This is a genomic window from Balneola sp. EhC07 (assembly GCF_001650905.1).
In the GTDB taxonomy this organism is placed as follows: domain Bacteria; phylum Bacteroidota; class Rhodothermia; order Balneolales; family Balneolaceae; genus Balneola.
The window spans coordinates 1-339,564 of record NZ_LXYG01000016.1 but is presented as its reverse complement, the minus strand read 5'-3'; the positions used below and the strand labels follow the sequence as shown (position 1 = coordinate 339,564).

Annotated in this window: 302 protein-coding genes, 9 tRNA genes, 1 other RNA gene and 1 pseudogene; 162 read left to right on the top strand and 151 right to left on the bottom strand. The window is 38.5% G+C overall.

The features are described from left to right. Positions 1–78: 78 nt before the first annotated feature. The 8 genes from A8B79_RS09070 to queA (A8B79_RS09035) form a co-directional block, all read right to left on the bottom strand. Positions 79–150 (bottom strand) — tRNA-Thr (locus A8B79_RS09070). A 13-nt stretch (positions 151–163) separates the two neighbouring features. Further along, positions 164–236, bottom strand: a tRNA-Gly gene (locus tag A8B79_RS09065). A gap of 7 nt (positions 237–243) precedes the next feature. Continuing rightward, positions 244–326, bottom strand: a tRNA-Tyr gene (locus A8B79_RS09060). A gap of 28 nt (positions 327–354) precedes the next feature. Then, a tRNA-Thr gene (locus A8B79_RS09055) sits at positions 355–427 on the bottom strand. A 72-nt stretch (positions 428–499) separates the two neighbouring features. Next, a complete protein-coding gene (locus A8B79_RS09050; RefSeq protein ID WP_066221252.1) occupies positions 500–1,141 on the bottom strand; it encodes a DedA family protein in 642 nt (213 codons plus the stop codon). Further along, complete coding sequence (gene ispF / locus A8B79_RS09045) at positions 1,142–1,618, bottom strand: 2-C-methyl-D-erythritol 2,4-cyclodiphosphate synthase (RefSeq protein ID WP_066221319.1); 477 nt, start codon at positions 1,616–1,618, stop codon at positions 1,142–1,144. A gap of 1 nt (position 1,619) precedes the next feature. Continuing rightward, positions 1,620–2,315, bottom strand: a complete 696-nt coding sequence (ispD, locus tag A8B79_RS09040) for a 2-C-methyl-D-erythritol 4-phosphate cytidylyltransferase (protein ID WP_066221249.1) — start codon at positions 2,313–2,315, stop codon at positions 1,620–1,622. Then, positions 2,316–3,371: a tRNA preQ1(34) S-adenosylmethionine ribosyltransferase-isomerase QueA gene (gene queA, locus A8B79_RS09035; protein WP_066221316.1), complete on the bottom strand. Its 1,056-nt coding sequence runs from the start codon at positions 3,369–3,371 to the stop codon at positions 2,316–2,318. A 171-nt stretch (positions 3,372–3,542) separates the two neighbouring features. Between queA (A8B79_RS09035) and A8B79_RS09030 the strand changes: the two genes are divergently transcribed. The 9 genes from A8B79_RS09030 to A8B79_RS08990 all read left to right on the top strand — a co-directional run bounded on the left by A8B79_RS09030 (position 3,543) and on the right by A8B79_RS08990 (position 14,164). After that, the gene (locus A8B79_RS09030; RefSeq protein ID WP_235603642.1) at positions 3,543–4,049 is read left to right on the top strand and encodes a hypothetical protein; all 507 of its coding nucleotides are present in this window, start codon (positions 3,543–3,545) and stop codon (positions 4,047–4,049) included. Between the two features lie 7 nt (positions 4,050–4,056). Then, on the top strand, positions 4,057–4,521 hold the full coding sequence (locus A8B79_RS09025; protein ID WP_066221247.1) for a LytR C-terminal domain-containing protein: 465 nt from the start codon (positions 4,057–4,059) through the stop codon (positions 4,519–4,521). A gap of 15 nt (positions 4,522–4,536) precedes the next feature. Then, positions 4,537–4,938: a ribosome silencing factor gene (rsfS, locus tag A8B79_RS09020; RefSeq protein ID WP_066221241.1), complete on the top strand. Its 402-nt coding sequence runs from the start codon at positions 4,537–4,539 to the stop codon at positions 4,936–4,938. Between the two features lie 6 nt (positions 4,939–4,944). Continuing rightward, positions 4,945–5,922, top strand: coding sequence for a 2-hydroxyacid dehydrogenase (locus A8B79_RS09015; protein WP_066221239.1), 978 nt, complete (start codon positions 4,945–4,947; stop codon positions 5,920–5,922). Between the two features lie 2 nt (positions 5,923–5,924). Continuing rightward, positions 5,925–9,770, top strand: coding sequence for an ATP-binding protein (locus A8B79_RS09010; RefSeq protein WP_066221236.1), 3,846 nt, complete (start codon positions 5,925–5,927; stop codon positions 9,768–9,770). Between the two features lie 49 nt (positions 9,771–9,819). Beyond that, positions 9,820–11,160 carry an MATE family efflux transporter gene (locus A8B79_RS09005; protein WP_066221232.1) on the top strand — a complete coding sequence of 447 codons (1,341 nt, stop codon included), beginning with the start codon at positions 9,820–9,822 and terminating at the stop codon, positions 11,158–11,160. 79 nt (positions 11,161–11,239) lie between these two features. Further along, the gene (locus A8B79_RS09000; RefSeq protein WP_066221229.1) at positions 11,240–12,331 is read left to right on the top strand and encodes a type III polyketide synthase; all 1,092 of its coding nucleotides are present in this window, start codon (positions 11,240–11,242) and stop codon (positions 12,329–12,331) included. Further along, the gene (locus A8B79_RS08995) at positions 12,331–13,029 is read left to right on the top strand and encodes a methyltransferase domain-containing protein (protein WP_066221227.1); all 699 of its coding nucleotides are present in this window, start codon (positions 12,331–12,333) and stop codon (positions 13,027–13,029) included. The genes A8B79_RS09000 and A8B79_RS08995 overlap by 1 nt, the downstream gene beginning before the upstream one ends. Then, positions 13,016–14,164 (top strand): FAD-dependent monooxygenase, encoded by a 1,149-nt coding sequence (locus tag A8B79_RS08990; protein WP_066221225.1) that lies wholly within the window; start codon positions 13,016–13,018, stop codon positions 14,162–14,164. The genes A8B79_RS08995 and A8B79_RS08990 overlap by 14 nt, the downstream gene beginning before the upstream one ends. On the opposite strand, the gene A8B79_RS08985 is transcribed toward A8B79_RS08990, so the two are convergent. From A8B79_RS08985 to acnA, 3 genes are all read right to left on the bottom strand, one after another. Next, positions 14,156–15,313, bottom strand: a complete 1,158-nt coding sequence (locus A8B79_RS08985) for a GAF domain-containing protein (protein ID WP_066221222.1) — start codon at positions 15,311–15,313, stop codon at positions 14,156–14,158. The genes A8B79_RS08990 and A8B79_RS08985 overlap by 9 nt on opposite strands. 84 nt (positions 15,314–15,397) lie before the next feature. Continuing rightward, the gene (locus tag A8B79_RS08980; RefSeq protein ID WP_066221220.1) at positions 15,398–16,513 is read right to left on the bottom strand and encodes a GAF domain-containing protein; all 1,116 of its coding nucleotides are present in this window, start codon (positions 16,511–16,513) and stop codon (positions 15,398–15,400) included. 112 nt (positions 16,514–16,625) lie between these two features. After that, complete coding sequence (gene acnA / locus A8B79_RS08975; protein WP_066221217.1) at positions 16,626–19,331, bottom strand: aconitate hydratase AcnA; 2,706 nt, start codon at positions 19,329–19,331, stop codon at positions 16,626–16,628. Positions 19,332–19,507: 176 nt separating this feature from the next. Between acnA and A8B79_RS08970 the strand changes: the two genes are divergently transcribed. Further along, the gene (locus tag A8B79_RS08970) at positions 19,508–20,146 is read left to right on the top strand and encodes a hypothetical protein (protein ID WP_066221215.1); all 639 of its coding nucleotides are present in this window, start codon (positions 19,508–19,510) and stop codon (positions 20,144–20,146) included. Between the two features lie 154 nt (positions 20,147–20,300). Here the strand turns inward: A8B79_RS08970 and A8B79_RS08965 are convergent, their stop codons facing one another. Then, a complete protein-coding gene (locus A8B79_RS08965) occupies positions 20,301–20,504 on the bottom strand; it encodes a cold-shock protein (RefSeq protein WP_066221212.1) in 204 nt (67 codons plus the stop codon). A gap of 193 nt (positions 20,505–20,697) precedes the next feature. Here A8B79_RS08965 and secA point away from each other — a divergent pair, with 193 nt between their 5' ends. Further along, positions 20,698–24,072: a preprotein translocase subunit SecA gene (gene secA, locus A8B79_RS08960; RefSeq protein ID WP_066221305.1), complete on the top strand. Its 3,375-nt coding sequence runs from the start codon at positions 20,698–20,700 to the stop codon at positions 24,070–24,072. Between the two features lie 74 nt (positions 24,073–24,146). Beyond that, positions 24,147–24,905 carry a polyphosphate--glucose phosphotransferase gene (gene ppgK, locus A8B79_RS08955; RefSeq protein WP_066221209.1) on the top strand — a complete coding sequence of 253 codons (759 nt, stop codon included), beginning with the start codon at positions 24,147–24,149 and terminating at the stop codon, positions 24,903–24,905. A 152-nt stretch (positions 24,906–25,057) separates the two neighbouring features. Here the strand turns inward: ppgK and A8B79_RS08950 are convergent, their stop codons facing one another. The 3 genes from A8B79_RS08950 to A8B79_RS08940 all read right to left on the bottom strand — a co-directional run bounded on the left by A8B79_RS08950 (position 25,058) and on the right by A8B79_RS08940 (position 26,551). Beyond that, entirely contained in the window at positions 25,058–25,447 is a 390-nt protein-coding gene (locus A8B79_RS08950; RefSeq protein WP_066221206.1) for a hypothetical protein, read from the bottom strand. Between the two features lies 1 nt (position 25,448). After that, the gene (locus A8B79_RS08945; protein ID WP_066221203.1) at positions 25,449–25,832 is read right to left on the bottom strand and encodes a VOC family protein; all 384 of its coding nucleotides are present in this window, start codon (positions 25,830–25,832) and stop codon (positions 25,449–25,451) included. Positions 25,833–25,897: 65 nt separating this feature from the next. Continuing rightward, complete coding sequence (locus A8B79_RS08940) at positions 25,898–26,551, bottom strand: SOS response-associated peptidase (protein ID WP_066221199.1); 654 nt, start codon at positions 26,549–26,551, stop codon at positions 25,898–25,900. Positions 26,552–26,622: 71 nt separating this feature from the next. On the opposite strand from A8B79_RS08940, the gene A8B79_RS08935 reads away from it, so the two are divergent. Then, positions 26,623–27,546: a CPBP family intramembrane glutamic endopeptidase gene (locus A8B79_RS08935; protein WP_066221195.1), complete on the top strand. Its 924-nt coding sequence runs from the start codon at positions 26,623–26,625 to the stop codon at positions 27,544–27,546. A gap of 38 nt (positions 27,547–27,584) precedes the next feature. Here the strand turns inward: A8B79_RS08935 and hflC are convergent, their stop codons facing one another. The 3 genes from hflC to A8B79_RS08920 are packed head-to-tail and all read right to left on the bottom strand — an operon-like array spanning position 27,585 to position 32,090. Next, entirely contained in the window at positions 27,585–28,529 is a 945-nt protein-coding gene (gene hflC, locus A8B79_RS08930) for a protease modulator HflC (RefSeq protein ID WP_066221192.1), read from the bottom strand. Continuing rightward, positions 28,526–29,533, bottom strand: coding sequence for an FtsH protease activity modulator HflK (gene hflK, locus A8B79_RS08925; protein WP_066221186.1), 1,008 nt, complete (start codon positions 29,531–29,533; stop codon positions 28,526–28,528). The genes hflC and hflK overlap by 4 nt, the downstream gene beginning before the upstream one ends. Positions 29,534–29,555: 22 nt before the next feature. Further along, positions 29,556–32,090: a PP2C family protein-serine/threonine phosphatase gene (locus A8B79_RS08920; protein WP_235603640.1), complete on the bottom strand. Its 2,535-nt coding sequence runs from the start codon at positions 32,088–32,090 to the stop codon at positions 29,556–29,558. 150 nt (positions 32,091–32,240) lie between these two features. Between A8B79_RS08920 and A8B79_RS08915 the strand changes: the two genes are divergently transcribed. After that, a complete protein-coding gene (locus A8B79_RS08915; RefSeq protein ID WP_066221184.1) occupies positions 32,241–33,923 on the top strand; it encodes a mechanosensitive ion channel family protein in 1,683 nt (560 codons plus the stop codon). Here A8B79_RS08915 and A8B79_RS08910 read toward each other — a convergent pair whose 3' ends face one another. The 3 genes from A8B79_RS08910 to A8B79_RS08900 form a co-directional block, all read right to left on the bottom strand. Next, entirely contained in the window at positions 33,924–34,298 is a 375-nt protein-coding gene (locus A8B79_RS08910) for a response regulator (protein WP_066221181.1), read from the bottom strand. A 119-nt stretch (positions 34,299–34,417) separates the two neighbouring features. Continuing rightward, positions 34,418–34,864 carry a BrxA/BrxB family bacilliredoxin gene (locus A8B79_RS08905; protein ID WP_066221178.1) on the bottom strand — a complete coding sequence of 149 codons (447 nt, stop codon included), beginning with the start codon at positions 34,862–34,864 and terminating at the stop codon, positions 34,418–34,420. A 48-nt stretch (positions 34,865–34,912) separates the two neighbouring features. After that, positions 34,913–35,521 (bottom strand): superoxide dismutase, encoded by a 609-nt coding sequence (locus tag A8B79_RS08900; protein WP_066221176.1) that lies wholly within the window; start codon positions 35,519–35,521, stop codon positions 34,913–34,915. A 217-nt stretch (positions 35,522–35,738) separates the two neighbouring features. On the opposite strand from A8B79_RS08900, the gene A8B79_RS08895 reads away from it, so the two are divergent. Then, on the top strand, positions 35,739–37,196 hold the full coding sequence (locus A8B79_RS08895) for an FAD-dependent oxidoreductase (protein ID WP_066221174.1): 1,458 nt from the start codon (positions 35,739–35,741) through the stop codon (positions 37,194–37,196). 67 nt (positions 37,197–37,263) lie between these two features. Here the strand turns inward: A8B79_RS08895 and A8B79_RS08890 are convergent, their stop codons facing one another. Beyond that, complete coding sequence (locus A8B79_RS08890; protein WP_066221171.1) at positions 37,264–37,971, bottom strand: DUF429 domain-containing protein; 708 nt, start codon at positions 37,969–37,971, stop codon at positions 37,264–37,266. Next, the gene (gene aspS, locus A8B79_RS08885) at positions 37,971–39,743 is read right to left on the bottom strand and encodes an aspartate--tRNA ligase (protein WP_066221168.1); all 1,773 of its coding nucleotides are present in this window, start codon (positions 39,741–39,743) and stop codon (positions 37,971–37,973) included. Before aspS ends, A8B79_RS08890 begins: the two co-directional genes overlap by 1 nt. A 132-nt stretch (positions 39,744–39,875) precedes the next feature. On the opposite strand from aspS, the gene A8B79_RS08880 reads away from it, so the two are divergent. From A8B79_RS08880 to A8B79_RS08860, 5 genes are all read left to right on the top strand, one after another. After that, the gene (locus A8B79_RS08880) at positions 39,876–40,253 is read left to right on the top strand and encodes a hypothetical protein (protein ID WP_066221300.1); all 378 of its coding nucleotides are present in this window, start codon (positions 39,876–39,878) and stop codon (positions 40,251–40,253) included. 350 nt (positions 40,254–40,603) lie between these two features. Continuing rightward, positions 40,604–41,242, top strand: coding sequence for a LuxR C-terminal-related transcriptional regulator (locus A8B79_RS08875; protein ID WP_066221165.1), 639 nt, complete (start codon positions 40,604–40,606; stop codon positions 41,240–41,242). A gap of 323 nt (positions 41,243–41,565) precedes the next feature. Continuing rightward, positions 41,566–42,255 (top strand): response regulator transcription factor, encoded by a 690-nt coding sequence (locus A8B79_RS08870; RefSeq protein ID WP_066221164.1) that lies wholly within the window; start codon positions 41,566–41,568, stop codon positions 42,253–42,255. Further along, the gene (locus tag A8B79_RS08865; RefSeq protein ID WP_066221162.1) at positions 42,252–43,529 is read left to right on the top strand and encodes a sensor histidine kinase; all 1,278 of its coding nucleotides are present in this window, start codon (positions 42,252–42,254) and stop codon (positions 43,527–43,529) included. Before A8B79_RS08870 ends, A8B79_RS08865 begins: the two co-directional genes overlap by 4 nt. Positions 43,530–43,622: 93 nt before the next feature. Beyond that, positions 43,623–46,013 (top strand): outer membrane beta-barrel family protein, encoded by a 2,391-nt coding sequence (locus A8B79_RS08860; RefSeq protein ID WP_066221160.1) that lies wholly within the window; start codon positions 43,623–43,625, stop codon positions 46,011–46,013. A 58-nt stretch (positions 46,014–46,071) separates the two neighbouring features. On the opposite strand, the gene A8B79_RS16220 is transcribed toward A8B79_RS08860, so the two are convergent. The 3 genes from A8B79_RS16220 to A8B79_RS08845 form a co-directional block, all read right to left on the bottom strand. Further along, on the bottom strand, positions 46,072–46,728 hold the full coding sequence (locus A8B79_RS16220; RefSeq protein WP_201118541.1) for a TM2 domain-containing protein: 657 nt from the start codon (positions 46,726–46,728) through the stop codon (positions 46,072–46,074). 301 nt (positions 46,729–47,029) lie between these two features. Continuing rightward, a complete protein-coding gene (locus A8B79_RS08850) occupies positions 47,030–48,364 on the bottom strand; it encodes an ATP-binding protein (protein ID WP_066221158.1) in 1,335 nt (444 codons plus the stop codon). A 105-nt stretch (positions 48,365–48,469) separates the two neighbouring features. Beyond that, a tRNA-Met gene (locus A8B79_RS08845) sits at positions 48,470–48,543 on the bottom strand. Positions 48,544–48,803: 260 nt separating this feature from the next. On the opposite strand from A8B79_RS08845, the gene proS reads away from it, so the two are divergent. The 5 genes from proS (at position 48,804) to A8B79_RS08820 (ending at position 53,812) form a co-directional block, all read left to right on the top strand. After that, complete coding sequence (proS, locus tag A8B79_RS08840) at positions 48,804–50,273, top strand: proline--tRNA ligase (RefSeq protein WP_066221155.1); 1,470 nt, start codon at positions 48,804–48,806, stop codon at positions 50,271–50,273. Positions 50,274–50,403: 130 nt separating this feature from the next. After that, a complete protein-coding gene (locus A8B79_RS08835) occupies positions 50,404–51,906 on the top strand; it encodes an NAD(P)H-hydrate epimerase (RefSeq protein ID WP_066221152.1) in 1,503 nt (500 codons plus the stop codon). A 13-nt stretch (positions 51,907–51,919) separates the two neighbouring features. Then, positions 51,920–52,321 (top strand): VanZ family protein, encoded by a 402-nt coding sequence (locus A8B79_RS08830; protein WP_082894118.1) that lies wholly within the window; start codon positions 51,920–51,922, stop codon positions 52,319–52,321. A 70-nt stretch (positions 52,322–52,391) separates the two neighbouring features. Next, positions 52,392–53,033, top strand: coding sequence for an energy transducer TonB (locus A8B79_RS08825; protein ID WP_066221144.1), 642 nt, complete (start codon positions 52,392–52,394; stop codon positions 53,031–53,033). A gap of 125 nt (positions 53,034–53,158) precedes the next feature. Further along, complete coding sequence (locus A8B79_RS08820; RefSeq protein WP_066221133.1) at positions 53,159–53,812, top strand: energy transducer TonB; 654 nt, start codon at positions 53,159–53,161, stop codon at positions 53,810–53,812. Positions 53,813–53,852: 40 nt separating this feature from the next. On the opposite strand, the gene A8B79_RS08815 is transcribed toward A8B79_RS08820, so the two are convergent. After that, positions 53,853–54,293, bottom strand: a complete 441-nt coding sequence (locus A8B79_RS08815) for an NUDIX hydrolase (protein ID WP_066221131.1) — start codon at positions 54,291–54,293, stop codon at positions 53,853–53,855. After that, the gene (locus A8B79_RS08810; RefSeq protein WP_066221129.1) at positions 54,283–54,600 is read right to left on the bottom strand and encodes a DUF1844 domain-containing protein; all 318 of its coding nucleotides are present in this window, start codon (positions 54,598–54,600) and stop codon (positions 54,283–54,285) included. Before A8B79_RS08810 ends, A8B79_RS08815 begins: the two co-directional genes overlap by 11 nt. Before the next feature lie 112 nt (positions 54,601–54,712). Between A8B79_RS08810 and A8B79_RS08805 the strand changes: the two genes are divergently transcribed. After that, positions 54,713–55,918, top strand: coding sequence for a DUF1015 domain-containing protein (locus A8B79_RS08805; RefSeq protein WP_066221127.1), 1,206 nt, complete (start codon positions 54,713–54,715; stop codon positions 55,916–55,918). Between the two features lie 18 nt (positions 55,919–55,936). Then, positions 55,937–57,016, top strand: coding sequence for a 3-phosphoserine/phosphohydroxythreonine transaminase (gene serC, locus A8B79_RS08800; protein ID WP_066221124.1), 1,080 nt, complete (start codon positions 55,937–55,939; stop codon positions 57,014–57,016). Between the two features lie 69 nt (positions 57,017–57,085). Here serC and A8B79_RS08795 read toward each other — a convergent pair whose 3' ends face one another. The 3 genes from A8B79_RS08795 to A8B79_RS08785 form a co-directional block, all read right to left on the bottom strand. Then, a complete protein-coding gene (locus tag A8B79_RS08795; protein WP_066221121.1) occupies positions 57,086–57,679 on the bottom strand; it encodes a rhomboid family intramembrane serine protease in 594 nt (197 codons plus the stop codon). Positions 57,680–57,890: 211 nt separating this feature from the next. Further along, on the bottom strand, positions 57,891–60,221 hold the full coding sequence (locus A8B79_RS08790; RefSeq protein ID WP_066221118.1) for a tail fiber domain-containing protein: 2,331 nt from the start codon (positions 60,219–60,221) through the stop codon (positions 57,891–57,893). 10 nt (positions 60,222–60,231) lie between these two features. Continuing rightward, entirely contained in the window at positions 60,232–60,741 is a 510-nt protein-coding gene (locus A8B79_RS08785) for a T9SS type A sorting domain-containing protein (protein WP_066221116.1), read from the bottom strand. A 118-nt stretch (positions 60,742–60,859) separates the two neighbouring features. Here A8B79_RS08785 and A8B79_RS08780 point away from each other — a divergent pair, with 118 nt between their 5' ends. Beyond that, entirely contained in the window at positions 60,860–61,558 is a 699-nt protein-coding gene (locus A8B79_RS08780) for a septal ring lytic transglycosylase RlpA family protein (RefSeq protein ID WP_066221114.1), read from the top strand. A 62-nt stretch (positions 61,559–61,620) separates the two neighbouring features. Continuing rightward, complete coding sequence (locus A8B79_RS08775; RefSeq protein ID WP_066221112.1) at positions 61,621–63,102, top strand: phytoene desaturase; 1,482 nt, start codon at positions 61,621–61,623, stop codon at positions 63,100–63,102. A gap of 372 nt (positions 63,103–63,474) precedes the next feature. On the opposite strand, the gene A8B79_RS16385 is transcribed toward A8B79_RS08775, so the two are convergent. Further along, positions 63,475–63,741: a T9SS type A sorting domain-containing protein gene (locus A8B79_RS16385; protein WP_066221109.1), complete on the bottom strand. Its 267-nt coding sequence runs from the start codon at positions 63,739–63,741 to the stop codon at positions 63,475–63,477. Positions 63,742–63,860: 119 nt separating this feature from the next. Between A8B79_RS16385 and A8B79_RS08765 the strand changes: the two genes are divergently transcribed. The 7 genes from A8B79_RS08765 (at position 63,861) to A8B79_RS08740 (ending at position 71,334) form a co-directional block, all read left to right on the top strand. After that, positions 63,861–64,874, top strand: coding sequence for a hypothetical protein (locus tag A8B79_RS08765; RefSeq protein ID WP_066221105.1), 1,014 nt, complete (start codon positions 63,861–63,863; stop codon positions 64,872–64,874). Positions 64,875–65,519: 645 nt separating this feature from the next. Beyond that, positions 65,520–65,879, top strand: a complete 360-nt coding sequence (locus tag A8B79_RS08760; RefSeq protein ID WP_066221104.1) for a hypothetical protein — start codon at positions 65,520–65,522, stop codon at positions 65,877–65,879. A gap of 50 nt (positions 65,880–65,929) precedes the next feature. After that, entirely contained in the window at positions 65,930–67,045 is a 1,116-nt protein-coding gene (locus A8B79_RS08755; RefSeq protein ID WP_066221102.1) for an FAD-binding domain-containing protein, read from the top strand. After that, entirely contained in the window at positions 67,035–67,187 is a 153-nt protein-coding gene (locus tag A8B79_RS16380) for a DUF2256 domain-containing protein (protein WP_076782564.1), read from the top strand. Before A8B79_RS08755 ends, A8B79_RS16380 begins: the two co-directional genes overlap by 11 nt. A 114-nt stretch (positions 67,188–67,301) precedes the next feature. Further along, positions 67,302–68,780 (top strand): cryptochrome/photolyase family protein, encoded by a 1,479-nt coding sequence (locus tag A8B79_RS08750; RefSeq protein WP_066221100.1) that lies wholly within the window; start codon positions 67,302–67,304, stop codon positions 68,778–68,780. Between the two features lie 142 nt (positions 68,781–68,922). Further along, positions 68,923–70,554 (top strand): L-glutamate gamma-semialdehyde dehydrogenase, encoded by a 1,632-nt coding sequence (gene pruA, locus A8B79_RS08745; protein WP_066221098.1) that lies wholly within the window; start codon positions 68,923–68,925, stop codon positions 70,552–70,554. Between the two features lie 144 nt (positions 70,555–70,698). Beyond that, positions 70,699–71,334, top strand: a complete 636-nt coding sequence (locus tag A8B79_RS08740; protein WP_201118539.1) for a hypothetical protein — start codon at positions 70,699–70,701, stop codon at positions 71,332–71,334. 398 nt (positions 71,335–71,732) lie between these two features. Here A8B79_RS08740 and A8B79_RS08735 read toward each other — a convergent pair whose 3' ends face one another. Both A8B79_RS08735 and A8B79_RS08730 read right to left on the bottom strand, forming a co-directional pair. Continuing rightward, complete coding sequence (locus tag A8B79_RS08735; RefSeq protein ID WP_066221090.1) at positions 71,733–73,907, bottom strand: acylase; 2,175 nt, start codon at positions 73,905–73,907, stop codon at positions 71,733–71,735. Positions 73,908–74,062: 155 nt separating this feature from the next. Then, positions 74,063–74,959, bottom strand: a complete 897-nt coding sequence (locus A8B79_RS08730) for a dimethylarginine dimethylaminohydrolase family protein (RefSeq protein ID WP_066221087.1) — start codon at positions 74,957–74,959, stop codon at positions 74,063–74,065. Between the two features lie 138 nt (positions 74,960–75,097). Between A8B79_RS08730 and A8B79_RS08725 the strand changes: the two genes are divergently transcribed. The 6 genes from A8B79_RS08725 (at position 75,098) to A8B79_RS08700 (ending at position 80,728) form a co-directional block, all read left to right on the top strand. After that, the gene (locus A8B79_RS08725) at positions 75,098–76,291 is read left to right on the top strand and encodes a D-alanine--D-alanine ligase family protein (protein ID WP_066221084.1); all 1,194 of its coding nucleotides are present in this window, start codon (positions 75,098–75,100) and stop codon (positions 76,289–76,291) included. Positions 76,292–76,294: 3 nt separating this feature from the next. Further along, positions 76,295–77,719 (top strand): ABC transporter substrate-binding protein, encoded by a 1,425-nt coding sequence (locus A8B79_RS08720; protein ID WP_066221081.1) that lies wholly within the window; start codon positions 76,295–76,297, stop codon positions 77,717–77,719. After that, on the top strand, positions 77,706–78,605 hold the full coding sequence (locus tag A8B79_RS08715) for an NAD(+)/NADH kinase (protein WP_235603636.1): 900 nt from the start codon (positions 77,706–77,708) through the stop codon (positions 78,603–78,605). The genes A8B79_RS08720 and A8B79_RS08715 overlap by 14 nt, the downstream gene beginning before the upstream one ends. Beyond that, a complete protein-coding gene (locus A8B79_RS08710; RefSeq protein WP_066221077.1) occupies positions 78,602–78,961 on the top strand; it encodes a hypothetical protein in 360 nt (119 codons plus the stop codon). Before A8B79_RS08715 ends, A8B79_RS08710 begins: the two co-directional genes overlap by 4 nt. A gap of 113 nt (positions 78,962–79,074) precedes the next feature. Continuing rightward, a complete protein-coding gene (gene mdh / locus A8B79_RS08705) occupies positions 79,075–80,031 on the top strand; it encodes a malate dehydrogenase (RefSeq protein WP_066221074.1) in 957 nt (318 codons plus the stop codon). Positions 80,032–80,158: 127 nt separating this feature from the next. Then, positions 80,159–80,728, top strand: coding sequence for a hypothetical protein (locus tag A8B79_RS08700; RefSeq protein ID WP_153038402.1), 570 nt, complete (start codon positions 80,159–80,161; stop codon positions 80,726–80,728). Between the two features lie 144 nt (positions 80,729–80,872). Here the strand turns inward: A8B79_RS08700 and msrA are convergent, their stop codons facing one another. Continuing rightward, on the bottom strand, positions 80,873–81,496 hold the full coding sequence (gene msrA, locus A8B79_RS08695; protein ID WP_076782561.1) for a peptide-methionine (S)-S-oxide reductase MsrA: 624 nt from the start codon (positions 81,494–81,496) through the stop codon (positions 80,873–80,875). A gap of 160 nt (positions 81,497–81,656) precedes the next feature. Here msrA and A8B79_RS08690 point away from each other — a divergent pair, with 160 nt between their 5' ends. From A8B79_RS08690 to A8B79_RS08675, 4 genes are all read left to right on the top strand, one after another. Beyond that, positions 81,657–83,705, top strand: a complete 2,049-nt coding sequence (locus A8B79_RS08690; protein ID WP_201118535.1) for a glycoside hydrolase family 97 protein — start codon at positions 81,657–81,659, stop codon at positions 83,703–83,705. Between the two features lie 74 nt (positions 83,706–83,779). After that, complete coding sequence (locus A8B79_RS08685; RefSeq protein ID WP_066221065.1) at positions 83,780–84,115, top strand: YciI family protein; 336 nt, start codon at positions 83,780–83,782, stop codon at positions 84,113–84,115. Continuing rightward, positions 84,116–85,396 (top strand): RNA polymerase sigma factor, encoded by a 1,281-nt coding sequence (locus A8B79_RS08680; protein WP_066221062.1) that lies wholly within the window; start codon positions 84,116–84,118, stop codon positions 85,394–85,396. A 59-nt stretch (positions 85,397–85,455) separates the two neighbouring features. Further along, positions 85,456–86,706 (top strand): hypothetical protein, encoded by a 1,251-nt coding sequence (locus A8B79_RS08675; RefSeq protein WP_066221059.1) that lies wholly within the window; start codon positions 85,456–85,458, stop codon positions 86,704–86,706. Positions 86,707–86,752: 46 nt separating this feature from the next. Here the strand turns inward: A8B79_RS08675 and A8B79_RS08670 are convergent, their stop codons facing one another. From A8B79_RS08670 to A8B79_RS08625, 10 genes are all read right to left on the bottom strand, one after another. After that, positions 86,753–87,088 carry a hypothetical protein gene (locus A8B79_RS08670; RefSeq protein ID WP_066221057.1) on the bottom strand — a complete coding sequence of 112 codons (336 nt, stop codon included), beginning with the start codon at positions 87,086–87,088 and terminating at the stop codon, positions 86,753–86,755. 119 nt (positions 87,089–87,207) lie between these two features. Continuing rightward, a tRNA-Leu gene (locus A8B79_RS08665) sits at positions 87,208–87,291 on the bottom strand. Between the two features lie 326 nt (positions 87,292–87,617). Further along, positions 87,618–88,163 (bottom strand): tetratricopeptide repeat protein, encoded by a 546-nt coding sequence (locus tag A8B79_RS08660; RefSeq protein ID WP_066221054.1) that lies wholly within the window; start codon positions 88,161–88,163, stop codon positions 87,618–87,620. A gap of 4 nt (positions 88,164–88,167) precedes the next feature. Then, positions 88,168–88,317, bottom strand: coding sequence for a hypothetical protein (locus A8B79_RS08655; protein ID WP_161485158.1), 150 nt, complete (start codon positions 88,315–88,317; stop codon positions 88,168–88,170). Between the two features lie 62 nt (positions 88,318–88,379). Further along, positions 88,380–89,021: a deoxynucleoside kinase gene (locus A8B79_RS08650; protein ID WP_066221047.1), complete on the bottom strand. Its 642-nt coding sequence runs from the start codon at positions 89,019–89,021 to the stop codon at positions 88,380–88,382. Next, positions 89,022–89,510 (bottom strand): 2-amino-4-hydroxy-6-hydroxymethyldihydropteridine diphosphokinase, encoded by a 489-nt coding sequence (folK, locus tag A8B79_RS08645; protein ID WP_066221044.1) that lies wholly within the window; start codon positions 89,508–89,510, stop codon positions 89,022–89,024. Then, positions 89,498–89,854, bottom strand: a complete 357-nt coding sequence (gene folB / locus A8B79_RS08640; RefSeq protein WP_066221041.1) for a dihydroneopterin aldolase — start codon at positions 89,852–89,854, stop codon at positions 89,498–89,500. The genes folK and folB overlap by 13 nt, the downstream gene beginning before the upstream one ends. Positions 89,855–89,857: 3 nt before the next feature. After that, entirely contained in the window at positions 89,858–91,300 is a 1,443-nt protein-coding gene (gene dnaA, locus A8B79_RS08635) for a chromosomal replication initiator protein DnaA (protein ID WP_066221036.1), read from the bottom strand. Between the two features lie 368 nt (positions 91,301–91,668). Then, positions 91,669–92,532: a peptide chain release factor N(5)-glutamine methyltransferase gene (gene prmC / locus A8B79_RS08630; RefSeq protein WP_066221034.1), complete on the bottom strand. Its 864-nt coding sequence runs from the start codon at positions 92,530–92,532 to the stop codon at positions 91,669–91,671. Then, entirely contained in the window at positions 92,532–92,930 is a 399-nt protein-coding gene (locus A8B79_RS08625) for a hypothetical protein (RefSeq protein WP_066221032.1), read from the bottom strand. Before A8B79_RS08625 ends, prmC begins: the two co-directional genes overlap by 1 nt. A 126-nt stretch (positions 92,931–93,056) precedes the next feature. Here A8B79_RS08625 and A8B79_RS08620 point away from each other — a divergent pair, with 126 nt between their 5' ends. After that, positions 93,057–93,866: a hypothetical protein gene (locus A8B79_RS08620; RefSeq protein ID WP_066221027.1), complete on the top strand. Its 810-nt coding sequence runs from the start codon at positions 93,057–93,059 to the stop codon at positions 93,864–93,866. Here A8B79_RS08620 and A8B79_RS08615 read toward each other — a convergent pair. Beyond that, positions 93,863–94,558: an HAD family hydrolase gene (locus A8B79_RS08615; protein ID WP_066221025.1), complete on the bottom strand. Its 696-nt coding sequence runs from the start codon at positions 94,556–94,558 to the stop codon at positions 93,863–93,865. The two genes, A8B79_RS08620 and A8B79_RS08615, sit on opposite strands and share 4 nt — an antisense overlap. Before the next feature lie 118 nt (positions 94,559–94,676). Between A8B79_RS08615 and eno the strand changes: the two genes are divergently transcribed. From eno to A8B79_RS08590, 5 genes are read left to right on the top strand one after another with little or no spacing between them, the layout of a single operon-like run. After that, the gene (eno, locus tag A8B79_RS08610) at positions 94,677–95,963 is read left to right on the top strand and encodes a phosphopyruvate hydratase (RefSeq protein WP_066221022.1); all 1,287 of its coding nucleotides are present in this window, start codon (positions 94,677–94,679) and stop codon (positions 95,961–95,963) included. 45 nt (positions 95,964–96,008) lie between these two features. Then, on the top strand, positions 96,009–97,916 hold the full coding sequence (locus A8B79_RS08605) for an endonuclease (protein ID WP_066221019.1): 1,908 nt from the start codon (positions 96,009–96,011) through the stop codon (positions 97,914–97,916). Between the two features lie 52 nt (positions 97,917–97,968). Next, positions 97,969–99,099 (top strand): DNA replication/repair protein RecF, encoded by a 1,131-nt coding sequence (gene recF / locus A8B79_RS08600; RefSeq protein ID WP_066221016.1) that lies wholly within the window; start codon positions 97,969–97,971, stop codon positions 99,097–99,099. Further along, positions 99,096–99,389 carry a DUF721 domain-containing protein gene (locus tag A8B79_RS08595; RefSeq protein WP_066221011.1) on the top strand — a complete coding sequence of 98 codons (294 nt, stop codon included), beginning with the start codon at positions 99,096–99,098 and terminating at the stop codon, positions 99,387–99,389. Before recF ends, A8B79_RS08595 begins: the two co-directional genes overlap by 4 nt. A gap of 34 nt (positions 99,390–99,423) precedes the next feature. Next, complete coding sequence (locus A8B79_RS08590; protein WP_066221008.1) at positions 99,424–100,437, top strand: CdaR family protein; 1,014 nt, start codon at positions 99,424–99,426, stop codon at positions 100,435–100,437. A gap of 113 nt (positions 100,438–100,550) precedes the next feature. Here A8B79_RS08590 and A8B79_RS08585 read toward each other — a convergent pair whose 3' ends face one another. The 4 genes from A8B79_RS08585 to A8B79_RS08570 form a co-directional block, all read right to left on the bottom strand. Beyond that, a complete protein-coding gene (locus tag A8B79_RS08585; RefSeq protein ID WP_066221005.1) occupies positions 100,551–101,030 on the bottom strand; it encodes a hypothetical protein in 480 nt (159 codons plus the stop codon). 17 nt (positions 101,031–101,047) lie between these two features. Beyond that, entirely contained in the window at positions 101,048–102,289 is a 1,242-nt protein-coding gene (locus A8B79_RS08580; protein WP_076782558.1) for a 4-hydroxy-3-methylbut-2-enyl diphosphate reductase, read from the bottom strand. A gap of 119 nt (positions 102,290–102,408) precedes the next feature. Next, on the bottom strand, positions 102,409–102,978 hold the full coding sequence (locus A8B79_RS08575) for a DsbA family protein (protein WP_066221002.1): 570 nt from the start codon (positions 102,976–102,978) through the stop codon (positions 102,409–102,411). Positions 102,979–103,025: 47 nt separating this feature from the next. Continuing rightward, on the bottom strand, positions 103,026–104,165 hold the full coding sequence (locus tag A8B79_RS08570) for a cysteine desulfurase family protein (protein ID WP_066220999.1): 1,140 nt from the start codon (positions 104,163–104,165) through the stop codon (positions 103,026–103,028). Between the two features lie 75 nt (positions 104,166–104,240). Here A8B79_RS08570 and nadC point away from each other — a divergent pair, with 75 nt between their 5' ends. From nadC to A8B79_RS08530, 8 genes are all read left to right on the top strand, one after another. Continuing rightward, positions 104,241–105,074, top strand: a complete 834-nt coding sequence (gene nadC, locus A8B79_RS08565; protein WP_066220994.1) for a carboxylating nicotinate-nucleotide diphosphorylase — start codon at positions 104,241–104,243, stop codon at positions 105,072–105,074. Positions 105,075–105,147: 73 nt separating this feature from the next. Next, entirely contained in the window at positions 105,148–106,257 is a 1,110-nt protein-coding gene (gene nadA / locus A8B79_RS08560; RefSeq protein WP_066220991.1) for a quinolinate synthase NadA, read from the top strand. Beyond that, positions 106,254–106,505, top strand: a complete 252-nt coding sequence (locus A8B79_RS08555) for a hypothetical protein (RefSeq protein ID WP_066220988.1) — start codon at positions 106,254–106,256, stop codon at positions 106,503–106,505. The genes nadA and A8B79_RS08555 overlap by 4 nt, the downstream gene beginning before the upstream one ends. A 154-nt stretch (positions 106,506–106,659) precedes the next feature. After that, positions 106,660–107,016, top strand: coding sequence for a SnoaL-like domain-containing protein (locus A8B79_RS08550; RefSeq protein ID WP_066220985.1), 357 nt, complete (start codon positions 106,660–106,662; stop codon positions 107,014–107,016). A 113-nt stretch (positions 107,017–107,129) separates the two neighbouring features. After that, on the top strand, positions 107,130–107,738 hold the full coding sequence (locus tag A8B79_RS08545; protein ID WP_066220982.1) for an outer membrane beta-barrel protein: 609 nt from the start codon (positions 107,130–107,132) through the stop codon (positions 107,736–107,738). Between the two features lie 76 nt (positions 107,739–107,814). Beyond that, a complete protein-coding gene (locus tag A8B79_RS08540; RefSeq protein WP_066220981.1) occupies positions 107,815–108,759 on the top strand; it encodes an MBL fold metallo-hydrolase in 945 nt (314 codons plus the stop codon). Between the two features lie 74 nt (positions 108,760–108,833). Then, on the top strand, positions 108,834–111,020 hold the full coding sequence (locus tag A8B79_RS08535; protein ID WP_066220974.1) for a KAP family P-loop NTPase fold protein: 2,187 nt from the start codon (positions 108,834–108,836) through the stop codon (positions 111,018–111,020). Positions 111,021–111,100: 80 nt separating this feature from the next. Next, positions 111,101–112,312 (top strand): serine hydrolase domain-containing protein, encoded by a 1,212-nt coding sequence (locus tag A8B79_RS08530; protein WP_066220970.1) that lies wholly within the window; start codon positions 111,101–111,103, stop codon positions 112,310–112,312. Between the two features lie 89 nt (positions 112,313–112,401). Here the strand turns inward: A8B79_RS08530 and A8B79_RS08525 are convergent, their stop codons facing one another. Genes A8B79_RS08525 through A8B79_RS08510 form a run of 4 tightly spaced genes read right to left on the bottom strand, consistent with a single transcriptional unit; the run spans position 112,402 to position 115,189 of the window. Next, positions 112,402–112,794: a hypothetical protein gene (locus A8B79_RS08525; protein ID WP_066220967.1), complete on the bottom strand. Its 393-nt coding sequence runs from the start codon at positions 112,792–112,794 to the stop codon at positions 112,402–112,404. A gap of 54 nt (positions 112,795–112,848) precedes the next feature. After that, positions 112,849–114,165, bottom strand: a complete 1,317-nt coding sequence (locus A8B79_RS08520) for a DUF4900 domain-containing protein (protein ID WP_066220964.1) — start codon at positions 114,163–114,165, stop codon at positions 112,849–112,851. Positions 114,166–114,173: 8 nt separating this feature from the next. Next, positions 114,174–114,764 (bottom strand): hypothetical protein, encoded by a 591-nt coding sequence (locus A8B79_RS08515; RefSeq protein WP_066220957.1) that lies wholly within the window; start codon positions 114,762–114,764, stop codon positions 114,174–114,176. Continuing rightward, entirely contained in the window at positions 114,761–115,189 is a 429-nt protein-coding gene (locus A8B79_RS08510; RefSeq protein ID WP_066220955.1) for a hypothetical protein, read from the bottom strand. Before A8B79_RS08510 ends, A8B79_RS08515 begins: the two co-directional genes overlap by 4 nt. Positions 115,190–115,432: 243 nt before the next feature. Between A8B79_RS08510 and A8B79_RS08505 the strand changes: the two genes are divergently transcribed. Further along, entirely contained in the window at positions 115,433–116,080 is a 648-nt protein-coding gene (locus A8B79_RS08505) for an NAD(P)H-binding protein (RefSeq protein WP_066220953.1), read from the top strand. A 59-nt stretch (positions 116,081–116,139) separates the two neighbouring features. Here the strand turns inward: A8B79_RS08505 and A8B79_RS08500 are convergent, their stop codons facing one another. After that, on the bottom strand, positions 116,140–117,171 hold the full coding sequence (locus tag A8B79_RS08500; protein WP_066220951.1) for a helix-turn-helix transcriptional regulator: 1,032 nt from the start codon (positions 117,169–117,171) through the stop codon (positions 116,140–116,142). Positions 117,172–117,275: 104 nt separating this feature from the next. On the opposite strand from A8B79_RS08500, the gene A8B79_RS08495 reads away from it, so the two are divergent. From A8B79_RS08495 to A8B79_RS08480, 4 genes are all read left to right on the top strand, one after another. Then, on the top strand, positions 117,276–118,805 hold the full coding sequence (locus A8B79_RS08495; protein WP_066220948.1) for a TROVE domain-containing protein: 1,530 nt from the start codon (positions 117,276–117,278) through the stop codon (positions 118,803–118,805). Between the two features lie 769 nt (positions 118,806–119,574). Then, positions 119,575–120,954 carry an RtcB family protein gene (locus A8B79_RS08490; RefSeq protein WP_066220943.1) on the top strand — a complete coding sequence of 460 codons (1,380 nt, stop codon included), beginning with the start codon at positions 119,575–119,577 and terminating at the stop codon, positions 120,952–120,954. A 50-nt stretch (positions 120,955–121,004) separates the two neighbouring features. Next, positions 121,005–122,264 (top strand): hypothetical protein, encoded by a 1,260-nt coding sequence (locus A8B79_RS08485; protein ID WP_153038401.1) that lies wholly within the window; start codon positions 121,005–121,007, stop codon positions 122,262–122,264. Between the two features lie 67 nt (positions 122,265–122,331). Further along, positions 122,332–123,615, top strand: a complete 1,284-nt coding sequence (locus tag A8B79_RS08480) for an amidohydrolase (RefSeq protein ID WP_066220934.1) — start codon at positions 122,332–122,334, stop codon at positions 123,613–123,615. Positions 123,616–123,647: 32 nt separating this feature from the next. Here A8B79_RS08480 and A8B79_RS08475 read toward each other — a convergent pair whose 3' ends face one another. Beyond that, positions 123,648–124,124 (bottom strand): hypothetical protein, encoded by a 477-nt coding sequence (locus tag A8B79_RS08475; RefSeq protein ID WP_066220931.1) that lies wholly within the window; start codon positions 124,122–124,124, stop codon positions 123,648–123,650. 120 nt (positions 124,125–124,244) lie between these two features. Here A8B79_RS08475 and A8B79_RS08470 point away from each other — a divergent pair, with 120 nt between their 5' ends. Further along, positions 124,245–124,718 carry a hypothetical protein gene (locus A8B79_RS08470; RefSeq protein WP_066220927.1) on the top strand — a complete coding sequence of 158 codons (474 nt, stop codon included), beginning with the start codon at positions 124,245–124,247 and terminating at the stop codon, positions 124,716–124,718. A 28-nt stretch (positions 124,719–124,746) separates the two neighbouring features. Here A8B79_RS08470 and A8B79_RS08465 read toward each other — a convergent pair whose 3' ends face one another. Then, complete coding sequence (locus A8B79_RS08465; RefSeq protein ID WP_066220924.1) at positions 124,747–125,055, bottom strand: hypothetical protein; 309 nt, start codon at positions 125,053–125,055, stop codon at positions 124,747–124,749. Between the two features lie 151 nt (positions 125,056–125,206). Here A8B79_RS08465 and A8B79_RS08460 point away from each other — a divergent pair, with 151 nt between their 5' ends. The 4 genes from A8B79_RS08460 (at position 125,207) to A8B79_RS08445 (ending at position 128,741) form a co-directional block, all read left to right on the top strand. Beyond that, positions 125,207–126,280 (top strand): serine hydrolase domain-containing protein, encoded by a 1,074-nt coding sequence (locus A8B79_RS08460; protein WP_066220921.1) that lies wholly within the window; start codon positions 125,207–125,209, stop codon positions 126,278–126,280. After that, complete coding sequence (locus tag A8B79_RS08455; RefSeq protein ID WP_066220918.1) at positions 126,277–126,729, top strand: hypothetical protein; 453 nt, start codon at positions 126,277–126,279, stop codon at positions 126,727–126,729. The genes A8B79_RS08460 and A8B79_RS08455 overlap by 4 nt, the downstream gene beginning before the upstream one ends. Positions 126,730–127,057: 328 nt before the next feature. Further along, on the top strand, positions 127,058–127,828 hold the full coding sequence (locus A8B79_RS08450) for a hypothetical protein (protein ID WP_066220916.1): 771 nt from the start codon (positions 127,058–127,060) through the stop codon (positions 127,826–127,828). A 58-nt stretch (positions 127,829–127,886) separates the two neighbouring features. Next, entirely contained in the window at positions 127,887–128,741 is an 855-nt protein-coding gene (locus tag A8B79_RS08445; protein ID WP_066220913.1) for a class I SAM-dependent methyltransferase, read from the top strand. A 13-nt stretch (positions 128,742–128,754) separates the two neighbouring features. Here A8B79_RS08445 and A8B79_RS08440 read toward each other — a convergent pair whose 3' ends face one another. Genes A8B79_RS08440 through A8B79_RS08425 form a run of 4 tightly spaced genes read right to left on the bottom strand, consistent with a single transcriptional unit; the run spans position 128,755 to position 135,865 of the window. Continuing rightward, complete coding sequence (locus tag A8B79_RS08440) at positions 128,755–130,677, bottom strand: alpha-amylase family glycosyl hydrolase (RefSeq protein WP_066220910.1); 1,923 nt, start codon at positions 130,675–130,677, stop codon at positions 128,755–128,757. 1 nt (position 130,678) lies between these two features. Beyond that, the gene (locus tag A8B79_RS08435) at positions 130,679–131,557 is read right to left on the bottom strand and encodes a PfkB family carbohydrate kinase (RefSeq protein ID WP_066220906.1); all 879 of its coding nucleotides are present in this window, start codon (positions 131,555–131,557) and stop codon (positions 130,679–130,681) included. A 6-nt stretch (positions 131,558–131,563) separates the two neighbouring features. Beyond that, positions 131,564–133,162 (bottom strand): sodium:solute symporter, encoded by a 1,599-nt coding sequence (locus A8B79_RS08430; RefSeq protein WP_066220904.1) that lies wholly within the window; start codon positions 133,160–133,162, stop codon positions 131,564–131,566. A 57-nt stretch (positions 133,163–133,219) separates the two neighbouring features. Then, positions 133,220–135,865 carry a TonB-dependent receptor gene (locus A8B79_RS08425; RefSeq protein ID WP_153038400.1) on the bottom strand — a complete coding sequence of 882 codons (2,646 nt, stop codon included), beginning with the start codon at positions 135,863–135,865 and terminating at the stop codon, positions 133,220–133,222. Positions 135,866–136,056: 191 nt separating this feature from the next. Here A8B79_RS08425 and A8B79_RS08420 point away from each other — a divergent pair, with 191 nt between their 5' ends. Next, the gene (locus tag A8B79_RS08420) at positions 136,057–137,058 is read left to right on the top strand and encodes a LacI family DNA-binding transcriptional regulator (protein ID WP_066220901.1); all 1,002 of its coding nucleotides are present in this window, start codon (positions 136,057–136,059) and stop codon (positions 137,056–137,058) included. 96 nt (positions 137,059–137,154) lie between these two features. Further along, on the top strand, positions 137,155–137,901 hold the full coding sequence (locus A8B79_RS08415; RefSeq protein ID WP_066220896.1) for a DUF3667 domain-containing protein: 747 nt from the start codon (positions 137,155–137,157) through the stop codon (positions 137,899–137,901). Positions 137,902–138,073: 172 nt separating this feature from the next. Here A8B79_RS08415 and A8B79_RS08410 read toward each other — a convergent pair whose 3' ends face one another. Then, a complete protein-coding gene (locus tag A8B79_RS08410; RefSeq protein WP_066220893.1) occupies positions 138,074–139,003 on the bottom strand; it encodes a hypothetical protein in 930 nt (309 codons plus the stop codon). Further along, positions 138,960–139,580, bottom strand: a complete 621-nt coding sequence (locus A8B79_RS08405; protein WP_066220887.1) for an RNA polymerase sigma factor — start codon at positions 139,578–139,580, stop codon at positions 138,960–138,962. The genes A8B79_RS08410 and A8B79_RS08405 overlap by 44 nt, the downstream gene beginning before the upstream one ends. A 173-nt stretch (positions 139,581–139,753) precedes the next feature. On the opposite strand from A8B79_RS08405, the gene A8B79_RS08400 reads away from it, so the two are divergent. The 6 genes from A8B79_RS08400 (at position 139,754) to A8B79_RS08375 (ending at position 147,612) form a co-directional block, all read left to right on the top strand. Further along, positions 139,754–141,928: a TonB-dependent receptor gene (locus tag A8B79_RS08400; RefSeq protein WP_066220882.1), complete on the top strand. Its 2,175-nt coding sequence runs from the start codon at positions 139,754–139,756 to the stop codon at positions 141,926–141,928. A 92-nt stretch (positions 141,929–142,020) separates the two neighbouring features. Further along, on the top strand, positions 142,021–142,743 hold the full coding sequence (locus A8B79_RS08395) for a tetratricopeptide repeat protein (RefSeq protein ID WP_066220880.1): 723 nt from the start codon (positions 142,021–142,023) through the stop codon (positions 142,741–142,743). A gap of 89 nt (positions 142,744–142,832) precedes the next feature. Then, positions 142,833–143,321, top strand: coding sequence for a hypothetical protein (locus A8B79_RS08390; protein WP_066220877.1), 489 nt, complete (start codon positions 142,833–142,835; stop codon positions 143,319–143,321). A gap of 1 nt (position 143,322) precedes the next feature. Next, positions 143,323–145,176, top strand: coding sequence for a glycoside hydrolase family 13 protein (locus tag A8B79_RS08385; protein WP_066220874.1), 1,854 nt, complete (start codon positions 143,323–143,325; stop codon positions 145,174–145,176). A 61-nt stretch (positions 145,177–145,237) separates the two neighbouring features. Continuing rightward, positions 145,238–146,641 (top strand): hypothetical protein, encoded by a 1,404-nt coding sequence (locus tag A8B79_RS08380; RefSeq protein WP_066220871.1) that lies wholly within the window; start codon positions 145,238–145,240, stop codon positions 146,639–146,641. Between the two features lie 65 nt (positions 146,642–146,706). Next, entirely contained in the window at positions 146,707–147,612 is a 906-nt protein-coding gene (locus A8B79_RS08375) for a DUF6263 family protein (protein WP_153038399.1), read from the top strand. Positions 147,613–147,698: 86 nt separating this feature from the next. Here A8B79_RS08375 and A8B79_RS08370 read toward each other — a convergent pair whose 3' ends face one another. The 5 genes from A8B79_RS08370 to A8B79_RS08350 are packed head-to-tail and all read right to left on the bottom strand — an operon-like array spanning position 147,699 to position 154,404. Further along, a complete protein-coding gene (locus tag A8B79_RS08370; protein WP_066220867.1) occupies positions 147,699–148,526 on the bottom strand; it encodes a nucleotide excision repair endonuclease in 828 nt (275 codons plus the stop codon). Positions 148,527–148,556: 30 nt separating this feature from the next. Next, a complete protein-coding gene (locus A8B79_RS08365; protein WP_066220866.1) occupies positions 148,557–149,726 on the bottom strand; it encodes a DUF2911 domain-containing protein in 1,170 nt (389 codons plus the stop codon). A 23-nt stretch (positions 149,727–149,749) separates the two neighbouring features. Further along, positions 149,750–150,148 carry a response regulator gene (locus A8B79_RS08360; RefSeq protein ID WP_066220861.1) on the bottom strand — a complete coding sequence of 133 codons (399 nt, stop codon included), beginning with the start codon at positions 150,146–150,148 and terminating at the stop codon, positions 149,750–149,752. Continuing rightward, positions 150,145–152,742, bottom strand: coding sequence for a PAS domain-containing sensor histidine kinase (locus A8B79_RS08355; RefSeq protein WP_066220859.1), 2,598 nt, complete (start codon positions 152,740–152,742; stop codon positions 150,145–150,147). Before A8B79_RS08355 ends, A8B79_RS08360 begins: the two co-directional genes overlap by 4 nt. 6 nt (positions 152,743–152,748) lie before the next feature. Continuing rightward, positions 152,749–154,404: a M28 family peptidase gene (locus A8B79_RS08350; protein WP_066220856.1), complete on the bottom strand. Its 1,656-nt coding sequence runs from the start codon at positions 154,402–154,404 to the stop codon at positions 152,749–152,751. Between the two features lie 110 nt (positions 154,405–154,514). Here A8B79_RS08350 and A8B79_RS08345 point away from each other — a divergent pair, with 110 nt between their 5' ends. The 4 genes from A8B79_RS08345 to A8B79_RS08330 all read left to right on the top strand — a co-directional run bounded on the left by A8B79_RS08345 (position 154,515) and on the right by A8B79_RS08330 (position 159,493). After that, positions 154,515–155,342, top strand: a complete 828-nt coding sequence (locus tag A8B79_RS08345) for an SDR family oxidoreductase (protein WP_066220853.1) — start codon at positions 154,515–154,517, stop codon at positions 155,340–155,342. Beyond that, on the top strand, positions 155,335–156,708 hold the full coding sequence (locus A8B79_RS08340) for an aldehyde dehydrogenase (RefSeq protein WP_066220850.1): 1,374 nt from the start codon (positions 155,335–155,337) through the stop codon (positions 156,706–156,708). Before A8B79_RS08345 ends, A8B79_RS08340 begins: the two co-directional genes overlap by 8 nt. A gap of 114 nt (positions 156,709–156,822) precedes the next feature. Beyond that, the gene (locus tag A8B79_RS08335; protein ID WP_066220846.1) at positions 156,823–157,818 is read left to right on the top strand and encodes a YhdH/YhfP family quinone oxidoreductase; all 996 of its coding nucleotides are present in this window, start codon (positions 156,823–156,825) and stop codon (positions 157,816–157,818) included. Positions 157,819–158,101: 283 nt separating this feature from the next. After that, positions 158,102–159,493: a transglycosylase SLT domain-containing protein gene (locus A8B79_RS08330; protein WP_442855459.1), complete on the top strand. Its 1,392-nt coding sequence runs from the start codon at positions 158,102–158,104 to the stop codon at positions 159,491–159,493. A gap of 42 nt (positions 159,494–159,535) precedes the next feature. Here the strand turns inward: A8B79_RS08330 and A8B79_RS08325 are convergent, their stop codons facing one another. From A8B79_RS08325 to A8B79_RS08300, 6 genes are all read right to left on the bottom strand, one after another. Beyond that, positions 159,536–159,940, bottom strand: a complete 405-nt coding sequence (locus A8B79_RS08325; RefSeq protein ID WP_066220834.1) for a hypothetical protein — start codon at positions 159,938–159,940, stop codon at positions 159,536–159,538. A 5-nt stretch (positions 159,941–159,945) separates the two neighbouring features. Further along, entirely contained in the window at positions 159,946–161,667 is a 1,722-nt protein-coding gene (locus A8B79_RS08320; RefSeq protein ID WP_235603627.1) for a PP2C family protein-serine/threonine phosphatase, read from the bottom strand. A gap of 4 nt (positions 161,668–161,671) precedes the next feature. Continuing rightward, a complete protein-coding gene (locus A8B79_RS08315) occupies positions 161,672–162,094 on the bottom strand; it encodes an ATP-binding protein (protein ID WP_066220828.1) in 423 nt (140 codons plus the stop codon). Positions 162,095–162,100: 6 nt separating this feature from the next. Continuing rightward, positions 162,101–162,448 carry an STAS domain-containing protein gene (locus tag A8B79_RS08310; protein WP_066220825.1) on the bottom strand — a complete coding sequence of 116 codons (348 nt, stop codon included), beginning with the start codon at positions 162,446–162,448 and terminating at the stop codon, positions 162,101–162,103. A 170-nt stretch (positions 162,449–162,618) separates the two neighbouring features. Continuing rightward, the gene (locus A8B79_RS08305) at positions 162,619–162,972 is read right to left on the bottom strand and encodes a hypothetical protein (RefSeq protein WP_066220822.1); all 354 of its coding nucleotides are present in this window, start codon (positions 162,970–162,972) and stop codon (positions 162,619–162,621) included. Between the two features lie 185 nt (positions 162,973–163,157). Beyond that, positions 163,158–163,655 carry an SPOR domain-containing protein gene (locus A8B79_RS08300; protein WP_066220818.1) on the bottom strand — a complete coding sequence of 166 codons (498 nt, stop codon included), beginning with the start codon at positions 163,653–163,655 and terminating at the stop codon, positions 163,158–163,160. 162 nt (positions 163,656–163,817) lie between these two features. Here A8B79_RS08300 and A8B79_RS08295 point away from each other — a divergent pair, with 162 nt between their 5' ends. The 3 genes from A8B79_RS08295 (at position 163,818) to A8B79_RS08285 (ending at position 167,705) form a co-directional block, all read left to right on the top strand. Next, entirely contained in the window at positions 163,818–164,870 is a 1,053-nt protein-coding gene (locus A8B79_RS08295; protein WP_066220816.1) for an ABC transporter ATP-binding protein, read from the top strand. A 4-nt stretch (positions 164,871–164,874) separates the two neighbouring features. Continuing rightward, the gene (locus A8B79_RS08290) at positions 164,875–165,165 is read left to right on the top strand and encodes a hypothetical protein (RefSeq protein WP_066220814.1); all 291 of its coding nucleotides are present in this window, start codon (positions 164,875–164,877) and stop codon (positions 165,163–165,165) included. 86 nt (positions 165,166–165,251) lie between these two features. After that, entirely contained in the window at positions 165,252–167,705 is a 2,454-nt protein-coding gene (locus A8B79_RS08285; RefSeq protein WP_153038397.1) for a DUF5686 and carboxypeptidase-like regulatory domain-containing protein, read from the top strand. Between the two features lie 70 nt (positions 167,706–167,775). On the opposite strand, the gene A8B79_RS08280 is transcribed toward A8B79_RS08285, so the two are convergent. Further along, positions 167,776–168,729: an OmpA family protein gene (locus tag A8B79_RS08280; protein ID WP_082894116.1), complete on the bottom strand. Its 954-nt coding sequence runs from the start codon at positions 168,727–168,729 to the stop codon at positions 167,776–167,778. Between the two features lie 189 nt (positions 168,730–168,918). On the opposite strand from A8B79_RS08280, the gene A8B79_RS08275 reads away from it, so the two are divergent. From A8B79_RS08275 to ffs, 6 genes are all read left to right on the top strand, one after another. Beyond that, positions 168,919–168,992: transfer RNA gene (locus tag A8B79_RS08275), tRNA-Ala, on the top strand. A 138-nt stretch (positions 168,993–169,130) separates the two neighbouring features. Continuing rightward, positions 169,131–170,321: a hypothetical protein gene (locus tag A8B79_RS08270; RefSeq protein WP_066220811.1), complete on the top strand. Its 1,191-nt coding sequence runs from the start codon at positions 169,131–169,133 to the stop codon at positions 170,319–170,321. Position 170,322: 1 nt separating this feature from the next. After that, positions 170,323–171,063, top strand: coding sequence for a FecR family protein (locus tag A8B79_RS08265; protein WP_153038396.1), 741 nt, complete (start codon positions 170,323–170,325; stop codon positions 171,061–171,063). A 174-nt stretch (positions 171,064–171,237) separates the two neighbouring features. Then, the gene (locus A8B79_RS08260; protein ID WP_235603626.1) at positions 171,238–173,853 is read left to right on the top strand and encodes a hypothetical protein; all 2,616 of its coding nucleotides are present in this window, start codon (positions 171,238–171,240) and stop codon (positions 173,851–173,853) included. A gap of 3 nt (positions 173,854–173,856) precedes the next feature. Beyond that, the gene (locus A8B79_RS08255) at positions 173,857–176,052 is read left to right on the top strand and encodes a CHASE2 domain-containing protein (RefSeq protein ID WP_066220800.1); all 2,196 of its coding nucleotides are present in this window, start codon (positions 173,857–173,859) and stop codon (positions 176,050–176,052) included. Between the two features lie 121 nt (positions 176,053–176,173). Continuing rightward, positions 176,174–176,274: signal recognition particle sRNA small type (gene ffs / locus A8B79_RS08250), an RNA gene on the top strand. 2 nt (positions 176,275–176,276) lie between these two features. On the opposite strand, the gene A8B79_RS08245 is transcribed toward ffs, so the two are convergent. Together A8B79_RS08245 and A8B79_RS08240 are read right to left on the bottom strand one after the other, a co-directional pair. Continuing rightward, positions 176,277–177,236, bottom strand: a complete 960-nt coding sequence (locus tag A8B79_RS08245) for a YpdA family putative bacillithiol disulfide reductase (RefSeq protein WP_066220796.1) — start codon at positions 177,234–177,236, stop codon at positions 176,277–176,279. 53 nt (positions 177,237–177,289) lie between these two features. Next, positions 177,290–178,234: a YheT family hydrolase gene (locus A8B79_RS08240; RefSeq protein ID WP_066220793.1), complete on the bottom strand. Its 945-nt coding sequence runs from the start codon at positions 178,232–178,234 to the stop codon at positions 177,290–177,292. 126 nt (positions 178,235–178,360) lie between these two features. Between A8B79_RS08240 and A8B79_RS08235 the strand changes: the two genes are divergently transcribed. Next, positions 178,361–179,275 carry a type I restriction enzyme HsdR N-terminal domain-containing protein gene (locus A8B79_RS08235; RefSeq protein WP_066220789.1) on the top strand — a complete coding sequence of 305 codons (915 nt, stop codon included), beginning with the start codon at positions 178,361–178,363 and terminating at the stop codon, positions 179,273–179,275. A gap of 8 nt (positions 179,276–179,283) precedes the next feature. On the opposite strand, the gene A8B79_RS08230 is transcribed toward A8B79_RS08235, so the two are convergent. Beyond that, entirely contained in the window at positions 179,284–179,727 is a 444-nt protein-coding gene (locus A8B79_RS08230) for a TraR/DksA family transcriptional regulator (protein WP_066220786.1), read from the bottom strand. Positions 179,728–179,865: 138 nt separating this feature from the next. Here A8B79_RS08230 and A8B79_RS08225 point away from each other — a divergent pair, with 138 nt between their 5' ends. Both A8B79_RS08225 and A8B79_RS08220 read left to right on the top strand, forming a co-directional pair. Continuing rightward, positions 179,866–180,279 carry a DUF3052 family protein gene (locus A8B79_RS08225; RefSeq protein WP_066220783.1) on the top strand — a complete coding sequence of 138 codons (414 nt, stop codon included), beginning with the start codon at positions 179,866–179,868 and terminating at the stop codon, positions 180,277–180,279. Next, a complete protein-coding gene (locus A8B79_RS08220) occupies positions 180,279–181,325 on the top strand; it encodes an alcohol dehydrogenase family protein (RefSeq protein WP_066220780.1) in 1,047 nt (348 codons plus the stop codon). The genes A8B79_RS08225 and A8B79_RS08220 overlap by 1 nt, the downstream gene beginning before the upstream one ends. Positions 181,326–181,336: 11 nt before the next feature. On the opposite strand, the gene A8B79_RS08215 is transcribed toward A8B79_RS08220, so the two are convergent. Beyond that, positions 181,337–181,960 (bottom strand): hypothetical protein, encoded by a 624-nt coding sequence (locus tag A8B79_RS08215; RefSeq protein WP_066220777.1) that lies wholly within the window; start codon positions 181,958–181,960, stop codon positions 181,337–181,339. Between the two features lie 99 nt (positions 181,961–182,059). Here A8B79_RS08215 and A8B79_RS08210 point away from each other — a divergent pair, with 99 nt between their 5' ends. Continuing rightward, a complete protein-coding gene (locus A8B79_RS08210; RefSeq protein WP_066220775.1) occupies positions 182,060–183,670 on the top strand; it encodes a peptide chain release factor 3 in 1,611 nt (536 codons plus the stop codon). 63 nt (positions 183,671–183,733) lie between these two features. On the opposite strand, the gene A8B79_RS08205 is transcribed toward A8B79_RS08210, so the two are convergent. Continuing rightward, the gene (locus tag A8B79_RS08205) at positions 183,734–184,492 is read right to left on the bottom strand and encodes a hypothetical protein (protein ID WP_066220772.1); all 759 of its coding nucleotides are present in this window, start codon (positions 184,490–184,492) and stop codon (positions 183,734–183,736) included. Between the two features lie 144 nt (positions 184,493–184,636). Here A8B79_RS08205 and A8B79_RS08200 point away from each other — a divergent pair, with 144 nt between their 5' ends. After that, the gene (locus A8B79_RS08200; RefSeq protein ID WP_066220769.1) at positions 184,637–185,131 is read left to right on the top strand and encodes a GNAT family N-acetyltransferase; all 495 of its coding nucleotides are present in this window, start codon (positions 184,637–184,639) and stop codon (positions 185,129–185,131) included. Between the two features lie 3 nt (positions 185,132–185,134). On the opposite strand, the gene A8B79_RS08195 is transcribed toward A8B79_RS08200, so the two are convergent. From A8B79_RS08195 to A8B79_RS08185, 3 genes are all read right to left on the bottom strand, one after another. Further along, positions 185,135–188,224, bottom strand: a complete 3,090-nt coding sequence (locus A8B79_RS08195; protein WP_066220764.1) for a M56 family metallopeptidase — start codon at positions 188,222–188,224, stop codon at positions 185,135–185,137. Further along, the gene (locus A8B79_RS08190; RefSeq protein ID WP_066220762.1) at positions 188,221–188,595 is read right to left on the bottom strand and encodes a BlaI/MecI/CopY family transcriptional regulator; all 375 of its coding nucleotides are present in this window, start codon (positions 188,593–188,595) and stop codon (positions 188,221–188,223) included. Before A8B79_RS08190 ends, A8B79_RS08195 begins: the two co-directional genes overlap by 4 nt. A 93-nt stretch (positions 188,596–188,688) precedes the next feature. Next, complete coding sequence (locus A8B79_RS08185) at positions 188,689–189,468, bottom strand: lytic murein transglycosylase (RefSeq protein ID WP_066220760.1); 780 nt, start codon at positions 189,466–189,468, stop codon at positions 188,689–188,691. Between the two features lie 305 nt (positions 189,469–189,773). Here A8B79_RS08185 and lpdA point away from each other — a divergent pair, with 305 nt between their 5' ends. From lpdA to queA (A8B79_RS08120), 13 genes are all read left to right on the top strand, one after another. Then, on the top strand, positions 189,774–191,192 hold the full coding sequence (lpdA, locus tag A8B79_RS08180) for a dihydrolipoyl dehydrogenase (protein WP_066220757.1): 1,419 nt from the start codon (positions 189,774–189,776) through the stop codon (positions 191,190–191,192). 106 nt (positions 191,193–191,298) lie between these two features. Then, the gene (gene lipB / locus A8B79_RS08175; RefSeq protein WP_066220753.1) at positions 191,299–192,021 is read left to right on the top strand and encodes a lipoyl(octanoyl) transferase LipB; all 723 of its coding nucleotides are present in this window, start codon (positions 191,299–191,301) and stop codon (positions 192,019–192,021) included. A 128-nt stretch (positions 192,022–192,149) separates the two neighbouring features. Then, positions 192,150–193,025, top strand: coding sequence for a lipoyl synthase (gene lipA, locus A8B79_RS08170; protein WP_153038395.1), 876 nt, complete (start codon positions 192,150–192,152; stop codon positions 193,023–193,025). A gap of 47 nt (positions 193,026–193,072) precedes the next feature. Continuing rightward, positions 193,073–193,792 (top strand): glycerol-3-phosphate 1-O-acyltransferase PlsY, encoded by a 720-nt coding sequence (plsY, locus tag A8B79_RS08165; RefSeq protein ID WP_066220750.1) that lies wholly within the window; start codon positions 193,073–193,075, stop codon positions 193,790–193,792. Beyond that, entirely contained in the window at positions 193,789–194,799 is a 1,011-nt protein-coding gene (locus A8B79_RS08160; RefSeq protein WP_066220748.1) for an NAD(P)H-dependent glycerol-3-phosphate dehydrogenase, read from the top strand. The genes plsY and A8B79_RS08160 overlap by 4 nt, the downstream gene beginning before the upstream one ends. 33 nt (positions 194,800–194,832) lie before the next feature. Continuing rightward, a complete protein-coding gene (locus A8B79_RS08155) occupies positions 194,833–195,531 on the top strand; it encodes an AlbA family DNA-binding domain-containing protein (RefSeq protein WP_066220745.1) in 699 nt (232 codons plus the stop codon). Between the two features lie 28 nt (positions 195,532–195,559). Then, complete coding sequence (locus tag A8B79_RS08150) at positions 195,560–195,991, top strand: HesB/IscA family protein (protein ID WP_082894115.1); 432 nt, start codon at positions 195,560–195,562, stop codon at positions 195,989–195,991. An 84-nt stretch (positions 195,992–196,075) separates the two neighbouring features. Further along, positions 196,076–198,478, top strand: coding sequence for a DNA internalization-related competence protein ComEC/Rec2 (locus A8B79_RS08145; protein WP_066220741.1), 2,403 nt, complete (start codon positions 196,076–196,078; stop codon positions 198,476–198,478). A 145-nt stretch (positions 198,479–198,623) separates the two neighbouring features. Continuing rightward, on the top strand, positions 198,624–198,824 hold the full coding sequence (xseB, locus tag A8B79_RS08140) for an exodeoxyribonuclease VII small subunit (protein WP_066220739.1): 201 nt from the start codon (positions 198,624–198,626) through the stop codon (positions 198,822–198,824). Between the two features lie 6 nt (positions 198,825–198,830). Further along, on the top strand, positions 198,831–200,744 hold the full coding sequence (dxs, locus tag A8B79_RS08135) for a 1-deoxy-D-xylulose-5-phosphate synthase (RefSeq protein WP_066220737.1): 1,914 nt from the start codon (positions 198,831–198,833) through the stop codon (positions 200,742–200,744). 33 nt (positions 200,745–200,777) lie between these two features. Then, the gene (locus tag A8B79_RS08130; RefSeq protein WP_066220734.1) at positions 200,778–201,653 is read left to right on the top strand and encodes a hypothetical protein; all 876 of its coding nucleotides are present in this window, start codon (positions 200,778–200,780) and stop codon (positions 201,651–201,653) included. A gap of 58 nt (positions 201,654–201,711) precedes the next feature. Continuing rightward, positions 201,712–202,578, top strand: a complete 867-nt coding sequence (locus A8B79_RS08125) for a carboxypeptidase-like regulatory domain-containing protein (RefSeq protein WP_066220731.1) — start codon at positions 201,712–201,714, stop codon at positions 202,576–202,578. A gap of 3 nt (positions 202,579–202,581) precedes the next feature. Then, positions 202,582–203,583 carry a tRNA preQ1(34) S-adenosylmethionine ribosyltransferase-isomerase QueA gene (gene queA, locus A8B79_RS08120; RefSeq protein ID WP_066220728.1) on the top strand — a complete coding sequence of 334 codons (1,002 nt, stop codon included), beginning with the start codon at positions 202,582–202,584 and terminating at the stop codon, positions 203,581–203,583. Positions 203,584–204,089: 506 nt separating this feature from the next. Here queA (A8B79_RS08120) and A8B79_RS08110 read toward each other — a convergent pair. Beyond that, the gene (locus A8B79_RS08110; protein WP_066220723.1) at positions 204,090–204,968 is read right to left on the bottom strand and encodes a hypothetical protein; all 879 of its coding nucleotides are present in this window, start codon (positions 204,966–204,968) and stop codon (positions 204,090–204,092) included. 137 nt (positions 204,969–205,105) lie between these two features. Between A8B79_RS08110 and A8B79_RS08105 the strand changes: the two genes are divergently transcribed. Both A8B79_RS08105 and A8B79_RS08100 read left to right on the top strand, forming a co-directional pair. Then, positions 205,106–205,179 (top strand) — tRNA-Arg (locus tag A8B79_RS08105). Between the two features lie 133 nt (positions 205,180–205,312). Next, positions 205,313–206,221 (top strand): SDH family Clp fold serine proteinase, encoded by a 909-nt coding sequence (locus A8B79_RS08100; RefSeq protein WP_066220722.1) that lies wholly within the window; start codon positions 205,313–205,315, stop codon positions 206,219–206,221. A gap of 127 nt (positions 206,222–206,348) precedes the next feature. Here the strand turns inward: A8B79_RS08100 and A8B79_RS08095 are convergent, their stop codons facing one another. The 14 genes from A8B79_RS08095 to A8B79_RS08020 all read right to left on the bottom strand — a co-directional run bounded on the left by A8B79_RS08095 (position 206,349) and on the right by A8B79_RS08020 (position 217,690). Then, a complete protein-coding gene (locus tag A8B79_RS08095) occupies positions 206,349–207,056 on the bottom strand; it encodes a hypothetical protein (protein ID WP_153038394.1) in 708 nt (235 codons plus the stop codon). Positions 207,057–207,391: 335 nt separating this feature from the next. Continuing rightward, positions 207,392–208,315, bottom strand: a complete 924-nt coding sequence (locus A8B79_RS08085; protein ID WP_066220715.1) for an AAA family ATPase — start codon at positions 208,313–208,315, stop codon at positions 207,392–207,394. Next, positions 208,312–208,602 (bottom strand): helix-turn-helix domain-containing protein, encoded by a 291-nt coding sequence (locus A8B79_RS08080; protein ID WP_066220709.1) that lies wholly within the window; start codon positions 208,600–208,602, stop codon positions 208,312–208,314. Before A8B79_RS08080 ends, A8B79_RS08085 begins: the two co-directional genes overlap by 4 nt. Before the next feature lie 88 nt (positions 208,603–208,690). Next, positions 208,691–209,476: a hypothetical protein gene (locus tag A8B79_RS08075; protein ID WP_066220706.1), complete on the bottom strand. Its 786-nt coding sequence runs from the start codon at positions 209,474–209,476 to the stop codon at positions 208,691–208,693. 196 nt (positions 209,477–209,672) lie between these two features. Further along, the gene (locus A8B79_RS08070; RefSeq protein ID WP_066220701.1) at positions 209,673–210,902 is read right to left on the bottom strand and encodes a site-specific integrase; all 1,230 of its coding nucleotides are present in this window, start codon (positions 210,900–210,902) and stop codon (positions 209,673–209,675) included. A 489-nt stretch (positions 210,903–211,391) separates the two neighbouring features. Continuing rightward, positions 211,392–212,063: a LytR/AlgR family response regulator transcription factor gene (locus tag A8B79_RS08060; RefSeq protein ID WP_066220696.1), complete on the bottom strand. Its 672-nt coding sequence runs from the start codon at positions 212,061–212,063 to the stop codon at positions 211,392–211,394. Further along, positions 212,060–213,097: a sensor histidine kinase gene (locus A8B79_RS08055; protein WP_066220693.1), complete on the bottom strand. Its 1,038-nt coding sequence runs from the start codon at positions 213,095–213,097 to the stop codon at positions 212,060–212,062. Before A8B79_RS08055 ends, A8B79_RS08060 begins: the two co-directional genes overlap by 4 nt. Beyond that, entirely contained in the window at positions 213,087–213,755 is a 669-nt protein-coding gene (locus A8B79_RS08050) for a hypothetical protein (RefSeq protein WP_066220690.1), read from the bottom strand. The genes A8B79_RS08055 and A8B79_RS08050 overlap by 11 nt, the downstream gene beginning before the upstream one ends. Before the next feature lie 115 nt (positions 213,756–213,870). Further along, the gene (locus A8B79_RS08045) at positions 213,871–214,635 is read right to left on the bottom strand and encodes a hypothetical protein (protein ID WP_235603625.1); all 765 of its coding nucleotides are present in this window, start codon (positions 214,633–214,635) and stop codon (positions 213,871–213,873) included. Between the two features lie 107 nt (positions 214,636–214,742). Beyond that, a complete protein-coding gene (locus A8B79_RS08040) occupies positions 214,743–215,579 on the bottom strand; it encodes a purine-nucleoside phosphorylase (RefSeq protein WP_066220685.1) in 837 nt (278 codons plus the stop codon). Between the two features lie 17 nt (positions 215,580–215,596). Continuing rightward, a complete protein-coding gene (locus A8B79_RS08035; RefSeq protein ID WP_066220682.1) occupies positions 215,597–216,241 on the bottom strand; it encodes a DivIVA domain-containing protein in 645 nt (214 codons plus the stop codon). Positions 216,242–216,287: 46 nt separating this feature from the next. Next, complete coding sequence (locus A8B79_RS08030; protein WP_066220679.1) at positions 216,288–216,632, bottom strand: hypothetical protein; 345 nt, start codon at positions 216,630–216,632, stop codon at positions 216,288–216,290. A gap of 10 nt (positions 216,633–216,642) precedes the next feature. Next, complete coding sequence (locus A8B79_RS08025) at positions 216,643–216,945, bottom strand: hypothetical protein (protein ID WP_066220677.1); 303 nt, start codon at positions 216,943–216,945, stop codon at positions 216,643–216,645. A gap of 46 nt (positions 216,946–216,991) precedes the next feature. Further along, a complete protein-coding gene (locus A8B79_RS08020; protein WP_066220675.1) occupies positions 216,992–217,690 on the bottom strand; it encodes a YggS family pyridoxal phosphate-dependent enzyme in 699 nt (232 codons plus the stop codon). Between the two features lie 193 nt (positions 217,691–217,883). Between A8B79_RS08020 and A8B79_RS08015 the strand changes: the two genes are divergently transcribed. Together A8B79_RS08015 and A8B79_RS08010 are read left to right on the top strand one after the other, a co-directional pair. Further along, complete coding sequence (locus tag A8B79_RS08015; RefSeq protein ID WP_066220672.1) at positions 217,884–218,945, top strand: Nif3-like dinuclear metal center hexameric protein; 1,062 nt, start codon at positions 217,884–217,886, stop codon at positions 218,943–218,945. Continuing rightward, positions 218,905–219,690, top strand: a complete 786-nt coding sequence (locus A8B79_RS08010; RefSeq protein WP_066220668.1) for a zinc ribbon domain-containing protein — start codon at positions 218,905–218,907, stop codon at positions 219,688–219,690. Before A8B79_RS08015 ends, A8B79_RS08010 begins: the two co-directional genes overlap by 41 nt. A 74-nt stretch (positions 219,691–219,764) precedes the next feature. On the opposite strand, the gene pnuC is transcribed toward A8B79_RS08010, so the two are convergent. From pnuC to A8B79_RS07985, 5 genes are read right to left on the bottom strand one after another with little or no spacing between them, the layout of a single operon-like run. After that, positions 219,765–220,382 carry a nicotinamide riboside transporter PnuC gene (gene pnuC, locus A8B79_RS08005; protein ID WP_066220665.1) on the bottom strand — a complete coding sequence of 206 codons (618 nt, stop codon included), beginning with the start codon at positions 220,380–220,382 and terminating at the stop codon, positions 219,765–219,767. Further along, positions 220,383–220,670 carry a hypothetical protein gene (locus A8B79_RS08000; RefSeq protein ID WP_066220662.1) on the bottom strand — a complete coding sequence of 96 codons (288 nt, stop codon included), beginning with the start codon at positions 220,668–220,670 and terminating at the stop codon, positions 220,383–220,385. 18 nt (positions 220,671–220,688) lie between these two features. Beyond that, positions 220,689–221,108 (bottom strand): tRNA (adenosine(37)-N6)-threonylcarbamoyltransferase complex ATPase subunit type 1 TsaE, encoded by a 420-nt coding sequence (gene tsaE / locus A8B79_RS07995; RefSeq protein ID WP_066220660.1) that lies wholly within the window; start codon positions 221,106–221,108, stop codon positions 220,689–220,691. A 1-nt stretch (position 221,109) separates the two neighbouring features. Next, the gene (locus A8B79_RS07990; protein WP_066220658.1) at positions 221,110–222,651 is read right to left on the bottom strand and encodes a T9SS response regulator signal transducer PorX; all 1,542 of its coding nucleotides are present in this window, start codon (positions 222,649–222,651) and stop codon (positions 221,110–221,112) included. A 15-nt stretch (positions 222,652–222,666) separates the two neighbouring features. After that, positions 222,667–223,134: a ComEA family DNA-binding protein gene (locus A8B79_RS07985; protein WP_082894112.1), complete on the bottom strand. Its 468-nt coding sequence runs from the start codon at positions 223,132–223,134 to the stop codon at positions 222,667–222,669. A gap of 96 nt (positions 223,135–223,230) precedes the next feature. On the opposite strand from A8B79_RS07985, the gene A8B79_RS07980 reads away from it, so the two are divergent. Together A8B79_RS07980 and A8B79_RS07975 are read left to right on the top strand one after the other, a co-directional pair. Then, positions 223,231–224,019 (top strand): alpha/beta fold hydrolase, encoded by a 789-nt coding sequence (locus A8B79_RS07980; protein ID WP_066220655.1) that lies wholly within the window; start codon positions 223,231–223,233, stop codon positions 224,017–224,019. Between the two features lie 147 nt (positions 224,020–224,166). Further along, positions 224,167–224,529: a response regulator gene (locus A8B79_RS07975; RefSeq protein ID WP_066220652.1), complete on the top strand. Its 363-nt coding sequence runs from the start codon at positions 224,167–224,169 to the stop codon at positions 224,527–224,529. A gap of 17 nt (positions 224,530–224,546) precedes the next feature. Here A8B79_RS07975 and A8B79_RS07970 read toward each other — a convergent pair whose 3' ends face one another. The 4 genes from A8B79_RS07970 to A8B79_RS07955 form a co-directional block, all read right to left on the bottom strand. Further along, positions 224,547–225,464: a DMT family transporter gene (locus A8B79_RS07970; RefSeq protein ID WP_066220649.1), complete on the bottom strand. Its 918-nt coding sequence runs from the start codon at positions 225,462–225,464 to the stop codon at positions 224,547–224,549. Continuing rightward, complete coding sequence (locus A8B79_RS07965; protein WP_066220646.1) at positions 225,461–225,868, bottom strand: DUF4293 family protein; 408 nt, start codon at positions 225,866–225,868, stop codon at positions 225,461–225,463. Before A8B79_RS07965 ends, A8B79_RS07970 begins: the two co-directional genes overlap by 4 nt. Before the next feature lie 119 nt (positions 225,869–225,987). Further along, positions 225,988–227,214: an aminotransferase class I/II-fold pyridoxal phosphate-dependent enzyme gene (locus A8B79_RS07960; protein ID WP_066220643.1), complete on the bottom strand. Its 1,227-nt coding sequence runs from the start codon at positions 227,212–227,214 to the stop codon at positions 225,988–225,990. A 177-nt stretch (positions 227,215–227,391) separates the two neighbouring features. Then, positions 227,392–228,750, bottom strand: a complete 1,359-nt coding sequence (locus tag A8B79_RS07955; protein ID WP_066220641.1) for a choice-of-anchor B family protein — start codon at positions 228,748–228,750, stop codon at positions 227,392–227,394. Positions 228,751–228,856: 106 nt separating this feature from the next. On the opposite strand from A8B79_RS07955, the gene A8B79_RS07950 reads away from it, so the two are divergent. Genes A8B79_RS07950 through A8B79_RS07940 form a run of 3 tightly spaced genes read left to right on the top strand, consistent with a single transcriptional unit; the run spans position 228,857 to position 231,875 of the window. Continuing rightward, positions 228,857–229,381, top strand: coding sequence for a DUF2062 domain-containing protein (locus A8B79_RS07950; RefSeq protein ID WP_082894111.1), 525 nt, complete (start codon positions 228,857–228,859; stop codon positions 229,379–229,381). A 2-nt stretch (positions 229,382–229,383) separates the two neighbouring features. Next, complete coding sequence (locus tag A8B79_RS07945) at positions 229,384–231,219, top strand: TIGR03545 family protein (protein ID WP_066220638.1); 1,836 nt, start codon at positions 229,384–229,386, stop codon at positions 231,217–231,219. Positions 231,220–231,275: 56 nt separating this feature from the next. After that, positions 231,276–231,875 (top strand): peroxiredoxin family protein, encoded by a 600-nt coding sequence (locus tag A8B79_RS07940; protein WP_066220636.1) that lies wholly within the window; start codon positions 231,276–231,278, stop codon positions 231,873–231,875. Between the two features lie 7 nt (positions 231,876–231,882). Here A8B79_RS07940 and A8B79_RS07935 read toward each other — a convergent pair whose 3' ends face one another. The 12 genes from A8B79_RS07935 to A8B79_RS07880 all read right to left on the bottom strand — a co-directional run bounded on the left by A8B79_RS07935 (position 231,883) and on the right by A8B79_RS07880 (position 241,504). Next, positions 231,883–232,311: a transposase gene (locus A8B79_RS07935; protein WP_201118532.1), complete on the bottom strand. Its 429-nt coding sequence runs from the start codon at positions 232,309–232,311 to the stop codon at positions 231,883–231,885. Positions 232,312–232,497: 186 nt separating this feature from the next. Next, a complete protein-coding gene (locus A8B79_RS07930; RefSeq protein ID WP_153038393.1) occupies positions 232,498–232,860 on the bottom strand; it encodes a hypothetical protein in 363 nt (120 codons plus the stop codon). 11 nt (positions 232,861–232,871) lie between these two features. After that, positions 232,872–234,539 (bottom strand): response regulator, encoded by a 1,668-nt coding sequence (locus tag A8B79_RS16355; protein ID WP_066220627.1) that lies wholly within the window; start codon positions 234,537–234,539, stop codon positions 232,872–232,874. Positions 234,540–234,613: 74 nt separating this feature from the next. Beyond that, positions 234,614–236,014: a sensor histidine kinase gene (locus A8B79_RS07920; RefSeq protein WP_066220625.1), complete on the bottom strand. Its 1,401-nt coding sequence runs from the start codon at positions 236,012–236,014 to the stop codon at positions 234,614–234,616. Then, positions 236,011–236,262: a UBP-type zinc finger domain-containing protein gene (locus tag A8B79_RS07915; protein ID WP_066220622.1), complete on the bottom strand. Its 252-nt coding sequence runs from the start codon at positions 236,260–236,262 to the stop codon at positions 236,011–236,013. The genes A8B79_RS07920 and A8B79_RS07915 overlap by 4 nt, the downstream gene beginning before the upstream one ends. Position 236,263: 1 nt before the next feature. After that, positions 236,264–236,788, bottom strand: a complete 525-nt coding sequence (locus A8B79_RS07910) for a DsbA family protein (protein ID WP_161485156.1) — start codon at positions 236,786–236,788, stop codon at positions 236,264–236,266. Continuing rightward, a complete protein-coding gene (locus tag A8B79_RS07905; RefSeq protein WP_066220617.1) occupies positions 236,781–238,358 on the bottom strand; it encodes a cation:proton antiporter family protein in 1,578 nt (525 codons plus the stop codon). The genes A8B79_RS07910 and A8B79_RS07905 overlap by 8 nt, the downstream gene beginning before the upstream one ends. Before the next feature lie 54 nt (positions 238,359–238,412). After that, the gene (locus A8B79_RS07900) at positions 238,413–239,096 is read right to left on the bottom strand and encodes an alpha/beta hydrolase (protein ID WP_066220614.1); all 684 of its coding nucleotides are present in this window, start codon (positions 239,094–239,096) and stop codon (positions 238,413–238,415) included. Positions 239,097–239,107: 11 nt separating this feature from the next. Beyond that, positions 239,108–240,037: a ring-cleaving dioxygenase gene (locus tag A8B79_RS07895; protein WP_066220612.1), complete on the bottom strand. Its 930-nt coding sequence runs from the start codon at positions 240,035–240,037 to the stop codon at positions 239,108–239,110. 86 nt (positions 240,038–240,123) lie between these two features. Further along, positions 240,124–240,840 (bottom strand): RluA family pseudouridine synthase, encoded by a 717-nt coding sequence (locus A8B79_RS07890; RefSeq protein ID WP_066220609.1) that lies wholly within the window; start codon positions 240,838–240,840, stop codon positions 240,124–240,126. Positions 240,841–240,917: 77 nt separating this feature from the next. Further along, positions 240,918–241,253, bottom strand: a complete 336-nt coding sequence (locus A8B79_RS07885; RefSeq protein WP_201118529.1) for a type II toxin-antitoxin system PemK/MazF family toxin — start codon at positions 241,251–241,253, stop codon at positions 240,918–240,920. Next, a complete protein-coding gene (locus A8B79_RS07880; RefSeq protein ID WP_066220605.1) occupies positions 241,247–241,504 on the bottom strand; it encodes an AbrB/MazE/SpoVT family DNA-binding domain-containing protein in 258 nt (85 codons plus the stop codon). Before A8B79_RS07880 ends, A8B79_RS07885 begins: the two co-directional genes overlap by 7 nt. A gap of 86 nt (positions 241,505–241,590) precedes the next feature. On the opposite strand from A8B79_RS07880, the gene A8B79_RS07875 reads away from it, so the two are divergent. The 5 genes from A8B79_RS07875 to A8B79_RS07855 are packed head-to-tail and all read left to right on the top strand — an operon-like array spanning position 241,591 to position 244,877. Continuing rightward, positions 241,591–241,908 (top strand): ribonuclease E inhibitor RraB, encoded by a 318-nt coding sequence (locus A8B79_RS07875; protein WP_066220602.1) that lies wholly within the window; start codon positions 241,591–241,593, stop codon positions 241,906–241,908. Positions 241,909–241,947: 39 nt separating this feature from the next. Then, positions 241,948–243,180 (top strand): M48 family metallopeptidase, encoded by a 1,233-nt coding sequence (locus A8B79_RS07870; protein WP_066220599.1) that lies wholly within the window; start codon positions 241,948–241,950, stop codon positions 243,178–243,180. Between the two features lie 41 nt (positions 243,181–243,221). Next, complete coding sequence (locus A8B79_RS07865) at positions 243,222–243,404, top strand: hypothetical protein (protein ID WP_066220596.1); 183 nt, start codon at positions 243,222–243,224, stop codon at positions 243,402–243,404. Next, the gene (locus A8B79_RS07860; RefSeq protein ID WP_161485155.1) at positions 243,388–243,750 is read left to right on the top strand and encodes a type II toxin-antitoxin system VapC family toxin; all 363 of its coding nucleotides are present in this window, start codon (positions 243,388–243,390) and stop codon (positions 243,748–243,750) included. The genes A8B79_RS07865 and A8B79_RS07860 overlap by 17 nt, the downstream gene beginning before the upstream one ends. Beyond that, complete coding sequence (locus tag A8B79_RS07855) at positions 243,747–244,877, top strand: trans-sulfuration enzyme family protein (protein WP_066220587.1); 1,131 nt, start codon at positions 243,747–243,749, stop codon at positions 244,875–244,877. Before A8B79_RS07860 ends, A8B79_RS07855 begins: the two co-directional genes overlap by 4 nt. Here the strand turns inward: A8B79_RS07855 and A8B79_RS07850 are convergent. Then, positions 244,874–245,959, bottom strand: coding sequence for a hypothetical protein (locus tag A8B79_RS07850; protein ID WP_153038392.1), 1,086 nt, complete (start codon positions 245,957–245,959; stop codon positions 244,874–244,876). The two genes, A8B79_RS07855 and A8B79_RS07850, sit on opposite strands and share 4 nt — an antisense overlap. A gap of 179 nt (positions 245,960–246,138) precedes the next feature. Between A8B79_RS07850 and sucB the strand changes: the two genes are divergently transcribed. The 8 genes from sucB (at position 246,139) to A8B79_RS07810 (ending at position 256,817) form a co-directional block, all read left to right on the top strand. Beyond that, entirely contained in the window at positions 246,139–247,920 is a 1,782-nt protein-coding gene (gene sucB / locus A8B79_RS07845) for a 2-oxoglutarate dehydrogenase, E2 component, dihydrolipoamide succinyltransferase (protein ID WP_066220581.1), read from the top strand. Positions 247,921–248,040: 120 nt separating this feature from the next. Continuing rightward, a complete protein-coding gene (gene panC / locus A8B79_RS07840; RefSeq protein ID WP_066220579.1) occupies positions 248,041–248,892 on the top strand; it encodes a pantoate--beta-alanine ligase in 852 nt (283 codons plus the stop codon). Positions 248,893–248,902: 10 nt separating this feature from the next. After that, positions 248,903–249,322, top strand: a complete 420-nt coding sequence (panD, locus tag A8B79_RS07835; RefSeq protein WP_066220577.1) for an aspartate 1-decarboxylase — start codon at positions 248,903–248,905, stop codon at positions 249,320–249,322. A 53-nt stretch (positions 249,323–249,375) separates the two neighbouring features. After that, positions 249,376–251,613 (top strand): amino acid permease, encoded by a 2,238-nt coding sequence (locus tag A8B79_RS07830; protein ID WP_066220575.1) that lies wholly within the window; start codon positions 249,376–249,378, stop codon positions 251,611–251,613. A gap of 102 nt (positions 251,614–251,715) precedes the next feature. Continuing rightward, positions 251,716–252,978 carry an efflux RND transporter periplasmic adaptor subunit gene (locus A8B79_RS07825; RefSeq protein WP_066220571.1) on the top strand — a complete coding sequence of 421 codons (1,263 nt, stop codon included), beginning with the start codon at positions 251,716–251,718 and terminating at the stop codon, positions 252,976–252,978. Positions 252,979–252,990: 12 nt separating this feature from the next. Next, entirely contained in the window at positions 252,991–254,349 is a 1,359-nt protein-coding gene (locus A8B79_RS07820; RefSeq protein WP_066220567.1) for an ABC transporter permease, read from the top strand. Further along, on the top strand, positions 254,342–255,814 hold the full coding sequence (locus A8B79_RS07815) for a TolC family protein (RefSeq protein ID WP_066220564.1): 1,473 nt from the start codon (positions 254,342–254,344) through the stop codon (positions 255,812–255,814). The genes A8B79_RS07820 and A8B79_RS07815 overlap by 8 nt, the downstream gene beginning before the upstream one ends. Before the next feature lie 79 nt (positions 255,815–255,893). Further along, the gene (locus A8B79_RS07810; RefSeq protein WP_066220561.1) at positions 255,894–256,817 is read left to right on the top strand and encodes a tetratricopeptide repeat protein; all 924 of its coding nucleotides are present in this window, start codon (positions 255,894–255,896) and stop codon (positions 256,815–256,817) included. Positions 256,818–256,822: 5 nt separating this feature from the next. On the opposite strand, the gene A8B79_RS07805 is transcribed toward A8B79_RS07810, so the two are convergent. The 3 genes from A8B79_RS07805 to A8B79_RS07795 form a co-directional block, all read right to left on the bottom strand. Then, complete coding sequence (locus A8B79_RS07805; protein WP_066220557.1) at positions 256,823–258,031, bottom strand: hypothetical protein; 1,209 nt, start codon at positions 258,029–258,031, stop codon at positions 256,823–256,825. Continuing rightward, entirely contained in the window at positions 258,024–259,013 is a 990-nt protein-coding gene (locus A8B79_RS07800) for a hypothetical protein (protein ID WP_066220555.1), read from the bottom strand. The genes A8B79_RS07805 and A8B79_RS07800 overlap by 8 nt, the downstream gene beginning before the upstream one ends. Before the next feature lie 299 nt (positions 259,014–259,312). Next, positions 259,313–261,817, bottom strand: coding sequence for a M14 family metallopeptidase (locus A8B79_RS07795; RefSeq protein WP_066220554.1), 2,505 nt, complete (start codon positions 261,815–261,817; stop codon positions 259,313–259,315). Positions 261,818–261,964: 147 nt separating this feature from the next. Between A8B79_RS07795 and A8B79_RS07790 the strand changes: the two genes are divergently transcribed. Both A8B79_RS07790 and polX read left to right on the top strand, forming a co-directional pair. Next, complete coding sequence (locus tag A8B79_RS07790) at positions 261,965–262,738, top strand: S1 family peptidase (RefSeq protein ID WP_066220550.1); 774 nt, start codon at positions 261,965–261,967, stop codon at positions 262,736–262,738. An 83-nt stretch (positions 262,739–262,821) separates the two neighbouring features. Continuing rightward, positions 262,822–264,579 carry a DNA polymerase/3'-5' exonuclease PolX gene (gene polX, locus A8B79_RS07785; protein WP_066220547.1) on the top strand — a complete coding sequence of 586 codons (1,758 nt, stop codon included), beginning with the start codon at positions 262,822–262,824 and terminating at the stop codon, positions 264,577–264,579. A gap of 36 nt (positions 264,580–264,615) precedes the next feature. Here the strand turns inward: polX and A8B79_RS07780 are convergent, their stop codons facing one another. The 3 genes from A8B79_RS07780 to A8B79_RS07770 form a co-directional block, all read right to left on the bottom strand. Beyond that, positions 264,616–266,133 (bottom strand): M24 family metallopeptidase, encoded by a 1,518-nt coding sequence (locus A8B79_RS07780; protein ID WP_082894110.1) that lies wholly within the window; start codon positions 266,131–266,133, stop codon positions 264,616–264,618. An 86-nt stretch (positions 266,134–266,219) separates the two neighbouring features. Then, a complete protein-coding gene (locus A8B79_RS07775; RefSeq protein ID WP_066220545.1) occupies positions 266,220–267,302 on the bottom strand; it encodes an AI-2E family transporter in 1,083 nt (360 codons plus the stop codon). A gap of 112 nt (positions 267,303–267,414) precedes the next feature. Beyond that, the gene (locus A8B79_RS07770; protein WP_066220543.1) at positions 267,415–269,001 is read right to left on the bottom strand and encodes a histidine kinase dimerization/phosphoacceptor domain -containing protein; all 1,587 of its coding nucleotides are present in this window, start codon (positions 268,999–269,001) and stop codon (positions 267,415–267,417) included. Positions 269,002–269,302: 301 nt separating this feature from the next. Here A8B79_RS07770 and mce point away from each other — a divergent pair, with 301 nt between their 5' ends. The 5 genes from mce to A8B79_RS07745 all read left to right on the top strand — a co-directional run bounded on the left by mce (position 269,303) and on the right by A8B79_RS07745 (position 273,041). Further along, positions 269,303–269,701, top strand: a complete 399-nt coding sequence (gene mce / locus A8B79_RS07765) for a methylmalonyl-CoA epimerase (RefSeq protein WP_066220541.1) — start codon at positions 269,303–269,305, stop codon at positions 269,699–269,701. A 215-nt stretch (positions 269,702–269,916) separates the two neighbouring features. Next, positions 269,917–270,489 (top strand): hypothetical protein, encoded by a 573-nt coding sequence (locus tag A8B79_RS07760; protein WP_066220537.1) that lies wholly within the window; start codon positions 269,917–269,919, stop codon positions 270,487–270,489. Positions 270,490–270,736: 247 nt separating this feature from the next. Next, on the top strand, positions 270,737–271,807 hold the full coding sequence (locus A8B79_RS07755; RefSeq protein WP_066220534.1) for a DUF2235 domain-containing protein: 1,071 nt from the start codon (positions 270,737–270,739) through the stop codon (positions 271,805–271,807). A gap of 66 nt (positions 271,808–271,873) precedes the next feature. After that, entirely contained in the window at positions 271,874–272,311 is a 438-nt protein-coding gene (locus A8B79_RS07750) for a hypothetical protein (protein WP_066220531.1), read from the top strand. A 151-nt stretch (positions 272,312–272,462) separates the two neighbouring features. Beyond that, on the top strand, positions 272,463–273,041 hold the full coding sequence (locus A8B79_RS07745; protein ID WP_066220528.1) for a DUF3251 domain-containing protein: 579 nt from the start codon (positions 272,463–272,465) through the stop codon (positions 273,039–273,041). Positions 273,042–273,128: 87 nt separating this feature from the next. On the opposite strand, the gene A8B79_RS07740 is transcribed toward A8B79_RS07745, so the two are convergent. Both A8B79_RS07740 and A8B79_RS07735 read right to left on the bottom strand, forming a co-directional pair. Then, complete coding sequence (locus A8B79_RS07740; RefSeq protein WP_066220526.1) at positions 273,129–273,578, bottom strand: hypothetical protein; 450 nt, start codon at positions 273,576–273,578, stop codon at positions 273,129–273,131. A 258-nt stretch (positions 273,579–273,836) separates the two neighbouring features. Then, entirely contained in the window at positions 273,837–274,952 is a 1,116-nt protein-coding gene (locus A8B79_RS07735; RefSeq protein ID WP_066220525.1) for a tyrosine-type recombinase/integrase, read from the bottom strand. A gap of 104 nt (positions 274,953–275,056) precedes the next feature. Here A8B79_RS07735 and A8B79_RS07730 point away from each other — a divergent pair. The 8 genes from A8B79_RS07730 (at position 275,057) to A8B79_RS16030 (ending at position 283,805) form a co-directional block, all read left to right on the top strand. Then, positions 275,057–275,130, top strand: a tRNA-Pro gene (locus tag A8B79_RS07730). A 133-nt stretch (positions 275,131–275,263) separates the two neighbouring features. Beyond that, positions 275,264–276,226 carry a hypothetical protein gene (locus A8B79_RS07725; protein ID WP_066220522.1) on the top strand — a complete coding sequence of 321 codons (963 nt, stop codon included), beginning with the start codon at positions 275,264–275,266 and terminating at the stop codon, positions 276,224–276,226. A 4-nt stretch (positions 276,227–276,230) separates the two neighbouring features. Beyond that, positions 276,231–277,370 (top strand): DUF3179 domain-containing protein, encoded by a 1,140-nt coding sequence (locus A8B79_RS07720; protein ID WP_066220519.1) that lies wholly within the window; start codon positions 276,231–276,233, stop codon positions 277,368–277,370. Positions 277,371–277,464: 94 nt separating this feature from the next. Next, entirely contained in the window at positions 277,465–277,962 is a 498-nt protein-coding gene (locus tag A8B79_RS07715; protein WP_066220515.1) for a hypothetical protein, read from the top strand. 89 nt (positions 277,963–278,051) lie between these two features. Beyond that, a complete protein-coding gene (locus tag A8B79_RS07710) occupies positions 278,052–278,450 on the top strand; it encodes a hypothetical protein (RefSeq protein ID WP_153038391.1) in 399 nt (132 codons plus the stop codon). Positions 278,451–278,583: 133 nt separating this feature from the next. After that, positions 278,584–279,153: a ribosome recycling factor gene (frr, locus tag A8B79_RS07705; RefSeq protein WP_066220508.1), complete on the top strand. Its 570-nt coding sequence runs from the start codon at positions 278,584–278,586 to the stop codon at positions 279,151–279,153. Between the two features lie 103 nt (positions 279,154–279,256). Then, positions 279,257–282,781 carry a chromosome segregation protein SMC gene (gene smc, locus A8B79_RS07700; protein ID WP_066220506.1) on the top strand — a complete coding sequence of 1,175 codons (3,525 nt, stop codon included), beginning with the start codon at positions 279,257–279,259 and terminating at the stop codon, positions 282,779–282,781. Positions 282,782–283,547: 766 nt separating this feature from the next. Then, positions 283,548–283,805: a hypothetical protein gene (locus A8B79_RS16030; protein WP_153038390.1), complete on the top strand. Its 258-nt coding sequence runs from the start codon at positions 283,548–283,550 to the stop codon at positions 283,803–283,805. Between the two features lie 207 nt (positions 283,806–284,012). Here the strand turns inward: A8B79_RS16030 and A8B79_RS07690 are convergent, their stop codons facing one another. From A8B79_RS07690 to A8B79_RS07675, 4 genes are all read right to left on the bottom strand, one after another. Then, positions 284,013–284,210, bottom strand: coding sequence for a PID-CTERM protein-sorting domain-containing protein (locus A8B79_RS07690; RefSeq protein ID WP_066220501.1), 198 nt, complete (start codon positions 284,208–284,210; stop codon positions 284,013–284,015). Positions 284,211–284,302: 92 nt separating this feature from the next. Continuing rightward, a complete protein-coding gene (locus A8B79_RS07685; protein ID WP_066220498.1) occupies positions 284,303–286,510 on the bottom strand; it encodes a T9SS type A sorting domain-containing protein in 2,208 nt (735 codons plus the stop codon). 140 nt (positions 286,511–286,650) lie between these two features. Next, positions 286,651–290,676 carry a T9SS type A sorting domain-containing protein gene (locus A8B79_RS07680; RefSeq protein ID WP_066220497.1) on the bottom strand — a complete coding sequence of 1,342 codons (4,026 nt, stop codon included), beginning with the start codon at positions 290,674–290,676 and terminating at the stop codon, positions 286,651–286,653. A gap of 7 nt (positions 290,677–290,683) precedes the next feature. After that, entirely contained in the window at positions 290,684–295,657 is a 4,974-nt protein-coding gene (locus A8B79_RS07675; RefSeq protein ID WP_161485154.1) for an alpha-amylase family glycosyl hydrolase, read from the bottom strand. Positions 295,658–295,828: 171 nt separating this feature from the next. On the opposite strand from A8B79_RS07675, the gene A8B79_RS07670 reads away from it, so the two are divergent. Both A8B79_RS07670 and hemW read left to right on the top strand, forming a co-directional pair. After that, positions 295,829–296,377 carry a gamma carbonic anhydrase family protein gene (locus tag A8B79_RS07670; RefSeq protein WP_066220492.1) on the top strand — a complete coding sequence of 183 codons (549 nt, stop codon included), beginning with the start codon at positions 295,829–295,831 and terminating at the stop codon, positions 296,375–296,377. A gap of 66 nt (positions 296,378–296,443) precedes the next feature. Further along, a complete protein-coding gene (gene hemW / locus A8B79_RS07665; RefSeq protein WP_066220489.1) occupies positions 296,444–297,583 on the top strand; it encodes a radical SAM family heme chaperone HemW in 1,140 nt (379 codons plus the stop codon). On the opposite strand, the gene A8B79_RS07660 is transcribed toward hemW, so the two are convergent. Beyond that, complete coding sequence (locus A8B79_RS07660; RefSeq protein ID WP_066220486.1) at positions 297,580–298,719, bottom strand: HU family DNA-binding protein; 1,140 nt, start codon at positions 298,717–298,719, stop codon at positions 297,580–297,582. The two genes, hemW and A8B79_RS07660, sit on opposite strands and share 4 nt — an antisense overlap. Next, positions 298,716–299,000 carry an HU family DNA-binding protein gene (locus A8B79_RS07655; protein ID WP_066220483.1) on the bottom strand — a complete coding sequence of 95 codons (285 nt, stop codon included), beginning with the start codon at positions 298,998–299,000 and terminating at the stop codon, positions 298,716–298,718. Before A8B79_RS07655 ends, A8B79_RS07660 begins: the two co-directional genes overlap by 4 nt. A gap of 161 nt (positions 299,001–299,161) precedes the next feature. Between A8B79_RS07655 and A8B79_RS07650 the strand changes: the two genes are divergently transcribed. Then, a complete protein-coding gene (locus tag A8B79_RS07650) occupies positions 299,162–300,154 on the top strand; it encodes a hypothetical protein (RefSeq protein WP_066220480.1) in 993 nt (330 codons plus the stop codon). 52 nt (positions 300,155–300,206) lie between these two features. On the opposite strand, the gene A8B79_RS07645 is transcribed toward A8B79_RS07650, so the two are convergent. Continuing rightward, complete coding sequence (locus A8B79_RS07645) at positions 300,207–303,005, bottom strand: S8/S53 family peptidase (RefSeq protein ID WP_153038389.1); 2,799 nt, start codon at positions 303,003–303,005, stop codon at positions 300,207–300,209. A 184-nt stretch (positions 303,006–303,189) separates the two neighbouring features. On the opposite strand from A8B79_RS07645, the gene fahA reads away from it, so the two are divergent. Next, the gene (gene fahA, locus A8B79_RS07640) at positions 303,190–304,449 is read left to right on the top strand and encodes a fumarylacetoacetase (RefSeq protein WP_066220478.1); all 1,260 of its coding nucleotides are present in this window, start codon (positions 303,190–303,192) and stop codon (positions 304,447–304,449) included. 1,256 nt (positions 304,450–305,705) lie between these two features. Here the strand turns inward: fahA and A8B79_RS07630 are convergent. Beyond that, complete coding sequence (locus A8B79_RS07630; RefSeq protein WP_066220472.1) at positions 305,706–307,418, bottom strand: MXAN_6640 family putative metalloprotease; 1,713 nt, start codon at positions 307,416–307,418, stop codon at positions 305,706–305,708. A 101-nt stretch (positions 307,419–307,519) separates the two neighbouring features. Between A8B79_RS07630 and trhO the strand changes: the two genes are divergently transcribed. From trhO to A8B79_RS07610, 4 genes are all read left to right on the top strand, one after another. Continuing rightward, positions 307,520–308,485, top strand: a complete 966-nt coding sequence (trhO, locus tag A8B79_RS07625) for an oxygen-dependent tRNA uridine(34) hydroxylase TrhO (RefSeq protein WP_066220470.1) — start codon at positions 307,520–307,522, stop codon at positions 308,483–308,485. Beyond that, on the top strand, positions 308,454–309,356 hold the full coding sequence (locus A8B79_RS07620) for an RluA family pseudouridine synthase (protein ID WP_235603621.1): 903 nt from the start codon (positions 308,454–308,456) through the stop codon (positions 309,354–309,356). Before trhO ends, A8B79_RS07620 begins: the two co-directional genes overlap by 32 nt. An 88-nt stretch (positions 309,357–309,444) precedes the next feature. After that, complete coding sequence (locus A8B79_RS07615; protein ID WP_066220468.1) at positions 309,445–310,044, top strand: Panacea domain-containing protein; 600 nt, start codon at positions 309,445–309,447, stop codon at positions 310,042–310,044. Continuing rightward, positions 310,028–310,702: a Fic family protein gene (locus A8B79_RS07610; RefSeq protein WP_066220465.1), complete on the top strand. Its 675-nt coding sequence runs from the start codon at positions 310,028–310,030 to the stop codon at positions 310,700–310,702. Before A8B79_RS07615 ends, A8B79_RS07610 begins: the two co-directional genes overlap by 17 nt. Here the strand turns inward: A8B79_RS07610 and A8B79_RS07605 are convergent, their stop codons facing one another. The 6 genes from A8B79_RS07605 to A8B79_RS07570 all read right to left on the bottom strand — a co-directional run bounded on the left by A8B79_RS07605 (position 310,703) and on the right by A8B79_RS07570 (position 318,740). Then, positions 310,703–313,579 (bottom strand): type I restriction endonuclease subunit R, encoded by a 2,877-nt coding sequence (locus A8B79_RS07605; protein ID WP_066220462.1) that lies wholly within the window; start codon positions 313,577–313,579, stop codon positions 310,703–310,705. A 3-nt stretch (positions 313,580–313,582) separates the two neighbouring features. Next, a complete protein-coding gene (locus tag A8B79_RS07600) occupies positions 313,583–313,987 on the bottom strand; it encodes a GxxExxY protein (RefSeq protein WP_066220458.1) in 405 nt (134 codons plus the stop codon). A gap of 368 nt (positions 313,988–314,355) precedes the next feature. Further along, positions 314,356–315,609, bottom strand: a complete 1,254-nt coding sequence (locus A8B79_RS07590; RefSeq protein WP_066220451.1) for a restriction endonuclease subunit S — start codon at positions 315,607–315,609, stop codon at positions 314,356–314,358. 185 nt (positions 315,610–315,794) lie between these two features. After that, on the bottom strand, positions 315,795–316,196 hold the full coding sequence (locus A8B79_RS07580) for a GxxExxY protein (protein ID WP_066220445.1): 402 nt from the start codon (positions 316,194–316,196) through the stop codon (positions 315,795–315,797). A gap of 45 nt (positions 316,197–316,241) precedes the next feature. Continuing rightward, positions 316,242–317,843: a type I restriction-modification system subunit M gene (locus tag A8B79_RS07575; RefSeq protein WP_066220442.1), complete on the bottom strand. Its 1,602-nt coding sequence runs from the start codon at positions 317,841–317,843 to the stop codon at positions 316,242–316,244. A 450-nt stretch (positions 317,844–318,293) separates the two neighbouring features. Next, the gene (locus A8B79_RS07570; RefSeq protein ID WP_066220440.1) at positions 318,294–318,740 is read right to left on the bottom strand and encodes a hypothetical protein; all 447 of its coding nucleotides are present in this window, start codon (positions 318,738–318,740) and stop codon (positions 318,294–318,296) included. Positions 318,741–319,411: 671 nt separating this feature from the next. Between A8B79_RS07570 and A8B79_RS07565 the strand changes: the two genes are divergently transcribed. From A8B79_RS07565 to A8B79_RS07545, 5 genes are all read left to right on the top strand, one after another. Continuing rightward, the gene (locus A8B79_RS07565; protein WP_066220436.1) at positions 319,412–319,894 is read left to right on the top strand and encodes a hypothetical protein; all 483 of its coding nucleotides are present in this window, start codon (positions 319,412–319,414) and stop codon (positions 319,892–319,894) included. 1,399 nt (positions 319,895–321,293) lie between these two features. Next, complete coding sequence (locus tag A8B79_RS07560; protein WP_066220434.1) at positions 321,294–322,511, top strand: tyrosine-type recombinase/integrase; 1,218 nt, start codon at positions 321,294–321,296, stop codon at positions 322,509–322,511. Between the two features lie 212 nt (positions 322,512–322,723). Further along, positions 322,724–323,398, top strand: a complete 675-nt coding sequence (locus A8B79_RS07555) for a hypothetical protein (RefSeq protein ID WP_066220432.1) — start codon at positions 322,724–322,726, stop codon at positions 323,396–323,398. Continuing rightward, positions 323,395–323,967, top strand: a complete 573-nt coding sequence (locus A8B79_RS07550) for a hypothetical protein (RefSeq protein ID WP_066220429.1) — start codon at positions 323,395–323,397, stop codon at positions 323,965–323,967. Before A8B79_RS07555 ends, A8B79_RS07550 begins: the two co-directional genes overlap by 4 nt. After that, positions 323,957–325,576 (top strand): hypothetical protein, encoded by a 1,620-nt coding sequence (locus tag A8B79_RS07545; protein WP_066220426.1) that lies wholly within the window; start codon positions 323,957–323,959, stop codon positions 325,574–325,576. Before A8B79_RS07550 ends, A8B79_RS07545 begins: the two co-directional genes overlap by 11 nt. Before the next feature lie 21 nt (positions 325,577–325,597). Here the strand turns inward: A8B79_RS07545 and A8B79_RS07540 are convergent, their stop codons facing one another. Continuing rightward, positions 325,598–325,804 (bottom strand): hypothetical protein, encoded by a 207-nt coding sequence (locus A8B79_RS07540; protein WP_066220424.1) that lies wholly within the window; start codon positions 325,802–325,804, stop codon positions 325,598–325,600. Between the two features lie 112 nt (positions 325,805–325,916). Here A8B79_RS07540 and A8B79_RS07535 point away from each other — a divergent pair, with 112 nt between their 5' ends. Next, positions 325,917–326,456 (top strand): site-specific integrase, encoded by a 540-nt coding sequence (locus A8B79_RS07535; protein WP_066220421.1) that lies wholly within the window; start codon positions 325,917–325,919, stop codon positions 326,454–326,456. Here the strand turns inward: A8B79_RS07535 and A8B79_RS07530 are convergent, their stop codons facing one another. Genes A8B79_RS07530 through A8B79_RS07515 form a run of 4 tightly spaced genes read right to left on the bottom strand, consistent with a single transcriptional unit; the run spans position 326,457 to position 329,784 of the window. Beyond that, positions 326,457–327,581 (bottom strand): type II secretion system F family protein, encoded by a 1,125-nt coding sequence (locus A8B79_RS07530; RefSeq protein WP_066220418.1) that lies wholly within the window; start codon positions 327,579–327,581, stop codon positions 326,457–326,459. A 3-nt stretch (positions 327,582–327,584) separates the two neighbouring features. Next, the gene (locus tag A8B79_RS07525) at positions 327,585–328,085 is read right to left on the bottom strand and encodes a prepilin-type N-terminal cleavage/methylation domain-containing protein (RefSeq protein ID WP_066220415.1); all 501 of its coding nucleotides are present in this window, start codon (positions 328,083–328,085) and stop codon (positions 327,585–327,587) included. Continuing rightward, a complete protein-coding gene (locus tag A8B79_RS07520; RefSeq protein WP_066220412.1) occupies positions 328,070–328,420 on the bottom strand; it encodes a type IV pilus modification PilV family protein in 351 nt (116 codons plus the stop codon). The genes A8B79_RS07525 and A8B79_RS07520 overlap by 16 nt, the downstream gene beginning before the upstream one ends. After that, positions 328,417–329,784 (bottom strand): polymer-forming cytoskeletal protein, encoded by a 1,368-nt coding sequence (locus A8B79_RS07515; RefSeq protein ID WP_066220409.1) that lies wholly within the window; start codon positions 329,782–329,784, stop codon positions 328,417–328,419. Before A8B79_RS07515 ends, A8B79_RS07520 begins: the two co-directional genes overlap by 4 nt. Before the next feature lie 70 nt (positions 329,785–329,854). On the opposite strand from A8B79_RS07515, the gene A8B79_RS07510 reads away from it, so the two are divergent. Continuing rightward, the gene (locus tag A8B79_RS07510) at positions 329,855–330,655 is read left to right on the top strand and encodes a pyocin knob domain-containing protein (protein ID WP_066220406.1); all 801 of its coding nucleotides are present in this window, start codon (positions 329,855–329,857) and stop codon (positions 330,653–330,655) included. A 384-nt stretch (positions 330,656–331,039) separates the two neighbouring features. Continuing rightward, a complete protein-coding gene (locus tag A8B79_RS16155) occupies positions 331,040–331,210 on the top strand; it encodes a hypothetical protein (RefSeq protein WP_161485152.1) in 171 nt (56 codons plus the stop codon). Between the two features lie 43 nt (positions 331,211–331,253). Here A8B79_RS16155 and A8B79_RS07505 read toward each other — a convergent pair whose 3' ends face one another. The 4 genes and pseudogenes from A8B79_RS07505 to A8B79_RS16150 all read right to left on the bottom strand — a co-directional run. Next, the gene (locus A8B79_RS07505) at positions 331,254–331,643 is read right to left on the bottom strand and encodes a hypothetical protein (RefSeq protein WP_066220403.1); all 390 of its coding nucleotides are present in this window, start codon (positions 331,641–331,643) and stop codon (positions 331,254–331,256) included. Positions 331,644–331,645: 2 nt separating this feature from the next. Further along, positions 331,646–338,116, bottom strand: coding sequence for an RHS repeat-associated core domain-containing protein (locus A8B79_RS07500; protein WP_161485151.1), 6,471 nt, complete (start codon positions 338,114–338,116; stop codon positions 331,646–331,648). A 1-nt stretch (position 338,117) separates the two neighbouring features. Further along, a complete protein-coding gene (locus A8B79_RS07495) occupies positions 338,118–339,140 on the bottom strand; it encodes a hypothetical protein (protein ID WP_066220396.1) in 1,023 nt (340 codons plus the stop codon). A 1-nt stretch (position 339,141) separates the two neighbouring features. After that, a pseudogene (locus A8B79_RS16150) lies at positions 339,142–339,564 on the bottom strand (tail fiber protein); the annotation flags it as partial.

The following is a 339,564-nucleotide window of genomic DNA, read 5'->3' as shown; positions in this document are numbered from 1 at the left end:
TTGGTGCGTTGAAAGGTCTCTTTTGCCATGTCTTTGTCTTGTTTGTGTTAATTAAATTTGTAAAACGATTACCGACAGAGCCGATAGTCGGATTTGAACCGACGACCCCTTCCTTACCATGGAAGTGCTCTACCTCTGAGCTATATCGGCTTCTATTCCAATGAGCGAGCGACCGGGATCGAACCGGCAACATTCACCTTGGAAGGGTGACACTCTACCAATTGAGTTACGCTCGCTTTTGCGTGGGGAGAGCAGGATTCGAACCTACGAAGTCGTAAGACAACAGATTTACAGTCTGCCCCAGTTGGCCGCTTTGGTATCTCCCCAAATTCTTTTCAATAAATCAAATGAATGAGCCAGTGGCCGGAGTCGAACCGACGACCGACGGTTTACAAAACCGTTGCTCTACCAACTGAGCTACACTGGCATTTTCGAAAGACTGGAAAAATACTCATAGTTCATCTTATAGTCAACAAGTCCTTGTGAAAAAAATCATGAACTATTTTGAGTTTCCCACACCCTTTTTTTTGGACCTGAAAATTAAGAATTTTAGTGCTATTACCACAATAATCCCACCTAAAATTAACTTTCCATAGTTGGATAAATACCTTCCGATTATTTCCCAATTATCCTGAACATACCAACCGGCTCCAAGAAGCAGAGCGTTCCACAAAATTGAACTGAGAAAAGAGTTCATTACAGTATAGGAAACCTTTAAACCGCTCATGCCTGTGGTGAGGGAAATTACTGATCTGGTCCCTGCTAAAAATCTGTTTCCAAACACAACCCATTGCCCCCATTTATTCATCCATTTTTTTCCTTTTTGAAAATACTTATAGTCAATGAATTTCAATAAAAAATGACTCTTCGGATTCTCTTCAATTTGTGACCCCCACTTCTTTCCAAACCAGTACATATTCATAAAACCTACAACAGAAGCAACTACTGTAACAACAAATAAGAGCATAAATGAAACCGTCCCTTCAGCGGCTAAATAACCACCAAAAGCAACTATTACATCTCCCGGCATTGGAGGGATCAGGTTTTCAAGATATGCAATTCCAAAAAAGATCAAATAAATTCCAATTGGCGGAACCACATTAATCCAGTCTACTATATTTTGTACAATTTGATCTGCCATTTAATCCAACTTTGAGAGAAGAACTACAGCAGAACTTGAAATCCCTTCTTTTCTACCTTCAAACCCCAACCATTCCGAAGTAGTAGCTTTTACAGAAACATTTTCAATTACTGTATTCAAATCCGAAGAGATCAACTCTCTCATTTGAGGAATATATGGCTTTAGCTTAGGCTCCTGAGCTACTACGGTAGCATCCAGATTTCCTAATTTATACCCTTTGCTTTGAATCAGCTTGTAAGCATCACAGAGAAGAATTCTGCTGTCTACATTTTTATATTTCGGATCTGTATCCGGAAAGTGAGTTCCAATATCCCCTAATGCCAGAGCCCCCAATAACGCATCGGTTATTGCATGAAGCAAAACATCTGCATCTGAGTGTCCGTCCAGTCCTAATTCATGAGCTATCTCAACCCCACCCAGGATTAACTTTCGGTTTGGCACTAGTTTGTGCACATCGTACCCATAACCGATTCTTATGCTACTCATTCCAGCCCTCCGCTATTGTCTCTGCCATTTTTAAATCTACAGGATATGTAATTTTCAGGTTCTCTGAATCTCCCATCACCATTTTTACTTTACCATCAATTCGCTCAACCAAAGAGGCGTCATCTGTTCCTAAAAATTCTTCTTCTAATGCTGATCTATATGCATCAACAATCAGGTCTTTTGTAAACACCTGAGGGGTTTGTGCTTGCCATAATGAGCTTCTTTCAGGAGTATTTTTAACTTCAAGGTTTTCCTTTACTTCCTTGATAGTATCCTTAACCGGGATACCTAATACAGCACCTCCAAATTCATCTGCAGTTTTAAAACAGCTAACAATGAACTCTTCTTTCACGAAAGGACGAGCAGCATCATGCACAGCTACCAACTCTACACCGGAGTTTAAAACCTTTATTCCATTCCAGATCGAGTATTGCCTTTCAGCACCACCTTCAACTACTTCAAGACTAACGGATCTACTCTCCAGCTCCGAGCATATACGCTTACAAGTACTGATATAATTTTTTGGAGCAGGAATTATGATCTGCATCATTCCATCAATATTCAGAAAACACTCGATGGATCTCTGAAGTATAGTTTTACCTGAAACCTCAATAAATGCCTTGGGCACATCGGAACCCAAACGGGTTCCTGACCCGGCAGCCGGAATTATGACCGCCTTCGATTTCAATTAAAGGATCAACATTGCATCGCCAAATGAGAATAGGCGATAGTTTTCCTTTTTAGCTTCTTCATACGCCTTCATCATAAAATCGTAACCCCCGAATGCCGCTGCCAGCATAAGTAAAGTAGATTCCGGGCGATGAAAATTGGTAATCAAACCTTCCGTTATTTTAAAATTGTAGGGAGGGTAAATAAACTTATCAGTCCAACCTGTTCCCATTTTTGACATTCCGCTTGCCATCACACTTGTTTCAATTGCGCGAACTGCACTTGTCCCAATAGCAACTACTTTATTCTTTTTAGATGATAAAGCGACATTTATTTTGTCGGAAGTTTCTTTTGAAAGGAAATAATTTTCCGAATCCATTCTATGCTTTGTAAGATCTTCCACTTCTACATTTCGGAATGTTCCCCAACCGATATGAAGGGTGATCGGAAGCATTTCAACCCCTTTCTTTTCGATCTTTTTGATCAGATCTTCTGTAAAATGCATTCCGGCTGTTGGCGCAGCAACTGCTCCTCTTTCTGTTGCATACACTGTTTGGTATCTATCTTTATCTTCATCAACAGGCTCTCTTTCGATGTACGGAGGAAGAGGCATCTTACCAAGCGAATCTAATTTTTCATACAGCTCGTCGTAACCGCCATCAAAAAGGAATCGAATTGTTCGTCCTCTTGAGGTTGTATTGTCAACAACTTCTGCCATCAACTCATCGTCTTCTTCTCCGAAATAGAGTTTATTCCCGATTCTGATTTTTCTGGCAGGCTCAACTAAAACATCCCAAAGCATATTTTCCGGCTGAAGCTCTCTCAACAAGAATACTTCTATATCTGCTTCTGTTTTTTCTTTTTTACCATTTAAGCGAGCAGGAAATACCTTTGTGTTGTTATAGATTACAACATCGCCTTCGTTTAAATATTCATGTATATCAGAAAATTTTTTGTGCTCAATAGTTTCTTCTGCTCTGTTAAGAACCATAAGTCGAGCGTCATCTCTTTTCTTGAGTGGTTCTTCTGGTACGTTTAATCCTTCTAGTTCGTATCTAAAATCGGTGAGTTTCATCTCTCCTTGGGTTGAATGGAGTTTTAAATTGCTGTTTTCAAAAGTTGAGAAAGATAGCGTTTTATTCAATCTTTTTCAATTCAACTTCATTTGAACTCCTATTTATTATTATGCGTTGTTTGATTATACTTATAGGTGCGGTTCAACGTTAACGAACCAAATTATTACATCATGAAAAAACATCTTTATTACTTTTTACCTGCAATCATATTATTGCTAACCTTTGACGCCAAAGCTCAAATGCGCGGTGATGTTTCACAGCCTTTTGATTACAGAGGAGCGGTTGTTAATACCCAAAGTGCGACTGTACAAAGTAAATTGGCTGATTTTTTTGAAAACAAAGTTCAAATGAGCCATTCATATTCTATGAGTTTCGGTTCTGTTGGTGGTTCATATCAAAACCTGAATGCATACACTAATACTATGAATATTGCATTCAGTGACAGACTACAGGGGCGCGTTGACGTTTCCTTTTTTCACTCTCCGTTTGGTGGAAATAATTTATACGGTACAGGCCAAAACGAACCACGAGTAATGCTAAGTAATGCAGAATTAAATTATCAGATCAGTGATCGAGCGACTATAAGTTTCCAGTATCAAAGATCTCCTTATAGTCCTTATGGGCTTTCACCTTTCGGGTATAACAATTTTAACCGATTTAATTCTAGGTTCTATTAATTCCTGAATGGCTCATCATCAAGACGAGAAGAACTCAACATCTAAAGATCTTTATTTAAATTCCGCAATTGGGTTCCTGAGCGTTCTTCTACTCGGATTGTTGCTTGCGCTTTTTACTCGCATCATTTATCCAAGAGTTTTCAATCAACGAGCTGATCAACCTTCTGAATTAATTGGTTCTATTATTCAATTAGAGGTTTTGAATGGTTGTGGAGAATCAGGGATCGCAAATAATTTTACGAATCTGTTAAGAAATAATGGGTTTGATGTTGTTGAGGTGGGAAATTTTGAACGATTTGATGTTGAGAATACTTTTGTAATTTCCAGAAGCTCGTCATTTAACAATGCAAAGAGAGTTGCAGATGCTCTTGGTGTGAGTGAGGAAAATATAATCCGTGAAGAGTCCGATGATTTTTATCTTGACGTTACGGTTGTACTTGGAAAAGACTATCAAGATCTAAATACTAATTAAACTAAAATAGATACATTGCCAAAAAAAGAACAATTTTCGAACGCTTATTCTGAAGAAGATCTAAAAACAACTGAAGTTTTAGATGCTATTACAGAGGCTTTATTGAGTAAAAAGGCTAATGATATTACTGTTTTAGATGTTTCTGAATTAACTACACTTGCAGAGTTTTTTGTAATATGCCATGGTAATTCCGATGTACAAGTTAAGGCACTTGCCGACATTGTAGAGGAAGATGTATTGAATAAATGCTCAGAAAAGTCCTGGAGAAAAGAAGGTGGCAGCTCCAGAGCCTGGATTATTTTAGACTATGTTAACATTGTAGTTCATGTAATGAGTGAAGAAAAAAGGAATTACTATAACATCGAAAAAATGTGGAATGATGCAAAGATCACTCATATCAAAGATGAAGTAAATTAAATTGAAATGGCTCAGCAAATTCCTAAAGTTCTTGTAACAGAGCCAATCCCTGAAAAAAACTTAGCCTATCTTCGGGAACATTTTATTGTCAAAGTTGGTGCAAAAGGAGAGTTTCAAGATGAGAATAACCTCATTAATGCCATTACGAATTATGATGCACTCCTTTGTATGCTATCCAATCCTATTACAAAAAAAGTTTTAGAATCCGCTCAGAATTTGAAAATAGTAGCCAATTTTGCTGTTGGCTATAACAACATAGATGTAGAAACTGCCAAAACCCTTGGAATAAAAGTAGCCAACACTCCGGATATTCTTACTGAAGCATGTGGTGACTTTGCCATGGGGTTGCTTATGGCTGTAACAAGAAAGTTTAATGAGGCTGAACAATATCTAAGAGAAGGGAACTTTTCCGGATGGGAACCGCTGGGATTTTTGGGGATAGAGTTGAGAGGGAAAACCCTTGGAATCGTTGGGATGGGAAGAATTGGACAAGCTTTTGCACACCGGGCTCGCGCTTTTGGAATGAACATAGCCTATCACAATCGTTCCAGAGTTAGCCCTCAAATTGAAGACTCTCTCAATGCTACATTTGTTTCTACAATTGAGGAACTGGCAAAAAACTCTGATGTACTTAGTTTAAATTGTCCCTTAACAAATGAAACGCATCATTTAGTTAATGAAAATCTTTTGAAGCTAATGCCCTCACATTCTATTTTGATCAACATTTCGCGTGGGCCTGTAGTAGATGAAGCAGCTCTTGCTTATGCACTTCAAAATAAGATCATTGCCGGAGCCGGAATAGATGTATTTGAAAATGAACCCAAAGTTCATCGCGATTTACTTAAAGCTCCAAATTGTGTTCTGTTGCCACATATCGCAAGCGCAACTTTTGAAACCAGGGAAGCAATAGGCATGCTTGCATCTAAAGCTATAGTTTCAGTGCTTAAAGGTGAGCACGATAGCAATATTCCTAACCTCATTTAAAAGTGAAAGCTATAAAATCCAAAAAAATTACCGCGCTGTTTTCTCTTCTTTTGTTGAGTGTACTAAGTCTGGTAATCCTGGAAGTTAACTTTTATACCAACCCGCCTTCTGAATCCGAGATTGAAGAGATGGCTGCTCAAAATGTAGGATCTGCGGTTAAAGTTTTAGAAAGATTCATAACAGATTTTAAAAGTAAAAGCAGACTACTCGGGAAACAGGTTACTCCGTTACTATCTAAAGATTCCTCCTCTGAACAGATACACGACCTTATCAATAAAGAAACAAACTTTTGGGGAGTAGAATTACGAGATAGCACAAAAGCCTTGGTTTGGACAGGTTTTAGAATCCCGAATAATGAACCATTAGCTATCTCAGATACTCTTCTGATAGAGATTGTTAACGTTCAAAATGTTTTGGCTATTAAAGCTACACAATGGCTTTATGATGATTTTGGTAACTCATACTCTCTCACTTCTGCAAAAAAACTAAAACAAACTAATGTTCTGGATCTTGGAAGTGACACGGAATTAAGCATATCTGATGTTCTTGGTATAGATTTCAATTTCCCTGTTCACTTTAGTATTAATGAACCAATTCCTGATGAAGTAATTTTTAAGACCGAGCAATCCTTTAAAGAAGGTAACTTTACCACAACAGTTTATGCTGCTGAAGATGATATAGATACATTTTCTGAGTCAAGAAAAGCAGACCACTCAAAACTGCGATTGATATTTATTGTACTGATAATATTTATCACAGAGCTTTTCCTCTCTTCTTTGTCCTTCATATACAATCCCAAGAAGGTTTTTCTTATATCTACAGCTTCAATTTTTGTATTCTGGATTCTGAGCTGGCTTCTCTTGCCTTTTCTTGATCTGGATCTTGTTTTAGGGACACAAACCGTTCAAACAGAACTTTTTTATCTGGGACTCAACTCATTTCTTGCGTTCGCATTTGCCGTCTTTATTACGGACTTCTACTACTCCAACAAATCATTCAAATACAAGCTACCGTTTACGTATGGGGTAATTATAAATTCTGTAATCGGAATTCTGATTGCACTCGTACTAGTTGGTATATCTTTATCCCTTTTTAGAATTGCAGCCGAAACATCACTTAACCTGAACGATCTGAGTCTGATTCCTGAGCTCAGTATAGTTTTGTATTTCCTTTTTGCGGGTGTACTATGGATAGCATCTTCATGGTCAATAGTTTACTTATTCACGTTTTTGTTAAAATCGATTAGTGCAAAAGGATTTATATCTCTTGCTCTGCTTAGCATTAGTTTTTTTCTGACTCTGTTAGCTCTTTATTTTTACCACCTGAACTCAGAAAAAGTCTGGATACTGTTGCTGGTAAGCATCCTCTTTTCCCTCCTTATTGCAATCTCTTATTTTTCATGGAATGGGTTTCTAAACCTTAGAGACAAATCACGGTTGAGGCTCCTTCTTTTAATTTGCGCCGTGTCCTCCGCACTAGCCTATGCTCCTTTTTATTATGGCCAAATGGACTGGAGAGCAGATACTATGAAAAATGAGGCCATGAGCTTTGCAAAAGAAAGCGAACTTGAGATCGAGACCATTACGGTGGAAACACTCTATATTCTGGAAGAAGTATTATCAAAACTTGAACTCTCTTCTACAGATAATGAATCACTAATAACCTCTGAATTCAATTCCCAAATCGAACTGCTTTTTCGCCAAAACCCCGATTGGCAAACATTTTCGTTTTCAGTTCAATTAATAGATAGCAATGGTGATCCTATATCAGAATTCACTTCTAATTTAAATGCTCCGGGATGGACAAAAGCCTACGACATGTTCAGTCTGGAAGTGCCTTATGTACAGGAACGTATCAGAAGAGAACGAATAAGGCCTATTATTCGAAGAAATCCACTCGAGCAGCCCCCAGCAAAATACACTTCATTCAGACAGGGTTGGATTCCATTTTTCAAATCTCCAACCAGCGAAGAAAAACTGGGATGGATCATATGCTCGGTGTATCAGGAACAGCCACAATACAGAAAACCTTTACGAGCTGTAGTTGCCAGTAAAAAAGAAGAGGACACGTACTCCACTTTTCTTTTAAGTGAATATGAGAACAAAATACTAACCAGGAACTCTCTTTCCGGATTGCCTTTAGAAATTCCTAATTACACTATGCTCTCAGAAGAAATTGATTCCAGATTAAATCAGGATTCTTTGTTTGTAACTTCTGAGACCATTCACGGAGCTGAGGTTGTAGAATTATTCTGGAAGCTATCACCAAGTAAGGTAGTTAAAGTTTCTACCCTAGAGGTTACTTTATTCAACCATGTTTTTTCTATTCTGAGATTCTTCTTTTATCTGCTGATCTCCATTTTTATTATATCAATAATCCTTCAATGGCGAAGAGATTTTAAGATTTTTGAATCTAACAGAAAATTCAGAGATCGGTTTATTGACCGCTTTATAATAGCTTCTTTGCTTTGCCTGATTGCATTAATTGCAACATCCTCAGTAGCAATAACAAACCAAAGCCAGGAAATCACTATTGACGAACTGGAAAATAAGCTAGTGGGTATAAACTCAACGTTTGAGAATAGTGAAGAAAGTGATATTAACCAGACGCTTCTGTTATCCAGTACCCTCATCAATTCTGATGCTGTACTTTTTGAAGGCAACACTTTGGTTGGATCAACTGCCCCACAAATATTTTCTCAACACTTGTTACCTGCTCAGGTACCCTGGAATGTCTACAATGCTATGGTAACTAATGGCAGTGAAATAGAAATTGAACAATTTACTTTGGGTGAGCTGGAATTTTTAATTGGCTACACTCCTGTTAAAAAAAATGGAGTAATGACCAATATTGCAGCGATTCCTACTTTTTTAAAAACGCCTACGTTCAATGAACAACTACTTACCACTATAAGTTATCTGGTAGGTCTTTTTGTTTTGGTATTCGGAGTATTCATCTTTGCCGCTGCTTTGATTGCTAACAGAATGACTAATCCTCTTGAAGAATTAACAGAAGGAATAAAAACGATTTCTGATGGTAGTCTTGAAACTACATTGCCGGTCAAAAGTAACGATGAAATTGGGGCGCTCACTAATGCTTTTAACCTTATGGTTTACCGGTTACAGGAATTGAGAAAGAATCTGGTAGAGGCAGAGCGAGAAGCTGCCTGGAAAGAAATGGCGCAACAAGTAGCTCATGAGATCAAAAATCCGCTTACTCCAATGAAGTTAAATCTTCAACATTTACAGCGCCAGATTAAAGCAACTGATATTGATCCTGAGCAGTTAAAAGAAAAAGTCGCCAAGATAAATTCAAATATGATCGATCAGATCGAATCTTTAAGCCGAATTGCTTCTGATTTCTCAAAATTTGCACGTCCTTTAGAGCAAGAGTTCACCAAAATTGACTTAAATGAAATCCTTCAAAATGTAGCTGACCTGTACTCAAATGAAGGATCGATAAAGATCGACCTTAGTTTGAATAAAACCCCGCTTTGGGTGAATGGTGTAAAAGATGAATTGCAAAGGGTATTCATCAATCTAGTTAAGAATGGGATTGAGGCCATACCCAAACGTCGTAAAGGTATCATCACTTTAAAAAGCCGTCACACTAATTACAAAGCATATATTGAGATCACAGATAATGGAGAGGGAATATCGGCAGAAAATGAACACTCTATTTTTGTTCCAAACTTCAGTACAAAATCAAGCGGAACCGGCTTAGGTCTTGCCATCAGCAAAAAAGTAGTTGAAGAACATGGCGGTGAAATCAATTTCATATCAGAAGTAGGAAAGGGAACAACCTTTACATTAAGTTTTGAACTTTTTACAGGAAATGAAACAGAATAGTTTACCATTCACCTTGCTTCTTCGTACCATTACCGGCTAAGAAATAAACATGCCGGCTACATCCTCAAAAATAAAAAAAGAAAGTTCTGTTCTTCTGAAATTAGGTGGTCCTATCATTGCCACTCAGTTAATGCGGATGGGGTTAAACTTCACTGATACAGTAATGGCAGGTAATCTCTCTGCACTTGATCTTGCCGGAGTAGCTATTGGCAATGCCATGTATCTGCCTTTGTCCATTTTCTGCATGGCAACACTGATAGCGATCAATCCTATTGTTTCTGAACATTTAGGAGCCCGAAGATTTAAGGAAATCGGAACCAGTGCCCGACAAATGTTTTGGCTGGTTTTGTTACTCACTATTCCCACTTTTTTCCTTACTCGAAACCTGGATATCATCATGAACTTAGTTGGGGTTACAAGTGAGATCGTACCTATCGCTACTGACTACCTGAAAGCTATATCCTGGGGCCTGCTCCCTTTGTTTGCATATGCCGGAGTTCGCTATTTCAGCGAAGGTTTATCTGTAACCAAACCCGCTATGTATATCGCAGCTATAAGTCTGGTTCTGAATGTAGGAGCCAATTATATATTTATGTATGGCGGGCTGGGAATAACCGGTATGGGAGCTGTTGGTGCAGGTTATGCGACTTCATTAATTAACCTCTTTGCAGCTATTATTTTTATTGGTTTCATGATGAGGTTTAAACCATTTAAGAGATTTGATATTTTTGCCCGAACCAAAGGTCCCGATCCAAAAATATTCAGTGAATTTCTTCGTGTTGGAATTCCGAACGGGGCGAGTACCGCCATGGAAATTCTACTTTTTGCCAGTGTAAGCGTTTTGATGGGGACTCTTAGCGTTGAAGCTTCAGCCTCCCATCAAATTGCAATAAATGTAGCTGCCACTTTATTTATGATTCCATTCGGTCTCTCCATGGCCATTACTCAACGTGTTGGTTTTTCAATTGGACAAGGTTCTTTATCAAATGCACGACTTCGCGGATTTGTAGGTATTGCTATGTGTGGCTCTATAATGACTCTAACTGCAATTATGTTATTCTCGATTCCGGAAACAATAATCAGCATTTATACTGATGACCCATTGGTGAGTAAAATGTCAGTATCATTGTTATTTATGGCAGGATTGTTTCAAATTTCAGACGGACTTCAGGTTGGGGGCTTTGGAGCGTTAAGAGGTTTAAAAGATACCCGAAGACCAATGATCGTAAACTTTATTGCCTACTGGCTGATCGGTTTTCCTATTGGCTATTATCTGGGAATAATTTCAGATTTTGGTCCCGAAGGGCTCTGGGTTGGTTTGATTTCAGGATTATCTGTTGCTGCAGTTCTTCATAACTTTCGTTTTCACAGGTTGACCGTTGGTGATTAGTGATTCTCACTTCCTCACCTAAAACATGAACTATTCGTGATACAAATTCGTAGAGTTAGTTGTATAATATAACTTAACGATGCCTGTATATATTCACGACATATCAACTTCTGTCCCTGAAGGATCAAATTCTCAGGATTCAGTTCGGGAAATCATGAAATCTGCTCTAGCTAAAGACAGAAAAACTCAAGCCATTCTGCATAGAATTTATTCGCAATCAGGAATTGAAAAAAGGCATTCTGTGATCAATGAATTCCATCAAACTGAAAAACCGAACCCTTACCTGAACGGCTCCGTTACTTCCACTCCAACTACAGGGGAAAGAAATGAGGTCTATAAAACATCAGCATCTTCTTTATTTGTGGAAACCGGGAAAAAGCTACTGGACAAAAATCCCCATTTTGAGAAAGAAGATATTACTCATGTAATTACAGTTTCTTGTACCGGTTTTTACGCGCCGGGACCTGATTATGATCTTGTAAAACAGCTCGGGCTTTTGCCTTCAACAGAACGTTTCCATTTAGGTTTTATGGGATGTTTTGCGGCTTTCCCTGCATTGAAAATGGCTCACTCTTTTTGTCAGAACAATCCGGATGCAGTGGTCCTTATTGTAGCTACCGAACTCTGCTCTCTGCATTTTCAACAGAAAACGGATTTAGATAACCTGATATCAGCTTCTGTTTTTGCTGATGGATCTGCAGGTGCATTGGTAAGCCAAAAAAAACCTCCGAAACTTTCCTACGAAATTCAGGGATTTGCTTCTTCTCTGACTCCCAACGGAGAAAAAGATATGGCCTGGGATATTGGAGATCACGGCTTTGATATGATCTTGTCAACTTACGTTCCTGATATAATTGAAAGCAATCTAAAACAAGTAATACAGCCTCTTTTTGATAAATATGATCTTCAACTTTCTGATATTGATTATTGGGCTATCCACCCCGGAGGCAGAGCAATTGTAGATAAAATAGAGTCCGGTTTAAACCTCAAAGAACATCAGGTCGCAGCATCCCGGAAAACTCTGGCTCAATACGGAAATATGAGTAGCGTTACCGTTCTTTTTGTTTTAAATGAATTGATGAATTCCAATCCCAAAGAAAATTCCAAAATTTTACCAATGGCTTTTGGTCCTGGACTTACTATTGAAAGTGGATTATTAAAGGTAGTTTGATGCCCCTTTTTTTACGTCATAGAAAACCTGAGCTTCGGGAGTTAATGGATGACCCAAACTGTGATTCCGAGAAATTAAAAAATACATATCGCCAGTTTCGAACGATCAATAAACTCTTATCAAGATGGGATCTCATCTACAAAAAAGAAATTAAACCGCTACTAGAACAACAAAATGGAAAAGCCAGCTTATTGGATATAGGTTTCGGAGGTGGAGATATTTCCTTACATCTATCAAAATTAGCAACTGAAGATGGTTTTCATCTAAATATAACTTCTATTGATTCTGATCCCCGTTCTTTAGAGTATATCCAAACTTTAGAAATCCCTTCAAACATACATTTCAGACACGCTTTATCTACCGACCTGGTTAATGAGCAAGCTTCATATGACTTTGTGATTTCAAACCATCTGCTCCATCACTTAGATCAATCTTCTTTTGAAACTATTTGCTATGAAGCAAAACTTCTTGCCACAAAAAAGGTCATCTTTAATGATATTGAAAGAAGTGATTTAGGCTACATTTTTTTTACTGTGCTCTCTAAACTTTTCTTCAAAAACTCATTCATTTCTTATGATGGCAGGATTTCAATAAAACGCAGCTATACATTTGATGAGCTATCAAAAGTAGCCCCGGACAATTGGAAAGTTCACCGGATTATTCCCTTCAGATTGATTTTAATCTATGAAAAAGAATAAATCAGAAATAACTATTGTGGGTGGTGGGCCTGTAGGACTTTTTCTGGGAATTTGTCTTTCTAAACAAGGAATAGATTGCACCATTCTTGAAAAAAGAGCTGAGCCTGTACAGGATTCAAGATCTCTCGGGATCCATCCAGTCTCTCTGGAGTTATTTGAAAAAACAGGATTGGTAAATGAGTTTCTTGAAAAAGGAATTTCTATTAAAAAAGGGTTAGCTCATAATGGAAAAAAAGTACTAGGAATTATCAACTTCGATCAGCTTGGAGGGCCTTTTAATTTTATTCTGGCTTGCCCACAGTTTTATACGGAAAGAATTTTGCTTGCCAAATTCCAAGAACTTAATCCTGAGGGTTTAATTTCTGAAGCCACCGTTACACGTGTTCAACAATCTGATCAGGATGTTTCTTGTTGGTATCAAAAAGCAGGAAAGGAATATTGCATCACCTCAAAATATATTATAGGATGTGACGGCAAAAACAGTCTCGTTCGCAAGGATACCGGCATCCTTTATGAAGGTAAGCAATACCCCGACACTTACATTATGGGCGATTTTGATGACAACACCTCTTTTGAAGATCAAGCAGTAGTATTTTTACCTAAGCAAGGTTTGATAGAATCTTTTCCTCTTCCGGATAACATGCGTCGTTGGGTGGTAAAAACCGACTCATATATTGATTCTCCAACCCAAAACATACTGGCTGATTTTGTAAAACAACGCGTTGGTACTGATTTAAAAACTCTCAAAAACACCATGATAAGTAGTTTTGGTGTTCAGAATTTTTCAGCTGAGAATTATTTTAAAGATCGTGTTATTCTTTGTGGAGATGCCGCTCATGTAGTTAGTCCTATTGGAGGACAAGGAATGAATCTGGGGTGGATTGGAGCATGGTTATTGGCAAAGGCTTTATCCAAAATTAAGATGAATCCTGAAAAAGAAACTGAGTTTTTATCGGATTACCAGAAACAACAAAAGAAGATCGTAAAAAAAGCTTCCCGCAGAGCTGAATGGAATATGAGAATGGGAAGAAAGCAATCTTTCCCTTTTTTTAGAAAAATATTGGTTCAGCTAATTTTAAAAACCCCTTTGAAAAAAATTGCCTTGAAAGTGTTTACTATGAAAGGACTATATTGAAGGCGGATTCGTTGTTTCCCTTGAGAATATCAATGTAAATGTTGTCCCCCCATCTTCATTCATATGCTGTCTGGATTCTGCGTTAAGTTTATCACCCAGAGTTTGAATTACAATTGATGCGAGATTCCCTGCAACTGTTCCATCCAGATACTCAGAAATACCGTTTCCATTATCTGAAATACTGATTAAAACCTTATCTCCGCCATCTTTTTTTACAGCTATTGCGATCTTACCTTTATCATAACCGATAAAAGCATCTCTGTACATATTCAGAATAACTTCATTTATGATAAGGCCTGCTGTTAAAGCTGTGCTGGCTTTTAATTCTATTTTATCGATATCCAGATTGTAGCTTATGTCCTTGTCATAATCTCCGAATATTTCGACAATCGTTGATGTGAGATGGCCCAAATAGAATCCTACATCTATCAGCTCATTATCTTCTGAATTAAACAGAATTTTGTGAGCATGCGCTATAGTTTCAATTCTGGAACCGGTAGACTTCATCAAAAACTTAGCATTTTCATCACTAAGCAATGGAACCTGTAACTGAACCAGTGCATTTAATGCAGATAAACTATTCTCAAAACCCTGATGGACCTCTTTTAATCGATGCTCTTTGTCCTTGATTGTATTTTTGAGATCATCAACTTCTTTAGCCTTTTCGATAGACAATGCTGCATGTGCCGCCAGAGTTTCTAACACCGGAATATCTTTTTCAGCAAACTCCCGGCTCTCTTTTTTATTCAATGCCTGCATAATTCCAATTACGTTGTTCTTTGAATCGAACATTGGAACACAAATCATATTTCTTGTTTTGAAGCCCTTACTTATATCCCCAAAAAACTCTTTACTCTTTGCCATATCATTGACCAGGTATGGCTTCTCATTCTTTAAAACCCAACCAGCAACTCCTTTATCTCTTGGTATGATCTGACCCTTTACCTCATCTCTTACAGGACCTGTTGGAACACTTAAATGTAATCTTCCGGTTGAATTATCTAACAACATCAAAGAACTTGCTTCGGCATCAACAACATAACATACCGAATCCATGCACTTCAGAAGAAGTTGTTTTAGCTCCATTGTACGATTGATCCCCTCAATCGCATGAAGCAACAGTCTCATATTTTGATGGTTGTCAGACATAAACTTATAAACTGTAAAGATGCTTTTTTCAGCCCAAAAAACAAAAGGCGGAATAATAATTTACAAGATAGGGAGAATAGAAATTTATAATGGTATTTCTACTGTGAAACTAGTACCTGTTTCACTCGGTGTATGAGTGATCTTTGCATTCATTTGCTTAACAAAAGCATGAACAACAAATAAGTGATCTGATTGATTTTTTAAGACAGGCATCCCAACTCCATCATCTGACAGATTCAATTGAATTTTTTCATTCGCTAAATTCCTGACTCTGATATTAATTGTGCCTGCATTTCTATCAAAAAAAGCATGTTTAAATGCATTAATAAGTAACTCATTTAAAGTGAGTCCACACAAAATAGATAACTCAGCCGGTATTTCTATATCATCAATTTGAGCCTCAATCCGGATTGTTTTTTCATTTTGATTGTAAATACTCTTAATACTTCCAATTATATGGTTTAAAAATACCTTTAGACCAACTTCATTTGTATCACTATCTTCATATAATAACGAATGAAGATGAGCTATCGATTTAAGTCGGGAGCTTGCATTCCTCAGAATGTCAATGGAATCTCCATTTTCCAGCCTGTTGGATTCCAGTTCCATAAGTGCTGAAATAGCAAATAAGTTATTCTTTAACCTATGATGAGTCTCTGACAAAAGCAGTGTTTTTTTCTCAAGCTTTGCTTCCATTTCATCATATTCTCTGTTTCTTTGAATGGCTAAAGAAATGTGTTCAGCAAGTATTTTAAATACTTCTAAGTCTTCTTCGAGAAATGAAAGACCAAGTTCTTTATTTACTGCTTGCAAGACACCGTAAGCTTCTCCATCTCTATCTCTTAATGGGACACAGAGCAGACTTTTGGTTTCAAAGTCCGCACTAAGATCTTGCCAAAAAGCATCGTCTTTCGAAACATCATTACTTAAGAATGCTTTATTATTTTGGATTACCCAACCACTAACTCCTTTATCTTTCGGAATTTTAAAACCTGTAATCTCATCTTTAACAGGACCGGTGGGGATACTCACATTTAACTCTCCTGTACCTTTATCCAGCAACATTAACGTACTGGCTTCTGCACCCAATACTGTTTGTATTGCGTTCATACTCTTTACAAGAAGTTCTTTAAGTTCTACTGCCCTGCCAATACTCTGAATGGAATGAACAAGTAATTTAGTGTGCTCTATTTTTTGCACTTTTACCCGAGTTAAATTTTTCCAATATCAGGTTTTTTTCTGTAAAAAAGAAAAAAGCTCCGTCTGCATTCACAAACGGAGCTTTTAATTAAACTAAAAAAATAATTAACTCTTAGTTTTTACTTTTCTTTAAGTAATCTAAAAGTACGGTATGGAGGATTCCACCATTTCGATAATAGTCTACCTCTACCGGCGTGTCAATTCTACTGTTTGTAGTAAAATTAATCTCTTTACCATCCTCAGTTACCGCTGTTACTTTTACATCTTCACGAGCTTTTATATCATCACTTAAATGAATAGTAAATGTTTCAGAACCATCTAAACCAAGAGATTCCGGAGTTTCTCCTTCTTTAAATTGTAAAGGAAGAACTCCCATTTGTACCAGGTTTGATCTGTGTATTCTTTCATAAGATTCCGCAATAACCGCTTTCACTCCAAGCAGATTTGTACCTTTAGCAGCCCAGTCACGAGACGAACCCGTTCCGTATTGGTTTCCAGCTATGGCAATCAGTGGAGTGTTATTCTCTTTATACTTCAATGAAGCATCGTAGATAGTTGTGATCTCACCGGTTGGATGATACTCAGTAAACCCACCTTCTTTTCCCGGAGCCAATTGGTTTTTAAATCGAACATTAGCAAATGTACCACGCGTCATAACACGGTCATTTCCTCTTCTGGATCCGTAAGAGTTGAAGTCTTTCTTTTCGACTCCATGCGCTTTCAGGTATTCACCAGCAGGAGCGTCTTCTTTGATGTTCCCTGCCGGAGAAATATGATCTGTTGTAATGGAATCTCCAACTTTTACAAGAACACGAGCACCTTCAATAGATTTGATCGGCTCAGGCTCTTCCTTCATATCCATAAAGAAAGGCGGCTCCTGTATGTAGGTTGAATCTTCGCTCCATGCAAATTGATCTCCACCGGAAACAGGGATTTCTTCCCAGGTCGGAGATTCGAAAATATCGGAATACATTTTGTCGAAAAGATCCGGGCGAATTGCGTTGTCTAAATGCTCTGCAATTTCTTCTGTTGTTGGCCAGATCTCTTTCAGATAAACATCATTTCCATCTTTATCCTTACCGATTGGGTCATTATTCATATCAATATTAACCGTTCCGGCAAGAGCATAAGCAACTACTAGTGGAGGTGAAGCCAAGAAATTAGCTTTTACCCATGGATGAATTCGTCCCTCAAAGTTTCTGTTTCCGGAAAGAACACCGGCAGCGATAAGATCCCCGTCTTTGATCGCTTTTTCTACAGGCTCAGGCAATGGACCAGAGTTACCAATACAAGTTGTACATCCATATCCAACTAAGTTGAACCCAAGCTTATCCATGTATTCAGTTAAACCGGCTTCTTGTAAATACTCGGTTACAACTCTTGATCCCGGAGCGAGAGAAGTCTTCACATAAGCCGGCACTTTTAGTCCACGCTCAACAGCTTTTTTAGCTACAATTCCTGCACCTAACATTACACTTGGATTAGAAGTGTTTGTACAGCTTGTGATAGCAGCAATTACTACATCACCATGAGTCATTTCAATTTCTTGACCATTCTTATACAAGCCTTTGCTGGCGAGTCTTTCCTGAGCGAGATTGAAACCCATCGTAGGATTATCACTGGTCAAAGAAGTTTCGAAAGCTTTCTTCATGTTGCTGAGTGTAATTCTGTCGTGCGGAAGTTTTGGTCCTGCTAGAGAAGTTTCTACTGTGCTTAGATCTAATTCAAGTGTAGTCGAAAATTCAGGATCAGGAGTATCATCCGTTCTGAATAATCCCTGAGCTTTGGTATAATTTTCAACCAAACTTACTAACTCTTCTGAACGACCTGTTCTTCTCATGTAGCGGAGCGACTCGCTGTCAATTGGGAAGAAGCCCATCGTTGCACCATATTCCGGAGCCATATTTGCGATTGTAGCGCGATCAGGCAAACTCATGTTGCTGATACCGTCGCCATAAAATTCCACAAACTTACCAACCACTCCGTGCTTTCTCAGCATTTGTGTTACAGTAAGAGTAAGATCAGTAGCAGTTACACCTTCACGGAGTTTCCCGGTTAATTTCATTCCGGCTACTTCAGGAACCAACATAGAAATAGGCTGACCAAGCATGGCTGCTTCCGCTTCAATTCCACCAACACCCCAACCTAAAATACCGAGTCCGTTGATCATAGTTGTGTGAGAATCGGTTCCTACCAGCGTATCAGGATAAGCCGTTTTAGTTCCGTCAACTTCTTCACGGGTAAACACTCCACGACCTAAATACTCTAAATTCACCTGATGAACGATTCCACGTCCCGGAGGCACTACTCTAAAATTATCAAAAGCTTCTTTACCCCATTTAAGGAATTCGTAACGCTCGTTGTTACGCTCCATTTCTTTTTCAACGTTGAACATGAGCGCCGCATCTTGGCCAAACATATCAACCTGAACAGAGTGGTCAATAACCAGATCAACAGGAACCTGCGGATTGATATCGGTTGCTTTCCCACCCATTCGTTGCATTGCAGAACGAAGAGCAGCAAGGTCAACTACTGCCGGTACTCCGGTAAAATCTTGCAGAACTACACGTGATGGTTTAAATGGAATTTCTCCTTCAGGGCTTTCTGCGTTATAGGTAGCCAGTGTTTCGATGTCAGCATCTGTTATTGCGTAGCCATCGTTTTCTCTCAACACGGCTTCCAATAAGATCTTTATCGAAAATGGAAGTCGGCTGACTTTATCGTAACCCATTTCAGTAAGCTTAGGAAGACTATAAAAAGTAGCTTCCCCATTACCCGTTTCAAATGTTTGTTTAGTGCTTTTAAATTTGTCGCTCATTTCAGAATAATTTTAAAAATTCGAGTAGACTTAGAAGATACAAATCTTTTAACCCTTTGTCTTTCTGCGAATAACGTTTTTGAGGGTTTTATCATTTCAAGAAGCAATCGATAATATTTTGTAAGGAATCAAGCATTTATCGGTCTTACTTGAACAACTTAAACAATTCAAGAAACATGGCACAACCTCGGATAACACTTGAAAGTGGAAATATTTATCACATTTGGACACATGCCAATGGAAATGAAAACTTATTTCGGTGTGATGAAAATTTTCGGTACTTCTTGCGGCGTTACCAACATTATGTTCATCCCGTAGCAGAAACATTTGCTTATTGTCTGATGCCTAATCATCTACATCTGATGATACGGGTTAGAAAAGAAGATGAAATTTTGGAATTTGTTAGAAAGAAAAAGAATAAACCAAACCTCCAAGGTCTGGCAGACCTTGGAGGTTTGGAGAACAGTATTGTTAGCCAACAATTCTCCAATCTTTTTAATTCTTATACCAAATCCATCAACAAGAAATACGATCGTAAAGGCAGTCTCTTCATTCCCAATTTCAGGCGTAAGCTAATCGATTCAGATAAATATTTCGTTCGTTTAATCGCCTACATCCATAATAACCCCGTACATCATGGTTTTGTGAAAACTCCTAATAACTGGCCTTTTAGTAGTTGGCACTCCTATTTACTGGACAAAACGACGAATATCAGTAAACAAGAAGCTTTAAAATGGTTTGGTACTAAGAAAAATTTTTTTGCAACTCACAATCAACTTAATCAGGTAGAAGTGAAAATCTTGTTCGAAGATTGAAGAAAAGAAAAACTATTGTTCAATGATTTCTATTTATTAATCTTGCCCATAAAAAAAGCCTTGCTCTGAAAACAGAACAAGGCTTTAATTTTTATGTTGGAAGCAAGCTTCCGAAAATTCCTTTCTTTAAGTCAGGAACTACGTAATGATTGGCTTATAAACCAACAACATTATTTGCGCATGGTCCTTTTTGACCTTCGCCTACTTCATATTCTACCTTTTGACCATCCTTTAATTCTGCATAGCCATCAGTTTGAATTTCAGAGTGGTGTACGAATAAGTCTTTTCCACCTTCGTCAGGTGTTATAAAACCATATCCTTTATCTGAATTAAACCACTTTACTGTTCCTGTACTCATATTAATTTACTTATATAATTGTTTGTGTAAGTGTGCAATATATGGTTTTTATTACTAACAACCACTATTAACTATTTATATCCTACTTCCTATAAAAAATTGGTACAATAATTGCGTAATTTATCATGCTGTATGTAAATAGCGTACACATCATTTTATTTATTTAAAGTTTGCACAATTTATGTTAGACAAGATCGGAAAGGTTATTACCAAAATTTTTGGCTCCAAGAGTGAAAAAGACATTAAAAATATCCAACCCATTGTAGATGAAATCAATGCTCTGGGACCTGAAATGGAGAAATTGAGTGATGAACAACTGAAGGCAAAGACTCAGGAGTTCAAACAAAAGATCAAGGATGCCACCGCCGAAACTTCTAAGAAAATAGAAGAAGTAAAGGCTAAAATGGATGACATTGAAAACTTATCTCAAGGTGAGAGCAGAAGGTTAGCTGATGAACTGGATACCCTTGAACAAGAGTGGCTCGATATACTTGAAGATACTTTAGATGACATTTTGCCCGAAGCTTATGCCGTGCTTAAAGATACCTGCCGTCGATTTGTCGGTAAAAGCTGGAAAGTAGCCGGCGATGAAGTTGAATGGAATATGATTCCTTATGATGTACAGCTGGTTGGTGCAATTACACTTCATCAGGGAAAGATCGCAGAAATGAAAACCGGTGAAGGTAAAACACTTGTCGCTATTTTCCCCGCTTATCTTAACGCACTTGCGGAACGTGGTGTTCATGTAATTACGGTTAACAATTATCTTGCAAAGCGTGATGCCGAATGGAACGAACCTATCTTCAATTTCCACGGACTCGAAGTTGCCTGCGTTGACAATTACGAACCAAATTCTGAAGGTAGAAGAAAAGCATACCGCAAAGACATTACTTACGGAACTAATAACGAATTCGGCTTCGATTACCTCCGTGATAACATGGTAATCGAAAAGGAACAACTGGTTCAGCGCGAGCACCACTATACTATTATTGATGAGGTTGATTCCATCCTTATTGATGAAGCAAGAACACCACTTATTATTTCGGGTCCGGTTCCGAACGATAACAAGTCGGATAAATATGAGGAAATGAAACCAAGAATGGCGTCGCTGGTTGACGCCCAAAAGAAACTGGTTTCTGAGTTAGTGAAGGAAGCTCAAAAACATCTCGAAGCCGGGGATGAAGAAAAAGCCGGTTTGGCGTTATTCAGAGCACAACGTGGATTTCCGAAGAACTCACGTTTCAGAAAAATGCTTCAGGAGCCTAGTATCCAGAAGATGATTCAAAAAACAGAAGCATTCTACCTTCAGGATAATGCCAAGAACATGCCTGAGGTAGACGAGTACTTGTATTACGCTGTGGATATGAAATTAAACTCTATAGAGATGACTGAAAAAGGTCGTGAGTTCATTACCAAAAAAGGAGAAGATCCTGACTTTTTTATAATTCCTGATCTGGGTGCTGAAACTTCAGACATCGAAGAAGAAATTAAACAACTTGAAACAGAAAAGGTTGAAGAAGTAAAACAGAAAGAACTCAGCGACGAATACAAAGAGAAAAAAATTGAGGAAGCTAAAGAAGAAGTTCGCCAGGAAAGAGAGCAACGTTTCAATGAGCTTCACAGATTATTTGCCGAGCGTGGTGATAGAATTCATACTGTAAATCAGCTACTGAAGGCATACACTCTTTTCGAAAAAGAAGATGAGTATATCGTACAGGATGGAAAAGTTCAGATCATTGATGAACATACGGGTCGTGTACTTTCTGGTCGTCGTTATTCTGATGGCTTACACCAGGCAATTGAAGCAAAAGAACAAGTAAAGGTGGAAGCGTCTACACAAACGTACGCTACTATTACCCTTCAGAATTATTTCAGAATGTACCACAAACTTTCTGGCATGACAGGTACTGCTGAAACGGAAGAAGGTGAATTCAACGAAATTTATGATCTTGATGTAGTTGTAATTCCAACCAATCGACCTATTCAGCGAGATGATAAAGAGGATCTGATCTTTAAAACGAAGCGCGAGAAATTCAACGCCTCTATTGAAAAGGTTCGTGAATATCATGAAAAAGGACAACCTGTTTTGGTTGGTACTACCAGCGTTGATGTTTCTGAAACCATGAGTAGAATGCTCCAACGAGCGGGAATTCCTCATAACGTATTGAACGCGAAACAACATGCGAGTGAGAGTGAGATCGTAAAATCTGCCGGACAGCCCGGAGCTGTTACCGTGGCAACGAATATGGCGGGTCGTGGTACAGATATTAAGTTGGCTCCCGGAGTAAAAGAAAATGGCGGTTTAGCAATTCTTGGTACTGAACGACATGAATCTCGTCGAATTGATTTGCAGCTTCGTGGTCGTTCCGGTCGACAGGGTGATCCGGGTGAATCTCAGTTTTATGTTTCTCTGGAAGACAATCTGATGTCTATGTTTGGCTCAGACCGTGTTGCCAATGTGATGGACCGATTGAACTTTGAAGAAGGTGAGGTTATTACCCATCCTTGGATGACAAAATCTTTGGAACGCGCTCAATCAAAAGTGGAGCAGAATAACTTCAGCATAAGAAAGAAGCAGCTGGAATATGATGATGTATTAAACAATCAGCGTAATGTGATCTATGCTCGTCGTCGTCACGCTCTTTCCGGAGACCAGTTGATCTCTGATATCATGGATATGTTGGAAGATTTCGTTGAAAATCTTGTCGAGGATCATGTTGCTGCAGGAGATTATGCTGGTCTTCATCAGGAAATACTGATTAACCTTGCTGTAGATGTGGAGTTTGATGAGGAAGCCTGGAGAAAAATGAATCCGGATGAACTTGTTGACAAGATCATTGACAAAGCGTTGGAAGTTTATCGCCAGAAAGAAGAACGTATGGCTAGACCTCTTTACGAAGTGATGAAGCGAATTGCAGAAAGCGAAGCTGAAAACCGACCTGAAAGAGTTCAGGTAATTTTTACTGACGGCATTAAAAGAATGCGTGTGGTTGTAGATGTTGACGCTGCGTTAGAAAATGAAGGTAAAGAAGTAGCCCGGGCTCTGGAAAGAACAGCTGTTCTGGCAACTATCGATGACAAGTGGATGCAACACTTGCGTGAGTTGGATTCTGTAAAAGAAGGTATCGGACTTCGGGCGTACGGACAAAAAGATCCTTTATTAGAGTACAAGCGTGAAGCTTTTGATATGTTCAAGCAGTTGATCGGAATGATCAATACCGAAGTGATCTCTACTATTTGGAAATCAATACCGGAAGGGCAAGCAAATAATGACAGCCTTCAGCAAGCTCAGAAGCAAAAATCCAGATTTGATACCAGTCGAATGAAAGCAAGTCAGGCAGACTCTACTAATATGGGAATGCAAGGCGGGCAATCACAGAACGGGAATCAGCAAAAACCAATGGGACCAAACGTAAAACGTAAACCTGTTGTGGTTGAAGATGAACCCGGCCGAAATGACAAAGTAAGCATCCAAAATACCACCACTGGTGAAGTGAAAGAAGGTATTAAATGGAAGTACGCCAAAGACATGGTGGAGAATAAAGGCTGGGTAATGGTTGAGAAGTAATTTTTAACCACAATGAACACAGAGAATTTTTGTGTTTTCTAAGATAAAAAAGCTTAACAGGTATATTTAACAATTTGGAAGTACTTGGCATTGATATCGGCAGCTATGGAATAAAAGGAGCGATTGTAAATACCGTTCTTGGAGAAATTATATCCAAGAAAAAAACTACCGGTGAACTTGAAGACTCCCGTCCTCATAAGTTGATTTCAAAGATGCATCACATTGTTAAGCAGTTTGATTGGGATGGCCCAATCGGTTGTGCTTTCCCGGCAGCAATGAACAGAGGCATTGTACTGTCTGCGAACAGAATAAATGAAGCATGGGTTGACGCTGATGCCAATCATCTTTTTTCAGAAATTACCGGTTGCGATGTAAATGTTATTAATGATACTGACGCCACAGGTTTAGCTGAAATGACTTTTGGTGCAGGTAAAAATCAACGGGGAACTACTATTGTATTAACTGTTGGAACAGGCGTGGGATCTTCCATTTTTAATAATGGATTGCTACTTCCAAATACTGAACTCGGATTAATGCAGATCAAAGGAATCCCTATCGAAGATCAGGCTTCTAACAAAGCTCGAAAAAAAGAAGGTATCAAAAGAAAAACGTGGGCTAAAAGATTGCAGGCTTCTTTAGAACATTACGAACGTGTTTTCCATCCCGATCTTTTTATACTCGGTGGTCAAGTAAGTAAAAAACCGGAAAAGACATTCCCCTTTATTAAGATCAACACCAAGCTTAAACCTGCCACTTTCAAAAACGAAGCAAGCATTGTGGGGGCAGCTTATTTCGCTTCACTAAAACAAAAAGATAGCCTGATCACCCAATAATAAATCTGCTTCACGCTTCCGGCGGATCTTCTTCATTTTTTTGATTGTACCACCTGTACACCAACCGAACTCCCAGCCTTGCAAACAGGATGATGGCGATAACCATTACTATGTCAAAAGTTTCCAAAGTATATTATTTTTCTACATTAGTGTTAGTGACTTTTCTTAAACCATATACCCTTTTCTTTTTCAAAAAATAACGCACTAGCTATTAACACAATTGTAAATATTGGAAGAAAAGAGAGAATCATAATCTTCTCTATTGAAATCACAAAAGCAAAAAGTATAAAATTTGACAAAAAGAATGCCCTCACAGACCACTGTTTCCAATTTAGAATCGCGAAAACTAAATAAATATTTAGATATAAAAAGAAAGCAACTGGAAAATAAAACCAGTAACTAAATGGCGTTTCAAAGATTGAACTAACAAATTCTTCTAAGGAAATAATTGCAAATCCTAATACAATAGCTGATAAGTTTATCAGTAAAGTTACCAGTAGAGATATTGTAAAAAATAGCCCATGCTTTTTGGCTTTTGTCATGTCAACTATCAGAATGTAATGCCATTCTATTCCCTTCGGTGTCTTCAAAGACAGCCATATAGCCATAATCGGGAGAAATTTGTCGTTTTGGAATTGTAACGGTTCCGCCTGCGGCTTCAATCTTATCCTGAACAGCTTGCAAATCAGGATTACCATTCAGATAAAGCAAAGGCCCATCTGTTTTACTTGGTTTGTACCATGAATCATTGTACACCAATGCGCCACTTACGGAATCCTGATCGCCCGGAAAAACTTCCATTTTGAACTCATCTCCCATATCCATGCCTGAAAGTTCTATATCAAAAATAGTCTCGTAGAATTTTTTAGCTCTTTGAATGTCCTGAACAGGTATCTCAAACCAAACTGCCATATTCTTGCCTTCCATAACTCCTCCGCTTATTTAAAGTTTTAAGAATATTAATCGAATCAGTTATGGAATCAAAATTTCCTTTAGTCATCGTCTCTCAGCTTTGGGATAGCCTGTATAAGTTCCTTAGAATTATTTGATGGATCATTAACCAGTTCCGGTACTCTGTATACCGCTAGATCCGGTATTAATTGCGTGTCCTGAAACTGAGATTGCAGTACCTCCTTTTCATTTCCTTTTATCCATTGCTCAAAATTCTCGGGATCTAAAATACAAGGCATAGTAGGCTCTAGTGGCTGAAGCAGTACATTTGATGCTTTTGTAATTACAGCAAATTCCAATGACTTCTTTCCGCTCTTGTCTTCAGTTTCCTGATACAGTCCTGACAACCCCAGCACCTCTCTTCCCAACATTCTTATATAAAAAGGGTATTTATCATCAACAGATTGCTTCCATAAGTAAAAGCCGCTTGCCGGAATCAGACAGGGTTTTAAGTTACGGTCTTTTATCGAGTTCTCTTCCACTTCACTTTTGCTGAAGCTTGTTATTTTTTCTTTTTTCGAACTGATTCCCCAAACCGCTGATTTTATTTCCCGCTCAGAATCATGAAAAACTACAGGCATTGGAGATCCCGGAAAAACATTATAGGAAGGCTCAAATAGTGACTCTGATGAAGATGTAACACTAAAATTTTCTTCTATAATTTCTTTCTCGGTATGCAAAACATATCTTTTCATAATGATGTAGTTCTTTAAAGAGTTAGTATTTTAAGGAATGGATTGAACAAGTTAATAACAAGCCAACCCGCATGAATATTCTTTACAATAATTCTGAACAGAGGTTCCGGGCCGGAATTCGAATCGTGGTATTTTTGGTTATTTCTATTCTTTTCATAAGACCTTCTAGCCTTATTTCCATTAGCTGGGTAGCTTCGCTCTCCATCTCTTTAGGATGCCTCCTAGCTGCTTTTCTTGTTGTAAAGGGAATGGATAAAAGACCTGTTTCTTCGATTGGTCTCGAGGTCTCAAAAGTATGGTGGATAGAGTTTGGGCTCGGAGTTTTTATCGCTTTTCTGGCCCAGACCATCATTTTTTCGATCGAATACGGATTTTCCTGGCTGGAAATTACAGGTTACGGTTGGCAAAGAGCAGGTATTGAAATGTGGGGATGGTCAGCGTTTACATACTTCATGACAATGCTTTCAGTTGGGTTTTATGAAGAACTGCTGTTTCGAGGTTACCCCATAAAAAACTTAGCTGAAGGATTTACTTTCGGAAAAATTACTTCTAAACAAGCTTCATGGATTGCTGTTATTTTAACATCAGTACTTTTCGGTTTTGCCCATGCAGGAAATCCAAATGCATCTGCAATTTCTACCTTTAATATTATTCTGGCGGGCTTTATGCTCGCTGTTCCATTTCTATTGACCGGAAGGCTGGCGATGTCGATAGGAATTCACTTTTCATGGAACTGGGTAATGGGTGGAATTTACGGATTACCTGTAAGCGGACTTGATGGAAGACGGTCTGTGCTCCAAACAAACGAAATTGGTCCGGATATTTGGACGGGTGGTAAGTTTGGACCCGAGGCCGGATTGCTGGGAATTTTAGGGATGATTTTTATTCTGATCTGTATTCTTTTATATGCCCGAAAACAAAATCCATACGGGAAGTTAGAACTCCATGAGAGTTTTAGGAGTGATTTCAAACCCAATAAAAAAAGCGAAGCCTGATAAGGCTTCGCTTTTGATAAAATTAATCATCCGAACTATTAGTCGATAGAATTCAGATATCTGTAAAACTCACTATCCGTAGATATGATAAGTGAAGTTTCCTTGTCAATTGTTCTGCCGTAAGCTTCCATACTTTTAACAAATGCATATAATTCTCTTGCTTGTCTGGTTTTATTATAAGCATCGTTATAGATAGCTGCTGCTTCTGCATCGGCTCTACCACGAATGGTTTCTGCTTCACGGAAAGCTTCTGATTGAATTCTTTTCAACTCACGTTCTTTTTCACCATTGATCTTAGATGCTTCACCCTGACCTTCAGACCGGAATTTATCCGCAATTCTGTTTCTCTCAGAGATCATACGATCATAAACTGTACGACGTACTTCTTCAGCATAGTTGATTCGCTTGAACCGGAAATCCAGAACCGCAATACCTAAGTCTTTAGCTCTTTCGTTAGCCAGTTTCTGAATTTCCTCCTGAATTTCGTCGCGCCCAACATTAATGGCTTGCAGAGAATCACTAACAATATCTGCTATCTCATCCGGTTGAGCGGGTTCACGATTCGTGCTACGAATAAGTTCAACCAGATCGTTAGCAGCAACTGCATTTCTGGTTTCCCCATCCAAAATATCATCAAGTCGTGATTGAGCACCGTCTTCATCACCAAGAGTCTCGAAATACTTAAGAGGATCCGTTATCTGCCATCTGGCGTATGTATCCACAAAAATAAATACTTTATCTTTCGTTGGAACCTGATTCGGGTCACCATCCCATTCCAAATATCTTCTTTCAAAGAAATTAGCCTTGTGCAGAAATGGAATTTTAACATTTAAGCCAGGCTCTGTAATGGCTTCGCCTATTGGTTCACCAAATTGGGTTATAATTACTTGCTCTTTTTCTGATACGATAAATAGTGCTTGCGATGCTACTAAACCTATAACTCCAAGTACTATCAGTAAACCTATTCCTTTTACATTCTTCATGGTGTTCCTCCATCATTATTTGCTTTCACCTTAGCTCCATTCATCTGTAATTGCAGCAATGGTATTACACTGTTTCCCTTGTCATCCGTGATGATCTTTTGTCCCATCTTTGGAAGGATATCTTCCATCGTTTCAAGGAATATACGCGTCTTTGTTACTTCAGGAGCTTTGATATATTCTGAATACAGATCATTAAATCTGGAAACCTCACCTTCTGAAGTATTCACACGATCAAGTGCATAACCTTCAGCCTGTTGAATCGTTTGGTCAGCTTCACCTGCGGCACGAGGAATTACACGGTTGTAATCAGCGCGAGCTTGGTTGATCAAAGTTTCTCTTTGCTGTTGAGCCTGATTTACTCCGTTAAAAGAAGGCTTTACTGGATCCGGTGGATTCACATCTTGTAGTACCAATTGCTCGATCTTAATTCCCAATTCGTATTCATCGCAGATCTGTTGAATGATCAACTCTGCTTCTGATGCAACTTCGGCTCTACCAATAGTGATAACTTCATCTACCGTTCTGTCACCAACGATCTGGCGCATTGCGGTTTCTGAAATATCGCGTAGTGTTTCATCCGGGTTTCTGACCTTAAACAAATAATTGTAAGGATCATCAATTCTATATTGAACTACCCATTCTACATCAGCAAGATTTAAATCTCCTGTAAGCATTAAAGACTCTCCTCCATAACCTGCTTTTCTGTACGTTGAATTCACTCCTGCAGATGCTGTTCTGTAACCGAACTCATCTTTAAGCTGTCTTCGAACAGGTACATATTGCACTTGATCAATGAAAGGAACTTTAAAATTTAAACCCGGTTGTGCTTTGGAAACATATTTTCCAAATCTGGTTATAACTCCAACCTCTTCTGTTTCTACTGTATAAAAAGATGAGAATATCACCAATACCGCTACTAAACCGATAGCAATCGATTTAATATTCTTTGTAATTTTCTCAAACTCCGGCGGTACGTTGAATGAGAAATCTGTTTCTTGAGCCATAGTGTTAGGCCTTAATTATTAGTTATACTTTTAAGCAAATTACAGTTGTATCATCAGCTAGCTGATAATTACTGAATTTTTGCACTGTTCTTTTAATTTCTTGAGCTATCTCATTAGCAGAAAGGTTATCTGTGTCAATACGTTCCACAAGAGCCGGAACTTCATCAAAACCAAACCATTCACCTTTCTCGTTAGCCGCTTCCGGTAACCCATCAGAGTATAACAAGAAAAAGTCACCTTTCTTAAGTTTGAATTCAAGGTTTTGGTATTTCACATCCGGCTTAATACCTAATGGTAATTTTGGATCGGGTGTTTGAATAAAATCAGCTTTTCCGTTTCGCTTTAAAATGGGCTTACAATGTCCTGCATTCGCAACACTGAGCATTTTTGAAGCAAGATCATATCTTGCCATCGCACAGGTAATAAAAGTTCTTTTATCTGTACGACTATAAATAGGCTCACACACTTCTGACAAGATCTCGGCCGGAGAGTCTTCTTTCATTCTAGAGAGAAGCAATCCACTGGTGAAAATTGCAGGCATAGCCGCCCTCATAGCTTTCCCGGAAACATCCACAACAACCATTGTGAGCGCCTTTGCAGAACCATCTCCGTTTTCGCTTAAAACATAGTCGAAATAATCTCCACCTACTTCAAAAGAAGGAAGGAAAAATCCATGAACATCAAACCCTTCAGCTTGTGGTGGCTTTACGGGCATTAATTTGTACTGACTTTCCCGCGCAATTTCTATTTCTCTTTCTACTCTTAAGTGTTGTGATATCTTTTCTTCGTATTCAGGAACGTAATCTCCTATTTCGGAAAGTGGGGTTCCAAGTCGGTATGAAATTAAACCGTAAATAAGGGTTACTAATATTATTCCTGCCTGAGCCCAGGAAATGTAAGCAACTTCAATACTGGGAGAACTCCAGTACGGCGTGATCATATACACAACCGCAAAAACCCACCATGCTGTTAATACAGTAAGAATTCCATAAACCCGGTATCCAATTATTGTTACTACAGAAACAACCAGAAAGATTATATAATCTTGAAAAAATTCTCCATTTGTAGCGATCAATCTTCCTAAAACAGATATGAACAGGGCACTTGATAAAATACTTATAATTAAGGCAAACCATTTATTTCGGACCCAATGATGAACCAATCCATAAACAAAACCGATCTGTACAAAAACAACTAACCAGGTGGTAGTCCAGCTACTCATGTTCATTGTCAACAACTGAAGCTCATTACTTGGCTCTGTAAATCCAAACTGGCTATCCGCTTGAAGGAAGTACAAATCGAGTACAGAAACCATCAGACTGAAAAGTCCAATGATAATTCCACTAAGAGCAAAACCATGCATAAGACCGGATCCGGTTTCTCTCACAAAAAACTTTCTTTGCCAAAGAGCGTCGATAACATCAAGTTGAGCATGCTTTTGAGATCTTGCCAATGCTTCCCATGCTACATAAGCTAAGGCCATATACAAACCAACCGCTAACCCAAAAACCAAGCTGTTTATTGCTGCTCCAAGTAAAACGGTGTTCTCATAAAAGGGCATAAATGAACTCATCGCATACATTGCCTGCCACCCATAAACTCCTAAACCCACTGTGGCAAACATGAATAAAGCCCTGCGCCACTCAACTTTTCCTCTGAAGATATTTTTAATTCCTACCGTAAAAGCACATGCTACGATCAAGATCAAACAGCCGAAAAACACAAACGTAAAAGTACTGGCTTGTCGGGTTACGACAGCATCAAAATTCTCAGGCTCAAGTTCATTCTTTGCTATAAATGAATTGATCTGGTATCCGAATTCGGTACTAAAAGTATTTTCATCTTCGTATTCCTTAATTACTGATTCCAAATTTAGGGACAGTGTATTAGGAAGCTCGAAATTATCCCCTTTCCTGATCCAGTTAAATACCAATCCCGAACTAAACGAACTATTTGAGACCTGATTTGGTGTTTCCGGATTTAGCTCTTCCTGATCAATGGAGCTGGTATCTTCATCTGAACTTAGAAATTTATACATACTAAGATCGTAACCCAGAATATTACCAACCACCGTTTCAGCGATCTCAATAGGAGAACTACCCTTCAGAAACGTCGGATTAGGTGCAAATTCGTTAGAAGAAAGTCTCGTTATCTTTCCTGAATTGGAAAATCGCATTTTAAATCTTCCATAAGATTCGAAAAGTGCCCCGGGATTGATAATAGTTTCATTTACAGCACCTTTTTTACCAATTTCACTAACCCATGATTGAAGATTTCTTTCTCTTTGATTTAATTCATAGGCGGAAAATTCGCCATTAAGAGTGTCATTAATGGCATCAAAATATCGAACGTGCTGCTTTCTTGACGTAAAAATTTCCAGGCTATCAGTCGAAAAACCAAATGCCTGAGACAACTGAGCTACTTTTGATTCTACTTCATTTCTGCTTTCAGAAATTGGCTCTCCGGCATAGAAATCTGTATAAGGCCTCAGGAACACAAACCCGGTAAATCCCAAAATCCCCAGCAATATTAATATGTAAGAGTTTCTGTTGATCACTCTTAATCTGCCCTTTAGTCTATTTAAATTTTGCGTTCATGAAGCTACGGCTTTTTCTGTTTTTTGTTACCCGTTTTCTTTTATTATTCATCTTTTAATGCCTCCGAAACATTCTTTATTTTATTTGCAATCAATTAACTGGATTTATTTATGAGTTTAAAACGTTTTTTCACATCAGGGTTTATTTGTCTACTGTTTTTATTGTCGGGATCAGCACTGGCTTTTCAAAATGCACAGTCAGAACTGTTATCTACTCCTAAGAAGTCGTTGCATACTTTTTTGCACTGGCAACAAACAGGTCACTTGGATTTGAGCAAAGCGGCTTTAACAATGAAGATGCTTGAAGGAACTGATGAAGAACGTATTGAACTTGCTACCGAATTAAAAAAAGTTCTTGATGCCAGAGGCTTATTAGTTGAATATGAGAACGTTCCAAATACAAGAAATTATGTAGATAGCCTCTCCGGTTTGCAACAGTATATTTTATTTGATGAGCTTCCTGAGATCTACCTTACCAAGACAAATGATGAATGGGTATTTTCAAAAGCTACCATTGAGCAAATTCCTGAATTATATAGAGATACTTTTTCTTCCTTAGTGGAAGCTGTAGTTGGAGAATTACCCGCTTCTTTAAAACAAGATTGGTTTGGAATACAAATCTGGCAGTACATAGCTGTTTTTTGCTGGCTTTTACTCGGATTGATCTTCCGAAAGGTATTCGAATTTATTCTAGAAAATTACATCCATAAATTAGCCAAAAAGACAGCGTTTACCTGGGATGACGATCTGATTGACGGAATAGATAAGCCATCCGGTTTTATTTTTATGATGTTTTTCTGGCTGGCAACTTTTACCAACCTTCAACTATCTGTTACGGTTAATCACTACCTCTCGCTGATTCTTGAAATAGCTGTCTCTGTAGGATTTATATGGCTGTTCTATAACCTTTCAGATGTATTTTCTAAGTATTTAGGAGTCCTCACTTCAAAAACCGAAACCAAACTGGATGACCAACTCGTCCCCTTGATTCGTAAAACACTTCGCTTTTTTGTTCTTGTGATGGGGGTAATTCTAATCCTCCAAAACAACGGATATAATGTTGCTTCTTTAATTGCAGGTCTCGGTATTGGTGGACTTGCAGTAGCCCTTGCCGCACGTGATACTTTAGCTAATTTCTTCGGCTCCGTAACCATCTTTGTTGATAAGCCTTTCAGGATTGGTGATTGGATAAAAGTTGCAGGAGTAGAAGGAACTGTTGAAGAAGTGGGATTCAGATCTACCAGAATAAGAACTTTTTATAATTCACTGGTGAGCGTTCCAAACTCAAACATTTCCAATAATGAAGTTGATAATTTAGGACTCCGCGAATATCGTCGTTTATTGACTACTCTTAATCTAACCTATTCAACCTCTCCTGAACAGATGGAAGCTTTTGTGGAAGGCATTAAAGCGATTGTAAAATCAAATTCTCATTTTCGTCAGGATTTTTATGAAGTCCACTTCAATGCTTTTGGAGCACACTCTTTAGATGTGATGGTATATGTATTCTTTAAAGTGCCTGATTGGAGTACCGAATTACAACAAAAGCATAATTTCTTTCTCGAAGTTCTGAAACTTGCCAAAGAAGTTGGTGTTGAATTTGCGTTCCCGACTCAGACACTACATGTAGATTCCTTTCACAAAGATGAACCCAGACAAGTTGGTGAACCCAGAACTGAAGAAGAGTTGGCGGCTAGCGTTACTGAATATGGACCAAACGGCTCAAAAAGTAATCCCGATGGATTACGGATCTTCAAAGATGGTAAAGAAGTGGATTTTGGGAGTGGGAAGTAATCAGACCGGCTTTTTTGTTCCTGTCATTTTATAAACTGCTGTTGTAAAGTCATCTTCAGTAACAGGTTTTATCAAAAACATTGAATTTGAAACCTCCGAAGCTCTGCTCATATTTAATGCATCAGAGTTGCCGCTGGCAAAAACTACAGGGCTGTTCGTCTGTTTTCTGATCTCAACCATAGCATCAATACCATCTATTACACCATTCAGCATAATATCCATTATAATAATATCGACTTTTTCGCTAGCCAAAACCTCAATGGCCATCTCCCCCGTTGTTACTTCCTTAATGATCTTGTAATTCATTTTCTCGAGGTAATGCCTGTAAACAACTGCTATCAATAAATTATCTTCAACGATAATCGCTTTTTTCATTCAGTTCCCAAAATTTTAGTACAAACAGTGTTATCGACACTTATTAATTTTACTAAAATAAAAAACCCTGAGTACTTTAATACTCAGGGTTTAAATAAATGATGATCATTTAAAGGTTTTTACTTTTCATCCTTTTCTTTTCCAAAGGCTTCGAAAACCATTTTAAGATCATTAGCTACATCTTCACTTGTTCTGCCTTCTATTCTGTGACGGGGAATCATTGCTTTAATTTCCCCATCTACAAAATATGCAAATGCAGGTGATGATGGTGGATACTCGCTGAAGTAAGCTCGTGCATGAGCAGTTGCTTCTTTATCCTGTCCGGCAAATACAGTAACCATATGATCAGGTTTCGCTTCAGAATTTTCTAAAGCAATTCCCAAGCCCGGTCGGGCATTTCCGGCAGCACAGCCGCATACCGAATTTATCGCCATCAGCATTGTGCCTTTGTACTCTTTCATTGCACGGTCTACATCTTCCGGAGTTTTGAGTTCTTCCACACCAAATTGTGTGAGTTCTTCTCTCATCCAGGACGTATCAGGACCTATTCCAAATCCAAATTGCATAATTTCTCCTTTTAAATTGGAGTTAAGATACGAATCTCTGTAAAAAGATTACTTCGCGTCTTTATAGTTTTTATTTACCTGATCCCAATTGATAACATTCCAGAATGCTGAAATATAGTCAGGACGTCGGTTTTGATAATTTAAATAGTACGCATGCTCCCAAACGTCCAATCCAAGAACCGGAGTTAATCCATCCATTAAAGGACTATCTTGATTTGCTGTTGAATGAACTTTCAGATTTCCGCTACCATCTACTGATAACCATGCCCATCCTGAACCAAAGCGAGTGCCTGCAGCATTACTGAATTCTTCTTTGAATTTATCAAAGCTTCCAAAAGCTTCATTGATAGCCTCTGCTATATCTCCATCAGGATTTCCGCCACCGTTTGGTGAAAGAATGGTCCAAAATAATTTATGGTTTGCATAACCACCACCGTTATTGATGACTCCCTGCTTCACTGAATCAGGCACTTCATTAATTCTGGTTAGCACTTCCTCAATATCCAGATCTGCAAAAGCATGTCCTTCAAGAGCTGCGTTTACTTTATTTGTATATCCCTGATGATGCTTAGTGTGATGGATCTCCATCGTTTTTGCATCAAAATGAGGTTCTAATGCATCGTAAGCATATGGTAGTTCCGGTAATTCGTAAGCCATGGTTCCTCTTTGTTAATTTAAATTTCTATTCTCAAGCATCTACAAATTTGATGCCACTTTTTCTGCTTATTAAAATAAGCAATGACATTGTTAAATTCGTTCCTGTGACTATATAAAGTGTCTATCTTTTCGATTTGTTTACACTATTAGCTGATTCTATATCTGATTTAGGGTTAAAAATGGGCTATCTTTCAAGCTCACACTCACTATACTAACTATGAAAAAGTACGATTACGACGTAATTATCCTTGGTAGCGGCCCTGCAGGGTTTTCTTGTGCTATGCAAAGCTCAAAATTTGATAAGAAAGTTCTGGTTATTGAAGCCAATCAAGACCATTTAGGTGGAGCATGGATAAATTCCGGAACAGTTCCGAGTAAAGCTCTCCGTGAAACTTCACGGATTATTCAGCGCTATCAGAATCAATTCCCTGAAGAGGCTAAAGAAAAGCCCTATTCAAAATATCTAATGGGTGACTTACTCTCTTACAAAGATCAGATTCTGGAAAGCAAGAACAAAAAGGTTGAAAATGATCTTTTAAAAAATGAAGTAGATACCTACAGAGGCTACGGGACTTTAAAAGATAATCACACTATTGAAGTAAAAAATTGGGAGGGTGAAAAAAAGGAATTTACTGCTGAATATATTTTGCTTGCAACCGGAAGTCACAATAAAGAACCTGATGGTTTTAAGGTTGATCATGATCTGGTCTTAGATGATAATTCCGTTCTTTCATTAACTCATATTCCCCGAAGAATGGTGATCATTGGAAGTGGTATCAATGCTCTTGAATATGCAACTACATTTTCATCTCTTGGGACTAGAGTCACTATTCTCAGTTATACTTCGGAATTCCTTCCCTTCCTTGACGAGGATATACAAAAAGAGCTTGGGATTGTTTTAAAGGATCATTCCATTGAAGTAATCAAAAGAGTCAGAGACCTTTCTATCAGTGTTAATGATCTTCGGGGTTCAGTAGAAGTAATGCATACTCTTAAAGGAGATAAAGAAAAGGGACGAAAATATGTCCTGGAAACTGAACATGTGCTTTATTTGGGAAAGAAACTCCCTAATACAAATGGTGTTGGATTAGAAGATGTAGGAGTTGATCTCGACGAAGAAGGGTTTGTTAAAACAAATGGCACTTTCCGAACTTCGGTAGATAATATTTTTGCTGCAGGTGATGCTTCCGGCTTCCCGCGATTGGCCTCTGCATCATTTTCTCAGGGTAGAATTGCATCTTGTGAAATGTTTAGAGAAAACAACTCGCTGGAAATGCCCGACCAAATTCCATTTGCTATCTATTCTATTCCCGAAATTTCAAATATTGGTCTTACGCAACAAGAAGCAATTGATAAAGGGTTTAATGTAGCTGTTGGGCGCGCATATTATAAAAACATTACTCAAGGTGATGTAAGTAATCAACAAACAGGATTACTTAAGATTGTTTTTGATCAGGAGACTTTTAAAATTCTCGGTATTCATATTATCGGCGAACGAGCCAGCGATCTCATTCATTTGGGACAAGCAGTAATGAATTTAGGTGGCGATATCCGTTACTTTATCGATCATGTGCTGAATTACCCTACCTATAGTGAAGCTTACAGAATAGCAGCTTTCAATGGAATAAATTATGTTCACAAAGCAGGAGTGAAGTACAAGAAAATACTTAAATGAGTTTTAAGTGGTTAGTTTTTAGAGTTGAGTTACCACTCATAACTCAACACTAAAAACTCAAAATCAGTTAAATAAAGTGATAGGCCTTTGGTAATCCCATAGCATCTTTTTCTACTTCAGCAGGGATAGTTTTCAGAGGTTTTTCTTTTGACCATTTGGCAAACAGAGCCAACACCATCGCATCTACTATATCGTCTTCAGCAATTTCGCTTCGTCTGTATTCTTCTTTGATATCACGAAAGAAATCGTCGACAACTGGCTCTTCCTCTTCGATCAATTTAAGGCGATGCTTGATCCCTTTTTTTAAATTCTTTTTTTGAAAGATCTCACCCTCATTCAATATCTGAAATAAATGTTCAGGGTGACTTTCCAGCACTTTTTCTTCGAGACCTTTATGAGTTGTAAGCAGATCATCCACCATTTGAATCTTTGGTGTGATGTTCCAGGATTGAAGAGACAGCTTCTTCTCTGTGTATTCGTAGCTGATCATATTAGCTTCAACATAACTTGGAGCGGCCAACGCCGGACGAATTGGCGGAGAAAAAACGCTGGAAGAATAACTTCCGCCTACTTCTTTTCTCATTAAAGCATCGCATTCACGAGTATATTCTTCGTCTTCTAAACCAATGGGCATATCAAGAAACACGCGATCCGTCTCAAGAAACTTTTCTTCTAACTGCTCCTTGGTTTCAAGCACTTCCCATCTTTCGTTTCCTTTATCAAAAGAAATAAATAGCCATCCGATTTTGCACCCGTCAATGCCGCCTGTTTTCATCAGCTCAATTTCTTTTTTATCTGAATATGCAATTCATCTAATTGGTGTTTATCTACCACATCCGGGCTGTTGTCCATAATGCTTTGAGCTTTTTGATTTTTTGGGAAAGCTATAACATCCCGCAAGCTTTTTGCTCCTGTCAGCAACATCACAATTCTGTCCAAACCAAGAGCGATACCACCGTGTGGAGGAGCTCCGTATTTGAATGCTGAAAGTAGAAAACCGAATTTTTCTTCTGCTTCTTCTTCTCCGATTCCGAGAAGCTCGAACATTCTTTGCTGTACTTTTCTGTTATGAATTCTGATCGAACCACCACCAATTTCACTTCCGTTTAATACCAAGTCATAAGCTCTGGCTTTAACAGCAGCAGGATCCGTATCAATTAATTCCATGTCTTCTTCTTTTGGTGAAGTAAACGGATGGTGCATGGCATGATATCTTCTGGTTTCTTCATCCCAATCCAACAACGGAAAGTCAGTAACCCATAAAAGATTGAATTTCGAGTTATCGATCAACCCAAGATCTTTACCCATCATTAATCTAAGCTGACCAAGTTGGTTTAAGACATCAGGTTTTGGTCCTGCCAGAATCAATACCAGATCTCCTTTTTCTGCACCGGAAGCTTCTACCATTTCAGAAACGATCTCTTCAGTCAGGAATTTACCAACGCTACACATTGGTCCGTCTTCCTGCATTTTGATGTAGATAAGTCCGCCTGCTCCGGTTTCTTTTTTAACACGGTCTGTTAAACGGTCAATAGCACCGCGACCCATTTCTCCTTGTCCGGGAACCGTAATTCCTATTACTCCACCACCATTTGCAACCGTCCCTGAAAACACTTTGAATTCCGCATCTTTAACAATATCAGAGAAATCTTTGAACTCCATTCCAAAACGAGTGTCCGGTTTGTCAGAACCATATGTATTCATGGCATCATCATAAGTCATTCGAGGAAACGGAGTTTCAATATCAACATTGATCGTTTCCTTGAAGATCATTTTCATCAAACCTTCGTGATAGGTGTAAATGTCATCTTCATTTACGAAACTCATCTCCACATCTACCTGTGTAAATTCCGGCTGACGATCAGCTCTCAGGTCTTCATCACGGAAACATTTCACTATCTGAAAATACCTGTCGAACCCTGAAACCATCAATAGCTGCTTGTAGGTCTGAGGACTTTGTGGAAGCGCAAAGAATTTCCCTTCATTTACTCTACTCGGAACCAAATAATCGCGCGCGCCTTCGGGTGTACTTCGCATCAATACAGGTGTTTCAACTTCAACGAAGTCATTCTTATGATAATAAGACCGAATTGCATGGTATGCTTTTGAACGAAGCATCATTTTTTCCTGCATCTCAGCGCGACGAAGATCCAGATAACGATATTTCAAACGAACTTCTTCATTTGTAGCAATACCGTCTTTAATTTCAAACGGAGGAGTTTCTGCTTCTGAATAAAAGATCAGATCTGTAGCTTCGACTTCGATTTCACCGGTAACCAAATTCGCATTCACATTTTCATCGCCACGCGTAATCACTTTTCCTTTCACGCCTACAACATATTCAGCGCGTAGCTCTTCTGCTTTAGCATGTAATTTTTCATCGGTTTCAGTGAAAACAACCTGAGTAATTCCATAGCGATCGCGCAGATCAATAAAGATCACACCGCCAAGATCACGACGTGGACCAACCCAACCGTTTAATATTACTTCGTCTCCGATATTCTCGGCTGTTAATTCTCCGCAGGTATGTGTTCTTTTTAAAGTCATTTTTAGGTAAAGTGAATCGTAGAATGAAAACTTTGGTTATAAGATCGCCAAAAATAAGGAATACAATAACGAATAGCTTGTTTGATGTCGCTTGAAACCATTTTTTTGATAAATACTTTCTGCACTTTTTTTATGACCGGCTTGATATGGTACGTGCAGTTAGTTCATTATCCTTCTTTTCGCTTTTTAAATGAAGAGAATTTCGCAAAATTCCATAAGCATCACTCTGTGAGAACCGGAATTATTGTGATGCCCGTCATGAGTATTGAACTTTCAACTTCTGGCGTTCTTGCATGGATGGAAGGCTGGACAACTCTCAACGCTTTTGGCTTTTATCTGGTGATATTGATCTGGCTTTCTACATTTTTTCTTTCCGTGCCAAAGCATAATGCGTTAAAACACGGCAAAGTGGATTCACTGATCGATGGATTGGTAAAAACAAATTGGTTCAGGACGGTGCTTTGGAGTATTAAAAGCGGATTGAGCTTGTGGGTTCTAATGGGTCTTTAATATTCTGGCAAAAATGGTCGCAAATAAGTGGGGTCATCCTGAACTTGTTTCAGGATCTTTGTAAGGAACACATCTTGAATCTTTATTAATGACTTAAAACAAAGCCTATCTATATTTTTGACCAACTTCGGATAAGCTAGCAATACGTTTATAATGGGATTGGTATGATACATTAAAATAATTGATGCTCGGATATTTAAACTAAGCCATTCCGTAAGATCCTGAAACAAGTTCAGGATGACCCATTATATGTATTGATTCATAACATCAAGAAAAATAATTCTTGCCTAACCAACTATTTTAATTAAATTAGCTGTCCATTTGTAAACCAATGAGCCTGGGGAGGTCTCATGGGTACTATTACCACAATTGTTGCAGACGGCAACGAAATATTCAGGCATGGATTAATCTCCATTCTTCGTGAGGCAGACTTTGAGATCCTCAGCGAAATAGATAATGGTGCGCTCATTTTAACAGCGTACGAAAACGTGTTGCCGGAGCTGTGTGTAATTTCATTTGATATGCCTGAAATAAGTGGAATTCAATTAGCCAATAAGATCTCTGACAAATTCCCTAACGCTAAGATCTTAATTCTGACAGATAATGCATCAGAAAAAACGCTGAACGAATTTCTGGATTCCGGTGCAAACGGATTGCTGCTCAAGTCAGCCGATAAGATCGAACTTGTGGAAGCAGCCAAAAAGATCTCTGATGGAGAAACTCATCTCGGTAAGCAATTCTCGAAAATGATGACCCGGGAATACCTCAGATTATCCCGATTAAAAAAAGGAAAACGAACTTCCATTACACCCAGAGAACAGGAAGTACTTTCCTATATCGTAAAAGGCTTAACCAGCTCTGAGATCGGAGAGAAGTTATTTATTAGTCCCCGAACGGTAGATAAACACCGCACCAACCTCCTCAAGAAACTAGGTTTGAAAAATACAGCTAGCCTTGTCCGCTACGCTCTAAGTAACGATGTAGCATAGCTTTTTTACTTACTGCAACTGTTAATTGTAATTTGAGATTTTGCTTTTACGCAATGTCTACATAAAAACACGTATACAAATTACGTAAATCTCACTATTGAGCGTGTTGAGTGTTAGACTTATGTTTTAATTGCAAATGGGGTAATAGCCGTCTGTAGATGATATTAGCCGACCTACATTGATTTGGGGTCGGCTTTTTTTTGTATCAAATTTCAGATCTTCAACTCATTATGGAATAAAAAATACGGCAATTGGATAGGCTCCTCTTTATTCAATGTTCTCTTCAGTTTTCCTTCAAAGTTTAGAGTTATCTTATCATTGCTATGAAAATATTAGTTATCGAAGACAATCAGGATCTCTTGGAAAATATTCTCACTTACCTGAAACGGGGAGGAAATCGTTGTGAAACTGCTCCCGATTACGATACCGCATTCAACAAGATCATGTCTTTCACTTATGATATAGTTCTCATTGACCTGATGATTCCGGGGGGCAGTGGTCTTCAGATTTTGAGAGAGTTAAAGTCTGCCCGCCCCCAAACCGGAACAATTATAATTTCTGCAAAAAACTCTCTGGACGACAAAGTCACAGGTTTGGAAATCGGTGCCGATGATTATCTGACTAAGCCGTTTCAACTTGCTGAACTTCATGCTCGCATTAAAGCTGTTTACCGAAGAAATAATCTTAATGGAGATGATGTTGTTCAGATCAATGAAATTGCTATTCATACAAAAAAGATGGAAACGAAAGTAAACGAAACGGTAGTGGATCTTACTCCCAAAGAGTACGACCTATTGCTCTATTTTTCTTCCAATAAAAATCATGTGCTTTCCAAGCAAACCATCGCTGAACATTTATGGGGTGATTATGTGGGGCATCTCGATAATCTGGATTTTGTTTATCAGCATATTAAAAACCTGAGGAAAAAACTTATTCAGGCAGGGGCAAATGATTACATCGAGAGTATTTACAGCATTGGTTACAAATTCAATGCTAACAGGAGATCCTCGTGAAGTTATTCACTAAGTTTCTACTCATTTATCTTGCCGTAAGTGTTGTTGTACTTGGTATAGGCGGTATTATATCCTATCACATCATTAAAGATGAAATAGACCGTGAATTGAAGTTCGAGTTTCTTGATAGAATTGACAGAGTTACTTACTTGCTAGAGCAAGGAAAAACCTTTGCCAAATTCAGAGAGCTCGATCAGGATGAAAATCTGATTATTACTCCTTTAAGTACCTTTAAAGAAAATAATACACAAGTATCTGACACATTGATTTGGGACGACCGTCTTGAGAGAGAAGAAAAAAATGTGAAAGTTTCTGCTTTCAGAAACATCAACGATACAACTTACTTTATTTCTACCTATGGAAATATGATCGAATCTAACGATGTGAGAGAGGCTGTTATTTCTATTCTGCTTTGGATTCTGGGTTTACAGGTGCTTGGTGCTGTCGGAATAGGATTTGTTGTTTCAGGTCCTCTTTTTAAACCATTTCGAAATACCCTTAACAGAATTCAAAATTTTCAAATTAACGAAAAAAAATATCTGAAAGCTGAACCAACCAATGTAAAAGAGTTCAGAGATTTGAACATCTTTGTTGAAGAAATGACAAAAAAAGCTGTTTCTGATTTCAATAATTTGAAGGAATTTGCCGAAAATGCCTCTCACGAACTTCAGACTCCCGTTGCTATCGCTAAAGGCAAATTAGAACTTCTTACTGAAACCAACCTGAATGAGCAACAATACAGCTATGTAGAAAAACTGGAAACAACACTGAATAAACTTTCGCGATTAAATGATTCTTTGGCATTGTTAACAAAAATCGAAAACCATGAATTTTCCACAAACGAAACGGTAAATATAAGTACGATAATTAAAGATGGAATTGATGCTTTTCAGGAGTTATTAAGCCTCAATAACCTAAAATTAGCTACTGATATCAGTGATTCTGTAATACTAAAAATCCATCCTTCACTTGCTGAGATTTTGTGGTCAAACCTATTCCGAAATGCTGTAAACCATAACATTCAGAATGGTGAAATTAATATTAAACTAAACAGTGACTATCTTGAAATTTCAAATACAGGAAAAGAATTGAATACTGAACCTTCTGTCCTGTTTGAAAGATTTAAAAAAGGCGAACAAAATTCTGATTCTATTGGCCTGGGTCTTTCCATCGTAAAAAGGATAGTTGATCAAAACGCAATGCCCATCTCTTATACCACAGAAAAAAACTGGCACACTGTTCGAATTAGTTTAAAGAGTGTAAAAACAGACTAAACTTCAAAATTGATTCAGTTTTGCTACAGAATCAACGCAAGGTTGCAGGTTAACTTTGATTGTATAATCAACTAACTCAATAGACGAAAGTGAATGTTTGATCTGAGATTGCTAGTTTTAACCTTTTTATTCTTACTCTTATCGGTGAGCTTAACGGCTCAGAATTCTGCTACATCCGGCAATCTCACAGGTAACGTTTTTGACGATGAAGGCGAACCTTTGATCAATGCTACTGTTGCGGTTTATAAAAATGATTCGCTACTGACCGGTACCGTCACTGATACACAAGGAAGTTTCTCGCTTCAACTCGATCCCGGATCTTATTCCATTGAAATTACTTTTCTGGCTTTTGCTGATGTCAGAAGACAAATAACCATAAAGTCAGGTGAAAGACTCGATCTGGGTGCCATCACACTTCAACCAACGGAAGCGGAGTTAGATGAGGTAGAAGTCCGCGGAGAGCGCTCCTATATGGAAATGAATTTTGATAGCCGCTCTTTTAATGTTCAGGATGATATTACAAGCCTCGGCGGTTCCGCTCTTGATGTGCTGGATAATGTTCCTTCCATTTCAACCGATTTTGAAGGAAACGTGAGCTTGCGCGGAAATCAAGGTGTTCAAATTTTAATTAATGGTCGACCTTCTAATCTTGTTAGGAATGGAACCGATGCCTTAAGCAGTATCCCTTCCGGATTGATAGAAGAAGTAAAGATCATCACTAATCCTTCTGCCCGTTATGCCGCAAATGGAACCGGCGGTATTATTGATATAATTTTGGTGGATGGAGCAGAACTGGGATTTAACGGAACGGTTCGTGCAAATGCAGGCTATCCACAAGATTACAGCCTTGGAACTAATGTAAATTATCAAAAGAAACGAATAAATTGGTTTGCTGACGCCCAGGTAGAGTATGAAAGTGAACCCGAAACCGGCAATACTTTTCAAAGCTTCAGCAATGATACCACTTATGCTTACAGCGAATCCTCAGAAACAGACGAAACGGAAAAAGAAGTTAGTTTTAATCTCGGAGCAGATATCTTTCTGGATAACGATCAAATTGTTACCATTTCATCCAGAATTAATCTGGAAAATCAAACCGAGGACCGAAATGTAAATTATATCGATTATAATCCTGATAACGATCAGGTGTACCAATCAGCAAATGAAAACTGGGGTATTATTCAGGAAACAGAACGCGAAGTACTGGAAGATGAAACTGAAAATGATTTTGATGTCAGAGTTCAGTACGAAAAGAAATTCAATAAAAACCGGGATCACAGATTAGTGGCAGATCTTGATTTCGAATTCGGACAGGAAAACGGAAAAATAAACTTTGATCAGATCGTACAACAAGGGAGCGGAACTGCAGTTCAGCAACGAACCAATGCAGGTGAAGTATACCGGGAAGCTCGTTTTGATGTTGATTATGAGCAACCTCTGGGCGAATCAGGAAAACTTGAAGCGGGGCTGCGTTATGATTATGAATGGCAGGATAATGATTATCTGGTAGAGGAATTTCAAAACGGGACATGGGTACGTTCCGGTCAGGATATCGGACCTGCTGATAATTTTATTTATTCTGAAAATATTAATGCACTGTATGGAATCTACTCAGGCGAAATTAAACCATTTACTTATCAGATAGGTTTGCGAGTCGAAAATACGAGAATCAGTTCCCGATTAGATGAATCAGGCACTTCCAGCTCTCAGGATTACACAAACTTTTTCCCAAGCGCTTTTCTATCCTATACCATCAATGAGCTGAACTCGGTACAATTAAGCTATAGTCGCAGAATTTCCAGACCTTGGTCAGGACAGTTATTACCATTTGTGGAAATCGAAAATGACAGAAACCGGGAAGTTGGAAACCCGGACCTGAAACCGGAATTCAGCAACTCTTATGAAGCAGGTTATTTACGCTATTGGGAAACCGGCTCCGTACTTACCAGTTTTTATTACCGCCACAGAACAGACGTTATTGAAGATGTATCTACCATTGATAATGGGATAACTACAGAAACTCCGATCAACCTGGCTACAGAAGATGCCTGGGGAGTTGAGTTTTCAGCTGACCAAAAGCTTTTTACCGGACTTCAACTTTCGGGAAGTTTAAATATTTACCAATCCAACAGAGAAGGCAGTTTTCAAAATCAGGTTTATCAAAGTGAATCGGAAACTTTTACCAGTCGTGTGAGAGTTCGGTGGCAGTTCCTGGACGGCTGGAACTTTCAGTCATATATAACTTATCGTGGAGCCCAACAAACCACACAAGGTACACGAGCCGGTCGGTCTTTTGTAGGCACGGGACTGTCAAAAGATTTTTTGGATGACAAAGCAAACATTTCTTTGAATATCAGAGATCTGTTTAATTCAAGGAATAGCGATCGTGAAATTATTCAACCATTTTCATATACAAACAGTAAGTACAGCTGGTCAAGCAGAGCCTTTCGTTTAAACTTGCGCTACAACTTTGGAGGAAAGTAAAAATCCGGAGCCGATTGCTGGGTTAGGAAATCTGCATTTGAACGATCTAACGGATCTTTTATGGATAAAAATCATCTGTTCTGCCGGAAATCTGATGCTTTTTCTCGGATTGCCTTAACTCATGGAATTTCATTTCCACGATGTTGTTGTGTTCCTTTACTTGTTTGCCCAAAGTAAATAGATCATAAGCTGCGCCTAATCCAAACACACCACCTGAGGCAAACCAACCAAGTCCCGTACCATATTTCTCCAGATAAAAACGTTGAAAGCCAAGTGTTCCAAAAAAACCAATCAACCATAACAGATAAGCGATCTTTTTTGATTTGAACTGACTTGGGTCTTTAAACCTTTTGGGAATCAGTGACTTCTTTCCGGTTCCCGCTTTTTCCAGAAATTCGTCGATACTTACCAGTATTCTCTTCGTTAACCTCTTTACTCTCGGATTGGCATTCTGAGCCAGTTCCAATTCCCCTTCAAGAATTCCTTTTTCAAAATTAAACTCATCCAGTAGTTTATTGATATCAATTTTACCATTCAGATGAGCTTTGATCTTTCGGTTCAGGTTCTGGAGTGAATCGTGAATAGAAGTGATCAGATTAGACTGCTCTTTTTCCTCATCGGACAGATCCTGCACAACTTCTTCGTACTTCTCGTACGCTTTCAGAAATACATTTTGAGCAATATAAATGAGTTCGAGCTGATCCGACCTGTTCACGTGATGTTAGTTTGTTTTTTAAAGAACCGAATAAAATCCGGTTAACTGATACCCGTATTTCGAAAATATGTTACGCGGTTAAGAAAACCTAGCCGAATAAATATACCGGATGGGGTTTTATATAAAAAAGCTCAAAGATTTAATAAGTAATTTATAAGGCATAAAATGTCCCATAATTCGATTCCTATTTTGGAATCAAAAAATGGACTCCATTAGTGGTTGTGACATGTTTTGGTTTCATTTAAATCTTGTAATTGTTTTGAAACTTCCGAAAAATGTCCCATAAAACGTCCCATAAATTTTAACCTTTAAACTTTGAATAATAACGTGTACCTCTCCCCCTTCCAGTTTTTTCGAACACTTCCAGATCAACTAATTCAGTTAAATCGCGGGTAATGGTTTTTCGACTTACATTGGGAAAATGTACCTGAAGATCAGATGCCTGAATTTCTGTTTCAAAAGCCAGTTCAATCGCTCTAAGTTGTCGTTCATTTAAGTCAAGATTGCTAATGTCCACTGGTTCGTTGACAGCATCAAAGCGAACAACAAAACCAGATTCTTCCTCGCTAAACTCTGGCTCTGGATGCCCAGCTGCTTTTAGTGTTTCTTTCATTCGTAAAGTTCCAGTGCCAAATTGTTCTATATACCCCGCTCTAAACAACGCCTCAGCTATCAAAGGATTTCTACGGATAGAAGGATGAGCTCTCTTCAGTTGATTAAGACTAATTCCATCGGGAAGTTTGCCTGGATTAGAAAAAAGGATGTGATCATTATATATTTTAACTTCAATAATTGAATTTTTAATATGGTAGCTTCGGTGAACTAAAGCATTCAAAAGAGCTTCTCTAATTGCTTCCAGTGGATATTCCCATACTTCTTCACGCTTGAATGATTCACTGGTTATATTATATCTTTTATTTAAAAGAGTTTTAATGACCCGCTCTGATTCTTGAATCTGGTTAGTGAGATTCCCTTGAATAATGTGATCAGCTACAATTGTAGTTTCCCCCTTTAAACGAGCTATACGAATTTTGGCATACGGAAATTCAGCTCTTTCACTATTGCCAAATAATAATAGTGCTGCGTTAGTAATTTTGTCCTTAACAATTAGACCAGTCTGGTTTAAAAAATCTTGAGTGTCAAACTGGCTCGGTGTAACTTCAACTATTCTCTCTTTTGCACGCATAGCAAAAGGTAAAATGTGTGCGTGATTCAAATTAAATTGAGTTACATCTTCCCGTGTTTTAGAGTCCCATGGTATATCTTTTAATAACAAATATTTCAATCCTTCTCGGTCAATTTCTCTTGTTGTATTCCCAACTCGTTTATAAAATCTTCCTCTCAAATCCACAGGTGCTTTGCTTTGAACAACCCTGATTTCAAGAAATTCATCGTTCCCATTTTTATGAACGAGCATATTTGGTTGAATTCCTAATCCACTCTCAATCTGATTTACAATTCTTTGCTGGGCTTTATCTGTAATTTCACCACCAAGAAGTGTACTATCATCTTTTACGCCTACAAAAAGGGAACCTCCACTGGTATTAGCAAAAGCACAGAGTGTTTTCAAGGAATCATCTTTAAATGATTCTTTAAACTCTATAGTTTTACTTTCTTTTAACTTAGATAAGTCCATGTTCTTTGATCAGCTTTTCTGTTAGTTATCAATTATAGTAGAAGGGAAGATCAAAATCATCATTAAAAAAGCTCAACCTGTTTCCAAGCTGAGCTTTTTGTAATGTAGCGTGGGACGGAATTGAACCGTCGACCTCACGATTATGAGTCGTGCGCTCTAACCATCTGAGCTACCACGCCATTTGTCAATAAATTGAAAGCTTCAAAACTCAAATTCCAAATGTCAATTTGTGATTTAGAGCTTTCGTGGCTTTTCTTTTTTTCAAAGAACTCCAAATATAAGGACTTCCAACATCAACCGTAAACAATTTTTCGGGGAAATCTGCTATAACTCACTTCTAAGTTTGTTACCTTTGGTTTTTCTAAACCCTGTCAGGGTTTAGAGATATTATCCACGAATAAAAAATTGCAGAAACCCTGTCAGGGTTGCACAGAAAATTATGGCGCAGAAGATCACAAAAAGAGAAAAAGATTATTCACAATGGTACTTGGATGTTGTAAAGGAAGCCAAACTCGCTGAGCATTCTCCGGTGCGTGGATGTATGGTTATCCGTCCTACAGGAATGGCTCTGTGGGAAAACATGCAGCAAGGCCTCGACAAAATGTTCAAAGATACCGGACACGAAAATGCTTACTTCCCTCTTTTTATTCCGAAATCTTTTCTTTCTAAAGAAGCTCAACACGTAGAGGGCTTTGCGAAAGAGTGTGCCGTTATCACTCACAGCAGATTAAAAGCTGTAGATGGCGGAGTGGAAGTTGATCCTGAATCCAAATTAGAAGAAGAGCTTATTGTCCGACCAACTTCAGAGACCATAATCTGGGATACATACAGAGGCTGGATTCAATCTTATCGTGATCTTCCGATCTTAGTGAATCAATGGGCAAATGTTGTGCGTTGGGAAATGAGAACTCGGTTATTCCTGAGAACAATGGAGTTTTTGTGGCAAGAAGGCCATACTGCACATGCAACTGAACAAGAAGCAGTCGATGAGACGCTCCAAATGTTGGAAGTGTATCGGACTTTTGCCGAAGATTATATGGCCATGCCGGTTATCACAGGTGTGAAAACTGCAAGCGAACGGTTTGCAGGCGCCGTGGATACTTACTGTATTGAAGCATTAATGCAGGATGGCAAAGCATTGCAAGCAGGAACGTCTCACTTTTTAGGACAAAATTTTGCCAAAGCTTTTGATGTAAAATTTCAGGATAGTGATGGCGATCACAAACTGGTTTGGGCAACAAGCTGGGGCGTTTCAACCCGATTGATCGGTGGACTGATCATGACGCATTCGGATGATCAGGGTTTGGTTATTCCTCCAAGATTAGCTCCGACTCAGGTTGTGATCGTTCCGATTTACAGAAGTGATGAAGAACGAGAAACTGTTCTTGAATATGGTGATTCCATTTACAACGAGCTTAAAGATCTTGGAGTCAGGGTAAAACTGGACGACAGAGATAATTACAAGCCGGGCTTCAAATTTGCGGAGCATGAAGCTCAGGGAATTCCATTGAGAATTGCGGTAGGACCAAGAGATGTTCAAAAAGGAAATGTAGAGTTAGCGCGAAGAGATACTTTGAGCAAGTCGTTTGAATCCAGAGAAGGAATTGGCGTTATGGTTAAGGAATTACTGGAAACTATTCAGGTTGATCTGTTTGAAGCTGCTAAGAAACGAAGAGAAGAAGCTACTTCAGAAGTAGAAACTTACGGTGAGTTCAAAAAAGTTCTGGAAGAAAAAGGCGGATTTATTTACGCTCACTGGGATGGAACTGAAGAAACCGAAGAGCTTGTTAAGAATGAAACCAAAGCAACCATCCGTTGTATTCCTTTAAAAACTGATGGGAAGGAAGGTAATTGTATGGTTACAGGAAAGCCTTCGAAACAGAAAGTGTTGTTTGCTAGGTCTTATTGATCTCTTTACCCAACTCTTTTTAACTAAACCGGTTTAAGTTAGAAAGTCTTTCTCCCTCGGGGGAGAAAACAAAAGAGGGGGTAAAATTTTGAGTATAATCTTGTTACAAACATAGTTTCTATTTAAACAAATGAACATTCCTCCATATCCATATCATCTTTGTTCTGCGGAACAGTGCCGGAGAATGGACGAGCGCACCATCAATGAATTTGGGATTGATGGATTCACTTTAATGGAGATAGCAGGTACTAAAGCTGCTGAATTTATTCTATCTGAAATCGATTATAGATCTCATGGTTTGTTTATATGCGGGAAAGGAAACAACGCCGGAGATGCTTTAGTTGTAGCGCGAATTCTTTCTGAGAAGAATCATCCGGTTACGATCTGTTTTGTTGGAGGAACTGATTCTTTAAGTAAAGACACTTCTAAGAATTTCGAACTACTCAAAAAATTGAAAGGAAACATCACTTTTATTGAATGGGACTCTGATTTCGATTTTAGAGAATACGATTTTGTTGTGGACGGCATTTTTGGCACCGGATTAAGTTCCGAAGTCAAAGCTCCTTATCATGATGTGATAAATGGAGTAAATCAGTCTGACAAAACTGTCTTTTCATTGGATCTTCCCTCAGGATTGCACGCTGATACCGGCAGAAAAATGGGAAACGCTGTACTTGCCGATTTTACGATTACGTTCGGAGCACTAAAAACAGGTTTCTATCTGAATGAGGGGTTCGAACATTCCGGAGAAATCGTACTGTGCGAACTTCCTTTTCCGAATCATTTTAAAGAGAAGTCTGCTTATCTGATTCATGAAGATTGGTTTACAGAATCAAGCATCAATCAAACACAACGCGAACACAAATATGATGGAGGAGTTCTTTATATAATAGCGGGTTCAGAAGGCTTGACCGGAGCGGCAGTTTTAGCAGCACAAAGTGCATGGGGTACCGGGGTTGGAGCTGTGGTTCTGATCACACCAAAAGGATTGCTCAATATTTATGAAAAGAACCTGACTCAAATCATTAAAAAGCCTGTTGGCACTGATACAGATACTTGTTTCTCAACTTCTCATTTTGAGCAGGTTCAATCGATCTTAAATGAAAAGCCGGGATCGCTATTGATCGGCCCCGGCCTTGGCAGAGATCCTGAAACCATAAAGTTTGTTCAAAAGATACTTTCTTATTTTAACGGAAACGTTGTCATCGATGCCGACGCTCTCTTTGCTCTTTCTGAATCTGATGGTTGGAAAAAACCTGATAATGCCAACTGGATTTTAACTCCACACCCGGGCGAGCTAAAAAATTTACTGGCTTCAGAAATTCAAGATGGGTTTGACCGGTTAATTCAAGTTTCTAAAACTGCTAAAGAAAAAAATGTTACTATTTTGTCAAAAGGATTTCCCTGTATTTTGGGAACAACTTCGGGCGATGCTTATTTAACGGGATATGATACCCGAATCTTTTCACGGGCGGGTTTCGGAGATATACTAGCCGGTAAAGTCAGCGGGTTCCTGTTGTCTTTAAAAGTATCTGATTCAACATGCATCAAGGCTCTAATTGATGGCAAACAAAAAGCAGGTATTCATTTTAACAATTTAAACTCTGAACTAGAGCCAGTTCATTTAATATAGACAGGAATCACCCATCGATATTATTTTTAAATATAAACGGCTCTTTGGCATTCTTGTAGCTTTCACAACCATAACTATATTGGTTGCCACCCTCTATCCATCTAAAACATCACTCTCTCTGAACATCTGGGATTATGATAAAATTGGACACTTTATCATGTTTGCAGGTTGGACTTTTCTTATTGGACTTTTCAGAGTAAGTAGCACGAAAAGAAAACCCCGTCTTTGGAAAGTATTTTCTCTTGGGTGTTTTTATGGACTACTTATCGAGTTTCTACAATATGTAGTTCCAACCAACAGAAGCCCGGAAGCTTTAGATTTTGTTGCCGATGCATTAGGCGCTTTGTTTGCAATTTTTGTACTTCATTTCTTATTCAAATCTATGTTCCCATCTGAAAAGGCTCATACTGCATGATTATGTTATACTAACATCTTTCAAAAAGAGATTTATTACCAGAGCACACCACTAACAAATCTCTTGCACTATGAAAAAGAATCGTTACTTCGACTTAAAGAAAAATCACTTTATACTTTCTGAAATAGGAATTATTTGTTCGCTTTTATTTTTGATCGCTGCTACAAATGTTAATATTGGATCTGAAAATGATTCCGGTATTTTAGATCAAACTTCTGTAGACCCGGAAAAAATTATTGACCTGCCTCCGGTCACCCCTCCCGAAAAAGTTGCTCCCCAAAGACCAATGATATTTACTCCCAAACCAAATGATACCCCATTGGATATCGATATTCCGGATTTCCCTGACTTTGGCGATTTTACTGATAGATTACCTGTTCCTCCTAAAGCTGAGACTACCGATGATGATGATATTGTTGAATTTTTACCAATAATGCCTACCATTATTGGAGGACAAGAAGCTTTGTACTCTAAAATTAAGTATCCAAAAATCGCTCAAAATATTGGCATTGAAGGCCGGGTACATGTTCAGTTCATTATAGATAAACAAGGAAAAGTTATTGATCCCGAAATTATCAGAGGAGTTCACCCTGACCTTGACGCAGAAGTTTTGAGAGTTATTAAACTTGTTCGGTTCTCACCGGGAGTTCAAAACGGCACCTTGGTAAAAGTAAAGATGGTACAATCTGTCAACTTCAAACTAAAAAGATAGTATTTGAATACTCAAACAGAATAATTATCCAAAAAACACGTTTTTTTTACATAAAGATTAAAATATAACTTGCAGTCAAACTGAAATATCATTTTCTTTAAAGTTCATGAAAAAAGGCATTCATTATGATTAACAGAAGAAAAGATTCGAAGGCTGATTTAAAGCGATCTTACAATGTTTACCTCGAAGTAGGTTTAATTGTAGCATTACTTTTTATAATTGCAGCTGTACGAATTAACTTATACAGTCCTCCCCCAACTCCTCCTCCGATCGATGAGCAGGAAGAAGTTGTAATGGAAGAGGCAATTCAAACGAAACAAATTGAAACTCCACCACCACCTCCGCGTCCACCGGTCCCTGTAGAGGTTCCTAATGACGAGATCATTGAGGATGAGATTTTGGATATAGCCGAGTTCGATTTGGACGGACCAATGGATTTACCACCACCTCCTCCTCCGCCAGATGATGAAGAAGAGGAAATCTTTATAGTTGTGGAAAATATGCCGGAACTTAAAGGTGGACAAGCTGGTCTTCAAAAACGAGTGAAGTATCCTCAGGTTGCAATCAGAGCCGGTATAGAAGGCCGTGTTACTGTGCAGTTTGTAGTTGATGAAAACGGTAACGTTCAGAACCCACGTGTTATTCGTGGAATTGGCGGTGGCTGTGATGAAGAAGCACTAAGAGTTGTAAAAACTGCTCAGTTCTCACCTGGAATGCAACGAGGTAGACCTGTACAAGTTCAGATGAGTTTACCGATTTTATTCAAACTCAGTAACTGATACATTTTCAGATCAAATTAAAAGGCGTGATTGGCAACATTCACGCCTTTTTTATGTCCGGTAGTTTTACTTTGAAATCCTCCAGAACGGGCACAAGATTTTGAAATCCGACCTTCCCTATCGCTTTATCAAGCTCTACCCACTCTACCAATTCGATCCCTTCTGAAGTTTCAGGAGTAAAAGATTGCGGGTTCTCAAAACTCATGGCAAACCAATAGGTGGTCTTGTGGTATATTTTACCTTTTTGATCGTACGAATGCTTTGAAGAAACCAGTTCGTTAGAAATCAATGGCAACGAATCTGCGCCAACCTCTTCCATCACTTCTCTTCTTGCGCACATTTCAATGGTTTCACCTTTCTCTCTTTTACCTTTAGGAATATCCCAAAAACCGTTTCTGAAGATCATTAAAACTTCAGTTTGGTTTTTCTCTGTTCTTCTAAAGACAATCCCGCCGGCTGCTTCTATTTTTTTATTCTTCACTCTTTGACTCTTCTGAAGACGTGCTTTCGCCTTTCTTTTTTTCGTCGGCATAATTTAAACGAAGAGTGGTGAGTGTTTGATCCAGAAATCCTTTCAGTTCTTGAGGAAGATTACCTTTTGTGTATTTATCCAACATATTCAAAGTATCGATGGCATATTTAGCTGAAGAAAGATCTTTCTCCATTTCTCCGGTTGCCGGGTTTTGAAGCTTACCCAGTCCCATCATAGCAATTTGCTGATGCTGTTGAATTAACATCATACACAGTAACTGGTCTTGTTGTTCAGGATTTAAATTATCAGTATTCATCTATCGATTTATTTCGTTTAGTAGTTTTTATAAAAATAAGGTGTTTTCACATAAATAAAGATGATTTTTAATTACCTTTATTTATACACCAAATCCAAAATTAATATCACGTATGGCAGTAGTAAAATCCTTTAAGGCATGGCGACCAAAACCTGAATCTGCAAAAAACATAATTAGTGTTCCATACGATGTGATCAACACTGATGAAGCCAGAGAATTAGCCCGAAATAAGCCTGATAGCTTCTTACATGTTATTCGCCCTGAGATCGATCTTCCTGAGAGTATGGATATTCATGCCGAAGAGGTCTACCAAAAAGGAGCTGAAAACCTATCCAAACTATTAGATTCTGAACATTTTGTTCAGGAAGAAAAAGACGCTCTTTACGTTTATAAACTGAACTGGAGAGGACGTTCTCAATCAGGAATCTTTGGTTGTGTAAGTGTGGCTGAATATGACAATGAAATTATTTTGAAGCATGAGCTAACCAGACCGGATAAAGAGGATGACCGGACAAAACACATAATTACTCAGCAAGCACATGCTGAACCGGTTATGATAACTTTTGATGATACTGCCGGAATTTCTGAAATGATGGAGTCAGTAAGTAAAGGTAAGCCTCTGTACCAGATCACAATTGAAGATGTAGAACACCTGATTTGGAAAGTTGATAACAGCGCAGAATTCGATAGTGCATTTTCAAAAATTAAAAATCTTTACATAGCTGACGGACATCACCGTTGCGCAAGTGCTTCAAGAACAGCTGCACAAATGAAGAAGCAGAATCCGAATCATACAGGAGAGGAAGAGTATAACTACTTTCCGGCCGTAGTTTTTCCGATGCAACAAATGGAAATACTTTCCTATAACCGAATTGTTTATTCTACTCCGGATAATTTTCTTTCTGTATTGAAGGATAAATTTGAACTGACGCAAACAACAAATTCTGAACCGGAAAACAAAGGCGATATATGTGTTTATCTGGATGGAAGCTGGTACTCGCTATCACTTCCTGAGAGTAATAGATCTGATGTTGCATCTTCATTAGATGTAGCCAGACTGCAGGAACATTTACTTGAACCATTACTTGGTATTTCGGATCAACGCACGGATAAAAATCTATTTTTTGTTGGGGGAATCAGGGGCACCAACGAACTGGAGAAGCTTGTTAATTCCGGCAAAGCTGATATGGCAATCAGCATGTATCCGACCAACATTCGTGAGCTGGTTGATGTTTCTGATGCAGGATTACTGATGCCTCCTAAATCAACCTGGTTCGAACCTAAGTTACGATCCGGATTTTTAATTCATACTTTTTAACTCACACTCACTTATTACATGAAACGCGCTCATAATTTTAGTGCAGGTCCAGCTGCTTTACCACTGGAAGTTTTAGAACAAGCTCAATCTGAACTATTAAACTACAACGGAACCGGCTCTTCTATAATGGAAATGAGTCATCGTGGGCCGGACTACACCAAAGTAAATACAGATGCTACCGAAAGCCTTAAAAACATCCTTGGTCTTGGAGATGATTTTGAGGTTGTATTCCTTCAGGGTGGTGCAAGTTTACAATTTCTTCAACTTGCGATGAACTTTCTAAATGAAGGTGATACAGCTGATTACATCAATACAGGTGCGTGGTCCCAGAAAGCAATTAAAGAAGCAAAGAGATTCGGAAACGTAAATATTGCTTTCAGCAGTGAGGATTCTAACTTTAGCAGAGTACCAACTTCCGGAGATCTGAATTTAACTCCTGATGCCAATTTTGTTCATTATACTTCCAATAATACAATTTTTGGTACGCAGTTCCCTTCTGAACCTGAAACCAACGGTGTGCCTTTAATTTGTGATGCTTCTTCAGATTTTCTTTCCCGCCCTATCAACATTGATAAGTATGGATTAATCTATGCAGGTGCACAAAAGAATCTGGGGCCATCCGGTGTTGCTGTAGTTATTATCAGAAAAGATTTTTTGGCTAAGATCAGCAAATCTGATATTCCAACTATGCTTGATTACCGAACACACACTGCCAAGTTGTTTCATACTCCGCCAACATTTACTATTTATTTGGTAAGCTTAGTTCTTAAGTGGCTGGAGAATAAAGGTGGCCTTAAGCATTTTGAAAAAGTGAACACCGAAAAAGCTGAACTTCTTTACAGCACTATCGATTCGGATGATTTTTATCGCGGAACTGCTGAGCTTGAATCCCGATCAAAAATGAACGTAACCTTCCGTTTACCTTCTGAAGATCTGGAACAACAATTCTTATCAGAAGCAAAAACTCACGATCTTGTTGCTCTTAAAGGACACAGAAGTGTGGGTGGTATCAGAGCCAGTATTTACAATGCTTGTGAGTTGAGTAGTGTAAAAGCTTTGACTGATTTCATGAAAGATTTCAGAAGCAAGAATGGATAAATTTAGTAATTAGTACTTAGATGTTAGAACGTATAAACAGCCTAACATCTAAGTACACAATACTAGTTACTAATTTAGTCCCAACATCGATAATACGTGATCGAGTGCAAAGGGAACAAAAGCCAGCATGTAAATCACTCCCCATGCAGCGCCTGCAATATGAGCTTCATGATTAATAGTTCCTTCCTTTTTGCTCGCGTAAATGCTGTATCCGATAAAGGCTACTCCAAATAACAGCGCCGGAATTTCTATAGGAATTAACATCAGGTAAAGAGGCTCAAATGGGAATAAGAGAATAAAGCCAAACAGAACAGCTTCAACTGCTCCCGAAGCACCCAGTGTTGCATACTGTGGATTGTCTTTATGTTTTATTAAAGACGGAATTGAGGATGCGATCAAACCGGTAAAATAGAGTCCCAGAAACTGAACCTCTCCAATCTGCATTTCTAAAACAGGCCCAAAGAAAAAGAGCGTTATCATATTAAATAACAAATGAGATACGCTTCCATGAACGAAGCCGGATGTTATCAACTCGTACCAAGACTTGTTCCTGATGGTCCGGTAAGGCATCATCATCCCAACTTCAATTACTTTTGGATTCATAAATAACCCAACAAGAGAAACAATCGCATTGGCTGCAATCAGATAATAAGTAATATACATTCTGTAGATAAATTAGATTAACAAGAAGATACAGCCCTTATAATCCTGACCAAAATTAAAACAAAAACCCGCTTGATAGAAATCAAGCGGGCTTACCTACAACCTGAACAATTTAACTAAGCTACAACAACTATTTCGGATCTACAGCAGAGTAAACACCCTTTGGTTGGTCCCTCACCAAACCTTCAGGTGTTTATTACTGCTGTTAATTTTAATCTTCAGTTAAAGAGTAGGTTGTATTTCCATTACCGGAACTCAACAATTTTTCGATTCGTGATAATCTAATCTCAAGTTCTTGCTGTTTGTCAACTTTAGCCTGAAGTGTGGCATTATCATTTTTTAATTCCTGCAGTTCAAGATTCAAAGCTTTTACGGCTTCGATCAGCACCGCTGTCATTTGTGCATAATTCACGGATTTCATGCCGTTTTCATCAGTCCGTACAAACTCAGGATAGATTTTCTCTACTTCCTGTGCAATCACACCAATTTGTGGATCTTCGTTAGATACATCTGTCTTCCACGTGTATGAAACTCCACGCATTTCCATAGTTTTCTCAAGAGCATTATCTAAAGTTCTGATGTCTTTTTTCAATCGTTCATCAGAAGACTGATTCAATGTTCCTGAAATATTGATATTTCCGTTTCCGCCGTCTAATAAGATGGTTTCCTGACTTGTTTGTCCAACAATATTCGTCTTCTTCAGACTCACAGCTCCCCATTCATCCGTACCATCTGAAGCTACATGAATCTCTGCATTTGTGAGATACCATCCATCTCCACTAGGGGTACTTCCGAAAATGTTTAAGAATGCCAGATCATTATTCTCCCAAGACTGACCTCCGTATTGGAAATTCGGGCTTGTGTCTCCAAACATCGTTACCTGTGAAGATTCACCAGAAGGGTCATTGCCGGCTGGGTCATTCGAAATATGGATATTTAATAAAGCTCCCAATCCACTTTCTTGTCTGGCTAGTGAGCTCATTTCAAACCATGATCTGCCACCTTCTGCAGCATTCTGAATTCCAAACTGGAGTGGTACATAGAAATTTTCGTTCTTATAAATATCCATGTAGAAATAGCCGCCATTCATTCCTGTAGCCCGTTCTCCATTTGCATAGTCTGCATTTGCAACCTGTGCACCTCCTTTATTGAACCAATTATATACGAATCCCGTCCCTTCTGAGTCAACATCACCATATTGCAAGGCTCTTCTTGACAGAGTTACAAAATTTCCATCCTGATCAGTGTTACGAAGAAATCCCGGATAGAAAGCTGTACTCCTCTGATACTCTGCTTCAGGTTGAGCTGAAATGAATAATGAATCCAGAGTTTGCCCGTTTGCACTTCCGCTTCCAACAGAACCAAAAATATTTCCGTTAACGGTAAGGTCTCCATTAATTATTGAGTGACCGTTCAAGATAGCAGCTGTATCACCTTCAGCAATAATTGCAATGTTTGATGTTCCATTAAAAGCTTGTGCACGTAAACCAATATTATTATTAGCTCCTGTTGCAACAACTTCTGCTCCCGTATTCTCTGTGAGCGAATTAAATGCCTCTGCACGTAACCCAATATTTCTTCCTTCAGCACTGGTTCTTGAAGTACCAATCAATCCAAAATTTCTGAGGCTACCGTTTTCTCCGGCAGAAATTCCTTGGGCACCAGTGTTACCATTTAAGTTTCCATAAGCCTGGAAGTATCCACCTAAGTTAAAGGAACCAAAATCTCCGTTTTCTGGATCTGTATCAGACTCACCATTTCCATCTCCTGCAGCAAGTCCAAAAACGCCGTAGTTATATTTAGCTTTAGAAGCTGCTTGTCCATGAACTCCTCTTCTAACACCTCCGGTAGCATCAAAATTTACAGCGCCTCCAAATAGACCAAAATGGTCTCCGGTTCCTGAGCCATTTGCCATTCCGTAAGTCCCTCTTTGGTTATTCGAATTAGATGCATCACTTATTGCTTCTCCCCAAATAGCACCGTTAAATCCACTAGATCTACTAAATACCTGAAATGGTTTTGCTGTCTTATCACCCTCTATACTGATAATCAATGAGGAGTCTGCATTTTCGGTATTTAAATCTATATTCAATGGTATCTCTGTACCTGTGCTACTTCCCTCAACCGCTTTTTGAGCAACTAGTGCATAAGGAACAGAAAGTAATCTTGTAGTCCCCAGATCCTCATATTCAGTACCTCCGGCAGGATCTATAGCTAGTTTCACGAAATAATTATCGTTTCCGAAATCAATCGCTGAAAAATCGTTTCCTTCAGATGCAGTTCCTTCTCCAATTACGATCTGGATTAGTCCCAAAGGATTCGTTGTCACAGTATGCGCTTCTTCATAAACGGGATTCCCGTCTTCTGTTCCTTTAATGATAGAAACTTGTACCCCTAAAGCTTGTTCAGCTAAAATATCTCCTGTTGCTCCCCGAGCAACCGCCTGAAAATTGAAGCCTTGTGGAACCTGTGCGTAAGCACTGACTGCTGTCACAAGAACTACGATAAAACTAAATACTATCTTTTGTAGAATTGATTTCATGACTTTTTATTTATTTGATTAATAACATTCTTTGTGATTTGAGCACTCTTCCGCCAACACGAAGTGTGTAGAAATACACTCCACTCGAAAGGTTAGCGGCTTGAAACTGTACGGAATGATTACCCGCTGTTTTTCTTTGATTCACCAATGAAGCAACCTTCTTTCCCAGAATATTGAATACATCTATTGAGACATCTGAGGCTTTTGGTAAAGCATAATTTATAGTTGTAGAAGGGTTAAAAGGATTTGGATAATTCTGACTTAAGCCAAACTCTTTAGGTAAGTCTCCCTGTTCATCAATAGAAGTTGGGATAACAGGAAGATCCGGAATAGAAACCACGATCAGGCTCATTGACTCATTCCCAAACTCGCCAACAATTGTTTCTCCGGCTGAAAAGACCAGAGATACGTTATTATTGGATACAAATCCTGAAGCCGGCAAAATCCCACTTTGAGAAAATACACTTATTGGCATTAATACGATTAGGCAAACTATATAAAAACAAGACTTATAATTCATAATATTCAATTTGGTTGTCGCTAACGTACTCTAATGCATCTATTTTTTCACTACCCATTTGGGTGGTATTTAGGTATATGAATTGTTTATCTTCACAGTGAAAACTCATCATCTATCTATGCGATTATTAAAACATGTGCTTCTGTGTGTAGTAACACTCATGTTTCTTATGTCTTGTGGCGCAACACGGCGGACATCTAATACAGGAGATGCGAATAGCACTGTAACTACATCTACATCCTCATTACCCACTAAAAAAGGGCGGTTAATTGAAACAGGAGTCGCAAGTTGGTACGGCCCCAATTTTAATGGTCGTTTAACGGCTAATGGAGAAACCTTTGATATGAATGGAATCTCTGCTGCCCATCGCACACTTCCGTTCAATTCAGAAGTTATTGTAGTAAATGAGGACAATGGAAAATCAATCCGTGTAAGAATTAATGATCGGGGTCCTTTTGCTAAAGACAGGATCATTGACTTATCAAAAGGAGCTGCTCAGGCTGTTGATATGATAGGTCCCGGAACCGCCAATGTTAAACTTTATCTTGTTAAAGGCGACCTCAAGAACTCAAGAGTCACTGATCTTAAAGTTCCTACCTACACTGTTCAGCTAGGCTCTTATAATGACCTCGCACCGGCTCAAACACAATCCAACAAAATAAAAGGCAGCCGAGTTGAAACTCTGAATCTAAACTCGGGAACGGTATACAGAATCTACTACGGACTTTATAAAGACCGTAGTAAAGCTGAAAAAGATATGCGGAGCCTTAAAAGACAAGGATTTAACGGTTTTATAAAACAAATCGAAAACGATTAATTAACCCGGGATTGATTCCGTGTGTTTTTCGGTTTAGCGATTGAACCGAATAAAAATTCAGCATGAAAAAAAAGATCATTGTTATTGGAAGTGGTTTCGGAGGATTAGGAGCGGCTTCTCGTTTGCTATCTGCCGGACATGATGTTACCGTTTTAGAAAAGAGAGATAAACTTGGGGGACGTGCTTATGTTTATGAGAAAAACGGATTTAAATTTGATGGAGGTCCTACAGTAATTACTGCTCCATTTATGTTTGATGATATCTGGGAAGCTGCCGGTAAAAAAAGATCTGATTATGTAGAATTTGTTCCATGTGATCCTTTCTACAGAATATTCGACCATAATGGCGAAAAATTTGATTATAACAATGATCATGAATTTACGATCAAAGAAATTGAGAAAAGAAGTCCGGGTGATGTAGCCGGTTACGAAAAGTTCTTAAAAACTACTAAAGCCATTTTTCAAAAAGGATTTGTGGAGCTTGCAGATCAGCCTTTTTTGAAGTTTATGGATATGATGAAAGTTGCTCCTGATCTCATCAAGCTACAATCCTATAAAACCGTTTATAAATATGTTTCTAAGTTTATAAAAGATGATTTTTTACGTCAATGCTTTTCATTTCATCCATTATTAGTAGGAGGTAATCCTTTTGATACTACTTCCATTTATGCAATGATCCATTACTTGGAAAGAGAATGGGGCGTTCATTATGCAATGGGCGGCACCGGAGCGATCGTGAATGCATTTGAAAAATTGATTACCGAACAGGGAGGCAAATTCCATCTGCAAACAGAGGTAGATGAGATTCTGGTTAAGAACGGCAAAGCAAACGGAGTACGTTTAAAAGATGGTGAGATTCTTGAGGCAGACATTGTAGTTTCGAATGCTGATGTTGGATTCACTTATAAGAATATGATCGACTCCAAGCACAGAAAAAAATATACTGATAAAAAGGTCGATCGTACTAAGTACAGCATGTCTCTTTTTGTGATCTACTTTGGGACTAAAAAACGATATTTGGATTCTGGCTTAGCACATCACAACATCATTCTTGGTAAGCGCTACAAAGGTTTACTGGATGATATCTTCCATAAGAAACACGTAGCCGATGATTTCTCTTTGTATCTGCACATGCCAACAATAACAGATTCAAGTATTGCTCCTGAAGGACACGAAGGCTTTTATGTGCTCTCTCCTGTTCCTCATCTAGACAGTGGCACTGATTGGAATGAGTTTGCTCCTAAATATCGTGATGCTATTATGAATTTCTTGGAAGAGAATTACCTTCCCGATCTGCAAGAAAATTTAGTAGCTGAGCACTATATCGATCCGATCCATTTCAGAGATGTTTTAAACAGCCATAAAGGATCTGCATTTTCTGTGGAACCGATTTTGACTCAATCAGCATGGTTTCGTCCTCATAATAAATCAGAAGATGTGGATGATCTGTATTTCGTTGGAGCAGGAACTCACCCCGGTGCAGGACTTCCCGGCGTTCTTTCATCCAGTATTATCGCTCAGGATTTGATAAATAAGAGTAGCTAAGAATTCTTTAATTGTGAATTGTGTCTAAATTGATTCGACTTAAAAAGCTTCAAAAAAACGAATTTAAAGGATGGCATATCCATCATATGGATTGGAATCATAATAACAATGATGATTCCAATCTAATTTTAGTTCACCCTGAAGTTCACAAAATTATACTAACACAAGTGTACATGATGAATGGGAAGTAAGATTACTTAATAAAATTTTTTTACTCTCTAAAAAATATTCAATTGATGAAATAAGAGCTCTTTTAAAATCTGATCCTAAACTAGAAGAATTCAATTCGGATAACTTTCAAAGCTTACCGCATCCAAAGTATGATCAAGGTATTTTTGAACAATTAATTTTAGAACTCAAATAATTACTTAATCAACACCATTCTTTTACTAGTCGATAAATCTTGCGTTTGCAACTGATAAATGTATACCCACTTGCTAAATGACTCACATCAAAATTGACTGTATAAAAACCTGAAGTCTGTGTCTTGTTTACTAACTCAGAAACTTTTCTACCAATGATGTCATATACAAACAACTTGACGTCCTGAGTCTTCGAAATCTCATAAGAAATATTCGTAGATGGATTAGGATAGTCTTTTAAATAGTCAGCAACTTCATTAGCCTTTATCAAAAGCATAATACTTAATTATATCCTATTTGCCGTCCAAACAAAAAATACCATTTAAATGACTTTGACTTAAAAATAAGTTAAATTTACGCAATTACTTATAGTTATTTTAAACTAATTTATCAGGTATGAAGCGCTTCTTTATATTACTTTTTGCACTGACTATACCCACCTTATCTTTAGCTCAGTCGTACTCTTGTGATGACATATTGATACCTACTAAGGTTATTTCAGATAAAAGCTACCATTCAAAGCTAGTTATTTTAAATGAAATAGTAGAAGCTATTGATAATGATAAGACAATTGATGCTAGTGGTTTCTTTGAATCTATATCACCACAAGGATATTTCAGCGCCGATGCTTCTTATTATCAAAAAAAAGAATTTTCAAAAAGGGCTAGAAGTACTTTTAATCTTTCTGAAGCCAAAAGCTATAGAGATCAATACGCATTCATGGGGCTTACAGATGATCAATCTGAAAAGTGGCTAACTTGTGTTACTGGAGAACAGCAGTTTAGCGCGAAGTTTATAGTAACAGAAGAGGGCTCAAATGACTTCGATTTGGCTGTATTCTATAGAAATCAATTGACTAGTGATAAATTGATTATAAAAGTTAAGGAGCAAACCAATATTACTTTTATCAATGAAAGCATTGATGATAGTTTAAATAGGGGAATTCATCACTTTTCCTTTAAACGAAAAGTCAGCAATCGTCCAGCTAAACTAATCGTGAACTACACCTATGGAGAATATTCTGAAGATTATAAAATATATCTCCAACCTTTTAAAAACATCCCCAGGACCCCTGAAAATGAAATAACTCTAAGTTATATAATTAAGACTAATGTGAATTGCAATGAACCCTATGTTTTGGTTAGAAATAAATCTTTTGAAGTTCCAAAACAAAAAGATAAAGAGCTTCCATACCCCATTAGAACACTATCTCACGGTGGTCCCTTAGATTTCAAACTATATGTAAATGGTGAGGGTCATTTTAGAGGCTACGTTTTTTATCACCCAGATCAAGATACAGAGGATAATGGCTTTAGAAGCTCTATTTCCTCAACCGCTATTACTAAACACGGTAGTACATTTGTATTTGATATCTCAACTCAATCGAACAACATTAGAAAATGTAATTAACAGAAAATTATGATCCTATCGCAAGCCCGCTGGAGTTGTTTCTACGTCTCTGGCTAATCACAACAAACTATCGGAAAGAATAACCCTATTAGTATAGCCAATGTCTACATGTCCATTTTGTAAATGTATGCAACAACTTGTTTAAAAGACAAAAAATTACGACAATAATAACTGATATTAGAGAAAAATAGAATTCTGCCTTTTTTCTAATTTATCTTTCCGTTTTTTCTTTCTCTCTCAAACAGTTTGCTCAGTACTCATACCTTACTTTTAAAAAAACGAGGTTCTTTTTTTTGACATGCATAAATTTTTCCATTGCTTCATCATTAATAATAACAACTAATTGTTATTGCTATACACTTTTTTTGCAATGCGTAAGAGATAATCATTCGACTCTATTATTTGTACAAGTTTTGTATCATCTATTTCTCTTTAATTCTCTTTATTTCATATTAAGCCTGTATTAATGCCATTTTACGTAGCATTTTATAGAAAATAGAAAGTAGTAGAGAGCACATTTGTATTACTCTCGGAAATCCCATAGAAATTGTAGACGAAGTTTTAGCAGATTCATCTAAATTTGATGAATTATTTAACTGTTATTTCAGTGATGATGAAGTAGTCCGATTAAGGGTTTCAAATGCCATGAAAAGAGTTTGTAAGGAACAACCTGAATTGCTCATTCCATATCTGGATCGCTTTTTAAATGAAATCGCTGATATAGACCAAGCTTCAACTCAATGGACTTTAGCTCAGCTTTTCCTGTTGCTTGAAAGCGATTTGTCGGAATCACAAAAACGGAAAGCAAAAGAAATCATTAAGAATAATCTGGCTAATCACAACGACTGGATTGTTCTGAATACCTCAATGGAAACTCTTTTTCAATGGTCCAAAGAAGATGAGGATTTAAGAAAATGGCTTCTTCCTCATTTGGAAAAACTGAGTAAAGATAATAGAAAGTCAGTTTCGAAAAGAGCTTCCAAATTTCTTGATTTGATAAATTAAGCTTGTTTTATACACTGAAATTATTTCTCTCTTCCAGCTGTTAAATCAGTATGTTTACAACCAAGTACGAAGATATTTTAGAGCAAATTGATCAGGTTGATCCTGTCAGTTATGGCAATACACGAAATTTTATTGACGGCAATGTAAGTAAGTTATCGCCCTATATTTCACGAGGTGTTATTACCACCAAACAAGTAATGAAGCGAACTTTGGATCGTGGCTTCGATCCTGATGACATAAAAAAGTGGCTACAGGAATTAGCATGGCGAGATTACTGGCAGCTAATTTGGGTTGAGAAAGGTAATGAGATCAATTCCGATCTCAGAAGAATGCAGCCGGATGTTGACAACCATCAAATGCCAAAAGTGATTGTTGAAGCGAATACTGGGATCAGAGCTATTGATGATGCCATTCAAGAGTTCTACGAAACCGGATATCTCCACAATCATGTTCGAATGTATATCGCAGCAATTTGCTGTTCAATCGGAGGAAGTCACTGGAAAGTGCCTGCGCAATGGATGTACTATCATTTAAAAGATGGAGATTGGGCAAGCAACGCACTTAGCTGGCAGTGGGTGGCAGGATCAAACAGTAATAAAACCTACGTTGCTAATCAGAATAACATCAACAAATATTGCTATACCGATCAAAAAGACACTTTTTTGGATGTACCTTATGAAGCTTTCGATTCCATGAAGATTCCAGATATTCTAAGGGATCTGACCTCACCGAATCTAAAAACACCTCTTCCTGAATCAGATGAATTGAATATAAATTCTGATAAACCCACTTTGATCTATAATTTCTACAATATGGATCCCACTTGGAGAGAGGGCGAGGATGCAAATCGAATTCTATTGATCGAACCTTCCGTTTTTCAGAAATATCCGGTGTCGGAAGATTCAATTAAGTTCATGTTAGATCTGGGTGAGAATATCCCGAATCTTCAGACCTACGTTGGAGAATTTGATTACTTAAAGAACGAGTTTTCATTAAATGAAGAAGATATTTATTACAAAGAACATCCTTTGAATAATTACTCCGGAAATGAACACCCCAGAGACTGGATGTTTTCTGTAAAGGGATATTATCAGTCGTTTTTCAAGTTCTGGAATAAAGCTAAGAAAGAGCTCACGCGGCCAAAAGATCTGTTTGATGGCGCATAAAAAAGAACACCTCCCTGAAAAAATTTGTCCTGTTTGTGGACTTCCATTCACTTGGAGGAAGAAATGGGAGAAGGATTGGGATAATGTGAAGTACTGTAGTGAGCGGTGCAGGAGGAATAAAAAAATGAAAACTACTAAATAATGACCCTCCCCTCAATCCCCTCCAAGGAGGGGAAGCTATTTAAATTAGATCCATACTAATTTAAAAAGTCTTCCTCCACTTGGGGAGGAAACAAAGGAGAGGGTAAAATTTACTATGAAATCTGTAAACCTGATATTTCCGCATCAGCTTTTTGAAAAGAGCCCACTTTTGGACAATGGCTTTTCAATTTATTTGATAGAGGAAGAACTATTCTTCAAGCAGTATAAATTTCATAAACAGAAGATCGCTTTTCATCGGGCGACTATGAAGTTCTACGAATCTTGGTTAAAGGATCAGGATCGAGATGTTGAATATGTTGAAGCACAGGATGAAAAATGTGATGTCAGAAAACTGATTTCTTTTCTTGCGGAGGAAGGCATTGAAAAGATCTGCTTTTTAAATCCTACAGATAATTGGCTGGAGAAACGAATCACTGATTCTGTTAATAAAAATGATACCGAAATAGAAGAATATGAAAATCAGTTGTTCCTGAATACCCGAGATGATCTACAAGATTGGTTTGGCTCTAAAGAAAAGAAATTCTTTCAGACTTCATGGTATAAAGAAGAACGTAAAAAACGCGGGATTTTGATCGAAGGAGATGATAATCCTGTGGGTGGCGACTGGACTTACGATAAGGACAACCGAAAGAAATACCCAAAGAAGAAAACTCCGCCGAATGTAGAATTCCCTGAAGAAACCGACTTCTACAAAGAAGCTCGTGAATATGTAGAAGAACATTTTTCATATAATTACGGAGAATTGGTAGAGATTCAACTTTATCCCACCGATTTCAAAAGCTCAGAAAAGTGGTTGCAACAGTTTCTTGAGCAACGGTTTGATGAATTTGGTCCTTATGAAGATGCCGTTGTTTCTGACAAACGAATTCTGAATCACAGTGTGCTAACTCCTATGATGAATGTGGGTTTACTAACCCCACAATTTGTGATTGATGAAGCACTGAAATATGCGGAAAAACATGATGTAAGAATTAACTCCTTAGAAGGATTTGTTAGACAGATCATAGGTTGGCGTGAATTTATGCGAGGATTGTACGAGAAGAAAGGAACTCAGGAGCGAACCGAAAATTTCTGGGGATTTGATCGTAAAATACCTGACTCTTTCTACGATGGATCAACTGGAATTGAACCTGTTGATGATGCCATCAAAAAAGTACTTAAAACCGGATATAATCATCACATCGAACGACTGATGATCCTTGGTAATTTTATGTTGCTCTGTGAAATTCATCCCGATGAAGTGTACAAATGGTTTATGGAAATGTATATAGATGCTTACGACTGGGTGATGGTTCCAAATGTCTATGGAATGAGTCAATTTGCGGATGGAGGACTAATGGCAACTAAACCGTACATCAGCAGCAGTAATTACATTAAAAAAATGAGTGATTACGGAAAAGCAGATTGGAATGAAACTTGGGATGCGTTATTCTGGAGATTCATGCATATGCATCGTGATTTCTTTGAAGGAAATCCAAGATTGAATATGCTGCTAAGTAATTTGGACAAGATGGATGAAGAGACTTTACAGAGTCGCTTGGATACAGCGGAAGAGTTTTTGGAGAAGCTGTGAATGTAGCTGGATATTAGTTATTGGTTATTAGTACTTCTCCCAATAACTAATAACCTTTAACTAACCTTCCTTCATAATCCATCGGGAAAACCGTATATTTAACTCTCTAAAAATTTGAATTTCAAAACGGAAAGCAGAAACCATGGCAACAGGATTTTTTAACGTTCCACCGGCAATCAACGAACCTATCTTGAGCTACGCTCCGGGTTCTCCTGAAAAAGAAGAACTTCAGGCTGCACTTAAAGAAGCTCGATCAAAAGAAATTGACGTTCCAATGTATATCGGAAGTGAATTAGTTACTACCGATAACAAAAAGCCAATGTCTCCACCACATGACCACAAGCATATTTTAGGTCATTTTTCTGAAGGTGATGCTTCTCATGTTAAGCAGGCCATTGATGCCGCTATGGAAGCTAAAGCAGATTGGGCAAATATGGGTTGGGAACACAGAGCCAGCATTTTCCTGAAAGCTGCTGAATTGATCGCTGGTCCATATCGTGCAAAATTAAATGCCGCTACAATGTTAGGGCAATCTAAAAATGCATTTCAAGCTGAAATTGATTCTGCATGTGAGATCATCGATTTCTTAAGATTCAATGTTGAGTACATGACTCAAATTTATTCTCAGCAACCGGAATCATCAGATGGCGTTTGGAACAGATTGGAACAACGTCCGTTGGAAGGATTCGTATTTGCACTTACTCCATTCAATTTCACTGCAATTGCAGGTAACTTACCAACTTCTGCAGCGATGATGGGTAACACCATTGTTTGGAAGCCTGCTTTTACGCAGATCTATTCTGCAAATGTATTGATGGAAGTGTTCCGCGAAGCCGGTGTTCCTGATGGCGTGATCAATTTGATCTACGTGGACGGACCAACAACCGGAGATGTAATTTTCTCACACGAAGAATTTGGTGGAATTCACTTTACAGGAAGTACCGGAGTATTCCAGCATATTTGGAGAACTATTGGTGAGAACATCAAAAAATATAAGTCTTACCCAAGAATTGTAGGTGAAACCGGCGGAAAAGATTTCATCATGGTTCACAAATCATCCAGAGCAAAACAAGTCGCAACCGCAATTACCCGTGGTGCTTTTGAATTCCAGGGACAAAAATGTTCCGCGGCTTCCAGAGCATATATTCCTTCTAACCTTTGGGAAGATGTGAAGAATTATGTGATCGAAGATCTTAAGTCATTCAAAATGGGTGGCACGGAAGATTTCAGTAATTTCATAAATGCTGTTATTGATGAGAAGTCATTCGATAACATCGCCAGCTACATCGACAATGCAAAAGCAAGTGACGATGTGGAAGTGATCGCAGGTGGTAACTACGATAAGTCGAAAGGATATTTCGTAGAGCCGACTGTTCTGCTTTCTAAAGATCCAAAATACACCACAATGTGCGAAGAGATCTTTGGACCGGTTATTACCATTTATGTGTACGACGAAGACAAATTCGAAGAAACACTTGAGTTGGTGGATAACACTTCTCCTTATGCATTGACAGGCTCTATTTTCAGTCAGGACAGATACATGATCGAGCTTGCAACCAAGCGGTTGGAGCAATCTGCCGGAAACTTCTACATCAATGATAAGCCGACCGGCGCCGTTGTTGGTCAGCAGCCATTTGGTGGAGCAAGAGGCTCAGGAACTAACGACAAAGCGGGATCTATGATCAACTTGTTACGTTGGGTTTCTCCAAGAACGATCAAGGAAACTTTTGTAACCCCAACGGATTATAGATATCCGTTTTTGGGTGAAGAATAGTCGCTGACTTTAATCAGTGATTAATTGATTTGAAAGCCTCGCATTTTTTAATGTGGGGCTTTTTGATTTCAATGAATAATTTCTTTCACGATAAATAGTTAATGATATATGCATAACTATCTTATACTATTACTTACTCTATTCTTGATTGGTAGTATTGGGTCAGATTTCAAAAATAGAACTGCTCAAGTACCTGATGAAATAATCTATAACGGAAAGAAATTCGATCTCAATTCTACTCCTCTTGAAACCTTCTTTGAAAGGTATCCTGAGAAAAAACCAAAGACAGATATTATTTCATCTGCTAACTGGAGAGGCTATGTTGCTAAGTTTGAAATTTTAGAAAATGAATTTTATGTAACAGATATAGAAATCACAGTTAGTGACAAAGAACATGATTCATATCCTTACAAGCAAAAATCCGTTTTTAAAGAAGTTTTCCCTGAAGCATCAAAAGTTAAACTCGACTGGTACAACGGTATACTGATATTGCCATATGGTAAATTGCGAAATTACGTGCATATGGGGTTTGCATCAACTTATAGTAAATATTGGCTTCTCGAAATAAAAAATGGTGTTCTTACTGAAGCAAGAAACTATAATTACAAAAAATTTGCACAGTTCAAGAAAAGGCAATTTGATAAATTCAAAAAGACACAAGGATACAAAGATTTACGCGAATCAATAAAAAAAGATGATCCAAATTATGATGATAAATTCTTAGATGACTTTCTAAAAGATTTTGTTATTAATTATACAACTGAGTTTTTGGATGATTAGATAATGCATTCTCAAAAGATGGAGGATGTGTGAGGTTTAGAAATTAATAAACTTCACACTTCCCTCGGATTATCCAAAGAACTGTTTGGATAATCATCTCCCTTCGAAGGGAGATTTTTTTCTTTCAAAGTCATTCAGGGCTTAATCCCAAATCTGTAGTGAGCAGAAATGGGACAGCCTGTATTTGCGAACCCATCTCTGTCTCTTCCCTTCGCCAAGGGAAGAGGACTTGTTAACGAAATTATAGCTGAGTAAAAGAGTCTCTCTCCCTATTGATAGGGAGAGAAAAAGAGTGGGTCAGAAAAACTTGTTTGGAATCCTGTAAGATCCTTCGTTCCGAAACTTCGGAATCAGGATGACGAACTATTCAACATTGAATATTCCTTGTTGAATATTCTTTAGTTTTTTCTCTTCCCCGGTTTATACGTCTCTTCCGCTCTGGCTTCTACATCTTCTCTGTAATAGGCTACATCTTTGAAATTGGCATTGATATAAGGTTCTGCCTGATCAAAGAAGTGAGGCGAATCAGGATCTCCACTTTGTCCACCGGCGAGGATACTTTTCGCTTTTAAACTATCTCCAAATTCTACAACAGCCACAAAGCTGTTTCCTGAAGTTCCGTAGATCTTTTTGGTGTCGTAGGTTCGAGCCCCATAAGAAGCTAACGCTCCCCATCTGCCGGAGGCAAAACCGACGGGTAAACTAGGTTGATCATCATCAAAGTTAGGAGCAATATTTCCATTTAGTCTTTGGAATCGGTTTACTTCTCCCCACGCCGTGTTCCAGCTTCCGAAATCTTCATCAAGCTGATCTAAAGTGGCTTTCAGAATTTCCAATCGCTCTTTAAAAGGAGCTTTAGTTCCGTAATAAGAAAATCGCTCCATGAAGTTCAATCCATCAGGAGCCTCACCGTTTCTCATGTAATTGATCCCATAAAAATGAGCGATGGTCATGGCAACTGATTCTGCGTTTGTTTCAAAGTTCCAATTTCTTAGTACATCGATCGCTTCTTCAGGAACTCCGTATTTATTGTTAGAGCGATCATAAGCACGAACTACTCCGGGAATCAACTCTTCAAAAGCGGGAACTCTGGGTGAGTAAGCGAGATCAATCAATCCGTCTAATGTTAAATTCTCTGCTTCTGCTAAAAGATCCTGAGCATGTACACCTCTGAAGTTTTCAGGAATTCGAGACATGTAATTCGGATAATCTTCTTTCTTTGGACTGAATTCCGCTGCAGCTGTAAAAGGAGTCGAGTTCGCATTTTGGATCCAGCCATTACCTGGGTTCAGCAAAGTGATTGCTTCGTCTACCGGATGAAGTCCCTGCCAATCGGTTGCAGGATCGCTTCCATCTACAGGCTGGGTATAATCGAATTGAGTATCACGAATCGGTATAAAATTCCCGTGATAGTAAGCGATATTTCCTTCTGAATCAGCGAATACAGTGTTGTTTGATGAATTGGTTTTGATCTCCATCATCTCATTGAATTCTGCATGATTCGCTTTCTTTGTTCTGGTATAAGATTGTTCCAATGCTTTAACCGGTTCCCACATCATTGCCGTTGCTACCCATTGATCATCTATCATGTGTGTGATCGGTCCGTGGTGTGTTCGATACATCGGAAAAATTTTCTCCAGCATCTTGCCGTCTTCCTGATATTTCAAAGTGACTGAATCTGTCTCAACTTCTCTCCACTCTTCCCCATATTTGTACATGAGATTTCCATCACGCTCTTCGATAGTTTCTTTGAATTCATCGATCACATCTGTGTAAGTAGAAGTGTGCATCCAACCGGTATTCTCATTAAATCCCTGATAGATAAAAAACTGTCCCCAGGTTACTGCACCATATGCATTCAACCCTTCTTCACTAACCGCATGAACTTCTCCACGGAAATAAAAAGATGTATGAGGATTGATCAGCAACATGGCATTTCCGGATTCGGTAAGTTCACCCGAAATTGCAATCCCGTTTGATCCTTTTGGTTCTTCATACGGATCAACAACAGTTAAACCGTTTCCGAACTCGTTCAACGAAAGAGAAGCTTTGTCTTCGTAAAAGGCTTTAATTCTTCTGGTTGAAACGCGTTCAATATCTCCACCAATAGAACCTTCGCTGAAGTACATCGGCATCCACGGTTCAAATTTTTCTAACAGCATTGGTTCAACTTCAGGATGAGTAGCCAGATAATAATTCAATCCATCGGCCCAGGCGTCGCACAATTCTTTAAGCCAATCCGGAGCGTTGTTATAATTTTGAATAGCTTCTTCTTTGGTCATGAATAACCGAGCACGAAGATCGCTGTAAAGAGCATCCTCACCTTCTACTTCTGCAAGCCGGCCAATAGCCCACACGTAGTTTCTTTCAATTCGGGGAAAGTCATCTTCAGCCTGAGCATACATCAATCCAAAAACAGCATCTGCATCCGTCTTGCCATACACATGAGGAACTCCGAAATCGTCACGCATTATGGTGATGTTATCAGCTTGTTGTTTCAGACGATTTAGTTCAGGATCACATGCCCCAAAAAAAAACAAAAGTGCAAATACAGGAAGGAAAAGCTTTTTCATAGCAAAGTTTAGTTAGTTATTGCTGTGAAAGTAGGCAGAGCCGGTAAGAAAAGAAAAAAGAACACCGGGATTTAAAAGGATTTACAGAAAGAAACTAGAATTTCACTTTTCACTTTTCACTTTTCACTTTTCACTTTTCACTTTTCACTTAAAAGTTACCACAACATCATCTTCATACAGAATACACTGCCGCCGCTTTTCAGATATTCAGCAGTACTGAATTCATGCACATTAAAATCGTGATCTCTTAATTTCTGGTTTACATCCGTGCAACCTTGCTGAATAAACACATTTTTGCCGTCAGGAGATGTTGCGTTACAGGCAAAAAGTTCCTCTGCTTCATATTTAGATGCTTCAATAACATTGTCGAATAAAGCATGGATCAGATCCAGTCCATTTTTGGTAAATGCTTTCGGATAGATCAGCGCCGTTTTTTGATCCAGAATACATAAACAAGTATCTAAGTGATAGAATTTTTCGTTCAAAAGCTCTAATCTAATTACCGGCACATCATACATATCAGCTATCAAATCGTACACTTCTTGAGAGGAACGGAACCCGTACCCACCCCAGATCAAACCTGTTTTGTAGTGCCAAAGTGCATCGCCCATTCCCTCAAAATCTTCAAACTTATCTTCATCTAAATGAAATACCTGATAACTGCTGTCTTCATACATTTGCTGAATGTGCGGCACTTCCCCTTTGCGTTGGTCGGCATGCATCACGCTCATCAAAACTTTTTTATTCCCATTCTCATCTATATATGGAAGACTCTGATTTGCGCAAAAAACCATATCCGGCAATCCACGAACGCCTTCAAGTACATGGGTATCAAATCCTAATTCTTCGTAGCCGTTTTTCAGATGCTCCCACTCATCCATCGCAGCCATTTTATCAATTTGTCCCACATGACCTTGCATATGCGGATTAATTACATACTCAACGGCGAAATGGGTTGGTTTTACTAACAACACTTTTTTAGGAGCCGGCATCGGCTTCAGATCAGCTATTGTAAAATCCAGTTCATTTATGGTCGAAATTACTTTTTTCATGTATGTATTTTGAAGATTTGACAGGACATTGAAGATCATAAAAAACTTGTGTCGGAACAAATTTGAAAGAGTTTAATTGTTAATGAAAAGCACAAACAATTCCCTATTTTCCATCAATAAAAAAATTTCATTATCTCTATGTCTACTAAGAATTTGATAATTGCCTTCGGCGGCGTTTCTCCTGAACACGAAGTTTCTGTGCTTTCGGCAATACAAGCTATTTCCAGTATGGAAAACTCTCAGTATAACCTCGTTCCGTTGTATATAAGTAAGTCCGGAAAATGGTTTACAGGCAACCAGCTTTTAGAATTAGAAACTTACAAGGATCTGTCATTGCTGGAAGAAAATGCTCTTCAATGCGCTTTTGTTAAAGATGACATCGGAAGAACGCATCTTAAACAACAAAACTCTTCCGGATTATTTTCAAAGCCGAAATCTTATCCAGTTTATGCAGTAGTTTGCGCTTTTCATGGCAGTGGAGGAGAAAACGGTGCGTTTCAGGGAATTTGTGATTTCTTTAATGTGCCTTATACAGGAAGCGATGTTTTGGCTTCTTCTTTAGGGATGGATAAAGTAAAAGCCAAGCAAGTTTGTGTTGCCAATGATATACCGGTAACAGACAGTCTGGATTTCTATGAATCAAATTGGGAAACAGATCAGGAAACAATAATCAAAGAAGCTGAAATTCTTGGATATCCATTGATAGTTAAGCCATGCAGTTTAGGAAGCAGTATTGGTGTGGCTAAAGCTACTTCAAAAGATGAGTTGATCAACGCCGTTGAAATGGCTTTCCGATACGACGCTCACTTATTGATCGAAGAAGCTGTTCATCCGTTGATGGAAATAAATTGTTCGGTTTTAGGTACCGCGCAGGAATGCCGAGCCAGTGTTTGCGAAAAACCTTTGGGAACCACAGAAACACTTTCTTTTAAAGATAAATATCAAAGCGGAGAAGGTGCGGATAAAGGAATGGCTTCTGCAGATCGTGTTATTCCCGCTGACATCTCTTCTGAACTTACCGAAGAAATCAGAGAACTGGCGATCCGAACTTTTAAGACTTTCGGTGCAAGTGGGGTTGCACGGTTAGACTTTTTGGTAAATGCTGAAACTGAACAAGTTTATTTCAATGAGATCAATACTATTCCGGGTTCTTTCTCATTCTATTTATGGGATAAGTCTGATATCTCATTTAAACAGCTCATTGATGAATTGATAGAAATTGCTATCCAAAATCATCAGCAAAAAAATGGGCGTGTTCAGAGTTATGAGACTAACCTATTGAATGAAAAAGCAGTAAAAGGCATTAAAGGACTAAAAGGTATAAAAAACTAGTTTATGAGATTTAAAGCGATAAGCATACTATGTTTACTTTTTCTGATTATTTCTTGCGGGAAAAGCACTGAAATAACCATTGTTGATGATTCAAGTGGGATGTTTCCCTCTGATAAAACCAGCGATACTACAAAAAGAGCCGAGGTTCAGGATGATTTTACAAATCTGAAGATCGGAGAATTGAACAGCATTCAAACTTTAGACCCTCTTTTTGCAACTACAAGTAGTGAGTTCAGAATCAATGCTCTGATCTATGATGGCTTGACTCAAATTGATGCTAATGGAGATGTGAAACCGGCTATTGCTAAAAAATGGACCATAACCAGGGACTCTCTTAGATACACATTTACTCTGCGTGACAATTTGTACTATCACGATGATTCCAGATTTACAAGTGGTATTGGAAGACTAGTTACTCCGGAAGACATTGTTCTTAACTTTGAACGTATGGCGTCTATACTTGTACCCGATAATGCTGCAGACATGTTTAAGTCCGTTAAAGGATTTAATGCATACCATACAGAGCAAACTTTTATAAAAATCCCTGCTAACAGGACGATCAAATCCATTGAGGGAATTTATTCCTCTAACGACTCAACTCTGGTCATTCAGCTTGCAAAGAAAGATTCAGAATTACTTGAAAAACTAGCTCACCCATTGGCTTCCGTTTATCCAAAAGAAAGTATTCCCAACAATAACAATCCCATCACAGACCCTATCGGTACCGGCAGTTATTATCTGGCTCAGAAAAAAAACAACCTTTTAATTCTGGCGTCCAATGATGAATACTTTCAGGATCAAAAAGTTCCAACCAGATTAGATATTACACATGGAAAAACAGAATCTGATCTCTATCAGGATTTTACTAATGGCAATCTGGACGCTTTAGTTGAACTCGGTCCGAATACTATACAGGAAGTTACGGATACTACGGGATCCGGAGATTTGAAATTTGAGCCCTCTTTTTCTCTTTACAATCCACCTGTTAATAATGAGATCAACTTTTATTACAATCAGGCATCCGGAAATACATCACTATTCTCTTATTTAGTATCTCAGAACAATGATTTCCTTAGCTTTGAAAAAACGCTTGGCTCTGTCGAGATCAAAAATAAACGCCCTTTTTCGGACAGTCTGAGAAAGCAAACAGCTTATATTTCCTACACAGGCAATCCTGCTGAAGTGTTCCTGATTGATGCTATCGCAGAAAAATTATCGGGCACCGGCGCTACCATCGTACTAAATTCATCCTACGCAATCACCGATGATATTTCATTTTCCACTATCAGGTTCCCGGGTGCACAAAAAACTGTTAGTTGGAAGATGCCTGTTCTGGTTTTAACTCAACCAAACGTTTCAGGAATCACCATCTCCAAATATCCTTGGAATATCTCTTTTGATGGGGTAACTATTAATGAATCAAATTAATATGAAATTTGCCGTAGTTGCCAATCCCAATAAGTTTGAAGTAAAAAAGGTTCTTAAGGAAACAATTGATTGGGCGGGAGAGAATTCTGTTTCACTTTTGATCTCTGAAGAAACTTGTAAGCTAACCGGCTTCCATAACCCTGACGTAATTCAAAAAACCAATTCTGATAAGCAAGCCATTGATGAATGCGATCTAGTTATAGTAATTGGCGGGGATGGCACGATTTTATATACGGCCAGAATTTCATCTCATTCTTCCAAACCAATTTTAGGAGTAAATGGTGGGCGTTTGGGTTTTATGACCGACACCAAATTTGAAGATCTTAAAGAAGCACTTCAAAAAGTAAAAAGCGGAAACTACACCATTGACAAACGTCATTTTCTTAAAGCCGTAGATTCTACCGGAAATGAATACTTTGCTTTGAATGAATTTCTATTCGCCCGTAAAGATTCTACAGCCATGATCAATATAACGGCTGAATATGACGGCAGTTTGATCAATACGTATTGGGCGGATGGATTAATTGTTGCTTCATCCACCGGCTCAACTGCATATAATTTATCCTCAGGAGGACCGATCGTTGTTCCCGGATCTGGAGTTATGCTGGTTACACCTATCAATCCACACACGTTAACTACACGACCTCTGGTAGTTCGTTCTGACAAACCGCTGAAGATCCGAGTAGAAGAACAGGAAAGTGATGTTTCGTTTTCATACGATGGTGTGCATTATAAAGTGGATACGCTGCCGCTGGAAGTAGAGATCATAGCTTCTGATCTGGCCTTTAACTTAATAAGATTACCCGGTCAGGATTACTTTGAAACACTCCGGAATAAATTGATGTGGGGGAAAGACTCAAGACGAATTAGGAATGAAGAATTATGAATTTTGAATTCTTTAGATGGTTAAAATTAATTCTTTTTGGTTGCTCAGTAATAATAATGATGTCTTGGGCTGCATATGAAATTTTTACTTCTTGGATTTTAATTTCTAATTTTTGGTTCAAAATTAGTCTTCTTCTAATTTTATGCTTTGGCTTTACTTTGGTCCCCGCTATTTGCTATCCGATTGATTTTGATACCAATGAGGTTCCATCTTCTTTTTTTATATATGGACTGGTAGCATTTTGTATTTGCCTTTTGATTTTGTGGATAGGAAATGATGCGTGGATTTCGATAACTTGGCTTGTTGCAGGATTGTTATCTTCTGAGAATATTCTTGGGAAAGTTAGAAAAAGATGAATGCTGAATTATGATTTTTGAAATCGAATTAATTCAACATTCATCATTTATAATTCATAATTTTAGAGTCTGAAAGGGATTTTTATAAAACTTAATCACAAACAAACAATCTAATGAAAGTAACAGTTGTAGGAGCAGGTGGAAATGTTGGTTCGACCGTAGCATTAAGCGTTGCTCAAAGAGACTTCGCCAAAGAAGTGATCGCCGTTGATCTGGAACGCAAAGAAGACGATAAAACATTTTACCCCTCAAAGGGAAGAGCTTTAGATCAGTGGGAAGCATCACCGATTCACTTGTTCGATACAAGAGTTAAAGGAACTACTGATTATGCAGATACTGCAAATTCAGATGTTTGTGTGATTACAGCCGGTGTTCCGAGAAGACCGGGAATGAGTCGTGACGATCTTTTAGAGATCAACGCAAATATTGTTAGAAGCGTAACTGAGCAATTGGTAAAGCACTCTCCTGATACGATCATTATTGTGGTTTCTAATCCTTTAGATGTAATGGTGCAGGTTGCAAAAGATGCTTCAGGACTTCCGTACGAGAAAGTAATGGGAATGGCTGGAATCTTAGACACTGCTCGTTACCGTGCGTTCATCGCTGAAGAGCTGGACGTTTCTCCTAAAGACATTCAAGCATTGTTGATGGGTGGACATGGTGATACTATGGTTCCGCTTCCAAGATTTACTACACTTGCCGGAATGCCGATTACACACTTCATTTCTGATGAAAGACTGGAAGAAATTGTAAACCGTGCTAAAAAAGGTGGTGGAGAAATTGTTGGTTTGATGGGAACATCAGCTTGGTATGCTCCAGGTGCTGCTGCTGCTCAAATGGTGGAAGCAATACTTCTTGACCAAAACAGAATTTTCCCGGTTTGCGCTCATATTGATGGCCAGTACGGTGTTGATGATCTTTACATCGGCGTTCCCGTGAAATTAGGCAAAGGCGGAATCAAAGAAGTAATTGAGGTTGAATTAACCAAAGAAGAAACCGATCTTATGCATCAGTCGGCTGATGCTGTGCGTGGCACACTCAACGACTTTAAAAAACTAATGAATAAGTAAACTAACGAGGACTAAGGTCTTCACTACTTGCATTTATAATCCCTCTCAAGAATTTCTTGTGAGGGATTTTTTTATATGCTTACTTTAGGTAGACATCAATTAGTGTACGTTCAAGAACAACAATATTATGAAACTACTTCTGCCCTACTTTGCCTTTATATTATCTCTTACCCTTAGCATAAATTTGCATGCTCAGGAAATAATAAAACTCCCTCTCGATACACAGCCCCATGGAATAAATATAATCTCAGATTCTCAATACCAACAGATTAAGTACAATGGTTATACCATGGCTCAGCTAAACTCTATTGCAAACGACGAAGAGTTGTTATATGATATTTTTGGAAGCCCCACTTCAAAAAATGTTTCCAGTTTTGGAAGTATTAATTATAAATTCACTGGTCTTGATTTAGGCTATTATGCCCAGGTAGAGGATCCATATATCTCTGGTATTACAGCTACTTCTCGTTCTGCGCTAACCGTAAAAGTTTTAGGGGAATCAATTAGAGTGGAGGATTCTTTTGATTTGATGAAACAGAAATTTGGAAGTGATCTCAAAATAAAGCCTTCTACGCTTCGAGCGCCTGATTACATTTTGATATTTGATATGGAGGTAAATGAATGGGATGGAATGCTCATTTATTTTGATGCATCTACCAACCAGGTAAAAGAAATTACCTATTATATAAATCCTTAAGAGTACTAATCAAACAAACGTGGACTAAGGTCTTCACTACTTGCATTTATAAAGCCCTTCGAATTTCGGAGGGCTTTTTTTATTGGTAATAAAAAAGCCCGTTTCTTTTCAGAAACGAGCTTTAAAATCAAATACTACCTTTCATTATGAAGAAGTCTTCTTCAGTAAATGCTTAAACTCTTTTTTGAATTTCTTGATCTTCGGAGCAATTACATAAGAACAGTATCCTGCATTAGGATTATTCTTGAAGTAATTCTGGTGGTAATTTTCAGCCACATAATAGTTTTTGAGAGACTCAATGGTTGTCACAATCGGATCATCCCATAAACCGGATTTATCCGTTTTCTTTAATGAAGCCTCAGCAACTTTTTTCTGTTCTTCATTATGAAAAAAGATCACCGAACGGTAGTGCTCGCCAACATCATTTCCTTGCCTGTTTAAAGTAGTTGGATCATGCGAGTGCCAGTGAATTTCCAATAATTGTTCGTAAGAAATTACCGAAGGATCGTAGTGAACTCTGGCCACTTCCACATGACCGGTATTTCCTCTTACTACTTGCTTGTATGAAGGGTCTTCAGCATGTCCCCCGGAATAACCGGATTCTACATATTCCACACCTTCTACAAGCTCATATACAGCTTCCACACACCAGAAACATCCGGCACCAAAAGTCGCTTTCTCGAGTTTCTTTTCCATTTTCTTGTCTTGTGCAAAAGCTAAAGATGTAAGGCTCAAAAACAGCCCTGTAAATATTAATTTCTTAAACATAGTGTTTCTCATGTTCATTCTTGTTTTCTATAAGTAACAGATTTAGCCGTAGAGTTATATCACAAATGGTTAACATATATAACCGCTAATTCCATTTCATTTTCTAAGTAATAACTTCATTTAGTACCTTCCATTTTATCACTCACATATATAATACGAAATGTCTACCCTTTTCAGATTTGTATCGATCTTTTTATTAATTGGTTTTACATCCTGCCTGAACACCAAAATTGACAGAATGGCGAAAAAAGCTACTTCTCCTGTTCAATTACTGGATTCTCCATCAGGCCAACTTCAACTGATATTTGAGCTAAAGAGCGGTGTTCCTACTTACCGATTAAATAAAGGTCCCGAGTTTGTAATTCTTTCTTCTGATCTGGGTGTGGTATTGGAGGATGAAGATCTTAGCAAAAATTTCGAAATAATCGGTTATGGAAAACGGGATTCTTCCAGCACATGGACACAACCCTGGGGTGAGGTAAAAGAAATAGTAGACAATCATCAGGAATTAGCTGTTTATCTGAAACATGATTCCGGTAAAAGGATGAATGTCATTTTCAGATTGTATGATACCGGTCTTGGAATTCGCTATGAATGGCCGGATCAGGAAGCTATGAATGAATTTGTGATCATGGAAGAAAAGACAGAATTCGTATTAGCTGATGATCATGATTCCTGGTGGCTGCAAGCATACATCCCGAACAGATACGAGCATTTAAACATTGCTTCAAAAGCATCAGAAATTGATACCGCAGCAACTCCGCTAACTATGAAAACAGATAACGGATTATATCTGAGTTTTCATGAAGCTGCTTTAACGGATTATTCTTCGATGTCGCTGATCAACCGTGGAGAAAACAAACTACAGGCTACGCTTTTTCCCTGGATGGATGGAACCGGACATAAAGTTCGGGCGAAAACTCCTTTTGTGTCTCCATGGAGAACCATCAAAGTAAATGAAGATCTGGATGGTTTAGTGAACAATTACATTGAACTGAATCTGAATGAGCCTTCTAAAATTGAAGATACCTCGTGGATCGAGCCCGGGAAATACGTCGGCATTTGGTGGGATATGCATCTGAACCGAAAGACCTGGCACTCCGGCGACAAGCACGGAGCCACTACTGAATACACTAAAGAATGGATCGACTTCGCTGCAAAACACGGCTTCAACGGAGTGTTGGTTGAAGGCTGGAACGAAACATGGGACGGCGACTGGACAAAAAATGCCGATCAATTCAGTTTTACTGAATCTTATCCGGACTATGACCTTGAAGAAGTGGTTGATTATGCTCAATCCAAAGGCACCAATATTATCATGCATAATGAAACTTCAACCGGAATCGAAAACTACGAATCTCAGATTGATGATGCTTTTGATTATTACCAGCAATTGGGAATCAACACCATAAAATCAGGCTATGTGGGTGATATGATAGCAAACGGGCAATGGCATCATGGACAGTATATGGTTCGTCATTACCGTAAAGTAGTTGAAAAAGCTGCTGAGCACGGAATTATGCTGGATGTTCACGAGCCGATCAAAGACACAGGAATTCGTCGAACATGGCCAAACATGATGACCAGAGAAGGAGCCCGTGGACAAGAATACAATGCATGGAGTGGAGACGGAGGAAATCCACCCAATTATGTACCAACCATTTTGTTTACCCGAATGCTTTCCGGTCCGTTCGACTATACACCCGGAGTTCTCGATCTTTTATTGAAAGATAATGAAGAAGGTCGACCAAAGAACAGAGTTCACTCTACTCTGGCGGGTGAACTGGCTGTTTATGTAGTCATTTACAGTCCGCTTCATATGGCTGCTGACTTGATCCATAATTATGAAAATTATCCTATCCCATTTCAGTTTATAAAAGATGTCCCTACCGATTGGGAATACACAAAAGTGCTTGCTGGTGAAATTGGGAAACATGTTACTGTTGTAAGAAAAGACCGAAATTCTGATGATTGGTATCTGGGCGCTGTAACAGATGAAAATGCACGGGAATATGTTGTGGATCTGAGTTTTCTGGATGATGGAAAAGAATATGAGGCCATTATTTATTCTGATGGTCCGGCCGCAGACTATGAAGTTAGACCTCTGTTATTGATCAAATATGGACAGATCGTAAACTCGGTTTCTACCTTAAAAATAAATATGGCTCGAGGTGGAGGCATGGCCGTTCGATTTAAAGCAAGGAATTGATTCTGAATTATGTCCCCGTTTTCAATTCTGATTTGTTATCAGAGTGAACATCAACTTTAAAAAATTGAAAGAACATGAATAAATACATGCTATTATTATTTGACCGGGAAGAGGCTTTTAATGAAATGTCGCCCGAAGACATGCAGAAAGAAATTGGACAACATATGAGTTGGATAGAGAATCTTGGAGATCATTATGATTCCGGCGAGCCGTTGCTTCCCGATGCTAAAACTATAACAGGGAAAAATAAAGTAGTAACTGATGGACCATTTATAGAATCGAAAGAGCTGCTAGGCGGCTTCTACATTATTAATGCAAATAGCTTGGAAGAAGCAACTGAACTAGCTAAAGGATGTCCGACTTTGGGATTGGGCGGTAGTGTTGAAGTTCGGGAAGTAATGAAAATGTAGGTGAATACCAAACTCACATATTCTGATTCAAAAAACATTGAACATCTTTTTCGACAGCAGTCGGGAAAGATGTTTTCTATTCTGATTCGCTTGTTTGGCTTTGATAATTCCAGCTTAATCGAAGACATTATTCAGGAAACCTTTCTGGCTGCCATGAAAACCTGGAGCATAAAAGGCGTTCCCGAACAACCTGAAGCCTGGCTGATGCAGGTTTCCAAGAATAAACTCATCAACGAGCTTAAAAAACGAAGTAACCGAACCCGTCTGAATGAACAATTTGCAGGCGAGAAACTGGAAGAAAAAGTTGATGAACTTTTTTTGGATAAAGAGATCAAAGACAGTCAACTGCGAGCCCTTTTTGCATGCTGTAATCCTTTTTTGAATAAGAAAGAACAGATCATGCTGACCCTTAAGATCTTATCAGGCTTCAATAATTCCGAAATTGCAAACGCACTGCTAAGTAGCTCAGAAGCTGTCAAGAAAGCAATATACCGAGCAAAAAAATCTCTTCAGGAACAGGATGTTGACCTGAACGCTCCTTTTATTCACGAAATAAAGGAACGAATTGACACCGTTCATACCATCATTTATCTGATCTTTAATGAAGGTTATAAACAGACCTCAGGTAATTCGGTGATCAATGAGGATCTGTGTTTCGAAGCCTCCCGTCTTGCAGTTCTGGTTTCAAGTATCGATGGTGATCACCAACCTCAGAGTTATGCATTACTGGCACTTATTTACTTTTCCATGGCACGATTCCCGGCCAGAGTAAATACAAATGGAGAGATGATAGAACTGGAAACTCAGGATCGTTCTTTGTGGGATAGAGAAATGATCCATGCCGCCACCTCATTCCTTGCCAAATCACGAAATACAAAAAGCATCTCAGCTTTTCATCTTGAAGCTACTATTTCTTCCATCCACTGTATGGCAAAAAGTTTTGAAGCTACAGATTGGGAAAGCATAACTATGTGTTATCAAAAATTGACAACTATCGATGATAATCCGGTTGCCCAAATAAATTATGCAATTGCGTTAAGTAAATGGAAAGGCTCAGAAAGTGGTCTCAAAAAGCTGGAAAAGATAGAAGAAAACATCTCAAAGCCCATCAAACATTTATATTATGCCGCAAAAGGAGCCATGCTTTTTGATGATAAACAATATGGAATTGCTAAGTCCTATTATCAGGTCGCTTATGATCTTTCAAAACATGACATGGATAAGAAATTTTTGTCAAAGAAAATCCAATTGTGTGATAGAGAAGGATTGAATATGAATTAACTATTTTCATTTCCGCTTTTCATTTGGTTATTATTCTGCATAATCATCTCAATTACATTATGCGATTTTCAATCTTTTTATCCGTTCTGATTTTGTTCTCTCCTTTCTTACAGGCTCAGTCAACTGCGGGAGAATTTTATCAAGCAGCAAACAAAGCATATGAAGAAAATAATTTCTCTGCATTTCTTTCACATTTGGAAAAAGCCAATGAATTAAGACCTAATCACAGAACTATTCTTTACAATCTTGCTTTAGCCTATACTTTAAATGATCAACATTACAAAGCGATTGAAATTCTGAAATATCGCTCTTCTTTTTATGCATTAAATGATTTTGACCAAGATGAAAAATTAGCTCCACTAAAGTCATTGCCGCAATATCAGCAACTTCTTTCTCAGATTGATGAACAGAATAAACCGATTCTCAACAGCTCTCTTCATTTTGAATTTGAGAAAAAAGGTTTTCATCCGGAAGGCATAGCGATTCATCCTGAATCTGGTAATTTTCTGGTTTCTGATGTCCGGTGCGGACTTATTTCTTCATTCAAGAGAGACGGATCGGAGCACAAACCCATCCTGGATTTAAAAAAATTTGGATACTGGGGTGCAATGGGAATGGCCTTTGATAAGCAGGATCCCAACATGCTTTGGGTTAGTACTTCAGCTCTTCCTAACTACTGTGAATATTCTGATTCTCTGGATGGGAAATCTGCAGTACTTAAAATTGATTTAAAGAAAAAACAGCTAATCCGATCTTATTCTGTGGAAGGTCATCATGCATTTGGTGACTTGGTAACTACTGAAACCGGCACGGTATATATTTCTGATTCCTCTGAGCCGATCGTATACAAAATTACAAAGCAGGCTGATAAACCCGAAGAATTCTTAAAGCCTGAGGGATTATTTAATCTTCAGGGATTGGCATTGGGAGAAGAAAACACGCTTTACATTTCTGATTATATAACCGGAGTGTATTCTGTAGACCTCTCCTCAAAAAAGACAACTCCAGTAATTTCAGGAAATCAATTAACACGCGGAACTGATGGGCTTTACTTTTCTAACGGTCAGCTGTATTTGATGCAGAATGGCACCAGACCTTTTCAGGTTGCCAAAGTTAATATCAGCAATTCATCTATGGAAATTGTAGACAGAGCTGTTCCGGAATTAAACGAACCGACACTTGGCGTCATCAAAAGCGGAATCCTTTATTTCATAGCAAATAGTCCGTGGGCATTTTATGATGAAGAGAATAACCCGAAATTAGATGAATGGCGGCTGCTTCAGATTAGAAAGCTTACCATTAACAATTAAGAACCTTTTTGATACAGCTATAATTTGCTGATCCTTTGTAGAAAAATTAAAAAATTGAAGTTTCTATTTTCAAATTACCTGATGTTGCTTTATGAGGTTCAAAATTAACAATAAATGGCACCTCGCCATAATAGTCCCCTCTAGTTCTAAAGTTTACTTCTCCAGACAAATAATTTGGGAACCCATCATAAATTCGGACAATCGAAGTATCATTCACAGTACCAGTAATAGAGACACTATATGTGGTATAAGACCCAAAAGCTTTTGGCTTAAGAATTATTTTTTGAACTTTAGAAAAATTTTCAATTTTACATTCATACTTAGCTTCGTTGCAAGTAAAAAAAACACATGAAATTAAAGCAATAAAATAAATAGGCTTCATTAATTAGCGATTGGTTGGAATTAAAGTTGATGAATAATTTATTCTAAAAAACAAATAACCCCAATTACATAGTTAAACAAAAAAAGCCTGCTTCAAAATTGAAACAGGCTTTCTTAAAGTGCTCACGAGAAGAGTCGAACTTCCACGACCGTTAAGTCACACGCCCCTCAAGCGTGCGCGTCTACCAATTCCGCCACGTGAGCTAAGTAGGGTGTCAAAGATACTATTACATTCATAAAAAAGCATTAGATAATTAGCGTCATGGTGTTATAGTGTTAGGGTATTTCTTTAGAAATTTTCACCCTAACACCATCACACCTTAAGTATACTTCAACATCTTTATACTTCTTAAACAAAAAAGCCCGCCTTGAAAAAATCAAAGCAGGCTTTAACGCTCCATGCTATTTTGCGAACAGCACTTCAGGCGTAGGCGAATCTCTTAATGTAAACTTAAGACGATTCAGTTGCTCCTGAAGTTTAAAATCTAGATTCAATATTGAATATTTATTATTCAATATTCCTTTATTTCTTACTCTTCTTCGAGCTGTCTGCGTGCGTAATCATTCTCAGGGTCGATCTTAAGCGCCTGCTCGTAGTAAGTAGCTGCTTTATCGGCTTGACCTCCGCGCTTGATCATATCTCCCATTAGGATCCAATTCTCGGGGTCTTGCGGAGATTTTTTAATGCGGTCAATGGTATAGGGAATAGCTTCCGCTCCACGTTCTGTCATCAACATCAACATTACTTTGCTTCGGTGAGCACCTGCAAAGTCATCAAGTTCAATTGCTTTATCAAAATCTTCTTCGGCTTCCTTCAACTCTTCTTTATTCATGCGAATATTTCCTCGCAAATTAAAATAAGCAGCCTGCTCATTATCCAATTCGATCGCTTTGTCAATGTTCTTTAAACTCAGATCAAATTGTTCCAGCTGTTGAAATATCAGTGCTTCCAGATAATATGCTTCGTGAGAGTCTTCGTTTTCTTTTTGAAGCTCCCGAGCTATATCTAAAGCATGATCAATATCTTTATCTTTCAGTAGTTCGAAACCGTGATTTAATTTCTCTTCGAAATTCATGGGTTTAATTTTCTTTATTGGTTATATCTTCGTAGTCAGCGTCTTCAATCTGGTCGATATTTTTTCTCTTGTTATTGCTCCCGGTCGACCGCGTGTTTCCAAATCCCTGAAACGGATTGAATTGACTATTTTTCTTCTTGGAAGGTAAGAACATTCTGTTCACGTATCTTAAAAAAAGTATAAAACCTATAATTAGTAAAAGCTTCCAAAGCATAGTTACGGTGCTATATGAATATGAGTTTTTGAATGTAAAGGCATTTCGAATATTTGCTGTTCTATATAATTCAAATGCTCTTCATTATTAACAAAATCAATTTCCGACGCGTTTATTGTGATCAAAGGAGATCTGTTGTAGTGATAGAAAAAATGGTTGTAGGCGTCGTTCAGTTCCTTTAAATAATCTCTGGTAATATGTTGTTCGTAATCCCTTCCCCGTCTGTCAATGTTTTCCATCAAACGATCTACCGACGATTGTATAAAAATAATTAGGTCAGGCTGAGGTGCAATGCCCTGCATGATGTTAAAGATATTGTCATACAGTGCCATTTCATCCTGATCCAGATTCAACCGAGCAAAAATTCTGTCCTTATCAAAAATATAATCTGAGATCGTTACCTGACTAAACAGGTCCTGGCTCATCATGTTCTGTTGCTGCTTAAACCTGCTCGCTAAAAAAGCCAACTGTGTTTGAAATGCATACCGCTCTCTGTCTTCATAAAATTTTGGCAGAAACGGATTGTCTTCAAATTCCTCCAGTACAATTCTGGCGTTTTTCCGTTCAGCCAGCAAATGTGCCAGCGATGTTTTCCCGGCTCCGATAACACCTTCAATAGCAATAAAATCAAAATGGTTCGACATCTACCAGGCTAACTTTGTTTTTTCTATTCTGATTTCAGGAGCTTTTTTTATCATCTCCTCTATGGCTAGAGCATTTTTTATATCCTTCCAATCCGGAAAAATTTCCTTTAAAGGCAACAGAACGAACATTCTGTATTTATACTCTGCATGGGGAATAATAAGGGTATCTGTTTCAAGCACCAAGTTATCATATGCAATTATATCAAGATCTATGGTTCTTGATGTCCATTTTGGATAACGGGATGGTCTGCCCTGTTTTTTCTCTTGTTTTTTGAGCTCATTGAACAACTGAGATGGGCTTAGATCGGTATCAATCTTAATGACTGCATTCAGAAAATCATCCTCACTTGGCCCAACCGGTTCAGACTTATAGATAGATGAAGAAAGAATTTCTGAATTACTGATTTGCCTTAAAAACTCTTTTGCATCTATCAGCTGTTGATGAGGATCATTCAGGTTTGAACCTAGAGCTATTACTACCTGGGCCATTGCATTGTGACTTCAGAGTATTCAGTTTCTCCCTCCATGGGCGGGTTCAGTTTTCTTACTTTCACTTCCAGATCAATCAAATCGAACTCTTTAAAGAGCTTGTTCCCAATTTTTAGTGTCAATGTTTCAATCAAATTGAGAGAATGACTCTCCATGATCTCTTCCACCATCAATCGAACTTTTGCATAATCGATAGTATGATCCAGGTTATCTGTTTCACCGGCTTTTTGAAGTGAAAGACCAAAGGCTAAGTCAACTTCAAAAATATTCCCTATGATCTTTTCTTGCTCAAAAACACCGTGAAGCCCATGAAATTTCAGCCCTTTTATAACGAGCTTATCCATAGCTTAAAGACTTGCTACTTCGATGCGTTGCTGCAATTCATCAAGCATCTTTTTATGCTTATGGCTGGTTGTAACCCTTTCTTCTACCGTTGAAATAGCGTGAATTACTGTTGAGTGATCTCTTCCTCCAAAATGAAGTCCAATTGTTTTCAAGCTCGACTTAGTGTACTTCTTAGAAAAATACATTGCAATCTGGCGAGCTTCAACGATCTCTTGCTTTCTGGTTTTTTCGCGAACTTTGTTAGTATCAATTCCGAAATAATCACACACATAATTCTGAATAGATTCAATGGAGATCTGAGTGTTTGACTCTTTCACCATGTCTTTCAAAACTCTTTTCGCCATTGCAAGGTCGATATCATCAATATTCTGAAGAGAAGCGTGTGCGAGTAATTTTATGATAGCTCCTTCCAGATCTCTAACATTCGACTTGAAATTATGAGCAATGAATTCGATGATCTCGGAATCAATTTCTATTCCATTATCCTGCGCTTTGCGTTCCAAAATTGCATATCTGGTCTCGTATTCAGGCATTTGTAAGTCAGCACTTAGTCCCCATCCAAATCTTGAGATCAATCTTTCCTCAATATCCGGGACATCTTTTGGAGCTCTGTCACTGCTTAAAATAATTTGCTTCCCATCCTGATGAAGAGCATTAAAGATATGAAAGAACTCTTCCTGAGTTTTTTCTTTACCGCTAAAAAACTGAATGTCATCAACTATAAGTACATCAATATTTCTGTAGAACATTGAAAATTCACTTGCTCTGTTATTTCGGATCGCGTGTACAAATTCATTAGTAAATGATTCTGAAGAGATATAGAGCACAGACTTTTCATCACCGAACTTCTGCTTGATCTTGTTGCCAATACTTTGAGCCAAATGAGTTTTGCCTAATCCTGTAGGCCCATAGATAAAGAGCGGGTTAAATGAATTGCTTCCCGGGTTATCAGCTATTGCCATTGCCGCAGAACGCGCCAAACGATTGCAATCCCCTTCAATGAATCGATCAAAAACGTAAGAGCTGTTTAAATTCGAATCTACTTTGGTCTTTTTGATACCCGGAATCACAAACGGATTCTCTATTCTTTCCGGGTAATAATCTTTGTACCCGCCATTCATTTCCTGAGGTTCAACCGGTCCCATTGGTCGTTGCGGAAGACGTATAGATCTGTTGTGTTCAAAGTGCTCAGATTTCTCCATCACAATAGAATATTCCAACTTGCCTTCGGGTCCTAAAACTTTTGCGAGCGTGGATCGGAGCATTGAGTAGTAATGTTCTTCAAGCCACTCATACCAAAACTGACTTGGAACCTGGATAGTCAATGTGTTATCTGCGAGTGAAATTGGTTTGATTGGCTCAAACCAAGACTTAAATTTCTGATAGCTTATGTTATCCTTAATAATGTCTAAGCACTCGTTCCATGCTTCCTCAGCAGATATCATCCTCAATTCTAAAACTCCTAAAAAATTTTTGCCTTTCAACCCTAAATGCAAGGCTAGTTATCCACAGCTAAAATATGCTGACTTGTTTAAATCTTGAATTGAAAATGAAGAATTATTTACCTCAAGTCAAACGCAATAAATGCTATTTTTTAAAAGTTATCCACAATCATGAAAAGCTTATAAATGATTGTGCACCAGTAATTTAAAAAAAATATCGGGAATCCTTAACTTTTAACTTGACATGCCATAACATTACCGTAACAAAGAACTGCCCCTTGTTTCACCCGGGAGAATTTAAATAGAATTATTTTTCCACAAGTTTTCCACATTTTAAATTTGGCTTGAAAAAAAGCGCTTTCATTAAATTTTTATGGTCTCCGGACAACGATAAAACGATCCTTTTTATCAAGATCCTGAACTGTTCTAGCATTCCAGTTTTGAGCGATGAAAATATCTAATACTTCTCCCGAATAGTCTTCGTGAATCTCAAGATAAATAACCCCATTTTTTTTAAGGTTTTTTGCGCAAAAATTCTCGATCGAGCTAAACATTTCTATTGTGCTTTTACAGAATAAAGCGAGGTGGGGTTCGAAGTCTTTCACTTCCTTATCCAGACCATTTTTTTCTTCTTGAAGAATGTATGGTGGGTTCGAAATAATTATATCGAATTTGTTTTCTGTTAAGAGCAGATCCGGGTCAAACAGATCATGTTTTAAAAAATGCACTTCAACTTCATTTATTGAAGCGTTCTCTTTAGCCAGAGAAAGAGCACCATCTGAAATATCTATCCCAAAAACATTCCAGGATTTAAATTCTTTTTTTAACGAAATGGGTATACAACCGGATCCTGTTCCAATATCCAGAACTGAAATAGCATCTGTCCCTTTATTTTCCTCACAAATAAGTTGTACGAGTTGCTCAGTTTCTTGTCTGGGTATAAGAACTTCCGAATTTACTTTTAGAATGGAATTAAAAAACTCCGCCTCTCCCGTGATATACTGTAATGGCTCGTGACCAGCCCTTCGCTTAACAAGAGGTCGTAATTCGGCCAGTTCATCTGACGTCAGAGGACGATCATATTTTAAGTACAGATCTAACCGCTTTATATTTAAAACGTAAGCAAGCAACCATTCAATACTTAAACGAGACGATTTTACACCCTTCTCATCAAAATAAGAAGTAGCCCATTCAAGCATGGAAAGTACAGTCCACTCATTACGAGTGTTAGGCATTAGTCTTCTTCTTTATCGTCGGCGGGAACATCAGAGATTTGCTCTTCCTGAACCGTTAGACCAAAACGTTTTCCAAAATCCAGAATAAAGTCAATTACATTAGACTCTACGTTTCTATCTTCAGAAAGAGAACTTCCTCTAAAACCCATTCTTCCACCGGTTTTCTTGAGAACAATTTTATTGTGATCCGGAGTATTTTCAAATATACAAGTTAAAGTTACACTGGAATTTATCTGTTTTTCATACTCTTCATACACAGCAACATAAAGTTTGTCTTTATCTCCTTCTTTGCTGTGCTCATAAATAAATTTTGGCGCATATTCTTTAAACATTTTATCAGACATTCTGCGCAAGGTTGCAGCCGGACCAAAAACCAGAAACGTGGTATGTGAATTCATACTCAGTATTTATTTCATATTAAATTTTGGCTGAAAATAACATGTTATTAACTTAAGGCAATAAGAAAATCAGTTATTTTTCGTTGAATTTATGTTACCTTTCTTTTCAAGCAACAATTTACTGATATGAAAAAACTATTTTTATTGAGCTTAGCAACGATTACATTAATTTGCACTACAAATTTGTTTGCTCAGTTTGGAGAACCGGAAGTACGAAAAAAAGAAATACCAAAGAATTTATATGACGAAGGATACAAATCGGGCTTCGGATTTATATTTGGTGCTAATGACTTTGGTTTTGGTGTTGGGGGTCAATATCGAAAAGTGATCACCAGATATACTGAAGCTCATTTAACTTTTAGAATTAATGGAATTAAAGATCCCAGAGAGCAGACTTTTATTGATTATTTCTTCGGCACGAAAACTGTTCCTGACAAATATCAACGTGTAATTTCTTTTCCTTTATCCATCGGTCTGAAAAAAAGATTTTTTGCTCAAGAAGTTTCAGATAATTTCAGATTTTTTGGCAGCGTGAGCGGAGGGCCTGTAATGGCTTTTTCATATCCATATTTCAATGATCAGAATGATAATGGGTTCAGAGAAAACGACCCGCAACTGTATCAAAGCTTTGAACGAACAAACGACATCTTTACCGGATGGAAAGATGGTAACTGGCATTTGGGAGCTACAGGAAGTGCTGAAATCGGAATAGACTTCAATAGTAATTTCTCCCGATTACAAAGCATGACCTTTGGCTATAACTTCTACTACTTTGCGAATGGATTGCAGATTCTAGAACCATCAAAACCATTGACTGATCAGAATAATTTTCCGCGTTACCAAGGTGGTCAACTCCAAACAACCACAAGTTATGAGCCGAAGAGTTACTATGGCTCTGCTCAAATAAGCTTTGTTTTTGGTTGGATGTGGGATTAAGCCTGCGTTAGCTTCTTAAACCATTCTTGCGGATTTGATAGATCTGATATTATCACATTCGGATTGAATGGCTCCAACTCTTCTTTAGTGAATCTACCTGTTGTAACAGCTACACATTTCATATTCGCATAATTCGCACATTCTACGTCGCGGGGAGTGTCTCCGATTATTACAAACTTTGATGGATCCGGATCGATATTAAGATTCTTTTCAACTTCCTTAAGCGCTATTAACGGCAGCTGATTTCTATCTTTATCAAACTCGCCAAAAGCCCCAAATTTAAAGTCGTATTCAACCCCGGCAACTTTCAACTTTGCTTTAGCAGCACTTGGGTAATTTCCTGTTAACAACCCAACATATGCTCCCATTTTGTCAAAGAAAGAAATTGCTTCGTCGATATGAGAGTGACGGATCACATGTCCAGAGTTCATTTCTGAATCTGTTCTCAATAAATATTCTGATTTTAGCTTTTGATATAACTCTTCATCGAAATCATGATTTAAAAGGAAAGAGGTTAAAATATCATGATCTGTTCTGCCGGAGAAACCCTCCTTTTCCATATCCGGATAATCAATTCCCAAATCGTCTAAAATACTTCGGATCAAAGGACGATTAAATTTCCGATCTACCGTTAATAATGTGCCATCAATATCAAAAAGTATTACCCAGGGGTGTTGTTTTTCTTCGGTCAAAATATCTCTGTTGTTATAAAAAAGTTAAGTTATTAAAACCTTAGCAAAAGCGTTTTAAGAACATGTTAAATCGTGGTACCTTTAGGGACTAAAAAATTAATACAATTGGAGATCATAAATGAGTTTTATTGAAGACTTAGTTGCACGTCAAATCATAGACTCTCGCGGTAACCCAACCGTAGAAGTAGATGTAATTCTTTCAAGCGGAGCTATGGGCAGAGCTGCAGTTCCTTCAGGAGCATCTACAGGAGAACATGAAGCAGTTGAACTAAGAGACGGAAACAAAGACTACTTTCTTGGCAAAGGAGTTCAGCAAGCTGTTGAAAATGTGAATGGCTTGATTGCTGATGAGTTTCGCGGACTTCCGATTTATGATCAAATAGCCCTAGACCGTTACCTTCTTGATATTGACGGAACCGAAAATAAAAACAAGCTTGGCGCTAATGCCATTCTTGGAGTTTCCCTTGCTTGCGCTAAAGCTGCTGCCAGCGACTTGGGAATGCCACTGTGGAGATATGTTGGCGGAGTAAACGCAAAAGTTATGCCCGTGCCAATGATGAATATCATAAATGGTGGCTCACATGCCGACAATAGCGTAGACTTGCAGGAATTTATGGTTATGCCCGCCGGAGCTGAATCATTTAGTCACGCTCTACAGATTGGAGCTGAGATCTTTCACAATCTTAAGAAAGTACTTAGCGATAAAAACTACAGTACAGCCGTTGGAGATGAAGGTGGATTTGCTCCAAATCTTAAATCTAATGAAGAAGCCATTGAAGTGATCTTGATGGCTATCGAAAAAGCCGGATACACTCCTCAGGATGATGTTTTAATTGCGCTGGATCCTGCTTCATCAGAATTCTTTAATTCTGAAACGGGTTTGTATGAGTTTAAATGGAGTGATGGCTCCACCAAAGATACCGATGCAATGGTTGAATTCTGGACCAACTGGGCGGACAAGTATCCTATCATTTCTATTGAAGACGGAATGGCAGAAAACGATTGGGATGCATGGAAAAAACTTACCGAATCAATTGGCGATAAAGTTCAGTTGGTGGGAGATGACCTCTTCGTTACAAATACAGAACGATTAGCTCACGGTATCGAAAATGGGATAGCGAATTCGATTCTTATCAAAGTAAACCAAATAGGTACACTCACCGAAACATTGGATGCTATTGAAATGGCACATAAGAACAGCTACTCCGCTGTGATTTCTCATCGTTCAGGTGAAACTGAAGATGTAACCATAGCTGATTTAGCCGTTGCAACCAATGCCGGTCAGATCAAAACCGGTTCCATGAGCCGAACAGATCGTATTGCAAAATACAACCAACTTCTCAGAATCGAAGAAGAGCTAGGTGACAACGCTATTTATATGGGACATGATACCTTTGGCTTCTAATTTCATTTTCTAGAATCACTTAATTTTTTCAGATTTAATATATCTATGCGTTATTTACTCTCTTTCTTTTTGTTGCTTTTTACAAGCTCCGTTTTCGCTCAAAACGACAGCATCTTTCCATCTGAAACCGGAGAGACGCTCATAAACAGCTTACAAGCTAATTATTCTGTGACTAACTCTCTAAGTTACAATGCTGCACGGGATGCGATGTATGGAAGTATCGATAATAAGAATGGCCAATTGACTGGAGTTTATACCGGATTTACAATTACTGCAAGTACAAGAAGTGATGCTTTCAGTAAAGGAATTAATGCGGAGCATACCTGGCCACAGGGTAAATTTGATAGCGACCTTCCGATGAGAAGCGATATTCATCACCTTTTCCCAACCAGAATTGAAGCTAATTCTGCACGAGGCAACCTGCCTTTTGGAGAGAGTCCAGACAATCAAACCACTAAATGGTTTCGAAATTCATCAGAGTTAACTTCTACTCCCGCTTCCAATATAGATGAATACAGTGAGTTATTAAGTGGTTCCCTTTTTGAGGTAAGAGAAGATCACAAAGGAAATACCGCACGGGCAATCTTCTATTTCTGGACTATTTACCAAGATAAAAGTAAAGTAGCCGATGATGCATCTTTCTTTAATGGAATGAAAGATGTTCTTCTTGCATGGCATGATCTTGATCCCGTGGATCAGGCAGAGGTTGACAGAAGCCTTGGAGCTGAATCTGCTCAGGGTAACCGCAACCCATTTGTTCATGATACCACATTGGTAAGAAGAGCTTATTTTGGTGGAAACGGTAACCCTAACCCAACGATAGCAAATCCTTTAAGCGGCGAGATTGTAAACATACAGAGTGAAGTCTTTACGGTTAACTACGACGATAACGGTCAACAAAAAACTGCTAACTTCAACTTTGGTTCAGGACTGGTTACCGAAGATCCTGATGGCGAAACTTTTGTGTTCACAGAGTATGAAAGCATAGCTGAAGCAACTATTGACTGGACGGAAGATCAGTCTTCCCAAACAGGAAGAAGGGCGACCAAAGTTACCGTATCGGATTTTGGAGATTCACCTCCTGACACAGTAATTGGTTCCGGGTCATCTTCCAGCCTGATAATCACGGGTGTTTTTGATGGAACTTTAACCGGAGGGACTCCAAAAGGTGTGGAACTATTTGCAATCGAAAATATTGAAGACCTTGGCCTTTATGGAATTGGATCTGCAAACAATGGTGGAGGAAGTGATGGAGTTGAAATCACTCTTTCCGGTTCTGTTTCAAAAGGAGAGTTTTTATATGTTGCCACAGAAGAAGACAACTTCAATGTCTGGTTCGGTTTTAATCCTGACTTGACCGGCGATATGGCTGTTGCAATAAATGGTGATGATGCCATTGAATTATTCTTTGACTCAACTAAAGCCTTTACCGGAAACGAATTTGTAGTAGATATTTTTGGAGAAATTGACGGTGATGCGACATCCTGGTCTTACTCAAATGGATGGGCTTATCGAAATAGTTTTACAGGTCCTGATGGTAACACTTTTGTTGAAGGAAACTGGACTTTTTCAGGAGATAACGCCTACAATGGTGCTTCATCTAATGCTAATGCAGACAACTCTATGCCGGTTGGCAGTTTTGAACCTGAAAATATGACTTCTAATGAAGACCTCTTTTCGGATGTTCCAAATACGATTGTTTTAGATCAGAACTACCCGAATCCTTTTAACCCAAGTACAACTATCAGCTACCAGCTGGACAGCCCGCAAGCGGTCACTCTAACGGTTTATGATCAACTTGGAAGAAAAGTATCAGTACTTTCAAACGGGCGTATGTCAACCGGCAAACACTGGGTAACTTTTGATGCGTCAGACCTGAGTTCCGGACTTTATTTTTACCGCCTCAGAACTGAGTCTTCTGTACTGACTAGAAAAATGCTTTTGATCAAATAGGATATACGACTACAACTTCATTTTTTGGTGTGATTATTTGTACTATTGAAGTATGAGAATTACTTCGCTAGAATTACTTCATTTCAGAAATCACGTTAAAACTTCAGTAGGTTGGGCGCCACACTTAAATGTGATCACCGGACCAAATGGCGCCGGAAAAACAAGCCTTATAGATGCCATTCATTTCCTGTGCATGTCGCGAAGTTTTGTTTCTACTACTGATCAATATGTGATTAATAATGAAGAGAAATACTTCATGATAAAAGGACACTTTGAAGGACAGATCCGTTCTGAATTTGATGTAAGTTGTTCGTATTCCCGCGGCGATGGAAAAAAGATCTTTGTAAATGATTCGCCTCTTGAGCGCCTTTCTGATCTGATAGGAATGGTTCCCGTAGTTGTTCTTGCTCCCGATGACAAAAAACTTACGCTTGAAGGCCCTGTGGAGAGACGCTCATTTCTTGACTCTTTTATCAGCCAAATTTCGATCTCATACCTCAGAGATCTCATTGATTACCGCAAAGTTCGCAGGCAGAGAAATACTCTTTTAAAAGATTTTCAAGGCCCTGTTTCCTTACTGAAAACCTACTTAGAACCTTGGAATCTTCAGCTTGTAGAAACCGGTTCAAGAATAATAGCTGCTCGATTTAAAGTGCTTGAAAATTTCAAAGCATATCTGGAGAGAGATTATGCCATGATCTCAGGAATGGATCTGACTACTGGGCTTGAATACCAGACTTTTTGTGAACCCTCTGTAAATCCGCAAGAAATTCAAACTCAATATGAGCAAGCTCTTGAAGAAACCATCGACAAAGAAATTGAACGGGAACAAACACTAACCGGTCCTCATCGAGATGAGGTTGTATTCTACCTGGACGATTTTGAACTTCGCAGATTTGGCTCTCAGGGTCAACACAGGTTATTTGCTTTGTCATTAAAACTCGCCCAGCTTCACTATTATTCTGATGAACTAGACGATTTGCCTATTTTGATGTTAGATGACGTTTTTGGTGATCTGGATCCCAAAAAAACTGAAATTCTTTTAGATGCACTCCAAAATCACGAGGGGCAAACTTTTATAACCTCTGCAAATCCGGTACCTTTCGAAGAATATGTCGATTTTGATGGGAATAGAAATAAATTCTTTTCTGTTAATGATGGTATAATCAAAGAAGAAGTATGAGATTCGATACTCCAAAACCAATAAGCGATTCGCTCCAGAAGTATCTGGATAAGTTTCCTCATAAAAAGAAGCTTAGACAAGGTATGATACTTTCTGTTTGGGAAGAAGTGGTTGGCAAACGTATTGCGTCTCAGGTCACTGATATTCATTTTGAGTCAGGAAAATTGGTTATTAAAGTATCTAATCAGGTCTGGAGACATGAAATTCATGCCAATAGATTTAGTATTGCCAAGAGATTAAATACCAAAGTTAAATCTCAGGTTGTAGGCGATATCATTGTTCGCAGCTAGTTGAATAAGGCGCCATTCAAATCTATATTCAGTTATGTCTGACAACCCTATTCAAAATATCAAAGATCGTATTCTCTCCTATGTTAAAAAGGGAACAAAACCGGGTGAGGATGATGACGACGGTAAACTGGTAACTAAGGAAAGTGCCTTGGTTTTTGTATTCGCATATGTAATTGCGATCAGTTTGTGGTTTGCAGTGAACCTGAATGGGATTTTTAATATCACGGTAAACATGCCTTTGGAAGTTGGAGACATCCCAAATGATTTAGCACTCACTGATAACCTACCGGAGTTTGTCGAGGTCAGCTTAACAGGAACAGCTCTCCCTCTTATAAATTTGTATAACAACCCGCCTTCAATTCCTGTTGATGTTGATGAATCTGAAGTAAATTTATTTAATCAGGTTCGCCAACAAATGAACTCCTATCAGGAAGTTGAGGTGTCTAAAGTTGAACCTATTCTTGTTTCTGTAAATCTTGAAAATAAGATCACTAAAAAAGTACCTGTCAGGATAAACTGGGACTTTGAATTTGAATCCCGTTTTGGGTTGATCAATGATCCTGTTATTTCTCCTGATAGTATTACTGTTACCGGAGCGGCTTCACAGATGAATGAAGTTACAGAATGGGTAATTGATGACACTTTACAAATCTCCGGAATCAAGGATGATATTTCGGAAGTGGTTTCCATCACAAACGATAATCCTTTGTTGAGTATTTCATTAAATGAATTGTCTTTAACAGCTAATGTTTCAGAATTCACAGAAGACGAAGTAAGTGTTTACATAAGGACTCGTAATCTTCCCCGAGGACAAAACATCACCTACAATCCTTCTTCCATAGTCATTAAATATGATGTCCCACTGGAACAATTCTCTGAAATACAGAATGAAACTCCATATGTAGTGTACGTTCCCTATAGAAAAATTCTGGAAGACGAAACCGGTTTTGTCACTCCGGATATAGAATTAATTGCAACTAAGTATGCTTTAAAACTGAGGAGCTTCCAACCTAAGGCAGTGGCTTATTTTAGTGTGGTGGATCAGTAATTAGTGATTAAGTGAAAAGTGATTAGGTAAGTCACTGCATCGAAAAAGTAGCTTTTAATAGTATTCCACTATAAGACACTCCGAATATTGGTAACACCTTTTGTAGTCTTTTTTCACTCACTTTCTAGTCTCTTCAGACTATCGTTATCTGAAAAATGTAAAACGAGAAATATATATAGTGATATAAAAACTGTAAGTATTATATCTATAAATATCATCCTGATTTCAGTTTGAAGAGAAGTGCCAATATCAATAAGAAGACTGAAAATGGGGTTTATTAGAAATGATAATGTGTACACTGCTTCCAAACCATAGCCCATCGTATCTTCACCAGTAAGCAATATCGTAGAAAAAAATAAAGAAAGAAAAGGGACTATAGAATGTGAAAGCATTCTTTTAACAGGAATAAACGACATCCCAAGATTTAATAAACTTATAAAACCTAAAACTATTGAACTACCGAATAACCAATCTAAAAACTCAAAATTAGTCCCTAATATTATCAGCGCTATATATCCAAGTGCTCCTAATAACATGAAAACTAAGAATGATTTAATATTCGAAAGAAATTTATCTGTAAAAGTCTTTGTCATATGTAATCATCTTTCACTTAATCACTAACCTTTTCAAAAGGCTCTATTACTTCATTCACTTCTTTTACATCATCAAAGAATTCCAACACTTTCAGCATCACTTCATCAACAAGAACATCAGGGCAGGAAGCACCCGAGGTCAGTGCTACTCTCAATGGGGATTTGTCTTTCGGAAGCCAGTTCTTAGTTTCAAGTATTTCTTTTTTCCACTGATCGAAATGAGCTATTTCAGTTTCTGATTTGATTTCTCCGGCATCACGAACATGAAAAGTTGGAAAGGAATGCTCCAGAATCTCAACCAAATGCATAGTGTTCGAAGAATTATATCCACCCACAACTAAAGCAATATCTGCATTCGTTTCTGCTAATGCTAAAGTTGCCGATTGGTTTTCATTGGTTGCATAGCATAGAGTATCAGAAGTATCTGCAAAGTGATTCAGAATATCAGACTCACCATAAAGCTTGATAGCGGCTTCTTTCAGAATATCCATAACTTCCTGCGTTTCTGTTGCAAGCATGGTGGTTTGATTGATCACCCCAAAACGTTTCAGATCCGTATATGGATCAAAGTTTGGAGTAGATTTATGTCCAAAATACTTCTCAAAATCTGACAACGGTCGGTCTTTAGTCATGATCTCAGCTAAGATCTCAGCTTCATCAGGACTCAAAACTACAACCACTTCAGAATGTTCAGCGCTGTGCGAAAATGTAGCCCGGGTTTCTTCGTGCTCGTGCTTACCATGAACCACTAAGCTGTATTCCTTTTTTCCTAGTTGTTTTCCTCGCTTCCAGACTTTCTCTACAAACGGACAAGTAGTATTGAATTCGTACGGATCGATTCCAACCTGTTGAAGTTCTTTTTGAATTTCAACCGTGGTACCAAAAGCAGGTACTATTACAATATCTTCTGACTTAAGAGAACCGATGGGAATTCTTTCCGTTCCGTCCGTATCAAATAAAAACTTTACCCCTTTTTTTAGCAAATCTTCATTCACTGTTGGGTTATGGATCATTTCGCTTAACAAGTAAATATTTTTATCGGGATTTTCTTCTACCGCCCGATATGCTATATCTATTGCGTTTTCCACTCCGTAGCAAAATCCAAAAAACCTTGGGATCAAAAACTGAACCGGACCAAAATCCAACACGGTTGGCTGCAGGTCTTTCTTCATTGGATCGGTTATTTTTGTCGCCTCTTTAACCTTTCGGATAACCGGCGATTTGTACATTTCTGGAATTTGGAATTTTTTTCTGGCCATGAGTCAAATATAAGAAGGTATCTGTCAAACATCAGTGTTTTGCATACCGTTTCAGAACGAAATTTTAAACATAAAAAAAGCCCGATAGTTTTCTACCGGGCTCAAAATATTCTTTCTGATCAGTACTTCATTCTGGATTCGATCATTGCTTTAAATCCAGCATAGTTTTGAGGTAATCGCTCAACCTTCTTCCCATCAATGAAAAAAGTAGGAGTTGAATTCACACCCAAAGCTGTACCTTCTCTTTTATCTGCAAGCACACGCCGATTCAACCTTGCTGAATTCAGATCTTGTTTAAATTTATCCATATCAAGATCCAGATCTTGTGCGTAGCCTATAAAAATAGCTTCTGCCTTTCCTCTGCTCCATTGTTCTTGTCCGGTAAATATCATTTCATGCATTTCAATAAATTTACCTTGCTCACGGGCAGCTTCAGCCGCTCTTGCAGCAAGATTAGCATGCTGATGCATTCTCAATGGGTAATTTTTATAAATAACTTCTATTCGCTCACCAAAGTCTTCTTTTGCCTGATCCAGCATTTGTCCATAATACTTGCACGCAGGACATTGATAGTCACTGAATTTCGTGATTTTGAGTACGGGCAGCTCCGGCATTTCCCTGTCCTGAGCATTCGCAAAGTTTATGGTTGCTAAACCCAGCATCAGGGTAAAAAATAATACTTTCTTCATGTCGATGATTTTTTTCAGATTTTCAGCTTTTTAACGAAACATTTTAATTAAAATTTCGCTTTAGCAAAATGACGGTTTAAGATAGTGCCTATTTTTTCAATTATCACATCAATTTGATCTTCGGTATTTTGTTTTCCAAATGAGAATCTTACAAATTCTCTGGCATCTTCATCCGACCTTCCCATGGCTTTCATTGTTCTGTTGGGCTTATCCGAACCAACCTGACAAGCGCTCCCTGTTGAGATAGCCAAACCTGCCTGCGAACATTCCAGCATTAAAAACTGACCTTCCATCCCTTTAAACCTTATCCCAAGAATATTAGGCAGCTTGTTTTCCGGGGAGCCTTCATCAATAAATTCTATCCCTGAAGCTTCCAGTTTTTCTACGAATTTCGATCTCAGCATCGTTAATCTAATATGCTCATCTGTTCTTTCTGTATAATTCAGTTTGGCAGCGGTAGCAAAAGCAGCAACTCCCGCAACATTTTGAGTACCGGCTTTCAATCCCTTTTCCTGAGATGTTCCGGGTATTTCAGGTTTTGAGTCGATGGTTTTGTTTAAATAAAAAGCTCCCACACCTTTCGGTCCATATACTTTATGAGAAGAAACAGAGAGTGCGTCTAACCACGACGCTTCTATCCCCAATTTGCAGAAAGCTTGAACACAATCAGAATGAAAAAACACACCGTGTTGCTTAGCAAGTTTTCCAATAGCTACCAGATCCTGAATTACGCCTGTTTCGGAATTCGCATGTTGAACAGATATCAATGCGGTCTCATCGGTTATCAGCTTGCTCAATTCATCAATCGAAATCATGCCGGAAGTATCCACTCCAACTTTTGAAACTTTGTAGCCTGATCGTTCTAATTCATCAAATAGATTTCTGACCGATGAATGCTCAACTTCAGAAGTTATGATATGATTTCGGGAAGTATCTGAAGCGCTGATTAACGCCCTGATCGCAAGTTGGTTCGACTCTGATCCGCCGCTGGTAAATACGATCTCTTCAGCTTCTGCCTGAATAATCTTAGCGATCGTTCGCCTGCCGGCATCCAGTAATTGTTTAGCCTCCGCACCAATGTCGTGAAGGCTACTTGGATTTCCATAGTAGTGTTTAGAAACATTCACTAATACCTCAAGAGCAGTATCGTGAATCGGAGTTGTTGCTGCGTGATCCAGGTAAATCATAAATCGTTCTTTTTCAAGAAATGCTGTATCTTTATTGTCTTAATAAAATACCCAAAAATTTAGGGCTTTACAGCCATGATCTCTATTCATCTTAAAGAAATTATTGAAAGCGCTCTTCGCGAAGATATTGGTATGGGAGATCTTACTTCCAAATCCATTTTTGATGCTGATCATTACTCTAAAGGAACATTTGTTTCAAAAGCGGAAGGCACTTTAGCAGGGCTTGATGTTTTACAAATAGCTTATAATTTTTTGGGAGAGAATGTAAGCGTAAATCTTCTCAAAGAAGATGGAGATTCTGTAGGTATCAAAGAGAGAATTGCTGAAGTAGAAGGACCTACACAGGTTTTACTTTCTGCTGAGAGAGTCATTCTTAATTTGATGCAGCATTTGTCCGGAATTGCTACGTCTACCGCTGAAGTCATACGATTATTGGATGACTCTTCGATAGAAATTGTTGATACCAGAAAAACTTTGCCCGGACTCAGAGCGCTCCAAAAATATGCGGTGACTTGTGGGGGCGGTAAGAATCACCGTTTCAGGTTGGATGACGGAGTTATGATCAAAGACAATCACATAAAAGCAGCGGGAAGTATTACAAAAGCTGTTGAGTTGGTTCGTTCTAAAATTGGTCATATGGTAAAGATCGAAGTAGAAACGGAATCTAAAGAGCAAGTGTTAGAAGCTGTAGAAGCTAAGGCAGATGTAATTATGCTTGATAACAGGACTCCGGAAGAGATCAAAGAATTGGTAAAGCTGATCCCTGATGAAATTTTAGTTGAAGTTTCAGGTGGAATTACGCCCAATTCGATTAGCAGTTTTAAAGGCTGCGGAGCTGATGTAATTTCATTAGGTTGGCTGACGCATTCTGTAAAAGCATTGGATATAAGTTTTAATTTGAATACTTAAGATCAGCCACTAAAAAATACAAATTCACGAATCATTTCGTGTTTTAGAGATTTTGTGGCGTTATTTTTAAACCATGGATGTACTAGACATTTTAGAAGTTGAATCGGAAGTATCTCTTCCAAAACGCTACTCAGAACTTTCTGTTGAGGAAATGGAGAGCCGTGTTAAAGAGATAAAAAATAAGTTCGGCGAACGATTATTTATCCCGGGACATCATTACCAAAAAGATGAAGTAATTCAATTTGCTGATGCACGTGGAGACTCACTGAAATTAGCTCAGATCTGTGCCTCAATGGACAAAGCCGAATACATTGCATTTTGCGGCGTTCATTTTATGGCAGAAACTGCTGATATGCTTACACGTCCTGATCAAAAAGTAATTCTTCCGGATCTCAGAGCAGGTTGCTCTATGGCTGATATGGCGGATATAGATCAGACTGAGCGTGGATGGAAAAAGATGCAGGGGATCTGGGGAGATACTATTCTTCCATTGACTTATGTGAATTCCACTGCCGCTATAAAAGGCTTTGTAGGAAAGAACGGTGGCGCTTGCGTTACCTCCGGAAATGCCGATAAAATGCTGGAATGGGCTTTCACCCAAAAAGAACGAATTTTGTTTTTGCCAGACCAACATCTGGGCAGAAATACAGCCGTTAAACTTGGAGTAAAACTGGAAGAAATGGCCGTTTATGCTCCACTGACAAATTCTTTCGAATACGAAGGTGATTTCGAAAATGTAAAAGTCATCTTATGGAAGGGACATTGCTCCGTACATGAAAAATTCAATATTCAGCATGTTGAAAATCTTCGAAAACAAGAACCGGAAATGAAGATCCTGGTTCATCCCGAGTGTACATACGATGTTGTACAGGCATCCGATCTTGCAGGTTCAACCAATTTTATCATCGAAACTTTGAACGACGCCGAGCCCGGATCAAAATGGGCTATTGGAACCGAAATGAATTTGGTTAATCGACTTAAAGACGAGCATCTCGATAAAACCATTGTTTCTTTGAATCCGTTTATGTGTCCTTGTTTAACTATGAACAGAATTGACCTTCCGCATCTTTTATGGAGCTTAGAAAAGCTGGAACAAGGTGAAGTTGTTAATCAGATCAGTGTTTCACAGGAAGTAACTAAAAATGCACTTCTTTCTTTAGAACGGATGCTGGAAAGAAGTTGAAGAAAGGTTTAGGTATATTATTTTTAGTAATTAGTAGTCTTTTTGGCATTGTTTTTATGCTTTTTATTAAAGGAGCTTTAAATGCTGTCTCTGTTATATTATCAACTGGATTTACATATGATTCCGCTGCAGGCTTAGTTCTAAGCATTACTATTCTGGCCATCCCTGGATTACTGGTTCTATATTTTTCCAGACAGGCAAAAAAGTTCTTACAACACGATAAAAAAGCGGATTCGAATCATAAGTGAGCGGCTTTATTTGAGCCTCTTATCAGTTTCATACAACCTCTTTTTTTTCCTTTTCTCTTCATAAAATGTCTTTATTAAAATTTTGAACGAAACTCCCTTCTCTCTAGTTACATCAATACAGAACTATTTAATATTAAACTAATATATTTAAGAAATGAGCTATTTAGAGAAGATAAACGACATCTACACTCAACTTGGACAAGGAAAAGCGATGGAAGCTTTTGATCAATATTACCATTCAGATTGCGATATGGTACTTGAAGATGGTAAGGTTGTTTCCGGAAAAGAAAAGAACAGAGAACGTGAAATCGAATTCTTTTCAAGCGTTGAAGATTTCCATGGTCTCGAGATCAAGTCTATAACCTCGAACGAAGAAAATGCAACTACTGCAGTTGAATGCACAATGGATGTCACCTTTAAAGGCGGCGACAGAATGCAGATCGAACAGGTAGCAACGCAGAAGTGGGAAGGCGACCACATCGTAAAAGAAAGATTTTACGGAACCAAATAATTTCACTCGGTCGTAAATAAATTTAAAGCCTCACAGATTTTCTTCTTTGAGGCTTTTTTAATATCTGATAATTATTACTTTACCATCAACTTAAAAATTTAAAAACGTCAATAATGAAACACTTACTCTCTTTATTACTACTTTTAACTCTCTCGTCAGGTCTTTTTGCTCAGGAGGCCCGAACAAAAAACGGATTCATATCTGTAACTCTTGGTGCAGCTTTCCCAACCGGAGACTTTGCTGACAGTGACTTAAATAATGATGACGCCGGCTTTGCTGAAAATGGAGTAGCTATTAATCTTGTAAACTTTGGGTATTTGTTTTCAAAAAACATCGGTATTACAGCAATGCTTTCCGGTTCAGCATATCCTATTGATGCAAATAATGGAGATGAACCTATTTGGGGATTTGGATCATTTATGGTGGGTCCTCTTTTTTCGTTTGCAAGTGAAGATGGCAAAACAGAACTAGACCTCAGGGTTATGATAGGAACATCATCTGCAACACTCGATCCTGATGATGGATCGCAAGAATTCGAAGGCTCTGGTGGAGCGTTTTCCATTGGTAGCGGACTGCGTTATAATTTAAGTGATTTCATTGCATTGACTTCAAATTTTGACATTATATCAGGGAATCCTGAATTTGATGTTAACGGAAGCACATTTGAACAACCCATTTCTACTGTGAACCTTACTTTTGGTATCTCCTTTCGGATTAAATAATATCTGAATTTCTGAAAAAGCCCCATATATAAAGTACGGGGCTTTTTTTATTCCTTTGATTTCCATTCCTTTCAGAATGAAAAATTTGATCCCCCTTTTCTTTTTGTTCCTGATTTCATGTGGTAACAGCTCCTCAAACGATAAACCTGTTACTGATCAATCTTCCGGAATTGAATTAGTGGTACTGGGGATTGCCCAAGACGCCGGCTTTCCTCAATCTGGTTGCCAAAAAGAAAACTGCCGCCTTTACTGGGATGGAAAAGAAGAAAGACGCCATGCCACTTCGCTCGGCCTAGTTGACCATATCTCAGGCAAATACTGGCTGTTTGAAGCCACTCCGGACTTGAAAGATCAGTTAAATGCCGTTCAGGAATCTGCCGGAACAAATGAACATCCTTCCGGAATATTTCTCACGCACGCTCATATCGGTCATTATACCGGACTAATGCATCTGGGACATGAAGTTATGGGAGCTTCAGGAATTCCTGTCTATACAATGCCTCGTATGAAAAGCTACTTGCAAACTAATGGACCATGGAAGCAATTGGTGGATTTCGAGAATATTGCACTTCAGCAAATGACTACTGATTCTGTTGTTCAGCTTTCTGAAAACATAAAGGTAATTCCATTTCTTGTCCCACATCGGGATGAATACTCCGAAACAGTTGGTTACAGGATTGAAGCGGAAAACAAATCCGTACTTTTTATTCCTGATATCAATAAGTGGGATATTTGGGACAGATCCATTGTTGAAGAGATCGCCAAAGTGGATCATGCTTTTCTGGATGCTACTTTCTATGATTCTGATGAGTTGCCCGGAAGAGATATGAGTGAAATTCCACATCCTTTTGTGGAAGAAAGTATCGAGCTATTTAAAATCCTTCCCGCTTCGGAGAAAGCCAAGGTTCATTTCATACATTTCAATCACACAAATCCTTTGATATTGGATTCCCCTGAAAGAAAAGAAGTCGAAAGCTTAGGATTTAATGTGGCTTTTGAGGGAATGAAGATCCAATTATAAGCCCCATTAACAAGTAGTTCTTTTTTTCTTCCTGATTCTTTTGTTCTTTATATAGAATTAAAACGGGTTATGATATGGCAACAAAAAAAGATAGCCGAGAAGAGAAGAGCCAAAGTGTTGAATCTAGAAACCAAAGTGAGTCTATAGAAGATCTCTATAAGAAAAGTGTAGCGGGTACCTACCGAAAACAGGGGTTAACAGCTAATTTAATTCCAGATTTATTACCTGATTCTGAAGACCTTATTTTTATTTTCGATTATCCGGAAAACTTGAAAGTTGAATTATATGAAAGCTTTCGTACAGCAATTTTAGAGAAACTCCATCTCAATGAAGATTATATAAATAGAAAAGCTCCTGATTTTAGTTTTTCAGATTATGATTTCTACCAAGTTTCTCAAGGAAAGATTATTGTAGTTAAAGATATACACCCTAAAGAAAACCCAACACCTATTGATCGAAAAGTATTAGAAGAAGTAAGACACATGTTTAAAGGGGTTGAAATAAATAGTGTTTTTGACACGTCTTTATACTTTGTATTAAGGAAAACCACTGAACATATAAAAATTTCTCCGCTTCAATTTATTTCCGAATTAAGTGTTCCAAATTCAAGTCCGCTATCTTTTACCATTCCATATCCTAAAAGTGCTGAAAATCGTTTACTCCTTGATACTGGTAAAGAATGGAAAACTATTACAAGATCTGATAATGGAATCTCTACAAATAAAAAAAACGAAAAAATAGACTTCCACCTCGATGACCCCGCACTGGAAGATAAACTGGGACGAAAACCGATCGCCAAAAGTTTAGCAAAGCTGATCAATGATGACATTTTTGGGAATAAGAAGTGTCATGCTTTTATGACGCACCTTCAGGGAAGGTGGGGCGAAGGAAAGTCCTCTTTCATGAAGTTTTTGGAAAACGGCTTACAGGAAGCCGGTAACGATCGCTGGATCGTTATCCATTATAATGCGTGGAAAAATCAGGATGTAGACCCGCCTTGGTGGACTTTTCTGGATGCCGTTTACAGGCAGGGAAGAGAACAGATTGCTAATAAATCAGGAAAGAGATTCCGGTTTAGAGTCAAATTGAACGAACATATAAGAAGGTTAAATAGCGGTACTTTGCTTACTCTTTCAGTTTTTGCTTTCATAATCTTTCTGATTTTAAGCGCAAGCAATCTTCTCGGTATTTCTTTTCTTAATCTACCAGAAACGACTAAAATTGTCGTTTCTGTATCTACTATTTTTGCTTCTTTATGGGCTATTGGGCAGTCCTGGAGTAAGTTTTTTGTAATGGACACTCCTGAAAATGCAAGGCTCTTTATGCTAAGAACCGAAAATCCTTCAGCACATATCAAGCAGCATTTTGAAGAGCTAGTAAAGGATCTGCAAACTAAACACACAAAAGGAAAAGGCAATTATCACATAGCGGTCTTTATTGACGATTTAGATCGCTGTGACGGGAAATTTGTAGTTTCATTGCTTGAAGGAATTCAAACTATGTTTAATGAGCAAAAAGTGTTCTATCTGGTTGCTGCAGATAAACATTGGATAGCTAAAAGTTTTGAAAACGTATATTCGGAATATATAGATACAGTAAAAAAAGGAACCAAACTTGGTTACTCATTCATTGAGAAAAATTTTCAACTCTCCATACGGCTTCCCAATCCGTCCGGAGAACAAATAAGCCGTTACTGGGGCCATATTCTCAATCAGGAAAGTTATAACCAATTGTCTGGGACAGGAAATACAGAAGGGTTAAAAAGACAACTCCAAGAAACAGGGCAGGAAGCCGTGCTTTCCGGAGAAGCTAATCTTGAAGAGCTTGCTGAACAATACAACACCACTATTGAAGATGCCCAAAACATTATGCTGGAAACTGTTAATGAAACAACTGAAGACATTGAGCATTTGCTGATGGAGCATCATAAACTTTTGGGAAATAATCCTCGTGCAGTTAAACGGTTGGCAAACCAATACACCGTATATCGAAACCTTGTGCTGATCGAGCAAAATAAAGTTGATCCATTAAAACTTTTTCGATGGGTTATACTCCAAAACAGATGGCCTGTGTTAGTTGACAAGCTGGAACAAGATCCTGCCCATATAAATGATTACGATGAGCTTCTTGAGGAACTGGATCTGGTTTCATACTCAATTGATATCGAATATGTGATGGGAAAAGACGACGAAAAAATCACATTGGATGATGTGGTGACTTATACAGGCATAAGTCAGATTGCATCCGATCCAAGCTCATGAACAAGTAAAAGATTGTTTTAAATTGTACAGTTGTGGTTTCTTCAGCTATTTTCAATCAATAACTAACGCAATATATTGATATGAATAAGCATTCCTTTCTTTTCCTGGTTGTTCTGTTTTTAACAAGCTCCGTTTCTGCTCAATCCTATTTTCCAGGCAAATGGGGTGATTGGGAAAAAAAGAACCCTTCTCAGCTTGGATTAGATCCTGCTCAAATTGATTCCGCTGTTCAATATGCACAAAGAATGGAATCTACAAACCTTCGTAGCATGGAAGAAAATCATTATGGCACTTTTGGTCGTGAGCCTTTCGGTTATGGAATCGGCCCATTCAAGGATCGTGGACCTCAAACCGGAATCATTATAAAAGATGGATATATAGTTGCTGAATGGGGAGAACCGTTCAGAGTAGATATGACTCACAGCGTTACCAAAAGCTTTTTATCATATACAGTTGGTCTGGCTTATGATAAAGGATTGATTCGGGATGTGAACGATAAAGTAGATCCATACATGGCACCGATCCTGGAAATGCAGTGGGATGATAACAGAAATAAAGCTGATCATTACGGTTCACCAAAAATAATGGAACCTTTTAAAGGAGACCATAATTCAAAGATAACCTGGAATCATCTGCTACGACAAACAAGCGATTGGGAAGGAACTTTGTGGGGAAAACCTGACTGGGCAGATCGGCCAAGCAGAGAACGATCTGAATGGGGAAACAGAGAAAGAAAAGAACCGGGAAGTGCATATGAATATAATGATGTCCGTGTAAATGTATTGGCTTTAGCTGCTATGAATGTTTTAAGAGAGCCATTACCCAAAGTTCTCAGAGAAATTATTATGGATAAAATTGGTGCTTCACCAACATGGCGCTGGCAGGGTTACGAAAACTCGTGGGTTGTCATCGACGGGCAGCAAATGCAATCAGTGAGTGGCGGTGGACATTGGGGTGGCGGGATGTTTATTTCTGCCCGGGATCAAGCCAGATTTGGCCTGTTAACTTTACACAATGGAAACTGGAATGGTGAGCAATTAGTCTCTGAAGAATGGAATAAGATGGCTCAAACTCCTACAGAAGCTCAATCCGATTATGGATTCATGAACTGGTTTTTAAACACCGACAAAAAACGTTTACCCAGCGCTCCGGAGTCTGCTTTCTTTCATCTGGGCTCGGGAGCAAATATGGTGTACGTGGATCAGGAAAATAATTTGGTTATTGTTGCTCGTTGGATCAATGGATCAGCTATGGACGGAATCGTCAAAAGGGTTTTAAAATCTCTGGAATAAAATCACAATCAATTTCTCACTCAAATAAAAAAGCATTTCTAAGTTAATAGAAATGCTTTTTACATTTTAAATACCGTCACTAAATTTTCTTACCAGTCAAAAGAATTAAACTTTATTTCCGGTAGAACTTCTGGCTGTCCGCTTAGTGTTAGCTCTCTGGTTCTTTCTTCATGCTCTGTAGAAAGAAGCCTCTTTATCACAAAATTATATTTAAGCAGATCATTAGTATTAACTGCGGGAAACACCACTGCCACTGAATATACACTATCAATCGGTGCAGTGTCTGTAAGTTCTAAATACTGAGCTGAGTTCTCGCCTAATGGAGAGATATCGCCTTTCAAATAGATCTTATTTGTTAAAGTATTAAATAGCCCGTTATCCAGAGCATATTTCATATCTACATTAAATGTTACTGATGTTTGCGCTTGGCTAAAAGCTGTTAAACTTATAGTGAACGCCATCATAAGTATTACTTTTTTCATAGTACTTTTGTTTTTATTAGTATTTGTTTTTTAAAGTCTTTGTTCAGTTTTATTTCAATATCCACTGGTATTTGAAACTACCCTCTCCTTCCATGAAACCACAGTAAAAACACTTTCTCTAGGAAAATGAGGAGGAATTGAATTTCCTAACCTTTCATCATATTCATATTTCTTGGAATATCCGGTTACACCATAACTACCGAAAGTTCCTACGGGGCCTCTTGTTTCCTGAATAATTCCTCCAAGCAAGTCAATGTTGCCTCTGTGAGATCCTGCAACATAATTTTCCACCCTGAAAGAACTTCCCAAAGCCATAAATGAACCATGAAGCCTAAGGTCTTTAGATCCTGTTCTTGAATGAGCACTTTGATCTATTAAGATGTCTCCTTCACTTACAACTCCTAACAAGTCTGTGGATGTGTCATCTACTCTCGGATCAACATTATATACTATGTCATCATAAATCTCTACTTCATCCTCCGAATGTATAGTTATTTGCCCTGAAACAGTGCCTTCCAAGTAAATTTTTTCGCTAGATGAAATTATTCCGTTATGTGTTTCTTTCGGATAATTGACAAAGGCTGTCCAATTTCTTGAACCGCTATCATATTCACTCACTTCAATACTTCCATCAGATTGCATAATCATATACGATAATCTATTAAAGGTAACACCATCGCTTGTAGCAGCACTTTTTAAAGCAGCTACTTTTGCTCCGGATGGTAACTCTCTGGTTTGTGCATTAAAATCTGTGGTTCCTTGAAAATCCGGGGTAGCATCGCCTAAGATCGTGCCATCCCTGCCTCTCCATTCATTAGGGCTTGAAACATGACCATAAAAGGTTGGTGAACCTGACATCTTGAACGTTCCATTTGTATGTATAGGCCCACTAATTTCATCTGATGAATAAAAATATATATTATTACCAGAACTGGTTTTTTCTTTATCTGAGAAGTAGGAATATTTAGAAAACGAGTCCCGTCTCATTAATACTTCTGTAATTACTTTACTATCACCATAGGTAGCTTCGCTAAATAAAAGAACTTTAAATGTATCCCAGCCACCTTCTCCTACTGAGTACAGAGAGTCAACTGCATCAAGCTCGTCGATATTTTCAATATCATAAGTTTTTAAAGTAGCGCTGCCCGGAAGCAAATCCCCTCCGTAAAGTGTGCCTTCCCAAGTATTATCGCTTCTTATTTTCTCAATCGCTGTTTGAATAAGACTGTTTGTAGAATTTCTTGCCTGAACTTCACTTATAACTTCTGCAGACCGTTCGGGGAGCAAGCTTGCACGCTGACTATTTGAAAACTGTATTATTCCTGATAGTACTACCAAACCACTTACCAGTAAAAGCATTGATCGTCCCATAGTTCCTCCTAATAAATTAAATTATTTGCTACAATTCTACGCTTCCAATAGGATCTGTAATACAATTCCGTTCCATCTTTTTTAGTCAGGTAAGGTTCATTTGATTCTACCAATACTTCAACTTCCACCTGTACTATGTCATCGAGTTGTGCGGGCACATTACCATCTATATCATAATAGTTGACTTCAAAGTCACGAACTGAATACCGGAATTCGATTTCATTTGCCGGGATACTTGGAGTCTGATTCCATTTTCGGATTAAAACTATATCATTTGGGTTTGTAGTAGCTGTATCTAATTCCGAAGTAACAGCCCATTCAACTAAATCAAAATCATCTGAGCCATCGTTGTCAAAAATATTTCCTCTAAAAATAAACGCGCTGTCTTCAGCCATTACAAAAGCATCTGAAATCCCACGATCATATCCAATTCTGTTCAAGTCATTTTGAAGTATAGATACGATGTTATCAAGCTTACTTTGTGTAATAACACTTGAAGTTGTTTCAACGGTAGAATTAAACAAAGAGTAATTGTATGCTAAAATTGATAGCAACATTAAGCCCCCGATGATATATGTAGTAGCTAATCCTAAATTCATCGTTCAAAAGACTTAATAAAAATTAAGTCTACCTCCGTACTCGGATCTACTTCTTCATTAATAACATTTACCGTTATCTTGTATCTTCTTACAAGAGGATCACCTTCATCAATATATTCTGAACTGGCATCAATTATGAAAGTATCGGTATACTCATCATTGTAACCATAAGTCTCACGATCTGTGACTGGATAACCGGCGAACATATAATCAATATGGTTGGGATTGAGCATGTTTTCATCTGCTCTTTGAACCAGCTTAACCTGTTCAATTACATCCTGTGCCCTTATTATAGTTCTGTATTCAACATCAGAACGGATCACTGTTTCCGAAGTGCTTAAAAAACTTCTTGAAGTATTAATGGTTAAAAAAGAGTAAATAACCATTGCAGCTGTTAAGTATAGTACATCAGAATAATCGTTCATAACTATATTAGATTGTGGATAACATTATACGAAGCCTGGTTCTTATTAGATGTTTTATATACAATATCTAATTTTTATAAAGAAAACTTAATATAAAAATGTCTCTCCGTTTTAATTATCGTCATTTATGGTCAATCATTAAAGATAATCAATTATTATAGCCTTGGGCTTACAATAATAAGAGCCACTTGTTATTAATTTGTTACTAATTGAAATTATAAATCCACTACAAAAAGTAAAATAATGGAGAAAAAAGCTATTCTAATTGGCGCTACGGGACTGGTTGGGTCACATGTTCTTCAACTTTTATTATCGGATGAGAGATATGAGTCCGTAAAAGTATTACATCGTCGTAGTACCGGAACTTCTCACCCAAAACTAACTGAACGTATCATCGATTTTGATGATCAGGAATCTTGGAAGCCACTTGTTACCGGAGATCATTTATTTTCAACATTGGGAACAACTCTTAAAAAAGCCGGGAGTAAAGACGCTCAATATAAGATTGATTACACCTATCAATATAATTTCGCTAAAATCGCTTCTGAAAATGGAGTCTCCAGCTATGCTTTGGTTTCTTCTTTGGGAGCCAGCCCTGATTCCGGATCCTTTTACCCTCGCATTAAAGGAGAATTGGATGAAGCCGTCCAAGAGCTGCCTTTTGATAACACATTAATTCTAAGGCCTTCTTTTCTGGATGGAAGCCGGGATGAATTTCGATTGGGAGAACGCATCGGAATAGCAATAGCTAAAGTAGTTTGCAAAATACCTAGGCTTAAAAAATATCACCCTATAAAAGCCGAAACCGTTGCAAAAGCGATGATAGAAGGGTTGAATTCTAAACAGAGTAAACACATATTTGAAGCTCAGGACATCCACTCATTAGTATAGATTGTTCCCTGTTTTGTTGTTTAAAATTCAAGTATTAAGAAATTTGAGTATATGTTTTATCACCTCTTTTCTGGAAAGTCCGGATCATCATAATGCGCAACAGCCACTCTCAGTTTCTTATCTATTCTGGTTACCAAAGCTTGTGGTGCTAATACTTTAACAGAGTCTCCAAATCCCAGAATTTTACTTTCCAACTCGAAATTAAGCTGAACTTCCAGTGTAATAATTATCCCGCCTTTTACTTTTTCTACCAACTGCTGAGAGGGGTGTATTGGTTTAGTTAAAACGTAAGGAGCATGATTGTATCCAACAAAAAGTCTTACTGTTCTCGGTTTCATATTCGGACTGACCGTCACGCCAACTACATTTTTGTAATACTCTTTTGCATTCAGGTCTGTTTGAATATATTCTGATTTTTCTGCCTTTTTAATTTCTATAATCCGATCTAAAGCAAGATTAATCGGATGAGATTCTTCTTTCTTAATTCCGATTACAAACCAACGGTTATTGTATTCTTTCAAAAACTGCGGATGAAACTCAAAATCACCGGGCTGCCTGGCTCTGAAAGATTGGTAAGTAATTAAAAGCACCTGCTCTTTATGTACTGCCTGATACAAGTCATCCAAAAAGTGTAAGCCCTTTAAACCTTCGTTCTTTTCGAAATCTATGATCGAACGTGAGTTTGTTTTGGTAGTATAGACTTTATCTTCAAGACGCTTGATCATATCGTCCATGTCATCAAAATGTGAAAAACCCTTGAATTGCTTCAAGACTTCAACAACCTCGTTCAAAGTTCCCATATCCTGATCAGTTAGTGGGATATTGGTGATAGAATACTCTGCATCTGTATAAGTGTAATATTTTCTTTCCTTCACTTCTATAGGAGCATTATATCCTAACTTATCCGATCTCATGATCTGAATATCACTTTGAACCGTTCGTTTACTTACGCCTTTATCAATGCCTTCATATTCATAAAGCACTTCTGAGCATTCATGGATAAGATCGTCAAGTGTCCAGAGTCGTTGCCTGTTTCTCAAACATTTGTCAATGGTTTTATAGCGAATTAAAGCATTTCTATTTGCAGGCATTCCAATTTTTTTAAAGAAAGTAGAAAATATTTTTAACTACGCAAAAAGATTGCGTACTTCGCCTTTATCATTCTTTCGAACAAGGAAACAAACTCCTCAGAATTATGAAATTCAACATACTAACAAGAAAGAAAAAACAAGTTATTAATTTCGAAGGTGCAAAAGCTATCAAACTTTCACCAGAGATGGAATTATACAGCGCAGTTGTAACTGCAGGACTTGGAAACAAATTTTACACTTCTGAGGAAGAGAGAATCTCAAGAATCAGAACTTTGATTTGCCAAACAAATCCTGAATTTGTTGCTAAACTTGCAGTATACGCAAGGACCAAAATGAATCTTAGATCTATTCCGCTTGTATTGATAACCGAGTTGGCAAAAATACATCAAGGAGACAGTCTGGTTAGTAATACTGTTACATCCGTAATCCAAAGAGCAGACGAAATCACTGAATTACTGGCTTGTTATGCTTATGCTAATAAAAGAACCGGCTATAAAAAGCTAAACAAGCTTTCTAAACAAATTCAGAAAGGTTTAGGAAATTCTTTTAATCGTTTTGATGAATATCAATTCGCAAAGTATGATCGCCAAACCGAGATCTCCTTAAAAGATGCATTGTTTTTGGTTCGTCCGAAAGCTGAAAGTGATTCTCAACAAGTAATTTTTGACAAAATTGCGGAAGAACAATTAGAAACACCATACACATGGGAAGTCGAGTTATCTCAAACTGGGCAGGTAGACTATTCTACTCCTCAAGAGAAAGCTGACGCATTCCGCAACAAGTGGGAAGAACTAATCGCGAGCAACAGGCTTGGATATATGGCACTACTTCGAAATATCAGAAACATTCTGGAAGCCGGAGTGCGTGCTGAATACATTGAAATTGCCGGAAACAGAATACGAAACGAAAGTGAAGTTGCGCGATCCAGACAATTGCCTTTTCGTTTTCTATCTGCATACAGAGAAATTCAAAAAGTGGAAAACGAATTCACTTCCTATTTTTTGGACTGCCTTGAAGAAGCCGTTAGTTATTCAATTTCTAATCTGAAAGGATTTGGATTGTATACCAAAGTACTTATTGCGTGCGATGTATCAAGTTCTATGTATTGTCAGTTATCACCAAAGAGTAAAATCCGTTGTTATGATATCGGGTTACTACTTGGAATGTTAATGAACAGTAAAAGTAAGAATGTCATTACCGGAATATTTGGTAGCAAATGGAAACCGTACTCATTGCCATCAAAACAAATTCTGGCCAATACACAATTGCTTAATAGCATTGAAGGAAGTGTAGGTTACTCCACAAACGGATTTAAAGTGATCTCATCACTTATCAAAAAAGAAAAAGTAGTTGATAAGGTAATGATGTTTACTGACTGTCAGATGTGGGATAGCACAGGAGACCAAAACTCGATCCAAAAATTATGGAAAGAGTATAAAGCCACCATTGCACCTAGTGCGAAGCTTTATTTATTTGACCTTGCAGGATATGGAAATACCCCTCTGAAAGTTGAGCAGAATGATGTTTTTCTTATTGCCGGCTGGTCGGACAAAATATTTGACGTATTGACCGCTCTTGAAAATGGCGAAAGCACGCTTTCCCAAATAAAGAGCATAAAATTAAACTCCGATTAAATTCGGAGTTCTTTTTGGATGTTGTAGAGTTAAGATACTTCGCGCCAAACAATGGGGAGGATATAACCAAAGAGTTATACCGGGTTCAACTCCCGGCAAGCAATGCCCTGCTCTTAACCCGAATGTCGCTCCAAAAAGGTTTTTATTGATTTGATTGAGTGTTGTAGATGAGTCTTACTTCGCCTATTCCGCGCATGGTCGCTGGTTCGAACCCAGCCTCTGAAGAAATTCAGAGTAGCTCAGTTGGTAGAGCATGTTATGTGGCTCATCGCCTGTTACCTCGATCTTTATTTATTGAATAAAAATAAGGTGCTGTAGACTGGAAATACTTCGGCAGACGCAATCGGTTTATAAACCGATTCTCTCTTAATTGAGAGGTGCAGGTTCAAGTCCTGCTTCAGTTATTTTTAACTGAATGGCGGAAAATACATTCCTATCGCTTGTAGCCCTTATTGATTTTTTAAAAGAAAAGGTGTCGTAGAGTCAGCATACTTCGATGGCTTGAAATCCCGGAAACGGGTAAGTCCGGTTCGAATCCGGTTAGGCTGATTTGATTGTCGCCCTTTTCTTTTCAATATATCCAAAGTGTTGTTGAATAAAGATACTTCTGAAAAGCTTTATTCGGATGTCGCCTTTGGTTTTAATTTTCAACTACGCAAAAAGATTGCGCAGTCATGTTTTATTATGGAATTAGTGATTGGATATCCATCATTAAAACAGCAACAAAAGGGAGAGCAATACGGCTCTCCCTTCATTACATTAAAATATTATGATTACAGGAAAAACAATTATCGAATTAGGGTACAGACCCGGAGAATGGCTTAAAGACGCCATTCCTCATGCTAATGAAAATAAACTGGAAGGAGATGCACTTGTTGAGTATTTAGACTCGGTTTGTCCACCGCCTCTAATAGAGCCTTTTGAAAAGCCGGTTTCCTACAAAAAAAATATCGAAGCGGAATCTGAGCTTGAAGAATCGAATGTGGAACGGGTTTTTGAAACCATGGACGAACTGATGAAAACTCCCACGATCGTTGATGGAGCTGTCATGCCGGATGCCTGCCCTACGGGAGGAATCGGACAAATTCCTGTGGGCGGAGTTGCCGTTACAAAAAATGCAATTCACCCTGCTATGCATTCAGCTGATGTTTGTTGTTCTGTAATGATGACTTCATTCGGAAAAGTTGATCCAAGATCAGTTTTAGATGCCGCTCATAGCATTACTCATTTCGGTGGTGGTGGAAGAGATGATCTATTTGATTTTCCGGTTGAATTGGAAGAACAAATCATGGAAAACTATTTCCTGAATAATAAAAGATCTCTTCAATTGGCTAAAACACACCTTGGAACACAAGGCGATGGAAATCACTTTTTGTATATCGGCGTTTCGAAAGCAACCGGAGAAACGATCATGGTTACTCATCATGGAAGCCGAGGTTTTGGTGCAAACCTTTACCGAAAAGGAATGAAGGTTGCTGAAAATTTCAGAAAGGAACTTTCTCCGGACACTTTAAAGGGTAACGCATGGATTCCATATTCAGAAGAAGAAGGGAAATCATATTGGGAAGCTCTTCAGATTGTGAGAGAGTGGACCAAGCTGAATCATACTGTTTTGCATCAGGCTACTACAGAATCCTTGAATACAGAACCTACACTCCGTTTTTGGAATGAACATAACTTTGTATTTAAAGATGATGACCTCTTTTATCACGCAAAAGGAGCTACACCACTTTCGGATAAATTCGTTCCTGATTCTCATGAAGGTTTAAGACTCGTTCCGTTAAACATGAGTGAGCCTGTACTGATCGTGAAAGGAGAAGCTTCTGAAAACAACCTTGGGTTTGCTCCGCATGGCGCAGGCAGAAATGTCAGCCGAACTCAGCATATTAAAAGCAAAGTTGGGAAAGAAATGCAGGAAATATTTCTGGAAGAAACAAAAGGATTGGATGTACGATTCTTTTCCGGACATATCGATATTTCTGAACTCCCAAGCGCTTATAAAAATGCAGAAGCCGTTCAACGACAAATGAAGACATTTGGACTTGGCGAAGTTGTGGACGAGATCATGCCATATGGTTGTATCATGGCGGGCGACTGGCAGGTCGATGCTCCCTGGAAAAAAAGGCGTCGCAAAAAAAGAGGACGATAAAATTAGCCCCGACAGTTGGTATGACTGTTGGGGTTTTTTATTATACGCTCATGGAATTTAGGATAAAAAAGTCGTGGCGTGTTTTTGTTTATGTGGTAATGTCTTCATTTTTTATTCTTACTATTTTGATGACCTACCAAGCTCTTACAAAAGTAAGTAGCGGTGTCAACAGCCTCATCGCAGTTACAGTTAGTTTATCACTGGCAGCATTTTCTTTCTATTCAATTATCAGAATTAGAAAAGAGAAAGTAAATGTAGAAAACGGGGCCCTTCGTCATACGTTGGCTTTCACCCAAAAAACTATAAACCTCGATGAAATAGATGGTTTTAAAATTGATGAACATTACATTCGTATCATTTCAAGACCTCCCTCAATTAAAAAAATTCGCATAAGTTCGTCTATAGAAGACAAGTATGAGTTTATTGAGTTTTTGTATCAGAGATTTGACAATCTTAATTCTCTAAATCATCAAGAGGAAATCTCGGAGATACTCTCCAATGAAAGTTTTGGCGGGAATAAAATAGAACGAGAGCTAAAACTAGAGAGTGCTCAAAGAACTATGAAGGTATTCAATGGCGTTAGTTTAATTTCTTTTTTTTGGCTTATTATTATACCTAATCCATATGATTTAGCGGTGCTGGTTAATATTGTGATACCATTAATTGCTTTATGGATCTTCTATCACTTTAAAGGTCTTGTTAAACTGGACTCAAATAAAGAAAGTGAATATCCAAATATAATGAGCGCTCTGTTTTTACCCTCTGGGGGATTAGGTCTAAGAATACTTTTTGATTTTGAAGTTCTGTCTCTTGACAATGTCTGGACTCCAACTCTTATATTCTCAGCCTTACTCTTTGGTTTAATTTTTATTCGTTCTGAAGAATTAAAAATTAAAAACTTCTCTTCTTTGCTTAATTCGCTTTTGAGTTTTGTGTTTATTTCACTTTATATATTCACATCTATTCTAATGCTAAATTATTTACTGGATAGTTCATCATCGTCTGTTTATGAATCCCCTGTTGCAAAAAAAATAACTCCTTCTGATAACAACAATTACAGGCTTGTTGTAGAACCTGATTGGAGTATGCATGACATTGATGAAAAGGAAGTAACAGTGACTGTTACAAAAAACTTCTTCCACCGAATAGAAGTTGGTGATACAGTTTTTGTTGAACTTTACAGTGGCGCTTTCAATATACCTTGGCTCGATATCGATGAGTTAAAAAATTCTACCTCTTTTAAAAATATCGTACCATTATCATTTCCTGAAGATTCTGTATTTATCAATGACTTTAGATATTCACCGTAAAACAATCAATTGATTACCTTATTCTTTTCATCTACATTTTTCATCTAATTTAATCTCTCTGAAAATCATGAAAAAACTTCTTTCGCTTCTTACTCTTTCTCTGATCGCTTTATCCCTTACCGCACAATCATCTGATCTCAAAGAGATGATAGATCAACGCGCGGATGAACTTGAAGAACAGGTGATCGAATGGCGCAGATATTTTCATGAAAATCCTGAACTGTCTAATCGCGAATTCAATACCGCTAAAAAAATTGCGGAGCATTTGGAAAGCCTTGGACTGGAAGTCCAAACCGAAATCGCCCATACAGGAGTGGTCGGCATATTAAAAGGAGGAAAACCGGGTCCTGTTGTTGCACTCCGGGCCGATATTGATGCTCTTCCTGTGATCGAACGTACAGATGTTCCTTTTAAATCAACGGTAATGGGAGAATATCAGGGAAATGAAGTTGGAGTAATGCACGCTTGTGGACACGACACCCACATTGCCATCCTTATGGGAGTTGCTCAGATCTTAACCGAGATGAAAGGTGATTTGAAAGGCACAGTGAAGTTTATTTTCCAGCCGGCTGAAGAAGGCGCTCCAAAAGGAGAAGAAGGCGGTGCTGAATTAATGGTTAAAGAAGGCGTTCTTAAGAATCCTGATGTAGACGCTATTTTCGGACTGCATATTTCTGATGATACGCCGGTTGGTGAAATTGAATACCGACCAAAAGGAATAATGGCAAGTGTAAACAGTTTTGATATTAAAGTTACCGGGAAGCAAGCTCACGGCTCTGCTCCCTGGGGTGGAATCGATCCAATTGTAACTTCTGCACAGATCATCAATAATATCCAGACTATTGTTAGCAGAAGTATGCCACTAACCCGACAAGCAGCTGTAGTTACGGTTGGCGTAATTAATGGAGGAGTAAGAAATAACATTATCCCTGAAGAAGTGACTATGCAGGGAACCATCAGAGCTTTAGATGAAGAAATGAGGCAACTGATCTTTAAAAGATTGGAGACAGTCGTTCAAAATACTGCCGAAAGTAATGGCGCAGTTGCTGAGTTGACTATCAACAAAGGCTACCCGATCACATATAACGATCCTGAGCTAACCGCTCAAATGTTATCTACACTGGAGGAAACTGCCGGAAAGGAAAATGTAAAACTGATCAATGCCATTACCGGAGCGGAAGACTTCTCTTTCTTCCAAAATGAAATTCCGGGTTTATATTTCTTTGTTGGAGGAAAAGCTCCTGATCGCGAAGCCTCAGGTCATCACACACCTGATTTTTACATTGATGAAAGCGGGCTAAAACTTGGAGTAAGAGCGATGGCTAATTTGGTGATCGATTATATGGACTAACCAAAAAGAAGTCCGAGAATGTATCGTAAAATTTACATTCCCATGATCTCCATTATATTAAATCCGATCTTAAACTCCACATATTCTGTCTCAAAAAGATCATCCACTCCATAACTTACAGCCAGATTAATAGGGGTGAAATAAACACCTGCTGTCAGGCCGTAATTTAAACTGCTTTCCCACTCCGTATCGTCAAAACCGGAATTATCAAAATTGGTTCTTTCTAAAAAATATGCTCCTACATGGGGACCAACGTAAAAAGCTGTACTGAAATCATTGTACAAGTGAAACATGTATCCAAATCTTCCTCCCACTATAAAATTGGAATCGTCACCCAGATCAGGTGAACCAAGAAAAAGCGTTACATCAGCATGATCAAACAATCCGCCAACAGTTACACTACTGAAAACATCGCTCTCCTGATATCCTATATTTACAGTTGTTATCTGAGCTTTACTAAACGTTGATAAACCAAGTGTTAATAAGCCAATAATTATTAATTTTTTCATGGGATTTATTTTAGACGTATATGGATTATTCTATGATTGAGCATAATGTAATTTTGACTTTTACACAAATCACTACCGAAAGCGGTGGTTTTTATTTAAGTATTTTATTTAGATTGGTCTATGGAAAACGATACCTCAGATATTAACCAAACTTCTAAAAAAGAAGGCTGCGGAAGTGGTTGTTTAGGTGCCTTCGTAATTCTGATTGGAGCTGTTATTTTTGGATATTGCTCACTTGACGAGAGCGATTATTACTTGATGCCCGGTGAAGCAAATATGTCTACTGATGCTATCGAGCAAACATTCAGAGAGATAGACAGGATCCTACCGGACTCTTTAGTTGTTGATGATCCGCTTAACCCATACAATCATTATTCTCAAGCTGAGTCTTTTGGCAATCTGTTTTATGGATTAAATCCTGTAATCATGACTGCTTTAAAAGCAGACACTTCTAAAAAATACAGATTCCAATATATCGCTCGTGTTGACCATGTAGATGCTAATGAATTTATAATTCGGGATTTTCTAGTGGATAGTATCTGGAGATATGAGTCAATAGATCTCAATTCTGAAGATTCTTTTTGGGACAATTAGTTCATAAAGTCCATCATTCAGGGTTCATTTATTCTACAGTTACTATAAAATAAAATTTCGAGCCCTCTTGGTTATCTAGCCAATAAGCTCTTTCAGTACTATCCTGGTTAACAGCTCCTGCTCCAAGTCGATTCACGAAATGCACTTTGGTTGTTCCTGAGCTCTTTGCGACAATAAATGCTTTGTGTCCTTTTCTTGTCTCATCATATTCAATTGACACAATATTAGTGTCTTCAGAGAAGAGCCCGGGAGCATAACCACCCCACATCATTCCTCTTTTATAATTTAAGATCTCTTTCTTCTCACCTAACTCGATCTCAATAACTTGTGAAGACATATCTGTAGATTTGCAGTCCTCAATTAAACACTTAGTTCCTCCGCATCCGGACAATAAAATACTAACCGAAATAAACAAACAGGTCAAAAGACTTCGAATAATCATAAGGAAAATATTACATTACGGGTATAACTAAATGTAAGGTATCAATATGAAAAAGTATCTTCTGCTGATCGGTTTTTTGTTCATAAGTGCTTCTGCTTTTACTCAGGATCATTCTGCACTTATTCAAAAAGCTGATTCGCTTGTAACCGAATTCTTTTCTGAGCACAAACTTCCCGGAATGAGCATCTCAGTGTATAAAGATGACTCAATGATCTGGTCGAAAGGATATGGATTTGCTGATGTTGAAAATGAAATCGAAGTAGACCCTTCTCGAACTTTATTCAGAATCGGAAGCGTATCTAAAACTCTTACTGCTGCCGGATTGGGTTTATTAATTCAGGATGATGTACTCAAACCTGATGACGAAATTCAGAAATGGGTATCGGAATTTCCACAAAAACAATACCCAATTTCGATCAAGCAGGTTTCAGGACATATAGCCGGTATCCGTCACTATCGCGGGGATGAATTTATGAGCACTAAAAAATATGAAACGGTCAAAGAAGGCTTGGTTTTCTTCAAAGATGATCCATTGCTTTTTGAGCCCGGAACCAAATATCAATATTCAAGCTACGGATGGAATTTAATAAGTGCTGTTGTTGAAAATGCAGCTCAACAACCTTTTCTGGAATACATGGAATCTGAAGTTTTTAAGCCGCTTGATATGAAAAATACGGTTCCGGATTGGGCTGATGAGGATATTGAGCATCGAACTAAGTTTTATATCTGGCGTGGCGGAGCAAATGTTGAAGCTCCTTATGTAGATAACAGCTACAAATGGGCAGGTGGTGGATTTATAGGGACAACAGAAGATCTGATCAAATTTGGAGAAGCACATTTCGATTATGAGTTTCTGAATGAAGAGACTCAAAAACTCCTGACCACCCCTCAAATGACTTCAGATGGAAACTCCACTAATTACGGAATGGGATATAGCACCTTACAACATGCAGGAAATTATTGGGTTGGTCATTCAGGAGGTTCCGTCGGGGGAAGCACTATGTTTTTAATGAATAAAGAGCATCGGATGATCATTGCTTATACTATTAATCGTTCGGGCGCTAGCTTCGACAATCTTCATTTCCGAATTGCGGATGTTTTCCTGAATTCAAGTGAATGACACTAGAAGAAGCCAAACATAAATATCCTCAGATCGCAGTATTACATTCAATTTTAGAAGACAAAAAGATCAAACTCACTGCTCTGCCAACGAATCCTAAAATGGATAGTATCTATTTCCGGGAAATTGAGTTTAGTAGTGAAGATCTTACTGCCGTTATTCCGTTGGATGATGAATACGAAGATGTTGAAAAAGGAAATCAGGCTCTTATGCTTCAGTTGATCATTTATGCTGTTGAAGAATATGAGGGTTGCGAAGATTTTTTGGTTTGGTCAACGGCTTTTGGGTTAAACTCAAAGGACCCTTTTATTCTGAATATGTACAGAGGCCTTGGAAAAACTATTCCAAAGATCAGAGATATTATCGGAACAGATATTAATGATATCTCAGACTATGACTGGGAATTAAATGCTGGAGCTGCACAAGCACTTAGGGAACTTACAGGATAATGTTACAGCTAATCCTAATACGCTAAGTAATTTTTTCATTGATCTATTTTTAATTTTCAAATCTTGCTGTCATTAAACACCCAAGAACTATTCTTAAAAACAATCTATTATAATGATTTTATTCATGTATATAATATTGTAATTATTTTTGAAATCCCTATAAATACCTGTTTGGGTGGTTTTTTAATGGGAAAATTTATATTTATTAGAGTATTAAATTAAAAAAGAAAACAAATTCAACAACATAGCTAACCCCGAAAAACATTATTTAGAATCACTTGGGGTCAAATCTTTTTTAGTTTAAGAAATACTATTTCAATATTTAATTATGAAAAAAATACCAGCAAAAACGACCTTACTTATCTTCCTATCGATCCTGCCTTTTTCCATATGGGCTCAAGAGGTATCCAAAGAAGAAATGAAAGATTATTTCAAATCGGAAGCTATGTGTCTTGAATATGAAGTTATGGGTGTACCTGAAATAGCCCCTATGTTTTTGAAATCAGATTCTCTGTCCCAACTGTATAATAAAATGTACGAACAAGCACGAGTAACGCCAGAAGATGAATTGGGGAATCTTGAAACTAAACTCAATGATGTTCTTTATAAGCATGAGAGATTACAGATAAAACTATATGAAGCTCATATTAACCATTGTAAGAAACTATTAAATCAATCCGGTTTAAACCTAACTTGGTCCCGTGTTCTTAGTATTAGAGAAATGAATAACGAGGAAACGCTAAAACTTCAAGATGAAATTTTACTCGAAGATTTTAATGCAAGGATAAGCGCTCCAGAAAATATTATAGAGGGCATGGATGATGACGCTTTTCAAAATCACTTAATTCATTATGTTAAATACGTTCGTGGACAGATGGAAGTACAAAAGTTATCGGAGGCTGCAAGTAGAGGAGAAGGAAGTGAAAGAGAAGCATTTAAAAGGAGAACTGAATTAGCCGACCATTATCAATCATTATTCGATGATGGCACCCTCAATGAAGAACAATTTGCATTATTGGATCAGAAAGCCAACAGTGATTTCATGCTGAAAAAGCTTGTAGAAGCTCTTGTCTTAGGCAGAATTGGTTTTGCAGAATAACTAACCATTTGCACTATATTATCCTTAGAACTCCGCACCAACCAACGTATCTTCATTCATGAATTATCCTAAAAAATGGAAAGATTACGAGCTGATAGATCATGGTAATGGTCTAAAACTGGAACGATTTGGCACTGTAATACTTGACCGCCCTGAACCATCTGCCACATGGAAGAAATCATTATCTGATTCTGAATGGAATAAAGCAGATGCGGTTTTTTCCGAGAATAAAAACCAAAAAGGTAGTTGGGATAAAAATCTCAACGATTGGAATATTTCTTATCCGTTTGGGGATTCTGAGATCATATTTAAACTCAGCCAAGGTTCTTTTAAACACCCCGGCATCTTTCCGGAACAAGCAGAAAACTGGGAATTCATAAACAAAAAATGTAAAGAGCTGACTGCAAAGGGAATAATTCCAAAATTCCTGAATCTCTTTGCCTATACAGGTGGAGCAAGCTTAGCCGCGGATCTTTCCGGAGCTGAAGTAACCCACATTGATTCTGTAAAAAGTGTAGTAAACTGGGCGCGGGAAAATGCAGAATTGAACAATATAGACTCTATTCGCTGGATAGTTGAAGATGCCCCGACGTTTGTAGAAAAAGAGATCCGAAGAGGAAACAAGTATCACGGAATTATCATGGATCCGCCGATTTTTGGACTTGGCCCTAAAGGAGGCAGATGGAAGTTGAATAGGGATTTGCCAAAGCTTCTGGAGGATGTTATGAAACTCCTTGATGAAAAAAACAGGTTCTTCATAATGAATACTTATTCGCCACAACTTTCCTTAAACGAGCTCAGACATCTCCTTTCTAAGACCAATGGTTTTCCTTCTAGTTATGAAGCAGACACTTTAGGGTTGGTGAGTTCAACAGGAAAAGAGCTACTGTTGGGAAACTTGATAAGGTTTTAAATTCTAAGATCAATTAATCAGCAAGTTTAATCCAGAATAGCCCATATCCCGGAATAGACATCTTATCGCTCTCAATCATTTTTCTATTGCTCAATAATTCTTTAGCCGATTTTAAAGAAGGTAAATTATTAGTACTAATTTCGTACTCATCTTCACTAAAATTTGCCAATACTACAACACGTTCTGATTGTGTCTTTTTTAAGAAAGCTAAAACATGTTGATTTCCAGTTTCCACAACTTCAATATTTTCTGAACCAAATGAAGGATGCTTAGTTCTCAGCTGCATCAAGTGTTTTATTTTATTTGATAACAGGCCCTGAATTGTACCTTCCTTTTTTGATAAGGCGTAAGCTTTTTCATCGTATTTAACGCGATGAACCCAGCGAGTATCTTCTTTTTTGCTTTTACAATCTTGAAATGAATAATCATTTAGGGCTCCCAACTCATCTCCCAAATAAAGCAATGGAATCCCACCGATGCTCATTGCTATTCCGTAAAGAAGTTCAATTCTGTTAACTGCATCGTTAACTTGACCCTTATCACTATTCTCGATTCCAAGCTCAAGCCCTGATAAAGAGGCGGTAGTACCACAAATTCTCATATCATTATTTACGGGATTGTGTTGAAATTTCATTCCTTTGCTAAAGCTCCCTTCAAAATCTCCAGAATAGAATTTGTTTAAAAAATTACGATGGTCATGAGCGTTAATTCCTAGTTCAGCTGCATCCTCATCTGAAAAAGTCCAACCAATATCATCATGACTTCTGACGTAATTTACCCAGGCGGTTTTTTGATCCAACACAAACCTTTTATCTATAAATTTCTTCAGTAGATCAACTTTTCTGGTGGCTAATGCTTCCCAAAGTAAAGCCATTAACCCGGGATTGTAAGATATCTGGCATTTATCCTGATCTATATAAGCTTTTACTTCATCAGGGTGAACAATAGCTTCTGATTTAAAAATAAGTGCCGGAGCAGCGATCTTTGTAACCGCATTAAATGCTTCAATTAAATAATGTGCTTCCGCTAGATTTTCACAATTTGTACCCTTTTTTTTCCACGTAAAAGGCACAGCGTCCAATCTAAGAATTTCAACTCCGAGATTACCTAGATATAGCATTTCTTCTGCCATACTGATGAATACTTCAGGATTTTTATAATTCAGATCCCATTGATAGCTATGGAAGGTAGTCCAGACCCATTCTCCGGTTTCTTTTAGTTGAGTAAAGCACCCTTTTCGAATCTCAGGAAAAATATCTCTTAAATGTTTCTGATACTGATCGGGCTCTTCTCTGTCCGGAAAAAAATGGTAAAACTCTTTGTAAAAAGGATCGCCCTTCTTCGCCTTCTTTGCCCATATATGTTCATCAGATGTATGATTATTTACAAAATCTAAAGCTAAACTAATCCCATTTTTTCTCAATTTAAGAATCAGGCTTTTTAGTTCATTTGTGGTTCCAATGTTTTTGTCAACTTTTCTATAGCTACTTACTGCATAGCCTCCATCATTCTCTTCTTTCGGGCTTTTGAAAAGTGGCATTAAATGTAAATAAGTAATACCTAAGCTCTTTAGATAATCTATTCTATTTTCGAGACCTTTCAGATCTTCTGCAAACAAATCCACATAACAGACTGCTCCAATCATTTTTTCGGACTTGAACCAGTCTTGTTTAATTTCTCTGGATTCATCGAGTTCTTTAAGGTTTTTATCTCTCTTTAACCAGGATTTGTAAACGCGAATTACCAAGTCTTCCAAAAATATGTAGAAATCTAAATGGTCTCCGTAAAGTTTTGAAAGTGGTGTTACTAACTTTGAGAAGTTATCGCTCAACTTTCCCGTAAAAATCTCTTTCTCTTTTTTAGTGCCTGAACTTTCTTTGTTTAACCGGATTTGTAACCGGGATAACGTTCTTTTCAAAACTATCTCTCTATCCATATTAACTTACCTCTTCAAGTAAACTTGATGGAACTGTGTTCATAGCCCCTTTTTTTGTAACCATGTATGATGCGAATCGGTTGGCTTTTTTTAATATGTCTTTAAGAGATGTCTTTTTTACTAAATGATGAATAATGCAGGAAATAAATGCATCGCCCACTCCAACAACGTCTCCATTTTTAGAATCAACTTTTGGCGCCGCATCTATTATACTTTCTGTCTGAGTAATAAAGCTGCTGCCCTTTTGTCCAAGTGTAACGCATAACAACTTGACACCAAACTCGTCAAATAAAACTTTCTCTATGCTATCAGTTTCAAGCATATGACTCAACTGTTCCAGCTCTTGTTCATTTACTTTAACTACATTTGCTTTATAAAGAGATTGTTGAATAACTTCAAAATCAATAAAAGGTGGACGGAGGTTCAGGTCAAGAACTTTGTAGCATTCATCAACTGTAGAATCTAAAAACCGGTGAATAGTCTCTCTTGATTTTTTAGATCTTTGCGATAAAGTTGAAAAACAAACCGCAGACGCTTTTTTTGATAACATTTCAAGGTCAGAGTTCCATTCTATTCCATCCCATGCCACATTCTCTTCAATAGTATAATTTGGCTCAGCCCCATCAAACTCTATTGATACAGTTCCTGTTGGAAAATCATCTAGAGTCTGTATATAGTCTGTGCTCAAATTAACCGACTCCAGAAAATCTAATAACTCTTTGCCATTTTTGTCGTTACCTACAGCGCTTACACAAATTCCTGCATTTCTAAGCATATTAGCATTGAATGCTACGTTTGCTGGAGCACCACCAGGCTTTTTATGATCTGGAAATTTGTCCCAAAGTAACTCTCCAAGACCTATTATTACAGGCTTCTGCATTTGAGATTACCAGAAAGTTATCACTATGATTGCTGTTAATGTCAGTAAAGCTGCTGATTGATAGCGATAATTCTTATACCAAGCCAGTCCTTTCATTTCTTGGGTTTCGATATCAAATAAAGCTTTGGTCCATATCAATTCTTTGATCTTATCAAAATCGGGTGCTTTTGTATTCATAGAAATGAATATGATAGCCCCTGTTGAGATAACAAAAAGAATAGGTGCTACCATAAGAAATTGGATCTCAAGTATTCCGAAAACCGGAGATAAAAGTAATATCGTTATTGCAGAAAGATGACCAATAACCAATCCTCCGAACGCACCTGAACTCGTTGCTTTCTTCCAGAAAATACCAATCACAAAAGCAGCCACAAACGGAGGACTTATATACGCCAAAAACATCTGTAGATATTCCCATAATGAAGGAAAGCTCTTAATAAATGGAGCCCATAGTGCCGAAACGATCATGAAAGCAAATGTTGTCACTCTACCGACTTGAACCATTTTTGCTTGAGTCATATCGGGCTTAAGCTTTTTTATGAAATCCATTGTCACAAGTGTGGAAGCTGAGTTAAGCGTCGAATCAATACTAGACATGATCGCAGCTATTAATGCAACCAACATTAGCCCTCGAATACCGATTGGTAGCAGATCAAATAATAGTACCGGGAAAACTAAATCTGGAGTGTACCCTTCAAGTGAAGGAAGATCGGGATATAGGGTTAACGCAAAAATTCCCGGAAAAACCATAATAAAGATTACAAGCAATTTCATAAAACCAGCTGATAAAACACCCCATCTTGCGTGGTTAATATCTTTGGCACCAAGAACTCTCTGCACCATAAATTGATTGTTACACCAAAAATAAAATCCCAACAAAGGGATACCGAAAACTAACCCGGTCCAGGGAAGGAAATCGTTATCAGCAGGGAGCACCAAACTCATCATTTCCGGGTTTGTTGCTGCCATTGCATTTTCCCACGAACCTACTTCCCCGAAGGCAAGTACAGTAATTAAAATGGCACCAAGTATTAATAGCACTGCCTGAATAGCATCTGTATAAACAACTGCTTTAAGCCCTCCGATTACGGTATATAAACCAGCAATAAGTGCTAAAATAGAAACAGAAAGAACAAATGGAACTTCAGGATAAAGTAACTGAATTACCAAACCTCCTGCATACAATGAACCTGCGGTATCAATAAAAATATTTCCTAAGATTGTAAAACCTGAAAAGTAATATCTAGACCTGCTATCGAACCTTCTTTCTAAGAACTCAGGCATTGTAAACACCCTTGATTTCAAATAGAACGGAATAAAAAATATTGCAAAAACTACCAAAATGATTGCAGCCATCCATTCATAATTATACACTGCAATCCCGGAGTTATAGGCACTACCTGCCATTCCAATCAAACTACTACTCGAGATATTTGATGCTAATAAAGAGGACCCAATAAAAAACCAAGTAAGTGTACGACCGGCTAAAAAGTAATCTTCTGACGTTTCTGTTTTTCTGGAAACCCAAATACCTATTCCGATAATTGCGAATAGATAGGTAATAATCGTGATAATGTCGATAGTGGTGAGTGAAAAATCAGGCATGGTATTCCAGTTTAAAAAATCCCGGCATCTAAATAGATGCCAGGATAAGTTTAATGATTAAAACGAATATTTAACTGTTAGAGAAGCAGCTGTACCTGTGATAGAACGTGCTCTCAAATAATTTACGCTTCCGTTTACAAATGGATCTCCTTCCATTTCTGTAAAACCGAGTGTGTTAGTTAAGTTGTTAACGTTAGCCCTTAGAGATAACCCTTCCGCTATACCATAGCTCGCAAAAGCATTTAAGTAAGCATAAGCAGGCAAAGCAACAACGTTATCATCCTGAGCCCATACCTTAGTAGTTCCAATCAGGCTTAAACCAACAGAACCTGATCCAAAATTATATGAAGGACTTATATTGTAGATAAGGTCTGGAACTCTTCGAGGAGAATTTCCCACTTCAGCAGGATTCAAACTTTTAGTAATCTCTGCTTTAGTATAAGTTGCTCCAGAACGAACCGATAATTTTTCAATTGTATAAACCGTTTCTAATTCAACTCCGTAAGAGTTAAAATCTTTGTTTATAGCTCTTCCAAATTCTTCGTTCTGTTCTGAAATAGTTGTATAAAAACCAGTAGCAAACAACGCTAGATTTTGTGAACGGTATTTAAAACCTAACTCGGCTTGAACAATTTCATCAGCATCTAACCCTGAAATAGTCTCACCTGCTGGGGTTAAGAATGGAGAATACAACAGCCTATCTGCATTTGCTCGACCACCTTTGCTTATTCTTCCGAATACTGCCTGGTTTTCATTCAACAAATAGTTTGCACCAACCGAGAATGAAAAATAATCAAAATCATAGTCAACAGTATTTGGTGTTTCATTATTCAACACGGTTACACTTTGCTCAACAGCATCGATAGTACCATTATTGTTAACATCGATAGCTGTTTGCTTGTTTCCTAAGTAATATCCGAACGCTGTACCAATGTCATAGCGTGCGCTCGCTTCAATATTTAATGATTCATTTACATCAAAGCCAATGTTAAGATAAGGTGCGCTGATATCGTATCTCATATCATATCCCCTTGTACAGCAGTTACCCCAAAATGGAACACCGTGTGCTGTTAATCCATTTTCACTTAAAGGGTTTCCTCCTGCATCAGAAATATTTAATAAATTTGGACCATCACCACTTACATCTGTTAAGAATGTTTGCCACAACCAAGTCATAGCAATTCTCTGATATGCCTTATAAAAACCTCCTGTTAAAGTAACGTTTTCAAGTTCCTTAGTGATACTTATATCGTTTGTATAGTTGTTTAAGTTATCGATCTCAGTATCAAATAAGTGAATGCGCATTAGCAACCCATTTCTGTTTAGTGAACTAGGATCAGCAATTGCTTGTCCTGCATTTTCACCGTTCGCGTAGCTTAATTCGTAACCTGCTCCGGCAATATCTTCACCAATAACGTCAGCCTCTGCAACCTGTGCAGGAAACGGAGAAGTGAATGATCCACTATTCATTGCATACCTGAACTTATTATTCACATTCCAGCCATCACCAAGGTCAAAATCAAATTCTGCACCAATAGCTGCTGAATTTGGATTCATACCATCAGCAATGTTTTTTGTTCTACTGTTTCCTTGTCCATCAACTCCTAATACATACAGGAATTCAGGGCTGTGAAGTGTTTGATTAGTAGCATCAAATCCCGGAATGGACTCAAAATTTGGATCATCCGCATTACCGCTTGCTTGAACAGGCATTGGCAAATAACCGATCGCTTTGTCATTTAACAGCTTGGCGTACACACGTACAAATCCATTATCAAAATTCTTGGTAAGGTTTGCTTTTAATTGCCCGCCTAAATTAGCAGTATAACCTGCATTTCTAGGACCTTCTCCTTGTCTGTAAAAACCACCTATATGATAGCTCATTCCATTTCCAATCGGTGATCCATACTCAAAATCAGTTCTTAATGATCTGTAATTTAGACCGAAAGCACTGCTAATACTTCCTCCTTCTACCGCTCCACTTTTACTTATAAAATTTATAATACCTGCTGGAGAGTTACTTGCAAAAGTAGAAGCTGAACCACCTTTAATTGCTTCAATTCTTGCTACTGTTGCATCTGCTCTTAAAAAGATATCTGCATTACCGAAAGAAATATCTCCGAATTGCATGATAGGTAATCCATCCTCATATAGCTGAAGATATTTAGCTCCCCCTGAAGCAATTGGTATTCCTCTTACAGCAATATTTGCATTACCCTCTCCACCTGATGCTTCTGAACGAATACCGGGAATTACTTTAAAAGTTTCCGCTGTAGTTTGCGCTCCAAATTCAGACAAGAATTCCTGATTTATTGAAGTTACGGATACACTTGATTCTAACTTAGATTTCGGGTTTGCAACTCCTGTAACTACTACATCACTAAGCATCAATAAATCTTCAGTTAAGGTGAAATTCTGAGTAGTCGTCTCATCACTCATTACCTCTATTTCTAATTCTGAGCTGGCATAACCAACAAAGGCTGCTCTAATCATGTAATTTCCTGACAGTGCTTCGAAAGAATAGAATCCTTCTTCATTAGTAATTGCCCCACTTGTAGTTCCAACCAAGAAAACCTGGGCACCTACAATTAATTCTCCATTAGAATCTGACACAGTACCGGAAACGCTTCCACGTTGAGCAAAAACCTGACTAGTCATCATCAGCAAAGTTCCTAATAATAGGATGTGTTTATAGTTTTTCATTTTTCGTTGTTTAGTTATAGATCGATTAATCTGAAAAAATAGCTCAATGGTTAGAACTGCTTTACCATAGAAGCGCTTCCAAATTTATATCAACAAAAAAAGTTTTTAAAAAAAACCTCCGCAAACGTTTGCGGGTTTTCCTATTAATCGTTAGATATTCTCCTTAAAAAGAAACCCTCTTTTGCGTTAATATGTCTCGAGCCACTATTAAAGATCTTGCAAAAAAATTAGGAGTATCTCCTTCTACTATATCTCGTGCTCTTTCCGATCATCCTGATATTAGTGAAAATATGAAAGAAAAGGTCAGGCTTGTTGCGGAAGAACTGAACTATACAAAAAATAGAAGAGCGTCAGGTTTAAGAAAGAATGAGTCAAATATCATAGCATTGATCATTCCTGAAATCAATATGTTTTTTATGCCCGAGCTTATATATGGAGTAAATTTAGAAGCTGAAAAATCCGGTTTATCAGTAGCTATTTTTCAATCAGATAACTCCTTGGAAAAAGAGAAAGAATTGCTCAAATATTGTCTGGAAATGTCATTCTGTGGAGTCTTGCTCTGCTTATCGGTCGAGACCAAGAATCTTTCCCATATCGATAAAATAACAAAAAAGGAGATGCCCGTAGTTCTTCTTGATAAAGTTTTGAATACTCAAAATTATTCTACTATTACAATCGAAGATGAACTTGCCGGTTACCAAGCTGCAGAATACCTGCATCAAAAGGGGCATAGCAGTATTCTTAGTATATTTGGAAATCCGGATCTTAGTATTACCAATCTTAGAAAAGATGGGTTTAATAAGGCTCTCCAAAATTATACCGACTTCCCATCTAAGCATATATCTTTAGAGATAGAGAATATTCTTTCATTAGACTCAGAATTAGAAACAATTTTAACTTCAAACAAAAACATATCTGCCATTTTCTGCATGTCAGATGAATTACTTGTAAATACCCATCACTTGCTGATGAGGATGGAGTACAAAATTCCTGAACAGATATCATTGCTCAGTATCAGCGATGGTTTTGTTCCCTATTATCTGTATCCGAATATTTCACACCTTCATCACTCAGGATTTGAGGTTGGTGTTGTGGCAGTGAACGAATTACTTGAAAATCAGACCGATAATCCAAATCACATCAAAGTGAAAACAAAGTTATTCGAAATGGAGTCAGTGAAAGAGTTTTATTAAGCTGATCAAAAAGCTTAAGGCGGATTTTTGTGCCTTAAGGTCAACAAGAAAACATTTACCACTTGGAAACTTAGTGAGGTTTTAATATCTAATAATATGACCTGTAAAAATTGTGGGGAAGAAATTAGTGGAGTTTTTTGTTCTCATTGTGGGCAAAAAACAAAAGTAGATCGAATAAATGCTCAGTATATAATTTCCGAGATCCCAAACACCTTTTTTCAAATTGACACCGGATTATTCTTCACGATAAAAGAGTTTTTTAAACGACCGGGAAATAGTATCCGGGAATACCTGGAGGGAAAAAGAAAAAACTATATAAGGCCTGTATCTTATGTTTTGTTGCTTTCTACTTTTTATGCTTTAGTAGCTAATTTGATTTCCGAAACCACTTTTTTAGGAGAGGTTGTGCTCGGCATGGCGGAAGGTGGCCCTTCTACACAATCAGATCCTGTATTGTCAACAATTTTACAATGGATAGCTCAAAATCATGCATACTCTACCATTCTGTTTCTTCCTTTCTTTTCTATTTCATCTCTGATTGCATTTAAAAAATATCGATATAATTTTTTTGAGCACTTTGTAATCAATGCTTATATCACGGGTCAACAAGCCATTATTTATTCCTTTTTTGTACTCGTTCAATATATCGGCAGTATCGATTTGTACTATTATCCCATCATCCCGCTTAGCCTCTCTGTAGGTTTTGCTTTTTGGACATTCATACAACTCTTTAGTCCGGCCGGAAAGATCAGCTCCTTCTTAAGAACTTTAATGGCCTATATTTTATGCTATTTGATAATTCTGGCTTTTTTAGTGATTGGCATTATAGCACATCTGGTTTAGCATTCCGGATTTCCGACCTTTCCTATAAATAAGATGGTCCTGAACTACTTTTCTAAACTAGTCCGATGCTAGGTATCAATACTTTCCCTGTGCATCTATTTTGATCAAAAAAACTTGTAACGGCGCAAAGCATCGTTACAAGTGTTAAAGTCACAAGAATTGATTACCAAGCTTAGTTTTCCTGCTCTTTTTTCTTCTTCATTTCCTGTTTTTTGATCTCTCTCAGCTTTAAAGCTTTTACTTCTTCTGCACTCATGTTTTTTATTCTTTCTGAAGCCGGTCGCTCAGGTGACAGATCATTATATAAAGTCTCAATAGATTTTTTTGTGCGATAATCTGCATCTCTGTTTGTCTCATGTTTGATCTCGAAATCATTCACATTATCGGTTGCATCAATTAAGCTTATTTCTACGATTCTGTTGCCTTCTTTATCAGTTTTGATCTTTGCATCACCGTGCATGCGTTCACTGTTTTCGTGTATGAAACGATTGATTCTGATCGCGATCTCTTCTTCACTGATTTCTTCTTTTACTTTAAGGTCAAAAGTGTGCAGAGCTGATTCAAAAACGGTTCGTTCAACGGTCTCTTCTATCGGAAGAATTTCCAATGATTGAAAATCGAACACATTTGCTAAGGCGCTTTTCTTTTGTTCAGCTATTTTATAATCCGCTTTTGGTAGTATCATCACAACTTCTGTGAGTTTATCACCATTAGTTTCACCTGTTTGTTCATGCTCTATTAAAACCTGGCTGATACTTACTTGCGAAATGTCCAGACCTTCTTCTTCAAATCTTGAGGCGATATTCGATTTGGTCTTAGATTCTATTCCGGGTGCCAGACCTTTGATCATGTATCCGATTTCTTCTTCGTGTTGAACAGGAACGGTGCAAGCTATTAAGATCAGGGTTGTAAAAATTAAGGATGCTGCAACTTTATAGAGTGATTTCATTTTTCTGGGTTTTGCATTGTTGTTTTCTAACCAATCACCCAGGTTCTCAAATGAAGAATTGTGCTTTGTATTTTTTAATTGATCGAAAGCTTCCGGCAGGTTCATAATATCACCCAATGGATTTAATTTCTTTGATAACTTTAGCGGTTTCATGGTATAGATCTTTGGTTGATTTTTGAGGCTTTAGAATTTTCTGTTTGGGAGCGATATTTTGCGTCCCTACAGATTCTTCCTCAAGCGTTACCATGAACTCCTTTAACTTTTTTCTGGTCCGACTTAATCGTGATTTTATAGTCGATTCACTTTTCTCCTTTTGTATGGCGGTGATCTCTTCAATAGAAAACCCTCCAATTTCGAACAGAAGAATTGCAGCGCGTTCTTTTTTGCTGATTTTTGATAAAGCCGCGATCAACATTTGATTGTCTTCAAAGAAATTATCTTCAAAAACATGAAAAGCAGCCTTACCATCTTCACTGTTTAGCGACACAAACCTACTCCAAAACGGCTTGCGAACCGAGTTATAAAAAGTCCTTGTTATGATCTGAAAAAACCAACTTTTAAAGCTTGCTTTATCCCTCAGTGAATCAAAATTCTCGTAAGCTTTCAGCAATGCTTGTTGCATCACATCTTCAGCTTCTGATTTTGACGCACCCGAGCATAAAGCTCTGCAATAATTAACCGCATCATTATAATGAGGTTTCAGTAAGTCAGTAAATTCAGAATCAGACACAGATCGTTTTTAGGAATTCATGTTTGCGCGCATTCACTCATAAGACACATCAACTCATTAAAAAGTCGCAAAGTTTATAAACTATTAATAATTCACCTCTGTAATTTCCGTTTGCTGAAATTCAGAATAATTTCATTTCATCCTTAGACTTTGAGTTCCATAAAAAAAATAAAATGCAGATAACATTTGCTATAAGTTCACTCCTCCTTCTTTTTTGTCAAACTGCCTTTGCTCAAAACTCTTTTACAGCTAAAATATTAGACCATGACACCGGCGAAGCTCTGATTGGAGTAACCGTTCTTCTTCCGGATCTTAGTATTGGTAATACCAGTAATGCAGATGGAGTAGTCACAATTAATAATATTCCCAATGGAAATCATCTCATTAATATCCGGTATGTTGGATATGAAACTATCTCTTTTAGCAGGTCTTTCCCTTTAGCTGACTCCGAGCAAAACCAGATCTTTGAACTTGAACATGATCATGAAGAAATGGCTGAAATTGTAGTAAGCTCTACAAGAAGCAGTCGGACTATTGAAGACGTACCTACCAGAGTTGAGTTTATCGCCGGAGAAGAATTAGCGGAAAAAGGAAATATGAAACCCGGCGATATCCGTATGCTGTTAAATGAAAGCACCGGAATTCAAACTCAGCAAACTTCTGCTACCAGTTATAATTCCAGCATCAGAATTCAAGGGCTGGATGGTAAATACACTCAGCTTTTACGAGATGGATTACCTCTTTATTCTGGATTCTCAGGTGGATTAAGCTTAATGCAAATCACTCCTTTAGATCTTAAACAAGTTGAAGTTATTAAAGGAGCGTCTTCTACTCTGTATGGAGGTGGGGCAATTTCAGGATTGGTAAACCTGATCACAAAAAGCCCTGAAGACGAACCTGAACTGAGTTTTATGTTTAACGGTACTTCAGCGCTTGGTTTTGACGCGAGTGGTTTTTACTCTAAAAGAAACGAGAAAATTGGAACTACTGTTTTCACTTCTTACAACAAAGGAACGGCTTATGATCCTGCTGATATCGGACTGACTGCTATTCCTGAATTCGAGCGTTTTACTCTAAACCCGAAGTTGTTTCTTTATCCTTCAGAACAAACATCTATAAATGTTGGATTGAATTTAGTCACAGAAGATCGTCTTGGCGGAAACATAGATTATATAGAAGGTGAAGATGTAAATGATCCATATTTTGAAAAGAATGAAACCGAACGAGTTTCCAGTCAATTTCAACTCAACCATCAATTCAACTCATCCACTTCAATAGCTCTAAAAAACAGTCTTAATTTTTATGATAGATCTGTACAGATTCCCGACTTCACTTTCTCCGGGAAACAATCTTCTTCATTTAGCGAAGCAAATATCAGTTTTATCGGAGATGAATCGGAATGGATCGCCGGGGTTAATTTGTGGACAGACAAGTTTGATCAATCGCAGGGAACCGCCGGACAAGATCTTAGTTTTGATGACGCAATAGTTGGTGCTTTCATCCAAAATATCTGGAATGTAAAACCAAAATGGACGCTGGAAACAGGTTTCAGGTTAGATGATCACAGTGAATACGGAACATTTGCATTACCAAGATTATCTGTGATGTTTGAGCATTCACAAAAACTCACACTTCGAGCAGGAGGTGGGTTGGGCTATAAATCTCCTACCGTTTTTTCTGAAGATGCCGAACAATTGCAGTTTCAAAATATACGTCCTATTAACACAGATCTACTTGAAGCGGAACGATCATTCGGCGGAAATTTTGATACCAACTATCTACTCTTAATTTCTGAAAAGCTTTCTCTATCTACCAATGTGTTGTTGTTCTACACACAAATTCGGGCCCCACTTGTCCTTACTCCTGTAGGCGGTGATTTTGAATTTCGTCAACCTCAGGGATATGTTGATACAAAAGGAGTGGAAGTAAATATGAAATGGAGTTATGAGGACTTAAAACTCTTTATAGGTTATACTCACGCAAATGTACAAGAACATTATAATGGCAGTTCTACAACGTTTCCGCTTGTTGCTGAACATCGTTTAAATAACGTATTGATGTACGAAAAGCATGGAGAATTCTGGATCGGTTTGGAAGCATATTTCTTCAGTCCACAGGAATTGGGAGATGGAAGCACAGGTAAATCGTATTGGATAACCGGTTTAATGACCGAAAAGAAATTCGGAAAGAATATTTCATTATTTCTGAACTTCGAAAACTTTTTGGACACCCGACAATCTGAGTTTGATGCTATTTACACGGGAAGCTTAAGTGATCCGGATTTCAAAGATATTTATGCCCCTGTTGATGGCTTTGTTATTAACGGTGGAGTAAAGCTGGTTTTTTAAATCGCTCTATATTTTCAAGATCAAGGAAACACTTATATATGTATATTTCTTCTTGCTTTGTTATCATCTATGCTAAACCAACAAAATAAATTATGTCAAAACTTTTCTCTTTATTCTTTTTAGTAATCATAAGCGCCGGTTCTATTCAAGCCCAATCAGTACAAGAAATACAAGACAAAATTAACGAATGCTACAGTTCAAGAGATTATAAATGCGCTGAGAAAGAACAAAAAAAGCTCATTAAGAAAAGTAAAAAGAGTCCAAATTTGGCTCGATATTATTCTGATTTAGGGACCATCCAACGCAGATTAGGAAAAAATAAGGACGCTCTTAAATCGTATGATAAAGCTATAAAACTCGAAAATGATAGAGTGGTTTTCTACACAAACAGAGCAACATTGCATATGCAATTGGAAAACTATGAGAAAGGAAATTCAGATTTTGAGTCAGCGATAGAGCTTGATCCCAACAATTGGGAAATAGCATCAGATTATGCCACCTTCAAAAAAAGACAAGGTCTTTTAAAAGAAGCGCTTGAAGATTTTAACAAGCTTATCCAAAAATACCCTGAAGAACTGATATTTTACAATAACAGAGCGGATACTTTCCTGCGTATGGGAGATCATGATGCTGCATTTAAAGATATAAACTTTGTGCTTGAGAAAGATCCGGAGTATCAAGTAGCCATTATCACAAAAGGAGAGATCTACCTTGATCTTGAGCAAACAGAAGAAGCTTGTTCATACTTTAAACAAGCTGTTGACAAAGGCTTTGATGCAAATAGGATCTCTTATCTTCTGAAAGAGTGTAAATAGCCAAAATCAAATGTAAGCACTTTCATAAGAATCTCTCTTTTGGGTTTACTATTATAAACCACATTCAAATTATTTTAGACGAACACAACATGATCAAAAAAACTTACCTCGCCTCTTTTTTTATTCTTTTTTCCTCCGGACTTATTTTTGGACAAGCAAATGAATCGCTTACCGTAAAAACCAGTTTCTTTTCCGGTATTAAGTTCGAGCATAATGGAAACAATTTGAACTTTGACGAAACTTTAAGTCTTGTTGATCAAAACGAGCAAGCTGCTACTTATCTTCGTATGAGCAAAAACCAGGCAACCACATCAACCATAGTTGGTGCTATAGGAGGCTTTTTTATCGGTTGGCCGGTGGGGACGGCTATTGGTGGCGGAGAACCTAATTGGAATTTATTTTATGTAGGAGCAGGCATAGCAGTAATTTCGATCCCTATCTATAATTCAGCCGTAAAAAATGCACGAAGAGGCGTTAATGAATACAACAGCGGTTTAGCAACTCTGAATAGCACGATCCAGAATCAACTTACATTTACAATAACTTCGTCCGGCGCAGGTTTAAAATTCTCTTTTTAGCATGAACAAACTATACACCTTTTTCCTAATTCTTCTATTCCTTATTCCTAATTTAAAAGCTCAGGAAGTAAAAGTGATCGATCCTCCTTTCTGGTGGGCAAATATGCCGGTTACTGAGCTGCAAATTCAGTTGTATGGTGAAAATCTCGGCTCATACAGAGCAACCGTTAACTATGCCGGAGTTGAGATCAAACGTCAGATAGCTGTTGACTCTCCAAACTATCTGTTCATCTATTTAGATATTTCCGAAAAGGCAGCAGCCGGAAAATTAGAAATTATTCTTAAAAATGGAGATGGATCCATTTCAGTTCCTTATGAACTTTTGGAAAGAGAACCTGCAGAAGGACGCTATCAGGGATTTGATTCAAGAGATGTGATCTATTTAATGATGCCCGATCGTTTTGCAAATGGAAATCCTGACAATGATACCATTGAGGGAATGCTGGAATCTGCGGATCGCTCCAATCCTCAACGCCGACAAGGAGGAGATATACAGGGCGTGGTTGATAATCTTGATTATATCAAAGATCTGGGAGTTTCAGCAGTTTGGTTTACTCCGCTTTTCGAAAATGACATGACAACCAAGTATGGTGCTTATCACGGATATGCCGCTACTGATCTGTATAAAGTGGACCGGAGATTTGGAAGCAATGAAGAATATAAAGCCATGATAGAAACTGTTCATGAGAACGGGATGAAAGTTATCATGGATATGATTCACAATCATATTGGAGATCAGCACTGGTGGATGAAAGACCTGCCAACCAAAGATTGGGTTCATGATTTTGAAAAGCTAGGACAAACAAATTTCAGAGGTTCCGTCGCTTCCGATCCATACGCATCTGAATTTGATTCACGGAAATTGGTTGATGGCTGGTTTGTTCCTGAAATGCCTGATCTGAATCAGGATAATGAACTTTTAACAGATTATTTGATCCAAAATACACTTTGGTGGATCGAGTATACCGGCGTTGATGGCATCAGAATGGACACCTATGTTTATCCGGATAAAGATTATATGGCTCGATGGTCAAAGGAAGTTCTGGAAGCTTATCCCGGATTTAATATCGTAGGAGAGGCTTGGGTAAATACAGTTGCAGGTGAAGCTTATTGGCAGGAAGATAAAGACGGAGTTGATGATGGATACGATTCTGAATTACCAAGTCTAACTGATTTCCAATTCGCCTTTGCTGTTCGTAAAGCATTCAATGAAGACTTTGGCTGGACAGAAGGTCTTAGCCAATTGTATTATGTGCTTTCTCAGGATTTTTTGTATTCAGATCCGATGATGAATGTGACCTTTCTCGATAATCATGATATGAGTCGGTTTTTTGAGCACATCGGAAAAAGAGAAGCCGAATTTAAAATGGCACTTGCCTGGCTTATGACTACACGCGGAACTCCGCAGATCTATTACGGGACCGAGCTCATGATGGGGCATGAAAACCGAGGTGGAGATGATGAAGTTTGGAGACAAACTATGCCGGGTGGTTTTCCAAACGACTCTCGTTCTGTATTTACAAAAGAAGGCAGAACACAAAAAGAAAATGAAATTCATGAATACACTAAGAAATTAATTCACTGGAGAAACTCTTCTCCTGCTATCCACGAAGGTAAACTTGTACACTTTATACCTCAGGATAATGTGTATGTCTATTTCAGAGTTCATAAAGATCAAACTGTTATGGTTGTTATGAATAACAGTGAGGAAAACAGAACGCTGGAGCGGGTAAGATTCGCTGAAATTCTGGACAAATTTAAATCCGGACAAAATGTGATGAATAACAGAACTATTGACCTTTCAGATGACTTTTCGGTTGATGCTAAATCCACTGTTATTCTGGAATTAAAGTAGTTTCTCTGTTCGTTTTCGGAACTTTTGAGCTGTTTTCAGTTACAAACATCAAAAGTTTACTATGGAAAAAGAGAATTATATCTGTCCCGGATGCGGTAGAATCAGACAAGCACCCTCTACTCAGAATATTGCACGTTGCAGCCTTTGCGGAACTACCGTTGAAAAAATTAACGGGGTTTGGGAAGAAAATCGAATTGAACCCGAAAAATCTACTTTTGATACGGTTCAATTTCTAACCGGTGTCGTTTTTATTCTTCTCGGCTTCTTTCTGATCGTCCCTGTTGCAAATACCTCATGGGGAAATCCCATATTGAACCAATCATTTTTGTTCTGGGGAATTGTATCTGTATTTGTTATCAGTACCATCACGCTGATAGTAGGGTTTATGATCAAGCGAAAACATGCTTACCTGATTTTGCGCTATTCCTTACTTTTCGTATTTGCTGCACTTATAAGATTGAGCTTTGTAGAAAACTCTCTTCCGTTTATGCAGTCTCAGGTTTACAATCCCCCAACTGATAAAACAGAAGTCTCGCCGGATTCTTTATTGAAAGATCAGCCCTTCTATACCAGTCGTGAACTTGAGGATCTTACCAGCTTATTTTTTGATTTGATGACAGATAAAGATCTTGCTGATGATATTGATATCAGCTCCAACCTCCGTGTTGAGAAAACACTGGATACCTCCGAAAAAAATTATGAGTACGAGATCATCCCTTCCGAAACAAACGATCGTTTTCCGAATGGATTCAGAATTTCCATCCGTGATATAGTCGAGAGAGATCTTCAAAATCAATATTATGAGGAAAGATCCGGTGGTTTAGGGTTGAAAATAGCTGACAAAAATGATGCTTTTTCCATAAAAGATGAAATTGTACAAAGGTTCGAAAACAATTATGAGTTATTTGAATCTACTCCTCAAGCTGATAACAGCCATTGGATTGCTATAAAAGGGAAAAACTACTACTGGATTCGATTTCTGACTTTAGATCAGGATTTTATGATCCTTGAGATCATCCAGTATATGGATGACGCAAACGCCCGACAACATAAAAATGTAATGGAACAAGTTAACAACGCCATGGCTGAGAAAAGTGCATCCCCAAAACCTCTCTCTCCTCAGGAGGCGCTTGCTTGCAAACTAAGTGCTGCAGATCTCGATGCAAAAAAGAAACAGCTAGATGAACTGGAACTCAGGCTTACTTATCTGGATTTTGGAGATCCAAAATCTGAAGAGCATCTCGAAAAAGAACGGTCTTTCGCAAAGCTTTCAAAAGACTATAAATTGAGTTTAAAAATGTTTCAGTCCGGCTGTAGGCAGAATGTTTCGTTAGACTTTTCAACCTTTGAACAGGTTTGCAAGCCAGATGATCTGGCAAAGCAAACTGAATCAAAGCCTTATACCAATTCAGGAAACAGTTTTTGTAAGGGATTTAAGGAGTACGCCCTCAAAACCCAAAGCTAAGTATTTGATTTAACTTTTTCGTACCCTTGTAATAGCAATTACTCCTTTAATAAATCACTTTTGTCATGAAAAAACTTCTATCACTAACTATGATGCTGACTTTGGTTGCCGGCTTGGCAAGCGCACAGGTTACACTTAATTACAACCTCAGTTCGGGCACTACCTACTCAACAAAAGTGGTTCTTGAACAGGATATCTCTCAAGCCTATATGGGGCAATCACAAGATGTTGAAAGTGATCAAGGGTACGGAATTGAACTTACTTTTACTGACTTTGAAGACGGTAAATACAGTGTTAAAATGGTGTATAAAAGCATTATGATAAATCAACCGATGTCAGGTTTGAGTTATGACTCTGAAACTGCTACTACCGAACCAACCGGCTCCGCTAAAGCAGTGGCTTCAGTTTTGGATAGAGAACTTCAATTTACCTTGAGTAAAACAGGAGAGGTTTCAAACATTACAGGATTTGAAGCAATGTTAGATTCCATGGCTGCAAACATGGGTATTACCGAGGAAGCTCAGTTATCCCTTTTTAAATCTCAAATGTCTTCTCAATATAACACACAGAGCATGAAGGATCAGCTTAAAAGAACGCTGATCGTTTTTCCGGATAAAGAGTTAAATAAAGGTGATCTGTGGACTGAGGATCAATCTGTTTCTGCCCCTTTTACAATGAACATCCAAACTACATACGAAGTTGCGGATTATGATGATGAAACAGTGACTCTGAATGTTTCTTCAGATATTTTTACTGAAGGAGGAGAGCTTGTAACAAACGGTGCTACTATGACCCCAGACTTATCAGGTGTACAATCCGGAACGATAAAAATTGACAGAAAAACCGGACTTATTTTAGAAGGAGGTATGGAACAACTTATTTCAGGAGTATTAAACATGACCTCTCCACAAGAAATGGAGATAGTTACTGAAATTTCAGGTAAAACTGAAGTAACAGGAACCGTGCAATAAGTTACTTTTTGAACTGGATTTTAAGTGCTCACGGTTAATAACCTGAGCACTTTTTTTGTGATGTCAATTCAGGAAAAATCTCTGTTCTAGTTGGTGTAGACCTGAAAATCATCGAGCTCTTCCTGCCTTATAAGGTGAGAATCCAATTCCAGCTGTTCTTTCATAAGTCTGTTCCTCTCCGGACCAAGTGCATAAAAAATATTCAGTTGCTCAAGTTCATTACTGAAATATTTTTTAGTGAATTTATCCTTAAAAGTTCTCTTCGAAATTAATTCTTCAAAATCTTCGATCAATACTTTCGATTTCCCCAGAAAAAAATCGTGTACTAACTTTTTTGAAGCTTTATCTATTTCACAATTGAAGCGCATTGGAGCTAACCTGCCCAGTAATTGAGAAGGCAGATAGTGCGCACTGTCGATCATTCGATGTTGTAAGTACAATAATCTTAAAAGAGCTCCCAACCCTTTTCTTACTCTGGCATGACCTTTAAAACAGCCGTACACTTTTGTGTATTCGTCTAAAACTCTCATCGAAAGCCTGAACTCTCTTTTATTCCCCCGCCGTTTTGTTGATATATAATAGTAGGTTTCGGGTTTTTTGTTGGCATGATTAAAAGGAGGGCGTAGTGAACGAATAAGCAAATTCTCTAAAAGAATCGCATCCATTTCTGTTTTACAGATCTCAAACCCAATTCGGTCAATCTGGGCGATCATGCTTTGTACTTTCTTAGATTTTGAATATCTATAAGACGTAATTCTCTTAAACAGATCCTTCGCCTTACCCACATAAAGTACTTCATCCTTTTTCCCATACATCGTATATACTCCCGGCTCATGAGGGGGTAATTCCACCATTGCAGAATTCACTCTTTCCTTTTGAGTGATTGATATGGGTTCAAAAAGATCTAAAGTCACTTAATAATATTATGTGAATGGGAATATTTCCTAATTGGTGATCTCAAATTTTACTGAGTACACTGTATTTCCCCACACCAATTTTAACAAACCACCATTACCTTCTTCTTCCACAAGGATAGTAAAGCCTTCGGTGCTGTCTTCTTTTTCAGACACCATCATTGGGACCCTGCCTAAATCCCTGCTTTCGTCATAGGTTCTTCCATTTTGGCCTGTCTGTTTATTGATAATAAGAATACCACCTTCTTTTTCAGGAATAGTAAACAGTGTGTAATCTCCCGCAGGAACGTCAAGCGATCCAATTTTAAGGTGAGACGATGTTGTAAAATGTGTAGCTCTGTTGGCTCCGGTTCTCCATCTTTCACCAAAAGGAACAATACCACCAAACAGATCTCTGCCTCTTCTTTGTGGAGATCCATAAGAAACATTAAATACGGTATTTCCAATTGTGAATTCTTCTTCAATTGCACCGGATAAAGACCCGAAAGGATTGCCCTGTTTATCAGAAGCTGCAAACCTTTTTGCAATGCTGTTTATTTCAATATCATTTTTTCGTTTTACGGTGAGCTTTCTGGTAGTTTGAGAAGCATCCAGTTCTATAATGTTACCATTCTTATCTACATTTACACCCATTACTCCGCGTGAAGGATGGCGAATAGTCATCGAGTCGGAATCTATTTTTGCAACTATAAAAGTAGAAGCCCTGCTCCCTGTAAGTAATTTTTGATCAATACTATCAGCAGTTGTTTCCATTGCATTATTGAAAGCAATCTCAAAAGGCCAGTGAACCATATCTATAAAAGGAAGTATTCCTTCTTCATATCCTGATTTTATGATCCTGTAGGAGCCGTCGTTAGTTAGAACAGATACTTCAAGCGAGTCTCCGTTTCTTTTGTACGATCTTTCCAATACACCTTCAGAATCAAAACCACTTTCCAGATCAAAATCTGTAATAGTCAATTCTTCAATTCCACCATTATCTGTTAAGCTTAGTTCGTAGGATTTAAGAGATGTTCTTGGGCTCCTGAGTACAACCTTTGCTGAAATTGAATTATCCGTTTTTTCGAATTTTTCAACCGCTAGTGTATCGTTACCAAGTAGAGTTACATATCCTGCATTATTGGAAGTTTCTGTGTAGTTAGTACATGACAGAAAAACACATACGGAAGCTATAAATAACCCTACATTATACTTTTTCATGATTCTGATTTTTCATTTTGTGGTTAAGATAAAATCTTTTTTAAAGCCGCTACCTGAACAGGCTTCTTAATAAAATCTGAAACTTTTTCGTCCCATTCAATTTTGTACAGATCTTCAGTATTGGTATCCACTCTGGAGCTGATTACAAATATCTCGACTTCTTTTTCAGCCTTAGATCTGATCACATCAAATTCTTTTAAAAAATCCCACCCGTTCATTTCAGGCATATCAATATCCAGCAAAATAAGATCCGGTAGACCCGCACCTGATTCCATCATTTCCTGTATGCCATCTAATGCTTTTTTTCCATTTTCAAAAGTTGTTACATCATTTTCGGGTAGGTGACTTTTAATGATCTTTTTAACCCCGAATGTATACACTTTATCGTCGTCAATTATACAAACGCTTTTTGTCTTGCTCATGTTAATCTAATTTTAAATGTTGTTCCCTTTCCGGGTGTACTTTCCACATCGATTGAGCCTCCCAATGACTCAATCTGATTTTTTGTTATGAATAACCCAATTCCTTTTGAGTTTTCATTTCCATGAAATGTTTTATACATCCCAAATAACTTGTCCCCATGTTTGTCGAGATCAATCCCTAATCCATTATCCGAAACTTCCAGGAATGGATGTCCATTTTTCTCATACAGATCTATGCTGACTTTGGCCTTTTTATCCGGATCTCTGTATTTAATTGCATTTGAGATCAGGTTCAAAGTAATGCTTTCAAGATACGCAGGGTTATATTCTATGGTTAACTCATCATCGATGTTTTCTTCAAACTGTATGTTATAAGACAGAATATCCGATATCAGAATCTCTTTTACCTTTTTGATCATTTCAGCAGGTTTTAATTCTTTCAGATCTTTTTCTGTTTTATACTGCTGATCAATAATTTCATTTAGATCTTCTATAGAAACGTTCAGTCTTTCTGAAGCAGTCTTCAGATAACCCAATAATTCTTCTTTCTCTTCTTCCGACTCCTCCACATCAAACAGGGATAAAAGCATAGAAATATTTCCTGCATGATTTCTAAGATTATGAGAAACGATATGAGCAAAATTCAATAACCTTTTGTTTTGTTCGCCTACAATATCCAGCGTTTCATTAAGCTGCATCTCCTTTTGTTTTCGCTGAGAAATATCCGTTACAACAGCCAGTACAGCCGGGTCATCCGATCCCTCTTGCTGAAAAGGCACTTTTATAGTTTGATGGTATACTTCGTTTCCGGAAGAATCCATAGATTTAATTTCCGGAATAAATAGTGTTTCTCCGGTTTTAACAACCTTTACATCTGCAGCATGATACCCTTTAGCCAACTGCTCCGGAACCCCAAGATCTATATCTTTCTTACCAATGATCTCTTCTTCTGACAGTCCAAAAAACTCTCGTGTAGCTTTATTTGCCATCAGATATTTGCCATCAAGATCTTTAACAAATATCAGATTTGGAACGTTATCCAAAACAGACTCAAACTGCTTTCTCAATCTGTCATTCAGTTCAGATATAGATTTCTCTCTGGTAATATCAGACAAAAATCCCGATGATAAAACAGATCCATCTGCCTGTAATTCAGGATTTGCTCTTCCTCTAACCCATCTAAGTCCCTTTCTTGGTAATATAATCCTGTATTCACAACTCCATTCCTGCTGGGTTTTCACAGACCATGTTATGGACTTCATTACTCTGGCAATATCTTCTTTATGAACTAATCTCAATAATGGTTTTATGCTTGACCTCAAATCTTCCGGTTCAAGCTCCAGCACTTCTCTGATTCCTTCGCTGACAAACGGGAAACTAACTTTCTCTTTTGCATCAACTCTGTGCAAGTAGAGGAAACCCGGAGCTTGCTCAGATAGTTTTGTAAATAACTCATTTCTATCTTTTAGCTCTTCTTCGGCCTCTTTCTCTTTGGTGATATCTTTAATATAACCATAACCGAGAATACTGTTGTCCTTTTCAACCTCCAGAGTTGCATTACCCCTCAACCATCTTGTTCCCTTTTGAGGAAGTTGAACTCTGTAATCACAATTCCACTCACTTTTTGATTCAACGGCTTTCTTCAAAGAATTTTTGAACCGCTCTCTGTCTTCAGGATGTATTCTGGATCGAATACCATCAACATTGTTTTTTACATCGGCAGGCTCCAGCTCGTAGATATCTTTAATTCCTTTACTGGCAAACGGGAAGCAAGAAGTTCCGTCTTTGTTAAATTTATATTGGTAGAAGAAACCAGGAACATGTTCCGAAAGTCGCTGAAACATTTCATCACTTTCTTTCAACTTCTTTTTAGCGATCTGTTCTTCAGTTATATCTCTGGTAATTCCATAGGTGCCTATTAAAACCCCGTTCCCATCATACAAAGGCATTTTACTTGTTGATGCCCATGTCACTTGAGATGAATCATCTGCATAAACTTCCTTTTCAATTTTGTTAAAAATCGGCTTTTCAGTTTTAATAATTTCCTGCTCATCATTGAATGCAGGCCTAGCATGTTCATCCTCAAAAAAATCAAAATCAGTTTTACCGATTATATCAGAAGGATCATCCAACCCAAATTTTTCTGCACAGGCTTTATTAATTTTTATAAAGCGACTTTCCAGATCTTTGAAATAAACACTTTCACGAATATTATCCATCAAACGGGTAAAAAAGAGTGCTTCTTCATTCAAAGAAAGTGTAAAATCATCAGGAGAGGAAGCTAACTCAGCATAACCAGCCATCTTGCTGATTCCACCTTCGCCGTTCCTTTCAATAGCCTCCCCAACCCATTCCACAAAATACTCTGACCCATTGATAACATGATGGGTTTTCCGATAAAACGGAATACCTTCGCTTACTTCGGCACTAAAAAAAGCTTTAAGAACCTCTCCCTTAAAATTTTCAGGAACCAGATCGCCATCTTCCCCAAAAAGCTTTAAAAAAGTAAGTCCTAGACTCAATTCTTTAGATTGAATATTCCATACCCAACTGGATTTAGGTATCTCTTTTCTATGTGATTCAATCAATTTCATTTAAAGCTACTTGATTTCCTCCAGCATTTTAAGTCTTGTAGCTTCAAATTCATCGCCTTGTTTCCATGATTGTAGTTTATCATCATTCAATGCCCCGAAACCAACCTCAAAGAATAAACGGGTGTCTTTTACAGCTCCGGCTATATCCCAATACTCGTTAATCTCGTCGTTCACAGAATGATAATTAGCAGCTGAAACACTGTCTACCTTTTCAGCATATCCTTCAGGTTTGTTTACAAATTCATTTCCCGGATTCGGAAAGATCGCCGGTATCCCAACTTTTGCCATGTTGAAATGATCTGATCGATAGAAAATTCCTTGTTCAGGATTGGCATCCGGCTTTACAGCTCTGCCTTGTTCCTCTGCCACTTCCACAACTTTATCTGCTAATGTATTTCTTCCATAACCGATAATTACCAGATCATTAGTCTCTCCGTATACATTCATCCCATCCAGATTAATGTTTCCGGTTACTTTTCCGGGATGTACGGTTGGATTTTCCGCCCAATACTGCGAGCCCAGCAATCCAACTTCCTCAGCCCCAACAACTACAGCAAGCACACTTCTTTTTAATTCCGGCTGAATGGATTTATACGCTTTCATTGATTCCAATACCGCACTAACTCCCGCTGCATTGTCTTCTGCTCCATTATTTACCGAGTCACCATCAATAGGTTTTGTTATTCCTAAATGATCATAATGCGCTGTTAAAACCAAATATTCATCCTTTAGTTCAGGATCATTTCCTTCGATTTTCGCAATTACATTTCTGGAGTTAATATCTCTGTATTCAGCCTCTATGCTTACTGAAAGTCCTGTATTTTTTAGTTCAACAGGTTCAAAGTCCGGAGAATCTGCCGCTTCAAGCATCTCATCTATGTCAAGTCCCGCTTGGTTGAACAGAGTTTTACCGGCTTCGTAAGTTACCCAGCCATTCATTTCTGTATTTCCTTTATCTGCATTTTTATCGCTCTTCACATAAAAACGCTCTCTGCTCCAGCCATTTGAAACCACTCCCCAGCCATAACCTGCTGTTGGTGTAGTATGAATTATGATCGCTCCCAGAGCACCCATTTCTTTAGCTTTCTCGTACTTATAAGTATACCGACCATAGTACAATCTCGTCTTCCCGCCAAAAAGATCTTCGTCGTATTCAGGGTCATTATTCTTAATAATGATGATCTTACCTTTTACATCCACGCCTTTGAAGTCATCCCAGTTTTCTTCAGGCGCCTGAATTCCGTAGCCAACATACACCAGTTCAGCATCGTTGATGTCAACTTTTTCGCTTTGATTTGAAGGCCACGCCACAAAATCTTCAAAATAAGTAAAGGTATTAATAGTACTTCTTCTCAAAGGTCTTCGAACTTCCATGGAATGGCTCATCGTTTTTTGTCCTAACAAAGGAAAGCGTTGAACATAACTTCCGTCATCAACACCTGAGGTTGCTCCCATGGCTTTGAATTGCTCTACCAAATAATTTACACTCTTCTCTTCTCCTTCTGTACCGGTACTTCTTCCCAAAAATTCATCCGATGAAAGCGTTTCGATATGATTCATCATACCGTCTTTAGTTATTAATTGAGCGGCATTATCCACTTTCGAATTTGAACAGGAAATTCCGGTTGCTGCTAGTAAAATTAGTGCAAAAAGCTTTTTCATTGTTAGAGATCGTTGGTTATTCTTTTATCCAACGAGTATAAATACTTTTCGGCACTTTTTTGAATTTGATTAGATACTTTATAGTCTAATTTCGTTAAAACTTTTATTTCATGACATCATTTAGCGGCAAATCAATTTTAATTACCGGTGCAGCCAGTGGTATCGGTTTTATCATGGGGCGAATGGCTCTGGAAAAAGGTGCAAAACATCTGGTGATGTGGGATATCAATTCAGAGTCACTTTCTGCCTCTGCCAATGAACTGACATCAAAAGGATATTCTGTCTCTACAAACCTGGTTGACGTAAGAAATAAAGAGCAAGTATCTAAAGTATCCGAAGTGGTAATCAAGGAACAAGGTACAATTGATATACTTTTCAATAATGCAGGAATTGTTGTGGGTAAATCTTTCGAAGATCACTCTTATAAGGATATCGAAAATACCTTAGCCGTTAATTCTTTGGGATTGATGTACGTTGCCAGAGCTTTTTTACCTGCCATGATCGAAAACGGATTTGGTCGCATTATAAATATAGCTTCCGCTGCAGGGTTGACCCCCAATCCCGGAATGACGGTTTATGCTGCAAGCAAGTGGGCCGCAGTTGGCTGGTCAGATTCGCTCCGAATAGAGCTGGAACAAAACCATGAAAACATAAAAGTTCTTACCGTCATGCCTAGTTACATAAATACAGGAATGTTTGATGGAGTGAAAGCTCCGCTGTTAATCCCGTTGCTTGATCCTGAAAAGATCTCAGCAAAAATTCTGAATTCCGTTGAAAAAGAAAAGTTCATCCTCAGAGAACCTTTTATGATTAAGCTCAGCCCATTTGTGAGAGGAATTTTACCGGCAAGAATTTATGATTTTATAGCCGGGAAGATCCTGAAAGTTTACAGTTCTATGAATACATTTACAGGAAGAAAAGGAGCAAAGGATGACTGACCTGCAAATACATCTGGATAGACAAAAAGAATTCTTCCAAACAGGAGCCACGAAAGACATTGCTTTCAGAATTGAACAGCTTAAGAAGCTGAAAGAAATTCTGGTTGAAAATGAGCAACTGCTGATCGACGAAGTCCATAAAGATTTTCAAAAATCTGCTTTTGAAACCTACGTTACTGAGATCGGATTAGTAATAACCGATATCAATTTTGCACTGAAAAACATTGAATCCTGGACCAAACAGAGATCGGTATCAACACCGCTTGTCAACTTTCCTTCCAAGAATTTCATAATTACCGAGCCTTACGGATCAGCTCTGATCATTGCTCCCTGGAATTATCCCATTTTACTTTCGATGCAGCCCTTGGTGGGTGCAATAACTGCCGGAAATACCGCGATCTTAAAACCATCTGAACTTACCCCTCATACTTCATCTGCAATAGAGCGATTGATATCTGAATCTTTTGAGCCTGAATTTTTGAAAGTGATTCTCGGTGGTGTGGAAGAATCTTCAACACTCGTAAAAATGGATTTCGATTATATCTTTTTTACGGGAAGTACACGAGTCGGAAAAATAATTATGCGCGATGCAGCCGAACGATTAACGCCTCTTACTTTAGAATTAGGAGGAAAAAGTCCTTGTATAGTTGATGAAACGGCTAATTTAGAAATTTCTGCAAAAAGGATCGCCTGGGGTAAATTCGTAAACGCCGGACAAACTTGTGTAGCTCCTGATTATCTGTTGGTGGAAAAATCAGTAAAAAAGGAATTTTTGAAACACCTTAAAACTGCCATAAATCAGCTGTATGGTGATGACCCGAAAGAGAGTCCTGATTACCCAAGAATTATCAATGATGCACATTTTGATCGGCTGGCTTCTCTTTTGAGTGACGGTGAAACTGTAATCGGAGGAGAATCCGATAAAGAAAAAAGATACATCGCTCCGACCATACTCAACAATATCTCTCTTGAAGACAAAATTATGCAGGACGAGATCTTCGGGCCAATCCTTCCTGTTTTGGATTATACTTCAGTTGAGGATTGTATATCCATAATCAATGCTCGTCCCCGACCGCTCGCACTATATATATTTACTTCCGATCAGAAACTCGAAGACCGTATTTTAAATACTGTTTCATTTGGTGGCGGAGCAGTAAACGATACTATTGCTCAACTTGGGAATCATCATTTGAGTTTTGGAGGAGTGGGCGCCAGTGGGTTTGGGTCGTACCACGGAAAATCCAGTTTTGATTCCTTTTCGCATCAGAAAAGTGTTATGAAAAAACCATTCTGGCCCGATGTTCCAATCCGTTATGCACCCTATGATGATCTTAAATTGGGACTGGTGAAGAAAGTTTTGAAGTAAATGTTTTAATACCCACCCCCGTCCCCTCCCTAAGATTAGTGAGGGGTGTCCGCCAGCTGGCGGGCGGGGAGGGTCTGACAAACTCATTTAAATATATTAGTTTACATTCTATCTATGAACAACACATTCAAAGCATATCAGGTAAAAGAGAATAATGATGGATCTTTTTCATCAGAAGTAAAGCAAGTTCCTTTTTCCGTATTGCCGGATAACGAAGTTTTGATTAAAGTTCATTATTCATCACTGAATTATAAAGATGGATTGTCTGCATCCGGAAATAAAGGAGTAACCAAATCGTATCCATTTATTCCGGGAATTGATGCGGCAGGTGAGGTAGTAGAAGATAAAACCGGATCGTTCAAAGAAGGAGATAAAGTGATCGTCACCGGATACGATCTTGGGATGAATACTTCAGGTGGATTTGGTGAATACATCAAAGTGCCGGCGGATTGGATTGTTTCTCTTCCTCAAAATCTATCGCTACTTCAATCCATGATCATTGGAACAGCCGGATATACAGCCGCTTACGGAGTTACCCGATTAAAACGGGAACTGGTCAAGCCTGAATCAGGATCAGTTGTTGTAACAGGAGCTACCGGAGGTGTTGGAAGTATGGCTGTATATCTTCTCGCAAAACTTGGATACCCCGTGATCGCGGCGACCGGGAAAATGGATCAGAAAGCACTTTTGGAATTATTGGGAGCCGAGAAAGTAATTCACAGAGACGACCTCTATCCAGAGAAAAAAGCGCTGCTTAATTCAGGAATTTACTCTGCCGCTATTGATACCGTGGGAGGAAAGATGCTGGAAGCCCTGATTCCGCAAATGGAACAAGATGGCGCTATTGCCTGCTGTGGAAATATTTTAGGTCATGAACTCAATACCAATATTTATCCCTTCATCCTTCGCGGAGTAAGTCTTCTGGGTATAGATTCCGGAATTACTAAAATGCCCTTTCGCTTAAAAATTTGGGAAATGCTTAATAAGACAGCCGGTGATTTTCCTGAAGAAGCTTATAATGTAGTTTCTCTGGATGAACTGGACGATGAAATTGAAAAAATACTCGCCGGAAAGCAGGTTGGAAGAACCGTTTTACAGCACAAAGTGTGACCCAACTCTCTCCTATTATTTCTCCTAACAAATTGTAAAATTTGTACTTATCTATTTTTACGAGTGTTAGATTGAACTAATTTCCACAAATTAATGCTTTTTATGTAGTATTTTTATCAGTGTGATACAAAACGCTACCACCTTTAAGGAGTAGAAAAGTATGATGTCAAAAAATATTTTATTTATCGGAGAGAACTCTGGATCTAAATGGATTCTAGTTATGCTCATAGCTACTTGCCTGAGCATCAGTTGTACAGAAACTCCTGAGGTACCCAAGCAAGAGGTGTCCACCTTGGCTACCATCACCGAACCTGTTAAAAGAGATTATGCAGAAATTAAAAACACAGGTATCCTTCGGGTAATTACAAGCTACAGCTCCAGTACCTATTTCCTGCATCGTGGTATACAGGCCGGTTTTGAATATGAGCTGATCAAAAACTTTGCTAAAGAACATGAACTGGCTTTGGAAGTGATCATTATAGGTGAAAATGAAAATCCTTATGACCTTCTGAATTCCGGAGAAGGAGATCTGATCGCCGCCAGTTATACCATCACAGAAGAACGAAAAGAAGTAGTGGATTTTACCCGTCCTTATAATTTAGTAGATCAGATCATTGTCTTGTCAGAGGAATTAGATCAGGAACCCGAAAGCATTACTGACATGAGTTCCATTCCTATTACCGTTCGACGAAACAGTTCATACTATGTAAAACTAAAAGAGCTTCAGGACGAAGGGTTTGACCTTACGATCAATGTTGTAAGCGATGATATGGACACCGAAGCGCTGCTATTTCAGGTTGCAAATGGAACGTATAGTGCCACCGTAGCTGATGACAACTTTTTTCAGGCCAGTAATAAATATATGGACGGTCTTGTAAAGGGCCCTATGATCGCGGAAAATGATACCATCGCCTGGGCGGTAAGAAAAAATGCGCCTGACCTGATAACTAAATTCAACAAATACTTATACAAACATTTCAGATTTAATAATGAAGGCGTTCCTAAAAGATCAGCTTTTTTGAATGTACTCCGGAAAAAATATTTTGAAGGCAGCACTCCTGTGGCAGATTATTTCACTCCCGATATTGAAGTTCAGCGATTTGGAGGAATTTCTCCTTATGACAGTTTACTGCAAACCGTGGCATCGGAATTTGATCTGGATTGGGTAATGTTAACGTCTATTGCTGCACAGGAATCTAAATTTGATCCTAATTCCGAAAGCTGGGCCGGCGCCGTTGGAATTATGCAGGTTCTACCACGATTTTCTGAAATTCCTCTGGAGTCTTTATACGATCCTGAAATAAATATCCGTGAAGGAGCCAGAATTCTGAAAGAACAAATGGACCATTATTCCTATATGGATTCTACTTCTCAGTGGCAATTTGCGCTGGCCACTTATAACGCCGGTCCCGGTCATGTTGCCGATGCACGTCGTTTGGCTATTGACCACAATGATGATCCTAACGAATGGGAAAGTGTTTCTAAGGCCTTACTCAGACTTATGCAGCGTAAGTATTACCAACATGCCCGTTACGGGTTTTGTCGCGGAATTGAAACGGTTCGTTACGTAAATGAAATTACCAACCGATCAAATACCTACGAAGCTATTCTGGCTCTATCCCAAAGCAGAAACGATTCTTATCCGGGAGTGTTAGGGTTTAAGACGATTAATTGAGGTTGCTGTTTTTACCTCATCAAGTTCAAGCGTCATTTATTCTTAATCCAACGCTGATTGAATAAATTGTTTAGTTTTTTCAACTTGATTTGGCTTAACACAAAAACAAAAAATACCTCCAAAATCCTGCTGCCAAAAAACATCCTTTTCTGTTAACGAATTAAGAAGTTTTTTGAAGTTTTCCGATTCTGATATTTCTTTAGACAATATGAAATCCAATATTTCAAATTCAGAAGCCACGACAACTTGAAGAAATTTGAGTTTATTTTCGGATTCATAGTCTGCTAAAATTACATCTCCGTATTTTGCTTGGGTCGCACAAATGGGATGTTCTAAAAGCTTAAATTTAGAATCACCTAAAGCTTCTACTTCGCAAGAAACAGTTAATCCTTCCTCTGGAAAATTGATATTCGTATCAAACCTTTTCAATGCAATTCCATATTTCAAAAAAACTACTCATCCACCTTCAGCACAATTGTAGTAATATCATCGTACTGAATGTTATTGGAGAATGCATTGATATCCGTAATGATCGCATCCTGAATTTCCTCAGCAGTTTTATCTCTGTTTTTTCGGATGCATTCTTTCAATCGATCCGTTTCGTATTCTTCGGTTTGCTCAGGGTTCATCGCTTCCGTTACTCCGTCTGTAAAGAATACTATCAGGTCGCCGGGTTTAAGATCAATTTCTGCGCTTTCGTAGGGCATCATGGTTGGCATTGCACCAAGAATTACACCGCCTTCTTCCAGCAAAACCGGCTCATCCGATCCCTTTCTGAATAGAATCGGAGGGTCATGCCCTGCATTCACATATTTGAACTTAGTTCCGTTATCAGCAATGATTCCCCAGAAAAAAGTAATGAATTTATCTGCCGGGGTGTTGTTGTAAATAATGTCATTGATGCTTCCTGTGGCTTCGCTCATGGTTACATCGATAGGAGCCAGGGCATGTAACATAGATTGCAGGTTTGCCATTAATAACGAAGCAGGAACTCCTTTACCGGTTACATCAGCTATAGCCACTAAATGATTTTTCTCCGGAGTTTCTATAAAATCGAAATAGTCTCCACCAACCTGACGTGAAGAAATATTTATGGCAGCAAGATCAAAACGATCAATTTCAGGTAACGGATCAGGCAATAATCCGATCTGAATATTCTTTGCCAGATTTAATTCTTCTTCCATTCGTTGCTTTTGAAGACGCTCGTCAAGCAACAGAGATTTTTGAATGGTAAGCAGTGCCAGATTTCCCAACGATTGCAGGAAGTTAACTTCTTCGGGGCCGTATTCCTGTTTATTACCTCGGAGTCCAACGCCAACCACACCGATCTTTTCGTTCTGAAATTTCAGCCCGATCACCAATCGGATATTATTCTCGTTCAGAAATTCACAGTCAGAATTTTCGGAAATATGAGTTACATCATCTAACTCAAAAATTTTATCGAGATCGTCTTTCGAAGGTTCTTCTTTTATACCGCTGATTGAAACAATAGACTTCTCATCATCAACATCCAGAGCGAAAAAGAACGTCCGGATCAGCATTTGTCCAAGCATCGCAAATTTGAAAACCCGCGCAATTTCATCCCGATCCACCATCAGGTTAAAATCCTTGCTGAGTTCCAGCAACGTATTCAAGTCATGAACCTTTCTGTCCAGGCGCCGATTGATATGACGCATTTCCTTAAACATTCGCGAATTAGCGATTGCTACGGATGAGATAATGGTAAGACTCTCAATAAACTCGATCTCTCGTTCTGTAAGCTCTTGTTTGTTCCCTTTTGGTCCAAGACATAAAAACCCAATATGATGATTGGTTGTTTTGAGATTAAAAAGGATGCTTTCTTTTTCTATTCCGATCTGTTCAAAAACAGAAGCGTATTTCTCGCCATGTAAAACAGACGTTTCCAGATCAGCATCAGTAAAATCTATAGGTATTTCATCATCTTCTTTCAGCCAACCTCGTCCTTTTGCTCTGGAGGCGTAGTACACATTTTCACCGGGTTTAAAGATCAGGATCATCCCCTTGGTTACTAATAACTTCCCCATTGTTATCAGCAACAGATTGTTTAAAACAAAGTCAGGGTCCTGAGATTCAATTAATAATCGGCTTGTTTCTAAAAGCGTTCGAAGTTCAAACCGGCTGTGCCGTTCATCAAGATTTGTGGAAGAACTCACGGCATCATAAGTGTTTTATCATTCGGATTTCATTCATATGTCCGGAACGATTGTATTGAACATTATCCATCAACTTGCGGATCAGATACACACCCATACCACCGCGTTGTTTATTTTTGATCCTTTCTCTGATATCCGGCTCGTTATATGCTCCCACATCAAAACTTTCACCTTCATCTTTAATAGAGATCCACAGTTGAGAATTATCTGAACCCAGTTCTATTTCTACGGGCTTCGCAGGAATATTTTTATAAGCGTGTTTTATAATATTGGTGTAAGCTTCATCAACAGCCAGACGAATATTTCCTATTTCTTTTTCGGACAAACCTAGTCTTTCGGCATGTTCAGCAACAAAATCACGTACTTTTGCCAATTGAGACGTTGAAGCCTCAACTGATAAAGAGTGTATGTTGTTAGAGGTTGCCAAAATATACTAGTTGTTGAATCCGGTTAATGCTTCGCTTTCGTCGTCATGAATATCATACAGGGTCGGGAATCCGAGAAGATCAAATACATTGTATACTCGCTCATTCATATTTGTGAGCTTAATATCGCCACCCATTCCTCTTACGTCTTCAATGTATGCCATAAAAACACCTAAGCCTGCGCTGGCGATGTAATCCAGGCCTTTACAGTTTACGATGATACAAATTTCGTTTTGGTCGATGAGAGATTTGAGAGAGTTTTCGAGCTGAGATGCAGTATGGGCGTCAAGTTCGCCACTTATATCAAGTACACGAATGTTATCAACTTCCCGTATAGAAATACCAAAGTTTTTCATTCTTGTGGGGTTTTAAAAGTTATTGAGAGTTAAATGCATTCCAATAATAGTGTAAACTTGAGAATATGAAAAATAAATAAGGTACACGATTACGGAAGCTGGGAAAAAAGGTTACAAAAAATAGCCTGACACTTTTTCCTAATGTGAGACATCATAAAGCTAACAAATGATTATTTCTCCATTTGGTTTGCGATAGAAAAAGAAAAAAGTGCTGATACAGGTTCTTGATCTTCGATTTCATTTGAAACAGTAACTCCACCAGTAAATTCCCCAGTGGACTTAGCTATTATTTTTAGAGAATTATTTTCGGTAACTATTGCCGAGTCTATATTAGGAATGTTCCATATAAATTTAAACCTTGTATCCAAGCTATCTTCTATAATGCAGGTGAATGTCATTTCTTCTCCAACTATCCCCGGGCTGGGCTCTATATTAACGCCCAAAATATCTGTTTGAAATTCTACTGGATCAGGGCCAGGTCCGCAAGAAAAAACAAAACAGCAAATAGTGAAGAAATACCTCATATCAAACAAGTTTAAGCTCAACCATAGTGCCTGTTTAAGAAAATTGTGATTCAAAAAAATAGCCCCGCACATGTTTCGGATGTGAGGGGCTGACTATTCATCAAGAGAGACGCTACTTGAGCGTACCTTTAATTACGTAAATGCCTGGCAGATATACAACTAAAATTCCAGACAATTAAAATTGATCATCTCACCTTGGAAACCCAGTACCCTGAGTTGATCTCTTTAGCAAGTTCTGCGCCTAAGTTTGCAGCTTCTTCTTTAGAACCAAAGAATCCAACCCTGACTCTGAACCATACATCACCGTGTTCTTCTTCACCTATCTTTACGGTGTAAGCACTCGGGTAATTTCGATCAGACCATTTTGCAATATAGCCTTTGGCTTTGTCTTCAGACCGGAAAGCCCCAACCTGAACGGCATATTCTCCATTCTCCATGAAAGTGTAACCCGCGGTTTCTTCTTTCATCTCTTCAGAAGCTGATTCACTGGACTCGGTAGATTCTGTGTTATTTTCTTCTTCCAGACGAGCCATTTCTTCCGCGATTTGCTGTTGTTGAGCTTTTCTAAGCGAGTCCATACGAGCTCTTTCCTTTGCTCTTCTTTCTTCTTCCGTTTCACCACAGGCGGTAATTATGGTAAAACCAAGCACTACAAATAATAGTTTAACTCCAATATTTTTCATGATGTAGATAGTTTTATTAACGGGTAATTTTTTTCTTTATTTAACTTACGTTTTAACGGCTTGTTTCCCAAATAATGAAAAGAAAAAACAAGCCATTCAATTATATAAAGCTGTATCTTATTCAGAATGAATCTACTTAAAAGACTTTTTGTTTGAATCATTATGAATACCTCAATAGTAGAAATCAAAAATATTTCAAAATCGTTTACAAAGAACAACCCTGTTGTAAACGATATTTCGTTTGATGTAAAGTCAGATGAGATCTTTGCGTTGTTAGGTCCGAGCGGATGTGGAAAGACTACCACTCTACGATTAATTGCAGGTTTTGAATATGCTGATTCCGGTTCCATTACGATTCAAAACACCGTTGTTGAGAAGGATAAAATTCACGTCTTACCTCAGGAAAGAGGAGTGGGATTCGTATTTCAGGATTATGCCTTATTTCCGCATATGACAGCCATTCAAAATGTCGCGTTCGGCTTAAAGGACATCCCCAAAAACAAAAGGGAAGTATACGCCGAAGAAGTTTTGTGTAGAACGGGAATGGAAAAGTACAGAGACAGAACTCCTGATGAGCTTTCGGGTGGACAGCAACAAAGAGTGGCGTTAGCAAGGGCCATTGCTCCCAAACCAAAGCTGGTGTTAATGGACGAGCCTTTTTCAGGATTGGATGCCATGCTCAGAGATTCAACCAGAAAGGAAGTAAGAGCTGTTCTGAAAAAATCCGGAATGAGTGCCATCCTGGTAACTCACGATCAGGAAGAAGCACTGTCATTTGCCGACCGGATAGCTGTTATGAACAACGGAAAAATCGAGCAGATCGGAACCCCGGAAGAAGTTTATTATCAGCCAAAGACGCAATTTGTAGCTCAATTTTTGGGCAGAACAAATTTATTCCGCGCTTATGCCAACGGTGGTAAAGAAGTGGATACTCAGTTCGGAGAAGTTCTAATCAATAAAAATGCTGAGGGGCTTATCCTGTGCTCCATTCGCCCGGAACATCTTGGAATTGCTAAAGCTGAAGTTGAGGAAGATTGTGGGACTATTATCGGAAGAGAGTTCAGAGGTCACGATATAACATATTACGTACTTTTCAGAGGCGACCGCTATATTGTGCATACCGACAATCGCGACATCTTTGAATTAGATGATAAGGTTATTATGAAACCTTTGGAAAAAGCTATCGTTCTAGAACAAAACAAAGCAATACAATAACATTATGGGACTTTTTGATTTTCTTATCTATTTATTAATCGCTGCAATTTGCGGTGGAATCGGACAGAGTTTAGGCGGTTTTAAAATTGGGAGCGGAGGTTGTCTTATCTCGGCCGGTGTTGGATTTATCGGTGCTATACTTGGTAAGTGGATCGCTGTAGAACTAGATCTTCCCCGCTTTTGGTCAGTTGAGATCGGAGATAGTCAATTTCCTATAATCTGGTCTATTATTGGTGCTGCAATTCTTTCAGGTGTTCTCGGTGCTGTTTTAAAAGGAAAGAGTAAGCTTAAATAGTTTTTTAGTTTTAAGAGCCTTAACTGTATAATTTTGTATGGATTGTTTCGTATCCATTGAAACAATCCATATCAAATTCAGTAAAGATGCCGGAACAAAAAAAGGCTATGCTCAAAAAACTATTACTACTTTCTTTCATTTTTCTTACTTCAACATCTGCATTCGCGCAAATCCGGGTTGATGGCATAGTAGCGGATGCGAAAACCGGTGAGCGCCTTCCTGCTGCACATGTTATCATTGAAGGAACCTATACCGGAACAATTGCCAATGAAGACGGGGAATTTGGCCTGATAGTCCGATCTTTCCCCGCCACTATCGTGGTTCGCTATATTGGTTTTGAAACTCAAAAAAAGACTATTGACAGAAATCATTCCGAACCGCTGGATTTTCTATTGAAAGAATCCGTTGCGGAAATGGAACAGCTTGTAGTAACTACAGAAGATCCGGCTATTTCTATCATGAAAGAAGTGATTGCCAGAAAAAAGATCTGGAGAGCAAAACTTAATACCTACAGAGCGGAAGCCTATTCCAGACAACAGCTTTTAAATGATACAACAATCGTTTCTGTAACTGAAAGTGTTTCTGAAGTTTTCTGGGATAGAAGAAGAGGCCCGCGAGAAGTCCTTAAATCCCGAAGACAAACTGCAAATATGGAAGGTGCGGATAACTTTGCGGGCGTAAGTTATTTACCCAATTTTTATGATGATGAGCTGGATATTGCAGGTTTTGATGTTGTAGGAATTACGGATGAAAGAGCTTTAAAATATTATACATTTAAACTTGTCGACTTTACCAGCATTGACAATAAAATTGTTTTTGAGATCTCTGTTGAACCTAAACGTAAACTTCAGCCTCTTTTTGAAGGAACGATCTTTGTGCTTGATGAGGATTTTGCGCTTTTATCCGTAAAACTGAAACCGAATAACGTTATCGTTTTCCCTCCTCCGGTTCAGGATTTCAACTTATACTACGAACAACAGTTCAGTAATTTTGGAGGAGACTTCTGGCTACCGGTTGATGTCCGGATCGATGGCTTAGTTGAAGTTGGGATTGTTGGTTTGAGATTCCCTCCAATTGGTTTCCATCAGGTTTCTAAAATGAATAACTATCAGGTTAATGTAACTCTGCCGGATTCGCTATATGAAGACAATAGCCTTTTTAGCATAGACTCAACTACGATTAACAAACCTGACTCCGTTTTTACCAACACAGTAGAACCCGTTCCCTTATCCGCCAAAGAAGAAGCCGCTTACAAAACTTTGGACAGCACAGCTACACTTGAGAAGTCCTTTCGTCCAAAAGGGTTTTTAACCCGTTTTATAGATTGGGATGAAGAAACAAGTGACGGCGAAACAACCGTTTCAGTTGGCTCAAGCTCAGGTGAAGGAGGAAATACAGGAAACAGAACAAACCGCAAAAACGGCTTTGCTTCTAAACTATTATCCAACATTTCTCCCGTTGGTCGCTTCAACAGAGTAGATGTATTTAATATTGGTCTGGAACACGAACGTAGATATTATAACCGAAGACTTCGTTCAACGGTAAATTTTGGATATAGCATTGGTTATGAGGATTACACTTACGGAGCCGCTTTAAGTTGGTGGCCTCTGGCAAATACACGACGGTTTGTGGTTTCCGCAAAATATCATGCTGATACATTCAGTAGCTACGAGTCTGATCTTTACGGGATGACATTCGCCAGTACCATGCCTCTTTTTGGCTTTGATGATTACTTCAATTACTACAGAAATGAGCGCTTGGAAATCGGAACAGGATACAGACCTCCTCGTCACAGATTTACTTACAGATTATATTATAACTACGAAGAACACAGTTCTATCAATTATAAAACCAGTTATGATATATTAGGCAGGGATAACCTACAGAGAATAAACCCCCAAATTGAAGATGGTACCTTAAGTGCTGTTAGATTCCAAATTACCCGCGGTGACTTAACCAATAATTTTGGAGTGGTTGAACTCAATGGTGCCAGTTTAAGTGTGGAACAATCCGCCAAAGCCATTGGCAGTGATTGGGATTATACTAGATTTAAGATCAATCTATTTAAACGGTTCAATACTTTCTATAAAAAGCGTTTCTTTCCAAATGCTCTGGATATTCGGGTAAATGCAGGAACATATTTAGGTGACTTGCCTGTCCAAAAAAATGGCGCTTTAGATGCTTCTTTTGGGTACATCACTCCTTTCGGAGCTTTCAGATCCAAGAGATATATTCCCTATCAGGGAGCCAGCTACTTTGCGGTTAATGCAGAACATAATTTCCGCAGTGTGCCTTTAGAAATGCTCGGATGGAGAAACGCTCCGAAAACTGGCCTTTCTATAATTGCGTTTGCAGGTGTTGGTAAAACCTGGAATACCTCTTCCAATATCACCCGTTATGGTCTGGTCGGAACCAACGACCTACACCTTGAAGTTGGTGGTTCAATAAGTAACATCTTCAACCTATTCCGTTTCGATCTGGCCTTCAGAATTGATGAGCCCGGTGTTTTCCCCGGAGTTAGTGTAGCGAGATTTTTCTGATCTAAAATATAGTGACATAAAAAAAGGCGAGCCAAATGACTCGCCTTTCAAATTGAACTAATTCAATTTTTTATTTCTTTGGAGAATACTTTAGAGTACTAATTGGGTGTGATTCTGCACGTCTGTTCGCCTCACATCCTCTTTCTTCAGTTTCGTCCATACAAGCAACAGGCGCTTTACCTAGTCCTTGAGATTCGATTCTATCAGCAGAAATTCCATTACTAGTATAGAAGTCTACTACTGATTTAGCACGACGTAAACTAAGTCTTAAGTTATACTGATCTCCACCAACATGATCGGTGTAAGCATCAACACGAACTCTGAATGCAGGAGCATTTCTAAGTAGCTCAACATTTTCAGCAAGATTTGCTGCTGCTGCATCGCTAATGTTTGAACGGTCAAAACCAAAATTAATAGTATTGAAAGCATTCATATCAATGAAAACCGGATCAGAACCGTCCATTGGGTTTGTTCCCATTTCAAGTTCCTGGCCATCTGTGAAGCCGTCGCCATCTGAATCAGGGTTATTTGGATCTGTACCATGAGTATTAATTTCATCTACATCAGAAACACCGTCACCGTCTGCATCACCATTGGCGTCATTTGGATCTGTATTGTATCTGTTAATTTCGTCACCGTCACTTAGTCCGTCACCATCAGTGTCAGCATTGTTAGGGTCGGTGTTATAAGAATTAACTTCGTCACCATCACTTAGTCCGTCACCATCAGTGTCTGCAACCAGTGGGTTTGTATTGTATTCATTTACTTCCTGACCATCTGTAAGATCATCGTCGTCAGTATCTGCATCTAAAGGATCTGTATCATGCTCATACATTTCAGAGTAATCTTTTAAACTATCGGCATCTGTATCCAATGTTCGTAAAGTTTCTTCATCTAAAGATCTTAAATACTCCATTGTACGATCAGAAGGAGCTAAAATTTCTTCTGTACCCGAGCAAGCGGTAAATACAGCAAAAACCAGCAATGTGGAGAAAAGAGTTAAGGTTAGTCTTGAGTTTTTCATCGTTATTGATTTCGTTGTAGTTATTTTGTTCTTGTTAAAATGTTGGCTTCCAAAAAATTATCAGCAAGCTTGAAGCTCTTTTCAAAAAAAATTAAAATCTTTTTGTATCTATATAAAGTAAGAAAATTTAGAGTTCTTTAAAACGAAGTATAAAGTTGTTTATAAATTATTTATTTTTGACCTCAAAATGGGGCTATAGCTCAGTTGGCTAGAGCGTCGCGCTGGCAGCGCGAAGGTCCAGGGTTCGAATCCCTGTAGCTCCACTTTCAACCCCTAAAGGCTCTTTAGGTACATATATTCCATTTTTTCAATTGTTAAAAAGCCCACGTTTTTTAAAAAAAAATGGAAAGGTAGTTCAGTTTTAGTATTATACTCTTTGAAAAATAACAAGGGATGAATTTATGTATAGACTAAAAGTAAGAAAAATACCTGCTTTACTAGTTTTACTAGCCGTATTTGCTTTTGTTCCCAACAAAAAAATATTTGCTCAAGACCAAATAGTAAGTATTCAGATTGATGTTAGTGACGTTCTGTCCAATTCACAATTTATTGGTTTAACCAACTTAGGGCTTGATAGTGAAGGTCGCGGCCCCGTTTTAGTTTCCGGCTTTATCCAAAACGAAAAAAATGAAGTTGTTTCTGATCTCTTTCTGGAAATAAGGGTGTTTGCAGGAAAGGTCGGAGAAATCGTAAATGTAATTTCCCAACCAGAGTTTCCTTTTTCACTTCAACCAATGCAATCTGTTTATGTTAATAATAATACATTATCAGAAGATGGTGTGCCGGGAATAACGGAAAGAGTAAAGTTCGATGGTGGCTTAACCACTGAAGGTGATAAATTTATTGAAAGCCTGGATGGCTCCACTACTTTACCAGCAGATATTTATTCGATTGAAGCCATCATTTTCCAAAATACTAATGAAAACGGAAGAGTTGATTTAGCATCCGTTACGGCGGAAATAGGAGGGGGTGTTCCTGTATCTGAGTCCGTGGATTTCTTTCTTAGAACTCCCGGCGATGTTACTGATGCCAACGTTGAAATAACTAACCCATATCCACAATTCAGCTGGGAAGGCGAACAAGGTATTGAATATCGTTTATTAGTAGTGAAAGGATCAGACACAGACAGCCCTGAGTCGCTGTTGCAGAGCGCCCGAAGTTCCGCTCCTCCTGCTGACGGTGGTTCTTTACTCCAATATGAGAATTTGGATGTAAAAGTAGTTGGAGAATCTTTTCAGTATCCATCTTCCGGAGCTCAACCCCTTGAGCCGGGACAAACTTATTATTGGCAATTAAGTACTTCTATACAATCCGGAGTTAACTTTGAAGAAAGAACTTCTGAGATCTGGAGTTTTAAGTTATCAGAACCTGAAACTACCGATGCCCCTATCATAATAACAGAAGAAACAAAAAAAGCTATTGTAAATCTAATAGGAAATGGAAGGTTCGAAAACCTGATAAGTTCCGGTTATACAATGCAAAGCTTTGAATTAGATGGAGTTACTTATTCCGGAAATCAAGCTTCTATAATTTTAGCTGAATTGCTCAGAAAAATAGAATCCGGTGAAATAGTTTTAAGTGGAGGCAATTGAAATGAGTTTGAAGAAAGTTTTTCCATACTCTTTAATAGCAATGTGCTTAGTTGTTTTCGCTGGAGCATTGAAAGTCGAGTTTGAAAAAAATGACAGACCTTTAGCTATCGTAAAAAGATTCAAACCTAATGTTGATGTAGAAAATAAAAGCGCTGACCGTTCAAAAAGGTTGGACTTAGATACAGATAAAGGTGAACAGCTTTTTGATGGCGACACCTTAAGAACGGATTCAGAAGGCTATGCTCTGGTAGTCTTTATGGACAAAAGTATTGCTAAAGTAAAACCTCAGTCATTGTTAATTGTTAGAGGTGAAAGCGAGCGAACTTCGAAACGTTCAAATACAAGAATTGACCTTAGCCTTGGCGAGATCTTTTTAAATGTTGAGCCGCAAGGTAATAATGACTTTGAAGTTTCCACTTCAAGATCATTGGCTTCTGTGAAAGGAACTCAATTCGGAAGTAATTCCGACGGCTATGTTTGGGTAAAAGAAGGTCAGGTTGACGTTACGGCATTACAATCCGGGGAAACAGTATCTTTATTCGAAAAAATGTATGCTCAGGTAAATGAGGATGGCAATGAAATCGAATCGGGTACACTCTCCGATGATGATATTATTGATTTGGACGATGGCTATGATGAACTGGATGAAGACCTGATCAAAAAACAGATCAAGTTCAGATTCAAAGATGCTAACGGCCAAATTCGAGAAATAACCATTGATTACTACGAGAAAGGTAATTAATTACTGACCTTTCGTAGCCTTTAAAGGAGATTTATGCTAAGCTGGGTACTTAGAATTGCATTACTATGTTTGTGCTTCATTTTTATACATACTGATCTGCGCGCTCAATTTACTGTACAACACCAGTCCCCGACTGCACTTGTCCGCGATGAAATAAACACACTAGAGTTTATTGTGCCGAGCATAAACCAAAATGATGTTCAAGAGGCTGTTCTGTTTTATAACTTTGATCAAGGTATTGGATTTCAACAACAGGAAGTCGAATTCCGAAATGGTGTGTTCACAGCAAATTTTGAAATAACTGATCCTACAGCCTCCAGCGTTGAATATTACTTTCAACTTAATCTCACTTCCGGATCACAAGTCTTTTTCCCCGAAAACTCTCCGACTGAAAACCCTATCCGGGTCGACATTGTTAATTCAAATGATGAGCAGTCAACTGAACCAGTTAAACGAAATGAAGACATTGAGTATAACATATTATCACCTATTGCAGGAAATGCACTTGCTCCAAATGATGTCGTTATAGCCATTGCACTTTATTATGATATAAATACTCTTGATTCAGGTGAATTCAGGCTTTTTATTGACAACAGAGATGTTACTGAACTTGCTGATACCAGCGATTACTTTATTTCTTATGTCCCCAAAGATCTGAAAAATGGAAGGCATACTATAAAACTTGAATATCATACCGAATCGGATGTGTTTCTTGTTACATCGTGGGATTTTGATGTAGTAGATCCATCGAAAGCAAGATCCGCAGACTTTGCCGGGAATAACTCAAACAGACCTTTAGGAAGAATTGAATTGGGTGCTAGAAGTCAAAAAATTGCCGGGAATTCTAATGATGCATATACCGCCAGATCTAACATTTCAGGAAGTTATGGTATTTTCAGATATTCACTAAATGGCTTTTTTACTTCTCAGGAATCAGACCGATTACAACCCCAAAACAGGTACGGAGCGAATTTACAACTGGGCAAGTGGTTAAGGCTTGATGCCGGTCATGTTTACCCAAACATTAGCCGATTCACCATCTCAGGTAGAAGGATTTATGGCATCAATACACAAGCAAATCTTTTCAAGGATAATTTCAACGTTCAATTTGTTTACGGAGAAGTAAACCGCAAAGTAGCCAACCTATATTCAGGAGTTGACAGAGAAGAAAAAACTGACGGTTCAGGAAATGTTGTAGACACCACATACACCTTAAAATTTGAAGATCTAGGTAAAGGAACATTCACCAGAAAAATTACAGCCGCACGAGTTGCTTTAGGTAATGAAAGACATTTTCAAATAGGCCTTCATGCGATGAAAGTGGAAGATGATACCACTTCCATTTTTAACATCCGTAATTTCAATACATTATTGCAAGCACCGCCCTCTTTATATACCGATCTGGATCAGGGTGATATCCAAAAACTTCAGGGGAATCCGGAATTACTTCAAGTTCAGAATGGTAGTGTACGTCCTCAAGGAAACTTTGTAGCCGGCACTACTTTGAGAATGGGTTTTGCCCAAAACAAGATCCGCTTAGAAAGTGAAACTGTTGCCAGTGCTTTAAATAATGATATTTATGGTGGAACGCTTACAGTACAAGGGGCTGATGATCTAGGTTTCGACATCACCCAAGATGATGCAGATCTTCTTGAAAGCCTTTCCCGATTGATCATTATTAATGAAAATATGAACATCCTTCCTATCCGGGTTAAGGATTTTAATACGGATAGTTCTGAAGCCGAACCCTTTTTCCCAACCAGTATACTAGGATCGAATACTGAGTTTTCAATAAACTATCCATCAAATAATTTTAAACTACAATATCGTTGGGTTGGTCCTAATTTTAGTTCTCTTGCGAATTCAACCGTTCGTCGGGATATTTCCGGATTCACAGCTTCTGATAGGTTCAGACTTTTCAAAAATCGCCTTTATGTAACATTAGGATATGAGACTTTGGAAGATAATGTTACCAATAATAAAGACGCTACTACAGAATCAAATACCTACAGAACTAATTTAAGTTGGTATCCGGTTTCAAGAAAGTTACCTCGTATGAGTATGGGATTCAGGTTCAGAAACAGAGAAAACGGTGTAACCAGATTTAACCCTTTTGTGACACCGGGATTCGAAAATTCTGCAGTTCAAAATTTTGTAATAGATGTTGATGAGTCCGGGAATATAGACACTCTGGTTACCCCTGTACCTAAAGAAAGCACAACTTTAAATTTAAGTGGATCTGTAACTCAACAATTCGAATTATTTAATATGATCCATGATGCTTCATTGAGCTTTAATAACTTAAACACCAAAGACGAAGTATTTACTTTCGGAGACGTAAAAAGCTCTGCTGTTTCCTTTAATATTACCAGCAGATTTAATGACGTAAGACTAAGAACGCAGCTTGGACTTACATTCAATAACACAGAAACAGGAAGTGGGCAAGCAACTTTTGATATCTTTGGGCTTTATTCAGGATTCAGCTATTTCTTAGCTGATGGCAAACTCAACCTAAATGGTCGATTGGCTATAACAAGTAATACCTCAAAAACCAGAGCTCTGATTGTTGATCCTGCAGTTGAAGGTGACAACACCCCTGAAAATGACTACTTCATTTTAGATTCTAATATCGTTAAATCTGATTTCAATACATTTGTAATTCAAATGGGTGCACAATACGACGTTAACAAATTTCACTCATTCATTTTTGACTCTAACTTTACTAATGTTTCAGGTGCCGGGAATTCAAACGATAGTATTGTTTCTCTCCGCTACTTATTTAACTTTTAATTGATGTCGTCTAAGAAAAAGAAACGTAAGCCTGTTGGCGTCTACCTCTTAATTGCAGGTTTAGCATTTCTTGTATCCAGTTTTCTTTCAAACATTCCAACCTTCCGTTCTGTTGAACTTGATTTTCGTGATCTACTCTTCGAGATAAGAGGTCCTTTATCAGTTGAAGATTCTCCCATTGTTCTTATTCCGATAAGTGATGAGGCGGATTCTGAGATACCTCAAAAATATCCATGGCCTACTAATGTGTATGCAAAATTGATTGAAAATCTTAATAAGGCCGGAATAGACGTTATCGTATTTGATGTGATATTTGACCAACCCGATCAATATGACCTAAAGAATGACACGCTTTTTGCAAATGCCCTTAAAAAATACGGAAACGTTGTTCTTGCAGGAGATTTCAGAGAAGAAGATTATGAGGACGGAAAATCACAAACAACGCTTTTCCCTCAGCAGATCCTTCAAGCTAACAATCCAAATCCGGTTGGCTTAGTGGATGTTAATCCAAATACTGATGGGGCCATCAGAACATACTCTTTTGGTACTACTTTCAACAACAAAGACTACTATAAGTTAGGGATCGAAGCCTTGATAATTTATGACGGTATCAGTAGAGACTCTGTTAGCAATGTTGATGATAATACTTCACACAGTTTCCTGTTAGGAAAGCACCGTATCCAAAAAGATGCCATCAACTCTTTTATCATAAACTATTATGGTGAAGAAGGACATTTCCCGGTTTATGATTTTGCCGAAGTAATAGATGATGCGGATTACACAACGACAATGGAAAGAGATGCAGGATTTGACATCAATGCTTTTGATGATCCTGATTTTGAGGAAGGCTGGCTTTATGAAGGTGTTTTTGAGAATAAGATCGCGATTATAGGTGCAACCATGCCCGCCCTTAAAGACTTCTATAAAACTCCCCTCATGAAAACAGAAATCAATTCTTTAGGAGAGAAAGAAGAGCTTTTACGTCCGGGATATGAAATTCATGCACATGCCATTCAAACTATTTTGGATGGCAATTATATCAGCAGACAAAGTGCTACTACCGTACTTCTGCTTATGGCTCTCTTTTCTCTTCTTCTGGTATTCATCAATCGATTCTTTGGTCCGGTTTGGGGCGGAATTTCAATGTTTTCATTTATGGGTGGATACACTTTTATTGTAATTCAGACCTTTTTGAATGCCAATCTTTTTTTGAATCTTACTGCAATTTTGCTAACTCTTTTTGCGGCTCAGGTAGGTACAATAGCGTATCAGTATTTTGTTGAACAGAAAGAAAAAAGACGTATTCAAGGGATGTTTTCTTCTTATGTGTCGCCTAAGTTGGTTGAACAAATGGTTGAGTCAGGAACCGATCCTGAATTAGGTGGTGATCAGGTTTATATGACCGCTTTTTTTAGTGATATAGAATCATTTTCTACTTTTTCGGAGCAGATGAGTCCGACGCAATTGGTTACTTTGATCAATGAATATTTAACGTCAATGACTAATATTCTCACAGATAAGGGCGGAACATTAGACAAATATATTGGTGATGCTATTGTGGCTTTCTTTGGCGCCCCACTTCCTTTTGAAGATCACGCACTGCGGGCTTGTATTGCCTCTCAATTAATGCAAAAAGAGCTGAATGTTCTTCGTGAAAAATGGCAAAAAGATGGTTGGCCTGACATTGTCGCTAATATGAAAAACCGAATTGGTATGAATACCGGAGAAATGATTACCGGAAATATGGGTTCAGCAAATCGGTTCAATTATACCATGATGGGAGACAATGTAAATCTCGCGGCACGTTGTGAGAGCGGTGCAAAGGCATTCGGTGTTTACAACATGATCACTGAATCCACAAAAATTGAGGCTGAAAAATTTGGCAACGATTGTGTATTCCGGTATTTGGATAAGATCGTTGTGAAGGGAAGAACCCAGCCTGTAAAAATGTTTGAGGTTGCAGATCTTCGCTCAGAAGCTTCACAAGAACTCTTCGATTGTATTGGATTATATGAACAGGGAATGGAAAAATACTTGTCTCAAAATTGGGATGAAGCAATTAATCTTTTCGGTAAATCCCTCGAATTGGAAATTCATGAAAATAATCCCTCACTCATACTCCTTGACAGAGCTAAAGAATTAAAGAAAAATCCTCCCGGAAACGCTTGGGATGGTGTTTTTGTAATGAAGAGTAAGTAGTTTTTAGAGGTCAGTATTTAGTACTTAGAGCAAAATTTCCCAAGTACTAAATACTGATTACTAAAAATCTAAATTCTACTTACTCTTCTCCATTAAAACCTGTATCTTTGTCACCCTTTTAGGGCAAGTCCTATACAGCCAGCTCCCTTTGAACTCCGTCAGGGCAGGAATGCAGCAGCGGTAATCTGGTCGTAGCGGCGTGATATAGATCGCTTGCCCTTTTTTTATTTCCCCAATCTCTCCTCAAGATGGTTAGCAATTTGATTTGCATGCACTCTCGAATTTTCAATAAAAAGCCGGCTTGTATCTAACCCTCCGCATACTACACCTGCTACATAAACTCCTTTTCGCTTAGTTTCTAAACTATCTTCCTTGTAAACAGGCATGCATTTTTCATCATCTGTAAGTTCGATCTGAAATTTTTCCATCAAAGGATAGTTTGGGTGATATCCCGTCATTGCCAGAACAAAATCGTTCTCAATAATTTTCTCCCCTTCAGGGGTTTTCAGAACAACTTCTTTTTCCCGGATCTCTTTTATCTCTGTATTAAAATAGCCTGTAATTTCTTCGTTCTTAATTCGGTTTTCGATGTCCGGTTTTACCCAATATTTAACCGACGGCTTTATTGAATCATACTTGACAGCAACGGAGACTTCTGCTCCTGCCCGATAGCATTCAAGCGCAGCATCCACTGCAGAATTTCCACCACCAACAACCAGCACTTTTTGCCATGCATAAGGATGCGGTTCATCATAGTAATGCTTCACTTTGGCTAACTCTTCGCCCGGGACTCCCATCATGTTTGCGCTCCCATAAAATCCCGTGGCAACAACTACTTTTTCTGCTTTATACACATCTTTGTCTGTTTTCACGGTGAAATCTCCGTCTTCACCTTCCAAAGCTTCCACGGCTTCATACAGATGAATAGGCAGTTCAAAGCTTTCTGCAACCCTTCGGTAATATTCAAGAGCTTCACTTCTTGTTGGTTTGGAGCCGTGCGAAATGAATGGAACATCACCTATTTCAAGCCGATCAGACGTTGAAAAGAATGTCATATTTGTTGGATAATTGAATAGAGAATTAACCAAACATCCTTTTTCAATAATTTTAAATGGAATATTTTTTCTTTTAAGCTGAATTCCTGTTGCCAACCCAATTGGACCGGCTCCTATAATAATTACCATGTATGAATTTTATTTATATGAACTGCTTTAACATTGCTAAGATACAAATCGTTTTAGCTATTTAACCATTTGATGATCGTTCGGTTTAACCATCCTCTTTTTTGGCTTATAAAACCAACGTGACCACCGGATTCGGTAAACAGAGTTCTGATAAACCTGTTCGATTCAAGATCTTCAAAAGGTGCAAATTCAAGTGGACACAAAGAATCTGCCTTGGAATGGATAACCAATAACGGTTTTTCAACGCGCTTATAAAAGTGCTTTGATGAGCATTGCTCATAATAATCATCTGCGCCTTTAAACCCATGTACCGGAGCTGTTACCTGATCATCAAAATCGTAAACAGAACTTCCAGTGAATTTCGGAAAATCAGGAAACTGCTCTCTTTTCAGATCTGACTTTTCTGAAAGTGTATCCAAAAATCTTTTTTGATATATCTTATTGAACCCTTTATCCATTCTTAAGGAACCTCCTTTTAGATCGTATGGAGGGGAAACTGCTACCGCTTTACTAACAGGGTGTGTCTCTTCTAATTCACCAAGCGATTTAACTAATGCATTTCCTCCTAATGAAAAACCTACCGCATAGATCTCAGAACCTGAAAAATATTCCTCCATCCAGTTGAAAAGTGTTTTATAATCTTCCGTTTCACCGGAGTGGTACATTCTTTTTTGCAGATTCATCTTAGTTCCACAACTTCTGAAATTCAAAGCTACGGAAGAATATCCGGCTTGTCTCAAATCACTCATCAAGTTCTGGATATAATGCCTTTGGGAAGACCCTTCAAGTCCATGAAAAAGTGCTACAACCGGCTTTCCGTTTTTAAGATCCACTACTTCCAGTTCCAGAAAATCATTATCAGGTGTAGGAATCTCAATTCTTTCTGAATCAGGATCTTTGGTTTCTGAAAATGAAGCTATTACCGTTTGAGTATGAACTTCGGGAGCCCACCAAACCGGTTTAAATTTCTCGAACTGAATTTTATCTTGATCAACCATCCCTGAAGATACTGGTGATTTATGTTTATTTCAGTTTCTGCTGATATGTTTTGTCTAAGAAGTTCATAGATTTATTTGGCATAAGATTTCTAACTCTTATTTTCTTTCTCATTCAAAACATCCGATTTGCAGAGCGTAGCACAAAATCACTTTCCACAATATGTATTCAGGGATGGCACCAAACTTCTTTGGAACCCGATTCTGAAAAAATCATTCGTTGATCGACCGGAAGAAAGAGTTAGGCTTCAAATTGTGGACTACTTGATACTGGAGGCCGGGTTTTCTGCTTCCAGAATTTCATTCGAATCACCCGTTAATTTACCAAGAGATAAATCTGCGTCCAGAACAGACATTATTTGTTTCGATAAAGATTTCAAGCCATTTCTTTTAGTTGAATGTAAAGCTCCTGAAATAGCACTTAATGAAAAAGCCTCTGTTCAGATCGCACGATACAATCAAAAAGTAGAGGCTCCTTATCTGCTTATTACAAATGGTCTGGAAGATCTTTGGTTTGATACTCAATCAGATTCTGTTAGTAGCCTGCCTCACATCCCGGAAAAATTCAATGCTCGGTCAACTGTGAAAAGAGACTTTGAGTATTGGAATAAACGAGGGTTTGCCGGAAACAAAACACATCCGGCAGCTAGAAAATGGGTACTGGAAAGTTGTGAGTTCTTATATGGCGCTGAAAGAAATTCGCTGCCAAAGTATTTTAAGTTCGAAGGTTCCCCGAAAGAATTACTTCTTCCCAACTATTACAGCATATTTGATCTTGATGGCTCTGTAAAATTAGCGGTTTCCTTAACATCTACTCCTTTTGGATCAACAAAACTAAACTGTGTTTTGAATAAAAGAGGGGAGAATACAGCCTTGTTATCTTCTTCTTTAGATCTTCTGGCAAGCGGAGATTCAAAAAATACTACGATACAATCCGGAGCCGGCACCTTTAATGTTGATCTTCATAAAGAGATAGCCTTCGATTTTGAGCAATCTGTAAGTAGTTTAATTAGTCAGCTTTCAGATTTTTTAACTAAAAGTTGACGTAACCCTTAACCTGTTGCTTCATTAACACTTAATCGTTCTTTTTCATCCGGTTCTATATTTCCTTCCATAGCATCTACACTTTGAACAGCATATGGCATGATTTCCAGCCTTTCTCGTTGAATCTGATCTCCGGTTACTACACAAGTACCATAATTACCTGTAGCAATACGGTCTAACGCTACATTAATTTTTTCGAGTTTTCTCTTCTGCTTTTCAATCAGAGTGTACTTCGTTTCTCTTTGCTCTTCCAATGACCCTAAATTCCCTTGATGATGTGCAGATGAAGAAGCTCTGTCACCTTTATTTGCTTCGATATCTTCCAAAGATTGCTCAAGTTCATTGATCTTATTTTCCGCTTTCTTTTGTTCATCCACGAGTTTGTTTCTAAAGTGATCAAGTTCTTTTTCTGTTAGTGCTGTATTGTCGACGGGAGTTTCGTTACTTGACATAAAATCTCAATTTGTATTATTGTTCTCTTTCTATTCTATATATTATAACAGGTTATCCAAGCTCATCATTTCATGTTTATGATCAAGCACTTAGTCTATTCCCATTTCTATGTTATATTCAGATAAACAACTTGAATTATGGCAGGATATTCAGGCACTCCCTTATTAAAAAAGCTAGGCATTAAGCCCGATTACAAAATTCTCTTTGTGAATGAACCCGATCATTATCAGAGTTTACTAGGCGAATTCCCGGAAGGAGTTCAGCTAGTAAGTCAAACCCACCCTGATTTGATCGACTTTATTCATGTTTTCTGTAAAATAGAAGAAGAGCTTCACAATTTGTTTCCTCCTCTTAAAGAAAAACTCGATAAAAATGGATCGATCTGGGTTTCCTGGATCAAAAAGGCATCCAAAAATTATGAAGCCACTTTTCCTGAAAGTGAAGTCCGAACTTTGGGGCTAAATCTCGGTTTGGTAGATGTGAAGGTGTGCGCCGTTGATGAAGACTGGAGTGGATTGAAATTTGTATACAGAATAGAAGATCGAAAATAATGAAAGCAATAACTTTTCAAGATATAAGATCTGTTTCACTCTCAGAAGTTTCTGATCCGGTACTTGAGTTCCCAACTGATACAATAGTAAAAGTAGAACGAGCGGCAATTTGCGGCTCTGATATGCATGTTTATCATGGAAGGGAAACAGGGATTGATACCGGAACTATAATGGGACATGAATTTACGGGAACTGTTGTAGATGTTGGAGAAGATGTATCAAATTTTAAAACCGGCGATCGGGTCTTATCTCCGTTTACAGTAAATTGTGGCCAATGCCATTTTTGTGAGATAGGATTAACTGCCCGCTGTGTAGAAAGTCAGCTTTACGGCTGGCGAGAAAACGGCTCCGGACTTCATGGTGTTCATGCTGAGTATGTTCGTGTTCCAATGGCTGATGCAACTCTGATTCATCTTCCCGACGACGTCTCATGGGAGCAAGGAAATTTGATTGCTGATATTGCCTCAACAGGATATTTCGGTGCTGAATTGGCAGAATTAAAATCAAAAGACACCTGCATCGTGATTGGTTGTGGGCCGGTAGGAATAATGGCTATAAAAGCCGCTGTTTATTTCGGTTGTGAAAATATATACGCCATTGATGGAATTGATTTCAGATTAGAATTCGCTGAACAGAATGGTGCGATTCCTGTCAACTATCTGAAAGAAAATGCTGTAGAAAAAATCCTGGAACGAACAAATGGAATTGGAGCAGACTCAGTCATTGAGGCCGTGGGAAGTAAAGCGTCTATGAAAACTGCTTTTGATATTCTTCGTCCCGGTGGCATTTTAGCTTCTATAGGAGTTCAAGCATTCGATCAGCTTCCTTTTTCTCCACCCGATATGTACGATAAAAATATTGTCCTGAAAGCAGGAAGGTGCTCTTCCCGTTCTTATGCTGAAAAACTTATCCCACTAGTTCAAAACGGAGATCTTCAACTTACAGATGTGATAACCCACACATTCGACCTTAAAGATGGGGTTGAGGCCTATCGTTTCTTTGATGAAGAAAAAGATAAATGTTTAAAGGTTTTACTGAAGCCTTGAATAAAAACTCACTAATTCTTGATCGTCCCTATCATCGCTGTGCTTTCTACAAAATGAAGTTGCTCTACTTTATCCATTAGTAGCGGTTCTTCGCCAACTTCTGCCTTCAGAGTAACCGTTTTTAGTGGCTTACTTAAAATTCTATAAGCCACATCTCGATATCCTTCCAAAATTTGTTTGGCAATTTTTTCATTTACTGAATAATCGAAACGAATTATATACATCGTCATTTCCGGCGATTCTTTATGCAGTTCCTTTATTTGTTCTTCTGTGAACCCCTGTTGCTTAAGTAACTTGTTCGTTCTTTCTATACTCACCTTATCGATCATCGTATACATATTCAAGACTTTGGGGTGTTCATTCAAAGCTGCCAAGCTTTCCTCAGACGGCTGATTTACAACGCTAACTACCAAAGGCTCAATTTGAGTGTCTAGAACAGGTATATTTAATTCTTGAAAGCTTCTCTCTATAAATCCCGGTGAAACGGTATCAGCCAAATACGCTACAAACATTCCCTCAACAAATGTATATCCGCCATTCTGAGCGTCTTCAATAGAACTGTCATCTACTACTTGTGCACTCACAATAGTGGAGAAACAAAAAACTAAAATCAATGTGGTTAGTGACCGTACCATAATCTATTGTATTTATTATAACTTAAATAATCAACAATAGAATAGGTAAAAAAGTCTATTAAACCTTATTTTTAAGAAATTAAAGCAAAAGAACATTTCATGTCATCAACGGCAACTGCCGATTCTCCTATTCTAAAAGAAGCAAAGAGAAGACGTACATTCGCAATTATTTCTCACCCGGATGCGGGTAAAACAACACTCACAGAAAAGTTACTACTTTATGGTGGAGCTATTCATGAGGCCGGATCCGTTCGTGCCCGTAAAGCTTCGCATCACGCTGCATCAGATTGGATGGCCATAGAAAAAGAGCGTGGAATCTCGGTGACCTCTTCCGTTATGCGTTTCGAAAAAGACGGCATCAAATACAACTTGCTTGATACTCCGGGTCACAAGGATTTTTCTGAGGATACACTGCGTACACTCGTTGCCGCTGATTGTGGATTGATGGTAATTGACGTTGCAAAAGGAGTTGAGGAACAAACTGAAAAGCTGTTTGAAGTCTGTAAGCTTCGTGAAGTTCCCGTAATTACATTTGTAAACAAGTGTGACCGTCCCGGGATGGATCCGCTGGAAGTTTTAAGTAATGTGGAATCCAAACTAGGAATTGAAGCCGTGCCTGCAAGTTGGCCGATGGGCTACGGACAAAAATTTCAAGGGATCTATGATGTGATCGGTGGGCAAGTTCATGTTTATGAAAAATCTGAACATGGAACAAAGAAAGCCATAACAGAGTCAATGTCGGTAGAAGATGCGCTCGCACAAAGCAACCTTTCGGATGTTGAAAAAGACGCTTTTCGTGAAGAAGTGATGCTTATCGAAGACATGTATCCGAATATGGATAAAGAACTTTACAGCACCGGAAAAGTTACTCCGGTTTTCTTTGGTTCGGCGTTAAACAATTTCGGGCTGGATGTGTTTCTGAACTATTTCCATCAGCTTGCTCCTTCTCCTCAAATGTATGAACAAGCCGAAGGGGGAGAGCGCTCCATTGATGATGCATTTTCAGGATTTATTTTTAAGATGCAGGCTAATATGAATCCCGGTCACAGAGATTGTGCAGCTTTTATTCGGGTTGCGTCAGGAAAATTCCAACGTGGCCAAAATGTGGTCATCTCTCATACCGGTAAGAAAATTAAAATGGCGACACCGCATACTTTGATGGGTGACGAACGCCAGCTTATGGAAGAAGCCTATCCCGGAGATATTGTTTCTATTTTCAATCCCGGTGATTTCAGAATTGGAACAACGATCTATGAAAAAAATGACGTTCGTTTTGATGTGATTCCATTATTCACTCCGGAACATTTCCAAAAAGTAGCTACTAAAGATCCTTTTAAAAGAAAGCAGCTTCGTGAAGGGTTACGGCAACTTTCTGAAGAAGGGGTGGTTCATGTATTTGAAGTACCAAATGGAGTTGGAAACGAGCTTTTATTGGGAACAGTAGGTGTGCTCCAGTTTGAAGTTGTTGAGCACCGAATGCTGGAAGAGTACAGTGTTGAATTAGTTAAAACTCCTGTTTCTTACTATTGTGCCAGATGGTTGCCAAATGATGAGCCTGAGGTGATTAAAAAACTGGAATCCAGTTACTCTACACACGTAACCAAAGACATGGAAGAAAATCCGATCGTGCTATTCGAGTCTATGTATGCTTTAAATCAAGCAGAAGAAAAAGTAGGTGCTCAGCATTTATTCAAGTTCAAGCAAGGCTAATTTCAATGATCAATTTATCAATTAAGAATTGTTCAATTGAAACATTCTTAATTGATCATTGCTCTACTTTCCTCCATTAGCTTGCAGATCCTGAATGCATTGAGAATCCAGTTCCGGAACATTTCCTCCCATCAGATTGCTTGCAAAATCTGACGTACGAACTGCAAAATACATTAAACACGTGTCCACATCGCAATGAGCACCATTGGCTTCATCCTGATGATCTTGTACGGTAGGAGTTCCGTTGCCTACTAAGCCAAGAATATGACTAAACTCGTGCCGGAAAACCGTTGTTTCCATAGTTTCTCTGCTTGGCTGATTGAATCCGCCTGAATTTTCATCGATCGTTCCACCTAACAAAGCCATAGATGTGTTGAAATAGGCAAATCCCAATACATTTTCCTGTTCAAATTGTCCGTCAAGGATTAAAAAATAGGCAGCTAAAGTATTCCCTTCTGTATAAGTATTTCTATGCTCCTCTTCGATATCATGAGTCTCTTGAGGGGAGTAAGGAGAATTTCCGGGTGATGGAATTTCATCATCTAGCGAAATAGATATGGTGGTTTTGTTGAGTCGATCTTGAAGAAACGACCTCAAATTATTCAGCGCGGTTTGGGTCGGCTGAAATCCTTCAACGTAATCTATTTCTATAATCAATGAGCTGTAGTTACTGCTTGATAGAAAGTCATTGGCTGAATCCCCAACATCTTGTGTGCTGGAAAAGCTATTCCCGTTTCCATTATTTCCATTGTTACTACTACATCCTACAAAAAGCGTAGAAATTAAAAGTACTGCCCCGAAAAGTGTTTTATAGTTTATCATGAATTTTTAAAGTCTTATTAGCCAGATTTGTTCCATATTATTAATTATATAACCAATTTGTAAAGATCTTCATTTCCCCTTTATAAGCCGCTAAAAAGTCCCTAGTTTAAGGTTCGCAAAAAAATTAATGCATCTATATTAAAATTGATTACTGAAACTAAGGTTTCCGAGCAAGTAAAAATTATTAAAGCCGATCTTGATAACCCTAAACATGCTGCTGATATTGTAAATATCGTAGACTTGTTTGCCAAAGATCCCATGGGTCAGGATGAAGCACTCAGCGAAGAAGTAAGAGTTGATATGATCGCTGAAATGAAGAAAATCCCTACTACAATGACTTACATGGCCTATCATGAGGAAAAAGTACTTGGGATCGTGACCTGCTTTATTGGTTATTCAACCTTTACAGCCAGCAAAACTTTCAAAATTCATGACGTAGCCGTTCACCCTGATGCAAGAGGCATGGGAGTTGGAACAAAACTTTTGGATGCTGTTCATGATGAAGCAGAAAGAATGGGCTGTTCCAAAATCACACTCGAAGTTCGCGAAGATAATCCCGCACAGAATCTCTACGAAAGAGAAGGATTTGAGTACGGCGAACCGAAATGGTGGTTTATGACGAAGGATTTAGAAAACTAAACCTTAGTCAATTAAAATCGCATCGTGAAGTGCCATCATGCTTTTATTTGGTCGATATTTTTCTACCATTTCATTAAATGCATTGTAAGAGTATATCAACACTTGATAATCATAAGGCACTCGCCGGTTTCCGTTCCATCTTATTTTATGAATTCTAAAATGATGGATTTTATCCAAATCCATTTCTAATAATTGTTCATTCTGAATAATCTCTCCATCGAACCAAGTTTGATAATAGTAATCGTCTTGCCATTTTTTGATTTCATCATCAGTCGGTTTCCTTTCTACTGGTAAGGGATAAACCTGAGTGACATTAGATTTTTTTGCATTATTTTTGAGGTAATCTATTTCAGGAGATGTAAGCTCACTGTTTCTTTTTGTAACTACGTTTCCTAACTCGTTCACATAATGAATAGTTAATGTATCTGGTAGCTCAGAAAAACTTGCAGACCTTAATCTTTCAAATTCATTGATTATTCCTTTATCCTGTTCTATATCCATAAAATATTTATCAGAACCAGGTGGTAAATTGTCAACTATAAATATCCTAGAATAAAAATTGAGATCATCATAAATCTTTTTTAATTCGCTGAATTCTTTATAAAGAACGTCGTTCTTATCATCTGGGCGCTCACTATATGTTCCTCTTAGTTCTAGATAATCACTCAACATTGCATGATATTTTGTCTCTTGTTCATTGAGTGTAATTTTATCCATTATTGATGGGTCCAGATTTGGAACCCCATATGATAGCTGCTCATTTGGAGTTAAACGCTCATGAAAGTAGATCACTCTAACCCTCTCATATAAAACATCCCTTGCTGTTTTATCTCCTCCATTATAACTCTTCAATACGTTATCGTATTTACTAAGTCTTGACAGATAATCATCCAGAAATGGTGAATCGCCATTTGCTTTTTCACTCGAGTTGTATATCTGCTTTTTATCTTCAATGTTATTTTTAACTCTGTTGTACTGCTCCTTTTTTATTGGTAAAAGCGGTCTCGGTGGCTTTATTGTAGAATCAATTTCTTTTATATTTCTGTATAGACTTAATCGTTTGTGATATAGATTCGAATACTCTATTAAATTCGTATCCGTTTTGGTTTCCAAGAAAATAGCTTCTTTCTTGTCAAACTCATCTGAAAGCTCTGCATATCGCTTATGCAAAGGTGTTTTATAGTTGATTCCACTATCCACTTTCGAATTGTTAGGATAGCCAGGCATTGGGGGTACCGGCGGTGCTATTTCTTTTTTATAATTTTGGTAGAGCTCTCTTCTGAAAGCCACCCACCTTGATCGATCTAGTTTTAACTCCTCATAGGCATACCATAATTGATCTTCATCATTATTAGAAAGTGTTCTTTTATATTCAATTAGTGCTCGTTCGTATTTCTCCTGAGCTTCGTTGGTGATCACCTCAATATGCCTTAATTTTATAGGTATATTTTTATCACCTTGAGTTGATAAACGCATACTTTCTAAGAAGCCATCTCTGGTAAATATACTTATTAAAGCAGTATCTGTAGCTGAGCTATCCTTAGCTTCTCCCATCCAATACAGATCAGACCATGACCCTAATGAGTCTAGACTTGTCATATTAATCATTGAAAATGCAACGCCATTGATTCTAGAAATACTACCAGTTAGTTTGTTTTCGTGGGAATACATTCCAACAGACTCCAAATCACTGTCATAGATTGTTCGCATTAACGAATATCTTCCGGTAGGTGGTTCTATATATTCCACTCTTAATAATAGTTTTCCATCTTTTATTTCGAATTCTGATTGTAATCTGCCACTTTCTTTATCGAATAACTGCAGATCTCCGGTAAATAAATTCCCCTCTCTATCATAGTGCTTATAAACCCCTGGATTCCAGGAGTTCTTTTTTTCTTCATACTCGATTAAAACAAGCTCATTGGCTTCATGTCCGTCATTAAAATAGGCGGGTACATACTCCACACCATTAATTTCATAGATCTTTTTTTCAGTTCCGATGTCTGTACAAAACATAAATATGATACAGGTTAGTACCGGGATAAGCAGCGCTTTCCTTGTGGTAGCAGACAATAGGGAATATTCCTTCACCATCATTTTAAAACGTTTCTTGGTTAGTGAATAATTAAAAGTACTAGCCAAGTTGGTTTGATAGGTTGGGAAGATCGAGTCCAGTAACAGCTTTTGGTAGCTGACTGAATCCTGAGTCTTTGTAATCACGGAATCATCCGCCAAAAATTCGTGATTGATTTGAATTGCTCTTTTATAAAAGTAAAAGATCGGGTTAAACCAAAATACAATTCTCAAAAGCTCAATAAACAGCACATCCCATGAGTGTTTTTGCCGGGCATGAGTAAGTTCATGATCCAGGATTTCTTTACTTAATTCTCCTGATTCAAACTGAGCCTTGTTCACATAGATCGTATTCAAAAAAGTATGTGGAACGGTAGGAACATCTAGCAAACTAACTTTCGCTGAACCATATTCTATTAATTGGTTACACTTTCTTTTTTTGTAAAAGCCTAATACTCCATAAATCAATCGAATCAATAAAAATAACGTCACTATAACATTTAATCCAATGATCACATTCTTCAATGAGATAGCTAATCCGGTAGTTGATTTCGAAGTTCTTGATTCGATATTAGAGAGTTTCTCACCTTTCAATTCTGGACCATTGATCAGTTTTTCACCAGCCGGTTCAGCAACTTCGTTACTCTCGCCTTGATGATTTGTTGAAACTATTTCTTTAGAAGAAACTAACGGATCTATTTTTTTTGTCGCTTTCTGATTTGGCTCTTCTATTTCCGGTTCTATTACATCCTCTATGAAATCAGAATAAGTCGCAGTCACTACAGAAACCGCCTTGGCAGAGTTTCTTGCTAGTTTTGCAGCGTATTGGGTTTCGGTACTAGTCGTTTCCGGATCAGGAAAAAACTGAAAATTTATAAAAGGCACAGTCAAACCCAGCATCAATGCAAACAATAAAAAGAACCGATTAAATCGATGTATCTTTTCACGCTCAAGGAATAGTAGATAGATTCCTAAAAGGATGACCAAACAAAGACCGGATTTAATTAGATACGCAATCATGACTGTTTCTTTTTGATTTCCTTATCAATGATAGACTTCAGCTCCTGTAGTTCTTTTTCTGATAGATTCGTTTCTGAAGTGAAAAAGGAAGCAAACTGCGACGTGGAATTGTTGAAGAACTTTTTGATCAATCCGTTCACATGCTTCGAGAAATAATCAGACTTTTTAACCAATGGAAAATATTCCCGGGATCTTCCAAACTGTTTATAGTCTACGAATCCTTTGTCCTGCATTCGCTTTAAAAGAGTGGCTACCGTAGTTGGCGCCGGTTGCTCGCTTTCGGGATAAGCTTCTAACAGATCTTTCATGAAAGCCTTTTTAAGCTTCCACAAATGCTGCATCAGTTCTTCTTCAGTTTGAGATAATTGCATTGTTCTACAAGTTTAGAGTTGTTTCTACAAATGTAGAATAAAAATATCTAAATCCAAACTTTATCTTTTAATCGTCCCTGAAGAGGATTTAAACTACGGTTGGCTTGTCACTTCTTTCGCATCTTCAGCCAAACCAAGCACAGCCTGTTGGTATAATCCGCTGTTGTTATATCTGAGAATTGCATCTTCAACACTACCGGTTATTTCCTTGAAATGAGCCAGGTATTTACCTACTGAGTAAATATTATTGCTCATGTCGTAAAGATCATCTCCAACAAACCAACGGTTTAGCGACCAGGGAATAAACTGTGCATATGACATTGCTCCGGCATAACTGGATTTAAGAGCCAAAATATCTACTTCTCTTTTATTTGCCCACTCAATTAACTCTTCTAACTGTGCAAGAGCAAATTTAGCACGATGTCCTTCTTTGATCATTGATACATACGCATTAAAAGGATTGTACTTCCCTTCGTACTTACCAAATTCTGATTCCACTCCTAGTATCCCAATGATCACTTCTTTGGGAATACCGTATTCTTTTTCTGCCTTTGCCAGATCTTCTTTATGCAACTGGTAAAAGGAAGCGATCTTGTTTTTCTTATTGTCATAACCCAACACCTTCTGATACTTTTCGAAACTGTCGATCTTGACCTCAGCAGAGCGGGTGAATTTTTCAGTGATTCCGTTGATCAATTCAAATCTGGAGTCTTCAAAATAAGGTCGGATGTCCACACCTTTTTTCTCGAAGTGCTCTATCAGTTTTGCTTTGTATTCCTCATCGGGGTTGCTCGCTGCATTTGCAACCGCATTCCATCCAAAAACAATTAACAGGAGCGCAAAAACTCCCTTCTTTAAATCTGATCCTATCATATTATTGTACCGTCCTGATCTGTAAAATGATTTCCTGATTATAATAAAACTGAATCGAAGTAGAAATAGTATTTTGTGAAAGGTTGTATCAGTTTTAAAACAATGATTCTTACAAACTCGAACTTCAATACAAAATCCCTTATCTTTTGAGTCTTGGCGAATTTGCTAATTCTACTCTTAAACCGGATTCAGAAATTAGTGATAAGCCACGGAAACACGAAAGCACAAAAATGTGTTTTCTTTCGTGATTTTGTGCTCTAGTGGCAGAATCATCTGAATCTTGAAAAAATTATTAAAAGGAAATCATGGCAAAAGAATTTGATGTATGTGTAATCGGGTCGGGACCCGGCGGATATGTAGCTGCAATCCGTGCATCACAACTTGGTTTTAAAACCGCAATCGTAGAAAAAAGACACCTTGGTGGTGTTTGTTTAAATATCGGATGTATTCCAACTAAAGCGTTACTTCGCTCTGCAGAAGTTATGGAATCTATTCAGCATGCCGAAGACTATGGAATTTCTGTTAAAGATGTGAAAGCTGATTTCGGTGGCATGGTTAAAAGAAGCCGCGGTGTTGCCAATAAAATGAGCAAAGGTGTTCAGTTCTTAATGAAAGCGAACAAGATCGATGTTTTCATGGGAACAGGTGTTTTCAAGTCAAAATCAGAGCTTGCTGTTAATGACGAAAAAGGAAAAGAAACAGAAAGTATTAAAGCCAAGCATTTTATAATTGCTACAGGTGCTCGTCCGCGTCAACTTCCAAATCTGGAGATCGACGGCGAAATGATCATCGATTCTGAAAAGGCGATGACCATGGAAAAGCAGCCAAAGAAAATGGTGATCATTGGTGCCGGTGCGATCGGCGTTGAGTTCGCTTACTTCTACCACACCTTAGGAACTGAAGTAACGATAGTTGAGCTTCAGAAGACTTTGGTTCCTGTTGAAGATCAGGACGTTGGAAAAGAACTTGGTAAGATCTACAAGAAAAAAGGCATGAACCTGATGCTGGAAAGCACAGTAGAAAAAGTTGAGAAAAAAGGTTCCGGCGTTAAAGTGACTGTTAAAACCAAAAAAGGTGAGGAAGTCATCGAGGCTGATGTTGTTCTTTCCGCAGTTGGTGTAACAGGAAATGTAGAAGGTCTTGGCCTTGAAGATATCGGCGTAAAAGTTGAACGAGGTGCCATTGTTGTAGACAAATCAGATTACTCAACAGGTGTTGACGGTATTTATGCAATCGGTGATATCATCGGCGCTCCTTGGTTGGCTCACAAAGCTTCTCATGAAGCAGTTGTGCTTGCTGAGCAATTAGCCGGTAAAAATCCTAAGCCAATTAACTATGGAAATATTCCGGGCTGTACATATTGTGAGCCTCAGGTTGCTTCTGTTGGATTGACCGAAGCTGCTGCTAAGGAAGAAGGTTACGATGTTAAAGTTGGGAAATTCCCATTATCAGCAAGTGGTAAAGCTACCGCGCTTGGACATGAAGAAGGCTTCGTAAAAGTTGTATTTGATGCTAAATACGGCGAATGGTTAGGTCTTCACATGATCGGATTCGGCGTTACCGAAATGGTTGCTGAAGCAGTTGTAGCACGTGATCTGGAAACTACCGGACATGAGATCATCAACGCTATTCATCCGCATCCAACATTATCTGAAGCGGTAATGGAAGCTGTAGCTGAAGCGTATAACGAAGGTGTTCATTTAGGAACTCCGGTTAAGAAATAAGATCACTGAAGTGCTGATTATTTATCAGCGCCTCTGTCATTTCATCCAGATGGAGAAATGACAAATAAATATTGTAAATGGCTCCCTTGTGGAGCCATTTTTGTCTATGAAAAAAACCATTGAACTATACGATCTCGGTTTAGAGCCCTACCAGCCGGTTTGGGATTTACAGCACAAAATTCAGCAACGAATCATTGATGAGAAAAAACTGGATAGGATTGGTGAGTTTAAGGGTGAAAGAAAAAATGACGTCCTTATTTTTGTGGAACATCCGCATGTGTATACACTGGGGAAAAGCGGCGACGAAGAAAATATGCTTCGTTCACTTCTTGAGCTTCAGGAACATCAAGCTGAGTATGTAAAAACTAATCGCGGCGGAGATATCACTTACCACGGACCCGGACAAATTGTTGGGTATCCGATCATGGATCTTGATCGGTATTTCACTGACATCCATAAATACCTTCGTTTCCTGGAGGAAGTGATCATTAAAGTTTGTGCAGATTATGGTTTTGAAGCCCAAAGAATAGACGGACTTACAGGCGTCTGGATCGGTGAGCAAAAGATCTGTGCAATGGGAATACGTTGTTCCCGTTGGGTAACTATGCACGGTTTTGCACTTAATGTGAATACGAACTTACAATATTTTAATAACATCGTTCCCTGTGGTATTGAAGACAAAGAAGTAACCAGTTTAGAAAAACTTTTAGGCTCAAAAATTGACCTCAAAGAAGTAAAAGAAAGGATCGTTACTCACTTCGAAAATGTTTTCGAGGTAAGCATTAAACCAAGCGGTACTCAAACAGAACTAGAGAAGAATTTTTTGTAACTTTATGCTTCTTGATTTGTCATTTCGACAATACCGAATGGTATGGAGAAATCTCAAAGTTGAACTTATAGCTTAATCTTTAGATTTCTCGTTTTACTCGAAATGACAGAGACAAATTTTAGAAAAATATGATCAAAGAACTACAAGTAGTAGAAAAGAAATCAACACAGCGCAGACCGGAATGGCTTAGAGTTAAGCTTCCATCAGGAGGGAAATTCAAAGAAGTTCTGGACACTATTAATGAGAATAAGCTCAATACGGTTTGTTCTGAAGCTCGTTGCCCGAATATGGGCGAATGTTGGGGCGCCGGAACAGCTACATTCATGCTTCTCGGTGATGTATGTACTCGTTCTTGTGCATTCTGTGCTATTAAAACAGGTCGTCCGCCTGCAGAGTTAGATTGGGATGAACCGGCCCGTGTTGCTGACGCTGCAGCTAAAATGAAATTGAAGCACGTAGTTCTTACTTCCATCAACAGAGACGACAGAAAAGATGGCGGTGCTCCTATATTTGCGGCTACTCATACTGCTCTTCGTGAAGCCATTCCCGGAGTAACCATTGAGTCTTTGATCCCTGACTTCCGAGGAGTTTGGGATGCCCTTCAAATCGTAATCGATACTCCTCCGGATGTGTTAAGTCACAACCTGGAAACCGTTCCAAGTAAATATCGTCGAGTTCGCCCTCAAGCAAAATATCAACGATCATTAGATCTACTCCTCAAAGTTAAAGAAGAAGGAATCCGCTCGAAAACCGGAATCATGGTTGGTCTTGGTGAAACTCGCGAAGAAGTGATCGAGTTAATGCAGGATTGTGTGGATCACAAAGTGGATGTGCTAACCATCGGACAGTACATGCAGCCAACAAAAATGCATCATCCGGTTATGGATTGGGTACACCCTGATCAATTCGCAGAATACAAAGAGATCGGTGAAAAATTAGGTATCGGTCATGTGGAAAGCGGGCCTTTAGTTCGTTCATCTTATCACGCAGAAAGACACGTTTAATTTTTTTCTTATACTTCAGGTAGTATCTTGGGGTAAAATAAAAATACATGCTAGCAACACTTACTGTTTTAGGAATCAGTTTCGTATTAGGATCTATTCCATCCGCAATTTGGGTGGGAAAGCTCTTTAAAGGAGTTGATGTTCGTGAACATGGCAGCGGTAATGCCGGAACCACAAATACTTTTCGGGTTTTAGGTTGGCCTTCAGGAGTTACCGTTTTCACTATGGACTTTATGAAAGGCTTTGTTGCTTCCTTTTGGATAAGTGCTTTAGCCTGGGATATGTTTGCAGGACCACTTTCGCCTCCAAACTGGGAAGTAGATGCATTCTTAAAGATAAGTTGTGGCCTTTTTGCAGTAATCGGGCATATGTTTCCTCTTTTTGCAAAGTTTAAAGGCGGAAAGGGAGCTGCAACGGCATGCGGAATGCTATTTGGAATAGAACCTATTTCCATTGGAATTTCATCTATCATTTTTGTGACTACCATCCTGTTAACGAGATACGTTTCGCTTGCCTCGATCCTTGCTTCTTTTTTCTATCCTGTAAGCCTGATCGTTATGAAGTATGTGTATGGATTCGACAAGTTAGTTGATGGAAGCATGGTTATTTTCGGCGCTTTCGTGGCTACCGGAATTATTGTGAAGCATAAATCCAACATCAAACGACTTCTGGAAGGAACGGAAAGTAAAGTCGGTGCCTCATCAAAGAAAAAAGAACAGGAAGCTGAAGAAGATCCCGAACAAACTAAAGAAGAGATCGAAGTATGAGAAATGTCACCATTATTGGAGCCGGAAGTTTTGGAACAGCGCTTGCAACTGTGTTGGATACTGCCGGAAATAATGTTCAGATATGGGCACGAGAAAAAGAAGTGGTTGACAGTATCAACAACAATCACAGAAACCCTTCTTATCTTTCGGATATAAGATTACCTGCTTCCATCAAAGCTTACGATGACTTAGAGCATTGCCTTCGTGATCAGGATATGATCTTATTTGCCACTCCTTCACACACTCTACGAGAACTTGCCGCAAAGATAAAACCATGTTTAGACGGGCATGAGATTCTGGTTACCGTTTCTAAAGGAATTGAGAATGACACTTTTAAAACCATGTCTCAGATCCTGGTTGAGGTTATGGAGGGAGTTACTCTAGAAGATAATATTGGAGTTCTTTATGGCCCCAGCCATGCCGAAGAAGTCTCTCATCTAAAACCTACTACCGTAGTTGCAGCTTCTTATTCCACAAGAACAGCAAGAATTATTCAGGAAACTTTTCTCACTCCAATGTTCAGGGTTTACTTGAATAATGACATTATAGGTGTTGAGATCGGTGGATCCGTAAAAAATATCATGGCCATTGCAGCCGGTATTGTAGACAGCGCTGAACTTGGAGATAACGCCAAAGCTGCATTGATCACCCGCGGACTTCATGAAATGAAAAGAATGGGCGTAATGATGGGCGGTTATGCTGAAACTTTCTCCGGTCTAACGGGAATGGGGGATCTTATTGTTACTTGTACCTCAAAACACAGCCGAAACAGATATGTAGGATCACAAATCGGACTTGGTAAAAAGCTGGATGAGATCATTGACAGCATGAATATGGTTGCGGAAGGGATCAAAACCACAAAATCTGTGCGTGATTGGGCAAAACGTAATAATGTTGATATGCCTATCACTTGTGCAGTTTATCGAGTTTTATTTGAAAATGAAGACCCTAAAGACGCTTTGAATACGTTGATGACGAGAGATCCTAAAGACGAAGTTTCTATATAATAGAACACACTGGCTTTGGCCAGTAATAATATCATGAAAGACGAGTACGAATTATATTTACAGAACTCAGATTCAGTTACTGTTTCTGAGATGAAGTTGAAAGACCTCAAGAATCTGATCGCAACAGGAGAAAGCTCTTTTCTCGAATTTAAACACAAAGTTGCTTCACCCGAAAAAATTGCCAAAGAAATGGTTGCCTTCGCCAACACTAATGGAGGCCGAATTCTGATCGGAGTTGATGATAACGGCGATATTGTTGGAATTGAGAGCTATTATGAAGAAGAATTCTGGCTAAGACAGGCTGCTGAAGATGTTTGCGTACCTGCTCTCAACATCAACATTGAAATGGTGCACGCCGGGAAAAAAGATGTGATGATTGTTGAAATTCCTGAATCTGAAAACAAACCTATCGCGGTAAAAGGAGATTCCAAAAGATCGGTATATATTCGCCAAAATGATGAAAATATCATTGCTACGGACGACAGAGTTGAGATACTAAAAAACAAGACCTCAGCTACTGGCGTTACTTTTGAATACGGTGAAAGAGAGCAGCAGCTGTTCCGGTTTTTAAATGAATATGGAGATATCACTATCGAACGGTTTTCAATCATTTCGAATATTACAACTTACAGAGCCGAGCGTATTCTTGTAGATATGGCTAGCGCCGGAGTCCTGGATACTTATGAACAAAAAGGCGTAGTTCATTATACATTTTCGCATAAAAATTCGTAATTTTGACTTGTTCTAAATAAGGAGAGCAATGACCAATCAAGACGAAAATCTAGACGATATTATTTCCTCACTCATAGATGTGGATGAAGAAGAAACTTCACCCAACAAAGAGGAAAAACAGGAGTTGACCGGCGAGCCCGTAACTCTTACCCAAAGAGCTTCTAAACAGGTTAAGACAATTATTGAAAAAGAAGGACTGGATGACAATCTCTTCCTTAGAGTTGCCGTAGAAGGTGGTGGTTGTTCGGGATTGAGCTATAAACTAGGACTGGATTACCGAACGGAAGATGATGTGGTTTTTGAGAACTACGGAGTTGAGGTTATTGTAGCCTCTAAACACCTGATGTACTTAGAAGGAATTGAGATCGACTATCCTGATGGATTAGATGCTCGCGGATTTACCTTCGATAATCCCAATTCTGTTGAAGATTGCGGTTGCGGAACCAGCTTCTCTATCTGATTTTATTTTCCATACAGTTGAACCTAAACTCAATATTTATTAAATAATATTGTAAGGTTTTCCGTTTAACCTGTCTTACTGTATGTGAAAAAGAGGTCTTCATATAAATTCCCTGTCGAACAGTTCCCGGCACTTCGGGTTGTGTTGCTTTATATTATCGGAATTCTCTGTTCTCAACTATTCCGGACAGATCTGCTCGTTCTCATATTTTCCGCAATTGGTTTAGCAGCTACCTATTTTACTTTTGAGGCGCTTTCAAGGAAAACAGTTTCTATCGGACTTACAAGAATTTCAACTCTTTTGTATTGTCTGATCATTTTTACTGCAGGATTTACAATTAGCTCCATTGATTCAAAGAAAAATCAGTCCCCTGTTGAGATGCTTATATCTGATTCAGAGTGGTCAGAGATTCAGGTTTCAGGCAATGTTCTCTCTATATCAAAAAATAGTTCGGGAGATAAGAGACTCGACCTTGCTGTAACTAGCACCAAGCTTTCCGACTTTACTTCTGAAATGAAGTTCAAAAGCAGAATACTTTGGGATAATGAACAACCGGTAGAACTTGGCGATCAAATCGAAATATCTGGGACTGTAATTCCGGTCTCTGAACCCAGAAACCCCACTCAGTTTGATTACAAAGCTTTTCTTGAATCCAGAAACATCTATACTCAAATAAAAACAGATTCTGTAATACAGATCAATCCTGACTCTTCCTTATTCAGCTGGATCTCAATTCGAAAAAAAGCTCTCAAACTGGTGGATCATAATTTTGATTCTGTAACAGCCCCTATCGCAAAAGCATTACTTTTAGGTTACAAAAATGAGTTGGAGGGAAATACTAAACAAGCTTTCGCCAGAGCAGGGTTATCACACATCATGGCTGTTTCGGGCTTGCATGTTGGTTTGATCATTGCTCCTTTTTGGTTGATCATCCCTTATTTCTGGACCAAAAAACACGGCACAAAAATTGGCTTGGCACTTCTGATACTGATCTTGGTTTTTTATGCAGGACTCACCGGTTTTTCGGTCTCGGTTCTACGCGCTTCAGTGATGGCTGTTCTTTTAACTTATGGCAAACTGTTTTCCAAAAGCAGTGATTCTCTGAACTTAATGGGCATTGCAGCATTGGTGATCCTGTTATTTGATCCTTCTCAACTTTTTGAAATTGGGTTTCAACTTTCTTTCAGTGCCGTTTTCATAATTCTTTTAGTGCTTCCTGTAATACAAAACGTAATTCCATATTGGGTTCGCATAAAATGGTACGGAGCCCCGATCATGGTCATTATCATTTCACTGGTAGTCCAACTTGGACTGTATCCTCTTCAGGCTTTTTACTTCGGTGAAGTCTCCCTCATCAGCCCCCTTGCAAATGCGTTATTCGTTCCTCTGTTGGGAATTATTGTTCCGCTTTCACTCCTAGCTTTGATAATAAGCTCTGCAATTCCTGTTCTCGGATTCTTCATCAATTATCCTTCTCTAGTCTTTCTGACAGCTCTTAACGATTTTGTATCTTTTTCTTCTCAACTTTCTCAGTCATGGTTTGAGGTACAAAAACCCAGTATTTTGATCTTTCTTTTCTGGATCTCTTTTGTCTTAATGATCGGGTCATGGAGAAATCCCAATATAAAATGGAAGCTGATGGCCGTTTCTCTGTTCTTTCTGTTCTTTGTTCCTCTTGATTCAGCTTTAAGAAAACTTGAGTCTCCGAAAATGACTGTCACCGTTCTTGATGTGGGGCAAGGAGACGCTACTTTCTTACAGACTCCAAATAGAAAAAATATACTGATTGATGCAGGAGTTTGGAGTCCGGGATCAAATTCCGGAAAACAGATTTTACTTCCTTTCTTTAAAGAAAATAATATTCAGAAATTAGATGCTGTGTTTCTCTCTCATCCTCATGCGGATCACATTGGAGGCATCAAGGATCTCATATATGAAATTGATATAGACACTATTTATAACTCAGGATTCGAATATGAATCAAATTTGTACAGAGATTATATCAACCTTGCCAATTCGAAAGCTATTCCCATAGTATCTCTCAATGCAGGAACAACAATTGATATTGACGAGAGCTTGCTCATCTTAGTGCTCGGTCCCGAAAAAGGAAAATTCAACAATGATCCCAATCAACATTCTTTAGTTTTGAACATAATTCATGGCGAAAACGAATTTTTGTTCACCGGTGACGCTGGGGAAGATCAGGAGCGAAGACTGGTAGAAAATTACGGTCATCTTTTAGATACTGACTTCCTCAAAGTCGGACATCATGGTAGCAAAACCAGCTCAGAATTATTTTTCCTACAAGAAGTTACTCCGGAAGTAGCGGTCGTATCTGTTGCCGAAAGAAACCGATTCAGACATCCTCATCCTGAAGCTGTTGAAAGGTTAGAATCCACTCAATCTGATATCTATTATACAAGCAGAGATAAAGCCTTAATATTTGAAAGCGATGGAAAAAGTATTCAGCGAGTGAAGTGGTATTAAACTAAGCCTCCTTATAATATCTCCATAGGTTCAGAATTGTTAGTTTAGAAACACAAAATTCAATTTTCCATTAAATGTGTTTTACATAATAATCCCTTATTTTAGGGAACTAACTAATCATTATAGAGCTACACCAAAAAAATTAATGGACCAAAAGGAACGACCGAGCTTTGAAGAAGCTTTAAATAAGCTGGAAGAAATAGTTTCCAAATTAGAGGATGAGTCCATTACTTTGGAGGAATCTGTTACTCTGTATGAAGAAGGAGTAAAACTCTCCAAATTTTGTACAGAAATCCTAAACGATGCTGAACTTCGTATTGAACAGGTGAATGAAGTAAATAGTTAACAAATTATGGAACAGAACATACCACAACCGGGTGAGCTTTTATCTAAAATAAATACTCCTGAAGATCTTCGAAAACTTGATCCAAAAGAACTTCAGGATGTTTGTGATGAACTCCGGAATTATATCATCGACATGGTTTCCGTTTATGGCGGTCACTTTGGAGCCAGTCTTGGTGTAGTAGAACTTACAACTGCTATTCATTATGTATACAAAACTCCGGAAGATCGTTTGGTTTGGGATGTTGGCCATCAGGCTTATGGACATAAAATTTTAACCGGACGACGAGAGCAATTTCACACAAACCGTTTGTACGGTGGTATTTCCGGTTTTCCAAAACGTACCGAAAGCGAATATGATACTTTTGGTGTTGGTCATTCCAGTACTTCAATTTCTGCCGCTCTTGGGATGGCTGTAGCAAACACTTTAGATAAAGGTGATCGTAAAGTTGTAGCAGTAATTGGTGATGGTTCTATGACTGCAGGTTTAGCTTTTGAAGCTATGAATAATGCAGGAGCAATGAACAGCGACATTCTTGTTATTCTGAATGACAACTGCATGTCTATCGATCCTAATGTTGGTGCTTTAAAAGAATATTTAACGGATATCACTACGAGTAAAACCTTCAATAAAATGAGGGATGAGATTTATGATATGCTCGGGCATTTCAAATCTGCCGGTGAAAAAATGCGCAAAGTTGCTTCCAGATTGGAAAACGCTGTAACTGCCGCTATTACTCCGGGCTCTCTGTTTCGTGCACTTGGTTTTAAATATTATGGACCGATGGACGGTCATGATGTGGACGGACTCAGAAAGACTTTGGAAGATCTTAAAACAGTAAAAGGTCCAAAGCTGCTACATGTTGTAACCGTGAAAGGAAAAGGATTTGCTCCTGCCGAACGGGAGCAAACGAAGTGGCACGCATCCAGCAGCCCTTTTGATAAAATTACAGGAAAGGCTCTTAATCCGGCTCCGAAAACCAAAGGAGCTCCTAAATATCAGGATGTGTTCGGCGAAGCTTTAGTAGAATTAGCAGCTAAAGATGAACGGATTGTAAGTATGACACCGGCTATGCCAAGTGGCTCCAGTCTCTGGCCCATGATGAACACTTTCCCTGAAAGAGCTTTTGATGTGGGAATAGCCGAACAACATGCCGTTACTTTTGCCGCAGGTTTGGCAACTGAAGGCAAAAAAGCTTTCTGCGCTATCTATTCTTCTTTTTTACAGCGAGGATACGATCAGTTAGTCCATGATGTAGCCATTCAGAAATTACCTGTAGTTTTTTGTATTGATCGTGCAGGATTTGCCGGAGCTGACGGACCAACACATCATGGTTTATATGATATCGCCTATATGCGAACAGTCCCTAATATGGTTATTTCTTCGCCTTTGAATGAGCAGGATCTGAGAGACATGATGTTCACAGCATCCACTTTTGAAGATGCGTCATGGGCAATTCGTTATCCGCGTGGTAAAGCGACCGGTATGTCCGTTCGTCAAGAATTTGAAACCCTGGAAATTGGAAAAGGAATAGAACTTCGTGAAGGAGAAAATATAGCCGTTCTGAGTTTTGGTCCTATTGGTAAATACGCAATTACAGTTGCCGATGATCTAGCGGAAGAAGGAATTAATATCGGTCATTACGATATGCGTTTTGCTAAACCTTTGGATGAAGAACTTATTGATGAGATTTGTGAGAAATATGATCACATCATCACATTAGAAGACGGTGCTAAAATGGGTGGATTCGGTAGCGCTGTTGCTGAATATATCATCGAAAAAGAAAACCGCCCAAGCGTAAAAATTCTTGGAATCCCGGATGTTATTGTTGAACACGGAACTCAGGAAGAGCTGCATGATGAAGTTGGAATTGGAGTAAAAGGAATTAAAGAAGCTGTTTTATCTATTCTCGAAAAGGTTTAGTTTTAATCAATACTAATCTAATACAGATTAATCATGATTAAGAGTGCTTTACATTTATTTGTTTTTTTAAGTGCCGGGCTTGTGCTCAATTCTTGCGATACTACATCTACAACAGTTCCTCAAACTGTTTCATTTGTCTTTTATGATGTATTTGAACAAGATAGTTTGATTATAAGGCCGGATTGGGTAGAGGTGAATGGTGTCCAGGTTCAACATAATATTACGACTGGCTATTCTTTAGATATTGAAGAAGGAACTTACCAGGTTGTTGTGAATAGCCCCGATCATAGCTTTCTCGACACTACGATAACCGTTAGTAAAGATACTGATGCGATTTCACTTGAGTTAGATCCTAAAGAAATAACTTATTTCAATCCAACTGTTGGGGAGAAATGGGTTTTTGATTACAGTGACAATGTTTCATATCCAAACTATGACAGAATAGCTACCTCTGGAACTATGGTATGGGAAGTAATTGAACAAAACTTAGATCAAGAAACAAATGAACCTGTTTTTACCGTAAAAAACGATCTTGAAGCAAAAAAGCGAAGAGAGAGTTTTGAAGGGGAGCCTATAGACAGCAGTTATATAGATGATACAAGCTATTTTACTATAAGAATTAGAAATAATGGGAACGTGTCTTATTCGCGAGTCAAATATATAACAACTTTTACTTCAGGTGTTGCAGCCTTGAAACTAAATGGGAAAGATTATCAATCCCCGATTCGCAAATCCTATCCAGTATCGAGACTTAAAGTTGATCCAATAATTGATGTGAGGTATGGGAATGGAAGTCCTTTATATAGATCGAGCATTGCACCGGAAGCAGGATTCATTGATTTTTATATATACACTGGTGGAAACACCAAATATTCTACGTCTTTAGACCTAGTTTCTCATTCCAAGTAAAGCTTTGTATTCTTTTTCCGAGGTTCAAAAACCATTAATGTTGATATTATCTTCTTGCATGAAAATTTTTCTTCTGTTTATATCAATTGTTTTTATTTCCTGTCAGCAAGAAAACCCATCCAATGTAACAGTAGACGAACCAGTTGATAGCATTACTGTTCAAGGAAAGGTTTTCGATGTTTATATGAATGACACACTTTTGACTAACGGAGCTACTGTAACTATTGATGATTTTACATTTGAAACAAACGAATCAGGTGAATTCTCTTTTAAGCTTGAACCCGGTGATTATCAAATTGAAATAGACTCTCCAAATCACCTTTCCTTTACAGATTCTATCACTGCAAATATTGATAAAAATTATGATCTCGAGCTCAGCCCTGTATATCTTGATCTTATGCCCCTTAAACAAGGCATCAGCTGGAGGTATTCATACTTTTATGAAGATTTGTTAGCTCCTGTTGATGTAATTACTACCGGTGAAGTTTCATACTCAATAAGTAGTATAAGTGTTAATAACACGGATAGTGTTTATAAAGTTGTTGAAAAGCTAAATCTGGAAAAAGTTGTTTATTCCAGCCAATTTGAAAATCGTAATTTAGATAATGATACTACGATCATAAGCTCAGTAAATGAATTTCATATAATTCAAGACTTAGATAACCTTTTGACATCCAATGGCTCCGAAACTCCCTTTTCTACAGCATTCAATGATTATGTTGGTTTTGATTTTGATACCAGGAGGTTACTTAGATTTAAAAGATACATCCCCAAAAGCAGAACTACTGATGGATCTCTTGTTATCACAAAAAATCCTTTAAAAGGTGGTGGCTATCTATTAGAAAAAGATATTGGCATTAAAACATATTCATACTCTGACCGAGACGGTTTATGGTCGAGAATGCTACTCATGAGCGATCAATAGATAATGAAGTTTACCCTCTCCGATTTCGATTACCATCTTCCTGAAGAACTTATAGCTCAATCTCCGGCAAACCCAAGAGATCATGCCAGATTATTGGTGTACGACCGTGCTACCAAACAGATCACAGACGATTTCTTTTATAATCTTGGAAAATATCTTCCCAAAGAAACCACCCTCGTTGTCAATAACAGCAAAGTTGAAAAATGCCGGCTGATGTTTGATGGTGGGAAAAAGGAGCTGTTCGTCACTTCAGTCAGAAACAATAATACCATAGAGGCTTTAGTTCGTCCGGGCAAGAAATTCCGTGTTGGTAAAACCGTTGAACTTGCCGATGGAGTTACCGCAGAAGTTACTCATGTAGCCCAAGATGGCTTGAGAACGATCGTTCTTTCTCACGATCTGGATGCTCCCGAACTCGAGCCGTTCAAATACACGCCTTTTCCTCCTTATATTGAACAGGATGAATCTCTGGCTTCGGAATATCAGACGGTATATGCAAAAGATCTTGGAAGTAAAGCTGCTCCTACAGCCGGTTTACATTTTACTGATGAGCTACTAGCTAAGTTAGACACTCAGGGAATACAAAAATCAGAAGTTACTCTGCATGTTGGTCTGGGTACTTTTGCTCCGGTAAAAACAGAAAAGCTTGATGAACACATCATGCACAGCGAGTGGTATCAACTGGATGCTAAAACTGCCGAAGAATTGACAAAATCAGATCACATCACAGCAGTAGGAACTACGAGCGTACGAGTGCTTGAATCCTTAGCGAGTAACGAACGTACGTTTGAGCCTCAAAGCGGAGAAACGGATATTTTCATTACTCCGGGATATCAATTCAAAGCCGTTGATTCTCTTATCACGAACTTTCATCTTCCCAAAAGCACTTTGCTAATGTTGGTTTCTGCGCTAATGGGTTTTGATGACATGCATCGGATTTATGAACACGCCATTAAAGAACAATATCGCTTCTACTCCTTTGGCGATGCTATGTTGATAGTTTAGGAAAGATCTTTTCTTCTTCTTTGGTTAGACAATTCGCTGACACTTTAGTAGTGATAGTTCCAGAAAAATTCGCCCTTAGTATTTAAGACGGAGAAGAGAAAATGATCCGTATGCGTCTGCGAAGCAGGAATAATCCTTTCTGGTTGCAAGATTAGTCGCAGGACTAAAGTCCTTGCTTGTTTATGTACGAGTTTAAGGCAAGAGCATAAGCTAGAAGGGATTTATCCCAGGGTTAAGTCTGGACTCGATGCTATGCGTTGGAAACGGACCTCCCCGGCTAAGAATCAGATTCTTTGGTTCTGAGTAGTTCGCCCCTCCTTGGTTAAGCAGGGGAATTCCAGAATTAATTCTAATTTTTATCAACGCGTTCCCCTCCTGCTGCAGGAGGAGACAGAGGAGGTCTTTCTTAAGAATCATGAATACATTTACTTGTTCATGATCTTTTGTGCCGACAAGAATAATTGGAAGCTTTTCTCACATCTTTCCGTCTATTTTTAATCATCTTTTTATTTAAACTTCTTGATCGTCCAGGCCAAACCGGTAGTTACATAAAAACCTTCCAACGGACGCTGGCCAAACTCTAATCTATACAACAGGTTTCCAAAGAAACCGATCTTGCGGTCGAAGTTTTGGTTTTGGGTCATAGGATTTAACTGCCATGTCATTCCTGCTCTCCAACCCAGAGTTTCTTCCACTGTTTGGGTATTTCCACCTGAATTTACATCTACTGATGTTGGCAGAACCAGAACATCCACAAAAGGACGAAAATTTCTTGCGTAAGCAAAAGTGTATCCATCGCTGTCCTGAATATGCATAAATAGCTTTCGGGTGTATCCAAGCCCTGCATAAATTCCTTTATGAAAAATGTTTGTCACTTCGTAAAAAGTAAAATTCTCTTCGTACTCGAAAGCGCTGTTTCTTAAATACAGACCTCCTCTTACATTCAGCTCTGAAGTTATGTCTCCCCGTAATTTTACAGTGGTATATGTATTTATGTCTTTACCTTCTAAATAATTTCTTTCATAGCTGAACGCCAGTAAAACAGGAACTGTGGTACTTTTAGTTTTTGAAGAAAGTGTAAACTCAGCGCCGGCATTAAACAAAAATGGAAAACTTGTTTTTTCTAAAGAGAACAAAGAATAAAGAAACAGACCTTCCGCTTTAAGCTTATCGGTTATGGGATACAGCGTCTCTGCTCCTACACTAAGAATAGAAGCACCTGATAAATTGTTGAAACCCGCATCCACTCCAAAATAATGAAGGCTGAGATAGCCGGATTGAACTTCAGACGGATCTGAATAGATCTGTCGATATGTTTTTTGAGCAAATAAATTTGCTGTTGTTGCAATAAGAGTAACTAATAAGACCGAATACTTTAACTTCATGACTAAGAAACTTGTTTAAGGTTTCTATAAAACTAACAGAAGCACTAAAGTCTGTAAATCGCCCAAACTAGGTATTCTCTTTTGTGATTAGCCGTGTAAAAGAGATACATGTTTCCTATATTTGGAGTCCAAAAAATGCACCCGTAGCTCAACTGGATAGAGTACCAGATTTCGGCTCTGGGGGTTGGGGGTTCGAACCCCTCCGGGTGTACTTAAAGCCTTTATAAGTCACTGATTTATATAGGCTTTTTTATTTATAGGTATCATATAGGTATAACAAAATTGCGTTTCATTAGATTAACTAAATCATTATAATCTTAAACTTAATTACTAAACGTATAGAAATGAGCGAAGAAATTGATTTAGATAAAATTATTGATAGTATTTCAAAAAAATATAACGCAGATGTAATTTTATTCTCGGGAACCATAAATTTTATTAATTCTGACACTCTTATTCATACAATAAGAAGCATTGAAGAAAGAAAAGAAAATCTTGTAATTATACTTACAACTGAAGGGGGAGACCCTGATCAAGCTTATCGAATTGTTAGCTATTTAAAAAGAAGGTATAAAAAGCTTATTTATTTCGTTTTTGGTATATGCAAAAGTGCTGGCACTTTAATGACACTTGGAGCCGACAAAATAATCATGTCTGACTTTAGTGAATTAGGACCTCTAGACATCCAATTAAACAAAGAAGAAGAATTAATACAGTCTTCTGGACTAGACTACATAAATTCAATTACATCTTTAGGAAATAGGGGGTTTGATATAATTGATTACGTTTTTACCAATCTAAAAAGAAAGAGTGGTGGTTTAATCACAACAAAAACAGCAACTGACGTTGGCGCGCTTCTAGCAAACGGACTATTAAGCCCCATTACTGCACAGATAGACCCCGTTAAGTTAGGTGAGATTAATCGAGCTTTGATGATTGCAAGAGACTATGGTAAAAGACTTTGTGACAACGATGACCTTATTAATCGGCTCACCTTAGGATACCCTTCTCATAGCTTCGTAATTGATATAAACGAAGCTAAAGAAATATTTGATTGTGTAAAAGAAGCAGAAGATGAGGAACTTTTACTAGAAAATTCTATATTTAATTATATAAGAGACCCAGACCCTAATGGAACTGTACTACTTCTAAGACAAAATGATTCTAAAAAACCAACTAAAAAACAACCCAAAGGTAAAAATGAGTCTAACAAAAATGGCACTCAAAAAAAACAACCTTCGAAAGCATCTTGATTATAGACAACAAAAGGATCGTGAAATATTAGAAAAGCAACTTAGAAAGAGAACTTATAAAAATATGGAACAAGATCTCGTTAAAGATTTTGTAGATAGAGTAAATAACATTCAATCTAATTATTACTCAATTAACAATCTTGGTTGAAAACTTAGAATATGTTTCTAAATCAAAATAACTACATGTAACAATATCTTTCACGGATAGTGAGATCGAAAAAAGTTTCTTTCTATCTTCCTCAGATACACCCTCTTCTTTTAACTTGTCATATATTGTAGAATAAACAGTGGTAAGATCGTACTCTCCTTTTTCATCTCTATAACCACTCAAAAGCGGTAAAATTTGAAAAGATTTATTTTCTTCGTAAGTAGAAAATGGATTTGTAAGCACGAGCCCTATATATACTTTCTTATTACTAAGAGTAAAAGCTAGCTCCCTCGTTTTGGTCATAGAATTTAATAACATCAATGATGTGCCATCATTATTCTGACGTATCAATTCCTTTACAGTTTGGTCTCGATTTTGAATGAAATTATTATACAATATTATAAATAAGTAACATGCACCTATTCCAAGTATAATCGAGTGTATACTTTCGTTCTCAATACCAATACTTATTTTTAGAAAAATATGTAGGTAATGAAAAATTCCATCACTTAAAGCGTGAAGAAACGTCCCGACAAATAAAATAGCCGTACCTACTGCACCACTCGCTAAAAATAGCTCTTGGCTATTAAATTTTATTATCCTGTAATGAGTATAATTCCAAAATTTTAAACACAGATAGCCTGAGGTCAAAATTCCGAATATCAATGAATAATTTGATGGACTCATAATGTGTACTAGCCATTCTCCTTACGAATAGCCTTGACAAGATCAGAAGCACTATACTTCTTTATTAGGTCACTCCCTCTCTTAGAGCCTAACAAATCCTTAGGTTTTATATAGATATTACCTCTTTCATTAAAATTGAGGGTAGGAAACTCTTTGGGCTTCGATAATGACTTATTTTTTCTATTAAACATATACTTTTATAGAATTAACGCTTTAATATAATATAAATTACAACAAATACAACTTAGCTATAATTCAACATTTATAAACAATACTCAACTACAAGAATACTTGTAAATTGTAAAACATGTATACCCATTTTACATTTTACAGTTTCAATTTTCTTTTACATAGTTATTTGCCGTAGTGTGGGATACATTTAGCTTCTTCCCTATTTCCCTGCTACTAAGTCCTTCTTCATCTAATCTTTTAGCCTCTTCAATGAGTTTTTCTCGTTTCGTGGTTTTGAACTCTTGAGCTTCTTCATGACCAAATAGATCATCTGTTCGAAGGATAGAAATCTTATCATTCTCATTCTTTTGAATCTTCATTCTAACAGAAGGTTGAATCTCGTCAATTCTAAACTTCAAATTCTGAAGCTCTATTAGGTTTGTTTTATCATTTCGATACTCTGATTTGATTGCGAAAACCATATCTGATTTAGTACCAATTATTCTTGAATCACTTATGTTTTCAATATGGTACTTAATTCTCTCATTCGATCCTTTGGTAACATGAGTTATCAAGATTACTGCACAATTCAATCTTTCAGCTAAATTTCGAAAAGCCATCATAGTTTCATTCATTTCTACAGGGTCATACAAATTGCCGAAATGGAAATCAGCTATTGTATCAAAAACTATCGTATCAACTTCAACACCTGATAGGTGATCGACTAAAGAGAAATAGAACTTATTATCAGCTATATAAGGAACTGCTTCTTTTGGTATTTCTTGTATAAGTACCGAAGACCTATTATGTATGCCATGTGATCGTCTAACTACCTCTTGAGAAGTAGTATCAGCACCAGTTATATAGATACAAACACCATCACGGTTTACATTAAATAGCTCATTAGATCTCTTTTGTAGCAAGTACTGAGTAAATAACGATTTTCCAGACCCAGCAGGACCGCCAAGAACTGTTATATACTTTCTAGCTGCAAAACCATTTACAACCCATTCAACTTTTGGAGACTCTTCTTCAAGTGGATCAATTAAAAGAGGCCATTTGAAATTTACTTGATTGAATGATTTCATGATCTAGTCCTCACTTCAATTTTGTTGCTTCTCATGTACTCTTCAATCTCATTCATGTTGTAGTAAACCTTTCTCCCTTCCTTATGGTATGGAATTCGTTTCTCAGACCTTAAATGTTGTTGGCTTCGAATAGTTAAACCTGATATCTCTTCAAGTTCCTCCGGAGATACCCATTGCTTTTTTGAAGCGTTTCTTATTAGGCTTGGTATTTCTTCTTTAAGAAGTGGTTTTATTGTTTCTTCTATTAAGGATTTCAACTCCTCTTTAGATGGGATATAGGCATTCATGTTCTTTCTCCAAATTTTAAGTTGGAGGAAACTAGTTCAGCTAGCTACAAAAAAATAAGGTGGTATATATACCACAGGTGGGAAGTAATTAATACCCTAAGTAACTCAATGCTTTATTTACTCTATCCTTTACGGTTTCTTTACTTAGGTCACCGATCAATTTAGTCTTCATTAATTCATCAACTATCTGACTTTTATTAGGTCGTCCTTCATGTGCACCGGTAAAGTGCCAATACTTTAAATATTCTTTTTCCTTTTGTTGAGCTTTTCTTATTAAATCTTGGATATAGTTTTGAATTGGTTCTTGTGGAGCACTTGGATCATCGGGTCTACCTTGATTGTTTATTTCATCTTCAAGTTTCTTAGTAGAGATGTTCTCTAATGAATCGGGATAATTTTTATTTATGATTTCTTTTAAAAGAGAGTTTAAGACGTACTTATTTATTGAGTAAGAATTTATTTCACTTTTGAGTGTTTCTATAGATCCAAAATATTCATCTGAAATATGCCAAGAATCTCCATTGTTTCTATCATAGTAAGATTTGATTGACATTTTGAATTCACTTGTAGCAAATAGATGTGTTTTAAATAGATCAGGTTTGTGAAAGCTCTTCGCTCTTGCAAGTAAAAATTTCGCTAAGTCTTTAAAAGACTCTTCATTATTCAACTCTCTTTCCAAAAATTCAATTATAACAGAAAGCTTTTCTTTTAGTGAATCTTGATTAGTTATAGTGAGTTTGTCAATTCCTTCTTTTATTTGAAATAGATATGCTGTCGCTTTTACTGACCCCTCTTTTTTTGATAGAGTATTGAATTCTTCTACATACTTCTTTCTTTTCTTATCAATCATTGCAAGCCAATTGATGGTTTGCATATGTGAATTGTAAAGAGATCCCCTTTTCATATAAAACTCACTAAAATCATTCTTTTTTCCTTTTTATAAACGCTTTTTTACGTGTCAGTTTTCATTTTTTACGTATTAATCTCGTTTAAGTCATCCGTTAATTAAAAGGTATTTACGCTTTCGTTCTTTTTTTAGCTAAGTAATGTTAATTAACGGAACTTAGAGGCTAAGAGCCAAACAATTCATCCATCTCATTGTCGAGTTTCTCTTCATCAAAAGCGTTTAGATACGCTTGAGTAGTTTCAAGGTCACTATGTGCTAATGCTTTGGAAATAGAATACAAGCTTACACCTTGCTTCAACGCATAATTAGCGAAAGAATGCCTTGCGATATGCGTTGAAAGCTTTTGTTCTATTCCTGCTTCTTTTGCAATGTCCTTTAAATCGTTGTTAGCAATTGCATTCTTACTTTGTTTTTCACGATCGAAAGTTAACGGATCATTTAAGTTCTTTTCCGTATTCAATATGGGAAAAAGATAATCACTTTCCTTTTTTTGTTCGTAATCGTATAAATGGAGAATATCCCAAGACTCCTTTCTTAGCTTTATATTTTTCCATTTAGGCTCCGTATTAGATGACGTTTTACTCATTAAATATTTTAAACGGGAATCTATAATATTTTCCTTTTTTAAACGGCAAAGATCACCAAAACGAATTCCAGCGTTGTAAAAGGAAAAAAGAAAGTAATTTCTCGTATTCCATTTCGTAGAGCCTTCGATTAAATCAAGTTTTTCTATGTCCCTTATTTGCTCAATAGTTATAGCGTCTTTTTTCGGTCTCTGGTAGCTTGGTAGTTTATAATCTTCAAAAGGGTTTTCAGAAAGAAAGCCATCCTTTTTTGCACGTTTTAAAAGGTGGCTTAAACGGATAAACTTCTTTCTAATCGTATTTGATGAATTAGGTTTATCCTTATTTCTCAAGTAAGTAGAAAACCTTTCTATAAAATCACGGTCAATTTCTGATATTGGAAGCGTATTTCTATTCGTAAATTCCCTTATTTGATTTACAATTACCTTTGTATTCTTTGCTAATCTGATAGAGCCTTTATCAATATGATCTTGAATATAATTTTGTGAGTAAGTAAAGAAGTCCTTCTTATCATAGCCTTTTAATAATTCAATAACTCTCTTCGAGTTTAGCTTATCTAAAGTCTTAAGTTCAATGATTGCATCTTGCGCACTGGAATGAAGCTTTAAGAGCTCTCCATTTAAAACATCAAATCTATGGTGAGAACGTCTCACTTTTTGCTTCTCGCTATTCCAATCCGTTGACTTTACCTTAAAGCCTACACTTAGCCAAGCAGGTTTTCTATCATAAGTAATACGTAGATAGACTGGACAGTCTCCATTGGCATCTGCCTTTTGTTCTCTTATTTCAAAGTTTATAGTTGCGTTCATCTAAAACCTTTTCGGAATAAAAAAATGAATAAATCTACTATTCTATTATTTATGTAAAGAAGAAATAAGAGAAGAGATAACATGACTATCGAAAACGTAATGTTTTGATAGATTTCACTTTCAACTAACCAATCAAATTGAAGAACAAAACTTCTAATTTGATATTCATAGCGTACAAATAGAATGTTAACTATGAAAAAGTATTGCGATATATAAAGCAAGAGATAGACCGATACTACCATCAAATCTTGAATGTAATCTACTCTACTCTGGTTTGAATTATTTTCAACACTCATTAAATAAGGTATAACATAGGTATAACAAATAGCGCATCTTCTTGATGTTCACTTATACCATAATACTACAAATATTGCTTAAATGGCAATTAAAGACGGGTATTGTTGTGGGTAGGTTCAAGGAAATTCAAATTTCGAGTTCCTCCGGGTGTACTTAAAGCCACTTCAGTTTAATAATTGAAGTGGCTTTTCTCTATTTCTCAAATCTATTTCTGAATTCCTCTTTGTATGATTTCCCGATTGGAATTTCATGCTCTTTGATCGAGATCATATTCCCTTCCATATAATTTATTTTTGTAAGAGAAACTGCATAGGAACGGTGAACCCTCACAAATTTTGTAGAATTAACCTCTTCAATAAATGAAGTTAGTGTGCTATTGAAAGTAAGCTTTTGAGACTCTGTATAAAGTGTGATATAATCTCCCAATGCTTCGGCATAGAGGATCTCAGACAAACTGATTCTGAACAGTTTTCCATCCGCTTTTACGGTGATAGATTCTTCTTTTATTTCGGATTTCTTTAAAGTCACTTTATTTACAGCTTTCAGGAACCTTTCAAAAGAAAATGGCTTCAGTAAATAATCTACCACATCCAGTTCATATCCTTCCAGTGCATATTCGGAATAGGCTGTTGTAATAATAACTTTGGGAGGATCATCCAGGCTTTTCAGAAAGCTGATCCCGGAAAGTTTTGGCATGTTAATATCCAGAAATATCAGATCGATCGATTCTTTTTGTAAAAATGCCAGACCATCAACTGCGTTTTCAAATTCCTGAACCAACACTAAGGAAGGGGTATCCTGAACGTAGGTTTTAAGTACATCTCTGGCTATGGGTTCGTCTTCGATAATTATACAACGTATCATGAGAGATCAATTTTGAGTACTGCTTTAAATATACTGTCATCCTTTTTTATATCCAGATTGTGTTTCCCCGGATATGAAAATTCCAGTCTTTTCTGAGTATTAGCCAATCCTGTTCCGGATGAATCGGATTTTCCTATAACTTCAATTTCATTAAGAGCATTTTCGACAATCATTACCAAAGTTTTGTCTTCTACTGCCAACGATATTTTTATTCTTTCATTTAATCCTGAAACCGAACCATATTTAAAAGCATTTTCAATAAACGTGATCAATAAAAGTGGCTGAATTTTTAGGTCTTCAACATTTCCATTTACTACAAAGATGACTCTGTTCGGATTGCTCAGTCGCTCTTTTTGAAGATCAATAAATTTCCCTATGTATTCTATTTCCTGATCTAATTGCACTTCATTTTTATTCATGTTCTCAACAACATATCTCAGAATATCAGATAGCTTTAAGATCATTTCGGGAGCTTTGTCTGTTTTTTTTAACGCTTCACCATAGATCGTGTTTAAGCTATTGAAAAGAAAGTGAGGATTTATCTGAGCTTGCAAAGCTTTTAGCTCACTTTTTGTTTTTTCTTCTTCCAGCTGTGCAATTTCTACTTCTTTTTCTTTTCGATTGAACCAGGATTTTGAAAGCTCGATCAGTGTAGATGTGGTTACATAAATAACCATGATTCCGAACAGTTCCAACGGATTATAAACACCAACAAAATAGTATTCAGGAAACAAGAATTCTGCTATGGGGCCATATGATAAACTGTAAACACTTTGTACAATTCCAAAACCTGCAAAAGTCATTAAGAAGAGATAGTACCAGATATTATACTTCTTTAGAATATTCGGAATAGTCTGGTACATATTAAGACTTACCACTACCACAAAAGGAATATGAAACAGAAATGTATAGATCCAATCGATCTTCCTGATCTCATCCCCTCTGGAAAACAGGTTCAATGTAATCACAAAAGAAATTGTCCAGAATACTAGATTCTGGACAATTTGATTCAATACTTTCCTTTTAAAGCTCATTGCGTAATCTTTTCAAATTGATGGGATCTTCATAAGCTTTTTCATCATCTCCGTACTTTTTGACAAACTTGTTTAGCTCCTCAGTTGATGCTGTGATCAACACATTTTCACCAATTGTTTCGTGTTTAATGCGAACACGATTTTCCTGGATCAGGTCCGATATCCAGTCAGATTTGAATAGCTCAATGTTCAGATCATCACCTTCAATTTTGATCTTCGAAAATGTATGAACTGGAAATAAGTGAAAATTCTCAAAGTTTACATCCCGAAAAATATCAGAAACGGTAATGTCCATGTAATAGGTATCGTTAATTCTACCAATTCTTGCTTCTAATAAAACAGAATCAGGAATGTCATTATTCAGATCTTCATATACTACGAAATAGGCTTTGTCATCTTTTGAAAGAGCGTCCCCTTCATCGAAACTAAACTTCACATCTCCTGAAATATTTAACCCGCTAAGAGATATGTTCTTTATGTTTTTTGAGTCTCTGAAAAATGTCCATCGGGAATCTTCCGTTTCCCATCTTCCTTCCAAACCATCTATTAGTTCCGCCTTTTCTTTGGTAATTAAAGGGTGTAAAGATTGAAGAAAACACCCTGAGAAAAGAATCAGAATACAAGACAGGTAAATGGTATTTCTTACTAACGATTTCATAATTGCGTGATTTGTTTTTGATTACAAAACAAAGAAAAGAAACTATGAAACCGGGATAAATTTTATTCGATGAACGTATTCAAAATCTCGTTAAAAGGATCGGCTGAACTCTAAATCAATCAACAGAGTTATTGAAACGGTCTCTTAGGTCTTGTACATACACACCGATATCATTTCTTAATTCAAATAAGCGACCGTTAAATTCTGCGTAACTTTGCTTATTAAAAAAGGACTTAGTTTTGAGTTTTCGCATCATTTCTAATGATTGGTTAGCGAACCTAAGTGATTTTTTTGTATATGCGATATTTGCTCCTAAAAACTCTTGTTCAAATCCAAAAGAGTATCCACCGGCTAATTTTGCAGCAATTTTTAAGCTATCGCCTACAAACTCCAGAAATATGTTATCCTGATTTTTCGGAGGAACTGATTCTGCCCATTTTAAAATATCAATGGCGTAGAAACGTGCATCTCTGAATAATCCGAGATTGTCTAACGAACCGTTATCGGAAAGAGCAAAGTCTTCGCTTAAGCTTTTCCACTCTTCTCCTGCATCAAAGTCATCATCTTCTTCAGCGTCCGGAAATTCGTCGAATTCATCAAGGCCAAACAAAAAGTCTTCATCATCAAATTCATCTTCGTCTTCCCAGTCATCTTCATCTTCGGGGAAGTAAGCTTCGTCCATCAACAGTTCTTCTTCCACGTATGCTTCAAAAGCATCATCTTCACTCAGGCTTTCTTTTAGAAGAGTGATCCATCTTGGCACATTTCCTTTTACATCAGACTCAATAAACTTTCTGAGTTGCTCGCTTTTTTTCTCTACTTCATTAAGATGGGCTTCCCATTGAAATTCATTCCAAAGTTCGCCGTTAAATCCATCCATGCTCATATATTTTCTCGCAAATGTGTGGGTTGTTCATAGAAAAGAAATTTTATCCATTCACGCAAGGGTACGTGGAAAAGTAACGCATTTTGTGGATAAAAAATTGGCTAAAGTCGTTCTAATACTCCGATTATTACTTGTGTCATTTTAGGTTCGGCCTGTGCAGCCGCTGCAAATATCTCTTCAAGCACTACAGGCTTCAGTGAATCGGGGAAGCATTCATCAGTAATTACTGAAATTCCTAGCACATCCATTCCCATGTGAACTGCGGCTATTACCTCCGGGACAGTGCTCATCCCTACAACATCGGCTCCCAGCTGTCTCATATATCTGTATTCAGCTCTGGTTTCGAGCATTGGCCCTGAAATAGCCAAATAGATTCCCTGATGCATTTTTAAAGAATTATCGAGAGCAACATTCTGAGCAATTTCTCTTAATCTGCTTGTATAAGGATCACTCATATCCGGGAATCGAGGACCCAGTTCATCGTCATTTGGTCCGATCAATGGATTATCACCTAAAAAGTTAATGTGATCGGTGATCAACATTATGTCTCCGGCTTCAAAATTCGGGTTCATTCCGCCGCAGGCATTACTTACAAAAAGACTATGAGCACCAAGAGCTTTGGCAACCCTTACCGGGAATGCAATTTGTTGCATGGTATAACCTTCATAGAAGTGAAAACGCCCTTGCATGGCTACCACTTTCTTTCCTCCCAATATTCCGAAAAGTAATCTTCCTGCATGACTTTCAACTGTAGAAACCGGAAAGTGAGGAATATCTGAATAGCTGATAGAATCCTGAACATCTATCTCTTCGCCCAGCTGACCTAAACCGGTTCCCAGTATCAACAGATACTCCGGTTGGAAATCTGTTTTTGATTCTATAAAATTTAGCGCTTCGTCTCTTTTTGAACGAAATTGTTCAACGGTGTCTAATGCCATAGTCAGTTAAAATATTGTTAGTCTATTTCGTCGAGGATATCATCAAGATGCTCTGTACCGGGAGGTAAGGAGAGATCTATTTCCTCTTCTTTTTTACTCTTCGTCTCTTCAGTGTCAGGCTCCTCTTCATCGAGTTCAAAACGAGGTTTTCTTTCTTCAGCTGGATCCTGTCCCGCCTGCAAATCTTCTTTGGGCAAATTAAAGATACCCAACTCATCTTTACCAAATTTTGATAATGATTCCTGAGAGTTCTCAAGATAAGAATTCATTCCTGCGATAATCTCTTCTCTTTTTTCTAATAACCGCTGAATGTTTTGGCGAATTTGTTGCCTTTGATGGTTGGCTTCCTTCAAAATGCCTTCAGCCTGCATCTCTGCTTTATCGATCTTGTTCTGAGCTTCTGCTTTTGCTCCATCCAGTTTTTGAGCTACTGATTCCTTGGTGGTTTGCAGCGTTTCATGAAGTGCTTCTTCCACACGTTCATAATGGCGAACACGATCATTTAGCTTATCGATCTGATTTTCAAGTTCTTTGTTTTTGTTAAGCAAATGCTCAACCTCGTTCGAAACCAGCGTCAGAAAAGATTGAACATCAGCAACATCAAAACCGCGGAGGGTTTTCTCGAACTGCTGTTGTTTAATTTCAAGAGGGGTAAGTTTCATTGCACGAATATTTTGAGAGTAATCTTATCAGTTAATAAAATAACACTTATTCGTTTAACATGTTCCTCAGATTAGAATCATCTTCTTTTTCATCAGAAGAGCGAACTTCTTTTTCTTCGATCTCGATCTCTCCCGCATTCGAAGCCTCGGGAATTCTTATTTTCTCTTCTTCCAGATCAGCCACTATAGATTCCAGATTGGCAATTCTGCGTTCTGTGCTTTTCTTGAAGTCCCCTAATGCTTTAAAAAATTGGGGATTGATCTCTCCACTTGATTTATCTTTCATTGCTTTGATCTTGTTTATCTCAAAGGTTTTCTTTGCGATATATGTAACAAATCCAGTACCCGAAATTATTGCTGTAAGAATTATAATAAAAATCTCTTCAGGCATAACCTATCTCCTAGTTTTGTACCCTGTTTCTAGTTGAGTCGTCATTTCCATCTGAATAGTACTCATCTTTTATCTCTATATCATCTAGAGGTACATTTTTTTTCACATCTGAACCAGATGAAGACACTGATCCTTCTAATTTTTCTATTCTAGCTTTAAGATTTTGAATAATTTTCCGAAGCTCATGTATCTCCTTCGTACTAGCCATCCTTTTCTCTTCGTGTTTCAGTTCCTGTTCCCGATATTTCGTTATAAAACCTCCAATTATAGCAACTAGCGGTATAATTGCCCACCATGGTAATCCAAATAACATAATGCCCTGTGTTTAATTAATAGTACAATGCCGACTACGGGAATGGTTAATCATAGTTTCGTGCACCGAATATTTCGCTTCCTACCCGAACCATGGTTGCTCCTTCTTCGATCGCAACTTCCATATCGTTGCTCATCCCCATAGAGAGCTCTCTGAGTTTAACACTTCCTGAGTTAAATTCCTGATGCTCATCAAAAAGGTTTTTCAGCAACTTGAATTCATGGCGCACATCTTCAGGATCATCTGTAAAAGTAGCCATTCCCATTAACCCACATACAGTTACATTTTCAAAATTTGTAGCGGATTCCAAAATCTGAGCAAGATCTTCCGGTTCAACTCCTCCTTTTTGTTTTTCTCCACTGATGTTTACCTGAATAAGAGCGTTAATTTTATTTCCATTAGAACGCTTTTCAAACTCTTTTAGATATTTCAACTTTTCAATGGAATGAACCCAGTTCACTTTATCTGCGATGAGTTTAATTTTGTTAGTCTGAAGGTTTCCGATCATGTGCCAGGAAATCTTCTTTCCATCAAACTCAGGAATCTTGTCTTCCAGTTCCTGCATTCTGTTTTCCCCGAACTCAACTTGTCCGCAATTCAATGCTTCCTGTATATAAGAAACCGGTTTGGTTTTGCTTACTGCAACCAGCATAACCCCGCTGCTATCCCTCCCGATTTTCTTACAAGTGCTCTCAATTTTGCCTTTTACTTTCTCAATATTTTCACAAATTTGTGATTTTTCCATTCAAATCAGTGGTTTAGTATTAATTTTACATTAATAACATCAATAAAGGCTTTTATCATTCAATAATTACCCTTATTTTTGGGAGCTCAAAGAAAGCCTAAATCAACTTCTATTGTACAAACTGACTTTCTACAAATTCATAGCGTTCCCGTCAGGTCAATTTATCTTAAACATTTCAAAAGGTAAAAGATAAATGGCTACAAAAATCCGACACATATCCACCTTTTTAAATCAGTGGGCTCCTCCCGGAACTAAAATGGATTACGATAATGTCGGACTTCTTGTGGGAGACCCTGATGCCGAAGTTACAAATGTTCTTACTTGTTTAGATATAACAGATGCAATTGTAGCCGAAGCGATCCAAAATGATTGTGAGCTCATTGTAGCGCATCACCCACTTATATTCAGCAAGATCGGAAAGATCAATCCTACTGATGAACAAGGACGGATCATTTATAAGCTGATAAAAAATGACATTGGTTTATTAGTTGCTCACACAAATCTGGACGCTGCATTAGATGGCGTCTCTTTTGTTTTAGCAAATATGCTGGGTTTAGATGATCTGAGTTTTCTTACAAAGAATTACTCCATCAGCAAAAAAATAAGTCTTGTAAGCTCCGTGGAGAACAGTGATTCCATGGTTCAGTTATTGAATTATTATTCAGCTGAAGATGTGCATCATTATAGCGTAGAGAGTAGAGAAAGTGATCTCAGATGTTTTGAAGCAATCATTGATAAACATCACTTACCCGCGCTCAGAAAAGGACTTAAGAAAGAAGGTTTACTTAAAGAAGGCGCGCTTCAGATAACGGATCTTGTTTCCACTTCAAATAACTTTGGAATGGGAGTAATTGGTCAATACCCTGAAGATGGTTTAGGTAAAAATGAATTCCTGCACTTAGTATCTCAAGCCCTTGACGTAAAAGCCATTCGTTTTTCAGGAGATGTAAACCGAATTAAGACGGTGGCAGTTTGTGGCGGAGCAGGAGTTTTTCTGAAAGAAAAAGCCATTAAAAGTGGTGCCGATGCCTTTGTTACTGCCGATATTAAATACCACGATTATTTTACAGAGCAAGAGAATTTTCTATTAGTAGATGTAGGGCATTATGAGAGCGAATTTCCGGTTGCCGAAGCTTTAAGAAAAGAATTATCCGAAGCTTTCGACAACCTTTCTGTAACTGTTACTAATGTAGTAACCAACCCGATGCAAACCTATGTATCGGACTCCAAACCAAAATCCATTCAACAAAGCTGAAAAGCAATCCATGAAAGAAGCACTTCAACAACTAGCAAATTTACAATATATAGATAGCCGCATCGATGAGCTTAAACAGTTGAGAGGCGATCTTCCTGAAGAGATTCTTGATATTGAAACAGATATTGCCCGTAAAGAGGCTCGTCTGTCAAAACTTGAGCAAGAAGAGAAAGATCTTATTGTAGAATATGATAACCTTAAGCTTGAATTAGCAAGCTCTGAGGAGAAAACAAAAAAATACGAAGATCAGCAGCTTGCTGTTCGTAACAATAGAGAGTATGACGCTTTAACAAAAGAAATTGAAGCTCAGAAGCAGGTAGTAGAAAATGCTACTTCTCGTATTGAGGAAATCGACAAAAGACAAGAAGCGATAGGTCCTGAAATCGAAGAGGCTAAAGCTGAACTTGACGCTGCAAAAGCTGAACTCGAAGAAAAGAGCAGCAGTCTTGAGTCTGTTACTAAATCTACTGAAGACGAAGAAGCTCAACTTCTTAAGGAAAGAAAGAAAGTAGAAAAAGAAGTAGACGCGCGCTACCTGCGTAACTACAACCGATTGAGAAATGGTCTTAACAATGGTATCGCTGTTGTAGCTATGGACAGAGGCGCCGCATTCGGCATGGCTCTTCCTCCACAAACTCAGGTAGAAGTTCGCAGAATGAATAAAGTAATTATTGATGAGAACAGCGGCCGTATAGTCGTTGATCAATCATTCTTTGATAAAGCAAAAGAGCAGCTTTCTATTTAAGCAATAGATTTTTATAACTGTGATCAGCACAGATTCTAAGAAGGGAAGTCAGACGGCTTCCCTTTTTTTATTATTTACACAGATTTAAAACGATTTTCTTCCAATGACTTCTTCCACGCAAAGTAGCCCATTGTTGCCAAAACAGTGAATATCAGGAATTGGAAACTCGTTAATACCAATCCTTTATGAAAGTATAGCGGTATTGAGATCAGGTCTGTAATGATCCAGGCTATCCAGTTTTCAAGTTTCTTACGTGCCATTAACCACATCCCAAGTATAGCAAATGCAGTAGTGGTTGCGTCCCAAAAAGGAACATCACTATCGGTAAAGTTGATAAGTACAAAAACCAATATCCCAAAACTTCCTCCCAGAATTCCCACTGAATAAAAGTTCTCTCTTAAGGAATTGATGGTTACAGGAACCTGATCTTTGTTACCATCGGTATTTGTCCAGTAGTACCAGCCATACACACTCATAACGAAGTAATATCCATTAACTCCCATATCGGCGTATAACTTGTATTCAAATGCCAGATACACATAGATAAGAACGCTGATAATTCCGGTAGGGTAGACCAGTATATTTTCTCTCATGGAATAAATTACACTGGCTACTCCACAAATTACCGCAACCCACTCTAAACCGGAAGTTTGATATATCCCATTAACTATCCCATCTATAATTGGTTGCATTTATTGGCCTTTTAAAACTCTGGAGAGATTGAGTTTATGAATCGGGATAAGGTAGCTGGATCGAAGTTCATCTTTATGAATCCCCATTAGTCCGGTTCCTCGAAAATCTACTACACACACTTTTTCTTCGAGCTGAACAACTTCACCGATTCCATAGTATTCGGGGCTTGGTCCGTAATATACAAGATCACCTTTCTTCAGGTCGTTCTTTGCCCGTAAGTGATAGGGAAGTATCACCGGCAATAAATCTAAACGATATGAAAGCCTTCGCTTTTTAGTAGATGACATAATTAAATTTACGGCACTTTAGCTACGATCTGAAATTAAAATGCTTCTTTCTGAGGTTCCTTCATGTTTTATCTCTATTTGAATAGCGTATTCAGGAATTAATTCTTTTATCTTTGAAGGCCACTCGATAACGGAAACGCCTTCCCCGTATAAATATTCCTCGATGCCAATTTCTAAAGCTTCCTGAATTGTTTTGAGACGATAGCAATCAAAATGAAAGATGGGTATTTCTCCAAAGTATTCATTTATAAGAGTAAATGTTGGTGAGTTTACTTTTTCCTGATCTATTCCTAATCCGGATGCAATACCTTTTACAAAATGTGTTTTTCCTGCTCCCAGATCACCCTCCAGACATACAACATCTCCGGCTTTCAGTTCTTCTGCGAACTTTCTTCCAAATTCGATGGTCTCTTTTACCGAACTACTTTTGAATTTCATTCTACTTTGGCTTCATCGTTGCAACCGGCAAGATCATTTCCTCCATTGAGGCGCCACCATGTTGAAAAGTATCCTTATAACGGTTCTGATATTTATTGTAATTTGTTGGATACACAAAAAAGTAATCTTCTTTAGCAATGATGTAATTATTAACTCCTGTTACCTCAGGTAGTTTATAATCCAGAGGGTTTTCCATAAAGAAAACCGCATTTCTCTCATCCGCTTTCAGGTTTCTTCCATATTTATATCTCAGGTTCTTTGCAGTATCCCTGTCTCCATACACTTTTGTGTCCCGTAAAGCGCGCACTGAACCATGATCTGTTGTAATAACCACGGTAACATCTTCTTCTGACAGTGTTTTAAACATTTGTAATAAATTTGAATGAAGAAACCAAGCTTCTGTAATAGATCGAAAAGCTGCTTCATCAGGTGCTAATTCTTTGATCACGTCAGAATCTGATCGAGAATGAACAAGGGTGTCAACAAAATTATAGACAAACGCTGCAAATTTTGACTGCTTATAATTCTGCATTTTATCCGCAATTCGCTTCCCCTCCTCTGCATTTAAAACTTTTTCATATTTGAATTTTAAGTCAATACCCAAGCGATCTAATTGTCGTTTAAGTAATTCTTCTTCATGGCGATTCAATGACGTCTCATCCTGTCCTTGTTGCCATAATTCCGGGTACAACCGTTCTATATCTGAAGGGTATAAACCTGCAAAAATTGCGTTTCTTGAATATGGGGTTGCTGTAGGCAGGATCGAATAATAAAAATCCGTTTCGATATTATAATACTTTGAAAGTACGGCTTCAAAAGTCAACCACTGATCATATCTCATACAATCAATGATAAAGAACATTGTTTTTTCTCCCTTCTCAAGATGGGGCTGCACATATTTTTCAATAATTGAAGGAGACAATACAGGAGAACCGTCTTTTGATGTCAGCCATGACTGGTATTCATTTTCGATAAATTTTCCGAATTCCTTATTCGCTTCCTGAATTTGGTCTTCCAAAACATGAACTAAGTTTTCGTCCCCGGTTTCAAGATCTATTTTCCATTTTGAGAGCTCTTTAAAAATCTCTATCCATTCCTGCCATCCTGTATTAGGATGAATTCTTGAAGAGATCTCCCCAAACTGTTTCAGGTAAGTTTGAGCAGATTTTTCATTTTGCAATCTTGATCGTTCTAAAATTCTTTTTGTTGTAAGAAGAATCTGATTTGGGTTTACCGGTTTAATAAGGTAATCAGAGATCTTACCTCCAATAGCATCTTCCATTATAGACTCTTCTTCACTTTTTGTGATCATAACAACCGGAAGCTGAGGGTTTATGTTCTTTAACTGCTCGAGCGTCTCTATACCGTCCATTCCGGGCATTTGCTCATCAAGAAATACTATATCAAATATCTGCTCTTTTATCATTGCAATCGCATCTTCACCGTTTGTAACAGGTTCGATATTAAACCCTTTTTTCTCTAGAAAAATAATGTGTGAACGAAGTTGATCGATCTGGTCATCTACCCATAAAATATCCGGCATACATTCCTTAATAATTCACTTTAGTGTTATAAACGTTTTGATGTCTTCTAAACGTTTCTCTCCAATCCCTTTAATATTTAAGAGCTCTTCGATGCTTTTAAATTCGCCGTTTTCTTGACGGTAATCAACAATTCGTTGTGCATAAGTTGAGCCTATTCCTTTCAGCTTTTGAAGTTCAGTAATATCAGCGGTGTTTATATTGATCTTTAAAGTAACAGTATTTGTTCCCTTTTCTTCATTTTCAATTACAGAATCATTGACAGCCAATTTTTTTCTCTCCTCAATAGCGGCTGACTTTTCTTCAAATTCTTTCAAGATAGCTGCGTAATTTTCTGAACTTGAGTTATATTTTTTTGTCATTAAACCCGAAATCGTAAACATCATAATCACCAAAACCATTAGACATGATATTACAATTCGTTCTTTACGAGTGATCTGGAGTCTCTCGATCCAAAAAAAGATATCTCTTTTAAATTTTTTCATAGTTATAGTTACTATAATCTGAAGTAAATAAGGGAACAAATTATCAGCAAGTCAACTTGTATTCGATCCTGTTAAGTGAGATGTTTACCTCCTAGTATGGCAAATGCGGAAACATATATTTATAAAGACCTGCCTATCAGTTATGAAGTGATTGGCAAAGGAAAACCTCTTGTAGTGTTACATGGCTGGGGGAGTAGCCGACGCGTGATGATGCCTCTTGCAAGATCTTTAGCGCATATCAGAACTTCCTATGTTTTAGACCTTCCGGGATTCGGGGACTCACCTGAACCAAATACTTCATGGAGTATTGATGATTATGCCGATGCTGTTGAATCGTTCATTAGCAACAAATTTGAAGAGCCTGTTGATCTGCTTGTACATTCATTTGGTGGAAGAATTACTTTAAAGCTTTGTTCTAGAAAATTTGGTCGCGAGCGTATCCAAAAAGTTCTGATTACCGGTGGAGCCGGCATGAAGCCCAAACGTTCGCTAAAGTTTTATTTCAGGAAGTATCTCGCCAAATTATTAAAACTCCCGTTCAGCATTCTTCCGAAATCTTACCGAGAACCCGCTCTTGTAAAGCTCCGGCAAACTTCCTTATGGAAAAGCCTTGGCTCTGGTGAATACAATCAACTTTCCGGAGTGATGAGGGAAACCTTTGTAAAATCGGTTACTGAATATCTGGAAAAATGCTTACCTCTTATTCCACATGACATACTTTTGCTTTGGGGCCGGAATGATGAAGCAACTCCTATTTATCAGGGTGAAAGAATTGAACAAGGAATTAAAAATTCAGCTCTGGTGGTTATAGAAGATGCCGGTCATTATGCTTTTCTTGATAAGCCCAAGCAGTTTGTTTCAATTGCAGAAGCCTATTTCAAATAAGAAATAAATACGTTCCCATCTAAGCAACGGAAAAACTCATATTTATAAAGCAGAAGAAAAAAACTTACTATTTACGTTAAGATTTCTTAATCTTTTCCGATAATACATTAGGTTTCAAAGGCACAGGATATTAAAACAAGCTTTCCCATGAAAAAAGTAATTCTTTTAGAAGACGACCATTTGCTCACGATAGTCCAGAAAAAAATGTTACAAACACTCGGTTACGATGTTATCGAAACTTCTGTAACAGGAGAAGATGGTTTAGAAAAAATAAAAGCTTTAGAACCTGATTTTGTAGTAAGTGACCAGAACCTGCTGGGAACAATGAAAGGATTAGATGTAGTAGAAGCACTCCGTAAAGAAAATAATGAAACGCCCTTTCTGATATTGTCAGGAGACACCACATATGAACATCTTAAAATGGCTTCTAACCTGAAAAACGTTCACCCTTTACCTAAACCGGTTAGAGTTGATGAACTAAAACAAACTCTGCGTCTTTTCGAAAACTAACCGAAGCCTGTTAGTTCTTAAGCAGCTTTGCTTCTTCTTTTCCAGGTAAGACCTATTCCTACCAAAATGATCGTCATTGCTAAAATCGAAAGTGGCAATGGAAGTTCCTGAAATAAAAAGTAGGCTATAATTGAGGCTAAGATGGGCTCTGCAAGTATCAATGTAGATAATAATGTAGCTGAAACATATTTAACTGCATAATTCAACGATCCGTGGCCAAATATCTGAGGACCAACTGCTAATGCAAGCCCGATCAAAAATAACCGACCATCAATTTGCGATGGCATTCCTTCAGTTACTAGCAAAAAAAATGTGCATGTAATTGCCGCGTAAGCGTAAACAGGAAATACATAACCTATCCAGGTTCTTTTCTGCCTAATCTTTCTTCCTATCAAAAAGTATAATGCAAATATCGCAGCAGCTGTAACTGCTAACGTATTCCCTAAACCGGCTTGCGGAAATGTGTTTGAAGCATCCAGATCAAAATAACCAAGCAACAGAGTTCCTATAAAAGATATGATAACACCCGTCCAAACTATTGGTCGAAATGAGGTTTTCATTAAGGTGCGCTCGGCAATTATCAGAATAATTGGGTGAATACAAACTAAAACAGAAGCTGACGAAACTGATGTGTAATAAATGGAATTGATCCATGCAATGAAATGCAAACCTAACGCTAAACCTGCAACGGCAACTAAAACATGTTCTTTGCGTGATTCAACAGGCCTGACTTCTTTTTTAAGTTTGTACGATATGTAGATAGGAGCTAGTATTAATACTGCTAAAATCGTTCTGATCGTAGCCAGCAATACTCCTGAATAGTTTGCTGCAAATCGCACTAAGATCGGGGCTAAACTAAATGCCGCTAAACCGATGAAGAGTGCCCCATAAACTTTAAGGGGAGAATAAGTCTCTTCTGAACTTACTGAGGTCATCTTATGCGGTCGATTGAACGAACTAATTCAAGATCTTTTTTAATGAAACGAATCGCCAGCCCTTGAAAACACAGCCCAAGCATAGCCAGGCCTGAACCCAGAGCTTCGTCCCATAAATACGTACCAATTCCTCCCAGAGAAAATAAGATTCCAACTGCGAAACCAATTCCTGCAAGTTGGAACAGCATTGCCACTTTAGTCCATTTGATCTGAATTTTACGATCAGAATATTTAAAAATGGAAAAAATGGAGAGAATAATAGCAATAACAAGCCCGGTAGCTAATCCATAGCCGATCCAGAGCTGAGGATCTTGCATTGCTTTGTCATATACCGGCGTAAAGTAAACCGCAAGGCTTGATAAGGCTGATAGAACTAGAAAGATTGTTTGTGGACGTTGTAACACTAGAATAATTTTTAGTCAATAAAACTTAAAGATAATTCAAAAACCGAATTCTTTACAGTTAAGAATTCGGAAATGAATAAATAAAATGAACCTCATAGCTGATGAGGCCCGTTTTAAATTTAACTGGCAATTTCTGCGGCGGCTGCAAAAACGAAGTCTTTGATAGAGTCAAAAGCCTCTAATGTTTTTTCTATATGCTTATCATTGTGGGCTGCAGTAGGAATCAGACGAATTAATACGGTTCCTCTTGGCACAACAGGATAAGCAACTCCGCTTACAAACACTCCATGCTCTTCTCTTAGCTTGCGCATAATATCTTGGCAAAGATCAGTACTACCTTGCGTTAGTACCGGCGTTACAGGGCTTTCTGAAGGCAATACAGTATAGCCGATCTTTTGAAGCCCTTCTCTCAATTTGATCGTGTTTTCCCAAAGTTTTTCTCTCCACTGAGGGTTTTTTTGGATCATTTTTAAACGCTCTCTGGCAGTTACAACTATAGGCATTGGAAGTGACTTAGCAAACACCTGACTTCTTACATTTGCCTTCAAAAACTCAATTACACGAGGCTCTGAAGAAACAAAAGCCCCAATTAGTGCAACAGCTTTTGCAAATGTTCCGAAGTAAATATCAATTCCATCCTGGCAACCTAATTGTGTCCCGGTTCCTGAACCATCAGCTCCGAGAGTTCCAAAACCATGCGCATCATCAACCAACAATCTGAAAGGGACTTCCTTCTTTAACTCAATGATCTCATTAAGTATTCCAAGATCGCCGGTCATCCCGAAAACTCCTTCAGTCACAACAAGGATAGATGAATTGTCCTTTTTTCTGGAAGCGGCTCTGTAAAGTTGCTTTTTGAAGCTCTCAATATCATTGTGTTTGAAAACTGACTTATCTGCCATCGATAGCTGTTTTCCATCAACAATACAAGCATGACTCAGTTCATCGTAGATCAAAAAATCATTACGGTCGGTTAGTGCATGAATTACACTCATGATTCCCTGATAACCGAAATTCAATAATTGAGCTGCAGGCTTATGTGAAAACTCTGCCAGTTCTTGTTCAAGCAATTCGTGTTGAGTTGAGTTCCCTGTCATCAAACGGGCTCCCATTGGTGAACTCAAAGAATATTTAGCAGTTGCTTCCGCATCAATTTTCTTTATTTCGGAATTACTGCCTACTCCCAGATAATCATTAATGCTCCAAACGATCATGTCCTTACCGTTGAATTGCATTTCCGGTCCAAGAGGACCTTCTAATTTTGGAAAAGTATAATATCCGTAGCCTTCTGATGTAAATGGCCCTAAGGGACTTGGTCTGCCCTCTAGCTTGTCAAATAAATCCATAAAAATATTTAAGTGGGAGTATAATTAGTTCGTTTTATTTTGAACGTACTCTTACTGTAAAAAACGGAAAAAAGGTACGGAAAATAGCGCCTAACTCAAAGAAATGCCCCCTTGATCTTCATGCTTCGATAAGACCAAGGGTTATCTGGGTTTACAAAAAATAAAACCGGAAATAATTTAATCTAAATTAGCTTTTAGTATAAATAATCCGCGATTTATGTCACTCATCACAACTATTCCACTGTTAAAATAAGGATAACTGCTCCAAACTCCTTCAAACTCCCGGTTTGGTTCGTCAAATGAATTAGGCTCTGAATCAAAAAACCCAACCTGGGTGAGTTGTGCACTTGCAAGATTATCCATGCTTAGAATGCGCAGACCGGAAACATAATTTGAAGCGTATACAAAATCGTTTTTCACATACAGATTATGATCGATAGATTGAGTGTTATGCTCATAATAATCTACAAAAACCGGATTGTCTAGATCTCTTACATCAAATATGTAAGTTTTAGTTGTTCGGCCTAAGTTATATTCATCCAGTTCATCATTCATTAAAAAGTAGTTCTGGTCTTCAGTCAACCATCCCTGATGTGCGTAATACATATTTGGCTGCGTAGCAAAAGAGATAGTTTTCAAATCATTTTTGTCTGTTACATCAGCAATCACTAAAGATCTCTCTGCGGCATTGAAACAAATTTCCTTTCCGGCATAATCGGAATCCGGACCATCGTAGATCACACACTGTGCGTCATGAATATAGGCTGAATTTGATCGTCGACGAGGTGGGGTTGTATCTTCATAACATCCCGCAAATGTTGGATTGGAAGGGTCATTAATATCAATAATATGTAAACCGGCTGTATTACAAGTGTCCGCATTCGTCGCTCCAACAGCATATGCGAAACCTGTTTCTTCGTTTATGACAATATTGTGTGAATTTGCTAAGCCTGAATAAAGAGCATCATGGTCAAATTCCAGAAATGAACCGCTGTATGTTCTTAATTTAGTCAGATCAAAAACCTGAACTCCGTGAGACTGATTGTCACTCCCAATAAATAAATGATCATCAAAAACTTTATGATCTCTCCAGACAGAACCTTCTGTCAAAGATTTTGATTTTTCAGTATCGCCAATACCTACTTTGCAAGCTTCATAATTTGGGTCTGTCAGTGTTTTATATTTAGCTGAAATATTGCTTTCATTTAGTTTACCAATCACTACCGGAGCAGATGGATCTGAAACATCAACGAACGATACTCCATTTGTCAACCCGACTAAGGCGTATTCTTTTCCGGTTTGTGAATCTGTCCAGCCCCAAATATCATTCAAATTAACTGTGGGAGTTGAATTTTTATCCAGCCCTTGTAATTCTTGTGGAGTGACAACTGCAAAAAGATCAATGTTTTCACAAACATATTGGTTATCAGACAAACCTCCTTCACATGGAAAAGGAATATCATTATTATTGCTTTTATTCTCTTTACACGAAGTTAGTGCAAGCAATAAAATCGCAACTAAATATATATATCTCATTATTCGAACGGTTTTAATTTTCTATGAATTTAACACGAATTCATTTATCTAACTAGTCAAATTCGTTTATATTGGAACGAATACCATTAAAATTCATTAGTATAGTATGTTCCTAATACTGAAATATGTTGCAAAACTTCTTAAAGCACTTTCTTCTGAGGCCTCACCTAATCAACTGGCAGGTGGTTTTATTCTTGGAATGATCATCGGGCTTACCCCTGTCTTATCAGTTCACAACCTTTTAATATTGGTTTTGATCATTATTCTAAAAGTAAATATTGGAATGGCGATACTGGCTTTTCTGATCTTCAGCGGTATCGCTTATTTGGCTGATCCTTTATTTCACAGCTTTGGAATCTGGATACTCGAAAATGATGGTTTGCAGGATACCTGGACTTCAATGTATAACAATGAGCTTTGGGCAATTACCAAGTTTTATAATACGGTTGTGATCGGAAGCTTTATCAGCGCCTTAGTTTTATGTGTTCCTATGTTTCCGCTAACAAAAGTTGGAGTTCTTCAATACAGAAAACACATACATGAAAAAGTAATGAAAACTAAGTTTGCAAAAGCTTTGAAAGGCACAAAACTTTATTCAGTATATCAAACTGTTGCAAGGGTAAGAGGATAATTATGAGAATTAAAGGACTAATTTTTCTGGCAATTATTACCGCATTAGGTTTTTTGATAAGCTGGATCAGTATTGACCCAATTATTGAATCAGAAATTGAATATCAGGCGAGTATCTCTAATGGGGCATTGGTTGAAATTGATGGTTTCGATATCGATTTAATTGACCTTAAAATTCGTTGGAACAGACTTCAGGTTACCAATCCCGAAAACACCATGAGCAATAGCTTTGAAACAGGGGAGATGGAACTGGATTTTCTTTTCTGGCCAACCTGGTGGGAAAGAGTGATTGTTGAGGATATTATCTTTAAAGATTTTAAAATGGATACCGAAAGAGAAACAGACGGCTATTTTGAAATTCCGGAAGACGAAAAAAATGCTGAGCCAAGTTTTGTTGCTCAGGTTATTGGTGATGTGACCTCAGAAATTTCCCGAAATGCCAATATGGAGTTCACCAATATTAAAACGAATATTAATGTAGACAGTTTGATGTCGAAGTTGAATCTGCAAGCTCCTGACAAGATTGATTCGCTGAGAAACGGACTTTCAAAAAATTACCAAAAGTGGGATAGCACCTTTGCAAATACAAAGATCAATAAAGAAATAGCTGATATCGAAAAAACCATCAACGCAATTGATGTAAAGAAAATAAAAGACCCTAAGAAAGCGATTGAAGCCATAAAGAATGTTCAGAAACTGGTAAAACAAGTAGACTCCCTCAAAACTCGTGCACAGAATTTAAAAAATGATTTTCAAGAAGATTTCGGAGATTCAAAGTTCAGTGTTGGCAGAATTGATAATTGGATTCAAGCTGATTTCCAACGAGCTATGAATATGGCCAAACTCCCCACTATTGATCCCGGTAATATTGCTCAGTCCCTTTTCGGTGAAAACCTGCTTGCTGATTATTCAGGTTATCTGGAGTATGTGGCAATAGCCCGAAAATATGGAAGCCGTTTGGTTGGTGAGGATAAAGACAAAATTGAACGCTATGAAGGAAAAGACTATAAGTTCAGTGACAAATATGATTGGCCAAAACTTTGGATACAGAACATAGATCTTTCCGGAGAAACAAAAACGGCTATTCAACTTGCCGGACAGATCACAAACATCAGCAGTGATCAAAAGAAAACAAAAGAGCCTATCAGGTTTGATCTTGGAGGAAAAGACGATTCAAATCGTTCAATGACCCTCACCGGAGAATTCAATTATTTAGGTGATGAGCCACGTGAAACCATCAACTTTACTTATGATGGGTTTGGGTTAAAAGGTTCTAAAATTTCTCCATCTGAATTACTTCCTTACCCCTTAAAAACAGGAACCGGCGAAGTTTCGGCTTCTGTAAGCATCATTGACAAAAGATTTGATAGTGAGATTGGTTATAAAGCTAAAGGCATTGCTTTTGATTTCGGACAAAACCCTTCCAAAGACAGAATTCAACAACTGATTCGGGACGCAGTTTCCAGCACAGATCAAATAAATGTTACTGCTTTAGTGGATAATCTTGACGGACCACTAAAAGTAAAAGTTCGTTCTAATGTAGACGATCTATTTGTAAACGCACTTAAAAGTACCGTTAGCAAAGAAGTTGATCGTGCACGTCAAAAAATAGAATCCAGAGTAAGAAGTGAGATCGGTAATCGAAAAGAGCAACTTCTGGCTTTTAAAAATGAAAAAGAAGCAGAGATTCGAAAAGAATATGAAAAGCTTGAAAACCGGGTAAATGAAGAGATCAAAAAAGTTGAAGAGAAGAAGGAAGAATTAGAAAAGAAAAAGAAAGAACTCGAAGATTCTTTGAAAAACAATATCAAAGATAGAATTGGAATAGATTGGGAGTGACTTTTCAAGCTTTTGTGAAGCTTTTTTGAATATTAGATTATAACATCTTTGAAAACATGAAATTTAAATGGTGGTGGGTTCCTACAACACTAATAGTGATTTACGCTATCGCTTTTCCTTTCTATTTCAGAAGCCCTGAGCAACCTCTGTTTTTCACCGTTTACTCTGTGTTTAATGGTACGCTGGAACATCAAACGATTGATGGGAAAAAGGATGAGCTTGTAGCTAATTACGAGAAGATAACTGTCGGCAGCAAAGCACCAAATTTTACTCTTCCGGATTTAGATGGAGAGCAAATTTCGTTGTCTGATTTTGAAGGGAAGACTGTTCTACTCACTTTTTGGGCAACCTGGTGTCCGACGTGTAGAGCCGAAAATAAACACCTCAAAGAGGTCTATCCTGATTACAAAAATAAGGAGTTTGAAATCCTCGCCGTTTCTCTGGATCGAAGTAAAACGAACTGGGAAAAAGCAGTTAAGAAAGACGGTATTTCATGGCCACAAGTTTCTGATCTGAAAGGAGTGGATTCTCCGGTTGCCACCAAATACGGTGTTTATTCTACCCCTACTACTTTTTTGATTGATTCTTCCGGTTTTGTGATAGCAAAGGATTTGAAGGGAAGAGAGTTGGAGAAACAACTGAATTCACTAAAATAATCGATTTTTAATAAAACCTATCTTCTTTCCATTGAGAGGGATTATTTCGAATATATTCAGAGATGTTATTAAAGGACTCATGATCTCGGATTATATGATCGTAGTATCTTGCTTGCCATTGGAAATCAGTTCTGATCTTTCTCGCCTTCTTTGTAACTCCGATCTTAAACCCTCTGACTATTGAACCCAAGTTTTTAGATTGAGGACCAAATTTATTCTGAGATTTTTGCCTTGGTTTCGGTGCACGTAGGGACGCAAAATTTTGCGTCCCTACGTGGGGGTTTGAAAACCTGCCATCGTCTTTTTTATCGATTATTATAATACCATGCACATGGTTCGGCATAATCACAAATTCTCCTAATTTCACAAATGGAAAATGATCCGGGATCTCTTTCCAACATTGGTTTGCGATTTTTCCAATTTCAGATCGGAACATTTCGTCATTCTCTAACTCTCCAAAATATCGTTCTCTGTTCTTCGCACAAATTGTTACGAAATAAGCCCCATTCCAACCATAATTTCAGGACTTTAATCGAGTGGTTTCATTACGATATTTTCTCTTGAATTTTTCTGACACTATATACTTAATGGAGAACAGGTTGCAATCGCAAAAAGGTCAAATTTATTCGATACTGATCTGACCTACCCCTTCAACGGAGACAATCTCATTCTTTATTTTATCGAACTTAATTAGATAAATAGGATTTTCAATCTTGTTAAATAAAACCTCGTTGAGATAGTATAGTGCGATAGAACTTGTAGAATCCTCAGGTAAAATAGATTCCCAAATGGCTACAACGCTAACATCTATTTTATGACCTGATTGTTTTAATGAGTCGATCTTTGAAACCGTATCTTTAAACTCTACAAGACTTTGTACTTTTTTAAATGCTTGTTCTTTCTGATCTTCTTCTTGACAATACACCTGATTTGTCAATACAAATGCAATTAATAAACTTAAGATCAGACTTTTATTCAATCTCATATTTACCATAATCACAAATTCGAATCCGCTAAATATTCATGAACATATTTTATAGCCATGGAGCCTTCGCCCACTGCCGATGCAACTCTGTTCATAGCTCCGGCACGGACATCCCCCGCAGCAAAAATTCCGGGCGCGCATGATTCCAATAAATAGGGCTGTCTTTCCAATTTCCAGACTTTGGAATAGTCATCATATCGCTGAAGATCTCTTCCGGTCTCTATAAAACCTCTTTCATTTTTGATCACATTATCATGGATCCAGTCGGTGTAAGGCTTTGCACCGATAAAGATAAATAAACCGTCTGCTTCTACTTCAGATTCTGATTCATCCACGTTATTCAGGAGTTTCAGTCCTTGTAGATGACCATTTCCGGAAGCCTCTACAATTTCTCTGTTTCCAAGAAGCTCTATGTTTTCGGTCCTGTTTATCTGATCGATCAAATAAGATGACATACTTGAAACGAGTGAATCTTTCCGAATTGTGATGTACACTTTTTTTGCAAATGTAGACAGATACATGGCTGCTTGACCGGCTGAATTACCTCCTCCAACGATGTAGACTTGTTTGTCTTTAAACGCGTGTGCTTCAGTCATTGCAGCGCCGTAGTAAATTCCCGCTCCGGTAAAATCTGAAATCCCTTTGCTTTCCAGTTTTCTGTAATTTACGCCTGTAGTTACAATTACGGCTTTTGCATTGATCTCACTTCCATCCGCCAAGCAAACCGTTTTATATTGATCGTTCAGCTTGATATCGATCACTTCTTGAGGAGATAAAAACTCGACTCCGAATCTTGTGGCTTGTGTGATCGCGCGTCTTGCCAAATCAGAACCACTTAATCCTTTTGGAAAACCAAGATAATTCTCGATTCGAGAACTTGTTCCTGCCTGACCTCCGGGAGCTCTCTTTTCAATGAGCAATGTTTTTAATCCTTCCGAGCCACCATAAACCGCCGCCGCTAATCCTGCCGGACCGGCACCTACAATCACTACATCATATACATTTTTTGAAGCAGATGGATTTTTCCCAAGCTTGTTAGCAATCTGAATCGGGCTTGGATCAATAAGGAATTCACCATCTTCAAAAAATATTGCGGGCAGATCTTTTTGGTCAATTTGATTCTCTTCTAATAATTCAGCGGCTTTTGCATTTTCCTCAATATCTAACCAACGGTAAGGAATCAGATTTCCGGAAAGATAGTCTTTAACTGTATGGGATTTTGGTGAATACTGATACCCGACTAATCTGATCCCGGTAAAATCCGGACGGAAATTAGCTTGCCATTCATCCAGCAGATCATCCAAAACCGGGTACAATTTTTCTTCAGGCGGATCCCAAGGTTTTAGTAGATAGTAATCCAGCTGAACTTCATTAATTGCCCGAATTGCGGCGTCTGTATCAGAATAGGCCGTTAGCAGAACTCTCTTTGCTTCCGGGAAATACCCTTTCGCTTTTTCCAGAAAATCTACCCCAATCATATCGGGCATTCGTTGGTCTGATAGAAATAGCGCAACCGTTTCGCCTTGCTTTTTTAGTTCAGGTAGGCTTGACAATGCTTCTTTCGGAGATTGAGTGCTCATTACCCTATAATCCTTTCTGTAATTGCTGCGCAGATCTCTTGTAATGGCTCTAAGCACCTGAGCATCATCATCGATCGTAAAAATTATGGGTTTCTTCATTCCTTCGGAATTATGGAATTCAAAATGAAAAATTAAGAATGAAAAGAAACAATTTTGAATTTTTCATTCTTAACTTAATTATTTAATGGAAAACAGAGTTCAAATGTTGTATCTCCCGGTTTTGATTCTACATCAATTGAGGCTCCGTGTTTTTCAATTATTTTATGAACCACATCTAAGCCTAATCCTGTTCCTTCACCAACGTCTTTAGTTGTAAAAAAAGGATCGAATATTTTTGGCAACACATCCTCCGGAATTCCACTACCGTTATCTTTAAAAAACAGATACAGATTTTTATTCTTCTCTACAGCTTTTACTTCGATCTTACCTTCTTGCGGCACAGCATCGATTGCATTGTCCAGCAAGTTCGTCCATACCTGGTTTAGTTCGCTTACATATCCATAGAATTCAGATAAACCAGAGGGGATATTTAGTTCTATCTCTACTTTTTTCTGCTTTGCTTTGTGATTAAGCATTGTAATTGTACTCTTTAGAACTTTCTTAAGCTCCACCACTTCTTTGTCTGTTCCCCTATCCATATGAGAATAAGTCTTAACTGAAGAAACCAGATCGGAAATTCGTCGGGCAGAGTCTTCGATCTCTTCCACCATTTTCTCCGTAGTAAGAACATCCTCGATCCAGCCTAAAACCACAGATAAATATTCGTCTTCAACATGAGCAGAAACAAATTCAAGATCTTCAGTATTAAAGCAAAACTCAGCGAATGTCTCGGAATATTCAAAGCCCTCTTCTACTCCATGATCTTCCATCCAGTCTGTTAGTTCATCTTCAAGCGCCGTTCGTTCCATTAAGGATTGCTGATTTGAAGATCCACTTCCAGCTTTTTTAAACACCAAGTCATTCACGGCATCTACTTGATCGTTGGTAAGCTTGATATTCATCACGGCTTTGAGTTTATCCGGCGTTTGGGACAATCTTTTTTTGAGCTCAGTGGCTCCACGAACCATGGCAGAAGCCGGGTTATTCAATTCATGAGCTAATCCCGCAGAAAGTTTCCCCAGTGCTACCAGCTTTTCATTTTGCTGCTGTTGAGAGGTGAAGCTTCGAATTCTATCTGATAAACTGTGAACAAAAGCTTCGATCAGCTCATATCTTTTGGTGATCTCCACAAAGAGATCTTCATGAGTTTCAAGAATGGTAGTGTCTTCCATTACAACTAAATGAGCCAAAGTAGATTGCATTCTGGAAAATGGAAGACGTCCGGAAATATCTCCGGTCACAAAATCACCTATACTTGTAAACGAACTTCCTCTTGGAAGCTGAATTCTTATTCTACCATCCAGTATAATGAACATCTTATCAATTTCTGTACCCGGCTCCATGATCCTTTCATCAGTCATATAGGTACAGATTCTCGAGTTTTCTACCAGCCAGTCAAGTTGATCTACGGGCACATTTTCGAACTGTGGGAAGCTGTGTAATTTTTGAACTGCGAATTCTTTTAATGTACTCATAGTATTTCCTTATCGATGTAACAATATCTCCAATCTTCGCCGGATTCAACTGATCTGATTATCGGATGATCATTTCTCATATAGTGTTTTCTGGCATGCTTGTTCTTTGAAGAATCGCAACAACCCACATAACCGCAAGTCATGCACATTCGCAAATGAACCCATTCATCTTCTTGCTGAACACAAGTTTCGCATTCATGAGTAGTGGTCTCTGTAATTTTGATCATATTTTCATGTTCGCAAGACATATCAGCTTAATTTATGATTCGTGATAAAAGCCAATAACTCTTTGTAAGCTAGTTTGCCTTCATACTTGGTTTCGTTCATAAAAAAAGTGGGAGTATCATTTACGCCGTTTTTAACGCCGCTTCTGAAATCTTGCTGAACCCAACTCAAAAAAATGTGTGAATCCAGATCTACATGAAACTTTCTTCTATCCAGATCGAGTTCCTGAGCAAACTCTTCCAATCTTTCTCTGCTCAGATTCTGATTATCTGCAAACATAAGATCATGCATTTCCCAGAATTTTCCCTGATCACCGGCACATAAAGCTGCTTCAGCACACATTTCAGCATGGGGGTGCTTTTTCTTGATCGGAAAGTGTCGGAATATGAATTTCAGGTCTGCCTCTTCTTTCAAGAATTTTTGAACATATCTGTATCCCAACCGACTGTACGGACATTCATAATCTCCGTATTCGATCAGGATATTCTGTGAAGAAAGATTTCCTTTCGGGTATTCTTCATTTCTGATATTTAAGCTGTAATCACTCAAAAGAATTCATTTCAAAATTCAGCGACATTGAACCGTCAACTTCATCACTTATGCTTATTTCAGCAAGTTTTCTTCCGGCTTGTATCAGAGGTAAACAAACTGCATTTGCTCCGGCTTCTTTAAGCGCTTGATGCTCTTCATCCCTCATAGTAAGCGCATAAATATCTTCGGTAAATTTATTTTCACGGAGCATTTTAGTTGCCTGAATTTTTGTATCAGCATAAGGCATTGCAAGCATAATTGCCTTGACACTTGATAGATCTATGTTTTCCCACAACTCCGCATCCTGAGCATCTCCATAAACTACCCGACGTTTTTTTCCCAGATTATATTCGATCTGAGCAGGATCAGAATCCATTCCTGTTACTCTGTATTCTCTTTCCTTTAAATAATCGTAAGCTGAAGATCCCGCCTGCCCCATTCCAACTACCAAATATTCAGCACCTCCTAAACTGACTACCTGCTGTCCCGGATGTTTGACATTTCTTTCTAGCGGAATGAGTTTATGCTCAAATCTTTTCCATAAGCTGTTCGATTTAGCTGATAATGGAGCATTCACTGTGTATGAAACCGCTATCAGTAGTGCGAAAACTATGATCGTGGATTCCGGAATAAAGCCGGATGATGCCGCCACCATACCTGCGATCAGCGTAAACTCACTGAAGGAAGTCAATGTTAAAGTCACCATAAATGAATTTCTTGAACGAAGCTTGAACAGTATCAGCAGAAAGAAAAACAAAACTGCTTTGATCGGGAGAACAGCAAATAAAGCCCCGGCAAACAGAAGGTCGTTCATGTTCGGCAAGCCTGCCAACCCCACTTCTAAAAAGAAACCAACCAGAAATGCTTCTTTAAGTCCCCATAACTTTTCGGAAAGCTCATCCGATTCATGAGTTCCTGAAAGTAACGCCCCGGCTACAAGTGCTCCCAATTCGCTGGAAAGGCCAAGTACTTCAAACAGAGCGGCGCCCCCCATGGCAAGCAAGAGTCCATAAAGTAGCTGAAGATCTTCATGTCCGCTTGATGTAAGTAATTTGAAGAGAAGTGGTCTAAGAAGCGGCAATAAAAGCAGTCCAAAACTCCAAACAGATGGAATTCCACCTCCGGTTAAAGCTAAAACTGTAATTGCTACCAAGTCCTGAACGATTAAAATACCAATCGAAACACGAGCATGAAAAGCATTCAGTTCACCACGAGCTTCCAGTGTTTTTGCGGCTAAAACTGTACTTGAAAATCCGAGGAGTATCCCAATGATCAAACCTTCAATAGCAGAAAAACCGAAAGCCATTGCAATTACCAAAAAGATCCCTGCGCTTATCACAAGGTGAATAGTTCCCGCACCAAACACTTCCGGGCGGATAATATTTTTTATCCTTAGATGTAATCCAACCGTGAACAGAAGAAAAATAACGCCATAATGCCCGATCGTGTGCAGCATGCCATTTTCGTCTGACACACCAAAGGCTGACAGTACCACACCTGCTATCAAGTATCCGATTAAAGGAGGCAGTTTTAGTTGTTTAACAACCATACCTAAAACATAGGCAAGACCAAGCCAGAGAATTTCCATTAAAAATAATTAGAGATTTAAAATTCAAGATTAAAAATTAGTCAGAGCAAATTTTTAATCTTGAATCTTTAATTTTGAATTCAGCAACTGCTGAATATGCTGAATCTCGTCCTCGTTGACAAGGTGCCCCATCCCCGGATATATCTTTTTTGTGACATTTCCTCCCAATTTTTCAAACACTGCCTCTGTTTCATCTACTCTTTCTTTTGGGATATGAGGATCTATATTGCTGCAACCAAGAAATACCGGCGTTCCCTCCAAATCTCCGGAATAAACTGACGGATCAATATTATCGCCAATCAGACCTCCGCTTAATCCAATTACTCCGGCGTATTTTCCCGGATGTCTGGCAACAAATTCTGTAGCAAGACAAGCTCCCTGAGAAAATCCGAGAAGGAAGATGTTTTCTTTTGAAATTCCTTCTTTTTCTATTTGTAGTATTAAATTAGAAATAGCTTGCAAGCCTGAATTTAATCCCGGTTGATTTTTCTCTGTCGGGGCAAGGAATGAATACGGATACCAGGTAAACCCACTTGCCTGAGGCGCCATAAAAGTAATTTTATCATTCTTCTCAAATTCATTGCCAAGCCCGATAATACTTTCTGCACTTGCACCACGTCCATGAATCATGATCATGGCAAACTTTGCGTCGCTAAGATCAACTCCACCTGAAGCAGTTTTCTGGTCCTGATGAGGTCCTTTAAACGGGTTTTCTTTATCAACTCTGAATAATTTCATTACACTAGCTTTTAAATGCCCAAATCAGGTAGATTATCTTCGATAATTTTTCTTCTTGGCTCTAACCAAGGTGGAAGGATCAACGTTTCGCCGAGTTCTTCAAAATCTTCATCAACATCATATCCCGGACCATCGGATGCGATTTCGAACAAAACTCCACTTGGCTCACGAAAGTAAACAGACTTAAACCAGTGACGGTCTATAATCGGACTTGGATGTAATCCTTTCTCCACCACCTTTTCTCTGAGTTCAGCCAATTCTTCTTCATCTTTAGCACGAAAAGCAACATGATGCACGATTCCCCGTCCGCCTTTTCCTTGCTCATCATCCGATTCTTCTATGATCACATTGCTTCCTATTTGGGCATCTGTAGCAAATCTGGTCAGTTTCTCTTCTGATTCCTTCTCTTCAAATTTGAAAATATCTTTTAGTATATCTGCTGTAGCATCAGGATTAGCTACTTTCAGTCGTGTTGACCAAAAGCCTTGTATCGATGACTCTGTTGGAACAGTGGTCTCAAAAGCGCTCACTATTTCTTTGGGTTGATCGGAGAAAATCAGATCCAGTTCCAGTCCATCCGGATCCTGAAAACGAATTGCCGGATTTCCGAACACCTCAAAGATATCTGAGTGTTCAATATTCTCAGCATTCAATCTTTCTTTCCAAAAGTCTTCTGTTCCTTCCGGCACTTGGAAAGCTACATTTACAGATTCACCGCTTCCGGGAATTCCTTTGTGAGCTCGGGGCCACGGAAAGAAAGTTATACTCGACCCGGGATTAGCCGCTTCATTTCCATAAAACAGATGATAGGTAGATGGGTCGTCCTGATTGACGGACCTTTTAACCATTCTCATTCCCAATTTTTTGACATAAAAGTCGTAGTTCTCTGCAGGATCTCCTGCTAAAACTGAAATGTGATGTAAGCCTTTATTGTGTTTCATATTGCCTCTTTGTTTAAAACAATACAAATATATTAAATAGTTTAATATTAAACTAATTTTATCACTTCAACCACCTTAAAATATCCTTAGAACTGATTATATTTCATCAATCGTTCAAACTCTTTCGGCAAAGGAGCTTCAAAACTCATCTTTTGCTTCGTTTCAGGATGTGTACAAGAAAGTTTGGAGGCGTGTAGTAGCAACCTTCTTACACCTTTGGTTTTTTGACCGTACACATAATCACCGGCGATCGGACAACCTTTATCAGCGAGATGAACCCGAATTTGGTTTTTCCTTCCCGTAAGCAACTCTATTTCCAGCAAACTGAAATCAGAGTTTTCCTTAAGAACTTTATATTTCGTCTTTGCCAGCTTTCCTTCATCAGGATTATTTGTTGAGTATACTTTATGTATGCTGTTTTCTACTAAATACGAACTGAGAGTATCTTCCTTTTTTGACAGCGTTCCCACAACGACAGTATGATATGTCTTTGTAAAATCAGCCCAGTTGTCTTGCAGAAATCTTTTAGTTTGTTCTGATTTAGCGAAAATTAAAACACCGGATGTATCTCTGTCCAATCGGTGAACGATGTAAACTCTCTTCTTCGACTTACTGTTTCCCTTCTTCACATAATCATTCAACAAATAATGAGCGGTATTTACCGATTCTTTCTCATTCCCCATTGTTAACAAACCACTTGATTTATCGATCACAAGTATATCATGATCTTCATATAAAATGGTTAAACCTTTTGGGTGATAGCGCTTGGGAGACGACTTGAATTTTTTTGGCGTGGAGGGCATAAATAATAGAATCAGAGTATTAAAGAAGTAAGATAAATAAAAATACTGCCTTCTTTCTGCCTTATTGTTTCTAAAACCTACTCTGCAACCATTTCTCTTAAAACGTCAAGAACTTTGGCTTGAGTGGAGGTGTTTGCTGATCCTAGTTTTTTTATCAACCTTTGCTTGTCTACTGTTCTTATCTGATCTAAGACTATTTGTCCTTTCTTTTTTTGAAATGTCAGGTTTACACGGGAGGGATATTTTCGAATGACTGATGTAAGCGGAGCTATAATTACTGTTCTAATATTTCTATTCATTTCATCCGGAGAGATTACCAGACAAGGCCGGGTTTTCTTGATCTCTGAACCTTTGGTTGGGTCAAGAGAGATCAAATAGGTATCAAACCTGGAAATATCTTGCTTCTTTACCATTCCCATTCGGTTTCGTCCCAGTCATTACTTTTCTCTGTATCCTTCTTATCCAGAAGTTCATCATCATTATTATCTGCCATTTCTTTAAAAGAAGTATCCCATCCCACTCTTGGTTCCTGCACAGAGCGAAGCACAACCTCATTATCTCTGAGCAAAAGTTCAATCTCTCCTTTAAGCCCACTCTCTTCTATTATAGGCTTTGGAATCCTGACTCCTTGCGAGTTTCCAATCTTTATTAACTTTGTTTTCATAGCTGAAATGTTTTTCAGAATATACTTACAATGTAATTACATGACAAAAATTTTGAATTTATCCTGAATTTTTGATTTCATGCTATATGAAACGCCCAAAAGGAATTGACAAATCTGTTATTCAAAAGATCACTAAGCTTGGTGGTGATCTTGACAGAAAGCGTCATGTAGACTTTTTTATGTATTTCCCCACCGAAATTGATGCGGTAAATGCTGAGGTTGAACTAATAAACCTTCAGTTTGAAACATTCGTAAATAAATCACCTTTTGATAATAAGTGGTGTTGTAATGCTTCTAAAAATATGATTGTTTCCTCTGAAAGATTAGAAGACATTGGAGATTGGCTGGAGAAACTTGCTGAAAAGAACAATGGAAATTATGATGGATGGGGAACTGAAGTTTGATTTCCCTATTTTTGATGCTTTCCAAAATAATCCAACTGAATGAACATTTACGCCATAATAATCCTCGCTACCATTGCGGTGGATTTTGTACTCGATCTGATTTCCAATTATCTGAATCTGAAATCATTATCCAAAGAATTACCGGATGAATTTGAGGGTGTTTATGACGAAGAAACCTATGCCAAGTCTCAAGAATACACCAAAACCCAAACTCGGTTCGGGTTTATAACAGGTGGTTTTGATCTTGTTGTGCTTCTAGGCTTTTGGTTTTCAGGTGGATTTAATTGGCTTGATGAAATTGTACGAGCGTGGGGTTTTGGAGAACTGGTTACGGGATTACTTTACATCGCAGTATTGATGGTTGCCAAGTCAGTGATCTCTCTTCCATTCAGTATTTATTCTACTTTTGTGATCGAAGAACGATTCGGGTTCAACAAAACAACACCAAAAACCTTTGTTTTGGATCTCGTAAAAGGATTAGGGCTTGGGCTATTGATTGGTATGCCATTGCTTGCCGGAATTCTTGCCTTCTTTATGTACACAGGTGATCTGGCCTGGCTGTATGCATGGATCGCCATCACTCTTTTCTCTTTGGTGATGCAATATGTGGCGCCAACCTGGATCATGCCGTTGTTTAACAAATTTACTCCACTTGAAGAAGGAGAGCTACGAACAGCTATCGAAGAATACACCGATAAAGTTGACTTCCCGCTGCAAGGTTTGTTTGTGATAGATGGTTCAAAACGTTCAAGTAAATCCAATGCTTTCTTTACCGGGTTCGGAAAAAATAAGCGTATTGCTCTGTACGATACCTTGATCGAAAATCACACCAATGACGAGTTAGTTGCTGTACTTGCTCATGAAATTGGTCATTATAAAAAGAAACATATCATCAAGGGAATGATCACAAGTGTAGTTCAAACGGGAGCTATGCTGTTTGTACTTTCCATTTTCTTGCAAGCCGAAGGATTATTTGATGCTTTTTATATGGCTGAGATGTCTGTGTACGCCGGGCTCATTTTCTTCGGAATGCTGTACGCCCCGATTGATATGATCTTATCCATATTTATGCAGATATCCTCAAGAAAACACGAATACGAAGCGGATGAATTTGCAGCTACCACAACCGGCAAACCTGAGGATATGATCGCCACTCTGAAAAAGCTATCAAAAGACAACCTTTCTAATTTAACTCCACATCCTTTTTATGTATTCTTGAATTATTCGCACCCGCCGGCATTACAACGTATTTGGGCAATAAGAGAAAATTGACGATAGTTTAGTATATTATTCTACTAATTAAGCGAAAGATCATGGTTCAAATAATAAAGAAATCAGATTCGGTAAAATCTTCAAAGAAAAGGCTAATCAAAAAAAAGCACTCATCTGAAAATGAATTTGATGCAAAAAAATATTGTGGAGTAATAAACTGGGATATTGACGGAATAGAGTACCAAAGGGAAGTTAGAAAAGATCGCATTGAAACTGCTCGTTGATACAAATATTATTATTTATCATGCAAACGGTGATCAAACTCTTTCGAATTATTTAGACAAGAATCATATACATGTATCAGTTTTTTCAGAAATGGAACTTCTTTCATATTCTAAAATTACTGTTCAAGAAGAAATACTTCTTAAGGAATATTTGAATGCAGTTACAATTATTGGATTTACAGATCAGCTTAAGAATAGAGCCATTGAATTACGCCGAAAATTTAATTTAAAGTTACTTGACGCAATAATTGCAGCAACATCTTTAGAATATGGCTATACCTTTTTCACAGCAGATGAAGACTTTAGAAAAATAGATAATTTCGATTTTGTGTTGTATAAACGATGAGAAAGAACAAAAACATAGAAACTATAGCCATTCACGGATCGCTGGATCACTCTTCAGGATCAAGATCCGTAGTTCCTCCTATAGAAGTTTCCACGAATTTTGAACATGCTGAAACCGGACATCAGGATGGAGATTATTTATATACCAGACACAGCAACCCAAACCGCCTGCAACTGGAAAAAGTCCTCGCAGAATTAGAAGGAGGCGAAGCTTGTGCAGCATTTTCGTCCGGAATGGCAGCTATCGGAAGTGTATTTCAGGCAATGGAAGAAGGCTCTCATATCATCGTTCCGGAAGATGTGTATCATGGAACCCGAAAAACGTTGAATACTTTTGGTAAGCGGTGGAATCTGGAGTTTACATTCACTGATATGAGAGATCTGGAGCATGTTCAGAATAATATTCGTCCGAACACAAAACTGATCTACGCAGAAACTCCATCCAATCCGTTAATGCACATTACCGATCTTGAAAAAGTGTGTGCTTTGGCAAAAACCATCAACGCAAAAGTATGTGTAGATAATACCTGGCCATCTCCTTTAAATCTGAATCCAATTGAGTTTGGTGCTGACTTGGTGATGCACTCCACTACAAAATACTTAGCCGGACACAGCGATATTTTAGGTGGTGCTATTATTTCAGCGAAGCAGGATGAAATGTTTGATCGAATTCGAAGTATTCAACAAGGGCAGGGTGCTGTACCTTCTGCAAGAGATTGCTGGTTGCTTTGCAGAAGTATCAGAAGTTTTCCGTATCGAATGCGTGCCCATAATGAAAATGCTCAAAAACTCGCCGAATTCCTCTCCGATCATCCAAAAGTAAAAGAAGTCTATTATCCGGGATTAGAATCTCACCAGGGTTATGAAATCGCTCGGGCTCAAATGAGTGGATTTGGTGGAATGATCTCGTTTCTTTTTGACGGAACAGAACAAGAATCGCTTAAAGCAGTTGCTTCCTCCAAACTGATAACAAGAGCTACCAGCCTTGGCGGAATTGAGAGCACTTGGGAACACAGACGTTCCAGTGAAGGGGAGCAATCTCATTCTCCGAAAAATTTAATAAGACTAAGCGTTGGTTTAGAGCACCCGGATGATCTCATTGAAGATTTGAGACAGGCTTTAGATTAATCTGTGATATAATTTTTGAGCTCGATCCAAATGCAATCAGCTATTAATTTAGCACCTTGTTCATTCGGATGAGAATCTCCGGGAATCTTTATAGAGTTGTAATCTGAGTTTATTTCCGAGCTCACACATTCTGATGGATCGAAAAATCTCACTTTATCAGATAACTCTGCCGACCCTTCTTTAAGAGCATTATATAATCTCAATGTGTGGGCAGATACTGCAGTATCTGCACTCGGGAAAAACCCGGTTGTTGTAATCAATAGTTCACAATTATTCGAAACGCACCACTCATCCATCTTTTCGAAAATAGCTTTACCCAAACTCAGGGAATATTCCGATTCCAATGAAAAGTCTTCCATTTCGGGTATTAAAACTGATGAAGACTCTGTATCAAAATCATTTGTCAGATCCTCAAAATAAATGTTCCTCCAAAGCAGCTTAACTACAATATTGAACAGCTCCGACTTTCCTTGCAAATATCTGTACCAACCTTGCTTACCCAGACTTTGCATCGCCTCGCTTGGTTTCCAGCGTTGACTCTTTATCAAAGAATCTTTTTTAAGCACATAAATATTTTTAGAAAGAGCTCTTTCCAAATCGTGAATATTCATGAAGTATAAGATCACATCAGGATCAATATTCGCTCCGTTATATTCCAACCAGGCAGGCCAATCGGCTAATCCTGCTCCTCCAACACCTCCGTTCAAAATTTCAACAGAATCTGAACCCGCATTTTTAAGATGCTCATTAAGCAGATTGATATAAGAACTCTCTTCCTGAAGTAATAATCCAAAAGTAAATGAATCTCCCAGAGCAAGAATTTTTTTAGACCCTTCATTATTTATTGATACGTCCCTGAGCCTGTTTTCAGTAAACCTGTAATCAATTTTTATTTCTCCAAATTCCTGAAAGGCTTTTCCACCAGTTTGATTCATCATAAACCCATCAGGGTGCATTTCTAACCAGGTTACCATTTTATCCTGTGGAAGAATTATGCGCACAGCTAACTCTGCTACAAACAGGCTTATGACCAAGCTTACCAATACCAATAAAAAGTTCTGTGACCTACGTCTGTTTTTCATTACTACAAACTAAAAAAGAAACTCAACTTATCATGTATAAAATTTAAAATCATAAAAGCGCTTTTTTAACAATAAAAGGAACTATCTCCATTTTGAAGTAATTAGAATAATGTAGAACTTTACAGTCCTTTGCAAAAACAGCTAAAACCGCCGTTAAGGCATCAAATTAAAAGATTTTTATGGCTAAGGTAGAAGTAGTAATGCCCCAGATGGGCGAATCGGTAATGGAAGGAACAGTAATTGAGTGGAGCAAGTCTGTAGGTGATACTGTAGAAGTTGACGAAATACTGCTCGAAATTGCTACTGATAAGGTAGACAGTGAAGTTCCATCACCTGAAGCCGGAACACTTGTTGAGATCTTAGTTGAAGAAGGCGACACCATCGAAGTTGGTAAACCTATTGCCATTATCGAGACCGATGCCGATGCTGTTGGAGACACAAATTCATCTCCTGAACCAGAGGCAAAGGAAGAAACTAAAGAAGAAGAGCCTGAAGCGGAAGAAAAAGAAAGCGCACCTGCTGCCGAAGAATCAAACGCCGGTGGTGGAGATGATGGCGGAGAGCGTATCGAAGTAATGATGCCTCAAATGGGTGAGTCTGTTGTTGAAGCTACAGTAATTGGTTGGAATAAATCAGTTGGCGATGAAGTTGAAGAAGATGAAACACTTTTAGAGATATCTACTGACAAAGTAGACAGCGAAGTTCCTTCACCTGCTGCCGGAACACTTGTAGAAATTTTAGCAGAGGAAAATGACACCATCGAAGTGGGACAACCGATTGCAATCATTTCGACCGGTAAAGGAGCAAGTGCAGGATCATCGGCTCCGAAATCCGATTCCGGTTCTTCATCAGCAAAAAAAGAAGAAAAGAAATTATCTAAAGAAGAAATTGCAGCTACTACTCCGGATCAATTGATGCAAAGTAATGGATCAAGTGATTCTTCCGGAGGATCAGAACCACAAAGAATGGGAAGTGACGGAAGATTTTTCTCCCCACTTGTTCGCTCTATTGCTAAAGAAGAAGGAATTAGTCAAGAAGAACTGGAAAGCATTGACGGCTCTGGTCAGGGCGGAAGAGTTTCCAAGAAAGACATTCTTGGATATGTAGAAGATAAAAAGAACGGTAAGGTATCAGCACCGAAAACTTCTCAAAGCTCTGCAGGGCTAAGTAAACCAAGCAGCACTTCTAAGTCAAACGACGGATCTATTTCTGCCGGTCAATTGGATATCAAGTCTCCGTCAGGTGAAGTTGAGATCATCAAAATGGACCGCATGCGTAAGATGATCGCGGAGCATATGGTGAAATCAGTTCAGACTTCTGCCCACGTAACTACTTTTGCTGAGGTAGATGTTACCAACATGGTGAAGTGGAGAAACGCCAATAAGAATGCTTTCCAAAAGAAAACAGGACACAAACTCACGTTCACTCCTCTTTTTGTTGAAGCGATCATCAAAGCGATGTTGGAATTCCCATTAATTAACAGTTCTGTTAATGGAGATGAGATCCATGTTAAAAAGGACATTAACTTTGGTTTGGCTGTTGCTCTTGGAGAAGGCGGCGAAGGTGGATTGATCGTTCCTGTAATGAAAAAAGCACAACAAAAGAATTTGGTTGGACTTGCTGAAGCCGTAAATGAAGTTGCAACCAAAGCCAGAAGTAAAAAATTAAGTCCGGACGATCTTGTTGGAGGAACTATCACTTTAACTAACTACGGAAGTGTGGGTAATATCATGGGAACTCCGATCATCAATCAGCCGCAGGTTGCCATTATTGGTACAGGTGCAATTGAGAAAAAACCGGTTGTTCTGGAAACTGAAAACGGCGATGTAATTGCGATCAGACAAATGATGTACCTGTCAATGAGTTACGATCACAGAATTATTGACGGAGCACATGGTGGAGCATTCCTGAACCGAATTAAACAAATTCTTCAAGGATTTGATATGGATCGTGCGGTTTAATAAACCTGAGGGTATTTACGAAGAATCTTCACCGTTTATTAATTGTGCAGATTCTTCGCTATCGCTCTAAATGACCTTTAATTAAACGAGACGCTTAATCGCGTCTCGTTTTATGTTCAAATGAAAACAGCAGAATCCATACAAGAAATTCGGGAGCAGGTTAATAACCTGAAATCAAAGGGCAAGAAAGTAGCTTTTGTTCCTACTATGGGAGCGCTACATGATGGTCACCTTTCGCTGATCAGGATGGCACATAAACATGCTGATGCGATCGTTGTTTCTATTTATGTGAACCCTGAACAATTTGCTCCTCACGAAGATTTTGGAACTTACCCACGAACTATAGAGGCTGATCTGAAGCTTTGCAAAGAAGAAAACGTGGATGTTGTTTTTATGCCTGACACGGAAACCATGTACGGTTCAGGAAAAAAATATTTCAGTATTGATATTGAAGAACTGAATGTTCATTTAGATGGTGGCAGCCGCCCCGGTTATTTTCAGGGAATAGCACTGGTGGTGAACAAACTTTTCAATATTGTAAATCCTGATATAGCTGTATTTGGACAAAAAGACTATCAGCAGTTTCGCATCATCGAACAAATGGTAAAAGAGTTTAATCATCCTGTTGAACTATTGATGGCTCCAATCGGCCGGGCAGAGGATGGTTTGGCACTGAGCAGCAGGAATGCATATTTATCTCAAGAAGAAAGAGCTCTTGCACCGAGTTTATACAGAGCTTTAACTTATGTTGCTCAACAAATAGAGAATGGAGTAATGGAACCGGCTTTATTGATCTCGCATCAACAAGAAGAGCTGGAAGCAAAAGGCTTTGAGAATGATTACCTTTCCGTGTATTCATTAGACACTTTACAACCCGTTGACAAACTTTCCACTGAAAATAAGTACGTTTTAGCAATCGCTGCTTATTTGGGGAAAACCAGATTGATCGACAACTTAATATTGGAAATCTGAGGTTATAAGAATGCAAATAACCATGTTTAAATCGAAATTACATCAAATGGTAGTTACAGAAGCTAACCTTATGTATGAGGGAAGCATTACCATTGATCAGGACCTTTTGGACGCCGCCAATCTTCTACCGTACGAAAAAGTACAGGTTCTTAATATCACTAATGGCTCTCGTCTGGAAACATACACTATTCCCGGAGAGCGGGGCAGTCGTATTTGCTGTATGAACGGAGCAGCAGCCCGTCTAACACAGGTTAACGACAGAATTATTGTAATCAGTTATGCAAACATGACTCCGGAAGAAGCAAAATCTCACAAACCAACCGTGGTTATTGTTGATGAAAACAACGATCCTAAAAAGATCATAGATGAAACCAAATATGCTTCAGAATATGATCTGGAATCCGGAATGCTGGATAATACACTCCAATAGAAAGTGATCTTTACTCCTCAGCTCAATATTCGCAATTCAGTCACAGTTGATAAATGAAAATTCCATTTATCAATAATGTTCCAAAAGCTGAAAGTGTAATAGAAAGTTCTAAAGAAGGTCTTGGAACGTTTGGTGGTGTTTTTACTCCGTCTATTCTTACCATCTTAGGCGTGATCATGTACCTGCGCTTTGGCTGGGTAGTTGGTAATGTTGGGCTCATCGGAACACTTATAATAGTTACACTTTCCACCGCTATTACTTTTTTGACAGCTCTTTCCATTGCTTCCATTGCTACGGATCAACGTGTCAGAGGTGGAGGCGCTTACTATATGATCAGTCGTTCTTTAGGGATCGAATCCGGTGGGGCAATTGGAATTCCACTTTATATAGCTCAGGCATTATCTGTAGCTCTTTACACTGTTGGGTTTGCGGAAAGTGTTGTTCAGGTTTTTCCGAGCCTGAATTTTAAATTAGTAGGCATTGCCACTACAATTTTAGTTACGGTTCTGGCTTTGGTATCTGCCAAAACAGCTATCCGGGCACAGTATTTTATTATGTTCGGAATTGGCATTTCATTGCTTTCTCTCTTATTTGGTAAACCCATAGAACCAACAGAAATTGAACTTTGGGGTGCTGCCGAGAGAAACTCAGAACCTTTTTGGGTAGTCTTTGCTGTGTTTTTTCCGGCTGTAACCGGGATCATGGCAGGGGTAAATATGAGCGGTGATCTGAAAGAACCGGGAAAGTCAATTCCTATGGGGACATTTGCTGCGGTTGGAGTTGGTTATCTGATCTATATGGGACTTCCCATCATTTTAGCAAACAGAGCAGACGCTTTAACTTTGATTGAAAATCCTTTGATCATGCGCCAGATCTCGTATTGGGGCGATGCTATTTTGATCGGTGTTTGGGGGGCTACACTTTCCAGCGCTCTTGGAAGTATATTAGGCGCGCCCAGAGTGCTTCAGGCTTTAGCCCGGGATCGCGTTTTACCAAAATGGATGAATTTCCTCGGACAAGGTTCCGGCGATGATGACGCCCCGAGAATGGGAACCATTGTAACTTTAGGTTTAGCTTTGGCAGCCGTTTATTTCGGTGATCTTGATCTCATTGCTCCTGTTCTTACCATGTTTTTCCTTACTACTTATGGTGTCTTAAATATTACAGCAGGAATAGAGCGCATTCTTGGAAGTCCATCCTTCAGACCAAAGTTTAAAGTTCATTGGATCTTTTCTATAGTTGGTGCGATTGGTTGTATTGCCGTGATGTTTCTGATCAATGCCACTGCTACGATCATAGCTTTTATTTTTGTGTTAGCAATTTACTTCTGGCTTGAGCGAAGAGAACTGCAATCCACCTGGGGGGATGTGCGTCGTGGTATCTGGATGGCCATTACCCGCGCAGGTTTACTTAGAATACGTGTGGAAGAAGATTCAAAAACGTGGCGCCCAAACCCTTTGGTGCTTTCCGGAGCTCCAACTAAAAGATGGCATTTGATAGACCTGGCTTCCTCAATAACTCACAATCGTGGTTTGTTAACCGTATCAACAGTAATTACAAATGATAAGTTTTCTGTAGATCATCAGAATATAATTGAGGATAATATTCGTGAATTTCTTGCTAAAAGAGGAATTCAGGGATTAGTGAAAGTCCTTACCGCAGATGACCCGTTTAAAGGAGGAGAGCGTTTAGTTGAAGCGTACGGACTTGGAGCGTTGGTTCCCAATACGATCATTCTTGGTGACAGCGAAAATGAGGCTATTCGAAAAGATTACTGTCAAATGATCTCAACTTTTCATCGTCTTCAAAGAAACGTACTTATTGTACACGACGATAAACACAAAGGATTTGGCAAGAAAAAGAGAATTGATATCTGGTGGGGCGGTTTAAAAGGCAACGGTGGTTTGATGATGATCTTGGGTTACCTGTTGCAAAGCAGCAGAAGCTGGTATGATGCTGAAGTTTATCTTAAAATGGTGGTGAGCTCAGAAAAAGGAGCGGCCGATGCTCAAAAAAATCTTACTGAGATCAGTAAAAAGCTTCGGACCGGAGCTAAAGCTCAGGTTATCGTTTCGAATGGAAGATCATTTGACGAGATCCTTCACGAGTCTTCAAAAGAAACCGATCTGATTTTTATGGGTATGGCAGAACCCGACGAAAACTTCCTGAGCTATTATGGAGATATTCAAAAACGACTTAAAGGATTGCCTACTACTATTCTTGTATTGGCAGGCGAAGAAATTTCCTATGGAGAAGTCTTATACCAACAAGATGAGTTTCAGGAAGACTGATTGATAATTCCTGTAAAAGATCTCCAGTTGTAAAACTATTCTATTAGTAGGTTCGTCTAACTCTAAATTCGTATTATTAGGGAAATTCTAATACACATTATTATGCAAAAGAAATTTATTCTGCCAATTGCTCTCGTGCTTTCCGTAGTTATTTTATGGGTGGTTTTTGGAGGCAACAAAGATGAAACTACTGAACTTTACACTTCTCCTCGTCAAGGAGAATTTGTTGTTGAGGTTATAAGTACCGGAGAATTAAGAGCAAAAAATTCTACTGAAATTAAAGGACCTCAAGGGGTTAGAGATTTTCGTATTAATAATATGAAAATACAGCGCCTGATACCTGAAGGTTCAATTGTAAAGGAAGGAGATTTTGTAGCTGAATTAGATCGCTCACCAATTCTGGCCAAGATGCAGGACGCTCAACTCGAAGTTCAACAGGCACAATCTCAGGTAACCCAAGCTCAATTAGATAGTACACTTACGCTCTCACAAGCGCGAGACAATCTCATTAATCTTGAATATGCATTGGAAGAACGTCAAATAGCTGTTGACCAGTCTAAGTTTGAATCGCCTGCAGTTCAACGCCAGGCAGTGATAGAGTTAGATAAAGCAAAAAGGACTTTAGCTCAGGAAAAGAAAAACTATCAGACTAAAGTTAAACAGGCTGTAGCCAAGATAAGTGAAATTGAGGCTGAGCTTTCCAAAAAACAAAATGAGTTAAATAAGATCCGGGCTCTAATGACTGAGTTTACTGTTTATGCTCCGGATAAAGGAATGCTTATCTATAAAAGAAATTGGAACGGAAGTAAAATTACAGTTGGTGAAGAAGTAAGTGCATGGAACCCTATTGTGGCTGAACTTCCTGATTTTACCGTTATGGAATCTCTTACTTATGTAAATGAAATTGATATCCAGAAAGTAAAAGAAGGCCAGAAAGTAATTGTTGGACTTGATGCCGTACAGGGAAAAGTCCTTGACGGAACCGTTACAAGTGTAGCCAATATCGGAGAACAACGCCCGAACTCAGATTCAAAAGTGTACGAAGTTATTATTGAAATTGCAGGAACGGACAGTTTGCTGCGCCCGGCCATGACAACCAGTAATGAAATCCAGGTTGATAAAATAAACGATGCAATTTCAATCCCTTTAGAGACCATTCATGCACAGGATTCACTAAGTTTTGTTTTTCTTAAAGACGGACTTGGCTTTAGAATGCAACAAGTTGAGCTGGGGCTTATAAACGAAAATGAAGCCGTGATTCATAAAGGTGTTTCAATGGATGATCGCTTGTATCTGTCAATGCCTGAAGATACTTCGGGAGTTAACAAGACCTATCTGCAAGACGAAATCACATCCAACAATTAAAAGCCACTCAACGTGCTTCAAAAAATCCTTTATAATTTTGATATAGCCATAGAGGCAATTCGCAGAAATAAGCTGCGTGCTTTTCTTACTTCACTGGGAATAATCTTTGGTGTTGGATCTGTGATCGCAATGTTAGCGATAGGTACAGGAGCGCAGCAAGAAGTGCTTTCTCAAATGCAATTGCTTGGTACAAATAATGTGATCATTCAACCGGTAATTGAACAAGAAGAAGGTCAGGTTGATGAAGAAAACGCTACAGAAAATGCTAAAAGATTTTCACCAGGGTTAACACTGGAAGACCTCAGGAGCATCCAGGAAGTTTTACCTGAAATTGAGTTTGTAAGCCCAGAGATCGTTTACGAAACCAATTTTATTCGAAATGCCAGAATGAGAACCGGTAAGTTGGTTGGTGTGAATGATGATTACTTTGATATCAATAACTTCGAAATAATTGACGGCTCTAATTTTTCAGATGCTCAAATAGAAAACTCATCTCCCGTTTGCATTATTGGCTATGACGTTCGTGCTAAGTTTTTTGCCGGACAAGATCCAATTGGTAAAAAAATTAAAGTTGGTCACCTTTGGTTAACCGTTGTTGGGGTACTAAAAAAGAGAGAGTTGACTACTGAAAACATCGAAAGTTTGGGAATCAGAAATTACAATCTGGATATTTTTGCTCCGGCAACCACAGTGCTTCTTCGTTTTAAAAACCGTGCTCTTCTCACAAAGAAAGATCTAAGCGGCGGAAGCTCAACTGTTTTTTTTGGTGGCGGAATGATGGTTTCTTCCGGTGGTTCCAATAAAGGTGGCGATGGAAATTATAATCAGCTTGATAAGCTAATAGTTAGAGTGAGTGACACTAAATACAGTGTTCCTATAGCAGAAGTGCTTTCCAGAATGTTAAAACGTCGGCACAATGACGTTGTGGACTTTGAGATCATTGTTCCTGAACAACTGCTTCAACAAGAACAAAGAACCAAACGAATTTTTAATATTGTTCTTTCATCTATTGCGTCTATTTCTTTGATCGTGGGTGGAATTGGCATTATGAATATCATGCTGGCCTCTGTTGTTGAACGTTACCGTGAAATTGGAGTTCGAATGGCCGTTGGAGCACAAAAGAAAGATATTGAACTGCAGTTTTTGACAGAAGCTTTAACCATAAGCATTACCGGTGGTATTTTGGGTATTATTCTCGGAATGTTGTTCAGCTTTGCTATTGAAGCCACTGCTGATATCGCCACCATAGTTACCCCTATTTCAATTTTCATCTCATTTGGTGTAGCACTTTTAATCGGAGTTGTCTTCGGATTTTTCCCTGCTAAACGTGCCGCTCAACAAGATCCAGTACACGCATTAAGACATGAATAAAAGATTTTTCCTTCCATTTTTAGCTCTGATTATATTCGGAACGACTCAACTATTTGGCCAAACTACCAGAACCTTGTCTCTCGAAGAAAGTATAGAGATAGCAAAAGACAACAGTCCTCTTTCCAGAGCTGCAACCTTTAGTTTAATTGCTTCAAAATGGAGATATAAATCATTCAGAGCTGATCTATTGCCGGGATTTACACTTTCCGGAGATGCCCCTAATTTCAGTAATCAAATCTTTGCAAATGTACAGGATGATGGTACAGTTGTTTTTTCCAGAAGAACACAGTCCGAAGCTTCTATAAATTTTTCAGCCAGTCAAAATATTTTGCCAACCGGAGGAAATCTTTCCCTTTCAACCGGCATAACTCGCCTTGGAATCTTCAATGGCGAGAATACATATGCATGGCAGAGTACTCCTTTAATAGCAAGTTATACTCAACCTCTTTTTCAGTTCAATAACCTGAAATGGAGGAACAAGATTGAACCCCTTCGCTTCAAGATTGCTGAAAAGCAATTTGTAGAAGATCTCGAAGATCTTTCTTTTACGGTAACTCAAAGCTTTTTTGACGTATTGATCTCTAAGATCAATGTTGAAATTGCAGAGTTCAATGTTACAGTTAATGATTCTATCTACAACATTTCTAAAGGCAGGTATGAAGTGGGAAGCCTTGCTGAAAATGACCTTCTTCAAACAGAACTTGCATATAGAAACGCCGAAACTTCGTTAACGAATGCGAAGTTGAACTATCAACGAGTTGCAGAAAACTTCAAAGCTCTTCTTGGTATAGATAACAACGTAACACTTGAAGTAAAAGCCCCTAGAACTGCGCCCGATATAAATCTAGACTTTGATAAAGCGTTAGAACTTGCCTTAGAAAATAATAGCCAATCTCTTCAATTTCGACTAGACGAAATACAGGCAAATCAAGCTTACGATCAGGCAAAGAAAAGTGCTGGATTTTCAGCCACTTTGAGAGCGGATTATGGATTAAACCAGACCTCAACTGAGTTTGAAGATTTATACACAAACCCTGACAACAGACAGTTTTTTAATGTTGGTTTTCAAATCCCGATCTTTAACTGGGGTAAAAATGTTGCCCAGATAAAGTCTGCCCGCAATCAACAACTGGCTACTGCAAACAATATTGAATATCAACGATTACAGTTTGAGCTAAGCGTTAGAAGTACCGTTCGGGAATTTGAGTTGCTTAAAGGTCAGGTTGAGCTGGCTGAAATATCGGATAACATTGCAGAACGTCGTTATGAGGTCTCAAAAAACAGATATTTGATTGGAAAAATTGACATCACGAATCTTTTTATCGCTCAAAATGAAAAAGACAGTGCCCGAAGAAACTATATTCAGGCATTAAGAAATTACTGGACAGGATACTATAATCTTCGCCGATTGACCTTATATGATTTTGCTCAGGACTCTCCTATCTATCATGAAATAGATTTATAAGTATAAATTACGATTCAGGTTTTAGTACTTCTTTAGTATTCCCTACATTTAGGGATTAACTAACTACCAAATCTGATTTATGAAATACTTATCAGTTATAATTTTTACAGGGTTTCTTCTGGCTTGTTCAACCCCTACTCAGAAATTCACAGCCCTTCCTGAAGGAGTACAAACCGTTTCATTATTAGGAGACACATTAGAAACTAACTCCTCTATGTTACAACAGGAACTCGCTGAACGAATCGACTCTTTGATACTACTGGAAAGATCAAGAGACGCTGAAACCGAAGCTGTGATCTGGGAAGCCCGATATTTAGGATATAATGGAGAATACAGAAAAGCTGTTGATCTGTTATCCAAAAGAATTGAGCAAGATTCTAAGAATCCTGCCTTATATCGACACCGAGGACATCGCTATATCTCTCTTCGTGCTTTTGATGACGCAATCAAAGATTTGGAAAAAGCTGCTGAACTCATCAAAGGAACTGAAGATGTTGTTGAGCAAGACGGTCTTCCTAATGAAATGAACAGCCCGACAAGTAGTTTACATACCAACATTTGGTACCATTTAGGACTGGCTTATTACTTAACCAATGATTTCGAAAAAGCCCAAAAAGCATATGTAGAATGCATCAATGCAAGCACCAATGATGATATGATGATAGCTGCCCTTTATTGGTATTACATGAGCCTGAGAAGAGACGGGCAAGACGAGTTTGCCGGAAAAGTTATTGACCCTGTCCGTTCAGAGATGAACATCATTGAAAACGACAGTTACCATAAACTGCTTTTAGTGTTTAAAGGTGAGTTTGATCCCAATGCTTTATTGGATACAGAAACAGATGCTTTAAGCAACGCAACTGCCGGTTACGGAATTGGGAACTGGCATTATATCAATGGCAGAAAAGACAGAGCAATGGAAATCTGGCAGAATGTTTATGACGCCGGGAACTGGTCTGCATTCGGGTTTATAGCAAGTGAAGCGGAGCTTGCGGGAGAATAGGGTATTTATCCACACGCGATAAAAATCGAATAACTACCTTTGGAAATAACTCTAATGAGTTCAGGGTTTTCATTATCCAGAAAAACTTTAGGATTAATTAAATCATAATAATATCCGCTGCCTTCACTTTTTTCTCTTTCAAGAATGTATGATTTCAATGACGCCAATATGGTTTTTGATTGAGTTTGATAGTCATAAGAGATCAAATCATAATCTTGGTTGACATAAAAAAGCAGATCATTATTTTCATCGATGGCCAGTGAATTTATTGAGTTATTATCACTTAAATTTTCAACTTTTTTAGATTGTAACTCAAAAAATGAAACTCCGCCATCTATGTTTTTGAAGAGTATATACCCATCGTTTTCAAATATTTCAGGCAATGTTCCTTCTGCAATTTTCTCGGTATTCCCATCTTCTTGTACAAAATAGATCGTATCATTTTTTGAATACACAAAAACGTTCGATGAGTTTGAATGATCAAAATCAAGACCTTCTATTGTGCTTTCAACAGAACCATAACTTGCAATTAAGGTAACGTTACTATCTGTGCGTTTATATTGTTCTATTTCCTGATAGAAAACAAAGTCATTTATAACAGCCTCTGAGGAATCCGTCACCACTTCTCGGGTTTGATGGCTGACCTGGAAAAATACGGTTTCTTGTTCTGAAGAGGGTTTATAAATTCTTGAAATCTTATATCTGTTTTTACTAATAAAATTTGCAGATCGAACTTCTAAGGTATCAATAGAAACGGGCTTAAAACTATAAGCGCTTTCATCAAGTTTTATCTCAACCAATAATGAAAGCCCCTCCTGAGCTGTTACATCAGTGTCAGAATATGAATTGCTTACTTCAAGAGGCTCAGTAATAGTGCAGAGCAAAGCTCTTTTACTATTCATTGTTTCACATTCTTGATATGTCTCAGGAATTTCAAAGATGTTTTTAGAATTGAGATCAAAAACCCAATTGTTATTAATTATCAATCCATTTTTTGATTCGTAATCTAAATCTGTGGAATTATCTCTTGAGTAATAATGATTATGATCAGAAGTTTTCAGGATTTCATTCCAATATGAATTAGACACATCAATTTTAAGTTCTAAAACAATTGATTCGGTTCCGTAATCTTCATAATCAGGACAGCCGCATGAGTACACAAACAAAAGTGAAACCGAAATAAATATTATAAGAGCTGCTCTGCTGTTAATCACAATACCTTGCCTCTTTGTAATTAACTAAAAATATAAATTCAGAATCGTTAATATAAGCTGGTCGACTTACAGTAATGTATGTTCTGTCTTTATTTTTAGTAGAAAATATTTTTTCAAGATCGAATATAGTTTCAACTTTACCCTCTTCTTCTCCACTCAGGCTCAATTCCTCAAACTTTAGCCTTTGAATCTCATTATCCCATTCTATAATTGGATATAAAAGCTTATCTGAATTAGCTGAAAAGTCAGATTTATTTTTTAATGAATAACTATTATATGCAGAATAGATTTGCAGGTCTTCCTCAATGTTAGTGTCCGAATTATATAATGAGAGTCCGTTATTGCCATAGTAAGAGAAAAGAATTCCATTCGGAGAAACGGTTGGAGCACGTCTGTTTTCAATAGTTTTCATTTCTCCTGTTACCAAATTCACAACAACCACATTGTTTTGCTCTTGAAACACTAACCTTTCCTGATTTGCTGAAAAAAAGAGATTATCAATATTGTCATATTGTTGAGAATTATCACCAAGCTCGATCAAGACTTCTTTAACTTCAGAAGTGTGCTCATCCATTAGCACTATTTTTCTACTAAAATAAAAGCTATTCACGTAGAAGTTATTCTCAGCACTATCTGCTGAAACAATCTTTATTTCTTCATCCAGAAAAGCAATTATACCCTCCTTATTATTAAGAAACGATTTAACAGGAAATCTTAACTTAGGTATTACAACTTTATTCTTGTCATCTCTGAATGCCTTTAATGATAAAACAGGTTTATTTAGTTGCCCTGATTCTCCCATCCCTAATATACTTGACTCTAACGCATTGACAGGAAATGAAATGGAATCTGAATAACTAAAGGTGCCATAATTCGAATTAGTTATCAGCAAATCATTCATGGATGAGTTCGGGCTCACTAAAATCTCTTCAGAATTATACCGATCTGGCTCAAGTGATTCGCTTATTTCTAAAGACTTCAAATCTAAAATGTAACTTCTTTCTGCAGATTTCAGGAGTAATTTATCGTTCGAAAGTTGTTCGGTTGTATAATCGTCTATACCATAAGAAACAGTCTTATTTTCTTCGTCTAGATCTTTAATCTCAAACTTAGAGGTCTCCGAATTAACCAGTACTATATAGTTAAAATCGTTATTTAGCTCTGTACAATTCTCAAAAATATCTCCACAACCGGCAAATAAAATTGTCAGTAAACAAAAACCAATATGTATAAGCTTAGTAAGAATTCCTGATAGTTGATTTAGCAGGTAATATATTGTTATTAATTAAAAAACAAAGCGTTACCAAATAACAGCTTACCATTATGCCAAAAACCTCTGTAAAGTGGATTATCTATCATATAGACCACTTTTCCACTGCCCATGTTCTGCACTCCGAATGAAAGCGTGTTTTCAAGATTTTCTTTTGCATCGGCCCCTACAAAACCACTCCTTACAGCACCGGCTTTGGCCGCTCCTACATTCCAGCCATTTTCTAAATACTCATAACCTGCAGAACCAAGTTTTAGCGACATATAGGTTTCGCCATACCCAAAAGCTAAAGGGTGTGTATTATCCATGGTTAATTCAAAAATGGAACCTGCGTTTAGACGAGATGCGGATGCCCTGCCTGATTCACCATACTTTTTCAATTTATCATTCGGATCTTCGTCTTTCTTATCGTCATCGTTGTCTGAAGATTTTCTTTTAAGATTGAATCCATCTTTACCGGCTAAAAACCCGTTTGCTCCTTCAACTGCGATCAAGGTTCCTCCCCCTCTTATCCACTCCTTCAGATCATTGAGTCCGTCTTCATCGAAAGTTCTTCCGTAAGATCCTGAAGGCATGATCATAACGTCATATTCATGCCAGTCTATATATCCAATATCATCTCTGTTGATAAGATTTACCGGGTAATCGATCTGTTGATCAAAATAATGCCAGATATGACCTACCATATTTGAGCTTGTTCCTTCACCCGCTATTAAACCAACTTTCGGAGCGGTTAAAAACTTTACTGAAGATGATCCGAAGTCTTTTCCTGAGTTTACAAATCCGGTGGCAACAGGAGTTATAAATCGGCCAAGTTCATCTGCTGTTTTCTTTACGATCTCATCAAAATCATCGCCCAATTTTTCATTGCCGTTTCTTGTAATAACAAGCGTTCCTGCTTCATACTTATTTCCATTCATCGTAAAAGGTTGTTCAGCATAGCGAGCGTTTATTCCTTTTTTAAGAAGCGCTGCCAAATATTTCAGATCATTTAAAGAATTCCACTTGGCCAGATATGCGTATGGTTTATTCACATTTGCCGACACCATTCCTGTTGTTCTGCTGGAAACAGGCTGTTGGTTAACATTTCCTTTAACAGCAAAACCTTCCAGTCCATAAGCATAATGAGTTTCCCAAGCTGTGATGTCATAGGTTAGAGAATCTTCCAATTCAGGTTTTGGCTCGAATAAAACTCTTACCAAAGTTCCCTGAGGCTGAAAAGTACTTATTACATAATCACCTTCTTCGATATTTACTCTGCCTGTTTCACCTGTTGAATAATCATAACCCTCCATTCGGGAGTTACTTGCTGCTTCTCCAAACTGGATATTTTGCTTGATCAAATATTGCAGTAAACTCGCAACTTTATCAGGATTGCTGGATTTCTTAACTATGAATGTCTTGTATTCCCCTGCACCATTTTCTCTTGTTTGCTGAAAATAGTTCGAAAATTCATCTACAACTCTTTCCTTGTTTTGAGCAGTAATCTCCACGGTAGAAAGACCTGTGGTTGAATGATGAGTCAATCTGTCCCAAAGTCTTAACGTATCTCCTTCAGCTGTTCTAACTCCAAGCCCACCTCTGCTATGGCCCGCTTGTTCGTAGGTCATTCCAATAGCGCCGTTAAATGTTGGCCAGGTATCACCGTAACTAGGGTAGAACAAATCAAAAAACTCTTTAGTGAAATACAGCCAGTTTTCCTGATCAAAATATTTTGCATGATTTTTACCGATCATCGTTTGATACTCACTTTGCCAATCGGTAATAGCGGTATGATATGGTCTGGCAGCAGGAGCAAAATAATACGGACTGTTGAAACCCTGCTCATGAAAATCTACATGTACATGAGGCATCCAGGAAAGATAAGTTTGAATTCTGTACTGAGTTTCTACCTGTGTTTGCCAAGCCCAATCTCTGTTCAGATCAAAATAGTAGTGATTGGTTCTCCCTCCCGGCCACGGCTCGCTATGCTCACGGGATTCCGGATTTACATTGGGTTCTTTGCCTGTAACAGATTTATTCCAGTATACATATCGGTCTCTTCCATCAGGATTGATCATCGGGTCCATCACAACCATTACATCATTCAGCCAGTTACTCTTTTCTGTGATCAACTTATAGATCGTATTTAAAGCTGCTTCGCTGGATGATGTTTCATTCCCATGAACGTTGTAGCTTAACCAAACTATGGGTGTTTTATCGGCTGATGGTTCTCCATCCAAAAAGCCAACTCGTTTCAAATTATTTGTTCTTATCTCCTCAGAGCGATTCTGATTTTCAACAGAAGAAACGGTTACTATTATAAGCTCTCTTCCTTCGTAGGTTTCGCCATATTTTTCGATTTCGACCATATCAGAATTCTCAGCCACATGCTGAAAATATGCATAAACTTTATGATGTGGGGTCCATTGTTCTCCAAGCTCGTATCCCAAAAATTCTGCAGGAGATCGTAGCTGTGCAAATGCAGAGGTAGATAAAATTAATAGAAATATGAAGGATTTTAGAATTCGGTTCATGTCTGTAAATTTAAATTTAGTGAGAATTTGCAGTGAGCTAACCAATTTTGCAGTTAAATTTTATTTAAGATGGATTTTACAGTTTACTTTTCCTTTGAACAACTCTTTTGAATAACTTTTACGGAAATCTTAATACAATCAGTAATTATGCTTTTACGATCAGCCCTTATCTTTTTCTTCTTTTCGGGATTTAGCCCTGAAATAATAATGCGACATGATGTAGACGAATCCGAATACATTGCTTTAGCTGAAAATTATGCCGGCTCTGCGATCAGGCTTAATGCAGGATGCGGAACTTTCATTCTTCCGAATGTGATCATTACTGCAGCTCATGTTGCTTCTGTTCCACAAATTGGAGATGATGTGACCGTTGATGGAATTAAATACGATATTAAAAAGATCATTAATCATCCGGAATTCGATATGAGCAGAAGCATTGCCAACGACATCGCCATCATTATTCTGGAAGAAGATGTTCCCGGTGTTGAGCTGGCAAAACTCTATTACAATAATGACGAAGTTGGCAAGGAGATCATTTTTGCAGGAACAGGATGGGCAGGCACCGGCGATAAAGGAATGGTTGAAGGCTCGATCAACAAAGACCGGAAAATGCGCGCTGCTCAGAACAGAGTAGATGGAGCTCGAGACGACGGTTTTATTCGGTTTACGTTTGATGCTCCTGATTCAGAAGATGCATTGCCGTTAGAAGGGATCAGCGGACCGGGTGATAGCGGAGGACCGGCTCTCTGGTTTGATAGCGAACAGGCATATATAATTGGTGTAAGCTCACATCAAAATGGCAGAGGAATGGGAAAACCGGAAGGCGTGTATAATGTGTATGAATTCTACACAAGAGTTTCTGAATTTACAGATTGGATTGAGACCGAATTAAAAAACAACGATATTGATCTGAACCAATAGTCAGTCACTAAAACGCCATATCGCAAAAGCTATAAAACAAATTTTGTGTTTTTGTGCTTCCGTGGCAAAAGAAATTGAAAGATATGCCCAGCAATCAAGACATCGCCTCCAAACTCAGAGAAGTTTTCCAACTCATGCAATTGGCAGGAGAGAATCGCTTTAAGGCCATCGCCTTTGACAAAGCTGCTCTCACTGTGGATGGAATGAGCGAAGATATCAACGAGTACATCAACAATAAGAACCTGACTGATATTAAAGGAATCGGAAAATCCATTGCTGAAGATATTTACGCTTACGATGAAACTGGAAAAATGCCGGTACTGGAAGCTTTTCGTGAAAAGATTCCGCCGGGACTTTTGAAATGGACTGAAATTTCAGGATTGGGTCCAAAGAACATCCTCAAAATTCATGAGACCTTTGGCATTACTGAAATTGAAGAATTGAAGGAACTGATCAATAACGGTGAACTTGCAAAACTACCGGGATTAGGTGGAAAATCAGCAGAGAAAATTCAGAAGTCTATCGAATGGATGGAAAAATATGATGAGCGATGCCGACTGGATGAAGCTCAAAAAATTGCTGATGATATTTTTGCCAGCTTAAAAGATCTGGAAGGAGTTCAACAAATTGAAGTGGCTGGGTCGCTGCGTCGGTCCAAAGAAACCATCGGGGATATTGATATTCTGATTGCCGCGGATGAAAAGCATATCCCGGGATTATTCGAAGTATTCACCAATCACGGAAGAGTAACAGAGATACTTGGAAAAGGAGATACCAAAAGCTCTGTTCGAACTACAGATGGGCGACAGGTTGATCTTCGGATCGTTAAACCGGAAAACTTTGCCGCTGCTTTGATGTACTTCACCGGAAGTAAGGAACATAATGTAGAGCTGCGATCTCGTGCCAGAAATAAAGGGATGAGTTTGAATGAATATGGTTTATATAAGCTCAAAGAAGACGGTGAAACCAATTGGGAGGCTCCTCAGGAATTCAAAACCGAATCGGATATCTATAAATTATTAGATCTGAATTTTGTGCCTCCGGAATTACGTGAAGATCGTGGTGAATTTGAGATCTTTGAAACTCATAAAGAGATCGACCTTGTAACGGACGATGATATTCGTGGAGTAATCCATGCTCACAGTACCTGGAGTGATGGGAAGTTTTCCATCAAAGAAATGGCGGAAGCCTGTATAGAAAGAGGTTATGAATATTTAGGAATTACTGATCACTCCCAAACAGCAGCTTACGCCGGTGGATTAAAACCGGATGAAGTAAAGCAACAATGGGATGAAATTGATGCATTGAACGAAGGGTTTAAATCGTCAGGGACAAACTTTGTGATCTTTAAAGGAATCGAATCTGATATTCTGGCCGATGGAAGTCTGGATTATGAAGATGATATTCTGGAAGGATTTGATTTTATAATCGCTTCCGTTCATCAATCGTTAGAAATGCCCGAAAAGAAAATGATGGAGCGGTTTAGAAATGCGATCAAAAATCCATACACACGAATGATCGGTCATCCAACCGGACGATTACTTCTTAAAAGAGAAGAAAGTAAGATCGACCTGAACGAATTGGTTGCCTTGGCAGCAGAGCATAACACTGCTATCGAGATCAATGCCAATCCCCGACGATTAGACTTAGACTGGAAGTTCGGAAACAAAGCCAAAGAAGTTGGGTTGATGACTTCTGTAAATCCCGATGCTCACACTATTGATGGCATCGACCTGATGAAATATGGAACCCGAATTGCCCGCAAAGGTAAATACGAAAAAGAACGTGTCCTGAATACAAAAAGCGCTGAAGAAGTACTGAATTTTTTCCAGGCGAAATAAACCACTATTGATTTATTTTTCTAACCGTGGCAGTTATTAATTGTCGATTGAAACAGGAAACTTCTGTAATAATCCTTCTTCTTGCATGATCTTTTCGATGCTTTCAATATCTCGTGGTAGGTAGTCGCTTATTACCTCTACGCCATTTTTTGTAACCACTATCATATCTTCAAGCCTGATGTATATCTTTTCTTCAGGCACTCTGAATTGTGGTTCTATAACAAAAACCATTCCTTCCTCTAACGGTGCACTGTAATCTCCTACATCATGAACCGACATACCAACACCATGCCCAAGTGACATTCTTGGGCTTTTAGATCTCTCTTTGTATGAATTAACAAATTCTGTAGCACGGGTTTTAAAAAGCGGTTTAGAAAAAGTTGTTGTTTCAAGAATATTATCCATTTCAACCACAGCTTTTTTCATTACTTCCTGTGGCGTTAAACCGATCTTTATATTCTTCAAAATAGCCTCATAAATTCTCAAATAGAAAGTGTACAATTCTCTCTGAACCGGATTAAAAATCCCGTTTGCAGGCCACATCCGTCCCAGATCACTGGAATAATATCTGTCATAGGCACCGTAATCCATTAAGATCATATCTCCATCTTTTGCGGCTCTAACGCTTCCGTGATAATGATTCATATAAGCGTCCGGACCAAAATGGATAAGAGCATAGTAGGCAGGTCCCTGAATATTCTGAGTCCAGTATATATAGTTTGCAACTCCTTCAAGTTCATAAGGCTTAATTCCAACTTCTGTTGACCTCATTGATTCCATGATCACTTCTGCCTGCAATCTTGTAGATCTTCTAATCAGCTCTATTTCCTTAGGGCTTTTGATCTTTCTCAGCTCATCAATAACAGGGTCTAGATCATTTACAGCCAGATCAGATGACGCCTTTTTTAGTTCGTTTATAAAATTCTCATGTCTAGCAGGTCTTGTATCCAAAGGGTTTTCTTTAACATCATTCAAAGCGCGTCTTGCCATGCCTCTGGTCATTCCCAAACCTTCGTACGGACTGAAAGGAGTATATATATTTTCTATCTGCTTGTTGTCGTTGTAAGATTTTAAATGCTCTTTTAAAGTAGAATAAGACCCAACAGCCTCAATTCCGGATAACTCTTTCACTAGCTCTGCATCTTCAAATGAAAGTATTTTTCCCTCTCCATATTCGCGCCCGCTTTTTCGATCGTACAAATATATCGTGGCTGTTCTGCTGCTTCCATCCAAAATCAGATATGCATCAGGAGACTCCATTCCGGACAAATAATAAAACTCATTGTACTGTCTGAAGTGATGATACCCCTCAGGACTTGGTGCCCCCTGAAGCACAGCTATAGAACTTTCTCCGATTTCATCATAGACCTTTGCTCTTCTTTCTGCAAACTCCTCCGGACCAAAGTGTTCCGTGAAAAGCGGTCTGTCTTCATCTTTTGTAGAAGAATGCCAGGTATCTTGTGCCTGAGCATTTGTTTGAATAACGAAACCCAAAATAATAGTTATACAGAACGAAACGGCTGGAACAGCCTTGGAATAAAAGGGTGATTTCATAATAATAAACCCGGAGTTAGTTTTCTTTTTTAATAATAAGATGAGGCATTGTAATTAAAATCTAATAATAAGCAAAGCCATACGGGTTAGTATTCAATTCTGTTCCCCAGCAAATACCCGTACGGTTTCAGTTCTTCAATTTGCTCAAAGATCACACGAAGAATTCCAATCAGCGGCACAAAAAGGATCATTCCGGAAATTCCCCATAGTTCTCCACCAATGATCAACGCCAACATTGCCATAAAAGGATTTATAGCCACTTTGGACCCCACAATTCTTGGAGTGATGAAGTTGCCCTCCAGAAACTGAACCGTTCCGAAAACAGCAATCACTAATAATGGTGTCAGTAAAGAATCTCCCAACAAAAATGCGAATAATAGCGGCGGCAACGCTCCGATAATAATGCCGATATAAGGAATTACGGCAAGTAATGACGCAAACACTCCAAAGAAAATGGCATGTTCTAACCCGATCAACAATAAACCGGTGGTATTCAACACTGCCAGAATACCTATTACGGTAAGCATGCCAACCAGATAGTTTTGGGTGACCTCCTGTACATTATCCAGCACACCATCGATCATAGAATTGCCTTCTTTACGTTCAAACAACTTCCTGAAAAAGGTTTGGTACATCTCTTTGTAATACAGCATAAAGAAAATGAATATGGGGAGCAGCGACATCAGCGTGAAAGCACTGGTGGTTGCGCTTACAACAGAACCCAGATATTGTCCGCTTTTATCGATCAGGTTGCTGAGACCTTGTTCTAAGTAATCGGTTCGCTCTTCTTCCGAAATACCTACTGTTTCTTCTAAGAATTGAACACCTTCAGCAGTAACAGATTTGAGTCTATCAGTTACTTCCGGGATTCGCTCAGAAAATTGAACGAATTGTGCTGAGATCAAAGTCACAATTCCACTGAATACGATTACAACAAGCAATAAAGTCAAGATAATGCTGAAAGCCCTTCCCAGCTTCCAGCTTTCCAGCTTGTTGACAATCGGATTTAACAGCATCGAAATAAAGGCTGCAAAAGCCAGAGGCATCAGAATGAATTTTCCGTAGCTCAAAATTACAAACAGAAGTGATAATCCTATTAAAGTAACCGAGGACTTCAGCCAAAAAGGATGTTTATCTTTTGAAGCAGGTGCGGGTGAGTGGTGTTTCATTTAGATAAGATATTGAGAATTTCTTAGTGATTTCTTGCATAGCACTATCATGATCATGAAAATCCATATTTTGCACATGGTTTACAAACAGAGATTTCTTCGAATTATCTTCCTAACCGTCCTGAGGTTGGTTCTCCAAAGAAAACTTAAGCCTAAAACTCGTATCTCCATATTCCGAATGCAAATCCAGATTGCCCCGAAGTTGCTTAGTCAGGGTTTTAATTAATTTCATACCCAGACTTTTGGAGTCTTTGCCTGGTTTTTCAAGATTGGAAAATCCCACACCGTTATCTTTTATTTCCAAAAAGTACTCATCACCTGTTTTGTTCAGGCTCAAACTAACAGTCCCCTCATTCAATTCCTTAAATGCATGCTTATAAGAATTCACTATTATTTCGTTTATAAGCAAACCTAAAGGAATAGCTTTTTGAATCGGAAGACTTATTTTATCACAATCATGAACAATATTTATCTCTTTATCAGGAGTTTTTAGAGTTGCTTCAAGGGAATGACAAAGCCGATCCAAATATTCTGAAAATTCAACATTAGCAAAGTCTTCCGTTTGGTATAATGTTTCGTGCACAAAACCCATCGACTTAATTCTGGATTTGGCATCATCAAGTACTTTTATGATTCCAGGATCAGTATTCCTCATTCGCTGCAGATCAAGTAGTGCAATTACAACTGCGAGATTATTCTTCACTCTGTGATGGATCTCGTTCAGCAAGGTTTCCTTTTCAGAAAGAGACTCTTTTAAACGTTCTTCAGCAATAGTAAGAGATCCCGTCCGCTCTTCTACTTTCTTTTTTAATTCCGTATTCCAGCTGGTAATTACAAACACAGCCCCAATCCCCACACAAAATACGATCCAAATAGAAACCCAAGTAATGATACCGAATGACTCTATCGAACTTATAATTGCTTCACTGGTCAGGGTTTTCATTGTGTGTACCTGTTCTGCGATCCTCTTTTTGGCGAGATAATCACCTGAAAAGATAAAAACCGAGATCACAACTGTTATCAAAATAACTGTGCTGTAGATCCATTTTGTAGAAACTTCTTTCTTTTCCGGAAATTCGAAGGTTTTCTCTTTCCATCTTTCAAGAGCCGGTGAACAGATATATAAAATCGGAGCTATTATAAAAACAGTTTGAAGAAAAGAACCTGACCACCAACCATTCCACATATAAATGGTTTCTGATGCATTTAAATCATGCTCCAGGCTCCATATAAATGTTCCAAGAGAGCTGGCGGTAGATGCCACAAAGGATGTCCCCACATATAAAACGATACTACTCACTGATCTTAACTGATAAGAAAAATTCAAACAGTGATAAACGATAGCATAAATTGAAAGAGTGAATGTGAATGACAGCCCGAATAATATAGCCCAAAAAGGATCCAGACTACTGAATACTCCGATAATGAACATTGACAAGAACACAACTATAAATGACCATTCGAAACCGAACCAGAACAGCAATAATAAACCTATAATCATTGATGGGTTAAGAATGAAAATTTTCAAAAGTTCATTTTTATTCCCACCGGGATCGATCCAGTCTGAAGGTAAATTATTCAGTGAAAACCAGATGGTTCCGGAAATCAAAAGTATCCAGCCAATCAGAACAACGATTACGCGCTTGTCGAATGGTTCGTACCTCCCAAGAATAAAATCCAGGTGTATTGGTTTCCACATAATTTGTAAACAATGTCAATTGATCACTTTATCGTTCTAAAGCCGCGCTACTTAAATAATTGGCCTTTTTAACCCGAAAAGAATTTGACGAAATGAACTAACAGTAAATAAAATCTTCAGGTAAAAAGCTACAAAAAATAAACGTAACTCCTTGGGGTTGTACAGGTTTTAGAATTTTAGGAAATGCATCAACGAAAAAAGCAGCGTTGTCTTAAAAACTCTTGAGTAATTTTTTCTGTTTAATTTCACTCGAAATTAAAATGACGAATACCTACTTTGTATGAAATTAAAAGTTTGAGTTATGCATATAGACCATATCGGTATTGCTGTAAAAGACCTGGAATCAGCTGTTAAAACCTATGAGAAGATTTTAAATCGCAGCTGCGATAAAAGGGAAGTCGTTGATAGTGAGAAGGTAGAAACAGCCTTTTTTAATACCGGAGAATCAAAGGTTGAATTGCTTGGTGGCACAGCGCCGGATTCGGTCATCAATAAATACATCGAGAAAAAGGGAGAAGGTATTCACCACGTTGCGTTTGAAGTGCAGGATATCCATTCGGAGCTGGATCGCCTCAGGCAAGAAGGATTTACCGTCCTTAACGAGCAACCCAAAGATGGTGCCGATAACAAGCTCGTGGCTTTTGTTCATCCCAAAGATAATCACGGAGTTTTGATCGAACTTTGCCAAACCAAGTCATAATCTTGATTGAGTTTTGCATAAATCGTTATGTATCTTTGGAGCCTTATCTGTCTGATTCGGGGCGTGGCGTAGTGGTCAAGAAAGCCAAATCTACTTCTAAAAGGAAAAAGGCTGAGTTGAATGGAGCTTTGTAAGCTCCGAAAGAGAAGGTGTTGCTTTCTCTTTTTTAGATTTATTTTTTTTGCCTTAGATTTAGCAAAGTAAATAAATAGCTTATGAGAAAAAATATTATTGGGATACTATTAATTGGCTTATTGGCTTTCAAAATTTCTTACGCTCAGGAAGAGCTTACCATAGCTGAAAAGACTTTTGAATATTGTAATGACAAGATAGCTCAAGATCGAGGTGTGTGGTGGTCACTTTTCACCTATAGATTATGTTTCTTTCATAATCCTGAGACTAATCCAGATATGATAGATTCAACCTATGTTGAAGCTTATGACGCTCTTGATATAAAAAGAAAAAATGCAGTACAGGTACCAATATTTGAAGAAAACGTTCAATCTATAACCTATGAAAAACAGGCTGATAGCTCATACATCTTTAAAATAGTTTTTAAGGAAGATTTAAGTTCAATTTCACTTCAAATAGAAAAGGATGAGATCACAGCAAAATATAGAAGCCTCTTGACTTCTTTAACAAATAATGGTGGAATAATATTAGGTGAAATTAGAGATCCAAAAGCATTAGATATTTTGAAAAATATCCACATTTTCACAAGTGGGAATACACTCGGAAAGATTCCTGCTATACCAGTCTTATTAAATGGGAAACCGATAAAGAATTAGGTCGTTGTTTCAAATCCGAATAGTGGCCAAGTGGCGTAATTCTGCTAAAAGTTCTTTGGAAATAATTTCGGGTAGACTGGCTATTCAGTTTTTATTTCTCACATAAAAAAGTTTTCCCATATTTGACCACTTAACCACTGTTGACTATAAGTAAATAATTCTGCTTATTTTTGGGTAATCAGCTAATTTAACGATAGTCTTTATGAGACAGCCGTCCTTAAAAATTGGATTCAATAAAAACTAAGAAATGAAAAACATTGTCTTATGCTTCGATGGGACGTGGAACGATCCGGCTATGAGGGATGGAGATGCAGCTGTGACTACAAATGTTTGCAAGCTGTTTGAAGCTACCATCGATGATAGCTCACAACACAAGTGGTATGATAAAGGTGTTGGAACTCAAGGTTTGATTGATAAATTTCTGGGTGGTGGTATAGGGGTCGGACTGAACGAGAATGTGAGGGAGGGTTATGCGCAACTTTTAGAAAATTACAAAGAGGGTGATCAGGTATTCCTTTTTGGATTCAGTCGAGGCGCTTGTACAGCAAGAAGCTTGGCGGGTCTATTAAATTCTTGTGGATTAGTGCAAAAAGATAAGTGGGAAAATAGTGGAAAGAAATGGGAAGTTAATCGAGTTGTAGATTATGTATTTGATGTCTATAAGCGCTCCCGGAGGTTCAACTTGCGCTCACACAATATAGCCATCGAATTTAAAAAGAGGTTCTCAATTTCAGGATGTATTCATCTGATAGGTGTTTGGGACACTGTAAATTCACTTGGCCTAATTATGGACTCTTGGAATAGGGTGGCAAGAAAGCTAGGATTGTTTTGTTTTCATGATGTTAGGCTCAGAAAAAATGTAATGCATGCCTACCATGCTCTTGCTATAGATGAACAGCGTTGGTGTTTCTATCCACGATTGTGGGATAGCGATGATATCAAGAGAGCGAAGGGTGAAGTTGAACAGGTTTGGTTCGCAGGGGTTCACGGTAATGTAGGGGGAAGCTATGAAGATGCCGGGTTATCGGACATCGCATTAAATTGGATCCTTTGTCATGCAGTTAACAAAGGACTTAGAATTGACTGGAAAAAATTAAATTTAAAGCCAAACCCTCATGGAAAGCTACGACTTTCCCATAAAGAGGGTTTCTGGAAATATTCTTTTTTAAAATATATGCGTAAAATCCCAAACAATGCAAAGATTCATGAATCGGTGCTTAAAAGAATTGAAAAAACTTCGAATAAAACTACACCACAAACAAGGTACGAGAGAAGGTCTAGTCACACTTATGTGATTACTCCTCCTCTGGACTCTTAGCAATTCTAAACTATCATTTTAACTACTTTTGACTATAAGTGATTAATTCTACTGTATAAGATAAGTATGTTTGATAATATATTAGCACGATACAACAATAAGGGTTCATTCACTTTTAGTCCTAATGAAATATTGGAGAGTAAATGTAATGCGCCAACAAACCAGAACGGAGTTTATTTGATCTATCAAGTTGAAGACGATAATGAAATCCTACTTTATATTGGTTCAAGCGGTCAGTTTAGAAATGGCGTGATGTCGGTTCGGAAATCAGGACTTGGAGGGATGAAAGATCGTTTAGTAAATGGTCATCATCCTAAATTTGGGAAAATAGGCCGCAAAAAAGCTTTTCCCAATCAAATGAATAAGCAAAATATTGATAAGATTAAGATCTACTGGTGGGTAACATGGGATAATAATCAGAAAGATATCCCTACTAAAGTAGAGGGCCAGTTGAAACAAATTTATGAGGATAAATATTTAAAAAGTCCTCCATGGCATAGATAGAATAATATTAAAAATTATAACACGACTCGGCTTTAGGGTTCGCTGGAAAACTTGTGTGCAATAAAATTATTCAGTTACTTCAACAAAAACTGAGACCTGTGCTGCTTAGCCCAAGGTCAGCAGGCATAGAAATATAAGGAGGTACGTTCCAATGAAAATTCAAACTATTTTCTATGGTTTTCTTATTTTAATATTTTCAATTTCTTGTGATTCACAAGAACGGTTTTCTAAATTCGAAAATCGAATAACTATTCTAGAGGATTCTCTATCAACACTCGGAGAACAAATAATCTACTTAAACTCCGAAGTCTGGAAGCTTAATAGGGATAAATATAACCGAGAGCTTTTTGAAAACCTTGATAAGATTGCATATTTAAATCCTGGTTCAAGTGGTTACTCTACAATTAAATCCGATCTAGGTGTATTAACAGTTAGTTTGGAAAATGTTCGGCCATATGCAAATGGAAGTCAAGTAACATTAAAGTGGGGGAATATCTTAAATACTGCAATTGATGGACTAAATATGAAGATTGAATATGGAAGCGTAGACGAGACTGGTTCTCCTGATAATGAAAATGCAAAAAGTCGCGAGTTCAAAATGAGTGAGTCTTTGAAATCTGGATATTGGAATAATGTAAATGTAGTCTTGGAAGGTATTCGACCTGAGAATTTGGGTTTTGTTAGAATCAGAGAAGTTTACCATTCAGGGATTCGGTTAAGTACTAATTAATATAAGCTCAATATGCCTTCAGGCAGTCTCGCCCATCCCAGTGACTAAGTGACGGAATAGCAATATGATAATTAGAATCTATTTGTTTTAAATTTTTAGTCTATAATCACCAAATGGGTTACGATGTCCATCGACCTCAACAAAAACTTGTCTAAAGATTTCTAGTCTTTCTCGAGCTTCGAATCTTTTATTATTCCTAGCCTCCGCCCGTATGAGATACATGCTCCAGTCCTCCAAACCAATTTTATGCTGGTTTTCCCACAAGAGCTTTGCAAGTTCGAGCTCAGCATCCGATGAATTTATTAATTCTCCCCACTTCCTGTACCCGAGCATGTGTGCAAAGAGGTGCTGAGCTTTCATTAGGCTAAAGTTCTTTTCATCCCAATCATACTCACCGAAAATTCTGTCGATATCGTAATAAGTCGGTGAGTAGAAATAATATGTAATTCCAAGATCTTGGTCGACCTTTTTGCTTTTAGTTTTATAATCCTTGAAAAGTTTCTTCGCTTGAAGCTTGAAATATTCAACAGGTGACATGCTATACTCCTTTAATTACTAAGTCTGCTATCTAGTTGTTACCGTCCGTAATTTTGGTCTAGAGAACAAACTTATATTAAGGTTGTATAATCCAGTTGAGGGCTGATAAGATCTTTGCACGGACGAGCAGGCCTGCCTAATGGCACTATTCGAGTATAGTAGTAATGGAAAATAATATCAACATTGAAACAGAAAAAAGTTAGGAATAATACTACTTGCTCTCGGGAATGCTTTTAAAAAGCAAACCAAAGAATAACTTCATTTCAAAGCCCTGCCAACCTGTTCACTAATATCCATATTCAGAAGATCCGCATATCTTTGAGTGGTCTTTACGTCTGCATGGCGTAGCCAGCGCTGGACTGTGTAAATAGGCACTCCGGCGCGGAGTAATTCTATACAGCATGTGTGTCGTAGGCTGTGAATGTTCAGGTAGATTTTATTGGGTAATGCTTTCTTTAAATATCGATTGAACAGTCGGTTGGTATGTCTTCTACAAGAGTGACCAAACAGCCTGTCATCCTCAGATCTACATTCAGCGAGCTTACTTCGGGCTATTTCTTTCAATGGCTCTACACTTTGAATAGGAAGTACCTGCTTCTTTTTACTCTTAGTGACGAAGTGGGCATTTCCAATAGTAATCTCCCAGGTATCAGTATTTATATCATTTGCTCTGAGGTTCAATGTTTCTGAAAGTCTCATTCCGGATAAACGTTGCCAATGAATAAAATCGATCAGCCATAAAGCATTCGTTTCCTTTTTCTGAAAACCTTTTTGCAGATCTTTGGCCACTTTGCCACTGATATAGCTTGTCAGCTTTTCAATGTCTTCTTTAGTGAAGTAGTTGATGGATTCTTCTTGTTCACCCCCATCATTATTCACATGCAGTTTCTTTGAATTCAGCTTAGCCAGATTATTCTCATGTAGCCAGATCAGAAAGGTCTTAAGTTTCTTTTTGTGGGATCGTTTAGTTTCATACTTGATGTCATTCCTATTAAGAAAAGTGTTGAAGTGATCTTCTGTAATTCCTCCGACCGGAAGGTCATTACTCATCCTCCTTACAAAATCTTCCAGCACATACTTAGCATTCTTTGCGGTGTTTGGTCGCCAATCTTTCTTTGATTTTACTTTGATATAATGATCCAAGGCTTCTTTGATAGTAGAATCTTTGCTTATCTCCTCTCCTTCAATGTAAATCGTATCATCCAGCCAAGGATCAAAAGTTCCGATAGCAAATTCATCTTCAAGTTTACGCTGAAGTTTTAGTGCAGTTTGTTTAGTTCTTGTTTTTAGCGGCACTCGCCTTCTCTTAGGCCTTCTTTTACTGTTGTAGAATTGTACGTAGTAGAGTCCGTGCTGCTTAATAAGTGATGACATCTCGATAGCAATTTAATAGCAGTCACTACCATTTTGTGCACGAGAAAAACAAAAAAATAAGATTGAACACCGCCTTCAAAGCCCGTATTTTAGCCTTTCAAAATCGGGGCGTGGCGTAGTCCGGTAGCGCACTCGGCTGGGGGCCGAGGGGTCGCAGGTTCAAATCCTGTCGCCCCGACTTATCTTTTTTATTATCAGGTTTCTCTTTTCTCCGCAATACTGATCTTATTGGCTTATATGTTACACTTTTGTGAGGCAAAGCTGATCTCCTTTTATTGTATTGATATACTGTTTAACATGTTCAGAACTTTATGACGCGTTATTTTTCGATCTTTATAGTAGCATTATTTTTTCTGAGCGCTGATGAAGTTACAGCACAAACTTGTGGGTGTGCAGGGGCTCCGTTATTAAGCTCCCAAACAATAAGTTCAGCTGCTAAAAAAAATTTATTGGTTGGTTTAAAATATCAATATCACGCGATCGACGGATTATACAACGGCTCCCAAAAACTGGACAGAAAAAGCGTTCAAAGAAATACAAAATCCAGCTTGCTTGAATTACACTATGGCTTAACGAACAGGTTTACACTTTCAGGTACTTTCTCCTTCATCAGCAAAACAAGAACCTCCGGCTTGCAAAACAATAATCCTACTACAATAACAACGAATGGAGTAGGCGACGCTTTAATAATGCTTAAATACGTAGTTCATCAGAATACATATAACAACCAATATCAATTTGCGGTTGGAACAGGTTTTAAAGCACCGTTTGGAGATTTTGATCTTACAGCCAACGGCATTCAGTTAAATGCAGATATGCAGCCGGGAACCGGAGCCTGGGATGGTTTCTTGTGGTCTTACTTATCAAAAACATTTGCTCCTAAAACATCTTTAAACGCTTTTATGGCCAATTCTTATAAAATTACAGGAGAGGCAAGCAGGTCAGATCAACCCGGAGATGTCTATAAATTTGGCAATGAGTTTGTATCTACTCTCGGAGTGGGAAATGAACTTTATAAGAAGTTCTCATACACTTTTATGATTCAGTACAGGCATACAACTTCACACAAACTTGATGACCGAAGCTTAGCAAATACGGGTGGTGAATGGGCGTACATCATTCCCGGCATTTCATATAAGTTGAATAGCAGAATTTCTTTGCAGCTAAACGGTCAATTTCCCATTTATCAAAACCTGAACGGAACACAATCAACTACTTCATACGCCGCTGATATTTCACTTTTTTATAGCTTTAACCCACGCATAATTTTTTAGAATTATGAAAGCATTTTTCACTTATATCATTCTCATACCATCACTCTTAACTCTTAGTGCATGCAATGGAAATACTTCGTTATCAGGCGGAGATGATGGCGACGAAGTTGTAGATAATGATGGATGGCTGTTACCTAAAGATGAGATCCGGGACGGAGGCGTTGGAAAGGATGGAATACCCTCTATTGATGACCCGCTTTTTGTTCCTAAAGAAGAAATTGATTTTATAGTGGATGATCGGCTTGTCGTAGGCATCCTGATAGATAATGAAGTAAGAGCATATCCACATCAGGTTCTGGACTGGCATGAAATTGTTAATGATAAGATCGGTGACACTTCATTTGTATTAAGTTATTGTCCTTTAACCGGCACCGGAATGGCTTGGAATGCTGAAATAGAAGGAACTTCCACTGAATTTGGTGTATCGGGTCTTCTCTTTAGAAACAACCTGATCCTTTACGACAGAGAAACAGACAATCGGTGGTCTCAAATGTTCATGAAGAGCGTTAAAGGAACAATGAGTGGCAAAGAAACTCAAATGATCGATGTAATTGAAACCAAATGGTCAACCTGGATCAAGATGTTTCCGGAAGCTGATATTCTCAGGCCAAACTCCGGCAGTACTAACGGTTACAGAGACTATGCTTATGGAAAGGGATACCTCACAAATGATAAAGATTTCGTGTTTCCCCCTAATAATATCGATCAAAGATTGTCAAGTAAAGAGAGGGTTCATGGAATAGTTTTCAACAACTCATTAGAAGAAGAAACTCCCGTACGAGTGTATTCCACAAGTCATTTTACGGATACCGTAACCGTTATCAATGAGAGATATCATGATTATGATATTGTGGTTGCAGGAAATAAAAAGATGGAATTTGCTGAAAGTTTTTATGCTAATATTGGTGATTCTACTCTTACCTTTAAAGCTGTTCAGGACTCTCTCCCGATCGTTATGAAAGACAATGAAGGAAACAGGTGGGATGTTTTTGGACGTGCAGTATCAGGACCCCGACTTGGTGAACGCTTAAATTCTACCCGATCTTTTACAGGCTATTGGTTTGCCTGGGCAGATATATATGATGTTGGTACATGTATCTATCCGGAAGTTGTGCGATGCGGGAGAATTGATCCGGGACAGTAAATAACTCGATTCTATCTTTCAAGCCTTCAATTCCTTAGCTCTGTGCAGGGAACTTTTTGACTCCTTTTTGATATAAATAAAAAAAGGAAATCCTATGTATGTTTTAGATTATCATCAGCAAGTGAAAAGAATCAATCAAATGATTCCCCTTCGAAAAAATGACAAAACTTTCGAGGTTTATTATCACGATCCACAATCAGGAGAATTGTGGAAAAGCTTTTTCCCATATGGTAAAAAAAAATCAAATAGTCCTAAGTTATTACGACCCGAGCCTCTTCCTTCTAACTTGGAACACCAACTCGAACTTTGCTTAAACAGCGGGAACCTTGCTGATGCAGAAGGCCTTGGAATTGAGTATTCTCTAAGCCCTGAAAAATGGGAATACTTGCTAAACCTTCTTAATGACAACAGAAAGAATTACACAAGGGCCGGATTTTTTACTTTTCTAAATAAATTGGGAGTAAAAGAACCCGATAAAACAATTGAAGCTCTTCACATTGATTTCAATAATGCATCTGTATCACGGGAAAAACTTATGACATTAAGAAAAAAAGCTAAAAAGCTTTGGTTTAAAAAACTAATCGGCCTTTAAGCAATTCCAAGCGCATTATTTAAATTAAAGAAAATTAATATTAAAATTTTCTAATATTTGTCGATAAGTGATTCAACAATCACTGTCGAATGAAAAAAATCTTCTTTTTATTACCCTTAATGCTGTTTTTGTCTCTTGGTCTACGCGCTCAGGAGACCACTATAATGACTGTTTCGGTTAAGGTAATCAGCGGCGTTAATGCAGAAAAAATTTCTGACCTCTATTTAACTGACCGTGCATCTTCCATTCATGATGGTGAAATTATTATTACTACTGCCCCTCGTTCTGATGTCTTTATCTCTGTTGATGAAAATTCGATGCTTACAAACTCACTCGGAGAAACATTTCAAATCGAAACAGACAGCCTTATTACTTCTGATACTAGCTCCGGAACAAGCTTGGTTTCAATAAGCGGATCACTACCTGAAAATAAAAAACTTGCCGGCCGGTATACCGGTACAGTGACAACTACTATCGTTTATTTATAAAATTTACCCCTTTGTACCCCAAGCCCTTTCTGATTGATTTCGGAGGGGCTTTTTTTTGTTAATAAATAACCATGAGTTTTAGTAACTTCGCAAAGCTAAACAGGCTTAATAATATTCAACCAGACATTTTGATATGATCCCAGAGGAATTACAAGACATTATTGATGAAGCAGATTTAAAAATGGACGAAGCTTTTTCATTTTTGAAAAAAGAGTTCTCTCATATCCGTGCAGGGAAAGCTAATCCTGCTTTGGTTGAGGGCGTGAAAGTTGAGTATTACGGCTCACAAACTCCTCTTCAACAATTGGCAAATATCACTGTTCCGGAACCGAGAATGCTTATGGTTTCTCCGTATGATAAATCTTCACTTCAGGATATCGAAAAAGCTATAATGGCTGCCGGTTTAGGACTTAATCCTATGAATGACGGTGATTTTATCAGAATACCTTTGCCAATACTTACCGAAGAAAGAAGAACGGAGTTAGTAAAGGTTGCACGAGACAAAGCCGAGCAAGCAAGGATCAGTATCAGAAATTCCCGAAGAGAAGCTAACGATGAAGTTAAAAAAGCTGTTGAAGCTGATTCCCTACCGGAAGATTCTAAGTTTGAAGCCGAGGACGAGGTCCAAAAAATTACAGACAGTAACATCAAAAAAGTAGATGATTATCTTTCCCAAAAAGAAAGTGAAATCATGACTGTCTAATCAACTACAAAGCACAAATTTCAAATAATACACAACAAACAATGTTCAAAATTACAATTATAGAATTGTATTTTGAAATTTGAGTTTTGTGATTTTGATCTAAATGTATATATCCGAACTAAACTTACAGGGATTTAAAAGCTTTGCTCACAAAACTAAAGTGGGCTTTGACAGCGGAATAACATCCATCGTAGGACCAAATGGTTGCGGTAAATCCAATATCGTTGATGCTTTAAGATGGGTGCTTGGTGAGCAACGCCCTTCGCTGCTCCGTTCTTCCGCAATGAGCAATGTCATTTTTAACGGGACGGCTAAAAAGAAAGCTCTGGGAATGGCCGAGGTCTCTCTGACTTTTGTTAATGACAAAGGCATACTTCCCATTGAATACAGCGAAGTAACTATTACTCGACGCCTGTATCGCTCGGGTGACAGCGAATATCTGATCAACAACACTTCCTGCCGCTTAAAAGATATCATGGAGCTTTTCATGGATACCGGAATGGGCTCGGATGCTTATTCTGTAATCGAGCTTAAAATGGTAGAAGAAATTCTGAATGATAAGAACAACGATCGTCGTCGTTTGTTTGAAGAGGCTGCCGGAGTTACCCGCTATAAAGATCAGCGAAAGCGAACACTCAGAAAACTTGATGAAACCAGAAAAGATCTTCAGCGTGTAGATGACCTTTTGATCGAGCTTCGGAAAAAAGCACGTTCTCTGGAAATTCAAGCTGAGAAAGCAGAAAAAGCCAAGAAGTATAAAGTAGAACTCGAATCTCTTGATAAAGGATTTACTCTTCACGAGTTCAATAAAATAAAAGAAGAGCTGGAACCTCTTCAGGAACGTATCAATAACGCTGAAAAAGAAAAGAAGGAAATTACGGCAGCAGCCGAAGAGTTTGAGTCCTCTGATGAAAAAGCTCGTTCTAATCTTCAGGAAAAAGAAAGACAGCAAGCAGAAGCTCAACGTCGTGTAAGCCAGTTGCATAATGCTATCAGGGAAGCGGATACCTCCCTCAGGATCACCAAAGAAAAAATTCAGAACGAAGAAAAGGTGATCAAAGAATATTCTAAAGATATTGAGCAGGGTGAGATCGACTTAAAAGAGTTGATGGACTTGCTTTCAAACAGCAGAAGTAAGCTGGAATCTTTTGATGACGATCTGGAAAAATCTTCTAATACGCTGGAAGAATCAAAGAAACAGTATTCCCAAATTCAGCAGCAATATAACCGTGAACGACACGAGTTGTACGAAATTGAAGTTCAGCTGAGTGAAGCCAACAACGAATTAAATCAACTTCAGACAAAACGAATTAAGATCGAATCCCGACTGGAAAATACCGAAGGGGATCTGGAGCGGATCGATGATGAGATCGTGGATCTTAATGATGAAGTTGACAACCTGAATGGCGAACAGAAACTGATCGAAGGCAAGCTTGATTCCCTAACGGAAGAACGTGACGAGCTTGAAGTAGAATTGGAAAGCGCCAGGGAAAAAAGAGAAAGCTTTGCGGAAAAGCAGAATGAGATCAAAGATGAACTAAGGACTCTGCAAAGCAAAAATGCTTCTCTGGAATCTGAGATCAATCTGATGAATGAACTTGCAAATTCAAATGAAGCTTTCCCAAGCAGTGTAAAATACCTGATAGATAAACATCGGTTTGAGTTCAAAGACCTGACTACTGTTTCTGAAATTTTTGATACCGATGAAAAGCATGCCGTTGCTCTGGAAGCAGCTTTGGGCGATGTTCTGAATTATGTTGTGATCAAAACTCTTGATGAAGCGCAGCGAGCTGCTAAAATTCTGAAAGAGAACAAAAAAGGTCGTGCCACTTTTATACCTCTGGATCAGCTGGCTGCTACTTACGAAGTTCAGGATGGGAGCTTGTTCGATCAGGTTAAATCCAAAAGAGAATATTCCGCGCTTAAACAGCTATTACTTGGAAATGTGTTGATCGCAGACTCTGTGGAAGAGGCCTATTCCGGTATTAAAAACTCCTCTTCCATTGGCGTTACCTACGACGGAGAAGTGGTCACAAGATCCGGATTCTTTCAAAGCGGTAGTAAGAGTAAAAATGCAGGGATAAGAGTTGGGTTAAAGGATAAGATCGAAAAGCTTGAAAAGGAAAAAGCTCAGACTTCAAAAGAGATCACCAAGCTGGAAGATTACTTAAAGCAGATCGTTGAGAAATATGAAAAGCTGGACGTCGCAAACCTGAGTCAGAATCTGAAAGAAAAAGAGCAGGAAGTTCGTCGGCTTGAGCAACAGCAGCATAGTCTGAGTTCGAAAGTTCAGGTGTATCAAAAGAATATTGGTGAACTTGTTAACAGAAAAGATCATCTGAAAACAAACGAGGGGTCTGCTCAGGAAGAACTGGATTCCATTCAGCCAAAGCAGAAAGAGCTACAAAGCAAAATGTTGGAACTGGACGAAAAGCAGAATCAGAAGAAAGATCTTTTGGAGTCGCTTGAAGAGGACAGAAGCATTGCACAGACCCGATATAATGATGCTCAACTTCAACATCAAGATCTGAAAAATAAAGTTGAAAATCATGAGCGGGATGTACGCAGAGCTGAAACCGGAATAAACAGTGTTCAGTCCAGAATTGAGAACAGAACTAAACTGACTGAAGAGAGTAAAGCCCGGATTGAAAGCTATAGCCAGCAAATTACATCACTGGAACAGGAGCTTTCTGACAACCAGGAGTTGAAAGTTGAAGCAGATGAAGCTCTTAAAAAAGCAGAAGAAGCTGCCAGCATCCAGCGTGGTAAGATCAATGAATTTGAAAAAGAACTGAAAGAAGTTCGTCGGCGAAAAGAGGTGAACATGGAACTCGTTCATCACCTTGCTATGGCTAAGGAAAAGATGGAAATCCAAAGCCAGGCTTTGACGGATCATATTTGGGAAACGTATGGTATTCTGATGAAGCAGGTTGAAGGTGAGATGCCGGAGGATATGTCGACCGATGAAGTTAAACAACGAATAGGATGGCTTCGTCAAAAACTGAATAACATCGGTGAAGTTAACGCGCTTGCCATAGACGAGTACAAGGAAGAAAAAGAGCGTCTGGATTTCTATGAAGAGCAAATAGACGACCTCAACAAAGCTGAAAAGCAGCTTTTGGAAACCATCGCTGAAATAAACGATACTGCCACAGAGCGCTTTAATACTACTTTTGAAAAGATCCGGACCAACTTTCAGGAAGTTTTTAAAACCCTTTTCTTTGAAGATGACAACTGTGACCTGATCATTGAAAAGAACGTGGAAGATCCGCTGGAAGCCAAAATTGAAATTCTGGCCCAACCCCGTGGTAAACGCCCATCGGGAATATCTCAGCTTTCCGGTGGAGAAAAAACGTTAACCGCTATTGCTTTGCTGTTTGCGATTTATCTGGTTAAACCATCGCCTTTCTGTGTACTAGATGAGGTTGATGCACCCCTTGATGATGCCAATATCGAACGCTTTGCTCAAATGATCAAAAGCTTTAGCAATGACACCCAGTTCATCATTATCACTCATAACAAAAAGACCATGAGTAAAGCCGAAATGATGTACGGAGTTACTATGCCTGAAACCGGTGTAAGCAGACTCGTTGGTGTTAAAATGGACGATGTAGAAGACGCTGCCTGACGGGTAATTTCCCAGATTCTTATTTCATAGTTAATTCCCGTCCACACACCCGCAGGGCTGAAGCTCATGCTAGCTTATGGATGACGTTTTTGAAATTAATTAACCCAATATCCAACGTTGAACAAGGAACACCCAACATCCAGTTACGAACGTCACATGAGTAACAATGGAAATTGAATGTTCAATATTGGATGTTGAATTACTGCCCGTCCGCCGGGCGTGAACGCCCTTCTAGCATAAATTTCGTTGAGTGATTTTAAGCAAGCAGATCCTTCAGGTTCTGCGGTTTATGTAATTACCCGCTTTCATTCGCGGCGGATTAAAGTCCGAACGGATGTAAGGATTCTTTTCGTGATTAGAATTCCTCATCTTAATCCCCGCAGGGCTGAAGCCCATGCTAGCTTATGTTCGAAGCTTCTTTTTTCTAAATGATCACTATGTGAAGGTCATCCTTATAGATGTCAGGTAATTCGTTAACAGTTTTTAAACAGTAAAATATATAGGGTCATCCCGAACTTGTTTCGGGATCTTTGTGAAGGCTGGTAGTTTTTTCTGGGCTTCCGGGCTCTATTTCTAACCCACCCCGTCCGCCGGGCGTGAACGCCCTACATTTCGTTGCGTGATTTTAAACCAGCAGATCCTTCAGGTTCTGTGGCTTACAATTTACCTGCCCTCAACCGCGGCGGGAAAAATCCCTGGCTGGTGTACCTGAGAAAATCTAAATCACATTGAACATTCCCAATCAAGTTCACCAGAGAGGACTCTCTTGAAATCAATTAACTCAATATCCAACGTTGAACAAGGAACACCCAACATCCAGTTACGAACGTCACATGAGCGACAATGGACATTGGATGTTCAGTATTGGATGTTGATTTATTGCCTACCGCCGGGCGTGAACGCCCTTCTAGCATACATTTCGCTGCGTGATTTTAAACAAGCAGATCCTTCAGGTTCTGCGGTTTATGTAATTACCTTCCCTCAATCGCTGCGGATTGAAATCCTTGCTGGTGTACCTGAGTAAATCTAACTCACCACCAACGATCCCAATCAAGTTCACCAGAGAGGACTTTAGTCCGAACGGCTACAACCACAGATTCCCAAACAAAAAAAAAGGTTCCGACGCAGAGCATCGGAACCAGTTGTAAATCAGTGAATATCTGCCCTGCTAAAAAATTGGGCAGTGATTCGGAGATCACTTCGCTACGCTCGTGAATGAGCATGATCTTGTTTATACGTCTTCGCTTTCGCTGTTACGGCCTTTAAGCTTTTTGTAAGCATACGCTCCGCCTGCAGCTGCAAGCAAGCCTAGACCGCCGTCAATGGGAGCCTGAGCTGGATTGCCCGGTAAGCCCGGTTGCGCCATAGCAAGTGAGGTTAGTATTAATGCGATTGTGATTGTGAGTAAAACGAGTAATAAATTTTTCATAGTGATATAGCTTTGAGGCTATCAGCTGTCAGCCATTAGCTTTTAGTGATTTTAACAACACTAAAAGCTAACCGCTGTGCGCTAACAGCTAATTACTTAATTAATGTCATTTGTCTGGTTAGAACTTGGCCCGGAGCCGTTAAGCGGTAATAGTAAATTCCACTTGCTACGCCTGTTGCGTTCCAGCTTACCTGATAACTTCCTGCATTCTTCGTCGTATTGAGTAGTTCAGCTACCTTCTGTCCCATTACGTTATACACGGTAATATTCACAGGACCGGCTTCGCCCACGGAATAATTGATACTCGTCGTTGGGTTAAATGGATTCGGATAGTTCTGACCTAACTCAAACTCTGTTGGTGCAGCAATTTCATCATCAATACTTACTGATGTGCTTGGTGTGATCGTGATTCCAAATCTTGGAGTTGATCCTGACTTAGCCCGCATCGGCGTTCCGATCGAATTATTTATTACACTAAGTGGATTAACTTTTTCTTGAGACTCATTGATTATAACATCGAATTCATAATTCTCAATAGATTCTAGATCGTACGAAATACCTGTTTCATAATCATGTAGCATAAATGACCAGGAATCCGGCATTTTATCCAGACCATCCCAATCCAGAGTAAGAGTCTGTGATTCACCGGTAAGATCAACAAGAATTGGAAGTGTGATCTCTTCGTTTAAAGAAGTTGGAATTGCTTCGATTCCTTTTAAAACCGTTTTACCATCCAGTGTTCCAACAAATGCTGCTGATGCATTCTGAGGTATTAGCGATCCCAGTTTTATAAGGTCGTAGTTATCCCATTCCATAGAAGCATCATCCGCAACCTGAATCTTCAAGTTTTTCTCGGTGTTGTAACTGCTTTGTATGGTAAAGCTCAACTCTTTCATTGAATTAGGTACTGCTTTATCGAAATGAGTTGTATCAGCTTCAGAACTAGTTTTATCAGATGTTCCAAAAGTTAGCTGCCCGCCACTTGTCGAGTTTGCAGTTTGCACCCAATAACCTTGCCAAGGCTTGATTACCAAACCACCTGAAGTACTTTGCGAGGTATATGAACCAGCAGTATTATCCCAAAATGTGACATTCGATGAAATCGCGATATTTGCTGATACATTGGCCAGATCTACATTTGCCGCAAAAGGGTTTCCAACTAAAGTATATCTACCTGTAGCTCCGCTATATAGATCAACAACCACATCACTTGAAGGTTCTGATCCTGATGCATCTAATGTGACCGGTAATTCGGAGCTTCCCGCTGTAGTGTTGTCAAAGAAATACAATCCGAAGCCTAAACCATCTCCCCATGCAGTACTTACATTGGTTGGTTGTTCAAACGCACCGGTTTCGTCATAGATAATGAAGTTTGCATCAGATCCTGAATTATCTCCTCCGGTAACGCCTTGCACAGGGGTGTCATCAGAAACATCTTCAACGGTACCGCCTGTAATTGGAAGCGAAAGTAAACGCCAGCCTGCTGAACCAGTTATTTCAACATTATGTTGAAGTAATTCTGCTGATGTGAAGTAATCTCCTGTCAAGCTACCAACATCTCCATCATTACCTAAATTAGCACCAGTATATGACCCACTGGGAATAAATTCATTAGACATAAAACCACCGCTACTGGCAATAGCGGCGAAAAGTTTTACTGTTTGAGTGCTATCTACACCTGGTATATTTGAAATATCTATTTTTAATTCTATACCTGCGCCCGATGTCCCTGCATTAGAATAAGCCATATCTATAGTTCCAGAATCAAATAAATCTGAAATGTTACTGGTTGGTATACTTGCTGAAGTTCCAGATTGATCACTTTGACCAACAAAACTAGATTTAAAAATTATACCGGATGAACCGTAACGAGCTGCATCTAAATATAAGTTTGTAACACCGCTCCCTTCATTAAAAGCAAATGCAAAGTCAGCTTCCATGTCAATCGCTGCACCATCAAACCCTCCTGTACCAAATATTCCGGTTTCTCCGCTTTCTCCAATAAAACCACCTTTTGGTTGCCCTCCATAACCAGAAAAGTCCATCCACAATACAACGTTATCATTGCCACCAAGATCTGCAGGTATACCGATGTAAATAAAAGATCCATCAGCATAAAAATTTATTTCATCTATATTATTTCCTGAGCCAAAACCATCCATCCCGCTTGTATAAGTAGCTAAAGTCGTATAATTGGCTTCATTTGAAACTCCATCAATTGTTATTTGCCCAAAAGCCTGTCCAAATCCCATGAAAACTATCAGAGTTGCCCCAAGCAAAAGCTGTATTCTTTTTTTCATTTTTATATTCTTTAAAATTATTTGTTACCCCTTGGAATCCCTAAAACGCCAAGAAAAATGAAAGCGCTTTCATTTTAATAAACGAAAACTTAAAAAACAATACCTATTCAGGTAATTTTGCTCGAAATAAAGGGTATTTATTACTTTATGAGCGTCATTTTACGGATCTGAACAAAACCGGGAGTGGTCATTCTCAAAATATACACTCCGCTTGCCAAACCTGATGCATTGAAGTTTACAGTGTGGCTGCCTGCCGATCTTTTACCGTTCAGCAAAGTCATTACTTCTTTTCCGGTAATGTCATAAACACGAATGCTTACCTGTCCCGCCGTTTTAAGATCGTACCGGATCGTTGTGCCCGGATTAAAAGGATTCGGATAATTTTGATGTAGCTTGAATTCTGACGGCACGCTTCCCTCTTCAAAAGAAGTAAAGATCTGAGTCATAAAATCGGCAACTTCCGACCATTCGCTATTCCCGGCTGAATTTTCAGATCGTACTCTCCAAAAATATTCCGTGTTTTCGGCTAGGTTATCTATCTCAGCCGTAGTTCCGAAAATATCCGAAGTATCGATCACCGTACTTTCGAAACTCTGCATTTCTGAAATTTGAAGTTGGTAGGAATCGGCGTAGTCGGCTTTGTTCCATCCAAAAATAACAGGGTCGTTCACGGCATCATTTTCCAGCGGACTCAATAGTTCAGGAACCCCCGGTAATGGAACATTGGTTTTAAAAGTAAATACCGCGCTCCATGAACTTTTACCTGACGCATTCGCCGATCTAATCTGCCAGTAATAATCGGTATCAAAACTAAAAGCCTGTAAGGTTAATGAAGTATCATTGGTGATCGTACTGTCGATGGAAACTTTGAAATTTTCCGTTTTCGAAATTCTGATATCGTAGCTCTCTGCATCAGCAACTTCTGTCCATACAAATTCAATTTCCTGCGGGTCTGTTGCAGATTGATCTTCCGGAAGCAACAATTGTGGTGAAGCCGGAATTTCTTTTTCCGTTTCAAAAGAATACACCTGCGACCAACTGCTTGCTCCTGATGATGACATTGCCTGAACACGCCAGAAGTATCGTTTACTTTTTTGCACAGAGGTGACTAACACAGAAGTATCCGTAATTCCTGAGCTGTCTGTAATTAATGACTCGAATGCGGAAGTTTCGGAAAGCTGAATGGTATAAGATTCCGCCAATGCTACGCTGTCCCACGCAAATTCTATGGGTGATCTCAGGTTTACAGCATTATTCAGCGGGCTGATGAGAACCGGTCCTTCAGAACCGGAAATTCCTGTTTTAAACTCAAACGGTGAAGACCATTCGGTGCTTCCTCCCGCGTTCGATGCCTTCACCCTCCAAAAGTAAGTTGTTGTCGCTGACAGCGAATTAACCGTTAGAGCAGTATCAGTTGTGGCTGTATCAGAAACAAAAGTAAAGTTATCGTCTGTTGAAAACTGAACTCTATAATCAGCAGCTCCGGAAGCGGAAGACCATACAAATGTAACCGGGAGACTTGTGTTTTCCTGCTGATCAACGGGAGACATTAAGACGAATGCGCCGGGAATTTCGGGAATGATTGAAAATGATCGGGTTTCTGACCAGTCGCTGTTGCCGGTAGTGTTATTCACCGCCCGTATTCTCCAGAAGTAATCGGTATTTCTGGCAAGCGTGTCTGTTTGTAAAGTTGTTGTGGTAATTCCTGAACTGTCTGTTACTATTCCTGAAGTGAAATCCGATTCTGTTGATAATTGCAGATCATACGAATCCGCATCAGCTACACTTGCCCATTGTAATGTTGGAGATAAACCCAGATTCTCTTTTCCGTTTTCAGGTGACAGCAATTCAGGCGCTAAAGGAGCCGGAGCTTTTGTAGTAAACAATTGAGCTGTCGACCAATCCCCAACGTCCTCGGCATAGTTTGCTCTTACTCTCCAGTAGTAGGAAGTAGAATTTTCCAGAAGCGCTGCCTGAAAAGTAGTATCAGATAATGCGGATGAATCAGAAACCGTTGTGCTGAACGAAGACAGTTTAGAAAGCTGGAGATCGTAATTCAACGCGCCATCGATCGATCTCCAAACCAGTTCGGGATCTGTAACAACATCTTCAGCTTCATCCGCCGGAGAGATCAGCATCGGCACTCTTAGTTCTGTTTTAAAAGTAAGCGTATCTGACCAAGCGCCGGAACCACTTGAATTCACTCCTCGAACTCTCCAGTAATAACGAGTTCCTGCAGAAAGCGAATCCTGATCACTATATACAAACTGAGTATCCGCAACAGAAGTGTTGGTTTGAACAACAGTGAAATTATTATCCTTTGAGATCTGAATTGAATAAGAATCGGAGCGACTTTCCTGATTCCATGAAAAGACCGGAGCTAAAGAAACGTTTTCAGAATCATCCTCAGGAAGAAACGCCGTGACCTTATCCGGAATACCTGCCAAAGTTGTAAATGCCAGCGTTTCTGACCAACCGCTTGAAGTGGTGTCATATTCAGCACGGACTTTCCAGAAATATTTGGTTTCATTTTCAAGAACTCCGGAAGCTATCGTGTACTCTGTGGCCGCGGATGACAATCCCGAATCGTCAATAATTGGCGAGCTGAATGTAGCTTCATTTGCTAATTGGATATGAAATCCCTGAATTCTGGAATCCGAAGCTGACCAATCCAGCAATGCTTCCAATGAAATTTCGGTAGCGTTGTTTAAAGGAGAAACAAGTTGAGGAATTTCCAACACATCCAATTCTCCCGAAGGACTTGTGCCTGCATCCCAAAAACCATTCACTCCGCCATACACAAAATCCTGATCTTTATATCTGTACCGGAATGCGAAATAGTACTTTTTAATTTCTAATTCTGATCCAAGTGAAGCGCTGTATTCGTCGGTCGACGTTTTATCCTCAAAAAAAGCAGTCGTCTTCCAACTCACTTCATCCCAAGTGGATGGATCGGTATTGTTTTCATTTACAGCAACCCACGCTGATATATCCGCGTTTTCTCCGGACAAACTTGTAACTCCGGGAACGGTCAGCTGTCCATAGACTTGAAATGTTTCTCCGCTGTCAATAACAACTTCAGATGGAAACTGAAGATTAGCGAAGGTGATCTCTGTTTCGGTTGTGAATGAATACACATTGGACCATTCGGTTGCCGCTGAAGTTTTAAATCTCCAATAGTATTTGGTGTTTATATCCAGCGGATCTGTAACCGAAAAGGTCGTATCGGTTAATCCGGACTGGTCTTCAACCGTGGTAGAAAAGTCATTGGTTTCAGAAAGCTGAAAGTCATAACCGGCAGCTCCATCCGTAGAAAACCAACTGAAATCAGGAGTTTTGGCAACAGCGGTTGCTCCGTTTGCCGGCAGAATATTAGCTTCGTAAAAATATCTGTAATTAGAGCCTCCGTTTACATCAAAAGCCAGAGTTGCGAGATCGATATTTGAGTTCCAGTTCGCTTCATCCAGTGTAGTTGTAAGCACATAGAATTCTACCACTGTATTTTTTGGCTGACCCGGAATATCAACGGAACCGGTTGCACCTGTGAAGTTGGTAACTTCAAGTGCACTGCTGGTTGTAAAGTTATCTGTGGAATATCGGATATAGACTTTTTCTTCAGCTGATCTTGCTTTGTCCAGTTCTACAGCAATCGTTACCGGATCATTTGCGACCACATTCCCGGTTGGTGTGCCCGTTACAGAAACTATACTTACCGGGGCAGCTGATGTTTTTAAAACAGCCGCTGAGGAATTATCGTATCCGTTGTCATCAAAAATTAAAGTGTAGTAGTTGTCATTAATTAATGTAATGGAGTTATCCGCGCCCGTGTTGTAACTGAGATCTGAGAAACCGTCAATTGTTAGCGTGGCATCTGCCCATTTATTGGCAAAGTTATTGCCATCGGGCCCGCTGGTAAAAAGCATATTAAACACACCGGCTGTAGCGTCTCCATCTGCGGACTTTACTTCCAGCGTAGTGATATATTGTCCGCCCGCAAATGATCGGTAATTCATCCTGAAGTTGCCCATTGCCGTTGAATCATTCGAGTTCGCAAATCCATTCCAGGCGCCGGGAATATTAACCCCTTCGGGTTGAAAGATCTGGGCGTTCAGTGATACTGATCCCATCAGACATACAAGAAAAAATAAGCCGGTAATTCTTTTCATGATCTTGTTATTTGATGAGGGTTAGTTTTTTGATCTGACTAAAGCTTCCCGCCTTAATTCTGTAGATATACATTCCGCTTGCCAGATTTGATGCGTTAAAAGTAATTGAGTGGAATCCTGCTTCCTGTCTTTTATCAACCAGAACCGCCACTTTTTGGCCTATCATATTAAATACGGTGATAGAAACTCTTTCCGCTTTTGGCAATGCATACTTAATAGTTGTGGATGGATTGAACGGGTTCGGATAGTTCTGATCCATCGCATAATTCTTTGGCAGCGCTTCGGATTCTATGCTTGTGGCGATGGAAGTTTTTATTTCCTGAACAGCGCTCCATGCACCGGCACCCGCTTTATTATTTGCCTGCACTCGCCAGAATAAGGTTGTGTTTTCCGGAAGTGGTACGTTTTCAAGCGTTTGAATAACAAAGCCGGAAGAGTCTTTTAAAACACTTTCAAAACCGGAAGTATTACTCAATTGAAAACGGTAAGTAGAAGCTCGATCCGCTTTACTCCATACAAATCTGTTTACAAAGGGATCAACAGAAATGTGAGCCTGAGGAGCTATTAATTCGGGAATTCCCGGGAGGTCGACCTTCGTTTTAAACAATCGTGCTTTCGACCATTTTGAAACGCCGCTTTTGTTGATCGTTTGTACTCGCCAGTAATAAGTCTGATTGAACTTCAGATCCGATACCGCAAAAGAAGTGTCAGATTTGATCAGCGTATCTGTTTTCTCATAAAAATTCTTGGTTACAGAAAGTTGAAATCTGTAATCGGATGAAATCTCTGCTTCTCTCCATTTAAATGTCAGATCTGTGCTTAGATCAGTCACGCTATCTGCAGGACTAACTTGGATCGGAGCGTTTGGAATTTCAGGTAGTGTGGAAAAACTAAGAGTATCAGACCACGCACTGGAGTCGCTTGAATTGATGGCTCTGACTCTCCAAAAATAAGTAGTGTTTCTGTTCAGTGTATCGCTGAGCTCCAGTTCATTTTCAGGAATATTCGTGGAATCAACCGTCGGTGAGGAAAACCCGTTGCTTTCAGATATCTGAATTTGATACCAGAAAGTGCGTTCGGTTTCGCTCCAGTCGAACAAGACAACATCCGCTATATCTACTTCATTATTGACCGGAGAAATTAATGACGGTTTAGTTGGTGCATCAAAAGGAGTGGAGAAAATACCCGTAGCTGACCAAGCACTTTCAAATTCCGAACTTTTGGATCTTACACGCCAGTAGTAGGTTGTATTTCTTTCCAGAAAATCCGGTGCGAAAACAGTATCTGTAACAGCTGTTTGTTCCGCTCTTATTTTAAAATCGGATTCTTTCGATATCTGAATTGTATAACTCTCAGCATTGGCTGCTGTATTCCATTTAAGTTCTGCATCTAAAGCCACATCAGAAGAGTTATTGATCGGTGTAACCAGATCAGGAGTTCCTACAGAGCTGGTTGTAAAGCTTCGTGTTGCTGACCAAACTCCATCTCCGGAAACATTGCTTCCACGAACTCTCCAGTAATATTCTGTATTGGCTGATAGTCCAACAAATTGTACTGATAAACTTTCAACTTCATCTTTTACTTTCAGATCTTCCGTGAATTCCGGATTGGTGGCCAAATGAATTTCATAGGTAGTAGCTGCAGAGTTTTCGTTCCATGTTAGCACCGGACTAGTAGAAACATCTGTGGCGCTGTCTTCAGGTAAACCGTGGAGTATTGCATCGGGAACTTCCGGTAGCGTTGTAAAAGTTGAGAATGAAGTCCAATCACCGGTACCAAAACTGTTTTCTGCTCTGACTCTCCATTTGTATTCTGTTTCCAAATTTAGATTTGAGCCCACAAAACGATTGTCTGCTAGTCCGGATTCTGTTTCGTTGATCTCTTCCGTATCTGCATTTCGAATTTCAATTTCATAAGTGTCTGCGTTACTCACCGGCTGCCATTCAAAAACTATATTCAGCGGAACGTTCTGCTGTTCGTTCTCTGGATTTGTGATCACAGGTTTTCCGGGTAAGGCATCGGTATAACTTCCTTTCACCTGAAAACTTACCGATCCGATTCCGGTGGTTTCGATCGTAAATGTATCTTCAAAATTACCTAAACCCGACGGCTCAAAAGTTATCTCCAGATCAAGAGTTCCGCCCACGCCAACGGACGCACTTAACGGACTAACCAAAAATTCAGAACTGAAATTAGAAATGTCTGTGATCGTAAGTTCGGCACTTCCTGTGTTTGTAAGAGTAAGTGTTTTCTGAAAAGATGGATTTACGTCTCCACCCGAAAATTCCTCGAATTCAACTAATTCTGAATCCAGACTGATTTGTCCTGCTTTTTCATTCAGAATTCCCGGAGGTGGATTTCCAAGCTTTGCAGTAGAATAGATCCTGAATTCTCCCGGAGCCATATTTATAGCCGGAACTGAAGACTCATTGATCAACAAAGAATCTCCGCTGAAATATTCATACCACCATTTTCCGGATCCGGAATTATGTCCGTACGGAAATACATCTGCGCTGACGACATCAAAATTTCCGAGTATCTGAACGTCGGTTGCTGAGCGAAGCAGAATTCTTTTTTGCTTTCCGCCCATATCCAGCGAATAATCGGTTGTAGCGAAAGATGGGTGCGTTGTTTTCAGTTTCGACAGTTCTGATACCGTTTGATACAAACGATAACGATCTGCATCATTTAAATAACTCCAAAGGATTGGTTTTTCACCTGTTCTTCCGTTCTGATTGATGCTGATATCGTAGCCGTATTCTCCGAATTGCCAGAACATTTTAGGTCCCGGAACGCTGAGCAAAAATGCATTTGCGATCTTAATTCTGTTTAAAGCCGTTGTTTTTTCTTTGGTGTCATAACCCGAAAAAGCATTACCGAAATTCTCAATTTCATGCATGATCCGTTCTTCATCATGACTTTCCATATATCCAACCAGATGCGGATCATTCCAGCCTCTGTTTTGATAAGAGACATTGGTGAGGTCACCATTATAGCCCAGAGCTGCATCTTTATACTGTTCGTGCATGATGCCCCAAAGCATGAATCCGCTGTTTGCAAGCACGGTCTCTTCGTCATTATTTCCGAGATGCTCAAGGATCAGGTACGTCTCCGGATATACTTCGTGAATGCGACTTTTCATTCTGTTTAACAGATCTACTCTGCCTTGATCGTATTGATTCCAGGCTCCCACATCAGATGTGAAGTTTTGAGTGAATCCTTTGCTCAGATCATATCTGAATCCATCCACATGAAATTCCTTCACCCAAAATCTGTTTACACTGTCAATAAATTGTTGGGTAAACTGACTTGTGTGATCAAAATCGTAGCCCACATTAAAAGGGTGTCGGGCATCGATATTGAACCAAATATTTTCTGAAGTAGGCTTGCCGTAATCTCCTTCATTATACAGGCGAACCATTGGCGACTGACCGAAGGAATGATTGTAAACCGCGTCAACAATTACGGCTATTCCTCTGTTGTGACTTTCATTTATGAGCCTTTTCAGGTCTTCGGCAGGTCCATAATATCTGTCGGCTGCAAAATAAAAAGACGGATTATAACCCCAGCTGTTATTTCCTTCAAACTCGTTTACGGGCATTAGCTCGATGGCATTTATTCCCAATCTCTGTAAATAGTCCAGAGAATCTATAACCGTTTGGTAGTTATGTTTATCTGAAAAATCCCGAACCAGCAATTCATAGATAACTAAGTTTTTCTTTGCCGGTCGTTCCCAGTCCTGATCCGTCCAGTTGAATTCTTCTTTATCCGTTTCAATGATGGATACATATTCCGTCGTTTTTCCGTACGGATAGGATTTCAGGTTCGGATATGTTGACTCCGATATAAAACTGTCATCAGGATGAAGAACTTCTTCGGCATATGGGTCTGCAATTCTGATCTCATTATCCACCAAATACTGAAAAGCGTATTGCTGACCCGGGTTCAATCCGGTTATATCGATCCACCAATAAACTTCGTTCGAGCTTACCGTTTCCCGGTTCATCTGAAAATCCGGTAAAACCTCCCAGTCGTTAAACTCACCGATCACATAAACATGATCTTTGAAAGGAGCCAGTAACGACAGTGTTACTTTGGTCGGATCCGACTCATAATATTTAATTCCCTGTGTTACTCCGTTTGGTCTGGGGCTTTCATTGATAGCATCAGGAACCAGATAATAAACTGAAGCGCTGTCTTTTTCTCCTTCCGTGTTGGTGGCAACAGCCTTAAGAGTTTTCCTGCCGGATGAATTTGCTGTTAGCACGTAATCCAAGGTATCGCTGGCTGTATCAGCAAGCTTGACGCCGTCCTCAAATAACTCCAAGGATTGAAGAGTTGAACCCAGAGCCGCACCCAAAACCTGAATATCCAGCATTTCCCCGTTTTCCAAAAAAGAAGACTCTTCACCAGGCTCGTTGAATCGAACGTAGACCCCGTCAGAAAACAGTTCTATAAAAAAGTCCTCGCCGTTTTCGGTTTTAGCAATTTTACCACTGTCCCCACTCCTGAAGATCATTGCTAGTTTTAAGATCTCGTTCGCTGATGCAGATCCGTAGTAAGCGTCCACATCCGAGATCGTTATCGAATAAAGATTCGTCTCAAGGCGTGTCATTTTGGTTGCAGAAGTATTCTGACCAAAAGCTGTTTTGATGAATTTCCAGTCTCCGGGATTTCCCACAGGATCCGGTGGATTATCAGGATTACTTTGATCTGTGATCAATCCAGTATGTATGTAAACATCTCCGGAATGCCCGAGCAAAGCCTGGTTTCCTTTGGTGGCATCAAAGACAATGGTAATGCTGTTAGATCTGGAAGGAAATGCAGGAGATGAACTGACCTGTGCGTTAATAACACCTGTTGAAAAGAATAAGATCGCCAACAAAATTGAGGGGGAGAGACTACACTTTACTGTAATTCTGAGCAGACTCTTTAATTCAAAGATGTGCTTTATTCTGTTTATTAAGAGATTTTTTGCCATTGCAACGTATCGGATTGTCAAGAATGTAAGCGCTTTCATTTTATGAATCAATTTCCAATTCAATTTTTTAAAACCATTTCTTATTTGATAAACCTTCTGTGTGTTTTTTGCTTTATCTTTGAACCGTGCCGGCAGTAATTATTTCTTACTCATTTATAATGAACAAAACTCATGATCTACGAATTTTTAAAACGCACCCCACAATTTGATGAAACCGCATTTGTTGCTCCCAGCGCAGATATTATTGGTGATGTAACCCTGGGAAAAGAATCCAGTGTTTGGTTTAACGTAACCATCAGGGGAGATGTGAATTTTATACAGATCGGAGACCAAAGTAATGTACAGGATAACGTTTGTATTCATGTGATGAATCAAACCGGTCCTACCATTATCGGGAATGAAGTAACTATTGGTCACGGTGCGGTTGTACACGGATGTACTATCAAAGATCGCGTATTGATCGGAATCAATGCTACCATTTTGGATGAAGTTGTTATTGAGCCGGACGTGATCGTTGCTGCGGGCACCTTGGTTCCTCCGGGCAAAACTCTGGAAAGCGGATATATGTACATGGGCTCGCCTGCAAAAGCGGTTCGCAAACTTACGGAAGAAGAAATAAAGTCCATTCCGAAATATGCTTCCAACTATGTGAAATATCTTCGAGCGTATCAGCAGAAAGACAAATACGACGAGAATCCTTTTTATCAGCCTAAAGGCTGAACAATTAAGAATGATACAATTATCAATTGAAGTATTCTTAATTGATAATTGTATCATTGACCATTGATGTCCGGAATCTACATCCATATCCCGTTTTGTAAGCAAGCTTGTTCCTATTGCGATTTCTATTTTGTTACCAAGCCCGGCAATAAAAATGCATTTGCTGATAAGCTTGTTGAAGAGATCCACTCAAAAAAGGACACGGCCTATTCGAACGAAATTATTGATACCATCTATTTTGGAGGCGGAACGCCGTCTTTATTAAGCGCAGAGCAATTTGATAAAATCTTCGAAGCTTTAGATGATTCATTCCGCTTAGATCTGAAAGAAGTTACCGTTGAACTGAATCCGGACGATGTTTCCAAAGAATATTTATCAGCACTCAAAAGCATTGGCGTGAATCGGGTGAGCATGGGAGTCCAAACCTTTGATGAAGATCTGCTTAAATTCATGAATCGAACCCATAATTCGGCGGAAGCTTTAAAATGTTTGGAGTTGCTTAAGGCTTCCGAAATAAATGTGTTTACTGCTGATCTGATCTACGGGAATCCCGGGCAAACTTTAGAAATGCTGGAGAAAGATCTGGATATCCTTTTGCAGTTTGATCCGCCACATGTTTCTGCTTATTCCTTAACCATTGAGCCTAAAACCCGATTGGGAAAACAGCTGGAACTGGGCAGACTTATCCCCGCAGAAGATGAAACCGTTGAAAAGCATTTTGAGCTGGTGGAAGAGAAACTGAAGCAGAAAGGCATTCATCGATATGAAGTAAGTAACTTTGCTAAAAAAGGATCGGAAGCTGTTCATAATGCAAATTATTGGGAGCACAAAAACTATCTTGGTTTAGGTCCCGGTGCTCACTCTTTCCAATGGGATGAATCAGAGACTTTTGCTTACCGCTGGGAAAATGAACCCGATCTGAAAAAATATCTTCAAAAAACCCATTTCAACGAATCCGAAAAAGAAGAATTATCTCTTCAGAGTCTTGCTGAAGAACGGATCATGCTGGGACTCAGAACCGTAAAAGGAGTCTCTATTGAAAAGCTGGAGAAAAAGTATGAATACAAGCTTTCTGAAAGACAGCTTGTATACTTAGCGCGAAAAGAAAAAGAGGGCAAAATTCATTTCGCCTCTGATTCTATCCGGCTCAGTTCCTCCGGATTAAAGATCGCCGACGCACTCACTTTAGATCTTATAACCGCTTAGTTTTTACTATGCCTTTCATACTTAGCAGCGAATCTTGAATATTCCTTCGCACGTTCCGAATTTCCTGATTTAGCATATGCTTCAGAAACTAACTTCGTTGCTTTGGCCAGTTTTGCATAATCTTCTTTTGTCAGATTAGCCGAACTTCCTTCCAAAGAAGGAATCATCAAGGTATTAGCCGGCTCCACTAAATTAGGATCGTCATTTACGGTTTTATTTGCTTCAAAAATCAGTGGCCATAAATACGGTGCGCCGTACACTTCTCTTGAAATATCCCACATCCATTCATCTTTTTCGATGATATAAGCGGTCATTTCTTTTGGGGCTGGCTTTTCTTTTTGCACAGCCGGTTCTGCACTGACATTATTCTTTGTTTCTGATGATGCCGCTGAAGCTTCAGAAGTTTTTTCTTCTTTTACTGGCGTTTCAGCAGGTGGCACTTTTTCAACCTGCTCAGCTTGTTGTTGAGCCGGAGTCTGATTTCCTGCAACTACATTGTCCATATTCCCCGGATCGGAATCTCTCAGAAAGAAAAACCAAATTCCCGTTCCGGCTATCAACAATACCAGAACTATAAAAACCCAACTGACCTCATTTCCTTTTTCCTTTTCGGGTGCTTTAAAAACAGGGGGAGCTTCAACTTCACTTTCTTCTTGTTCTTCTTCAGCTTCTTCCTCAACTGAATCCGGTGTTTCTGCTTCATCAGCTTGTTCATCAGCAGGCTTTATAACTTCTTCGAACGGATCTTCAAATACTTCAGGTTCTTGCTCTTTCTCTGCCTTTGCTGTTGTTTCTTCTGTTTCAGTTCCGGACTTTTCTCCAAGCAAGGTAGGCTCTAAACCGGCAAAAGGCGCGTTTACAGTTTGTTCAAGTGCTTTAAAAGGCTTGAATGATACTTTCTTATGTGCCGGAATTACGATCTCTTCTTTTGTCTGCGGATTTATACCCGTTCTTTCAGCAACGTCTTTTAATTCGAAACTACCGAAGCTGGTTATAGATGCTTTTCCATTTTTTTCCAGATCATCAATTACCAGATCAAAAACTCCACGGATCATCTCCTCTGCTTTCTGCTGAGTAATACCATTTGATTCAGCAAACGCTTTTATCAATTCCGAAAATGTAACTTTTTTACTCATAGCTCCACCTCGTTGAATTCATCTTTTAAAGCTGAGCTTTGAGAAAACCGAACTACTTTCTTTTTTGGAAGTAGCATCATTTGCTTATAGTGCGGATTATAGGACTTGTATTCTTCTCTGATCTCAGAGCTGAAGCTACCGAAATCGGGAATGCTGAAGCCGTTATTGTTTGACAGGTGCTCTGTAAAAATGCTCACTAGCGAGTTATATAACTCTTCTGTTTGAGTTTGAGTTAACTCAAGTCGTTCACTGAGTGCTTTTATCGTTTCTGATTTGTTCATATCCCATAGTTAGTTAACTCCAATTAGCAACAAAAGTCTGATTTTGTCAAATAATCCCTGTAAATAATGCTATATCAGGAATAATAGCATAATGATACTCACAATTTTGTTGGAATTCTGTTAAGTTAGTTAGGTAATCAGAATTAAAAAGCTAAACTCAATTGAAGACTAGTTTACGTCCCTTCTTATCCGATATTATTGATTATGCGGGCTTATATCCGCCTTCTGAACTGCCTTTGGAAGAGGCGTTCAGAAAATATCTATCTCATATTGAGCAGAAGGAAGCGTGGATGCTTTCAAAATTTGTTGTCGGAACCGGACTTCTGCGTGAACTGATTACACTCATTGATGCGGAGCCTGAATCTCCTTCTCCCTTTAAAATAACGCTGGTTGGTGCTGCTTCTGATGATCTTGACAGCTTCAAAAAAGTAATCGACAACACAGTAGAAGTCATTAAGGATTCTCTTGAATCCACAGCTAAAAAAATCCACATATCCACTTTAGAAATTAAGGTGCCTCTGGCTTTTCTGAAGGAAGAAAGTTCATCCGAACTTCAATCTGCTATTGAGTACGCAGTTCAATCCATGGCAAAATCTGAAACATTACCTTATCAGATCTTTTTTGAAGTTCCGGGATTTGATTTCGATATGAAATACACCAAAGAACTTGTTCAGGGGATTCATAAACACAATGAGTGGCTTGAATCGAATGAAAAGGAAAATTACTGTTTTTCCGGTTTTAAGATCCGTTGCGGTGGAGTGGAAGCTTTTCAATTTCCTCCCACGGATTATCTGGCTGAAGCCATTACTTTTTCCCGGGAAAATACCGTTCCTCTAAAATTCACGGCCGGACTTCACCATCCTGTTCGTCACTACAATGATTCTGTACAAACCAAAATGCATGGCTTTCTGAATGTGTTCGGGGCTTCTTTGTTAAGTTATTCCAAAAAGCTTTCTGAAGACGAATTGCTGGAAATTCTGAATGACGAAAATGCTTCAAATTTCAATTTTGATGAATCTGAGTTTTCATGGAAAGGACAATCTGTTTCTTTTGAAGAGCTGCACATGTTGCGCGATCTTTCTGTCACCTCGTTCGGGAGTTGCAGTTTCGACGAGCCCGTAGAAGATCTTCAGGAATTAAATTTAATTGCATAAAAAAACCGGATGTAATTAAACACCCGGCTTAGAATCTCTGATCAAACTTGGCTTATTTAATCAGGTTCATTTTTCTTGTGAACACTTTGTTCCCTGCCTGCAAGCGGTAAATATAGATACCACTCGCCATACTGGAAGCATCCCATGTTACGGTATAAGAACCTTCGCTTTGTCTGGAGTTTACCAGTGTAGCAACCTTCTTACCTAACATGTTAAACACGTTTAAAGTTACGTCTGCATTCTCAGCCACAGAGTAAGAAATAGTCGTGCTCGGGTTAAATGGATTCGGATAGTTTTGATCCAACTTGAATTCAGTAACCTGCTCTGTAAGTATTTCCTCTTCTTGTGGCAGCGATTTAGCCTGTGTTTCTGCGCTTTCGAAACTTGCAGTAGAACTTCTTGTTGCTGCAACGGCAAAATCAGCTCTGCTTACGTTTTCTCCGGGATTGAACTCGGCTGTAACTACAGGTTCCAGATCATACGGACCTTGCTCAAGGCTGAACGTCACATTCAGGATGTTCAGATCAATTGCAATTTGCACATATGGTTTGAATGCTGAAGGTATCTCATCTGAGTCTTCAACAGCAATTCTCTCGCCGTTATAAACAACAGTAACATCTTCTTCGCCAATTTCTTCGGCAGCCCATTGAAGTCCTAAACTCTGAACCAGAGAATAGGCAAGTTCTGCTCTGTTTACATTCCCGTTGGGATTAAAGCCTGAACCTGAACCGACAAGCATAACACCGTCGTCAAATTGAGCGGTGTCTTTTAATGGAGCTCCCTGAGCTACAACCGATTGAGCTACCAGTGTTTCAAAGGCTCCGTCTACATCGCTGAACGTATTTCCATTCAGTGGTAATGACTGACGGATCTCTTGTCCCATAACCAGATATTCTGCCAACTCAATTCGCTTCAGATTTCTGTTTGGCTTATATCTTTTATCGTTAAAGCTATCAGCAAGTCGTTCTGAGATCGCCAGTTTAATAGCCGTTTCAGCAGGATGACCGTTTATATCATTTAAACCGGTGTAACCACTTGCTGTTTGCGTTTTAATAGTACCCGAAACTGTTTCAGTTATGCCGATACCATTTGTTGGGTTAGCTTCGTCGCCTCTCAGGCCGCGGATCTCCACACCCCATTCACCTGCAATCGGGTTTGTAACCTGAACTTCTCTGAGATAGGTAAGCGTGAACAGAACAGGAATTCCTGAGCTGTATTCAACACCATTCGGGTCAATAACGATAACATTAACAGGATTTCCGGTTTGGCCGGCAATTCCTTCTAAACTTGCACGAACAGAAAGCACGCTTTCATTTCCTGTTAAGTTGAAACTATGTGTTTCGTTTGTAACTCCACTTGGATCATAATTAACTGAAAATGGATTCGTCTGAACATCAAACTGAGCTTCACCATTAAATTCTCTGTTAGCTTTAATGCTGCTTCCGAATTCAGCATCTCTGTCATACGTTTTTTGAACGGCTGCAAATGCATTCACATATCCGGAACCAACTTCCCAGCTTTCTCTGCTTTGCATGTTGGTAGCTGTGCTTTGAAGAATACTTTTAACTTCATCCGGGTTTAAAGTCGGATCTACTTCCAGAAGTAATACAACAATTCCTGCTACATGAGGTGTCGCCATTGATGTACCACTTGAAGTAGTATAAAAAGCCAGATTTGACGGCTCTATTAATTCTGCATCAGCTTCTGCGCCTAATAAAGGAATTGGAGCTACTGTTCTCGTTGAGATTATATCTACTCCGGGAGCAACAAGACTTGGTTCATCTACAAAAGTGAACGTTTCGCCATCCAGTTCAAAAGTTCCGCTTCTTCCTTTTGTTCCTCTTGATGAAAAATCAGCAAGTTCACCACTTTTAGTTCCGGCTCCAACAGAAATTACCCATGGTGCTTTAGCGTATGGATTGTGAGTATCTTCACCAGGTCCTTCATTTCCGGCAGCAAAAAGCGTTACGATATTACGATCATAAGCCAATTTACTAGCCAGATTAATTGGGTGGTTCGGATCAAAGTTCCCTGAAGAACCCCAGGAATTAGTTATCACACGAATTCCATATTCAAACTGATGTGTTATGGCGTAATCAAAGCCGCCAATTCCATCAAGTACAAAAAGAGCACCACCTGATCCATAACCGATCAGATCGGCACCGGGCGCTACTCCCTGATGTTTACCATTTGAAGCTACACCGCGTCCGCCAACTGTTCCGGCCACGTGTGTTCCATGACCTGAGTTGGTATCTGTATTGGGCACACCTTCAACATAAGTTACAGGAGCTAGATCGCTGTATGCATGTAAGTTTGTTGATCCCAGCACATTTTGAACCAGTGCGGTTCCATATTCTAGATCTGGATGAGTTCCATCGACCCCGCTGTCATTCACAACAACTCCAATTCCTTTTCCGGAAATCGGGAAGCCGCCGTTTTGAGATGTAAACTCAGCGTTAGATTGAACTTTGTCTACACCTGTAATAGCTCTTGAATCATTGTTGAAATAAGAAAGCTCTTTATTTAAATAGATCGATCTTATTTCCTGCCTGGAAACCAGATCAGTAATTTGTGCCGGAGTAACAATAGCGCCTGCCATAGGTAAACTTTGAAAAGAATAACCTATTGAAATACCGGCGTCATTTAGTATAGACAATTCGCCGGCATCGGGAGCTTCATTGCCCCAAAAGGTGATAATTACCTCTACAGACTCCGTGGCTGTATTTAGTGTGTTTTGAAGATCAGGACCTATCACAGCCTGAGCTTGAGTAAAATTTGATAGTGAAATAGAAAGAATTCCTATCACTAACAGTGTTAGTATATTATTGGATTTCATATCCTCTTTGTTCATTAATATTAAGTTGTTTAGTGCACTTTATTGATGGGCTACAAAAAGCACGTTTAAGTACACCGAACATTTTATTTACTAATTTTTACCTTTTGGGTTCCCGATTCTATATCGCCGTTGATTTCAGTTCTTAACTAAGCCGAGGTTTTTTTACCTTACGATGACCTTTTAAAACTCAAAAAACTTTATGCTTACTTCATTTATTCCTGTTGATAAAGAATCTCATTTTCCAATTCAAAACCTTCCGTTCAGCGCTTTCGAAACAGAAGATGGCGAGATTCATCTGTGCTCTGCTATTGGTGATTATGTGATCGACCTTTTTGTTCTGGATGAAGCGGGTCTATTTGATGGCAAGCATTTAAAAGACCAATTCGCTTTTCAGGATTCCACACTCAATTTCTTTATGGGACTTGGAAAACCGGCCTGGCAGGAAGCACGCCAAACATTGACGAATCTCCTCGATAAAGAAAATCCAACTTTGAGAGATGATGACCTGCTCAGATCACGGGTTTTTATTCCAATGGAAGATGTAGAAATGGTTATGCCTGTCGAGATCGGAGACTACACCGACTTTTACTCGTCTGAGCAACACGCTTTCAATGTAGGTTCAATGTTTCGCGACCCTGACAATGCCTTGATGCCAAACTGGAAACATTTGCCCGTTGGTTATCACGGCCGTGCTAGTTCCATAGTTTTAAGCGGAACGGATCTGCATCGTCCTAAAGGACAAACTATTCCCAACGATTCCGATCAGCCTGTGTTTAGCGACAGCAAGCTTCTGGATTTTGAACTGGAAGTCGGTTTTTTCACCGGACCCGGAAACGAGCTGGGTGATACGATTTCCGTAGACAACGCTGAAGATCATATTTTCGGGATGGTTCTGGTTAACGACTGGAGCGCCCGTGATATTCAGAAATGGGAATATCAGCCGCTAGGACCTTTTCTTGCCAAGAACTGGGCAACCAGTATTTCTCCCTGGATCGTGACATTGGATGCTTTATCTCCATTCAGGTTGGATATGCCGGAACAGGATCCGGAGGTGCTTCCTTACTTAAATCAGAAAAACCGTTCTACTTTTGATATCAATCTGGAAGTGTATCTGGATAACGAAAAGCTAAACGAACCGCATAAACTGGCGACATCAAATTACAAGCATATGTACTGGAGTATGGCTCAGCAATTAGCTCATCAAACGGTTACCGGTTGTAATGTGCGTCCCGGCGATATATATGCATCCGGAACCATCAGCGGAAATACTGAAGATTCTTACGGAAGTATGCTGGAACTTACCTGGAAAGGAACCAAGCCTGTTCAATTGAATGACGGCTCCGAAAGAAAATTCATTCAGGACGGCGATAATATCATCATGACGGGATATGCAGAGAACGATGATTATCGAATCGGATTCGGTGTGGTTGAAGGGAAGATCTTGCCGGCGAAACAGTAATTCAACATCCAACACTCAACATCCAATTTCCATTGTTACTCATGTGGCGTTCATAGCTTGATGTTGGATGTTCCTTATTCCTCATTGGATATTGGGTTAATTTCAAAATCGTCATCTCGCGGCGTATGCCCGAGATCCGGATTGGTTTAGAGGAATATGTCTCTGATAACGATCCAGATTCCTGCCTTCGCAGGAATGACCATAATTATAGAAAAATGCCTTCACTAAGATCCTGAAACACACTCAACATCCAATTTCCATTGTTACTCATGTGACGTTCATAGCTGGAAGTTGGATACTGCATTCACTAAATAATAATAAATAGGTCATCCCGTCCGCCAGCTGGCGGATCGGGATCTTTGTAAGGAATAGATATTGAATCTGATTCACGTACCATGAACAAAGCCCTGTGTTCGTGTGGGTGAGAAGTTTTAATCATTAAAAATAATCCGTATCTCCGATCGGACTGAAGTCCTCTCTAGCAAACTTAATACTGAATGTTGATGGTGCGTTAGATTTACTCAAGTAAACCAGCCAAGATTTTAATCCGCAGCGATTGTAGACAGATAAACCGCAAACCGCCGGCCCTGAAGGAACCCATCCCTGTCCCTTCCCTTCTTCGAGGGAAGGGGACGCTTTAACAGAATTATGAGTTTGCTTAAAAAGTCTCTCTCCCCAATGTTAGAGAAAGAACTAAAGATAACTCCTTTGATGATTAGTAAGAGGTTCATTGAAATTAAGAGCCTTCACTAAGATCCTGAAACAAGTTCAGGATGACGTCGGGGTTTTTATATTATTGTGATCTATTTAAAAAGTCCTTCCCCTTATCCAAGGGGAAGACAGATGGGGTCAAAAAAAGACTGACTGATTTAATTCGGAATACACACCGCGCCGGTCCTGAAGGACCTGCTGGTTTAAAATCACACAACAAAATTTATGCTAGTAGGGCGTTCACGCCCGGTGGGTAAGCAGTAATTCAACATCCAACACTCAACATCCAATGTCCATTGTTACTCATGTGACATTCATAACTGGAAGTTGGATGTTCTTAAGGAGCTCCCCTCCTTAATCTTAGGGAGGGGACGGGGGTGGGTTAACAAACGGAGCCGAGAAATTTGATGGAACTACCAGCCCCCACAAAGATCCTGATCCGCCAGCTGGCGGACAGGATGACGTCTGTGGTTTTATGTTATTGTGATCTAGTTAACCGGATTGTTATTTGTAATTTGGAGCTTGGTATTTAGGATCTATGATCCTTATTTAACCAGTGTCATTCTTTTGATCTGAACCATCTCATTGGTTTGAAGTCGGTACATGTAGACTCCTGAAGCCAGATCTTCCAGATTTACAGACAATGCATGATTTCCTGTTGGCAGCGTTCCGTTAAACACAGATCTCACCAGTCTTCCGGTCATGTCATAAACATCTACTTTTACTTTCTGAAACTCCGAAATACTAACAGGAATAGTTGTGCTCGGATTAAAAGGGTTAGGATAATTCTGTTTTAGCTCTGTTACATCAGGTCTGGTATCATCATCAAAAATAGACGTCTGAATAGTAGATGATATTCTAATCTTGAATGTCTGAGACGCCGTTCTGTTTTCGTTAAGCACGATTGCTCCTACCCGATCAACATCAGACCATGCCCATTCTTTCTTTACCACCATGAACTCTCCCTCCGGTTCTGCATATTCAAATGAAACGGAGCCATTGTCAAAAATAGCCACCACTGCAAGAGCTATATCAGGAGAATCGGTATCTAATATAATAGCAACGTCGCCGGTTTGATTAGATGGAGGTTTCACATTTACGAAATAGCTGGCAAGCCTTCCTAAGCTTATATCCGATGACATAACATCGCCAATTTGAGTATCCGTTCTTTGTACATTCGGAGTGGGGTAAAACAAACTCTCGCCAAAGCCAAAGTTAACATTATTATAAGCTCCCGAAGCAAAATGCCATGAGTATAACTCTAAAAGAGACTCTGTGTAATCCAGCTGGCGGGATTCCAGTTCCTGTTCAACGGCATCTAATAACGGCAGATCCGGAATACTGTTCTCAATTCTGTTCCATGCGCCCGGCCAGAAATCTGCGCCAATCTTTTCGTGAAAATAAAGCGCCCATGTAATGTCTTCGTATGAACCCGGTGCTACGGTGGTCCCGGGACTTCCGAACACATCTCCGGCACCACCTAAATAATTGTAATAATCGTTAGTCAGATCATAAACCACTTCTTCCATCAACGTGGCATCCATTTCAGCCCAAAGATCCGAGTCTCCGTTAAAATTATTTTGAGCAAACTGAATAGCATGTTTAAACTCATGAGCTATCGTTACTCTTAAAGCTCCTAATTGATCACCATCCGGATCATCGTTCTCAGGAAACCCTACAAAATCATTTTCGATAACTATTTGCGTACCCGGTCCATCGCCACCAATTGTTTCTGCAAAACCATATACCGATTGAAGATCTTCAAACGCAATATCGTAAGTATTGCCATCCGGGATAGGATCACCAAAACCCAAAGTTTGCACCAAATAGTTGTAAGTAGAATCTGCTGCTATACCGGCCTCTTCAATATAATCAGGCACATTATTAGTGTTGCTATCTGTTGCGGGAACAGCATCATCTCCCGCTGTTTGATAGGTAAGTACAAATTTGCCCGACGGACTTGTATAAGTTGCCTGAGCCGATTTTTCTCTGAACCGATTATTTGGTTCTAAAAGCGAGGAAGAGATCTCATCTTTAAACTTATGAACAAAAATATGTTCGATGGCGGAGCATTTATGGATTTCTCCGTTTGAAAAATGATCCCGTATTTGCTGAAGCGCCTCATCTGCAGATGAATTCCCTTTTTTAAATTCCTGAAGAATATCCGGGATCTGGTGCCGGTTTGTTTGTCCATATGCTGATCCTGCCAGCATTACAGTAACCATCAACCCACACAAAATTTTTGCTCTTAACACCATAGTCGCCTCAACATTATTTAAATATAAAATTCGTAACTTTGCCCCGTAGAATAAACTCCACTGAAAAGATAATATTTTAAACGAGAATTGCACTAAGAAATATGTACGAAGTTATTCTCTACTACTACTTTAATACGATCGAGCATCCTGAGCAGTTTGCCAAACAGCATAAACAATACTGCAAAGACCTGGGCATCAAAGGACGTATTTATATTTCCTCAGAAGGAATAAACGGAACCGCTGCCGGTACACCGGAGCAAATGGCGCAGTATAAAGCGGACCTGAGAGCCATCCCCGGATTTGAAAACACCGAGTTTAAGACGGATGAATCAGACTATATCCCGTTTTCCAAGTTGATCTGTAAGACCAGAGAAGAAATTGTGTCGCTACATGTGGATGGAGTGGATCCCAAAGACGGTGGTAACCATTTGTCGCCGGCCGAATGGCGCAGAGTGATGGAAGAAGAAGATCACGTGATGATCGACGTCCGAAATAATTACGAATCCAAGATCGGTCACTTTAAAGGAGCGTTAAAACCTGATGTCGAAAACTTCTTCGATTTTCCGCAATGGCTGGAAGAAGCCGAGATCCCCAAAGACAAAAAAGTACTGATGTACTGCACCGGCGGAATTCGCTGTGAGAAGTTTTCTGTTCTGATGAAAGAACAAGGCTGGGACGATGTAAACCAGTTACATGGCGGAATCCTTCGCTACGCCAAAGAAGAAGAAGGCAAGCACTTTGAAGGAAAATGCTTTGTGTTTGATGACCGATTGGTGGTTCCTGTAAATCCCAAAGATCTGTCTCCGATCGCCAAATGCGAGATCACCGGAAAACCGGCCGATACTTATGTGAATTGTGCCAATATGGAATGCAACAAGCTGTTTGTATGCTCAGAAGAAGGCGCGCATATCATGGAAGGCTGTTGCAGCGAAGAATGTAAACAAAGCGAATACCGCCGACCTTTTGATCCTGAAAATGCCTTTAAACCTTTCCGCAAATGGTACAACTATTTCGGCGACGACTTCAAACACCGACATGCTTCCGAACAAGCAATTGAACAGTCGTAAAGTACGGCTGATATCGCCGTACCCAATCACACATCGTTTTAAAGTTCAGGACGAATTTGTTGGAAAGTCATTACTGGAGATGATGGTCACTCGATTTCCCTTTCGCGCGGAAACAGAATGGGAAAAGCGAATCCATAACGGAAGAGTGGGGTTGAATGAGGAATCTGTTACGCCGGATGTACTACTCAAGAAATCTGACTCTGTATTTCATCACAATCCGAAGGTGATAGAACCTAGTGTGCCGGATGAAATTGAGATCCTGCAGGAAACTAACGACTGGATCGCCGTATTTAAACCCGCGCCGTTGCCGATGCATCCGGGTGGACGTTATTTCAAGAACACACTCACGGCTATGTTAGAAGATATGGGCTACGCCGATCTCAAGATCGTACATCGCTTAGACGCGGTGACTTCGGGAATCGTACTCTTCGCCAAGACCAAAGCCTTTGCCCAACGCGCCATGACCGAGTTTGCAGAAGGTCGTGTACAAAAAACTTACTTCGCTGAAGTATCGGGCGTTCCTGAAGAAGATTCGGTGATCATTAACACACCCATCAAGCGTAAAACGGGATTCGTCTTTGAAAGCAATACCGATCTTACCAACGCTAAACCTGCCGAAACCACCTTCACCGTGGTAGAACGGAAAGAAGAATCTGCGATCATTAAGTGCGAACCTAAAACCGGACGCACCCACCAGATTCGTTTGCATTTAGAACATTGGGGCTATCCCATCATCGACGATCCCATCTATGGAATCAACGGCGACAAAACCAGCAAAAAAGCTCAAAAAACCGCGATCAGTTTAGTGAATGCGGGATTGGTTATTGAGAGGTTGAGGGTTGGGGTGGGGTTAGACAGGAAAAGTCATTAAAGTTGCCTTTTGCCGATATCGCTATCTATTACAAAAGACAATTTTTTAGGTTATATTTATGTTCTTGTATGAAATACTACTACCCATCATGAACAAGTTCCAATTAGCGCAATATATCGTTTCAAAGTATCCTAATCAGGTTACTCCAATGAAGCTTCAAAAGTTGATGTACTATTCCTATGCCTGGCAATTAGTAGCTAATGACAAAAAATTTGATGCCAGTTTTGAAGCTTGGCCTTATGGTCCGGTAGAACCACAAATTTATGAGTTTTTTAAAAAATTTGGCAGAAACCCTATTAAACCAGATTCTTCCACTGACATTAATGAACCTTTAATTGATTTCATTTTAGATAGTTATTCTGTTTTCTCTGCTGTTGAGCTTTCAAAGACCACTCACATGGAACTACCTTGGAAAAAATTTAAGAATACTAACGAAGTAATTCCTGATGAAGAATTGGTTGCTTATTACTCAGAACAGGTTTTTGCTAAAAACTTTCCTATGGGAACAAGCTCGAAGTTTTACCCTCCTAAAACTTCCAGTCATTATTCATTTACCTTTGATATGAAAGAGGAATATGTTCCCGAATTCAATAATATTGAAGAGTATCTGGAAAACTTCTCTAATGAAAAAGAAAGACTTAATGATTTAAGCGGAAAGCTTAAAAAGTGGAATGCCTTCAAAAATTGATCCGGCAGAGTTAGATACAATAACTGATCTGCTGAAGGATTTTGCAGCAGATCAAAGCATAACAGCTGAAGAAGTATATGAGTTGAGTTGGACACGATTCAATGTTCTTGAACAGATACCATTTAGTGAATTGTTAAATAGCCACTGGCTCATAAAGTTATTTCGAAGGCCAACTTATTTAATCTTCCCTTTAAGGATTCATAAGTTTTTATTTGAAGGGCTGTTTACTTTCGCCGGAGAATATAGAAGCAAAGATGATCCTAATGAGGGAAGAATTTACTTTGGTGCACAGCATGCCCAAAAAAGGCGTCCCCCATTCAAAGGTGATGCTCCAGAACACATAGAAGAAGGTGTATTTAATGCCATTTGGTTTTTAAAAAAGCGTACTAAAGATCCTCTTTATAATGCCGTTCGTTTCTATCAAAAGTTTGTAAAAGTACATCCTTTCTACGATGCAAATGGCAGAATCGGTCGTTTAATTGCGACAATGTATCTTGAAAGTCATGGTTTAGTTCTTTCATGGAGTGAGTTCGATAGTAAAAAGAAATTTATTAGCAAACTTAACCGCTGCCATCACAAACCTGATAAAGAAACATTTGGGTACTTAGTTGATTACCTGAGAGATTATATTATTCCACTAAACCAACTAGAAGAATAACTACCCCACCATCCCGGTTATAAACACATCTACATATTCTTTCATGCGCTCGATGATTCGGTTTCCGATTTGACGGGCTTGTAATATGCTTGGTCGGTTTTCGAGGCAAGCAAATACATCTTCTTTTAAAGGCTCTTTGCCTGTAAACATATACATATCTATCAAATTCCTGAATTGTTGCTGATCCAGATTCTCTTCTTCGCAGATTTCTTTCAGCGCAAGCAATCGCTGTTCTTCCCAGTATTTTTCAAATTCATCGGTCACCAATTCAGCATCTTCAATATTTGGCAAATGATCCTGAATGAACTTTTCAATGAGCTCACGCTTGCTACGCAATTCAACATCTCCGCCAATCATTTCCAGAATAGCTTTTCTCTGAGCTTCTTTATCCGATTCTTTACTGTTTTTTAGCTTGGCAAGTAGTTTAATAATGTAGGCTACATTGATCTCATCCCTGTGAATCAATTCCAGCTCAAAATCTACATCTTCCAGAATAGAAACCGCATTCACATCCTGATTCATCTTTACTTTGTCGTACAGATCAAGGTATTTACTTTTGTAATCCTCAAAGGTCTGCTCGTCCATGGAAAGGTCGTCCCAGCTGAAATCAGCATAGGTTTTCAGCGTATTCAGAATTCGCATTAATTCCCGGAATGCTTTGATAAAAGCCAGTTCATCTTCTTCCGTAAGAAGCTCATCTACTTTTTTGGGCGTTGAGGCTATTCCGAGCAGCTCCACATATTTCTTATTGAATTCCTCTACAAAGACTTCGTAATCAGGGGTGAAGATCTCTTCTTTAGCATTTTTATTGGAAAACAACGCAATGGCTTCGTCTGTTTTATCTTTGAGATTGCGGAAACAAACGATGTTACCTTGCGACTTCATCTCATTGATAATCCGATTGGTTCTGGAATACGCCTGTATCAATCCATGATATCTGAGATTTTTATCTACATACAACGTGTTAAGCATCTTGGCGTCAAAACCCGTCAAAAACATATTTACCACCAACAGAATATCCAGCCGATCTTCTTCCACAAAGCTTTTACGCTCACGCTTTTTTAGTCGTTTGCCGATATCCTGATAATACTTCTCCAAAGATTCGCTGTCTTTGGTGGTGAAGTTGGTGCCGTACATCGCATTGTAATCCGCTATATAGGATTCCAATTTATCTCTGGAATGCGAAGTTTTATACCCAACCCCGGGGTCTGCCACTTTTTTGAAATCTATATCCACATCCGATATAAATCCATCGGCGTCTTTATCTTCTTCATTGGCGTTGTAGGTAAAGATGGTTGCTATTCGAAGATCGTGATCGCCAGCTTTCTTCTTTTCATTAAAAATGTCGTAGTAAGCGATTAATTGGTCGATGCCACTTACCGCGAAGATGGCTGAATATCGTTTACTGTGTGTCTTTTGATCATGTCTTGCAATGATATAATCAGCAATTTTAGAAAGTCGCTCGGGAGATTCCAACACTTCCTTTCGGTCGATATCTTCTACTTCGATATCCACAAAGTTATTGCTCTTACTTTTGTACCTGCCTACATATTCCACACCGAATTTTAATACATTGGTATCGCGGATTGCGTCGGTGATTACATAAGAATGCAATTGCTCATCAAATAAGTCGGCGGTAGTTCGCTTTCCGTATTCGTTTTTGGAAGCATTGTCTGCAAAGATGGGCGTTCCGGTAAATCCAAAAAGCTGTATATCAGAAAAGAACTCGGTAATGCGCTCATGTGTTTCCCCAAATTGGCTACGATGACACTCATCAAAAATGAACACCATCGTTTTGTCCTGTAAATGTTCCATGGACTTTCTGTACCGCGGATTTTTGATGGCGTTATTCAATTTCTGAATTGTCGTTACGATCAGCTTGGTATTGTCCGAAAATTGATCCACCAACGACTTGGTGTTCTCCGTCATATCTACCGCGCCGGGCTTAAAACTGTTGAACTCGGTAGCTGTTTGGTAATCCAAGTCTTTGCGATCTACCACAAATACCACTTTATGAATTTCGGGTTTATTCGTGATTATTTGACTGGCTTTAAATGACGTGAGCGTTTTACCGGAACCCGTAGTATGCCAGATATATCCGTTTTTCTTGGATGCATCTACTTGTTTGATGATCGCCTCTACTGCATAATATTGATAAGGACGAAGCACCATCAGGATCTTCTCGGTTTGATTGCGGACGATATACTGCGCAATCATTTTACCAAGGTGATCCGGATTCAGAAAAGCATCTGTAAACTCAGTAAGCCCTGATATATTTACATTCTTCTCATCCGCCCAATAAAAGGTCTGCTTAAAACTCTGATCTTTATTATTGGCTAAATACTTAGTGTTTACGCCGTTACTGATCACGAAAACCTGTACAAACTGAAACAACCCATGACTGCTCCAGAACGAATGACGTTGATAGCGATTGATCTGATTAAACGCTTCTTTAAGCTCTAATCCCCGACGTTTGAGTTCCACTTGAACTAACGGCAACCCGTTTACCAATAAAGTGACGTCATACCGGTTTTTGTAGGTGCCTTCGATGGTGATCTGATTGGTCACCTGAAAATGATTATTCGTCCAGTCTTCTGAATCGAAGAAGCGGACATACGCTGTGTCTTCATTTTCTCTTTTTAAAGCAAAACGTTCGCGAAGACTTTTAGCTTTGTCGAACACCGTGCCTTTAGACAAATGATTGAGAATAGTTGAAAACTCTTTCTCGGAATACCTATCGTTATTGAAACTTTCCAATTGAGCTTTCAAGTTCGCCAGCATTCCCGCTTCATCTTTGATGGTAACGAAGTCATAGCCTAACCCGATAAGTTGGTCTATAAACTTTTGTTCTAATATGGCTTCGCTTTGTCTGCTCAATGGCTATTGATCTTTGTCTGAACGGTATGCTTTATTCGTCAAGCGTTTGAATTGTAAGGATTTTGAACCAAAGTTGATCAATAATCCTATTTCTAAATTATATGCTTCCAAATAGTTGATAGCCTGAGCCAAATGAACGTCCTGTAATTCAATCAATGCTTTAATCTCTACAGCTATTACTTCCTCTACCAGAAAATCTACCCTCCGTTTACCAATAGGTCTTTTCTTGTAATAGATGGGCATATCGTGCTCTCTGGAAAATGACAGCCCCTGATCGGTCATTTCAATTTCCAAGGCTCGCTGATAAATCACTTCCTGAAAACCATTCCCTAACTCATTATGAACCGTCATGGAACAGTTAATGATCCTACCTGTTAATTCTGAATATTTGTATTCGTGGTTAATCATAGTCTCTTATTAATATCACATTCCTCAGTTTTTGAACTATGATGTATGTGATTTCCATGATTCTTATGATTAAGAACTGTTCCGCTACACAACCTGTATGTATAATCATAGTTCATCATTTCGGTTTCGCATTCCTCATTTTTTGAACAGTGATGCATGTGATTCCCTTGATTCTTTTGATTAAAAGTCGTTCCAATAAACAACCTGAATATATAATCATAGTGCATCATTTCGGTTTCACATTCCTCATTTTCTGAACAGTGATGCATGTGATTTCCTTGATCCTTATGATTAGGAATCGCTCCATTAAACAACCTGTATGTATAATCATAGTGCATCATTTAATCATAAAAATCACCGTTCAACCCCTACACAAACATTTGCTGCAATAATCCTTTTTTGAAAACTAACATAGAACCCAATTCTTTTTTTGAAGAATGGATTTTTAGATTTAACTCGTTTAAGAAGTAAGTGATTTTATCTCTTTCCTTTTCATTTGGAAAAGGGATTGGAAGTGACATAAAATCATCTACAGTTATATTCATACGGTCATGCCTCGCTCCATAATTGGCAACACTGTGCATATGTTTATGCCAAACAGTTGTTTCAAAGAAACTTTCGAAGTAATCTATCGAGTCTTCACTAAACCGAAATACAGAGTAAAGGGGAGACATTACTCCTGTTTCTAAAGTATTTCTCTTAATTGGGCCAACAGGTGCGTGAACTGATATTCGTGGGTTGTAAACAAAATCATCTTGCTCGACAATATAGTATCCATCCAAATTATTTTGGTTAGCAATATCCTTATCAAAGTAATCAGTTTGGCTTACAATTCCTTGAGTAGCTGAGTTTGTTAATACAAATGAGTATTTATTCTCAGTATTTTTGTTTGTAATTCTATCTGCTATTTCCCCCAACCTCTTCACCTCCCAATCCGGAAAATCTTCTCCATTTTCATCTTTGAATCGAAATTCCGGGTATTGTTCGCCGGGTTTTGGGAAGAGCTTCTGCATCACGCCTTTTTTGTATTCCTCCAGCAGTTCTTTCTTGCGGGTCAGCTGCTCAATCTTTTTATCCACCGCAGAAAGGAAGGAAGCTATTTTTTGTTGTTCGGGTTCTTTTGGGATCTTGAATTTAAAAGAACGGATACTAGAGAAATTTAGACCTTCTCTACCTCCACCAGCCTGACCTTGATAAACCAATTTTTGCCCGCGACGGGATGCTAAATAAATTTGATAGAACTTTGGTACTTCAGTGTTCTTTAATCGAATGATACAGACATGTTGGTTTACATTAGCTTCCTCAATTTCCTCTGTAACTAAACAACTTCTACCAATTGAAGCACCAGTTATATTTAGCAAAATATCTTTTGGGTAAACAACAGAAGAACTCATGGATTTATGAATCTCTTCTGGTATATATGCTACATCATCAAGTAATAAACGATTTTGATTTACATTCTGACTGCGAATAAATAAATAACCAGAATCAGTATAAACATTTGAACCTCCCCTTGGGGTTACTCCGCTTCCTACTTTATTGGTTTTGTTCCCAAGCTTAATTGGATTCCATTCTTCCTCAAACTCAGGAAACCTCAAACTTGGCGCTTTTTGTTCTTCCATCTTAAAACGGTGCCTCCGTGGGTTTTCCATCAGCGAACGCAGTGGCGCATCCATTCACGAGCGCAGCGAAGTGATCTCCCATTAGTTGCCCGTTGTCTGAATTTGGATTTGTAGGATTCAAGGATATGAGGATGTTCATATCTTTTTCAAATCCATAATCCTTAAATCTATTAATCCTATGCATCTTAATTCTGACGTTTATAATTCTTGTTTTCCGGGTGGTTTACATTATAAACGCGTTTAAACTCCAGGCTTTTGGAACCGAAATTTATAAGTAAACCTACGGGCAGGTTATACGCCTGGCAGTAGTTCATCGCTTGTGCAAGGTGTACATCTTCTAATGCAGTAAGTGCTTTTAACTCTGTCATAATTGTTTGTTCTACAAAAAAATCAACCCTGCGCGTACCAATTTGAATGCCTTCATAAAAAATATCCATTTCCATTTCCCGCGTAAAAGACAATCCTTCTTTTTCCATCACAATGCTTAGTGCCCGTTGGTAAATCACTTCCTGAAAACCATTTCCTAAAGCACTATGTACTTTCATGGAACAGCCTATAATTTTATGTGTTAGTTCTTCGTATTTCATAGCTAATCTTAAAATCCGTTTATCCTACGAATCCTAATTCAGACATTAAAATGGTGCCTCAATCCCAAGCTCTTTACAATATTCAGCAATGGTAGCATCGGTTTCTTTCATGTCTTTATCTAACGCTTTCAGTTCTTTTGCTACTGCTTCCAGATCCACCGGCTCTTCTTCTTCAAAAGTGTCTACATATCGTGGGATGTTCAGATTGTAATCGTTTTCGGCAATTTCTTCGCGATTTGCTATATAGCTGAATTTGTCTTCTAACACACCCCTAAATCCCCTCTCAAGAGGGGACTTTTGTACGAAGCCTCTATACGTGTCTACAATTTTGTCAATATTCTTCGGGCGGAGCACATTCTGCGTTTTTACTTTCTCGAAGTGGTCATCGCCACTGGCGTCAATAAATAATACATGTTCAGCATGCGTTCGTTGTTTTTTTAGTACCAGCACACATGTTGGAATGCTTGTCCCGTAAAAAATATTGGCGGGCAAACCTATCACGGCGTCCAGTACATTACTTTCCCGAATCAGGTATTCCCGAATGGTTCCTTCCGCTCCACCACGAAATAGCACACCATGCGGAAGAACACACGCCATCGTCCCCTCATCATTTAATTGATGGATCATATGCTGTACAAAGGCAAAATCAGCTTTGCTCTTTGGAGCAAGTCTTCCGTAATCCGAGAAACGCTCGTCGTTCATTTTCAGATCATCCGACTTCCAATTTGCAGAAAAAGGAGGATTAGCGACTACTGCATCAAAGCGTTCATCTATGTGTTGTGGTCGTTCGAGCGTATCTTCATTCTTAATATTAAAGCGACTGTAATGCACATCATGCATGATCATGTTCATGCGACACAAGTTATAAGTGGTGGGATTGCTTTCCTGTCCGTAGAATTCGCCCACTTCTTTTACTTCTTTGGCAACTCTCAACAACAGTGAGCCCGAGCCACAAGTGGGATCATACACACTTTTCAATCGTTCTTTGCCTGTGGTTACCAGTTTTGCCAACACCGAGCTTACTTCTTGTGGTGTATAAAACTCGCCTGCTTTTTTCCCTGCACCACTGGCAAATTGCCCGATCAAATATTCGTAGGCATCACCCAGCACATCGTTATCAGTATTTTCTAACTGGAAATCTACTTCATCCAAATGCTCCATGATCTTAACCACAAGATCGTTCCTGTCATCCGGAGTTTTGCCGAGTTTACTGCTGTCCAGATCCAAATCTTCGAATAAGTTTTCAAAATCTTCTTCGCTGTCGGTTCCCAAAGTACTTTGCTCAATATGGCGGAGCACTTGATTCAAATCATCCAGTATAAATTTCGTAGTTCCGTTTCCCTGTCCACGTAATAAAATAGAACTGAATAATTCACCCGGGAGAAGAAAGTACCCCAAGTTTTCAATCGCCATTTCCTTTACGGCATCAATCAGCGCCTGACCTTCTTTGGTATTCTCATTCAACTCGCTGTATTTATATCCTTCCGGCTCTGTCCATGTAGTGGCATAACTGAGCATCTTTTCACTCAAATACTTATAGAAAATAAAGCCAAGGATATAATCCCGAAATTCGTCGGCACCCATTTTACCGCGAAGTGTATCAGCGATATTCCACAGCTTCTGTTCAAGCTTTTGTTTGTCCGTCATGAAAGAGTTTACCTTTTTTGAGTGAATTTTTCCTTCAATGAAAATAGAAGAATCAGGTGGTTATGCAAAGATGATGTTGGTAAAAGTTTGAGTTTCCTTTGTGAGAGTTTAAGTAATAACGTTGTTGACTGGACAGTGGTTGATTCTAACTATGTAAGCCTAAGAAGTGAAAGGTGAAAACAAAGAAGTAAAAAGATATGGGCTTACTTCATTTGCGAGGAATAGAATAAAACCTCGTTCATAAGCTAGCAAGGGCTTCAGCCCGGCGTTTGTGTAGGTGGGTTAAAAAACAGAGCCCAGAAATCTGATCAAACTACCAGACCACACAAAGATCCTGAAACAAGTTCAGGATGACCTCTATATTTTAATCCTATTGCGATCTAATTAAAACGTCCTTCCCCTTATCCAAGGGGAAGACAGATGGGGTCAAAAAAAAGGATCCTGAAAACATCACGAATCTTCTTTCCCTTTAAATAATGAGATCAGGTTGTTCACAGAATACAACAACATAAACGCCGCTATAAAATAGGCAATGGAATCGGGATTCATGTAGATCAGAATTCCGATCACAAAAGTGAGTACTCCTAGTATAGAAAGTGAGAACGAAAAGAATAAGATCAGTCCGAATATGGCCAGAAATATCCCAAAAGTGATGGGAATCAATTCCGGAAAGACGAAGATCAGCACACCGGTAACCAACGGTATCGCTGAAACCAGAGACGGCATTTTAAAACTAAAGAAGAGAACTCCCAAAGCAACTAAATATCCACCGGCTATCAGGTACAGAAAATCCGGATAGACAAGTGCTAATACTGCCGTTGCCAGCGTAAGTATAGCATTAAGAGTTTGTCGTGCTCGCGGTTTATGGTCGGTTTTGATCTCTATGAAATGTAGCATACTCTATTTTACAAAATTTCTTTTAAAGTAGTTCCGATGCAGTTTCAAACACTTGAATGAAGGTAGGCAGTAATTCAACACCCAATATTGAACATCCAATGTCCATTGTCGCTCATGTGACGTTCGTAACTGGACTTTGGATATTGGGTTAATTCATTTCAAAAGAGTCATCTCGCGGCGTATGCCCGAGATCCCGATTGGTTTAGAGGAATATGCCATTCATAACGATCCAGATTCCTGCCTTTGCAGGAATGACGTTTAATATTCGATTCTGAGTCAGCACTAGTTCCGAGTAAAAAACCTCATTCATAAGCTAGCATGGGCTTCAGCCCTGCGTTTGTGTAGGTGGGTTAGAAATCGGAGCCGGGAGATTTGATCGAACTACCAGCCTTCACAAAGATCCTGATCCGCCAGCTGGCAGACAGGATGACCCCGGGTTTTTAAAACTATTCATATTTATTTAAAAAGTCCTTCCCCTTATCCAAGGGGAAGACAGATGGGGTCAAAAAAAGCTTGACTAAACACACGGCTAAAGCTCCATCAGACGAGTAATCCGTCAGATGTGTCTTTAAGATAATTCGGAAAAGCCAAACCCTAAGATTCTTTTTCTGACGCTTTAAATTTTATCTCTTTATTCTCTATAATGTCATCAAAATAAAATATCTCAAAAAATGCTGCAAAAAATCTTCTTAAACCTACTCCTTACTCTGTTAACTGCTTTTGCCTTTGTCGTTACTGCGAATGCGCAAACTGCAGGGCAAACAGAAGAACAAAAAATGGAAACAGATGCAAAGTCTGCCGCTAAAGGCATGTGTAGCTGCATGAATCTATTCTTTGATGCCCTCCATCCAAAGCTAGTCGATTTAATGACTGATATGTTAGAGGTCGGCGAAGAGAAAGCGCAAGCTAATTTCCTTACCTATTTAATGGCCGCTTCACCTGAAGAACAAGCGCTCATAAATAAGGATATTGAAAGAATGGGAGATATAGATGTGGAACTAGATGCTTTCTGTGGGGAAGTTATAGAACGTTTCTCTCCTTATGATGATAATAAAGAATTCGAGGTCAAAATGATTTCTCACTTAAGCCAGCTCCCCGAGTGTAAAAATGTTTATAGTGTAATGAAATTAGGTCAGGAAGTCGGGGATAATTAGTTCCATTCCGATTTATCAGAAAAACCTGCCCGAATAATCTTCTGATGCGGGCAGAATACAGAAGATCGCTTCGCATACACTCGCGAATGAACCAGAAATTAGAGATCACTTCTCCCGAATTCTCGGGATCGCGAATGGAGCCGGAATTTTAATCCGTAGCGATTACAGGCAGGCAAACCACAAACCGCCGGCCCTGAAGGACCTGCTGGTTTAAAATCATACACCTAAATTTAAGCTAGTAGGGCGTGCAGGCAGGAAATACATCTTTGAGCTAGTTCTTTAACTGTGCAGATCCTTCGGAGGTATCCTCAGGATGACGTTAATAATTGGGAATAGAATAAAACCTCGTTCAGTAGCTAGCATGGGCTTCAGCCCTGCATTTGTGTGGAGGGGAAGTTTTTTTAATCATTAAAATTAATCCATATCCCCGGTCGGACTGAAGTCCTCTCTGGTGAACTTAACAGGGAATGTTGGTGGTGATTTAGATTTACTCAAGTTAACCAGCCAGGATTTTAATCCGCAGCGATTGAAGGCAGGCAATAACTGAACATCCAATGTCCATTGTCACTCATGTGACGTTCGTAACTGGACGTTAGATGTTCCTTATTCAACATTGGATATTGGGTTAATTCATTTCAAAAGAGTCATCTCGCAGCGTATGCCCGAGATCCGGATTGGTTTAGTGTAACATATCTGTGATAACGATCCAGATTCCTGCCTTCGCAGGAATGACCTGGTTTTATTACTATTGAGATGTTCTTAAGGAGCGCCCCTCCCTAATCTTAGGGAGGGGACGGGGGTGGGTTAGAAAACGGAGCCGAGAAATCTGATTAAACTAGTAGCCTTCACAAAGATCCTGATCCGCCAGCTGGCGGACAGGATGACCCTGACTAAACACACGACTAAAGCTCCATCAAACGGGTAATCCGTCAGATGGGCTTTAAGGTAATTCGAGATACATAACCAGTCGGACTGAAGTCCTCTCTGGCAAACTTAATACTGAGTGTTGGTGGTAATTTAGATTTACTCAAGTAAACCAGCCAGGATTTTAATCCGCAGCGATTGAAGGCGTGCAGACAGGAAATAAATCTTTGAGCTAGCTCTTTTTTTGTACAGAAACTTCGGGATCAGGATTACATCCGGGGTTTTTAACCAAAAACAAAAAAGCCCCACTCATAAAAATGAATGGGGCTCTAAGGTGGGACCGGGCGGAATTGAACCGCCGACACACGGATTTTCAGGCTCAAAAATTTCTAATTTCATTGGTTCTCATTGAATGCTATACGCGCCTTAACTCTATTGTTTAATAATAGCTTATCAGATACATTGGATAGTACACAATATCATAGCATTGCAACGATTTTGTGTCCCAGGTGTGTCCCAAAAACCTTTTATAATAATGCCAAAGAAAAAGCTCACAGATGTATTCATAAAAAACTTCGAGACCGAGAAGCGTCGGATCGAATTCTCCGATACCGTGAAACCAGGGTTGGTATTACGGGTATCCGGAAATGGGTCCAAAACTTTTGCCTTCCGATACCGGGTTAATGGGAAGAGTAAACGCTTCACTATTGGAAAGTATCCTGCTGTTTCATTATCAAAAGCTCGATCACTTTCTGAGGAATTGTACATCAAATCTATGCAGGAAATTGATCCTCAAAAAGAAAAGCTTGAAACCAGAAACAGAACAATCATTACGATCTCTGACCTGGCTGAGTCCTACAAGAAGAGACATCTCCCAAAACTCAAGCACTCAACTCAAAAGGACTACATCCGGCGCATAGATAATTTTATTCTACCTAAGCTGGGAAACATTGAAATTGGAAGCTTAAAACGATTCCAGATCATTGAATTCCTTGAAGACATGGCTGAAGATGCCCCCATCCATTCTAACCGAATACGGGGTATACTTTCAAGCATGTATGGATTTGCTTTACAAAAAGCTCTCTGTGAATATAATCCCGTATCAACTGTTCGTCCTATTAGTAAAGAGAATTCTAGGGACCGTGTTTATACAGAAGATGAAATCAAAAAACTTTGGGTGGCTTTCGAAAAAGAAGTCGAACCGTTCGAAAGTGTATTCAAAATGCTTCTTATTACTGGCCAACGACTTGGTGAGACCAGAAGGATGAAATGGGAACATATCAAAGACCGGGTTTGGATTATTCCAGCTGAAGAAAACAAAGCAAACCGTACGCACTTCCTTCCTCTTTCTTCCTTTGCGTTATCTATTCTTGAACGAATGAAAAGTATTAATGGAGATAGCGAGTATGTATTTGAATCTCCAGTAAGAAAAGGAAAACCTATCAGTTCGCTTGGATACCCTGCTAAAAGAGTCCGTGAATCATCTCAAGTAGCTGACTTTCGAATACATGATTTGCGCCGAACAGCGGCCAGTTATATGGCCAAGAATGGAGTTAACAGAACAGTTTTAGGTAAGGTTTTAAACCATAAAGGTCTTGCAGGTGACAACAAGATCACCTCAATCTATGACCGGCATGATTATATGGTTGAGAAAAGAAATGCTTTGGAAAATTGGGGGTATCAATTACAACACATTCTGGATAAACGGAAGACCAAAGCTAAAATATTTAGAATTGGGGAGAGAATTTTATGAAATGTATTAATTAAGAAAAAAAGAGGCTTTAGACTATTGGTGCTGGGAAAGTAGACTTCTAATTTATTTTTTAAACAAGGTATGTGCACATATAAATTTCTTTATTTCATGCTCTTCGGTGCAAACAATAAATAATTATGTTATTTCCAGAAGAATTATTTTATTATTGCTAATACACATAAAAAGCAATACTTCCTTGCATAGGACTCATTATGAAACTTATACGAATACAAATTTGGGTTATGTCTGGGGTTTTTCTTCTTTTTCCTATGACAGTTTTAGGCCAAACTTCATTCGAGTCAGTCGAATTGGAGGCCAAAAGAGCGATTCGGCAATTGATCCTTAAAGTAAACACCATCGAGAATAATAGTGAGTTAAAAGATGAGCTCCTGTTACTCTCTAGTGCGACTAATAACCTGTTTGAAAAAATAGACTCCGATGATACTATTTCTGAATCTGAAGATGAATTTATAAACTCGCTGGTTCAGGCTAAAAATACTTTGGCAAACCTCCCAGAGTCGTGGCGGAGTAATAACCACGCTATCCTGACTATGCAGTTTATCCGTAAAGACTTCGCTATCAAAGCTACTTCTTCGCCCTTATCAAACGGTTCTATGATCAGGACAAAGGTAAGGGTCTCCGTGATGACCAAAAAAAATGGGGCATTGGTCCCAGGATATGATGCCAAATGTAATTATATGTGGGACGCAAATCTTTTATCTGCTAAAATTGTATTTACCAATCAAACTAATGATGCAGTCAAGAACTTAGCTCCAGGCTACTATATCTTCTGGATTGAAAAAGATGGAGAGATTGTTCAAAAAAGAGAAATGGTTGAAATTGGGAATCTTCAGACGCCCGAGGAAAGTGTCATTTTCAACCTATGAATTTACTTCAGAAAAAGATAGAATCAATACAAGGAATCTGGAAGCAACTCACTCTTTTTGGTACTTGGATTGCCTCAGTTACAGGATCTTTCTTTTTACCTTTGCCTGAATGGGGAGTAGAAGATGAAAATACTTCTCAAATGCACTTTATTTTTTTTATGGCTACGGTCATAGCTGGTTTTATTCTTATCCTCACATTTCGTTTAAGAAATGGAAAAATTTGGTTGTCAATCTCTGTGATTTCTCTTTTGCTACTAATCACTTTTTTTTATTCTTACTCATGGAAAAGAAGCGCGAGCACCCTTCCCTATTACGAGACCACTGTTGTTATTGGCAATGAGTATAAGGTTGGAATTGAAGAAAGAAGGGAGGCCTTAGGTACGGACATAGACGATGAAACGCTACTTAAATTTGTTGCAGGTAAAACTAATATCATCTGGACAAGGGAGAGCATTTCAAGAAATAGGTGGACTCTTATCTCTCTCCTTACTTTATCCTATTGCATTGCTTCTGTTTTCATTATCAGCTTCGTAAATACAATCATTATTTATATTTCCAATGAAGAATAAGGACTCAATAGCGTCACTTTTTTTAGTCCTTTTTTTTACCAGCAATACATATTCTTGGCAAACTTCTGAATTTCTTCATAATGAATTGAATATCATGAATTATGAATGGGGATATAGGATCAAAATGGATGTTAATAGTAGTGGAAATATCTCGTCCTTGCCCGACCAAAAAATTCAGATGGGGCTTGCGGAATTAGATCGATTGACAGGATCACATGATCAAAGAGTTAAATATTATCTATATCGCTTTATACTCGCTCATGAATTTGCTCATCAGGTTCAATACTACAAATACAAAAATGATCAACAGAAGTTGAACGACGACCTGATTACCAGAAAAATTCTTGAAACTCAGGCTGAAATAAATGCTGGATTGCTTTTCTTTATTAGGAGTCCTGAATTATATAATTCTTTTTTCTCACAGCCAGAGCTTGCTGTTGAAGTCTTCCGTGAATTATTCAATGTAGCTTTTAGACTGGGAACAACAGAGAACACCATAGCATCACATCCTTCTAAAAAGGAACGCATGCTTGCAATACGGCTTGGAGTTATGAATGGCTTTAGTTTTTTATTTGACCAACATATGAAATCTAATCCTTTAGCTGCACAACAGATGGGAATAACTCCTCAGAAGTTTAAGAGTATTATGGATGCTCAATTTGAGTTCATTGATATTAAGCAGGGCGATGACATTCTTGAGTGGTCTTACCGTCAGGCACAGAAAATTGTTAATTATGACAGGAAAATTGCCTCAAACTTGGTTTTAACTACACCCCGTGGAACTAGACATTCGTTTGATACAGACCCAATAAATCCATATGCCTTTTATGATCTTACGTATAGTAATATAGGTAAGAGGAAGCTGGATGTTGAAATGGAAGTGTTTATTGCATTAGTGGGTAGAGAAAGCCCTGACTCAGGTGAATCATACCGAAAATTAAATGTAGATCATTATAAGTTTTCTCTTGATCCTGGTGAATCTAAAACTATCGAAGGTATACTGTCCTGGAGCAAAAATGAGCATGTAATGGATGATTTTCTCGGTATTACTCCTTTAGAGATGCCAAGGATAGTGTACCCAAGCTTAATTTCTGAAGAAGCTATTTATTCAGTTCTCTTCAGCGACGGGAACCCATCGACGGTTGAACAAGATAGTATTAAATTTTTAAGTTTTAATGAATCTGATGCCATACAAGAATTCCCTGCGTTTTTTAACTCTATACTTAATGCTTTTCTGTTGAATGATAAGAATGTCATTCAGAGTTTAGGGGAATTAAACCATTACAGAGAAGACACCTATTCATATTTAAGTTCTATTCAGTTTGAGGATGATATTAAAACCAGAATCGTAACCGATATGGAAAAGAATATTATCTCTATTGAAGTAGATTTTCCGGAATATAATAGTCATCAAAGCGTGCATAGAATGTACAGCCAGATTATTGACCTGCTTGAAGATGAGTTATTTGACTACAGAAAGTATGCCACAGATGAGGTTGACGAAGCCTTTGTTGCATACAGTCTGTATTCCTATAATGTTAAACTCGAATACTGGAAAAATAGCCTAACCAACAAATTTGAACTGCTTTTAAGCATAAACAAAAACTAATACTTAGCTATGGTTATTTGCCTAATCTTTCCAGCTAAGCACATCCCTGATTCGATACCCGGCCCACCTCTGAATGGAAACCATGGTAAGATTTCTCTTCTTTACAAAGCAAGCTTCAATCAATTCATATTCCTTGTCGGTTAACTTTCTCATGCCCGCCATAACTTCTCCTATATTTTTTTGAAGGGGTTTTAAAGCATCTCCAACGGGCTCTCTCTGTCTGGTCAATGGTCAAAAAGGAAATGCGGGAGTCCCGTTTTTGGAGCTATACCCCTTTCACAAAAGCTGAATGGAGCCCCTTTTAATCTTTATAATACTACAAGACTCATCAAAGCATTAGATGCTTAAAATGCTCCTCATTATCGGTCAGCGACTTCGTGAAACCAGAAGAATGAAATGGGATCATGTCAAAGACCGGGTATGGATTATCCCGGCTAAAGAAAATAAAGCCAATCGTACGCATTATGTTCCGCTGTCTTCTTTTGCATTATCGATTCTTGAACGAATGAAAAGTATTAATGGAGAAAGTGATTTTGTGTTTGAATCGACGGCTAAGAAGGGGAGACCTATTAATTGGCTTCAGCATGCCGCTAAAAGAGTTCGGGAATCATCAGAAGTATCCGACTTCCGCATTCATGATTTACGCCGAACCGCAGCAAGTTTTATGGCAAAGGATGGAGTCAATAGAACTGTATTAGGAAAAATTCTAAATCATAAAGGTCTCGCCGGAGATAGTAAAATCACATCCATTTACGACCGGCATGATTATCTGGTTGAGAAGAAGAACGCTTTGGAGAATTGGGGGTATCTATTGTATACCATTTTAGGAGAAAAACAACCTGCAAAAGCCAAGATATATAGAATTGGACAACTTAAATGATCACCCAACCACATTAACCAGCTCAAAAATAGGCAGGTAAAGTGCCACAATTATTGCACCTAATATCAGTCCTATAAATACAATTAGTACCGGCTCAATAACTGAGGTTAATCCTTCAACCATAATATCCACTTCTTCTTCAAACAGATCCGCGACTTGATTGAGCATTTCATCCAGGCTTGCTGTTTCTTCTCCTACACTGATCATCTGGGTTACAATGATTGGAAATATGACACTATTTTCCAGTGATTTGTTTAGGCTCTTTCCTTTCGTGATTGCCTTGGACATTAGTTGTACTTCGGAGGTAAGTATAGAATTGGTAGAAGAATTCTTAAGAACTCTCATCGATTCTGAAAGTGTTACTCCACTTTGGAGGAGAGTAGCCAAAGTTTTGGTGAACTGACCTACTAAGCTTTTTTTATAGAGTTCTCCGAAATAAGGGATACCGAGTTTAGCACGATCAATCAGATTTGCACCTTTGGGTGTTTTTGAAAAATAGCTGAATCCAAACATTAAAAGTATCAATACTCCTGATATCAAAAGAATATTTCCGGTCAAGAATTCGCTAATTGATAAAATGATCTTGGTCGGACCGGGGAGCTCTGCATTGAAATCCTGGTACATATCTACAAAAGTCGGAACAACAAATACGAGCAGAAATGTCACCGCTGAAACGGCTACTCCTACAATGATCGATGGATATACAAGCGCCATGCGAACTCGTTGCTTTAATTTGTGGGCTTTTTCCTGATAAGCAGATAAACGAAGCAGGATATCATCAAGAACTCCCGAAACTTCTCCTACCTCAGCAAGTTGAATATAAACGGTATCAAAGATCGTAGGGTGTTTTGAAAAAGCTTTCGATAAACTCTGACCTTTCTTTACCTGCTTCCGAACATCCTCTACAATGGTCTTGAACTTTGAATGAGAGATCTGTTTGATGGTTGTATCCAGCGCCTTTACCAGTGGCAGTTTCGCCTTGAGCATTACCGCAAGATTACGAGTGAACTCGATCACTTCTTTGTCGGGTACGTCCTTCAAAAAGGGGAGTGAAAATTCTGTAGTAAGTCCACTTTTCTTATTCTTTTTTGAAGCCTTTTGTAAAGACGGTGGTAGCTTTGCCAATTTTCAACCCTCCGTATTTGATAACATTGAGTTTGTAGAATTCCACAAGTTTGGCTTGCGTAAAAACAATGAAGATCTGAGAATTGTTTTTCTGTCATCTTGTACTTGAACTAGTTCCCATTCCACAATGTTTTTAAGTTCATCTATAGTAAAGTTCTGAAGAAATAAACTATCAACTCCATCTGATTTTAATTCCGAATTGTTTAGCAAAAGCTTTCCGCTTGTTAATGTATATATATTCTCTTCATCGTTCCTAAAACCAATGACAATGCTAGTGTCAGTAAGTACTACATCATCCCCATACCTTAAATCATTATATAACTTTGTTTGAGCAATATGCACACTGTTATAAAACTTCAGATTTGATTCCCCTCTTAAAAACTGCTGGTTAACGAAAATAAAAATGGAAGAAACCAAAGCTAATACAATGGTGGAGATAGTAAGAGCGATAAGCACCTCTACCACGGTAAATCCATCTTCTTTGTGTTTTAATCTCGGTACCATATCCTTGCTGTTTGTAAACTGATAAGTGGCAATGATAAGGTATCACTTTTAAATACTTCTACTTTAATGGTATATAGGTTTGATGAACTATCCACTTTAGTTTTAACCAACCATTTTTCATCAATCTCAATAAGACCAGATCTGCTATCCTGATATGCTATTACATATTCTATTTGGTTTTTCGCATAATTGAAACTTTCAATCTTATCTTTAGCAATAGTATTACTTCCAACATATATAAGAGCCATTGCCGCCGGTACTAACACTGCTAGTAAAATAGCCATTGCTATGAGTGATTCCACCAAACTATAACCATGTTCATTCTGAATATTCATAACTCCTCCACTAACCAGTTCAGAATCGCATATCTGGTAGTATCAGAAAAACCGATTGGTACTATATAGTTTTCCGGACGAGCCTCAACGTCAATACTTACATCTTTAAGCCAGTTTATGTAGGTGGTGGGCGATTCGTAAAAATAAAGCTGATTAGTTGCTAAAGTCCCCTGAATCTTACCTTTTAGTTCTGTTTGACTTAAGGTATATACACCGCCTTTGACAATCGCACCTTCTTCAATCTTTACTCTGAATAGATCTCTTGTGAAAGAACTGTTTTCAATCGGATATAATAAAGTGCCATCTACTTTTGCCTGATCTGATATAAGAATTACTTCAGGCTCATTTCCGTCAAAGTACTCTGATGAAGTATATATTACACTGGGATATTGCAAGTAGGTGTTATCTTTTACTGTGATACGTCCGGAGGAAAGAAATTGGCCTTTTGCAACAGAATTCCCTCCAATTTCAACCAAATTTTCAGCGTAGGTGATAAAGTCAGAACCCTCTATTTTACCCGAAACTAATACAGAATCGTTTGATATTATTTTAGAAAATTCTCCTACCTTTAACTCTCCGTTAACTATAAGATTTCCATCAATTAAAAGAGTTCTATTTGCTGGAATACTAAGTTTTTCGTTCGCTTCAACAGTTAAGTTTTTATCAAAAAAAACTGAGTCTCCGGTTGATGTCCAGCTAAAAAGATCTTTTTTTCTGCTAAACACTTTTATGGAGGGCTGGTTTCTTTTCTGCAACAACTCGTCCATATCTTTAATAAACTCTTCAAATAGTCGTGTATCGAATTCCGGAAAGTTGAAATCCTTTCCAATTTCAAAGCTTTTCCCCTCTATCTTTCCACTAAAGGGAAATCCTTTAAAACTACTTTTCTGTATCCCTCCTTTACCTGAAACGATATCTCCTTTAATAGTAGTTGAGCCTGTTACATTTAAAGCTGAGGTTGTATCTCCAATTACCAGTGCATTATTAAAAACTTTAGTAGCTTTTTCCCCTACAATCACATTCAGATTTAGTTTTTTTGCTCCATAGCTGGTTTTGGAATGGATATTATATATTCCTCCAAAGGGTTCTAAAGTAAGCTCTACTCTACTATTACCTTGGGTATATATGGTGGTATCAATTTTTGTAATCTTCCGATTTGCCACATTGTCCAGTAAACGAAAAACTCCTTCTTCAGCGGTATATAAAGCTTTGGTCTTGTTAATATCTCTTTGAATAAAGGATGTCTGAACATAAACTGTACCAAGAATGCCTAATATTAATACAGAAATGATAACAGTAATAATGAGAACCGTTATCAAAGCTGAACCTTCCTCTTCATCTGCAATATTAATAATTAGCTGCACAGTGGATTTCTACTTTAAAAAGATGTTAATTAGAATTATGCCGTTAATTATAAACAACCTGCTCTGAATTATGAAATCATTACTTATTTTTCTGGGAATTTCTTTTCTCTCACTTTCTGTTTTTGCTCAAACTAACACCTTTCCCACCTCGGGTAATGTTGGGATAGGGACCACTTCTCCTCAAACTAAACTCGAAGTAAATGGCCTTATTACAGGTGGTTTTGGAGCGCGTACAACTAGTGGCACACTAGATTGGAACCATATTACAAATTCCAGACCCGGTAGTGGGCATACATTACTTCGCGGAAATACCGCGTTAAATGCTCCAAGTACAACAGCCATGTTTTTTCATCCTTTCAATTTTGAATATGGAAGCAGTAAAGATGGAAATGGTAATATTACACAATTAGCCATTCCTTATGGATATGAAGGCTCCATTAATGAAGGGATTTATATGAGAGGAAGCTATTCGGGAAGTTGGTCCAATTGGGTAAAGATCTTGAGTGAAGACCTCAATGGCAATGTTGGTATAGGAACCATTAGCCCCGACGAAAAACTAACGGTAAAGGGCAAAATTCATTCCGAAGAAGTGATTGTGGATTTGAATGTCCCCGGCCCGGATTATGTGTTCGAGGAAGAATACGACCTTACTTCTCTTAAAGAACTGGAAGCTTACATTAAAGCCAACAAACACTTGCCGGAAGTCCCTAGTGCAGCAGAACTAGAAGCTCATGGTATTGTCTTAGGTGAAATGAATATGATACTCTTGAAAAAGATAGAAGAACTCACACTTCATATGATTGACATTCAGAAGCAAGTAGATGTATTAAAAAAAGAAAATGAGCGTTTGAAAACCGAGAAAAAGCAATAACAAAGATCTTGTTACAGATCAGACTTACAGTTTATAAACTGTAATGCAAGTCGCAGACTTGCCGTTTGCTTTAACCAGTTAGTTCTTTTGGCAAGTTCATTCCTGCTCTGAAGTCTCCGCTATTCGCTCAAGACTTCAGAGATCTTTGGGGTATTCCAAACTGTCAATAATTACTTGCTTTTACATTGGTCTGGTGAATACATCTATCCAATCCACTACTCCAAAGGTGATAAAATGAGCTTGTTGGTGGTTATGGATTTTGAACGGCATAAACAAGTTTAATAGTTCTATGTCTTAATGCAAGTTGCAAACTTGCTTAACTCTCAGTTTTAAGTCTCCGCATTCGCTCAAGACTTAAAACATCTTGGGGTTTCCCTCGATCAGTTGGCTTCCGGCTCGATAGCTGAACAAGCTGCCGGACAACTTACCGACCAGCAGCTGCTTAAACTTTTCTCCGCCATTCAGGAACTTCCCGAAGAAGACAAGCAGACCGTGAAGAGTCTCATTGATGCCTTCATCGCCAAACGTAAACTTCAGGAACTGGCTTCTTCTTAACACAAAAAAAGCATCCCGATTGCTCAGGATGCTCTTTGTTTATTTAGAAGTAATATCTATATAAAAACCGAACATCAGATTCATCTATTATTTCTCGATATTTAATTTTGTCAATCTTTTTTAAAATAATATTCATGTTCGTTGGATTATTACTGTCAAAGATTTCTCCTAAATGATATATAACCCATTGGTCTCCTTCGGTAGTGACACCAAAGGAATCATTAAAAGCTACAAAATTAACTTTCTTATTTAATTCGCCATTTTCTAATTCGCCGTTAACTAAGTATGTAATATCATCATCAAATCCACTAAGTACCAATATTGCAAGTTCTTCATTCGTTGATGGATGTATTATTTTCTTTATTTCTTTATTTGAGTCACATCCACTTAAGAAGAGACCAATAAAAGCAATAGTAAAAAATATTTTCTTCATCACTAAAATCCCTTCTTCAGTTTATAGCCGATTTGCTGATATTGTGAAGATTTTGGTCTTTCCCCATAGTTAGGTGCTCCAGGATTAAAAAGGAAATTCTTTATCATACTCATATTTATTTTATTCCCAGATAATTGATAAGCTCCAAAACCTTTCATAGTTGCATTAAATGGTAAACCATTGTGTGCAGCTACAAAACCTGCAAGCATATTCCCAGCTTGTCGAGAAGTGACATATTTACCAAATAGCATAGTAGCTTTTCCAGGATCTTGACCATGTTTAATGTCATAGGCTCCAGTATTACCTGCTTTCGACATGTATTCGGCAACTGCGAAAAGAGGTCCCATCCCCGGATCGTTAAATTGATCGGTAGATAAAATATGTTTATAAAAAGCCGTCATGAATAATTCTGTTGCTTCATTTGAGCCAAACATTACAATATCACCCTCTTCAAGAGCGTCTATTGTATAAGTCTCTCCCCGTTTTGTTCCATTACAAGCAGTATCTCCATTAGCTTGGCAAGCTTGTGTATGCTTTTTGATTTCTTCTGAGCTTTGATTATGACTATATATACTTGTATCCCCATCATCATATACAGCAACCACGTTCCCCGCACTATCGGTATGAGTAGAAAACATCCCTGTAGGATCAATCATATTTAACGGGTTGTTATGGGTATAATGGTATGGAGTCCACCCAGCAAACAAATCGGATAGCGGATCTATTTGCATAAACCTGCCCAGCACCGGATCGTAGCCTCTTGCGTTGGCGTGGTAAATATCTATGCCCGCTTCGTCATCGTGCTCGTAGCCGGTAAACTTATAGGCATCGTTAGGGTTGGCGGAGTTACTCGACCTTCCAGGCATGACCAGTCCAAACGGGTAATAGTCAAAACTGTCTTCATGACTGCCATTGTCTTTTACAACAGCACGGGTGCTCCCCAAGTGATCTTTAAGATAGTACCAACTAAAAGCTTGGGTTGTACTTGTTAAAGACCCACTTACATATATCCCATAATCGTAATCAATAAATTGATCAGTACTTTTTACTTTTAGCCAGTATCGTCCCTCGCTTACACTTCGGCTGCCTGTTACCGGCATGGTGCCTGTGTGGGTTTGTACTAACCCTGAGGCATTATGCAACTCTACTGTAAATTCCCGACTTGTATGAATAACATCCTGCAAGTCTATAGAATAGGTCATTGTTCCATCTCCAAGTACATCTATATAATACCAATCTTCATCGTTCCAGTCATCAAGATTTCCCGAGGTCCATCCGCTTCTTATCCGACCGTCCGCGGTGGTCTTAGTGTCATTGGTTTCGCTTTCAGAGTAAATAGCTCCACCGGTATTGAATAATCCGGTTAAGGTTACCTCGCCCCAACGTCCTTCAATACCTTGCCCTATAATATTAAAATCCACTTCATCTTGCTCGTTTAAGATAGCTAATGTCTGATCACCATCACGCAAATAGTAGTTCCATGTATTCCCTGATGAAGTTTTAAACTCTTTAATAATACGGTGCCCCATTCCATTATAATTGGCAACAAGTTTGTTATTAGCCGCCGTGGTTATCTGCACAGGCAAGTTAAATTCGTTGTACACTAACTCATTAAACTTTCCGGTTTGGCTGGTCATATTTCCGTTCCTGTCATACCCGAAGGTTGCGGTTTCTGCATCCCAACTTTCCGTGGTTACTGCCTCTCCATCCGTTACTTTATGTAAGCGGTTAGTTACCTCACCTTGCCCATTTGTATAAGAATATGAGAGATTATCCAGAAGAGCTCCTGTTTCATCATAGCGTTTCAATTTAAAAATATTCCCCTGAAGATCGTATTGCAGGCTATCCAATTTAAAGGCGTTGGTAGTGTCCCAACTACTGTTGTAGTTGCTGTAAACGGCATTTTCCAGCCTGTTTAAATTATCATAGCTATGGGTGTATTTATAGCGTTGGTGTGCACTACCCATAGAGGTGAGGGGGTTTTTAAATTCAGCTACTTTTATGTTACCGTTTTTTAAGTATTCATATTCTGCTGCAAACGGGTAACTTCCACTACCCGGATCGTTGATCTGAGTTAACCTGCTTTGAATATCGTAGGTGTAATCAACAATGGTGTTGCCTTTATATTCTTTCCCTTCTATCTGGCCATCAGCAGTGTAAGTATAACTTATTTCAGGTTCTGATGGTTGTGTTCCATCATCAGACAGATATACTTCCGTAAGCTGACCCAAATTATTGTAGCTGTAATGATGGTATAGGGTCTGTCCTCCAAATTCAACTTTCCGCTCGATAAGTTCTCCTAAGCGATTATATGTATAGCTGATGGTAGCATCCCAATCGCGTTGATCTCCAACTAATATTTTTTTGGTAGCCAGACGCCCTTCATTGTCATAACTGTATAAGTTCAACAACCAAGGATTATTTCCGGTTGCTGTACTAACTCCCACTGAGTCTGACCCAATTAAGTTGGTATCAATATAAACATTCAGGTTTGAGCCCGATTCAGCTGTTACATTGTTTTTAAGAATCACTGCCTTTCCGGCCTTTAAAGTTACATTGCTCCCGGCGTTTATATCTGAGGTGCTCAGCGTTAACGTATCTGCTGCCTGATAAGTAGCTGCGTTGTTAATACCTAACCCGGAAGTATCTACATTAGCTTCCAGAGGATCATTTCCAAACTTATACATATCTGCAACTAGTTTACCCTCAGTTTTTTCGGGATTGAAGTTTCCAATCTGGCTTGCAAATTCACTCCAGGGATAAGCACTTGTAGACGGTACTTCATCGTATGCATTAACTCCTTTAACATAGTCATCACTGTTTTCAAAAGATTGAGTAATATAGCCATTTAACACGGTTACATCTCCGGAATAATCTGCTATACCATTTTCTATCGCCCTTCCAAGTTTATCATACTGAACATATGTCACTTCTTTAGCATCTTCTTGATTTTGTGTTTGACTGAAACGCAATTGTCCCGCTTTATTGTATACATAGTTTACGGTATCAAAGTCCATTCCTATTTTATTGATCATATTACCCCTTTTGTCGTGACTGTAGGTAGTTACCCAGTCATCAGCATTACTTCCGGTTGGCGGATCAAAATAATTGGGATGCCGCACTTCTATTAGTTGATCTAATTCATTATAAATATTCTCAGTAATAACATTAATCCCACCAGGGTCTCCCACTGATCGTACCATTCTACCCCAACCGTCGATATAGGTTTTTACTTTTTTTCCTAGTTGGTCAGCTAATTCAGTATAAGATAAGTATAGAGTGTCTGTACCCTCTATGATAGCTTCAACTCCGTATGTTTGGTTTGTAGCTCCGAAGCTACTTTCTCCACCCATAGGAATGGTTTTGTCCGTGCGAGAGAGTGGGTTTTCTTCATATACCGATTCAGCGAAGGCATAATCGTTGTTGTTGTTTTTAGATTTAGCCTGTGCAGGAGCATCATTTACGTAGGTTAATCCCGTTCCGGTTTTGTAGAAAGGTTTGTAGGCTTTCCAAGGTCTGCCTACTTCATCGTATTCAGTGGCGGTCACTACTACCTTTCCATCGGCCAGAGTTACGTTTTGTATATCTCTCCCCAATCCGTCTACATAAGCACGGGATGTTCGTGTAATAGCTCCATCATAGCTGTCTACTTCAATCCAATTTGGGTTAGTTGCACTAAAATTGGTTCCTGTATAAGTGTAGATATATTCGTTAATAACTTGACTGGAATCGTTTTTAATCTCTTGTAAACGATGCAGGTCGTCGTAGACAAAACTGCTTGTTATATCTGAGGGATCCTGCATGCTGGTTACCCGCCCGTAGTCATCGTATGAGGCTTGTGTGCACAAAGCGTCATTACCGCACACCCCACTGCTTGCGCTGGTCAGAAGCTGCTTCATCCCCGTCAGGTATATGCCGTTGGTTCCATATTGTCCGCTGTATGAAAATGGCGAGCCGTTGCTTCCAAAGTAGTATTTGGTAATGGCTCCAAGCGCATCTTTCACTTCAAGAGGATTACCGTAGTCGTCATAATCCAGAACCTCACTTACTATTACGGCGTTGGTGCTGTCTGGTGAGGTCGTAGTGCTGTCTGTCCATTGCCAGCTTTTTACAGGTTGCCAACGATTTTCTGTAACAGAGTTTTTAGCCCATTCTGTCCAATGCTTAGCCAATACTGATCCATCTGCTTTTGTTAATGACACTGCATACGGTTGAGAAAGCATATTTACCGAGGACGTCCCCATGGCTATCTGATGGGTTTCGTGAGCGTACTCTAATTTGGTAAGCACGGTATCTTTGCTGGAATTAGTTTTGATTATGGTGGTTAACTGGTAGTCATTATTCCCACTAACATCTTCGTAGGTGAAGCTTTCACCACTTTCCACATAATTTCCCGATCCTTCATAAATTTTGGTTTTAGAAGAGGTTTGAACATTATATCGCCCATAGTATTTGTACTTCCTTTTATCTTCGAATGTATAAGCCGGACACTCAGACAACCCTCCACAAAAGATTTCATCTACTTGTATTTCTACTCCCCAAATTTCATCCGTAAAATCACTTGAGGCGTAGTCAAAATTGTAGGTGTTAATTTGTTCTGTAATAAGAGAATCTCCTGAATTAAATTCTTTACGATTGAGGACTTTCCCTCGCCTCCATGAAAAATCATGTCTTCCATTATTGGCTGATGAAACAGTGAGATCAATATTGCTGTATCCATCGGTGTTTGCACTAGAGCTAATGTACTCCTGCACCTCACTATAAACCACAACCGGTCCCGAAGCAGTGTGTGCGTTTGTATTACGAATGTAAGTCTCGCAGTTGGAGTCATAACCAGGCTCACCTTGCTGTACTTTATGGTATGGTACATGGTTGCCTTGAATTGGATGGCCACTGGATATCGAAGAATTAAGAGAGGAACGATACTTGTATTCTTTAACAATATTATTTGCAGAACTTATCCCATCATGAAGCGTGATCTTTTTTACGCGAATCCCTCCAACTTTCTTAATATTAGAAGCAAAGTTGTGTTCGTTTGGCTCGTATTCATATGAGGAGTATCCTCCGGTAGGATATGTCATTTTCTTAAGAGTACCGGCTCGGGAGTACACGGCATTTGAAGAGCCATCAGGCTCGCGATCAATTCCTGTAAAATTGTATCCGTCTACGCTTACTTCCGGAATAAGTGATGCCGCAGTTCCGTTATTTGCTCCGTTATAGTATCCCCAGTAATCCACATCATAAGAAGTTCTGGCCGGTAGCACACTAGAGCCCGTATTATAATACTCAAAGGTATAAGGAGGGTTTTGTTTACCATTAATTCCCTTAATAACCACCTCCTCTAAAGCTTGCCGACCGCCCAGCATACCATTCAAGTACGATAATACAATAGTCTTTTTAACCAACCCTTGCTTGTTCTTTACTACTATGGAATCCAGTCTGATATTATTTATATGAGAATTGGATTCATTTACCTTAAAGTCGATGGTTTCGGTTGCGGTTGTAATCTGATCTACCCGCTTAGTCCACACCTTGTTTCGGTTTCGCACCTTATGCTTTGTGGTCACATTCGAAACACTGCAATTAAAATTGTAACCCGGGTTTACTGTAGTCCAGGTCTCTGACAGGATGTTATCTATATCTATATTATCCTGATTCTCGTTGTAGGTAATGGTTACCGGAGTATTACGATCTGGATAAACCACAGAAGTTAGATACCAGGAAGAAGTGTAGTTTACAGAGCTATTTACTCCTCCAAAAGCGTTGTCAGAAGGATAAGTAGAGATGAACGAGCGCTCCGTTTCGGAAAACACGTATTTGGTTCCGTTTTCTGAAATTATAGTAAAGGAATCAATCTCTTCTGAGGTTGAGTTCTCCTGAAATGTAATTTTAATATTGCTGTGGGGTAGCTTAATAATGCTTGGAACTGTGGAACCATCACCCGTATCATCAAAAACAAAAGTCCCGCTAATTCCCGGAGCATTTATGGTGAACAAATCTGGTTCAGAGTCCAAAATACCACTCGCTACATCATACTGAAAATCTTCCTTAGCAGTTCCGCTAGTTGTTCCATTGGCATAAAGCCGAGTCTGATTCCCTTCATGGTAAAATCCATTGGGCACATCATCGGGGAGTCCATACACCGTACGTGTAATTACTCCTCCTGCATTCAGCGACCAACCCAGACCTACCCAACCGGGTAACTCTTGCACACGAATTCCGGAAGCATTGTACTGCAACGTTAGCGGAATACCCCCTCCATGCAACGGTACAGAAATACTAGGAGCTCCTGTGGAATAGGCCATCGGTATTTCGGTGAATTTTGCAATTGATGCTGCTGTAGGTGAAGAAAATCCGGTATTAAATGATGTTGCTTGCATTCGGTCACCATTTGCCCCACCCTGACTATAGGCATCTGTTGTTAAGAATAATGCAAGTACGATAGCGTAAAAATATATAGTTGGTATTTTCATGTTAATTATCATTTTTCTTTTCTAGATGCTCAATTAAAAGTTGATTTGCTTCAAGCAACTTGTCAATTACATTTTGCTGTTTCTTATTTACCTGATCTTGCATAATCACATATAAGGTTAACTCTTCAATCTTCCTCAAAAGTAATTTTTGCGTCTCCCCAACTTGCTGCCCATTTTTCTCTACTTCTTCTGCAGTTGGGATTCCGGGCAAGTGCTTATTGGCTTCAATGTAGGCTTCAAGCTCTTCTAAACTTGGCAATGTATAGGCATCTTCAAATACATAATCCGGCCAGCCCGTAGCCTCTACGATTACTTCTTTAGATCGAACAGTGCCATTTACTTCCAGAGTATGGCTTGGGTCTTCTGTACCAATACCCAACTTACCATCAATATAAACAGGGCTGAGAATGGCTGTTTTCTTTATATTTTGAGTTGGAGAATAATCGATAATATTATTAACTGAGTCAGAAGGAAGCACAAATAAATCTGCATTATGTATTACTCCATCAAAATATCCCGAGCTAAGAATTGTGCTAGTAGAACCCGGATCTATTTTTACTGCAACATAATTGTTTCCGTTATAATCTAAGGTAACACTCGATAATTTATATCCGCTATTTTTTCCTGAAATTGACGAATACTGAATATTAACATCATGATTTGATCCCGTTCCCCTTCCGGCTTCAATTATCATATGTAAAGATGCCGGATTACTTGACCCGGTGCTCCGAACTCCTAAGAATCTTCCTACCACTCTTGTCACTGTATCTGAGGATTTATATAATATTAAATAGTGTGTCCTTTCATTATTAACAAAACCTGAAACTCTTTTTCTTATATAATCATCGAAACCATATCCGGAATATTTAATGGTTCCTGAAACGTCCAATTCTGCCTCAGGGTTAGTGGTGCCAATCCCAACTTTTCCGGAATTATAATAAATATCGCTACCTGAGGTGTTCCACTGAGCTTTAGAAATAGTAGCGAGGCTTAGAAAAAGCATCAATAGAAATACGTTCTTCATTTTAGTTCCCTTGTTTATTTTCGAGTTTTTCAATTCGTTGAATAAGCAAATTAATTATCTCCTGTTGCTTGTCTTTTGCTTTTTCCTGCTCTATTGCATAAAGAGTTAGTTCTTCAATTTTCTTAAGTAGTAGCATATTCATCTCTCCCAGAGTAATCCCGTTTGCTTCCATTTCCTTAGCAGAAGGAATTTCAGGCAAGTGTTTGTTGGCTTTAATGTAGGCTTCCAGATCTTTAAGAGTAGTGAGGTCATAATCTTCTTCAAATACATAATCCGGACCAGGCACGTTTAAATCTACAATCACTTCCTCGGAATGGATTTTACCCTTTACCGTTAGTTTTTGATCTGGATTGCTAGTGCCGATGCCTACGTTCCCGTTTCCTTCAAATCTTGCAACCTCAATATCACTTCCACTTGTTTGTTC

What these genes read in the sequence shown, in the direction of transcription:
- A8B79_RS07760 (WP_066220537.1), top strand. Translation starts at nt 269,917, where the DNA reads ATGAGAAAAAATATTATTGGGATACTATTAATTGGCTTATTGGCTTTC.
- A8B79_RS07545 (WP_066220426.1), top strand. Translation starts at nt 323,957, where the DNA reads ATGAAGAATAAGGACTCAATAGCGTCACTTTTTTTAGTCCTTTTTTTT.
- A8B79_RS08545 (WP_066220982.1), top strand. Translation starts at nt 107,130, where the DNA reads ATGAAACACTTACTCTCTTTATTACTACTTTTAACTCTCTCGTCAGGT.
- A8B79_RS08495 (WP_066220948.1), top strand. Translation starts at nt 117,276, where the DNA reads ATGAAATTCAACATACTAACAAGAAAGAAAAAACAAGTTATTAATTTC.
- A8B79_RS08510 (WP_066220955.1), bottom strand. Translation starts at nt 115,189, where the DNA reads ATGAACGATTATTCTGATGTACTATACTTAACAGCTGCAATGGTTATT.
- msrA (WP_076782561.1), bottom strand. Translation starts at nt 81,496, where the DNA reads ATGTTTAAGAAATTAATATTTACAGGGCTGTTTTTGAGCCTTACATCT.
- A8B79_RS08480 (WP_066220934.1), top strand. Translation starts at nt 122,332, where the DNA reads ATGAAAAAACTTCTTTCGCTTCTTACTCTTTCTCTGATCGCTTTATCC.
- A8B79_RS08380 (WP_066220871.1), top strand. Translation starts at nt 145,238, where the DNA reads ATGGAAAAAGAGAATTATATCTGTCCCGGATGCGGTAGAATCAGACAA.
- A8B79_RS07525 (WP_066220415.1), bottom strand. Translation starts at nt 328,085, where the DNA reads ATGGTACCGAGATTAAAACACAAAGAAGATGGATTTACCGTGGTAGAG.
- A8B79_RS07580 (WP_066220445.1), bottom strand. Translation starts at nt 316,196, where the DNA reads ATGAAATACGAAGAACTAACACATAAAATTATAGGCTGTTCCATGAAA.
- A8B79_RS08760 (WP_066221104.1), top strand. Translation starts at nt 65,520, where the DNA reads ATGAAAAGAGTTTGTAAGGAACAACCTGAATTGCTCATTCCATATCTG.
- A8B79_RS08100 (WP_066220722.1), top strand. Translation starts at nt 205,313, where the DNA reads ATGAGCGAAGAAATTGATTTAGATAAAATTATTGATAGTATTTCAAAA.
- A8B79_RS07940 (WP_066220636.1), top strand. Translation starts at nt 231,276, where the DNA reads ATGAAATTTAAATGGTGGTGGGTTCCTACAACACTAATAGTGATTTAC.
- A8B79_RS08050 (WP_066220690.1), bottom strand. Translation starts at nt 213,755, where the DNA reads ATGAAATCGTTAGTAAGAAATACCATTTACCTGTCTTGTATTCTGATT.
- A8B79_RS08300 (WP_066220818.1), bottom strand. Translation starts at nt 163,655, where the DNA reads ATGAAAAATATTGGAGTTAAACTATTATTTGTAGTGCTTGGTTTTACC.
- A8B79_RS08490 (WP_066220943.1), top strand. Translation starts at nt 119,575, where the DNA reads ATGATTACAGGAAAAACAATTATCGAATTAGGGTACAGACCCGGAGAA.
- A8B79_RS07755 (WP_066220534.1), top strand. Translation starts at nt 270,737, where the DNA reads ATGAAAAACATTGTCTTATGCTTCGATGGGACGTGGAACGATCCGGCT.
- A8B79_RS08985 (WP_066221222.1), bottom strand. Translation starts at nt 15,313, where the DNA reads ATGTCTGACAACCATCAAAATATGAGACTGTTGCTTCATGCGATTGAG.
- A8B79_RS08945 (WP_066221203.1), bottom strand. Translation starts at nt 25,832, where the DNA reads ATGGAAGGCAAGAATATGGCAGTTTGGTTTGAGATACCTGTTCAGGAC.
- lipA (WP_153038395.1), top strand. Translation starts at nt 192,150, where the DNA reads ATGATCAAAGAACTACAAGTAGTAGAAAAGAAATCAACACAGCGCAGA.
- A8B79_RS08245 (WP_066220796.1), bottom strand. Translation starts at nt 177,236, where the DNA reads ATGGTAATTATTATAGGAGCCGGTCCAATTGGGTTGGCAACAGGAATT.
- A8B79_RS07535 (WP_066220421.1), top strand. Translation starts at nt 325,917, where the DNA reads ATGCTTAAAATGCTCCTCATTATCGGTCAGCGACTTCGTGAAACCAGA.
- A8B79_RS08460 (WP_066220921.1), top strand. Translation starts at nt 125,207, where the DNA reads ATGAAAAAGTATCTTCTGCTGATCGGTTTTTTGTTCATAAGTGCTTCT.
- A8B79_RS07510 (WP_066220406.1), top strand. Translation starts at nt 329,855, where the DNA reads ATGAAATCATTACTTATTTTTCTGGGAATTTCTTTTCTCTCACTTTCT.
- pnuC (WP_066220665.1), bottom strand. Translation starts at nt 220,382, where the DNA reads ATGCAACCAATTATAGATGGGATAGTTAATGGGATATATCAAACTTCC.
- A8B79_RS09015 (WP_066221239.1), top strand. Translation starts at nt 4,945, where the DNA reads ATGGCTCAGCAAATTCCTAAAGTTCTTGTAACAGAGCCAATCCCTGAA.
- A8B79_RS08150 (WP_082894115.1), top strand. Translation starts at nt 195,560, where the DNA reads ATGACCAATCAAGACGAAAATCTAGACGATATTATTTCCTCACTCATA.
- A8B79_RS08475 (WP_066220931.1), bottom strand. Translation starts at nt 124,124, where the DNA reads ATGAAAAAATTAATAATTATTGGCTTATTAACACTTGGTTTATCAACG.
- xseB (WP_066220739.1), top strand. Translation starts at nt 198,624, where the DNA reads ATGGACCAAAAGGAACGACCGAGCTTTGAAGAAGCTTTAAATAAGCTG.
- A8B79_RS08700 (WP_153038402.1), top strand. Translation starts at nt 80,159, where the DNA reads ATGAAACTACTTCTGCCCTACTTTGCCTTTATATTATCTCTTACCCTT.
- A8B79_RS09005 (WP_066221232.1), top strand. Translation starts at nt 9,820, where the DNA reads ATGCCGGCTACATCCTCAAAAATAAAAAAAGAAAGTTCTGTTCTTCTG.
- A8B79_RS08935 (WP_066221195.1), top strand. Translation starts at nt 26,623, where the DNA reads ATGAATATTCTTTACAATAATTCTGAACAGAGGTTCCGGGCCGGAATT.
- A8B79_RS08575 (WP_066221002.1), bottom strand. Translation starts at nt 102,978, where the DNA reads ATGAAGAAAGTATTATTTTTTACCCTGATGCTGGGTTTAGCAACCATA.
- A8B79_RS07980 (WP_066220655.1), top strand. Translation starts at nt 223,231, where the DNA reads ATGGCAAATGCGGAAACATATATTTATAAAGACCTGCCTATCAGTTAT.
- A8B79_RS08715 (WP_235603636.1), top strand. Translation starts at nt 77,706, where the DNA reads ATGAATCAAATTAATATGAAATTTGCCGTAGTTGCCAATCCCAATAAG.
- A8B79_RS07775 (WP_066220545.1), bottom strand. Translation starts at nt 267,302, where the DNA reads ATGAAACACCACTCACCCGCACCTGCTTCAAAAGATAAACATCCTTTT.
- hflC (WP_066221192.1), bottom strand. Translation starts at nt 28,529, where the DNA reads ATGAAGAATGTAAAAGGAATAGGTTTACTGATAGTACTTGGAGTTATA.
- A8B79_RS08080 (WP_066220709.1), bottom strand. Translation starts at nt 208,602, where the DNA reads ATGAATGCCTATATCCCATCTAAAGAGGAGTTGAAATCCTTAATAGAA.
- A8B79_RS07850 (WP_153038392.1), bottom strand. Translation starts at nt 245,959, where the DNA reads ATGAAAAACAGACGTAGGTCACAGAACTTTTTATTGGTATTGGTAAGC.
- A8B79_RS08570 (WP_066220999.1), bottom strand. Translation starts at nt 104,165, where the DNA reads ATGATTTACCTGGATCACGCAGCAACAACTCCGATTCACGATACTGCT.
- A8B79_RS08915 (WP_066221184.1), top strand. Translation starts at nt 32,241, where the DNA reads ATGAGTTTAAAACGTTTTTTCACATCAGGGTTTATTTGTCTACTGTTT.
- A8B79_RS08240 (WP_066220793.1), bottom strand. Translation starts at nt 178,234, where the DNA reads ATGGTTGATCAAGATAAAATTCAGTTCGAGAAATTTAAACCGGTTTGG.
- A8B79_RS08540 (WP_066220981.1), top strand. Translation starts at nt 107,815, where the DNA reads ATGAAAAATTTGATCCCCCTTTTCTTTTTGTTCCTGATTTCATGTGGT.
- A8B79_RS08725 (WP_066221084.1), top strand. Translation starts at nt 75,098, where the DNA reads ATGTCTACTAAGAATTTGATAATTGCCTTCGGCGGCGTTTCTCCTGAA.
- A8B79_RS08950 (WP_066221206.1), bottom strand. Translation starts at nt 25,447, where the DNA reads ATGACAAAAGCCAAAAAGCATGGGCTATTTTTTACAATATCTCTACTG.
- A8B79_RS07855 (WP_066220587.1), top strand. Translation starts at nt 243,747, where the DNA reads ATGAGAAAGAACAAAAACATAGAAACTATAGCCATTCACGGATCGCTG.
- A8B79_RS08520 (WP_066220964.1), bottom strand. Translation starts at nt 114,165, where the DNA reads ATGGGACGATCAATGCTTTTACTGGTAAGTGGTTTGGTAGTACTATCA.
- A8B79_RS07660 (WP_066220486.1), bottom strand. Translation starts at nt 298,719, where the DNA reads ATGAGTAAAAAAGTTACATTTTCGGAATTGATAAAAGCGTTTGCTGAA.
- A8B79_RS08485 (WP_153038401.1), top strand. Translation starts at nt 121,005, where the DNA reads ATGGAATTTAGGATAAAAAAGTCGTGGCGTGTTTTTGTTTATGTGGTA.
- A8B79_RS08185 (WP_066220760.1), bottom strand. Translation starts at nt 189,468, where the DNA reads ATGATAGGATCAGATTTAAAGAAGGGAGTTTTTGCGCTCCTGTTAATT.
- A8B79_RS07950 (WP_082894111.1), top strand. Translation starts at nt 228,857, where the DNA reads ATGTTCCTAATACTGAAATATGTTGCAAAACTTCTTAAAGCACTTTCT.
- A8B79_RS08550 (WP_066220985.1), top strand. Translation starts at nt 106,660, where the DNA reads ATGAGCTATTTAGAGAAGATAAACGACATCTACACTCAACTTGGACAA.
- prmC (WP_066221034.1), bottom strand. Translation starts at nt 92,532, where the DNA reads ATGCCTAACACTCGTAATGAGTGGACTGTACTTTCCATGCTTGAATGG.
- A8B79_RS08900 (WP_066221176.1), bottom strand. Translation starts at nt 35,521, where the DNA reads ATGGCTTACGAATTACCGGAACTACCATATGCTTACGATGCATTAGAA.
- A8B79_RS08010 (WP_066220668.1), top strand. Translation starts at nt 218,905, where the DNA reads ATGTATCGGACTCCAAACCAAAATCCATTCAACAAAGCTGAAAAGCAA.
- A8B79_RS08195 (WP_066220764.1), bottom strand. Translation starts at nt 188,224, where the DNA reads ATGATTGCGTATCTAATTAAATCCGGTCTTTGTTTGGTCATCCTTTTA.
- A8B79_RS07815 (WP_066220564.1), top strand. Translation starts at nt 254,342, where the DNA reads ATGAATAAAAGATTTTTCCTTCCATTTTTAGCTCTGATTATATTCGGA.
- A8B79_RS08990 (WP_066221225.1), top strand. Translation starts at nt 13,016, where the DNA reads ATGAAAAAGAATAAATCAGAAATAACTATTGTGGGTGGTGGGCCTGTA.
- A8B79_RS07955 (WP_066220641.1), bottom strand. Translation starts at nt 228,750, where the DNA reads ATGAGATATATATATTTAGTTGCGATTTTATTGCTTGCACTAACTTCG.
- A8B79_RS08045 (WP_235603625.1), bottom strand. Translation starts at nt 214,635, where the DNA reads ATGGATGGATTTAACGGCGAACTTTGGAATGAATTTCAATGGGAAGCC.
- A8B79_RS08870 (WP_066221164.1), top strand. Translation starts at nt 41,566, where the DNA reads ATGAAAATATTAGTTATCGAAGACAATCAGGATCTCTTGGAAAATATT.
- queA (WP_066221316.1), bottom strand. Translation starts at nt 3,371, where the DNA reads ATGAAACTCACCGATTTTAGATACGAACTAGAAGGATTAAACGTACCA.
- A8B79_RS08940 (WP_066221199.1), bottom strand. Translation starts at nt 26,551, where the DNA reads ATGAAAAGATATGTTTTGCATACCGAGAAAGAAATTATAGAAGAAAAT.
- A8B79_RS08905 (WP_066221178.1), bottom strand. Translation starts at nt 34,864, where the DNA reads ATGCAATTTGGATTTGGAATAGGTCCTGATACGTCCTGGATGAGAGAA.
- A8B79_RS08585 (WP_066221005.1), bottom strand. Translation starts at nt 101,030, where the DNA reads ATGACAAAGACTTTTACAGATAAATTTCTTTCGAATATTAAATCATTC.
- A8B79_RS08085 (WP_066220715.1), bottom strand. Translation starts at nt 208,315, where the DNA reads ATGAAATCATTCAATCAAGTAAATTTCAAATGGCCTCTTTTAATTGAT.
- A8B79_RS08125 (WP_066220731.1), top strand. Translation starts at nt 201,712, where the DNA reads ATGAAAATTTTTCTTCTGTTTATATCAATTGTTTTTATTTCCTGTCAG.
- A8B79_RS08720 (WP_066221081.1), top strand. Translation starts at nt 76,295, where the DNA reads ATGAGATTTAAAGCGATAAGCATACTATGTTTACTTTTTCTGATTATT.
- A8B79_RS08910 (WP_066221181.1), bottom strand. Translation starts at nt 34,298, where the DNA reads ATGAAAAAAGCGATTATCGTTGAAGATAATTTATTGATAGCAGTTGTT.
- A8B79_RS09000 (WP_066221229.1), top strand. Translation starts at nt 11,240, where the DNA reads ATGCCTGTATATATTCACGACATATCAACTTCTGTCCCTGAAGGATCA.
- A8B79_RS07670 (WP_066220492.1), top strand. Translation starts at nt 295,829, where the DNA reads ATGATCTACGAATTTTTAAAACGCACCCCACAATTTGATGAAACCGCA.
- A8B79_RS08670 (WP_066221057.1), bottom strand. Translation starts at nt 87,088, where the DNA reads ATGAAGCCTATTTATTTTATTGCTTTAATTTCATGTGTTTTTTTTACT.
- A8B79_RS08515 (WP_066220957.1), bottom strand. Translation starts at nt 114,764, where the DNA reads ATGAATTTAGGATTAGCTACTACATATATCATCGGGGGCTTAATGTTG.
- A8B79_RS07500 (WP_161485151.1), bottom strand. Translation starts at nt 338,116, where the DNA reads ATGAAAATACCAACTATATATTTTTACGCTATCGTACTTGCATTATTC.
- A8B79_RS08765 (WP_066221105.1), top strand. Translation starts at nt 63,861, where the DNA reads ATGAAGCGCTTCTTTATATTACTTTTTGCACTGACTATACCCACCTTA.
- A8B79_RS08465 (WP_066220924.1), bottom strand. Translation starts at nt 125,055, where the DNA reads ATGTCTTCACAAGTTATTGAGATCGAGTTAGGTGAGAAGAAAGAGATC.
- A8B79_RS08710 (WP_066221077.1), top strand. Translation starts at nt 78,602, where the DNA reads ATGAATTTTGAATTCTTTAGATGGTTAAAATTAATTCTTTTTGGTTGC.
- A8B79_RS08455 (WP_066220918.1), top strand. Translation starts at nt 126,277, where the DNA reads ATGACACTAGAAGAAGCCAAACATAAATATCCTCAGATCGCAGTATTA.
- frr (WP_066220508.1), top strand. Translation starts at nt 278,584, where the DNA reads ATGATCCCAGAGGAATTACAAGACATTATTGATGAAGCAGATTTAAAA.
- A8B79_RS07600 (WP_066220458.1), bottom strand. Translation starts at nt 313,987, where the DNA reads ATGATTAACCACGAATACAAATATTCAGAATTAACAGGTAGGATCATT.
- A8B79_RS08805 (WP_066221127.1), top strand. Translation starts at nt 54,713, where the DNA reads ATGGCAGTAGTAAAATCCTTTAAGGCATGGCGACCAAAACCTGAATCT.
- trhO (WP_066220470.1), top strand. Translation starts at nt 307,520, where the DNA reads ATGTACGAAGTTATTCTCTACTACTACTTTAATACGATCGAGCATCCT.
- A8B79_RS08230 (WP_066220786.1), bottom strand. Translation starts at nt 179,727, where the DNA reads ATGTCAAGTAACGAAACTCCCGTCGACAATACAGCACTAACAGAAAAA.
- A8B79_RS07920 (WP_066220625.1), bottom strand. Translation starts at nt 236,014, where the DNA reads ATGAGTACATTAAAAGAATTCGCAGTTCAAAAATTACACAGCTTCCCA.
- A8B79_RS08400 (WP_066220882.1), top strand. Translation starts at nt 139,754, where the DNA reads ATGCAGATAACATTTGCTATAAGTTCACTCCTCCTTCTTTTTTGTCAA.
- A8B79_RS07970 (WP_066220649.1), bottom strand. Translation starts at nt 225,464, where the DNA reads ATGACCTCAGTAAGTTCAGAAGAGACTTATTCTCCCCTTAAAGTTTAT.
- A8B79_RS08860 (WP_066221160.1), top strand. Translation starts at nt 43,623, where the DNA reads ATGTTTGATCTGAGATTGCTAGTTTTAACCTTTTTATTCTTACTCTTA.
- A8B79_RS07875 (WP_066220602.1), top strand. Translation starts at nt 241,591, where the DNA reads ATGAAACGCCCAAAAGGAATTGACAAATCTGTTATTCAAAAGATCACT.
- A8B79_RS08070 (WP_066220701.1), bottom strand. Translation starts at nt 210,902, where the DNA reads ATGAACGCAACTATAAACTTTGAAATAAGAGAACAAAAGGCAGATGCC.
- A8B79_RS08420 (WP_066220901.1), top strand. Translation starts at nt 136,057, where the DNA reads ATGTCTCGAGCCACTATTAAAGATCTTGCAAAAAAATTAGGAGTATCT.
- A8B79_RS08215 (WP_066220777.1), bottom strand. Translation starts at nt 181,960, where the DNA reads ATGGTACGGTCACTAACCACATTGATTTTAGTTTTTTGTTTCTCCACT.
- A8B79_RS07630 (WP_066220472.1), bottom strand. Translation starts at nt 307,418, where the DNA reads ATGGTGTTAAGAGCAAAAATTTTGTGTGGGTTGATGGTTACTGTAATG.
- A8B79_RS07560 (WP_066220434.1), top strand. Translation starts at nt 321,294, where the DNA reads ATGCCAAAGAAAAAGCTCACAGATGTATTCATAAAAAACTTCGAGACC.
- A8B79_RS08775 (WP_066221112.1), top strand. Translation starts at nt 61,621, where the DNA reads ATGAAAAAAAAGATCATTGTTATTGGAAGTGGTTTCGGAGGATTAGGA.
- A8B79_RS08335 (WP_066220846.1), top strand. Translation starts at nt 156,823, where the DNA reads ATGAACAACACATTCAAAGCATATCAGGTAAAAGAGAATAATGATGGA.
- A8B79_RS08365 (WP_066220866.1), bottom strand. Translation starts at nt 149,726, where the DNA reads ATGAAAAAGTATAATGTAGGGTTATTTATAGCTTCCGTATGTGTTTTT.
- A8B79_RS08020 (WP_066220675.1), bottom strand. Translation starts at nt 217,690, where the DNA reads ATGGAAAAATCACAAATTTGTGAAAATATTGAGAAAGTAAAAGGCAAA.
- nadC (WP_066220994.1), top strand. Translation starts at nt 104,241, where the DNA reads ATGATCTCTATTCATCTTAAAGAAATTATTGAAAGCGCTCTTCGCGAA.
- A8B79_RS08810 (WP_066221129.1), bottom strand. Translation starts at nt 54,600, where the DNA reads ATGAATACTGATAATTTAAATCCTGAACAACAAGACCAGTTACTGTGT.
- A8B79_RS08620 (WP_066221027.1), top strand. Translation starts at nt 93,057, where the DNA reads ATGAAAAAACTATTTTTATTGAGCTTAGCAACGATTACATTAATTTGC.
- A8B79_RS08675 (WP_066221059.1), top strand. Translation starts at nt 85,456, where the DNA reads ATGCGATTTTCAATCTTTTTATCCGTTCTGATTTTGTTCTCTCCTTTC.
- A8B79_RS08435 (WP_066220906.1), bottom strand. Translation starts at nt 131,557, where the DNA reads ATGCAGAAGCCTGTAATAATAGGTCTTGGAGAGTTACTTTGGGACAAA.
- A8B79_RS07790 (WP_066220550.1), top strand. Translation starts at nt 261,965, where the DNA reads ATGCTTTTACGATCAGCCCTTATCTTTTTCTTCTTTTCGGGATTTAGC.
- A8B79_RS08505 (WP_066220953.1), top strand. Translation starts at nt 115,433, where the DNA reads ATGGAGAAAAAAGCTATTCTAATTGGCGCTACGGGACTGGTTGGGTCA.
- A8B79_RS08415 (WP_066220896.1), top strand. Translation starts at nt 137,155, where the DNA reads ATGACCTGTAAAAATTGTGGGGAAGAAATTAGTGGAGTTTTTTGTTCT.
- A8B79_RS08735 (WP_066221090.1), bottom strand. Translation starts at nt 73,907, where the DNA reads ATGAAAAAGCTTTTCCTTCCTGTATTTGCACTTTTGTTTTTTTTTGGG.
- A8B79_RS07810 (WP_066220561.1), top strand. Translation starts at nt 255,894, where the DNA reads ATGAAATACTTATCAGTTATAATTTTTACAGGGTTTCTTCTGGCTTGT.
- panD (WP_066220577.1), top strand. Translation starts at nt 248,903, where the DNA reads ATGCAAATAACCATGTTTAAATCGAAATTACATCAAATGGTAGTTACA.
- A8B79_RS08655 (WP_161485158.1), bottom strand. Translation starts at nt 88,317, where the DNA reads ATGTTCTTACCTTCCAAGAAGAAAAATAGTCAATTCAATCCGTTTCAG.
- A8B79_RS16355 (WP_066220627.1), bottom strand. Translation starts at nt 234,539, where the DNA reads ATGAAGAAACCCATAATTTTTACGATCGATGATGATGCTCAGGTGCTT.
- A8B79_RS08015 (WP_066220672.1), top strand. Translation starts at nt 217,884, where the DNA reads ATGGCTACAAAAATCCGACACATATCCACCTTTTTAAATCAGTGGGCT.
- A8B79_RS08385 (WP_066220874.1), top strand. Translation starts at nt 143,323, where the DNA reads ATGAACAAACTATACACCTTTTTCCTAATTCTTCTATTCCTTATTCCT.
- A8B79_RS07795 (WP_066220554.1), bottom strand. Translation starts at nt 261,817, where the DNA reads ATGAACCGAATTCTAAAATCCTTCATATTTCTATTAATTTTATCTACC.
- lipB (WP_066220753.1), top strand. Translation starts at nt 191,299, where the DNA reads ATGAAAAAAACCATTGAACTATACGATCTCGGTTTAGAGCCCTACCAG.
- A8B79_RS08470 (WP_066220927.1), top strand. Translation starts at nt 124,245, where the DNA reads ATGGAAAACGATACCTCAGATATTAACCAAACTTCTAAAAAAGAAGGC.
- A8B79_RS07495 (WP_066220396.1), bottom strand. Translation starts at nt 339,140, where the DNA reads ATGAAGAACGTATTTCTATTGATGCTTTTTCTAAGCCTCGCTACTATT.
- A8B79_RS08060 (WP_066220696.1), bottom strand. Translation starts at nt 212,063, where the DNA reads ATGATACGTTGTATAATTATCGAAGACGAACCCATAGCCAGAGATGTA.
- A8B79_RS08590 (WP_066221008.1), top strand. Translation starts at nt 99,424, where the DNA reads ATGTCTGACAACCCTATTCAAAATATCAAAGATCGTATTCTCTCCTAT.
- A8B79_RS08290 (WP_066220814.1), top strand. Translation starts at nt 164,875, where the DNA reads ATGGGACTTTTTGATTTTCTTATCTATTTATTAATCGCTGCAATTTGC.
- A8B79_RS08395 (WP_066220880.1), top strand. Translation starts at nt 142,021, where the DNA reads ATGTCAAAACTTTTCTCTTTATTCTTTTTAGTAATCATAAGCGCCGGT.
- A8B79_RS08690 (WP_201118535.1), top strand. Translation starts at nt 81,657, where the DNA reads ATGTCTACCCTTTTCAGATTTGTATCGATCTTTTTATTAATTGGTTTT.
- A8B79_RS09025 (WP_066221247.1), top strand. Translation starts at nt 4,057, where the DNA reads ATGGCTCATCATCAAGACGAGAAGAACTCAACATCTAAAGATCTTTAT.
- A8B79_RS07645 (WP_153038389.1), bottom strand. Translation starts at nt 303,005, where the DNA reads ATGAACAAAGAGGATATGAAATCCAATAATATACTAACACTGTTAGTG.
- A8B79_RS07740 (WP_066220526.1), bottom strand. Translation starts at nt 273,578, where the DNA reads ATGTCACCTGTTGAATATTTCAAGCTTCAAGCGAAGAAACTTTTCAAG.
- A8B79_RS08030 (WP_066220679.1), bottom strand. Translation starts at nt 216,632, where the DNA reads ATGCCTGAAGAGATTTTTATTATAATTCTTACAGCAATAATTTCGGGT.
- A8B79_RS07935 (WP_201118532.1), bottom strand. Translation starts at nt 232,311, where the DNA reads ATGTTCCGATCTGAAATTGGAAAAATCGCAAACCAATGTTGGAAAGAG.
- A8B79_RS08035 (WP_066220682.1), bottom strand. Translation starts at nt 216,241, where the DNA reads ATGAAACTTACCCCTCTTGAAATTAAACAACAGCAGTTCGAGAAAACC.
- A8B79_RS08625 (WP_066221032.1), bottom strand. Translation starts at nt 92,930, where the DNA reads ATGAATTCACATACCACGTTTCTGGTTTTTGGTCCGGCTGCAACCTTG.
- A8B79_RS08410 (WP_066220893.1), bottom strand. Translation starts at nt 139,003, where the DNA reads ATGAAACCGCTAAAGTTATCAAAGAAATTAAATCCATTGGGTGATATT.
- A8B79_RS08450 (WP_066220916.1), top strand. Translation starts at nt 127,058, where the DNA reads ATGAAAAAAATACCAGCAAAAACGACCTTACTTATCTTCCTATCGATC.
- A8B79_RS07575 (WP_066220442.1), bottom strand. Translation starts at nt 317,843, where the DNA reads ATGACGGACAAACAAAAGCTTGAACAGAAGCTGTGGAATATCGCTGAT.
- A8B79_RS08500 (WP_066220951.1), bottom strand. Translation starts at nt 117,171, where the DNA reads ATGCCTGCAAATAGAAATGCTTTAATTCGCTATAAAACCATTGACAAA.
- A8B79_RS07890 (WP_066220609.1), bottom strand. Translation starts at nt 240,840, where the DNA reads ATGCCCTCCACGCCAAAAAAATTCAAGTCGTCTCCCAAGCGCTATCAC.
- folB (WP_066221041.1), bottom strand. Translation starts at nt 89,854, where the DNA reads ATGGATAAGCTCGTTATAAAAGGGCTGAAATTTCATGGGCTTCACGGT.
- A8B79_RS08795 (WP_066221121.1), bottom strand. Translation starts at nt 57,679, where the DNA reads ATGTATATTACTTATTATCTGATTGCAGCCAATGCGATTGTTTCTCTT.
- A8B79_RS08340 (WP_066220850.1), top strand. Translation starts at nt 155,335, where the DNA reads ATGACTGACCTGCAAATACATCTGGATAGACAAAAAGAATTCTTCCAA.
- A8B79_RS08225 (WP_066220783.1), top strand. Translation starts at nt 179,866, where the DNA reads ATGGCAGGATATTCAGGCACTCCCTTATTAAAAAAGCTAGGCATTAAG.
- recF (WP_066221016.1), top strand. Translation starts at nt 97,969, where the DNA reads ATGAGAATTACTTCGCTAGAATTACTTCATTTCAGAAATCACGTTAAA.
- sucB (WP_066220581.1), top strand. Translation starts at nt 246,139, where the DNA reads ATGGCTAAGGTAGAAGTAGTAATGCCCCAGATGGGCGAATCGGTAATG.
- lpdA (WP_066220757.1), top strand. Translation starts at nt 189,774, where the DNA reads ATGGCAAAAGAATTTGATGTATGTGTAATCGGGTCGGGACCCGGCGGA.
- A8B79_RS07505 (WP_066220403.1), bottom strand. Translation starts at nt 331,643, where the DNA reads ATGAAGAAAATATTTTTTACTATTGCTTTTATTGGTCTCTTCTTAAGT.
- nadA (WP_066220991.1), top strand. Translation starts at nt 105,148, where the DNA reads ATGGATGTACTAGACATTTTAGAAGTTGAATCGGAAGTATCTCTTCCA.
- A8B79_RS08890 (WP_066221171.1), bottom strand. Translation starts at nt 37,971, where the DNA reads ATGAAAACAGGCGGCATTGACGGGTGCAAAATCGGATGGCTATTTATT.
- A8B79_RS07900 (WP_066220614.1), bottom strand. Translation starts at nt 239,096, where the DNA reads ATGAAATTATTCAGAGTTGATAAAGAAAACCCGTTTAAAGGACCTCAT.
- A8B79_RS07915 (WP_066220622.1), bottom strand. Translation starts at nt 236,262, where the DNA reads ATGTCTTGCGAACATGAAAATATGATCAAAATTACAGAGACCACTACT.
- A8B79_RS07885 (WP_201118529.1), bottom strand. Translation starts at nt 241,253, where the DNA reads ATGGTAAAGAAGCAAGATATTTCCAGGTTTGATACCTATTTGATCTCT.
- A8B79_RS07690 (WP_066220501.1), bottom strand. Translation starts at nt 284,210, where the DNA reads ATGAAAAATTTATTACTCGTTTTACTCACAATCACAATCGCATTAATA.
- A8B79_RS08895 (WP_066221174.1), top strand. Translation starts at nt 35,739, where the DNA reads ATGAAAAAGTACGATTACGACGTAATTATCCTTGGTAGCGGCCCTGCA.
- A8B79_RS07735 (WP_066220525.1), bottom strand. Translation starts at nt 274,952, where the DNA reads ATGTCATCACTTATTAAGCAGCACGGACTCTACTACGTACAATTCTAC.
- A8B79_RS07725 (WP_066220522.1), top strand. Translation starts at nt 275,264, where the DNA reads ATGACGCGTTATTTTTCGATCTTTATAGTAGCATTATTTTTTCTGAGC.
- A8B79_RS08265 (WP_153038396.1), top strand. Translation starts at nt 170,323, where the DNA reads ATGAGTTTGAAGAAAGTTTTTCCATACTCTTTAATAGCAATGTGCTTA.
- A8B79_RS08875 (WP_066221165.1), top strand. Translation starts at nt 40,604, where the DNA reads ATGGGTACTATTACCACAATTGTTGCAGACGGCAACGAAATATTCAGG.
- A8B79_RS08530 (WP_066220970.1), top strand. Translation starts at nt 111,101, where the DNA reads ATGAATAAGCATTCCTTTCTTTTCCTGGTTGTTCTGTTTTTAACAAGC.
- A8B79_RS08660 (WP_066221054.1), bottom strand. Translation starts at nt 88,163, where the DNA reads ATGAATTTCGAAGAGAAATTAAATCACGGTTTCGAACTACTGAAAGAT.
- A8B79_RS07895 (WP_066220612.1), bottom strand. Translation starts at nt 240,037, where the DNA reads ATGAAACACAATAAAGGCTTACATCACATTTCAGTTTTAGCAGGAGAT.
- A8B79_RS08025 (WP_066220677.1), bottom strand. Translation starts at nt 216,945, where the DNA reads ATGTTATTTGGATTACCATGGTGGGCAATTATACCGCTAGTTGCTATA.
- A8B79_RS07770 (WP_066220543.1), bottom strand. Translation starts at nt 269,001, where the DNA reads ATGTGGAAACCAATACACCTGGATTTTATTCTTGGGAGGTACGAACCA.
- A8B79_RS08350 (WP_066220856.1), bottom strand. Translation starts at nt 154,404, where the DNA reads ATGAAAAAGCTTTTTGCACTAATTTTACTAGCAGCAACCGGAATTTCC.
- A8B79_RS08835 (WP_066221152.1), top strand. Translation starts at nt 50,404, where the DNA reads ATGAACATTCCTCCATATCCATATCATCTTTGTTCTGCGGAACAGTGC.
- A8B79_RS08605 (WP_066221019.1), top strand. Translation starts at nt 96,009, where the DNA reads ATGCGTTATTTACTCTCTTTCTTTTTGTTGCTTTTTACAAGCTCCGTT.
- dnaA (WP_066221036.1), bottom strand. Translation starts at nt 91,300, where the DNA reads ATGATATCTGCTGAGGAAGCATGGAACGAGTGCTTAGACATTATTAAG.
- A8B79_RS08155 (WP_066220745.1), top strand. Translation starts at nt 194,833, where the DNA reads ATGAAAGACGAGTACGAATTATATTTACAGAACTCAGATTCAGTTACT.
- A8B79_RS07870 (WP_066220599.1), top strand. Translation starts at nt 241,948, where the DNA reads ATGAACATTTACGCCATAATAATCCTCGCTACCATTGCGGTGGATTTT.
- A8B79_RS07715 (WP_066220515.1), top strand. Translation starts at nt 277,465, where the DNA reads ATGTATGTTTTAGATTATCATCAGCAAGTGAAAAGAATCAATCAAATG.
- A8B79_RS08755 (WP_066221102.1), top strand. Translation starts at nt 65,930, where the DNA reads ATGTTTACAACCAAGTACGAAGATATTTTAGAGCAAATTGATCAGGTT.
- A8B79_RS07610 (WP_066220465.1), top strand. Translation starts at nt 310,028, where the DNA reads ATGCCTTCAAAAATTGATCCGGCAGAGTTAGATACAATAACTGATCTG.
- A8B79_RS08685 (WP_066221065.1), top strand. Translation starts at nt 83,780, where the DNA reads ATGAATAAATACATGCTATTATTATTTGACCGGGAAGAGGCTTTTAAT.
- A8B79_RS08535 (WP_066220974.1), top strand. Translation starts at nt 108,834, where the DNA reads ATGGCAACAAAAAAAGATAGCCGAGAAGAGAAGAGCCAAAGTGTTGAA.
- A8B79_RS07615 (WP_066220468.1), top strand. Translation starts at nt 309,445, where the DNA reads ATGAACAAGTTCCAATTAGCGCAATATATCGTTTCAAAGTATCCTAAT.
- A8B79_RS08040 (WP_066220685.1), bottom strand. Translation starts at nt 215,579, where the DNA reads ATGGCATTAGACACCGTTGAACAATTTCGTTCAAAAAGAGACGAAGCG.
- A8B79_RS08750 (WP_066221100.1), top strand. Translation starts at nt 67,302, where the DNA reads ATGAAATCTGTAAACCTGATATTTCCGCATCAGCTTTTTGAAAAGAGC.
- A8B79_RS07780 (WP_082894110.1), bottom strand. Translation starts at nt 266,133, where the DNA reads ATGAAATCACCCTTTTATTCCAAGGCTGTTCCAGCCGTTTCGTTCTGT.
- A8B79_RS08055 (WP_066220693.1), bottom strand. Translation starts at nt 213,097, where the DNA reads ATGAGCTTTAAAAGGAAAGTATTGAATCAAATTGTCCAGAATCTAGTA.
- A8B79_RS08650 (WP_066221047.1), bottom strand. Translation starts at nt 89,021, where the DNA reads ATGTCGAACCATTTTGATTTTATTGCTATTGAAGGTGTTATCGGAGCC.
- A8B79_RS08210 (WP_066220775.1), top strand. Translation starts at nt 182,060, where the DNA reads ATGTCATCAACGGCAACTGCCGATTCTCCTATTCTAAAAGAAGCAAAG.
- A8B79_RS08270 (WP_066220811.1), top strand. Translation starts at nt 169,131, where the DNA reads ATGTATAGACTAAAAGTAAGAAAAATACCTGCTTTACTAGTTTTACTA.
- panC (WP_066220579.1), top strand. Translation starts at nt 248,041, where the DNA reads ATGAAAACAGCAGAATCCATACAAGAAATTCGGGAGCAGGTTAATAAC.
- A8B79_RS07550 (WP_066220429.1), top strand. Translation starts at nt 323,395, where the DNA reads ATGAATTTACTTCAGAAAAAGATAGAATCAATACAAGGAATCTGGAAG.
- A8B79_RS07655 (WP_066220483.1), bottom strand. Translation starts at nt 299,000, where the DNA reads ATGAACAAATCAGAAACGATAAAAGCACTCAGTGAACGACTTGAGTTA.
- A8B79_RS08440 (WP_066220910.1), bottom strand. Translation starts at nt 130,677, where the DNA reads ATGGATAGAGAGATAGTTTTGAAAAGAACGTTATCCCGGTTACAAATC.
- A8B79_RS08790 (WP_066221118.1), bottom strand. Translation starts at nt 60,221, where the DNA reads ATGAAATCAATTCTACAAAAGATAGTATTTAGTTTTATCGTAGTTCTT.
- A8B79_RS16380 (WP_076782564.1), top strand. Translation starts at nt 67,035, where the DNA reads ATGGCGCATAAAAAAGAACACCTCCCTGAAAAAATTTGTCCTGTTTGT.
- A8B79_RS08190 (WP_066220762.1), bottom strand. Translation starts at nt 188,595, where the DNA reads ATGCAATTATCTCAAACTGAAGAAGAACTGATGCAGCATTTGTGGAAG.
- plsY (WP_066220750.1), top strand. Translation starts at nt 193,073, where the DNA reads ATGCTAGCAACACTTACTGTTTTAGGAATCAGTTTCGTATTAGGATCT.
- A8B79_RS08820 (WP_066221133.1), top strand. Translation starts at nt 53,159, where the DNA reads ATGATTAACAGAAGAAAAGATTCGAAGGCTGATTTAAAGCGATCTTAC.
- A8B79_RS08880 (WP_066221300.1), top strand. Translation starts at nt 39,876, where the DNA reads ATGACCGGCTTGATATGGTACGTGCAGTTAGTTCATTATCCTTCTTTT.
- A8B79_RS08730 (WP_066221087.1), bottom strand. Translation starts at nt 74,959, where the DNA reads ATGAAAAAAGTAATTTCGACCATAAATGAACTGGATTTTACAATAGCT.
- A8B79_RS08110 (WP_066220723.1), bottom strand. Translation starts at nt 204,968, where the DNA reads ATGAAGTTAAAGTATTCGGTCTTATTAGTTACTCTTATTGCAACAACA.
- queA (WP_066220728.1), top strand. Translation starts at nt 202,582, where the DNA reads ATGAAGTTTACCCTCTCCGATTTCGATTACCATCTTCCTGAAGAACTT.
- A8B79_RS07880 (WP_066220605.1), bottom strand. Translation starts at nt 241,504, where the DNA reads ATGAAAACAAAGTTAATAAAGATTGGAAACTCGCAAGGAGTCAGGATT.
- A8B79_RS07975 (WP_066220652.1), top strand. Translation starts at nt 224,167, where the DNA reads ATGAAAAAAGTAATTCTTTTAGAAGACGACCATTTGCTCACGATAGTC.
- A8B79_RS07930 (WP_153038393.1), bottom strand. Translation starts at nt 232,860, where the DNA reads ATGAGATTGAATAAAAGTCTGATCTTAAGTTTATTAATTGCATTTGTA.
- A8B79_RS08525 (WP_066220967.1), bottom strand. Translation starts at nt 112,794, where the DNA reads ATGAAAAAAGTAATACTTATGATGGCGTTCACTATAAGTTTAACAGCT.
- folK (WP_066221044.1), bottom strand. Translation starts at nt 89,510, where the DNA reads ATGGCCCAGGTAGTAATAGCTCTAGGTTCAAACCTGAATGATCCTCAT.
- A8B79_RS07830 (WP_066220575.1), top strand. Translation starts at nt 249,376, where the DNA reads ATGAAAATTCCATTTATCAATAATGTTCCAAAAGCTGAAAGTGTAATA.
- A8B79_RS08995 (WP_066221227.1), top strand. Translation starts at nt 12,331, where the DNA reads ATGCCCCTTTTTTTACGTCATAGAAAACCTGAGCTTCGGGAGTTAATG.
- A8B79_RS09050 (WP_066221252.1), bottom strand. Translation starts at nt 1,141, where the DNA reads ATGGCAGATCAAATTGTACAAAATATAGTAGACTGGATTAATGTGGTT.
- hflK (WP_066221186.1), bottom strand. Translation starts at nt 29,533, where the DNA reads ATGGCTCAAGAAACAGATTTCTCATTCAACGTACCGCCGGAGTTTGAG.
- A8B79_RS07620 (WP_235603621.1), top strand. Translation starts at nt 308,454, where the DNA reads ATGCTTCCGAACAAGCAATTGAACAGTCGTAAAGTACGGCTGATATCG.
- A8B79_RS07710 (WP_153038391.1), top strand. Translation starts at nt 278,052, where the DNA reads ATGAAAAAAATCTTCTTTTTATTACCCTTAATGCTGTTTTTGTCTCTT.
- fahA (WP_066220478.1), top strand. Translation starts at nt 303,190, where the DNA reads ATGCTTACTTCATTTATTCCTGTTGATAAAGAATCTCATTTTCCAATT.
- A8B79_RS07865 (WP_066220596.1), top strand. Translation starts at nt 243,222, where the DNA reads ATGGTTCAAATAATAAAGAAATCAGATTCGGTAAAATCTTCAAAGAAA.
- A8B79_RS08445 (WP_066220913.1), top strand. Translation starts at nt 127,887, where the DNA reads ATGAATTATCCTAAAAAATGGAAAGATTACGAGCTGATAGATCATGGT.
- A8B79_RS08220 (WP_066220780.1), top strand. Translation starts at nt 180,279, where the DNA reads ATGAAAGCAATAACTTTTCAAGATATAAGATCTGTTTCACTCTCAGAA.
- A8B79_RS07590 (WP_066220451.1), bottom strand. Translation starts at nt 315,609, where the DNA reads ATGGAAGAACAAAAAGCGCCAAGTTTGAGGTTTCCTGAGTTTGAGGAA.
- A8B79_RS08345 (WP_066220853.1), top strand. Translation starts at nt 154,515, where the DNA reads ATGACATCATTTAGCGGCAAATCAATTTTAATTACCGGTGCAGCCAGT.
- A8B79_RS07945 (WP_066220638.1), top strand. Translation starts at nt 229,384, where the DNA reads ATGAGAATTAAAGGACTAATTTTTCTGGCAATTATTACCGCATTAGGT.
- A8B79_RS08095 (WP_153038394.1), bottom strand. Translation starts at nt 207,056, where the DNA reads ATGAGTCCATCAAATTATTCATTGATATTCGGAATTTTGACCTCAGGC.
- A8B79_RS07675 (WP_161485154.1), bottom strand. Translation starts at nt 295,657, where the DNA reads ATGGCAAAAAATCTCTTAATAAACAGAATAAAGCACATCTTTGAATTA.
- A8B79_RS07720 (WP_066220519.1), top strand. Translation starts at nt 276,231, where the DNA reads ATGAAAGCATTTTTCACTTATATCATTCTCATACCATCACTCTTAACT.
- A8B79_RS08970 (WP_066221215.1), top strand. Translation starts at nt 19,508, where the DNA reads ATGGCACAACCTCGGATAACACTTGAAAGTGGAAATATTTATCACATT.
- A8B79_RS07990 (WP_066220658.1), bottom strand. Translation starts at nt 222,651, where the DNA reads ATGCCGGATATTTTATGGGTAGATGACCAGATCGATCAACTTCGTTCA.
- A8B79_RS08280 (WP_082894116.1), bottom strand. Translation starts at nt 168,729, where the DNA reads ATGAAAAACTCAAGACTAACCTTAACTCTTTTCTCCACATTGCTGGTT.
- A8B79_RS07745 (WP_066220528.1), top strand. Translation starts at nt 272,463, where the DNA reads ATGAAAATTCAAACTATTTTCTATGGTTTTCTTATTTTAATATTTTCA.
- A8B79_RS08595 (WP_066221011.1), top strand. Translation starts at nt 99,096, where the DNA reads ATGAGATTCGATACTCCAAAACCAATAAGCGATTCGCTCCAGAAGTAT.
- serC (WP_066221124.1), top strand. Translation starts at nt 55,937, where the DNA reads ATGAAACGCGCTCATAATTTTAGTGCAGGTCCAGCTGCTTTACCACTG.
- A8B79_RS08295 (WP_066220816.1), top strand. Translation starts at nt 163,818, where the DNA reads ATGAATACCTCAATAGTAGAAATCAAAAATATTTCAAAATCGTTTACA.
- A8B79_RS08580 (WP_076782558.1), bottom strand. Translation starts at nt 102,289, where the DNA reads ATGGCCAGAAAAAAATTCCAAATTCCAGAAATGTACAAATCGCCGGTT.
- acnA (WP_066221217.1), bottom strand. Translation starts at nt 19,331, where the DNA reads ATGAGCGACAAATTTAAAAGCACTAAACAAACATTTGAAACGGGTAAT.
- aspS (WP_066221168.1), bottom strand. Translation starts at nt 39,743, where the DNA reads ATGACTTTAAAAAGAACACATACCTGCGGAGAATTAACAGCCGAGAAT.
- A8B79_RS07960 (WP_066220643.1), bottom strand. Translation starts at nt 227,214, where the DNA reads ATGGATTTATTTGACAAGCTAGAGGGCAGACCAAGTCCCTTAGGGCCA.
- A8B79_RS08355 (WP_066220859.1), bottom strand. Translation starts at nt 152,742, where the DNA reads ATGAAATTGATTGAATCACATAGAAAAGAGATACCTAAATCCAGTTGG.
- proS (WP_066221155.1), top strand. Translation starts at nt 48,804, where the DNA reads ATGGCGCAGAAGATCACAAAAAGAGAAAAAGATTATTCACAATGGTAC.
- smc (WP_066220506.1), top strand. Translation starts at nt 279,257, where the DNA reads ATGTATATATCCGAACTAAACTTACAGGGATTTAAAAGCTTTGCTCAC.
- hemW (WP_066220489.1), top strand. Translation starts at nt 296,444, where the DNA reads ATGTCCGGAATCTACATCCATATCCCGTTTTGTAAGCAAGCTTGTTCC.
- A8B79_RS08130 (WP_066220734.1), top strand. Translation starts at nt 200,778, where the DNA reads ATGATTAAGAGTGCTTTACATTTATTTGTTTTTTTAAGTGCCGGGCTT.
- A8B79_RS08430 (WP_066220904.1), bottom strand. Translation starts at nt 133,162, where the DNA reads ATGCCTGATTTTTCACTCACCACTATCGACATTATCACGATTATTACC.
- A8B79_RS08965 (WP_066221212.1), bottom strand. Translation starts at nt 20,504, where the DNA reads ATGAGTACAGGAACAGTAAAGTGGTTTAATTCAGATAAAGGATATGGT.
- eno (WP_066221022.1), top strand. Translation starts at nt 94,677, where the DNA reads ATGAGTTTTATTGAAGACTTAGTTGCACGTCAAATCATAGACTCTCGC.
- A8B79_RS07555 (WP_066220432.1), top strand. Translation starts at nt 322,724, where the DNA reads ATGAAACTTATACGAATACAAATTTGGGTTATGTCTGGGGTTTTTCTT.
- A8B79_RS08160 (WP_066220748.1), top strand. Translation starts at nt 193,789, where the DNA reads ATGAGAAATGTCACCATTATTGGAGCCGGAAGTTTTGGAACAGCGCTT.
- polX (WP_066220547.1), top strand. Translation starts at nt 262,822, where the DNA reads ATGCCCAGCAATCAAGACATCGCCTCCAAACTCAGAGAAGTTTTCCAA.
- A8B79_RS08360 (WP_066220861.1), bottom strand. Translation starts at nt 150,148, where the DNA reads ATGAGCAAGACAAAAAGCGTTTGTATAATTGACGACGATAAAGTGTAT.
- A8B79_RS09030 (WP_235603642.1), top strand. Translation starts at nt 3,543, where the DNA reads ATGAAAAAACATCTTTATTACTTTTTACCTGCAATCATATTATTGCTA.
- A8B79_RS07520 (WP_066220412.1), bottom strand. Translation starts at nt 328,420, where the DNA reads ATGAATATTCAGAATGAACATGGTTATAGTTTGGTGGAATCACTCATA.
- pruA (WP_066221098.1), top strand. Translation starts at nt 68,923, where the DNA reads ATGGCAACAGGATTTTTTAACGTTCCACCGGCAATCAACGAACCTATC.
- A8B79_RS07570 (WP_066220440.1), bottom strand. Translation starts at nt 318,740, where the DNA reads ATGCTACATTTCATAGAGATCAAAACCGACCATAAACCGCGAGCACGA.
- A8B79_RS08850 (WP_066221158.1), bottom strand. Translation starts at nt 48,364, where the DNA reads ATGGACTTATCTAAGTTAAAAGAAAGTAAAACTATAGAGTTTAAAGAA.
- A8B79_RS07565 (WP_066220436.1), top strand. Translation starts at nt 319,412, where the DNA reads ATGCTGCAAAAAATCTTCTTAAACCTACTCCTTACTCTGTTAACTGCT.
- A8B79_RS08000 (WP_066220662.1), bottom strand. Translation starts at nt 220,670, where the DNA reads ATGTCATCTACTAAAAAGCGAAGGCTTTCATATCGTTTAGATTTATTG.
- A8B79_RS08390 (WP_066220877.1), top strand. Translation starts at nt 142,833, where the DNA reads ATGATCAAAAAAACTTACCTCGCCTCTTTTTTTATTCTTTTTTCCTCC.
- A8B79_RS07985 (WP_082894112.1), bottom strand. Translation starts at nt 223,134, where the DNA reads ATGAAAAAATTTAAAAGAGATATCTTTTTTTGGATCGAGAGACTCCAG.
- A8B79_RS08780 (WP_066221114.1), top strand. Translation starts at nt 60,860, where the DNA reads ATGCGATTATTAAAACATGTGCTTCTGTGTGTAGTAACACTCATGTTT.
- A8B79_RS08285 (WP_153038397.1), top strand. Translation starts at nt 165,252, where the DNA reads ATGCCGGAACAAAAAAAGGCTATGCTCAAAAAACTATTACTACTTTCT.
- A8B79_RS08310 (WP_066220825.1), bottom strand. Translation starts at nt 162,448, where the DNA reads ATGAAAAACTTTGGTATTTCTATACGGGAAGTTGATAACATTCGTGTA.
- A8B79_RS07685 (WP_066220498.1), bottom strand. Translation starts at nt 286,510, where the DNA reads ATGAAAAAAAGAATACAGCTTTTGCTTGGGGCAACTCTGATAGTTTTC.
- A8B79_RS08255 (WP_066220800.1), top strand. Translation starts at nt 173,857, where the DNA reads ATGTCGTCTAAGAAAAAGAAACGTAAGCCTGTTGGCGTCTACCTCTTA.
- A8B79_RS07750 (WP_066220531.1), top strand. Translation starts at nt 271,874, where the DNA reads ATGTTTGATAATATATTAGCACGATACAACAATAAGGGTTCATTCACT.
- A8B79_RS08825 (WP_066221144.1), top strand. Translation starts at nt 52,392, where the DNA reads ATGAAAAAGAATCGTTACTTCGACTTAAAGAAAAATCACTTTATACTT.
- tsaE (WP_066220660.1), bottom strand. Translation starts at nt 221,108, where the DNA reads ATGAAATTCAAAAGTAGTTCGGTAAAAGAGACCATCGAATTTGGAAGA.
- A8B79_RS08375 (WP_153038399.1), top strand. Translation starts at nt 146,707, where the DNA reads ATGAAAAAACTTCTATCACTAACTATGATGCTGACTTTGGTTGCCGGC.
- mce (WP_066220541.1), top strand. Translation starts at nt 269,303, where the DNA reads ATGCATATAGACCATATCGGTATTGCTGTAAAAGACCTGGAATCAGCT.
- A8B79_RS07680 (WP_066220497.1), bottom strand. Translation starts at nt 290,676, where the DNA reads ATGAAAAGAATTACCGGCTTATTTTTTCTTGTATGTCTGATGGGATCA.
- A8B79_RS07905 (WP_066220617.1), bottom strand. Translation starts at nt 238,358, where the DNA reads ATGGAAATTCTCTGGCTTGGTCTTGCCTATGTTTTAGGTATGGTTGTT.
- A8B79_RS08785 (WP_066221116.1), bottom strand. Translation starts at nt 60,741, where the DNA reads ATGAATTATAAGTCTTGTTTTTATATAGTTTGCCTAATCGTATTAATG.
- dxs (WP_066220737.1), top strand. Translation starts at nt 198,831, where the DNA reads ATGGAACAGAACATACCACAACCGGGTGAGCTTTTATCTAAAATAAAT.
- A8B79_RS08305 (WP_066220822.1), bottom strand. Translation starts at nt 162,972, where the DNA reads ATGAGGTATTTCTTCACTATTTGCTGTTTTGTTTTTTCTTGCGGACCT.
- A8B79_RS08075 (WP_066220706.1), bottom strand. Translation starts at nt 209,476, where the DNA reads ATGCAAACCATCAATTGGCTTGCAATGATTGATAAGAAAAGAAAGAAG.
- A8B79_RS08205 (WP_066220772.1), bottom strand. Translation starts at nt 184,492, where the DNA reads ATGATAAACTATAAAACACTTTTCGGGGCAGTACTTTTAATTTCTACG.
- mdh (WP_066221074.1), top strand. Translation starts at nt 79,075, where the DNA reads ATGAAAGTAACAGTTGTAGGAGCAGGTGGAAATGTTGGTTCGACCGTA.
- A8B79_RS08425 (WP_153038400.1), bottom strand. Translation starts at nt 135,865, where the DNA reads ATGAAAAACTATAAACACATCCTATTATTAGGAACTTTGCTGATGATG.
- A8B79_RS07825 (WP_066220571.1), top strand. Translation starts at nt 251,716, where the DNA reads ATGCAAAAGAAATTTATTCTGCCAATTGCTCTCGTGCTTTCCGTAGTT.
- A8B79_RS16385 (WP_066221109.1), bottom strand. Translation starts at nt 63,741, where the DNA reads ATGCTTTTGATAAAGGCTAATGAAGTTGCTGACTATTTAAAAGACTAT.